The sequence below is a fragment of the Acidaminobacter hydrogenoformans DSM 2784 genome (assembly GCF_900103005.1).
Lineage (GTDB): Bacteria > Bacillota > Clostridia > Peptostreptococcales > Acidaminobacteraceae > Acidaminobacter > Acidaminobacter hydrogenoformans.
This window is the reverse complement of record NZ_FMWL01000001.1, coordinates 1-412,578: the sequence shown is the minus strand read 5'-3', so window position 1 is coordinate 412,578 and position 412,578 is coordinate 1. Positions and strand designations below refer to the sequence as shown.

At 48.8% G+C, this 412,578-nt stretch carries 370 protein-coding genes, 5 tRNA genes, 1 other RNA gene and 5 riboswitches; of the genes, 301 read left to right on the top strand and 75 right to left on the bottom strand.

Going from position 1 to position 412,578, the window contains the following annotated elements; all coding sequences use genetic code 11:
- Together BLP63_RS16955 and BLP63_RS01895 are read right to left on the bottom strand one after the other, a co-directional pair.
- Positions 1-218 (bottom strand): hypothetical protein (locus BLP63_RS16955; protein ID WP_330387053.1); only part of this gene is annotated, 218 nt, incomplete at its 3' end.
- A gap of 145 nt (positions 219-363) precedes the next feature.
- On the bottom strand, positions 364-1,548 hold the full coding sequence (locus BLP63_RS01895) for an ABC transporter substrate-binding protein (RefSeq protein ID WP_170829224.1): 1,185 nt from the start codon (positions 1,546-1,548) through the stop codon (positions 364-366).
- Positions 1,549-1,646: 98 nt separating this feature from the next.
- Here BLP63_RS01895 and trpS point away from each other — a divergent pair, with 98 nt between their 5' ends.
- Positions 1,647-2,627, top strand: a complete 981-nt coding sequence (gene trpS, locus BLP63_RS01890; RefSeq protein ID WP_092589181.1) for a tryptophan--tRNA ligase — start codon at positions 1,647-1,649, stop codon at positions 2,625-2,627.
- 58 nt (positions 2,628-2,685) lie between these two features.
- On the opposite strand, the gene BLP63_RS01885 is transcribed toward trpS, so the two are convergent.
- The 3 genes from BLP63_RS01885 to BLP63_RS01875 all read right to left on the bottom strand — a co-directional run bounded on the left by BLP63_RS01885 (position 2,686) and on the right by BLP63_RS01875 (position 4,465).
- The gene (locus BLP63_RS01885) at positions 2,686-3,489 is read right to left on the bottom strand and encodes a SigB/SigF/SigG family RNA polymerase sigma factor (RefSeq protein ID WP_092589180.1); all 804 of its coding nucleotides are present in this window, start codon (positions 3,487-3,489) and stop codon (positions 2,686-2,688) included.
- Between the two features lie 111 nt (positions 3,490-3,600).
- The gene (locus BLP63_RS01880; RefSeq protein WP_092589205.1) at positions 3,601-3,999 is read right to left on the bottom strand and encodes an ATP-binding protein; all 399 of its coding nucleotides are present in this window, start codon (positions 3,997-3,999) and stop codon (positions 3,601-3,603) included.
- 151 nt (positions 4,000-4,150) lie between these two features.
- Positions 4,151-4,465, bottom strand: a complete 315-nt coding sequence (locus BLP63_RS01875) for an STAS domain-containing protein (protein WP_092589179.1) — start codon at positions 4,463-4,465, stop codon at positions 4,151-4,153.
- A 281-nt stretch (positions 4,466-4,746) separates the two neighbouring features.
- Between BLP63_RS01875 and BLP63_RS01870 the strand changes: the two genes are divergently transcribed.
- A complete protein-coding gene (locus BLP63_RS01870) occupies positions 4,747-6,387 on the top strand; it encodes a hypothetical protein (RefSeq protein WP_092589178.1) in 1,641 nt (546 codons plus the stop codon).
- Positions 6,388-6,561: 174 nt separating this feature from the next.
- On the opposite strand, the gene gyrA is transcribed toward BLP63_RS01870, so the two are convergent.
- From gyrA to dnaA, 6 genes are all read right to left on the bottom strand, one after another.
- Entirely contained in the window at positions 6,562-9,000 is a 2,439-nt protein-coding gene (gene gyrA, locus BLP63_RS01865; protein WP_092589177.1) for a DNA gyrase subunit A, read from the bottom strand.
- A gap of 74 nt (positions 9,001-9,074) precedes the next feature.
- On the bottom strand, positions 9,075-10,985 hold the full coding sequence (gene gyrB, locus BLP63_RS01860) for a DNA topoisomerase (ATP-hydrolyzing) subunit B (protein ID WP_242870746.1): 1,911 nt from the start codon (positions 10,983-10,985) through the stop codon (positions 9,075-9,077).
- Position 10,986: 1 nt separating this feature from the next.
- Complete coding sequence (recF, locus tag BLP63_RS01855; RefSeq protein ID WP_092589176.1) at positions 10,987-12,108, bottom strand: DNA replication/repair protein RecF; 1,122 nt, start codon at positions 12,106-12,108, stop codon at positions 10,987-10,989.
- Positions 12,109-12,111: 3 nt separating this feature from the next.
- Positions 12,112-12,360: an RNA-binding S4 domain-containing protein gene (locus tag BLP63_RS01850; RefSeq protein ID WP_207646394.1), complete on the bottom strand. Its 249-nt coding sequence runs from the start codon at positions 12,358-12,360 to the stop codon at positions 12,112-12,114.
- Positions 12,361-12,371: 11 nt separating this feature from the next.
- The gene (gene dnaN / locus BLP63_RS01845; RefSeq protein WP_092589175.1) at positions 12,372-13,475 is read right to left on the bottom strand and encodes a DNA polymerase III subunit beta; all 1,104 of its coding nucleotides are present in this window, start codon (positions 13,473-13,475) and stop codon (positions 12,372-12,374) included.
- A gap of 265 nt (positions 13,476-13,740) precedes the next feature.
- Positions 13,741-15,081, bottom strand: coding sequence for a chromosomal replication initiator protein DnaA (gene dnaA, locus BLP63_RS01840; protein ID WP_408605853.1), 1,341 nt, complete (start codon positions 15,079-15,081; stop codon positions 13,741-13,743).
- Between the two features lie 529 nt (positions 15,082-15,610).
- Here dnaA and rpmH point away from each other — a divergent pair.
- The 50 genes from rpmH (at position 15,611) to BLP63_RS01590 (ending at position 57,422) form a co-directional block, all read left to right on the top strand.
- Positions 15,611-15,745 carry a 50S ribosomal protein L34 gene (gene rpmH / locus BLP63_RS01835; protein ID WP_092589173.1) on the top strand — a complete coding sequence of 45 codons (135 nt, stop codon included), beginning with the start codon at positions 15,611-15,613 and terminating at the stop codon, positions 15,743-15,745.
- A 50-nt stretch (positions 15,746-15,795) separates the two neighbouring features.
- On the top strand, positions 15,796-16,125 hold the full coding sequence (gene rnpA / locus BLP63_RS01830; protein ID WP_207646393.1) for a ribonuclease P protein component: 330 nt from the start codon (positions 15,796-15,798) through the stop codon (positions 16,123-16,125).
- Positions 16,122-16,331, top strand: coding sequence for a membrane protein insertion efficiency factor YidD (gene yidD / locus BLP63_RS01825; RefSeq protein WP_092589172.1), 210 nt, complete (start codon positions 16,122-16,124; stop codon positions 16,329-16,331). Before rnpA ends, yidD begins: the two co-directional genes overlap by 4 nt.
- Before the next feature lie 32 nt (positions 16,332-16,363).
- Positions 16,364-17,068 carry a YidC/Oxa1 family membrane protein insertase gene (locus BLP63_RS01820; protein WP_092589171.1) on the top strand — a complete coding sequence of 235 codons (705 nt, stop codon included), beginning with the start codon at positions 16,364-16,366 and terminating at the stop codon, positions 17,066-17,068.
- Between the two features lie 7 nt (positions 17,069-17,075).
- The gene (jag, locus tag BLP63_RS01815) at positions 17,076-17,696 is read left to right on the top strand and encodes an RNA-binding cell elongation regulator Jag/EloR (RefSeq protein ID WP_092589170.1); all 621 of its coding nucleotides are present in this window, start codon (positions 17,076-17,078) and stop codon (positions 17,694-17,696) included.
- A 56-nt stretch (positions 17,697-17,752) separates the two neighbouring features.
- Positions 17,753-19,135, top strand: a complete 1,383-nt coding sequence (mnmE, locus tag BLP63_RS01810; protein WP_092589169.1) for a tRNA uridine-5-carboxymethylaminomethyl(34) synthesis GTPase MnmE — start codon at positions 17,753-17,755, stop codon at positions 19,133-19,135.
- Positions 19,136-19,148: 13 nt separating this feature from the next.
- On the top strand, positions 19,149-21,035 hold the full coding sequence (gene mnmG / locus BLP63_RS01805; protein WP_092589168.1) for a tRNA uridine-5-carboxymethylaminomethyl(34) synthesis enzyme MnmG: 1,887 nt from the start codon (positions 19,149-19,151) through the stop codon (positions 21,033-21,035).
- 1 nt (position 21,036) lies between these two features.
- A complete protein-coding gene (rsmG, locus tag BLP63_RS01800; protein ID WP_092589167.1) occupies positions 21,037-21,756 on the top strand; it encodes a 16S rRNA (guanine(527)-N(7))-methyltransferase RsmG in 720 nt (239 codons plus the stop codon).
- A gap of 12 nt (positions 21,757-21,768) precedes the next feature.
- Complete coding sequence (locus BLP63_RS01795; RefSeq protein WP_092589166.1) at positions 21,769-22,557, top strand: ParB/RepB/Spo0J family partition protein; 789 nt, start codon at positions 21,769-21,771, stop codon at positions 22,555-22,557.
- 110 nt (positions 22,558-22,667) lie between these two features.
- Complete coding sequence (locus BLP63_RS01790) at positions 22,668-23,435, top strand: ParA family protein (protein WP_456297592.1); 768 nt, start codon at positions 22,668-22,670, stop codon at positions 23,433-23,435.
- An 11-nt stretch (positions 23,436-23,446) separates the two neighbouring features.
- Entirely contained in the window at positions 23,447-24,313 is an 867-nt protein-coding gene (locus BLP63_RS01785) for a ParB/RepB/Spo0J family partition protein (protein ID WP_092589164.1), read from the top strand.
- 30 nt (positions 24,314-24,343) lie between these two features.
- Positions 24,344-25,231, top strand: a complete 888-nt coding sequence (locus BLP63_RS01780) for a diacylglycerol/lipid kinase family protein (protein ID WP_092589163.1) — start codon at positions 24,344-24,346, stop codon at positions 25,229-25,231.
- 87 nt (positions 25,232-25,318) lie between these two features.
- Positions 25,319-25,395: transfer RNA gene (locus BLP63_RS01775), tRNA-Arg, on the top strand.
- 74 nt (positions 25,396-25,469) lie between these two features.
- Positions 25,470-25,925: a tRNA adenosine(34) deaminase TadA gene (gene tadA, locus BLP63_RS01770; RefSeq protein WP_092589162.1), complete on the top strand. Its 456-nt coding sequence runs from the start codon at positions 25,470-25,472 to the stop codon at positions 25,923-25,925.
- A gap of 10 nt (positions 25,926-25,935) precedes the next feature.
- Positions 25,936-26,024, top strand: a tRNA-Ser gene (locus BLP63_RS01765).
- A 19-nt stretch (positions 26,025-26,043) separates the two neighbouring features.
- An RNA gene (gene ffs / locus BLP63_RS01760) (signal recognition particle sRNA large type) lies at positions 26,044-26,303 on the top strand.
- 117 nt (positions 26,304-26,420) lie between these two features.
- Complete coding sequence (dnaX, locus tag BLP63_RS01755) at positions 26,421-28,145, top strand: DNA polymerase III subunit gamma/tau (protein ID WP_092589161.1); 1,725 nt, start codon at positions 26,421-26,423, stop codon at positions 28,143-28,145.
- A gap of 59 nt (positions 28,146-28,204) precedes the next feature.
- On the top strand, positions 28,205-28,528 hold the full coding sequence (locus BLP63_RS01750) for a YbaB/EbfC family nucleoid-associated protein (protein ID WP_330387054.1): 324 nt from the start codon (positions 28,205-28,207) through the stop codon (positions 28,526-28,528).
- A 9-nt stretch (positions 28,529-28,537) separates the two neighbouring features.
- Positions 28,538-29,140, top strand: a complete 603-nt coding sequence (recR, locus tag BLP63_RS01745) for a recombination mediator RecR (RefSeq protein WP_092589159.1) — start codon at positions 28,538-28,540, stop codon at positions 29,138-29,140.
- Positions 29,141-29,266: 126 nt separating this feature from the next.
- The gene (locus BLP63_RS01740) at positions 29,267-29,896 is read left to right on the top strand and encodes a 50S ribosomal protein L25 (protein ID WP_092589158.1); all 630 of its coding nucleotides are present in this window, start codon (positions 29,267-29,269) and stop codon (positions 29,894-29,896) included.
- A gap of 277 nt (positions 29,897-30,173) precedes the next feature.
- A complete protein-coding gene (locus BLP63_RS01735) occupies positions 30,174-31,469 on the top strand; it encodes a P-loop NTPase family protein (protein WP_092589157.1) in 1,296 nt (431 codons plus the stop codon).
- Between the two features lie 5 nt (positions 31,470-31,474).
- A complete protein-coding gene (locus BLP63_RS01730) occupies positions 31,475-32,653 on the top strand; it encodes an ATPase, T2SS/T4P/T4SS family (protein ID WP_092589156.1) in 1,179 nt (392 codons plus the stop codon).
- The gene (locus BLP63_RS01725) at positions 32,654-33,520 is read left to right on the top strand and encodes a hypothetical protein (protein WP_092589155.1); all 867 of its coding nucleotides are present in this window, start codon (positions 32,654-32,656) and stop codon (positions 33,518-33,520) included.
- Positions 33,517-34,350, top strand: coding sequence for a hypothetical protein (locus BLP63_RS01720; protein WP_092589154.1), 834 nt, complete (start codon positions 33,517-33,519; stop codon positions 34,348-34,350). Before BLP63_RS01725 ends, BLP63_RS01720 begins: the two co-directional genes overlap by 4 nt.
- A gap of 57 nt (positions 34,351-34,407) precedes the next feature.
- A complete protein-coding gene (locus tag BLP63_RS01715; RefSeq protein WP_092589153.1) occupies positions 34,408-34,638 on the top strand; it encodes a hypothetical protein in 231 nt (76 codons plus the stop codon).
- Positions 34,639-35,025: a hypothetical protein gene (locus BLP63_RS01710; RefSeq protein WP_092589152.1), complete on the top strand. Its 387-nt coding sequence runs from the start codon at positions 34,639-34,641 to the stop codon at positions 35,023-35,025. It abuts the gene before it with no gap.
- Complete coding sequence (locus tag BLP63_RS01705) at positions 35,004-35,483, top strand: hypothetical protein (protein ID WP_092589151.1); 480 nt, start codon at positions 35,004-35,006, stop codon at positions 35,481-35,483. Before BLP63_RS01710 ends, BLP63_RS01705 begins: the two co-directional genes overlap by 22 nt.
- A gap of 12 nt (positions 35,484-35,495) precedes the next feature.
- Positions 35,496-36,098, top strand: a complete 603-nt coding sequence (locus tag BLP63_RS01700; protein ID WP_092589150.1) for a CpaB family protein — start codon at positions 35,496-35,498, stop codon at positions 36,096-36,098.
- 6 nt (positions 36,099-36,104) lie between these two features.
- Positions 36,105-37,703 carry a response regulator gene (locus BLP63_RS01695; protein ID WP_092589149.1) on the top strand — a complete coding sequence of 533 codons (1,599 nt, stop codon included), beginning with the start codon at positions 36,105-36,107 and terminating at the stop codon, positions 37,701-37,703.
- A gap of 131 nt (positions 37,704-37,834) precedes the next feature.
- Positions 37,835-38,998, top strand: a complete 1,164-nt coding sequence (locus tag BLP63_RS01690; RefSeq protein ID WP_207646392.1) for a THUMP domain-containing class I SAM-dependent RNA methyltransferase — start codon at positions 37,835-37,837, stop codon at positions 38,996-38,998.
- A gap of 17 nt (positions 38,999-39,015) precedes the next feature.
- Positions 39,016-39,735, top strand: coding sequence for a selenium cofactor biosynthesis protein YqeC (gene yqeC / locus BLP63_RS01685; protein WP_170829223.1), 720 nt, complete (start codon positions 39,016-39,018; stop codon positions 39,733-39,735).
- The gene (locus BLP63_RS01680; RefSeq protein ID WP_170829222.1) at positions 39,732-40,370 is read left to right on the top strand and encodes a nucleotidyltransferase family protein; all 639 of its coding nucleotides are present in this window, start codon (positions 39,732-39,734) and stop codon (positions 40,368-40,370) included. The genes yqeC and BLP63_RS01680 overlap by 4 nt, the downstream gene beginning before the upstream one ends.
- A 15-nt stretch (positions 40,371-40,385) precedes the next feature.
- Complete coding sequence (locus BLP63_RS01675) at positions 40,386-41,549, top strand: DUF5711 family protein (RefSeq protein WP_092589146.1); 1,164 nt, start codon at positions 40,386-40,388, stop codon at positions 41,547-41,549.
- A gap of 66 nt (positions 41,550-41,615) precedes the next feature.
- Positions 41,616-42,299 carry a CvpA family protein gene (locus BLP63_RS01670; protein WP_092589145.1) on the top strand — a complete coding sequence of 228 codons (684 nt, stop codon included), beginning with the start codon at positions 41,616-41,618 and terminating at the stop codon, positions 42,297-42,299.
- A 71-nt stretch (positions 42,300-42,370) separates the two neighbouring features.
- On the top strand, positions 42,371-42,973 hold the full coding sequence (yedF, locus tag BLP63_RS01665; RefSeq protein WP_092589144.1) for a sulfurtransferase-like selenium metabolism protein YedF: 603 nt from the start codon (positions 42,371-42,373) through the stop codon (positions 42,971-42,973).
- An 8-nt stretch (positions 42,974-42,981) separates the two neighbouring features.
- A complete protein-coding gene (locus BLP63_RS01660; protein WP_092589143.1) occupies positions 42,982-43,257 on the top strand; it encodes a DUF3343 domain-containing protein in 276 nt (91 codons plus the stop codon).
- Between the two features lies 1 nt (position 43,258).
- Positions 43,259-43,477 carry a DUF951 domain-containing protein gene (locus BLP63_RS01655; RefSeq protein ID WP_092589142.1) on the top strand — a complete coding sequence of 73 codons (219 nt, stop codon included), beginning with the start codon at positions 43,259-43,261 and terminating at the stop codon, positions 43,475-43,477.
- Between the two features lie 117 nt (positions 43,478-43,594).
- Positions 43,595-44,791 carry an aminotransferase-like domain-containing protein gene (locus BLP63_RS01650; RefSeq protein ID WP_092589141.1) on the top strand — a complete coding sequence of 399 codons (1,197 nt, stop codon included), beginning with the start codon at positions 43,595-43,597 and terminating at the stop codon, positions 44,789-44,791.
- A gap of 159 nt (positions 44,792-44,950) precedes the next feature.
- Complete coding sequence (gene rpsF, locus BLP63_RS01645; protein WP_092589140.1) at positions 44,951-45,238, top strand: 30S ribosomal protein S6; 288 nt, start codon at positions 44,951-44,953, stop codon at positions 45,236-45,238.
- 24 nt (positions 45,239-45,262) lie between these two features.
- The gene (locus BLP63_RS01640) at positions 45,263-45,709 is read left to right on the top strand and encodes a single-stranded DNA-binding protein (RefSeq protein WP_092589139.1); all 447 of its coding nucleotides are present in this window, start codon (positions 45,263-45,265) and stop codon (positions 45,707-45,709) included.
- Between the two features lie 26 nt (positions 45,710-45,735).
- Positions 45,736-45,963 (top strand): 30S ribosomal protein S18, encoded by a 228-nt coding sequence (rpsR, locus tag BLP63_RS01635; protein ID WP_242870745.1) that lies wholly within the window; start codon positions 45,736-45,738, stop codon positions 45,961-45,963.
- A 214-nt stretch (positions 45,964-46,177) separates the two neighbouring features.
- Positions 46,178-47,140, top strand: a complete 963-nt coding sequence (locus BLP63_RS01630; RefSeq protein ID WP_092589138.1) for a YybS family protein — start codon at positions 46,178-46,180, stop codon at positions 47,138-47,140.
- A 4-nt stretch (positions 47,141-47,144) separates the two neighbouring features.
- On the top strand, positions 47,145-49,136 hold the full coding sequence (locus tag BLP63_RS01625; protein ID WP_092589137.1) for a DHH family phosphoesterase: 1,992 nt from the start codon (positions 47,145-47,147) through the stop codon (positions 49,134-49,136).
- Positions 49,133-49,576, top strand: coding sequence for a 50S ribosomal protein L9 (gene rplI / locus BLP63_RS01620; RefSeq protein WP_092589136.1), 444 nt, complete (start codon positions 49,133-49,135; stop codon positions 49,574-49,576). The genes BLP63_RS01625 and rplI overlap by 4 nt, the downstream gene beginning before the upstream one ends.
- Before the next feature lie 99 nt (positions 49,577-49,675).
- Positions 49,676-50,695 (top strand): AAA family ATPase, encoded by a 1,020-nt coding sequence (locus BLP63_RS01615; RefSeq protein WP_170829221.1) that lies wholly within the window; start codon positions 49,676-49,678, stop codon positions 50,693-50,695.
- Entirely contained in the window at positions 50,692-51,960 is a 1,269-nt protein-coding gene (locus tag BLP63_RS01610; protein WP_092589134.1) for a DUF58 domain-containing protein, read from the top strand. The genes BLP63_RS01615 and BLP63_RS01610 overlap by 4 nt, the downstream gene beginning before the upstream one ends.
- Positions 51,944-54,088: a transglutaminase-like domain-containing protein gene (locus BLP63_RS01605; protein ID WP_092589133.1), complete on the top strand. Its 2,145-nt coding sequence runs from the start codon at positions 51,944-51,946 to the stop codon at positions 54,086-54,088. The genes BLP63_RS01610 and BLP63_RS01605 overlap by 17 nt, the downstream gene beginning before the upstream one ends.
- Positions 54,079-55,419, top strand: a complete 1,341-nt coding sequence (gene dnaB, locus BLP63_RS01600; RefSeq protein ID WP_092589132.1) for a replicative DNA helicase — start codon at positions 54,079-54,081, stop codon at positions 55,417-55,419. The genes BLP63_RS01605 and dnaB overlap by 10 nt, the downstream gene beginning before the upstream one ends.
- Positions 55,420-55,431: 12 nt before the next feature.
- Positions 55,432-56,019: a GNAT family N-acetyltransferase gene (locus tag BLP63_RS01595; protein WP_092589131.1), complete on the top strand. Its 588-nt coding sequence runs from the start codon at positions 55,432-55,434 to the stop codon at positions 56,017-56,019.
- Positions 56,020-56,132: 113 nt separating this feature from the next.
- Entirely contained in the window at positions 56,133-57,422 is a 1,290-nt protein-coding gene (locus BLP63_RS01590; RefSeq protein ID WP_092589130.1) for an adenylosuccinate synthase, read from the top strand.
- Between the two features lie 121 nt (positions 57,423-57,543).
- Here the strand turns inward: BLP63_RS01590 and BLP63_RS01585 are convergent, their stop codons facing one another.
- Together BLP63_RS01585 and BLP63_RS01580 are read right to left on the bottom strand one after the other, a co-directional pair.
- Entirely contained in the window at positions 57,544-58,521 is a 978-nt protein-coding gene (locus BLP63_RS01585) for an ATP-binding protein (protein ID WP_092589199.1), read from the bottom strand.
- Between the two features lie 83 nt (positions 58,522-58,604).
- Positions 58,605-59,474, bottom strand: coding sequence for a DnaD domain-containing protein (locus BLP63_RS01580; protein ID WP_170829220.1), 870 nt, complete (start codon positions 59,472-59,474; stop codon positions 58,605-58,607).
- Between the two features lie 400 nt (positions 59,475-59,874).
- Here BLP63_RS01580 and BLP63_RS01575 point away from each other — a divergent pair, with 400 nt between their 5' ends.
- The 21 genes from BLP63_RS01575 (at position 59,875) to BLP63_RS01475 (ending at position 82,016) form a co-directional block, all read left to right on the top strand.
- Positions 59,875-61,314 carry a M23 family metallopeptidase gene (locus BLP63_RS01575; protein WP_092589128.1) on the top strand — a complete coding sequence of 480 codons (1,440 nt, stop codon included), beginning with the start codon at positions 59,875-59,877 and terminating at the stop codon, positions 61,312-61,314.
- Between the two features lie 151 nt (positions 61,315-61,465).
- Positions 61,466-62,176 (top strand): response regulator YycF, encoded by a 711-nt coding sequence (yycF, locus tag BLP63_RS01570; protein ID WP_092589127.1) that lies wholly within the window; start codon positions 61,466-61,468, stop codon positions 62,174-62,176.
- A gap of 5 nt (positions 62,177-62,181) precedes the next feature.
- Positions 62,182-63,969 carry a sensor histidine kinase gene (locus tag BLP63_RS01565; RefSeq protein WP_170829219.1) on the top strand — a complete coding sequence of 596 codons (1,788 nt, stop codon included), beginning with the start codon at positions 62,182-62,184 and terminating at the stop codon, positions 63,967-63,969.
- 172 nt (positions 63,970-64,141) lie between these two features.
- The gene (locus BLP63_RS01560) at positions 64,142-64,918 is read left to right on the top strand and encodes a hypothetical protein (protein WP_092589125.1); all 777 of its coding nucleotides are present in this window, start codon (positions 64,142-64,144) and stop codon (positions 64,916-64,918) included.
- 143 nt (positions 64,919-65,061) lie between these two features.
- On the top strand, positions 65,062-66,585 hold the full coding sequence (locus BLP63_RS01555) for a hypothetical protein (protein ID WP_092589124.1): 1,524 nt from the start codon (positions 65,062-65,064) through the stop codon (positions 66,583-66,585).
- Between the two features lie 2 nt (positions 66,586-66,587).
- Entirely contained in the window at positions 66,588-67,433 is an 846-nt protein-coding gene (locus BLP63_RS01550; protein ID WP_092589123.1) for a two-component system regulatory protein YycI, read from the top strand.
- 135 nt (positions 67,434-67,568) lie between these two features.
- Positions 67,569-68,372: an MBL fold metallo-hydrolase gene (locus BLP63_RS01545; protein WP_092589122.1), complete on the top strand. Its 804-nt coding sequence runs from the start codon at positions 67,569-67,571 to the stop codon at positions 68,370-68,372.
- A gap of 55 nt (positions 68,373-68,427) precedes the next feature.
- A complete protein-coding gene (gene rlmH, locus BLP63_RS01540) occupies positions 68,428-68,907 on the top strand; it encodes a 23S rRNA (pseudouridine(1915)-N(3))-methyltransferase RlmH (protein WP_092589121.1) in 480 nt (159 codons plus the stop codon).
- Positions 68,908-68,992: 85 nt separating this feature from the next.
- Positions 68,993-69,352 carry a DUF2200 domain-containing protein gene (locus BLP63_RS01535; protein WP_092589120.1) on the top strand — a complete coding sequence of 120 codons (360 nt, stop codon included), beginning with the start codon at positions 68,993-68,995 and terminating at the stop codon, positions 69,350-69,352.
- Between the two features lie 164 nt (positions 69,353-69,516).
- The gene (relB, locus tag BLP63_RS01530) at positions 69,517-69,735 is read left to right on the top strand and encodes a type II toxin-antitoxin system RelB family antitoxin (RefSeq protein WP_092589119.1); all 219 of its coding nucleotides are present in this window, start codon (positions 69,517-69,519) and stop codon (positions 69,733-69,735) included.
- Complete coding sequence (locus BLP63_RS01525) at positions 69,732-70,001, top strand: type II toxin-antitoxin system RelE family toxin (protein WP_092589118.1); 270 nt, start codon at positions 69,732-69,734, stop codon at positions 69,999-70,001. The genes relB and BLP63_RS01525 overlap by 4 nt, the downstream gene beginning before the upstream one ends.
- A gap of 281 nt (positions 70,002-70,282) precedes the next feature.
- Positions 70,283-71,866 (top strand): phosphoenolpyruvate carboxykinase (ATP), encoded by a 1,584-nt coding sequence (gene pckA / locus BLP63_RS01520; protein WP_092589117.1) that lies wholly within the window; start codon positions 70,283-70,285, stop codon positions 71,864-71,866.
- Positions 71,867-72,416: 550 nt separating this feature from the next.
- The gene (gene trpE, locus BLP63_RS01515; protein ID WP_092589116.1) at positions 72,417-73,913 is read left to right on the top strand and encodes an anthranilate synthase component I; all 1,497 of its coding nucleotides are present in this window, start codon (positions 72,417-72,419) and stop codon (positions 73,911-73,913) included.
- The gene (trpD, locus tag BLP63_RS01510) at positions 73,910-75,553 is read left to right on the top strand and encodes an anthranilate phosphoribosyltransferase (RefSeq protein WP_092589115.1); all 1,644 of its coding nucleotides are present in this window, start codon (positions 73,910-73,912) and stop codon (positions 75,551-75,553) included. Before trpE ends, trpD begins: the two co-directional genes overlap by 4 nt.
- 12 nt (positions 75,554-75,565) lie before the next feature.
- Positions 75,566-76,369 (top strand): indole-3-glycerol phosphate synthase TrpC, encoded by an 804-nt coding sequence (gene trpC, locus BLP63_RS01505; RefSeq protein WP_092589114.1) that lies wholly within the window; start codon positions 75,566-75,568, stop codon positions 76,367-76,369.
- A 2-nt stretch (positions 76,370-76,371) separates the two neighbouring features.
- On the top strand, positions 76,372-77,097 hold the full coding sequence (locus BLP63_RS01500) for a phosphoribosylanthranilate isomerase (protein WP_092589113.1): 726 nt from the start codon (positions 76,372-76,374) through the stop codon (positions 77,095-77,097).
- On the top strand, positions 77,094-78,281 hold the full coding sequence (trpB, locus tag BLP63_RS01495; protein WP_092589112.1) for a tryptophan synthase subunit beta: 1,188 nt from the start codon (positions 77,094-77,096) through the stop codon (positions 78,279-78,281). The genes BLP63_RS01500 and trpB overlap by 4 nt, the downstream gene beginning before the upstream one ends.
- Positions 78,274-79,068: a tryptophan synthase subunit alpha gene (trpA, locus tag BLP63_RS01490; RefSeq protein WP_092589111.1), complete on the top strand. Its 795-nt coding sequence runs from the start codon at positions 78,274-78,276 to the stop codon at positions 79,066-79,068. Before trpB ends, trpA begins: the two co-directional genes overlap by 8 nt.
- Positions 79,069-79,427: 359 nt before the next feature.
- Positions 79,428-79,697: an ACT domain-containing protein gene (locus BLP63_RS01485; RefSeq protein ID WP_092589110.1), complete on the top strand. Its 270-nt coding sequence runs from the start codon at positions 79,428-79,430 to the stop codon at positions 79,695-79,697.
- Between the two features lie 9 nt (positions 79,698-79,706).
- Positions 79,707-81,065: a PFL family protein gene (locus BLP63_RS01480; protein ID WP_092589109.1), complete on the top strand. Its 1,359-nt coding sequence runs from the start codon at positions 79,707-79,709 to the stop codon at positions 81,063-81,065.
- 312 nt (positions 81,066-81,377) lie between these two features.
- The gene (locus BLP63_RS01475; RefSeq protein ID WP_092589108.1) at positions 81,378-82,016 is read left to right on the top strand and encodes a TetR/AcrR family transcriptional regulator; all 639 of its coding nucleotides are present in this window, start codon (positions 81,378-81,380) and stop codon (positions 82,014-82,016) included.
- A gap of 79 nt (positions 82,017-82,095) precedes the next feature.
- On the opposite strand, the gene BLP63_RS01470 is transcribed toward BLP63_RS01475, so the two are convergent.
- Complete coding sequence (locus BLP63_RS01470; RefSeq protein WP_092589107.1) at positions 82,096-82,593, bottom strand: FUSC family protein; 498 nt, start codon at positions 82,591-82,593, stop codon at positions 82,096-82,098.
- Positions 82,594-82,772: 179 nt separating this feature from the next.
- Here BLP63_RS01470 and BLP63_RS01465 point away from each other — a divergent pair, with 179 nt between their 5' ends.
- Together BLP63_RS01465 and BLP63_RS01460 are read left to right on the top strand one after the other, a co-directional pair.
- Entirely contained in the window at positions 82,773-83,288 is a 516-nt protein-coding gene (locus tag BLP63_RS01465; RefSeq protein WP_207646390.1) for a type 1 glutamine amidotransferase domain-containing protein, read from the top strand.
- Between the two features lie 46 nt (positions 83,289-83,334).
- Positions 83,335-84,165 (top strand): carbon-nitrogen hydrolase family protein, encoded by an 831-nt coding sequence (locus tag BLP63_RS01460; protein ID WP_092589105.1) that lies wholly within the window; start codon positions 83,335-83,337, stop codon positions 84,163-84,165.
- Positions 84,166-84,339: 174 nt separating this feature from the next.
- On the opposite strand, the gene BLP63_RS01455 is transcribed toward BLP63_RS01460, so the two are convergent.
- Entirely contained in the window at positions 84,340-84,636 is a 297-nt protein-coding gene (locus tag BLP63_RS01455; RefSeq protein WP_092589104.1) for a YciI family protein, read from the bottom strand.
- A gap of 114 nt (positions 84,637-84,750) precedes the next feature.
- On the bottom strand, positions 84,751-85,305 hold the full coding sequence (locus BLP63_RS01450; RefSeq protein WP_092589103.1) for a nitroreductase family protein: 555 nt from the start codon (positions 85,303-85,305) through the stop codon (positions 84,751-84,753).
- A 238-nt stretch (positions 85,306-85,543) separates the two neighbouring features.
- On the opposite strand from BLP63_RS01450, the gene BLP63_RS01445 reads away from it, so the two are divergent.
- On the top strand, positions 85,544-86,440 hold the full coding sequence (locus BLP63_RS01445) for a fumarylacetoacetate hydrolase family protein (RefSeq protein ID WP_092589102.1): 897 nt from the start codon (positions 85,544-85,546) through the stop codon (positions 86,438-86,440).
- A 161-nt stretch (positions 86,441-86,601) separates the two neighbouring features.
- Here the strand turns inward: BLP63_RS01445 and BLP63_RS16950 are convergent, their stop codons facing one another.
- On the bottom strand, positions 86,602-87,675 hold the full coding sequence (locus tag BLP63_RS16950) for a hypothetical protein (protein WP_092589101.1): 1,074 nt from the start codon (positions 87,673-87,675) through the stop codon (positions 86,602-86,604).
- Positions 87,676-87,968: 293 nt separating this feature from the next.
- On the opposite strand from BLP63_RS16950, the gene BLP63_RS01435 reads away from it, so the two are divergent.
- From BLP63_RS01435 to BLP63_RS01300, 28 genes are all read left to right on the top strand, one after another.
- A complete protein-coding gene (locus BLP63_RS01435; RefSeq protein WP_092589100.1) occupies positions 87,969-88,868 on the top strand; it encodes a DUF4392 domain-containing protein in 900 nt (299 codons plus the stop codon).
- A 21-nt stretch (positions 88,869-88,889) separates the two neighbouring features.
- Positions 88,890-90,158, top strand: a complete 1,269-nt coding sequence (locus tag BLP63_RS01430; RefSeq protein WP_330387048.1) for a DUF438 domain-containing protein — start codon at positions 88,890-88,892, stop codon at positions 90,156-90,158.
- A 252-nt stretch (positions 90,159-90,410) separates the two neighbouring features.
- Positions 90,411-91,268, top strand: a complete 858-nt coding sequence (locus BLP63_RS01425; RefSeq protein WP_092589099.1) for a GNAT family N-acetyltransferase — start codon at positions 90,411-90,413, stop codon at positions 91,266-91,268.
- 1 nt (position 91,269) lies between these two features.
- Positions 91,270-91,773, top strand: a complete 504-nt coding sequence (locus tag BLP63_RS01420; protein WP_092589098.1) for a peptide deformylase — start codon at positions 91,270-91,272, stop codon at positions 91,771-91,773.
- A gap of 64 nt (positions 91,774-91,837) precedes the next feature.
- Complete coding sequence (yiaK, locus tag BLP63_RS01415; protein ID WP_092589097.1) at positions 91,838-92,842, top strand: 3-dehydro-L-gulonate 2-dehydrogenase; 1,005 nt, start codon at positions 91,838-91,840, stop codon at positions 92,840-92,842.
- A gap of 27 nt (positions 92,843-92,869) precedes the next feature.
- On the top strand, positions 92,870-93,340 hold the full coding sequence (locus tag BLP63_RS01410) for a YhcH/YjgK/YiaL family protein (RefSeq protein WP_092589096.1): 471 nt from the start codon (positions 92,870-92,872) through the stop codon (positions 93,338-93,340).
- 165 nt (positions 93,341-93,505) lie between these two features.
- On the top strand, positions 93,506-94,501 hold the full coding sequence (locus BLP63_RS01405) for a Gfo/Idh/MocA family protein (protein ID WP_242870744.1): 996 nt from the start codon (positions 93,506-93,508) through the stop codon (positions 94,499-94,501).
- Between the two features lie 37 nt (positions 94,502-94,538).
- Entirely contained in the window at positions 94,539-95,543 is a 1,005-nt protein-coding gene (gene yiaK, locus BLP63_RS01400; RefSeq protein ID WP_092589095.1) for a 3-dehydro-L-gulonate 2-dehydrogenase, read from the top strand.
- Between the two features lie 68 nt (positions 95,544-95,611).
- Positions 95,612-96,661 (top strand): TRAP transporter substrate-binding protein, encoded by a 1,050-nt coding sequence (locus BLP63_RS01395; protein WP_092589094.1) that lies wholly within the window; start codon positions 95,612-95,614, stop codon positions 96,659-96,661.
- Positions 96,662-96,753: 92 nt separating this feature from the next.
- Positions 96,754-97,239, top strand: a complete 486-nt coding sequence (locus tag BLP63_RS01390; RefSeq protein WP_092589093.1) for a TRAP transporter small permease — start codon at positions 96,754-96,756, stop codon at positions 97,237-97,239.
- Positions 97,236-98,525: a TRAP transporter large permease gene (locus BLP63_RS01385; RefSeq protein WP_242870743.1), complete on the top strand. Its 1,290-nt coding sequence runs from the start codon at positions 97,236-97,238 to the stop codon at positions 98,523-98,525. Before BLP63_RS01390 ends, BLP63_RS01385 begins: the two co-directional genes overlap by 4 nt.
- An 85-nt stretch (positions 98,526-98,610) precedes the next feature.
- Positions 98,611-99,465 (top strand): SDR family oxidoreductase, encoded by an 855-nt coding sequence (locus BLP63_RS01380; RefSeq protein WP_092589091.1) that lies wholly within the window; start codon positions 98,611-98,613, stop codon positions 99,463-99,465.
- A 134-nt stretch (positions 99,466-99,599) separates the two neighbouring features.
- Positions 99,600-100,292, top strand: a complete 693-nt coding sequence (locus BLP63_RS01375) for a GntR family transcriptional regulator (protein ID WP_092589090.1) — start codon at positions 99,600-99,602, stop codon at positions 100,290-100,292.
- Positions 100,293-100,477: 185 nt separating this feature from the next.
- A complete protein-coding gene (gene uxuA, locus BLP63_RS01370; RefSeq protein ID WP_092589089.1) occupies positions 100,478-101,530 on the top strand; it encodes a mannonate dehydratase in 1,053 nt (350 codons plus the stop codon).
- A gap of 86 nt (positions 101,531-101,616) precedes the next feature.
- Positions 101,617-102,645 carry a TRAP transporter substrate-binding protein gene (locus BLP63_RS01365; RefSeq protein ID WP_092589088.1) on the top strand — a complete coding sequence of 343 codons (1,029 nt, stop codon included), beginning with the start codon at positions 101,617-101,619 and terminating at the stop codon, positions 102,643-102,645.
- Positions 102,646-102,824: 179 nt separating this feature from the next.
- Positions 102,825-103,307 carry a TRAP transporter small permease gene (locus BLP63_RS01360; RefSeq protein WP_092589087.1) on the top strand — a complete coding sequence of 161 codons (483 nt, stop codon included), beginning with the start codon at positions 102,825-102,827 and terminating at the stop codon, positions 103,305-103,307.
- Between the two features lie 2 nt (positions 103,308-103,309).
- Positions 103,310-104,587 (top strand): TRAP transporter large permease, encoded by a 1,278-nt coding sequence (locus tag BLP63_RS01355; RefSeq protein WP_092589086.1) that lies wholly within the window; start codon positions 103,310-103,312, stop codon positions 104,585-104,587.
- Positions 104,588-104,641: 54 nt separating this feature from the next.
- Positions 104,642-105,664, top strand: coding sequence for a zinc-binding alcohol dehydrogenase family protein (locus BLP63_RS01350; protein WP_092589085.1), 1,023 nt, complete (start codon positions 104,642-104,644; stop codon positions 105,662-105,664).
- Positions 105,665-105,682: 18 nt separating this feature from the next.
- Complete coding sequence (locus BLP63_RS01345; RefSeq protein ID WP_092589084.1) at positions 105,683-106,915, top strand: enolase C-terminal domain-like protein; 1,233 nt, start codon at positions 105,683-105,685, stop codon at positions 106,913-106,915.
- Positions 106,916-106,950: 35 nt separating this feature from the next.
- The gene (locus BLP63_RS01340) at positions 106,951-107,805 is read left to right on the top strand and encodes an SDR family oxidoreductase (RefSeq protein ID WP_092589083.1); all 855 of its coding nucleotides are present in this window, start codon (positions 106,951-106,953) and stop codon (positions 107,803-107,805) included.
- Positions 107,806-107,825: 20 nt separating this feature from the next.
- Positions 107,826-108,839, top strand: coding sequence for a zinc-binding alcohol dehydrogenase family protein (locus BLP63_RS01335; protein ID WP_092589082.1), 1,014 nt, complete (start codon positions 107,826-107,828; stop codon positions 108,837-108,839).
- A 71-nt stretch (positions 108,840-108,910) separates the two neighbouring features.
- On the top strand, positions 108,911-109,549 hold the full coding sequence (locus tag BLP63_RS01330) for a bifunctional 4-hydroxy-2-oxoglutarate aldolase/2-dehydro-3-deoxy-phosphogluconate aldolase (RefSeq protein WP_092589081.1): 639 nt from the start codon (positions 108,911-108,913) through the stop codon (positions 109,547-109,549).
- Positions 109,550-109,645: 96 nt separating this feature from the next.
- Entirely contained in the window at positions 109,646-110,671 is a 1,026-nt protein-coding gene (locus BLP63_RS01325; RefSeq protein ID WP_092589080.1) for a sugar kinase, read from the top strand.
- A gap of 121 nt (positions 110,672-110,792) precedes the next feature.
- Positions 110,793-111,875, top strand: coding sequence for an Ldh family oxidoreductase (locus tag BLP63_RS01320; RefSeq protein ID WP_092589196.1), 1,083 nt, complete (start codon positions 110,793-110,795; stop codon positions 111,873-111,875).
- A 278-nt stretch (positions 111,876-112,153) separates the two neighbouring features.
- Positions 112,154-113,044, top strand: a complete 891-nt coding sequence (locus BLP63_RS01315; protein WP_092589079.1) for an ABC transporter ATP-binding protein — start codon at positions 112,154-112,156, stop codon at positions 113,042-113,044.
- Complete coding sequence (locus tag BLP63_RS01310; RefSeq protein ID WP_092589078.1) at positions 113,037-115,028, top strand: ABC-2 transporter permease; 1,992 nt, start codon at positions 113,037-113,039, stop codon at positions 115,026-115,028. Before BLP63_RS01315 ends, BLP63_RS01310 begins: the two co-directional genes overlap by 8 nt.
- A gap of 57 nt (positions 115,029-115,085) precedes the next feature.
- Positions 115,086-116,402, top strand: a complete 1,317-nt coding sequence (locus BLP63_RS01305) for a MerR family transcriptional regulator (RefSeq protein WP_092589077.1) — start codon at positions 115,086-115,088, stop codon at positions 116,400-116,402.
- Positions 116,403-116,623: 221 nt separating this feature from the next.
- Positions 116,624-117,940 carry an MFS transporter gene (locus BLP63_RS01300; protein ID WP_092589076.1) on the top strand — a complete coding sequence of 439 codons (1,317 nt, stop codon included), beginning with the start codon at positions 116,624-116,626 and terminating at the stop codon, positions 117,938-117,940.
- Between the two features lie 131 nt (positions 117,941-118,071).
- Here BLP63_RS01300 and BLP63_RS01295 read toward each other — a convergent pair whose 3' ends face one another.
- Positions 118,072-118,854: an SDR family oxidoreductase gene (locus BLP63_RS01295; RefSeq protein ID WP_092589075.1), complete on the bottom strand. Its 783-nt coding sequence runs from the start codon at positions 118,852-118,854 to the stop codon at positions 118,072-118,074.
- Between the two features lie 343 nt (positions 118,855-119,197).
- Here BLP63_RS01295 and BLP63_RS01285 point away from each other — a divergent pair, with 343 nt between their 5' ends.
- The 6 genes from BLP63_RS01285 (at position 119,198) to BLP63_RS01255 (ending at position 125,139) form a co-directional block, all read left to right on the top strand.
- Positions 119,198-119,728 (top strand): DNA-deoxyinosine glycosylase, encoded by a 531-nt coding sequence (locus tag BLP63_RS01285; RefSeq protein WP_170829218.1) that lies wholly within the window; start codon positions 119,198-119,200, stop codon positions 119,726-119,728.
- 187 nt (positions 119,729-119,915) lie between these two features.
- Positions 119,916-120,554, top strand: coding sequence for a GntR family transcriptional regulator (locus tag BLP63_RS01280; protein ID WP_092589073.1), 639 nt, complete (start codon positions 119,916-119,918; stop codon positions 120,552-120,554).
- Between the two features lie 343 nt (positions 120,555-120,897).
- Positions 120,898-121,317: a GrdX family protein gene (locus BLP63_RS01270; RefSeq protein ID WP_092589071.1), complete on the top strand. Its 420-nt coding sequence runs from the start codon at positions 120,898-120,900 to the stop codon at positions 121,315-121,317.
- On the top strand, positions 121,301-122,587 hold the full coding sequence (locus tag BLP63_RS01265; protein WP_092589070.1) for a glycine/sarcosine/betaine reductase component B subunit: 1,287 nt from the start codon (positions 121,301-121,303) through the stop codon (positions 122,585-122,587). The genes BLP63_RS01270 and BLP63_RS01265 overlap by 17 nt, the downstream gene beginning before the upstream one ends.
- A gap of 21 nt (positions 122,588-122,608) precedes the next feature.
- A complete protein-coding gene (locus BLP63_RS01260) occupies positions 122,609-123,916 on the top strand; it encodes a glycine/betaine/sarcosine/D-proline family reductase selenoprotein B (RefSeq protein WP_092589069.1) in 1,308 nt (435 codons plus the stop codon).
- 113 nt (positions 123,917-124,029) lie between these two features.
- Positions 124,030-125,139 (top strand): YkvI family membrane protein, encoded by a 1,110-nt coding sequence (locus tag BLP63_RS01255; RefSeq protein ID WP_092589068.1) that lies wholly within the window; start codon positions 124,030-124,032, stop codon positions 125,137-125,139.
- A 172-nt stretch (positions 125,140-125,311) separates the two neighbouring features.
- Here BLP63_RS01255 and BLP63_RS01250 read toward each other — a convergent pair whose 3' ends face one another.
- Entirely contained in the window at positions 125,312-126,451 is a 1,140-nt protein-coding gene (locus tag BLP63_RS01250; RefSeq protein ID WP_092589067.1) for an SLC13 family permease, read from the bottom strand.
- Positions 126,452-126,810: 359 nt separating this feature from the next.
- On the opposite strand from BLP63_RS01250, the gene BLP63_RS01245 reads away from it, so the two are divergent.
- The gene (locus BLP63_RS01245) at positions 126,811-127,275 is read left to right on the top strand and encodes a VOC family protein (protein ID WP_092589066.1); all 465 of its coding nucleotides are present in this window, start codon (positions 126,811-126,813) and stop codon (positions 127,273-127,275) included.
- Between the two features lie 47 nt (positions 127,276-127,322).
- Here BLP63_RS01245 and BLP63_RS01240 read toward each other — a convergent pair whose 3' ends face one another.
- Together BLP63_RS01240 and BLP63_RS01235 are read right to left on the bottom strand one after the other, a co-directional pair.
- Entirely contained in the window at positions 127,323-128,060 is a 738-nt protein-coding gene (locus tag BLP63_RS01240) for a TIGR03915 family putative DNA repair protein (RefSeq protein WP_092589065.1), read from the bottom strand.
- The gene (locus BLP63_RS01235; protein ID WP_092589064.1) at positions 128,057-129,355 is read right to left on the bottom strand and encodes a putative DNA modification/repair radical SAM protein; all 1,299 of its coding nucleotides are present in this window, start codon (positions 129,353-129,355) and stop codon (positions 128,057-128,059) included. Before BLP63_RS01235 ends, BLP63_RS01240 begins: the two co-directional genes overlap by 4 nt.
- A 232-nt stretch (positions 129,356-129,587) precedes the next feature.
- On the opposite strand from BLP63_RS01235, the gene speB (BLP63_RS01230) reads away from it, so the two are divergent.
- On the top strand, positions 129,588-130,514 hold the full coding sequence (gene speB, locus BLP63_RS01230) for an agmatinase (RefSeq protein WP_242870742.1): 927 nt from the start codon (positions 129,588-129,590) through the stop codon (positions 130,512-130,514).
- Between the two features lie 119 nt (positions 130,515-130,633).
- On the opposite strand, the gene BLP63_RS01225 is transcribed toward speB (BLP63_RS01230), so the two are convergent.
- From BLP63_RS01225 to BLP63_RS01210, 4 genes are read right to left on the bottom strand one after another with little or no spacing between them, the layout of a single operon-like run.
- On the bottom strand, positions 130,634-131,611 hold the full coding sequence (locus BLP63_RS01225; protein WP_207646389.1) for an ABC transporter ATP-binding protein: 978 nt from the start codon (positions 131,609-131,611) through the stop codon (positions 130,634-130,636).
- On the bottom strand, positions 131,586-132,449 hold the full coding sequence (locus BLP63_RS01220; RefSeq protein WP_092589063.1) for a PP2C family serine/threonine-protein phosphatase: 864 nt from the start codon (positions 132,447-132,449) through the stop codon (positions 131,586-131,588). Before BLP63_RS01220 ends, BLP63_RS01225 begins: the two co-directional genes overlap by 26 nt.
- A gap of 13 nt (positions 132,450-132,462) precedes the next feature.
- Complete coding sequence (locus tag BLP63_RS01215) at positions 132,463-134,085, bottom strand: ABC transporter permease (RefSeq protein ID WP_092589062.1); 1,623 nt, start codon at positions 134,083-134,085, stop codon at positions 132,463-132,465.
- 10 nt (positions 134,086-134,095) lie between these two features.
- Positions 134,096-135,184 carry an extracellular solute-binding protein gene (locus BLP63_RS01210; protein ID WP_092589061.1) on the bottom strand — a complete coding sequence of 363 codons (1,089 nt, stop codon included), beginning with the start codon at positions 135,182-135,184 and terminating at the stop codon, positions 134,096-134,098.
- 348 nt (positions 135,185-135,532) lie between these two features.
- Between BLP63_RS01210 and BLP63_RS01205 the strand changes: the two genes are divergently transcribed.
- The 5 genes from BLP63_RS01205 (at position 135,533) to BLP63_RS01185 (ending at position 140,795) form a co-directional block, all read left to right on the top strand.
- A complete protein-coding gene (locus BLP63_RS01205) occupies positions 135,533-136,096 on the top strand; it encodes a CD3073 family putative ECF transporter S component (protein WP_092589060.1) in 564 nt (187 codons plus the stop codon).
- Positions 136,089-136,595 carry a CD3072 family TudS-related putative desulfidase gene (locus tag BLP63_RS01200; protein WP_092589059.1) on the top strand — a complete coding sequence of 169 codons (507 nt, stop codon included), beginning with the start codon at positions 136,089-136,091 and terminating at the stop codon, positions 136,593-136,595. Before BLP63_RS01205 ends, BLP63_RS01200 begins: the two co-directional genes overlap by 8 nt.
- A 222-nt stretch (positions 136,596-136,817) precedes the next feature.
- Complete coding sequence (locus tag BLP63_RS01195; RefSeq protein ID WP_170829217.1) at positions 136,818-137,915, top strand: ABC transporter substrate-binding protein; 1,098 nt, start codon at positions 136,818-136,820, stop codon at positions 137,913-137,915.
- Positions 137,916-138,091: 176 nt separating this feature from the next.
- Entirely contained in the window at positions 138,092-139,771 is a 1,680-nt protein-coding gene (locus BLP63_RS01190; protein ID WP_092589057.1) for an ABC transporter permease, read from the top strand.
- Positions 139,752-140,795, top strand: a complete 1,044-nt coding sequence (locus BLP63_RS01185; RefSeq protein ID WP_170829216.1) for an ABC transporter ATP-binding protein — start codon at positions 139,752-139,754, stop codon at positions 140,793-140,795. Before BLP63_RS01190 ends, BLP63_RS01185 begins: the two co-directional genes overlap by 20 nt.
- Positions 140,796-140,869: 74 nt before the next feature.
- On the opposite strand, the gene BLP63_RS01180 is transcribed toward BLP63_RS01185, so the two are convergent.
- Positions 140,870-141,517, bottom strand: coding sequence for a class I SAM-dependent methyltransferase (locus tag BLP63_RS01180; protein WP_092589055.1), 648 nt, complete (start codon positions 141,515-141,517; stop codon positions 140,870-140,872).
- Positions 141,518-141,627: 110 nt separating this feature from the next.
- Between BLP63_RS01180 and BLP63_RS01175 the strand changes: the two genes are divergently transcribed.
- The 4 genes from BLP63_RS01175 (at position 141,628) to BLP63_RS01160 (ending at position 145,235) form a co-directional block, all read left to right on the top strand.
- Positions 141,628-141,933, top strand: coding sequence for an OsmC family protein (locus tag BLP63_RS01175; protein WP_092589054.1), 306 nt, complete (start codon positions 141,628-141,630; stop codon positions 141,931-141,933).
- A gap of 341 nt (positions 141,934-142,274) precedes the next feature.
- Positions 142,275-143,471, top strand: a complete 1,197-nt coding sequence (locus BLP63_RS01170; protein ID WP_092589053.1) for an ATP-binding protein — start codon at positions 142,275-142,277, stop codon at positions 143,469-143,471.
- 129 nt (positions 143,472-143,600) lie between these two features.
- Positions 143,601-144,002 carry an IS200/IS605 family transposase gene (gene tnpA / locus BLP63_RS01165; protein WP_092589052.1) on the top strand — a complete coding sequence of 134 codons (402 nt, stop codon included), beginning with the start codon at positions 143,601-143,603 and terminating at the stop codon, positions 144,000-144,002.
- Between the two features lie 15 nt (positions 144,003-144,017).
- Positions 144,018-145,235, top strand: coding sequence for an RNA-guided endonuclease TnpB family protein (locus BLP63_RS01160; protein ID WP_092589051.1), 1,218 nt, complete (start codon positions 144,018-144,020; stop codon positions 145,233-145,235).
- A 116-nt stretch (positions 145,236-145,351) separates the two neighbouring features.
- Here BLP63_RS01160 and BLP63_RS01155 read toward each other — a convergent pair whose 3' ends face one another.
- A complete protein-coding gene (locus BLP63_RS01155) occupies positions 145,352-146,710 on the bottom strand; it encodes an MATE family efflux transporter (protein WP_092589050.1) in 1,359 nt (452 codons plus the stop codon).
- 226 nt (positions 146,711-146,936) lie between these two features.
- On the opposite strand from BLP63_RS01155, the gene msrB reads away from it, so the two are divergent.
- The 3 genes from msrB (at position 146,937) to BLP63_RS01140 (ending at position 150,376) form a co-directional block, all read left to right on the top strand.
- Positions 146,937-148,133 (top strand): peptide-methionine (R)-S-oxide reductase MsrB, encoded by a 1,197-nt coding sequence (gene msrB / locus BLP63_RS01150; RefSeq protein WP_092589049.1) that lies wholly within the window; start codon positions 146,937-146,939, stop codon positions 148,131-148,133.
- A 232-nt stretch (positions 148,134-148,365) separates the two neighbouring features.
- Positions 148,366-149,547, top strand: a complete 1,182-nt coding sequence (gene mutY, locus BLP63_RS01145) for an A/G-specific adenine glycosylase (protein WP_207646388.1) — start codon at positions 148,366-148,368, stop codon at positions 149,545-149,547.
- Positions 149,548-149,641: 94 nt separating this feature from the next.
- Entirely contained in the window at positions 149,642-150,376 is a 735-nt protein-coding gene (locus BLP63_RS01140; protein WP_170829215.1) for an NUDIX domain-containing protein, read from the top strand.
- Positions 150,377-150,522: 146 nt separating this feature from the next.
- Here BLP63_RS01140 and BLP63_RS01135 read toward each other — a convergent pair whose 3' ends face one another.
- From BLP63_RS01135 to ric, 3 genes are all read right to left on the bottom strand, one after another.
- Positions 150,523-151,401, bottom strand: coding sequence for a DMT family transporter (locus BLP63_RS01135; protein ID WP_207646387.1), 879 nt, complete (start codon positions 151,399-151,401; stop codon positions 150,523-150,525).
- Between the two features lie 278 nt (positions 151,402-151,679).
- Positions 151,680-152,864 carry an anaerobic nitric oxide reductase flavorubredoxin gene (locus BLP63_RS01130; RefSeq protein WP_092589046.1) on the bottom strand — a complete coding sequence of 395 codons (1,185 nt, stop codon included), beginning with the start codon at positions 152,862-152,864 and terminating at the stop codon, positions 151,680-151,682.
- A gap of 132 nt (positions 152,865-152,996) precedes the next feature.
- Entirely contained in the window at positions 152,997-153,692 is a 696-nt protein-coding gene (ric, locus tag BLP63_RS01125; protein ID WP_092589045.1) for an iron-sulfur cluster repair di-iron protein, read from the bottom strand.
- Positions 153,693-153,982: 290 nt separating this feature from the next.
- Here ric and BLP63_RS01120 point away from each other — a divergent pair, with 290 nt between their 5' ends.
- The 8 genes from BLP63_RS01120 (at position 153,983) to BLP63_RS01085 (ending at position 161,257) form a co-directional block, all read left to right on the top strand.
- Positions 153,983-154,720: a Crp/Fnr family transcriptional regulator gene (locus tag BLP63_RS01120; protein WP_092589044.1), complete on the top strand. Its 738-nt coding sequence runs from the start codon at positions 153,983-153,985 to the stop codon at positions 154,718-154,720.
- 452 nt (positions 154,721-155,172) lie between these two features.
- Complete coding sequence (locus tag BLP63_RS01115; protein WP_092589043.1) at positions 155,173-156,753, top strand: AbgT family transporter; 1,581 nt, start codon at positions 155,173-155,175, stop codon at positions 156,751-156,753.
- 154 nt (positions 156,754-156,907) lie between these two features.
- The gene (locus BLP63_RS01110; RefSeq protein ID WP_278278105.1) at positions 156,908-158,023 is read left to right on the top strand and encodes a M20/M25/M40 family metallo-hydrolase; all 1,116 of its coding nucleotides are present in this window, start codon (positions 156,908-156,910) and stop codon (positions 158,021-158,023) included.
- A gap of 232 nt (positions 158,024-158,255) precedes the next feature.
- The gene (locus tag BLP63_RS01105) at positions 158,256-158,810 is read left to right on the top strand and encodes a hypothetical protein (RefSeq protein WP_092589041.1); all 555 of its coding nucleotides are present in this window, start codon (positions 158,256-158,258) and stop codon (positions 158,808-158,810) included.
- Complete coding sequence (locus tag BLP63_RS01100; RefSeq protein ID WP_092589040.1) at positions 158,807-159,853, top strand: D-cysteine desulfhydrase family protein; 1,047 nt, start codon at positions 158,807-158,809, stop codon at positions 159,851-159,853. The genes BLP63_RS01105 and BLP63_RS01100 overlap by 4 nt, the downstream gene beginning before the upstream one ends.
- Positions 159,850-160,263 (top strand): C-GCAxxG-C-C family (seleno)protein, encoded by a 414-nt coding sequence (locus BLP63_RS01095; protein ID WP_092589039.1) that lies wholly within the window; start codon positions 159,850-159,852, stop codon positions 160,261-160,263. The genes BLP63_RS01100 and BLP63_RS01095 overlap by 4 nt, the downstream gene beginning before the upstream one ends.
- A 214-nt stretch (positions 160,264-160,477) precedes the next feature.
- On the top strand, positions 160,478-160,939 hold the full coding sequence (locus tag BLP63_RS01090; protein ID WP_092589038.1) for a MarR family winged helix-turn-helix transcriptional regulator: 462 nt from the start codon (positions 160,478-160,480) through the stop codon (positions 160,937-160,939).
- Between the two features lie 75 nt (positions 160,940-161,014).
- Positions 161,015-161,257 carry a nitroreductase family protein gene (locus BLP63_RS01085; protein ID WP_278278108.1) on the top strand — a complete coding sequence of 81 codons (243 nt, stop codon included), beginning with the start codon at positions 161,015-161,017 and terminating at the stop codon, positions 161,255-161,257.
- A gap of 197 nt (positions 161,258-161,454) precedes the next feature.
- Here the strand turns inward: BLP63_RS01085 and BLP63_RS01080 are convergent, their stop codons facing one another.
- The 7 genes from BLP63_RS01080 to BLP63_RS01040 all read right to left on the bottom strand — a co-directional run bounded on the left by BLP63_RS01080 (position 161,455) and on the right by BLP63_RS01040 (position 173,488).
- The gene (locus BLP63_RS01080) at positions 161,455-162,003 is read right to left on the bottom strand and encodes a GrpB family protein (RefSeq protein ID WP_242870741.1); all 549 of its coding nucleotides are present in this window, start codon (positions 162,001-162,003) and stop codon (positions 161,455-161,457) included.
- On the bottom strand, positions 161,996-162,496 hold the full coding sequence (locus tag BLP63_RS01075) for a YaiI/YqxD family protein (RefSeq protein WP_092589036.1): 501 nt from the start codon (positions 162,494-162,496) through the stop codon (positions 161,996-161,998). The genes BLP63_RS01080 and BLP63_RS01075 overlap by 8 nt, the downstream gene beginning before the upstream one ends.
- 267 nt (positions 162,497-162,763) lie before the next feature.
- Complete coding sequence (locus tag BLP63_RS01070; protein WP_092589035.1) at positions 162,764-163,567, bottom strand: transglutaminase-like domain-containing protein; 804 nt, start codon at positions 163,565-163,567, stop codon at positions 162,764-162,766.
- A 13-nt stretch (positions 163,568-163,580) separates the two neighbouring features.
- A riboswitch (cyclic di-GMP riboswitch) is annotated at positions 163,581-163,656 on the bottom strand.
- A gap of 205 nt (positions 163,657-163,861) precedes the next feature.
- The gene (locus BLP63_RS01065; RefSeq protein ID WP_092589034.1) at positions 163,862-164,617 is read right to left on the bottom strand and encodes a class D sortase; all 756 of its coding nucleotides are present in this window, start codon (positions 164,615-164,617) and stop codon (positions 163,862-163,864) included.
- 207 nt (positions 164,618-164,824) lie between these two features.
- The gene (locus tag BLP63_RS01060) at positions 164,825-167,740 is read right to left on the bottom strand and encodes a prealbumin-like fold domain-containing protein (RefSeq protein WP_092589033.1); all 2,916 of its coding nucleotides are present in this window, start codon (positions 167,738-167,740) and stop codon (positions 164,825-164,827) included.
- 148 nt (positions 167,741-167,888) lie between these two features.
- Positions 167,889-167,971: riboswitch (cyclic di-GMP riboswitch) on the bottom strand.
- Between the two features lie 431 nt (positions 167,972-168,402).
- The gene (locus BLP63_RS16780; protein WP_170829214.1) at positions 168,403-170,232 is read right to left on the bottom strand and encodes an MSCRAMM family protein; all 1,830 of its coding nucleotides are present in this window, start codon (positions 170,230-170,232) and stop codon (positions 168,403-168,405) included.
- A 686-nt stretch (positions 170,233-170,918) separates the two neighbouring features.
- Positions 170,919-171,000: riboswitch (cyclic di-GMP riboswitch) on the bottom strand.
- Positions 171,001-171,394: 394 nt separating this feature from the next.
- Positions 171,395-173,488, bottom strand: coding sequence for a SpaA isopeptide-forming pilin-related protein (locus tag BLP63_RS01040; protein ID WP_092589030.1), 2,094 nt, complete (start codon positions 173,486-173,488; stop codon positions 171,395-171,397).
- Positions 173,489-173,609: 121 nt separating this feature from the next.
- Positions 173,610-173,690: riboswitch (cyclic di-GMP riboswitch) on the bottom strand.
- A 387-nt stretch (positions 173,691-174,077) separates the two neighbouring features.
- On the opposite strand from BLP63_RS01040, the gene BLP63_RS01035 reads away from it, so the two are divergent.
- Positions 174,078-174,467: an AbrB family transcriptional regulator gene (locus tag BLP63_RS01035; RefSeq protein WP_092589029.1), complete on the top strand. Its 390-nt coding sequence runs from the start codon at positions 174,078-174,080 to the stop codon at positions 174,465-174,467.
- Positions 174,468-175,101: 634 nt separating this feature from the next.
- Here BLP63_RS01035 and BLP63_RS01030 read toward each other — a convergent pair.
- Together BLP63_RS01030 and BLP63_RS01025 are read right to left on the bottom strand one after the other, a co-directional pair.
- Positions 175,102-178,392, bottom strand: a complete 3,291-nt coding sequence (locus tag BLP63_RS01030) for a hypothetical protein (protein WP_092589028.1) — start codon at positions 178,390-178,392, stop codon at positions 175,102-175,104.
- A gap of 407 nt (positions 178,393-178,799) precedes the next feature.
- The gene (locus BLP63_RS01025; protein WP_092589027.1) at positions 178,800-180,530 is read right to left on the bottom strand and encodes an S-layer homology domain-containing protein; all 1,731 of its coding nucleotides are present in this window, start codon (positions 180,528-180,530) and stop codon (positions 178,800-178,802) included.
- Between the two features lie 272 nt (positions 180,531-180,802).
- Between BLP63_RS01025 and BLP63_RS01020 the strand changes: the two genes are divergently transcribed.
- The gene (locus BLP63_RS01020) at positions 180,803-181,618 is read left to right on the top strand and encodes a nitrilase-related carbon-nitrogen hydrolase (RefSeq protein ID WP_092589026.1); all 816 of its coding nucleotides are present in this window, start codon (positions 180,803-180,805) and stop codon (positions 181,616-181,618) included.
- 378 nt (positions 181,619-181,996) lie between these two features.
- Here BLP63_RS01020 and BLP63_RS01015 read toward each other — a convergent pair whose 3' ends face one another.
- A complete protein-coding gene (locus BLP63_RS01015; RefSeq protein ID WP_092589025.1) occupies positions 181,997-182,461 on the bottom strand; it encodes a hypothetical protein in 465 nt (154 codons plus the stop codon).
- A 502-nt stretch (positions 182,462-182,963) separates the two neighbouring features.
- Between BLP63_RS01015 and BLP63_RS01010 the strand changes: the two genes are divergently transcribed.
- The 7 genes from BLP63_RS01010 (at position 182,964) to gdhA (ending at position 192,868) form a co-directional block, all read left to right on the top strand.
- Complete coding sequence (locus BLP63_RS01010; RefSeq protein WP_092589024.1) at positions 182,964-184,895, top strand: sigma 54-interacting transcriptional regulator; 1,932 nt, start codon at positions 182,964-182,966, stop codon at positions 184,893-184,895.
- 202 nt (positions 184,896-185,097) lie between these two features.
- Complete coding sequence (locus BLP63_RS01005; protein WP_092589023.1) at positions 185,098-186,144, top strand: GntG family PLP-dependent aldolase; 1,047 nt, start codon at positions 185,098-185,100, stop codon at positions 186,142-186,144.
- Positions 186,145-186,168: 24 nt separating this feature from the next.
- Positions 186,169-187,329, top strand: coding sequence for a pyridoxal-phosphate-dependent aminotransferase family protein (locus BLP63_RS01000; protein ID WP_092589022.1), 1,161 nt, complete (start codon positions 186,169-186,171; stop codon positions 187,327-187,329).
- A gap of 13 nt (positions 187,330-187,342) precedes the next feature.
- Positions 187,343-188,527, top strand: coding sequence for a dihydroorotase (locus tag BLP63_RS00995; RefSeq protein ID WP_092589021.1), 1,185 nt, complete (start codon positions 187,343-187,345; stop codon positions 188,525-188,527).
- Positions 188,528-188,584: 57 nt separating this feature from the next.
- The gene (locus BLP63_RS00990) at positions 188,585-190,051 is read left to right on the top strand and encodes an amidase (RefSeq protein ID WP_170829213.1); all 1,467 of its coding nucleotides are present in this window, start codon (positions 188,585-188,587) and stop codon (positions 190,049-190,051) included.
- A 16-nt stretch (positions 190,052-190,067) separates the two neighbouring features.
- On the top strand, positions 190,068-191,327 hold the full coding sequence (locus tag BLP63_RS00985; RefSeq protein ID WP_092589019.1) for a dicarboxylate/amino acid:cation symporter: 1,260 nt from the start codon (positions 190,068-190,070) through the stop codon (positions 191,325-191,327).
- 203 nt (positions 191,328-191,530) lie between these two features.
- Entirely contained in the window at positions 191,531-192,868 is a 1,338-nt protein-coding gene (gdhA, locus tag BLP63_RS00980; RefSeq protein ID WP_092589018.1) for an NADP-specific glutamate dehydrogenase, read from the top strand.
- Between the two features lie 269 nt (positions 192,869-193,137).
- Here gdhA and BLP63_RS00975 read toward each other — a convergent pair whose 3' ends face one another.
- From BLP63_RS00975 to BLP63_RS00940, 8 genes are all read right to left on the bottom strand, one after another.
- Positions 193,138-193,878, bottom strand: coding sequence for a hypothetical protein (locus BLP63_RS00975; RefSeq protein WP_139159752.1), 741 nt, complete (start codon positions 193,876-193,878; stop codon positions 193,138-193,140).
- A gap of 40 nt (positions 193,879-193,918) precedes the next feature.
- Positions 193,919-194,833 (bottom strand): DUF3298 and DUF4163 domain-containing protein, encoded by a 915-nt coding sequence (locus BLP63_RS00970; RefSeq protein WP_092589016.1) that lies wholly within the window; start codon positions 194,831-194,833, stop codon positions 193,919-193,921.
- A 1-nt stretch (position 194,834) separates the two neighbouring features.
- The gene (locus BLP63_RS00965) at positions 194,835-195,326 is read right to left on the bottom strand and encodes a sigma-70 family RNA polymerase sigma factor (protein ID WP_092589015.1); all 492 of its coding nucleotides are present in this window, start codon (positions 195,324-195,326) and stop codon (positions 194,835-194,837) included.
- A gap of 646 nt (positions 195,327-195,972) precedes the next feature.
- Complete coding sequence (locus BLP63_RS00960) at positions 195,973-197,280, bottom strand: RNA-binding domain-containing protein (RefSeq protein WP_242870740.1); 1,308 nt, start codon at positions 197,278-197,280, stop codon at positions 195,973-195,975.
- A 98-nt stretch (positions 197,281-197,378) separates the two neighbouring features.
- Positions 197,379-197,792, bottom strand: a complete 414-nt coding sequence (locus tag BLP63_RS00955; protein WP_242870739.1) for a DUF234 domain-containing protein — start codon at positions 197,790-197,792, stop codon at positions 197,379-197,381.
- Positions 197,765-198,439: an AAA family ATPase gene (locus BLP63_RS00950; RefSeq protein ID WP_092589013.1), complete on the bottom strand. Its 675-nt coding sequence runs from the start codon at positions 198,437-198,439 to the stop codon at positions 197,765-197,767. Before BLP63_RS00950 ends, BLP63_RS00955 begins: the two co-directional genes overlap by 28 nt.
- 842 nt (positions 198,440-199,281) lie before the next feature.
- Positions 199,282-203,127 (bottom strand): hypothetical protein, encoded by a 3,846-nt coding sequence (locus tag BLP63_RS00945; protein WP_092589012.1) that lies wholly within the window; start codon positions 203,125-203,127, stop codon positions 199,282-199,284.
- Between the two features lie 265 nt (positions 203,128-203,392).
- A complete protein-coding gene (locus BLP63_RS00940; protein WP_092589011.1) occupies positions 203,393-203,935 on the bottom strand; it encodes a PKD domain-containing protein in 543 nt (180 codons plus the stop codon).
- 417 nt (positions 203,936-204,352) lie between these two features.
- Between BLP63_RS00940 and BLP63_RS00935 the strand changes: the two genes are divergently transcribed.
- From BLP63_RS00935 to BLP63_RS00920, 4 genes are all read left to right on the top strand, one after another.
- Positions 204,353-205,534 (top strand): bactofilin family protein, encoded by a 1,182-nt coding sequence (locus tag BLP63_RS00935; RefSeq protein ID WP_092589010.1) that lies wholly within the window; start codon positions 204,353-204,355, stop codon positions 205,532-205,534.
- A 155-nt stretch (positions 205,535-205,689) separates the two neighbouring features.
- Positions 205,690-206,334 carry a transposase gene (locus tag BLP63_RS00930; protein WP_170829211.1) on the top strand — a complete coding sequence of 215 codons (645 nt, stop codon included), beginning with the start codon at positions 205,690-205,692 and terminating at the stop codon, positions 206,332-206,334.
- A 270-nt stretch (positions 206,335-206,604) separates the two neighbouring features.
- Positions 206,605-207,792 carry a GGDEF domain-containing protein gene (locus tag BLP63_RS00925; RefSeq protein ID WP_092589008.1) on the top strand — a complete coding sequence of 396 codons (1,188 nt, stop codon included), beginning with the start codon at positions 206,605-206,607 and terminating at the stop codon, positions 207,790-207,792.
- Positions 207,793-208,135: 343 nt separating this feature from the next.
- Positions 208,136-208,606, top strand: coding sequence for a YtxH domain-containing protein (locus tag BLP63_RS00920; protein WP_207646386.1), 471 nt, complete (start codon positions 208,136-208,138; stop codon positions 208,604-208,606).
- Positions 208,607-208,678: 72 nt separating this feature from the next.
- On the opposite strand, the gene BLP63_RS00915 is transcribed toward BLP63_RS00920, so the two are convergent.
- Entirely contained in the window at positions 208,679-210,532 is a 1,854-nt protein-coding gene (locus BLP63_RS00915) for a diguanylate cyclase (RefSeq protein WP_092589007.1), read from the bottom strand.
- 7 nt (positions 210,533-210,539) lie between these two features.
- On the bottom strand, positions 210,540-211,559 hold the full coding sequence (locus tag BLP63_RS00910) for a potassium channel family protein (protein ID WP_092589006.1): 1,020 nt from the start codon (positions 211,557-211,559) through the stop codon (positions 210,540-210,542).
- Positions 211,560-211,919: 360 nt separating this feature from the next.
- Here BLP63_RS00910 and BLP63_RS00905 point away from each other — a divergent pair, with 360 nt between their 5' ends.
- The 25 genes from BLP63_RS00905 (at position 211,920) to BLP63_RS00785 (ending at position 235,231) form a co-directional block, all read left to right on the top strand.
- Positions 211,920-213,029 (top strand): alanine racemase, encoded by a 1,110-nt coding sequence (locus BLP63_RS00905; protein ID WP_092589005.1) that lies wholly within the window; start codon positions 211,920-211,922, stop codon positions 213,027-213,029.
- Positions 213,030-213,162: 133 nt separating this feature from the next.
- Positions 213,163-213,831, top strand: a complete 669-nt coding sequence (locus tag BLP63_RS00900) for a YczE/YyaS/YitT family protein (protein ID WP_242870738.1) — start codon at positions 213,163-213,165, stop codon at positions 213,829-213,831.
- A gap of 149 nt (positions 213,832-213,980) precedes the next feature.
- Positions 213,981-215,144 carry an RNA-binding domain-containing protein gene (locus BLP63_RS00895; protein ID WP_092589004.1) on the top strand — a complete coding sequence of 388 codons (1,164 nt, stop codon included), beginning with the start codon at positions 213,981-213,983 and terminating at the stop codon, positions 215,142-215,144.
- 251 nt (positions 215,145-215,395) lie between these two features.
- Positions 215,396-216,277, top strand: coding sequence for an FMN-binding protein (locus BLP63_RS00890; protein ID WP_092589003.1), 882 nt, complete (start codon positions 215,396-215,398; stop codon positions 216,275-216,277).
- A gap of 98 nt (positions 216,278-216,375) precedes the next feature.
- On the top strand, positions 216,376-217,503 hold the full coding sequence (locus tag BLP63_RS00885) for an FAD:protein FMN transferase (RefSeq protein WP_092589002.1): 1,128 nt from the start codon (positions 216,376-216,378) through the stop codon (positions 217,501-217,503).
- 198 nt (positions 217,504-217,701) lie between these two features.
- Positions 217,702-219,561 (top strand): FAD-dependent oxidoreductase, encoded by a 1,860-nt coding sequence (locus tag BLP63_RS00880; protein WP_092589001.1) that lies wholly within the window; start codon positions 217,702-217,704, stop codon positions 219,559-219,561.
- A gap of 100 nt (positions 219,562-219,661) precedes the next feature.
- Complete coding sequence (locus BLP63_RS00875) at positions 219,662-220,042, top strand: NusG domain II-containing protein (RefSeq protein ID WP_092589000.1); 381 nt, start codon at positions 219,662-219,664, stop codon at positions 220,040-220,042.
- Positions 220,026-220,565, top strand: a complete 540-nt coding sequence (locus tag BLP63_RS00870) for a Gx transporter family protein (RefSeq protein ID WP_092588999.1) — start codon at positions 220,026-220,028, stop codon at positions 220,563-220,565. The genes BLP63_RS00875 and BLP63_RS00870 overlap by 17 nt, the downstream gene beginning before the upstream one ends.
- An 81-nt stretch (positions 220,566-220,646) precedes the next feature.
- Complete coding sequence (locus BLP63_RS00865; protein WP_092588998.1) at positions 220,647-221,615, top strand: polyprenyl synthetase family protein; 969 nt, start codon at positions 220,647-220,649, stop codon at positions 221,613-221,615.
- Positions 221,616-221,833: 218 nt separating this feature from the next.
- Positions 221,834-222,247, top strand: coding sequence for an FMN-binding protein (locus tag BLP63_RS00860; protein WP_092588997.1), 414 nt, complete (start codon positions 221,834-221,836; stop codon positions 222,245-222,247).
- A 22-nt stretch (positions 222,248-222,269) separates the two neighbouring features.
- Entirely contained in the window at positions 222,270-223,859 is a 1,590-nt protein-coding gene (locus BLP63_RS00855; RefSeq protein ID WP_092588996.1) for an ATP-binding protein, read from the top strand.
- Positions 223,852-224,583 (top strand): response regulator, encoded by a 732-nt coding sequence (locus BLP63_RS00850; RefSeq protein ID WP_092588995.1) that lies wholly within the window; start codon positions 223,852-223,854, stop codon positions 224,581-224,583. Before BLP63_RS00855 ends, BLP63_RS00850 begins: the two co-directional genes overlap by 8 nt.
- Before the next feature lie 65 nt (positions 224,584-224,648).
- On the top strand, positions 224,649-225,632 hold the full coding sequence (locus BLP63_RS00845) for an MBL fold metallo-hydrolase (protein WP_139159751.1): 984 nt from the start codon (positions 224,649-224,651) through the stop codon (positions 225,630-225,632).
- 29 nt (positions 225,633-225,661) lie between these two features.
- Positions 225,662-226,699 (top strand): low-specificity L-threonine aldolase, encoded by a 1,038-nt coding sequence (ltaE, locus tag BLP63_RS00840; protein WP_092588993.1) that lies wholly within the window; start codon positions 225,662-225,664, stop codon positions 226,697-226,699.
- 102 nt (positions 226,700-226,801) lie between these two features.
- The gene (locus BLP63_RS00835) at positions 226,802-227,368 is read left to right on the top strand and encodes a Na+/H+ antiporter subunit E (RefSeq protein ID WP_092588992.1); all 567 of its coding nucleotides are present in this window, start codon (positions 226,802-226,804) and stop codon (positions 227,366-227,368) included.
- Complete coding sequence (locus tag BLP63_RS00830) at positions 227,361-227,618, top strand: monovalent cation/H+ antiporter complex subunit F (RefSeq protein WP_092588991.1); 258 nt, start codon at positions 227,361-227,363, stop codon at positions 227,616-227,618. The genes BLP63_RS00835 and BLP63_RS00830 overlap by 8 nt, the downstream gene beginning before the upstream one ends.
- A complete protein-coding gene (locus BLP63_RS00825; protein ID WP_092588990.1) occupies positions 227,615-227,920 on the top strand; it encodes a cation:proton antiporter in 306 nt (101 codons plus the stop codon). The genes BLP63_RS00830 and BLP63_RS00825 overlap by 4 nt, the downstream gene beginning before the upstream one ends.
- Positions 227,908-228,477, top strand: coding sequence for a Na(+)/H(+) antiporter subunit B (locus BLP63_RS00820; protein ID WP_092588989.1), 570 nt, complete (start codon positions 227,908-227,910; stop codon positions 228,475-228,477). The genes BLP63_RS00825 and BLP63_RS00820 overlap by 13 nt, the downstream gene beginning before the upstream one ends.
- Positions 228,464-228,745, top strand: coding sequence for a hypothetical protein (locus tag BLP63_RS00815; protein WP_092588988.1), 282 nt, complete (start codon positions 228,464-228,466; stop codon positions 228,743-228,745). The genes BLP63_RS00820 and BLP63_RS00815 overlap by 14 nt, the downstream gene beginning before the upstream one ends.
- Positions 228,746-228,913: 168 nt before the next feature.
- On the top strand, positions 228,914-229,351 hold the full coding sequence (locus BLP63_RS00810) for an MnhB domain-containing protein (RefSeq protein ID WP_170829210.1): 438 nt from the start codon (positions 228,914-228,916) through the stop codon (positions 229,349-229,351).
- Complete coding sequence (locus BLP63_RS00805) at positions 229,348-229,698, top strand: sodium:proton antiporter (RefSeq protein ID WP_092588986.1); 351 nt, start codon at positions 229,348-229,350, stop codon at positions 229,696-229,698. Before BLP63_RS00810 ends, BLP63_RS00805 begins: the two co-directional genes overlap by 4 nt.
- Entirely contained in the window at positions 229,698-231,278 is a 1,581-nt protein-coding gene (locus tag BLP63_RS00800) for a complex I subunit 5 family protein (protein ID WP_092588985.1), read from the top strand. Before BLP63_RS00805 ends, BLP63_RS00800 begins: the two co-directional genes overlap by 1 nt.
- A gap of 193 nt (positions 231,279-231,471) precedes the next feature.
- A complete protein-coding gene (locus BLP63_RS00795) occupies positions 231,472-233,856 on the top strand; it encodes a xanthine dehydrogenase family protein molybdopterin-binding subunit (protein ID WP_092588984.1) in 2,385 nt (794 codons plus the stop codon).
- Positions 233,853-234,746, top strand: a complete 894-nt coding sequence (locus tag BLP63_RS00790; protein WP_092588983.1) for an FAD binding domain-containing protein — start codon at positions 233,853-233,855, stop codon at positions 234,744-234,746. Before BLP63_RS00795 ends, BLP63_RS00790 begins: the two co-directional genes overlap by 4 nt.
- On the top strand, positions 234,743-235,231 hold the full coding sequence (locus BLP63_RS00785; protein WP_092588982.1) for a (2Fe-2S)-binding protein: 489 nt from the start codon (positions 234,743-234,745) through the stop codon (positions 235,229-235,231). The genes BLP63_RS00790 and BLP63_RS00785 overlap by 4 nt, the downstream gene beginning before the upstream one ends.
- Before the next feature lie 243 nt (positions 235,232-235,474).
- On the opposite strand, the gene BLP63_RS00780 is transcribed toward BLP63_RS00785, so the two are convergent.
- Positions 235,475-236,617 (bottom strand): aminotransferase class V-fold PLP-dependent enzyme, encoded by a 1,143-nt coding sequence (locus BLP63_RS00780; protein WP_330387045.1) that lies wholly within the window; start codon positions 236,615-236,617, stop codon positions 235,475-235,477.
- A gap of 197 nt (positions 236,618-236,814) precedes the next feature.
- On the opposite strand from BLP63_RS00780, the gene yedE reads away from it, so the two are divergent.
- The 3 genes from yedE to BLP63_RS00765 are packed head-to-tail and all read left to right on the top strand — an operon-like array spanning position 236,815 to position 238,365.
- Positions 236,815-237,891, top strand: a complete 1,077-nt coding sequence (gene yedE, locus BLP63_RS00775) for a YedE family putative selenium transporter (protein ID WP_092588980.1) — start codon at positions 236,815-236,817, stop codon at positions 237,889-237,891.
- Positions 237,892-238,107, top strand: a complete 216-nt coding sequence (locus tag BLP63_RS00770; RefSeq protein WP_092588979.1) for a sulfurtransferase TusA family protein — start codon at positions 237,892-237,894, stop codon at positions 238,105-238,107. It abuts the gene before it with no gap.
- Between the two features lie 9 nt (positions 238,108-238,116).
- Entirely contained in the window at positions 238,117-238,365 is a 249-nt protein-coding gene (locus BLP63_RS00765; protein ID WP_092588978.1) for a DUF3343 domain-containing protein, read from the top strand.
- A 184-nt stretch (positions 238,366-238,549) separates the two neighbouring features.
- On the opposite strand, the gene BLP63_RS00760 is transcribed toward BLP63_RS00765, so the two are convergent.
- Positions 238,550-240,106 (bottom strand): ABC-F family ATP-binding cassette domain-containing protein, encoded by a 1,557-nt coding sequence (locus BLP63_RS00760; protein ID WP_092588977.1) that lies wholly within the window; start codon positions 240,104-240,106, stop codon positions 238,550-238,552.
- A gap of 220 nt (positions 240,107-240,326) precedes the next feature.
- Between BLP63_RS00760 and BLP63_RS00755 the strand changes: the two genes are divergently transcribed.
- The 8 genes from BLP63_RS00755 (at position 240,327) to BLP63_RS00720 (ending at position 247,817) form a co-directional block, all read left to right on the top strand.
- Complete coding sequence (locus tag BLP63_RS00755) at positions 240,327-240,608, top strand: LysO family transporter (RefSeq protein ID WP_092588976.1); 282 nt, start codon at positions 240,327-240,329, stop codon at positions 240,606-240,608.
- Positions 240,605-241,201, top strand: a complete 597-nt coding sequence (locus BLP63_RS00750) for a lysine exporter LysO family protein (RefSeq protein WP_092588975.1) — start codon at positions 240,605-240,607, stop codon at positions 241,199-241,201. The genes BLP63_RS00755 and BLP63_RS00750 overlap by 4 nt, the downstream gene beginning before the upstream one ends.
- Before the next feature lie 73 nt (positions 241,202-241,274).
- On the top strand, positions 241,275-241,799 hold the full coding sequence (locus BLP63_RS00745; RefSeq protein ID WP_242870737.1) for a ferredoxin domain-containing protein: 525 nt from the start codon (positions 241,275-241,277) through the stop codon (positions 241,797-241,799).
- A gap of 119 nt (positions 241,800-241,918) precedes the next feature.
- On the top strand, positions 241,919-243,766 hold the full coding sequence (locus BLP63_RS00740) for an indolepyruvate ferredoxin oxidoreductase subunit alpha (protein ID WP_330387042.1): 1,848 nt from the start codon (positions 241,919-241,921) through the stop codon (positions 243,764-243,766).
- Positions 243,759-244,343, top strand: a complete 585-nt coding sequence (locus tag BLP63_RS00735) for an indolepyruvate oxidoreductase subunit beta (RefSeq protein WP_170829209.1) — start codon at positions 243,759-243,761, stop codon at positions 244,341-244,343. Before BLP63_RS00740 ends, BLP63_RS00735 begins: the two co-directional genes overlap by 8 nt.
- 110 nt (positions 244,344-244,453) lie before the next feature.
- Entirely contained in the window at positions 244,454-245,437 is a 984-nt protein-coding gene (locus tag BLP63_RS00730) for a tRNA 2-thiocytidine biosynthesis TtcA family protein (protein WP_408605851.1), read from the top strand.
- Positions 245,434-246,063, top strand: a complete 630-nt coding sequence (locus tag BLP63_RS00725) for a LysE/ArgO family amino acid transporter (protein WP_092588972.1) — start codon at positions 245,434-245,436, stop codon at positions 246,061-246,063. Before BLP63_RS00730 ends, BLP63_RS00725 begins: the two co-directional genes overlap by 4 nt.
- Entirely contained in the window at positions 246,060-247,817 is a 1,758-nt protein-coding gene (locus BLP63_RS00720) for an ABC transporter ATP-binding protein (protein ID WP_092588971.1), read from the top strand. The genes BLP63_RS00725 and BLP63_RS00720 overlap by 4 nt, the downstream gene beginning before the upstream one ends.
- A gap of 287 nt (positions 247,818-248,104) precedes the next feature.
- Here BLP63_RS00720 and BLP63_RS00715 read toward each other — a convergent pair.
- Positions 248,105-248,191: transfer RNA gene (locus tag BLP63_RS00715), tRNA-Leu, on the bottom strand.
- A gap of 111 nt (positions 248,192-248,302) precedes the next feature.
- Complete coding sequence (locus BLP63_RS00710; RefSeq protein ID WP_092588970.1) at positions 248,303-248,698, bottom strand: DUF302 domain-containing protein; 396 nt, start codon at positions 248,696-248,698, stop codon at positions 248,303-248,305.
- Positions 248,699-248,858: 160 nt separating this feature from the next.
- Here BLP63_RS00710 and BLP63_RS00705 point away from each other — a divergent pair, with 160 nt between their 5' ends.
- The 18 genes from BLP63_RS00705 to BLP63_RS00620 all read left to right on the top strand — a co-directional run bounded on the left by BLP63_RS00705 (position 248,859) and on the right by BLP63_RS00620 (position 267,758).
- A complete protein-coding gene (locus tag BLP63_RS00705) occupies positions 248,859-249,719 on the top strand; it encodes a DegV family protein (protein ID WP_092588969.1) in 861 nt (286 codons plus the stop codon).
- A 111-nt stretch (positions 249,720-249,830) separates the two neighbouring features.
- On the top strand, positions 249,831-250,895 hold the full coding sequence (locus tag BLP63_RS00700; RefSeq protein ID WP_092588968.1) for an ABC transporter substrate-binding protein: 1,065 nt from the start codon (positions 249,831-249,833) through the stop codon (positions 250,893-250,895).
- Between the two features lie 37 nt (positions 250,896-250,932).
- Positions 250,933-251,679, top strand: a complete 747-nt coding sequence (locus tag BLP63_RS00695) for an ABC transporter permease (protein WP_170829208.1) — start codon at positions 250,933-250,935, stop codon at positions 251,677-251,679.
- Complete coding sequence (locus BLP63_RS00690) at positions 251,676-252,389, top strand: ABC transporter ATP-binding protein (protein WP_092588966.1); 714 nt, start codon at positions 251,676-251,678, stop codon at positions 252,387-252,389. The genes BLP63_RS00695 and BLP63_RS00690 overlap by 4 nt, the downstream gene beginning before the upstream one ends.
- A 151-nt stretch (positions 252,390-252,540) precedes the next feature.
- The gene (locus BLP63_RS00685; RefSeq protein ID WP_092588965.1) at positions 252,541-252,957 is read left to right on the top strand and encodes a SoxR reducing system RseC family protein; all 417 of its coding nucleotides are present in this window, start codon (positions 252,541-252,543) and stop codon (positions 252,955-252,957) included.
- Between the two features lie 13 nt (positions 252,958-252,970).
- Positions 252,971-253,474 carry a hypothetical protein gene (locus BLP63_RS00680; RefSeq protein WP_092588964.1) on the top strand — a complete coding sequence of 168 codons (504 nt, stop codon included), beginning with the start codon at positions 252,971-252,973 and terminating at the stop codon, positions 253,472-253,474.
- Positions 253,475-253,607: 133 nt separating this feature from the next.
- Positions 253,608-253,970 (top strand): hypothetical protein, encoded by a 363-nt coding sequence (locus BLP63_RS00675; protein ID WP_092588963.1) that lies wholly within the window; start codon positions 253,608-253,610, stop codon positions 253,968-253,970.
- Between the two features lie 468 nt (positions 253,971-254,438).
- On the top strand, positions 254,439-255,671 hold the full coding sequence (tyrS, locus tag BLP63_RS00670) for a tyrosine--tRNA ligase (protein ID WP_092588962.1): 1,233 nt from the start codon (positions 254,439-254,441) through the stop codon (positions 255,669-255,671).
- Between the two features lie 316 nt (positions 255,672-255,987).
- Positions 255,988-257,655 (top strand): ABC transporter ATP-binding protein, encoded by a 1,668-nt coding sequence (locus BLP63_RS00665; protein WP_092588961.1) that lies wholly within the window; start codon positions 255,988-255,990, stop codon positions 257,653-257,655.
- Entirely contained in the window at positions 257,652-258,848 is a 1,197-nt protein-coding gene (locus BLP63_RS00660) for an ABC transporter permease (protein WP_092588960.1), read from the top strand. Before BLP63_RS00665 ends, BLP63_RS00660 begins: the two co-directional genes overlap by 4 nt.
- On the top strand, positions 258,841-259,773 hold the full coding sequence (locus tag BLP63_RS00655; protein WP_092588959.1) for an ABC transporter permease: 933 nt from the start codon (positions 258,841-258,843) through the stop codon (positions 259,771-259,773). Before BLP63_RS00660 ends, BLP63_RS00655 begins: the two co-directional genes overlap by 8 nt.
- A 55-nt stretch (positions 259,774-259,828) precedes the next feature.
- Positions 259,829-260,854 carry a BMP family protein gene (locus BLP63_RS00650; RefSeq protein WP_170829207.1) on the top strand — a complete coding sequence of 342 codons (1,026 nt, stop codon included), beginning with the start codon at positions 259,829-259,831 and terminating at the stop codon, positions 260,852-260,854.
- A 281-nt stretch (positions 260,855-261,135) separates the two neighbouring features.
- Positions 261,136-261,927: an ABC transporter ATP-binding protein gene (locus BLP63_RS00645; protein WP_092588957.1), complete on the top strand. Its 792-nt coding sequence runs from the start codon at positions 261,136-261,138 to the stop codon at positions 261,925-261,927.
- Positions 261,924-263,147, top strand: a complete 1,224-nt coding sequence (locus BLP63_RS00640) for an ABC transporter permease (protein WP_092588956.1) — start codon at positions 261,924-261,926, stop codon at positions 263,145-263,147. Before BLP63_RS00645 ends, BLP63_RS00640 begins: the two co-directional genes overlap by 4 nt.
- 147 nt (positions 263,148-263,294) lie before the next feature.
- The gene (locus tag BLP63_RS00635; protein WP_092588955.1) at positions 263,295-264,095 is read left to right on the top strand and encodes a hypothetical protein; all 801 of its coding nucleotides are present in this window, start codon (positions 263,295-263,297) and stop codon (positions 264,093-264,095) included.
- Complete coding sequence (locus tag BLP63_RS00630) at positions 264,092-265,384, top strand: alkaline phosphatase family protein (RefSeq protein ID WP_092588954.1); 1,293 nt, start codon at positions 264,092-264,094, stop codon at positions 265,382-265,384. Before BLP63_RS00635 ends, BLP63_RS00630 begins: the two co-directional genes overlap by 4 nt.
- Before the next feature lie 79 nt (positions 265,385-265,463).
- The gene (gene proB / locus BLP63_RS00625) at positions 265,464-266,276 is read left to right on the top strand and encodes a glutamate 5-kinase (RefSeq protein WP_092588953.1); all 813 of its coding nucleotides are present in this window, start codon (positions 265,464-265,466) and stop codon (positions 266,274-266,276) included.
- A gap of 741 nt (positions 266,277-267,017) precedes the next feature.
- The gene (locus BLP63_RS00620) at positions 267,018-267,758 is read left to right on the top strand and encodes a lytic transglycosylase domain-containing protein (RefSeq protein WP_092588952.1); all 741 of its coding nucleotides are present in this window, start codon (positions 267,018-267,020) and stop codon (positions 267,756-267,758) included.
- 192 nt (positions 267,759-267,950) lie between these two features.
- Here BLP63_RS00620 and BLP63_RS00615 read toward each other — a convergent pair whose 3' ends face one another.
- Positions 267,951-270,464: a helicase C-terminal domain-containing protein gene (locus BLP63_RS00615; protein ID WP_092588951.1), complete on the bottom strand. Its 2,514-nt coding sequence runs from the start codon at positions 270,462-270,464 to the stop codon at positions 267,951-267,953.
- A 144-nt stretch (positions 270,465-270,608) separates the two neighbouring features.
- Between BLP63_RS00615 and BLP63_RS00610 the strand changes: the two genes are divergently transcribed.
- The 3 genes from BLP63_RS00610 to galU all read left to right on the top strand — a co-directional run bounded on the left by BLP63_RS00610 (position 270,609) and on the right by galU (position 274,323).
- Entirely contained in the window at positions 270,609-271,988 is a 1,380-nt protein-coding gene (locus BLP63_RS00610) for a hypothetical protein (RefSeq protein ID WP_092588950.1), read from the top strand.
- Positions 271,985-273,238 carry a glycosyltransferase family 4 protein gene (locus tag BLP63_RS00605; RefSeq protein ID WP_092588949.1) on the top strand — a complete coding sequence of 418 codons (1,254 nt, stop codon included), beginning with the start codon at positions 271,985-271,987 and terminating at the stop codon, positions 273,236-273,238. The genes BLP63_RS00610 and BLP63_RS00605 overlap by 4 nt, the downstream gene beginning before the upstream one ends.
- 215 nt (positions 273,239-273,453) lie before the next feature.
- Positions 273,454-274,323 carry a UTP--glucose-1-phosphate uridylyltransferase GalU gene (galU, locus tag BLP63_RS00600; RefSeq protein ID WP_092588948.1) on the top strand — a complete coding sequence of 290 codons (870 nt, stop codon included), beginning with the start codon at positions 273,454-273,456 and terminating at the stop codon, positions 274,321-274,323.
- 95 nt (positions 274,324-274,418) lie between these two features.
- Here the strand turns inward: galU and pepV are convergent, their stop codons facing one another.
- The 6 genes from pepV to BLP63_RS00570 all read right to left on the bottom strand — a co-directional run bounded on the left by pepV (position 274,419) and on the right by BLP63_RS00570 (position 279,877).
- The gene (pepV, locus tag BLP63_RS00595; protein ID WP_092588947.1) at positions 274,419-275,816 is read right to left on the bottom strand and encodes a dipeptidase PepV; all 1,398 of its coding nucleotides are present in this window, start codon (positions 275,814-275,816) and stop codon (positions 274,419-274,421) included.
- A 133-nt stretch (positions 275,817-275,949) separates the two neighbouring features.
- Positions 275,950-277,050, bottom strand: coding sequence for an NADH:ubiquinone reductase (Na(+)-transporting) subunit F (locus BLP63_RS00590; RefSeq protein WP_092588946.1), 1,101 nt, complete (start codon positions 277,048-277,050; stop codon positions 275,950-275,952).
- 18 nt (positions 277,051-277,068) lie between these two features.
- A complete protein-coding gene (locus tag BLP63_RS00585; protein ID WP_092588945.1) occupies positions 277,069-277,659 on the bottom strand; it encodes an NADH:ubiquinone reductase (Na(+)-transporting) subunit E in 591 nt (196 codons plus the stop codon).
- The gene (locus BLP63_RS00580; protein ID WP_092588944.1) at positions 277,656-278,282 is read right to left on the bottom strand and encodes an NADH:ubiquinone reductase (Na(+)-transporting) subunit D; all 627 of its coding nucleotides are present in this window, start codon (positions 278,280-278,282) and stop codon (positions 277,656-277,658) included. Before BLP63_RS00580 ends, BLP63_RS00585 begins: the two co-directional genes overlap by 4 nt.
- A gap of 1 nt (position 278,283) precedes the next feature.
- Positions 278,284-278,904, bottom strand: a complete 621-nt coding sequence (locus tag BLP63_RS00575) for an FMN-binding protein (protein WP_092588943.1) — start codon at positions 278,902-278,904, stop codon at positions 278,284-278,286.
- Complete coding sequence (locus BLP63_RS00570) at positions 278,897-279,877, bottom strand: RnfABCDGE type electron transport complex subunit D (RefSeq protein ID WP_207646385.1); 981 nt, start codon at positions 279,875-279,877, stop codon at positions 278,897-278,899. The genes BLP63_RS00575 and BLP63_RS00570 overlap by 8 nt, the downstream gene beginning before the upstream one ends.
- Positions 279,878-280,057: 180 nt before the next feature.
- Here BLP63_RS00570 and BLP63_RS00565 point away from each other — a divergent pair, with 180 nt between their 5' ends.
- Together BLP63_RS00565 and nifJ are read left to right on the top strand one after the other, a co-directional pair.
- Complete coding sequence (locus tag BLP63_RS00565) at positions 280,058-281,245, top strand: class I SAM-dependent methyltransferase (protein ID WP_092588942.1); 1,188 nt, start codon at positions 280,058-280,060, stop codon at positions 281,243-281,245.
- 224 nt (positions 281,246-281,469) lie between these two features.
- A complete protein-coding gene (gene nifJ, locus BLP63_RS00560; protein ID WP_092588941.1) occupies positions 281,470-285,009 on the top strand; it encodes a pyruvate:ferredoxin (flavodoxin) oxidoreductase in 3,540 nt (1,179 codons plus the stop codon).
- A gap of 93 nt (positions 285,010-285,102) precedes the next feature.
- Here nifJ and BLP63_RS00555 read toward each other — a convergent pair whose 3' ends face one another.
- Positions 285,103-285,765, bottom strand: coding sequence for an HAD hydrolase-like protein (locus tag BLP63_RS00555; RefSeq protein WP_092588940.1), 663 nt, complete (start codon positions 285,763-285,765; stop codon positions 285,103-285,105).
- Positions 285,766-285,876: 111 nt separating this feature from the next.
- On the opposite strand from BLP63_RS00555, the gene BLP63_RS00550 reads away from it, so the two are divergent.
- A complete protein-coding gene (locus tag BLP63_RS00550) occupies positions 285,877-286,335 on the top strand; it encodes a hypothetical protein (protein WP_092588939.1) in 459 nt (152 codons plus the stop codon).
- A gap of 156 nt (positions 286,336-286,491) precedes the next feature.
- Here BLP63_RS00550 and BLP63_RS00545 read toward each other — a convergent pair whose 3' ends face one another.
- Positions 286,492-287,313 (bottom strand): DJ-1/PfpI family protein, encoded by an 822-nt coding sequence (locus BLP63_RS00545; protein ID WP_092588938.1) that lies wholly within the window; start codon positions 287,311-287,313, stop codon positions 286,492-286,494.
- 73 nt (positions 287,314-287,386) lie between these two features.
- Between BLP63_RS00545 and BLP63_RS00540 the strand changes: the two genes are divergently transcribed.
- From BLP63_RS00540 to truA, 3 genes are read left to right on the top strand one after another with little or no spacing between them, the layout of a single operon-like run.
- The gene (locus BLP63_RS00540) at positions 287,387-287,857 is read left to right on the top strand and encodes an HAD family hydrolase (protein ID WP_092588937.1); all 471 of its coding nucleotides are present in this window, start codon (positions 287,387-287,389) and stop codon (positions 287,855-287,857) included.
- Positions 287,858-287,863: 6 nt separating this feature from the next.
- Entirely contained in the window at positions 287,864-289,246 is a 1,383-nt protein-coding gene (locus BLP63_RS00535) for a Na+/H+ antiporter NhaC family protein (RefSeq protein WP_092588936.1), read from the top strand.
- A 4-nt stretch (positions 289,247-289,250) separates the two neighbouring features.
- Complete coding sequence (gene truA, locus BLP63_RS00530; RefSeq protein WP_092588935.1) at positions 289,251-290,090, top strand: tRNA pseudouridine(38-40) synthase TruA; 840 nt, start codon at positions 289,251-289,253, stop codon at positions 290,088-290,090.
- 105 nt (positions 290,091-290,195) lie between these two features.
- On the opposite strand, the gene BLP63_RS00525 is transcribed toward truA, so the two are convergent.
- Entirely contained in the window at positions 290,196-291,563 is a 1,368-nt protein-coding gene (locus BLP63_RS00525) for an MATE family efflux transporter (protein ID WP_092588934.1), read from the bottom strand.
- A 256-nt stretch (positions 291,564-291,819) separates the two neighbouring features.
- Positions 291,820-293,229: an MBL fold metallo-hydrolase RNA specificity domain-containing protein gene (locus BLP63_RS00520; protein ID WP_092588933.1), complete on the bottom strand. Its 1,410-nt coding sequence runs from the start codon at positions 293,227-293,229 to the stop codon at positions 291,820-291,822.
- A 230-nt stretch (positions 293,230-293,459) separates the two neighbouring features.
- On the opposite strand from BLP63_RS00520, the gene BLP63_RS00515 reads away from it, so the two are divergent.
- From BLP63_RS00515 to lspA, 7 genes are all read left to right on the top strand, one after another.
- On the top strand, positions 293,460-294,359 hold the full coding sequence (locus BLP63_RS00515; RefSeq protein WP_242870749.1) for a nitroreductase family protein: 900 nt from the start codon (positions 293,460-293,462) through the stop codon (positions 294,357-294,359).
- 60 nt (positions 294,360-294,419) lie between these two features.
- On the top strand, positions 294,420-295,733 hold the full coding sequence (locus tag BLP63_RS00510) for a L,D-transpeptidase family protein (RefSeq protein WP_092588931.1): 1,314 nt from the start codon (positions 294,420-294,422) through the stop codon (positions 295,731-295,733).
- 192 nt (positions 295,734-295,925) lie between these two features.
- Positions 295,926-297,491 (top strand): putative glycoside hydrolase, encoded by a 1,566-nt coding sequence (locus tag BLP63_RS00505; RefSeq protein WP_170829206.1) that lies wholly within the window; start codon positions 295,926-295,928, stop codon positions 297,489-297,491.
- 81 nt (positions 297,492-297,572) lie between these two features.
- Complete coding sequence (gene pyrE / locus BLP63_RS00500; RefSeq protein WP_092588929.1) at positions 297,573-298,217, top strand: orotate phosphoribosyltransferase; 645 nt, start codon at positions 297,573-297,575, stop codon at positions 298,215-298,217.
- A 169-nt stretch (positions 298,218-298,386) separates the two neighbouring features.
- A complete protein-coding gene (trmB, locus tag BLP63_RS00495) occupies positions 298,387-299,070 on the top strand; it encodes a tRNA (guanosine(46)-N7)-methyltransferase TrmB (protein ID WP_092588928.1) in 684 nt (227 codons plus the stop codon).
- Positions 299,071-299,093: 23 nt separating this feature from the next.
- A complete protein-coding gene (gene cls, locus BLP63_RS00490; RefSeq protein WP_092588927.1) occupies positions 299,094-300,653 on the top strand; it encodes a cardiolipin synthase in 1,560 nt (519 codons plus the stop codon).
- A 105-nt stretch (positions 300,654-300,758) separates the two neighbouring features.
- Entirely contained in the window at positions 300,759-301,217 is a 459-nt protein-coding gene (gene lspA, locus BLP63_RS00485; RefSeq protein ID WP_092588926.1) for a signal peptidase II, read from the top strand.
- Positions 301,218-301,357: 140 nt separating this feature from the next.
- On the opposite strand, the gene BLP63_RS00480 is transcribed toward lspA, so the two are convergent.
- On the bottom strand, positions 301,358-302,593 hold the full coding sequence (locus BLP63_RS00480) for a pyridoxal phosphate-dependent aminotransferase (protein WP_170829205.1): 1,236 nt from the start codon (positions 302,591-302,593) through the stop codon (positions 301,358-301,360).
- A gap of 315 nt (positions 302,594-302,908) precedes the next feature.
- On the opposite strand from BLP63_RS00480, the gene BLP63_RS00475 reads away from it, so the two are divergent.
- The 4 genes from BLP63_RS00475 to BLP63_RS00460 all read left to right on the top strand — a co-directional run bounded on the left by BLP63_RS00475 (position 302,909) and on the right by BLP63_RS00460 (position 306,177).
- Complete coding sequence (locus BLP63_RS00475; protein ID WP_092588924.1) at positions 302,909-303,247, top strand: hypothetical protein; 339 nt, start codon at positions 302,909-302,911, stop codon at positions 303,245-303,247.
- An 18-nt stretch (positions 303,248-303,265) separates the two neighbouring features.
- Positions 303,266-304,045 carry an enoyl-CoA hydratase-related protein gene (locus BLP63_RS00470; RefSeq protein ID WP_092588923.1) on the top strand — a complete coding sequence of 260 codons (780 nt, stop codon included), beginning with the start codon at positions 303,266-303,268 and terminating at the stop codon, positions 304,043-304,045.
- A 16-nt stretch (positions 304,046-304,061) separates the two neighbouring features.
- On the top strand, positions 304,062-304,916 hold the full coding sequence (locus BLP63_RS00465) for a 3-hydroxybutyryl-CoA dehydrogenase (RefSeq protein WP_092588922.1): 855 nt from the start codon (positions 304,062-304,064) through the stop codon (positions 304,914-304,916).
- A 262-nt stretch (positions 304,917-305,178) separates the two neighbouring features.
- On the top strand, positions 305,179-306,177 hold the full coding sequence (locus BLP63_RS00460) for an LCP family protein (RefSeq protein WP_092588921.1): 999 nt from the start codon (positions 305,179-305,181) through the stop codon (positions 306,175-306,177).
- A 90-nt stretch (positions 306,178-306,267) separates the two neighbouring features.
- Here the strand turns inward: BLP63_RS00460 and murC are convergent, their stop codons facing one another.
- Positions 306,268-307,638 (bottom strand): UDP-N-acetylmuramate--L-alanine ligase, encoded by a 1,371-nt coding sequence (murC, locus tag BLP63_RS00455; protein WP_092588920.1) that lies wholly within the window; start codon positions 307,636-307,638, stop codon positions 306,268-306,270.
- 262 nt (positions 307,639-307,900) lie between these two features.
- On the opposite strand from murC, the gene purR reads away from it, so the two are divergent.
- From purR to BLP63_RS17010, 23 genes are all read left to right on the top strand, one after another.
- Positions 307,901-308,707, top strand: coding sequence for a pur operon repressor (gene purR / locus BLP63_RS00450; protein ID WP_092588919.1), 807 nt, complete (start codon positions 307,901-307,903; stop codon positions 308,705-308,707).
- A 156-nt stretch (positions 308,708-308,863) separates the two neighbouring features.
- Positions 308,864-309,160, top strand: coding sequence for a septation regulator SpoVG (gene spoVG / locus BLP63_RS00445; protein ID WP_092588918.1), 297 nt, complete (start codon positions 308,864-308,866; stop codon positions 309,158-309,160).
- 220 nt (positions 309,161-309,380) lie between these two features.
- On the top strand, positions 309,381-310,745 hold the full coding sequence (glmU, locus tag BLP63_RS00440) for a bifunctional UDP-N-acetylglucosamine diphosphorylase/glucosamine-1-phosphate N-acetyltransferase GlmU (RefSeq protein WP_092588917.1): 1,365 nt from the start codon (positions 309,381-309,383) through the stop codon (positions 310,743-310,745).
- A gap of 85 nt (positions 310,746-310,830) precedes the next feature.
- Complete coding sequence (locus tag BLP63_RS00435) at positions 310,831-311,781, top strand: ribose-phosphate diphosphokinase (RefSeq protein WP_092588916.1); 951 nt, start codon at positions 310,831-310,833, stop codon at positions 311,779-311,781.
- 109 nt (positions 311,782-311,890) lie between these two features.
- Positions 311,891-312,472, top strand: coding sequence for an aminoacyl-tRNA hydrolase (gene pth / locus BLP63_RS00430; protein ID WP_092588915.1), 582 nt, complete (start codon positions 311,891-311,893; stop codon positions 312,470-312,472).
- Positions 312,469-315,966 carry a transcription-repair coupling factor gene (mfd, locus tag BLP63_RS00425; protein WP_092588914.1) on the top strand — a complete coding sequence of 1,166 codons (3,498 nt, stop codon included), beginning with the start codon at positions 312,469-312,471 and terminating at the stop codon, positions 315,964-315,966. The genes pth and mfd overlap by 4 nt, the downstream gene beginning before the upstream one ends.
- A 50-nt stretch (positions 315,967-316,016) precedes the next feature.
- On the top strand, positions 316,017-317,006 hold the full coding sequence (locus BLP63_RS00420; RefSeq protein WP_092588913.1) for a peptidylprolyl isomerase: 990 nt from the start codon (positions 316,017-316,019) through the stop codon (positions 317,004-317,006).
- 181 nt (positions 317,007-317,187) lie between these two features.
- Positions 317,188-318,813: a putative polysaccharide biosynthesis protein gene (locus BLP63_RS00415; RefSeq protein WP_092588912.1), complete on the top strand. Its 1,626-nt coding sequence runs from the start codon at positions 317,188-317,190 to the stop codon at positions 318,811-318,813.
- A gap of 13 nt (positions 318,814-318,826) precedes the next feature.
- Entirely contained in the window at positions 318,827-320,305 is a 1,479-nt protein-coding gene (gene yabN / locus BLP63_RS00410; protein WP_092588911.1) for a bifunctional methyltransferase/pyrophosphohydrolase YabN, read from the top strand.
- A 98-nt stretch (positions 320,306-320,403) separates the two neighbouring features.
- A complete protein-coding gene (locus BLP63_RS00405; protein ID WP_092588910.1) occupies positions 320,404-320,682 on the top strand; it encodes an HU family DNA-binding protein in 279 nt (92 codons plus the stop codon).
- A gap of 74 nt (positions 320,683-320,756) precedes the next feature.
- A complete protein-coding gene (locus BLP63_RS00400; RefSeq protein ID WP_092588909.1) occupies positions 320,757-321,005 on the top strand; it encodes an RNA-binding S4 domain-containing protein in 249 nt (82 codons plus the stop codon).
- A gap of 112 nt (positions 321,006-321,117) precedes the next feature.
- Positions 321,118-321,411, top strand: coding sequence for an FtsB family cell division protein (locus BLP63_RS00395; RefSeq protein WP_092588908.1), 294 nt, complete (start codon positions 321,118-321,120; stop codon positions 321,409-321,411).
- A gap of 184 nt (positions 321,412-321,595) precedes the next feature.
- Complete coding sequence (locus tag BLP63_RS00390) at positions 321,596-322,198, top strand: S1 RNA-binding domain-containing protein (RefSeq protein WP_092588907.1); 603 nt, start codon at positions 321,596-321,598, stop codon at positions 322,196-322,198.
- A gap of 115 nt (positions 322,199-322,313) precedes the next feature.
- Positions 322,314-323,237, top strand: a complete 924-nt coding sequence (locus tag BLP63_RS00385) for a Ppx/GppA phosphatase family protein (RefSeq protein WP_092588906.1) — start codon at positions 322,314-322,316, stop codon at positions 323,235-323,237.
- A gap of 143 nt (positions 323,238-323,380) precedes the next feature.
- A tRNA-Met gene (locus BLP63_RS00380) sits at positions 323,381-323,457 on the top strand.
- A 28-nt stretch (positions 323,458-323,485) separates the two neighbouring features.
- Positions 323,486-323,561 (top strand) — tRNA-Thr (locus tag BLP63_RS00375).
- A 191-nt stretch (positions 323,562-323,752) separates the two neighbouring features.
- Positions 323,753-324,679 carry a LysR family transcriptional regulator gene (locus BLP63_RS00370; RefSeq protein ID WP_170829204.1) on the top strand — a complete coding sequence of 309 codons (927 nt, stop codon included), beginning with the start codon at positions 323,753-323,755 and terminating at the stop codon, positions 324,677-324,679.
- 376 nt (positions 324,680-325,055) lie between these two features.
- On the top strand, positions 325,056-326,012 hold the full coding sequence (speB, locus tag BLP63_RS00365; protein WP_092588904.1) for an agmatinase: 957 nt from the start codon (positions 325,056-325,058) through the stop codon (positions 326,010-326,012).
- 68 nt (positions 326,013-326,080) lie between these two features.
- A complete protein-coding gene (locus BLP63_RS00360; RefSeq protein ID WP_092588903.1) occupies positions 326,081-327,547 on the top strand; it encodes a YjiH family protein in 1,467 nt (488 codons plus the stop codon).
- 514 nt (positions 327,548-328,061) lie between these two features.
- On the top strand, positions 328,062-328,970 hold the full coding sequence (locus BLP63_RS00355) for a site-specific integrase (RefSeq protein ID WP_170829203.1): 909 nt from the start codon (positions 328,062-328,064) through the stop codon (positions 328,968-328,970).
- A 329-nt stretch (positions 328,971-329,299) separates the two neighbouring features.
- Positions 329,300-329,947: a tyrosine-type recombinase/integrase gene (locus BLP63_RS17320; RefSeq protein WP_408605850.1), complete on the top strand. Its 648-nt coding sequence runs from the start codon at positions 329,300-329,302 to the stop codon at positions 329,945-329,947.
- Positions 329,944-330,180 (top strand): site-specific integrase, encoded by a 237-nt coding sequence (locus BLP63_RS17315; protein ID WP_242870734.1) that lies wholly within the window; start codon positions 329,944-329,946, stop codon positions 330,178-330,180. The genes BLP63_RS17320 and BLP63_RS17315 overlap by 4 nt, the downstream gene beginning before the upstream one ends.
- A gap of 306 nt (positions 330,181-330,486) precedes the next feature.
- Positions 330,487-331,050, top strand: coding sequence for a tyrosine-type recombinase/integrase (locus BLP63_RS17010; protein ID WP_242870733.1), 564 nt, complete (start codon positions 330,487-330,489; stop codon positions 331,048-331,050).
- A 306-nt stretch (positions 331,051-331,356) separates the two neighbouring features.
- On the opposite strand, the gene BLP63_RS00340 is transcribed toward BLP63_RS17010, so the two are convergent.
- Positions 331,357-331,584 carry a hypothetical protein gene (locus tag BLP63_RS00340; RefSeq protein ID WP_092588901.1) on the bottom strand — a complete coding sequence of 76 codons (228 nt, stop codon included), beginning with the start codon at positions 331,582-331,584 and terminating at the stop codon, positions 331,357-331,359.
- A 664-nt stretch (positions 331,585-332,248) separates the two neighbouring features.
- On the opposite strand from BLP63_RS00340, the gene BLP63_RS00335 reads away from it, so the two are divergent.
- From BLP63_RS00335 to BLP63_RS00195, 28 genes are all read left to right on the top strand, one after another.
- The gene (locus BLP63_RS00335) at positions 332,249-332,818 is read left to right on the top strand and encodes a hypothetical protein (RefSeq protein ID WP_092588900.1); all 570 of its coding nucleotides are present in this window, start codon (positions 332,249-332,251) and stop codon (positions 332,816-332,818) included.
- A gap of 503 nt (positions 332,819-333,321) precedes the next feature.
- Positions 333,322-335,079 (top strand): sugar transferase, encoded by a 1,758-nt coding sequence (locus BLP63_RS00330; protein WP_170829202.1) that lies wholly within the window; start codon positions 333,322-333,324, stop codon positions 335,077-335,079.
- Positions 335,080-335,385: 306 nt separating this feature from the next.
- Positions 335,386-335,461, top strand: a riboswitch (cyclic di-GMP riboswitch).
- A 519-nt stretch (positions 335,462-335,980) separates the two neighbouring features.
- Complete coding sequence (locus BLP63_RS16650; protein WP_139159747.1) at positions 335,981-337,666, top strand: right-handed parallel beta-helix repeat-containing protein; 1,686 nt, start codon at positions 335,981-335,983, stop codon at positions 337,664-337,666.
- 175 nt (positions 337,667-337,841) lie between these two features.
- Complete coding sequence (locus tag BLP63_RS00315) at positions 337,842-339,083, top strand: glycosyltransferase family 4 protein (protein ID WP_092588896.1); 1,242 nt, start codon at positions 337,842-337,844, stop codon at positions 339,081-339,083.
- Between the two features lie 104 nt (positions 339,084-339,187).
- A complete protein-coding gene (locus BLP63_RS00310; protein ID WP_092588895.1) occupies positions 339,188-340,207 on the top strand; it encodes a polysaccharide biosynthesis protein in 1,020 nt (339 codons plus the stop codon).
- Complete coding sequence (locus BLP63_RS00305; protein WP_092588894.1) at positions 340,207-341,316, top strand: capsular polysaccharide biosynthesis protein CapF; 1,110 nt, start codon at positions 340,207-340,209, stop codon at positions 341,314-341,316. Before BLP63_RS00310 ends, BLP63_RS00305 begins: the two co-directional genes overlap by 1 nt.
- A 4-nt stretch (positions 341,317-341,320) precedes the next feature.
- Positions 341,321-342,463 carry a non-hydrolyzing UDP-N-acetylglucosamine 2-epimerase gene (gene wecB / locus BLP63_RS00300; protein ID WP_092588893.1) on the top strand — a complete coding sequence of 381 codons (1,143 nt, stop codon included), beginning with the start codon at positions 341,321-341,323 and terminating at the stop codon, positions 342,461-342,463.
- Between the two features lies 1 nt (position 342,464).
- Positions 342,465-343,574, top strand: a complete 1,110-nt coding sequence (locus BLP63_RS00295) for a glycosyltransferase family 4 protein (RefSeq protein WP_170829201.1) — start codon at positions 342,465-342,467, stop codon at positions 343,572-343,574.
- Positions 343,525-344,652: a glycosyltransferase family 4 protein gene (locus BLP63_RS00290; RefSeq protein ID WP_092588891.1), complete on the top strand. Its 1,128-nt coding sequence runs from the start codon at positions 343,525-343,527 to the stop codon at positions 344,650-344,652. Before BLP63_RS00295 ends, BLP63_RS00290 begins: the two co-directional genes overlap by 50 nt.
- Positions 344,618-345,814: an O-antigen ligase family protein gene (locus BLP63_RS00285; RefSeq protein WP_092588890.1), complete on the top strand. Its 1,197-nt coding sequence runs from the start codon at positions 344,618-344,620 to the stop codon at positions 345,812-345,814. The genes BLP63_RS00290 and BLP63_RS00285 overlap by 35 nt, the downstream gene beginning before the upstream one ends.
- A 29-nt stretch (positions 345,815-345,843) precedes the next feature.
- Positions 345,844-346,758: a glucosamine inositolphosphorylceramide transferase family protein gene (locus BLP63_RS00280; protein WP_092588889.1), complete on the top strand. Its 915-nt coding sequence runs from the start codon at positions 345,844-345,846 to the stop codon at positions 346,756-346,758.
- A 170-nt stretch (positions 346,759-346,928) separates the two neighbouring features.
- Positions 346,929-347,939, top strand: a complete 1,011-nt coding sequence (locus tag BLP63_RS00275) for a glycosyltransferase family 2 protein (protein WP_092588888.1) — start codon at positions 346,929-346,931, stop codon at positions 347,937-347,939.
- 17 nt (positions 347,940-347,956) lie between these two features.
- Positions 347,957-349,138: a polysaccharide pyruvyl transferase family protein gene (locus BLP63_RS00270; RefSeq protein ID WP_170829200.1), complete on the top strand. Its 1,182-nt coding sequence runs from the start codon at positions 347,957-347,959 to the stop codon at positions 349,136-349,138.
- A 37-nt stretch (positions 349,139-349,175) separates the two neighbouring features.
- Positions 349,176-350,687, top strand: a complete 1,512-nt coding sequence (locus BLP63_RS00265) for an oligosaccharide flippase family protein (RefSeq protein WP_207646384.1) — start codon at positions 349,176-349,178, stop codon at positions 350,685-350,687.
- A 41-nt stretch (positions 350,688-350,728) separates the two neighbouring features.
- Positions 350,729-351,904 (top strand): Coenzyme F420 hydrogenase/dehydrogenase, beta subunit C-terminal domain, encoded by a 1,176-nt coding sequence (locus BLP63_RS00260; RefSeq protein ID WP_092588886.1) that lies wholly within the window; start codon positions 350,729-350,731, stop codon positions 351,902-351,904.
- Positions 351,905-352,441: 537 nt separating this feature from the next.
- The gene (locus BLP63_RS16775) at positions 352,442-352,738 is read left to right on the top strand and encodes an LbetaH domain-containing protein (RefSeq protein WP_170829199.1); all 297 of its coding nucleotides are present in this window, start codon (positions 352,442-352,444) and stop codon (positions 352,736-352,738) included.
- Positions 352,739-352,815: 77 nt separating this feature from the next.
- Positions 352,816-353,112, top strand: coding sequence for a hypothetical protein (locus tag BLP63_RS00250; RefSeq protein ID WP_092588884.1), 297 nt, complete (start codon positions 352,816-352,818; stop codon positions 353,110-353,112).
- Position 353,113: 1 nt separating this feature from the next.
- On the top strand, positions 353,114-353,809 hold the full coding sequence (locus BLP63_RS00245; RefSeq protein WP_092588883.1) for an SDR family NAD(P)-dependent oxidoreductase: 696 nt from the start codon (positions 353,114-353,116) through the stop codon (positions 353,807-353,809).
- Positions 353,806-355,137: an ANL family adenylate-forming protein gene (locus BLP63_RS00240; protein ID WP_092588882.1), complete on the top strand. Its 1,332-nt coding sequence runs from the start codon at positions 353,806-353,808 to the stop codon at positions 355,135-355,137. The genes BLP63_RS00245 and BLP63_RS00240 overlap by 4 nt, the downstream gene beginning before the upstream one ends.
- A 33-nt stretch (positions 355,138-355,170) precedes the next feature.
- Positions 355,171-356,562 carry an S-layer homology domain-containing protein gene (locus tag BLP63_RS00235; RefSeq protein WP_092588881.1) on the top strand — a complete coding sequence of 464 codons (1,392 nt, stop codon included), beginning with the start codon at positions 355,171-355,173 and terminating at the stop codon, positions 356,560-356,562.
- 3 nt (positions 356,563-356,565) lie between these two features.
- Positions 356,566-357,192 carry an acyltransferase gene (locus tag BLP63_RS17155; protein ID WP_278278102.1) on the top strand — a complete coding sequence of 209 codons (627 nt, stop codon included), beginning with the start codon at positions 356,566-356,568 and terminating at the stop codon, positions 357,190-357,192.
- Between the two features lie 48 nt (positions 357,193-357,240).
- Positions 357,241-357,939, top strand: coding sequence for a YveK family protein (locus tag BLP63_RS00225; RefSeq protein ID WP_092588880.1), 699 nt, complete (start codon positions 357,241-357,243; stop codon positions 357,937-357,939).
- A 4-nt stretch (positions 357,940-357,943) separates the two neighbouring features.
- Positions 357,944-358,681, top strand: a complete 738-nt coding sequence (locus BLP63_RS00220; RefSeq protein WP_092588879.1) for a CpsD/CapB family tyrosine-protein kinase — start codon at positions 357,944-357,946, stop codon at positions 358,679-358,681.
- 42 nt (positions 358,682-358,723) lie between these two features.
- Positions 358,724-359,527 carry a tyrosine-protein phosphatase gene (locus BLP63_RS00215; RefSeq protein WP_092588878.1) on the top strand — a complete coding sequence of 268 codons (804 nt, stop codon included), beginning with the start codon at positions 358,724-358,726 and terminating at the stop codon, positions 359,525-359,527.
- 167 nt (positions 359,528-359,694) lie between these two features.
- On the top strand, positions 359,695-364,014 hold the full coding sequence (locus BLP63_RS00210) for an S-layer homology domain-containing protein (RefSeq protein ID WP_092588877.1): 4,320 nt from the start codon (positions 359,695-359,697) through the stop codon (positions 364,012-364,014).
- Positions 364,015-364,258: 244 nt separating this feature from the next.
- The gene (locus BLP63_RS00205; protein ID WP_092588876.1) at positions 364,259-364,621 is read left to right on the top strand and encodes a hypothetical protein; all 363 of its coding nucleotides are present in this window, start codon (positions 364,259-364,261) and stop codon (positions 364,619-364,621) included.
- 121 nt (positions 364,622-364,742) lie between these two features.
- The gene (locus tag BLP63_RS00200) at positions 364,743-365,012 is read left to right on the top strand and encodes an SEC-C metal-binding domain-containing protein (RefSeq protein WP_170829198.1); all 270 of its coding nucleotides are present in this window, start codon (positions 364,743-364,745) and stop codon (positions 365,010-365,012) included.
- A 42-nt stretch (positions 365,013-365,054) separates the two neighbouring features.
- Positions 365,055-367,151 (top strand): sigma-54 interaction domain-containing protein, encoded by a 2,097-nt coding sequence (locus BLP63_RS00195; RefSeq protein WP_092588874.1) that lies wholly within the window; start codon positions 365,055-365,057, stop codon positions 367,149-367,151.
- A 94-nt stretch (positions 367,152-367,245) separates the two neighbouring features.
- Here the strand turns inward: BLP63_RS00195 and BLP63_RS00190 are convergent, their stop codons facing one another.
- On the bottom strand, positions 367,246-368,373 hold the full coding sequence (locus BLP63_RS00190) for an aminotransferase (protein ID WP_092588873.1): 1,128 nt from the start codon (positions 368,371-368,373) through the stop codon (positions 367,246-367,248).
- Between the two features lie 608 nt (positions 368,374-368,981).
- Between BLP63_RS00190 and BLP63_RS00185 the strand changes: the two genes are divergently transcribed.
- The 11 genes from BLP63_RS00185 to BLP63_RS00135 all read left to right on the top strand — a co-directional run bounded on the left by BLP63_RS00185 (position 368,982) and on the right by BLP63_RS00135 (position 381,878).
- A complete protein-coding gene (locus tag BLP63_RS00185; RefSeq protein WP_092588872.1) occupies positions 368,982-370,148 on the top strand; it encodes an alanine dehydrogenase in 1,167 nt (388 codons plus the stop codon).
- Between the two features lie 45 nt (positions 370,149-370,193).
- Entirely contained in the window at positions 370,194-371,186 is a 993-nt protein-coding gene (locus BLP63_RS00180) for a dimethylarginine dimethylaminohydrolase family protein (RefSeq protein WP_092588871.1), read from the top strand.
- Positions 371,187-371,327: 141 nt separating this feature from the next.
- Positions 371,328-372,956 (top strand): ABC transporter substrate-binding protein, encoded by a 1,629-nt coding sequence (locus BLP63_RS00175; RefSeq protein ID WP_170829197.1) that lies wholly within the window; start codon positions 371,328-371,330, stop codon positions 372,954-372,956.
- Between the two features lie 100 nt (positions 372,957-373,056).
- Positions 373,057-373,998 carry an ABC transporter permease gene (locus tag BLP63_RS00170; RefSeq protein WP_092588869.1) on the top strand — a complete coding sequence of 314 codons (942 nt, stop codon included), beginning with the start codon at positions 373,057-373,059 and terminating at the stop codon, positions 373,996-373,998.
- 6 nt (positions 373,999-374,004) lie between these two features.
- Complete coding sequence (locus tag BLP63_RS00165) at positions 374,005-374,907, top strand: ABC transporter permease (RefSeq protein ID WP_092588868.1); 903 nt, start codon at positions 374,005-374,007, stop codon at positions 374,905-374,907.
- 15 nt (positions 374,908-374,922) lie between these two features.
- Entirely contained in the window at positions 374,923-375,945 is a 1,023-nt protein-coding gene (locus BLP63_RS00160) for an ABC transporter ATP-binding protein (protein ID WP_092588867.1), read from the top strand.
- Positions 375,935-376,912, top strand: a complete 978-nt coding sequence (locus tag BLP63_RS00155; RefSeq protein WP_092588866.1) for an ABC transporter ATP-binding protein — start codon at positions 375,935-375,937, stop codon at positions 376,910-376,912. The genes BLP63_RS00160 and BLP63_RS00155 overlap by 11 nt, the downstream gene beginning before the upstream one ends.
- Before the next feature lie 55 nt (positions 376,913-376,967).
- Entirely contained in the window at positions 376,968-378,086 is a 1,119-nt protein-coding gene (locus tag BLP63_RS00150) for an alanine dehydrogenase (RefSeq protein WP_092588865.1), read from the top strand.
- Between the two features lie 34 nt (positions 378,087-378,120).
- A complete protein-coding gene (argH, locus tag BLP63_RS00145; protein WP_092588864.1) occupies positions 378,121-379,500 on the top strand; it encodes an argininosuccinate lyase in 1,380 nt (459 codons plus the stop codon).
- Positions 379,501-379,827: 327 nt separating this feature from the next.
- Complete coding sequence (locus tag BLP63_RS00140) at positions 379,828-380,409, top strand: hypothetical protein (RefSeq protein ID WP_092588863.1); 582 nt, start codon at positions 379,828-379,830, stop codon at positions 380,407-380,409.
- 353 nt (positions 380,410-380,762) lie between these two features.
- Entirely contained in the window at positions 380,763-381,878 is a 1,116-nt protein-coding gene (locus tag BLP63_RS00135; RefSeq protein WP_092588862.1) for a M20 metallopeptidase family protein, read from the top strand.
- A gap of 135 nt (positions 381,879-382,013) precedes the next feature.
- Here BLP63_RS00135 and BLP63_RS00130 read toward each other — a convergent pair whose 3' ends face one another.
- From BLP63_RS00130 to BLP63_RS00115, 4 genes are all read right to left on the bottom strand, one after another.
- Positions 382,014-382,325 carry a YbjQ family protein gene (locus BLP63_RS00130; protein WP_092588861.1) on the bottom strand — a complete coding sequence of 104 codons (312 nt, stop codon included), beginning with the start codon at positions 382,323-382,325 and terminating at the stop codon, positions 382,014-382,016.
- Positions 382,306-382,542 carry a hypothetical protein gene (locus BLP63_RS00125; RefSeq protein ID WP_092588860.1) on the bottom strand — a complete coding sequence of 79 codons (237 nt, stop codon included), beginning with the start codon at positions 382,540-382,542 and terminating at the stop codon, positions 382,306-382,308. Before BLP63_RS00125 ends, BLP63_RS00130 begins: the two co-directional genes overlap by 20 nt.
- A gap of 101 nt (positions 382,543-382,643) precedes the next feature.
- Positions 382,644-384,269, bottom strand: coding sequence for a CTP synthase (locus BLP63_RS00120; protein WP_092588859.1), 1,626 nt, complete (start codon positions 384,267-384,269; stop codon positions 382,644-382,646).
- A gap of 276 nt (positions 384,270-384,545) precedes the next feature.
- Positions 384,546-386,813 (bottom strand): sensor domain-containing diguanylate cyclase, encoded by a 2,268-nt coding sequence (locus BLP63_RS00115; protein WP_092588858.1) that lies wholly within the window; start codon positions 386,811-386,813, stop codon positions 384,546-384,548.
- A gap of 139 nt (positions 386,814-386,952) precedes the next feature.
- Between BLP63_RS00115 and BLP63_RS00110 the strand changes: the two genes are divergently transcribed.
- The 20 genes from BLP63_RS00110 to lysS all read left to right on the top strand — a co-directional run bounded on the left by BLP63_RS00110 (position 386,953) and on the right by lysS (position 409,699).
- The gene (locus tag BLP63_RS00110) at positions 386,953-388,548 is read left to right on the top strand and encodes a ClC family H(+)/Cl(-) exchange transporter (protein ID WP_092588857.1); all 1,596 of its coding nucleotides are present in this window, start codon (positions 386,953-386,955) and stop codon (positions 388,546-388,548) included.
- A gap of 11 nt (positions 388,549-388,559) precedes the next feature.
- Positions 388,560-389,957 (top strand): TldD/PmbA family protein, encoded by a 1,398-nt coding sequence (locus BLP63_RS00105; RefSeq protein ID WP_092588856.1) that lies wholly within the window; start codon positions 388,560-388,562, stop codon positions 389,955-389,957.
- Positions 389,954-391,315, top strand: coding sequence for a TldD/PmbA family protein (locus tag BLP63_RS00100; protein ID WP_092588855.1), 1,362 nt, complete (start codon positions 389,954-389,956; stop codon positions 391,313-391,315). Before BLP63_RS00105 ends, BLP63_RS00100 begins: the two co-directional genes overlap by 4 nt.
- Positions 391,316-391,460: 145 nt before the next feature.
- Complete coding sequence (gene tilS, locus BLP63_RS00095) at positions 391,461-392,858, top strand: tRNA lysidine(34) synthetase TilS (RefSeq protein WP_242870747.1); 1,398 nt, start codon at positions 391,461-391,463, stop codon at positions 392,856-392,858.
- Positions 392,859-393,006: 148 nt separating this feature from the next.
- Complete coding sequence (gene ftsH / locus BLP63_RS00090; RefSeq protein ID WP_092588853.1) at positions 393,007-395,037, top strand: ATP-dependent zinc metalloprotease FtsH; 2,031 nt, start codon at positions 393,007-393,009, stop codon at positions 395,035-395,037.
- Between the two features lie 165 nt (positions 395,038-395,202).
- Positions 395,203-396,372, top strand: coding sequence for an NAD(P)-dependent malic enzyme (locus BLP63_RS00085; protein WP_092588852.1), 1,170 nt, complete (start codon positions 395,203-395,205; stop codon positions 396,370-396,372).
- Positions 396,373-396,675: 303 nt separating this feature from the next.
- Entirely contained in the window at positions 396,676-396,993 is a 318-nt protein-coding gene (locus BLP63_RS00080; RefSeq protein ID WP_092588851.1) for a DUF3870 domain-containing protein, read from the top strand.
- A gap of 364 nt (positions 396,994-397,357) precedes the next feature.
- Complete coding sequence (locus BLP63_RS00075; RefSeq protein ID WP_092588850.1) at positions 397,358-399,034, top strand: acyl-CoA mutase large subunit family protein; 1,677 nt, start codon at positions 397,358-397,360, stop codon at positions 399,032-399,034.
- 25 nt (positions 399,035-399,059) lie between these two features.
- On the top strand, positions 399,060-399,455 hold the full coding sequence (locus tag BLP63_RS00070) for a cobalamin B12-binding domain-containing protein (protein WP_092588849.1): 396 nt from the start codon (positions 399,060-399,062) through the stop codon (positions 399,453-399,455).
- A gap of 11 nt (positions 399,456-399,466) precedes the next feature.
- Positions 399,467-400,396, top strand: coding sequence for a methylmalonyl Co-A mutase-associated GTPase MeaB (gene meaB, locus BLP63_RS00065; protein WP_092588848.1), 930 nt, complete (start codon positions 399,467-399,469; stop codon positions 400,394-400,396).
- A gap of 65 nt (positions 400,397-400,461) precedes the next feature.
- On the top strand, positions 400,462-400,869 hold the full coding sequence (gene mce / locus BLP63_RS00060; RefSeq protein ID WP_092588847.1) for a methylmalonyl-CoA epimerase: 408 nt from the start codon (positions 400,462-400,464) through the stop codon (positions 400,867-400,869).
- Between the two features lie 23 nt (positions 400,870-400,892).
- Complete coding sequence (gene mmdA / locus BLP63_RS00055) at positions 400,893-402,440, top strand: methylmalonyl-CoA decarboxylase subunit alpha (RefSeq protein ID WP_092588846.1); 1,548 nt, start codon at positions 400,893-400,895, stop codon at positions 402,438-402,440.
- Positions 402,441-402,460: 20 nt separating this feature from the next.
- Entirely contained in the window at positions 402,461-402,892 is a 432-nt protein-coding gene (locus tag BLP63_RS00050; RefSeq protein ID WP_092588845.1) for an OadG family protein, read from the top strand.
- Between the two features lie 133 nt (positions 402,893-403,025).
- Entirely contained in the window at positions 403,026-403,439 is a 414-nt protein-coding gene (locus tag BLP63_RS00045; RefSeq protein ID WP_092588844.1) for a biotin/lipoyl-containing protein, read from the top strand.
- Positions 403,440-403,470: 31 nt separating this feature from the next.
- The gene (locus BLP63_RS00040) at positions 403,471-404,604 is read left to right on the top strand and encodes a sodium ion-translocating decarboxylase subunit beta (protein WP_092588843.1); all 1,134 of its coding nucleotides are present in this window, start codon (positions 403,471-403,473) and stop codon (positions 404,602-404,604) included.
- Positions 404,605-404,740: 136 nt separating this feature from the next.
- Complete coding sequence (locus BLP63_RS00035) at positions 404,741-405,721, top strand: biotin--[acetyl-CoA-carboxylase] ligase (RefSeq protein ID WP_170829196.1); 981 nt, start codon at positions 404,741-404,743, stop codon at positions 405,719-405,721.
- A 15-nt stretch (positions 405,722-405,736) separates the two neighbouring features.
- Entirely contained in the window at positions 405,737-406,513 is a 777-nt protein-coding gene (locus BLP63_RS00030) for a type III pantothenate kinase (RefSeq protein WP_092588841.1), read from the top strand.
- An 11-nt stretch (positions 406,514-406,524) separates the two neighbouring features.
- Entirely contained in the window at positions 406,525-407,517 is a 993-nt protein-coding gene (gene dusB / locus BLP63_RS00025) for a tRNA dihydrouridine synthase DusB (RefSeq protein ID WP_278278100.1), read from the top strand.
- Positions 407,518-407,689: 172 nt separating this feature from the next.
- Positions 407,690-408,166 (top strand): transcription elongation factor GreA, encoded by a 477-nt coding sequence (gene greA / locus BLP63_RS00020; protein WP_092588840.1) that lies wholly within the window; start codon positions 407,690-407,692, stop codon positions 408,164-408,166.
- Positions 408,167-408,181: 15 nt separating this feature from the next.
- Complete coding sequence (gene lysS / locus BLP63_RS00015) at positions 408,182-409,699, top strand: lysine--tRNA ligase (RefSeq protein WP_242870732.1); 1,518 nt, start codon at positions 408,182-408,184, stop codon at positions 409,697-409,699.
- Between the two features lie 138 nt (positions 409,700-409,837).
- Here the strand turns inward: lysS and BLP63_RS00010 are convergent, their stop codons facing one another.
- Positions 409,838-410,926, bottom strand: a complete 1,089-nt coding sequence (locus BLP63_RS00010) for an alpha/beta hydrolase (RefSeq protein WP_170829195.1) — start codon at positions 410,924-410,926, stop codon at positions 409,838-409,840.
- Positions 410,927-411,008: 82 nt separating this feature from the next.
- A complete protein-coding gene (locus BLP63_RS00005) occupies positions 411,009-412,184 on the bottom strand; it encodes an ATP-grasp domain-containing protein (RefSeq protein ID WP_092588838.1) in 1,176 nt (391 codons plus the stop codon).
- Positions 412,185-412,578: the final 394 nt, after the last annotated feature.

The following is a 412,578-nucleotide window of genomic DNA, read 5'->3' as shown; positions in this document are numbered from 1 at the left end:
ACTTCCGGGAAGAACTTCAGGTAGTTCTGGTTTGGCTGCATCATAAGATGATCAGCTTTGGATTGCTTACCAATCATCGCTCTCTTTACGTTCGTAAATTTTCGCGTAGGATCATAGATCCTATCGTACTCATAGTAAACATAACAGGAGTCGTCTCGTTTTCTGTAGGTAATTTTACCTGCTGCTTCTGGTATTTTGACTAGAAAATCGAGGTACATATTCGTCCTCCTTTTTAGTAACATATGTGACTAAATACAGTATAACATTAAGCCCGTATCTTTGCAAGCAAATCCTCAGAAATACGGGCTTTGACTGATTATTTTCGGGTTAGTCACATTTTTTTATGGAAGTTGACAATTTAACTTAGTTATCAATTGTTGTTATTGACCTAATAGCGCCATCTTTGACTGTTTTAATAATCAAAATACGTTCAGGTTCGCCAAGTTCATTCATAGTGATCAAACCCGCAGCCCCTGATAAATTAGAAATCTCTTTTAGCGCATTTTTTAGTTCTTCAGGATCAGAGGAGGCCGACCGTTGTATTGCATCTTTGATCATTAGATAGGCATCATAACCCAGTGCCGCTATAGCAGTGGGTTCTTTTCCATATTTATTTTTGTAGTTTTCAAGAAACACCGTGGATTCCTGAGTTAAAGCAATTTCACTTGTGTAGAAAGAAGAAAATATTGCGCCTTCAACTGATTTACCGCCATAAGTCACAAAAACGTCATTATCCCAAGTATCTCCGCCAATGAAAATTCCATCATAACCATATTCCCGCGCTTTTTTTATCCAATGCGCCGTTTCGCTATAACCACCAGGAATAAAAATGGCGTCTGGATTAGAAATAATGATCTTATCAAATTCTTCTTCATTTAAAATTTGATTCGGGTCGTATTCTATTCTGTAGATTATCACATTATGATCTGAATCATTTAATTCAACGAACCTGTCAGCGAAAAATCGCCCAAGTCCATTAGAATAATCATTTCCGCGTTCAGTCACCAATGCTATAGTCCGAATCCCTAAATCATAATAGGCATAGCCGGCAAGTGTACTGCCTTGATAGGCGTCAGAAAAACAAGCTCTAAAGTAATAATCATTACCAATTGTGAGGTCTTGATTCGTACTTGTCGGTGCTACTGCTGGCACTTTCAAATCATTTATAATTGGTCCAGCTGAGAGTGATAAGGTGGAGCTCCAGCTTCCAATCAGTGCACTGACACCCTCATTTTGGATCAAATCACTAACAACCCTTGCAGAAGCAAGTTTATCAGATTGATTATCCATAACTACCAATTCAATTTTTATATCATCAACAAAGGGATAAAGCTGATTGGCCAATTTAATACCTTCGAGTTCTAAATTACCTGCATAACTATATGCTCCAGTGACCGGTTCAAAAACACCAATCTTAACCACTTCCGGACGTGGTACTTTCAAATTGTCATTTTTGATAGTCTCAAAATTAGAATCTTTGCAGCCTGATACAGATACGCAAATCAAAAGTATACTTAAAATTATGTAAAGGTTTCTGACTCTCTTCAAATGAGACAACACCCTTTCAAGAACATTCGGGAAAAAATTGAAACAATGAATGAAGTATATTATAATGTGAATAATTCATTTACAGGGAGGTACCAACCATGAAGAGAATTTTTTCCGGAGTTCAGCCTACCGGTCAGATACATCTTGGAAATTATATCACCATGAAGAATTTTGTCAAACTCCAGGAAGACAATGATTGTTTTTACTGCGTTGTAGATATGCACTCCATAACAGTTCCCCAAGATCCAGAAACTTTAAGAAAAAATTCCGTTGATCTTGCTGCATTGTACATAGCAATAGGCCTTGATCCAAAGAAAGTCACTCTCTTTCTCCAATCCTCTGTGCCTGCACACGCAGAACTTGGATGGATTTTACAGTGTCACATCTATATGGGCGAGCTCAGTAGGATGACTCAATTTAAAGACAAAAGCAAGGGTAAAGAGGTCTTTTCAACTGGATTATTCACTTATCCTGCTTTAATGGCAGCAGATATTTTACTGTATGACACGCACTATGTCCCTGTTGGCGAAGACCAGAAGCAGCACATCGAATTGACTAGAGATGTTGCGAATAGATTCAACAATCGGTATGGAGATACCTTTGTTATTCCCGAGCCTATGATTCAGGAGATTGGTGCCAGGATCATGTCGTTGGATGATCCTTCATCCAAGATGAGTAAAAGTAATCCAAATGAATTTAGCAAAATTACAATTTTAGACACTCCTGATCGAATCAAAAAATCAATTATGAGAGCCACAACTGACAGTGAAAGCGAAGTCAGGTATGATGAGCTTAAAAAGCCTGGAATTAGTAATCTCATGTCAATTTATTCATTAATTGATGGGATTTCGCTTAAAGATATTGAAAATAGATATGATAGTCAAGGCTATGGTCAATTTAAGAAAGACCTTGTTGAGATTGTGAACAATCATTTTAAACCAATTCAGGATCGATATCACGAAGTTCTGTCCTCTGGTGAAATTATGGAGATTTTAAAGAAAGGTGCACAAGATGCTGATGTCGCTGCTAATCTCGTTTTGGATAGAGTAAAAGATAAAATTGGTTTCGTTAGATTTTAGAATGACAAAAGCCTGAGAACATTTGCATCTGTTCTCAGGCTTAATTTATTGGATAATATTATATTTCAGTCAATTTTTTATACTCTTTCTTGAACTTTCTAAGGATCTTTTTCTCCATACGTGAAACCGTCATCTGTGAAACACAAAGCTCGTTAGCAACCTGAATTTGAGTTTTGTTTTCAAAAAAGCGATCCTTAATAATCTTTATTTCAACATCATTTAATTTTTCCATGCATTTTTCTATGAAATCACGGTTTTCGACAAGATCAAAATATTTGTCGTCCTCACCAACAATATCAATCAATTGAATATCTTTGTCATCACCATTGGAATCAAAACTGATGTCCAAAGATTTAGGCGTATAAACTTGGGAGGCTTCCATAGCTTCTATAATCTGCTCTTCTGTACAGTTCAAATAAAGTGCTAAGTCTTCAATTTTGGGAACTCTTTGTAAATCTTGCTGAAGTTTTACTTTTGCTACGTTTATTTTCTTTGATAACTCTTGAATGCGACGCGGTACTCGAACAGACCAGCCTTTATCCCTAAAATATTTTTTAATCTCACCAATAATTGTGGGCGTAGCAAAGCTAGAGAACTCAAAGCCACGATCAATATCAAACCGCTCAATAGCATAAATTAAACCAAGCGCTGCAACCTGATAAATGTCTTCGTAGTCGATCCCTTTATTAATATACTTTTTCGACAGTATTTCAGTAATGTAAATATAACGTGTAATAAGTTCATTTCTAATTTCTAAATCCTTGGTTTCCTTGTAAAGCCTGAAGAGCACTTTGCTGTCAACTTGCGACAGGTCCTTGATTTTCTCAAAATCAAGTGCCTTCGAGTCCAACGTGTTGCCCATCTAATCAGCCCCTGTTTTCAATAGAATGCTGATGCAAGCGCCATGTTCGCATCTGGCTTCTATCTCTCTCTATATCTTTAGGAACAATACTTACTTTTTATTATCTAATCATTATTCGAGGTACTTTGTCAATACGATTCTGGTTCCGTTTCCAATTTCAGTGAAAACTTGTACGTCATCCATAAGGGATTTCATGATAAAAAGACCCAATCCATTTTCTTTATGATTATTCAAATCAGGTGATTCATAGTGATCAAGACTAAATCCATAGCCCTTGTCCTCAATTTCAGCGACAAAAGTTCCATTGCTCACTGTGAAATTAATACCAAAATATTCATCTGAACGACTGTGTATAACAGCATTATTGCAAGCTTCGCCCACGGCAACTTTGATATCTTCAACATCTTCGAAATCGAAACCCATAGTATTTGCAATTACGGATGCCGTTAGCCTTGCAACACTAACAAATTCAGCTTTGCTAGGCAATGTAATTGTTATATTATCTACCATTGATTCTCCACCTTTATAGATTTCGGCTGTCGCAACCCCAATGTATTTCACCTGAGGAACAGACAACCGCCCTCCTTTTTATCAATCGTGTTTTCTTATAAATATAAACTTTTCAAACTTAATCTATTGATGCAAATTTGATTTTTTGTCGTTATACAATAACGAATATTTTATCAAGGCCTGTTATACTTAGCAGTTTTTTCATATTTGCTTGAGCACTCATGATGTATATATTTTTTTCTTTAGTCTTTACTCTTTTTAATACACCAATCAATACACCTAAACCCGTGCTGTCTATATATGACAAACTTTCGCAGTTTAACTGCACATTGGACTCTGTTTCGTCCAGCATAGCATTGAGTTCGTCTTTCAGACGACTACTTGTTTGAATATCCGCATCACCAATTAACTCAACTTCCCATTGACTCTTACTTTCGTTATATTGCTTAATAATCTGAAGTGACACCGTACGCCCCCCTTAAAAGAATTAGCCAAATCTCTTGTACCCCCTAAAAAGGGGTATTAAACCTTGATATAGTACGATAATTATTTAACCATTCATTTTTTCAATATGTGTGTGCTCATTATATGATTAATTATGATTTACGTACATCCTTTTTTAAAAAATCAACAGTGTACGCGAGCCGTGGAATTTTTCATTGAACGGATTATCTCACTCTTTTGTGAAAAGTATTGAAGATCAACATAGCAAATAGTAAAATTTACTACTGACAGGAGGCGTTTGTATTGAAGTATATTCTGAGTTGGAAGGCAGTATTTGCAGTAACTGTCATTATTCTATTCTCACTTCTTTTTTTTGTTCTCTATATTGATCTGATGAAGCTCCCAGACAGTGGGTTCAGCAGAGGTATAGAAATTGAAAGTTATGAGATCACGGGTGAATATGAGGACTATTATTCAAAAAATGTTTTTGTTGATTTAAGACACGACAGTATTTTCCTCGCTTATGCAGATTCAAACTCTGTCAACGCTATGAATGTCAGTTCAACAGGTTTAATAAACGATAAAATAAAACTCGACACAACTGCTTCAATACTATCCATGAATGGACATATTCCAGAGAATAACAATTCACTAAAACTAATATATGAAGATCGAAATCAGAACTTTTATGAACAATCTTTTTCAGTTGAAAACGGACAGTCACTAAATGAACCAATGAAGATTACTTCCTCTCCACGGAAAGCTTTTATAGGTACAGATCACTTAATTTACGCTGACGAGGAAGCGGTTTTCATTTATCATATGGGTAAGCACACTAAAGTCACGACTGCAAGGTACATTGAAACTCTGACATCTTATCATGATGGTAACCAATGGTTCATCACTTTTACAAATTATGATCAGGCAGCCTATCGCCAAAAACTTTTAATTCTCAATGATAAAATGGAGCTATTGCAAGAATTTGACCTTCAAAAATATGCTGGCAGCAATTCAATGCGACCTTCAGAAATTGCTCTTTTTGTCCATCATGGACGTTACTATTCAACTACTGTTTTTAAAGATCAAAAAAGCGGAATTAATTATGTCTATATGTTTGATGGCTCAATTGATCATTCAGATCAATTGGAGACCACAAAGATTACTTCAAAAAACTTTTCTCTATTTCCCACTTATTATCTTCGCAACGGTAACGTTATGATTGCGTTTTCATTTGATACCTCAATTGGAAGAGTTGATATTCAAACCTCCGGAGGACAATTTACTAATCTCGTCACCAGTAATGTTGATGAAATGACATTTAAAACATTGACAAATACTATCCACCCTTCTGTCAAGCCAATATTTTTTGAGTTGAATGATGCTCCCTCGACTTCTCGCTATCAATATCTTCTTTTTTCAGAGATTTCAAAAGGACAGTCAACAATATACCTCAGCTCAAATAATCCTGAACTTATTGATAAAAGTTTGAAAATTAATAGTAAGGAAATAACAAATCTAATACTGACGACCTTAACAACTTTCTTGCCATTATCTTATATTGGACTGATTCTCGAAGTTTATATCCTGGTGCCAATCTTAATATTTGTCCTGATCGCTTCTATGTTTTACATCAATTGGGCCGAAAGGAATGGAAATAAATTACTTAAAATTTCAATTGTCCTTCACGTGATTGTTAAATTCATTTTTGTAAATTCTAAAATAATTGGCCAAACAGATAAATTTAAAAATTTTCCATTTTTCATTAATACAACCTTTGAAGTCTATGGATGGGGTTTGCTTTTAACTGCCGTCGCTTTGTATTGTTTCATCGACTACTCAAAAAGAAACCGTGGCACACATTACATGAAATCATATATCTTTTTCAATGTGATTGATCTTATCTTCTTTGTCATGTTGTATACCCCTTACCTATTTTTATCGTGACTGTATTTCTAAGAGTGAAGCATGTCGTTGTTAATTTCAGCGGCATGCTTTTATTTTTTTATAAAAAAAAAGGAGCCTTGTTGAGAGGCTCCATAAATTAATCAATATAAGGGGGCTGTTGATAAATTAATATCCCATTATTTTAAAACAAAACATTTTTTGGAACACAAGTCATTATTCATCTTCTTCTGACGGTTTATCCACGATTCTTGCAGTTGAAACGACACAACAAGTCTCATCTGTCTTCATCAATCTGACGCCACTCGTAGATCTGCCAAGAACAGAAATATCATCAACGTGCAGCCTGATCAATACACCTTGGCTATTGATCAGCATGATTTCTTCATCATCTTTAACCACGCGCGCACTGACCACTTTTCCAGTTTTAGAATTCATGTTATAAGTTTTTATACCTTTACCGCCCCTGGTCTGAATTCTATATTCATCTAGCTCTGTCCTTTTTCCATAGCCATTTTCGCTGACTATCAGAAGTTTTCCATCTGGTAGAATAATTTCCATGCATACAACTTCATCATCAGGACCAAGGCGTATACCCCTAACACCTGTGGCGACACGTCCCATTTCTCTAACATCGTTCTCATTGAAACGGACTGACATGCCATGGCTGGTAATAACAATAACTTCATCAGCGCCACTGGTTTCCCTAACACTGATCAATTCATCATCAGAATTCAAATGGATGGCAATTAATCCATTTTTTCTTGAAGTATCAAATTTATTCAATGCTGTTCTCTTGACAATCCCTTTCTTGGTCATAAGCATTAAATATCCTGACTCAAAGGATTTTATAGGTATTACAGCTGTTACAACTTCTTCCGGATCAAGCTGTATCAAATTAACAACAGCTGTTCCCCTTGCAACACGCCCACTTTCTGGTATTTGATAAGCTTTCAAACGATATACTTTTCCAAAATTTGTAAAGAACAACAAATAATCATGTGTTCTTGTTGTGTAAATATTCTCCACAAAATCTTCTTCTTTGGTAGTGACCCCTGTTTTTCCACGACCACCTCGTTTTTGTGCCGCGTAGGTATCTACTGGTGTCCTCTTGATGTAGTTGCTGTGAGTCAACGTGATCACGACATCTTCATCTTCAATCATGTCTTCTATGTCGATTTCATCATAGTTGATAGTAATTTCTGTCCTGCGCGGATCGCCGTATTTTTCCTTAATTCTTAATAAATCTTTTCTAATAATATCGAACAGCAGAACTTCATCAGCTAAAATCTCTTGAAGAGTCTTAATAAGCGCTATAATTTCCTTATACTCATTCTCAATTTTGTCACGCTCAAGACCGGTCAATCGTTGAAGACGCATATCCAAAATAGCTTGAGCTTGAATTTCACTTAATGCGTATTTTTCAATCAAGCTTACTTTAGCTTGTGGAGGGTTTGGTGCAGCTTTGATCAACTCAATCATATCGTCAATATTGTTCAGTGCTATCATTAAGCCTTCGAGAACATGAGCGCGTTCTTCTGCTTTTCTAAGATCGTATTGAACACGTCTCGTTTCAACGTCTTTTTGATGCAATACATAATAGTGCAACACTTGCTTTAAATTTAAGAGTTTAGGTTCACCCTCAACCAGCGCGATCATATTTACGCCAAACGTGGATTGTAATTGCGTGTGTTTATACAATTGATTCAAAACGACGTTGGCATTCGCATCACGACGTAGCTCAACAACAACCCGGATGCCTTCTCTATTACTCTCATCCCGTAAATCTGTGATACCGTCAATTTTTTTATCTCTTACAAGATTGGCAATATCTTCCAACATTTTAGATTTATTGACTTGATATGGAATTTCAGAGATTAATATAGCAGTTTTATCTTTCCTTATTTCTTCAATACTTGCTTTTGCTCTTACAATGACTTTTCCTCTGCCAGTTCTGTAGCCTCTTTTAATCCCTTCAGAACCCATAATTTGAGCGCCTGTTGGAAAATCCGGGCCACGAACTATATCAATCAAATCTTCAATATCAATGTCAGCATCATCAATTATGGCTAAGGTAGCATCAATAATTTCGGATAGGTTGTGAGGTGGAATGGCAGTTGCCATACCAACCGCTATGCCATTTGAACCATTCACTAACAAATTTGGAAATCTCGATGGCAGCACCACAGGTTCTTGCAACGTTTCATCAAAGTTAGGTCTATAATCGATTGTTTCTTTATCAATGTCCTTGAGAAGCTCTGTCGCTATTTTAGACATACGTGCTTCAGTATAACGCATTGCTGCGGCTGAATCACCATCAATAGAGCCAAAGTTGCCGTGGCCGTCTATTAGCTGGTAGCGGATCGCAAAATCCTGAGCCATACGCACCATGGCATTATATACAGATGAGTCACCATGCGGGTGAAATTTACCAAGTACATCACCCACAATTCTCGCTGATTTCCTATAAGGTTTATCCGGTCCAAAGCTTAACTCATGCATATCAAAAAGTATGCGTCTATGAACTGGTTTTAATCCATCTCTGACATCAGGAAGCGCACGACTGACAATAACACTCATGGCATAATCAATGTACGATTTTTTCATTTCCTTACTGATGTCCATATTCACTACTCTTTGTATCTCGTTATCCATTGAGCACACCTCTCTTCGGAGTTTCCCCCGAAATTACTTCTTCAAAAATTTATATATCAGAAAATTTTAGTTTTTTAGACATCTAAATTTGTTACATATCTTGCATTTTCTTCTATGAATTCTCTTCGTGGATCAACTTTTTCTCCCATTAACGTTGAAAAAATCATATCTGCTTCAACTGCGTCGTCTATGCCGACTCTAAGAATAATTCTGGCTTCAGGATCCATTGTTGTCTCCCAAAGCTGCTCTGGATTCATTTCACCCAAGCCCTTATATCTCTGAATATCAACATTTCTTCCACTTTCCTCGAGAATTTTTTGAAGCTCCTGATCTGAATAAGCATACTGTATGGACTTGCCTTTGCTAATTTTATAAAGCGGTGGTTGAGCAATATAGATATAACCTTCTTCTATCAAAGGACGCATATATCTGAAAAAGAAAGTCAATAATAAAGTCCTGATATGGGCACCGTCGACATCTGCGTCGGTCATGATCATTATTTTATGGTATCTTAGTTTTTCGACGTCAAATTCATCACCAATACCACATCCAAAAGCCGTGATCATTGCCCGTATTTCAGCTGAATTAAATATCCTTGAGAAATTTGCTTTTTCGACGTTTAATATTTTTCCTCTAAGAGGCAAAATAGCCTGCGTAGCACGGTCTCTTCCTTGTTTCGCACTGCCACCCGCGGAATCACCTTCGACAATATAGACTTCTGTTTTGGATGGATCCCGTTCCGAACAATCCGCTAATTTCCCGGGCAATGTCATACCATCCAGAAGACCTTTTCTTCTCGTCAATTCCCGAGCTTTTCGCGCCGCTTCCCTTGCTTTGGAAGCACGAATACACTTTTCACAGATCACTTTACCTTCGTTTGGATTCTCTTCTAAATATTCACTGAACATATCTGAAGCTATTGATTCTACGACACCGCGAATATCATTATTTCCAAGTTTTGTCTTTGTTTGGCCTTCGAACTGAGGCTCAGATAATTTTACAGAAATAATAGCAGTAATACCTTCCCTAATATCCTCACCAGTCAAATTTTCCTCTTTTTCTTTCAAAAAGCCTTTTTTCCTGGCATAGTCGTTTATCCCTTTTGTAAGCGCGCTTTTAAAGCCGCTTAAATGTGTGCCGCCCTCATGAGTATTGATATTATTTGCAAAAGTATAAATATTCTCAGTATAGCCATCCGTATATTGAACGGCAATTTCTGCAGTGTTTCCATCTATTTGCGCTTCTCTATATATGACATTGTCATGGATTGAAGTTCTATTTTTATTTAAATAAGCAACAAATTCTTTGATTCCACCTTCGTAATAAAATACGGATTTTTTTGCGGAATCAATGCGTTCATCTGTAAGGGTTATTTTGATCCCTTTGTTTAAAAATGCCATTTCCCTCAGTCTATACTCAAGAGTCTGGAAATCAAAAACTGTTTCATCAAAAATTATATCATCCGGTTTAAAAGTCGTCTTTGATCCGGTTTCGTCTGTTTCCCCTATTATGCTCAGTTCAGAAGTGGTCTTACCACGCGAAAATTCAATTTTGTAAATTTTTCCATTCCTTTTAACTTCTACAATCATCCATTCAGATAGCGCATTGACGACTGAAGCACCGACGCCATGGAGTCCACCGGATACTTTATAGCCGCCTCCACCAAACTTGCCGCCTGCATGCAATACAGTATGTATGACCTCTACGGCTGGCTTATTTGACTTCGTATGCATATCAACTGGCATACCTCGACCATTGTCAGATACCATAATTGTGTTATCTGCACCAATTACAACGTCAATATGGCTGCAATAGCCTGCCAAAGCTTCATCAATGCTGTTGTCTACAATTTCATAAACCAAATGGTGAAGTCCGCGCAGGCTGGTGGTCCCAATATACATACCAGGCCGTTTCCGAACCGGTTCCAAGCCCTCCAGGACTTGAATCTGTTCTGCATTGTAATCATTCTGGACTGGTGTTGTCACTTCAGTTACCTCCTGCTGTATCATATTCAATAACAGTACCATCAATAACTTTTAGAATCTTGCCTCTTGCAAGATGATCATTTTTGATAGTACTTAGCTCTGTTGTCGTTATAAAAGTCTGTACATTTTCAAAAGCTTTTATCAACAAATTTTGACGATGTTGGTCCAATTCTGACATAACATCATCCAATATCAAAATTGGATATTCTCCAGTTTCTTCATGTATTATTTCTATTTCTGACAATTTGAGAGAGAGGGCAGCAGTCCTCTGCTGACCTTGTGAGCCGTAAACCCTGGCATCATGTCCATCAATTGTGAGTTTTAAATCATCACGATGAGGTCCAAACCAAGTAAAACCCCTCTCAATATCTTTTTCTCTATAATTTTCCATTTTATTTATGATCGCTGTTACTATTGTATCATAATCCGGTTCATTTTCGTTTGATATAAAAGACAAATATTCTACACCAAATTTTTCTTTTCCGTTCGTCATTTGATAATGAATGCGTTGACTGATACTATTAAGTTTTTTTATAAATTCCAATCTTTTTAAAATGACTTGAGCGCCATATTGTGCCATTTTTTCTTCCCAAATTTCATAGAGTGCTGATTGGGTCGATTTCGATCGCAACAAAGCATTTCGCTGATCAAGTGCCCTATTATAGTGTACAAAAGACATAAGATACTTTGTGCTCATTTGAGATATTTCCCGATCTATAAAACGTCTTCTTTCTACAGGTGACTCCTTAACCAATTTGAGATCTTCAGGTGTAAAAGCTACAATGTTTAATCTTCCCACCCAGTCACTCAATCTATGAATGGGAGATCCGTTATATTTTAAGGATTTTTTTTTGTCTTCTAAAAAGCGCATCTCAAGTTGGCTTTCAATACCATGCTGATGGAATTGAATGCCGAGATACGCTGTATTGATATTGAATTGTACCATTTCCCTTTCTCTGGAAGTTCTGAAAGACCTCCCAAAACCGCCTACAAAGAGTGCTTCTATCAAATTGGTCTTCCCTTGGCCATTATCACCGATAATCAAGTTAAGATACCGGTCAAATTCTAGCTCAAGCCCATCATAATTTCTAAAATTTTCGAGCTTCAGCTTCCGAACAAACACTTTTTATTCCTCCTGGCCAAACCCGACTTCAATGGTATAAGTTTCTACAAGCGCATCAGATTCATCTCTGACCTCTATTTCAACTTTATCACCAGGTCGAATTTTTTTTCCCCTTTGTACTTCGTATTCACCGTTTAATTTAACCAAACCATCGGCAATCACTTGTTTAGCGTAACCGCCTGTTTGTACCAAGCCTGATAACTTAATTAGCTGATCAAGTTTTATAAAATCTGTATGAATCATTACGTACATAATTATCTCCTTTAGGCCATTCTTACTGGCAGGACAAGATAGGTATAAAATCCATGGTTTACTGGTTTCATTATGCATGGACTTACATTAGTTGAAAATTCGAGGGTTACCCATTCACTTTCCATAACTTTTAAAGCATCAATCAGATATTTGGGATTAAAGCCTATATCTAATTCCGGGCCACTCAAATCAATGGTGACTTCTTCATTGACGCTTCCAATTTCAACATTCGAAAGGATATTCATTCTTTGCGGTTTAATGGAAAGTTTTATTGAGCTATTTTTACTTTCTTTTGCCATCAAAGAAGCGCGTTCAAGACTGTTCAGCAATTCATCAGTTTTTGCTTTTGCCACAGTTTTGTTGTCTTTCGGCAATATCTGTGAATATTTAATAAACTCTCCTTCGAGCAGTCGGCTAACAATTCTGATTTGATTGAATTCGAAAAGGATATGGTGGTCTGTAAAAAGAACATAGACTATTTCTGCATCCGGAACTCCGGAAAGTATTTTAGCAACTTCGTTGAGTGTTTTAGCAGGTACTACGACTTTACCGCTAAGATCCGAGTGGAGCATAGCTTGCCTTAACGCAAGTCTATAGCCATCTATGGCAACGACAGAAAGTCTGTCTGGTTCAAACTCAAAAAGAGCACCAGTTAGGATTGGCCGCGATTCGTCAAGAGAGGTCGCAAACAAAGTTTGTCTGATCATGCCTTTTAAAAGACCGCATTCAATTTGAACGCCAGAATTTGAATCTACTTCCGGAATTTCTGAGAATTCAGCGTCTGACATCCCCATAATTTTGAATTCAGATCGATCACAGAGAATCTTTGTTTCGTAATTGTCATTAGATTCAATCAACACATTCAGTGGAACAAGTTTTCGTATAATCTCACCGAATAGTCTTGCAGGAAGGACGACACTCCCTTCTTGCTCCACTTCAGCTACAAATTTAGTTTCAATACCTAAGGTTAAATCATTTCCTGTTAACGTGACTTCACTTCCATTAGCTTCGATTAATATACCATTCAAAGCGGGATGCGTTGACTTTGATGAGACAGCTTTGGAGACTGTGAGGATTGCTTCAGAGAGTACGGATTGCGGGCAAGTGAATTTCAATGTGGAAAACCTCCTCGTCTGATGGTCAATTCGAGTCTTAAACTTAACTAAGTAATAATATTAGTCATAGTAGTAGGGGCTGTTGGTATGTTGAAAACTTATACAGCCGTTACCGTCAAGTCGTTAAAGAAATTTGTACACTGTGGACAAACGTATCAAAACTTGATGTGTTATCCACAGTTTGTGATAAAAACAGGCGCCCGTTTTTATCCACAGGCGCTCTTAAAGTTTTGCACAGGACTTTGTGAGTATAAATACTATAGGGTTACTCGCCTTGTATTTCCTTAGTAATTTTATCGAGTCTTGATTTAAATGAAGCGCTTTCCAAAATCTCTTTTGATATTTTATCATAGGCGTGAATGACAGTGGTATGATCTCTGCCCCCAAATTCTTCTCCAATTTTAGGTAATGACATATCAGTCAGCTCGCGGCAAAGGTACATAGCGATTTGGCGCGGGTATGAAATAGATCGCGTCCGTCTCTTGGTTATGAAATCTTCCACTTTGACATTGAAATTTTGGGCGACTATGGTTTTTATCAGTTCAACATTGATTTGCTTCGGTTTTGAGGAAGCAATAATATCCTTGAGAGCCTCCGCAGCTATTTCAACTGAAATTTCTACATTTGCGAGCGATGCATATGCAATGATCCTTGTCAGTGCGCCTTCCAACTCACGAATGTTCGATTTGATCTTTCGCGCAATAAATTCAAAGACCTCATTTGGAATGATAATACTGTCGATCTCAGCTTTTTTCCTTAAAATAGCGATGCGTGTCTCGAAGTCTGGTGCCTGAATGTCTGTAATCAAACCCCACTCAAATCTTGACCGAAGACGATCTTCAAGAGTTGGAATTTCTTTTGGTGGACGGTCGCTTGATACTATGATTTGTTTATTTGCTTCATACAGGGCATTAAAGGTATGGAAGAACTCTTCCTGTGTCCTTTCCTTTCCTGCGATAAACTGAATATCATCCACTAAAAGAACGTCGACGTTTCTATAACGATTTCTAAACTCGGCATTCTTATCATCTTTAATGGAATTAATCAATTCATTTGTAAATTTTTCAGAGGTTACATAAGCAACCTTGGCTTTCTTGTTCTGATCCAGGATATAGTGGCCGATGGCGTGCATCAAGTGTGTCTTGCCAAGTCCAACACCACCATAGATAAACAATGGATTGTATGCTTTTGCCGGAGACTCGGCAACAGCCAAGGACGCAGCATGAGCGAAACGGTTGCTGTTACCTATAACAAATTCATCAAAAACATATTTAGGATTCAGTCGAGGTTGGTTTATATCATCATCAAAAGCATCATATCTTTTCAATGATTCATGTGGATCAGATTCAAACTTTGAGGCTTCAGTAATCAAAACAAATTCAATTAAAAATTCCCTGTTGGCTGCTTCTTTAACGGCGTTGGTTATAAGTGACAGATAGCGATTTTCAAGAATTTCCTTGTTAAAATCATTTGGTACAGCCAAAATTAATCGATTGCCTCGGACCGCGATGGGAGAGATCGACTTTAACCATGTATTGTAACTTACTTCCGTCAATTCTTTTTTGATTAATGCCATAGTCGCTTCCCATAACTCCCGGACATTCAAACTCATTTTATTACCTCCAGAAACTTTATTCACAAATTATCAACAAGTCTAATGGAATAACTTATCACAGTAGCTTGATTGCAAGCTATCAACAGTTTTGTGTGCGTTATGTGGATAAAGGTGCATAAAAAATGCGCAAACACCATTTATCCACAAAATTAGTTATTGGCATTATCCACATATACATAAGGCCAATAATACATTTTAACGTGGTTTTGCGCAATTAAATGAAAAATATTCACAGGGTTATCCACATTTCGTGGATAATTGTGAATGTTTCGGATTAAAAGATTCACTTATCAACAGTGAAATTATGATATCAAATTATCGCAGGTTTTTCAATTGAATTCACAAAAATATCCACAGCCTGACCAATTTCATTTTTGTTAGTTAATCTGTGGATCACTTATGACGGCACTTCAATTCGGTATTGACAAGGGCTGTCTTAGAAATTATAATGACATAGCAGACTTTTTGTTTTGTGAACCCATTGGTTTAATAGATATCTAATTTCAAGGAGGTGTCCCTAGTGAAAAGAACTTATCAACCTAAAAAGAGACAAAGAAAAGTCGAACACGGCTTTAGAAAGAGAATGAAAACTAAATCCGGAAGAAACGTATTGAGAGCTCGTAGAAAAAAAGGAAGAAAGAGTTTGACTGCTTAAGACCGCGACTAGTGGTCTTTTTTTGCAATTATAGGCCTTGGAGGTTCATTGTGAAGATTGAAGGGCTTAAAAAAAGCGGTCAGTTTGCTCAGGTATACAAACATTCAAAGTCAACTGCAACACGATTTGTCGTGATGTATCATAAACCTAATGGACTCAAAGTAAATCGAGTCGGATTTTCGGTGAGTAAAAAAGTTGGAAAGAGTGTTGTGAGGAACCGAGCAAAACGCTTGATCAGAGAAGCATACAGATTAAATTCAGACCGCGTGCCAACTGGCTATGATCTTGTTTTTATTGCACGGGTCAGAATTGTCGAAGCAACGTATCAGGATATCGAAAAAAGTGTGCGCCGGTTATTGAAGGAGCTTCGTCAGAAATGAAAAAAATACTGCTCGCTTTGATTCGGTTTTATCAAGGATACATATCTCCGCTTCTCGGACCGAGATGCAGATTTCATCCTACTTGCAGCCATTATGCATTTGAAGCCGTATCTAAATATGGTGCTTTAAAAGGATCTTGGCTCAGCATCAAACGCATTATAAAATGTCATCCCTTTCATCCAGGGGGATATGATCCACTAAAATAAAATTGATTTAATGCTGGTCAGGAGGAAGAGGATTGAGTTTTTTATATGCAATTTTTGGAAAAACATTGGGTTTGATTTATAATCTTGTCAATGATTATGCATTATCAATCATAGTTTTTACAATTTTGGTCAAACTTTTGTTGTATCCGTTAAATTTGCAACAAATTCGTTCGTCTAAGGCGATTAATGAAATACAGCCAAAGCTTAAAGAGTTGCAAGAAAAGTATAAGAATGATAAAGAGACGCTTGCCGCAAAGCAAATGGATCTCTATAAACAGCATCATATTAATCCAATGGCAGGATGCTTGCCCCTGTTGATTCAACTGCCAATCATTTTCGCGTTGTTTGGTACACTGAGAGATCCTATTCAGTATGTCTTTAATAACAACGCTGCAATGGCGAATGAAGCACTCAGTAAAGGTTTTCTTTGGATAAAAGATCTTGCTGCCCCGGATACGCTGAATCTTTTGATTCCATCGGCAACAGGTTTTATTGGAGCATTGCCAGGATTAATGCCTATACTCGCGGCAGCGATTACTTATTGGCAGATGAACTCTATGTATTCCGGACAGCAAGTCAATGAGCAGATGAAAACCATGAACACCATACTGCCTTTTGTTATTCTATTTACTGGACGTACACTTTCTGCGGGTGTTCTGATTTACTGGATTATCAGCAGTTTGTTCCAACTCGTTCAGCAAAAGCTTACCGGTCACCTGAAAAAGAAGGAGGCTTAACAAGTTCATGTATGTTGTCGAAAAAACCGCTAAAACTGTTGATGAAGCGCTTAAGCTAGCGTTGATAGAACTGTCTGCAACCGAAGATCAGGTTAAAGTAGACGTCATAGAAGAATCTTCAAAGGGTCTTTTTGGTCTCTTTGGCGCGAAAGAAGCTAAAGTTCGCGTGGAACTCAAGGAAAAAAGCGATCGAATTGCAGTTGAATTTCTTGAAAAAATTCTCGAGAAAATGGGAATTGATGGTACAGTCGTAGCGAAGCTGGATGGCGACGCTTTGAATCTTGATATTTTAGGAAAAGACATGGCTATATTGATCGGACGGAGAGGCCAAACGCTTGACGCTCTGCAGTATCTGGTCAGTCTGGTGGTCAACAAAGAAAGAAATGATTATCTCAGAGTGACGCTGGATACTGAAAGCTATCGTGCCAAGCGGAAAGAAACTCTTGAAAAATTGGCGCACAGGCTTGCGGCAAAAGCAAAAAAAATGAGAAAAGATATTGTGCTTGAACCTATGAATCCGTATGAACGCAGGATCATCCACGCCTCATTGCAGGGACATCCATATGTCAGCACTAAAAGTGAAGGCGAGGAGCCTAATCGTAAAGTCGTTATATTCTTGAATAAGTAACTTTGAAAAACCCAGTCAAGCTACTGGGTTTTTTGTATCCGAGAGGAGGACAGACGTTGTTCAGAGAGGATACAATCGTTGCAATATCAACACCTCCAGGTGAGGGTGCCATAGGTATTGTGCGAATGAGCGGCGAATTGAGTGTGGAGATCGCCAACAAAATTTTCGTCCAGAAAAACAGGGCTTCAATCACAACGGAGGATCATCGAAGGATGCTCTATGGTCATGTTTACAGAGAGAGCTCTGTAGTGGATGAGGTATTGTTAGTGCCTATGTTTGCTCCGGGAACCTATACCCGTGAGGATATGGTCGAGGTTCATTGTCATGGCGGCATTGTTCCAATGACAGAAATTGTTAAGCTGATTCTGGAAAATGGCGCCAGTATGGCGGAGCCAGGTGAATTTACAAAGCGCGCTTTCTTGAATGGACGTCTGGATCTGGCTCAAGCAGAATCCATCATGGATTTGATTCAAGCAAAGACACCGCAAGGGTTTAACGTTGCCTACAATCAGTTGGAAGGACATCTTTCCAGAAAAGTGGATGCCGTTAGGGCAGCGCTTCTCGCTGCAATGGCACAGCTCGAAGTCTGCATTGATTATCCGGAAGAAGACATTGAGGAAATGACATATGCTGAAATGACTTCCCGATTTACGGCAGCAGAGAAATCTATCTCTGAGCTGCTTAAAAAAAGTGAAACTGGACGAATTTTGCGAGATGGTCTCAGCACAGTCATTGTTGGTAAGCCAAACGTTGGTAAATCCTCACTGTTAAATGCTTTACTGCGGGAATCGAGAGCTATTGTAACGGACATTCCCGGCACAACTCGTGATATTATTGAAGAAACGTTGAATATTCGGGGCGTACCGATCAAATTAGTGGATACCGCTGGAATACGTGAAACGGATGATTTAGTTGAAAAATTGGGTGTTGAGCGCAGCAAAGCGTTTTTTAACAGTGCGGATTTGGTGGTTTTTGTATTGAATGCAGCAGAAGCATTGTCTGAGGAAGATGAAAAAATCATGGGTTATCTGAGAGGACGCCGCGCAATCGTTTTACTCAACAAAAGCGATCTGGCGCCTGTAATTGATGAGGTTAACTTACGTGAAAGTCTGGGTGAGCATGTACCAATTGTTAAGACTTCTTTAATTCAGGAAGAAGGCATTCAAGAACTTGAAGATGAGATTGCCAAAATGGTCTACGGAGGGGAAGTTTCACTTTCAGAGCGGTCATTGGTAACAAATCTCAGACATCAGGACGCTTTGCGCAGGGCTGCTAAATCTCTCAGCGAAGCGGTTGAATCATGCCGTGTTAATATGCCATACGATTTTTTACAAGTAGATGTAAAGAATGCATATGAGGCTCTCGGCGAAATAACAGGGGAAACGGTCGAAAATGACCTGATAACGAAGATTTTCAGTCAATTCTGTCTGGGCAAATAGAGAGGTGTTGGATTTGCAAGAAGAATTTTATAGTGGAAGTTATGATGTTGCTGTCATTGGAGCAGGCCATGCAGGCTGCGAGGCCGCGCTGGCAAGCGCCAGAATGGGCATGAAAACAGTCATGTTTTCAATTAATTTGGATTCTTTAGCAATGTTGCCTTGTAATCCGTCTATTGGAGGTACAGGCAAAGGACATTTGGTTCGTGAAGTTGATGCTTTGGGAGGACAAATGGGATTGATCATAGATCAGGCTATGGTTCAGAGCAAAATGCTCAATACCAGAAAGGGTCCTGCTGTCCATTCCTTAAGAGCCCAAGCTGATAAGACAAAATACCATGTAGAAATGAAAAAAGTCATTGAGAATACAGATGGGTTAGACCTTAAACAAGGTGAAATCATTGAGATTGAGGTTGTTGATGGTCGTGTAAAAAGTCTTTTGACAAGTACGGGTGCGCGTTATGAGGCGAAAGCCATCATTTTGGCAACCGGTACTTATCTCGGTGGGAAGATATTTATTGGTAGTGCAGTGTTTCAAAGCGGTCCGAATGGCTTGGCACCATCATTGAAGCTAGCAGAGAACCTTAAGTCTCATGGAATTGGCATATGGAGATTTAAGACTGGAACACCAGCGCGTGTTAACAAACGTTCTTTGGATTACACGAAAATGGAGCCACAATATGGTGACGCAAGACCAGCCGCGTTTTCCTTTATGAATGACAGCGTTGAATTTGAAGAGCTTCCCTGCTGGTTGACTTATACCAATAAAGAGACACATGATGTCATTCAAAGGAATATTCTTCGTTCTGCCATGTTTGGCGGACAAATTGAAGGAACTGGTACGCGGTATTGCCCATCTATTGAAGATAAGATAACGCGATTTGCGGATAAAGAGAGACATCAGCTGTTTATAGAGCCTGAGGGCTATGAAACAAACGAGATGTATGTTCAAGGGATGTCGACAAGCCTTCCTGAAGATGTGCAGACAGCTTTCATGCGTACGATACCAGGTCTGGAGAGCGTTGAAGTTATGCGTCCAGCTTACGCAATTGAATATGATTGTTTGGATCCTTCACAACTAAAAAATACGCTTGAAGTAAAATCTATAGAAAATTTATTTTCCGCAGGGCAGTTTAATGGATCGTCAGGATATGAAGAAGCTGCGGCACAAGGCATTATAGCTGGGATCAACGCTGTTTTAAAGCTTAAAGGCGCACCTCCATTTACACTGGACCGTTCGGAGGCTTATATTGGTGTTTTAATTGATGATCTGGTGACAAAAGGCACCAATGAACCTTATCGTATGATGACCTCAAGAGCGGAATATAGGCTTCTTTTAAGACAGGACAATGCCGATATGAGGTTGACTGAAAAGAGTTACAGGTTTGGTCTGGCAACCCAAGAACGGTATGAGAGACTTGTTGAAAAAATGGAAAATATTGAAAAAGAAATGCGGCGGCTTGAGCAGGTCACTGTGCGCCCGGATGTGGTAAATGCCTTCTTAGAGAGAATTGGCAGTTCTTCTGTCAAGAAAGGCACCTCACTTCAAGAACTGTTGAAACGACCAGAAATTAATTATGATTTGCTTAGAGAAGTTGATTTGGAAAGGCCAGAGCTAAGAGAAGATGTTTTTGTGCAGTGCGAGATTCAATTAAAATATCAAGGCTATATACAAAAACAAATGCAACAGGTAGAACGTTTTAAACAATTGGAAAATAAGCGGCTGCCTCAAAATATTAATTATCACGAAATTGAGGGCCTTCGTTTAGAAGCGCGTCAGAAACTTACAAAAATCAATCCTGAATCTGTTGGACAGGCGTCCAGGATTTCCGGTGTGTCCCCTGCTGATGTTTCTGTCCTGATGATCTATTTGGAACAACGCAATAGAAAGCGGGGCAATTGAAATGGATGTCAGGAATGCGTTAAGTGAGGGCTTGTCAGTATTGGGGCATGATAATTCTGAAGTAGTACTGGATCATTTCATGATCTTTAAAACACTGCTTTTGGAATGGAACAGTAAGATTAATTTAACCACTATTACAGATGAGGAAGGAATTGTCTACAAACACTTTCTTGATTCATTGACATGCTTAAGTGGACCAGTTGATTTTAAAGGTAAAAAAGTGCTTGATCTTGGAACTGGTGCTGGTTTTCCCGGAGTCCCAATAAAAATTGTTATGCCTGAACTCAATATAACTCTAATGGATTCTTTAAATAAAAGAATTCAATATTTAAATGAAGTGTGTAGTGCACTTGATATGACAAATGTAACATGTGTTCACGCAAGGGCAGAAGAAGCTGCAAGAAAGTCGGAGTACAGAGAAGAATTTGATATTGTCGTTTCGCGAGCAGTTGCCAATATGAGCACTTTAGCTGAGTATTGCCTCCCTTTTGTAAAAGTTGGCGGATATTTTGTTGCTCAGAAGACAAACGAAGCTATAGATGAAATCAAAGCTGCTGAAAAAGCAATAAAAATACTTGGTGGAGACTCTCCTCAGATCATTCCGGTAACTGTTCCAGGAACTGAATTGGGTCACAATCTTGTAGTTATAAAAAAAATAAAAATGACACCATCTGTTTATCCAAGAAAAGCTGGTACTCCAGCTAAGAAGCCAATAGTATAGGGGGCTGAAAGCTTGAATCGAAGTGAGCATTTGATTCATCTTCCTATTGAACACATCCGACCCAATCCTCATCAACCAAGGCGCAATTTTTCTTATGAGGATTTAAATGAGTTGGCAGATTCGATTAAAAGTGTCGGTATTATTCAACCTATAACTGTCAGGGTTATTCAGGACGGTTATGAACTTGTTGTTGGAGAACGTCGACTCCGAGCTGCTGGTATAGCTGGACTGAAAGAAATTCCTGCAATGCTTGTTAATATGAGTGATCAAGAATCAGCTGCTGTGGCTTTAATTGAGAACATTCAAAGGAATGATTTGAATTTTTTTGAAGAAGCTTGTGCTTTAGAACGGCTGATGAAAGATCAGCAATGGACTCAAAAGGAACTTGCGGATTTGCTTGGTAAGAAACAATCTACGATTTCAAATAAGATCAGATTATTGGCTATTCCTGAGCCAATAAGGGATACGTTAATTGAAAATCAGCTGAGTGAACGGCATGCTCGAGCATTGCTAAAGCTTGATTCTACAGCTCAGTTGCGAAAAGCTGTAAGAAAAATCATTCAAGACAAGCTGACGGTAAAAGAGACAGAGAGTTATATTGCTGAATGGACTAATCAAACGGACGCTGAAATTAAAGAAGTTAAGAGTAAGAGGAATATTCGAGGGATCGCAGCTTTTAAAATATATTTGAATACATTGAAGCAAAGCGTAGAGACCATCAAAGCTGCTGGTGGAAAGCTAACTTACGAAGAGGTTGAATTCAAGGATGGGTTAGAAGTCAGAATTCGGTTCCAGAAGTAGATGTTTCACGTGAAACATAAGATTATTTCGTGAAAGAGTGCAATTAGTTTGTACTCTTTCATTTTTTTATGCGTATTTTTAGTATAATAGTAGTAATCTTCAAATAGGGAGTGGTTTTCTTGGGTAAAGCAATCGCTGTATTCAATCAAAAAGGTGGCGTCGGGAAAACGACTACCAATGTAAATTTAAGTGCAGCATTAGCTGGAATGAAAAAGAAAGTATTGGTAATTGATAACGACCCACAAGGAAATTTAACCAGTGGCTTAGGGGTTGAGAAAAACAAGCTGCAATACAATATATACAACGCTTTATTAGGTGAGGCTGAGCCTAAAGCCTGCATACATGATACAAAGTATCAAAATTTATATATTATGCCGTCAGACGTAGCGCTTGCGGGTGCAGAAATTGAAATGATTGATTTAACTGAACGTGAACACAGGTTAAGAAAAGTTATTCATGCTATCAAAGAGGACTATGATTACGTATTGATTGACTGTCCGCCCTCTCTGGGTCTGTTGACTATCAACGCATTAGTCGCTGCGGACAGTATTTTGATCCCAATTCAATGTGAATATTACGCTTTAGAAGGTGTCAGTCAGTTGGTCGACACTTATCACAGAATTAAAAAGAATTTGAATTCAAGTCTTGAAATAGAAGGGGTTTTACTTACTATGTATGACAGCCGAACTAACCTTTCTTCTCAAGTTGTAGATGAAGTTAATAAGTATTTTAAAGACAAAGTCTATAAGACCGTTATTCCTAAAAATGTTCGCGTTGCTGAAGCACCAAGCTATGGTATGCCAGTTGTTGCTTACGACAAACATTCGAAAGGTGCAAAAGCTTATATCAAATTGGCAAAAGAATTCGCAAAGAGATGAAGGAGGACCTTATGAGTGCAGGAAAGCTTAAAAGAGGATTAGGGAAAGGCTTAGGCGCGCTGATACCAGAGGCCGAAATTGCGTCAATAGGCGAATATAGATCCGCTGAAGTTATAGATGTTGAAATTGAGAGAGTTACACCAAATCCCGGTCAGCCTAGGAGGCATTTTGACGAGGATGCACTGCTCTCGTTGAAAGATTCAATAGAAGTACATGGTATCGTTCAGCCAATACTTGTGAGGCATAATGGTAATGGTTATATAATCATTGCTGGTGAACGTCGCTGGAGAGCAGCTCGCATGGCGGGTTTAAAGCGCGTACCTGTTATTATTCGGGAAGTTGATGATATAAACATTGCGCAGTTGTCATTAATTGAGAATATTCAAAGAGAAGATTTAAACGATATAGAAGAAGCTATGGCTTATGAGCATTTAATAGCACATTACGGATTGACTCAGGAAGATTTGTCGAAAGCTGTAGGTAAAAGCAGGTCACATATTGCTAATACCATGCGTTTGACTAAATTGGACGATCGTGTCAAAGATATGATTGCTGTTGGACAAATTAGTGGAGGCCACGGAAGAGCTTTACTTCGGATTGATGATTTAGAGCATCAGCATGCGTGGGCTTTGAAGATCATTGACGGTACGTTAAGTGTCCGTGAAATTGAAGATGCTTTATCAAGGCCAGAAAGGAAAACTAAGGTTAAGAAGAAATCCAAACCTGATTTAGAAGTTAAATATATGGAATCGCAATTAAGAGAGCATTTTGGGACAAAAGTAGAAATAAAGCGTGGAAGGCAAAAGGGAAAGATAGAAATAGAGTTTTATAATGATGAAGATTTGGATAGGCTTTATAATTTAATTCGAGGTGAGTAATGTTTCACGTGAAACATTATGAGGTGAAAAATGAGAAAACTTATGTTTATTGTCAATCCTGTTGCTGGCAAGGGAGCCGCAAAGGCGTTAATTGAACCCATTCATGATCGACTTAAAAAAACAGGTTTAGAATACGATTTCGCGATTTCAACATTTAAAGGGCAAATTGAAAGTATGGCATTTAATGCAATAAAGAATGGATATAAAGAATTGATCGCTGTTGGCGGAGACGGATCACTGACGGAAATGATTCAAGGTATTTCGAAGGCGGGATCTGCAAATATCATTGCAGGTATTCTGCCTTGTGGAACAGGCAATGATTTTTCAAAAGTTTTATATTCAAATCAAGATCCTTTATCAATATTGGAAGAAATTATTAAAGGTGAGTCAAAAAGAGTTGATTTGCTTAATTGTAATGGCATTAAATGCGTCAACGTTTGCGCAATGGGGATAGATGGCCCCATTGTGTTGGATACTGAAAAAATTAAACGAATTATTCCTGGACCTGCTGCCTATTTAATAAGCACAATAAAAGCGTTAATGACTTATAAGGCCAGAAGCGTTGAAATTACGATAGATCAACAAACTATTAAAAGAGAGACGCTTCTGATCACTGCGGCAAATGGCAGATATTTTGGTGGTGGCATGAAAATAACACCATTAGCTGAAATTGATGACGGCTTAATAGACGTCTGCATTGTCAATAAAGTAACAAAAATTAAATTATTGTCAGTATTTCCATCCATTTTTAAAGGGGAACATCTTAAAGTAAAAGAAGTAGAGTATTATAAATGCTCTGAAGTTATTGTAAAAAGCTTGGATCATAGCTTGCTACTCAATGTGGACGGTAATATAACCGGAACAACGCCTGTTCATGTTACTTTATCAGAAGATGAAATATACTTTTACTGCAATTGATGTATTCGGCGTTGACAAATCGCAGGGAATTCTTTAACATAGAAAAGTAGCTGTCAGCATAAAGTCTGCCTGAATAGCTTGAAATTTGCACTCGTAGCTCAGTAGGATAGAGCAACCGCCTCCTAAGCGGTAGGTCGAAGGTTCGACTCCTTTCGAGTGCGCCAAAGTTGAACCGTACCTTTTTTTGTCTGAAACAAAACAAAAAAGGTACGGTTCACACCTGATTTTGGAGGAAACCATGCTTCATGATGAAATGTACATGCGTGAAGCGCTTTATGAGGCGCGTCTGGCATCATCAAAAGGCGAAGTGCCTATAGGTGCTGTCATTGTCAGACGAGGCGTAATCATAGCGAGAGGACATAACCTAAAAGAGCAGGGAAGAAATGCGCAGCTCCATGCTGAAATGATAGCCCTGGAAAAAGCCTCAAAACATCTTAACTCTTGGCGGTTGACAGGTTGTACCTTGTATGTTACAATTGAACCCTGTCTGATGTGTGCTGGTGCAATTTATCAATCGAGAGTTTCAAGGGTAGTCTATGGGTCAAAAGACATAAAAGCAGGTGCGTTTGGATCCCTGTACGACTTGTCCCAAGACAAAAGAATTAACCATAGAGTACAACTTGAAAAAGGCATTCTCTCGGATGAGACAGCTCAGATAATGAGCAGTTTTTTTGAAAAGTTGCGCGTAAAGTAACAGACTATGTGGAGAGGTGTCCGAGTTGGCTAAGGGGCACGCCTGGAAAGCGTGTAAGGCTTAACCGCCCCGCGGGTTCGAGTCCCGCCCTCTCCGCCATTTTATTTTAACTGTTGACCGCGTATGGATGGGGAGTCTGGCGGACCCTTATGACCTGCAATCCGCTGCGAGCAGGATCCGAAACCGGGTGTAAAATTAAGAGTATGCTTTTCCCGCAGTCGCAAGTCAGTCGGGTCTTGCGCAATAGGACCCTGTGAACCCCGTCAGGTTCGGAAGAAAGCAGCGGTAAGCGGATCGTTCTATGTGCCGCAAGGGTGCCTGATTGTGCTTGTAGCTGCGGGAATTCATATATTTTTAATATGTACAACCGGGTATGCGATTAATAGCTAAAGTTAAAAGTGAGAGCGGAAGCTCTCTTTTTTTTTACAATGAGACGACATCTGATATAATAGATTAGGTAGTACTTTACTAAATGTTTAGAGAGGGCGAATTGCCATGAGCTATACTGCACTATACAGGAAATGGAGACCCAAGGTCTTTGAGGATCTGATTGGCCAAAAGGCTATAGTGGATACTCTGCGCAATCAAATTGAACACGGCAAATTCGGCCATGCTTATATTTTTTCAGGAACACGTGGTACAGGTAAGACTTCTACGGCTAAAATTCTGGCACGTGCCATTAATTGTCCTGAACGAACAGACCATAATCCTTGCAATAAATGTGAGATTTGTCAATCCATCCTGGATGAGACTTTGATGGATGTCATTGAAATGGACGCAGCCTCCAACAATGGCGTTGACGACATAAGAGAACTTCGCGAGAATGTAAAATACCCACCTTCAAGAAGTAAATTTAAAGTCTATATTATTGATGAAGTTCACATGCTGTCTACCAGTGCCTTCAACGCGCTGCTGAAAACGTTGGAGGAACCGCCAGATTACGCGGTGTTTATTTTGGCAACGACTGAACCGCATAAAATTCCAGCGACAATTCTCTCCAGATGCCAGCAATTCGAGTTCAAACGCGTTGGTAAAGATGATTTAATGGAACGGATGAATTTAATCTGTGAATCTCAGGGGATGTCATGTGAGCCCAAAGCACTTGACAAGCTGATCAACAGGGCTGACGGAGCTGTCAGGGATGCGCTCGGTCTCCTCGACCGCTGCCTTACATCGACTTCACAAATTTTGAAGGCAGAGGATGTCGACCAAATTTTAGGGCTCATTGGTGTAGATTTTTTGATGGATTTGATTGATCATATTGGCAGGCGTGACAGAAGATCTGTGCTGAATAGTCTCAATCAACTTTCAGAAAGTGGTGCTAACTTACAGGCATTTACCAGAGATTTGATCCTCGCTTTTCGGGATGTTATGGTAACCGCAGCCGCGCCAGATCACCCGGGAATGCTTAAATTTTCGGGTTTGCTTCCCGAACGTGTTATAGCCCAGGCAAAAATGTTTGGTATGAATGGCGCTGTAAAATTGCTTGAGGCCTTAACAGCCATTGAAACACAAATCAAATACGCTCAGAATCCATTAATTTTCTTGGAGACAGGTTTGTTGAAGGCTATGACACCAGGTTCTGTAGGTGCTGCAGAGGCCGTTGAGAGACTTGAAAAGTTGGAGAATGAACTTGCGCTTCTGAAACGGCTGATTAAAAATGGTGAAATGGTTTCAGTCAATCAGCCTCAGACACTTGCTGATGAGAGTCCTGATTATTTGGCCAATAAATCCATAGTCTCCGTGAGTGGTGTGCCTGACAATGAGATTGGATTCAAGTTTGGACTCAAGGAAGAAGCAGTGCAAGAATCCGAGAATGTTCAAAAAAGCTCCAATAGGGCGTCTGATTCTGGAACTCGCAACGCAATCAACGTAGACCCGGAAAAAGTTCTTCGTTTATGGCCTGAAATATTAACCTATCTTCAGAAAAACAACGGTCGTGTGTATGCTTTTCTGGTGGATGGCACACCCCTTAAGTTTGAAAAAGGACACTTGGTAGTGGGCTTTAAGGCTGACCAAGAGCTGCACATCAAGAAATTGAAAGAAGAAGCGAACCATAAGGTGGTGGAAGAGGCCTTTGAAAGTGTCCTTGGGGCAGCTGTGGGCTTTGTACTCGAAGTTATAAATGAAGCCAATCAGCAAAAGAAAGGACCAAGTACAGAAGACAGAATTAGGGAATTGCTTGGAGATATGGCGGATTTACTTGAGATTCAAGATTAATAAAGGTATTTTAACAATGTGAAAGAGGAGGAATTAATGTGGCTAAGGGTAGAGGTCCAATGATGCCGGGTGGCATGAATATGAATCAGATGATGAAACAAGTACAAAAAATGCAGGCAGATATGCAAAAACTTCAAGAGGAAGCCGAAAAAGCAACATATGAGGCAAGTGCAGGCGGTGGCGCAGTCATAGTGAAAGTATCTGGAAAAAAGGAGATTATTTCTATTAACCTCGATCCGTCAGTTGTTGATCCAGAAGACGTTGAAATGTTGCAGGATTTGATTTTGGTATGCGTCAATGAGGCAATGCGTACTGCTGAAGAAGCTGTTTCGAAAGAAATGGGCAAGGTTACGGGTGGCATGAATATCCCCGGCCTTTTTTAGGCAACCGACATGGTATATTTGCCACAGCCTCTTAACCTGTTGATTGACGAGCTGGCAAAGCTGCCAGGCGTCGGTAGAAAGACTGCCCAGCGCCTGGCTTTTTATTTGGTCAACGATAAAGAAAACAGAGCGGAAGCGCTGGCTAAATCAATTATTTACGCAAAGGAAAAAATTATTTTTTGCTCAGTTTGCTTTAATATGACGGATTCAGATCCATGTCCTATTTGTACATCAGCAAAACGAGACCAAAAGACGCTTTGTGTGGTTGAGTCGCCCAAGGACGTAATCGCAATTGAGAAGACGCGTGAATACCATGGCCTTTATCATGTTTTGCACGGTGCGATCTCACCTATGGACGGAGTTGGGCCTGAGGATATTAAGCTGAAGGAGTTAATTGTCCGGCTCCAACAACATGATGTCAATGAGATTATTCTGGCGACAAATCCCACGATTGAAGGTGAGGCAACCGCTATGTATATTTCCAAATTGTTGAAGGGAACCGGGATTATTATCACCAGACTGGCTCATGGCATACCTGTCGGCGGAGACCTCGAATTTGCTGATGAAGTGACGTTAATGAAGGCTATAGAGGGCAGACGAAGATTGGATTAAAATATTTCCCGGGAAATAGTCAGTCGTTAGCACAGGTGTAGAATTAATTTATGAGATAATGATGAGTTTAAAACATTTTTTTGGGGTATCTATCTATTTGAACATAATGAACAAGGAGGTAGCATAATGAGGGAACTGATACAAGCAAATCTTAGAACAGAGGTCGGGAAAAACAAGATCAAGTATATCCGTACCCAAGGCTATGTGCCAGGCGTCATTTATGGTCATAACAAAGAAACCAGATCCATTAAACTGGATCGTAAACAAATGGATCGCTTCCTGATGTACCATGCGAAGGGATCAACACTCGATCTCGAAATAAACGGGAAGACCGTTATGGCTGTCGTTAAGGATTTTCAAAGAAAAGGGCTTAAAGATCTATTGGTCCATATTGATTTTCAAGAGCTTTCAGCTAATGAAACAGTAAGAATACCTGTTCCAATTATCGTTAGAAATCGTGATTCGATTGAAAGAATTGGTGCAGTGCTCGAGGATCACCTTACAGAAATTGAGATTGAAGCTTTACCATCTGATTTGATTGAGCATGTTTATGTTGATGTGGACGGGATGGAATTCGGAGATATCATAAGAGTTTCTGACTTGGTTTTTGAGAACATGGAAAAAGTGGCTTTATTGACAGATCGAGATTTGACTGTCCTTGCTGTAAGCGCACCACAGAAAGAAGAGCCAGAGGCTTCTGAAGAAGAAGAAGTTAAAGAACCTGAATTGATTGGCAAAGAAAAAGACGAAGAATAGTTGAATAGAGTGTTCGTAAAGGAAGGATGGGGTTGTATAAGCCCTATCCTTTTTTTTTTGTACTATATCGCGGTGAGGCTAATCAAATGTCTTTAAAAGGCGTGAAATGTTGAGGTGAAAATTTTTTATTTAAAACGGGAACAAGATGGCAAAATATAACTATTGACAAAATATGGATATAAAGTTATAGTAATGTTAAAAATTGGAAAGCGGCGATTGAATGATAACTTTATTGTGGTATGAATCTCATTCCACTGTAGGAAGAATAAAATCGATCATGTCAGACTTACAGGACCAAATTGGCGGTGGGGTGGAAATGGCTATTCGCACCGAACTGGATTCGGTGACAACGCTTTTGGGATGCGCACCTGTAAAAACAGTTTTGTTTGAAGTTAACTCGGAGCACTTATTAGCGCGCTGGTCGTCTATCCAGACACTCAGGCTGAAATGGCCTGAAGTAAAATGGATCGCAATTCTAACACAGGGACATGGGGATGGGAATTTAATTCTAACAGGATTCGACGAGTTTATTGAGCGCGGAGAGCTCAACACGGGGACGTTAATTGACAGACTATACCGTCCAAGGACTGTCTATGAACGCACCGAGGCATTGGGTCTTGAAGGCATTGTTGATCAGGAACGCATTGAGGTCATTAGCAGGATCATTGCTGAGCAACCAGAAATCAGAGGTTATGAAGCGGAAGCTCTGATGTGTGGTATTCACACCTCTGAGAAAAAAAAACTAAGACAAAAATTTGAAGAGATTTTTAAAGTCACCGAAAAGCGTCCCGAATTCATAAATCAGCGGTTAAAACTTTGTGTCTTTGGAAATAGTGAGTACGGGTGTGAGCTCGGATGGGTGTTTTCAAAAAAATTCAAGAGGAAAACTTTAATAGTCGATGCAGACCGGTTGTTTCCTTCTTTGGACTTGCTTCTGGAAGCCAGAAAGACAGTGACGGATTCATTAGAGGGCTATGATTCTTATCAATCAACAGGTTTGAATATTCTGTTAGATGCCATTAGAAAGAATAGCCTAAACTCTGAAAAGATTATGAGTGCATGTTCGAGAATTAAGGGAAACAGTGATTTGTACGCATTGACTGGAAGCTATAACTTAAATGACTATGAATATTATGATAAAGATGACTTCATGCGACTTTTGGAGCGCATTGACACATGCTTTGAAGTCGTGATTATGCTTGTGAATGCCTTTATCTACGATGCGTTTACAGCAGTCAGTTTGCTTGTATCAGATAAAAATCTTATACCCGTGAGTGATGGTGTATTGGCATTAAGGTCTGCAGCATCTTCTGCGGCCTATGTGACTGAGCGGCAAAAAATTGATCGATTAAAGCATCAATTTATTGCTTATGACGCGGATGCGTTTTTTAGTCTTTCGACGAATGATTATGAGGCGCTGACGGGGTCGAGATATTTGGGTAGAATTCCGTCGAATACAAAGCGTGAGAAAGCACGCAAAGAAGGAAAGATGTATGGTCCTATGATGGATCGCATCACCCTTGAAGCTCATGAAAAAATAATTATCAAATTGATGCATGAAATGAGGGGATAGTTTATATGGGTGTCCTAAAAAGCTTTCACGAACCGCTCATAGAGCAGTCGGCTGGAGAACCCGGACGTAGGCTGGATCGTGAAATCGTGAGCGTCATAGAAGAGTTGGTTGAATATCACTCGGATTTGTTGGCAGATGTTGAAGGCAAACGGGTCGAGAGGCGTGTTCTGGAAACGGAAGTGATCAGAATTGTAGATAGACTGGGAAATTTGGCCAGAAGAGACAAGATGATCAAGCAGATCATGGACCATATGTTTGGTTACGGAATTTTACAAAGCGTTTTAGAAGATGAGTCGGTTTCAGATCTGATTGTCACACGTTATGATCATCTTTATGTCAAAAGATCCGGTGAGGTGTTCAGACTGCCGCTTAAGTTTGAATCCAATAGAGATTTTGAGAATTATTGCAAGCTGATCGTTATAAGAAATGGCGGCCTTTTGAATGAAACTGACAGTCACGCAAGAGTTTCAGATGATGCCTTGAGATTGAGGATCAACGCAACCATTGCGCCAAGGAGTCAGGGTGGCCCTTCTCTTAGCATCAGAAAGCACCGGTTTGTGAGTTATGATTTAGAGATTCTTAAAAGTATGGGAATGATGGATCCTGAAGCGCATGCTTTGATCGTTGATATGGCTTTGTCTGAGAAACGGTTTGTAATAGTCGGTAAAGGTGGGTCAGGTAAAACGACACTCTTGAGGGCAATTTTGAATATCATTGGCGAGTCTCAGAGGTTATTGATCTGCGAATCAGAGACAGAGCTTTTTCCGGACAGCCCTTCTTTTGTAGTACAAAGAATTGTCAGACACAGGCAGCCGGATTTTAGGGTGACGCTCGAGCACCTTGTCCGAGACGGTCTCACTATGAGCCTGGATGGTTATGTTGTTGGAGAGCTGACTGGACCCGAGGCATGGGAGTTCATCAAAGCAGGCTATACAGATCACAGGATCATGGGAACATTGCACAGTGGCGGCATTGAAGAAACGCCTATCAGAATCATGATGCTGTCTGATTTGTCACAAAAGGGGATCTCTGAAAAAACTGCCATGCAGATCATAACCTCCAGTCTTGACCGGGTCATTTACATGAAAAATTTTAAGGTTGAGCGAATCGCGGAAGTTGTGCGGCCTATGTCAGGCGCGACAGAGCATTCCAGCTTTAACATGTTGTATGAAAGAAGGTTTTAAATGTTCTCGGTCTATCACCTGCCAATCCTTTTGATCACGATTTGTTTGGGGTGTCTCATTCTTAGCCAGAACACCGTCGTGAATTTGGGGTGGATACTTAAAATAGAAAAACGTTATTGTGTGCCAATCAGGACGGTATACAATTTGTCTTGGATTCGAGTGTCTTATCTGATGATGGCCTCAATGACGGCTGGAGCTTTTGGATTTTTCGGTTTGTATTTTTTATCGAATAGCAGTTTGATTGGGGGCATTGGCTTTATTTGCGGTGTGTTATTGCCAGTTATGGCTTTTGAAATTGCGATTCAGAAAATAATAACGGATCAGGAGGCCTCTCTGTCCCTCATGTTTGGAATGTTAAAAAGATGGGCGTCCATACATCCGGATCTGATTCAATGTTTGTCGCGCGTGGCAGAGGAACCCTTGACGCCAGCACTTGGTATAGCTTTGAAGCGTTTACTTTTATCTGTGCAGCATGGTGTGGAAATCGAAAAAGCTTTCGACGATTTTTCGCTGGCACTGGATATGCCTCTCTTTAGGGATTTTATGATACATTTGAAATTTTCTGCAAGAAGCCGAGGGGACCTGGTCAAGCTATTTGACAGCTTTGAGCAGGAATCGTACAGATTGTATTTTGAGCGAAGCAAGAATCGTCTTGAAAACAAAAAGTTTAAATGGACGGTTTACATACTGAACAGCTCAGCTATTTCGTTGTTCTTAATGATGGTTTCAAGGCAGCCTCATGTCAGACAATTTTACCTGCAGAGTACAGCGGGCATTTATATCACAACGGGTTTGTCCGTCATGGTATTGCTGACCACCTGTCTTGCGATTTTTTCAGGCGCACCTGGAGGGATCAGAGGAAAATGAGTTCAAAGCTGATGGTAGTAACTGTGATCCTGGTATTACTGGACTTCGTATCTGCATGTGGTATAGCTGGGTGGATCACAAAACGCCAGTGGTATAAAAAAGTGTCCTTTAGACCCTCTGGTGAAAGAAGAGAACAGTCAGCGCTGGGGTCAAGAAATATCTTCAGGCGCTGGATCGCTCGGAACCTAAAACTTTACCAACAGGCCGGTTACAGTGAAAATGAAGCCAGAAAAATAGTTTATGCTTATGGATTAGTTACGGTTGTTCTTCCAATTTTAGCGGCATTCAGGAATCCGGCCAGAGCATTTCCCGTTTGGTTAATCGTAGAGCTTATTCGAAGAGGTCGGCTGAAGCAGTACAAAAGAGCTTTTGAGGCACAGTTCAATATGAATTTATATAAAGTGTATCGATTTCTATGCACTCAGCTTCTCGCGGGACATTCCGCTGTTGAAATACTGAGACATGTTCATTTGGCAGCGCCGGATAAAGATATGCGAAATGCCCTGAACGCATTTACAGGGGCTTATTTCAGAACATTGGATTTCGAACGTGCTTCTAATGAATTGACTCAGCGTTATCCGTCAAAAGCCTCAGAAACGCTGCTCACTATCCTCAGGCAGGGCATTGAGTCCGGTGAGGCAGTTGAGCTGATTCAAAGACAAGAGGAGGTGATGATTCAGAGATATTTAGAGTCCGTCGCTGTAGAGCAGGACAGGATTCAGTTCAACTTGATCCTGCTGATTGCTGCATCCGGCAGCATAACATTTGCGGTGATCGCAATTCCACTGGCGCTTCAGATGCTGCAAGCGCTGGAATCTTTATTTGTTTAACAGTTTTTATAACGAGGAAGTAAAACTGGCAGCAATTATTTGAGGGGAGGCCACAATATGAACGTGGTAATTATCAAGGGTATAAACCAATTAAAGAAGGCCGTAACAACACATCTCGCAGATGAAAGAGGGCAGTTCGCTGTAGACATGGTCATAGGAATAGTTGTATCAATTGTGCTGGCAGCTGTGATTGTAATGCCAAGCATGGAAACCTTGGTGGAGGATATGGTGACATCATTGACGACGTGGTGGGCTAATATTGAGTTGACCGTTTTCAAAACAAGCTGAATGCGTGAAGGTGGATTGCTCCTGGCTGGATTTTGTCTGGTATTTGTTCTCGGTGCTGGCGTAGCGCTGTTCGAACTGCTTACGCCCGTAGTTACGAAGGCCAGACTTGATACGATTTGTGCTTCCTTCAGTGAACAGATGGCGTTGAATCAGTCTTTTGCGGACGCAGATGAGGTGGAATTAGCCTCTTTACTGGTCGGCGCGGGGTTAGATGTCGTTGAGGTTTCTGTAGATTCAATCGAAAATTTGAAAAGAGGCGAAAAAGCGAAATTCTTAGTTGAAGGTGAGATCTCTGGCAGACTTATGACCAATTGGATAAGTTTTAACGATCACCGCTATATCTATCGCTTTGAGAGATTTGTTGTATGCAGAAAAATCCTAAATTAAACAACAGCGGAATAGCGGGGCTTGAGGTTTTGATTCTGTCATTGCTGATCGTAGTCATTCTTATAGCGCTCTCAGCTGCTGCTTTTGAATGGTATCTGTTTTACATTCGGTTGAATCAGGCGGGTAGCGCTTTAAAGTCAGCGTCAGAAAGGCTTCAGACAGAACTGGACAATACCTCTGCCTCAGGTGCTAAAGCAACCTTTAATGCAAATCTTGAAGCCACGCTGACGGAGGAAATTCAATCGCAATTCAAAGAAGAGGCTGAAATTAAAAATCTCTCATGGCATAGTACCGGAATCTGTCCAATGGGGACTGTACGGGATGATCCGCTGTTGCATCTGGTCGTTGCGTTTCCACATCAACCTTCTTTTTTAATGGAAAGGTTGACTGACAGCTTGGGTTACTCAGCAACTGCGATAAAAATCCATCTCGACCGTGAAATTGAAATAGATCAGTAAAGGAGATGGGAAATGAAGAAAAGAATGATGGTATGGATATTTGGGCTGATGCTTATAACCATGGCACTTCAAATCAGTCTGATGCGGATGGCGTCCAGTTCTGAAAAATTCCAGGAGGTTCTGATTTCAAATCAATTGTTGTATCCAGGTGATCCTCTTACGACGGAATCTTTTTCGACCGTCAGGATTGGGGAGTCCTCTTTGGAGCCATGGATGATCAAGGCGTCAGAGATGAAACTCCCTGCCTGGTCTTCTCGTACACTTCGGCAAGGGGAATTTCTCACACAGGATAGCCTCAGCCTCAAGCCTGATTATGACTACGCGGAAATTGCATTAAAACTGGAGCCCCAGGACGCTGCAGCTTATAAAATTGTCATTGGAGAAGAAATTGATTTGCTGGGGATCAAAGGAGACGACGCACTGATTCACTTCAAGACCATGAATGTCAGCGATATTCTGGATCAAAATTTGCAGCCCTGCGAAATCTCTATGCTGCAGCCAGTCTATTTGATTCTGACGGGTGAAAAGAAGGAGATCCTTGAATTGTGTCGAATTAAAGCTACACACACTTTTCAGGTCATCAGAAAAAAACCGCTGGGACAGAGAGAGGGTTGACGAAATTTGGAAGATATACATAGACACAGCGTTGATGCGGTTCTTGAGAAGACGCCTGCCTATTTGGCAGAAATACTCAACCTCATTCCAGAGTTGGTCGTTAGACTGGATCTGGATTACACCATAGAGTGGGCAAATAAAGCAATGCTTGATCTGGATTCGAAAGCCATCGGCAAAAAATGCTTTGAAGTGTTTCAGGCTTCTGAACTTGGATGCCTGCAGTGCCCATGTGTCCGCGCCATAAGAGAAGGGGCGGTCTCTGAAGGCATTGTCCCTAAGGAAGCTGAGGGCAGTGAGGGTGAATTTTGGATCAAGCGCGCTGAAGCTGTCAGGGATCAAGCTGGTGCGGTGACGGGTGCTGTCGTTATTGCCAAGACGTTGAAACAAAAGCAAAAGACGGGTTCAGAGGATCAACTGGAGAACTGGATTGCTGAGCTCGATCAGGACAAACAGAAAGCCGTACACAGGGAAAACAAAAATAGAACTTTGTTTTATGAAATGGTCGAGTCACTAAAAGACATTTTTGAGATCATCAATAATGATATTGACCGATTACGCGTGATTGAGCTTTACAGGGATGAACGGGATACTATTGAGCGTTTAATGAATCAATCTGATAAAGCGTATAGAAAAATCAGCAATCTTCATGAAATTTATGCTATTGAAGAAGGGCAGCTGGTGTTCAATATCGAACCCTTCTTGCTGACAGATTTTGTGGATGACCTTTATCACCGGTTCAGATTTTTATCAAAGAAGAGGAATCTGGATTTTTCGATTCAAGTGGATGACAATTTACCATCTGAATTGATAGGGGACCCTCTGCGATTGGGCAATATTGTACGGAATTTGCTGGAGAATGCTTTTGAACATACGGAGCATGGCGGGGTCCTCGTTCAAATCACAAAGATCAGCATTATTGAGGATAAGCTGAAACTTCGGATCAGCGTGAAAGATACAGGGATTGGATTTTCTGAAGAAAAACTCGAGTGGTTGAAGAGACTTTCAGATAATCCCCAACCGGAGGATATTCTTTCATCGCTGGGGGATTCGACGGGCTTAGGTTACGTTACTGCGTTGACTCTGCTTTCCAAAATGGGCGGCCGCTTGGAGATAGAAAGCGCTTATGGACGTGGCTCGGAGATTAATATCTATGTCTATGCCCAGTTTAACGGGAGCGGCATCAGCAATGAAAATTTGCAGTTCGACAATCAAAAACTTACAGAGCCATATATTACGGAGACCGCGAGAAGAAAACGCATCCTGATCGCAGAAGATGACGTCATGGGGCGTGTATCATTGAAACTTTTGCTCCAGGATGAGTTTGACCTCGATTTTGCCAGAACAGGAAGAGATGCGGTGGAGCGTTACTCTCGGCATAAACCTGATCTTGTTTTGATGGATATCATGATGCCGCACATGAATGGCTTCGAGGCTTATGATGAGATTGAGAAGCTGGATCGCTTCAGGTGTCCCATTATCGCTGTCTCCGCAAAAGTTATTGATTCCGAGCGCGATTATTTAACGAGCTATGGGTTTGACGAGCATTTGCCAAAACCCATTGAAGAGAGTTCCTTAAAGAAAGTCTTGGACAGATTTTTTAAATAAAAGTGAATCAGGGATGTTTTGTCAGAACGAACTCTCAAGGTTTGTGTTTTGTCTCGTAAAGATTCCAGGGTGCACCAGTGACTCCTGTGTTATAATGTTTGAAAAGACATGATAGCACAGGAGTTTTTATGATGATAAAGAAATTCAGATTACAGGCAACAGCGGCGTTTGGCATAGAGTCTGTCGTCGCGGACGAAATTAAGGCACTCGGTTTTGATCAAGTACTCGTAGAAAACGGAAGAGTGGAATATGATTCGGATTTGGCGGGGATCGTCAGGTCCAATTTGTGGTTGCGCAGCGCTGACCGTGTTTTTATTAAGCTCGCTGAATTTAAAGCAGACACTTTTGAGGCTCTTTTTCAAGGTGTCCGTCAGATTGATTGGGCAGCCTATATTCCTCAGGACGGCACATTTCCGGTCAATGCAAAATCAGTAAAGTCCACTTTATTCAGCTTGTCAGACATTCAGTCCATTTCAAAAAAAGCTGTTGTGGAAAAGCTTAAGGAGACATACAAAACAGAATGGTTTAATGAAACTGGCCCAAGATACAGCATTCTGGTTTCAATTTTAAAAGATAATGTGATCGTATTGCTGGATACGTCAGGCGAAGGGCTCCATAAACGAGGGTACCGCGAAAAAGGGAATGAAGCGCCATTGAAGGAAACTTTGGCGGCCGCTCTTGTTAGAATCAGCAGATGGCGGCCTTTCATCCCACTGATTGATCCATTGTGTGGGAGTGGTACGCTTCTGATAGAAGCCGCCCTGATTGGATTAAATCAGGCGCCTGGATTGAACCGTAAATTCGACTCTGAGCATTGGCACTGGATGCCTGCATCTGTTTGGGATTTTGAACGAAATACTGCCCGCAATATGATCAGAAAAGATACAAACTTTATGCTGGAAGGCTATGACATCGATCCGAGGAGTATTCGCATTGCTCGTGAAAACGCTGAAAAAGCAGGGGTTTCTCAATGCATCCATTTTCAAACGAGGGATGTTGCTGAACTGAGCTCTAAGGACAAATATGGCTATATTCTCACAAATCCGCCTTATGGCGAACGACTTTCTGACTTAAGGCAAGTTGAAAAGCTTTACAGTATCATGGGAGACCGGTTTGTAAAACTCGACACTTGGTCGTGGTATGTCATCACGGCGCATGAGGGATTTGAAGCTGCTTTTGGAAAGAAAGCCACCAAAAACAGGAAGCTTTACAATGGCAGGATCAAGTGTTATTTTTATCAGTATTTTGGTCCAAAGCCACCTAAACGAGTTGTGGAAGAATCGGAAAATATATAGGAATGGAGTGTTTGGGCATGCTTCTCGCTGAAATTGAGCGCTTGTTGAAGATTCGCAGGCCAACTGTGATTTCTTTGTGCGGGGCCGGAGGAAAAACCAGCGCATTATTTGATTTGGCAGCAGACTATAAAGTGCTGGATTCAAATCTGAAAATCGCTGTTTTGACGACGACCAGAATGATGCTTGAGAAGCCGCCCAGGATAGACCATTTTTTGTCAGTCGAGACCTTAGAAGAAGTGGGGACGCTGAAAGCTGGCATAACCATGGTGGCGCGCGGTATGGACGCGCAAGGAAAGATTTACGGTTTTGAGCCGGATGAAGTTGATCTTTGGATCTCTCGTTCAAGGAATATGGTTGCGTTGATAGAAGCAGACGGCGCCAATAAAAGGCCGCTTAAGGCACCCAGGGCGGGGGAACCGAGATTTCCCGGGAAAACTCAGGTCGCTATAGGTGTTCTTGGGGCAGATGCGTTTGATGTGCCTGCGTCTGGGGAGAATGTCCATCGGCTGCCCCTGTTTTTAGAGCTTACGGGTTTAAGCGAGGGAAGCGCAGTGACAGCAGAAGCCATTGTAAAGCTTATAAGCTCAAAAAATGGTCTTTTTAAGGATTGCCCTGAGACCGCTTTAGAGGTCGTGCTCATAAACAAAGCTGAGCGTCATCACGATTCATTTATTGAAGCTGTCAGATCTGATGTAAGAATGCCTGTGATCGTGACAGAGCGTGGCCTATGGAGATGAGGCATGCAAAGGGCGAGGGGCTTTGGAACGGCAAGGCGTTTAAGGTGATAATAATGGCAGCCGGCATGTCCAGACGCTTTGGGGGCAATAAGCTGCTGACTGGTTTTCATGGTCGGCCTCTGGCAGATTGGATTTTTAAAGCGGTTGAAGCGGCAGGCTGTGAGCCGGGAGATGTTACTGTGGTTTGGCATGATCCTTCTGTCGCGGTACTTTCTGAAGTCTATGGCTACAATACCTGTTACAATGCTGCGCCTGAGGAAGGGCAGTCTGTGTCAGTCCGACTCGGGATTGAGGCTGCAGGGGCAGCAAGGGCCTATCTGTTTTTAACGGCGGACCAACCCCTCTTGAGCGGGCAAACAATTGCGGGGATGCTGAGCGCGTTTCCACTGGGAAAAGGCAAAATTATGATGGCGTCCTGGCAGGGCAAAGTCGGGAATCCGGTTATTTTTGATGCCTGGTTTAAATCAGAGCTCTTGGAATTGACAGGAGATACTGGCGGACGGCGGATCATCAAGCTGCATCCAGAGGCAGCGGTACGGTATGAAGTTGAATTTGCAGAGGAACTGATGGATGTCGACCATGTCCAGGACTTGGAGCGTTTGTCTGAAATCCTGAGTTCCTATTCAGACTTATGATAAAGGGTGAGCATCATGACTGAAATTATCCAGGATAAGCTGGATCAGATAAAGAAAAGAAGACGACGACGAAGAAAACTATCCTTTGCGATGCTGCTCTTATCTTTTACATTTGTATTCGGTACCAGTCATGTGATCTCCATGATTCGCGAAGCCAGTGGGCTGGGACCTATTTCCATTGAAAAAATCAATACAGTCAGCACTTCAGCTGAACCAACCTACAAAAAGCAAAGTTTCTTTTATCCTGTGGTATCAGGCATAATCAAGACGGGGAACGAGAGGCTTACCTACATGACGGTCAGAGGTGAAGTCGTCTGGGAAAAAGAATTTTTTGGAAGCGACATTCTTGCTCATGAACGGAACGAAAGCTTCTATATCTGTGATAAAGCGACTGGTGATTTTTACGTTCTGGACAAAAAAGGTCAAATTCTATCAAAACTTGAGGGCTTGGGCAAAGTCGACAGATTTCTGGTTGGCTCGGACGGCTATACGGCTTTGTATTTGAAAAACGACAAAAAAATTGCGCTGATCAATCCGGAGGGGATTATGTCAGCGACGGTCCCCGTACCCTACGAGGATCTGCTGGACCTCAGCTATTCAGCATCCATGAAGCTCATTGCCCTGTCCGTTCTTGTCGTGGAAGAGGATTACTTTCATACAAATGTGCTGATGTTTGGTACTGATGGCAGAATGAGGGGGGCACGAAACTTCAACAACACCGTCCTTTTCAGGCTCAATGAAGCGGCTGGCGGATTTATTGGCTATTCAGACGACATGATCATTGCCTTTGATGACCAAAATGATGAACTCTGGAAGAAGATCATCGATCGCTCAGTGACGCGCCTTGAATTCGATTCCCTTGGGAATTCACTTCTGAATTTGACCATAAAAAATAAAGCCATAGATGATACCCGGGACGACAATGTCCTTTCCATGTATGATCCGGCTGGAGAGCGTTTCTTTGAACGTAAGCTGGAAACAGTCGTGGACCAGATGGCTATAGGGCCTGACCGTATTGCTTATATGGGAGATGGCAAGCTGCATATCCTCAACTTTTCCGGAAAGCTTCTTGGAGCCAAGACGTTGGATGACAGCTTGTTGGCTTTGGAGTGGTTGGATAAGTTCCATTTAGGGGTAGAGTATGAAAACCGCTATGAAATCTATACCTGCAGCTATTAAGTACAAGGACTGCAGCATCAGCCTTTCTGTTTGCATCTCGGAAAGGCGGGAAAGGGAGGGCTTTTAATGGGGTTTAATCTCATGGATTTGGTTGTGGCTGCTGTTATTATTGCTACAGCCATAAGTGGTTTAAGAAAAGGTTTTTTTAGAATGCTGATCAACCTGACAGGGGTTTTGGCAGCTTTTGTGGTGGCACTCCTTTTTCGGAGTGGTGTCGCGGAGTTTTTAAAAACACGGATGGAGTTTTTTGAGACTCTGGAAGTTCGGGTTTTTGAGAAGCTGACAGAACAGTTCGCGACACAGGGGTCAACCTCCTGGGTACCCTCAAATGCTGTCGCAAAGGCGCTTTCTGTGCCGGAGATGATGACTTCAGGTGACGCTGTCTCAGAAAACATCAACCAAGCGTTGTTTGGAGAGCTTTCGAAAAGTATAGCAAACGGCATTACTCAAGGCTTTGCCTTTATAGTGGTCTTTTTGGCAGTCATGCTGGCACTGGCTATACTGGGTGTCGTGACTTCAGCCCTTTCTGAGCTGCCGCTGCTGAAACAGGCCAATAAGCTTGCCGGGTTGTTGCTGGGTGCTCTGCTGGGTCTCATCAACGTGTGGATCCTGATGCTCGTCATCACCTTCCTGATTCCTCTGACGGGAAGTGAATGGCTGATAAATTCTTTGAATAACTCCACGCTGGCTATTAATTTTTACAATAACAATATGCTGCTGTATCTGTTATATTATTTTGTTAGCGGCTAAATAATGGTCGGACTTTCACAAAGCAAGGATCTGCGCTTTTGAGTGACTGCAGAAAGAAAGGGGTATTCGAATTGAACCAAAAAACAGAGGTAGACGCACGGGGGCTGACTTGCCCCAAACCCGTTATTCAGACTAAAAAAGCAATGGATCAGCTTACGAGCGGCATTGTGACCACTATTGTAGATAACGACACCGCGCGTGAAAATGTCATTAAATATGCGAAGAGTCAAAATTTCCGTTATGAAGTGAAGCAAGCCGATGGTTTTTATTACATCGACATCTATAAAACCGAAGTCATGTTTGATGCCGAAATCATGCCTCAGCCAAAACCAAAATTGTCTGAGATTGTAATATTGGTCGGTAAAAATACTTTTGGAGAAGGCGACGAGACTCTCGGAGAGGTACTGATCAAGGGTTATTTTTATACCCTCACTGAGTTGGAACCCTATCCAAAGTCAATTCTGTTTGTCAACAGCGGCGTTCAACTGACCGTTGAGGGTTCACCCGTCCTCGAACATTTAAGACTGCTCGAGTCGACCGGGGTCGAGATCTTATCCTGCGGCACTTGCCTCGACTATTACAAAATCAAAGAGAAACTGGCGGTTGGAGGCGTAGGCAACATGTACGCCATTGTGGAAACCATGCACAAAGCCAAAAATACAATTAGAATTTAGGAGCGCTCATGCTGGAAAAAAAGTTTTATGTCATTGCATTCGATTCTACGCATTATGCGATCAGTACGGAAAAAAAATTGGTGGCTTCAGGCGCACCTATCACAATGGTGCCGACGCCCCGGGAAATTTCCACAAGCTGTGGGCTATCAATCCGAATCAAGGATGAAAATCTGGAGACGGTCCTTGAAGCCTTGGAAGGCATATCCAAAGAGGGCATGAAGCTGTTCAGAATTGATCGAACTGACATCGCACAAAGATCTGTCGTCATTGAATGGAGGGACTGAGATGCCGCTTGAAATCCAGATAGGGGATATTATTGATACAAAAAAGCCGCATCCTTGCGGCAACAATCGCTTTGAGGTCCTGAGAATAGGGATGGACTTCAGAATCAAGTGTATAAAATGCGAAAAACAAATATGGATTTCCCGAGCCAATCTGGAAAAGAGAATAAGGAAAATCGAGAGACAGGGCACTCTGCTCAAACCAGAAGATATTAAAAAATAGATTGCCAAAATATTTGAATCGAACTTCAAAAATTGTAAATTCTTAATCCCAAACCTGAGAGAGATGATATAATGAGGTGAGGGATTTTACTTTTTGAACAAAATGGAGGTCGATTTTATGGCTATCAAGTTCGCGGACAGAATGGAAGGTATTAAAGCTTCTGAGATCAGAGAACTACTTAAGTTGACTGTCAGACCGGAAATCATTTCATTTGCGGGTGGGTTGCCCGCGCCTGAGCTTTTTCCCATTGAAGAGATGAAGGTCGTAGCCGTCAAAGTCCTGGAAGAAGCGGGCAGACAGGCGCTGCAGTATAGTCCCACCGAAGGCTTTGCGCCGCTCAGGGATAAAATTGCTGCGCGCATGGGCAAAGTGGGGGTTACCGCTAAGGGAAACGACATCCTGATTACAACGGGTTCTCAACAGGGACTTGATTTTGCAGGCAAAGTATTTTTGAATCCCGGGGATTACGTCGTTTGTGAAAGCCCGAGCTATCTCGGCGCAATCAACGCGTTCAAAGCCTATCAGTGCCAATTCATTGAGGTCGAAACGGACGAGGATGGCATGCTTATAGAAGATCTTGAGAACAAGCTCGCAAGTCATGACAACGTCAAAATGATTTATGTGATTCCAGACTTTCAAAATCCAACAGGTCGGACTTGGAGCCTGGAAAGGCGAAAGCGGCTTTTGGAAGCTGCCAGAAAGTATGATCTGCCTGTCGTCGAAGACAACCCGTATGGAGAACTAAGATTTGAGGGTGAAATGCTGCCTTCAATCAAATCCCTGGATACGGATGGAAGGGTCATTTTTCTCGGAACTTTTTCAAAGACCTTCTGTCCTGGACTGCGTGTAGGTTGGGTGTGCGCTGAAGAGGGCATCCTCAACAAATTCATAACGGTCAAACAGGGGGCTGATCTTCAGAGCAATTCCATGACTCAGCGTGAGCTCGATATGTTTATGGAGCTTTACGATTTGGATGCCCATGTTGAAAAAATCAAAGAGGTTTACAGGCAGCGCAGAACATTGATGTTGGATACAATGAAACAATATTTTCCTGAAGAGGTCACTTACACTTATCCAAACGGAGGCCTTTTTACCTGGGCTGTTTTGCCGCCAGAGCTTAATGCAAGGGACCTGATGCTTAAAGCGATCGAAAAGAATGTCGCATTTGTCCCAGGGGGATCCTTCTTCCCGAATGGCGGCCAGGAAAACACAATGCGCATCAATTATTCCAATATGCCGGAAGATCTTATTGTTGAAGGCATCAAGCGACTTGGCGAGGTCTTGCATGAAGCTGTGAATGCGCTTAAGAAATAGAGCGCTGTAAAGGTATTTGAAGCAGTAAAGATGTTTTCCTTGCATGGCAGTTTTTAACGTGATATAATACCCAGGTATGACGGGAGCCAAGTGGCTCCCTGTACTCTCTGTTCGGCCATAAAGGCCGGACCAAACAGACCATAGGGAGGTGCAAAATCAATGAGAAACTACGAAACTATCTTTATCCTTAAGCCGACTCTGGAAGAGGAAGTGAGAAAAGAACTGATCAATAAGTTCACTTCTATCATCTCCGCGGATGGCGAAGTCGAGAAAATCGAGGAGTGGGGCAATCGCAAGCTTGCTTACGAAATCGAAAAATTCCGCGACGGCTATTATGTTTTGGTCAACTTCAAAGCGGCTCCTACGCTGCCAATGGAGCTTGAGCGAAACTACCGTATCGCTGACGACGTTATCCGTTACATGATCGTCAACCTTGACGACAAGTAGTCACAAAGGCAGAGGAGTGAAATCATGAATCATGTCGTTTTGATCGGCCGCCTCGTCAGAGACCCTGAGCTGCGTCACATTGCCAGCACAGGAAGGGCGGTTGCCAACTTCACAATTGCAGTAGACCGAAATCTGAGCAGGGACAAGAAAGCGGAGTATCAGCAAAAAGGCATCCCAACCGCGGATTTTATTCGCGTCAATGTCTGGGGCCGCCAGGCTGAGACTTCTGCGCAATACTTGGCCAAAGGCAGAATGGTCGCGGTCGAAGGGGCCATTACTACGGGCTCATTCAAGACTAATACCGGAGAAACCCGTTATACAACGGAGGTCACGGCTAACCATGTGGAGTTCCTCGAAAGATCTGATTCACCCGGACGCAGTGGATCCTACAGTGATCCATCCATGGAATATGATCCGGGCGATTTCTCAAATGCTTCTGCAGATTTGGACGACGACGAGGTGCCATTCTAGAATTTGGTTAAAGGAGGGAAATAAAGATGGCTATTATGAAAAGAAGAAAGAAGCGCAAAGGCTGCAGCTTCTGCCAAGAAAAAGCTACGGGTATTGACTATAAAGATACCAGAAAACTTCAACGCTATCTGACGGACCGTGGAAAGATTCTTCCTAGACGTGTTACCGGTAACTGCGCAAAGCATCAGCGTGCGCTCACAGTTGCGGTTAAACGCTCAAGAATCGTTGCGCTGCTTCCGTTCGTCAACGAATAGAATCAGAATTGTAAGAAGTTGTTGCCGGACTGCCTGTGTGGACCGGTGCAGCTTCTTTTTTTTTTATTTCAATCCATTAAGAATGGTATACTTTAAAGAAGGATATACTTTCGCAGCACAGCGCTTTTGAACCTTTATGTGAGATTTGCAATCACTGCGGGATATTGTATAATATAAGATAGCATTTTAAGAAGCAACTTGAGGAGCTGAGCAGTTGATTCCAAGATCCAGAACCAGATCCATGACAGAAACGGCCATTGTCGCCGCAATTGGTGCCATTGCGACAATTATGGGATACTATGTCCCATTTCTTAATATATTTCTAATTTTTACAGCAATCCCATTCGCGATTATTACTCTGCGAAGCGGCATATCCTATGGTGTCGCGGGTGCCTTTATTGCCTCCATAATTGTGGCTATGGCCACAAATCCAATCTCGGCCTTGATTACACTCATATCAAGTGGTGTCAACGGCATTTTTCTGGGCGTCGTCGTCCAAAAGAAGCTGAAGGCTTGGCCGGCTATAGTCGTGACGACTCTGGCGACCCTGTTCTCCCTTTACTTATCTTATTATGTCGTTCTTCCAATTACAGGTGTTGACTTGAATTTGCAGATGGACATGATGATAGAAGAAATGAAAGTCACAATGGAAGCCATGCAGGACAGCATGAATGCGGATGCCCAAGCTACGGCTGAAAGTACGCAGATGCTTGAAAATTATACGAGAAACATGAAGCTGTTGATCCCGTCTGCAATTGTCATGAGTGCGTTGGCAAGCGCTGCGGCAAATTACATGCTGTTCAGAGTGATTCTGAAGCGTATGGGTGTCGCTTTGCCGGACATGAAGCCCTTTCGCGAGTTTCGACTGCCGGGCAGTGTGTTTTTCGGGATGCTGATCATGATTGTTTTGAGCTATTTGGCGGGTTATTTTGGACTGATACAGTCTGAAGCGTTGCTGGCTAATATCTATATGGTATTCTCCATGGCCTTTGTCCTTCAGGGCGTCGCCGTGATTGTTTATTTCTTCAAGCACATTCCTGGACAAAAACTTCTTAAGTGGCTTTTAGTGGTTATGTTGGCGTTTACTGGCGGGACAATCTATCTGGCGCTCCTCGGGATGTCGGATGTCATGTTGAATTTTCGAAAACGGTATGAAAGCCGTTCAATGATGAGGTGATGAAATGGGAAATTCAAAATTTCTCAAGCTCTTTAAACCAGATGCGAAAATCTATCTTGGCATTATAGGCGTACTAGTCCTGATCCTCATGTACTATAATTTTTATTTGGGTGCTATAGGTGTTCTGCTGCTCATCTATTTAAACGTCTACGCCTGGCGTGCAAGCCGTCAGAGAAACAAGCGCTGGCAAAAGTATATCGAGGAATTGTCCAGCGATATAGATTCGGCTGCGCGCTACGCCATCCTTAATCTTCCCATACCATTGACCCTGGTTGATTTTGACGGCAGGATTACCTGGTACAATTCCAAGTTCAGCGAAATAATCGAAGAACGCGAGCTTATTGGCACTGAGCTTGAGGGTGTTGTTCCAAGCCTGGACCTTGATGAAATCCTCAATAAAACTGAGACACCAGAGGTCAAAGTGGGGGAGCGTTATTACAGGGTGTATGCCAATGTCGTAAAGACAGATGAGAAGGACGCGTCAAGAGTGATCGTCATGCTCTACTGGATTGACGCGACGCCGTTCAGGGTGCTCAAGGACCAGTATGAAGATGAACGGCCTGTGGTTGCCTTGATTCAGGTGGATAATTATGATGACGTCATGAGTGAGACCAAGGAAGACAAACGTCCGTTCCTAACATCGGAAATAGATCAGAAAGTCAATTTGTGGGCTTCACGTATGAACGCATTGATCAAAAAATATCAGACAGATAAATATCTGGTGCTCTTTGAAGAACGATACTTGGAAAATCTGGAGGCCAAACGGTTTTCCATTTTGGATGATGTCCGCGAAGTTGAAGTGGGCAATAAGTTTCCTATGACCTTGAGTATTGGTGTAGGCGTGAACGGGCGAAACCTCAATCAGGCGGAAGAGTACGCTTTCAGCGCGCTTGAGCTGGCCTTGGGCAGAGGCGGCGATCAGGCAGTTGTGAGGAAAAAAGGTAATTTTGAGTTTTACGGCGGCAAGGCAAAAGCTGTTGAAAAAAGAAACAGAGTTAAGGCGCGTATTATTGCCCATGGCCTTAGGCCGCTGATTGATGAAGCTTCGAATGTCATCATCATGGGGCACAAGTATCCGGATATGGACTGCTATGGGTCGGCCATTGGAATTTACAGGGCGGTCATAAATCGCGGCAAGGATGCCCACATTGTTCTGACGGGTGTCAATGAAGCTATAAAAAATGTCCACCAAATGTTTTCGGCTAATCCTGTGTATCATTTTGTCACAGGAGAGCAAGCCTTGGGATTGGTTCAGAAGGACACCCTTCTGGTGATTGTGGATACGCACCGTCCTAATTATACGGAGTGTCCTGAGCTCCTTGAGAAAATTCCGCAGGTTGTCTTGATCGATCACCATCGGCGGGGCACTGAATTTGTTGAGAATACGGCATTAAAATACCACGAGCCGTATGCGTCCTCGACGAGTGAATTAGTCACAGAGATCCTTCAGTATATGGACAATAAAGTTACCGTAGAAAAAATTGAAGCAGAAGCCTTGATGGCAGGGATTGCTGTAGATACTAAGAACTTCACGTTTAAAACGGGCGTGAGGACCTTTGAAGCCGCTTCGCTGCTGAGACGGTTTGGCGCGGACACCACAGTGGTGCGTCAGCTTTTCCAGGACGACCTGGAGACGTTTATAGCGAAGTCGAGTATAGTCAGCAGCGCGAAAATCTACGACCACGGGATCGCGATTTCATTTTGCATGGAGGATATCCCCAACGCTCAGCTGATCGCCGCTCAGGCCGCGGATGAGCTCCTGGATATCCGCGGGATTTCCACCTCCTTTGTGATCTCCATTGACAAGGAAGGGTTGATATTTATCAGCGGCAGGTCGCTGGGTGACGTGAATGTGCAATTGATTCTGGAGAAAATTGGCGGTGGTGGACATATGACGGTTGCCGGCGCTCAGTTGTCGGGCAGTACACTTGATGAAGCAAGGGATCAACTGCTTAAAGCTATTAATGAATATTTTGAGGAAGGTGAAAAGTCTTGAAAGTTATATTGTTGAAAGATATTAAAGGCACTGGTAAAAAAGGGCAGGTCATTGAAGCCAGTGACGGTCACGCCCGAAACTACCTTTTTCCAAGAGGTCTTGCGAAGCCGGCAACGGACTCAAGTGTCCGCGAGCTTGAGCATCAAAAGGCGGCGGCTGACAAGCGAAAGGAAAAAGAGGTTGAAGAAGCAAAAGCCTTGGCCCAGCAGCTCGAAGCCATCAGCCTGAAGTTCGCCGTCAAGATTGGAGAGGGCGGGAAGCTCTTTGGCTCCATTACGACAAAAGATGTAGCGGAAGCAATCGAAAAGAACCATGGTATAAAGATAGACAAGAAAAAGATTGAGCTTGCGACAATCAAGTCAGCTGGAACGACACAGGCAGAGGTCAAACTCATGCAAGGCGTCCATGCCAAAGTCAAGATTGAAGTCATTGAAGACTGATTAAGACTGATTGAAGTCTAAGCTTCTGGATCTTATAGAACGTCCAACTGACCCTGCTGATGAACAAAATTCCTCATGCAGGGTTTTTTCAGAAGGAGAGTGATTTCAAACGTGGTCACAGTGCCGGATTCCGGGAATCTCAAAGCCTCTGATTCAGATGCGCCAAATAGTTCAGAAACGCGGGCCTATTGCAGAGACAGGCTTATAGAAATTAAAAAAGCCATGAGCGAGCTTTTCATGGGTCGTGAAGAGACTCTGAGGATGGTCTTGGGCGCTTTCTTCAGTGACGGGCATGTCCTCGTGGAAGACGTCCCAGGCGTTGGAAAAACAACACTCGCAAAAACCCTTGCCCAATGTATGGAGATTGAGTTCAGGAGAATTCAATTTACTCCGGACTTAATGCCTTCAGATGTCATGGGCATTAGTTTGTTTGACCTTAATTCCGGCGTTTTCAACTTTAAAAGGGGACCCGTCTTTACAAATATCCTTATGGCGGATGAAATCAATCGTTCCTCCCCCAAGACTCAGTCCAGTTTGCTTGAGGCCATGGAAGAGAGGCAAGTCACCATGGACGGACAAGCTTATCCTCTTGAAAAACCGTTTATGGTGATCGCAACCCAGAATCCTGTTGAGTTTGAAGGAACTTTTCCTCTGCCTGAAGCCCAACTGGATCGATTTATGGTCAGGATTGACATTGGGTATCCAGACGCAGAGACGGAGATTGATATCTTAAAAAAAGAAACACTGCGCCGGGAACGTTCTTCATTCCAACCCCTGTCGAAGAAGGATCTGCTTTTAATCAGGGAAACCGCTGCGGCTATAGAGGTCAATGATACTATTTACAGCTATGTACAAAGATTGCTTGACGCATCAAGGCATCATCATGACCTCCATTACGGGCTGAGCCCCAGGGCCGGCATAGCACTGATCAGAATGGCAAAATTTATGGCTTTGATCTCAGACAGAGCATTTGTGACACCGGATGATATACGCAGCGTGGTTTATCCGGTTGTGGCCCACCGTCTTGTAATCAAGTCAGATGCCATGTATAGGGGGATCACAGAAAAAGAAGTTGTAAGTCAGCTGATCGAAATGGTTCCGGTGGCGAAAAGGTCATGACACGAGTGGTAGAAGTGAATCCTGGTGCCATGGTGAAGGTTCTGGCAGTCGTTGCAGGCGCGTTGTTTTTAGTGCTGATCACGGGATCAAAGTTTTTCTATCTCGTTGCTGCCTTGGTGCTTGGCGTCCTCCTGATGGATGGGCTGGTGCTTTGGTTCAATATTGTGTTTCTCGTATCGACGTTTCACATCAGCACATCAGTGTTGACTGCAGGGGATACGTTGACAATCCAGTATAGAATTTTGAACAATTCAATTCTTCCTATCTTTCACTTGTCTGTTAAGCCGGTGATTTCAAAGGAACTGGGTGAAGTAGCATTTGATTTCCGGCATTATGCCTTTCGGCCCTATGAAATTCAGCAGATCGAACGCCAACTCAAATGCGATCGCAGAGGCTTTTATACCGCTGGTGAAATTGTCATGAAGCTCAGTGATCCCCTGAAAGTGTTCACATGGACTAAGACGCGTCTGAAGCCCATTGAAGTAGCAGTCTATCCAAGAGTCTACCCATATCAGAGGCAGAGGATTGAAGCGATTGAACTTTTTGGTGCCCGTCGGTCCAGAGACCAGCATAAGACAGACAAAACCTCTGTAAAATCTGTAAGGAAGTATTTAGAGGGTGACAGTGCGCGTATGATTCACTGGCCTTTGACTGCAAAAATGGGAGAAATTCAGGTCAAAGAATACGCCAGTTCAAGCAGCAACAAAACCTATGTTTTTGTTGACGGCTATCTGCAGACCGAAAAGGTCTATGAAAGTCAGATGCCCGCCGCCAATAAGGAGGCGGCACTTCTCGCGGACGGTATTGCTGAAATGGCGGCCTCAATTCTGACTGCTCTCTTAAAAGACGCTTGTGACACAGTAATGGTCATCAATGACAGGCGTCGAACTGAAGCGCATGGCAGGAACTATCGTCATCTCAGCAGCTTTATGGAAAAGCTGACGGCCTTCATTCCGGATGGGGCCTTGTCATTTTCGGAGTTTCTGAAACGAGAATCCAGTCGGTTTCAGGATGGCGCAGAGCTGATTTTGGTTTGCGGCCCCTTGAACTCCGAAATGCTTGAAACGCTGAGAGGCCTTGTGAAACGAAATTTTAGAGTGTTCTGCTACAGCCTTGACTTTAACTTAGTATTCGAGGCTGAGGCCGTGACGCATGCGTTGGAAGTCTCCAAGACCCTGGACTTCGGAATTTGGGCGCTCGCTGGTCTGAAGATTTTCAAGCTTTCTGAGGCGCGGGAGGTGAGCCGTGATGCCCCCAAAAGATAGATTGCCTTTGATTCTGGCCGCATTCATGCTTATGGGCGTCCTGGTCCATGTGCGTTCGGTGACAGGCATTCAAACGCCCACTCTATACCTGGCCGGGCTGATGTTCTGTGGGACGCTGTCGCTGTATATTTGCGAACGTTTTACAGCGCCCAGGCTGTTCGCCTTAATCAGCAGTTCGAGCTTGCTTTCCATGATGTTGATCAGCGCTTCAAGTCTTCACCCGCTTATGCCGGGCTACGTCTCCATGAACGCGGCGCAGTCCCTGGAACGGGTTTTGCTGGGGTATCGCGGGTTTTCAGAGCTTTTTAATGCCTTATATTATTACGCGCTGGATTACGAACGGTATCCTTTCCGGGAACCGGTGCTCTTTTATGCGGTGTTGGCTTGGTCCATAGCCTTGGGGGCCTGGTTTATATTCAGAAGCGCCAAAAACAAACGTCTCATTCTTTTTTTACCTATGGTCGCAGTCCTGGCCGCCTGGTTTCAAGGCTACAAGGTTGACACAGGCTTTCTCCTTTATTTTGCAGGCTATTCGGGATACTTATTCACCACTTCAGGTGAACGTGGTTATACCGGCCTCCTGATTGCCGGCGCATCCATTGCGATTGGCATTGGGATTTATACACTTTTTCCCGTAGAGCAGACTATTGAACGGTTGGATGAACGTTTTGGCCAAGTCACTTGGCTGAGGTCTGAATACTCCCCTTTTTCCGGAGGGAATTTCAGCTTTAAAGACACTATCTATGAGCCTCTCGACAACAGGCTGGGAGGCCCTGTTACCTTGCGCCGGGATCGTTTGTTTACAGTGAGGAGCGATCACGGCGGTCATCTTTATCTGCGCGGTCGTGTTTTAACCCTCTATGATGGAAAGTCCTGGAAGCGAGAAGCCGGAGATGCAGTAAATTTTTATCTGGATCAGGCAGCCCCGGTCCGTGGGACAGGAGAAATCCGCTATGATCTTGAAATATTTGGGGTTGAATTAGATACTAAAACTGTATTCGCGCCTTTGGGCGTAGGTGGGATTGACATTCCTCACGGCATTCTAAGACGGGACTATTACGGTGTTATTTATCTGGACCGGCCCATAGCCGACCTGGAGGATGGATACAAGCTCGCGACTTTAGAGCCGCTGCCAACCCGCCTTGAATCGGGAACGGAGTACTTTCAGCTTCCTGAGGATTATTCCGAAAAAGTCATTGCGCTGACGGACGCCATCACGGTCAGCAGTGATACCGTTGTTGAAAAAGCGGAAGCGATCCGGCAGCATTTATTGCAGCTGACCTATACCTTGAGCCCTTCGGTGCCGGACACTGAGACGGATTTTGTCGAGCATTTTTTGCTGGAGGAGCAGCAGGGGTACTGCACTTATTTTGCCAGTGCCATGGTGATTATGTCGAGAGCCGCAGGTATTCCTGCCCGCTATGTCGAGGGTTTCCTGACTCCCTACGAATCAAATGCGGATGGTGACTATGTTGTGACGGCAGACCGGGCGCATGCCTGGGCGGAACTTTATTTGGACGGCAAGTGGATTGTGGCTGAAGCGACGCCGGCCTATGTCGCTGAAACGGTGTCAAACCCTGTTAATTCACCATTGCCTCTCCCTAATGAAACCGAGCCCCTGCCTGAGGAACGCCCCCAGGGAGAGGATGTTCCGGATCCTTTTGAAGATAATACTCAATCCGCTCCGGGTGTTCCGGTATACTGGCGCTGGCTCTTCGGCGCAGCGTCAATTGTTATAATCACTGCGCTGGCAATACTTTTACGCCGATGGTGGCTGGTCTCCCAAAGTACAACCCATCTTAAAATTAGGTTAGCAGACGACGTTATGACGCTGCTGATCCTAAAATGCGGTCTTGATGCCTGGACTGGGATGACGCCAAAAGAAGTCATATTCCAGTGCGCGTCCCACGCCTCAAGTAACGGTTCGATCCCTTTTAACCTGGTTGATGCGGTTAAACTTACCAGTTGCATTGAAAGCGCCTATTACAGCGGGGCGAAAGAGGACTATACTGAGCAAACCTTAAGGGCTTTTAGGGATCAACTTGTCAAAAGTGAACGCAACTGGGTCAAAAAATGGCAGTATTTGTTCTGGATTTACCTGAAAGGAGAACGGTCAACATGGAGTTAAATCCAAAGATGCCGCCCCATAGTATTGAGGCGGAGCAATCGGCGCTGGGCGCCATGATTCTGGATAAAGCCGCCATAAGTGACGTCGTTGAGATCGTAGAGAGCGGCGATTTTTATAAAGAGGCCCACAGCGAAATTTTCAGCGCGATTCTCCGGCTTTACGGAAGAAATGAGCCGGTAGACATTGTAACGTTGTCTGATGAACTGACGAGGGCAGGCATGCTGGAAGCTGTAGGCGGCATAGAGTACCTGTCTGATTTGTCGAGCTTTGGCGTTCTTTCCACGAACGCGCGGCATTACGCGTCCATTATTGAAGAAAAGTCCATGCTCAGGACTTTAATCCGAACGTCCTCAGAAGTTTTAGAGCGCGGTTATGACAACGAGGGTGCGGATACGCTGCTGGAATTCGCAGAGCAGACCATTTTTGATATTTCCCAGAAAAAGAATAGAATGGGCCTTGAGCCCATTCGGGAAGTCCTCATTAAAGCCTATGAACGCATTGAGCAGCTCTTCGCGTCGAAAGCTTCGATCACGGGCCTCTCGACGGGCTTCAAAGATCTGGATCAAAAGTTGAGTGGTCTTCAAAAATCAGACCTTGTACTGGTTGCCGCGAGGCCTTCTATGGGCAAGACCGCATTTGCCCTGAACCTTTGCCAAAACGCTGCCCTTCGCAATGATGCTTCTGTGGCGGTTTTCAGCCTTGAGATGAGCAAAGAGCAGCTGGTTCAGCGGATGCTGAGCTCAGAAGCACAGATTCCCATGCAAAACATGCGAAACGGAAAGTTGGCAGAAGATGACTGGGTGGCGCTTACAAAGGCTATGTCGAAGCTTTCAGCGGCGAAAATTCATATTGACGATACGCCGGCAATCACGCCTCTTGAGCTTCGGGCCAAGTGCAGACGGCTTAAGATGGAAAAAGGGCTCGATATGATTATGATAGACTATCTCCAGCTCATGAACGTCTCCGGGCGCTCTGAGTCGAGACAGCAGGAAATCTCCACTATTTCGAGATCCTTGAAGGCTATTGCCAGGGAAATGGATTGCCCGGTGGTGGCTCTGAGTCAGCTTTCCCGTGCGCCGGAGCTGCGGGCCGACCACAGGCCTATGCTCTCTGACCTCAGGGAATCCGGAGCGATCGAGCAGGACGCGGACGTCGTCATGTTCCTTTATAGAGATGAATATTATGATAAGGAGTCAGAGCGTAAAAACATTGCCGACCTGATCATTGCCAAGCAACGTAACGGCGAGGTTGGGGACGTAGAGCTGGTTTGGCTCGGACAATACGCGAAATTTGCCGACAAAGCCCACTATGTGGACGAGCCGGTTTTTTAGGGGGGATGGAGTTTGCCTGATGTCGAAGTTCGCCCCCTGAGTCTTGCGGATGTATCACAGATGGCCCGCTGGGGCCGCCATGAGGACATCCGTTTTCAAGGCTATAACTTTTCTGGAAAAACCTACGGCGACTTCTTATCCTGGTATCTCATGAAGCGTCAGCCGTTTAGAAAATGGATTTATGGCGCTTTTGTAGGCCGTTTGTTGATTGGTTATATCACAGTCAAGAATTACCGAAGGGATTTGAAGTCCGCAGAAATGGGCATTAGCTTCAACCCGGAATGGACCTCCAAAGGCTATGGTACGGAAGCAATAAAGCAGTATTTGACTCATGTCTTCGAACGCTTCGAACTGGACCGCGTATGGTTGAAAACAGCCGCTTTTAACGCAAGGGCTATACGCTGCTATGAAAAAGCGGGTTTTGTGGCCTATGATCAACGCCATGAGCCATATGAGGACCAGTCGACACCTATCGCGTTTGTCAACCAATGGCCACAGTGGTTTGAGTATCAAGACGAATTAGCCTGGATAGATTATATCTACATGGAGATTGGAAGACGGGATATAGAAAATAATGTTCGTTATATCACGAATGTTTAACTCGTTTTTATGATCATTATACGAAAATAGTTTGACTTTACAGGATTTCTCTGTTACGATATTGCCTGTGATTAACTAAACCTGATAATATCCAATCAAATGAGGTGACCATAATGGCAACAGTCGTCATCGTAGGCGCTCAGTGGGGCGACGAGGGCAAAGGAAAAGTGATCGACTATCTTGCGCGTGAAGCAGATGTCGTCGTTCGCGCACAAGGCGGAAATAACGCCGGCCATACCGTAGTTGTCGGAGACAAAAAGTACGCACTCCACTTAATCCCGTCCGGAGTACTGAATCCAAACGCGCTCAACATCATTGGCAATGGCGTGGTATTTGATCCGGAGGGCTTTTTAAAGGAAATCGAGGGACTGAAGAAAGATGGGATCGCGACAGACAGGATCAAGGTCAGTGAGCGCGCTCATCTCATTTTCCCATACCATAAAGAGATCGACCGGCTCTCAGAAGAGGCGTTGGGCGACATGAAAATAGGAACGACAAAAAAGGGGATTGGCCCCTGCTATATGGACAAAGTTGAAAGAATAGGTCTCCGAGTCGGTGACATGGAGGATTGGGACCGGTTTGAGGCTCATCTGCGCAGCAACATCCAAAGGAAGAACGACATCATAGTCAAGCTCTACGGGGGGTCTCCCCTTGCTGTGGACGCTATTGTGGCGGACTACAAGGGCTATGCGGAGCAAGTGCTGCCATTTGTGGCGGACACGGGTATCCTGGTGCATGAAGCTGTAGTCGAAAGCAAAAAAGTTTTGCTTGAGGGCGCTCAGGGTACCATGCTGGACGTCGATTACGGCACGTATCCATACGTTACAAGCTCTCATCCTGTTTCCGGCGGCTTTTCTGTAGGCAGTGGCATAGGACCGAACCAGATCGAAGAAGTTCTCGGCATTGCCAAGGCCTATACAACCCGTGTCGGGATGGGTCCGTTTGTCACGGAGCTTAACGACGAAGTAGGCAATGCAATCCGGGTCAAAGGCAACGAATTTGGCACGACGACGGGCCGGGCCAGACGCTGCGGATGGCTGGACGCTGTTGTGCTGCGTTATTCAGCCCGGATCAATGGCATGACCTCAGTCGCTTTGATGTTGCTGGACGTTCTCGGCGGTTTCGAAGAGATCAAGATTTGCACCGGCTATCGCTACAAAGACGAGATTCTCGAAGAGTACCCAGCCAAACTTTCAGTTCTTGAAGCCTGCGAGCCTGTCTATGAAACCTTTGAAGGCTGGCAGGAGGATCTCAGTACTGTAACCTCCTATGACGCATTGCCTGAAAACGCCAAGCGCTACATTGAGCGCATTGAGGCACTCATGGGCATTCCGGTTAAGATCGTTTCAGTAGGTCCTAAGCGGGATCAGACTATTGTCCGAGATACAATTTTCAGGGCATAACAAAACAAGCAAAAGAAAAAGGGAAACGTGTTTCAGACAGTCTTATTTAGGATTGTCCCACACATTTCCCTTTTAACATTTTTGCCTAAATTTTTGCCGATGGTCTGGTCTCAACCAACCTTCACACTTCCCAGCGAAGATCCTTACCATAAAAGTAAAGAAATCTGAATTCACCAAAGAGCCTTGAAGCCACTCTCTCACTATAGGTCTCCCTGAGCTGAACCGGTGTCAGGTTTGTGGAAAGAATCATAGGCTTCTGCCTGAGCAGCCGCGTATTGATGAGGTTGAAAATTTCTGTGTTCGTGAAGGTGTTCACCATTTCAGTGCCAAGGTCGTCAATAATCAAAAGGTCAGATTCAAAGAGCATCTGGTAGGCTTCAGCGGCTTCTGAGCGTCCAGCTTCACCAAAGGTATACTTTTCCAATAGCTTGATTAAGCCAAAGGCCGTCTGATAAATTACCGTATGTCCCTTGTCGAGAAGCGCTTTGGCTATAGCATGGCACAAAAAAGTTTTTCCAAGTCCGGTTGCGCCGTAGAACAGGAGATTGTCATACTTCTTACCAAACTCATGAACAAAGCCTTCACTGATAGATAATATTTCTTTCATGTTATCCCTTGGTGTGAGTGTCTCATTTTTAAAAGGTTCATCACTGAAGAGTGAAAAATCGAAGGCAGAAAAATTCTCGCGACTCAGTACGCTTTTCAAATTGGACATGTCGTAAGCATGCTCAATCAGCTGTTGCCTGTAGCACTTACAGAGCTGACCGTTTGGAAGGTGACCTGTGTCAGAGCAAAGTGGGCAGGTATATTTCATTTCTGCGTAATCCAGCGGGAAATTGTGCTCAGTCATCAGGAACGCCCGCTCGTTTTTCAGTTTCTTCATAGCTTCCTCGAGGTCGCGAATGGCTTTTTCTGGATCAACATGTCCATACAGGACGAGCTTTGAAAGCTTCAGGCCAGTTCTTGCAATTTCCTCATCAATTGCGCGGATTTGCGGTACCTTATCATAAATTTCATTTTGACGCCGTTCCTGATCGTATCTGGCACGATCCCGTCGCAGCTGGTAAGCGGTTTGGATGTCGCGAATGCGGTTTTTCATGCTGTTTATCCGGCTGACAGGCAAAGAATAGCACTGTCCCAGACCCGATCCCCCTTAAAGTGTCAATGGCGTGGTGGCTTAAATTACTTCTTTGAGCGGAGAAGACGTTCGAGATCCTCTGGAGAATAGTCTTCTCCTTTGGGCTCAAATTCATGAAAGCGATTTTTCGACCCCGCTTTCCCCGGCGCTTTGCCTTTGGCAGTACTTTGCGCTTCGGGGACAGAGGCTTTCGCGGATGCGCGTTCAGCCATGTAGGTCTTGTATTTTTCAATGGTGTCTATCTTGTTCTCAATTAAATTTTTGACGACAGTATCCATGTAATTCATGTTCGCGTTGGCAGTCCTCTTGGTGGCTTCCTTGATGACCTCGCAAAGGAAATCAAGCTCCAGCTGATCTCTGTCAATCCAGCGGTCAATGATTTCCCTGTCGCCACTGGAAACCGTCCTGTTGCTGTAACCCAGGACTCTGTAAATCTTACGGTAAGCGGCATAGGCTTTTCCGCTTGACTTCATGTATTCCTCAGCTTCTTCCGGGCTTAGGATTCCCTGGTCGTACCAACCCCGCAGGACAGCGCCTACATAGTTGACGTTCTTAACGTTCTTTTGTTCGACAGAATAAAGAAATGCTTTAATAATGAGCTCAGGCGCAAGGTTGAACTCGAAGACCCAGCTCAATATCTCTGTGCGCTCATTTGGTGTAAGCTGTCTTCGCATAATCTGATCGATGTTGTAGAACATGTCTCTGATCTCGGCGTTTTTCATGGAATCGATCAAATCCCCGGTTGAGGGCTTTAAATGCTCAGGCTCCAAATTTTTTGGCGCGTAATTATTGTCGAGATAAAGCTGACGGAGAGACAAGAATTCAATATCATAATGATTTGGATTTGTCATGGTTTCCTTATTTGGATGTTTGACAACGATTTTCTTTTTCTCCCAAAAATCCCAAGCAGCCATAACATCTTCCAGAGGAAGGTTTAAATGTCTTGAAATGGTATTATTGTCAGCGGTAATACTGAAATTTGAATCTCGCGCCATTTTATATCCCAAAAGGTAAACTTTTACATATGTTCCATTAGCCATTGGCATAAAATCGTTAATAAATATATTTTCTATGGAAGTAGTCCCAAAATCAACCTTTTCTTCTTGTAGGTGGAATCCCATGGCGTTCCCTGCTTTCTATTGAAAATACAACATTCTTTTTTGAATTCGAGCATTTTTATTATAACACAAAAGAAATTTGATTTTGTAATTAGTTTGGAAATCAAATTTGTGGTATACTAAACGAGGATTTATTAAAAAAACATTAATTTTGAATGTTTTATGGAACAAAATTTTGAGAATACAGGAGAAAATTATGCAGCTGAAACAGATCCAGAAAAGGATTGTAAAGGGTTTCGAAAACAGCGGTGAAATGCTTCGCCGCGCATCGGGAAAAACCCCCAAGAAACTTGACAGCTCTGTTGGCAATACTGCAGATTTCGATCAGCATAGTCGTGTCAATTTCTTAAAGCGCAACCGTTATGCAACATCAGCGGTGGCGGCAATGCTTCTTGTCGCGGTTTCCAGTGTGTTTACCCTGGAGTCCGGCGCGTTTTCAACAGAGCAAACGGCGGAGGTTCAAGCGCCAAAGCAAGCTATATTGGCTATGAATTATGAAGAAGTGAGCGTTTCGGAAAAGATGCCTTTAATTCCAGGAGAAAAGACGGAAGGTGCCGCTGACCTCAATGAGATTGTTGAGTCATCTGCAAGCTTTGATGCACCTTTTTTAAAGGGTTATACGGTCAAAATTGACGGTGAAGAATATGGTTTCTTCAAGTCTGAACGTGAAGCTCAAAGTGTACTTGATACTTTGATGGCTGCCTACATAGCGGACAAAGACATAGTGGAGGCTTATTTCAAAGAGACGGTGGAAGTGGCCGCTGCCAGAAAAGAAGCGGGTGCGTTCAAGGCTTACAGTGTACCAGAAAACGCCGTTGAGTACATTAAAAGGGGCACAGACCAGGAAAAAGTCCATATTGTTGAAGCCGGGGAGAACTTTTGGACTATTTCAGAGAAATATCAGATTTCTGTAGGGGATCTTGAAAAAGCAAATCCAGAAATCACACCTGAGCGGCTTCAGATTGGCACAAAGGTCAGCTTGATGGTTCCAGTTCCGCTTGTTACAGTCTGTACAGTTGAGAAAGCCATTTATACAGAGCAAATCGCATTTGAGACTGTTTATGAGGAAGATTCTTCCGCTTATCAAGGCGTGAATAAAATTGCCAAGTCCGGGGAGCATGGCGAGCGGGAAGTCGTCGCCAATATCTATAGAATGAATGGGCTTGAAATGAACAGAGAAATATTGAATGAAAATATCTTAAAAGAACCAACGACAAAAGTTGTCGTCAAAGGTACCAAAGTGCGCCCACCAACGGTAGGTTCCGGCGTCTTGGCAAAACCAGTTTCCAGGGGGACAGTCACGTCGCCGTTTGGCACCCGCTGGGGCAGACGCCACAATGGTATTGATATAGGTCTTCCTACGGGAAGCTCAATAAAAGCAGCAGATGGCGGTACTGTTATATTTTCAGGTTATGATGGCGGCTATGGTTACACCGTACGCATCAGCCATGGTGATGGTATGGTGACGGTGTACGCCCACAATTCAAAGCTGCAGGTTAAAAAAGGCGACAAGGTGTATAAAGGACAGCAGATCGCGCTTAGCGGAAACTCGGGCAGCAGCACGGGGCCCCACCTTCACTTCGAAGTGCGGATAGATGGTGTTCCTAAGAATCCTTTGAATTTCTTTAAATTTTAAATAAGCAAAAAGCTTCCGGAGTGATGAATAATCTGACGGAAGCTTTTTATTTTCACTGTCAGCTGGCAGATAGGCATAAACCTCCCTTTGTGGACATTTGAAGTTTTGTGCGCTAAAATGAAAATAATCCTATAGAAACGGGGTGGCACCATTGAATTCACGCAAAGTGCTGGTAGTGGATGACGAAAAACCAATTTCAGATATTATTCAATTCAATCTTGGCAAGGAGGGCTATCACATCATTGCAGCTTATGATGGTGAAGAGGCACTTCAAATGGTAAAGACAGAACAACCGGATCTGGTGCTTTTGGATGTCATGCTGCCGCGGCTGGATGGCTTTCAGGTTTTGAGAAAAATCAGGGAAAGCAGCCAGGTGCCTGTTATCATGCTGACGGCTAAGGAAGAAGAAGTCGACAAGGTTCTTGGACTTGAACTTGGAGCAGATGACTATATAACCAAGCCCTTTGGCATGAGAGAGCTCATTGCGAGAGTCAAGGCAAATCTGCGAAGGATGGAGCCTGCTGCAGGTGAAGGTGGCCATGAGTCCGTCAGCGGAACTCAAAAGCTTGAAGCCGGTGAGCTGAAAATTGATTTTGAACGCTATGAGGTCAGCAAAAGGGCAAAAGTGATTGAGCTCACACTGCGTGAGTTTGAGCTTCTTAAGTTTCTTGCGACCCAGGACAATCAGATTTTCACACGCGAGCAGCTGTTAAAAGATGTTTGGGGCTACGAATATTTTGGGGATATCCGTACAGTGGATGTGACAGTCAGACGATTGAGGGAAAAGGTCGAGGATGATTCAAGCAATCCAAAATACATTTTGACAAAACGCGGTGTTGGTTATTATTTTAAAAGGTTTTAATGCTTATGTTTAAAAGCATACGTTGGAAATTTACAACCATTTATTTTATGTTGGTCTTTATTGGTATGATTATAGCTGGGGTTATAATTGTAGAATCCTTTCAGCGATATCACATGAATGATGTTTCAAGGCGGCTCATCAATCTGACGGAGCTGATCAAACCCCAGATAGAGCGGTATGTGGATTTCGGGTTTGACAGCCCGGAAATTCGGACGATCATTCAGAATCAAAGCGAGCTGGGCTTCAGAGAAGAGATTTTCATCATCAGCGGGACAGATTATAAAATCGCAGCGACCAGTACGCAGAATATTGGCCGAAGCGCTGAGGAATTTCTGGATTTTGAACTGCTGGTCGAAGGTCTGAATGGCAAGACCCGCGAAAAAAATATTATCATTCAAGACGCAGGCTATCAGATCAGAACAATGGACCGAGTCGAGCCTATTAGAGATGGGCGTCAGGCTGTAGTGGGCCTTTTGTATATCCGTTATGACCTGACAGATGTCTATAAAAGCCTTTCTGAATCTAAAGCGACTATAGTACGCGCTACTCTGGCTGCCCTCGGGATCACAATTCTCCTGGGCTTTATGATTGCGCGTACAATCACGGAGCCAATTAATGACGTCACAGAAAAGGCGGCAAAAATGGCCGCTGGTGATTTTGATCAGAAGGTCGACGTTAAATCCAATGACGAAATTGGAAAGCTTGCAGAGATGTTCAATGTTTTGACCAGTGAGTTGAAAACCAGCATGGATGAGATTTCCCGGGAAAAGAGCAAACTGGAAGCCATCCTCCACTATATGGATGATGGCTTGATTGCGGTGGACCGGGATGGCGTGATCATCCATTTGAATCCTAAAGCCCTCGAAATGCTGGAGCTGCCTTATCGCGCAGAACGAATCGATCAAATTTTGAAAGAGATCGATCCCGACCTGACAATGAATAAGATTGTCGAGGATGGTACCCGTTGGTCCGGAAGCAAAATAGTTGATTACAAGGGTTCTACCTTGCGCGTCAATTATGCGCCTTTTGAAAACGTAAGAGGCATAAAATCCGGTTTTGTCTTCGTACTTCAGGACGTGACAGAACAGGAAAAGTTGGACCGGATGCGCAGAGATTTTGTAGCAAATGTTTCCCATGAACTTAAGACGCCGCTCACCAGCATTAAGTCCTATACAGAAACCTTACTGGACGGTGGAATTGATGATCCGGATACAATCCAACAGTTTCTGGGCGTCATTGACGGTGAGGCAGACCGTATGGCACGGCTTGTCCGTGATTTGCTTCAACTGTCTAATTTCGACGCGAAAATGGCAAATCTGCACATGGAAGAGCACGATATGCTTCATTTGATCCGTCAGTGCATCATGAAGCTTGAGACATCCTACAAGCCCAAGAATCAGCGGATCAAAATCAATGCCCAGGAAACCACTTTGGTTTCAGTTTTCGATTATGACCGGATGGAGCAGGTACTGATCAATGTTATAGGAAATGCGGTCAAGTATACGCCAGAAGAAGGCAAAATTACAATTTTTGTGTCCAGAATGCCTAAGGAGCTTGTCTTGAGGATTTGCGACACTGGCATGGGTATTCCGGATAAGGATTTAGCGAGAATTTTTGAGCGGTTTTACCGCGTAGATAAAGCGAGGTCCAGAGCGCTGGGCGGCACAGGACTTGGACTGTCAATCGCGCAGCAGTTTGTCGAGGCCCATGGCGGAAACATTGCCATTGAATCCACTGTAGATATTGGGACAACGGTTACCATTCGGTTGCCTGCTGTAAGTGTATCCGCCTGAGAGTGTAAAGAGTTCTTAAAATCGATGTAATGGAACTGTAACATGCATCGGTTATAATGAATTTATCCTATTAAAAGTGCCAAAGTATGCCACTGACGGGCCGCCCTCTAGGGCACCCTATTTATAGGCAGACTTCCAACTGGGATAAATGCGCCACAATGAGGTGGAAATAATGGAAATGCGCGCTTACACGCTAAGTCGATTTTTAGTCAGGTCTGTGGCGGTACTGATGCTGCTGGTGGCTTTCGCTGGACTGCCCGGGTATGCCATGGCTGAGACGGATCGCGAGCTGGCAGGATCGATCGAGATTTTAGAGCCTAAATATGGAATCAGCAAAGAGGTCTTCATACGTGATAACCTTTTTATGTCTGTGAGACTGCTCAAAGACATGGACGTGTCTATGAGCATTGTTCGGTGGGACGGCTATGATATAGTCAACAACCTCGAGAGACTCAAACCAGTAAGATTGGCAGACAACTTCGCAAACGAATACAGAACGTCAGGCTATCGAAGTCAAATCATTGATGCGTATATAACCGCATATGAAAAACGCATTCGCCTGGAATTTGAGCTCACCAGAAGTCAGGAAGAGCTCAAAATGAAAACAGGGTTCGTAACCGCTGCGGAAATGGCGGCTCTGGAAGAGCGAAGAAATAAAGCTTCCAGAGAGTTAAGCGCGGCTATGATCGAATATGATGCAGCCGCATATCAATTCAGACGGATTGCACAAGTCTCTGTTTACAGCTGGCATGACGTCAAAGTAGGCGCGATCCCAACCTTCAGGGTGACTTTGGAGAAACCCGCTGTGGGAACTTATCTGATCTACTTTAGAAGAAATGATGTCAATAGAATCATCAAAGTCGAACGCATTCAGGTTCGCGCTATGGATTCGGCTCAAGATCTTCCGAACAATGCCTATAGTGTGATCAAGAGCAGTTTGTCGCAATGATGCAAATGACCATGTTAAAGTCCATGACCTTGACCTCATGACCCCACGCGCCCAAGCTGACGTGGGGTTGTCCATTTCCAATATTTTGCCAAAAAGGTTAAGAGTGCATACTGTTTTTTGTGCCAAAACACGGAGGGTGTCGGATGCTTCTCGAGAAAGCAAAATCCGCAGTATTGATGGCGCTGTTTGCCATCTGCGTCTATCTGGCGGGTCAGTTCCTGCTGGAGACCAGTTCCATAAGTGCCAGGGCCGGTTCTAATGCCGGAAACGTCCAGGCGAGTGTGAATATCGAAGACCTTTTAAACCCCCAAGGCATCCAGGTCAGCTTTGGGGGTGGCTTGTATTCAGGGCATTTCGACAGCGCTTTTAAAAACAGCCTTTGGGCCAGTGCCAAAGGTCAGCTTCGTGTTGCCCTTGAAACATCTGGGATCGCTGAGGTTGGACAAACGGATTGGGATGCAGTGGTGGTCCAGCGGGGCATCACCTTCAAAATGCCATTCAGCATGACAGTCAACCAAATCTTAATGGCGGTTGGTTCAGGTGTGTCCAGGGAGGCTCTTGGGACGACAGATTTTGATGTGGTGTTGATCACTGCCGGTGAAAGTGGCAGTATTTATCTGGGAAATAGGCAAGAAGACCGGTATATCAGATTTTCAACAGCGAAGCCTGAGGGGACGGTTGCAGCTGTGGCAGCCCCAGCTGCTGATCTGTCCGTAATATTGTCAGAAATTGAAAATGCAGAAGGCACGGTTGAATATAAGCGTATTGAAGACATCTTCTCTCTGAGAGAAATTTTGGAGAAGCCGGAAGAAGTCTATAGAGAAAATCACATTATTGAGCCAATCGTCACAATGCCTGCGCTGGACAGAGTCCGCGTCAGTAATGAATTTAGCCTTCAAACCCTCAGTGAGGAGCAGGAAAGGTACTACGCTTACATTGCCTTTGGGTCGCGTTTTGATTTTGTCAAACGGGTACGGGAAGTGGACGGCTCTGTAGTCTATCTTTACGGCTATGGAGACCGAGCCTTGAGATTTGGCAGTGAAGGTCGTCTGGAATACGTAGAGCGATTCGAGAGCTCTGGTGAGTCGGGGGAAGCTCTGGGCTTCAAAGCCAGCATGACCATGGCCGTTTCTGAGCTCAGAAAATATGGCGAATTTCCGGAAGGCCTCTACCTCAGGCATTACACCGAAGTTGAACAAGCGCCTGGAGTTTGGGTTAAGACGTTCCAGTTTGGCATCCGTTACAAAGGGTTGCCGGTAGATCTTTCCGGCCAGTCTATTCCTTGCGCTGCTACGGTTGAAATCACAAATGACCAGATCACTTATTTGACTAAAAACTATAAGCAGCTACAGAGGAGTATGCCAGAACCCAATCCATCCGGTGCCATTATCAGTATGGACAAGCTGATAGAGAATCATTATGAACTGATTCTGAACGATTATCTGATGATGAACCCCGAAGCAGAAGCCGTCAAAGAAGACTTTGGCTTTGTTTATCAAATTTTGCATGACATTACAGAATATGAGCTGGTCTATTTCCTGATTCAAGATAATGGCGTCGCAACCTATGTCCCAGCATGGCACCTTGGGATTGGCAGCAGCCACTATTATTTCGATGTCTACACAGGGCGTCTGCTTCAGCATCTTCCGGAACAGGCGGTGAATTGATTATGGATTGGAAAAAATCAAAGAATATATTAATTATTGCGCTGATTCTCACCAATATTGCCCTATTTGTCATGACGGGTGGCATGTCGAAACTGATTGACCGGGAATCAGCTCAGGATCCGCTGCTGCCTTCAGTCCTGTCGTTGCTGGACGGTCGGGGAATAGGGATTAGCGCGGCTATTCCCGCCATGCCTTTGACCATAAACGCCGTTGACCTTGAATACAATGAAATAGAGGCTCAGACTTTGGCGAACGCGCTGCTGCCGGGGGGCTATGAGGCAATTGACGGCCTCTATGTTGGTCATGACGGTGCGCTTTTGGTCGTCGCTATAGAACGGGAGATCAGATTTGAACTCCCTTTAGAGCAATGGCAGATTACCGCGCCTCTCGATGACGCACAGGCTTGGCAGACAGGCGAAGCGTTTCTCTCCGCCCTTGGTTTTGACCATGACGACCGCCAGCGCTGGGCGCTCAGCGTCGAACCGGATCATGTGATTCTTGAGTGGCGCCAGAGCTATGGCAGCTATTTTCTGGAGGAAGCCTTTATGCGCATTCGCCTGACCGGCGACAAAGTCGTTTCCTTTGAACGCCGATGGTTTAATCCACCGCAGCCCCAAGAAAACGTCCACAAGGTCATACAACCTTCTAAAGCCTTGTTTTTGGCCGCGGAGGAGATTGCTGCGTCTGAAGCCCTGGAGGATCAGGCTGTCAAAATTGACGCGATTGAGCTTGGTTACCAGTTGGAGACCGGGTCGCTGACCAGCGACATCACTTCCGGGGAGGCCTCGCCTTACTGGCGCATGAGATTATCCGACGGACGGGTCATATTTGTGGAAGCGGTGGAGTAGTACGCTAATAGATTTGATCCCAATGGCGTCCTTGAGGTTTGAGGTGAGGGAAGAGGGTAACATAACCCTATTTCCTTTCCCAAGTCTTCACTTTTAGGGTATAATGAATATCATGTTATTTAAGGGGTTGTCCCAATGAGTTTGAAATTTTGCTCCCTGGCCAGTGGCAGCAGCGGCAATTGCCAGTACATCGCGGCAAATTCAACCCGGGTGCTCTTGGACGCGGGCCTCAGCGGTAAATATATAAAAAATGCTATAGACAGCATCTCGGAAGACATTACGAAGCTAAGCGGTATTCTCGTGACCCATGAGCATACGGATCACATTCAAGGTGTCGGGGTGCTGATGCGTCGCTACAATCTTGATGTTTATGCCAATCAGAGCACCTGGGACGTAATGCTTCCCAAAATAGGCAAAGTGGATCCGGACCGGGTCAAGGTCATTCAAAATGGTGTGCCCTTTGCGATTGGAGATCTGGAGGTTAAATCGATTGGTGTTTCCCACGACGCGGCGGATCCTGTCGCGTACCGGTTTTCAGACGGTGTCTCGAGGCTTGCAGTGGCCACTGATCTGGGTACTATGACGGAAGAGATCCTGCAGGAGTTGCTTCAGGTTGATTTTCTGATGCTGGAGTCCAATCACGACATTGAAATGCTGAAGATGGGGGCCTATCCTTATTATCTGAAGCGCAGGATTTTGTCTGAAGTGGGGCATCTCTCCAATGATAACGCAGGCGAAATCGCAACCTTGGCGGTGCAGGGGGGCAGGGTACAAAATATCCTGCTGGGACATCTCAGCAAGGAGAACAACTTCCCGGAGCTCGCTTTTGAAACCGTCAGCGGCGTTCTGAGAGAGAACCACATTCACGTGGGTACAGATGTCTGCCTGGACCTGAGCTACAGAGACCGGGTGGGCCGGGTCTACAGCATAGGCCGGTAAGAGAAAAAAGGACACGGCTTTGAATGCCGGTCTGCGTGTGCTTTGGAGGTTTATTTTGAAAATCACAGTGATTGCCGTGGGCAAAATTAAAGAAAAGTTTTATACAGAGGCGCTTTCGGAGTATTCGAAGCGCCTTTCGAAATATATTAAGCTCGACGTCATTGAGGTGGCGGATGAAAAGACACCGGACCAGGCTTCTGAGCGCGAAGTGGCTCAGATTCTCGAAAAGGAAGCCCAGCGTATTCTGGCCAAACTGCCGTCAGGCGCCTATGTCATCCCGCTTGCCATTGAGGGCAAGATGCTCAGCAGCGAAGGTCTTTCTGAAAAGCTGGCAGAGCTTGGACTTCAGGGGGACAGCCATGTGGCGTTTATTATTGGGGGCTCTTTAGGCCTTGCGGACAGCGTCCTTGAGAAGGCAGATTTCAAGCTGTCGTTTTCAAAGATGACGTTTCCCCACCAGTTGATGCGGGTCATTTTACTGGAGCAGGTCTACAGGGCTATGAGGATTATGAGGAATGAGCCGTATCACAAATGAATCATTAGGGACGGTTCTTTTTGTGTCAAATCAAAAAGAACCGTCCCTAATGATTCCCCAAAAACCATAGAAAAGAGGATGCGTCATGACCAAGCACAAGATCTATACCATGCGCTTCGCAAGTGTCTATCCCCACTATGTCAATAAGGCGGAGAAAAAAGGGCGCACGAAAGCGGAGGTGGACGAAATAATCCGCTGGTTGACAGGCTACAGCCAGGAAGCTTTGGAGGCGATTCTGGAAGATCAGACAGACTTCGAAACTTTCTTTGACCAGGCGCCTGAGCTCAACCCTTCCCGGAATCTGATCAAAGGTGTAGTCTGCGGCATTCGGGTGGAGGAGATCGAAGAACCCCTGATGCAGGAAATCCGGTACCTGGATAAGCTGATCGATGAGTTGGCGAAGGGGAAAGTCATGGAGAAGATCTTGAGGGTGCCGTCGAATTAGTAATTGTCTGGTTTGAGGATGTGGGGGATTTGTGATGGATAACCATCGGCAAAGCTGTTTGAAGGCTCAGCCGATGGTTTTTCTTCTCACTACCTTGATGCGTCTGACATGCTGATGTATAATAGAGTTGTAATACGGTGTATTACAACTCTGGAGGTGAGCTTATGGGCACCGTGTCTTTAAGACTGAATGATCGCGACGACGCGTTGATTCGCAAATATGCTGAGATTCACAATCAAGACCTCTCTTCATTCATAAGGGAAACTGTCCTTGAAAGAATTGAGCAGGACTATGACCTGGCTTTGTTTGACAGGGTCTGGGAAGAGACTAAAGAAGATGAAAGAGTTAGCCATGAGCAAGTCAAGAAAGCGCTTGGCCTATGAAATCATTTAAAGTTGAATATACCACTTCCGCGCTGAAACAATTAAAGAAGCTGGATAAACAGACTGCGTTTTTTATCCTGTCCTACATTGAAAAAAATCTTGTGGATTCAGAGAATCCGAGGCTTCATGGCAAATCACTTCAGGGGCTCCTTAGCGACAAATGGCGTTATAGAGTGGGGGATTACAGGATTCTGGCGAAGATTGAAGAGGATAGAGTCGTGATCTTAATTGTTGAAGTGGGACACAGGAAAGACATTTATGGGTGAAGAGAACCATCGGCAAGGGTTTCGTCCGGTCAATACCGGAAGATTTCGATTCGTCCGGTCAACCCGGAAGTAAAATCATAAGTGGAATTATTAGGCCTGTCGTTGGTTTTCAAGCCCATCGGCAGGTTTTTCCTTTTTTGTTTTGAAGTTTTCTGTCAAATGCTTTGTTTCTTGCATTGTCGGAAAGGGAATAATCCTGATATAGTCAGTTTGAGAGAAATGGGCTCACTGCAAAGGGGCTTCGAAAGTTCAAAAGACAGTTTGACAGAAGGAAGGATCATATGGATTATACAGCTTATCTGAAGAAATTGGCCATTTACAACGTGGGGGATGTGTTTGACAACCTGCCGCCGGCGCGGCTGGTGGAGCAGGCGCTGATCAACCGGGAGGGCGTGCTCTCCAGCACCGGGGCGCTGGCCATCCGGACGGGGAAATATACGGGGCGCTCGCCGCTGGACCGGTTTATTGTGGACTCACCAAACGTGCACGACAAGATTTCGTGGGGGAAGATCAACCAGCCCATGACGGAGGACGTGTACTGGCGGATTTATTACCGGCTGACGGCTTATCTTGAGGACCGGGACCTTTACATATTTCAGGGGTATTCCGGAACGGATCCGAAGCATCGGATTCCTATTTCGGTGATCAACCAGTATGCCTGGCAGAATCTTTTTGCGCGCCAGCTGTTTGTGAGACCATCGGCAGAGGAGCTGGAAAATCATGTGCCGGAGTACACGCTGCTGTGCGTGCCGGGCTTCAACGCCTTTACGAATGTGGACAGGACCCGGTCCGAGGCTTTTGTCATCCTGAACCTGGAGGAGAAGACCGTGATCATAGGCGGGACGCGGTACGCGGGGGAAATGAAGAAAGCGATTTTCACCGTGATGAACTACCTGCTGCCTGAGGCAGGGGTTTTTCCAATGCACTGCTCCGCCAACATCAACGCCAGTGGGGACACGACGCTGTTCTTTGGTCTGTCCGGTACGGGCAAGACGACGCTGTCTGCGGATCCGAGCTGTCAGCTGATTGGAGATGACGAGCATGGCTGGAGTGACGAAGGGGTGTTCAACTTTGAGGGCGGCTGCTATGCGAAATGTATAGGGCTCACTCGGGACAAAGAACCGGAGATTTTCGACGCCGTACGTTTTGGCGCGGTGCTGGAAAACGTGGTCATGGACCCGCTGACGCGGATCAGCGACTTTACCACTGATCAGGTGACGGAGAATACCCGGGCGGCGTATCCGCTGGATTTCATACCAGGGGCCGTCCCAAGCGGCAGGGGCGGGCATCCCAAAACGATTCTTTTTTTAACGGCAGACGCCTTTGGGGTTATGCCGCCTATTTCCAGGCTGACGACCGAACAGGCCCTTTATCATTTTCTGTCTGGTTACACCAGTAAGCTTGCGGGCACGGAGCGCGGCGTCACTGAGCCGGAAGCGACGTTTTCAACGGGTTTCGGGGAACCTTTTCTCCCAAGGAACCCTATGGTTTACGCGGATCTGTTGAGAAACCGTATGGATACCTATGGTACAAAGGCTTATCTGGTCAATACCGGCTGGGTAGGTGGGCGTTATGGCACGGGAAGCCGCATCAAGCTGGCCTATACCAGGGCTATGGTAGGCGCCGCCATGAACGGCGACCTGGACGAGGTGGCTTTTGAAACAGAGCCATTTTTTGGGCTCAGCATCCCTAAGGCTTGTCCGGGGGTGCCATCAGAAATCTTGAACCCGCGAGCCACCTGGGAGGACCCAGCGGCGTATGACGCGGCGGCCCAAGCCCTTGCGGAGCGCTTCAGCAAAAATTACGAAAAATTTGAAAAGACTAAAAAAGATAACCTTGACAAAGCTGCGGCCACTAAAGTATAATTCAGAAAATTGAGTTATAGAGTTGATCCTGAAGCAAAAGTGAGTAGTAGGCATCAGCGAATGTCACAGAGAGCCGGCGGAGGTGGGATGCCGGCACAGTCGCCGCGTACGAATGGGTTTGTGAGGAGCATGGGGAACCGCCCTTGTCGACGGCTGGTCGAAAGACCGTCTAATGACCGTCAAGTGACGAGGCGCTGAAGTATCCATAGCCGCGTGTCTCGCGTTATAGGGACAGGATATCGCACAAGCTGAAAATGCGCGGAGCCCCGCGCGTTTCCAAAGGCTTAGCACGCCGGACGTCGCAGCAATAGACCCGGGAGCGCCATGTGCCGTATCTGAACGAAGGAGAGCACTATTTCTCAAAATTGGGTGGCACCACGAGTCTATCGTCCCAAACCGGGAGGGTAGGCTCTTTTTTTGTACAAAAAACTGGAGGCCTCCCGGCCAATGGTCACCATAAGCAGTATCAGCCTGGAAAAAGCCGCAGACACAAGTTGGTGCATCCGAAAAGCGGCACCACTAAAACGATTTCAATTGAGGAGTGAAGATTATGATTTTTCCTGAACTCGAGCAAGCTAAACGCATCTCAGAGGGCTATGACCTCGTTCCGGTGGCTGTCGAGCTGATGGCGGACATGATGACGCCCATCCAACTGTTTAACGCCCTGAAGGACGACGCGACCCACTGCTTTCTGTTAGAAAGTGTTGAAAATGGCGCCCAGTGGGGCCGCTACTCCTTTATAGGCCGCAGACCCGAGTCAGAGATCCTCCTGAGGGAAGGCATCATGACTATAGATGGGAAGAGTGTGGCCGATGGCCGCGTCACCGACCCCTTCTCCATCATCAGCAGCTTCCTTTCAACGAAACGGAGCCCCAAGCTCCTCCATCTCCCGCCTCTGACAGGAGGCCTGGTGGGCGTCTTTGGGTACGACGCGGCAAGGTACGTCGAGACGACCCTGGGACCTGGACCTGAAGATACCGTTGGACTCCCGGAGATCCACCTGATGTACTTTGAGGAAATCATAGCTTTTGACCACCTGAAGCACAAAGTCATTTTGATGACCCATGCCAAGACGAAGAGCGACGCCGGTTTTGAGGCAGAATACACGCTGGCGGTGGAGCGGCTGAGGAACTTGTCTGAGGATCTCTCAGCAGCCATTGGCAAAGCGGGCGGGCAGAGGTTCAGTAATGGCAAGAAGCCCCGCGAACGCGAAGCAGCAGCCACCAGCGACACGACCCGGGAGGCGTTTCTCGAGAAGGTCAGGAAGGCACAGCGTCACATCTACGACGGGGACGCGTTTCAGATCGTCCTGTCCCAGCGGTTCGAGGTGGACAACCCGCCGCCGGCCTTTGATGTTTACAGGGTGTTGAGAGTGCAGAACCCATCCCCTTACATGTACTATTTCAAGTTTCCTGAATACGAGATTGCGGGCGCGTCACCGGAGCGGCTGGCCAGCGTGACAGATGAGCGGATCATGACCAGGCCCATTGCCGGGACGATCAGGCGGGGACTGGACCCGGCCGAAGATCAGCAGCTGGAAGCGCAGCTCCTGAACGATCCTAAGGAACGGGCGGAGCACATGATGCTGGTGGATCTTGGCCGCAATGACGTGGGCCGGGTGGCCGCTTTTGGCTCCGTCGAGGTGACAACGCTGATGAAGGTGGAGCGCTATTCCAAGGTCATGCACCTGGTCAGCGACGTAGAGGGTAACCTGAGGCCTGGACTGAATGGTCTGGATGTCCTGAAGTCCGTGCTGCCTGCGGGAACGCTGTCCGGGGCGCCTAAGGTCAGAGCCATGGAAATCATTGATGACCTGGAAGAAAACCGAAGAGGTGTTTACGGCGGAACGGCAGGATATCTGGCGCTGAATGGCGACATGGATACGTGCATAGCCATCCGGACGGCGCTGTTCAAAGGCAATAAGGCCTATGTCCAGGCGGGCGCCGGGATTGTGGCAGATTCGGTACCGGAGAATGAATACGAAGAGACGGTGAACAAGGCAAGGGCCGTCATTCAAGCGATTGCGGAAGCGGGGGATCTCCAGTGATTTTGATCATAGACAATTACGATTCATTTACTTATAACCTCTACCAGGAGATTGGGTCTTTTTATCCGGACCTGCTGGTGGTCAGAAACGACCAGATTACGTTGGCGGAGATTGAGGCCCTTCAGCCAGAGGCGCTGGTTCTGTCGCCGGGTCCGGGTTTTCCGGCCAGCGCAGGGATTACTATCAAGGCAATCCAGCACTTTGCGGGCAAGATCCCTATGCTTGGGGTCTGCCTGGGACTGCAGGCTATTGGCGAAGCCTTTGGGGGCCGGGTCGTCCACGCATCTGAGCAGGTCCATGGCAAGTCCAGTATGATTGAGCTGGATACAACCTCAAAGCTCTTCGAGGGGCTTCCGGCAAAGGTCGAAGTGGCCCGTTACCATTCGTTGGTGCTTGAGACGTCGTCACTGCCTGAGACGCTGAAGGTGACGGCGAAGACTTCAAAGGGTGAAATCATGGCGGCAGAGAACGCAGCCCTTGGGGTATACGGTGTTCAGTTCCATCCGGAATCTGTGCTGACCCCTCAGGGGAAAGCCATGCTTTACAAGTTTGTCACAAAGGTGGCGGGGCTGAAGGCCATAAGTCCAGTAGCCCAGGCGCCCGTTTCCAACGAAGAGAAGTCCGCCCTGAAGCGTTATCTTTTTACTGTGGCGGAGGGTGGGTCCTTAACGGCGGACGAAGCGGAGAGCGCCATGGGCTGCATCATGGACGGCGGCGCCACAGATGCCCAGATCGCGGCGTTTATGACGGCGCTGCGCATGAAGGGCGAATCCGTGGATGAAATCACGGGCTTTGCCCGGGCTATGATCAGCAAGGCAGCCACGGTGAAAACCGAGTTGCCGGCGGTGGACATTGTGGGCACCGGCGGCGACCTGAGCAATACCTTTAATATTTCGACCACGACGGCCTTTGTGGTGGCAGGTGCCGGACAGCCGGTGGCCAAGCACGGCAACCGCAGCGTTTCCAGCCGCTCCGGCAGCGCGGATGTCCTGGAGCAGCTGGGGGTCAGGCTGAATCTGACGCCGGAGCAGGCCCTGGACTGCCTTGAGAAGACGGACGTGACCTTCATGTTCGCGCCGGCTTTTCACGGCTCCATGCGCCACGCGGCAACACCTCGACGGGAGCTGGGACTGCGCAGTGTCTTCAATATCCTGGGCCCGCTGTCCAATCCTGCGGGGGCGCCTTATATGGTCCTTGGGGTTTATGATGAAAAGCTCGTCGAGGTTCTGGCAAATGTTTTGGTTCAGCTGGGCGTCAAGGGTGCCTTGGTGGTTCACGGCTCAGATGGTCTTGATGAGGTGACCCTCACTGGCCCAACGACGGTGTGCGAAATCAAAGGGGGTCAGACCCGCATGTACACAGTCACCCCGGAAGAGATGGGGCTGACCTCCACCGAGCTCGTGAACCTGGTAGGGGGATCGCCTGAAGAAAATGCCAAGATTACCCTGGACATTCTGAACGGTATGCAGGGACCAAAGCGGGACGTGGTCCTCATGAATGCGGCGGCGGCATTGGTAGCCTCCGGCAAGGTGGACAGCTTTAAAGAAGGCATTGAGGCTGCAAAGGCATCTATTGACAGCGGCCGGGCCCTTGCAAAGCTGAAGGCGCTGGTGGACACGACCCAGCGGTATGGCGCGTAGAGGAGGACAACCATGATACTGGATGAAATAGTAAAGAAGCGAAGGGTCCAGCTGGCCAGGGAGATTTCTGAGGTCAGCCGGGCGGACATGAAGCGGTTGGCGCTTGAGGCGGTGGCGGCAGTGTCATCCGGAGCTGCTGTGCCTGGTCGCTTTGCCAAGGCGATCGCGGCGGATGGCCTGTCCATCATAGCCGAAGTCAAGAAGGCTTCCCCTTCCAAGGGCTTGATTCAGCCGGATTTTCGCCCGGCAGAGACCGCGGCGGCTTATGAGCGCAGCGGTGCCAGCGCCATTTCCGTGCTGACGGAGGAAGCCTACTTTCAGGGCGGCTCCGACTATTTGAAGCAGGTACGTCAAGCCGTCGCCTTGCCCATTTTAAGAAAGGACTTCATCTTTGACGACTACCAGATCTATGAGGCCAAGGTGATTGGGGCGGATGCGGTGCTGCTGATTGTGGCCATCCTGACGGATGCGGAAATCCGCGCCTTTATGGCCTTGGCGGCCTCTCTGGGCTTAGATGCCCTGGTGGAGGTCCACGACGAGGCGGAGATGGTCCGGGCCATAGCCTGCGGGGCGAAGCTCATAGGCATCAACAACCGTGACCTGAAAACCTTCAACGTTGAGCTCTCCACCACCCAAAGACTGCTGCCGATGGTCCCCGCCGGCACACTGTCCATCTCAGAAAGCGGCATCCGTGATGCACGTGACATGGAGACGGTCAGGACCTGGGGTGCGGACGCGGTTTTGATTGGGGAGACCTTGATGAGAAGCACGGACGTGGAATCGACTTTAAAGGCATTAAAGGGAGTTGAGCAATAATCATGAAAATCAAATTCTGCGGGCTCAGACGTCCAGAGGATATTGAATACGCCAATCAGACCCGGCCGGATTATGTTGGCTTTGTCTTCGCAAAGAGCAAGCGGCAGGTTAGTCCTGAGCTGGCGGGACAGCTGGCAGCGGGACTGGCGGCAGGGATTAAGAAGGTGGGCGTGTTTGTCAACGCGCCGCTGGAAGAAATTCTCGAGGCTGTGCGGCAGGCAGGGCTGGATGTGGTGCAGCTGCATGGGGACGAGGGACCGGAAGAGATTCGGGCGGTTCGGGAGGCTCTTGAGGCTGGGGGGCTGGAGGCTGGGACCATCGGCAAAAAACCTGAAGTCTGGAAAGCGGTAAGGACCACGGATCCATTGGTGCTGCTGGCGGCGGATGGCCTGGAGGTAGATCTTTTATTGCTGGACGCCTTCACGCCAGGGATGGCTGGCGGCACGGGTGTCGTGGCGGATTGGGACATGATCCGAAGCGTCAAGGCGCAGCTGACGAAGCCGTTTTTCCTGGCGGGGGGGCTGAATGCGGGAAATATTGAAGAGGCCGTGAGGGCTGTGGAGCCTTTTGGGATTGACCTGTCCAGTGGCATTGAGACCGAGGGGTTTAAGGATCTGGGGAAGATGGAGGACATTGTGGCGCTGATGGCGGACTTGGCGCGGGCAGCCCATCAGGCGGCGCTCGCTCGTGTGGACAATAGTGGAGAAGACAGGGGGAAACAGGCATGATTAAACCGGGAAGATATGGTGAGTACGGGGGACAGTATGTCCCTGAAACGCTGATGAACGCGCTGCTGGAGCTTGAGGCAGCTTATATGAAATTTTCACAGGAGCCAGAGTTCAGGGCGGAGCTGAAGGCGTTGCTTGAGGGCTACGCGGGGCGGCCGTCCATGCTGTATCCGGCGCGTAAAATGAGCGAGGACCTTGGCGGGCCGCAGATCTATTTGAAGCGGGAGGACCTGAACCACACGGGGTCTCATAAGATCAACAACGTTCTGGGACAGGCACTCCTTGCGAAGAAGATGGGCAAGAAGCGTCTGATTGCTGAGACGGGCGCGGGGCAGCACGGGGTCGCTGCGGCGACGGCGGCGGCGCTCCTGGGCATGGAGTGCGAGGTGTTCATGGGCGTGGAGGATATGGAGCGCCAGCAGCTCAACGTCTACCGCATGAAGCTTCTGGGGACCAAGGTCACGGGGGTTTCAAGCGGGACGGGGACGCTTAAGGACGCGGTCAATGAAGCCTTCCGCTGCTGGGCGGGTGAGGCAGATACCACGTTTTACATGATTGGGTCGGTCATGGGGCCGCATCCGTTTCCTATGATTGTCCGGGACTTCCAGAAGGTGATTGGCGAGGAGGTTCGGACGCAGCTGGAGAAAACTGCCGGAAGGCTGCCGGACTGTGTCATTGCCTGCGTGGGCGGTGGCTCGAATGCCATGGGCGCGTTTTATGATTTTATTGATTCACCGGGGGTCAGGCTGGTTGGCGCGGAGGCGGCTGGCCGGGGCGTCGACACCAGGATGCACGCGGCTACGGTGACCAAAGGTGAGGTTGGGGTCTTTCACGGGATGAAATCGCTGTTTTTGCAGGATGATGGCGGGCAGATCATGCCGGTGTACTCCATTTCTGCTGGCCTGGATTATCCGGGGATTGGACCGGAGCATGCGTATCTGGCGACCATCGGCAGAGCAGAGTACTTGCCGGTGACGGACGAAGAGGCGGTGGATTCCTTTGAGTATCTGGCTCGGGTTGAGGGCATCATTCCGGCGATCGAGTCGGCCCACGCGGTGGCGCTGGCGCGAAAGCTGGCGCCGGAGATGGGGCCGGAGGAGATCATGGTGATTTGCCTGTCCGGGCGCGGGGACAAGGACGTGCAGTCGGTGGCGAAGTATAGGGGGGAGACTATCCATGAATAGGATTGATGCGACGTTTGAGGCCCTCAGGGGGCGCGGCGAGAAGGCGCTGATCGCGTTTGTGACGGCGGGGGACCCGGATATGGGGACGACGGAGGCGCTGGTGAAGGAGATGGTGGCCCGGGGCGCGGATCTGGTGGAGCTGGGGGTGCCGTTTTCGGATCCCATGGCGGAGGGGCCTATTATACAGGCGGCCAGTGCCAGGGCGCTGGAGGCTGGGGCGACGCTGCCGGGGATTTTTGACCTGGTGGCGCGGCTGCGGGGCGGTACCGTGGCGAAGACGCCGCTGCTGCTGATGATGTATCTGAATTGTATTTTGCACTATGGCAAGGACCGGTTTTTTGAGGCCTGCGCACGGGTGGGGATTGATGGCGTTATTGTGCCGGACCTGCCTTATGGGGAACAGGTGGAGATTTCCGGGGAGGCCAGGGCGCACGGGGTCCACCTGATCAGCCTGGTGGCGCCGACGTCCCGGGACCGGATCGATGCCATTGCGGAGAACAGCGAGGGGTTCCTGTACTGCGTCTCTTCCCTGGGGGTTACGGGGACTCGGGCGGCATTCGCGACGGATTTTGACGCGTTCTTTGGGGAGATCAGGAAGCACGCGAAGATTCCAACGGCGGTGGGCTTTGGCATTTCGTCGCCGGCCCAGGCCAAGGCGCTGGCGGGGTACGCGGATGGCGTGATTGTGGGCAGCGCTGTGGTGGACATAGTGGCGCAGCATGGGACTGATGCCGTCGCGCCAGTGGGGACGTTTATTGAGGCGCTGAAGGACGCGATCAGGGGTTGATGGTGGGGGACAGGGACGCATGGTTGGGGACTGGGCCGCGTGGCGCGGCCCTGTCCCTCACCGCGCGTCCCTGTCCCCCATTGAAGATTGTAAATGTTTGTATTTTTAAGTTGTTCGAAGATAAAAACAATGTAAAAACGCATTATTGTATACAATTTAAAATAATTATACGAACTTTCGACAATAAATATTAACGAATGTTAATAAAAGTCTGTTCATTGCCTGAGGTTCTGTGCTATAATGTGAAAAATTCTGAAAACTCGAATGGGAAAAAGTGTGGGGTGGGTGACCATCGGCAGGGGCATTGTGCTTTTGCAGTCGAGCACTGGTACCGTCTGAGGGAAATGGAGGCGTGACAATTGAAAGCAGTCATCACAGTCTTAGGCAAGGACCGGCCGGGAATCATTGCGAAGATCGCAACGGCGCTGTACGAGCGGGAAGTCAACATTGACGACATCAGCCAGACCATCATGCAGGGGCTGTTTACCATGGTCATGATTGTGGACCTGGGCAAAATCAACACGAACATTGAGGAGCTCCAGGCAAAGATGCAAGAAGTTGAAAACGAGCTTGGCATGCAGATCAGAGTGAAGCGGGAAGAAGTTTTTACCGCTATGCACCAGATTTAGGAGGGCGTTATGTTAACTATGCGGCAAATCCTGGACACCCAGGAAATGTTCCACGAACAGAAGCTCGACATTCGGACCGTGACTATGGGCATATCCCTCCTGGATTGTGCCGATGGTGACGGCCACGTCATGGCCGAAAAAATCTACAACAAGATCACCAAGGTCGCCGCACGGCTGGTCCCGGTCGCGGCGGAAATCGAAAAGGAATTCGGGATTCCCATCATACATAAGCGCATCTCGGTGACGCCAATCGCCATGCTGGCGGGGGCTTCCGAAGAGGACGTGACCTTGGAGCTGGCCCACGCCCTGGACCGGGCGGGCAAGGCAGTCGGCGTCAACTTCATAGGCGGCTTCTCGGCGCTGGTCCACAAGGGCATGACAAAGGGCGACCTGCGCCTGATCCAGGCCCTTCCAAGGGCGCTGGCGGAGACGGAGATCGTCTGCGGCTCGGTGAACGTGGCGACGACCCGGGCAGGCATGAACATGGACGCCATCCGGGAAATGGGCCAGGTGGTGAAGGCCTGCGCGCGCTTGACCAAGGACCAAGACAGCATTGCCTGCGCGAAGCTGGTCATTTTCTCCAACGCGGTGGAGGACAACCCGTTTATGGCGGGGGCCTTCCACGGACCGGGCGAGGCGGACTGCACCATCAACGTGGGCGTCAGCGGACCGGGGGTCGTGAAGGTCGCGCTGGAAGAGGTGCGTGGCAAGAGCTTCGACGAGGTGGCGGAAACCATCAAGAAGGCGGCCTTCAAGGTCACGCGCATGGGCGAGCTGGTGGCCCGGGAGGCGTCCCGGCGGCTTGGAGTGTCCTATGGCATTGTGGATCTGTCTTTGGCGCCAACGCCGGAGGTTGGGGACAGTGTGGCCCGCATCCTGGAGGAAATGGGCCTTGAGACCTGCGGTACCCATGGCTCCACAGCGGCTCTGGCAATGCTCAACGACGCGGTCAAGAAGGGCGGCGCCATGGCGTCCTCTCACGTGGGCGGCCTCAGCGGCGCGTTCATCCCGGTCAGTGAGGACGAGGGCATGATTGAGGCGGTGGAGAAGGGCGTTTTGACGCTGGACAAGCTCGAGGCCATGACCTGCGTTTGCTCAGTGGGTCTCGACATGATCGCGATCCCGGGGGATACGACAGCGGAGACGATTTCGGCCATCATCGCGGACGAGGCGGCCATTGGCATGATCAACAACAAGACTACGGCTGTGCGGGTCATTCCGGTGCACGGCAAGGGCGTGGGCGACTACGTGGAGTTTGGCGGGCTGCTGGGCCGGGCACCAATCATGCCGGTGAACAAGGCCTCCTCCAAGCTGTTTGTGGAGCGTGGCGGCCGCATTCCAGCGCCAATTCACAGCCTCCGGAATTAGTGCGCAAGAAATCATGTGGAATTTAAAAGACCATCGGTAAAAGTCACTGTATTTTTGGAGGCCTGAAGCGGTTTGCGTGCTTCAGGAACCTTCAAGAAACAGACTTTTTGCCGATGGTCTTTTGTTTGGTCCGGCCCAGTCCCCAACCAACTGTCCCAGTCCCGCGTGGTCCGGCCCAGTCCCGCACCAACCACAACACTTATTTAATGTTTACGTGGGCCTTTTAGAGGTATAATTTGACCGAGAAGCCATGTGACTCATAGGTCATATTCACGTTCACATAACCATAACCGAAAGCAGGAGGTGTGGTGCATGCCCAAGGATACATTTTTCAATCTGCCGCTGGATAAACGCGAAAAGATCGAAGAAGCGGCCATCAGCGAATTCGTGGAATTCAGCTTCGACAATTCCAGCATAAACCGGATTGTCAAAGGGAGCGGCATTCCCAAAGGCAGCTTCTACCAATATTTCGAGGACAAAAAGGACCTCTACAAACACATTATGTCCTTGATCATAGCGAAAAAAATGGAATACTTGACACCGGTGCTGAAGAATCCCTTTGCCCACGACTTTTTCGTCATTGTAAAAGAGATGTATGAGTCGGGGCTGGGGTTTGCCAGGGAAAATCCGGATTTTGTAGTCATAGGGAACAGGCTGATGTCAGACCGGTCCCACGTGCTCTACAAAGAGATCATTCAGGACAATATGGCGACCTCCAACCAGGTATTTGAGCAGCTGCTGGTCATGGGCATTGAGCGGGGGGAGATCCGGGGGGACATTGACCTGAAGCTCACGGCGCACCTGATCAGCGCCCTCAACGTGGAAATCAGCGAGTATTATCAACGGGTTGTGGCGAAGCGGGAGGGGGATTTGCTGGATGGGGGGATTCTGGAGACTATAAGCAAATTTTTGGAGCTATTAAAGTACGGAATAGGGGCAGGTCCCAGATAGTTGGTTCGGCCCAGTCCCGCGTGGTGCGTCCCAGTCCCCAACCAACACTTCAAGCCGGCCCAGTCCCCCAATAAAATTCCTATATGCTTTCAGAAGGCTCGGGACTCACAACGCATCGGTTGATGATAAAGGCAATAATAATCCCTACAATGGTTTCAGCCGTCCGTATCAACGCATAAGCATAGGGATCCCCGGTATACTGCATCATGATGATGACAAAGACTACAGTCGCAAGGCCGGAAGCCTCTTTGAAATGGATGATGTTGCACAGCAAAATAGTCAGGATTATGCCAATGGGGATCAACAGCACGGCATTGCTCTCCACTGGAATGTGGCTGATCGCGTATAGGATGAGGATAGAGATGAGGCCGCCAATAACAGTGGCCATGATGCGCATCTTGCCATAGGAAATGGAATGGGCAATACTGTCCTGCATGGTAGTGACCGCGGCTATGCTGGCGTACATGGGCGCGGGATAATCCAGGAGCTTAGCCAATATGAGAATAATCAAAACGGCCAGGGCCGTCTTGAGATTTCGAAGGCCTGGGATGTAGACGGGATGCCTGGGATCGATCATAAGGCGGCCCTCCTTTTCATGATTATATAATGACAAAGTTACCCGTAAAGGAATTCCAGCAAACAGGATGTTTTTTAAAGGCAAGAACGGGTAATAAGAATGCGCAGGGAAATTTGAACAAGCAACAAATACTTTTGAAGATCATGTTGAATACATTAGAATACGAAAGGAGCTTGGAAATGGAAAAGGAAAAGATTTTGATCCTGACGGACGATTACGCGGAGGACCTTGAGCTATTGTATCCCTACTACCGCATGATTGAGGCAGGCTATGACGTCGTCATGGCCTCAGATGCCGGCGGACGGGGACTCAAAGGCAAGAACGGGGTGCCTTACAAAAGTGACGTTTCCTGGGAGGATATTGACGCAGCAGAATTTGTGGGCCTGCTTATACCTGGGGGTTGGGCGCCTGACAAGCTGAGGCGCTACGACAAGGTGAAGGCTATTGTTAAGGAGATCAATGATGCGGGTAAGCCTATTGGCATAATCTGTCACGCGGGGTGGGTCACCATTTCCGCCGGGATCATGAAGGGGCGGAAGGCAACGTCAACGCCTGCCATCAAGGATGACATGGAAAACGCGGGGTGCACGTGGGTCAATGAGGAGGTTGTCGTGGACGGGAACCTCGTTTCCAGCAGGGCGCCCATGGACCTTCCAGCGTACATGAAGGCGTTCATCAAGGCGCTGGAGGAATAGAACACCAGTACTTTCCAATCGCGATCAATGGATGGAGGACGCGAAGATGAAATTAAAAGCAGCACTGGTCCAAATGGCAGTAACTTCGGACAAACGGGCAAATCTCGAGACGGCAGCGACCTACGCGTCAGAAGCTGCAGAGGCGGGCGCAGACCTGGTGGTTCTGCCAGAAATGTTCAACTGTCCGTATTCCAACGACAGCTTCCCAATTTACGCGGAGCCTGAAGGCGGAGAGTCCCATCAGTTTCTGTCAAAGCTGGCGGCGCGGCTGGGGATCTGGCTGGTGGCAGGTTCCATTCCAGAGCGGACAAAGGATGGAAAGCTTTACAACACGTCCTTTGTCTTTGACCGCAGAGGACGCCAGGTGGCGAAGCACAGCAAAATGCACCTTTTTGACATCGATATAGAGGGCGGTCAGCGGTTCAAAGAGTCGGACACGCTGTCGCCGGGTTCGCAGATCACGGTGTTTGAGACGGAGTTTGGGCGCATAGGCCTTGCGATCTGCTATGACCTGCGTTTTCCGGAGCTGGCCAGAATGATGGTGGACCAGGGCGCGAAAATATTGGTGGTGCCGGCGGCGTTCAACATGACCACGGGGCCGGCGCACTGGGAAATCCTATTCAGGAACCGGGCGCTGGACAATCAGGCTTACGTACTGGGTGTGGCACCGGCCCGGGATGTGAATGGACCTTATGTCTCCTACGGACATTCCCTTGCGGTATCGCCCTGGGGAGACGTGGTGGAGATGCTGGAAGCCGCGCCAGGCATGATTTTGGCAGAGCTTGACCTGGATTATGTGGACAAGGTCAGGCGGGAGCTGCCGCTGCTGCAGCACCGCAGGCATGACATCTACACGCTCAAGCAGTGCGGGCTGTAGCGGGCTATTAATAGCCGCTGAAAGTGAAAGTGAAAATGAAAATGAAAAAAGTCCTCCGCCCTCCGTCAGTTGAAGTGGATCCATTTGACGGGAGGTGGAGGACTTTAACGTTTTGGCATTGTTTAGCGGCGGCGATTGGTGGATTACCCACCGGACTGAGGATCCCCTATAGCCCTAAGGCTTTATGAAAGACGGAATTTTACACTGCGTCACTTCAATGTCGCGCCATACATCCCCAATAATGTAAGGCTCCACGTCCAGCCAGGCATCCAGCGCTGCCCGGTCCTCAAACTCCATAAACATGGCAGAGCCCACCATGCGCTCCTCTTCGTCCAGAAGCGCCGCGGCGTAAAGCATTTTACCCTCAGCTTTCAGCTTTTGGGCAAGGGCCAGGTGATTATCCCGAACCGCCTGACGCCGTGCCATAGCGCCTTCATCAGTGCCGTCACGTCCAATGACGATAAATTGCATAAGGTTGCTCCTCTCAAGAATATTTTTGTATAGTCCAATTAGGTTACATTGAAGCATCTGCCCAATATTGGAGCGATCCAACAAGGCACCCTATCCATTTTTTCGCGCCAAATACTACCGGATCCAGTCAAACACGTCCGGCTGCCGGGAGGGCTTCGCCAGCACCTTTTTAGGGTCCTCATAGCCAAAGCACACCGCATACAGCGGCTTGTAGCCTTCACGGATCTGAAGCTTTTCATTAGCTTCCGGCAGCTGGAAGTAGGCGCTGATCAGTCCGACCCAGACAGAGCCAATTCCAAGACTGTGTGCGGCGACAAGCATGTTCTCCACCGCGGCGGCAGCGTCCGCCACTGGTGAGTAGACATCAGAACGGACCGACACAATCACAACGGTGGGCGCCTTATGCAGCAGATGATAGCGCTCGCTGCTGCCGAACTTGCGGATCCAGTCGACTTCAGAATCCTTCATGACCTCCTTGGCCGCGTCATTGATGTGGTCGATCAGCGCTGCGTCCTGAAGGATGGTGAATCGCACCGGCTGGGTATTGTGCCCGCTTGGCGCCTGGTTGCCTGCTTCAATAATGGCGAGGATATCCTCGTCCTTGAGCTGATCCGGCAGGAAACGCCGGACACTTTTGCGTTCGTAAATGGATTTTAAAACTTCATTCATGGGAACCTCCTGTAAAAACAGTGATTTTTTTAGCCGATGGTCATCAAGTGACACAGTCACCCCACCATCCACCCTATCACAGTAAAGTTTATGTCACTACCCCTAATTATAATGCAGAGTTTGGCAAAAAAAACAGCCTTTCTGCAATAAACGCGAAAAAAGATGAAAAACATGAGTATAATGAACCTATATAGCCAATTACATAAACCAATTTTTCACCTAAAGGAGGCCACACCCTGTGAAATTTGTCAGATTCAAAAACGAAGACCAGGTTTTGCTCGGACTCTATAACCAGGCCATGACCCATATTTATGACCTGAACCATTTGATCCCGGAAAAGCAGTTCGAAAACCTGAACACCTTCATAGAGGCCGTCAACGAGGACGAGCTTGCAGTGCTCAAAGAGATCAGCTGCTGTGCTGCCCTGCAGGAGTTTCCATCCTATTCAGCCAGTGACGTGACGCTGCTGGCGCCCATTCAGAAGACAAAGCACGACGTGCTCTGCCTTGGCCTCAACTACAAGGAGCACGTCAAGGAGACCGCCAAGAACTTGAACCACGCGCCAACCATGCCGGAGCACCCAGTGTACTTCTCAAAGCGCGTCCTTGAAATGATGGGCCCGGATGACACCATCGACTATACCCGCTCCGGATCAACCCAGCTGGACTATGAAGTTGAGCTGGCAGTCATCATTGGAAAGCGAGGCCGGGACATTCCGGCGGATGAGGCGGAGGACTACATCTTTGGCTACACCATCCTGAATGACCTTTCAGCCCGGGATATGCAGGCCCGCCATCTGCAGTGGTTTAAAGGCAAGAGCTTGGATGGGTTCACGCCTGTTGGCCCATGCGTTGTGCACAAATCTGAGCTGCCTCTCCCGCTCTCTCTGGACCTGAAGAGCTACGTCAACGGCGAGCTCCGCCAGGACGGCAACACCTCGGATTTCATTTTCGACATACCAAAGGTGATCGCGGACCTGTCTACGGGGATGACCCTGGAGCCGGGGGATATCATAGCCACCGGCACGCCAAAAGGCGTCGGCATGGGATTCAGCCCGCCAAAGTACCTGAAGGCCGGGGATGAGGTCATGTGCGAGGTTGAAGGCATTGGCAGCCTGCGGAATGTGATTAAATAACCGCTGAGCGCTAAAGCACGTGATTAACATGAGCCGCGCAAAATAGAACGGGGTCCCGGGCAAGCTTCTGGCTGTCCTGGGGCCCCGTTCTTCTCATATTTGACTTTCAAAAGCATTTTTTGCCGATGGTCTCAACCACCCACATTCACCTCGTCACCCCATCACATAGTCAAATTCACCTGAAGCCGCACTATGGTATCATCCTTAATCTCGGCATGGAACAGGTGATACTGGCCGGACAAGTCGAAGCTGTGAAGCACGTTTCCATTTTCGAGGGTTTCAAGCATGCTGGCCTCTCCATAAAGGGCGGTCAGCGTCTCCAGACTGTCGCCGACTTTGAGGCCCCGAGGCGTAGGATAGTCCGGGTTGTCCGTGGAGATCATGAAGACCTCGTTTTCGAGAATCAAAATTTCAATCCCATTCTCATAATAGCGCCATTCCTCATAGCCGTCGTGGGCCATCTCGACCCGCTCCGGCTTTTGGGCCATCCTGAAGTCGAGCTCCAGCGCTGCCAGTCTGACAGAGAGATTGCCTAACCTGAGATCCTCGACGGTCAGGTCGTCAACAGGCGTTTCTGTAGTTGGAGGGATGGTGCGTTGAGTGATGTTGAGAGGCTTCTGGCTGCCGTCCGGCAGGTAGAGCGCGTCTTTGTCCAGGCCGGCGACAAACCCCTTCATCACCATATCCGTAGTGCCTATTTCCGGCAAATACTGCTCTAAAGTCACGTCGATCAGGGACTCGGTAGCCTCGGCCTTGCCAAATTGATACATGACACTGCTGGAGCCCTGTTCCGCGAAGACGATCAGCAAGGCATAGCTTTCAAAATAGGCGTCGCCGTAGTTCAGGCTCTGCCCCTCCCGGTCACTCTCAAAGCCATAGGTTTCAATGGCCGCATTCCAGGCCTCCGTGCTGTCGATCAGAAGGCCAAAAAGCTGGCCTTTTTCCTTCAACGCTTCCTGTTCCTGGGCGAGGTCCTCATGATAAGCGCCTTTTATAGGGAAGGCGAAGGGCGGCGTCGTGTAAGAGCGGTCCTCACCAGGTGTTTCCTCACCGGGCGGTGTCGTTACAGGAGGCTGCTCTGGAGGTGTTGTTGGCGGTGGCGTTGGCGCCGGCCCGGCGCAGGCGGTGAGGGCCAGGACCAGAATTATAGCAAGGGAGAGGGCGAGGGCGAGGCGACTGCTCAAGCGCCGGGACGTATATGAAGTCTTTCGTTGCGTATTAATATTCTTATTCATAGTCTAAGTCTCCTTTAGCATTTTGGAAAACCGTTGACGGTTGTTTTCGGATATAGTCTTAGACGTCAGAAATTCAAAAAAGTTTCATGCTGTAGCGCGGCCCAGTCCCCAACCACATGTCCCTGTCCCCCAACAAACAAAAACGTGTAGGATTCAGTCGGATCAACGTTTGCAAGCCGATTGTCCTTGTTTTCACAAATTGGAAGAGGTAAAATATAGATAAAGAATCCGCGTAAGACATAACGCCCAAATAGATCAAAAACGTCAACGCCTATCGAAGGGGGCACGGATCCATGTCAACTGAAATATTTCATCTCACAACCGGGCAGACGCAAACCATTGCGGCGCTTGAAGCCCTGGCCTATGAACGCTTGGAAAGCCGCGGGCTGGGCGGCCTTGACATCCCCGGCGCTTACCTTGAAGCTGCGAAAAGTCTCATTTCCGCAAAGAAAACTTTGATCCTGACAGGCTTTCCAGTGCGCGGCGCAGAGCTTGGAGAGACAGACGGGCCGCCGGGGGCACTGGCGGTTGGCAAAGCCCTTGAACTCCTTGGCCAGCAGGTGGCTTATGCCACGGACACACATTCGTCCACACTCCTTGAAATGGGCCGGACGCACCTTGGCATGAGCGCTGAGGTCCACCCCTTCGTGCCGGACTCGAAGGCTGCGGAGCTGATACGCCTGTACACGGACTTTGAACCCGACCTGATCTTTGCCATTGAGCGCCCAGGAAAGGCTGCCGATGGTCACTGCCACTCCATGCGCGGCGAAATCCTATCCGACCTGACGCCCTCCCTTGACCTTTTCTTCGAACTCGCCGCTTGTGATCAAAAGCCAACCTTGGCCATTGGCGACGGCGGCAACGAAATTGGCATGGGGCGCCTTTACGAAAAGATCATCAAGCAGGTGCCCAAAGGCGACGTCATCGCTGCCGTCACAGCGGCGGACGTATTGATGCCCGCGTCGGTCTCAAATTGGGGGGCTTACGTCCTCATAGGGGCCCTGTCCCTGCTTAGCGGAAAAAACCTCTTGATTCCCCCTGAAACCGCCTCGGAGCTCCTCCATACCATGGTCGACATGGGGGCTGTAGACGGCGCCACCAAACTCAGACAGACCACTGTGGACGGTTACAGCTACGAAGAAAACCAAAGCGTCATCATGGCGGTGCATGGGATGATTGGCATTTATTTCTAATGTTGAAGGAGGAGATTGATTTTGAGCGAGTACATTGACAACCGCAGCAACATGAAGAGCAATAAGGAACAGCGGCAGAAGGTGCTGAAAGAGATTATCCTGCAGCTGCACGACGGCAAGGATCCTGCAGAAGTCAAGGAAGAATTTGCCAAGCTGATTGAAGGCGTGTCCGCCAGTGAGATCTCTGAAATGGAGTCTGGTCTCGTCGCTGAGGGCATGGCCGTTGAAGAGATTCAAAAACTTTGCGACGTTCATGCTGAGATTTTCAGAGGCGCTGTAACTCAGATTCACACCACCTCCAAGGAAGAGGAAAAGCCGGGGCATCCGGTCCGTGTGTTGAGGGAAGAAAACTTCGCCATTGAGAACCTGCTCAAGAATACGCTGATGCCAAAAGTCGCGGCCCTGACGGAGGAAACTCTGGCAGAACGCCGTTATGAATTGCTCGAGGACGTCAATCTGCTCTTGGATATTGATAAGCATTACAGCAGAAAAGAGAACATCTTATTCCCATATATGGAGAAGTACGGCATTACAGCACCGCCAAAAGTCATGTGGGGTGTGGATGATGAGATTCGGGTGATGATCAAGGGCTTTAAAGCACTACTGAACAGTCCGGATGGAACGGTGGAAGATCTCAAGGCAGCCGCTGAAGCCATGAACACCAAAATTCTCGACATGATTTTTAAAGAAGAATCCATCCTGATCCCAATGCTCCTCGAAACACTGACAGAGGATGAATGGGTAGAGATCGCCCTGGACAGTGATGAAATAGGTTATTGCATTGTGAGTCCGGAAGCCAAGTGGTCGCCTTCAAGAATGATTCCATTTGGCGCGCCGGGTGAAGGCAACGCGGCTGAGGCTGTTTCAAACGCGGCAGATGGGCTGATCCGCATGGAAACAGGTATTCTCAAGGTGGATGAGCTGACCCGGATTCTCAATACGCTCCCAATCGACATGACCTTCATTGACAAGGACGACAACGTCAAATACTTTTCCCAGTCCGCAGAGCGGATCTTCCCGCGCACCAAATCCGTTATAGGACGCTCCGTACAGAACTGTCATCCGCCGTCAAGCGTTCACGTGGTTGAAACCATCCTTGAAGCCTTTAAGGCTGGCCGCAAAGATCACGAGCATTTCTGGATCCAGATGGGGGACGCCATGATCTATATCCGCTATTTTGCCGTCCGCGGAGAACAGGGCGAATATCTTGGAACCCTTGAAGTCACACAAAATATTGCACCTCTAAAAGCGATCGAAGGCCAAAAACGTTTGCTTTCTGAAAATTTTTGAATGGAAAACTTTTAAGCATAACAAAAGAAAGCTTAATAAAAGCCGCACGGTTGATGCCGGAGCGGCTTTTTTTCGCCTAAGTAGAGCTGGGCGTTAATGGGAACTCGGTTGGGGACAGTCCCCAACCATTCGCGCAGCATGTCCCTGTCCCCAACCAACATGCCCAAAATGTTGTGTCCGTCTCCATCAAAAAGGGGTAACATATAATTGTGCAGCGCTTTAAACCTTCAAGTCATAACTTCGGGGTGAGACATGTCGCAATTGAAAGAATTAAGCATAGAAATCCTTGAAGCAAGTGAGGTCAGTCGCCGTGGCTTGTGGAGCGAGCTCCAGAGCTTCGCGCAGTGCGATCCGGCAAGGCATTACTTTATTTTGCTGGGCCTTCTGAATCCTGAGAAGACCTTTCGCAGTGTCATTACAGCAAGAGATGACCGTGGGAATTTGCTGGCAACGTTCTTACAGCGCAGCTCCGGCAATGCTCAGTTAATGATGTCACAAAAGCTCATGGACGGAAGTTCCCCACAAGAAAGCCTGCAGTCCTTTGCCGAAGCTGTCAGACGAATTGGCTTCAATCAGCTCATCGCAGCTATGTCTTATTGCGAGGCCATAGCGCCCTTTGATCTTTTTGTCAGTCATACGGTTGGTGCGGAAATCTCCGTAATGTCTGCCGAAACAGCTGCATCCAAGGAACTTCAGAAAGAAATTATCTGCGACCTTGAGCCACTCATGACGTCAGATCTTGATGAGATCATAGCGCTCTACCAACGCTGCTTCCATTCCTTCACGCCAAGGCCTGTCATGGAGGAAAAACTGCTCAGTGGCCGAGGCCATGGCGTTGTGGTTCGAAAGAACGGACAAATTGCAGCCTGCGCACAAAGTGAATTTGAAACATCCCAGCATGCCTTGATTGTAGGCGTCGCCACGACGCCTGAGCTCAGAGGACGGGGCATGGCCTCAGCCTGCGTCGCCGGACTTGTCAAGCAGCTCGCTGTACCCGGCAGGGATTTTGCCCTTCAATATGACAACCCTTGCGCCGGCAGAATCTATAAAAGACTGGGATTCATTCCAGTGGATCACGTGGGACACTACAACTTCAGAAAGGAGCAATAAAATGGCCATTCGAGAAATCCTGCTGTTGGGCCACGATCACTTGAGGATCAAGTGCGCCCCCATTGAAGAGGATGAAAAAGAACTTGCGGCAAGCGTCGCAGAGGATCTCAGGGATACACTCCTCAATTTCAGAAAGAACATTGGCTTTGGCCGGGCTATAGCCGCGCCGCAAATTGATGCCCTTGTCAGAATCCTTTACATGAATATTGAGGGTGAGGAGACGGTACTGGTCAACCCGGTTCTGGAACCCATGGACAAGGAGACCTTCTACGTTTGGGACGACTGCTTCAGCTTCCCTGGTCTTGAGGTGTGGGTGAGACGCTTTAAACGCGTCAGACTCCGGTATCTGGACCTCGACTGGAACGAACAGACCCTGGAAGTGGAGGGCGACCTCGCCGAGCTGCTTCAGCACGAATACGACCACCTGGACGGGATCCTTGCCGTCGACCACGCTCAGACCTCCAAGAGCCTCAGGTTCAATCGCGACAAGATGGGAAAAGCTTAAGGCAGCCCCCAGTAGAAAATAGAAAATAGAAAGCCGGAAAAAGGAAGAAGAAAGGAGTCAATCCATGCGCATTCCCTATAAAACCATGCTTGAAACCTTCACAAAAATCCTTGAAAACAGAAGCCTGGCCCCCCAAGACGCGGCCCTCACCGCCGAGATTATGGCCGGCAACAGCCTGGACGGCGTTTACACCCATGGCGTGAACCGCTTTCCCCGCCTGATCCAGTATATTGACAAGGGCTACATTGACATCCATGCCAAGGCCGAATGTATCCACAGCGCCGGCGCCTTTGAACGCTGGAACGGCAGACTTGGGATTGGTGTCTTAAACGCCAGGGCTGCCATGGGCCGCGCGGTCGAAATGGCAAAGACCCACGGCGTCGGTGTCGTGGCTATGGCCAACACCAACCACTGGATGCGCGGCGGCACCTACGGCTGGCAGGCCGCGGACGCCGGCTGCGTAGGGATCTGCTGGACCAACACCCAGCCCAACATGCCCGTTTGGGGCGGCATGGACAAAAAGATAGGCAACAACCCCTTTGTCCTGGCCATCCCCCGCAGCGACGGCCGCCACGTCGTCGTGGACTTTGCCATGTCCCAGTTCTCCTATGGCAAGATTGAGGAGGCCAGACTACATGGGAAGAAGCTCCCCGTCGCCGGCGGCTACGATTCAAGCGGAAATTTGACAGACGACCCGGTCGAAATCGAAAAAACCGCCCGCCTCCTGCCAACGGGCTACTGGAAAGGCTCCAGCATGTCCATAGCCCTGGACCTGATCGCCGCCCTCCTGTCCGCAGGCTTTACCACCGGCGAGATTGGCCGCAACTGTGAAGAAGAGTATGGCCTGTCCCAGGTCTTCATAGCCATTGATCAGGGACGCTTCAACACCCCTGAATATTCAGACGACGTCATAGAAGCCGTCATCCAGGACCTCAAAAGCTCTATGCCGATGGTCCCGGAAACCCACCCCCGCTACCCCGGCGAACGCGACTTCAAGGTACGCATGGAGCAGCTCGAAAACGGCATCGAGGTGGTGCCAGAGGTCTGGGAGAAAATCCTGAAATTATAAAAACAAAAATAGAATGGAGGCATTCACATGATTTTTGGAAATTTAAACAACACAGGCAGCGAATCAACCTATCCAGAACCGGTCAGAAAGGCACTCGCGTATTTAAAAGACAACGACATGTTGGCAATGCAGGCAGGGGTCTATGAAATTGACGGTAAAATGATGTACGTGCAGGTCATTGACACCAATACAAATCACAAGGAAAACAAGCGTCCGGAAGTCCACAAAAATTATGTGGATCTTCAATATTCACCTGCGGGGAACGAATTGATTGGCTTTGTGCCTGACCTTGGAAACTTCGGTTCACAGGAAGGTTATATTGAAGAACGGGATATCCTGTTTTACGACCATGTTGAAAATGAAGTGCTTTTGAATATGACACCAGGCTGCTTCGCCGTTTTTTTCCCGTGGGACGTTCATAGACCTGCTTGTGCAGTCAATGAACCAGCGCCTGTCCGCAAGATTGTCATGAAGCTCCATATGTCCTTGTTTAAATAGAAATGCAGTCAGAACGACACTTTAAATCGATAGTGTATTTAAGGTAGTCTGTCGTTTGACTCAGCCATTCTTGTATGGTAGTATGTAATTGAGTTTAACAATTCTGATAATGTGTTTTTAAGGATTAGAATAATCACGGATTTCTGAACCCTAAGGAGGTAGGCTTTGAAGAATATTTGTTGGGGTATGATTGGGCATGGTTCGGTCACAGAAGTTAAAAGTGGCCCGGGTCTGTATAAATCAGAGCACTCTGAACTGAAGGGTATTTATGGCCGCGATCCTGAAAAAGCAAAGGATTACGCAAAGCGTCATGATGTTAAGCATGTATATGCTTCCGTGGATGAAATGCTGAAGGATCCGGAAATTGACGCAGTTTATCTGCCAGTCCCACCTAAATTTCACAAAGATTACGCTTTGAGGTGCCTGGAGGCTGGGAAAATCCCTTATATTGAAAAGCCCATGGCTCAGACCTATGAGGACTGCCTTGAAATTATGGAAAAGGCAGATGAAAAAGGATTGCCGGTTTATGTGGCGTTTTATCGCAGGGGTATGGAAAAGTATATCAAGATAAAGGAACTGCTTGAGAACCAAACCATTGGGCAGGTTCGCTGTGTTGAAGTCAGGCAGCTGATGCCGCCTGAAAAGACGGACTTTGACAGAGAAAATTTACCATGGCGGTTGTTGCCGGACATTGCCGGCGGCGGCAAGTTTTTAGACATGGGCGTTCATGTTCTTGATATTCTTGATTTTTTCTTTGGCACCATTGTGGAAACGAATGGCATTGCGGAAAATTTAGGCGGTTTATACGACGTTGAAGATACAGTTTCCGCAAACTTTAAATTTGAAAGCGGCGTCATAGGCAACGGCTTATGGTGTTATGTTTCGGACATCAGTGAGGAATATGTTCGCATCATTGGTGATCAGGGGACAATGACCTTTGAAGGTTTAGGCTACGGACCGGTCACCATTGTAAATAAGGACGGCGAAAAACAAATTTCGTTTACACCACCGGAACACGTTGGAATGCCTTATATTCAGACTATAGTCAACGAAATGGCCGGGTATGAAAAAAGTCCAGCGAACCTTAAGAGCGCTGCGAACGTCATAAAAGTCACTGATCAGATCCTGAATGACTATCGCAAACGATACAAACAGAAGTAACAAGAGGCAGCAGCTTGTTATATAAGGAGAATAGCCCATGAGAATTCAATATGATGATATGATCCAGGAATTCAAGCGAATCCTCGTCAGCAAAGGCTTCAGCGAAGAGGATGCTTATGAGTCCGCAAAGCTTTTTACAGAAAACAGTCTGGATGGTGTGTATTCCCACGGCGTCAATCGATTTCCACGGGTTGTGAGTTACATTGACAAGGGTTACATTGACGTCAAGGCGAAGCCCGAGAAAGTAGCCTCCATGGGGGCGTTCGAGCGGTGGGACGGAAAGCTGGCAATGGGCAATCTCAACGCTAAGCGCGCCATGGAACGGGCTGTTGAGCTTTCAAAGGAATTTGGAATAGGCCTTGTTGCCATAGGCAACACGAACCACTGGATGCGAGGCGGCGCTTATGGCTGGCAGGCTGCAAATGCCGGTTGCGTAGGGATTTGCTGGACGAACACTATGCCAAATATGCCTGCATGGGGCGGCAAAGACCGCCGTATAGGCAATAACCCTTTTGTCATTGCGGTACCAAGATCCAGTGGCCAGCATTTAGTCGTCGACATGGCTATGGCCCAGTTCTCTTATGGAAAAATTGAAGAAACGAAATTCAAAGGGGGTCAGCTCCCGGTCGCTGGCGGTTATGACCGAAATGGAGAATTGACTACAGACCCTGAGGAAATTGAAGCAACATGGCGCGTACTTCCTGTTGGCTTTTGGAAGGGCTCAGGCATGTCCATTGCGCTCGATCTCGTTGCTGCGATTCTATCAGCAGGAATGAGCACAACGGATATTGGAAAGAAATGTGAAGATGAATATGGCTTGTCGCAAGTTTTGATTGCCATTGATCCAAGACATTTTAATACAGAGGAATTTACGGATGAGGTCATAAACCGGGTCATTGAAGATGTAAAAGGATCCATACCAGCAGCTGAAGGCTCAAGTATCCGTTATCCTGGCGAAAGGGACTACCAGACGAGACTTGAGAACATGAAAGAGGGTATTCCTGTGTTGCCGGAAATTTGGGAAACCATCAAGTCGCTGTAACCACCAAACACTTTGCAGCAACAACGGCGAAAGCCGGAAGATATAAAACAAACAAAGGGGAGAATCAGATGAAAAAGTATTTGTCATTGATGATGGTGTTACTTCTGGCAGTCGGTGTGTTTGCCGGTTGTGCGCCAAAGGCCGAGGCACCAGCTGAAACGCCTGCAGAAACGCCTGCAGAAGAAACGCTTGAACCGATCAACCTTGTTGTCGCACACAACCAGACTTCAACCGAAAACCCATATCAATATGGACTTGTTAAATTCAAAGAGGTTGTCGAAGAGCTTTCAGAAGGCAATATTACTGTAACGGTCCATAACGGCTCCATTGGCACGAACGAATCAGAACTGATCGAGAAGCTGTCCCTTGGCGCTGCAGATATGGTTGTCGCATCCCCGGGCTTCATGACAGCTATTGGCGTCAATGAAGTGGACATGCTGTCACTCCTTTATCTGTTCAACAGCTTTGATCACTGGGAAAAAGCGCTTGATGGCGAGTTTGGCATGAAGATGAAAGAAGTCATCACTGAAAAAACAAATAATGAATTCCTGATCATGGACTACTGGAGTTCAAGTGTTCGCAATTACTATGGCAAGCAGCCAATCAATGTGCCACAAGACGCTGCTGGTCTTAAAATCAGAACGCAGTCTTCTCCGGTACAACAGGAGTTCTGGGCAAACGCTGGCGCTATTCCGACCTCCGTTGCTTGGGGTGAGCTTTATCAGGCGCTTCAACAAGGCGTTGTAGACGCGGCAGAGAATGACTATACTAACTTTATGCTCCAGGATCACCACAAGACTAAGAATGGCATGTATGTTTCTGAAACTATGCATGACTATACAACTCGACTGCTTCTCATGAACGGGGATCGCTTTGATGCGCTTCCAGAGCAGCAGCAAGCATGGATTCTTGAAGCGATTGACGCGGCTACGGCTGAAGAAAGAGCAGTCACTTACCGTATGCTCGACGAGTCAAAAGTAAAAGTTATCGCTGATGGCGGCGTCGTCAATGAAGTTGACCTCGAGGCATTCCGCGAGTTGGCAATTCCAATTCAAGACAAATATGCCGAGGAAAACGGCATGGAAGCGTTCCTTGAGATGGTACGCGCAATTCAATAAAAGGTTTAAAGCGGTGCAATATGGACTAAAGCTCCATATTGCACCGCACTAATTATTCACAAAAACAATTTTCATTAAAGAGGAGGCTTAACATGAGAAGCCTTGCTAACGCGCTTGAAAAAATCCAAACTATAGCGGGTGCAATCGCAATTTCAATTTTTCTCATAACAGTTATTATTCAAATAGCGGCGAGGTTTTTAAAGGTGCCCGTAATGTGGGCTCAGGACGTCTCTGTCTATTCGTTTATTTGGGCTGTATTTTTGGGTGCGGCAATTGCTGTCAACGGCCATCAGCACTTTGCTTTTGACTCTTTGAGAGATCACTTGAAAGGTCGCTGGAAGACTGCACATGGCATTCTAATTGTAGTTTTAATGTTGATCTTTACAATTGCCATGTCAAAGTATGGCATTGATGTCACGAAAAGATTCTGGAATTATCAATGGGTAAATATACCAAGCTTTAAAATGGGTTATGTATGGATCGCGCTCCCAATAACAGGAATTACAATGACCTTCTATTTGATCACGCATTTATTCGAAAGTATCTATTCTCTTATCAAAGGGGGCGAAGTATCGTGACTGAGGTTCTTCTGATTTTAGCTTTTATAACCTTCATAGCGATAGGGGTTCCAATCTCGTTCTCCCTCGGCCTGGTTGCATTCTTTGGAATTGCTACAGTGCCTGGCATACCAAGCATTGTAATCTTCAACAAAATGTTTTATGGACTCAATTCGTTTATATTGCTTGCAGTTCCACTCTTTATCTTGGCTGCTAATCTTATGAATCACGGCAATATCTCAAAGATGCTGATAGATTTTTCAGTGGCCTTGGTAGGCCATATACGTGGTGGACTGGCGCATTCAAATATTTTGGTTTCAATGATTTTTGCTGGTGTTTCTGGGTCATCTCAAGCGGATACCGCGGGTGTTGGCAAGGTCTTGATTCCCAGCATGATTGAGCAGGGCTATGATGCTGAGACGGCCGTAGGTGTTACGGCGGCTTCGTCGACTATCGGCAGTATCATTCCTCCCAGCATAGTGATGGTCGTTTACGCAGGGATCACCAATGCCTCAGTAGCGGCGCTATTCCTGGCAGGCATGATTCCGGGCATTATGGTGGGACTGTCCATGATGGCCGTCGTCGCAGTTCGAGGAAGGAAATACAATTTTCCAAAGAACGAACGTATTAAATCCGCTGAAATTGGAAAACTGTTTTTGAGAAGTTTTCCAGCTTTGGTAACGCCTGTCATTATAATAGGCGGCATTGTCTCAGGCTTCTTTACGCCGACTGAAGCCGCAGGTGTATCTGCGGTCTACGCGCTGCTTGTGGGCATGTTTATTTATAAGACGATCAGCGTACAAAGCATTCCAAGTATTATTATTGAAACACTCAAGCTAAGCTCCCTGTCTCTGTTTGCGCTTGCTACCGCGAATGCGCTTGGGGAATTGATGGGCTATTATGGCGTCACAACGATTGTTTCAGAGTTCTTCTTAAACGCTCCAGGCGGGATGTACTTGTTCATCACAATTGTTATTGCGTTCTTCCTGTTTATTGGGACGTTCATGGATGGCGTTCCGGCAATGATTTTGTTCGTACCTGTCATTCTTCCGGCAGCAATCGCGCTTGGCATCCATCCTGTCCACCTTGGACTGATTGTCACCATTACACTGTCATTGGGTCTGGTAACGCCGCCTTACGGGCTGTGTCTGCTAATTGCGGGCTCAATTGGAAAGATTGGCATAGAAAGATCGTTTAGAGGCGTACGGCCATACTTTTTAGTCGCACTTTTAGTACTTTTATTTGTTGCGTTTGTGCCGCAAGTGGTTATTGGAATTCCAAAAATGATCAGTCCGAGGCTGTTTTAGGAAATCGATAATTTGAAGCAGTAGGTTTAGCTTTTTCAAATATCACACATTCAGACACTGAGAACATCACGAGGAGGTATTCACTGTGAAACTCCCACTTCAAGTAGATCTTAAAGGAAAAGTCGCTGTCGTCACCGGTGGCGGCGGGGTACTGGGCAGTTATTTTTGTGAAGCCCTGGCGCTCTCTGGCGCCAAAGTCGCCATTGTCAACAGAACGGCTGAAAAAGCACAGGCTGTGGCTGACAGAATCAAAGCTGCTGGCGGTGAGGCTATGGCTATTCCGGGGGATGTTCTTGACCCGGATAGCATGAAGCAGGTAAGAGATAAACTCCACGAGGCTTATGGCACTTGTGATATTCTGGTGAACGCAGCAGGCGGGAATCATCCAAAGGGGATTTCCAGCCAGGAATATTTCCAAATGGAGGATCTCGACAATGCGGAAGGGCGGACGACCTTCTTCGATCTTGATCCAAAGGGCATAGGCTATGTTTTTGACCTCAACTTTATGGGGTCGCTGATCCCATCTCAAATTTTTGGAAGAGACATGGCGGGTAAAAAAGACGCGACCATTATCAACATTTCTTCTATGGCCGCTTATTCGCCGCTGACAAAAGTACCTGCCTACAGCGCTGCCAAAGCAGCCATCAGCAATTTTACCGAGTGGCTTGCGGTACACTTTTCAAAGGTGGGTATTAGGGTTAACGCTATAGCGCCAGGCTGGTTTATCACGGAGCAGAATCGAAAGTTGATGCTCAATGAAGACGGCAGTTATACACCGAGAGCTCAGAAGGTGATCTATAAGTCGCCATGCGACAGATTTGGAGAGCCTGAAGAGCTGGTGGGTCCGCTTCTGTTTTTGGCGGATTCGAAGGCCTCCGGCTTTATCAATGGCATCGTGCTGGCGGTTGATGGCGGGTTCAACGCTTATTCCGGCGTGTAAATCAAAAGGACATAGTCGGACTTGGTGAGTGGTTTGCTCATCAAAAAGAGGCAAACACTTGTGAACCTTTGTATGGAGATAATTATTATAGGTTTGAATAACAAAGTTTGAATCGCGAGTTAGGTGGGGTGGTTATGGTGTTGACGGTAAAGAGAAAAAACATTTCATCTGAGGCGGCGAATGTCGGAGATTTCGTCTATGACCTGCTTAAAGAAAAAATCATTTCACTGGAGCTGCAGCCCGGGCAGAGGATCAGTGAAAAAGAAATCGCCGAAAGTCTTACCGTCAGCAGAACACCCGTGAGGGAAGCGTTCATCAAGCTCTCACGGGAAGGGCTCCTCTATGTGCTGCCTCAACGGGGGACTTACATTTCACAGATCGACTTGAAGCAAGTCGAGGAGGCAAGGTTTATCCGGGAAACTCTGGAAATCAAGGTGCTGGAAATGGCTGTCGATTCTTTTCCAAAGGCGCAGCTCGAGAAGCTGAAAAAGAATTTGGATCAGCAAAAAGCGTGCATGGACAACCGCCAATTTTCAAAATATCTTGAGCTCGACGAAAGCTTTCACAAAATTATCTTCGAAGGCTGTGACAAAGCACAGACATGGAGATTTATCGATATGGTCAACACCCAATACAAGCGGATCCGTCTCCTGAGCTTCACAGTAGAGGATGTGATCAAAAACCTGATTGAGCAGCACACCATGATTTATGAAGCGATTCGTGATCACGACCAGGAAAAGGCATACAAAATAATTACGAATCATATACGTAAGCTGATCTCAGAGCAACAAGCTTTGAAGAAGAAATACCCTGGATATTTTATGTAATCTCAATCTGCCCTAAATCTCCTATAGTGCGACGCTTCAAGTAATGTAAAATTTGGTTATCAGAGCATGAAAATTATGTAAATTTTTAGCGGGACTGATATTGACCAGGGACAACTTGTATGGTAGTATGTAACCACAAAGTCTTGATAGTCATTGAACTATTTGAGAGGAGCGTGAAGCCTCAAATGAAATTGTCATTCAGATGGTACGGCCCAGGTGATCCGGTATCACTGGAACACATTCGCCAGATCCCTGGTATGAAGGGCATTGTATCCGCTATTTACGACGTACCGGTGGGAGATGCCTGGCCACTTCAGAACATTCTGCGCATTAAAGAGATGATTGAAGCAAACGGCATGGATTTTGACGTGATCGAAAGCGTCCCAGTCCACGAGGATATCAAGTTGGGAAGACCAACCGCAAAGCAATATACTGAAAACTACAAACAGTCTCTGACTAATCTCTCCAAAGCAGGTATTAAGACCGTCTGCTACAATTTTATGCCCGTCTTTGACTGGACGCGTTCGACCCTTACAAAGAAACTGCCGGATGGCTCTTTGACACTGGCTTATGTGCATCAGGATGTCGAAAAGATGGATCCTGTAAAGGGTGAGCTCGACCTTCCAGGCTGGGCCACAGACTATACGCCAGAAGAGATGAAGTCGCTGATCGACGCATACGGCGCGCTGACGGAAGAAGATCTTTGGAATAACCTTGGCACTTTCCTCAAAGAGATCATCCCTGTTGCAGAAGCGGTTGGCATTCGAATGGCCATTCATCCGGATGATCCGCCTTGGTCCATTTTTGGTCTGCCGCGGATCATCCGAAACAAGGCAAGCCTGGAGCGCGTCATCTCGCTGATTGACAGCCCAAGCAATGGCCTTGCGATCTGTACTGGGTCTTTGGGTGTTTCTCCTGACAATGACATGGCTGAAATAGTAGGCCACTTCGCATCCCTGGATCGCCTTAACTTCCTGCATGCCAGAAACGTTAAATATGATGCTGACAAGAACTTTGATGAGGTTGCACATCCATCGGCCAACGGGTCACTGGATATGTACGCAGTCATCAAAGCGGCAGTAGCTGCGGGGTATAACGGCCCAATCCGGCCAGACCATGGCAGAATGATCTGGGGAGAAACCGGCAAGCCGGGCTATGGCCTTTACGACCGGGCACTGGGCGCCACCTATCTCGTGGGGCTCATTGAAGCCGCAGAGAAGGAACTTGGATCCAGGTAAGGTAATGTAGAACAATTGTTATTAGTGATTTTACGGCCCTGAGCCGTCTTAAAACAAAAACACCAAACCTAAGGAGGATATCAAGCATGAAAAAGTCTAAATTTTTAGCACTTATGTTAGTGGCAGTACTTATGGTCATGAGCCTTGCCGGCTGCAGCCAGCCTGCAGAAGAGCCAGCGGCAGGCGGAGAAACCCCTGCGGCACCTGCTGAGAAAATCACTTGGAAACTCGGCCACCTTGGCAATGATGAGCACATCTGGAACAAGACCGCTCTGAAATTTGCAGAGTTAGTCGCAGAAAAAACTGAAGGCCAAATCGAGATCAAAGTTTATCCAAACGAATCTCTTGGTAAAGAAGTAGAAAACATTGACATGATCAAGACTGGTGCTGCTGACATGGTCATCTCTGGTGAGTCCATGCAGACTTGGGCACCAAAAGCGGCTCTGATGGCGGTTCCATACGCATTCCGCGACACAGCGCACATGCAAGCGGTTATTGAAAGCGAACTCGGCGACGAAATCGCGGCTCAAATCGAAGAAAAAGTCGGTCTCATCCCGCTCTACTATCACCTCAGAGCGCCAAGAAACCTGACTTCCAACAGACCAATCAATACACCTGCTGACCTCAACGGCTTCAAAATGCGTGTGCCTAACGTGCCGCTCTTCGTTGACGCGTGGAAAGCAGCTGGCGCAGCACCTCAGGCAATGGCGTTCAACGAAGTGTTCACCGCGCTTCAGCAAGGCGTTATTGAAGGCCAGGAGAACCCTGTTGACTTGATCTACAGCGCAGGCTTCTACGAAGTTCAGGACTATGTCAACGTCACAGAGCACGTTAACGGCTGGATCTACGTTCTCGTTGGCGTCAACCAGTTCAACAGCCTCAGCGACGAGCTTAAAGCAGCAGTCCTCGAAGCAGCAGCTGAAGCACAAGTTTATGGCGACTCTCTCTTTGAGGAGCAAACTTCTGAATTCGTCAGCATGCTTGAAGAAAAAGGCATGACATTTAACACAAATGTTGACAAAGCAGCCTTCCAGGCCGCAATGGAGCCTGCAGTCCTCGAGAAGCTCACTGATGAGCAAAGAGATCTTTACCAGCGTATCGTTGAATTCCAATAGGATCACGAAGCACTGTCCAATTTCATAAGCTTTTGCGGCGATTATTAGCTATTGCAAAAGCAACCTTATAACGCATGTTGAATACAAACGCCATCAGATCCAGCATTTCTTCTTAAATTTGGAATGCGACATCGCGATGGCGTTTGTTTTTGCTAACACAAAATTTTAGGAGTGAAGCCATGAAACACATTGATCCACTTGAGAAGGTGCTTGAATTTGCTGCTTTTCTCACTTTTCTTGCATTAATTGCCACTGTTACTTATCAGGTCGTCACACGTTTTGCGTTCCCACAATATTCTGTGGTTTGGACTGAAGAGCTGACGAGATATCTCTTTGTCTACAGCATCGCCCTTGCGGCGCCGCTGGCCATGAAAAACAGAGAGTACGTCAACGTGGACATTGTACTCAACATCATGGGTCCAAAGCTGAGACCTATCATTCAGCTGATTCTGGATGCGTTTTCTGTAGGTCTGTTCATTTTAACGTTCCTTCAAGGCTTAAAGTTCATTGATTTAGGGGTTGGAAACGTCTCCGCGGCCATTGGCGTGCCTATGGTCTTCCCATACGCCTCCATTGCCTTCATGTCCTTTTTTATTGCCTTATATGGCTTATACAATCTGGTCAGGGATATTGCCCGGCTCGCTAAAGGAGGGGAGGTCTAAAAATGTTGACTTTACTACTGTTTATTTCGTTCGTCATCCTGATCTTCCTGGGCATACCTGTCGCGTTTTCACTGGGGATCTCCTCCTTCATCTATCTGATCGCTGCAGACATTCCGCTTGGGATCGCAGCACAGAAGATGTTCTCAGGGATTGACTCCTTTGTTTTAATTTGTATTCCGGGCTTTGTTCTCGCCGGTAATCTCATGAACACGGGCGGGATCACAAGAAAAATCATTGAATTTTCAAATGCCGTACTCGGTTTTATTCGCGGCGGGCTTGGCATGGCCAACGTCGCGGCGTCCATGCTCTTCGCTGGTATCTCAGGGACAGCCCTTGCGGATACGGCCAGCGTAGGCGGCATCTTGATTCCAGCTATGATCGAAGAGGGCTATGAGCCAGATTTCTCCGCGGCGGTCACGGCATCCTCTTCTACAGTTGGTCCCATCATTCCCCCAAGTCTTCCTATGATTATTGCAGGCACTTTGACAGGCCTTTCCGTTGGAAAGCTGTTTCTTGCCGGCGCTCTGCCTGGCATGCTTTTGGGCTTTTCTTTGATGGGGCTCTCCTACTTCATTTCCAGAAAGCGTAATCATCCAAAAGGTGAGAGACAAACGCTCGGATTTATCTGGAAGACCTTTAGAGGCGCATTCTGGGCCATCTTTATGACTTTCCTGATTCTCTTTGGGATCCTCGGTGGCGTCTTTACACCAACAGAAGCATCTATTATAGCGGTTCTTTATGCGATTTTCGTAGGAAAATATGTTTACAAAGAGCTTCAATTCAATCAGATTCCAAAGGTCATGATCGATTCACTGCGCATGACAGCGGCCATCATGGTCTTGGTTGGCTTCGCGAACCTCTTTGCCTGGATTATGGCCAGTGAGCAGATTCCTCAGATGATCGCAGAGACCATTCTCTCGATCTCCACGAATAAAATTATTGTCATCCTGATGATCAATATTCTGCTCTTGTTTGTAGGTATGTTCATGGAAACGATCGCGGCACTGGTCATCCTGTTCCCGGTTCTCCTTCCAGTGGCCACCGGCGTTGGTATGGACCCGCTTCAGTTTGGCGTCATGGCAGTCCTCAATCTGGTTATTGGTCTGACGACACCGCCAGTTGGCGTTTGTCTCTTCGTCGCTGCAGGCATCAGTAAAATTTCCCTGCTTCAAGCATCAAAAGCCATCCTGCCGTTCCTTGCTGTCAGCCTTGTAGTGTTGATGCTGGTCAGCTACATTCCGGCGATCAGCCTTTTCCTGCCTAGCCTGTTTGGGATCTAAGCCATCATTTTGATTCTCTTCAGCAATTAAATTTGAATTGAGGAAGTGAGCGCCATGAAAGCGTTACAAGTTGTCATACCGGGTGAGCTTCAGCTCGTGGAGCGGGAGATGCCGGTTATTGAGAATAGCAACGAAGTGTTGATTAAGGTCAAAGCCGCAGGCATCTGCGGCTCTGACATTCACATTTACCATGGAACGTCTCCTGTCGCCACGTATCCAAGGGTTATTGGACATGAGTTTGTGGGCGAAGTCGTTGAAGCTGGAACCGCTGTGGACCGCGTCAAGGTGGGGGATCATGTCGTCGTTGAGCCTATTGTCTACTGCGGACACTGCTATGCCTGCAGAAACGGGCGGCCCAATGTCTGCGAAAACCTGGAAGTCATAGGCGTCCACCGGGATGGCGGTTTTCAGGAATATTTTAAAATCACCCAGGACAGGGTTCATCTTTTAAGTCCATCTCTGGACTGGAAAGAAGCAGTTCTGATTGAACCGTTCACCATAGCCGCCCAGGTCACCTGGCGGGGAGATGTCAGGCCTGGGGATGTGGTCTGGATTATTGGCGCGGGACCGGCGGGACTCAGTATTCTACAGTACGCCAAGCTGAAAGGCGCAGTATGTATTGTGGCGGATGTGGAGCAGGACAAGCTTGATACGGCTAAGGGCCTTGGGGCGGATCATGTGATTCTGTCGTCAGAGGTGGATCCTGTCGAGAAGGTCTATGAGATCACAGAAGGCATGGGTGCCAATGTGGTCATAGATGCGGCCTGCCTTCCGAAGACCTTTGAACAAGCCATTCAGGCGGCTTCCGCTGCGGGGCGCGTGGTAGTGATGGGGTTTGACTCAAGACCATCGGCCATAGCACAGTTTTTGATAACACGCCGGGAGTTGACGGTAGTGGGTTCCAGGCTCCAGACCTATAAGTTTCCAGAAGTCATTGAGCATTTCCAGGAGGGTCGGCTGAAGCCAGTGGAAATGATTTCCCATACCTTCGCGTTTGATAAGTTCAAGGAAGCTTTTGATTTAATTGAAAGTAAGGCAGAAAAGACCTCGAAGGTTCTGCTGATTTTTGAAGACTGATCCAGGGGAGGACATGAAATGCGGATAACGGATATAAAAGCGACAACGGTCACCGTCCCACTTGAGGCGCCGCTCAGACACAGCAACGGGGTGCACTGGGGCAGATTTGTCAGGACTATTGTCGAGGTTGAGACGGATGAAGGCATCACAGGTCTTGGTGAAATGGGCGGCGGCGGCGAGAGCGCAAAGCTGGCGTTTGAAGGGCTGAAGCCTTACCTGGTGGGACACGACCCGTTCCAGCTGGAGGCGCTGCGCTGGAAAATCTCCAACCCAACGGCAAGCCTTTACAACAACCGGACGCAGCTGATGGCGGCCATTGAGTTTGCGTGTATCGATATAATTGGCAAGAAGCTTGGCGTGCCGGCGTACCAGATCCTCGGCGGAAAAATGCGGGATGAGGTCGAGTTCGCGAGCTACATTTTCTTCAGATATCCAAACGAGAAAACGGGCGCAGGCGAGGTCAGAACCATTGAGCAGGTCGTGGACCATGTGGCGGAGCTGAAGGCCAAGTATGGCTTTACGTCCCATAAGCTCAAGGGCGGGGTCTTCCATCCGGATTATGAGCTCGAGGTCTATAAGGCGATTGCAGCTGCGAATCCTAAAGACAGATACCGGTTTGATCCAAATGCTATTCTCAGCGTTGAGCAGAGTGTGCGCTTCGCCAAGGCCATTGAAGGCCTGAACAACGATTATCTCGAGGACCCAACCTGGGGGCTGAACGGCATGCGCAAAGTCAGGGAGAAGACGCATCTTTCGCTGGCGACGAATACCGTGGTGGTCAACTTCGAGCAGCTTTCCGCCAATATTCTCGATCCTGCAGTAGATGTCATCCTTCTGGATACAACCTTCTGGGGCGGCATCCGGCCTTGCATCAAAGCGGCGGCGGTCTGCGAGACTTTCCAGTATGGCGTGGCAGTGCACTCCTCTGGCGAACTGGGTATTCAACTCTCGACCATGCTGCATCTGGGCGCAGTGCTTCCGAGCATGCCGTTTGCCATTGATGCCCACTATCATCAGCTGACGGATGATATTATCAAGGGCGGTCTGATGACCTATGAAAACGGGAAGATCAAGATCCCTACAGCGCCTGGCCTTGGCGTTGAGCTGGACTATGACAAGCTGGGACAATATTCTGAGCTTTATCAGGAGCTGGGCGGCTATCCGTATGACCGGGATCCGTATCGCAAGGACTGGTACCCTCTGCTGCCTAATATGACGGAGCACTGGGCAGATCCTGCCATTGTGAAGTAGACTTTTTCGAAGTTCTATATGGGAGGCATTAGATTATGACAGTACCATTTAAAATAGATTTATCCGGCAAAGTCGCCGTTGTAACTGGCGGCGCGGGTGTCCTGGGCAGTTATTTCTGCCGGGCGCTGGCGGAATGCGGCGCCAAAGTCGCCATTGTCAACCGCTCTCTTGAAAAGGGTGAAAAGCTTTCTGCAGAGATCGCGGCAGCAGGCGGCACGGCTATGGCCTTTTCTGCGGATGTCCTGAAAGTGGACAGTGTGAAAGCGGCGAGAGACAAGATCCACGAAGCCTTTGGCACCGTGGATATCCTGATCAACGGCGCAGGCGGCAACCATCCGAAAGGCAGCACTTCTGAAGAGTATTTCAACAGAAGCCTCTTAGGGAATACAGAAGGAAAAACCACCTTTTTTGATATGGATCCTGAGGGCGTGGGCTATGTGTTTGACCTCAATTTCCTCGGGACCCTGATTCCATCCCAGATTTTTGCTCTGGATATGGTTGGAAAGACTGACGCGACCATTGTCAATATTTCCTCCATGGCCGCCTATAGTCCTATGACCAAGGTTCCGGCTTATGCTGGTGCTAAGGCGGCAATCAGCAACTTCACCTATTGGCTTGCCGTGCACCTCTCAAAAGAGGGGATCAGGGTTAATGCCCTGGCACCAGGCTTCTTCCTGACAGAGCAGAACAGAACCCTTCTGACGAATGAGGACGGGAGCTTGACCCCAAGATCAGAAAAGATCCTGAACCACACCCCTATGGAGCGCTTCGGTGAGCCACAGGAGCTGGTTGGCACGCTGCTTTGGCTGGTCAGCAAGGAAGCCTCCGGGTTTGTTACCGGCGTCGTTGTTCCGGTGGACGGCGGTTTCCAGGCTTATTCGGGCGTTTAGAGAGGATGTGACTTGAACAGATGAAAGCAGTTTATCTTGAAGCACCAGGTAAAATTTATATGAAAGACATTGAAATGCCGGCGTCAAAGCCAGGACATGCCATTGTCAAAGTAAAGTCCGCCAGCATTTGCGGCTCGGATGTAGGCGCTTACCGGGGACACAATGTCCTTGTCACCTATCCTCGAATTCTCGGGCACGAGGTTGCGGGGGAGATTTTTGAGATCGGTCCGAATGACAAGGGTCTTAAGAAGGGCGACAAAGTCATTCTCGATCCTTATATCTACTGCGGCAAATGTTATCCTTGCTCCATAGGCAGGACGAATTGCTGTGAAAACCTTCAGGTACTGGGGGTCCATGTGGATGGCGGCATGGCGGAGTATTTCTCCCATCCGGACCATTTGCTTCACAAAGTTCCCGAGGATATGTCCTGGGATCTGATTCCGCTTGCGGAGCCTTTGACCATTGCGCTGCATTCCATACACAGGGGCCAGGTCAAGGCCGGTGAGACAGTGGCAATTATAGGTGCGGGCCCCATTGGTCTGATGGCGGCACTCGTGGCGCTGGAATACGGCGCGACGCCAATCCTGATCGATATTCTGGAAGCCAGACTGGATTACGCAAAGTCCCTTGGGGTGACGCATACGGTCAATCCTTCTGAAACTAACGTGGTAGAGGCCATTAAAGATATCACTGGGGGCGTTATGGCCCAAGTGGTCATTGAAGCTTCCGGGGCCAACAGAGCGATCCGCGATACGCTGGACTATGCTTCCTTTGCAGGCAGAATTGTCTTTACGGGCTGGCCAAAGGCGGATACTGAGCTGCCTACGGCTATGATCACCAAGAAGGAGCTGGACCTGAGAGGGTCCCGTACCAGCGCGGGTGAGTTCCAGGAGGCCATTGAGCTGATCTATAGCGGCAAGATCAACGTTGAGGCGACGGTTTCCAAAAACGTGTCCTTTGACGAACTTGCGCAGTCGGTTGCGGATCAATCGGATACGCCGGAGAAGTTTTTGAAAATCATTTCTGTCTTTTAACTTCAACTGGCACAAACTAAAGCTGAGTTGTAGGCAGAAGCTGTCATTCAGATAAATGAGGAGGTTTTTCGTTGAAACGTCTTGAAACCATCAAAAAAATTGTCGATAGTGGCGTCGTTGCCGTCATTCGCGCGGAATCCAAAGAGCAGGGCCTTAAAATTACCGAAGCTGTAAAAAATGGCGGCATCAAAGCGCTGGAGGTAACCATGACGGTACCTGGCGCGATAGATATTATCAAAGAGCTTGCCGAGACTTATAAAGATGAGGATGTCATTATTGGCGCAGGCACTGTCCTGGATCCAGAAACGGCACGACTTTGCATTCTTGCTGGCGCAGAGTATATTGTCAGCCCAAGCCTGAACCCAGAGACGGTGAAGCTTTGCAACCGTTACAGAATCCCAGTGATGCCTGGCATCATGACGGTTAAGGAAGCGGTTGAAGCCCTCGAGCTGGGCGTTGAAGTCTGCAAGGTCTTCCCTGGTAACGCCTTTGGTCCATCCATTATTGGCGCGTTCAAGGGGCCTATCCCGCAGGGCAACTTTATGCCGACGGGCGGCGTCAACCTTGAAAACGTCAAGGACTGGATTAAGAGCGGTGCTGTAGCGGTAGGCACGGGCAGCGACCTGACGAAGGGCGCTAAGACCGGTGATTACGCGCTCGTCACTGAGACGGCGAAGAAATTCGTTGAAGCGGTCAAGGCTGCGAGGTAAAGCGCGAAATAGGGCGAAATTGAGCTCAACTGTATGAAATCGAACGAAATAACGTGAAATTAAGAAATCTAACATGATCACAGGAGGTTTCATTTAATGGCTAAAAAAGTTGTGACTATGGGCGAAATCATGCTCAGGCTTTCTTCCCCAGGATTTTTGAGATTCAACCAATCGAATAGTTTTGATGTTGTCTACGGCGGCGGCGAGGCAAACGTCGCGGTTTCCCTTGCAAACTATGGCCTGGATGCTTATTTTGTCAGCAAGCTGCCTAAGCATGAAATTGGCCAGTGTGCCGTCGAAGCGCTCAGAAAGCAGAACGTCAAAACGGATTTCGTTGCCCGCGGCGGCGACCGTGTGGGCATCTACTTCCTTGAAACAGGTGCTTCCATGCGACCTTCCAAAGTTGTTTATGACCGGGCAAATTCTGCAATTTCAGAAGCAGAGATCAGCGATTTTGACTTTGACGCAATTTTCAAAGATGCCGAGTGGTTCCATTTTACAGGCATAACGCCAGCGCTGGGACCTAAAGCGGCAGCCCTGACAGAAGCAGCGCTCATTGCGGCTAAGAAGCATGGTGTTACGGTCAGTGTGGATCTCAACTTCCGCAAAAAGCTCTGGACGCCGGAGCAAGCTCAAAAGGTCATGACGCCGCTGATGCAGTATGTCGATGTCTGCATTGGAAACGAAGAGGACGCTGAGAAGGTCCTTGGCTTCAAGCCTGGTGATACAAATGTTGAAAAAGGTGAGCTTGAGCTTGCAGGCTATATGGATATGTTCCGCAGAATGCAGGATAAGTTTAACTTTAAATATGTAGCGACTTCCCTCCGTGAGAGCTATTCTGCTTCTGACAACGGCTGGTCTGCATTGATTTACGACGGCAATGAGTTCTATCACTCAAAGAAATACGAAGTGCGCATTGTCGACCGTGTAGGGGGCGGGGATTCCTTTGCCTCAGGCTTGATTTACGGTTTGATCTCAGGTAAGGATTACAAAGCGGCGCTCGAGTTTGGCGTTGCGGCTTCCGCGCTCAAGCACACCATCTTTGGTGACTTCAACCTGGTGACGGTGGAAGAGGTCGAGGCCTTGGTTGGCGGGGATGCATCCGGCAGGGTTCAGCGCTAAGAAGCTTAAGAGTACCAGAATTAAAAAATGACGAGGCAGGGAAAAGGTGGAGAGAGGCGTCAGCCGCTGGCACCTTTTTCCTGCCTGGTCTTTTCTCGTTGATTTCAGAAAGGGTGCTGTTATGAGCTACAGTTATTTACCGGTTGAGAACACACGGCATTTTTGTCAGGATATTTTTATCAAGAGTGGTTTCAGCGAAAGCGAAAGCTGCGACATTGTGGACGTCCTTTTAAAAGCTGATCTCTATGGTATTGAGTCTCATGGGATTCAGCGCTTAATCCGTTATTTCCTGGCTATGCAGGAGGGTTCAATTCTGCCTCAGGCCGAGGTCTCTGTCGTCCATCAAACGCCAATCTCAGAGGTTTGGGACGCCCCTAAGACCATGGGACAGGTCGTGGCGAAAAAGGCCATGGAAACTGCGATTGAGAAAGCCAAAAAATTTGGTGTGGGCACCGTTTGCGTCAGAAATTCCAATCATTACGGAATAGCGGGGTATTACACCTCCATGGCCGCTGCGGAGGATCTCCTTGGCGTGTCCATGACCAATACGGAGGCGATCGCGATACCTACCAATGGGCGCAAGGCCATGCTGGGGACGAGCCCAATTGCGGTCTGCATGCCGGCGGATCCAGTTAACTTCTGGTATGATGCCTCCACCACTGTGGTGACACGAGGGAAGCTTGAGGTTTACAGAAAGCAGGAGAAACCCCTGGAAGCAGGCTGGGCAGCAGATGAGAATGGCCAAGGCTGCGCAGACGCGGACCATGTGCTGAACAACATTATTGGAAAGCTGGGCGGCGGGATTTTTCCTCTGGGTGGAGAGACGGAGCTGCTGGGATCCCACAAGGGTTACGGCTTTGGCATGATCGTGGAGATCTTTACGTCGATTTTTGCAGGGGGGACAACGTCACCTCATGTGGTCAACAGCGGCAACGGGGATACCTCATTTTCCTTCTGGGCCATTGACTACGGCATCTTTGGGAACAAGGCGGAGATCAAAGACCGCCTGACCACGCTTCTGCAGGAAATGAGGGAGAGCCCGAAAGCCCTCGGTAAAGACAGGATTTACACCCACGGAGAGAAGGAAGCTGAGATGGAAGCGAAGCTCCTGGAGAGCGGAATTCCTGTCAATGAGAAGACGCTTGAAGAGATAAAGCAGATAGGCGCCCATTACGGGCTGGCGTTTGACGCGTATTTTGAGTAATGCGCTGCGCATGACATGTCGTCAGCGATCCTCCGGTGAGAACCTAAAAACCTATGAGGATGACAGAAATAGAGACCTGTGAACTGGTGATGTGCTCACCACCTTCACAGGTCTTTTCTCTTAGGTTACATTTCAGACTTTCTTAACACTTTACGTACGCCATTATGATAGACTTTTATCAGAACTTCAGTTACGAGCCGCTTAAAAGGTTGAGCAGCCGTGATTGTTGTGATGAATTAGAAAAACAAACGGATTGACATAACAGGAGGAATGCGCAAATGAACCTTCAACCGGAGCTTCAGACAGCGCTTGATCAAGCGCAGCAACCATCGATTCAACCAGCCCCTCTTCATGTACCTCAGCCCACACCCAAACCCTCAGCCCAAACGGTGCTTGCCTTAAAAAACCTCAAAATGAGCTTTGGCGCCAAGGAAGTCCTCCGGGGCGTTGATCTTGAGGCCGGGCGCGGAGAAATCATAGGCTACATAGGGCCAAACGGCGCCGGAAAGAGTACAACGGTCAAGATCATGCTGGGCTTGATCGAGGGCTACAGCGGAACGGTAGAAATCTTGGGTGAGGACATCCGGACCTCGGGCGTAAGCTATAAGCGTCATATTGGCTATGTGCCTGAAACGGCGGATCTTTATGACAATCTGACGCCCAGGGAGTATCTGACTTTTGTAGGGGAGCTTTATGGCATGTCCTTTGAAGATGCGGACAGGAAGGCCGAGGCCCTGGTGACGCTGTTTGGCATAAAGGACGTGTATCATTCGAGGATGACCTCCTTCTCCAAAGGCATGCGGCAAAAGGTGCTTCTGATCGCCAGTATCCTGCACGATCCGGATATTCTATTTCTGGACGAACCCCTCAGCGGCCTGGACGCCAACAGTGTCATGGTCGTCAAGGAGCTGCTGGAGGCGCTTGCAAAAGCCGGGAAGACCATTTTTTATTCCTCGCACATTATGGATGTGGTTGAGAAGATCAGCCACCGGATTGTATTGCTGGACGGCGGACATATTGTCGCGAATGGCACCTTTGAAGATTTGAAAGACCTGAACCACGAGGGCTCACTGGAAGCCATATTCAACCAGCTGACGGGGTTCGATACCCAGAGTGAGACCGCGAGGCAGATCCTGCAGGTCATTCGAGGGGTGAACCGCGATGAGTGATGAGGCAAGAGAAGCGGCAAGAGAGGACGTAAGAGCGGACGCAGGAGAGGACGTTCAGAAGAGTGAAAGCTTGGAAGCGGGTGGGGAAATGGGACCATCGGCAGAAGTCCTCGAGAATAGTGCGGGGAGAGACGCAAATCCCGGCGAAAGCGAAGCTCCAAGGGCAAAGAAAAAAAGCTTCAGCCCGCTGATCCTGCTGGACCGGTTCGCGGGCTTGTTCACGAAGGCTGGCGTCGATTACCCGGTCATGCGGCGGATCCTCGAAATTAAATTTCTCATGGACGGGCGGCGGGCGCCCAGCGTGGCCGGTGGCCAGAACAGGTCGGCGGGGAAAAGCGGGAATCAGTTCCTGAAGTCCCTGTGGGTCTATGGCCTGATGGGGATCATTCTGATTCCCATGATTTTGATGGGGCGCAACTTTATGTTTCAGATCAGCGCAGCCATGGGGATTGTGCTGTTTATGGTCATGACGTCGCTGATTTCGGACTTTTCGTCGGTGCTGCTGGACCTGCGGGACCGGAGTATTGTTCTGACGCGGCCGGTGGAGGGGCGGACGCTGACGGCGGCGAAGTCCATCCACGTACTGGGGTATCTGCTCATGATCACGGGGGCGCTGACCGGACCCAGTGTGATCGCAGGGTTCATCCGTCACGGCGTAGGCTTTGGCTTTCTTTACATGTGGGTGATTTTATGGATGGATCTCCTGGTGATCGTCATGACCGCCATGCTGTATTTATTGGTGCTCAGGTTCTTTGACGGGGAGAAGCTCAGGGATGTCATCAACTATGTGCAGATTGCGCTCTCCATTGCCATGGCGGTGGGGTACCAGTTTGTGGGGAGGGCGTTTCAGTTTGTCAATATGGAGATTGCGTTTGAGGCGGCCTGGTGGCATTTTCTGCTGCCGCCGGTTTGGTTTGGGGCCCTGTTCGAGGTACTCATGAACGGCAGCCAGGAGCCGTTTTTTGTAGCTATGGCGGCCATGGCGGCTGGGGTGCCGGTACTGGCGGTGCTCTTTTACGCCCGGGGTATGCAGACTTTTGAGCGCAGCCTGGAAAAACTGGAGCGGCGCGGGTCCAAAGGCAGCGCGAGACTTGGCCTGGGACACAGGGTTTCCGGCTGGATGTGCCGGTCCCAGGAGGAGGCATTGTTTTTCCGCTTCGCCCTCAACATGGTCAAGACCGAACGGGATTTCAAGCTCAGGGTGTACCCATCCCTTGGGTTTTCGTTGATTTTCCCGTTTATCTTCATCTTCAACAGCATGCAGGGCAGCACCTGGACAGAGGTTACCGCTGGGAAATCTTATCTGTTCATCTATTTCTCGGCCATGATGATGCCCACAGTCCTTCTCATGATGAAGTATTCCGCCAGTCACCAGGGGGCCTGGATCTATGCGGCGACGCCGGTGCGGGACCTGGCAGCCCTTTATAGGGGCACGCTGAAAGCCATGGTGCTCCGGCTGCTGGTGCCGGTATTTTTGCTCCTTTCGGCGGTGTTTCTGATCATTTTTGGGAGCCGGATTGTCCTGGACCTGGTGGTGGCATTTTTCAATACGCTTTTGTTCTTGATACTCTGCTTCAGGGTGCTGGGCAAGCGGCTGCCGTTCTCTGAGCCCTTTGTGGCCGGACGCAATGCGGAGGCGGGGAAAATGTTCCCGCTGACCTTTGGCGTTGGGGCCCTCGGCGGGCTTCACTATGGCGCGACGCTGCTGCCCTACGGGACATTGGTGCTGCTGGCGGTTTCCCTGGGCCTCAATGCTTATCTGTGGGGGCCAGGCTTTCGGCGCCATGTGGCTTCGAAGACGGAGCGCGTGGACCTGACCCGGTATCTGGCGGAGGCACAGGCACGGGGTTCCCGGTCGGGGACAGGGACTTATAGAGAACAAGGACAGAACCAAAGCACCCAAAGCGTTCAAAGCACTGCCGATGGTCGCCGCAGCCCCCTCTCCCGCTTAGGTCGTTCTGACCGGCTGAAGTGGCGGGGTTAGCTGACTCGGGATCACGTTCATCACATTCTATTTGCACCACCATAGGGGGCGAGCAATTTGAGGATTGGCGAATTTTCAACCCGCACCGGTGTTACGGTGGATACCCTGCGCCACTATATGGAACTGGGCCTTCTCGTGGTTGAGAAGCGCGGCGGCCAGTATGATTTTGACGAGCACGTTCAAAAGGACCTGGAGCGAATTTTACAGCTCAAGGAGATGGGTTTTTCGCTGGCTGAAGTCAAAAGGCTCTTTCAATTTGAGCGTCTGGGGGCCATGACGGATTATCAGAAGGACGTCTATTACTGCAGCCTGTTTTCTGAGCGCATCCATGCCGTCCGCCTGGAGATTGAAGCGCGTCAGAAGGCGCTGGCTGCGCTGGAAGAGGCCACAGGGGCGCTGGTGGCGTCGTCAGAGGTTAAGGGCGACGTACCGCGACAGGCCGTAGGGCTGCCACTGGAAGCTTTGCCGCTGCTGGCATGCAGACGCTGCGGCGGCGACCTTTCGCTGCATGAAGGGGAGATCCTGGAGGGCAGGGTCCTTCAGGGCAAGCTGATCTGCAGCGGTGGCTGTGGGGAGGCGGGCGGTCTTGTAGTTGAGGCGGGCATAGTCTATGTGCCGGAGCTCTGGGAGGCACAGCGCTCTGAGTTTGAAGTCCGGCGTAAGGCCATTGAAGCCAGTGGAAATGCCTCAGAGGTGGGTGACGGCACAGCTGGCTTCCTGGAAGCTTATCTGATGTCTACGGATCCGGCCTATCTGGACAGAATTTACGAAGGCCTCAGCTGGGTGCGGAGCAGAGCGGACTTTACAGGCTGCCGTGCAGCCCTTGAGCTGGGCAGCGGCCATGGCTTTTACCTACGTACGGTTTATGATCAGCTGCCGGAGACTATGATTTATGTTGCGGTTGATCACGATCCGGAGCGCCACCGTTTTTTGAAAACGATCCTGGAAGGCGCGGCTCAGCCAAGGAAGCTCGTGCTGCTCTGCGCGGACTTTCAGTCCTTGCCGCTGAAGGCAGACAGCTTTGATGTGCTCATGGATTTTACCGGCACCAGCAACTACAGTTTTGACAATGACGGGTTTTTGCCTGACATTGTGAATCCACTGATGCGTGAGAAGGCCAGGCTCTTTGGTTCGTATATTGTCTTTGAAAGGTTTGGCATAAACACCCGGATTCCAGCGGACCGGCGGCTGTGGTTTACGGAGGCGGGTGTGCTTGAGGGTCTCGCGGGGCTGGGGTATAAGCTGAATGAGACTTACAGGACAGCGGTCGTCAGTCAAGGTGGGGTATTTGAGGACTATTTTGAGGCGGACGAGAGGGTCAGGACTGTTGTGGCGGTGGGCGCGAGAGGCTCAGATGAGGTAGGCTGTGTTTGAATTTGCTGTTTTGGTGATGGTGGGGGATGAGGTGACCATCGGCAAAAAAAACAGAGATGAAGTGATTTAGAGGAAATGAAGGAAGATGGCAAGCCCGGGAAGCATGGGGTTAAGGCCATCTTTTTTTGTTTTTGGCTTGAAATTTGCGTGGAAGTTGGCCCAAAGGCCCGTTGACGTGGGGTCAGGCCCGGGGTGTTTAATGAGGGTAAGGAGGGAGTAAAATGAACGCATGGGTGGAACGCAGGAATGTTGGGCTGTTTTTGGCGGGGAAGGCCGTGAGCCAGAGTGGGTCGGCGCTGTATACGTTTGCGGCCGGGTGGTATGTGCTGGCGCAGACGGGGAGCGCGGCGACTTTTGGGCTGACGCTGGCCCTTGGGATTTTGCCGATGGTCCTGGTCATGCCCCTCGCCGGTATCCTGGCAGACCGTCTCAACCGCAAACGGATGGTGGTGGGAATGGACGCGCTGAATGGTTTCTGGTTTTTGGGGATGGCGATTTATGCAGCGTTTTATGGATTGTCTCTTGGGGCGATTTACGTGACGGCGGTGGTGACCACGGTGCTGACGACGCTGTTTTCGGTGAGTCTCGAGGCGTCCAAGCTGGCGTTGGTGTCCGAGGGGCGGCTGATGTCGCTGAACGCGTCGAGTCGCGTGGTGGAGTCTATGGTGTCGGTAGCGGGGCCGGTGTTTGGCGGTTTGGTCTATGCCTGGATTGGGGTGGAGGCTTTTTTGTGGATCAACGGGATCTCTTTTTTGCTGTCCGCGGTGTCGGAAAGCTGGATGCGGTATGAGGGAGCGGGCGTGAAGGCGGATGAGGATGCGCAAGTGGCAGCGGGAGCTGAAGTGGCTGGCGATGCAGGTATTTGGTGCAGTTTGAGAGGTGAGTTTTCAGAGGGGCTTAGGTTGGTTTGGAGCGATTCCGGCATGCGGTCGCTGGCTTGGCGATTGATGGCGATCAACTTTTTCATAGGGTTTTGTGTCTCGGTACCGCTGCCTTATGTGCTGCACCGTTCCCTCGAAGGGGGCGAGAAAGTCCTGGGTCTGGTTCAGGGCGCGTCGCCGGTGGGCGTGATTCTTGGGGCGGTTTTGATTGGGCGGCTCAAATGGGGCGTTGATCGAGCTATGAAGGCGGCGGGGGTGGTTTTGGTGGTGAGCTTTATGATCCTTGGGGGGCTTATGGGCGTGATGGCGTGGCAGGGTGTGACTGCTGCGGGTGCTGTGGGCGCTTATGCCTGGATGGGACTAATCCCTGGCATGCTGCTGCTGGGCATTGGCATTGCCTGGATTGATTTGCCGCTGTTGTATTACTTCCAAGTGGCGGTACCGGAGCATATGAAGGGACGGGTTCTCAGTGTGATCATGAGTCTGGCGAAGCTGGTGCTGCCAGTGGCACTGCTCGGTGCCGGTGTTCTGGTGGGGCGTGTGCCTGCCGGGGTATTGACGCTGGCGGGCGGTGTGTTTTATCTTGTAACACTGCTGAAGGACTGGGGGAAGTTGGCGCGTGAGACGGGTGGCAGCAGGGAAGAGGTTGGGTTGTAGGGTTTGATGAAGGTTGTCGTGTGTGGAAGGTGAGTGGTTTTTGAGGTACTGCTCCCAAAAACCAGGAAAGCCCTTTCCGGCCGGTTGCCATGGGCAACCGACTGGAAAGGGCTTTTTCCTTGGACGCATTATCAGACGTAGATCATTTTTTTCGTCATACCCCCGTCCACAACTACATTCTGCCCGGTAATGAACCCGTTTTGCGGGTCCACCAGAAAGGCCGCTGTCCGGGCAATGTCGTCAGGGATGCCGACACGGCCGACAGGGTGCTGGGACTTGTCTTCGTCACTGTGAATGGGCGGGGTCGCTTTAGAGGACTTTTGCCAGTCCCGGGTCTCGATCCAGCCCGGGCTGATGCAGTTGACGCGGATCTCAGGCCCCAGGCTGACAGACAGGGCGTGGGTCAGGGCGACAATGCCGCCTTTGGTAGCGGAGTAAGCTTCGGTGCTGGCTTCTGACATTATGGCGCGTGTGGATGCGAGGAGGAGCAGCGCGCCACCGCCTTCTGAATTTTTGAGGTGGGGGGTCGCGTGTTTGGCTATGAGGAATCCGGCGGTCAGATTGACGGCAAGGACGTCGTTCCAGAGGTCAAGGGTTAGGCTTTCGACAGGTTGGTTCGCTGAAATGGCGGCGTTGTGGATGGCGGCGTTGAGCTTGCCGTATGCTTTTAGGGTTTGGGCAAGGGCGTTTTGAATGTCATTTTCGCTTCGGACGTCGCCTTCAAGGATGAGGCAAGGGCCCTTGTCTTTGGTGAGCAGCTTTAGCTCTTCCCGGGCTTCATTGTCAATTTCCATGGTGGCGACGGCGTAGCCGAGGTTCAGGAAGTGGAGCACGAGGCCCCTGCCAATGCCCTGGCCGCCTCCGGTGATGAAAATGACACGGTTGCTCCGGGGATTATTTTGAATTGGGTTCATGGTCATGACCTCGCTTTTTAAGGAGTGTTGGTGGGGGACAGGGACATGTGGTGGGGGACAGGGACATGTGGTGGGGGACAGGGACATGTGGTGCGGGACAGGGACATAATGAGAGTTTGGGGACTGGTCAGAGGTGTAGAGTTGGGGGGAGGGGTGGGGGAAAGGGACCATCGGCAGAGCCTGAGCCTATAGAGGTAGGTATAGATTCTCTGTTTATGGAACAAATTCCTTTTAAGGCAAACATATTTGGAAGTGGATGTCGCTATGGGGGTATCAAAGGCTTGAGGAAAAACAGGATATAGGCGCCAATATTTTTCGACCTTTGCGAAGGGGGTGACGGTAAATGGCATCAAACAATCAGCGTTTGACTGCGTTCGCGCCTATCGAAGCTGCTGACGCGCGGGTTCTCATTCTGGGGTCCATGCCGAGTCAGGAATCCTTGAAGCAGCAGGCGTATTATGCGCATCCCAGAAATCAGTTTTGGAAGATCGTCTGTCATCTTCTGCATGGGACTTGTCCTGTGGCATATTCTGAAAGGTGTGCTATTTTGGTGGAGAATGGCATTGCTTTATGGGATGTCCTCGAGTCCTGCAGGCGTGAGGGAAGCGCGGATACGGCCATTAGAGATGAGGTGCCAAATGATTTTCAAAGTTTTATTATGGGGCATCCCAGGCTGGAGACTGTTTTGTGCAATGGTTCGAAATCGTATCAGCTGTATAATAAGTATATTTTGGGATCAAGGGATGGGCAAGGGCTTCCTCGTCAGCTTCAGTTGATGCGTCTGCCGTCCACAAGTCCCGCTCATGCGGTTGCCTTTGAGGAAAAGCTTGAAGCCTGGCGGGCGGCGTTTGTCGTGGCTGGGTTGATCAAGTGAACACGCGGAAAAGGCTGTGTTTTTGGTTGGGCCCAGTCCCGCGCCACGTGTCCCTGTCCCGCACCAAATCATTGTTTATTCAAAAAAAATTGCACAGCCTTCCATAAACACGTATAATAAACTTGGGTGAAATACACATTGTTTTTTTACAGCAGCAACACTCAAATCTGTTTGAAAGGAAACGCTTATGGAGAAGTCCTACAAAGCCGAAGATATCTATGAAATCCTGAGGGACCGGGTCATTCATCTCGAATATGAACCTGGGTTAGTCCTGAACGAGGAAGAACTTGCTGAAGAATTTGGGGTTAGCCGTACACCCATTCGCAAGGTATTCCAGCAGCTGAACGCGGACAACCTTCTAAACATCATTCCACGTTACGGCGCACAAGTCACCGCTGTAGACTTCAGAAAAATGAAATCTATCTTTGAGGTGACACGTCAGCTGGATCCATTCGCTGCACGCCTCGCTGTGGAGCGTATTCAGCCGTATCAAATTGCGAAACTCGAAGAGATTATGGGGCGGCTCCAAACCTATAAGATTCCCGAGGACTATCAAAAGGCCATTGATGACGACGAGATTTTTCACAAAACCGTCCTCGAGAGCAGCGGGAACCCTGCCCTTGCGGAAATCCTCTCAAAGCTGCACATGCAGACTGAGAGAATGTGGCATTATTCCGAGCAATATATCGACAGCATCAACATTTTCACAGATACTCTTGGAGAAATGCTGGAAGCCTTGAAAGAGCGTGATTTTGAAAAAGCGGAGCGCAGTTCTCGACAACATATTGATGAATTTGTAGAAAAAATCAAAAAAGAGATGCTCTAAACGATAAAAATCTCACAAAGTGCTGTGGAGAGTCTACACCTGCTCACCTTCAAATAAAGAAGGTAAGCAGGTGTTTATTTTTGTTTTTGCAGGAAAAATCCATCTTGGAGAAGGCTGAAGACAAGTAAAATCAAGGGCTTAATTAATTTGTAAATCGGTTGGTCGCAATTTGGTCAATTGTTTCTGTATAAAAACAAAAAGATTGTCAATCATTTGACTATTCAGAACTTTTGTGGTACTTTGAGAATACATAAAGTATTTTAATAAAACAGATAAGAAATACACAAGAAAATCAAATAAAAAAACAGAAATCACCCCCTGATCAAAAGAGGAGGCAAGCAACATGTCCCACCGCATCGTTACGAACAATCCTTTGGTAAGAGACAGCTATGACAACGTTATATTTATCGAGGGAAGCTATGAGGATGTCCTTATTAAAGTAAGAGACCTGGTCCATGCCGGCATTGAACTGATTGACAGCCCACTTGGCGCCAGTATCAGAATGTTGCTTTCACCTTACAGATCCATCCTGGTCGGCACAGAGCCGGGCCATATGAATACAGACCAAATCCTGCTCATTGAGCAGAGCATCCTGAACTACAGAACCCTTACTGACCGGCGAAATGCCGAGCCACAGCACGAAAAGGATTACGCGGTGGTGGACAAAGAGCTTCTAAAAGCCTCTATCCAGGCTTATGAAGATATAAGGCTACAGAACTATTCACAATTTACCGGAGGTGAATTTCTTGAAACTCGAGCTTAGAAAAATCCAAATCAAAGATGTCGTATTCGGCGAAAAAATGGAAGTCAACGGTGGCGTTCTGACCATCAACAAGGATCAAGTTGTTGCAAAACTCATGGAAGACCACAGAGTCAAGGAAATCAAAATCGACCTTGCGAAGCCAGGCGAAAAGACCAGAATTATCCCGGTCAAGGACGTCATTGAGCCTCGCGTCAAGATCGAAGGGGAAGGCAAAGGCTTCCCGGGCGTCACTGGCAAAATGGTTCAGCTGGGCGACGGCAAAGTCAATGTTCTTGACGGCGCAGCTGTTGTAACAATTGGGGACATTGTCGGTTTCCAGGAAGGCGTTGTGGACATGTGGGGCGAAGGCGCCAAGTGGACACCGTTCTCCAAGACATTCAACATTGTTGTGGATATCATTCCTAATGAAGGCCTTGAGCCACACGTCCACGAAGAAACAGTCCGACTCGCTGGCCTTAAGGCTGCAGAAATTATTGGCGAGGCCGGACGCAATGCAGAGCCTGATAAAGTCGAAGTCTTCGAAATGGGCAACCACGCTGAAGAAAGCGCGAAGTACCCTAACCTCCCTAAAGTTCTCTACGTCGAGATGCTGATCTCCCAAGGCCTTCTCCACGACGGTTACATTTATGGCGTTAACAGCCAGAAGATCCTGCCTACGCTCATCCACGCAAACGAAGAGCTCGACGGCGCGGTCATCAGTGGCAACTGCGTTGCGGCTTGTGACAAAATCACTACATACCAGCACCAAAACAACTCCGCAATCCTCGACCTCTACGCAGAGCACGGCAAGACGATCAACTTCCTGGGCGTCATCCTCACACCAGAGCTGACGACACTCGAAGGCAAGTTCAGAACTTGCGACTATACTGCAAAGCTTTGTAAAATGATGGGTGCCAATGGTGTCATCGTCTCCGAGGAAGGCTACGGCAACCCGGACTCCGACCTCCTGATGATTTGTAAGCGTCTCGAAAAAGACGGCATCAAGACGGTCCTGATCACAGATGAATGCTCCGGTTGGGATGGCATGTCTCAGCCTCTTGCAGACACGACGAAGGAGGCAGTCGCCGTCGTATCCGCGGGCAACGTCAGCCACGTCGTCACGCTCGAGCCAGCTGACAAGGTCATTGGCAGCGCTAAAGCAATCTCAACGCTTGCTGGCGGCTGGGAAGGATCCCTCTCTGAGGACGGCGCCATCAAGTGTGAACTGAACGCTGTTATTGGCGCGACTTCTGAGATTGGCTACCACAACTGCACCGTTAAACTTTACTAAGACGCGAGAGGAGGATGTCACATGTCCAGTCCATTTAAAGTACTATACTATGTCAACCAATTCTTTGGACAAGTCGGCGGCGAAGAAAAAGCCGGCATTGAGCCATTCTATAAAGAAGAAAAAATTGGTCCTGCCGGCGGCTTCGAAGGCCTGCTGGAGGGCGAGGGCACTGTCGTAGGAACCCTGGTTTGCGGCGACAACTATTTCAACGAGCACAATGCGGAAGCATTTGCTTTCATCATGGATACCATCAAGAAAGTACAGCCTGACCTTGTTGTTACAGGCCCTGCGTTCAACGCTGGCCGTTACGGCATGGCTTGCGGCGAAATTGCTGCCAAAGTCACAGAGGAACTCGGAATTCCTACCCTTACTGGTATGTATATCGAGAACCCGGGTCTTGATACTTGCCTTAGCAAAGTCATCGTTGTCAGTACCCCTGACTCAGCAGCTGGTATGAGAACCGCGCTTCCAACTATGGCGAAAATCGCGCGCAAGCTCGTTAAAGGCGAAGAACTCGATGCCCCTGAAGTTGAAGGGTACATTCCTCAGGGACGCCGTCTTACGGTCTTTTCTGACAAGCGCGGCTCCAAGAGAGCAGTTGAAATGCTCCTCGCTCGCTTGAATGACCAGCCTTTCGAGACAGAGCTTCCTATGCCGCAATTTGACCGCGTCGATCCAGCTTTGGCTATCAAAGATCTTTCCAAGGCGACGATCGCGCTCGTTACCAGCGGCGGGATCGTGCCAAACGGCAATCCGGACAGAATTCAATCTGCAAGTGCTCAGAAGTGGGGCAAATATGACATTTCAACTGCTTCAGCCCTTGTAGGCGATTATTATACGATCCACGGCGGTTACGACCCTGTGTACGCGAATGAAATTCCTGACCGCGTCGCACCTCTGGACGTTCTCAAAACTCTTGAGAAGGAAGGCGCCATTGGCAAGGTTTATGACTACTTCTATACGACAACCGGAACGGGAACTTCCGTTGGCAACGCCTTGACTTTTGGTAAAGAGATTGGCGCGGAATTGAAAGCTGCCGGCGTGGATGGCGTTATCCTCACCTCGACGTGAGGCACCTGTACTCGTTGCGGTGCAACGATGGTTAAAGAAATTGAACGCTTTGGCATTCCAATAATCCATATGTCCACAATCACAACTATTTCTCAAGCGGTAGGCGCGAATCGTATCGTCCCTACAATTGCTATTCCTTACCCGGTTGGCAATCCTAGTATTGCAGGTCCTGGCGAAGAAGCGCTTAGAAGAGAACTCGTCGTACGTGCCGTCAAGGCACTTGGTACGTCTGTCGAAGATATCACTATATTCGAATAGTAAAGTGAACCCACCGCGCTTTGCGGCCGCTGCTGCCGGGGTGCTGCTGATGTGACCATCGGCAGTGCCGGCGGCAGCTGCTTATAAGAGATGGTGCATAGGAGGTGTAAGCTATGTCAGAGCAAAAGCTCAGCATTAAAACGATTACGATTTACGCCGGCGCGTTCATAGCGTTCCTGATTGGATCTGGCTTCGCTACCGGACAAGAAATCATGCAGTACTTTGTAGCCTATGGATTCAAAGGCATTTTGGGTGCAATTGTAGTCTTTCTTTTGTTCCTCTACGTTGGAATCAGCTTCATCACCACAGGGTTTGACCAAAAGTTCCATAAAGGCAGTGAGATATACGAGCATTACTGCGGAAAATACATAGGCAAGTTCTTCGATTACTTTTCTATTGCGTTCATTTATATGTCTTTTATAGTTATGGTAGGCGGTGCTGGTGCGACGCTCAACCAGCAGTATGGCCTTCCAATTGAAGTCGGCGGCATTGGCCTCGGCATTTTGGCGGCGACTACAGTGGTCTTTGGCCTTAAGGGCATTGTGGATGTCATTGGAAAGATTGGGCCGGTCATCACGGTCATGGCGATCTTCCTGGGTCTCGCAGCCATCATTCAGAATCCGGGCGGCCTTGCTAAAGCCTCTGCGGCGATCCCTTCCATGAATCTTCTGAAGGCGTCAAGCAACTGGGTTTACGCAGCAGGCTCCTATGTAGGCTTCTGTATGTTGTGGCTGGCAGCGTTTATGGCTTCTATGGGCGCTTCGGCTAAGAGCCGCAAGGAAGCCAGCATGGGCGCTATCTTTGGCGCAGTAGGCTTCTCACTTGCCGTCATCATCATGGCGCTGGGCCTCATGGCTAACGTCGATCAGGTTGCAGGCACTCAAGTACCTTCCTTGATCCTCGCGGGTAATATCCATCCGACACTTGCCATCATCTTCTCCCTGACGGTTATCGCGGGAATTTATACGACATCTGTCCCTCTTCTCTGGTCAGTTATTGCCAGATTCTCAGAGGAGAAGACCAAGCGCTTTACAATTATGACAGGCATTTTAGCAGCTGTTGGCGTTTTCGTAGGCCTGAGAGTACCGTTTGACAGACTCGTCAATATTATCTATGTCATCAATGGTTATGTCGGTATTTTCTTGCTCGCGATCATGCTCGTCAGATCTGCCCGCAGAATCATGGCCGGCAAAGCCAGTAAGAGTGCTGTGGAAACTGAATAAGTCACCAAGTTCTAAAAAAATAAATCACGCAAAAGGGAACATCCCATGCAAGCCAAGCAGATCGACCTGCTCGGAGGGCATGGGATGTTCCTTTTAGGGCGGGACTGGGCCCGACCAAAACTCAGTGCGGGACTGGGGCCAACCAAAATATAGTCAGACGAAAAACCAAAGCCTAAACAGGCGGCTGCAGCAAAACAAACACTGCGCCCAGGACCCCAAACAGCAGCAGTCCCGCGGCGTTGTACAAAATGAAAGACTTCAGGTAGGCCTTAGCCTCACCCGGATGGTCCTTGAGAAAGATTCGGTAGGAGATCACGCTGGCCAGGGAAGCGATCAGGGTGCCCATGCCGCCTACGTTGACACCCAGGAGCAGCGGTCGCCAGCTTTCAGTGAACTCCGAAAGCAAAATGGCACCAGGCACGTTGGAAATCACCTGGCTGAGCAGAAGACCGCTGACATAAACGGAGATGGGCGACGCCAGCAGGGCAGACATCAGACTGATCACAGCAGGGATTTCCGAGAGCCTCGCCACAATGATAAAGAAGCCCACAAAGGTAGCCAGCAGCCCATAGTCAATAGCCATAAACAGCTTTGGGCGGAGCAGCAAAGTGACGCCCAGGACGACGCCTAAGGTGAGGCGGTCGCTGATCAGGTTAAAGACGGAGAGGATAATGAGGGAGAATAGCGCGAGCCAAGGCAGGAGCTGGAGTGGATGTGGGTGGTTGGGGCTGGCGAGGTCCAGAGACAGCCGGCGGACCGGCAGTCTTGATGACAGCCAGATGAGCCAAGCACCGCCCAGAGCTGAAAATGGCGCAACGACCGAAAAGAAGCTGGCGGCGGAGAGGTCGTAACGCGTGAGGATGTAGAGGTTTTGCGGATTCCCCATAGGGGTCAGGCTGCTGCCTATATTTGCGGCCAGGGTGGCCAGCACTATGGTGCGTATGACGCAGTAGTGCCCCCGGTGGCCTATGATCAGGGAAAGTGGGATCAGCATCAGCAGCGCGACATCATTAGTGATGAGCATGGCGCTGAAGAAGCTGAGGGTCACAAGGCCAATGGCAACGCGGCGCTCAGAGCGCAGCCTTCTCAGTAGCCTGATAGCTACAGCATCCAGTAGGTTCAGGCGCTCGAAGGCTTTCAACACAATCATGAGGTTAAAGAGTGTGATCAGCACTTTAAAGTCGAGGTCGGCTGTGGAAGGCAGCTTGAATAAGCTGAGCAGTGCAGCAATAGAAGCGGTTATAGATAAAACCAGATCCCTGCGGACCCAGTTTGTAAACTTGTTCCAAAGAGGATTAGTGCGGGTTTCCATGTTGCAGCTCAGCTCCTTTTTGTTGTCGATGCGATTATAGCACGCCGGAGGGGTCACAACAAGGCGGAGCTGAGATTTTTAAAGGGCTTGAGCGTCGTTTGAATGTAAGGCTACAGCCGGGGAGGTGTAGAATGAAAGACCGATTTACAATGAAAAGTCCTCATGGGTGGAAGAATATTCAAACATCAGTGAATAGATAAGAAATTGACACAAATTTCAGTAATTTCAGCTATGTTTAATTGGAACGCGGTATAATATAATTGTAACAAAAGAATGACAATGGAAAACATCCATTCTTCCAAGGTGCAGGCGCCAATTTGCAGTGCTCTTGCCACCAATCCGGAGAGGAGCAAGTCCTAATGATGATAAGTAGCGAGAAGGCGACAACCCTACAGAGTCAGGAAGTCCCTATTGACCTTGCTTTTCAGTCTTCCTGCCTGGCTGAGCCTATTTCGATCAAAACGGTTTTTTATGTAGAGAATCTCGAAGCTTCGAAGCAGTTCTATTCTACCGTCCTGGATCAAAGTCCTGTGGTAGACACCCCAGGACAAATTGAATTTCAATTGATGCCCAGTGTCCGTCTGGGGCTGGTGCCGCTGAAGGGCATAGTACATACGCTGAATCTCGCCGTGCGTCACCGGCCGGAAGGCTGCATGCCGGCTTGTGAGATCAGCCTGAAGCACCAGGATCCGGAAGCCTGTCTCGTTTTGTTTGAGGCTGCAGGGGGCAAGTTGATTCAGCCACTGAAGCACATGGACTGGGGTGAAGAGGTCGCCTATGGCCTTGATCCAGATGGCCATATGATTGCCTTTTCGAGGGCGTGAGCCTGTTCAAGGGTTTGATTTTTGTTTTTGCCGATGGTCATTTCTACCTAAGCCTTTATCTCCACCAAATACTTCCAGTATTTCTTAGGCATGTGCTGCTGCTGACGCCGCGCGCTGATTCTGCTTTGAATGGCTATATGCGTGAAATAGGTCTGCCACAGGGATCGATAGAAATCCTCGGCATCAGAATAGGACTGCGCTGTGGGCTCGAGCTCTGCCAGCCACCAGGTTTTTTGGTCGTAAAAGGCAGCGAGGTGTCTCTTGACGTCATGCAGCACCCAGGTCTGATCTCCAAGCCGGCTTGCGAAGTGAGGCGCGAGGAGGGTCGTAATGTCATAGGTTGGCTCATAGGCGCCGTAGAAGATGCCTGAGCGCGTTTCAGAAAAGCGCAATAGCCCCGTCATCAGGTGGACTTCCCGGGTGACGCGTCTGGCAGCTTCAAAGACAGGTTTTACTATAGGATGGGCCAAATGATCTACAGCTGAAGGCCCGGTTTTGAATGCATATCTCAAGAAATGAAGCAGCCCGGTGCCAATCTCCGGAGCTTCGCTGAAATAGGCGTAGGAAACTCTCTTGAAGGTTTCCATGCCAAGTTTTTGAACTATGGCTTCTATGACTTTGCCTGCCTGAGTGCTGTCCGTTTGGACTTCCTGCACCTGGGCGAGGAGCAAAGGCACGGGGTCATCTTTTTTGTGTACAGCAACGTCGCCTTTGACCTTGTATGCGGCCGCAATGGCGCACATCAATCCCTCAAAGCTGCCGTCGTAAAGAAACAGCTGCATCATGTGACAATCACCTCTTTTGCAGGAGGAATCCAAAGACCTGGATTAATGTCGAAAAAAGAAATCTGGGAAGAGGGGACTTGGAGCTTCAGTGGCTCTTCCCGGACCAAAAGGGGCCGCAGGATCCGGGTTTCATAGTTTAAGGTTTCAACGCGTTTGCCGCTGCACTGAATAAAGTATTTGGCGCGCTTCATGACGACGCCAAGTCCTTTCAGATCCTCTGCCCTGAGCGCGCTGAAGCGCCTGGATTTGAGGATGCGTCTGGCAGAGACAGGGCCTATTCCGGGCACTCTCAACAGTGTCATGAGATCTGCTTTGTTGATTTCCACTGGAAACTGCTCAGGATGTCTCAGCGCCCACTGGCACTTGGGATCCAGCTCCAGGTCCAGCTGTGGGTTTAGGTCGTCCAGCAGCTCACCAGCGGTATAGCCGTAAAACCGCAGCAGCCAGTCTGCCTGGTAAAGTCTATGCTCTCTCAGCATGGGATGCGCTACCTGGCCGGGAAGCACTGGGTGATTCTGAACCACGGGGACGTAGGCAGAGAAGTAAACGCGTTTCAGCGCATAACGCTGGTAGAGCTTTTCGGTGAGATTCAACAAAAGGTGGTCTGTTTCCCCTGTAGCGCCAACAATCATCTGAGTAGTTTGACCGGCGGGTACGAAAGAGGGCGCGCTCTTGAATCTGTTTTGGTCTGAACGTGTTTCCAGGATAGTATTACGAATTTGAGCCATAGGTGCCGTGATGGTATCAGGATTTTTGTCCGGTGCCAGCAGATTCAGACTCCTTTTAGTGGGCAGCTCAATGTTGAGGCTCATCCGGTCCGCATAGCGGCCGGCTTCTGCGATCAAGCGGGGATCTGCCCCCGGGATTGCTTTCAGATGAACATAACCGTTGAAGCGCCCTTCGGTCCTGAGGCGCCTTACGACCTCAACCATCCGCTCCATGGTATAGTCGGGACTCACGAGGACCGCACTGCTGAGGAACAGGCCTTCTATATAATTTCGTCGGTAAAAATTGAGCGTCAGATCCACAATCTCAGAAGGCGTCAAGGTAGCCCGGGGTACATCGCTGGACACCCGGTTGACGCAGTAGGCGCAGTCGTAGATGCAGACGTTGGTCATCAATATTTTGAGCAGCGAAATGCAGCGGCCATCCTCTGACCAGCTGTGGCAGATCCCTGCGGCAGCAGCGGTCCCCAGGAGCCCCTGGCTCTTTCCCCTGGAGGCTCCGCTGGAGGAGCAAGAGACGTCATATTTCGCGCTGTCTGCGAGAATTTCAAGCTTTTTCTGCCATTCCATGAAGAAACCTCCTTGATAAAAAGGACTTTTTGCAGGGAGTGCCTGTCCCCGACCAGACACAAAAAGAAACATATGTTCTGTTTCGATTATACCGCAACTTCAATGTTATGGCAACCATCGGCAAACGTATTACAATTTTAGAAAATTCTTGATAGAATATATAAAGTAGGCTTTGACCGACAATCACCGCGTTGGCGATCATCCGCGGTGCGCTTATTTAGGAGGAAAACACATGGAACAACAGTCCACAGAAAACATGATCCAAAGCACAGAAATTTGGGGTGGCCTCAACCGCCCGGACCTTACAACTTCAGAAGCGGATATCGCAGTCTTCGGCATTCCCTGGGACGGCTCCGTCAGCTTCAGAGCCGGCGCTAAGGAAGCGCCGGGTGCCCTGAGGTCCATAACCTACACCGTGGCACCTACGACAGAAAGATTCGAATCCCTTGAGGCGCTCAAGGTCAAAGACCTTGGCGATTTCAGCGGCCCGGACCGGGACGAGGTCTTCAAGCAGGTAGAGGATACCGTAGCGAACCTCGTCAAGGAGAACAAGCTTTTTACCATGATTGGCGGCGACCATTCAGTGACTATTCCGGTGCTGAAGGGCATTGATAAAGCCATCGGCAAATCCTTTGGGATCATTCACATTGACGCTCACTTTGACCTCTGCGACGCGCTCAGCGGGGATACCCTGTCCCACGGCTGCACGGAGCGGCGGGCACTTGAGCTGAACAACATTGCAGGGCCGGAGAACCTCTTTTTCATAGGCATCCGTTCCATAGAGCCACAGGAGCTTGACTTCATCAATAATTCGCCAATCCCCGTGCCGGTGGTCAGCGCCCGGGACTATTCGAGAATGGGCACACAGGCGGTCATAGAAAAAGCCAAAGCCGCCCTGGCCCACCTGGACGCGGTCTATATCACCGTGGATATTGACGCACTGGATCCGGCTTACGCGCCGGGGACGGGTACGCCACAGCTCGGCGGACTGACGGCCAGAGAGCTGCTGGATCTCCTTGAAGGACTGTTTGATCTGCCGGTCATAGGCTTTGACGTGGTCGAGGTGGCGCCGGGGCTGGATCCAGCCTGGACGTCGGTCTTCGCCGCGAGAAAAATCATTACGGAGTGTTGGGGGCACGCGCTGAGGAAGTGGGATTAAGCAAAGAAAAATCAAAAGGGTGAAGCTGCCGCGTACAATCTGGCGCCAGCTTCACCCTTTTATTTTGTCTTTATAACGCATGCTCAGTATTTTCCGACCATATATCAAGCACGCTAATTTCACTGCTGCAGCCGAATATGCTCAGAGACATTAAAATCAAAACGAATCGAATCACCCACCGCAAACGGATAATCCTTAACTTGCTTGGTAAACGCCTCTGCAATGAGCTCCCGCCCGTGCCAAACCAGCTTCACCTTCTGAATGCTTCCAAGGTATTCAATCCATGTCACCGTACCTTCCTCCGTACCTTCAGCGGATAGCCGGATCGTATCTGGACGGCACATCGTTACGCTGTGCGCATCTTCAAAAAAATTGCACTCGCCCATAAAACTGGCCACGAAACGATTTACGGGTGCTTCATAGACTTCCCTGGGCGTGCCTGTCTGGAGGATTTGGCCATCCCTCATGATGACAATCCGGTCCGCAATGGCCATGGCTTCCTCCTGGTCATGGGTGACGTAGACACTCGTGATCCCGGATTCCTTCTGAATGCTTCTGATTTCCTGGCGCATGGCAACTCTGAGCTTTTCATCCAGGTTGCTGAGGGGCTCGTCAAACAGAAGCACATCCGGATTGACCACCAGGCTGCGTGCGAGGGCTACCCTCTGCTGCTGGCCGCCGCTGAGCTCTTGAATCTTTCGAGTGCCCAAGCTTGTCAGCTGAACTTTTTCCATGATCTGCGACACTTGCCGCTGCCTCGAAGCAGCGTCTTTTTTTCGCATAAGAAGACCGTATTCAATGTTCTCGGTGACCGTCATATGCGGGAAAAGCGCGTAGCTCTGAAAGACCATGGCGGCGTTTCTCTTCTGCGGCGCCCAGGTGCTGACCTCTTCGCTGCCAAAATAAATCTGCCCGTGACCAGGATCAAGGGGAATCAAACCCGCTATAATCCGCAGAAGCGTCGTTTTCCCGCATCCTGAGGGGCCAAGCAGCGCCACGAGTTCGCCTTGAGATACCTCGAGATGGATGCCGTCGAGGGCCTTGTGCGTGCCATAAGAATGGGAAATGCCTTTAAGCCGAATGTCGATCTGAATCACCCCGCTCTTCGAACTCAATCAGGACAACGGTCGCGTCATCGTGAGTCTTCAGCCGTTGGAGCTTGACCTTCGCTGCGTCTTCTTTCTCGTGACGGCGCAGCTCCTCGACCAATGGCTCAAGGCCCTTGGCGCGAAAGGCTTCAATGAGCGCGCCCCGCTGATAAAACTGATCGAGTGGACTGATGCCGTCAGTGGTGAGCAGGCAGGTGTCCAGGGTATCCAGCGGCTCGGAGTGATAAATCCCATTCTGAATCGCTACCGGATCATGGGCCAGGATATAGTAGCCGCCCTCGGTGTTCATCAGCATGCGGTGCTCACGCAGCAAAGCCAGCTCCTCGGCGGTAAAATCCTTAAAAACACAGAAGTTTTGCCGATGGTGATTGCCATTCATCATCGCAATCACTTTGGCATCCAGGTGTTTCAGACTGTCGTCGGTGATGATCCGCACCATGCCACTCTTATCTTTCAAGGATATCTCCGCGTCCCCCAGCACAAAGCATTCCAGCTGTGTACCGACTTTTCGGACTACCGCCAAGGCCGAGGAGACCTGCTCGAGGCTCGAGAGGCTTTCGACAGGCTTGAAGGTCGAAAAGGCGGCGTTGAAAGCGAGAACGCCTGCTTCCAGGATCTCGTGAAGGGTCTTGTCCAGCTGATCCAGATGGGTCATCAAATAATCATGCCACCAGTGGACCATCCAGACAACGTCGTTTTCAGCAGGGGTGTAGCAGGTGTCGACCAAAGCGGAGGCGCCATCCATGACAAAAGCGCCATGGCAGGTAACGCCGTAGATATCCTCATTTGAGGTTTTGACGCTATGGGTAAAAGCGGTGGTTTTCATACTGTCTACCTCACTATTCCGTTAAACTTTGTAATTTTCTGATCAGGGCCGCGCCTATGAACGTCATGGCGAGAACCAAGGCACCGTAGGCCATGGCCAGGCCAATGTCAAATTCGAAGATGCTGTTGACCATGGCAATTGAAATGGGCCGGTTGGAAGCCGTGTATAAGAACGCAGAAATGGTGTATTCCCCCAGGCTCCTGATGAAGACGAGGAGGAGGCCTGCCCAGATGCCTGGGGCGATTAGTGGAAGGGTAATTTTCAGGAAGGTTGTCGAAGTGCCGGCGCCTAAGGTCTTCGAGGCTTCTGCGTATTCGTTCTTGAGGCGCTGGTAGGAGAGGGAGATGGACCGGACAGCCATCGGCAAAAGGCTGACGAAATAAGCGAGCGGCAGCAGGACCCAGGTGCCAAGGAGGGTCTGGCTAAAGCCGTTGATCATGTTGATGGCAATGGCGCTCGCCGGCATGGCAAAGGGAAGCATAACCATGAACTCGATCAGGGGGCGGGTCCGGGAGGTCGTCTTCGTGAGGACATAGGCCGCAGGTACAGAGACCGCCGCTGCCGACAGGGACGCGACCAGCGCCATCTTGACACTGTTGGCAAAGGGCGCCAGGCTTCTCGGCTTAGTAAAAATATTGATATAATTATCCAAGCTGAATTCTTTCGGGTAAATCTCAATCATCCAGGTACCGGGCTTGACAAAGGACAGCACGACTATGGTCAAAATGGGAAGGAAAATCATGAAGACTAAGGTGGCTGCGATTCCAATCATAAGGGCCCTCAGCAGCTTATTTTCGACTTTAACGGGCTGAAGTACGGATTCACGGACTGAGGAGACGAAAGAGGCTTTTCTTTCATAGCGTCGCGCAAGTCCAAGGTAGCTCATGGCAAATACTGAGAGAATGACGACTTGAGCAGCGGCCAGATCGAGATACATATTGGCTTTTGACAGGAGGATCTGGGTGGTGAGAACCTTGAAGCCCCCGCCTATGATGTTTGGAGCAGAAAATGATCCAATGCCTGTCATAAAGGTCAATATACTCGAGCTGATCAGAGCCGGCTTAATGAAAGGATAAATAATGGTCCCAAAGACTTTCCAGGGAGATGCTCCCAGGTTCATGCTGGCTTCAATGACGGAGCGGTCCAGCTGCTTGATGGCGACGGTGACATTCATATAGAAGTAGATGTACTGTGTATAGGCGTGGACTAACAGGATCCCGCTGAGACCGCCAAAGCTATAGGGTGGCCCGTCGAGCCTGAAGAGGCTTTCCAGTGTTTTGGTGATCAGGCCGCTTTCGCCGTAGAGCTGCATGAAGGAAAACACAATAATAAGACCCGGCACTACGAGGGGCAGCATTAAGGCCTTGTCCAATAAGCGATTGAAAGGCACGTCAAAAAAATGGACAAAAAATGCTAAAAAAGTCCCAATCATGCCGCAGATCAAGACCGTGAGGATGCCCAGTATCAAGGTATTTTTTATGGCGGTAAGCGATCCCGGCGTTTCAAACAAATACGCATAGTTGGCAAAAGAGACGCCATGGTCAGTCTGAAAACTGACCATGAGCGTCCTGAGCGCGGGATATAGTATGAAAACGCCTAAAATCAGGATTAAGCTGATTTTAAGTCCATGCTTCATAAGGATCTCCTTATTTTTTTACGTCTTTGTCGGAGCTCTTAATTTCCGTGTCCCACTTTTGCATCCACTCGGATTGCTTCGCAGAAAGATCGACCCAATCTACATCCATAACCTTGAACGTAACTTCGCTCATCCAGGCAGGCGCGCCTTCAAGAGCTTCAGGCTGAGTAGGCATGCGGTTGAACGCATTCGCCAGGAGGCTTTGGACTTTTGCGCTGCCGGCAAACTCGACAAACGCTTTGGCCGCTTCAGGGTGTGGCGCGTTCTTTATGACCGCAATACCGTCTGTAATGACCGGGGAGCCGCTTTCCAGGTCCACGATTTCGATTGGAAGATTGTTGTTGATTTTGTTGTCCATGATGTCATTGAGGACAGAGAAGCTGATAGAAGCTTCTTTTCTGCCAATAGCCTGCATCATCAGGGAGCCGCTGTCAAAATACTGTTTTGTGTTTTGGTCCATGGCTGTCATGAATGCCCAGCCTTCGTCCAAAGTCGCGTTTTGCTCAAACTGCTGAAGCAGCGCTGAGTACATGACTCTGGCAGAAGAGGAGAGCGCGTTTCTGAATACCAGCTGTCCTGCGTATTTTGGATCCGCCAGGTCGGCCCAGTCCCCAGGCAGATCTTCTGGGTTTACGAGCTCCGTATTGTAGAAGAGGATGACGGGCGTTTGGATAGTGCCGTACCAATAGTGCTCTGCATCTTTAAAGAGTGGATCTATAGAAGCGTCCCAGGTTGCCTGATATGGCTCGAAGGCATCCTGTGCTTTCAGATCCATAAACAGGTTGGAGGCGCCGCCGAACATAACGTCCGCTTGGGGATTGCTTTTCTCAGCAGCGACGCGCTCTGCCAGTTCACCCTTAAGGTTTATGTAGTCGACGGCAACACCAGTTTCTTTCGTAAATTCAGTGGCGACAAGTTCCAAAAGGTCTTCGCTGTGGGTAGAGTAAATGACGACCTTATCCTCCAGCTGCGGCGCTTCAGGCTGCTCCGCTGGGGCTGGTGCGGGTGCTTCGGCTTGAGGCTCTTCTTTGGTGCAGGCGGCGAAGGAAAACATCAGCATTAAAATTAGCAGTAAACTTGTGTACTTCTTTAGTCTCATAACATGTCATCTCCTTGTATTAGCGGTGATTTAGGCTCAATAATGAATGGATACAATGATGATCGATGATCAAAATGAAAACAAATCGAGCTCATTGTAATAATAGCATCTAATCCGACATATGCCATATTTATTAATTAATATTATAGCCGGTGCGAAACGATAGAAAATATTGATAGGTTATCAATTTAGTCATAATGCTGTTGAATGTTTTTAAGTTAAATGTGATCAAATAAAATTTTATAATAGCGATTGTAATTCAATTCAATTTCTCGATTGGATTAGTTGAATAAAAACAATTATAGTGAGGCCATAAATCAAAATACTAAAGATCCTGGAGGTATCACTATGAAAATCACGTCGCGTATGATGCTGATCGGTGCTTTTGGCATCGCGCTCAACCTCGTCCTTGGCACTACGGTCTCAATGTTAAAAATCCCGCTTTTGTTTTTGGATACCATCGGCACCATCTTTGTGGCTGCTCTTTTTGGTCCACTCATGGGCGCCATTACCGGCGGGTTGACCAATGTCATTCAAGGCATAATTACGAATCCTGCTGACATCCCGTTTGCCCTTGTCAATATTGTCGTGGGGATCGTCACAGGTCTGATCGCAAAAAAGTTTGGTTTCAGTTATAAGACTGCGCTCATCACAGGATTGATCCTGTCTGTCGCAGCACCGCTTATTGGAACACCTATTGCCGTGTGGCTCTATGGTGGACTTACCGGAGGTGGAACGGACTTTCTGGTCGCCTGGATGCTGGCTGCTGGGCATAAGATTTTTACAGCGGCCTTTATTCCAAGAATCACAGGGAATTTTGTGGACAAAATTGCGAGCGCCCTGCTTGTGGCATTTTTGCTGACACGACTGCCAGCGTCCACATTAGGTGTTAAATCTAATCAAAATGCGTAACAAGAAGCTGATTATACTCGCGCATTGCCTGCTCAACCAAAACTCGACCTTATTGGGATGGGAGCGTGCGCCAGGTCCCTTCCCTGAGCTTCTGAGCCTCCTCTCAGAGCATCAGGTCTCAATTCTGCAGTTGCCCTGTCCTGAGCTGGCATATCTGGGACTTGAGCGGCCGCCAATGACTTTTGAGGAATACAATACCTTTGAGTACAAAGTGCATTGTATTCACATGCTGAAGCCTTTTTCGATGCAGCTGAGGCATTACCTGAACCATGACTATGAGATCCTGGGGATCCTCGGGATTGAGGAGAGCCCTTCCTGTGACATTAACAATAGTCGTGGTGTTTTTATGAAAGCACTGCGCGTTACCATGAACGCTTTAAAATCAGGGAGCTTCGAGGCCGCTGATAAGCTGGACTTGCCTGAGGTGCTGGATGGAGAGAATTATGAACGCTATCTCAGCAGCCTCAGAAATCTGATCGCCGAGTTCGAGGTAAAATAGCTGGGTAATTTCAATGAGCCATATTAAAAATATTGAATGATAATGATTATCCATCAGCATCCTGAATTTTACATAATCCAGAAGCTGAAGTATTATCTTTATGCAATGATTTTATAAAAATAAACCCTGACAATCGCTTTCATGGCTCAGAAAAATGAAGTCAAATGAAACCAGTGGGGAGAATCAAGATTGATCAGGAAAGAGAAAATGGGAGTGAAAACGATGAAAAAATTTCTATCTGTTTTGTTGATCATGATGATGATCATCTCGGCTGTTGGCTGTTCAACACCCGCAGAAACGCCAGCTGCAGAGCCGGCACCGGCGGAGACGCCAACTGAAGCGCCTGCGGAAGACCTTGGCTGGAGCTCGGAGTATTTTGATGCTGAGGCCATGAAAGGCGTCACTTTGAATATGTATGCTGTTACAGACAATGTCCGCGGCATCCTTGACGTCTTTTCGGAGGATACAGGCATTGTGGTTGAAAATCTCACACTTAAAAACGGTGAAATTCTCCAGCGGCTTGCCAGTGAAAAAGAAGCGGGCGTCGCAATTGCTGATCTCTGGTTTACCGGCGGCGCGGATACTTTCATAGATGGCGCGCAAAAAGGCCTTCTCACCGCCTATGTATCACCAGAAGCAGAAGTTTTGGATGCAAAGATGAAGGATGCCGATGGTTACTGGCACGGCACTTCTCTCACCCTTGTCAACTGGGTCGTCAACACCAAGCTCATTGAAGAAAAAGGCCTTAAAATGCCTGAAGTTTGGGATGACCTCCTCGATCCAGGCCTGACCGGCCAAGTGTCTATGCCCGATCCGGCATCTTCCGGTACCGCGTTCAATGTCGTCAGCTCAGTGTTGGAGATCAGAGGCGAGACGGAGGGCTGGGCATACCTCGATAAATTGATTCCTCAAGTACCGTTCTTTACACCGCGCGGCAGTGACCCAGCCAATATGGTTGTCAATGGCGAAGCCATTGTTGGAATCAACGCAAGCAACGGCGACAGGGACCTTGAAGTCAACAATCCGCATATCAAACTGGTCTATCCTTCTGACGGTACAGGTTGGTGGCCACAGCCAGTCGCGATTATCGAAGGCACCAAAAACCTTGACGCTTCAAAAGTCTTTATCGACTGGATTCTATCAAAACGCGGCATGGCAGTCATGGCAGAAGTTCGAAATGCCGCAGTGGCACGTCTTGACGTTGAGCGTCCGGAAGGCATTGTCGATATTAATACCATCAAGCTTTTTGATACAGATTTCCAAGCCAACGCAGAGAAACGTGATGCGATCCTGGAAGAATGGCAAAAGCGCGTGAAATAGAAACAAACGTGGTTATAGCAACTTAGTTTTTACAACCTGAATTAATTTGAAGCATGGTATTGGTGTGAGTAATCCCCCAACAAATCACTCATCTGTGCGCTAATTATTCGAAACGGGCAGGTCGGGCAATACTTCCGACCTGCTGTTTCGATATACAGAAAAAATGGAGGTGAAGCATGCGACAATCCTGGTTATCCAAGCTGTCACAGGGTTTCCTGATTCTTTGCCTGGTTTACTTTATTCTTCTGCCTATTGCGGGTGTCCTGATTTATGGCTTTTTTGATGATCAGAAGGCACTTACGCTTCAGGACCTCGCCAAGGTCATGGGGTTTCTGAAAAACAGCATGATAGTCTCTGTGCCGGCAACGGTACTTTCTGTCGTTTTTGGCATTGCTCTTTCATTGACAGCTTACAGACTACCTACCAGATCTGCCCGCTATTTCAGACTTATTGGATTGATTCCGCTGATTGATCCACCTTTTGTGGGCAGTATTGCTTTTATCATGTTGTTTGGCCGAAACGGCCTGATCACCAGATACTTGTTGGGGCTTGACTCCAGTCCCTATGGGTGGCATGGCATCGTGCTTTTGCAGGTGCTTAGTCTTTCTTCAATAGCGTATCTTTTGATTTCAAGCGCCATTAGAAAAATTGACCTGAGTCTTGAGGATGCCGCTCGAAACTTGGGCTTATCGGAACTCGGCATCTTTTTTAAGGTGACCCTGCCTATGATGATCCCTGAAATCGCCAACACAGCGCTTCTTATTTTCCTCATGTCCCTGGCGGATTTTACGACACCGTTAATTATTGGCGGGGCTTTTCAAACCCTCGCTTCCAGCATATATATACAGATTACAGGTGTTTACAACATGAAGATAGCTTCTTTGACAGGTGCCGCGCTTTTGTTGCCCTGTGTGGCAGCCTTTTTGGTTCACCGTTACAGACTGAGCCGTGCAGGCTATGCCAGCGATTACAATGATAGTGGACAAATCCACTTCCGGGTGGTACACCCTGCTGTTCGCGTGGGTCTGATCGCTTTATCAAGTGCGATTTCAGTGATGATTTTAACAAAAAATGTATTTATCCTGATAGGCGCATTCACCCGTCACTGGGGACATGATTACGCCTTTTCTCTTGATCATTTCAAAGTCGTTCTGGCCAAGGACTTTTCACCCTTTATCAATACGATTCGCCTGGCGGTCACGGTAGCTGTAATCGCATCGCTGCTTGGCATTCTCATTGCTTATTTGGTCAGGACACAAAAAACCGTTTTGCCAAAGGTCGTGGACTTTTTAGCGTTGTTTCCAGCGGCCATTCCGGGCATTTTGTTTGGCATTGGATATCTGGTGGTCTTCCGCTATCCACTGTTTGGTGTTGGACGGTTCATCTTTGAAGACGCCCCCAGGGTCATTCTCTTAGGGACAAAATTGATCATCTATATCATCTGTATTGCCCGTTTCATCAATGTGGGGACCAGAGCGGGTTACGCAACCCTGGAGCATCTGGATCCTGATCTTGAAAATGCGGCATTTACCTTGGGGGCTTCCTGGTATTTCACCTTTACTCTTGTGATGATGCCAGCACTCAAGGACGCGTTTTTTTCTGCTTTTTTCAAGAATTTATCTACGACAATGACAACGTTGGGTGCAATAATCTTACTGATCTTGCCTTCAAATAAAGTCGCCATCCAACTGCTGTTTCAAACTCTGGTGAGCAGCTCCATTGGAGGCGCTGCGGCCATGGCCTTGTTGATTTCGCTGACTAATGTTACTTTGTTGGTGCTGTTCCATGTGCTGTTTTACAGCAAGCAGTATTATGAGCATATTGAGGGGTGGTTCCATGAACGTCGTTCTGCATAATATGACGAAACGCTATGGTGAGCTTCCTGCTGTCAACGCATGCAGTTTGGAGATCAAGGATGGCGAACTGATCACGCTCCTCGGACCCAGTGGCTGTGGGAAAACCACCCTGCTGCGGATGGTAGCTGGTTTGTTGATGCCAGATGGCGGCCAATTATTTTTTGGAGATAAAGAAATGACTCGGGCTTCTGCTCAGGAACGAAAAGCTGCCATGGTCTTTCAGCACTATGCGCTTTTTCCCAATCTAAACGTAAGAGAAAATGTCGCCTTTGGCCTAAAAGCTGCAGGCAAATCAAAAGATGAAATTCACCATAAAGTGGATCGTGCCCTTGAACGCGTAGATTTGGCTGCGTTAGGCAATCGGCGCATGGATGAGCTCAGCGGTGGCCAAAAGCAGCGGGTGGCACTGGCCAGAGCCCTTGCGGTTGAACCAGACGTTCTGCTTCTGGATGAACCCCTCAGCAATTTGGATGAAAAGTTAAGACAAGGCATGCGCAGAAACATACGGGCCCTTCAGCAGGAGCTCGGCATAACAACCCTCTACGTCACTCATGATCAACAGGAAGCCATGGCCATTTCGGACAGGATCGCAGTCATGAATCATGGTGTGATCCAGCAAATTGGGCTGCCACATGAAATCTATAACACCCCGAGAAGCGCGTTTGTAGCTGACTTTGTTGGGCATGCCAATATCATTAAAGGCAAGGTGCTCAGCTGCGAATCCGGCAGCTGCAAGGTTCTGCTTCAAGGACGTGAACGTTTCCTTAAAAGTGAAAAACGTTTTTCCGATGGTGACATCATCGAACTGATGATCCGACCTGAAGCAATTCGTTTTTCTGAGAACGGAATTCCAGCGACGATCCAGTGGATGGAGCATTTAGGCTCCGTTATCAGATACACCATGGAATGTCAAGGCTCAGAGCTTCTTGTAGATCGTGTCAACACTTTGTCAACAAGGCATGACCGGATAGGCGACTCTGTCAAAGTAGATTTTGACAATGATGCGCTGGTAATTTTGGAATAAAACAATGAAGTCGGTGCCAACAGGCTAATTAGCCTTGGGCACCGACTTCTTTGCAGTGTTATAATGCTTTGTTTTTACCCCCGCCGCCTAAACGCCGTATACCGCTTGTGATCCGTATAAACCACCTCAAGTCCCGTCAGCGCCGCGACCGTTTCCATAGTCTTGAAAGAAAAAAACGAAATGTGCGTTTGATCTCTGAGATAATGGGCTTTCAGCGCCGCCTCGTCACCTTCCGGATGAAACTGTGTCATGACCGCCAGCAGCCCGTCTTCCTGCAACAGCTCCCGGGCGAGCCTGAAAAACGCCAGGGGATCCCTGAGATGCTCCGCCACCTCCGTGCAGGTGATCAGGTCGTAGCGCCGCCCCGCGAATACCTTCTCCGGCGCGTAAAACAGGTCGTAAATGTCCATGCGGTACCCGTAGTCCCGCTCAAGGATCTCTGCCAGCACCGGCTCCGGCCCGCTCCCAAAATCAAGCCCGTTTTTGCCGATGGTCACATGTCCCACCACCGCGGCCTCAACAAACCGCTTAAAATATGCCACATAGCGCGGATCATCAATGGAATTCACATGAAGGTCATACTCCCGGCGCTCTTCCTCCGCCGAAACGACATGTTCCTCGGCCTTAAAAATAAAATCACAATGGTCGCAGCGGTAATAACAATGTCCTGTCGCGGGTTGGATCAATGCTCGGGTCATAGCGCCACAGATGGTACAGTTCATGAAGGTCAGCCCCCTTTTCCTTTCCAAAAAAAATAAAAAAATCCTTTACCCCCTCCGGGTAGGGGTGTATAATAAGTCCAGCGAAAGATTAAACTAAATGGAGTGATCTAATGTCATTTTTAAATGTTGAATTCCCAGGCGGGCTCAGAGTAGATGCCCGACTTAAAAACCACGTCATTAAAACAGACCAGCCTGTCGGGGCAGGCGGAGAAGGCAGCGCGCCGTCGCCGTTTGAGCTGTTCCTGGGTTCCCTGGCAACCTGTGCCGGCATCTACGCCCTCAGCTTCTGCAAGAACAAAGGCCTTTCTACAGAGGGCATGGACCTGACCATGGACCTTGAGATGAACCGCACGACGGGCATGATTGGCAAGGTCAGCATGAACCTGGTGCTGCCGGAGGGCTTCCCGGAGAAATAACGCGAAGCAATCCTTCGCTCCATGGACCTGTGCGCCGTCAAGATGCACATGCACCAGCCGCCGCACTTTGACATCACGACGTCTTACAAGGACGAGGCGTAGACGAAACGACTGAAAAACTGTACAACTAAATTTGGGTGTCATAAGGGTGACCATCGGCAAATCTCTTTGAGCGTTTGAAAGGCTTAAAGGGCTTTGGCCGATGGTTATTTTTCTGGCATCATTTTCTATTACGCAATATTGAAATAAGTGCACAAAACAAACATATATTTCGTTTCAACAAAATAAATGCTTGTTTTGTGCAAATATTTTGTTAGAATAAGGTTACACGGAGGTGGGCCATGATTATCAGAGAGCATTATTTGAAAAAACTAAGACCTTTTTATGACTCTGACCTTATAAAAGTTCTGATTGGCATAAGACGTTCAGGAAAGTCAGTTTTGATGAATCAAATCATGGACGAACTAAAAAATAAAGGGGTAGATCTCAGCAAGATCATCTATATTAATTTTGAAGACCTTGAGTATTCATTTATCGAAAATGAGATGGATCTACATAATTTTGTCAAAGAAAAAATAAACAGTGATGAGAAATACTACTTGTTTTTTGATGAAATTCAAAATGTGGATAAATTTGAAAAAGCTATTAATTCATTTAGAGCTACATTGAACTGCAGCATCTTTATTACAGGCTCCAATGGAAAATTGTTATCCGGAGAATTGGCGACATACTTATCAGGTCGATATGTCAGCTTTAAAGTTTTACCATTTTCGTTCAGTGAAATGTGTGAAGTCCGAGGGATCACCAAAGATTCGGTACGTGAAACTGATTTTTTGGATTATTTGAATTATGGCGGGATGCCTCAGCGATTCTTAATGAAGTCTGAAGAAGAGACAAAGGTTTATTTGAGAGACCTTTACAATTCCATTGTTTTAAAGGATATCATGCAACGAGGTAATATCAAGGATGTTGATATTTTAAACAGAATCATTGAATACATGGTCTTGAATACATCCCAAACTTTTTCGGCGACATCCATATCCAACTATTTTAAAAGTGTAAACAGAAGTATTTCAACAGATACAATATACCAATATCTTGATCATATCACGTCATCACTCATTTTAAATAAAGCTGTGAGATATGATATTCGAGGTAAAAGAATATTGACCAGATCCGACAAGTATTATCTGACAGACTTAGGATTTGCGAAAATTAACAACACCGGATATAAAACTGAAATTGGTGCACTTATTGAGAATGTGATATTTAATGAGTTGATATTTAGAGGCTATGAGGTCTATGTTGGAAAAACTCGTACTGGTGAAGTTGACTTCATAGCGATGAATGGTGATGAAAGGCACTATTATCAAATCGCTTATCTGCTTTCTGATGAGGATGTTGTCAAAAGAGAGTTTGGTGCTTATGACGGCGTAAAGGACAATTTTCCAAAATATGTGCTTTCAATGGACAGATTTGATTTTTCCAGGGAGGGCATCAAGCATTTAAATATTATTGATTTTTTGTTGATTAAATAACCGCGCACACCCGTGACTTCAGTCGTGGGTTAGCGGCAACTTATGTATAGTTATGAATTGGGATGTAAGCCTTAAAAACACTTTGTTATAGAATTGCCATATGTTATAATAGTATTGAGGTGGTCCCAAGTGTCAACAGTAAAAAAAGGTCGAGGTTATGTCTACTCCATTCAGTATCATATTGTTTGGTGCGTCAAGTATCGACGCAAAGTTTTGACCAGTGTTGTTGAAGAAAAACTTAGAGAAATTCTTTTTAAAATAGCGGATGAAAATGGATTTACAATCGAAGAATTTAACTGTGATCAAGATCACGTTCATTTGCTGATCGATTGTAAACCTCAGCATTATATCCCCAACTTCATTAAAGCGCTCAAAGGTGTCAGCGGCAGATTTATATTTAAAGAATGTCCGTGGCTTAAAGACAGCCTCTGTGGCGGTCACTTATGGAACCCAAGTTACTTTGTTGCGACGGTGTCTGAGAACACAGAAGCTCAGGTAAGAGACTACATACAATCACAAAAAGAAAAATAGGGCGGTGCTGAGGGTATGCGGATTGAAAAGGGCTATAAGTACCGAATACAACCCAATAAAACTCAGCAGGAACAATTTGAGACTATGTTCTCAGCAAAGCGCTTTGTCTGGAATCATTTTCTGAAACTAAACATGGAGCGGTATGAAAAAAAGGAACACCTCTTGACCTACAACAAGATGTCGAAGCTGCTCACCGAGCTTAAAGCAAATCATCCATGGCTCTATCAGTGTGAAAAATCTATTTTACAGAACACACTTAAAGACTTAGCGGGTGCTTATTCACGCTTTAATAAAGGACCAAAGAAATACTCAAAGAAAACTCTGGAAAAAGCGGCGCGCACAGGCAAAGCGCTTACCTTTTACGATCAGGAAGGACATCCGAAATTCAAATCCTGCAGGGATTTAGTCCAGTCCTGCAAAATGAGCTGGACTGGGAACAATATTGAGGTTAAAGAGAAGGAAATTCAGTATACCTCCTCCGGCAAGTATAGAAAGCAAAACTGCAAAATCAAACTACCCAAAGTAAAAGATGTCAAAATTGCCTATTCGAGACCTTATCAGGGTAGAATGGTCTCTGCATTTGTCACCAAAGAATCAGATGGAAAGTATTACATCAGTCTGTGCTGTATTGAAATAGAGCATGAACCAACTGCTGCGACGGGTGCAAACGTTGGGATCGACATGGGCTTGAAAGCGTTCTATTACACCTCCGACAAGGAAGTCGCGGAAAATCCAAAATATTACCGAAAATACGAAAAACGCATGATCAAAGAGCAGAGAAAGCTGAGCCGTCGTCAAAAGGGCGGAAAGAATCGAAACCGACAGCGTGTCAAAGTGAGCCGTTGGCATAAGCGGGTTAGAAATTGTCGAAAGGATTTCATTCACAGGCTGAGCACTTCGCTGATCCATCGGTACGATCAGCTCTTCATTGAAGATCTAAATGTGAAAGGTATGATGAGAAGCAGAAGACTGGCAAAGAGCATTGCTGACGCGGGCTTTTCAGATTTCGTCAGGCAACTGGAGTACAAGGGTAAATGGAATTATAAGCTGGTTCGCAAAGTAGACAGGTTTTATGCGTCCAGTCAAATTTGCTCTGAATGTGGTCATCAAAGTGAACAGACAAAGGATCTAAGCGTAAGGCAGTATCAGTGCGAGGAATGTGGATTAGAGATCGACAGGGATTTCAACGCGGCCATCAACATTTTAAGAGAAGGATTAAGAATCGTAAGTTAACGTCACAAGAACCGCAGGAACTGTGGGGATAGCTTGGTATATTTCGCATCGCTGGATGCGAGGACCCAAGAATCCCGTGACTTCAGTCATGGGTAGTTCAAGGATTTTCAACAAACCTAACCGTGTCTTTTCTCCTCCTGCCGCCTTAGAGTCCTGCGGGCAACAAACAGCACCACCACCGCGGCGATCCAGTTGTCTATGACGACGCCCATCCAAATCCCCCTGACGCCAAGCTCCAGGGTTGTCCCCAGGAAGTAAAACATGAAGGATGGCAGCGCGATCTGTCTTAGAAAGCCTACGCCCATGGCTACATAAGGGTGCTTTAGGGCCTGCATAATGGCGACGGAGATATTGGTCAGCATGTAGGCGTTGAAGACCAGGACGACTATGCGGATGGCGGTGACGCCTGCGGCGACAACGGCAGGATCATCATTGAAGGCTGTGATCAGGATCCGCGCCAGAAGGAAGATGACCACCATGCCGGAGGTCATGAGGATAAAGCCGTAGCGAAGGCACTGCCGGTAAACCTCACGCACCCGCTCCAGATGGCCTGCGCCAAAGTTTTGGCCGCCTATGGTCAGGGCGGCCATGTTGAGGCCAAGGGCTGGCAGAGTGGTCAGCTGCTCAATCCGGAGGGTGGCACCGTAGGCGGCGACGACCACATCCCCGCCATAGCGCATGGCATAGGTGTTCAGGATGAAAAAGCCAATCGAGGTGGTCATCATATTGAGGCTGGCCGGGAGTCCCTGGTGGAGGATTTCCAGCATGGTTTTAAAGGAAAGCTGTGCGCTTTTCAGCATTTCCAGGTTGAACGCCGGGCTCTTGATAACTTTCCGCGCCAGATAGACATTGCCGTAGAGCTGTACCAGGATGGTTGCCAGGGCGACCCCCGCGGTGCCCATGGCAGGAAAGCCCAACCACCCAAACATGAAAATGGGATCCAGGATGATATTGAGCACAAAGGCCACAAACAGGAAATTCCGGTTGGACCGGGTATCCCCCTGGGATGCCAGCATTGCGTTCAAAATGTGGTTGGAAATGAAAAAGACCGCGCCAAAAAAGATGACGTCTATGTAGCGAACGCCGTGGCCCAGTGACTCACCCTTGGCCCCCATGAGCTGAAACAGCTGCCCGCCGACACCAAGCCCAACGGCCATCAGGGATAGTCCCAGGATCCAGGCCAGCACCAGGGCGTTCAGCCCCAAGCGGTGGTAATCCTCCCGGGATTTGCGACCGAGGGCGTTTGAGATCAGCGCGGTCGACCCGGTACCCAGGCCCGAGCTGAAGGCGATTACCATGAAAAAGATGGGAAACGACATGGAGAGTCCGGCCAGGGCAGTGGTGCTTATTTTGCCGGCGTAGAAGGTGTCCACCACGTTGAACATGGTGTTGAAGAACCATCCTATGCTGGCGGGTATGGTCAGGCGCTTGATATGGGCCTTGATGTCGCCGGTGGTGAGATCAGCGTGGGTCATGGCGGGAGCCTCCCTTCGTCCGGATGTCTTTCTTTCAGTATAGCACGAACTTATCAGGGGTGAAATTTGAAGGGTGAGTTATGCCCAAAAAAGGATTAAGTGCGAGTGCTTTGCCGATTGTAACAATCACAAAAAGGGTATAAAATTAAAGTGAAATTGAGTATCAATGTCACTTCGTGCTGTGTGATCGGTCTCGTTCTTGATGGAGATCAGGAGGTATAGGGCTATGAGAAACCTTTTAAGTGAAATTTTTGTGCTGCGTCAGTCTGGGAAGCATGGTAAGAAGGATGGGGGTGCTGGTGGCGGGGACCATCGGCAAAAAAGAGGCTTTGGGGCTTTGGCAGTGGTGGCCCTGGCGGCCGCGTTCGCTTTAGGAGGCTGCGAGGCAGGGGAGGTTAAGACTGCGGGTGCGGCTGAGCTGCCTACCGCGAAGCCTGCGCTGGACCTTGCGGCGCTGGAGGCGTACGATTCCGCGGTGTTCGCGGGGGGCTGCTTCTGGTGTACCGAGTCGGACTTCCAGAAGCTCCGGGGGGTCGTGGAGGTCGTGTCCGGGTATTCTGGCGGCGCCGAGGGGGATGCGACGTACGAGGCAGTGTCCAGCAAGGAGACGGCCCATTACGAGGCGGTCAAGGTGTTTTATGACGCGTCGCGGGTGGACTACGAGCAACTGGTGCGGTATTTTCTGACGCATATTGACCCAACGGATGACGGTGGGCAGTTTTACGACCGGGGGCCGCAGTACCGGACGGCGATTTTTGTCGCGAACGCTGAGGAGCGGGCGGTGGCGGAGGATCTGGTCGCGCGGCTGGACGCCACGGGGGTTTTCGATGAGCCTGTGGTGACCGAGGTTCGGGACTTGACAGGGTTTTACCTGGCTGAGGACTATCATCAGGACTTTTGTGATGTGAGCAAGGCGAATTATGAGGCTTACCGGACGGCGACGGGCCGGGACGAGTGGCTGGCGGAGGTCTGGGGGGACCGGGTTGTAGATGGGTTCTATCACTTTGAGAGCCGGGTGGCGGCGCTGGATCCGCTGGTTTGTGCGGTGACCCAGGAAGACAGCACGGAGCGGGCGTTTGACAATCCATATTATGATCTTAAGGATGACGGGATTTACGTGGACGCGGTGTCCGGAGAGCCGCTGTTCAGCTCGCTGGACAAGTTTGACTCCGGGACGGGCTGGCCGAGCTTTACAAGGCCTATTGAAACCGGAGCGGTCAGGGAGTTTGCGGATTTGACCCTGGGCATGGCCCGGGTTGAGGTTAGAAGCCGGCTGGGGGATTCGCATCTCGGCCACGTGTTTGAGGATGGGCCGGACCCGACGGGACTCCGGTACTGCATCAACTCCGCGTCACTGAGGTTTGTGCCTGTGGAAGAGATGGAAGCGGAGGGCTATGGCAATCTTCTGACGCTTTTCGAATAGCGCGGAACGTGCTACTATGAGGGTGAGGCGGTTTGCTGGAGGGTTTCGCGTTTTGTTGAATGGTAGGCAGCCTGTGGGCTGCCTTTTTTTGGTGTGGGACAGGGACTTCTGGTGTGGGACAGGGACTTCTGGTGCGGGACAGGGGCTTATGGTGCGGGACAGGGACTTATTATAAAGTGCCGGGGTTTGCCGCAATTTCGTGGCTTTGGCGCTTATAAATGAGGTGATGGTTTTGGAGAGGGATGACAAGTTGGCGGATGTTTCGGGGCTGGTTGCAGGGCCGGGGGCCGTGAGCCGTGCACAGCGATTGTTGAATTGGTATTTTGCGAATGCCCGGGACCTGCCATGGCGGGAAAGTCATGATCCCTATAGAATATGGTTGTCTGAGGTGATGCTGCAGCAGACTCAGGTGGTGACAGTGATTGCCTATTTCCTGCGCTTTGTGGCGCGGTTTCCTACGGTTCAGGCACTCGCGGCGGCGGATGAGGAAGAGGTTCTCAAGCTTTGGGAGGGTCTGGGCTATTATTCCCGGGCGCGCAGGCTGATTCCCTGTGCCCGTGCGGTGGTGGAGCGCCATGGCGGGATCTTTCCTGAGTCTCTTGATGCGCTGCTGAAGCTGCCGGGGGTAGGGCCCTACACGGCTGGGGCGGTGCTGAGCATTGCTTACAACCAGCGAGTGCCAGCCATTGATGGCAATGTTCTGAGGGTGGCTTCCCGGTGGTATGCCCTGGAAACGGACATACGGTTGCCGGCGGCACATAAGGCCATTGAGGAACGTTTGATGGCGGAGATGCCGGAGGACGCCCGGCACTTCAATCAGGCACTGATGGAGCTTGGGGCCTGCGTCTGCACGCCAAAGAACCCCGCCTGCGGGGTGTGTCCGGTGGCGGGGGACTGTGAGGCTTTAAGGCTGGGGCTGGTTGGCGTCTTGCCGTATAAGTCAAAGGCGAAGGCCAAGGTGGAATCGGAGCAGGCCGTGGCTTACATCACCTGCGGGGATTTAGTAATGATTGAGAAGCGGCCGCCGGAGGCACTGCTTGGGAGCCTTTGGGGGTTTCCGGTGGTGGAGGCTTCAGTGGGGGATTCGCATGCTGTGGGTGCTGCGGACGCGTCTGTGACTGCGGATGGCGCGGCTGCTGTGTCAGCCTTGACAGTGCTGCTGGAGTCGGACTATGGTCTGGCGCTTGTGCGGGGCACAGGAGCGGAGGCAGATGCAGATTATGCGATTTTGGGGACAGCAACCCACGTGTTTACCCACAAGGTATGGCGGATGAAGCTGGTGGCCCTTGAAGCGGAAAAGCCCGTGGCGACTGAGCTGCCGGAGACCCGGTGGGTGCGGCCGTCCGAGCTCAAGGATTATGCGCTGCCCACAGCTTTCAAGAAGCTGTTAAAGGCCGCGGGTTTGGGGGACTAAGTGCGTTTGGTTGGGGACAGGGACATACCACTTGAGTGGTATGTCCCTGTCCCCAACCAAACAACTTACAATTCACCAAGTGGAGGGGTGTCTAATGGAAAAACTGAACAGCCGGGGTCAGACCCTGAGGGAGTTTTTGCTGGAATATCACGCTAAGCCACACGCTTATCCAAAGCCCGCGCTGACGGCGGATCTGGCGGTTTTCAGACGCGTCAGCAACGATAGCGCGTCTGAGACGTCACCTCGCTGGCAAGTTCTGGCCGTGAAGCGGGGCAACCACCCCTGCATAGACCAGTGGGCCCTGCCCGGCGGCTTTTTCGATGTCAAAACCGACGAGACTCTGGAGGCCTGCGCAGTACGGGAGCTCTGGGAGGAGACGGGCCTCGCGGCCGGGACGGTGTTCCCTCTTGGCGTCTACAGCCGGATGGGCCGGGATCCCCGGGACCGGATTGTGTCGCAGCTTTTCGCGGCGGTGATGCCGGAGGACTTTGACGCAGTGCCGGTTGGCGGTGATGACGCCGCTGATGCCATTTGGATGGACCTGGAGGTGCTGTGGCTCGAGATGTCTGAAAAGGCGCTGGAGAAGGTGTCAGACACGAACACCACAGCGGGGGATAAAACGAAGTCGGTGACAAAGAGATATTGCAAGATCGTCCTGCGAAACGGGGATGACGTGGCTGAGCAGTCACTGGAGGTTACAGAGCGCTGGGTGGATCTCAGCGTCAGGAAGGGCAAAAAGGTCGAAGCTGTGCCTATAAGCAAAGGAAGCCTTGCCTTTGACCATGCTGAAATGCTCTTGGAGGCTTACAGGTGGCTGATGGGACAGTAGTGGCCGAATAGAAAACTGCAGCCATGGTGGTGCCAAAATGAAAACGCCGACTTTGGAGGTTATAAACTCTAAAGTCAGCGTTTCTTCGTTTTTGTTGTTTACAAGCAAGAGATTAACCCTGCGCTAAGCACTCAAACCACACAGAATCACTCATATTTTACGGAAAAGATCATATCTTTGTTGAACAGCGCCAGGCCAGAGATTATAATGACCCCGCCAAGGACAGTGGACCAGCCCGGGATTTCGCCTGAAATCATGAAGGCCAGCGCGGTTGTTGCCAGCGGCGTCGCGAACATGTAATTGCTGACCTGAGAAGTTTTCTCCGCCAGCGAAAAAGCTTTTGTCCATGAAACGTAGGCAATGGTGCTCGAAAAGACGCCCAGCATGAAAAGGTTAAACAGCTGAGACAATGGCGCGGTTTGAACTTCAACGAGGGCCTCCGGAGCGGACAGCGCCAGCATGGCAGTGCCTATGAAGATGCTGTAAGAGGAGACCTGAAGGGCGCTGTAGTGCTGGGTCAACTTGCGCTGAATCAAATTATACAGACTAACGACCAGCGCCGTAGCCAGGAGCCAAAGGACGCCTGTATTGGCGGACAGGCTGCCTTCCATCAGGGTGAGAAACAGAATGCCGGAGAATTCTATCGCAACCGCCGCCCACTGATAAGGGCGCAGCCATTCACGATAGATGACGACAGCCATCAGAGCAGTTATGATGGGGATGGTCGAGATGATCACGCTGCTGGTGGCAGACGTGACATACCCGGTTCCAATGTTGAAGAAGAGCATATGAAAATAAAAGCCTACCGCGCCAGACAGGGCAAACCATGGCAGATCTTTGAGCTTCGGTGGCTTGATCTTCAGAAAGAGGTTCACGAAAATTAAAAAGAAAGAAGCCACAAGAAATCGCAGGAAGCCCAGGGAAAGGGGGCTGAACCACGCAATGGCCAGCTTTGTATAGACGAACGCCATGGCCCAGCAAAGGATGGTGATCATGGCATAGAGGTGATAGCTGCGTCGGAACATGATAGGGTGGCCTCCTGTGAAATACTTCATAATTAGTAAGATTTCCAATCACCTCAGTCTACCACAAGAGAACACTTTTTGCAGGGTTGTATAATAATGCAGTCAAGTTTTTTAAAGATTTTTGCCGATGGTCGCTGGGAGACAACATTTTTCCACAAACGATACCTTCGATACCTTTATTCCTTTAGCAAAATATGAAAACGCCGACTTTGGAGGTTATAAGCTCTAAAGTCGGCGCTTTTTGATTTTTATTGTTTATAAACAATGAAAATTAGTTTCTACAGCGCACCCAGCTTCTGCCCCATCTCGAAGCAGGCCTTGATGGCATCTTCATCCGGGTTCCAGAGGGCCTTCATGCCGTCGTCCACCAGCTCAAAGCCGGCTTTCTTAAGCTCTTCGTTAAGAATGCCAACGGACTCCCCGCTCCAGCCGTAGCTGCCAAAGGCGGCCGCTTTCTTGTTCTTGAAGCCCAGGCCCTTAACTATGTCGAGGACGCCGGCCATGCCGGAGAGGATGCTCTTGTTGATGGTGGAGGAGCCGGCGAGGACCATGCGGGATTTGAAGACCTCCGCGACCACGTCGTTTTTGTCAGAACGTCCGACGTTGAAGAGTTTGATGGTGACGTCCGGGTTGACGGACTTGATACCATCGGCAATAGCCTCTGCCATGCGCTTGGTGGCATCCCACATGGTGTCGTACATGAGGGTGATCTGGTTCTCCTGGTAGTTGTCCGCCCACTTCATGTACTGCTCGACGATCTGGGTCGGGTTGTCCCGCCAGATGATGCCGTGGGAGGTACAGATCATATTGACCGGGAGATTGAAGCTGAGGACCTGCTCGATTTTCTTGGTGACGAGCGGGCTGAACGGGGTCAGGATGTTGGCGTAGTATTTGAGGGCTTCCTGATAGAGCTCAGCCTGGTCGACCTTGTCGTTGAACATGAGCTCTGAGGCGTAGTGCTGGCCAAAGGCGTCGTTGCTGAAGAGGATGCTGTCCGCGGTATAGTACGTGAACATGCTGTCCGGCCAGTGGAGCATAGGGGCCTCGACGAAGATGAGCTTGCCTTTTCCAATATCCAGGGTGTCGCCGGTCTTGACTTCGACGAAGTTCCAGTCCTGATGGTAGTGGCCCTTCAGGGACTTGACGCCGTTCTTCGTGCAGTAGATTGGCGTGTTCGGGATCTTCTTCATCAGCTCCGGCAGGGCGCCGCTGTGGTCGACTTCCGCGTGGTTGGCTATGATGTAGTCAATCGAGTTCAGGTCGATTTCGTTTTCGAGCTTGGCGACGAATTCCTTCGCGAATGGCATCCAGACGGTGTCAATCAGGACGGTTTTTTCGTCGCGGACCAGGTAGGAGTTGTAGGAGGAGCCGCGGTGGGTCGAGTATTCCTCGCCGTGGAATTTGCGTAGCTCCCAATCAATTTTGCCTACCCAGGTGACGAGATCTGTAACTTTGAATGACATAAAGACGCTCCTTTCGAAATGGTGGTTGGTTGGGGGAATTCTGGTTGGGGACAGTCCCCAACCAGCGCTTTGTTGGTCGGGGACTGTCCCCAACCAAAGGTGTCAGGTTTTGCAACGGTTCTGAATTAATTGCTATCGCGCATGCTTAAACAGAATATTATTCTCCAAATGCACGTGGTGGAAGGTATCCACCTCGAGCTCCGCGAGCTTCTTATAAGTGACGGCATACGTGCTGCAGCCGTCCGCAGGCACAGTATAGTGGTCGGTGATTTCCCGCAGGGCTTTTAAGAGGTCGCCGGCGCCGTCATGCTCTGCCTCGAGCTCCGTGATCAGCGCCTTATACTTCTCCTGGCCAAGGGCCTCAAAGCTCTCCGCGCTCTTGATGGCCGGGAAGAGGATCTCTTCTTCCTTGACCAGATGCCCTTCCAGCTCCATCCTCAGCAGGCTGAACTTTCTATGAACCTCAAACAGCTCCGGATGGTGAACGCCATGTACCCTGAGGATCTTGAACATCAGCTCGGAGATCATAGGAAGCGTCTCCTTGAGGAAGCGGTGGTGCGTCAGCACTATGTGGTTCACCAGCTTCACCGGGGATTCCTTGACCCAGTCCGTCCAAGCCGCATCCCTTTCCTGGCTCTCCTTGAACGATTTTTCCAGCGCCGCCAGAATCCCCTGGGGATCAGCCCCCGCCTCAAGGATGCCAGCCTCCAGAGTCCGGTCGCCGCCGCAGCAGAAATCAATCTGATTCGTGATGAAGGTATCCGCAGCAAGTGGGAAACGCGCGACAACGTCGCCAAGACTATCTGTCAGTTTAAATTGTGTATTCATGAGTATATCCTCCTGTCAAAATGTATGATGGTTTAATTTAAAAGCTTCAAAAGCTTCAAGAGCTTGCCGATGGTCACCAGGGCCTCTCCCCCAGCGCTCATCTGCGCTTGTCTTGTATCCATCATACGACAGGTCACAAAATAAGAATGTGATTTGAATCAAATTTTTAGTAAAATAACACTATACTCATAAAAAAGTTTGCAACTTCGAAATAAGCACATAAAGCAAATAAAGCACAAAAGCTCAAAGCTGCTGACACCCCTCCCCTCCATCACAACAGAGGTGACCCCATGGATCCCAAATTTATTATCAGCCAAAACCAATGTCTCACCTGCGGCCACAAGCACTGCGCCAAGAAGGTCTCGCTATTTTCAAACCTCAGCGAGGAAGACCTCGACCAGGTTATCAGCCTGGTCACAAGGCGCCGGGTGTTAAAAGGCGAAACCGTCTTCACCATAGGCGACCCCTCCGAGAGCCTCTACATTGTCAACCGGGGCAGCCTGAAGGTCTATGTCCTGAACCGGGAAGGCCGGGAACAAATCCTGTACTTCTTAAAAGAAGGCGAATTTCTGGGGGACGTCCACCTCCTGAAAAGTGGCACCTTCGACTATGAAGCCATGGCCCTGGAAGAAACCCACTTGTGCATCATCCACAAAAGGGACTTCGACCGCCTGATCCTGGAGCGGCCTGAAATTGCCATCAAGCTCCTGGCCTACGCCCACGACAGAATCCTTGACCTGGAGGAGCTGGTCCAGACCCTCACCACCAACGACGCGGACGCCCGGTTAGCCTCACTGCTGATCTCCCTGGCGGAGTCCTCCGGAAAAGAAACAGAAGAGGGCATTGAAGTGACCCTCACCATCAGCCGGGAAGATATGGGGCGCTACCTCGGCCTCACCCGCGAGACCGTCAGCCGAAAGCTCGGTCAGTTCGCCAGCGCTGGGATCCTCTACTTCAAGGACAACAAGCACCTGATCATCAAAGATTTAAGCCGGCTGTCGGACTACGATGCCATTGGGCGGAATTGAACCGCGGCAGCTGACGGACTTCAATAGTTAAAAACGCTACAAAATTCAGAAAATATAACCGTTTCAACCAAACTATTAAGAAAATATGACGCGAATGTGCACCTCTTAGCCGAACAAACAGGCAGACGGGGTGCTTTTTTTACGAAAATGTCATAGATGTTGACATAATATTCTGGCAACCATCGGCAAAAAAATTTTATAATAAATGCCTTAAAATCGCCAACAGCGCCCACATCCTATGTTATAACCAAATTTGAAAAACTCAAACAGGGCTTCAACGAAAATTGGAAAACCATAGGGATTATTAACGCAGCTTAACAACTCCAAACCCTTGCGATCACACAATTCTTAAGAATTCGACCAAATTCCTCTGCGCCGTTGACGGTCCTATAAGTGCTGGTTAAGATGAGAGTGTCTTTCATATCCCCCCATCATATTTATAGGAGGAAATCATGAGCGCAGAGTTGAGTATCAAACAGAAAGCAAAATCCAACGAGAACAAAAAGGGACTTTTCATGAAGTTTCTTGACGGCGTCGAAGTCGTCGGCAACAAGCTTCCGCACCCGGTCACTATTTTCCTTATTTTCAGTGCATTGGTCGTTGTTGCGTCCGCACTTGCAGCGAACGCCGGTCTGTCCGTCGAATTCACGAAGATCGACAACAAGACTTTTGAGACGGCTGTCACCAACGTCACCGCGGTCAGCCTGCTCAGCGCAGACGGCATTCGCTACATGTTCGAGAGCGCGGTCAGAAACTTCACGGGCTTCGCGCCATTGGGCACGGTGCTCGTGGCCATGCTGGGCGTTGGCGTCGCGGAAGGCACCGGCCTGATCCAGGCACTGCTCCGCAAGCTCGTCATCAGCACGCCAAAGCGCCTCATCACTTTAGTGGTCGTCTTCGCGGGCATCATGTCCAACGTCGCTTCTGACGCGGGCTACGTCGTCCTCGTGCCACTCGGCGCTATTGTGTTCCTGAGCTTTGGCCGTCACCCGCTGGCAGGCCTCGCGGCAGCCTTCGCGGGCGTATCCGGCGGCTTCAGCGCCAACCTGCTGATTGGCACCATTGATCCGCTCCTCGGCGGCATCAGCACCGAGGCGGCAAAACTCCTCGACCCAAGCTACGCGGTTTCCGCTACGGCGAACTGGTACTTTATGATTGTCTCTACGTTCATCATCATGATTGTAGGCTCCTGGGTCACCGAGCGCATTGTCGAGCCACGCCTGGGCGAGTACAAGGGCGGCGAAAAAGCACAGCTCCATGACATTGATGACGCTGAAAAGCGCGGCCTTCGTTTCGCTGGCATTGCCATGCTCCTGTTCATTGCCGGCATGGTGGCTCTCGTAGGACCGGCTTCCGGTATTCTCAGAGACCAGGCGACGGGCGAAATCCTTGGCCACTCTCCATTCATGAACAGCATTGTCCTCGTCATTGCACTCTTCTTCTTCATTCCGGGCCTCGCTTACGGCCTCGGCTCCAAGACCATCAAGAGCGATAAAGACGTCGCCCACGCCATGGGCAAAGCCATGAGCACCATGGGCGGCTACCTGGTGCTTGCCTTCGTCGCAGCGCAGTTCGTCGCTTACTTCAGCTACACCAACCTGGGCACCATCCTCGCCGTCAAAGGCGCAGCGTTCTTGGAGTCCACCGGCATGGTAGGCCTCCCGCTGATCCTTGGCTTCATTGTGGTCTCAGCGTTCATCAACCTGTTTATAGGCTCCGCCTCGGCGAAATGGGCCATCATGGCACCGGTCTTTGTCCCTATGTTCATGGCCCTGGGCTTTTCTCCGGAATTCACCCAGGTCGCTTACCGCATTGGCGACTCCACCACCAACATCATTTCCCCGCTCATGTCCTACTTCGCGGTCATTGTGGCCTTCGCGGAGAAGTATGACAAGAAAATGGGCATTGGCACCATCATCTCCACCATGCTGCCGTACTCCCTGGCGTTCCTGCTCTTCTGGACGATCCTCATGATCGTGTGGTACGCGGCGGGCTGGCCAATTGGACCGGACGCGTTCATCTTTATGAAATAGTTTGGGGGCGGGGGACCATCGGCAGAGCTCTTAAAAGCTAAGGCTTTTGCCGATGGTCACCCTCCCCACCACCTCGCCAAAAGATTCCGGATGGTTTCTCTTGGCGAGTTTTTGTATAATAAAGGAAGAGCTAAATGCAGAAGGAGGAAATTGCGTGGGGATCAATCAGGATCGAATCGTCAATGCTTTTATGGACTATGTCAGAATTGACAGCCCGACCAAGAGCGAGGGGCAGTTCGCGGCGTTTATCGCGGAGGAGCTGAGGTCGCTCGGCTTCGAGGTCTATGTGGACGACGCCGGGGAAAAGGCCGGGTCGGATACGGGCAATGTCATTGGTGTTTTAAAGGGCGCAAAGCCGGTGCAGCCGGTGCTGTTCAGCTGTCATATGGATACGGTGTCGCCGGGGGTGGGCATTAAGCCGGTGATTCGTGACGGCGTGATTTACAGTGATGGCACGACGGTGCTCGGCGGCGACAACAAGGCCGGGATCGCGGCAGTCGTGGAAGCGGTGCGGGTCCTGAAGGAAGAGGGCGTCGCCCACGGGGACATTGAGGTGTCTTTCAGCATTTACGAGGAAGGCGGTTTGTTTGGGGCGAAGTACCTGGATTATTCGAAGCTGCGCTCTAAAATTGGCTTTGTCCTCGACAGCGGTGGAGATCCGGGGCAGATCATCATTCAAGGGCCGGCTCAGGACAAAATCACGGCGAAGATCATAGGTAAGCCCGCTCATGCCGGGGTCAGCCCTGAGGAAGGCATCAGCGCCATTCAGGTGGCGGCGGCGGCCATCAACGAGATGAAGCTGCTTCGAATTGATGAGGAGACCACGGCCAACATTGGCAATATTGAGGGCGGCGTGGCCACAAATATTGTTTGCCCGGAGGTGCTGATCAAGGCGGAGGCGCGAAGCCTCAAGAAGGAGAAGCTGGAAGCGCAGTCCAGGCACATGGCAGACTGCTTTGAAAGGGCGGCGGCGCGCTTTGGGGCAAAGGCGGAGGTCGAGGTCGAGCGGATGTATGACCCGTTTGTGATCTCTGAGGACGATGAGGTCGTCCAGATTGTCAAAGAGGCCTGCGGCATGATTGGGCTGAAGGCCTTTACGGGGTCCACCGGCGGCGGCAGCGACACCAACGTGTTCAACGCGAACGGCATCAAGGCGGTAAACTTAGGGATTGGCGAGCGAAAGCCCCACACGCTGGAAGAACATCTGCGGATTGAAGACCTGGTGAATACAGCGAGGCTGGTATTGGGTGTTGTTCAGTCCGTGAAGTAAGGGTTTGATTGTGAAGTGAGATAGAGGGAAATAAAAAGAAAATAGATCTTTTGATGGAGAGACCGCAAACGCGGTCTCTTTTTTCTAATCCGGTGGGTGCCTGTCCCCAACCAAAACTTTTCCTTCATTTCGTCTCATTAATAACAATTCAGGGTGTAATTGGAAAGCTGGATGGGGTATATATGCATCACAAACATCATGCGTAAAATTGACGGATTTGGGTGGTGAGGGTATGCGTGGCATTATCAGTGGACTAAAATTATCGATCGCGGGCATTCTTTTGATCGCGGTTGTGTCCGCCTGCGGCGCGCAGCCTGTAAAACCTGGGGCGCCTGCGGAGACGCCGCCAGCGCCGGCTCCGCAAAAGAGTGAAGCTGCGTCTTTTTTCTCGTCCATGTCTGAAAATGTTGAAAAGTACAGCATATTGATTGGTCTCAAGCAGTCTGGGATCGAAGCCATGTTTGATGAGACTTCTTCTGAAATAAAAGAGGAAGGCATTGAGTTCAAAGAAGCTGGTGTGAAAGTCTGGTTTGACAAAGACCATGGCCGCGCGGTACACGTCATGATTGTTTCAAAAGAAGTGGACTTCCACGGTGCCAGAATTGGGGACAGCGAGCAGGTCTTTGATGAGATTTATGGAAAGTCTGTTGACAGTCATCCCGGATCAGGGTACAAGGATTATGATTATGAGAACCTCATTCTCAGGCTGTATTATGACGCCGCCGGCGGCAAGACTGAAGCGGTCAGCCTGATGCTTGAGCTGCCTGAAGGGGGCGAAGAACAATGACTTTTAAAAGACCTATTAAAAGAAAATATATGCTGGGCACGACGCCCATTGAGCCGCTGAAGCGTACGTCGGCACTTCTAAAAGGCCCAGAACTCTTCATTAAGCGAGATGACCTTTCCCTCCTCGCTGGCGGCGGCAACAAATCCCGCAAGCTGGAATACCTGGTGGCAGACGCCCTTAGAAAAGGCGCAGATACCCTCGTCACCTGTGGGGCCTATCAGTCCAATCACGCCAGACTGACGCTGGCAGCGGCGAAGAGAGAAGGCTTGAAATGTCATTTGGTGCTTTCTGATCCTACAGGCCATGGCCGTGGCGCGGCTGAGGCCAGCGGCAATCTCTTTCTCGACCGGTTGCTGGGTGCGGATAAAATCATTCTGAAGCCCAAAGATACCGACCTCTTTCAGGCTCTGGATGACGAAGTCGATGCCTGCACAGACGCCGGCCTCAAGCCTTACGCCATAACCCTTGGCGGCTCCAGCGTGCTGGGCTGTTTGGGTTACGTGGACTGTGCCCTTGAGATAGCGGCCCATGAAATTTCCATCAAAGAAGAATTTGACTACATTGTCGTCCCCGTAGGGAGCGGAGGTACCATGGCGGGCCTGATTGCCGGGCTCCGTGAAGCGGGCAGCAAGGCCAAAGTCCTGGGCATCAACGTCCTCATGAAAAAAGTGACCCAGGAGCCGCGGATCTGGCAGCTAGTTCAGCAAATTGCAGACCTTCACAAAATAGGCGCTTCTGCCGTGGAAGAAGACGTCCAGTGCTTTGATGAGGGTCTCGGCGAAGGTTACGCTCTCCCAACGGACGAAATGCGCGAAGCCGTCAAGCTTTTGGCGGAGAAAGAGGGCATTCTCCTGGATCCCACCTACACTGGCAAAGCCTTCGCTGGGTTGATCGCGCTGATCAGAAATGGCTTCTTTAAGCCCGAGGACAAGGTGCTGTTTATCCATACCGGCGGTTCACCAGCGCTGTTTGAGCACCAGGACTGGTTTGTGGAAAGCAATGAAATGACTAATCTTCCAGAAAGCGAGGACACTGTTGAATGACCTATATCGAAGCCGTCAGGCACTTCAGAGACAAAGAAAAATATGATTACAGCTGCTCGGAAACCATGGTGGCCGCGGCGGACAAAGCCTTTGAGCTCAATCTCCCCCCACAGGTGATCAGAGCCATGGCACCCTTCGGCGGTGGGCTCCAGACGGAAGACGTCTGCGGCATCCTGACCGGGGGCCTTGCGGTGATTGGAATGCTGTATACCAAAAGCGTCGCTCACGACAGCGCGCAGATGACGGAAGTCACGCGGGCTTTCATCAGCGCCTTCAAGGAGAAATTCGCGACCTCCCAGTGCGTCGATCTGAAAGCCGCTTACCGGAACGAAGAGACCGGCTGCACAGACTTTATCATCCGTGGTGCGGAGGTGCTCGCCGCTGTTATTGAGGCGAATCCGCGGGCTTAGCTTCAAAACGAAAAGGTTATAAAGCCGGAAGAGGGCAGTATGGCGCTTCCGGTTTTTTCATGGTTATTTTTTCATCCATGTTGCAAATAAAAGCTTTGCCAATGGTCACCTGTCCCCAACCACACAAAACCGTGCACACTTCGCAGCCTCAAACCTGAAGTATTACAGAGCGCAAATTCTTGACAATTGTACTAATTAGTATTAAAATGACATCATGGACGACAAAAATAGAAAAATTAAAACCTACAGCCCACAGGAGACCTTGAGTCTCAGGGCACTCGTGGCACTGACCAGGGGGGCGACCTCCATGCACCGGCGGGAATACCGGACCATCAAGGAGGGTGGGCTGACGGTATCACAATTCGCGGTACTGGAGATCCTCTATCACAAGGGTCCGCAGAACATTCGCGCGATCATTGAAAAGACCCTGTCCAGCGGCGGCAATATGACTGTGGTCATAGACAACCTCGTCAGGGAGGGACTGGTCCGGCGTGAACAGGATCCAGCGGATGCCCGTGCGTCCATCATTTCTTTGACGGAACAAGGCCAGGAGAAGATGGAAAGCATCTTTCCGGCGCATCTCGAGAACATAGTCGAGATCTTCAGTGCTCTGGAGGATGAAGAAAAGCAGTCGCTGATTGCGCTGATGAAAAAGCTGAGCAGAATTGATGCATAAGGTGCAACAGCATCTGATTTCAGGAAAATACATTATATAATTTACAGACAAAAGGAGCGCTAACCATGACTTTAGATCAAGTTCGCGGAGAGCAATGCGGGTCTGATCGCCATGTCCATCCTGTACGCCGCAAAATATTACGGCGTGGACTCCCATCCTATGAGCGGCATGGACTTCGCTGCGGTCAAGGAAGCCTTTGAGCTGCCGGAAGGTAAAGAGCCTGTGATCCTGATTGCCCTGGGCTACCGGGATGAGTCCAAAACCCTTTATGGCCGGGCCAAGCGCCGCGGGTATGATGAGGTAGTGATGGAGGTGTAAGCGTCCGTGATATAAAAGTGTTTCTGAAGAGGTCATGAGTGGCTAAAAGACGTCGTTACCTACTATGAAACACTTCGAAAGCTGTAAAACAGCAAAAGACACGTTCTTCACGCCTTGAATTTCAGGCATGATGACGTGTCTTTTTATTTGGCAGGGCGTGACGTACATTTCCTCTGGCGGGAGTTCTTTCGTGCTATTTACTTAGAAGTGTAATTTCCATGAGCAGCCCATTCCAAAGCCTGTCGCTCTACCCGCTTGATCCAGTCAGACTTACCTTCCTGATAACGCAGGGGATCCAGTTTGTAGAGCGCGGCGAGCTTCGTTTTCAGCGCTGCGTACTCCTGCGCAGCTTTAGAATGTGCGCGGAGATAATCCCTGAAAGCAAGGTGTCTCAGGATTTCTGCACTGCCTTCCTCGAACACATGTAAATGATGGGTCGGATTAGGCGAGCCTTTCACAAAAAATTCCCTGCCTTCAATGCCGAAGGCTCCCCGAGATTTGTATTCGAGTGCTTCAAAGTTTGAGCGTGTTTCAGTCACGAGGGCGAGAGATTTTACCACGCCCAGGAGATCCAGCGTAGGTTTTGCAGCAAGTCTTGGTACAGAAGTGCTGCCAATATGGTGCAGCGCAATGAGGTTGTCTCCAAAGAAAGGACGTAGCGCTGCTGCTTCTGCTTCAAACTGTGATGGCCATTCTGGATTATAAGGTATGACAACAATAGTTCTGTGCTTTTTCATTTCATTCATTGGAATTCTCCCCAAATGGTGGTGGTGGGTCACCTTCAGGTGCCTTTTCTGCACTGGCTAAAAGCCGGTCCAGCATCTCCTCAAATGCGGTTTCAAAGACGGTATCCGGGGCTTTCCTGGCCTTGTGGCCCTTGGGATAGATGCCGTGCTTGCGCCGCAGCAGCTGGCCGGTGAAGCGGCGGTCCATGAGGAGGTCAATGTTGTCCTCCGTAAACTCCCGGCCCATGGGGTGAATGGCGTAGGCTTTCCGGGCCATGACCAGCGCCGCAAGCCCTGTATCCTGAGTGATCACGACGTCCCCGGGCTGGAGCTGGTTGATAATATGGAAGTCCACACTGTCCGGCCCACCTGAAACCGTTTGGACTTCCAGGTCAGACCGGTCGTAATGGTGATGGATATTTTTGACGAGAATGATGGGCAGCTGCCTGGCCTTTCCTGCGCGCACAATGGCGTCTACCACGGGGCAGGCGTCGCCGTCAATCCAAAGCTTCATGGATGCACCTCATTTCACGGAGTCTATAGGGGCATAATACCCACAAAAGGGTAAAAAAATGCAGCGCTCTCAGGCGCTGCTAAAGATATAAAAAGGAAACATCCAGATTGCCGTAGTTTAGGGTGTTACATCCTGCGCGCTTTCTCTGTGAAGCGCTATTGCCGGGAGTGACACTGCATTTCAGCATAGGAGGCTGCGGGGATCGCATCATTTCTGCAGTGTCAGGCCCTTTCTATAAAACTCGCCTCTCTTTCAAGAGATAAAAAACTAATAGCTCTTGAGGACTGTGAAGTCAGCGCTGTTTTTGATCATGCTGACGACTCTGCCGGCTTTAAGGTAAGCACTGTCATATGTAGTGTCCAGCGTAATCCACTTGTCAGCGGATTTTAAGTAAACTTCATTCCAGGCGTGGTATTCTGCAATGTGCTTGCTGTAGCCCATATTGACTTTGGCTGGGACGCCAACGCTTCTCAGCATGGCGGCCATGACAGCGGAATAGTCATAGCAGATGCCAGCGTTAGCCGCGAGGACCGCGTCCACGTCAGGCACGTACCCGCTTTGAACGGTTTTCGCGCGGTTGTAGTCGTAGCTGAAGCTCTTGGAGACGTAGGTATAGATCGCTTTGATCTTCTCTTCGTCTGTTTTAGCGGTGAGGGTCAGTTTCTTTGCAAGGGCAACGACGTTATCCTCAGCAGCAAAGTCAACGATTGGGTTAGCGGTCATATAAGGCTCAAAGCTTTGGATGCCTGTGGCTTCAAAAGTTTTTGTGTCCAGGCGAGTGTAGCTGGTGCCTGAAACGTTCTTCAGCAGCGCGATGGTGTAAGTGCCGTCGCCCATTTGAAGCGGGATGGATTCATCTGCGAGGGACTGTACATCATAGTAGTATTTGGTGTCGCCCTTTTGAACGAGGACCTTCAGCTTTGAAGTGGTGCTGAGGTTGACCTTCATTTCGAGGACGCCGTCTGCGGTTTTAGCAGTATTTACAGTCCAGTCGGATGGTGCAGCGTAGGATGCTGCCGGTGCAGCCAGGACAGCCGCCACCACGAGTGTGGATAAAAGTTTTTTAAACACAAAAAACTCTCCTTTCGGTAGCTGGCTGCCATTTTACAGGCCCTTTAGCTTTGCGTCCCAGCCTTTCGACTGGTTTGCCTTTGTCGGTGGAAAGTATTCTAACCCACCATATTCATTTGTGAGCTCATGATAGCATAATTGTCAGATAATTTCAAGAGCATTTGTCTGAAAATGGCCATTTGTCATGGAGATGTAATATTGGTGGATCGGGGTGCCGCATTCAGGCGTGAAGGGGCACCCCTTTTTCACTTTTAAAAGCTTTTGGCCGATGGTCACCATTGGCCAAAGCTCTATTCACTGTACAAGCTCGCCCTTGATAATGAGTCGCTGGGTCGCCGTCCGCACCGGCGTACAGGTCACCAGGGTGATGGACTTCTTGCTGCTGTCGCTCTTCAGTACCCAGGTATCCTCCGGATTGACGACGAAGGACTCCGTCACCCGGTAGGTGAAGGTCTCCTGCTTCACCGTAATCTCAATCAGGTGGCCGGGGGCCAGCTCGTCCAGACGGTTGAACATGCGGCCGTAAGTGTAGCTGCGGTGACCGGCTAGGGAATAGTTGCCCGAACCGCCCGGAACCACGCCGTTGTCAAAGGTGGCTGCGGCGTAGCGTAGATTTTCATCCGTCATGCCCTGGAGCACCGGCATCAGGAGCTTGATGGCCGGGATCTTGATAAAGGTGTCGGTCTTTGGCTTTTTCACGACAGGCTTCGGTGCGGGTTGAGGGGCGGTCTGTGCTGGCGCTGGGGCTGGTTCAACAGTGGTTGGCGCTTCAGCCGGTGTTTCAGGTTCTGTGCCTTCACCCTCAGGCGTCGTCGTTTCAGTGTCGCCGTTTGAGGCGAGCTCACCACGCTCTTCAAGCAGGGCTTGATAGTCGTCCTCGTAGTCGAGCTCGATGACCTCTGTGTCATCAATTTCTTCAAGGGCCGCAATATCCGCCTCGAAGGATTCCAGCAGCTTATTCATTTGATAATCATCATAAGCCCGAACCGCAGATGGGTAGAGTATGATCAGGAGTCCGGCAATGATGAAGATAGTCGACAGTTTTTTCATGATGGGATCACCTCTTTTTTCACTATACAAGATTAGACGAAGGAATTATAGATTTTGATACCCATTTTCAAAGAAAAATATCCGGGTCACCACTTGGATGACCCGGACGGGAGGTAGAGAAGGGTTTCTCAATCTATGGTCTCAAGGGCTATAGCGTTTCGTCTCTCTGCCTTTAAGACGCTCTATTTTTATAAGTGGTCCGTCAATTTAGAATTTGCGTCTCATGAACGCACCTGCGAGTATCAGCAGTGATCCAATGCCATAAGCGAAGTATGGAGGGATTTCACCGGTTTGTGGGAGTGGAGGCCCTTGTGGGACTTTCTCCTCAAGGATTTCTTCTACTTCAGGTGGTGGTCCAAGAGGTGGTTCTTGTGGTGGGATGACTTCGCGGTAGTTGCCGACCTCGATTTCAACCGTTTCATCTTCATCCACGTCGACTTCGTAGAAACCGTTCTCATCAAAGCCGCCTGTGGTGATGCTGTAATCATTGCGGGCTTCTTTGATGTAGTAGGTACCGGCGTCGAGGTTTCTGAAGGTGAGCATGCCTTCGTCGTCTGTAGAGGCAGTTTCAATGAGGCCCTTATCCTCGTCGTAGAGCTGGAAGCGGATGTTTTCGAATGGGAATTCGTTTTCTTCATCGAAAGATCCATTACCATCTGAGTCGAGGAATTTGAAGATTTCAATGTTGCCCGGGTCTGGGTCTGGGGTGCGGCGTGTGGTGGTAGTGGTAGTAACCGTGTAGCCGGTGTAGCTGCTGGTATCTTCGTCACTGACAGGGACTTCTCTTTCAGCATAGCCTGTGACGTAGCCAATATTTTCGTAAAGGCCACTAACAGCTGTTCCGGTTGCTTGGTAGATCCAGGTTTCACCAGGTTCGAGAACACCGTCGCCATCATCACCGCTGACATATTGAGGGTCTAAATCCGTATCACTATCTGTGACATCAACGTCATAAATGTCGAAGCCATTGACCGTTTCTACTTTGTACTCCCATGTGATGGCTGTACCAACGCGAATGCGAGACCCGTCAGAGCCATTGGTGGTTTTGTTGATGGAGATTTCTGGGGTTTTAGGTTCTTGAGGGACATAACCTGTGTAGTAACTGTCATCATTATCATTTACAGTACCTTCTCCAAAAGAACCTGAAACGTAACCTATATTGGAGTAATTGCCTTCGATAGCGGTTCCAGTGGCTTCATAGATCCAAGTTTCTTTTAAATCCAGCTTACCATCTGTATTAGCATCGCCGCTGACATAAACAGGAGTGATGCTTTCATCACTGTCTGTTACTGTGATGTTTCCGAGTGCAACGTTACCTTTGTTTGTAATCTCATATCTCCAGGTAATTTCAGAACCAACTTCGATTTCAAGTCCATCATTGCCATTGGTGGTTTTGATGATTTGAATAGCAGGGTCATCCGGGATGTAACCGAAATAACTGCTATCGTCATCGTCCCTATAAGTGGCTTCTTCAAACGTACCTGAAACATAGCCGGTATTGGAGTAATTGCCTTCGATAGCGGTTCCAGTGGCTTCATAGATCCAAGTTTCCGTTAAATCCAGATTACCATCTGTATTAGCATCGCCGCTGACATAAACAGGTGTGATGCTTTCATCACTGTCTGTTACTGTGATATTTCCGAGTGCGACGTTGCCTTTGTTTGTAACCTCGTAGCTCCAGGTAATTTCAGAACCAACTTCGATTTCAAGTCCATCATCGCCATTAGTGGTTTTAGTGATTTGAATAGCAGGGGCATCCGGGATATAACCGAAATAGTTACTGTCGTCATCAGCCGTAGCGGTGCTTTCTTCAAACGTACCTGAAACGTAGCCAGTGTTGGAGTAGCTGCCTTGGATTGCAGTTCCAGAAGCTTTGAAGATCCAAGTCTCGGTTAAGTCGAGCATATCGTCTTCATTAGTGTCGCCACTGACATAGGCAGGGGTGACGTTTTCATCACTATCATTTACGGAGATACCGCTTAGAGGAACATTACCAATATTGGTAACTTCATATTCCCAGGTAACGTCTGAACCAACAATGATATCAAGGTCGTCATCACCGTTAGTAGTTTTATTAATAGCTATTTTAGGATCTGGCAAAGTGTAGTAATTTGCGGAATCAGAGTCAGTAACTTTTTCTTTACCATAATATGCGTTTATTGTCGCGGTATTAGCATGAGATCTAAGAATGGTGCTGACCTCAATTGGATCACTCTCTATTTTGTCACCTAAACCCAAATAATCATTCAGACCAGTAAAATCAATGGCTTCTGAGTCGTCGGAAAAATCTGTGACAGCAACATTTGTTAATGGGACGTTCCCAGTGTTCTCAATAATGACTTTGAAATGGACGGTGCCGGGATATACTGCAAGGACAGTGTCTTCAGAAGTATCAGCATCTAACCAGGTTTCCCCGTCGTCAATTGAGATCAGTTTTTCAATATCTACGGAAGGCGCAGCAGTAATGTCACTGCTTAAAACGCCCCACTCTTCGAAGCCCGAATCAGCTTGGGTCAATTTACTGAAAAGAACAAAATAGTAATCATTACCATAACCGGCAAACAGTTCATCAGGTATGAGTGCTTTATAATCGCCCCAACCGCTGCCGCTGTTTATTCTATAGTCGAGTAATATTGATTCGCCTTCTAAGCTAAAAACCATAATAGCTTGATCGGTAGTGAATGGATAACCACTTATATCTTTATCTTTAGTAAGCCATATTTCAAACTCATCAAGCTGAATATATGGATCGTTTTTCGTCTCGTTGAGATCTAATAAAAGCTCTCTGTAGAATTTACCTTGGACATCTACAGTTGGAATGTCGCTGAGCTTTATTGCGTGTGTCCATTTTCCTGTTTTTGTATCAAATTCAGTTGTACCATCAGTGTTATAACCGCTTTCAGTGCCATTACCTTGAACCCTTACGAATGGTGTGAAGATGCCGGTACCGGTTGAGCTATCAGATGGACTTTGTTTGAATATTGCATTGTTTACAGTGGCTGATTGGCTGCCATCAAGTGTTATGTCAAAATCAGCAGCCCAAGAAATTGGGGCTATAACGAAAGCTTGAAAAACCAACATCAATGATAATGATATAGCTAAAAATCTCGAACTTCTTTTCATCTTTCTCACCTCTCAAATAAAATTGAAATACATTTAATCTCTCTCTGGATGTTCCCCTTCTATATCTCTATGGGTCGTAGAGGAATGGTCAGCCTTTTTGAATTTCTGTAAACAAAAAGACTGCCATGACAACAACAGGTTCGTTGTGCATAGCAGCCGGACGGTCGTAGTCTAACCCTTAGACTCCTGGCTTTGCGTCCCCGTCTTTCGGCGGGTTTGCCTTTATTATGCGTAGGTGAGTTGAGCAGGATGGTCTTCTTTTGAAGCTGATTTTCTGATCCCCTCCTTAATTGAAAGCGAGCTATTGGATTATGTTAACCAGTATCAGTCATTCTAATAGTGTCATTCGGGATGATACCCTATTTTGTCACAGTTCATGCAAAATAATGAACAAAATAATTAGTTGATAATTGTAATGAGTATAGAAAAATTTAATGATGGAGAAAGCGAATACCGCTGTATTAGTTATTTTCGTCGAGGGTCGTCGACATTTTGGGGTGAAGAATAAATTAATGTAATTAATTTGTTAACAATTTTGAAAAAAATAACAGGAGCATGTATAATCAGGATCACAATGCATGAATTATTTCGACAATGCGGAATAAAAAGCAGCTGCCGCAAACTGAAAAATTCTGTTTGCGGCAGCTGCTTTGGGTTTCTCTTCAATACTGGTATTTCAGGAATGCTCCCACAAGGAGGAGCAGGGTGCCGAGGAGGTTAAGCATTGCCGCCGGGACCTCGCCTGTTGGAGGGAGGGTGTTTGGAGGCTCCCAGGGGGGAGCGCCAAGTGGTGGCGGATCTTCCTCGACGATTTCAATATCAGGTGGTTCGTCAGGCGGACCGAGTGGTGGGTTAGGATCTGGCGGAACGTCTTCCGTCGAGGTGTCCCTGAAGTTGCCCACGTTGAAGGTCAGCGCCTGAGTAGAGTTTATGGTGATTGGGGAGGTTGTGAAACCATCGGCAGAAAAGTCCGGGGAGGTGATGGTATAGTCGCTGACTTCCCGCAGATAGTAGGTGCCGTAGCGCAGATTGGTGAAGGTGAGGTCGCCGTCCGGGCCCGTTTTTTTGGTGCTCAGAAGGGTGGTCTTGTCTGCGGCGTAGAGCTCGAAGGTGATCTTTTGCATGTCGAACTCTGAGGGCTCCTGGTGGTTGTTCTGGTTGGTGTCCAGGAACTTGTGGACGTTAATTTCGCCGCGCTTTTCAGGTGGGTTTGATGGTGTGCCGGGCTCTGATGGCGGTGTGGTATCTTCTGGTGGATCGGGATCAGGTTCTGGCTCAGGCTCTGGGTCGGGTTTCGGATCTGGTTCAGGTTCTGGCCCAGGCCCAGGCGGTGTGTCGCCAGGAACCTGCTGGTTGGTGACGGTGACTTCGACAATTCGCGGCAGATCATTTTCGCTAAGGGTGATCTCGAGCGCGCTGTCGGTGGTCATGTCGCCGGACTGAAGGCTCTTGAGCAGGTAGCCGTCTGGGGGTACTTCTGTAATTGTATAGGTGCCCGGATCAAGGCTGCTCAGCGTGACGGGGATGCCGTCTCCCTTGAGGGTCTGGGTGTGTAGCGAGCCATCCGGGTACTTGATTTCAAGGTCAAAGTTTTTGGTGTCCGTGACCGGCTTGTCGTTGGCATCCACAACTTTCTTGATGAGGCTGAGGCTCCAGGTGTCTGGAGTGTCTGTGGCATCTTTCCGGTTGGTGACGGTCACGTGGTGATCGAGATCAGCTTCGCTAATAGTGATCTGCAGATCGTGAGTGACGGTCATATTTCCGGCTTGGATGCTCTGGAGGGTGTAGTGCTCTGGAACGGCCTCTGAAATGGTGTAGGTACCAAGGGGCAGGTCTGTGATTGGTGGCGCGGTGCCATTGCCGGTGATGGTGGTCGTGGTTGTGGTGCTATCTGGATGTGTGATCGTGAGCTCAAATGGGGTGAGATCTGTGGTGAGGCTCTGGCCCTCTGAGTCGACGACCACTTTTTCTAGTGTGATGGAACCGGTTGGGGTGGTCTTAGGCTTGCAAATTGTGACGGTGATATAGCCGTACCATGGGCCCTTGCATGGTTTAATGATGTCACCTGGGTAGGCGGTTTCCGTGCCGGAGACTATGTGGAGGACCAGGTACCTCGTCAGGCACTGGCCGGGGGCGAGCTCCGGAAGGGATAGGTCAATGGGACCTATAGTGAAGTCGGTGGCCCCATCCAGAGCTTCATTTTTCTCTGGCGCATGACCGGGGTTCAGACGGTCGGTGGGCTCGGCTTCGAGGATGTAGAGGCTGTAGGCGTCGGCCGGCCAGTCGGGCTCCATGGTGACATGGATCGTCAGCAGGCTGTCGTCAATTTCGACAGCAGCACTGCCAATTTCCTCATTCTGGCCGGCAAAGACCTGGAAGGTGCCTGTGAAATCGAGGACTTCATCTGCCATGGATGGTGCGCTCGTGAAGATCATGGCAAAGATCATCATGAGACTGACTAAGGATTTCAGTTTGTTTTTGATGCCTGACATTGTACTCACCTCTCTTGGATAGGCATCTTGGTAATAATGGATTGGGTGTTGCCGGATAAACTGAAAAAGAAAATGGCTGCCATGACAACGAAGCGTTGACCATAGCAGCCGGTCGACCATGGGTGGGATCCAAATATGGCTTATGTATTGCTGTTTTGATGGTATTATGTTACCCGAAAACGAGGGGTTTGAAACAGGGTGAGAGTGGGGAAGGAGGCGGGGGTAGAAGAATTTTTTGGTTGGGGACAGGGACTCATGGTTGGGGACAGGGACGGGTTGGAATCCCGAACGTCCGAGAGCAAGCGGACTATGGCTTGGCGTGTAATTTACACCTCACGCTACCAGACATGCAACCTCGCTTCGCTCGGTTATAGCTGCGCCCTATACAAATAAAAGTAGCCCCACACTTCCGAGAGCAAGCTCTCTTCAGTATGGGATCACTTTTATTTATGCACGTCTGTTAGCTTTCACAAAAAGACCGGGCCATTGGTGGATGACCCGGCTAAAGAGAGGCGAGTGTTTATTCGAAACGTTTAAGGCACATCCCGACAAGCTTAAAAACTCACCGGGAATATTGAATAAAGTTTGAGGCATTTCGCTTTGATCCATGTTGAAGCTCTTATTCTGTGTATTTGATTAGTGGAAGCATAGCAAACAAAAAGCTGCCACGACAACAACAAGTTGTACATAGCAGCCGGACGACCATGGTTTTGCTTTAGGCCCAGGGCTTTGCGCCCCTGACTTTCGACAGGTTTGCCTTTGTATGTGATTTGGTTCAGTATGTATTGATGATCTGTCAATATTATGTTACCCAAAAAGCTTGTCAAATAAACAACAGAATGGGCTTACACTCAATATTATCTCTTAAGCAAAGAGTGGTATAAAAGCGGGTTTTCCGGTATGGGACAATCCCCAAGCATCGTACCCAAACATCTGACCCGGCCCAGTCCCCCACCAAAACCAAAATCGATCTGGTAAGTCCCTGTCCCCAACCAGTAATCCCCGGTCACGCCACGTGAAAACAACACCAAAACAGGTGCGATGTGCCCCTTTTACAATAAAAGGCTCCTGGTGTCAGCGGACACCGGGGGCCTACCTTTACTACAAAAAGAGGCCGGGCCGCCACTGCGGGCAGCCCGGCTGCAAAGAGAAGTGGGAGGGTCTATCTCAGGCGTTTAAGGGACATCCCGGCCAGCATCATAAGCCCGCCGAGAATATAATAGGATTGAACGCCGGCTTCACCGGTTTGTGGAAGCTCTGCCGGGAGGGCCAGTGGAACGGGATCCTCTATGACTTCAACTTCTGCTGGAAGCTCCACGGTCACGACGGCCGATACAACGTTTCTGACATTGCCAACCGTGATGGTCAGTACGTCTTCGGAATCTATTTCGATAGGGCTGGATGAGAAACCATCGGCATTAAAGCCTTCGGTTGTGATTTTGTGGTCGCTGACTTCTCTCAAATAGTAGTCGCCAAATTCGAGGTTCGGGAAAGTGATGACGCCGTCTGAGTCCGTCACCTTGGTGCTGATCAGGGTTTCTTGATCCGCGTCGTAAAGCTCGAAAGTGATGCCCACCATTTCGAATTCGTCATCATCAAAGATGCCGTCTTCATCTGAATCCAGGAATTTCTGGATGCGGAGCATGCCGTACTCGACAGGGTCATCGTCGTCATCATTGCTGGTAACGCGAGGCCTTGGGCGCGGCGGCTCTGGTGGCTCTGGTGGAGGCGGAGGCGTTGTCTCTCTGAAGTTGCCCACCGCGATGTCGCGTTCTTCGTCAGCTTCAAGGTCGAGAATCACCGTGAAACCTTGGCTGTTGACCGGGGTCGTAATGGTTCTGTCGCCCAGCTCGTCGAGGAAATAATCCCCGGGCTCCAGGCCGCTGAAGATGATCATGCCGTTACTATCAGTAGTTCCAGTGGCGACGGGCTCATCATCATTCATGGATCCATACAGTTCGAAGCCTATGCCGGAAAGGGTGGTTTCATTTTCATCCCAGTTGCCGTCCTTATCAGTGTCTTCAAATTTGTAAAGGATGATGGTGGCTGGTTCTTCTGGCTCTTCCGGTTCATCCGGAATGAAGTTGCCCACGTAGATGACCTGCTCGCCGTCTTCCTCATGGACCTCAATCTCCAGGAGGCCATTTTTGAGGGCATTCGGCGTTGTGATTTCATAGCTGCTGTGTTCCTCGAGGGCGTAGTCGCCAAACATCAGGTTGTCAAAGACCAGCTTGCCATTTTCATCCGTAAAACCGCTGCCGATTGTCACCAGTTCCTCTTCCCCCTTCTCAACTTCAGATTCAGGGTAATGGACTTTAAAGAGTTTAAATTCAATGTCCTCAAGGGCCGGTTCATTTTCGTCCCATTCGCCGTCTCTATCCTCATCTTCGAATTTCCAGACGGTGACGGAGCCGGTTTCTTCTTCGTCTTCTTCAAAATAGTTGCCTATATACACATCCGTTATATCGTTGGAAGCGACGTAGGTGCTGATGAGACCATCGACAATCACCTGGCCTGTGATCTGGTAGTCGGAGAGTTCTTTGATGAAGTATTCACCAATTGGGAGGCCGGTGAGCTCAATCAGGCCGTCTTCGTCTGTGGTGAACGGGGAGCCTTCAATTTCCTCGTCGTCCTCATTATAGATTTCAAATTCAATGCCGGAGAGGGCAGTCTCGTCGTCTTCGTCAAATTCGCCGTTTTCGTTCATGTCATGGAATTTGAAGATCGTCAGGCTGCCAACCTCTGGATCCGGGTCCTCCGGTTCGCAGAGCTGGATGTGGATGTAGCCAAACCATGCGCTCTCGCTTTCAGAGGAATCTACAATTTTACCCCCATAAGCGGTCTCGCCGCCCACCGCCAAGTGGAGCATCAGGTAAAGATCCTGGCACTGGCCGGGTTCGAGGTCATCCAGGTCAATCTGAACAGGGCCAACTTGAAAATCTTCCTGTTCAGGGTTGAGGGTATCTTTAATTGGGGCTTGACCAGGGGTCAAGCGCTCTGTTGGAAGCTGGTCCAAAATATAGAGATGGTATTCCTTGGCTTCCTGCCCTTCGTCGAGATCGACATCAATGGTCAGCATATTGTCTTCAATGGTTACGGTGGCTTCACCAATTATTGTGTTCTGGCCTGCGGTGATATCGAAGGTTCCTTCGAATTCGCCGGAGGTCGCTGCCATTGACGGCACGCTCATCAATAGCATTGCCAAGATCATGCTTAAGCTTAGAAATCTTTTAACCTTGCCTTTCATACCTAACATGGTTCTCACCTCTCACTTCAAAATTATGGGTAATTGCCTCAACTGCTTCGAATAATTCATTCGCCTGAAATACTATCAAGGGCAAATTAAAAAGCTGCCATGACAACACAAAACGGTTGTACATAGCAGCCGGTCGGCCATAGCAGTGCTTTAGGCCCTGGCTTTGCGCCCCCGTCTTTCGGCGGGTTTGCCCTTGTATGTAATGCGGTTTTGTGGGTATGTCAGCTTGGGGGATCTGAAGTGAGGAGGAAAATAGAGGAATCACTATGTGCAGCAGATAAGGCTTTCAAGGCTCTGCTGTTTGATAGTGGATAATTACCCGTATAGAAAGGGTTTAAGCGCTAAACGACAATGATTTTCATTAACAATATGATCAAAAAAGAAAGAGGTCAGGCTGTGTTTATATTACGGGGAAAACGGGGTGACCGGGGTCAACTACAGATACCTTGTATTTTCTCCGGTACTGTTGTGATGTTAATTTGCTAAGAGGTTCCTCTCGTTTTTCCCTGATAAATTGACAAAACGAGAGCAGCGGAATATTATGAAGTAAGGAAACCAATTTTCCTTACAATTTGAGAGAAGGGTCAAAATGTCGGAAAAACAAAGTGAGTATGCTCCTTATAATTTTGAGAAACGCCGTATACATGTCTCATCCAAACGGCAGATTACAATTCCCGCGAAGTACTATCAAGCACTGGGAAGTGTTAATGAAATGGAATGCATTTACTCAAATGATATGCTTATACTGAAGCCGGTTCAGTACGACGATCCAGGATTGTCAGAGGAGATTTTGGCTGACTTAATTGCTCAAGGGTATTCAGGAGAAACGTTGCTGGCTGAGTTTAAGCGGATTAACAGACAAATTCGGCCGGCTATTGAAACGCTCATCAAAGAGGCGGATGAATTAGCGAAAAAAGTATCTGAGGATCATGTGGATCTTACGGATGAGCTGTTTGGAATAACTGAATCGGAGGAATAGGATGCTTCCGGTGCTATATTTACCATCAGCAGAGAAATTTTTTCGAAGGCTAAAGAAGAACGCTTTATAAAGAGGCGTTTCACAATGCTGTTCAGAAAATAAGAAATGACCCTTCTGTCGCTGATCAAAAGACAGGGGATCATAGTGGGAACAAGAGAGAATATCTACAAAGAGTTGAAGCGATACCTGAAACAGTGGATCGCTTTTTTTATTTATATTTTTGATATAAAACACAAATTGAAATCCCAACCATAAGTTAAGTTATTTTGCCGATGGTAGGTTCAAACATTAAAAAAGCAACGGGAAGCCTGAATAGGGTGTATTCGAGAAAACATGCCAAGCCAAAATGGATGTCTGGTTCGTCCCAGTCCCCAACCAAAATCCAAAAGGCATTTGGTCCGGCCCTGTCCCGCCCTGACAGACCCCGGTCATGCCGTTAGAACGCAACAAAAAACTGGTGCGTTGTGCCCCACTTTCAACAAAAGGCCCCCGGTGTCCGCGGACACCGGGGGCCTACCTTCAATACAGAAAGAGGCCGGGCCACCGCCACGGGCCGCCCGGCTTCCAGGGAAAAGGAGGCAATAACCGCCAGCACCTTTTCCTAAACGTTTCTCCAATACATTACTTCAATCTCTTAGTTCCCCGGCATTCTCACAACTGCGTGGGCTGCGACGTAGACTTCACCAGAGGCGGCGACACTTGCGCCATCCTCATATGGGAATTGACCAGGAGAATCTGTCATCTTGCCGTTCTTGAGTGTAGGAAGATTGGTCTCGCCAATCCAAACGTGAGTATCCATCAGCTCAAAGCCTTCGAGCATGTGATAAGTCACTGTGACGATGCCGCCAGTGTAATCAATGTCAACATGCCCAACCAGTGTGCCGTTTTCGACAATATTCCCACCGGCACCAGCAATGAGCTCGTGACGTTCGCTGTAGCCTTCTTCAATAGGACCAATATTCCAGCCCCAGTTACCTGATTTTGAGAAGTCCCTGTTCTCATTCTCGCCAAAGGCCCAAGCCGTTTCATCATGGTACTGCATAGTGTTGGTAATAGTGACTGTCACTGTGACATCTGCATTCGCAGCAACACTTGCAGGAGAGCCGCTGATGCTGGAAGACCAGACGCCTGAACCTTCAAAGGTCAGCTCGGAAACGGTATAAGCGCCTGGAATCAGTTTATCAAGGATGATCTCACCTGAACCGGTGATTGGATCGATGTCAATGTCGAAAACATCACCCTCTGGTGCAGGGAAGGATGGACCAGTGACTTTTACCTGAATAAACTCAGGATACATGCCGCTCATGCCATCAACAAAGTTTTTAATGATTTTCAGTTCGCCGGTCATAAAGGTGTTGGTAATGGAGACTTCAACAGCCTCAGCAGCACCAGCTTCAACGTCAACAGATGCTGGATCAATATCTGAATCCCACATGTCAGAGCCGGTGAACTCCAGCTCGTCTACGAAATATTCGCCAGGGATCAGATTTTCAAGGAGAAGCTCACCGAGGCCCTCTTCATCAATGTCAATGTCGAATTCCTTGCCATCAGGGGCAGGATAAGACGGACCAGTGACCAGGACGGTGATCTTCATAGGAAGCATAGTCGCTTTGTCAAAACCTTCAACGCCTTCAAAGTCAAAGGCTTTGGTGATCAACAGTTCGCCGGTCATAAAGGTGTTGGTAATGGAAACTTCAACAGCCTCAGCAGCACCAGCTTCTACGTCAACAGATGCTGGATCAATATCTGAATCCCACATGTCAGAGCCGGTGAACTCGAGCTCGTCTACGAAATATTCGCCAGGAATCAGATTTTCAAGGAGAAGATCGCCAAGGCCCTCTTCATCAATGTCAATGTCAAATTCCTTGCCATCAGGGGCAGGATAAGACGGACCAGTGACCAAGATGGTGATCTTCATAGGAAGCATAGTCGCTTTGTCAAAACCTTCAACGCCTTCAAAGTCAAAGGCTTTGGTGATCAACAGTTCGCCGGTCATAAAGGTGTTGGTGATGGAAACTTCAACGACTTCCAGAGCACCAGCTTCAACTTCAACAGATGCTGGATCAATATCTGAATCCCACATGTCAGAGCCGGTGAACTCCAGCTCGTCTACGAAATATTCGCCAGGGATCAGATTTTCGAGGAGAAGCTCACCAAGGCCCTCTTCATCAATGTCAATGTCGAATTCCTTGCCGTCTGGTCCAGGATAAGACGGACCAGTGACCAGGACGGTGATCTTCATAGGAAGCATAGTCGCTTTGTCAAAACCTTCAACGCCTTCAAAGTCAAAGGCTTTAGTGATCTTAAACTCGCCCGTCATAAAGACGTTCGTAAACTCAACGTCCACAACGTCGCCGACAATGACGGTAACATTGATTGGTACGTTAGGGTCGTCCCAACCATCGGGCACATTTATTTCTGTGATGCTGTAATCACCAGGGAGCAGGTTCTCGAGAAGGAGATAGTAGTCGTCCTCTTTCGGGAGACTGAAATCTTCCCCGTCTGGCAAGAAGGAAGGTCCAGTGATATGAATGTCGATAGAGTCAGGAAGCATTGAATCTTCAAATCCTTCAACATCTTCGTAATCGAAGAGCTTGGTGATCTCAAGATCGCCTGTCATCCTGTTGCCAAAGTTCATGCTGCTGAAAGCATAATTGTTTCTGTCTATGACGATCTCATAACCCTGATCCCCAAGCTCGACGCCTGAGCCTTCAGCAATGTCATTCAGATAGTCGTTGTAACTGTCAAAGCCGCCAAATGGCTGGGTCACATCAAACTCACCCACAGGGAAGGTCTGGGACCAGCCGGTCTCTGACCCGCGGGTTGCGCCTTCGGTGATGTACCTCGTCCCATAGGTCAAAGTAGGGAAGCTGTAGACGCCGTTTGCGTCTGTCATGGTGCTCAGCACGAAGGACATACCTTCAATGTCAGCGGTGATATAAATTGGCCAGTTGGCCAGGAAGGCTTCTTCAGCATCTTTAATGCCGTCGCCGTCCATGTCATGCCATTTAATGCCTGTGACGCTGCCCAGGTTTTGTGAAGGGACTGGGATTGGAACGGTTCTGGTCGCACCAATTAATTTAGCGTGGCCAGAGGCACCAGGATAGTAATAGGAGCCATAGTAGGTGACTCCATCAAAAACTGTTCCTTCTTTATAGATGTGGCCGCCCCACTCTTCAGCAGGCACGCCTTCGTTGCCATAGTTCTGGAAGAGGCCGCTGCTCCAAAGAGAAGTTCTGGCTAAGTGAAGCTGGAAGTAGAGGACAATGGATTTTACGTCTGCAGGGACACCCGCTTCAACCAATTGTTGCTTGGTTATATAGAAGTGAGCGACTGAATCTGTTGGTGTCAGAGGGACAAATGTGGTTCCGTCGAAACCGACATTTATCTGTTCTTTTGGCACATCAATAGAATCAAATCCTGTCCACAGACCTACATCATTGTTAGTCTGCGCAGCTTCCATTTCGTCAACTATATTGATTGGTGAAGTCTGTGAGGATGGATAACCCATTTGGCTGTCTGTCAGCATAATATTCTGGCCAGCATTGCTGGTTGAACGGATTTGGAAACCTCTGACCAAGTCGACTAGAACTGCGCCATCCTGTAATTCATCGTTTTTTATTTCCAGGAAAAAGTCATAAGCAACTGCAATTCTTGACAAATCATCAATGCCGTCCAGACCAGTGATGACAAGCTGATAAGGAACCCAGTCCCCCTCTGCCCAACCATTGCCAAGTTGAGCATTGTACCAGCCAATATTATTTGTGATTTGGGTCTGGGTATTGTTATAATTCACCCTGTAGCCATACAGCGTTTCATCCGCCGCGAAGCTGCCCATAGGCAGCATGGCCAAAATCATGACGAGTAACAGCAAAAGCGGCATCAGGCGCCGCCTGCTGGATTTAATAATGTGATAATCTGACATTAATCTCACTCCGTTTCAAATAGGATTTGAGTGAAGTTCACATGCGAAACCTCTACACTTTCCCATACACATTCCGCCTTTCAAAAAATGAAAAAGACCCCTTGTTGGGGTCGGTTACGCCACTGGCTCTTCCCGGATCACAGGCGTCCATAGTACAATCCAGGGATCATTGCCACCGCCAAAAAATAGCGCGCCGGGACACATACCGCGGTTAGGCGGATGCCACAGGGGGCTATGTAGGGCTTGGTGGTGAATTATGTCAACCTTATACCCGAGGTTACAAAAGGTTAACATAATGCTCATATTGTTCAGATTGTGGTCATATTGTTGTTGGGTGGAATGGGGAGAGAAAAAAAGAGAGGATGTGCCGATAGTCGACCATCGGCACACACTCCCCCAAAGAGGCACTATTTCAGCACCTGCATCACATCAAACTCAAGACCCGCGTCCCCATACGCCGGCACCTGGCCGAGCCGCCACAGGGACACGCCGCGGATACCAAACAGCTTTGCCAGGGCCAGCTTATCCGCTACGCTGCGGGCATCCTCATACCAGAGGAAAATCTCCTCGCCGGTCTCGGTGGTGTAGGTCAGGTAAGGGTTACGGTAGACCTCGGAGTAGCCCATGGCCGCGTCAGGCGAGGTCATCCGGGCATAGACCGTGGAGGTCTCAATTTTTCGTGGGATAGGGTTTGACAGCAGGCCTTCCGAGGTGGTCCAGGCCATGTTGGTAAAGCTGATGGCCAGGGCCAGCTTCCCCTGATCCTGGGTCGCGACGCCGTTGGTTGGATCTGTCACCATTTTCAGCGAATAATAGACCTGCTCCAGCGGTGTCAGGGCCGCGTTTTTATGGAAGGTCGTTTCCTCAAAGCCCTTCAGGTTCGTGGGCTGATAGTCGTGGGCCATCAGGATCACGCGATCCGCCAGCGACCCAATTGCACGGTAGTCATAGCCGTCAAAGTAGGCAGAGTTCCATACTGCGGGCTGTACCATGACGTAGAGGCTTTTGCCTGTGGCGTCGAGTCCTGCCTTCAGCTCTTCGAGGAAGGCAGTGAAGGCGGCCTTCATCTCAGGTCCCCGGAGGCCTTCGAAATCAATGGTCACGCCGCTGTAAGGATTTTTGCCTAAGACGTCGTAGGGTCGTGTCAGCTCGCTCAGAATGGCCTGGATGGCCTGAGCTCTTTGGGCGGGGTCCAGCAGGATGGCCCGGGCGGTGTTGGTGGATGTGCCATCGGCTTGAGTAAAGGTGACGGAGGTGTCGAGATACACGCTGAGGTTCAGCGGCTTTTGGTTGGTCTCCAGGAAGCCGGTGACCAGCTCGTAGCCATCCGGAACCTGCCATTCGTTGCTGTTTTGGTCGGTGGTGTTCAGGTAGGCGCCGGTGGTGGTGTTATAGCTCATACGGCTCCAGCCTGCAGTAACGGCGTTCATTTGGGTGGTAAGGTCGAGCTGATTGAAGGATTTCAAGGCATAAAAGCCATGGATCCAGTTGGTTTCGCTGATGTATTTCTCATAGACCTGCACCAGCATTGTGGCGGCTTCTTCTCTGGTCGCGGTGGCTTTTGGGGCAAAGGTTGCAGCGCTGGTGCCTTTGATCATGCCAATGTCGTAGGCAATGGTAATATAGCCGGCTTTGTCCGTCACGTCCACAAAGGGGTGGCCGTACTGGGCAGCTTTAGTCGCGAGGGTGTTGTAGCCCAGGGCTCTGACGAGCATGGCCGCCATGTCCTCTCTTAGGATGGGCTGGTCCGGGCTGAAGGTCTCGGTTTTGTCCATGACGTTGCTCGCCAGGGCGGTTTCCACGTAAGGGAAGTACCACTGGGTGGCTGGGACGTCGGTGAAGGATGGGGCTGCGGGGTTCAGAAGCTCCCAGTCGAACATCTGGTAGAGGATGGTGGCGAATTGGGCTCTGGTGATGCTGCGATTGAAGCCAAAGAGACCATCGGCAATACCTTTCATGAGACCGTGGTCGCGGGCTTTATTGACGAAGGGTTCAGACCAGTGGCCGCTGGGGACGTCGGTGAAGGGGGTGGCGGCAAAGGCCGGGGATTGAAGTGGGAGAGCGGTGAAGAGGAGGGCAAGGGTCAGGATGAGGCTCAGGATGCGGGGCGAAGTCGAAGACCAGGATGTTTTAATCATGCGTGTTTACCCCCAATTGAATAATGAGATGGTTCCGTTTGCGTTGAATTGGTAAAATTATACCATGCAGAAACTTTTGGGAAAAGCAAAAACGGCGCCTGCTTGGCCCGTGCAGTCTTTTGGAGCGCCATGCAGGCAATCCAATCTGGGGGTCGTTGGTTATTTGACGCACATATGTTATAATATGTATATTGTTTTGGGTATGTGACGCGCCTGCTTTTATAAAAACGAGACACAAACGGACCGTATTTTAAACGAGGAGTTGGGTAAGGATGGCTGTCAGAGAAAAACAATATAAGATCGCGCTGATCCAAATGAGATCCATTCAAGGCGACACCATAGCAAACCTTGATCATGCTGAGAAATTCATCCGCGAGGCTGCCGAAAAGGGCGCCAGAATAGCGTGCCTGCCCGAACTCTTTTATACCGGGTACCATCTTGACTCAGAGAACTTTCAAAGACTCGCGGAGCCTGCCGATGGTTTCCTGATCCAGCACCTTTCAAAGCTGGCAAGAGAGCTTCAAATCTACATTATTGGCGGCTACGCTGAAGCGACGGCGCTTCCCGGCAGAATCTACAATTCGGCCATTTTCATTGATGATCAAGGCCATGTGATTGGCAACATGCGAAAAGTCTACGCGTGGGGTCAGGAAAAACTGAAATTCAGGGAAGGAAATGCGTTTCCGGTTTATGATACGCCACTCGGAAAGATTGGACTCATGATCTGTTATGATGTTGAGTATCCGGAACCCGCCCGCATCATGGTGTTAAAAGGGGCGCAGCTCATCTTTGTCCCCGCTGTCTGGAGCATTCCCGCTGAACGAAGATGGCATGTCGACCTTGCGGGCAATGCGCTCTTTAATGTCCTCTATATGGCCGGATCGAATCCGGTGGGCGACGGCGCATGCGGCTGCTCCAAGGTGGTGTCACCAATGGGCGAAGTGATCGTTGAAGCATCCAGTGACGCTGAAGAAATTGTCTATGCCGAGATCAGCCTTGAGGAAGTGGTCAATGCAAGAGCGAAGCTGCCTTATTTTAATGATTTCAAGGAAGATACCTTCAGCATGAGCGCACTGGAAAAGTACTGATCGTTGCTGCAAAGGCCATCACAGCCATGTGGTGGCTTTTTTTCTGCCCTTTTTCAAGACATTAACCGTTGGTTCCCCATCCCCCACACCTCACAGGAAATCGGAGAGAGGTAGAAACCGGCGGAGAGCAGGGACCGGGAGGCTTATCTCACTTGATGTATTTCCAGACATTGGGGCATTTAGGAGGCACAAAAAGTGCGCTTTGGTGAAGCTTCACGTGAGAAAACTAAGGATATGGAAAAGCGCCCCCGAAGAGAGCTCCGGAGGCGCTTGGTGGTAGTGTAAGTTAAATTGTGAATCAATTTCACCAATTTCTTTTTCCTGTACCTGCGGCTGGTGCCTATCGCTCCCGAGCAACTCAGGGTCCACGGCAATCCTTTAATCGCCAACCCTTTCAAGTTCCAGCGTAACCTCCTGGGTGAAGCCCTCGCCGGTCTCTTCAGTGGTCATAGTCCCTTTCGCGGTAATCGTATCTTCTTCAGGCGCAAAGGTCAGATTCCAGAGAAAGCCATGCTCCATGCTGAAGCTTCCGGTTTTGGGATCATAAGTGCCTTCCACGGTGTTGTCATTAATGGTCATTGTCGCTGTTCCATTATCATTTTGTACAATTTTGAAGCTCATGTCCGTCACTTCACCCAGAGCATCGCTTTTTGCTTCCGTGATGGTCGCTGTGCCTTGATATTCACCGCTGATGTCCATTTTTTCCGGGGCTGCGGGGACCGCGGCATCACCTTTGCAGGCAGAAAGGCCCAAGACCATAATGCTGATCATTAAAAGTGCCGCAAGTCGTTTCAATACACTGCCACTCTTTGATCTCGACTTTTGATTAACTTTGATTTCCATGCCATCATCTCCTATCATTACAAAGATTATATAAGATTGAAGGAGGCGAAGCTATAATGTCAAGTCATTTGTCATTGCCAAATTTGGCATGGATTGTGACAGGAAATTTTAAATTATGCATGCTGTGGAAGACGCTTGGCGAAGGCATGCGGAAAATTTTAAATCAAATTCACTTATTTATTTTCCTGTACTTGGTACCTAAAAACTCGTTTTTCTAAATTCAGTCTCTGAAAGCTTTGCAATATTTATGTCCAGCGGTAAACAGCTTATCAACTTCGCTGGGTGTACGGGGGTAGGATTATACCATGGGGGAAAAGATTTCGACAGGGTAAGCCTCTACGGACTGAGATCAGAGGGTGATTTTTGCGGTTAGTCAGCATATAATAAGATCATGTACTCGTGAAATGGCATTAATTATTGCTGGATCAGAAATCAGTCTTTCAAATAAAGGCTTACTAATGAATTAATTAGTTCTACAATAGATCACAGAGGAGTGAAAGTATTGATACGATTGCTTATGATGGTTGCTGATGGGATTTATGATTTGGCATGCAAGGTTGCGTTAGAGTACAAAAAAACTGATTTGCATATCGAAGTAGTGAAAGTATCAATGGATACAAGGTATGATCTTGCTAAAGAATATGAGAACAAAAGATATAACGCAATTATCGCCAGGGGTGGGATTCAACTCTTATTGAACAAAAGTGATATTAATCTACCTATTATTCCAATCCCTATTAGCGTGATCGATGTATTTGACGCAGTACAAAAAGGGTTACTCATTGATAAAAATATTGCAATAATAGCATTTGATAATATGATTGTACCTTGTGAAAGTCTGATGAGAATTATGAATAAAGAATTTCGTTTCGTGGTTGTGAAGAGTGAAGATGAAATCGAGGATAAAATTAAGCAATTAGCTTCTGCAGGAATCAAGGTTGTTATTGGTGGCGGAACAATATCTAAACCATCTTATGAATATGGTTTAACCCCGATTGTTTTACAGAGTTCGAGAGAATCAATAATTTCTGCTGTTTCAGAAGGCGTGAGGGTCTCTATTGCTACTATAGAGGAAAAGAATAAATTGCAAAGATTGAGGGCGATAGTAGAAAATAGCAATGACGGAATTATATCAGTTAATAAGCATGGCATTATTAAAATATTTAATGCGATGGCAGAAAAGTTGTTAAAGAAGAATGCGGATGAAATTATTGGCAAAAGTGTTTTTTCTGAGTTTGATGAATTAAATATCAAGGATATTTTTATCAATGAAGCAAGCGAACTTGAAATTATCAAAGAAGTAAATCAAGTTAAATTATTAGTATCAAATATACCTGTGAAGGTAAATGATGAAATCATGGATGTCATTACTATCCTACAGGATGTTAATAAACTTAAAGAGACTGAGGAAAAAATAAGAAGAGAGATTATGTCGACGGGATTTTATGCAAAATATAAGTTTGATGACATAGTAGGTAATAGCAATATATCAAAAGAAATGATCAGAATTGCGAAGGATTACGCAGCGGTCAATTCCACAGTTTTGATTGAGGGTGAAACTGGTACTGGAAAAGAAGTCATTGCGCAAAGTATACATAACTATAGTGAGGTTTCAAATGGCCCGTTTGTTGCCGTTAACTGCGCAGCTTTCCCGGAAAATTTATTGGAATCAGAGTTGTTTGGATATGCGCCAGGTTCTTTTACAGGGGCAGACCGAAAAGGAAAACGAGGTTTATTTGAATTAGCTCACGGCGGGACAATATTTTTGGACGAAATCTGTGAAATGAATCCAATGCTTCAAGGCCGGCTATTAAGAGTTTTGCAAGAAAAAAATGTCATGAGGGTAGGGGATAATAAATTAATGCCAATTAATGTCAGGGTTATTGCCGCATCAAACAAGGATTTAAAGCAATTGACGTTGAAAAATAAATTCAGAGAAGATCTATATTATAGGCTAAACGTTTTAAAAATCGATATGCCGCCGTTAAGGCAAAAGGTAGAAGATATTCCAGAGTTAATCAATGAATTTATGCGTGAGTTTAGTCAAAGGCTTAATAAATCAATATTGACTATTGAGTCAGACGCAATGGTGCATATAATGTCATATGATTGGCCGGGTAATATTAGGGAATTAAAAAATTTTGTTGAAAGAATAATGGTAATTCATAAAAAGAAAGTGCTTGAACTAAGTGATATTAAAGACAAATATTTTTCAGTCGAACAACCTTTTATTGGTGTAGAACAAATTAACGTTTTACACAAATCTAATGAAATAGACTATTCAAAAATTAGTGGTGAAAAGGAAAAAATTGAAAGATGCTTAAGAGATAACAAAGGAATAATCCTATTAACGGCCAAAACTTTGGGCATATCCAGATCTACTTTGTGGAGAAAAATGAAGAAGTACAATATTGCCAATGTTGAGCTTTATTGAAAAATATAAACGTCCCATTGTTGAAACATAAACGTTTCATCAATGGGACTTTTTTGTTTCTTGTTGGTTTCATTCGTGACAAAACAGTTAATTTTGACCACAAAATACTCAATTTTAGACTGGCATAGTTTTTGCGTATTAAGTTAATGAGCGGTAGATCATACTAAAAATACTAAAACCATTGAAAAGTGAGGTGAAGATAATGAACAATTTTATCGATCTTAGGTCGGACACAGTAACTCAACCTACAAAAAGTATGAGAGAAGCTATGTATAATGCGGATGTCGGGGATGACATCCTTGGTGAAGACTCGACGGTCAAAAAATTGGAGTCTATGTCGGCCGAAATTTTAGGAAAAGAGTCAGCGTTATTTGTAACATCTGGTACAATGGGGAATCAATTGGCTGTTATGGCTATGGCCAATAGAGGTGAAGAAGTTCTTATAGGGGATTCTTCTCATATATTTAATCTTGAAGTGGGTGGACTGGCGGCATTGTCTCAAGTACAGACAAGATCATTTCCCATCCCTGAGGGTGTTTATGATCTTAATTATTTAGAAGAACATATTCAGCCTAAAGCCATACAAACACCCAAAACAGCTTTGATCTGTTTGGAGAACACAAATAATCTTAATGCCGGAATGGTTGTACCTCAAGCTAATTTGGACCATGTATATCAATTAGCAAAAGATAAAGGTATTTTTGTGCATATGGATGGTGCAAGAATATTTAATGCATCGGTAAAAACAGGGATTCCGGTAAGCAGAATAGTGAGCGGCGCTGATACGGTCATGTTTGCTCTGACGAAGGGGCTATCTGCCCCATTTGGTGCTATCCTTGCCGGGAATGAGGAAACCATCAATAAAGCCAGATGGTTAAAACAAAGAATAGGTGGGGGCTATAGGCAAGCGGGATTCCTGGCTGCTCCAGGAATAGTCGCTTTGGAGTCCATGATTTCAAGACTTGAGGAAGACCATGAAAATGCATTGTATTTAGGAAATGAGCTATCAAAAATTGAAGGATTGTATGTCGACACTGGCAGGATCCATACGAATATTGTCGTCGCAAGTCTCAAAGGTCTTTCTTTAGAAATTGATCAATTAATCCAGGACCTTTTGGATGTAAATATCAAGGTAAAAAAAATATCAAAAAGTTCATTTAGAATGGTCACACATTATGGCATAACAAGGAATGAAATCCAGATCGCGTCAAAATCGATTCGAGATATCATAAGCAATAAAATTATGTAATTAAAGTATTCGAGGAGGTAAGGTATGGAGCGCAGACAATACTTACAAATCCCAGGACCGACCAATATTCCAGATAGAATATTAAGAAGCTTGTCAAAACCAATTATCAATCATAGAGGATCTGAATTTGAAGACTTAGTGAGAGGTTGCATTGATGGTCTGAAAAGTGTTTTCAGGACAAAAAACGATATCTTGATATTTCCTAGCTCGGGAAGTGGGGCGCTTGAATCTGCTGTTGTCAATATGTTTTCTCACGGTGATACAATTTTGGCAGCTTCCCATGGATTATTCAGCGAGAGGGTAGCCATTATAGCAGAAAGCTATGGTGTTAGTGTAATTAGAATTAATAAAGAATGGGGAAAAGCCATAAAAGACGAAGATCTACGCGAAATTTTAAGGAATGATAAATACCATAAAATAAAAGGGGTCTGTCTTCCTCAGAATGAAACTACATCAGGGATCACGAATGATATTGAATCAATAAGCACCTTGTTAAAGGAATTAAACCATCCGGCACTACTGATCGTGGATGCTGTTAGCTCGTTAGCATGCCTACCTTTTGAAACAGACAAATGGGGTGTGGATCTGGTGATTTCAGCCTCTCAGAAAGGTTTCATGCTGCCACCGGGTTTAAGCTTTGTCTGCATTAGTGAAAAGGCTTGGGCTCGAAGAGAGGAAGCTTCATTGCCAAAATGGTATTGGGACTATAATGCAGCAAAAGAAAAAATGAAAAATTATCAGATGCCTTATACACCTCCAACCAGCTTGCTGTATGGACTAAAAGAAGCATTGGACATAATTGAGGAAGAGGGATTAACAAAGATCTGGGATAGGCACAATTTTATAGGAACGCTAACGCGTGAAGCCCTAAAAAGTCTTGGATTAGAGTTGTTCGCAGAAGAGGGTTATGAGTCAGATACCGTTACAGCAATCAAAATGCCGGAGAACATTAAGTACCAAGATTTCGCCAAGGTTTTAAAAGATAAGTTTAATGTAGTTATTGGAGGTGGCTTGGGCGACCTTCAAGGGAAAATCTTTAGAATTGGCCATTTGGGTTCTATCCACCTGATGGAAATATACTCAATTTTGGGCGCAGTTGAGTTGACGTTGTATCAACTAGGCTATGATTTGAAGTTGGGGACTTCATCGAGAAGAATTTCTGAATTAATCCTCAGAAAGGGCTAACAGGTAAAACACTATGAACATAATGGTTAAGAATATTAGACTTATTGATCCTTTTCTTGATCAAGTCGGGGATATCTTAATTGAAGATGGGAAAATTACACAAGTAGGGATAGATTTAGAATCTCGGTATGAGATGATAGATGGAACTAATTGTATATGTATGCCTTCGTTTGTTGACTTACATGCCCACTTCAGGGATCCTTTATCCACATGTAAAGAAGATATTTTATCCGGATCTTTAGGGGCGGTCAAAGGTGGATACACCTTCATAAATCTAATGTATGATTCAGATGATTCTTGGGACATAAATAAGACTTTGGATTATGTTTATTCGAAAAATAAGGAAATTGGATTGATTGATGTACACCAAAGCATCTTTATCGGTAGGCATTTAGATGAAAACACACTTGAAATAATTAATACAATCAGTGATAAAGTAAAGAATGTTGTCGTAGAAAGAAGCATGAATCTATCTAATACGAAATTGCTGGAAGTTATGAGAAAATGTAAAAATGACAATTTGCTCCTGATAGTGCAAGCAGAAGACCGAAATCTCCCGTCTGGTATGTCCAGTATGGGAGAAGTATTAGAAACGAGCAGGTGCGGGATTCTTGCTTTAGAAACGGGATGCCGGACACATTTTACTCATGTGAGCTCAAAGGATGCCTTAATTGTTATAAAAGGACTAAAAGAAAAGACGAATAAGATTACTTGCGACATAACACCCCACCACCTCATATCTACAGAAACTGAATATCCAGTTAATCCGCCACTAAAAGCTGAGGAAGATATCAAGATGTTCTTGAGAGGGATAATTGATGGCACTATTGATTCCATAGCAACTGACCATGCGCCTCAAAAGAAAAATGATATGCTGAATGGTTTAACGGGCGCAGTTGGGATAGAGCTGGCATTTAGGCTGTGTTTTACGTATTTATGCAGAGAACAGGGACTTTCTCTCAACGTTATTAGTAAGCTAATGTCATTTAATCCTTCAAATATAATTGGTATTAAACACGGATTATTAAGAACGGGTTACAACGGTAATTTGACGATTATTGATCCTTTAAACGAATCTGCCATACTTGAAAGTGAGTTTGCTTCAAAATGCTCAAATACGCCATTCATTGGCTATAAAACGATTGGGAAAGTTATTAAGACAATAAAAAACGGGCACGTAATATTTGATCTATGCTGAGACAAATGCTTTAGGTTGAGGAACTATGATTCCAGTACAGGGACAAGGAGGTTCAATGTGACTAATAACTTTTGCGTTGAAGAGATTACGATAAGTGACGTACATAATGCGATAGCAGAAGGTAGAATAACTTGCAGAGAATTAATCAAGGCCTACATTGATCGTATTGACAAACTTGATAGTAATTTTCCGAAATACAATTCCATAATAACAATTAATCCCAACGCCATGAAGCTTGCGGAGGACCTGGATGCGTATTATGCGGAAAGTGGTTTTAAAGGACCGCTGCATGGGATTCCGATACTTGTCAAAGACAATATTTATACAAAAGAAATGCCTACAACAGCAGGTTCGGTTTATTTAAAGGATTTCATTCCTGAAAAAAACGCTTTTCTAATTGAAAAATTAATGGATGCCGGTGCAATTATCTTGGCAAAAACAAATATGCATGAATTAGCAATAGGAGGCGAAACTAATAATTCCTTAAAAGGACAAACAATTAATCCTTATGATCATACAAGGACACCAGGTGGATCCAGTGGCGGCACTGCCGTTGCTATCGCAATGAACTTTGGGATTATTGGTTTGGGAACGGATACAGTGAACTCGGTAAGATCACCCGCTTCAGGATGTAATCTGGTGGGGCTCAGGCCTTCCTACGGATTGATCAGTAAAAATGGCGTCATACCATCATCATTCAATCAAGACAATGTGGGTGTCATTGCGAGAACGGTTGAAGATTTAAACATAGCCTTTCAGGTGATGACAGCCTATGATGAACACGATCCAAATACTGAGAAAGTTCATGACTATGTAAAAATAGATGAAGTAGACAACAGCGAGTTTACCCTACAAGGTCTGCGGATAGGTGTATTAAAAAGTTTCTTTGGTCAAAGTGATATTAATATGAGTGTCAATGAGGTCATGCATAATTGTTTGGAGATTATGAAGAATAGTGGCGTTGAAGTAATAGAGGTGCATGAGGACTACGATGCTGTAGAGCTGCAAAAGACCACAAGTGTAGACTTGTACGAGTTCAAGGACGCTCTAAACAAATTTCTAAATACTGATGGAAAAGATATGAAGATAAAAACATTGGCAGACATGATTGACTCAAATCTTCTATATGAGGGCATTATGCCGAGCTGTATTCAGGCAAATAGTCTGGACAGGAATAATGATGAGAACTATTTGTATAGAGTGAATAGGCGATTGGAGCTAAAAAAAGAAATCACAGATCTGATGAACAGGTATGAAATTGACGCTTTAGTCTATCCGCATCAAAAGAGACCAGTTGTGAAGGTTGGCGAATCTCAAGCTGAAAGAAATGGGATTTTGGGATCTTTACTCGGATTTCCTGCAATGGTCGTTCCGGGGGGCTTTACAAATCCTACCGCTGAGGCGCCATTAGGCGTACCTATCGGGATTGAATTTTTAGGGAGGGAATTAGATGACAAAAGTATTATAAGAATCGGAAAAGCATTTGAGCAATTAACGAGATTCAGAACAAAACCACAACAATAATAGAGGGGGAGAAAACATGAAAGAAAGCAATAAGAAAAAAATATCTTTAACTAATCAAATCCTAATAGCAACAGTGATTGGTATAGCTGCTGGTGTATTTTTAGGTCCTCAAATTGCCCCCATTAAATTTATTGGCGATATTTTCTTAAGATTAATTCTTATGGGCGTGCCATTAATTATCTTAAGCTCTGTTACGATTGCAGTTGGGCAAATTTCGCCAAGAGATCTGGGGAAACTTGGTTTCAAGATATTTGCATGGTTTTTGGGCGGAACAATAGTCTCTGCTATTATTGGTATTGCGACTGGATACATTGTCAAGCCTGGATTGGGATTGCCTTCCATGGATTTGGAGACGACTCTTCAGCCGACTTCACAGGGTATTCTTGAAACGTTCGTGAATTTCATACCTAACAACATCATTGATTCGCTTGCTAAGGCGAATATGATACATATCATTGTCTTTTCACTGTTTTTAGGTGTTGCAGTAAGCAGCTATACTGAAAAGACAGGTGATAGATCCATAATTAATGGATTAACAAAATTTAATGGCATTTTGCTGATTATCATAAAATCAGTGATGAAAATCGCCCCTCTTGGAGTTGGTGCGCTCATTGCTGTTGTGTCCGGTCAAATGGGGATACAAGTTTTGCAGTTGATGTTTAAGTACTTGGGTGGGTTGTTAATCGCATGTGCATTAATTATGATAGTGGCCATTTTTGTGACGGCAACCATCGTAAAGGTAAATCCTTTCAAGCTTGCCAGAAAACTTGGCAATATGACACTTGTGGCCGCGACTACCACTTCATCCGCAATCACACTGCCTACAAAAATGGATGATTCAGTTAATAAGCTCGGGGTGAGTAAAAGAATATCAGATTTGGTCAATCCATTGGGTATGGCAATGAATAGCTGCGGTCAGGCGATCTTTATGTCAATGGCTAGCTTGATGCTTTTACAGTTCTTTGGTATTGACGCATCTTTGGGTAATGTAATAAAAATTGTTGCTGTAGCAACGCTCGGATGCATGGGATCATTAGCAGTACCAGGCGGAGGTTTGGTCGTATTTGTAAGTATGATGCCTGTGCTGGGACTTCCTCCTGAAGGCATTGCTCTGATCGCTGGTGTGGACTGGTTCAGAGGCGCTATTACAACGATTCCGAATGTTGATGTTGACGCATTGGTTTCATTGATTATCGCAAACGGTGAAGGTGAATTTAACAGGGAGATTTTCGATGGCAAAGCAATGTCTGTAGAAGTCGCATCGGAAGCAGTGTGATGTTAACCTATAATAATCACCAATTGTTGAATTTTGTTTGGATAGATAAAAAGAAAAACACTTCAACCTATAATATAAACCGAAGTGTCAAACATGAATATCGTAAATCCTATTTTTTCGAAACCAAACAATACTGTTGATCCGTTTAGTCTGACTAAGACCTCATAATATTGAAATTACTTAGTGATGGAGGAGGAGAGAATATGACGTATATGGAAAAGGCAATAGAAAATATAAAAGAGAGAAATGCAAATGAGCCAGAATTTATTCAAGCAGTAGAAGAGGTATATTCCTCCATCGCGAAGGTCATAGCCCAACATCCAGAATTAGAGAGCTCGAATATTCTTGAAAGGATGGCCGAACCAGAGAGAGCAATTCTTTTTAGGGTACCTTGGGTCAATGATCAAGGTGAGCTTGTTGTAAACCGAGGATATAGAATTCAATTCAATGGCGCCAGAGGACCTTACAAAGGTGGGTTCAGATTTCACCCAACAGTCAATTTAAGTATTTTAAAGTTTCTTGGCTTTGAGCAGACATTCAAAAATGCGCTTACAGGTCGTCCGATCGGAGGTGCAAAGGGTGGCGCTGATTTTGATCCAAAAGGTAAGAGTGATTCTGAAATCATGCGCTTTTGTCAAAGTTTCATGACAGAAATGTTTCGACATTTGGGACCAGATGTTGATGTTCCTGCAGGGGATATAGGCGTCGGCTCAAGAGAGATTGGCTATTTGTTCGGACAATACCGCAGACTCAAAAATGCGCATGAGAGTGGGGTTATAACTGGTAAACATATCGTTTATGGTGGATCACATGGTCGTAAAGAAGCAACGGGATTTGGACTGTTGTATTTCACAAAAGCAATGTTCGATTATAATGAAATAGAGCTTTCAGGAAAACGTGCCGTCATTTCGGGGTCTGGAAATGTCGCGTTATACACTGCGGTCAAAGCCAGGGAATTTGGCATTAAGGTCATGGCTATGAGCGACTCTGGCGGTTATGTCTATGATCCGGATGGGATCGACATAGATGCAATGATTCTGCTAAAAGAGGTTCAAAAGGGCAGAATTAAAGATTATCTTTTAGATCACCCAGCGGCTGAGTATATTGAAGGCTTTCGCAATATTTGGAGTGTTAAGTGTGACATCGCATTTCCTTGCGCGACACAGAATGAAATTGACCTTGAGAGTGCAGAAAAATTGGTGGCGAATGGTGTCATAGCGGTTTGCGAAGGCGCCAACATGCCAACGACTTATGATGCAATTAAGTATCTAATGGATCATGGGGTTCTGCTTACGCCGGCGAAAGCGAGCAATGCTGGAGGCGTGTCAATTTCAGCAGTAGAGATGACTCAAAACTCAATGCGCCAGAGCATGACTTTTGAGGAAGTGGATCAAGTTTTGAATGATATTATGAATAATATTTACAAAGATTCGCTGGAAGCCGCGATGAAGTATGGTTATGGTCATGATCTCGTCGCAGGTGCGAATATTGTAAGCTTTTTGAGGGTGGCGGAGGCCATGCAACTTCAGGGGGATTATTAAATAATCGATTAATGCTGGGTTGCTGGGAGAATAATCATGCAGCCTCACTCTTATAGTAATGAGATTCAAAGCATTTGCCGATGGTTCCTGAACGCCCACCCGAAGTATCGCAATCAATTAATTGAAAAAGGAATCGTGAAGTGAGAACATAGAACATGCCAAGCGCCCCTGGATCTGAGATCTGGGGGCGCTTGGTGTAGATTTGCGGTTAATTGTAAATCAATTTCCCTTGGCGCAGCTGAAGGCTTCGTTTCTCCTGAAACCCAGCCTCAACTGGCCGGCCGCTCCCCAAACGTATCCTTCACAAGCCCTTCAAGCTCAACGTTCGGCACACTGATCTGAACGAACGCCTCCGCGCTGTCGTCAAGAGGCATGAAGAAGAACACGACTTCCTCCGGTCTGAAAAAGAGTCTCAGTCCTTCATACTCAGCGCCTTCCGAATAGCCTGATGCCTTGAGCTTTTGGTCCAGAAGCTTCGTAAAGGCTTCTCTGGAGACGGGATCTTCCTTGATGAAGGTCTCAAAGGTGATCTCATTGGAAGTCTTGAGATCCAAATTGACGCTGTTAAGATAATTAAACTCGCGCCCGCCCTCCAGCTGTCCGGTCCCAGTTAAAATAACGCTGAGCCTCTCCTGGGTTTTAAGGGTAACCTTGAAATCTACATCAAGATCGGTATAAGTAGTGCCATCCGTCAATACCTCGACAGGCTTTCTCAGACTCTGATTCATATAATCCTGTAGCAGCTCACCTTTAAAACCCGTAATTTGGGGATAGGCAATTTTAATGCGCCTGTCTGCCTCTTCGTAAACGTGCGTCACGAGCTCGTAGTCAGCTGCATTCAGTGGCGCATCAAGCGCTTGCTCAGGGGGTTGAACGGAAGTTGCTGACTCGCTTTCCGGCGCTGGCGCTGCCTCAGCAGACAACGGCGCACAGCCCGTCAGCATCAGACCCGCGGTAAGGAATAAGGTCAGTATCAAATAGGGTACAACGTAAGTTTTACAAAGCTTCATTGTGCTCGCCTCTTTCATAATAAATTTTCTCCAGGTTGGCTTATTTCAAATACGCACGGCTCACGAGGACCTCCTCCAGGAGCTCTGTTGGAATGGTAAACGTCACAACGCCCATATAGCCCGGCGCGACCTCGTATTTGTCAAAGGAGATGACCAGCTCGCCTTCAGCGCTGATGTAGAAGCTCTGTTCCGCGGCAATGCGGTCAAAAAGCGGCAGATTCGCAGACTGCTCAATGCCCTCTACCCAGAAGAACCGCTGTGGGTCAGCTTCATGCTGTGCTACCATCTGGCGTTTGATCTCCTCGCTGATGAGGTCAATATAACGCTCATCTGTAAACAGGCTTGGCAGCGTAATGAGGATCTCATTCACCTTATCAATGGTGTCATACTGGAAAACTGTAGAAGACGAGCCCACGGTGTTTACGACGTAGCGGCCAATAGACAGAATGTTCTCGGTGTCTGTCATAACCTGATACCCGCTGTCCACACCCAGATGGCCGCCGCCTGCCTCTTTCAGAGCGGCTATATCCTCCATGAACGCGTCATAAAGCGCTTTGTTTTCCGATAGGTATTTGGCGTTCAAGCGATCCTCGAGGTCTTGGTTGTCCAGGCCCTCAATGCCAGGCACCTGAATGTTGGCGTTGTAGGTGTCGTCTTGATGGGAGAATTCTCGCAGCAATAGGACTTTTACCAGACGACCGACCATCGGCAGAGTACTTGCTTTTTCTGCGAAGGCCGGGCTTAGATTGATGCCCGCCACAAAGATGACAAAGGCAGCTGCCAACGAGGCCGCGGCGACCAGGAAGCCCCGGTGCTTGCGCCTGCGTGCCTGTGACGCCTGGAGCCTGGAAACGCCCATGGCCTGGCTCAAGGTTTCGCTCACCAGGGACTCCAGCTCGTCCGGAATAGGAACGCTTTCATACGTACTGCGAAGTTTTTCGATGCTTGGGGTCATTCTAATTTCCGCCTTTCTCGTCCGTCTCCAGCTCGAGACGCAGCATTTTAAGGGATTTGTAGAGTCGGGTTTTGACCGTGCTGAGGGGGATGCCGGTGACCTCGGCAATGTCGTCGAGGGTCATGTCCTCAAAGTACCTGAGCACCACAATGGTCTTGTAGTGGCCGGGCAGCCGGTCCAGCGCCTGATGCAGGTCGTAATCCTGCAGGGTGTCGTTGACGCCGGGGTGGAGGGCTTCGAAGGCCTCGTCATCCGTCAGGACCAGCTTTTTCTGCTTCCGCAGGAGGTCCAGTGCCGTGTTGACCACGATCCGGCAGTACCACGTCTTGATGAATTCAGGCGATTTCAGCGTGTGGGCGCTGTGAATCGCCTTGCAGATGGACTCCTGGATCACATCCAGGGCGTCGTCCGGATTCTTGACATAGCTATAGGCAAGCCGGTAATGGCTTTCTCTGTTTTTAGTGACATAATCCGCGATCTGTCGATTGTTCAATGTCGAGTCCTCACTTTGCTTGTTATAGTAGCGCTACATGCCTTAGACGCCATAGATGACGGGAAAGTTTGCGCTTTTTGAAAAAAAGTTGGGTTTTAAGCTGCTGTCGTGTCGCAGTGCCTCATACGCGTCGTTACCGCGTGCTTCTCCAAGCATGGTTTTCACACCATGAGTATCTCATAATTTGGCAGGCGTGAGTAGAAGAGTGTGGTTTGAAGATTTTCGGGGACCTGAGGACACAAGCTTTGCCGATGGTCGCCTATCCTCCAGCCATCCCAGTGTCAACATCAGAGCAATGGGGATCGATGAACATCAAGGACCAGGAAGCTTTTCTCTTGACGTAAGTGACTATCAATCGTGTAGCGGAGTCGCGCAGATTGGTCGTCAGATTAATACTGACATAAGAAAAGCAAAGAACATGGAAAAGCGCCCCCGGAAAGAGCTCCGGAGGCGCTTGGTGATAGTGTAAGTTAAATTGTAAATCAATTTCACTATTTTCTTTATCTGTTCCTGCGGCTGGTGCCTATCGCTCCCGAGCGACTCGCATTTTGAAAATTAATCGCTGTAAGGATTGCAAAAACTATATCCAACAGCAAACAACTTCATCAGCTTCGCTGGGTGTACCAGGTACGGGGGTACGTGGAGTTCACTGACTGATCTTGTACTTCATATTCTTGCCTGATCCAACTTTTTCGATTAACCCTTTTTTCAGCATATTTCTCAATGTCACAACCGCTGTAGCTTGAGAAATGCCAACCTCAAGCTCTACCTCTTTGCGTCCGACCACTTTATTGCGTTTAAGCAATGTTAGGATCTGCAGCTCTCTTTGGCTTAGCCCGGAAGATAAACGTTCTTTCATAGCGCTGTGTTTATAATTTGTATTTGGCAGTGTAATTTTAAAGGCGTGATCAGACACTTCAATCATTGGTTTAACCTCATAATCATCATAGGCAGCCATCATTTTTGGTATGCCGGTGCCGTATGCCTCAATCAGCTTTAATCGATAGAAGATATTGGCCAAATGCTGATTACGCAGAACTGAGACACCAAGCATTATGTCATTGAGAGAAATGCCTTTGACCAGTCCGCCGATGGTCACAATTTCCAAACGGTTATCATATAGGCTGATCAGAATGCTGCCGCTGTAAGCATAATCTCTGTGAACAACTGCATTAAGCAAGGCTTCTCGAATGGCTTCAATAGGGTAGTCTCGCTGATCCATTCGCTCTAAGCCTTTGAACTCAGACCTTGTTTTGTTATAGCGCTCTATAAAGTCATAGGCTTCCTCAAGCTCAAGTAATATTGATCCAGTGAATTCCCTCCGTTCTTTAAATATGGTTTTTTTGTCACCTTCAAATACTGCCAGTTTAATCGTATGCGTTGCCTGATCTGAAAGAAGCAGCCCGAGATTGGTAAACATCCCATCTTGATCAATCAAGTGCAGTGTCTTTTTTTGAGTGTCAAAAAATTCGACACCCATTTTTTCGAAATAGGCCGCTGCGCCGTCAAAGGTCAATTGCTGATTTAATGACCGGGCCTTCTCGAAGCTGTCGCCGCTGGTTTCTTTGATCATATTTAATATGGCAGCCTCGGTTGCAGGAACAGAGGAAGCGCCCTGGCGGATGTAGACGCCTTCAGGCCGAATCCCCTTTCCATGTAGGTAATATGGGCGAGCGGTGCCCCGTTGGACGTGAATGACAAGGACGTCTTTACGATCAAACTGCTCAATAGAAATATCGGTAAACAATGTAACATCTGGGCGAATTGAATCGCGAATCATGTTTGACACACGCGTCATTAAATCATCTTTTTGGGAGATGCCAACAACACTGCCATTATCCTGGATGCCAATGTAGATTTTTCCGCCGTCTGTATTGGCAAAGGCTGTCACGCTTTTTCTAATATCTTCAGTGTATTCGCGTTTCAGTTCAATCGTTTTGCTTTCTGTGAACACAAGATCCCCTCGCATTCTAATTATGATTCTGATGATTCTAATCGTTCTAATCATCATTATATCATCAGAATAATTTGCGTCAATCCTTGGTGAAGTGCCTAAACCAACGCCTCAGCCCTCAACAGCAGCACGTGCTCCTTCTTTGCCAGCTTAATTAAAGCGTCGCTAAAACCATACTTTGAGAACAGAACATACTGAATCTCCCTGTCCTTTCGGATCAACTCATCCCGTGTTTTCAATACGTCCAAGGTCTCCGTGCCCATGGATTCGTTTCGCCACTTGCATTCTCCAACCAGGATGTGAGTGGAGGTTACCGCGACGACATCCACTTCTTCCTCCCGCTTTCGATCAGGGTTGTTCCCCCACCATCGGCCATAGGTCAGATAAGTTGGTGTGATGCGACCCTCCCTGACTTCCCGCTGGATGTATTGAAGACAGATGTTTTCGTAAGTACTCCCCATGTATCCATCCAGTCCAGGTTGAATCACATCCTTCCAGGCATTGTCGCCCATTCCCATGCTGATGAGGGACAGGCAGGATGGCATGAAGCGGGACCAGAAACGATAGAGCTGGTCTGCCAGCCTGTAAACCGTCTTTTTCTGATTGTTTCTTCGACAGGCTGCTGCTTCTCCAGAATGCCGAGATCGATCAAGGCCTTCAGATATGCGGTGATATCTCGCGCGTCTTTCTTAACCGCTGTGGCAATTTCATTTTGCCTGGAATCCCCGTTAGCAACGGCTTCGATGATGGAATTATAGAGCGCCGGCTCCCTCATCTCCTGCTTCATCAGATTCATGGGTTCTTCGAGCAGGTGACCGTTCAGCGATAAAAGCTCGCCCTTCACAGCGGATGTATTTTCATTTGAGCCATTTGCCTGCGCAGCGGTATAACGAAAAGCCTCCTCCCAGGAATTGAAATGGTCAATATACGCAGAGACCTCTGAAGGCAGTGCGGCTAAAACATCTCTGGAAAATGCCCGAAGTGCCCCATTTACCTCCTGCTGTATGCTGACGTGGAAAAGGGCAGCCTTATTCTTACAGAACTCCTGAATCAGCCGCGTTTTTCCCACTCGCCGCCCGTACAGGACAAACAGCTGAAATCCGCTGGCTTCATATCGCCGCTCAAGCTCTTGCAACTCAAGTTCTCTGCCAATAAACATGTCATGACCTTCGCGCAACACAATACGTCGTAGCCTGTTACGATAACTATAATTTAAATCAAACCATCGTTCAATTTTATCGAAACAAAATATGTCGAAGTGTATTTCGATAAAACGTTGGTGAGTTTCACATCCTTGCCCAGAGTATGCAGCGCTTATATTGAATCCTGTACGCCCCAAAGACTTCTGCCGATGGTCACCTTACCATCAGCCCCCACTAAGTAAACATCAGAGCAATAGGTGCAGATGATTATCAAAGGACCAAGTCCGAGACCAGGACCAGGAAGCTTTTCTCCTAACGCAAGTGACTATCAATCGTGAAGCGGAGTCGCGCAGATTGGTCGTCAGATTAATACTGACATGAGAAAAGCAAAGAGCATGGAAAAGCGCCCCCGGAAAGAACTCCGGAGGCGCTTGGTGATGGCTTGCGGTAAATTGTAAATCAATTTCACTATTTTCTTCATCTGTACCTGCGGCGGGTGCCTATCGCTCCCAAGCTACTCGTATTTTGAAAATTAATCGCTGTAAGGATTGCAAAAACTATATCCAACAGCAAACAACTTCATCAACTTCGCTGGGTGTACCAGGTACGGGGGGGCGACATTGGGGGTCGGTTACGCCTTCTGCTCAAGCCGGACTATAGGCGTCCATACTAATCCGGCATTCATCGCATCCACCAAGTTTAAAAGTTTTATAGCTCTGAGTTCAAGGATCATCAGACGCCACTTCACTTCGAAACATGTTTGTAACTATAGGATACCCAATTATTAAGAAAATATAGCGTTATGTTAATGAAAAAATAATAAAATATGGAAAATTTGTTTTATTTATTTTTGGAAAAATTACCTCCTGGACTTCAACTCATTATAACTGGCAATCCCAATCAGGGTCAGACCCGCCATCAGCAAATAGACCCACCAAGGCAGGCTCTGCCAAAAGCCGCGGGTTTGGAAGATGGCGTTGGCCAGCAGCGCCGCCGCACCGGTGAAGAAGTAATCTCGGCGATGGCCCTGCATGCCGTAGAACAGCGCGCCCAGAGACAGGACGCCAAGGATCAGGGCGTCGGACAGCAGATCATACGAGAGTATTTCCACGAACAAGGTCACGGCGATTAAAACTAAGACCGCCGCTTCGATCCAGCGCAGGATCCGCTCATAAGCTTTCCACTGCCATGGGGTGAGGACGGTGACCATCGGCAGAAGGGGGAGGAGTCTGAGCTCGGTGAGAAACTGCGTTGACGGCTGGAGCAGGTCGAGGGTGATCCAATACGGGAGCAGGAGGGAGATAAACCAGAGGGTGTTCGCGATTCGGCGGCCAAGGCCAGAGCCGGCGCGGCCGCGCTGCATAAATAGGAGAACTGTGAGTTCGAGGGGTGGCAGGAGCCTGATCCAGCCGGGGTTTGACATGTCCATCAGGACGGTCTGGGATAAGAGGATCATCAGCAGGGCATTCAGGGTGTAGCCGTCCAGGGTGCCGAAGCTTCGTAGCGAGCGGCGGCCCTTGGTTTCAGGGGCGGGCGCGATTGGAGCGACGACATACAATTGTTTCAGCAGACGGTTTCCTGCCAGGACCAGGAGCGCCGTCAGAACAGCCAGGAAGGCCAGCATAGTGGTGTGCTGACCGTAGAAAGCGCCCCGGTTGAGGCTCGCGGCGGAGAGAAACAGAGGTAGCAGCGCCACAAAGCTAAAGCCTTCCAGACCGCTGCGGCGCATCAGATAGAGTGCCATGACCAGGGATATGACAACGCCGCCGAAATGGGAAAGCTCAGAAGCTGGCCGCGCGGCGAGCATGACGGCGCCAAGCCAGGCTGAAGGAATCAGGAACCAGAGGGTCCAAACTTTTAGTAGTGTTTTCATGAAGCGCCAGACTACGAACAGGATCAGACTGAACACTGGCAGGATGAAGCCGTTCCAGTCGGAATCCAATTTTAAGGCGCTAAAAAGAGCCATGACCGTCAGCCCGCCGCTGGTATAGGCGCCGTAGAGAAAGGCGCAGCTCAGGAGGGTCTGGCTTTGAGGCTGGAGCGTGGACGGTTCCACTTGCTTTCTTTGAAACATGCGGAAGCTGTAAAGGTAAATCAGTACGGCGGCCGTGAATACTGGCGGAAAGTCGCCATAATCCTGTAAGAGCAGAAGGATCGCTGGAGGGAGCAGACCATGGGCAACCCAAAAGAAGGTCGTCGTCAGCTGCCGTTCGAAGCGCTTTAGCGATACGGCAACGAGGAATAACACCAAAGTCGACAGGCCGCTGTGGAGCTCAAGGCCGTAACTGCCCTTTGAGGCGGATAGGACCAGCTGCGGGTCGATCAGTCTGTAAACAGTGAGCAGCTCAATCATGGTCAGGACTGGCAGACTCCAAGACAGGTAGGTGGTAGCGCGCAGGGCAAGGCTGCCCGGTGTGCGTTGAGAGGCTTTAGAGGTTTGAGAGGCTTGAGGCGCTTGAGGACCTTGAGCGGTTTGAGGTGTTGACGCTGGCGTTGACGTAAGCAGGTGCTTCTGTCTGAAGTAAGTCAGCGTCAACAGGCCAATCAGCGCGCCCAGTACCAGAATGCCCGTGAGCCAGTGCCCTTCCCAGACCGCCATGAGATAAGACAACCCCATGACCATCACGGCCAGGGCCCCGCTGCTGCCGCGGACATTTTGGATGGCTTTCCAAGGGTTGAAGGCATATAGAAGTAGGAACATGGCCGCGCCAAAGCCGCCCATGTGGCCCGCATACAGATACGCCGCGTTGCTAAGGTGGATCAAGTCATAGCCCTGATGGGCCACGGAAGTCAGCAGGACAGGAAAAGCCCAGGCATAAGGCCGCTCGCCGGTTTTCACTGCAAGCACCAAGGCGTTCAGGGCAATCAGCACCAGGCCGGCCAGCGCTGTCCAGGAAGGCCGCGCTTCCAGTAGGGTCAGGCTGGTGAGCTGGATGTAGATAAAGGTAATGAGGGCCGCGGCGGCGCTGAGATAGCGATAAAGGCGCTGCAATGCGTCTCTTTGGCCGGATGCCAACGACAAGCCCAGGAAGGCAAAGCTGGTAACAGAAAACAGGATCAGATCCAGGGATCTCAGACTGGAATGCTCCACAAACTGATAGAGCCCAACCATCAGAAGAAGACCTGCCGGGATGCTGTATTCCTTTTCCCACCGTGAGAAGACCATGGCGGTATAAAGGACGGAGGCCAGCAGGAGATTGATCCCCTGAAACCTTGGGTCCTCAAACACGACCAGCATCAGCGCCGAGCTGATTGAGAGGTTCACCGGCACGAACCGGTGAACCTCCTTATGAAATGGCTTCAGCACGACCGGCACCTTTTTCCCTAATCCCGAAAGGACAAACAGTCCATTGACCAGCGCAATACCGAGATAGAAGCGGTCTACCCCGAGACGAAGCGCCGCAATGGCGAAGCCGGCACCCAGACTGACCGCTGTCAGTGTCATCCAGGCAAAAATGCTGTTGTTGAATTTCAGTGTGCTGTAGCCGTAAACCAATGCAGAAGCCGCCATGCTGATCAATCCCAGCACATACTTCCCATTGCCTTGAAGCGACAGCCATTTTCCGAAAAGCTCGAAATAGCCAATCGAAAGAAAAATCACCGGCACGAATAGCGCTCCCAGCACCCAGAAGGCGAAGGCGGTCTTTGCTATGCGCAGCTTTTTCTCCGCCAGCAGGCTGACGCCAAAGAACAGCACCGCCACCAGCAGGATCAGCGCCGTTTTGAGGGCGCTGCTGAACAGGCTCCAGTTGCTGGTGGCGAAGATGGTGCCCGCCAGCATGACGAACAGCACCCCAAGCACGAGGACCAGGGTGATGTTGCGGTCGCGGAGTTCCTGCTTTGAGAGAACCTTACGCGTCCGCGCTGCCTGTGCCGTGTGTTGTACTGCCGCCGCTTCCCGTGCGGCTCTTTCGTTCTTTGCCTGTTGTGTCAAGGTGTCATATAACTGTCGGTGGGCGCTCAGCACTTGGCTCAGGGTCTCGTCCGTGATGAGGCCGGCTCCGCGAAGCCGCCTGAGTTCCAGCTCGAAACCGCTGCGGCCCTCGTTGGGGAAGTTGTCATGGAGGGGTGGGTTGGGGGTTGAGTGACCATCGGCAATAACTAAGCTTTTAGGGCTCCCTGCCGATGGTTCCAGTACCGTATCCGCCACCACAGCCGCAGCCACAGCGCCACCCGGCAAAGCTTCGGGCTCTGGCATCCTCTGATTCTGGGTGTCAGACACTCCGGTGTTAATCTGCTCCGGCGCGGGCGGAACGCCAAAAATCCCTTTTCTCCGTTTGAAATAGTAGTGGTTGGGGAGGCACCATACAACACACAGAAAGGTGCCTATGGTAAGCCCAATGTAAAGGTCGTATGACCAGCCCCGCGTCAGCGTGATCAGTGCGCTGATCAGTATGTAGCCGAGCAGCGACCAGAAGGACACTTGAATCAGGAGATAGGCGCGTCGCGAAAGTCTCAGCGCTTCAGCAAAGGTCCAGGCGGAGACTATGAGGACGGCAGTGAAATATAGAAGCCAGATCAGGTCGCTCAGCCTGCTCCAGTTGCCAGGGGACATTTCCGTGAACGTCTGAATTTGATCGGTCATCAGAAGGGCATTGATCAAAAAATAGACGGGCAGAAAGATAAAGACATAGAACCACATCCACTTCGTCAGAAGGCCGGATTGCTTTCTTTGCCGGTTGAAGCTCAAACCTCTGGAACTCATACGCTCACCTCCAGTTTGGTTTGATTATACCCCGAAAAAGGGCAGGGCGGTGGCAGTAGGTTAAAATAAATGGAATAGCTTTACAAATATTTGGGTGTTAGGATGGGCGCGGTTGTAAGGGTTCAGGGGTGAGCACAGCTAAATTCCGAGAATCCCGCGCAGGGCTTCCTGATATTTTCCAACTGCAATCAGCTGATCTCCTGAAGCGAGTGCTTGATCCCCTGAGATTACGAGAAGTTTGGAGGCATCAATCTTCTTAAGCTGTTTAGTCTGTAAAGGATGAAAAGCTGGAATCAAAGGTCGAATCGCCCCACTCAAGCTTCGCGAAATGCGTATCGGCCGTTCCTGCGTCCGTGAAGCTGGCTGTCAGATTCACTTCCAGATTGACTAAAGCAACGGGGACATCTATGCCAATATCCATGTCCGTTTCGTCAAAGAGGCGGTCTATGCTGACCTCAGGAGCGACGTTTTCGGAAGTGATGACCACTTCATCTGAATCCCATGCGCCGTAGTTATCCGTTACGGTAAAGGTGAAGGTATAGGTGCCGTTGTCAACGGGTACAAAGTTTAAGGTCTCTGTTTCTGAGTCTGGAACGGCTTGTCCGTTGGATGCGGATTCCAGATGCCACAGGAAAGTGTGGGTATCTTCTGGGTTGGGATCTTCGAAGGTGCCGGATAAGGTGACCAGGTCGCCTTCGTCGACGGTCTGATCGTCGCCAGCGTGGGCGACGGGCGGCATGTTAGGAAGAAGTACCCGGAACCAGATGCGGGAATAGTTATTTTCATCTCCTGCACCTGCACTTGTCAATGTGGTGCCACAGGTGCCGGTGACATCTCCGGAAATATTGCCAGTTGCCAGGTCGACGACGATGTCAAGATCACGAGGGCCTTCTTTTGGATCTAAGTCTGTTTTTTCATCTTCAAATGGTTCGTCATCCTCATCAAAGCGTCAAAACGCTTTTCAAGGAGGCTTTAGCCGATGGTTTTTCATACCCACGAGGAAGCATGGAAAAGCGCCCCCAAAAAAGCTCCGGAGGCGCCTGGTGATGGATTGCGGTAAATAGTAGATCAAATCCCCTTTGACGTGCCAGACACCGTTTCCCTGAGAATCATAAGATTTAACGAAACTTTAAGCGTAAGCGTCGAAATATACGATATATATTCAATAGAGGAATAATGCCTCATTCCTTTTTGTCATATGGGATTCAAATAAGGAGGTCTTCCAATGCTTAAATTAAGACCAAAAGGCATTAACTTGTCAACTGCTCTGATATTGCTTGTGTGTGTACTTTTAATGACAAGCATATCCTTGGGTGGGTCCACCCTGAGCAATCAAACACCGTTATCCATGCTTGAGGCAGGCACTGCGGTAGACGGACCGGGTTTTTTTGCCGGCAGCACGGTTAGAGTAGACGGAAACGTTGACGGCACGACCTTCGCATTTGGCCAGAACATCACAGTCAATGGCGACATCAATGGTGATCTGATTGTCGCAGGCCAAACGCTCACTATCAACGGCAAGGTCACCGGCAACATTTACGGCGCGGGTCAGACAGTCACAATCCGGGGACAAGGTATGCGCGACGTCTTCCTGGGTGCTCAGGATATGAATCTTGCCAAGGAATCCACAATTGGACGCGACTTGTTCTTTGGCGGCCAAACCCTAATAATTGAGGGTGCTGTGGCTCGGGATATCAATGGTGGCGGCGCGGATATTTCCATTAATGGACAGGTCGGCCGAAACGCTCAAATTGAAGCTGAATACATCAGACTAATGGACAATGCTGCGATCAACGGCGATCTTTTGTACACAAGCACAAAAGAGGCCTTCATATCACCAGGGGCGCGAATCACTGGCCGCACAGACTGGGAATACAGGGAACCGGAGACACCAACTCAGATGAGGCCTCATAGACTGACCAGAGCCAGTACCTACCTGGGTATATTAATTAACATGGCCGGCACTTTTATTCTATGGCTAATTGTAAGACTTTGGCAACCGGAATATTGGTCGAAGACTGCAAGTCATATCTCAGAAACACCACTAAAAACACTGGGTGTGGGTGCACTTGCCCTCATTGTTGTGCCAATCCTCATCGTTCTCGTCATGCTGACGGTGATTGGGATTCCACTGGGCATCATAACTGGATTAATCTATGGTGTTTCGCTCTATCTGTCCAAGATCGTGGTAGCCGTCTTTATAGGCTCATGGCTATCGAAACATCTTGGCTGGCCGGAGATTCACAAAGGTATGTGGCTGTTCCTGTTGGGTCTTCTGATCCTCATGGCACTAATGCAAGTCCCATATCTTGGTCTGCTGATACGTCTGCTCGTTGTGTTTGCTGGGATTGGCGCACTGGTGCTCTCTTGGAGGCCAAAACCAGTTGAGAGACAACTGAGCTTCTGAAAAATTTCTTCCAGCCATTTCTGCGGCACGCTTTATTTTGAGGTGCCGCTTTTTTATGTTTTTTAGTGAACAATTTTCTTAACGAATATACTGCATATCAATAGCGTTGCATAAAAACATTGAATATTAAATTACAAATATGTTATAAAGAGGGCTTGCTGAAAGAAGTTAAAACCATTGAAAATACTGACTTCAAGGCGGCTTTCGATGGCATAATTTTGAAGAACCCATATCTTCAGTACTTCCTTGGTTTTGACAGCTTTGAAGATGATCGGCCACCATTTGATGCATCGCTGATCACGCATTTCAGAAAGCGTTTCACACCAGACATTCTCTTAGAGATCAACAACATCATTGCCATAAAAGAGCTTGAAGCAGCCGCTGCTTCTGAGAAACGCGATGACGATGATCATCACTACACTAATGGCTTTGGTCCATCCGAACCAACTACCAAGGACGTTCAAATCAGTTTTGATGATATTCCAAAGCAAGGAAAACTCATTCTTGATGCAACCTGCGCGCCAAGTGATATCCGCTTTCCAACGGATTTGCGTCTTCTGAAAGAAGCGCTTGAAAAACTCGAAGACATGATTGACGCACTACATGCGCCCGACATCTCAGTTGCTGCAAAGCATAGAACTTATCACAATCGTGCCCGCAAGGATTATCTTTCAAACGAAAAGCAGCGTAAGACATGTATGATTCGAAAACGCATTCTGTGTACAACCGGATCGGATGCTATCCTGAGGCTGTGCTGGCAGATTCCATTTATAAAAATCGCGAAAACCTGGCTGCTGTAAATGGGTTGTGATCCGTTCAGCAATCCCTGATTATGCCCATGTAATCAAAATGTAATTACATTATGTCAATAATTTTAATAATGTGATAGAATTCACAAATGCTCACTATTCGCTATCCTCAGGCATAATTATTGACCAAGGCGCAAAAGTTGCACATAACCGCGAAGAAATAAACCTGTTTATAACGCACACTAACTTGATTTGAGTCCAATTCACGGTATAATTAAAGAAACCATCGGCGGCTGTGGGAGCGCTGAGAGGAGGCCTTGGATGGAGCTGTTTATCCGACTGGACATTAATATATTTGCGACGCTGATTTTGCTGATTCTGTTGCTGAACAGCAGGGCATCCGCGGGGGCGGGCGTGAAGACGAACAAGATCTTTGGCCGGCTCACGGGGATGGTTCTGATCATCACGGTTTCGGAGATCATCAGCTTTGCGGTGGACCGGCAACCAGGGGCTATTATGCCTGCGCTGAATTATGTCAGCAACATGTTGCTGTTCCTGCTGGCGCCGTTTACCATGGGGCTTTGGGCGGAGTATGTGGAGCATTATCTGCTCAGGGAGGTGCCGGACCTCAGGCGCAGACGGCTGATCAGGGGTGTGCCTGTGGTTATTATTTTGGCGCTTGTCCTGATCAATCCTTTCACCGGCTTTCTTTTCAAAATTTTTCCTGGAAATGTTTATGAACGAGGGCCGCATTTCCTTCTGCAAATCCTCCTCAATGTTTTCATAGTGGGGCAGGCTTATCTGACGCTGCTGCAGAACCGGCAGAAGATGGACTCGACCAAGCTGTTGTCTTTAGCGGCGTTCCCGCTGCTGCCGCTGTTTGGGGTTATGATCCAGTACTATTTCTATGGCACTACCATGATCTGGAGCAGTATGGCTTTGGCGCTGCTGCTGATTTTCCTAAATGTTCAGAAGTCGCTGCTCCTTGTGGACAGTCTGACGGGGATTGACAACCGCCGCAGCGTGGATAACCTGATTGAGTCCATGAGTGAGCGGCGCGGTGATGTGCTTTACGGTGGGATGATGCTGGATATTGATAATTTGAAGGAAGTCAATGATGCTTATGGCCATGCCACCGGGGACCTTGCGATCAAGCGGGCGGCGGAGATCATCAAGGGTGCCCTGCGCAGTGGTGACTTCGTTGCCCGTTATGCGGGGGATGAGTTCTTTGTGGTGATTGAGGTTGGAGAGCCGCGGGCGCTAAACCGGGCGGTGGCGAGGATACATGAGGCGTTCACGGACTACAACCGGACCTCCGGAGAGCCTTGGGAGATCAATGTCAGCATAGGCTTTGACACCTTCCGTTACGAGTCCGCGGAGTCAGTAGACCAGGCCATGCGACGGATTGATGAGCTGATGTACCAGGAGAAGAAGCGGCGCAAGCTGGAGCGGAGGCTTGCGGCGGAGATGGGAACTGAGGCTGAGGCCTTGGCTGGGGCGGAGGCTTAAGTGCTTAAGATCAAGTTAATTTGGAAAAACAAAAGGGTAAAGCCAGCACCAACTGCCAAAGTATCTATGGCTACTGGTGCGTGCTTCACCCTTTTCTATTTACGTGGCAGCCTGCCACTATTTTGAGCCTCATGGCAAACATGCCGCATCCGTGGTGATGATGCCCTCCGCCGCGTCAAAGCATTCGGGAAAAAATGATCAGGTGGACACTCCAGAAGAAAATTTCATAAACAGATGGAAGTCGCACCTGAATTAAGGGTATACATTAAAAGAATCACCGAATGACAGCGATCAAGTCGGTAAAAAACATAATGCCAAAACACATTTAGCGAGGAGGATGGATATGGGATTTTTCGACAAGCTGCTCCACAAATCCAAAGAGACGGCTGAAAAGGTCAAGGACAAAGCTGAGGACGTCATGGAGGACGCCAAGGAGAAGGCGGATGAGCTCAAGGACAAGGCTGAGGACATGATGGAGGACGCAAAAGAAAAGGCGGAGGGCCTGAAGGACAAAGCTGAAGATGCCCTTGAGGACGCCAAAGAGAAAGCGGAATCCCTCAAGGACAAAGCTGAAGACAAAGTGGAAGAAGCCAAGGACAAATTTGAAGGCGCAAAGGACAAGGCCGAAGATCAGGCTGAAGAGGTCAAAGAAAAAGCGGAAGCTGCTGCAGACGAAGCCACGGAAAAGGCTGAGGCCGTGAAAGCGGATGCTGAAGCCGCTGTGGAAGACGCCAAGGAAACGGCTGAGGAAAAAGTTGAGGATGTCAAAGCCGCCGCTGAAGAGAAGCTAAATGAAGTTAAAGACAAGGTATAATCCTTCTCTCTTTTTACTTCATTCAATCAAAAAACCTGGAGAGCATCAGCCCTTCAGGTTTTTTCCTTGTCATTAACTCAGTTCTTCTGTCAAAAACTCATTGAGAAACAGCCGCGTCAGATGCGGGTCGAATTGGGTACCGGCACCATCGGCAAGCTCTTTTTGGATTTGGTCCCTTGAGAGGCGCGGGCGGTAGACCTGGTCGTGGGACATGGTGTCATAGGCCTCGATCAGGGAGACAATGCGGGCATGGATGGGGATTTCGCGGCGGGAGAGGCCGCGGGGGTAGCCTTCGCCGTCCCAGCGCTCGTGGTGGCTCAGGATGTCCTCCGCGACGCGGGCGAAGTCCGGGCTGGACACGGCAATGCGGTAGCCGCTTTCCGTATGCTTCCGGATCTGGACGCGCTCCAGGCTGTCCAGGGGGCCGCGCTTGTCGACAATTTCCATGGGAACGCTCATGATGCCTATGTCGTGCATCAGGGCCAGGAGGCTGAGGTCCTCAATGCGCTCCGGGGTGAGGCCAAGGCGTTTGCCAAAGGCTTCGGAGAGCTTCTGGACCCTGCGGCAGTGCTCCATGGTGCGGCTGGCCTGGCTCTCCATGACGGCGGCTATGGATTCGATCAGGGCGTTTTTCGCCCAGCGGCTTTCCAGGAGCTTGTTGTGGTACATGGCGGACTCGCTGTCCTTGAGAATGTGGGAGATGTGCTGGTGCTCGGCGGTTTTGGTGGCCTCGCCCAAGGAGAGGCTCAGCATGACGGTGCCGGTGTGGGCCGCGTGGGCCAGGGCCTGGATGCGCTGGATGATGTGGGCGGCGGTTTCTGCGTCAGTTCTTGGCAGGAGCAGGGAGAACTCGTCGCCGCCGACGCGGGCTATGATGTCATCTGCCCGGCAGGCTTTTTTCAGGACGTCCGCGGCCATTTTCAGGAGGGTATCACCTTCCTCGTGGCCAAAAGTGTCATTGACGAGCTTGAGGCCGTTCAGGTCCGCGGTTATGACGCTGATGGGCATATTCCGGGGGACGTCCATGCGGGTCAGGGCGTCCTCGAAGTAGGCGCGGTTGTAAAGGCCGGTGAGTGGGTCGTGGAAGTTGAGGTACATGAGCCGGTCCTCGTTGGCCTTGCGCTCGGTGATGTCCCGGGCGGCCGCGAAGATGTGGCTGCCGGAAGGCTCCGCGTTCCATTCGATGAAGCGGTATTCGCCGGCGTTGGTTCTCATTCTTATGACAAAGCCCATCAGGGATTCGCCGCGGTTCAGGGCGTTTAGGGCGTTGATGCTCGTTTCGACGTCCTCTGGGTGGACGAGTTCGAAGATGAGGGTGTCCTGAAGTGCCATGGGATCGTAGCCCATGAGGAGCTTCCAGGCTTTGTTGGCCTTGGTGATTCGCCCGTGGGTGTTCGCAATGCAGAGGAGGTCCGGGGAGAGGCTGAAGAAGCTTTCGAACTGTTCATGGGCTTCCTGGAAGGCAATTTCCACGGATTTTTGCCCAGAGATATCCATGCCGGAGCCCACGATATAGCGGACCTCGCCCGCCTCTAAGATGGGTGTCAGCGTGGTCTGCCAGGTCCGGCTGCCTTTAGGCAGGGACAATGTTTCCTCGTAGACTATGGTGCTCTTGAGGTTCCAGCACCGCCTGTAGTTTTTTTCAACGGTGATGGCCAGGTACGGCGGCAGGACCTCCTGAGGGGTGTTGCCTCTGAGGTCATCTCTGGCGAGGCCGGTCATCTGCTCGTGATAACGGTTGCTGTCTATGTAGCGGAAGGTTGGGCCGTCTTCGACCTTGATGATGAAGATGGCGTCTGAGATACTTTGATAGATTTTCTCGTATTCAAGGCCGTTGCCAGGGATGCTTGCGGCTGCTGCTTTTTCGACAGGCTGGTTGCCGGGTTGAGTGACGGATGGATCATGTGGATTCGCAGGGCTTGTCATAGACGCTCTACACTCCTTTGGTTTGGATGGCGATCATACGCTTGAGCCTGTCGATCTGGTCCAGCTGTCCCAGAACGAGGAGCTTGTCGTCAGATTCGACGACGAAGGAAGCATCCGGATTGGGTTTAAGGGTAGTTTCGCCGGCTTTTTTGACAGCCAGGACGTTGAGGCCGGTCTTGCTTCTGAAGCCGGAGTCCCGGAGGGATTTGCCGGCGAATTCACAGTTTTCGGTAATCAGGATTTCTTCAATGTCAAAGACAATGTCCCCCATGTGAGTCGTGATTTCCAGGAAGGACATGACGGTGGGGCGCAGCAGCATGACGGCCATGCGGTCGCCGCCGAGCTCGTTGGGGGACAGGGTGTTGTTGGCGCCAGCGCGCTTGAGCTTTTTGTGTGAGCTTGTGTCTATTGCTCTGGAGACAATGTGAAGGTCGGACTTCATCCCACGGGCGGTTAGGACGGTGAAGACGTTGTCCGCGTCGTTGGCCAGGCAGGTCACGAGGCCTCTGCAGCGGTGAATACCCGCCTTTTCCAGGACATCTTCCTGAGTGGCGTCTCCCAGAAGCGCCATGACGCCTTCTTCGAGGAGGGTGTTGACACGGTCCTCGTTTATTTCTATTGCTATATATTTGGCGTCGCTTTTCTGAAAGCGGTTGATGACGCTCATGCCGGTGCTGCCGGCGCCGCAAAGGATGTAATGGTCTTTTAGGTTGTCAATGTCATGCTCCATGGCGCGCCTCCTCATGATTTCGGTGAATTCGCCGCCAAATACGAAGGCGGCGACGTAGGTCAGGCTATAGGCGACGAAGCTGATGCCGCCAAAGATGAGGAATATGGTAAAGATTTTCCCCCCGTGGGACAGCTCAACGACTTCTTTGAAGCCCACGGTGGAAAGGGTGATGACGGTCATGTAAAGGGCGTCAATGGCTTCTACTTCCGCAAGGGTCATGTAGCCTATAGTGCCAACTACCAAGAGGAACAGAAGGGATGAGATCAAGATGAAGATCCGTTTGAACTGCCAGTGCATCACACCACCTCCTCGTTTGTCTCATGGCTTCGTTCGCCTCTATATAAAGGTCCGGTTAAATTCGTTGTTTTATGTATCCCCCAAATGGTGTGGGCTGTAACAGAAAATTGCGCTGATGGGGGATTGTGGTATAGCTTAGTGTTTGTCTTATGGAGGCTTTTTGTGTTTCAAGCAGCAGGTGAATAGCAAATATACCTCGATTATATAGGTATTAGACTTGTTTTTCACTCTATTTCACACTATTTCTCTGCTAATTGAGGAAAGATTGCGAATTTTTTGCTGTAGGTCGTCATAATGAGGTAAAATGGAAAAAATGAAGAAGCTGCTATAAGCAAAAGCCTATGAGTTGGAGGGAAACCTATGTCTGAGACTAACCATTATCCAGTACTGGAAATTGATCTTCAGAAGCTGGTGAACAATGCTGAAAAAGTGACGTCCTATGCTGGCGAAAGAGGCATTGAAATTACTGGCGTCATCAAGGGCTGCAATTCTATTGTGGAGGCTGGAAAGGCTATGCTGAAAGGCGGCTGTACTGGCCTTGCCACATCACGCATGGATCAGATGAAGCGCATCCGGGAAGCGGTGCCGGAGACAGAAACCTGGCTGCTGCGTATTCCCATGCTCTCGGAAATAGAGGATTTGATTCGCTTTTCCAATATCAGCCTGAATTCTGAGGAAGCGACAATTCGGGCTGTTGAAGCGGCATGTGCCGGCGTTGGGAGGCACCACGGCGTGATTCTGATGGCGGATCTTGGTGATCTCAGAGAAGGCTTCAGGGATTTTGAAGAAATGATCGCTTTGGCTGAGGAAATTGAGTTCAGGATGCCTCATGTGACCCTTGAAGGTATTGGCACCAATTTGGGCTGTTATGGGTCCATCAGTCCCACCACGGAGAATCTGACGGAGCTGGTTGAGCTGGCCCGGGCTATTGAGGCGCGGATTGGGCGTAAGCTCCGGTATATCTCCGGGGGCGCGACGACAACGCTGCCGCTGCTTTTAAAGGGTGGTGTTCCAGAGGGGATCAACCATTTGCGTGTGGGTGAGGGGATTTTGAATGGTCGGGACCTCATTGTCTTCTGGAATACGCCGTTTCCAGGGGTCGTGGCAGATGCGTTTACACTGAAGGCTCAGGTGGTGGAGGTCAAGGAAAAACCGAGCTATCCTATTGGTGAAATTTTTGTGGATGCCTTTGGCGAGGTGCCCGTTTATTATGATGAGGGGATTCGAATCCGGGCGATTGCGGCTGTGGGGAAGCAGGATGTGGGCTCCCATGAGAAGCTGCTTGTGCGGGATGAGGGACTTAAGGCCATCGGCAGCAGCAGTGATCATTTGATTTTGGACGTGACGGACATGCCGGTGCGGCCGCAGGTGGGGGACGTGCTGTCCTTTGACCTGTACTACCCGGCAATGCTTTATGCGACGGGATCAGCGTCTGTGGAAAAGGTGCTGCTGCACCCCGAGGCGCTTTAGGCTGGGACTGGGCCGCGCCAGACGTTTGGTTGGGGACAGGGACACACCAGATATTTGGTTGGGGACTGGGCCGCACCAAACATTCAGGCGGGGACTGGGGCGCACCAAACATACTTGAAAGGAAGTCATTGAAGTGGAGCAGACAACGAGTCCGATCATACATTATTTAAAGAACCTGCCGCGGCTGTTTTTTGGGTATTTTCTCTACGCGCTGGGCATTGCGCTGACCGTGGACGCAAACCTTGGGCTGGCGCCCTGGGACGTCTTGCATCAAGGCCTGTCCCAGACGCTGGGGATCACCTTTGGCATGGCCAGTATTGGCGTGGGCATTATTATTGTCATGCTGAACGTCAGGCTGGGGGAGCGGGTTGGCTGGGGCACCATAGGCAATATGATCTTTATTGGCGTTTTCCTGGACCTGCTGTTTGGGAGTGGATTGCTGCCGTCCCTGGAATCTGTGCCGCTGAGGGTGATTCAGCTCTTTGTGGGGATGTTTACAATTGGCCTTGCGTCTTTTGTCTACCTGGGCTGCGGCATGGGCTCCGGTCCCAGGGACGGGCTGATGGTGGCGCTGACGAAGAAGACGGGCAAGCCCGTGGGCATGATTCGCAGCGGCATTGAGCTCTGCGTGCTGGCCGTGGGTTATTTTCTGGGCGGGTCGATAGGCGTTGGGACGGTGCTGACCGCGCTGGGGATTGGCTTCGCGGTTCAGACGGTGTTCAGGCTGGTCCGGTTTGATGTCAAGGGCCAGCGGCACCGGTTCGTGGACGAGGATCTGGCCTGGGTTAGGGCGAAGGGGTAGGCAGCAGTAGCAAGCACAACAGGAAAGGCCTGCACTTGCAGAAAATGTGGAAAATAAGGTATTCTGAATATGTTCTTATGAAGAACAATTCAAGCAGGTCACAGGCACGTCATGTATTTCTATGTTTCAATGTGGGGGGATATCGCGTTATGGAGCTGAATCAGTTACTGGAGATAGTTTCACGCGGTGAAGATAGTTTGACTCAATTCAAGGAAAATATCACCAATCAGGACAGTTTAGCTGCAGAAATGGTGGCGTTCAGTAACTCTAAAGGCGGTAAAATATTGATAGGCATCAAAGATGACGGTGAAATTGGAGGTTTAAAAGCCGCTGACATACGCCGTATTAACCAGATGATCTCAAATGCCGCCTCTCAGTCTATCAGACCTGCGATAAATCCATTGACAGAGAATTTTGATCATGAAAATGGATTGATCGTGGTCTTATCGATTGCAGAAGGCGTTAGTAAACCCTATATGGATAAAAATGGCGTGATTTGGGTTAAAAGTGGCTCTGATAAGCGAAAAGCAACTTCAAGAGAAGAAATTCAGAGAATTTATCAGGTCTCAGGCCTCATACACGCTGATGAAACGCCTGTTAATACCCTGACCATTGATGATATTGATCAGATCTATTTTAAAGAGTTTTTTGAGAAAGTTTATGAGGAGTCCATTGAAATGGATCTATCCTCCCTTGAACGCCTGCTGAATAACATGAATTTAGCTAAAGGGAAGAACTTAAATATCGCTGGTGCACTTCTTTTTGCAAAGCGACCTCAATTTGCCATGCCTTTGTTTATTGTGAAAGCAATATGCTACCCCGGAGCTGACATTCACACTCATGAATATATTGACAGCAGGGATATTGCTGGAAAGCTGTCTGATGTATTCCAGACAGGGATGAGCTTCTTGCTTGCCAACATTAAACAGATCCAAATGAGCCAGTCTGTCAACAGTATTGGAGAGTTTGAAGTTCCTAAAATAGTTTTCGAAGAATTGTTGGCAAACGCGTTGATTCACAGGGACTATTTTGTACCGGCGCCTATTAGAATTTTTGTGTTTTCCGATCGCATTGAGATCATCAGTCCAGGTCATCTTCCCAATCACTTGACTATAGAAAATATAATCGCTGGAAATTCAAACATCAGAAATCCTGTTTTAGCATCCTTTGCAACGAAGCTCCTTCCATATCGAGGCCTTGGAAATGGGATCAGGAGAGCGGTGAAAGTCTATCCGAATATTGATTTTATTGATGACCGGGAGGGCAATCAGTTCACTGCAATTATTCGTAGAATAAATAACCCTTCCGTGTAAGTTATGTAGTGGTTTTCGCCTGATAAGACAATAGGGGTAGCTCAAACCCCCAATCAAAAAAATTACAATTTTCATTTTAGAAAATTCAAAAAACTCCCGAATCTATTGAAATACCTAACTTTAATTAAGATGCACTAAAAATAACTTTGTCACTTTTGTGACCTAAATGAACAAATCCCCCAGAATGATTGACATTATTTTGTCAGGAAATTATACTCAGGATGAAACTAAAATCAAGGGGGATTACCAAAATGAAGAAAAGACTTTTAGCACTCGGCCTCGTGTCCGTGCTCGCAATCAGCCTCTTCGCAGGTTGCTCCAAGCCAGCTGAGACTCCGGCAGAGACACCAGCAGAAACACCAGCAGAAACGCCAGCAGAAGGTGCTTACGAAGACGGCATCTACTTTGCTCAAGAAGACGGCTTCGCTGAAAACGGCTGGAAGTACATGGTGACGGTTGAAGTGAAAGACGGCAAAATTGCATCTGCAGTATGGAACGGCGCGAACAAAAACGCTGGCCCAGACAAGATCACACTTTCTACTGACGGTACTTACGGTATGGTAGCCAAGGGTGGCGCTCAAGCTGAATGGCATGAGCAGGCAGCTGCTACTGAAGCTTACCTCCTCGAAACTCAAGATCCTACAGTGATCGAGTACACAGACGCTGAAGGTCACACGGATGCTATCGCAGGCGTTTCCGTTCACGTTGTTGAGTACTTCGACCTCGTTGAGAAAGCCCTCGAAGCAGGTCCTGTTGGCGCTGGCCAGTACAAAGACGGCGCATACCACGCTGAAGCAGCTGACTTTGACGCTAACAGCGGCTGGAAATCAACGGTTGACCTTACGGTCATCAACGGCTACATTGTTGCAGCTAACTGGGACGGCGTTCATAAGGACGGCGGCGACACCAAGAAAGTTCAATCTGCTGACGGCCGTTACGACATGAGCGTAGCTGGTGCACAAGCGGCTTGGCATGAGCAGGCAGCTGCTGTTGAAGCTAATCTCCTTGAAACACAGGATCCGGCTGCTGTAACTGTTGATGCAGAAGGCAAAACGGATGCTATCGCAGGCGTCTCCATCTCTGTTGGCGACTTCTACACGCTCGCTGCAGAAGCCCTCGCATCTGCGAAGTAATTAAGGCAAGCACCAAGACACTTAAACCGATCCAAGGCTCAGGGGCACACCTTGAGCCTTGTTTCACGTTTAGCGGCAATTTACGGAGGCATCCAAATATGAAAAAAAGTTACAGGTTTATAACGCTACTGACGCTTATTATAATGCTGTCCCTGACTGCCCTGACGTTCACGGGTTGCCAGAGCACGGGCTCAGAACCAGGCCCCGCTTCAGAGACACCTGATGCACAAGAAGCCCCTGTCCCGAACCAGCCAACACCTCTTGCCGAACCTGTGGAGCAAAACGACTTCATCCTCGGCACCATTATTTCTCTCAAGCTTTTTGACTTCGCGCAGGACGCGTACTTCGCGGACAGCTTCGAAGCTTTGCGCGCCATTGAGCGCCGCATGACCATCAACGACGCGGACCCGGCTCAGAGCGAGGTCATGCAGATCAATGAAAATGCAGGCATCCAGCCCGTCAAGGTTTCTGAGGATACCTTTGAAGTCATCCGAAATGCCCTCCGCTACAGTGAATTGTCCGATGGTCGCTTCGACCCCAGCGTCGGCGTCCTCGTCAAGCTCTGGAATATAGGCACGGATTACGCTGCCATCCCGCCGCAGTCCGAAATCGACGCGCGGCTTCCCCTGGTGGACTACACCAAGATCGAGCTGAACGAGGCGGAAAAGACCGTGTTCCTGAAGGAAAAGGGCATGCTCATTGACCTGGGCGGCATTGCAAAAGGCTATGGCGCGGATGTGGTATCCGGGATTCTCTACGACTACGGCGTGCGTAGCGCCATTGTCAATCTGGGCGGCAACGTTCTGGTCATGGGCTCCAAGCCTGACGGCTCCGTCTGGCGCATAGGCGTCCAGAACCCATTCTCCGAGCGTGGGGAATATCTTGGTATTGCGGCCATCACGGACAAGACTATAGTCACCTCTGGTATTTACGAGCGCTATTTCGAGGCGGACGGCAAGCGCTACCACCACATCCTGGACACCGCTGGCGGCTATCCCGTGGACAATGGCCTTGTGGGTGTTTCCATCATTGCGGACATCTCCATGGACGCGGACGCCCTCTCCACTGCGGTGTTCTCCCTGGGCCCGGAGAAGGGCATGGCGCTGGTGGAATCCCTGGATGGCGTTGACGCGATCTTTGTCATGGAGGACAAGACCGTGACCATGACCGAGGGTGCGAAGGCGGTCTTTACCCTGACGGACAATACTTTTACTATTGTAGATTAAGAAAAGCTTTGCCGATGGTGACCATCGGCAAAAGTTTTTTATATAGAAACTTGGGAACAATATGGACAAAAACCATTTTAATGAACAAAAGCGCTAAAGCTATGGCTTTTTTTCTCAGGTATGATAATCTTTTATCAAATAGTTGTTTAGCAATTGTTTAACATATTATGAACCACACTATGATCTGGGAGGAATACCATGAGCGACAAGAAACGTATAATTGTCCTGGGCGGCGGCTATGGCGGTATACTTACAGCCAAAAAACTTGCCAGGAAGTTTAAGAAAAATGAAGAAGTCGAGATCACGTTGATCGACAAAAAGCCTTACCACGCTATGCTGACGGAGCTTCACGAAGTCGCGGCCGGACGTGTTCCGGAGGACGCGATCCGTATTGACCTGAAGAAAATTTTTGCAGGGCGCAACGTAAATGTCATCATGGATGAAATAATTGATATCGACTTCAACGGAAAAGTTTTGAAGTCTGATGATACGAGCTATGCTTACGATTATTTAGTCATGGCAGCGGGTTCAAAGCCAACCTTCTTTGGCGTCGCGGGCGCAAAGGAGAACGCGTTCCAGCTCTGGACTTATGATGACGCAGTTGAGATCCATGCCCATATCATGAAGACATTCCACGAGGCGGTTAAGGAAAAGAATATTGAAAAGCGAAAAAAAATGCTGACTTTCGTAGTTGTCGGCTGCGGCTTTACGGGCGTCGAGATGGTTGGCGAGCTTGCAGAGTGGAAGGATCGCCTCTGTAAGGATTTCTATGTCGACCCTGAAGAGGTCAAGATTTATGCGGTGGACTCCCTTCCAAAGGTATTGCCTATCTTCCCTGACAACCTCAGCAAGAAGGCGGAGAAAGTCCTCGTCAAGCTGGGCGTTGAGATTATCACGGGCTCTCCGATCACAGAAGTAGGCAAGGATTTTGTCCAGCTGGGCGACAAGGGCAGGCTCGAAGCGGGTACAGTCATTTGGGCTGCCGGTGTTGAAGGCGCTGACGTTATGGCGAACCTCGAAGTCAAGCGTGAAGGCAGAAACCGTATTGTCACCAACGACAAGCTTCAGTCCGTTGACCATGAAAACGTCTATGTCGTAGGCGACAACATCTTCTTTATTCCTGAAGGCGAGCAGAGACCGGTGCCGCAAATGGTTGAAAACGCGGAGCACTCCGCAGCCACAGTGGCGCACAACATTGTCTCTGAAATTAAAGGTGGCGAAATGGAAGTCTATAAGCCTGAGTTCCACGGGGCTATGGTCTGTATTGGCGGCCGAACGGGCGTCGCGCATTTGGGTATGCCTGGAAAGTTTTTCGGGCTCTCCGGATTCTTCGCCATGTTTGTGAAGCATTTCATCAACCTCGTCTATTTCATTCAAGTCGCAGGCTTCAACAAGTGCTGGACGTACCTGATGCATGAGATCTTCCACATTAAGGATAATCGCAGTCTCGTAGGCGGTCACTTCGCCAAGGCGTCTCCAAACTTCTGGCTCGTGCCGCTCCGCCTCTTCGTGGGCTGGAAATGGTTTGAGCAGGGCTGGCACAAGCTTCCTGGCGTCCTTGCGGATCCAAGCAACATTTTCTTGATTCCTGCGAAGGTTGTGGATGGCGCGACCTCTGCCTCAGCAGCAGAATGGGCTGCCAACAATGGCGGCGGCGAAGCTGTGGCTGAAGCAGTTGCTGCGCTTCCGGTTCCGGGCTTCATCGCTTCAATGGTCGAATGGTCCATGGATGCGTTCTTCTACACGGCAGAGGGTGGCTTCACGACTCTGGCAACGGTGTTCCAAACAGGTATGGTTCTCGGTGAAGTGCTCTTTGGCCTTGCCCTTATGGCTGGTCTCTTTACGGCGGTATCCGCGATCGCGACTATTGCTATGGGCGGCATGATCTGGGCTTCCGGCATGGCACCACTTGAGATGCTCTGGTATATGGCTGGCGGCGTAGCGCTGATTGGCGGTTCCGGAAGCACCTTTGGCATGGACTACTATGTCCTTCCGTTCCTAAAGAAATTCTGGAAGAAAATTGGTTTTGTTAAAAAATATTATTTGTACACCGAATAGCATAGCTTAACGGCGGCGCGAAATGTCCTTTTGAAGTTGGCCTTTGCTTTGAAGGGACATTTCGTTGTGTAAGCAAGGTTTTTAGACAGGGGTTTTAGACATGAAAAAGACGGACATCATCCTGATTGTGGTACTGGCTGTTGTGGCTCTTGGTGCCCTGGGTATCATGAAACTGGTTCAGGGTCGGGCGGCGCAAGTCTCGGACGCCATTCTGGCAGAGATTGTCGTGGAAGGCGAGCTTTATAAAACTGTAGATCTGTCCGTACCTCAGGTTATTGAAATCCGGACTGAGAAAGGGTACAATTTTCTCAAAATCGAAAACGGCCAAATCCTGATGTTTGAAGCGGATTGCAGGGATCAGATCTGTGTCAATACGGCGCCTGCGGATCAGCCTGGAGATACAATTGTCTGCCTGCCTCATGAGGTCGTTGTGCAGATTAAGGGGACGGCTGAAGGAGGTCTGGATGCCATTGCGCAGTAAGCATTCCAAAACGAGAACTATGGTCCTCATCGCGGTTTTGGTGGCTCAGGCTATTGTCCTGAGCCTTGTAGAACGGATGATTCCTTTCAATTTCAGCGTGCCTGGCGCAAAGCTTGGCCTGGCAAACATCGTGACGCTGACTGCGATTTATATGCTGCCCTTCCGTCAGTCTTTTCTGGTAGTGACCCTCAGGATCCTGATGACGGCCTTTATAGTGGGGTCATTCTCATCCTTCCTGTACAGTCTCGCGGGAGGATATCTGAGCTACTTTATCATGGCGCTGCTGGTTTATTTGGATTTTAGGAATCTCGGAACCATCGGCATAAGCGTTGTGGGTGCGGTGGCGCATAATCTGGGGCAGCTGCTGATGGCAGCGTTTATCATTCAAAACGCCTTTATCCTCGGGTATTTGCCTATGCTGATGCTGGCGGCCATTGCGACGGGTATTGCGGTTGGTCTGACGGTGCAGTACCTGATCAAGGCGCTGAAGGCGACGCGACTGTTTCAGGGGCAGAAAGGGTAAAAGCCTGGCGAGACGGTTAGGGTTGAAGGAAAATTTACGTCATGCGATTGATGTCAATAATTAAACGAGTAAGGAGAAGCTATGAGCGCTTTCTGGAAAGACTTCCCCGAATTGAATAACGAGCTCCAGTTGGTCAGGGATGAGATTCTGAAGCACAGCCAGTCTTCGGACGCCGGTTTTGAGCAGGCGCTGACGGAGATGGCAGGCAGCGGCGGGAAAATGCTGCGGCCTGCTTTTCTGATGCTCTCTGCCAGATTTGGCACGTACGAGCCTCAGAAAATCCGGACGCTGGCGGCAGTGATCGAGATGCTGCATATGGCGACCCTGGTCCATGATGATATTGTGGATGATTCCAGGCTCCGGCGCGGCATTGAAACGGTTCAGTCGAAATATGGCAAGGATTATGCCGTTTACCTCGGAGACTGGCTTTTCTGTCAGTGCTTCATGATGCTGTCTTCTCATGACTATACGAGAGAAAACCTGCAGGACATCTCAAAAGCGATCATGAAGATCTGCATGGGCGAGATCCGGCAGTTTAATTTCCGATACAATGCCCATATGTCCTTCAAGAATTATCTGAAGGTCATCTCTGGCAAGACGGCGGCGCTGTTCGCCATGAGCTTTTATGCCGGCGCTTTTGAGGCGGGCTGTGATGTGAAGCTCTGCAAGGCCCTGGGCAAGATTGGCCACGACATAGGGATGGCTTTCCAGGTAGTGGACGACCTGCTGGATTACAACGGCGATTCCGAGAAGCTGGGCAAGAGTGCTCAGCGGGACCTGCAGAGGGGCTTTTATACGCTGCCGCTGCTGTATGCTCTCGAGACACCGGGCGGTGAGGCCATTGAGGCTAAGCTGGCCAGTGATTTGTCAGAGGAGGACGTGCAGTCCCTGCTGACCATGGTCAGAGAAAGTGGAGGCGTCGCCCGTGCGAAAAAACTGGCGGACCGCTACACTACAAGAGCCATGGCCAGGATAAAAGCCCTGCCGGAGCATGAAGCCAAGGCGACGATCAGGCAGCTGGCAGAGCGTTTGATTGGAAGGGATCATTAGGGCTCGTGAAGGCTGAAAGACGTTAATAAATCGAAGTGCCCCACCGCAAATGAGAGCTCACTCTCAAAAGTGGAGGGGCACTTCGTTTTATATAGGGCCTGTAAGCCCCTCACACCCCTTCCCTCCCCGCCTCCCAGAATTTTCTGCTATTTTGTTCATAAGTTGTGGTAAAATATTCTTAAGGTTTACACTTATAACGCTGGGGGGTGGCGGATGGGATGATCAGCAGATTTGGCGGCATACGAACTATTACCCGCACCGTTTTGCTCATTGCAGTCAGCCTCACTTTAGTCATGGGTGTGGCCGGCTGCAAAATTCAGAAGGACATTTACGCCCCCGGCAGCTATGAGGGCGTCTCGGAGGGCTATCACGGCCCCATTCGGGTGATGGTGACGACGGATGCTCAGGAGATCGAGTCCATAGTCATAGTGGAGGAGCATGAGAAGCAGGTGCTCGGGGACGTGGTGGACATAGTCTATGAGACTATACCAGAGCGCGTGCGGCGCAACAACTCCACGGAGGTCGACGTGGTATCCGGCGCGACCTTGACCAGCACGGCGCTGATCAAGGCGATTCAGGACGGGCTGGACAAAGCGCTGCTGGAGTCGGCAGAAGCATCAGAGGCGGAATAACAGGCGGACTGGGGGACGTGCCTTGAAACTTCAATTTAAAATCGCGCTCTTCCTGTCGGTCATGCTGGTTCTGGTGGTTGGCGGGATTGGCTTTATGACTTTTGGTTACCTGGAGCGGACCCTTGAGACCCAGATGGGCAACAATGCCATGGACCTGGCGGTGACGGTGGCGGCTATGCCGGAGATCCGGGAGGCACTGGCGGCCCAGAACGGTGACGGGACGATCCAGGCCCGCGTTGAGGACTTCAGGAAGCAGACACGCTTTCAGTATATAATTGTGATGGATATGTCGGGGATTCAGTACTCGTATCCATCGGAGAATTTATTGGGGGAGAGGTATCGCAACGGGGGCGAAGAGCAGGTGCTTAGCACCGGCGAGGCCTACGTCTCAGCGGACCGCAACGAGCTGATTTCAGCGATCCGGGCCTTCGCCCCGGTGTATGCCAATGGTCACCAGGTCGGCGCCGTCCTCGTAGGCCTGCTGACGGACACGGTCTACAAAGAGGTGGGCACCCAAATCCGCAACCTGGAGACAACGCTGGTCGTCTGGCTCCTGGTGGGCATCCTGGGCGCCGCCATCCTCAGCCTCAACATCAAACGGACCATCTTTGGCCTGGAGCCCAAAGAAATCGCGCTGCTCTTAGGTCAGCGGGACATCATCCTTCAGAGTCTCAACAATGGGGTCCTCACTATAGACAACAGCGGGAAAATACTCCTGTTCAACAAACTGGCCAAAGACATCCTGGGGCTGTCCCCGGAGGACGTGGGCAAGCCGCTGTCAGATTACAGCGACGTCTACGCCCAGCAGATGCTGCGGACCTTGGACAGCAAGGAAACCATTTTAAATCAGGAAATCCGCCTCAGCCCAGGCAAAACGATCCTCTGCAGCCACACACCCCTCAGGGATCACCGGGGTGAATTTATTGGTGTCGTGTCCAACATCCAGGACCTGACCCAGGTGAAGCTCATGGCGGAGGAGCTCACCGGCTACCAGAAGATGACCAACGCCCTTAGAGCCCAAAACCACGAGTTCATGAACAAGCTCCACACGATCTCGGGTCTGATTCAACTCGAGGCCTATGAAGAGGCGGAGGAATATATTTCCGAAGTCTCGGATCAGCGTGAACGCATGTCCGGGGTCATCAACGACAGAATCGAAAATACCCATGTTTCAGCGATTTTGCTCGCGAAATACAACAGGGCCACAGAGGCTAAAATAGATATGGAAATCGATCCAGCCTCCTATTTGAACCGGCTTCCGGACCAAATCACGGAGGATGAGCTTTGTTCCGTTCTGGGTAATCTGATCGAAAACGCCATAGATGAGCTCGTCAAAATGGAGGGCGGCGAAATCTACGTCAGCATCACGTCAGACGAAGAGGCTCTGGAGGTTATAGTTTCAGATAACGGACCGGGTATCCGGGAGGACCTTGCGAACAAAATATTTGAGCGAGGCGTCACGACCAAGGACGGAAGCCGCGGCTACGGCCTGAGTATTGTCAAGGAAATCATTGATGAGGCGGGCGGTATCATAGAATTAGACAATGAATCAGGCGCCGAATGGCGCATCACAATTCCCTATGAAGGGGGGCGGGCACTGGATTATGATTAAAGTGCTTATCGTCGAGGACGATCCCATGGTCAGAGAAATCAATGAACGGTTTTTGGCAAAAATTGAAGGCTACACGCTCATAGACAGCGTATCGACCCTGGACAGGGCAAAAATGGTGATGAAGCTTACCGAGCCGGACCTGGTCCTGCTTGACGTTTTTTTCCCGCAGGGGAAAGGCGTGGAGCTGCTGCACTGGATCCGCCGGGAGGGCATGCGCTCGGACGTCATCATGATCACGGCGGACCGTTCGGTTGAAACCGTGGAGGAAGCCCTGCGGTACGGCGCGGTGGATTATCTGATCAAGCCTTTCAAATTTAAGCGCTTTGAGGAAACGCTCACTCAGTACCGCCTGCGCAAGAAAAATCTCAAGCAGTCGGAAAACGTTGAGCAGGACATGATAGACCAGCTGATGATGAGGGAGAGCGGTGGTGCCCGGGACGAGGACGAGGACCACGAGCTGATCGACACCAAGGGCTTTAGTCAGCTGACTTATGACAAAGTCTGCGAATGCATTCGGGAATTTGGGGAACAGACCTTTACGGCGCAGCTGGTAGCCAAAAAGATTGGCGTGTCCAGGATTACAGCCCGCCGGTACCTCGACTATATGGAAAAAGAAGATAAGCTCGAAATTGAGCTGGAATATGGCAAGGTTGGACGGCCAAAAAACAGGTATAAAGTGAAGGAAGGCTGCTGGAACGAAAATCCTGAAGAGGAGACCCAGTAAGCTGCTCAGCTGGAAGCTTGAAAAAATGCCTTTCTGTTTCTGAAAGAAATTTGGAGGAAGAGGCCTTGGACAACAACATGATACGACAACTGGAAGAGGGGCTGTACACGTTCCCTATCCCACTGCCAAACAACCCCTTAAGAGAACTGAACGGCTACTTGATTGTCGGTGAAAACGAAGCCGTCATGATTGATACGGGCTTTGCCATGGACCCTTGCCGGGAGGCGGTCTATGGGGCTCTTGAGTCCCTGGGGATTTCTCCGGAAAAACTGACGGTGGTTCTGACGCATCTGCATTCAGACCATACGGGCCTGGCGGGGGAGCTGCATGAAAAAGGGGCGCGGATTATCGCAGGAAAGACGGAGAGCTGGTGGATCCACAATATTCGTTCGGATGAGGTAACTGCCGGTTTTCAAGAGTCGATCACGCGGTTTGGGCTTGAGCAGGACGGCATCCATTATTATGACAATCCGGGCTATAAATACGCGTCCCAGGAGATTTTGGAGCTTGAAACCGTAGAGGAAGGCGACCGGATTGAGATAGGCAGCTTCTCTCTTGAGGTGGTGGATCTGCCGGGGCATACGCCGGGACTGATTGGACTGTACTGCCGTGAACGAGGTTGTCTGTTTGGGTCGGATCATATTCTCGATAAGATCACGCCTAATATTGGCTATTGGACCGAGGGCTTTGACAGCCTGGGGGTCTACCTCCAGATGCTGGAGAAGGCCAGAAGCATGAAATTGAAGCGTGTTTATTCTGCCCACCGCAATGTGGTGGAGGATCCGGAGCGGCGTATTGGTGAGCTGGTGGGGCACCATGACCATCGGCTAAAAGAAGTTCTTGAAATTGTTGGGCAGGGGCATAAGACGGTCCGTGAAATCGCGGCCAGGATGCACTGGGACCTGAGGGCCAAGGACTGGGAGGCATTCCCCAAGGCTCAGAAGTGGTTCGCGTGCTCGGAGGCCATGGCGCACCTGGAATACCTGCACCTGCGGGGGCGGCTGAAGCGGACGCTTGTGGAGGGCGTTTACCATTACGCCTCAGCATAAATAAAAAATGACCTGGGGGGATTTGACGCATGACAAAGCGATGGATTGACTTGAGAAGTGATACGGTGACGCTGCAGCCGGAGGAGATGAAGCGCGCCATGATTGAGGCTGAGATTGGGGATGACGTCTATGAGGACGATCCGGCGACGAAGGCTCTGGAGGCCTACGCGGCGGAGCTCCTGGGGAAGGACGCGGCGCTGTTCGTGCCAAGCGGGACCTTTGCCAATCAGCTGGCCATCATGACCCATACCCGCCGGGGGGATGAGATTATTATTGGGCAGGACGCGCACATCCAGGCCCATGAAGTTGGGGCGGCTGCGGCGCTGGCGGGGGTTCAGCTGAAGACGGTGCCGGTGCACCTGAACCAGATCGAGGTGCTGGACGTGCGTCATGCCATCCGGGACCTGAGCGACGTCCACTATCCGGAGACGTCACTGATCTGCGTGGAAAATGCGCTGGGCAACGGCTGCGTGCTGACGCTGGACAATATGAAGGAAATCTACAGGCTGGCCTATCTTCACAGCATTCCGGTGCATCTGGACGGGGCGCGGCTGTTCAACGCGGCGCTGGCTCTCGGGGTGCCGGCGAAGACCATTGCGGCCCAGGCGGATACGGTGAACATTTGTCTGTCCAAAGGCCTCGCGGCGCCAATTGGCTCACTGCTCGTGGGTGAGAAGGACTTTATCAGACGGGCGCGAAAGAACCGCAAGCGCATGGGTGGCGGCATGAGACAGACGGGCTACCTTGCTGCAGCTGGGCTTTACGCGCTGACGCATATGGTGGACCGGCTGAGGGAAGATCATGAAAACGCGACCTACTTGGCTTCTCGTTTGACGGAAATTCCAGGCATTGAACTGATGAAGCACAGGCGCGATATCAATATGGTCTTTTTCAAAATTGAAGAAGGCCTGATCAAGGAAGCGACGTTCCTGCAGAAGCTGCTCAGCGCGGGGATCAAGTCCAATGGCATGGAGGATGGGGAGTACAGGTTTGTGACCCATTATGGCATTGTGAGAGAAGACATCGATACGGTCGTGGAGGTCATGAAGGCATGTTTGGTGCAGTAGAAATTTAGAGCGGATCACGCCACGGATCAGTAACGGAAAGGTTGGAACAACTTTGCTGCGACTGTTTCTTGGCGTGATTTTTTATAAGGAGGTGATGGCGGCATGGCGGAGAAGACGAATAAGGTGAATAAAGAGATCAAAGCAAACAAAGGCTCTGCCGATGGTGACCAGCGCCACCAATGGGTCAGAATCCTTCAGCTTGGCGCGGTTCTGTTTTTCTTTTGGCTGCTGTTGACCGGGCGTTTTGGCCTGCGCATGACCATCACCGGCCTGTTGTCCGTGGTCGCCACACTGCTTTTTTATAAGCGTTTCCTCTCCTATTTCAATCTGGAGCCTGTGGCGGCACAGGGATTTTTCAGGATCCTGAGATTTTCCTTTCGCGTGATTTTGGATATTTTCGCCTCAGCCCTGGCCCATATGAAGCGAGTCGTTTATGGTTCGCCCTCGCCGGAAATGTTTACTGTGACGCTGACGGTGAAGGAGCCCATGCTGGTCGCGCTGATTGCCAATGCCATCACTTTGACACCGGGAAGTATGACCGTGGAGGTCCATGGCTCCGAGCTGACGGTACTGGCCTTTGTGGATGGCGAAGAAGAGGTTCAGGCCTTTCGCCGGCAGATCCACACCCGCTACGAGCAGCTGCTGACTGGGGGTGGGTCAGATGCTTGAGATTACTATGGTGCTCATAGCGGTCGCCATTTTATTCCTGCTTTATCAATTGACCCTCGCTAAAACTATTTGGGAGCGCCTGGTCGCACTGAATCTGATCGCGGTAAAAATAGCCCTGATCATGACGGTTTACGCCGTCTATTCCGGTCAGAGCGGGCTCCTCGATATCATACTGACTTATAGCATTATTGGTTTCATGACGGTCATAGTGCTGACGCGTTTTGTGTTGAAAGGGGGAAGGCTCAAATGATCGCAGATTTGCTCCTCGTTTTGGCCTGGATTTTCCTCGCTTTCGGCGTTGCCGGCATCTTCCGGCTGGAGGGCGTCTATGAGACCCTGCTCAGCAGCAGTAAAATTGATTCCGTGGTCGTTCTGACGGTGGTCATTTCCCTGATGCTGCGGCTGGGGTTCAGCCCTATGACCCTGCGGCTCCTGATTCTGCTGGTGTTCTATCTGGCGACCAATCCGGTTTCCAATCAGATGATTGCGGCGTCAGCGTACCGTGGCGGGCTGCTGCCTGAAAAAGGAGGGATTCACCCATGGATCCGATGATGATCCTCATGGCCGTCCTCAGCACCGCCCTCTTGATCGCAGCCCTCATGACGCTGATCACGGAGAACAACTTCCGGCTGATCCTCTATTTCGCGGCCTTTTCCCTGACCGCCGCCGGCCTCTATATGCTCCTGCATGCGCCGGACATTGCCCTCGCGGAGATCGCGGTGGGCTGTGCCTTTGTGCCGCTTATCTATACCATCTCCGTCATGAAGCAGACGACGCTGAACGTAGTTGTGAAGCCCGTCGCGAGCGCTCCGGGCAGCTGTCTTATGGCGCCGGAGCGGCTGGATGAATTTATGAGCGAGCTTGGCCGGTTTTGCGATTTGTATGGCCTTGAAGCCAAGCTGCTGGGCGGCCTGGAAGGTAAGGATACCACTGTGGCCGGCATCTTTCGGCCCAGCAGCCCGGATCTTCTGATCGCCTATGATGCGCAGAGTGACATCATCCGCGTGGAGGGCAACGAAAACAACTGTCTGATCGACTCACTGGAGCGCTGGCTGAATCAGACGCCTGGCGTGGAATTCGTGGGGGTGACAGAAGATGAGAACGCGTGACACCATAAAAGGCTTGATGATTTTAGCGGCAATTGGCTTTGTGGGAAATGGCCTTTTCGAGGCCTTTGTCCTGGATGTGCCGGAATATGGCCGCTTCAGCATGGACTATTATGTACAGAACACCTTGCCGGAGACCGGTTCGCAGAACCTTGTCACGGGCATCTACCTCAGTTACAGGCTGTTTGACTCCCTTTTTGAGGCTGCGACGTTGTTTGTGGTCACGGCTGGAATTCTGTTTATGGGGAGAAAGGACGAGGAAATCCGCTGAGATTTTGGTTGGGGATTTTTGGTTGGGGACTGGGCCGGGCCGAAGGTTCAAGGCGGCCCAGTCCCCCACTGAAATGCTGGCCCGGCCCAGTCCCCTGCCGGATGTTCAGGCGGGCCCAGTCCCCAACCAAATTTTATGAAGATTTTCTATGAAGGGAGGAAGTGCACCATGAGCCCTGACAACTTGTCGAAAGCCTCGAATGTCCAAAAACACGAGCTCCTGAGGGTCATCAGCCTCCTGCTGCTGCCGTTTATGCTCATGTTTGGCCTGTACGTCGTTTTCAACGGCGACCTCTCTCCGGGCGGCGGCTTCCAGGGTGGCGTCATCCTTGCGACGGCCTACATCCTGGTCTATTTTATCTCAGAGCAAAAGACCATAGAGCTTAGCCGATTGATCCGGATCGAAAAATATCTCTTCCTCGCATTGATCACCGCCGGCATCCTCCAGATTCTTTTCTTTTCCGCCAACTTCGCCCCACTCGTCACACCGGAGGCTATGCGGCTCAAACGGATCATCCTGATTTTCTTAAACACCCTGATTGGCGCAAAAGTTGCCTTGGGCATGAGCGGCATCATTACCATGTTTTTTGAGGAGGGGAGCCTATGATGTTCGTTACGGTAACGGCGTGTCTGGTTGTCATGATTGGCCTCTACGGCATTGTCACCTCCCGTCAGGTCGTCAAAACCATATTGTGCATGAACCTGGTCCAGACGGCGGTGATCCTGCTGCTTCTGAGCCTTGCCAGCCAGACGGGAACCGCGGTTCCAATCATTGGCATGGGCACCGGGGAAATGGTCGATCCGCTGCCTCAGGCCATGATGATCACGGCCATTGTCATAGGGGCCTCCGTAACGGCCCTGGGTCTCTTCATGTCAGGCAAGCTTTTCCACTATTATGGCAGCCTCGACTGGCGCGCGATCTTTCATCATGAGACCTTTGAGAGGACAGACTGATGGAAGCGCTCATGCTGGCACTCATATTTCTGCCCTTCTTCTGGGGGCTCCTGATTTTTCTCATTGACCGGGTCAATTTCACGAGGACGGTGTTCCTCGAGCAGGTTATCCTAAGCGCCATGGTCCTCTGGCTCCTGAGCAGGGGCGAGGTCAGCGTTATTCTTGGTGGCTGGCCGGAAGGCATTGGGATTGAGCTCGCCTCCAATGGCTTTGGCCGATTGTTCCTGATCATGACCACCGTAGCCTTCGCCTACATCTACAGTTACTTATGGCATCAGCACTGCAATGACCACAAGCTCTTCTTATTCCTTGGCATGTTGCAGGGCTCCCTCTACGCCCTTTACATGACCCGAGACCTGTTTACGCTTTATCTCATGATTGAGGTCGTCACTATCCTGAGCAGCATCCTGATCCTTTACGAGCGGGATGCCGTCTCCGTCCGGGCGGGCCTCTATTACCTGATTTTCAACAGCGTTGGGATGCTGATCTTCCTGGTGGGCATCATTGCCCTCTATACGGAGCTCGGAACCCTCAACCTGACCCAGATTCACGGACTGCTGGGCGGTGCGGCGCCACTGGGCGCGACGGGTGTGGCGTTGTCTGTCCGGGGACGCTTCGCGCTGGCATGCTTTATGACGACCTTCGCGGTGAAGACCGCCTCCTTCCCCGTTGGCGGCTGGCTCCCTGTGGCCCATGGCTACGCGCCAACCTTCATTTCCGCGATCCTTTCCGGCCTGGTGGTCAAGTCAGGCCTATTCCTATACCTCAATGTCATTGCGCCGTTTAACTCGACGACAGCCTATACGATCACCCTGGCCCTTGGTGTTGCTGCGGCCCTCTATGGCGTAGTCCGGGCCATTTTCCAGACTGATATCAAGCGGATGCTGGCTTTTCATACCGTTTCCCAGGTGGGCCTGATGGTCATAGGGATCTCCATGTATCAGCTGGACGGTGGCCTTGGCGGTATGGTGCATGCGTTCAACCACTTTATGTTCAAGAGCCTGCTCTTTCTCACCGCCGGTGCCTTGGCCCGCATGTACCACACCCGGGAGCTTACCAAGATCCATGGCGTCATGCGCACGAATCCATTCTTGGGCTTCGCGGTGCTCATAGGCGTCCTGGCCATCAGCGGCGCGCCGCTGATGATAGGCAGCATAGGCAAGAGCCTCATCAAAGGAAATTTTGATGAGGGCTATCTGATCCACATTTTGACCCTCATCAACCTTGGCACGGCCATGTCCTTTTCAAAATGGATCTCCATGCTCTTCGGTCCTAAGGAAGAGGGGATGAAGCTCTTTGGCGGAAAGGCCTTCGCCATAGGCATGCTTTCCCTTTACGTCGTCCTTCTGTATCCACTGGAAGTTTGGATGCTGGGGGTAGACCCTTTCTACAAGCTGGCTTCGGAGACCGTGACTTACCTTGGCTATGTTGCTGCGGCAGCGGCAATGTATCTCCTTGTCCTAAGAAATAAACCTGCCTGGGCGATTCGCATGGGACAGTTTGCCCCAGACGTGGAAATGGCCTTCTTTGGCATGATGCTCCTGATAGGCGGACTCCACTGGCTGCTGGTTCTGGGGTAGGTGTTTCGGTTATTTTGTAAAATTCAGTTGGTTGACATTCACAAGGGACGGCGTCAGAATTTGTGTTCTGACGCCATTTTACTAACAGGCACTTTGGGGCATAGGTTGGTTGGGGACAGGGACATACCGAGATTTTGGTTGGGGACTGGGCCGCACCAAACGTCGAAGGGCTGAGAAAGTGAGGGAGAAACGAATGGACGAAAAAAGACGAGAAAATGAAGGCAATCAAAGCTGTGCAAGTGCTTCCGGCCATGCAGTAGGCAGGTCGATTCCCCGCAAGGAAAGCTGGGAGAAGGTGACCGGCAGGCAAAAATATCTCGGAGATCACATTGAGTCAGACATGCTCCACGCTGCCGTCAAGCTGAGTCCTCATGCCCACGCGAAAATACTTTCTATACAAACAGAAAAAGCTCTGGCAATGCCGGGGGTACATGCGGTCTTGACCGGAGAAAACCATACTCGAAACATTGGGCTCTATCTTGGGGATAAGCCGCCCCTTGCACGAGGTGTCGTCCGTCATCACGGAGAGCCAGTCGCAGCGGTGGTGGCAGACTCTCTCCGGGAGGCGCAGGCGGCAGTAAGCCTCATTGAAGTCGTCTATGAAGTGCTGCCCGCCATTCAAAAGCCTTCGGAAGCCCTGAGGTCCGACGCGCCTTTGCTCCACCCAGATATGGCAGCCTACGTCCACATCCCGGCGATTCTGCCAGAACCCGGCACTAACGTAGCCAACCGAACGAAAATCAGAAAAGGCAGCCCAATTGAAGGCTTTAATGAGGCAGACAAAATTGTTGAGGTCTCCACCTCATTTCCGCCAGGCGACCACGTGGCCATGGAGCCGCGGGCAGCAACGGTCAGAATCCACGGCAGCGGCGAGGTGGAAATTCACTCCACCACACAAGCGCCCTATGTGGTCAAGGGACTCATGAGCATCTTCTTTGGCATTGAGGAAGGACTGATCAATGTAATTGCGCCACCCATAGGCGGCGGGTTTGGCGGCAAAGCCGGTATTCAGCTGGAAGGCCTTGCCTATCTGATGTCCCAGGCAGTAGGCGGCAGACCGGTCCGGCTTGTGAATACCCGTGAACAGGATCTGATCAGCTCGCCAGGCAACATGGGACTGGAAGCCAAAGTGAAATTGGGCGCAAAAAAAGACGGTACTCTGATCGCCGCGGACATAGAGTTTTTATTCGACAGTGGCGCCTATGCGGACTATGCGGTCAATATCAGCCGAGCGGCGGCGATTTCCTGCACGGGCCCCTATAGAATCCCCAATGTGCGCTGCGATTCCCTTTGTGTTTACACCAATCATCCCTTTGCCACCGCCTACAGAGGGTTTGGCCATGTGGAGGCTTCCTTTGCTGTTGAAAGGGCTATGGAGGTCCTGGCGGAAGCCTTAGACATGGATCCCGTCCAGCTGAGACTGCAAAACGCTGTGATAGCTGGCGACACCACACCGGTTCAGAGCATTCTGGACGAATGCACTGGCGACCTGAAAGGCTGCATACAAAAAGTGGCACAAAATCTGCGCTGGGAAGAGGGCAGCAGACACATTCTTGAGGATGGCCGCATCAAAGCCAAAGCGGTAACATGCCTGTGGAAGGCCCCAGCCATGCCTACCAACACAGATGCAGGCGCGGTGCTGACCTTTAACGGTGACGGCTCCGTCAACCTTCAAACGGGGATTGTGGAAATTGGACAGGGCACGAAAACGGGTCTTGCGCAAATTGTCGCGGAGCGGCTAAAAATCGATCCATCCCAGGTTCACGTCCAAATGACCGTAGACGCCAGAGTGGCACCCCACGACTGGGCGACAGCTGCCAGCCGGGGCCTCTTTATGGCAGGCCGCGCCGCGCTGGAGGCCTGTGACGACGCGCTGAGGCAGCTGCGCAGAACCGCTTCCATAGTGCTGCGGGTGCCTCCTGAGGACTTATCGGTTGAAGGCGGGAAAATCTACCTCAAAGAAGAGCCCCATGTAGGTCTTAATCTTAAAGACGTCGCCCTGGGCTATACCTACCCCAATGGCAATGCCGTTGAGGGCCAGGTGATTGGCAGGGGGCGCTACATTTCAAGACTGCTGACGGGCATTGATCCCGAAACCGGCGCCGGCCACCCTGACCTGGAGTGGACCCTTGCGGCTCAAGGGGTTGAGGTAGTTCTGGACCCAGACGACGGCACCTACAAAGTATTAAACGCAGCCTGCTGCCTGGATGCGGGCAGGGTGATCAATCCAGCTCTGGCCCGGGGGCAGATTGCCGGGGCCATGGCCATGGGCCTGGGCTTCGCGGCTTGTGAAGGCTTCCAGTTTAACGGTCGGGGACAGGTGCTGAATGATGATTTAAGAGACTTCAAAATCATGCGGTACAGTGATGCGCCAAACTATCTGATCGATTTTCTGGAAACCCCTCAGAAGGACGGTCCATACGGTGCCAGAGGTTTGGGGGAACAAGCGGTGATAGGCATGCCGGGGGCATTGGCCAACGCCTTGGCCCGTGCGGCAGACGTACCGCTGAATCAGCTGCCACTTACGCCGGAGTCTATCTGGCGAGCTATGAATAAGAAAGAAGGTGAGGCAGAATGATTCCGTTTGAGTTTGTGTTTGAACGACCATCGGCACCCAAAGAGGCTTTTGAGCTCTGGAACAAAGTCGCTGAAGCCGGGCAGACGCCCCTTTACTTCAGCGGGGGCACGGAAATTGTAACCGCCATGCGAAAGGGCTCTGTCAAAGCGGACGTCGTCATTGACCTAAAAGGGATTGAAGCCTACACGGCCCATGGCGTTGGCCTGAGCCCTCTAAATAAAGATACCCTCTGGCTCGGCGGGGGACTGTCCCTCAATGCGCTCAGTGACAAGTTGCCGGGCTCGCTTCTGCAGGCAGTTGCAAGTGGCATTGCGGACCACACGGTCAGAAACACCCTGACCCTTGGTGGGAACCTCTGCGGCCGGCTGCCCTACAGGGAAATGGCCCTGGCGCTGCTGACGCTGAGTGCGGACGCGGTTCTATACACATCTGAGGGACTGGTGAGACAGCCTCTGCATGAAGCATTCCACAAGCGGCTTCAGCTGAGGGCCGGGGAGCTGCTGCTGGGCTTTGAACTCGCGCCGTCAGCAGTGTCTTCTGTGGACGATGTGGACGGCCAGGCCACCCGCTTTTTCAGGCGACGGCGCCAGAAGCATACTGAAATTGACTACCCCATCTGTCACGTGGTGGTGACCCGCCGGGGGGATGCCTACAAAGCGGCGGTGGGCGGTGTGTCCGCCTATGTCTGGTACGGGGAGAAGACCGCCGCTGCCATTCAGGCAGACGCAACCCCTGAGGAACAGGCCATGGTGGTGTGGCAGCGCCTTGAGGAACTGGCAGTGGACGACCTACGGGCATCAAAGGCGTACAAACTGGGACTGCTGAAACGGGACCTGGTTGAGGCGTTTACCGTGCTTGGGAAAACAGAAGAGGCAGGTGAGGCCAGATGAGGGAGCACTATGCAGGACTGTGTGAAATTGTAGTAATGCTGAACGGAAAAGCCAGAAAGCTGGTGGTGCGCCCCATGGATACGCTGCTGCAGGTCCTGAGAGAGGCGGCGGGTCATACCGGCGCCAAGCCCGGCTGTGAGAACGGCGACTGTGGGGCCTGCACGGTCCTCCTGGACGATAAGCCTGTGAAGGCCTGCCTGATGCTGGCGGTGGAAGCGGATGGCCGCAGCATCACCACCGTGGAAGGCCTCCAAAACACGGCGATCCAGCAAGCTTTTGTCGAGCGCGGCGGGTTCCAGTGCGGCTACTGCACCTCTGGCTTCCTGGTCAACGCCTGGGCCATGCTGGAAGCCCACCCGGAGGCGGATGAGGCGATCCAGCGGGCGTGGCTTTCCGCCAACCTCTGCAGGTGCACCGGCTACGAAGGCATCCGGGACGCGGTGGAACGGGCGAAGGAGATCAGGCGGTCTGAGGGGGAATGGTGAAAGAAAATCCATAAACCTATTGCGCCGTTATTACCGCTTGCGTCAACCTGTTTGGTTGGTGCCTGTCCCCCACCAAACTTCCAAGTAAAAAACCCCTTTTGCCGATGGTCTGGGTCACACCACCATCGGCAAAAGGGGTTTCATTTTTGATCTTTATCTTTGATCTTTATCCTTGATCTTTATCCTTGATCTTTATCCTTAATCTTCATCAACATAGTGCTTCAACTTCTGCCTTTATCACCCCTAAGCCAAAATCTTCCTCAGCGACTCCAGCAGATAATCAATCTCTTCCTCCGTATTAAAATACGAAAAGCTGAACCGCACCGTCCCCTGCGGGAAAGTCCCCAGGGCTTTGTGGGCAGAAGGCGCACAGTGCATCCCCACCCGGGTCTTGATGTCGTACTCGCTGTCCAGCAAATAAGCAATGTCTGCATTGTCGTGCAGCTCAAAATCAATGGATACCACGGCAGTCCGGTTCTCAGTCCCATGTCTGCCTACAAGACGGACGCCCTCCATATCACGGACCCCATTCATGAACTGTTCCGTCAGCTGCAGCTCCTTGGCGTGGATAGCCTCTATCCCTACGTCATTCACATAATCAAGCGCCGTGTTCAAGCCGTAAATCCCAGGCAGGTTCTGCGTTCCGGATTCAAATTTGTCCGGCAGCATGGCGGGCTGCGCCTCGGAATCCGAGCGGCTCCCGGTCCCGCCTTCGATCAAGGGCTCGACCATGGCGGCGAAAGCCTTGTCAATGACAAAGCCGCCAATCCCCTGAGGCCCCAGAAGGCTCTTGTGCCCGGTGAAGCAGATAGCCTTTGCTTTATTTTTCTGAAGATCAATGGGCATAACCCCTGCGGTCTGAGCCGCGTCCACCACCAGCGGAATACCGTGGGCCTCCGCGAGTTCACCTATGCGATTCAGGTCATTCAATGTGCCGCAGACGTTGGAAGCATGGGTGACCATGATTAACTTAGTGTTGGGTTGAATCAGCCCTGACAGGGCTTCAACCTCCAGCGCCCCTTCCGCGTCAAAAGGCGCCCGCGTGAAGGTGACCCCCCTGCGCTCCAGGGAAACCAATGGCCGCATGACGGCATTGTGCTCAAGTGAGGAGACAATCACATGGTCCCCCGCCTTGAGATACCCTTTTAGAATCACGTTGATGCTTTCGGTGATGTTCATGGTGAAAATGGTTTCGAAGCCCTCTGGCGCGTTGAACAGCCTCTGGAGCTTTTCCCTGCAGTCCAGCATGACGCCGGCCGCCCCCAGTGCCTCTGAATAAAACCCGCGGCCCACGTTGACGCCTACGTGCTCGATATAATCCGCGACCGCTGCCGCAACGCCTGGTGCCTTTGGAAAAGATGTCGCGCCGTTGTCGAAATAATACATAGTCAAGTCCCCCTCTGAGTCTACTTATAGAATACAGAATTTTGCCGATGGTTGCCATAGAACTATTTTATCGAGAATCACTCTCAATTTATATTTACAATTGGATGGATTCTGGAAATTGCGTTATTCTGGGTTCGGTGAACAAAATGAACTAAACGAAATGGAAAAACCATGTAGAAAGAGAGGCGTTTCAAGACATGAAAAAAAGCAGTATCATTATGGCGGGCGCGATCATTGGATTATTATCCGTAGCGCTTGTCAAGTTCGGTAACCCTGCCAATATGGGCGTATGTATTGCCTGTTTCCTCAGGGATATTGCCGGCGCAATTGGATTACATAGGGCTGGTGTAGTTCAGTACATCCGTCCGGAAGTCATAGGCATTGTTCTGGGTGCTACGGGTTCCGCCATGTTCTTCAAAGAATTTTCAGCACGTGGAGGATCTTCGCCATTCACGCGATTTATTTTGGCCATTGCGGTTATGATTGGCGCGCTTGTCTTCCTGGGCTGCCCGCTGCGAATGATCTTAAGAATGGGTTCCGGGGATCTGAATGCTCTGGTAGGACTCGCGGGCTTTGCTGCAGGCATAGGCATGGGCATTGTCTTTCTGAACAAGGGCTTTTCACTTAAGCGAAATTACAAGCAAAATGCTTTGGAGGGTGTTCTTCTCCCAGCGGTCATGGTGGGTCTCCTGGTGCTCCTCGTAGCGGCTCCGGCGTTTCTTTTCTTCAGCGCTGAAGGGCCAGGGGCTCTGCACGCGCCACTTCTGATCTCTCTGGGTGCGGGCGTCATCACAGGCGTCGCGGCTCAAAGGACGCGACTCTGTACCATGGGTGGTATCAGAGACGCTATCCTCTTCAAGGATTATTACCTGCTGATGGGCATTGGGGCCATTCTGGTGACCGCTTTTGCCGGGAACTTGGCAATGGGGACTTTCAACCTTGGCTTTGCTGATCAACCGATTGCCCACACGGATGGCCTCTGGAACTTCCTCGGGCTCTTCCTGACGGGCTGGGGCAGTGTGCTCCTCGGCGGTTGCCCGCTTCGCCAGCTGATTCTCTCCGGCGAAGGGAACTCAGATTCGGCAGTGACCGTGTTCGGCCTTATGGTGGGCGCGGCTATTTCCCATAATTTTGGCTTGGCCTCCAGCGGCAAAGGCGTGACGGCAGGCGGTCAGATTGCGGTCATTTTGTTGATTGTCGTGGTTGCGGTAATTTCCGTGATGAATTTGCCCAAAGTCACTGAACCAGCAAAAGAACTGAAGGAGGCGCTCTAAATGGCTATGATAGATACCCGGGGCATGTCCTGCCCTCAACCTGTGCTCATGACGAAGAAAGCGCTGGCGGCTTCGACTGCCGCTTCTTCAGTCGATGTCCTCGTGGACAATGCGGCGGCCCTCAATAACGTCACGCGTTTTCTCAAAAGCGCAGGCTTCAAGCAGATCGATGCCAGCCCAAACGGCGAGGATACATTGATTCGCGCGAGCAAATAGGCGGCTTTTATGGCAGACACCTATTTGATTGCGACGTTTCACACCCATGCAGGTGCGCTAAAATTTGAACGGAAGCTAAAAGCCGTGGACGAAAGCTGCAAGCTGATGCCCGTTCCCAGAAAAATCAGCTCCAGCTGTGGGGTCTGTGCCAGGTTTAGCTTTGAAGACTATCAAGACCTGGTCTTCGAGGATCTGGATGCGGTCTACAGAGTAAATGGACAAGAATTTCTGAGGCTTTGGACCAATGAGGTCGATTGACGGGAACACCCATACAAAAGATTAAAGGAAAGCGACGCCCCGTGGCGCCGCTTTTTATTTGTGTAAAGGAAAACCCCCGGTTTAGTGACCGGGGGTTCGAGTGCTGGTTGGGGACTGGGCCGCCCTGAAAGTGTTGGTTGGGGACTGGGCCCGCCTGAAGATGTCGGTTGGGGACTGGGCCGCCCTAAAAAATCTTCGTCGTCCAGTCCTCGCAGTTCCAGACCTCTGTCGCGACATCCCGGTAAAATTCCGGTTCGTGGCTGATGAGCAGGACGCTGCCCTTATACGCCTTCAGTGCCCGCTTCAGCTCTTCTTTAGCGTCCACATCCAGGTGGTTGGTCGGCTCGTCCAGGACGAGAAGGTTAGATTCGCGGTTGATCAGCTTGCACAGGCGCACCTTGGCCTGCTCGCCGCCGCTGAGAACCAGCACCTTGCTCTCAATATGCTTCGTGGTCAGACCGCACTTGGCCAGCGCCGAACGCACCTCAAACTGGTTATAGGCCGGGAAGGTCTGCCAGATTTCTTCAATACACGTGTTGTAGTTCGCCTCTTTGATCTCCTGCTCGAAGTAGCCAATAGAGAGGTAATCCCCAAGCTCCACCGTACCGCTGATCGACGGAATCAGTCCCAAAATACTTCTCAGCAGTGTCGTCTTACCGAGGCCATTGGCGCCGGTCAAAGCCACCTTCTGGCCCCGCTCCAGCTGCAGGTTCAGAGGCTTTGAAAGTGGGGTGTCATAGCCAATGACCAGATCCGTCGTCTTAAAGACGACCTTTGCGGAAGCTCTGGCTTCCTTAAAATTAAATTCCGGCTTGGGCTTGTCCTTGGCCAGCTCGATCCGGTCGATCTTGTCCAGCTTCTTCTGGCGGGACATAGCCATGTTGCGCGTCGCCACACGGGCTTTGTTCCTCTGGACGAAGTCCTCGAGCTCTGAGATCTCTTGCTGCTGTCGTTTGTAGGCAGACTCCAGCTGACTTTTCTTCATTTCGTAAACCGCCATGAAGTCTTCATACTGGCCCACATAGCGGTCCAGCTTCTGATTTTCCATATGATAAATCAGGTTGACCACGGAATTCAGGAAAGGAATGTCGTGGGTGATCAGGATAAACGCGTTCTCATAATTGTTCAGATACCGCTTCAGCCACTCAATGTGGGGCTCATCCAGATAGTTCGTTGGCTCGTCCAGGAGCAGGATGTCCGGCTTTTCAAGCAGAAGCTTCGCAAGTAAAACCTTGGTTCTCTGTCCGCCGCTCAGGTCCGCGACGCTCTTTTCAAGGCCAATCTCAGAGAGCCCCAGCGCCCGGGCGACCTCCTCCACCTTGGAGTCAATGTTGTAAAAGTCGTTGTGGTCAAGAAGATCCTGAATGGTACCCGTATCCTCCAGGATGTCCTCGAGCTCGTCCGGCTCAACGTCCGCCATGGCCTCGAACAGGCTGTGCATCTCCGTCTCCAGATCAAACAGATACTGGAACGCCTTATTCAGGACGTCCCGGATCGTCAGGTCCGGACTCAATGACGTATGCTGGTCCAGATAACCGACACGGACACGCTTTGACCACTCGATCACGCCCTCGTCCGGCATCAGCTTGTTGGTGATGATGTTCATAAAAGATGATTTGCCCTCACCGTTTGCCCCAATGAGCCCAATGTGGTCACCCTTGAGCAGGCGGAACGAGACGTCGTGGAAAATGGCGCGGTCGCCAAATCCGTGGCTTAAGTTCTTGACGTTCAAAATACTCATGATCAAACTCCTTCGTTCTATATAAAGAGGCTTTTACGCCGATGGTTCCAGTTTCCCACCTGTTAGATTATATACGACCTGCGCCGGCTGTCAACCGGTGTGTGGAGGGGTGACCGTCAATTTTGCCATTCTTTTCTCAGATGCTTTTCTGAGACTTTGCCGCTGTCCCAAATTTCGTGTAGAATAGAGGTAACATTTATTGCATAAGGAGAAATTTGACATGTGGGGTATATTGATGTTTTTGGTGGTTGGTGTGACCATCGGCGCAGTTATTAGGTTTGGGGAAAAGCAGAAAAAGTGGATTGGAAAGCTGCAGCAGGTGGGGGTTGTGCTCCTGCTGTTTTCTATGGGGCTTTCCATTGGCCTGAACGAGGAAATCCTGGGGAACATGAGGTCGCTGGGACTGCAGGCCTTCGCCTACGCGGGGCTGACCAGCGTGTTCAGCATCCTGGTGGTCTACGGGCTCAGCAGAATCCTCGTCCGGGAGGTGAAGTCGAAATGATCTGGGTATTGATTGGCGCCATTGGGTGCGGGGTCGGGCTGGGCTATTTCGTTTTGCCGCCTGAGTCCGGGGAACAGATTGGCAGCCTCACCATGTGGGCGCTGAACTTCCTCATTTTAATGATTGGCATTGAGGTGGGGCTCAACCTTTCCGTGTTCAAGGAGATCCGAAAGCACGGGGCCATGCTGGTGGCCATACCGCTGGGGATCGTGGCGGGAAGCGCCATTGGGGGCTTCGCGGCGAGCGTGATCTTCAACCAGCCGGCAACCACGGGGCTGGCCATTGCGGCGGGCTATGGCTGGTACAGCCTGTCCGGGATCCTGCTGACAACCCTGGACGGGGCCCAGACAGGGGCAGTGGCTTTTATTTCTAACATTTTCAGGGAGCTGCTGACCATTGCCAGCGTGCCGTTTATAGCAAAATACTTCAACCGCTACACGGTGATCGCGCCGGCGGGGGCGACGTCCATGGACTCCACGCTGCCGGTGATTTCAAGGTATACGGATCCGGAGGTGGCCATCATGGCGTTCTTCAACGGGGTGGTGCTTTCCGCCCTGGTGCCGGTTTTAGTGCCATTTTTCTATGGGCTTTAGAGCTTGTTGAAGAGCTTATTGTTGAATTTTTGCAGAACTCATAGTGTGCAGAGCTTAAGAGGGAGGGTTTACATTGAAAAATAATAACGTTTATCATGAAGCGGTGCTGAGAACGGCTCAGGATATGTGCGTGGCGGCGAAGACGGCGCCTAAGGGCCGTGGGGTTGACCACGTTGAAGCTATGGTATTGACGGGTGAGGACCTTGGGCCTTTGGCGGAGCGCATGAAAGCTATAGGGGAGGCGTCCGGCGCGGCGTTTTTCGGTCGTGACGCAGGCAATATCCTGGGTTCAGAAGTGGTGGTGCTCATAGGCACGACGCTGTCTCAGAGGGGTGTGCCAGCTTGTGGCATGTGCGGTTATGAGGACTGCGCGAAGAGCAAGGCGGCTGGGGGGATCTGTACCTTTGACGTGACGGACCTGGGGATCGCGGTGGGTTCTGCGGTCTCCCTGGCGGCGAACAGGCGGGTGGACAACCGGGTGATGTTTTCCATTGGAAAAGCTGCGGTAGAGCTGGGACTGTTTGAGAGCGACGTCAAAATTGCCTATGGTATGCCGCTGTCTGTGAAGGGCAAGAGTCCGTTTTTTGACAGAGGGTAAGGCGGCTTAAGCTCGCCGCGGGCGGCAGAAGCAGCGGCGACGGCAGCCTGGGCTGCGCGTCAGTCTTTGAATATGGACATGCGACACTGACCTGTTGGTTCTTCGAAGGAGGGCTCATCTTGGAAGTCAAGCTGATGACAGGCAATGAGGCGGCGGCCCGGGGCTTTTATGAAGCGGGCGGTCTGGTGGCGTCAAGCTATCCAGGTTCACCTACGGTGGAGCTGCTGGAAGCGATCCGTAAGTATACACCAGAAGTTTACGCGGAGTTTTCGGTCAATGAGAAGGTAGCGCTGGAGGTTGGGATAGGCGCGTCATTTACCGGGGCGAGAACCCTGGTCTCCATGAAGCACGTGGGTGTCAACATAGCCATGGACCCCCTCATGACGTTTACCCAGACACCTGTTCAGGGCGGGTTTCTCCTGGTTTCCGGGGAGGATCCCGGCATGGCGTCCTCCCAGAATGAGCAGGACAACCGGGTTTTAGGCAAGTTTGCCAATATGGCCATTCTGGATGCGGGCTCCGCACAGGAAGCCAAGGATTTCGCCATGCTGGGACTGTCCCTCAGCGAGGATTATGGCATGCCGGTGATGCTGCGCATGACGAGCCGGGTGTGCCACAGCCGCAGCCCGGTTGAGCTGGGCGAACGGGAAGCCCATGAAATCACAGGCTTTTCCAAGATTCCTGAGGATTTTGGCATGGTGCCGCCAAACACTTTTCCTAAGCAATACGAGATGAAGCAGCGGATTATACGCCTCGCGGAGGACGCTTCAGGTCATGACATCAACTTTCTTGAGGCTTGGGAAGGGGATTCAGAAAGCCCTTCCGGCGCCGCTGAGACGGTCAAAACCTTAGTGATCACCTCCGGCCTCATGTACTACAACCTGAAAGAGCTGAAAGCACCGGTCGACATTTATAAGCTCGGCATGGTGTACCCACTGCCTGTCGAGGCGCTCCGGTCCCTGGTACAGGACTACGAGCAGGTGCTGGTCCTTGAGGAATTGACGCCGTTCATAGAAAATGAACTGAAGCTGAGTGGCATTGCCTGTGAAGGCAAAAAGTACTTCAGCTTCACCGGAGAGCTGCATACGGAAATGATAGAAGCAGGGCTGGTTGAGGCCGGCGTCCTTAAGACGGCGAAGGTTGAGGTCGCAAGGGAAGTGGACACGGTAGCGCGGATTTCCATGTTCTGCGCGGGGTGCCCGCACCGTCCGGTGTTCGACATTCTGAAAAAAAACAAGATCAGTGTCCTTGGGGACATAGGCTGCTACTCCCTCGCGGTGCTGGAGCCCCTGCACATGCTCAGTACCATCATCAGTATGGGGTCGACTATAGGCATTTTAAAAGGGATGAGCAAGGCGCTGGCTTTAGCCGGCAAGTCTGAGCCCCTGGTCAGTGTCATAGGAGATGGCACATTCTTCCACTCGGGGATGACGGGGGCACTGAACCTGCTGCACCAGCTGGACCCAGCGGCGAACCTGACACTGATCATTCTGAACAACGGCACCACGGCCATGACAGGCGGCCAGATGACCGCTACTTCCGGCAGCTATACCGAGGACTGGGACATGAACACGTCCATTCCTGAGTTGCTGAAGGCCATGGGCTTCCCACGGGTGGTGGCGGTGGACCAGTTTGACTACAAGGCCGCCAAAGCGGCTATTGAAGCAGAGCTGAAGTTCGAAGGGCTTTCCATTGTGATGACCACCCGGCCGTGCGCCCTCAATTTCAAGATCCGCGAGCCGTATTTTGTCGTAGACCCGCAGGTCTGTATTGGCTGCCGCAGCTGCGTCAAGACCAATTGCCCGCCCATCGTCATGAAAGCCTACGAAGGCATAGACAAACTGAAGTCTTCCATTGATCCCGACCTTTGCGTGGGCTGCTCGGTGTGTGCCCAGGTGTGCCCGGTGAACGCGATTTCCCGGGTAGGTGACAAAACCAAGGGAAAAGGGGGCGGCAGTGATGACTAAAAACATCATGTTAGGCGGCGTTGGTGGACAGGGACTGGTAATGACCACGGCCATCATCAGCGAGGCGGCCTTCCGGGCGGGCTTCGACGTCAAGACAAACGACGTAATAGGACTGTCTCAACGGGGTGGCAAGGTCTGGGGCAGTGTGCGCTACGGGGAAGAGGTCTTTTCGCCAAATATCATGCCGGGACAGGCAGACGTGCTGCTGGCGCTGGAGCCCCTGGAGGGCCTGCGCTGGAGCGGGATGGTCAAGGCGGGGGGCGTGGTGCTGCTGAATACGTCGAGGATCCCGCCGGTACCGGTGATTGCGGAAAAGGCGGCCTATCCGGAGGATATCGAGGCGAGGATTGCCGGGGAAGGCGAACAAGCGGTGGAGGTCAGGGCGGTCAACGCGCTGGAGGAAGCCAGGGGGCTGGGGAATGTGCGGGTGGTGAATACTGTGACCATCGGCATGCTTTCCGTGGTGCTGGAGGACATTCCGGTGGACTGCTGGCATCAAGCCATTGAGGCGATTGTGCCGGAAAAGACGCTGGCGCTGAACCTGAAAGCATTTGAACTTGGGCGCGAGATCAGGTAACATTAGAAGGATGAGATTTTACTGCCGCGCGGTGCCGGGCTGCTCCACAGGAGTCTGGCGCCGCGTCTTGGCGCCTGAGATAATTTGATGGGGTGAATTTTGTGAAAGACGTGGAGCAAGAAGGGCTGCGGGACTCGGGGATCGCCGGGCCGGGGCTGAGTGGGCCGGGCTGTGAGATCATAGAGCCTGAGGGGCCGCTGAAGTCGCTGAGGGAGATCGAGCGCAGCCTGACAAAGACCTACAAGAAGGACCTGTGGTCCAAGTTCGTGCAGGCAATCAATGATTACGAGATGCTAAAGCCCGGGGATAAGGTGGCGGTGGCGATTTCCGGCGGTAAGGACAGCATGCTGATGGCGAAGCTGTTCCAGGAGCTGAAGCGCCATAAAAAGTACCCCTTTGAGGTGGTGTTCATTTCCATGGATCCGGGGTATCATCCGGAGATCCGCAGGCTGATGGAGGAGAACTGCCGGCACCTCGGGATTCCCCTGGACATTTTCGAAAAGAATGTGTTTGAGTCCATTGAGAAGATTGCGGCGGACTATCCCTGCTACCTGTGCGCGAAGATGCGCCGGGGGATCCTGTATAAAAAGGCTCAGGAACTGGGCTGCAACAAGGTGGCCCTGGGGCATCACCATGATGACGTCATAGAGACAACGCTGCTGAATTTGTTCTTCCAGGGGACCTTTGGAACCATGATGCCAAAGCTGAAATCCACCAATTTTCCGGGGATGGAGCTGATCCGGCCCATGTATTACATCCGGGAGAAGGATATCCTGCGGTTTACGCAGTTTTCAGGGATCTGGCCGCTGAACTGCGCCTGCATGGTGGCGGCCAAGCGGACGTCCAACCGGCGCTATGAGCTGAAGGCGCTGCTGGAGTCGCTCAAGACCATGAATCCGGACGTGGAGAAATGCCTGTTCCACGCGGCGGAGAATGTGGATATGGGGACGGTGCTGGGGTGGCGACGGGATGGCGTCAAGCATACCTTCCTGGATACCTATGAAGAGAGACTGCCTAAGAGCTGGCGGGAGGCGGGTGTCGGTGCTGAGACTCAGGAAATGGACGACAAAAATATGGGAGGGGATCAGGAATGAGCAGCGCGGTTCAAGGCTTCCTGCTGGGGCTGGCCTACGTGGCCCCCATTGGGATGCAAAATCTTAACGTGATCAATTCCGCCCTGACCATGGACCGCTGGCGGGCCCTTCTGGTGGCGTGGATCACGGTCCTCTTTGACATTTCCCTGGCAGTGTTTTGCTTTTTAGGGATTGGGACCCTGGTGGGTGCCAATGACCTGATCAGAGCGGCGTTCCTGCTGGTGGGGGGTGTCATGGTCGTCAGCATAGGCCTGAGCATCATGCGCTCTACGCCAAAGCTGGAGACGGACCAGACGCCCAAGACTCTGCAGGCTATTGTTTTGACCTGTTTTGTGGTCACCTGGATGAATCCCCAGGCATTAATAGACGGCTCGCTGCTCCTGGGCGGCATGAAGGCGACGCTGACCACAGCCCAGGGGAACTTGTTTCTGCTTGGGGTCTGCGCGGCCTCTTTTATGTGGTTTACCGGGCTGTCGCTGCTCACAAACCACTTCCACAAGCACATTGACCATAAGGCCCTGAAGATCGTGAATGTGGTCTGCGGCGCTGTGGTCGTCTACTTTGGCATTAAGTTGTTGGTGGGCTTTTATGGGCTGATTCCAACTATAAAGGAGATCCTTCTATGATCAAACGGTTCGCCGGTTATTACAAGCCGCACCTGCATTTATTCGCCCTTGACATGTTCTTCGCGTTTCTGATCGCCGGCATTGACCTGGTCTTCCCGGTTTTGTCCCGCCAGATCATCAACGACTTCATCCCCGACCAGAACCTGGCCATGCTGGTCCGCTATTCCCTGATCGCTTTAGGGCTCTTCGTGATCCGCATGTTCAGTTCCTATGTCGTGGGCTACTGGGGCCATATCATGGGCGCCCGGATTGAAGTCGACATGAAGCGCGACCTCTTTACGCACATGCAAAAGCTCCACCACAAGTTCTTCGACAAGAACCGCACCGGTCAGATCATGAACCGTTTCACAGGTGACCTGTTCGAAGTCGCGGAGCTGGCCCACCATGGCCCAGAGGATCTCTTCATCTCCGTGGTCATGCTGCTGGGGAGCTTTCTCATCCTGCTGACCGTCAACGTGCCCCTGACCCTGATTGTCTTTTCCTTTATTGCCATCCTCATCATCTTCACCCTGTGGCGCAGGGTCGCCATGCTGAAGGCGTTCCGGGCCCAAAAGGCCAGACACGCGGACCTCAATTCAAAGCTCGAGAACAGCGTCACGGGCATTCGCCTGGCCAAGGCCTTCTCTAACGAAGCCTACGAGCAGGACCGTTTTGAATACTACAACCGCCAGTACTACGAGTCCAAGGGCCAGTCCTTTTTCCAGATGAGCATCTTCATGATGGTCAATGGCTTCCTCACAGACCTGCTCAATCTCTCGGTCATTGCCGTAGGCGGCTACTTTGTCTTCAGAGGCTGGATCAACCTTGGCGACCTGCTGGCCTACATCCTTTACGTCAGCTTCATGCTCAAGCCCGTCCGCCGGCTCATGGAGTTTACCCAGCAGCTGCAGCTTGGCCTTTCCGGCCTTGAGCGCTTTGGGGAAATCATGGACACGGATCCGGAAATTATTGATGCCCCAGACGCAGTCGACCTTGACGAGATCCGCGGCGAAATTGAATTCGACCAGGTCGCTTTCCGCTATAACCCTGAGGACAGCGATGTCCTGAAGGACTTCACCCTGAAGATCAAGCCCGGCGAAAAGGTGGCTCTGGTAGGCGCCTCCGGCGTTGGAAAGACGACCATTGCCCAGCTTATTCCGAGGTTTTATGAGATCCAGGAAGGTGAAATCCGCCTGGACGGCCGCGACATCCGCGGCATCAAGCTCAGCGCCCTCCGGGAAAAGATTGGCATAGTCAGCCAGGACGTTCTGATCTTTTATGGCACCATCAAGGAGAATATCCTCTATGGGCGCCCGGACGCCACGGACGACGAGGTCTTCGAGGCAGCGAAGCGCGCCAACATCCACAACTTTATCCTCTCCCTGGACAAGGGCTACGAGACCATTGTGGGCGAGCGCGGCATCATGCTGTCCGGCGGCCAGAAGCAGCGCCTCTCCATTGCCCGCCTCTTCCTCAAGAACCCGGAGATCCTGATCCTCGACGAAGCCACCAGCGCCCTGGACAATGAGAATGAAGCTATAGTCCAGCGCTCCTTAGAGGCATTAGCCGATGGTCGAACCGCCATCATCATAGCCCACCGGCTCTCCACCCTGCGCAGCTCCGACAGGATCATTGTCCTCGATCAGGGCAGAATCGCGGAAGAGGGCACCGAGGACGCGCTCCTCGAGAAAAAGGGCATCTACTGGCAGCTCCGAAGGCTTGGCCTCGGCGAAAGCGAAAACGTAGTGTTCGCGGCGGAGAGTGCGGCACTGTAGGTGAAAATAAAAACGTCTCGATAAAGTCGGATGACTTCGTCGGGACGTTTTTTAATGGAGCCATCTGGTTGGGGACTGTCCCCGACCAGATGGCTTAAGTTGTTGTTATGACTGTCTTACCACGTTTTTTGACAAAAAAATGATCAAAAAACACACTTTTCAGAAAAAAATTGCGAAGATATGCCACATTTTCTGCTCTGAGCCACCGCGACGTCCGGTGACGCCCCATTTTTTTCGTATTCAAAGCAAAAGAGCGATCCCGCAGGATCGCTCTTTCATTTTCAGTTTGGTGCGAGAGGCGGGATTTGAACCCGCACGAGCATTAGCCCGCTACCCCCTCAAGATAGTGCGTCTGCCAGTTTCGCCACTCTCGCCCGCAAATCAGAACAAAACTAATGTTAAAGCAAAATGGGCGAAGTGTCAACGGGTTATTATAAAATATTTTAATTTATTTTTTAATGACTTTGCCGATGGTTCCCCCAATCCTACCTCGCCTTTACAATGGCATCCTCCAGCACGGCTTCAACCTCGTGAGCCACGGCCATCAACGCAGGCGTGGCGGCCTCGGCAAGGAGAACGGTTGGCTTCATCATTCCGATCCAGGTCTTCCCTTCCTTCACATAAACCACGGCACGGCACGGCAGGAAATAACCTGTTTCAATATCCTCCTCCAGCGCAATTTTTGCCTTCTTTGGATTGCATACTTCCAGAAGATGAAACTCAATGTCCGTTTCTACACCTTTTTCATGCAGTTTTTCCTTGAAGTCGAGCTCCCAGAGAACACCAAAGCTTTGCTTGGCAAGCTCCAACTTCAAAGCGTCTATGGCGTCAGCGGGCGTTTTATTCGTTTGTACTTTGTATTTGACTGAATTTAGTTGCATGATCAGACCTCCTTAGTTCTTTTGTTAATTCTTACCCAAAGAAGTCAAGTCAAAAACTAATTCGTTAAACCTGGCTTACAGATATTGAAAAAAACCTGACAAATGGTTAACATATAAAGGAACAGCGACATTTGTACTAAACTGAGAGGGGAAGATTCGAATGGTTCGACTCGTAACAGACAGTGCCGCGGACCTGTCTCAAGACATGATCGCGAGATATAGCCTTAAAGTCGCGCCTTTGCTGGTCCATGATGGCGAGCGGCAATACCGCGACGCTGTAGAGATCCGGCCTAAAACCGTCTATGATGACATGCGGGGCGGAAAGAGCTTTAAGACCTCCCAAGCTACACCGGAGTCCTTCCTGGAGATTTTCAGGTCCTGTTCTGACGCGGACGAAGTCTTGTATTTAGCTTTTTCTTCAGGTTTGTCCGGCACGTATAACTCTGGCTTGATTGCCCGTGACCTCTACAAAGAAGAGGGCGGCAAGGCGAGGATTGAGATTGTGGACACCAGGGCGGCCTCGGGCGCGTTTGGACTAATTGTCTACGAAGTCGCAAGGCGGGCTGAGGCGGGCGCCAGTTTTGACGAACTCATAGCCTATTCGGAGTCCTTGATAGAGCGGATAGATCACCTGTTTACGGTAGACGACCTGGAATATTTGTTCAGGGGCGGACGGCTGTCGCGGTCTTCTGCGCTGATAGGCGGTTTGCTGAACATTAAGCCTATTCTGTCAGTAGCTGAAGGCAAACTGACGCCAATCGAAAAATCCCGTGGACGTCTGAAGTCCATCAAGCGGATTTGCGAGCTGATGGGTGAGCGCACTGCCGGGAAAAGCCTGAAGGACCAAACGGTCTTCGTATACCATGGCGACGACCTGGAAGCGGCACATAAGCTGCAAGAGCTGATTCAAGAAGCCCACGGTGTAGAGACCTTTGTGATTGGCGAGGTTGGGGCGGTTATAGGCGCCCATACCGGGCCGGGTGTCCTTGCGGCATTTTATTTAAAGCCAGAATCAAAGTGATAAATTTATCAGGAAAGCGGTAACTACCAGACAAACGCCTTGCACGTTTCCTGCTCGGCGTTTTTTCTGTAGTAAAGCCTGTAATGGGCAAATATTAAAAGGCGGTGCTTTATGACATTCAAATCCATTCGAAATTTATCAAAGGCAACACGAGCCGTTCTAACTACGGTGTTGATTCTCCTCCTCAGCCTCGGGCTATTGGCGGGCTGCTCGCCTGCGACGGAGCCCCCTGCAGTGGAACCTCCTGCGCCGGAAGCACCGGTTGCTGAAGAGCCTGCGGCTATTGAAACGCCCATCAAAATTGCGGCGCTCAGAGGCCCTACAGGCATGGGTCTCGTTTACCTTATGGGTGGACCGGATGAGTCAAAGCCTTATGAATTCTCAATATTTGGCGCGCCGGACGAGCTGACAGGCAAGCTGGTCAGCGGTGAAGTGGATATGGCGGCGGTACCGACCAACCTCGCGGTAGCGCTTTACAACAAGACGGAGGGCGGCGTGCGCTATATTGCCACAAATACGCTTGGCGTCAACTATGTGCTGACGACCGATCCGGCTATTGACGGGTTTGAGGCGCTGAGGGGCAAGACCATCGGCATAAGCGGTCTTGGAACGACGGCGGAATTCATTTTCAGACACTTGCTTATAGAAAACGGCATTGACCCAGAGAAAGATGTCACGCTGGACTTTTCGCTGCAGCACGCGGACCTGGCTGCTATGGTGACGGCAGGCAAGGTGGACGTCGCGGTGCTGCCGCAGCCGTTTGTGACGACGGTAATGATGGCGAACGAGAACGTGAAGATTGCCATTGACCTGACAGAGACTTGGATGGAGATTGAAGGCAAGGACGCGGTGCTGCCTACGGGGGGCATGCTCGTCAGGACGGAATATCTGGAGGCACATCCGGAGGCCGTAGCGCGGTTCTTGAATGACTACGCGGCGTCAGTGGGTCAGGTGGTTGCAGATCCAAAGGCGGCGTCGCTGCTGGTGGAGCAGTTTGGTATTTTGCCAAAAGCGGCCATCGCGGAGAAGGCGATTCCGCTTTCCAACATTGTGTTTATTGACGCGGAGAATTCAAAAGAATTCTTGATGTCCTTCTTCGAGATTATGATGGCGTATGATCCTAAGACGATTGGCGGGAAGCTGCCTGATGATGCGTTTTTCGCACCGGTGAAGTAAAATGGAAGCCGGCGGGGGAGTGAAGCATCTGAGGAGGTTGAAGCGGATCGCGGGTAGTCTCGGGGTGGCGGCGTTCTGGCTTGGCCTCTGGCAGCTCGCCGCTTGGCTGGTTGGATCGCCTTTCGTGCTGCCTTCGCCGCTGGCCGTGTTTTCGAGGCTGTCGACGCTTATTTTTGAGCGGGATTTCGCAATTTCGACAGCCTGGTCGGTCTATAGGGTGCTGCTGAGTCTGCTGATCGCCGTCAGCTCAGGCGTGGTACTGGGGGGGCTTTCCTTTGTCTCCCCGCTGGCACGCAGGCTGATTGCGCCGGCCATGCTGGCGATCCGCAGTGCCCCAGTGGTGTCGTTCATTATACTGGCCATCATGTGGATGGATTCCAACTATCTGCCGGTGTTCATCTCGCTTCTCATGTGTCTGCCGGTGATCTGGGGCAATGTGCTTCAGGGCCTGGGCGCGGTGGACGGGCGGCTGGTGGAGATGTCCGAGCTTTACGGCGTCAGCCGGACCAAGGTATGGAAGCAGCTGTATCTCAGGGCCGTGTGGCCTTACTTGAACGCAGCGCTGTTTACATGTCTGGGCTTGGGCTTTAAAGTCACCGTGGCGGCAGAAGTGCTGAGCAGTCCTAAATATGCCATAGGCTACCAAATGTATGTCAGCAAGCTGACGCTGGAGACGGAGGCGGCCTATGCCTGGACCGTGGTGATTCTGCTGCTCAGCCTGCTTTTTGAGGTTTGGCTCAAGCATCTCCTCAAGCGGGATAGCGAAAGGCGGGAAGCGGCATGATCCAAATTGAGCAAATGTCCAAGAAAAAGGGCAGCACGGTGATATTGGACGACTTTTCACTGGAGATTGAACCGGGAAGGGTCACGGCACTCCTGGGGCCTTCCGGCAGTGGAAAGACGACGCTCCTCAGGCTCCTGGCAGGTCTTGACGTGCCGGATCAGGGTGGGGTGGAGGGCCTTCCGGAAAACGGGCCGGCCTTTGTTTTTCAGGATCACAGGGTTATCCCCTGGCTAAATGTGGAGGAAAATGTGGCCTTCGCTTTGCCGGAAGACTGGACGGAGGCGCGGCGGCGAATGGCGATCGAGGAAAGCTTGTCCTTAACCCGCCTGTCAGCCCTCAGACTGCGCCGCCCTGGAGCCCTCAGCGGCGGGCAGGCCGGAAGGATTGACCTTGCTCGGGCGCTGGCCACGGGACGGCGGCTGATGCTGCTGGATGAGCCTTTTAAAGGCCTGGATCTTGAGCTGAAGCTGGATCTGATCGCGGATTTTGGCAACATCATGTCCCATTCTGAAATGACGGCGGTGCTGGTGACCCACGATCTCGATGAGGCGCTCCTGACGGCGGATACAATTGTTGTCGTCAGCGGACCGCCCCTCAGGATTGTGGAGCGCCTGGAGGTGTCCCTTGAACGAAAGGGACGGGCTATCTTTGATCCGGCACTGTACGCACTGCGCCAAAGGCTTTATAACTTGCTGGTGAGCAGTCGGTGAGAGGTAAGTGCTTTTACATTATACTGTAGAGTCTTGAAGATGGTGTTTTCAACGCTTTGGATAGTGACTTGAGAACGAATCTCAAAAAAGTCGCACTTTTTTTCTGAAAAAGGGTATAATAATTAATAACCCTGAATCAGGAGGTTTTATTATGGAAAAAAATGGACTCGTCGTTGGACTTCGAGGACAAAAAGCGGTTATAGAAATTGCGCGGATGTCGAGCTGTGGTGACAAATGCGCGACTTGCTCGGGCGGCTGCAGCAAACCGCCGCTCATTGTAGAGGTGGACAACGCCCTGCAGGCCAAACAGGGGGATTTCGTAGTCCTGGAAGCGCCTGAGCACGCCATTATTCAGTCCACTCTGATACTCTACACACTGCCGCTGGTGGTGTTTATTCTGGGTGTGGTCTTAGGTCTGCAGGTGTTCTCGGAACTGGTTCCAATCAATCCTGAGCTTGTAGGCATCTTGACCGGCTTCGTTTTCCTGGCTTTATCTTATGTGGGGATCGCTGTTCTGAGGCGGGACAGGGACGTCCTGAAAATGCGCAGCATCCTGAAAAAACTGTGAGGTGCTTGTAGTTATGAAAGGAAAATGGATGGGCGCAGCGCTCATTGTCATTGGACTTCTTCTGCTCCTTAAAAATATCTTCCGTTTTGATTTTGATGTGACGCTGTTTGTTCTGGGCGGACTCTTCCTGGCGGCCTACTTTGGGATACAAAAGAATGGCAGCCGCAACATTGGTTACTTGATCCCCGGCTCCATTCTCCTTTTTCTGGGGTTCAATGATCTGGTGATGTCCATGAGGCTGCTTCCAAGGTCACTGGAAAACATGGCGCCGCTGGTCTTCATAGGGCTGGCGTTTCTGGTCATCTATCTCGTCAGTGCGGCGCTCGGACCAAAAACAGCGCACTGGGCGCTGCTGGTAGGGGCGGTACTGCTGGTTATGGCAGCGCTGACGTTTATAGCCGAGAACCACTGGATCTCCAGGGAAGCGCTGGCGCTCTACGGCCTTCCTGCAGCGCTCATTCTCATAGGGCTGGTCATTTTGGTCAAGGCTGTGAGCGGCGTAGGCAGAAAATCATGAATGCGGGTTGACCGACAGTGGAATTTAGTTAAACTATCATAGCGTTTGTTAACCTCTTTGAGCCAAATTCCTTGCGTGAGTTGTCCTACACTGGGTAAATAAATATCAGAATCGACAGAAAGGTGGGATGGTTATGACATTGCAAGGAAAAAAGTCCCAGGTTCCTGACATTTATGGTGACGGTGCGCGCAAAATTTTCTATAACGGCCAGATGGCAGATGTGGAACGCCCCGTTTATATTGATATGACCTCGTTGTTTGATAACTTTGTGACTGTGGTGCTCTCCAGGCGTTTGGCGCCAAGATCAGTTATTGGCTTTGAAATGGTATTGGAAGAGGACGTGCACAGCGTCGTCGCGAAGGTCGTCAGTGTACGCCAGACGGCTATGGGTTACGCGACCCGGGTACTGATCGAGTTCATACCTGAGGAGCTTATCCGGGAAATTGAGGAGCACCTCTCCCGGCAGGCGCTGATTCTCGAGGATGACTATGAGTAAGTTAATGAAGGAACGGCAGGTTGCTTCTTGACAGCCTGCGCTAAAACCGTTAGGATAGGTGCATAGTCATTTCAGAGAGTACAGGGCTGTGACGGAACAAAGTAGTCTGATATTGGGGCATTCAGAGAGCGGGCCGGGGGTGCGAGGCCTGACGAAGATATGGGATGAATTACGGTTTTCTGAGCTTCAGAACGGATAGCGGAACCACCGCGTAAGACGGGTGGGGTCGAACCGGGCTGCGCGGGCGCGCGTTAAGACGCTTTTGAGATACCATCGGCAGAAGCCTTTTAGGAGGCCTGCAGCTGAAAGATGGTATGAATTAAGGTGGTACCACGAGCCCTCTCGTCCTTAACCGGGACGCGAGGGTTTTTTGTTGTTTTTGGGCGCGGCGCTGGAAATTTTGCGATAGGCACTCAGACAATTCAAGTGAGAAAATCAGTCAATCTTGTGAGGGAGGTTCACATTAACATGGAAAACGTATTTGATGTATTAAAGGCGCGGGGCTTCATTGAGCAGGCCACCCACGAGGAAGAGCTCCGGGAGTTGCTGGGCAAGGAGTCGGTCACGTTCTACATTGGGTTTGACCCAACGGCGGACAGTCTGCACATAGGCCACTTCATCCAGATCATGGTTATGATGCACATGCAGCGCCACGGCCACAAGCCCATTGCGCTGGTGGGCGACGGCACGGTCAAGGTCGGGGATCCGTCCGGCAAGACGGAGATGCGGCAAATGCTGGTCTACGATACAATCAACGCGAACGCGGCCAAGATCAAGCGTCAGCTGCAAAATCACCTGACCATTGACGGCGTTTCCGGGTTCATGGACAACAATGCCAAGTGGCTGGACCACTTGAACTATATTGAATTCCTGCGGGAGATTGGATCCAAATTCTCGGTCAACCGCATGCTGTCGGCGGAGTGCTTCAAGTCCCGCCTGGAGCGCGGCCTGTCGTTCCTGGAGTTCAACTACATGATCATGCAGGCTTATGACTTCCTGGAGCTCTACAGACGTTACAACTGCAAGATGCAGCTGGGGGGCAACGATCAGTGGTCCAATATCCTGGCGGGCGTCGAGCTCGTGCGCAAGGCGGATCAGGGCGAGGTGTTCGGCCTGACGTTCAAACTGCTGACGACTTCCGATGGTCGCAAGATGGGCAAAACCGAAGCGGGCGCCATCTGGATCGATCCCGAAAAAACGTCGCCGTACGAGCTGTTCCAGTACTTCCGAAATGTCGAGGACGCAGACGTCGAGAACTGCCTCAGACTCCTGACCTTCCTGCCGCTGGAGGAGATCGAAAGCCTGGTTCAGGTTGAGGGCTCGGAGATCAACAAGGCGAAAGAAATTTTGGCCTACGAGATCACCAACACCATCCATGGTAAGGACGAGGCGGACAAGGCGCTGGCGGCGGCGCGGGCGCTCTTTGGCAATTCCGGGGATCTGGCGGAGATGCCGACTACGGAAATGGCTGCCGCTGATTTCGCAGGTGGTGACGGCATGAACATTGTGGACCTTTTGATGGCCGCTGGCTTGATCTCGTCCAAGGGCGAGGGCAGAAGGCTGATCGCCCAGAAGGGGATTACCCTGGGCGGTGAGGTCGTGGAAAGCCACGAGACATCCGTTGGCGCGGACCGCTTTGAAGATGGCGCGCTGATGATCCGAAAGGGCAAGAAGATTTATCACAGGATTGTGCTGAAGTAAAGTTATGTGATGCAAGGGGATGAAGCCCTGCCGGGAGGCGGGGCTTCCTTTTTTTATTGGTAGTGAGTTTGGTGGGGGACAGGGACGGACCGCGCGCGCGGTCCGTCCCTGTCCCCCACCAAACTGCCAGCTTTTGTCTATCCTTTGGAATAAATACATAAAAATTAACGTTGTAAATCATTTGTTTTGTGTGTCTTTTAATCTAAATTCAACAAAGGCGAACGTTCGTGTTTTGCAGAATCTTAATCCTACGAATATTCCGTATATTTAGACGATTCGTCCAGCGGTGGTACCTAATCGTGTCAGGAGGACTTTAATGAATCCTATACTTAAGATGACAAACATCAGCAAGTACTTTGGCACTTTTGCGGCAAATGAGGGCGTCGACTTTGACGTCATGCCCGGCGAAATCCACGCGCTCCTGGGTGAGAATGGTGCGGGCAAGTCAACGCTTATGAATGTGCTCTACGGCCTTTACAGGCCGGACGGGGGCGAGATCTGGTTTGACGGGCAGACGAGGCACTTCACGTCTTCCCGGGACGCGATCCTGTCTGGAATAGGCATGATCCATCAGCATTTCATGTTGGTCCCGGTACATAATGTCCTTGAGAACATCATTATGGGCATGGGCAAGGAGAAGGGCTTCCTGATCAAGGAGGACCAGCTTGAAAAAGAAGTCCTCGAGATCGCGGCCCGCTACGGCATGGAGATCAATCCCCGGGCTATGGTCGCCGAGCTTTCAGTGGGCGAGCAGCAGCGGGTTGAAATTGTCAAAGCCCTTTTCAGGGGCACCAAGCTCCTGATTATGGACGAGCCTACGGCGGTACTGACGCCCCAGGAAACAGAGGAGCTGTTTAAAACCCTGCGGCGCATGTCAGATGAGGGCATGTCCATCATCTTGATCACTCACAAGCTTGGGGAGGTTATGGCGGTCTCCAACCGGGTGACGGTGCTGAGGGACGGCAAGGTTACCAATACGGTCATGACGAAGGATTCCAGCGAATACGAGCTGACCCGCTTCATGATTGGGCGTGAGTTGTCGCCGGCGTGCCGGGACGGCCGCTGCTGTGCGGACAAGCTGGTGCTGGAGCTTGAGCGCGTGACCTGCGAGGGGGAGTTGGGTAACCACACCCTGGAAGACGTCTCTTTAAGCGTATGCTCGGGAGAAATCCTTGGCATTGCGGGGGTGGACGGCAATGGTCAGAAGGAGCTGGCGGAGATTATTGTGGGGCTGAGGGGTGTCAAGAGCGGGCGTATTTTCCTGAGCGGTGAGGAAATTGCGGGGAAGTCTATTCTTGAGATCATTGGAAAAGGCGTGGGGTACATACCGGAGGATCGCCATAAGCGCGGGTTGGTGCTTGACTTTACCATCGGCGAAAACCTGATCCTTAAGGACTACAGCAAGAAGCCGTTCACGAAGGGCGGGCTGTTCGACTTTGGGCAGATCTACAGCCACGCGGACGAGATGATAAAGAAGTATTCCATCAAGACCTCGGCGGCGGGGCGGGATTCGGAGGCGCGCAAGCTGTCCGGCGGGAACCAGCAGAAGATCGTGGTGGCCCGGGAAGTGGACAAGGGGCCAAAGCTGCTGATTGCGGTGCAGCCGACCCGGGGCGTGGACATAGGCGCCACGGAGTTTATCCATAAGCAGATCCTGAAGGCTAAGGAAAACGGCACGGCGGTGCTGCTGATCTCGACGGAGCTGTCGGAGATCAATCAGCTGTCAGACCGGATCGCAGTGATTTACAAGGGGCAGATCATGGGGGAGCTTGCCCACGAGGCCTTTGACGAGAGCCTGATTGGCCTGATGATGGCGGGGCTGACCTACGAACAGGCAGTGAAGGCGCCGCGGGGGGCTGGTGAGGCACCGGTTGAGGGCAATCGTTTTGCCGATGGTCACCGGACCAACCAAAGCAACACTCTGACACCGGACCAAGTGTCAGGGGATCTCCCAGAAAATCCGAAAGAGCAGGTGAGCCCATGAGCGCGCTGGACAAACGCATTAAAGACGTCTTTCTGAAGCCGGGCGCCCGGCGCTTCAATGCCTTTTCCTTGCTGGTCCCTATAGCTTCAGTGATCCTGGCGCTGGCGCTTGGCAGCGTCCTGCTTCTGTTCATTGGGATCAACCCGCTGGAGGCTTACTGGTATCTGATTTTCTCCAACTTCAGCAGCACCTATAACACTGCGGAGGTGCTGGTCAAAGCGACGCCCATCGCGCTCACGGGTCTGGCGTTTACCTTCGCGTTCCGGACGGGGCTTTTCAACATTGGTGGCGAGGGCCAGATGTTCGCGGGGGCCATGGCGGCGGTCTTCGTGGGGCTTAAGACAGGACATTTGCCGCCTGCGGTGACTATTGGCCTATGTCTTTTGGCAGCGGTTGCGGCGGGGGGCATTTGGGGCCTGATCCCGGGCGTCCTCAAGGGTGTGTTTGGCTCCAGTGAAATCATTGTCACCATCATGTTCAACTATGTAGCGGTTTATCTGCTGAGCTTTTTGGTGGATAAGCCTCTGCGCGAAGCGGCAGGCTTTTATCCGCAGACGGATATGATTGGCGAAAATGCGTTTCTGCCGTTTCTGATTCAAAACACGCGGCTGCATATAGGGCTGATTGTGGCCATTGTCCTCAGCGTCCTGGTCTACGTCATCCTGTGGAAGACGCCGCTGGGCTACAGGCTGCGTGCGGTGGGCTACAATCCGGACGGCGCTGAGTACGCGGGCATCAACATCCGGCGGAACATGATCCTGGCTATGGTTATTTCAGGGGCACTGGCCGGGGTCGCGGGCTTCACGGAGATCAACGGCATCCATCACAGGCTGATGGACAACTTTTCGAGAAATGTGGGTTTTGATGGCATAGCGGCGGCGCTCCTCGGGGGCGCGACGCCGGCGGGTGTGTTCCTGTCCTCGATCCTTCTGGGAATGCTGCAGACCGGCGCCAGCGCCATGCAGCGGGGTGTGGGCGTACCGGCAAACATTGTCAGCATCATCCAGGCATTAATTATCATTCTGGTGCTCGCGGGGAATATGCTGCGGCCAAAGCTTGAAATGAGGCTTAAGCGCAACGAACGCAACGAACGCAACGAACGCGACGGGCGCAAAGAGACAACAAGCGCAACCAGCGCAACCAGCGCAACGAGCGCAACGAGCGCATTGAGGGAGGGGTCGACGCATGAATGACATCATGAATGCAGCTTTTTTCGTGGCTTTGCTGTCTGCGGCGCTCCGGCTGTCCGTCCCCATTTTGTTTGCCGCACTGGGCGGCATGTTTTCTGAGCGTTCCGGAGTCGTCAACATAGGCCTTGAAGGGATCATGCTCACGGGTGCCTTTGCTGGCGTGGTGGGCTCCTATTTTACCGGCAGCCAGTGGCTGGGTGCTTTGGTGGCCATGCTGAGCGGGGTCGCTTTGGCGGCGCTGTTTGCGCTGATTACGGTAAAGATTCAGATCAACCAGATTGTCAGCGGCATTGCCATCAATTTGTTGGCGGTGGGTCTCACAAGCTTCTTTTTCCGGGCGCTGTTTGGCATCACGACCACGCCTATAACGGTCAACGCTTTTGCGCCGGTGTCTCTTCCGGGACTGTCGACGCTTCCTTTTGTGGGGGAGATCCTGTTCTCGCAAACAGCCCTGGTCTACATAGCCTTCCTGCTGGTGCCGGTGTCCTGGTTCATTCTGTATAAGACCTCCTGGGGCCTCAATATCCGTACAGTGGGAGAGCACCCAACGGCAGCGGACACAGTGGGCATACCGGTCAACCGGGTGCGCACCCTTTGTGTGCTGGCCAGCGGGGCTCTCGCTGGTCTTGGCGGCGCGTTCCTGTCCCTGGGGCAGTTCAATATGTTCGTGGATAATATGATTTCCGGCCGGGGCTTCATAGCTGTCGCAGCGGTTATTTTTGGAAGGTGGAATCCAAAAGGCATCCTGATCGCGTCTTTGATTTTTGGTGTGGCAGATGCACTTCAGATTCGCCTTCAGACTGCCGGTGTCGAAATTCCATACCAGTTTCTCTTGATGTTCCCTTATCTCCTGACGGTAGTGGCATTGACGGGGATTGTGGGCAAAACAGTGGCACCAAAGGCTTTGGGAAAAGCCTATGCAAAATAGCGCGGACGCAGGTGCAAAGGGCGCCGTGCAAACAAAATTAAGGGGGAAAAGAGCAATGGTGAACAAGAAGTGGTTAGTCTGGCTCATGGTAGTGGTACTCGTTGTGGCCAGCCTTGCGGGCTGCGCGCCGAAGGCTGAACCGGCTGCGCCTGCAGATCCGGCACCAGGCGGGGAAGCACCAGCGGAGGAGGCTCCAAAGATCGTCCTGATTCTTCCGGGACCAATCAACGACCAGGGCTGGAACGCGACAGCTTACGAAGGCCTGAAACTGGTTGAGAGCGACCTTGGCGTGACAATGGAATACGTCGAGAGCGTCCAGCAAGCTGACTTTGAGTCGACGTTCAGGGATTATGGCGAAAAAGGTTATGACCTTGTCTTCGCTCATGGCACTCAGTTCTTTGATGCGGCAAAAGCCGTAGGTCCCCAGTATCCGGAAACCTTCTACATGGTCATCAACTCTGAAGAGGGCGTTGAACCAAACGTAGGCGGCATAGGCATCCGTGAGTGGGAAGGCGGCTACGTCGCAGGAACCCTCGCAGCCATGAACACCACCAGCAAGCAAATGGGCGCTATTGGCTCATTCCCTTTCCCTGTTATTGAGGGAACCCTTGATGCCTTCGAAGCTGCGGCTATTGCGGTGGATCCGGCGATTAAGGTCACTAAAACGTATGTCAACTCCTGGGATGATATCCAGAAGGGTAAAGAAACAGCTCTGGCAATGATTGAAGCGGGATCAGACCTGGTGTTCTGCTCTGCAAACCAGGTTGGCCTGGGCTCCATTGACGCGGCAAAGACGAAAGGCGTTAAGGCTGTAGGCTACATTTCGCCTCAAAATGAGGTCGCACCAGGCACGGTGATTTCAAGTGTGACTTACAACACGCCTGGTCTCTTTAAGTTCGCGGTTCAGGATTTCCTGGACGGCAAGCTGACGGCGACTGGAAAATCCCTTGGCTGGGCGGATGACGTCCTCGACGTCCAGTGGACGGATGAGATCACGGATGAGATGAAAGCGGTTGTGGAGCAGACCATTCAAGATCTTAAGGACGGCAAGGTCGAAAACCCTTACGTACCGGGGGATTAGGCGTTCGCGTTAAATTAGAGATGAAGCGCATAGCAAAGAGGAGGCCCTGCCGGGAGGCAGGGCTTTTGCTTGTTTGTTTTAGGGAACGGACAGGAGGGGACAGGGCCGGACCGGCGATTTGGTTGGGGACAGGGACTGGCCAGCGGCCCGTCCCTGTCTTCCGCTGACGATTTTTCGGTCCGGCCCTGTCCCCAACCAACAACATCCCGGTCCCCTTGAAATTCAGCGCTAAGGGGTCTATTATGGATTTAGGGAATTCATATTTGGAAGGGGGCCGCAGGATGATTAAAGTCAGCGGACTCATTAAAATTTATAAGCTGACGAAACGTCAAATGCGTCAGCGCAAGGAAAAAGAAAATGTCAAAACAGCGGTGGGCGGCATAGACTTCGAGGTGAAGCCTGGAGAAATCTTTGGGCTGCTGGGTCCAAATGGGGCCGGCAAGACCACGACGCTGCGCTGCGTCTCGACGTTGCTGTCGCCAACGGAAGGAACAATCCAGGTCTGTGGCTTTGATACAGTCGAGCAGGGGGTCGAGGTCAGGCGGCGCATTGCTTTTCTCACCAACGAGCTGAAACTGGACGGACACTTTACACCGCGCTATACCATACGTTACTTTGGAAGCCTGTATGGTATGTCGACAAGCGAAATTGAAATTAGAGCGGAGGCGCTTTTCAAGACCTTTGGCATAGAGGGCTTTCAGGATACGAAAATTGATGATCTGTCCACGGGCATGAAACAGAAGCTGTCCATTGCCGTGAGCCTGATCCACGACCCTGAGGTTGTCATCTTTGACGAGCCTACCAACGGCCTTGATATTGTCACGGCGAGGACGGTGACGGATTATCTGCTTAGTTTGAAGGCCCAGGGCAAGACCATCATCATATCCACCCACATCATGTCTGTGGCGGAAAAGCTTTGCGACCGTTTCGCAGTCATACTGAACGGTGAGATCGCAGCTCAGGGCACGCTTGAAGAGGTGCTGGAAGAAGTGGGGGAAAGTGATCTTGAGGACGCCTTTTTCAGATTGTATCAGCGGCAAAATCCTGAGGCGAAGGAGGTTGTACGCGCATGAGCCACGAAATCCTTACAGTGCTTAAAAAGGAGCTGGCCAGGGTTTTTACGGACCGCAGGCTCGTGATCTCAGCGTTTGTGATGCCGGCGCTGACCATAGCGCTTCTCTATGGTGTCATGGGCGTTATGATCACGCGGATGGTCGAGGACCGTCAGGCCCACCAGACAGAAATTGCGGTGATTGATGCGCCAGCGTCTTTCGTTACTTTTGTTGAAAACACCCCTCAGGAAGACATGACCCTCCAAAACTTCGAAGCCTCCAAGCTGCCGGAGTTAAAGGGTCTGCTTTTCACGGGCGCTCTGGACGCGATCCTTGCCTTTGACGCCGGCTTTGATACCCAGCTCTTGAGCTATGAGAAGGAAGCCCTGCCTGGTGTGAAAATCTATTTCAATTCCGCGGAAGACTACTCGGTGGATGCGAGGAGCAGGCTGAGGACAGGCCTTCTGGAGGATTATGAAGCAAGGGTTTTAACAGCCCGTTTTGGAGACGCCCAATACCTGAGCGCTTTTGAACTGGCAGATGAAGTCGTAGCAGATCCTAAAAAAGTGGCTGGGAAGGGTGTTGGAAGCTTCCTGCCGCTGCTGCTTTCGATCTTTCTTTTCGCGGGCGGAATGGGAGTCGGCCTTGACGCTATAGCTGGAGAGAAGGAACGGGGCACCATGGCCACTATGCTGGTGACGCCGGTGAGCCGGGAGGCTATTGCCTTTGGAAAGCTGCTCAGCCTTGGTGTCGTAGCATTTCTCAGCAGCATATCCACTATGATTGGGATGGTCGCCTCCGCGCCTTTCGCAAAGTTCCTCTTTGGAAATGTCGAGGCGCAGTCAGCGGGAGCCGCGGCTGCCGGCTTCATCATTACGCCGGGTTATATCGCGTCGCTGTTGCTCATTGCCATAGTGTTGACCATGATTTATGTAGCGCTGATCAGTCTCGTGAGTGTTTACGCCCGCAATGTCAAGGAAGCGGGGACCTACATCATGCCGGTCTATATGCTGGTCATGCTGATGGGGGTTCTGACGACCTTTGGCACTGGTCAGCCGGATTTGTGGGTATTTGGCATTCCCATCTACGGCAACATCATGCTGATGAAAATGTCGCTGTCTTACGAGATGACCTGGCAGATGCTGGTCCTGAACCTGGGGGTTTCCTTTGTGTTTCTTGCCATCTTAGTGGCGGTCATCCGAAAAATGTTCAGCTCAGAGCGAATCATGTTCAACGCCTAAGGACGTTTGCTTCTTGAAATCCCCACCCCAGCCCAAGTCCACAGGGTTGACAGGTTAATACAAAAATTTGACTTTTCAGACATTTGAGTATTTTCCTGTTGCCTTAGATGCTGTATGATAGGACTAATCGTGAAAGAGGTGGTATGAGTGATCTATTTCAATACCAAACCTGAGGTCATTGAATCTGTGATCCAGTCAGCACCTGCAAATGCCTGGGTCGGCGAATTCTCGGGCCGTGACAGTGTCGCGGCCATCATGGCGGCTTTCGAGGACGAGGCCTGTGACTTTGTACTGCCCGTGGCCAGCTTCGCGGGCACGGAATTTGGCGACACCCGGGACCTGCTCGAAAATCACAGCCGCCTGAAAGCCGCAGTGGAAGCCCGTTATGGCGAAATGAAAACCTTAGGCGACCTGGTCTTTTACAGCGACCCGTACCTATGGGGCATCATCAATGGCCGCCACGTGGCGCAGCTCAACCGCCAGTTTGGCTTTTACAGCCCCTGCATTGGCTGCCATGCCTACTTCCACCTGATCCGACTGCCCTTCGCGAGGCGCCTCGGGCACGTCATCATTTCCGGCGAGCGGGAGAGCCACGACGGCCGGGTCAAGCTCAACCAGCTGCCTCTGGTCCTTGATTTTTTAGCCAGTGTGATTGAAGCTGAAGGCGTACGCCTGCTCCAGCCCATTCGGACACTTAAAGATGGCGCCGTCGTCGAAAACCTGATTGGATGGGACTGGAAGGAAGGCGTCAACCACCCGGCATGTACCTTCAGTGGAAATTACATGCTCGCGGACGGGAGCGTCCAGTATGATCCGGTTCAGCTCAAAGCCTATCTCCAGGATTATCTCGCCCCAATCCACAAAGTGGTCGCTGAGGCGTTGGGCCTCGGGTTTGAATATGACCGCCAGAAGCTGGAGGCTGCAGTTAAGGCGCTGCTTAAGCCATGATTAAAACCATGCTTTTTTTGCTGGACGGCGTTGGTGACCGCGGTCAGCCAAGTTTGGGCGGGCTGACGCCCCTGCAGGCGGCCCATTGCCCCAACCTGGACCGAATTGCCAAAGCGGGCGAAACGGGCCTGATGGTGCCTTTCAAACCGGGGATCCCTCTGGGGACGGATCAGGCCCACTACCTGCTGTTTGGCTATGAGCCGGAGGAATATCCGGGTAGGGCGGTCATAGATGCTATTGGAGAAAATCTGAGTCTCGCTGCAGAGGACATCATCCTGAGAACTTCCTGGGCCACGGTGGCGCACGAGAGCGGGAGATTGGAAGAAAAGACCATCGGCAGCTTTGTCATCAGGGAAAGGTTTACCCCGGGGATTGGCATTAAAGAAGCACAGACCTTAGCCCGGGCGCTGCCCAAAGAGTTTGGAGGCGTTCGCGCGGAGTGGTATTTTTCCCATGACAGCCATGGATTTTTAATACTCAGGAACTGTATCCAACGCTTTGATCCCCAAGTCTCGGATACGGATCCCTTCTATGAGGGCCAGCGCGTTATGGCTTGCACCCCCTTTGAGACGACCGGTGAAAAAGCCCAGGCATTGGCGAAGTGGATTAATCAGTATTTGCTGGAAACGTACAGGCGCCTGAGCGAACATCCGCTGAATAAAGAGCGGCAAGCCGCAGGGGCGCTGCCTGGGAACTTTCTGCTGACTAAATGGGCCGGGCGACTGGGGCTGCCTGAAGCGTTTCATCTCAGAAACGGCATGCGCGGCGCGGTTGTGGGATCGAGCAAGCTGCTGAAAGGCGTCGCGGCCTCCCTTCAAATGGACTATTATGAGTGCGGGGATTATGAAGAAGCCATAAAGCTGGGGCACCAGCTGGATTATGACTATATTCACATCCACACGAAGGCGCCGGATACGGCAGCGCATACCAAAAGGCCACAGGAAAAAGTCCGGGTCCTTGAAGCGCTGGATCGTGCCTTCGCGAGCCTAAAAGTCAACGAAGGTTACCTCTACATCATCACAGGCGACCATAGCACCGCCAGCAGCGGAACCTTGATCCATTCCGGTGAATCCGTACCGGTGGTATTCCTGGGGGACATGACTCGACGCGATTTGGGCGACGCCTTTGACGAGGCAGCCTGCGGGCAGGGCACCCACCGAATCACCGCTGGTGATTTGATGCCCATAGTTTTAAATCTCACCGACCGCGCCAAGCTCTATCATCTGAGGGCGGGAGGGAAGCGGCGCCTCTACAGGGCCATGCACGTGGCGCCCCTGACAGACGAATAGAGTTCAATGTAATCGCCAAGCGGTGACAAATCACAGACAGCTTAGCGAAAAAAGACGGAAGAGACAGAGGTGGAGCAGTATGGAAAGAAAAGATATGCTGAAAAAAGTAAAACGCGTGGTCGTCAAGGTGGGCACTTCGACACTGACTCATCCAACAGGTCACATGAACTTCAATCAAATAGACCTGCTGACGCGCCAGCTGGCGGACATGCAGAACCAGGGCTATGAAGTGATCCTCGTGACCTCGGGCGCTATTGGGGCAGGTGTCGGCAAGCTGAACCTCAAGGTCAAGCCAAAGACGATTCCCGAAAAGCAGGCGGCTGCGGCGGTGGGCCAAGGCGTGCTGATGCACCTTTACGAGAAATTCTTCAGTGAGTATGGCAAGATTATAGGTCAGATTCTGGTGACCAATGTCGACTTTCAGAATGAGAAACACCGTCATCACGCTCGCAATTCCTTTGAGACACTGCTCAAAATGAATGTCATCCCAATCGTCAACGAAAATGATGCTGTCGTCGTCGACGAAATCAAGGTGGGGGACAACGATACGTTATCCGCTTTCGTTTGCCGCAACATTGACGCGGATCTGTTGATCCTGCTCTCGGACATTGACGGTCTCTATAGCGATGACCCGCATAAGAATGAATCTGCCGAGCTCATTCAAACGGTCGAGCGCATTGATGATGATTTGAGAGCCCTCGCCAAGGGTGCTGGATCCGAACTGGCAACCGGGGGAATGGCCACGAAGCTGCGTGCGGCAGAAATCGCTCTCAGCGGCGGTGCTTACATGATTATTGCAAACGGCTCTACGGACAAAGTGCTGAACCGGATCATGGCAGGAGAGCGCCTGGGAACACTGTTTTTACCTGAAAGCCACAGGTCGCAAGGATAATTGAATACGAGAAAAAGAGGTCTTGGAACGTGGGAATAAACCTACGTTCCAAGACTTCTTTTTTTACGGTCCGTGTTCCTCTATAGAACCTCTTTAGCACCTCTGCGGCACCACTATGGCATCTTGCAGCACGTCGAGTCTTCAAAAACCAATTTAAAGCATGCAAGGTGCCGCTTGCCTTTGGGTGGCTTTACGGGTGGGCCCAGTCCCGCCCTGAGATTATTTTGTCGAAATCGCTATGAGATTCAAATCAGTTGTATAAAAACCACAAATAGACATACATATAATGTAAAATATGATTCGGGATATCAGTTTTGACCTTTTATAAATGTTAAATATTGGATGAAAAGGGCAACAGGTTCATCAATAACACGCTATTTAGCGAAGTGGGTGCCTGAAACGAGAAAATTCGAGTATTATGCAGGTTAAGTGTCAAAAGCAGCCATATAAACCGCTAAAAATGGGGAACGAGCCTCAAAAATAGGCGCTGGTTTCATTCAAATTTTAATAAAAAAATATATTAAAATATACTATAAATAGAATATTATGGATATCCTTTGATGTACTTCCCACAAAAAAACTATTATTTCCCAGTTTTTGATCAGCGGCGTGCGGTTGATAAAAAGTAACAGTGTGATATAATCGGTTCACTGCTGAAAATGCCGGTCGTCATCGGGACACCTGCAGGATAGGCGTTGATCATAGATATTCTTTTATTTTTGAAAGGTGTTGAACCAATACATGTCTGGTTATAGAGAGGCGTTCGCGTCTGCACTTGGTCTCCTGATCACGTGGTCCGCGGCGCTGACAGGTGGGACTGCCCACCTTAATAACGAGGGACGTATTCTGGGATCATTATTGACAACTTCAGTTCAGGAGATCCACGTTGAGGCCCCATCCGCAGAGGAGAATGTCGATTTTGAGGCAGCCAACCGCTTATACGCGGCAATGTCCAATCATGTCGACGAGGCCATTCAAATTGAGGAGCCTGAGACGCTTACCTTAAAAAAACTGCAGCAAAAGGCTGCGGTGATCGCAGAACAGACCCCGCTCGACCTGGAAACCTCGGAAATTCTTTTGGACTACGCAGGACAATTTGGGTTGAAGCCGTCGCTGATCCTGGCGATCATTGAATTAGAGAGCAACTTTAATCCCACAGAGGTAGGTACACATCAAGACCGAGGGCTGATGCAAATCATCCCATCCACTGAACGGTGGCTGGCCAGGGATATGGGCCAGGAGATCGGACTTGAGTACAATCCCAAGAGAATTTTTGACCCGGAATACAACATTGGACTGGCGGCAACTTATTTAGCGTTTCTGAAGGACGCTTATGGTGAGAATTACCACCGCATCCTCTCGGAATACAACCGCGGCCCATACAACCTTGCGCGTTACTATCAGCGCAACGGTACCTACGCGACGAGCTACTCGAAAAAGATCCTGAAGCTCGAAGCAAAATACGTCGCCTTCAACGATTAGCGCTTAGCGGCGCGGCACTGGCGGCAGCCACATATCAAAAAAATCCCCTGTCAGGGCGACCATCTGAGTCGGCGTGGACAGGGGATTTTTGTGTTTGCGGCGGTGTGGGCTGCCGTTCTAATATAGAAGATAAAAAGTGCGTTTGCCGATGGTCATCAAAGCCAGCACCCTCAACCATCGTCATAAAGCTCTTCAGCCATTGTTCCAGAACGCGTCCAGCGCCCCTGCCAAAGCTTCGGTGGACCGCAGGGTGACCGCATGGGACCATTCCGGCGGGAACAGCTTGCGGTACCTGGTGTGGGTGAAGCGGTCGTCAACGAGGAGGACAATGCCCCGGTCTGTCTCGGTGCGAATGACTCTGCCGGCGGCCTGGAGGACTTTATTCATGCCCGGGAACTGGTAAGCAAAGCCAAAGCCATCCCCTGCGGCATGGTCGTAAAAGTCCTTCAGCAGGTCGTTTTCGTAGTGAAGCAGGGGCAGGCCCACGCCCACGACGACCACACCGCTGAGCCGGTCGCCAGTGAGATCTATGCCCTCGGAGAAGAGGCCTCCAAGGACCGCGAAGACAACGCGGCTGCGGCTTGGGCGCGCATCAAAGCTTTTGATGAACACCTCCCGCTGGGTGTCGTCCATGGCCTGCTGCTGAACTTCCACCTCAAAACCGGTTTCCAGGGCTTCGAAGTCGGCCAGAACCATGCGGAGGTACTCGTAGGAGGGAAAGAAGACCAGATAGTGGCCCGGCCTGCCTGCGGCGGCCACGGTTTGAACCAGGGACGCCAATTCCCGGGTGGTTTGGTGTCTATCTTTGTACCGGGTCGACAGGGCGCTGTAGACATAGAGGCCCAGGTTGGAAGGCTCAAAGGGGGACGGCAGGCGGATGCAAGCATCCTCCGTCCGGCCGCCGGAAACGTCCCGGAAGTAGCCAAGGGGGTGGAGGGTCGCTGAAAAAAGGATGGCGGCCTTGCCCTTTGACATGGCGTCGTTCAGGAGGCGTTTTGGATGAAGGCAGAAGAGCTTGACGGTAAGGTCATTTTTAAAGGATTCCGTGTAGGTGATGAAGTCCGGGCCGTAAAGCTCGGAGATCCGCAGGAAACCCAGGACGTCGAAATAGAAATCCAGGAGCTCGTCTTTGAGGGCGGGATCAATGCCGCTTTTTTCGGAGGCGGCGAGAAATTTCTGGGTAGTCTCGTCAAACCGCCGAAGGGTCGCCAGGAGAGGCTCTGGGAGGTCCTCATAGGCGGTGAAGCGACTATGAGCCGCCTCTTTTTTTAGCGCGATCAGCTGGGTGTTGATTTTATCCATTGCCCTGCTGACCTTGGGGGCAGGTTTCTTGAGACGCTTCTTCAGATCCATGACTGCGGACTTCTGAAGGCTCGCAGAGAACATGTCCCGGGCTCTGTCCACCAGGTGGTGGGCTTCATCTACCAGGAAAACGTAATTGGCGCCAAGGTCCACGTCGAAAAAGCGCTTGAGGCTGACCCGGGGGTCGAAGACATAATTGTAGTCGCAGAGGACAAGGTCTGCCCAGAGGGTCAGGTCCAGGGCCATTTCAAAGGGACAGACCCGGTGTGCTTTTGCTATGTCACTGATGGTTTCCCGGGTAAGTAGGTCAAAACGTTCAAGCGCCTGCATTAGGGCGTCGTTGATTCGGTCGTAATGTCCTTTGGCATAGGGGCAGTCCTCGGGTGTGCAGGCGGGCTTGTCCAGGAAACAGATTTTTTCCTTGGCGGTCAGGATGACAGACTTGAGTCTGAGTCCGCTGCTGCTAAGGAGGGACAGGGCCGCACCGGCAACCGCCTGGGTGGTGGTGCGGGCGGTGAGGTAGAAGAGTTTGTCCGCATGGCCCAGGCCTAAGGCTTTGATGGCGGGGAACAGGGTGGACATGGTTTTTCCGGTGCCGGTGGGGGCTTGGACAAACATACGCCCGCCTGTTAGAATAATCTTGTAGATGCGCACCGCGAGGGCCCTCTGGCCGGTGCGGTAAGCGGGATAAGGGAAATTTACAGCTTCTATGGCAGCGTCTCTGGTGATGCGCCAGTGGCGCTGCCACGTGACCCACTTCAGGTAGCGCTGGAGAAGGTCTTCCATAAAGTCAGAGAGCTCCTGGAAGGTCAACCGTTTGTCAAACTGAAGGAGCGCTTCTGTTTCAGCGTGGATATAGGTCAGGCGGAGGCCAATTTGGAAATGGCGGCTGAAGTCGGGGTCGGGGTTGGAGTCCGCGTTAGTGGTGTCATCCATGGCGGTTTCGTGACCGGCAGTAATATCAGTAGCTATGCCGGTATCAGTGTCAGCATCCGTACCGCTTGTGCTGACGCTGCTGCTGACGTTCCCCGCGAGGGCTTCTTTGGCCAGGATGTAGGCATAGCACTGAGCCTGGGCCCAGTGCAGGGGTTTGTCGTTTTCTTTCAGGCGATCCAGAGGTGTCAGAGTGCTCTTGATCTCCTCGACAAAAGTGAGTCCGGCCTCCTCAAAGACCCCGTCTGCTCTGCCTTCCAGCCGCAGCTGTACGCCGTCCCGTGTCAGGTCAAGGCTGAGGGGTACCTCAGCATGATAATTACCGTCCCGGCTCCTTTGAACCTTCTGGTGAAGCCGAGTGCCCTCCAGGGCGCGGATACTGGATTTAAAAGAGGCATCCAGATCGCCGCTGCGCAGGGTGAACTCTACCAGCTCCCGAACGGAAACACGCAGCAGTGCAGTCTTTGACATTTGGACACCTCCTCTTCAAGTATAGAAAACCTTAGGGAAGCCTAAGGGAAACCCCAGGGCATATCGTCTTAATAAAATATTGCTCGCATCCTTATTATAGCAGAAGTAGAAGCCGCGAAAAGGCGAAGAAGGGAGAAGTTTGGAGTGGGAAATGATGAAAAAGGTATGACGCCATCCGGTCAGCAAGAAGCTGAGAGGCAAGGCTTCGCTAAACAAGAAGCTGAGCGTGCCCCAGCGGATGCGCCCATGCAAATGAAGATTGTTCTTGGCATGATCACCCGCCAGCTGACAGACCCCGGGACTATTGTCGCCTTTCTCGATAACGCCGCCCGTTTTAACAGAAAAATTGACAGAGTGATCATTTCAGTTTCCGGGGAAGTGAATCCAGCTGCAGTCCGCGCTATTGAAGCGCGTGTGCCCCTCGAGGTGATTGACCTTAACCAACCGGAAGAAAGAATTCAGGCCTATGCAGCCGGGGAGCTCACCGAGGCGGAAGCGAACGCGCTGTTTCGCCGCCCTGTTTATGAAAGCGGCGGACAGATGCCTTACGGCCCAAACCGCAATGGTGTCATCCTCGAAGGGATTCGAGGGGGTGGAGACGTTTTGGTCTTCGTGGATTCGGATGTGTCCCCGCTGCTATTGAGTGGATGCCCGGGTCAGTATCATTTTGAGGATGCAGATTTCTTTGGAAGTCATCTCGAAGCCCTTGATTTACCTGGGGTGGGCGTCTCTACCAGCGATTATTCAGGCTATTACATCATTCCCCCCATGGCCTTTGACGGGCTGGATACCTTTCTTGAAGGGCTCCAAAAAGGAGCCGCTTATGCATTTGTTCAGGGTTCGGGCCAACATCATGGGTTGACTTTTGACTGCGGGGACAGCCGTCAGCCGTTTTGGACGGACAAAATCCTTGGGGGCAATGTGGCTATACGACTTGAACTTTTTCAGTCACATCTTCCGTTTTTCTCAACGGCGTACCACTTTGAAGGGGACTGGGTCCTTACCAGGGGGGAGGATACACTTCTGGGCAAGACCCTGGCGGCCAGTGAGCGCTGGAAAGTGCTGGACATAGACCTGAGAATTTTTCATGATACCTTTGGAACCTTCCCTCAGATCCCTGACATTCAGAAGGAAGCGTTTATACGAAATCGCTTTTATAACACTTGCCTGGGGTGGATTGGACGCAATCCCATCCTCAATGCTCTGAGTGGCGAGGACGCGGGGGCCATTTCCAGAAGACAGATCGCTTTCCTTGAGAAAAGTGTTGCAGCAGCGGCGGAATACTTTGGCGATGCCAGGTTTTTAAAGCTTCCTGACGCTGCCCGTGCTGCTTTTGAGCAGCTGCCGGATGCCCTGGAAGCCTACGCCGAACTGAGGCGGCTTTGGCCCAAAGCTGTCCGCACCGCATGGAAACTTCGAGATGAAGCCCGGGGTGTCGAGGATGGGGGCGTAAACAGCATAAGAAGCGCAAATAGCATAAGCGGGGTAAGTATTCAAAGTCGTAAAGGTGGTGAGACGCCATGAAGCTTCTCTTAATGAATCACTTTCCTCTCGAGGGTTCCGGCAGCGGGGTTTATACGTTAAATTTAGCGAGGGCTATGGTCGGTCTTGGACATGAAGTTCAGATTCTGGTTCCTGAAACTTCCCCGGTGGACACCACATCAGAGGGGTTTATAACCCATACGGTATTATTCAGGGAAGACGAAGGTGCGGTGTTGAGCTGTGATGAAAGGATCAAGCGGGGGGCTGCTGACGGTGTCCTCGGTTTCCCCTTCCCCTGCTTCACGGCGCACCCGAGAAGTCACTTTACCTTCTATGACATGGATGAGGCGGCAATCGATCTATACCGGGAAGCCTTTAAAACTAAACTCGCTGAGCTATTGAAGGACTTTGATCCGGACCTCATTCACGTGGGGCACCTCTGGATCCTGGCGGACCTGGCAAGGGAAAGCGGCAGGCCCTATGTGGTGACTTCCCATGGCACGGACCTCATGGGTTACAAACGAGATGAAAGATTTAGGGAGATGGCCCTCAGGACAGCAAACAGCGCTTGCCGCGTCATCACTATTTCCAGACAAATGGACGAAGACGTGGAACGCCTCTTGAGTGTGCCGCCGCGGCGGCGGTCGCTGATCTACAGCGGCTGTGATACCACTCTGTTTCACCGGATGAGCCTGTCGAGGACCAAGGTGCTGAAAGGCTTAGGTATTGACGAAGCCTGCAGGTACGTGATCTGCTTCGCCGGAAAGCTGGTTGGATTCAAAGGCGTGGACGTGCTTCTGGAGGCTGCGGCGGGTTATGAGGGACACCTTGGGAGCGCTGGCGGAGTGCTTACAGTCATTGCCGGTGACGGCGTGCTCAGGGAAGAACTGATGTCAAAAGCGAAGTGTCTGGGACTCAGAGGGGTCAGGTTTGTGGGGCACCAGTCCCAATCTGCCCTGGCCGCGCTCTATAGTGTCAGCGACGTATTTGCCATGCCTTCGAGGTCCGAACCTTTTGGCCTGGCGGCTCTGGAAGCTATGGCCTGTGGCCTCCCGGTGGTGGGGACCTCGTCTGGGGGTCTGGTGGATATGATCACGCCTGATGTGGGCAGCCTTGTACCGGCGGATGACCCGGAGGCGCTGGCCTCGGCCCTTGAGGCCATTCTCTCTTTGGACGCTGACCAAAAGGAAGCGCTGCGAAGGCGCTGTACCGGGCACGTCGAGACACATTTCAGCTGGACAGTCACGGCGAAGGATACAGAAAAGGTCTATGAGGCCTGCTTGTTGAGGTGAGCTTGATAGCCAGGTGCTGCGCTGCTTGGCTGGCTGACTCTGTGAGGCTGGCATCACCCACCGAAAATCGCTCACCAGAAGGAAGAATTAACCAGCGTGGACTTGTAAAGCGCTTTGAAAGCGCTATACTTAAGAGGCGGGAAACACCGGGCGCTCAGCTTCAATCATGAGGCCGGCCTGCGTCACAAACATACTACCTATTGGAGGTTTGACCATTGAAAGTTAAAAAGGCAATCATTCCGGCAGCGGGATATGGCACGCGGTTTCTGCCTGCGACCAAATCCATGCCAAAAGAAATGCTGACTATTGTGGATAAGCCGGCGATCCAGATTATCGTGGAAGAGGCCGTCGCCTCAGGCATTGAAGAAATCCTCATCATCACGGGTCGCGGCAAAGATATGATCCAGGACCATTTTGACAAGACCCCTGAACTTGAGGCCGTCCTCGAAAAGCAAGGAAAGGCGGCGCTTTTAAAAATAGTTCAGGATGTCTCAAACCTTGCGGATGTCCATTATGTCCGACAAAAAGAAGCTCTTGGCCTTGGCCATGCCGTACTCTGCGCGAAGACCTTTGTAGGCAATGAACCCTTTGTCGTTATGCTTGGAGACGACATTGTCGACAGCGACGTGCCTTGCACACGGCAGCTGATTGACGCTTATGAGCGCCACCATTGCTCTGTGGTTGGCGTGCAGCCCGTTGACTGGTCTCAGGTTGACAAGTACGGCATAGTGGAAGTGCAGACCCTCGAAAATCGCGATTTCCAGGTGAAAAGCCTCGTAGAAAAGCCGCCCCTGGATGAGGCGCCTTCCAATTACGCCATTTTGGGGCGTTATGTACTGACGCCTGAAGTCTTTGATAAGCTACTGAAGACTGAACCGGGCAAGAACGGCGAAATTCAGCTGACGGACGCGCTTAGGGCACTGCAGGCTGAGCAGGGCATAATCGCCCACAACTTCGAGGGCACCCGCTACGACACCGGAGACAAGCTGGGTTATCTGAAGGCCACCGTCGAAATGGGCCTGCGCCACAGCGAAGTCAAGGAACGGTTCCGCGAGTATTTGAAAGTGCTCGGAGAAACGCTTTAGAGGCAATCGAATCAATGAACGAAATAAAAAGAGGGAAGCCGTGGACAACCGCCATTCACAATGGTGGGTTGACGCTGGCTTCCCTTTTTCAATTTTCACCGTGCCAGTTCATAAATAGCCGCCGCGTAAATTTTCGCGATCAGCACCAGGTCCTCGACCCCGTAGAACTCGTCCTTCTGATGGGCCGTCTCCTCCATTCCCGGGAACATAGGTCCAAATGCCACCGCGTTTTCAAAAGCCCGGGCATAAGTACCTCCGCCGATGGTCACCGCTTCCCCAGAATCACCCGTATAGGCCTGATAGACTTTCATAAGTGTCGTCACCAGCGGATGATCCTTTGGCACAAAAAGGGGCTTCTGATGTTCGAGGTTCACGAGCTCAAGGCCCCAACGACCAGCATTTTCACGGACACCTTGGAGAACGCTGTCGCCGTTGACGGTAATAGGGTAGCGGATATTGACAGTCAAGCGGCCGGCACTGGGATCCAGGTCGACCACACCCACATTGAAAACGAGCTTCCCTGAATCTTCATCCTCAAAGGCGCAGCCCATGCGCTCTCCATGTAGATCTCTGCCAATTTGAGCGGCGTAGAATCTCACAAAGTTTGTCAAGTCCCCAATTTCCAGGTCCAGGCAGTCCAGGAAGCCAATCAAATCCGAAATGGCATTTTGGCCTTTCCAGGGCGTGCTGCCATGGGCAGAGAGCCCGTAAGCCCTGACGGTGGCCCTGCTGCCATCCGGGCTGATTTCCAGCGTCACGTTGGCGCTCTTATCCTGATTCCAGGCCTTCAAAATGTCTTCAGAAGCTTTATAGTTTTCGAGGACGGCCTCCGCATAGTCCGGTACCATGTTGGGGCGGTTGCCGCCCTTTAGGCTGACGAGGCGCATGCCGCCGTCATTTAAGTAGTCGCTGAAATCCTTGACAAGATCAAAGACAAGAATCCCCATTTCGCCATGGATCGCCGGAAAGTCAGCATCCGGAGAAAAGGCAACGGCAGGTATTTCTTCATGCTGTTTGTAATAATCCATGCAAGCCCAGCCGCTTTCCTCATCTGTCCCAAAGATCAGACGGACACGTTTGGAAAGGGTTACACCGGAATCCTGAATAGCCTTCATGGCAATGAGTGCCGCTGCGGCAGGCCCCTTATTGTCATTGACGCCTCGCCCGTAGAGCCTTCCGTCCGCAAGTTCACCGCCATACGGGTCGTGAGTCCAGCCGTCGCCTTCCGGGACGACGTCCAGGTGGACGAGGACGCCAACCATTTCATTGCCCTCGCCCATTTCAGCGTAGCCTGCGTAATGGTCGACGTTTCGTGTTGCAAAGCCAAAGTCCCCTGCCGTTTTCAGCGCAAAGGTGAGGCAGTCGTCGATGCCCGCCCCAAAGGGTTTGCCAGGTTCAGCGGGCGTTTTAACGCTCTTGAAGCGGATCAAGTCCTGGGTGGTTTTGATCAAATCAGCCTTCATGGCGTCTATGAGATGGTCAAATTGCTGCATAAAGTTACCTCCCAATTATAGTCGGTGAAGTTGTCGTTCAAGCAGAGAAAACGGCAGCTGGTCTGGCCGCTGCCGCTTTCATTATATCACTTTTTTGAGATTTTTCAGGCCGCGGATGGACTGTGATGCGTCTCTATTCGAATTTGTCGTAATAGATGTGTTCCTCCGGCATTTTCTTTTCTTTGAGGAGATCCACCACGCTGTCGATCATGACAGGACTGCCGCATAGATAAGCTTCCATGCCGCTGGCATCCTCAATGTACTTTTCAATGAGGTCTGTGACGCGGCCTTTTTCACCTTCCCAGTTGTCTTCAGGACGCGGCCTCGATAAGCACGGCATGAAGGTGAAGTTTGGCAGCTGGGCCTCAATTTCTCTCAGTGCCTCCATCATAAAGAGGTCCTCGCCGGTTCGGGCGCCAAAGTAGAAAGTTGCCTTCCGCTCGCTCTTAATTTCGACCATGTGCTTTAAGATGGACATAATAGGCGCCATTCCAGTGCCAATTGCCGCCATGACAATTTCGCGGTCGCTTTCGTGATAGTGGAAGTCCCCGAAAGGTCCGACAACGGTGAGCTTATCACCCTCTTTAAGGTGCTTGTGGATATAAGTACTGCATTTGCCGTCCTGGATATAGCCCAGGAACAGCTCGACCTTGTGCTTGTCCTTAGGGTCTGAAGCAATGGAGTAGGCTCTGTAGACCTCCTCGTCGCTCTCTTTGTAAATTGGCGTCAGAATCTGGATATACTGTCCCGGTTTAAAATTGATTTCATTTTCAGCGGGAAGTGTAAGCCCAACGTGCATGATCGTAGGTGTCAGGAGTTTAAGCATATCCACGTTGTAATCATACTGCCGGACGTTGAAGAGCTCTTCCGGGATCTTGATTTTGATAGGTTCCTTAACTTTGCACTGGCAAGCCAGCCGGATACCTTTCTTCTGCTCCTCTGGCGTCACATAGCCCGCTTCGGTAGGCAGAAACTGCCCGCCGCCCTCCAGAACTTCCACCTTGCAATAACCGCAGCTGCCCTTGCCGCCGCAGGCGGACGGGATGAAAATCTCCTCATCCACCAGCGTTGACAGCAGAGAACTGCCGCCCTCCACCTTGTATTCCTTTTCGTCGTTGATGATCAAAGTCATTTCTCCGTAGTTGCCAATAGTCTTATTCGCAATCGACAAAAGAAGTGCGAGCGCCCCAGAGATGCCGGAGACCGAGAGGACGCTGATCAGAATTTCATTCATAGTCGAAGCGCCTCCCTTCTATTGAATTTGGACAATGCCGGAAAATCCTATAAAGGCCAAAGCCATGATTCCGGTAATGATCAGTGTGATCCCGGCACCTTCAAGCCCTTTAGGCAACGGATTGTTTTTGATTTTCTGCTTGATGCCCGCCAGTGTGACAATGGCCAGCGTCCAGCCGAGACCTGAGCCTACGCCAAAGGCCATGGACTGCAGCAGCGTATAGTCCCGGATCACCATGAAGAGGGAGACGCCGAGGATTGCGCAGTTGACGGTAATTAGCGGCAGAAAGATTCCGAGGGCGTAGTACAGGGACTGAAAATAGCGGTCAATGATCATTTCGACCAATTGAACAAAAGCCGCAATGACTATAATGAAGATGATAAACCTCAGGTACTCAAGGCCAAGCGGCACGAGGAGCCAGTGATAAACCATCCAGTTCAGCAATGTGGTGAAAGTCAGTACAAAAGTAACGGCCTGACCGAGGCTGAGGGAGGTTTTGATTTCGCTTGAAACCGCTATGAAGGAGCACATGCCGAGGAAGTTCGACAGGATCATATTGTTCGTAAAGATGGCGGCAAAAAAGATGACAACAGGATTGATTTCACTCATGCCTTAGCGCCTCCCTTCGCATCTTTATTCGTATCCGGGAACATATTCTTGGTGACCCAGATCAGAATGCCGAGCATGAAGAACGCCCCTGGCGGCATGATCATGAGGGTCCAGTCCACCCACCAGCTGCCTAAAACTTCAATGCCGAACAGTGAACCGAAGCCCAGGAGCTCCCGGAAAAATGCGATCACAAGGAGGACAATAGCGTAGCCGGCGCCCATAAACAGGCCATCCAGGAAGGAAAGGTGCGGAGGGTTGTTCTGGGCATAGGCTTCACAGCGGCCCATGATGATGCAGTTCGTGATGATCAGGCCGACATATGGTCCCAGGGCTGTGCTGATTTCAGGCTGGTAAGCCTTCAGGAAGATGTCGACTATGATCACGTAGACCGCAATGATAAAGGTCTGAACCATCATGCGGATATGCTTCGGTGTAAACTGGCGAATCAATGAGACCGTCAGGGAGGAGAAGGCTGTGACGAACATAAGGCCAAGTCCCATGATCAGACTGTTCATCATAAGGTTGGTGACTGCCAGGGCGGAGCAGATGCCCAGGATTTGTCTAAAGACAGGGTTGTCCTTCCACATTCCAACAAACGCGAGTTTTTTAACTTTGGAAGCCATGTTATGCACCGCTCCTTTCTGCCTGGAGAATGCGTTCAATGCTGCTGTCTATAAGCTTGCGTATGGCGTCGGAAGTCAAGGTTGCCCCGGAGATGGCGTCTGCATTGCCGCCGTCCGCAGGCTTGTAGATGACGACCGGGCCGCTTTCCTCTGGAATAGGCATATCTCTGAACTGTTCTTTGTACCAGTTCTCGTCAATGCGGCCGCCAAGCCCCGGCGTTTCAGAGTGGGAGACAAAGTCCACGCCTAAAATTCTGTCAAACTCCGGCGAAACGGCAATATAGCCCCTGACGCTGCCCCATAGGGCCGCGCCGTTCATTGGAAACGCATAGCCAATTAAATTGCCGCCCTCACGGGCTTCGAAATACTGCAGCTCTCCGAGTGTTCCGGGCGAGATCATGCTTTCATAGGTGCTGACGACAGCGTCATCATCATTCTGATCCACGTCAATATTCAGGACATAGAGGATGGTCCGCTGAACCTTCAGATCCTCAAGGTCTGCAATGCGCTCCTTGGTGGCGCTGTTCATCAGGGCCAGGGCCAGTGTCAGGACAGCGGTCAGCGCGATCATGGCCAGGGTTGGGTAGAGAATCTGTTTTGTGTTCTTCTTCTTTTTAGCCAATTTTCTCGCCCCCGTTCTGAGCTTTGGCGGTTTTTTGGCTTTTGAAGTATTTTACGAGCTCGTCCAGAATTGGGGCGAAAGTGTTGCCTATGAGGATGGCAAACATAATGCCGCCGGCAAAGAGTGCAAAGCCTCGAATGACGACTGTCACCACGCCAATCAGAATGCCGTAGATCCATTTTGCCTCGTTGGACTTTGGACTGGAGATAGGGTCCGTTGCCATAAACACGGTTCCGAACAGCAAGCCGCCTGAGAATAATCCAAAGAGCGGATTTGGCACTTGAGAGACGCCGGTGGCGAAGAAGATCGTGCTCATGGCCAAATAACCCAAAAGTACGCCGCCCATGGTTTCTTTGGACGCCGTTTTGGTATAAATGAGATAAATGCCTGCCAAAATGATGAGGATGGCGCTGGTTTCACCCAAAGAACCGCTGACACGGCCAAAGGCAATGTCCAAGTACTCGGCCATCAGGCCTGAAGATCTGTAGGTGATCAGCGGCGTCGCCGTGCTCAGAGCGTCTACCTGAGGTGTCAGATAGGTACCAAAGCCACCCGGAAAACCGGAAGCGGGCACATTCCACTCGGTGGTCAGAAACTTAGGGAACGAGACATAGACGAAGGCTCTGCCGACAAGCGCAGGGTTGAATACGTTCCGGCCGAAGCCGCCAAAGGCCTCTTTTCCAAAGACAACGCCAAAGATAATGCCTACCGCGGCGACCCAGAACGGCGTCGCAGGCGGCAATGTGAGCGAATAGAGAACGGCGGTGACAAAGACCGCCTCCGTGACAGGTTTTTTGGACCTTCGCTTAAAAGCCCACTCCGCCAGGACACCAAAGAGGACGCTGACGGCAATCAGGAGAATTGAGCGCCATCCAAAAAAATAAACCGATGCCAAAATGATCGGTGCCAATGCGTATAAGACTTTACGCATCAGTGCCTGTTTCATAAATTTCATTCCAAGAATCTCAGACAAAGACGAACCCCCCTCATGATGCTGTATAGCCTATTTATATCCCTGGTCAAAACGATTAAAACATTCTGATGTTGGGATTGTGATATAATTGTGGTGAGTTTTTTCTTTTGAATAAATCGCGCTTCCGCTATTTCTGAGGAAGCGGCTGTTTGGGGATAGAATGAAGTGGGGTGGCACACATTGGGCAAATTGTATACGGCTCTTGAAGAATGGATTCGTGAGGAGGTGCTGGTAAAAGGTACGCTGAGTGGGAAAAAAACCAGTTCAGAGCTTGTCAAAGTCGTGGTCAAGCCGGTCAAGATCAAGGCCGGAATACGCTTCCAACTTGAATATCATGAAAAGGACAAGGTGCGGCACAAAAATCTGGACCAGGCAGAGGCGCTGGAAGAGATCGCCGGGCTGATGGCGGAAAAGTTCAAGCAGCTCGACCTTAAGACGACAAAGGCAGATGTCAAGATCTTTGCCAATTCAAGCGAGGATTGCCGCGTTGTGGTGAAGTCTCTGAAAGCGCAGGTTGAGGAGAGGGTGGTGGATTTAAGTCACAATCGGCAAAAGCATTATATCCTTGAGGACGGGGTTCCTGTGGACTATCTCGTGCAGCTTGGCGTTCAGACCGAGGCGGGCAAGGTCGTCAAAAGCAGGTATGACAAGTTCCGGCAAATCAACCGGTTCCTCGAGTATGTGGAGGATGTTGTGAAGGTGCTGCCAAAGAAGGACAGACCTCTTCGGATTGTGGATTTTGGATGCGGCAAGGCTTATCTGACCTTTGCCATGTATGACTTCTTTACCAGAAAGCTTGGCATGGAGGTCTCCATAATTGGGCTGGATCTTAAGGCGGACGTGGTTAAATTCTGCAACGAGACAGCGGTGGCTCTGGGGTATGAGGGGCTGCGGTTTGAGGTCGGTGATATCCGCAACCATGAAGAGGGCGGCGAGGTCGATCTGGTGGTGACGCTTCACGCTTGTGACACGGCCACGGATGAAGCTATTGTGAAAAGCATTGGCTGGAAGGTGGCGGCGCTCCTCAGTGTCCCGTGCTGTCAGCATGAGCTTCACGACCGGCTTGAGAACGACACGCTTGAGCCTGTATTAAAGTATGGAATCCTTCGGGAACGCATGACGGGGATCGTGACAGATGCTTACCGGGCGCTGGTGATGGAAGCTTTTGGGTATGAGGTGCAGGTCCTCGAATTTATCGATATGACACATACGCCTAAAAATCTGTTGCTCAGGGCGACCAGGCGACGTGCGGAGGTGCCTGGTGAGGCGCCTCAAGTTGAAATGTCGAAGTGGCAAGCCGTGGATGCCTTTGAGAAAACTTTTGGGCTTGGGGAAACTTATTTGAGGCGTCGCTGCGAAAGTGTTTAAGAAATAACGGTCACATTAAACAGGTGTATACTGTATACAAAAATCTATAAAAATATTTACGATTATAGGCTTGAAATTTTGTAAGTGTTGAAATTACAGGGCTGAGCGAGCTTGAATAATTGTATACAATTTAACAATGGGCGTTGACATAGTGTATATTGTATACTATACTGGGTTTATGAAAACCAATTCAATTCAAATATTAGTTAGGAGGCAAGTTGTCGATGAGTAAGAAAGTCATGAAAACCATGGACGGCAACACCGCGGCTTCATATGTCGCATACGCTTTTACCGAAGTGGCGGCTATTTATCCAATCACGCCATCTTCTACAATGGCAGAGCTCGTAGATGAGTGGGCTGCAGGTGACAAGAGAAACATCTTCGGTCAGCGTGTTCAAGTTACTGAAATGCAATCTGAGGCAGGTGCCGCTGGTGCTGTGCACGGTTCACTTCAAGCTGGTGCTTTGACGACGACCTTTACCGCATCACAAGGTTTGCTCCTGATGATCCCGAATATGTACAAAATTGCCGGCGAACTTCTCCCTTGCGTTTTCCACGTCAGCGCACGGGCGCTCGCAGGTCACGCGCTCTCCATTTTCGGAGACCATTCAGACGTTATGGCGGCTCGTCAGACGGGCTTCGCGCTCCTCGCGTCAGGCTCCGTTCAAGAAGTAGTCGACCTCGGCGGCATAGCGCATCTTAGTGCCATCAAGTCCAGAATTCCTTTCCTCCACTTTTTTGACGGTTTCAGAACCTCCCACGAAGTTCAAAAAGTTGAAGTGATCGATTACGCGGATTTCGACAGATTGGTCGACAAGGAAGCTATAGCGGAGTTCAGAAAGAACGCCCTTAACCCTGAGAATCCTGTAACCCGCGGTACGGCTCAAAACCCGGACATCTTCTTCCAGGCGAAAGAAGCTTCCAACAAGTTCTACACAGCAATTCCTGGCATTGTTGAAGACTATATGAAAGAAATCAGCAAAGTTACAGGAAGAACATACAATCTCTTCGATTACTATGGCGCGCCAGATGCGGACCGCGTGATCGTCGCCATGGGTTCTGTGACACAGACGATCGAAGAAACTATTGATTACTTAAATGCTCGCGGCGAAAAAGTCGGTCTGATCAAAGTCAGACTTTACAGACCGTTCGCGCCTGAATACATGATGAAAGTTCTGCCTGAGACCGTCAAGAAAATTGCGGTTCTCGACAGAACGAAGGAGCCAGGTTCCCTTGGCGAGCCTCTTTATCTGGATATCAGAAACGCGTTCTACAATGCGGAAAATGCGCCTGAGATCGTCGGTGGCCGTTATGGTTTGGGCTCCAAGGACACGACGCCTTCCCAGATTAAATCAGTCTACGAAAACCTCAAGAGCGACGCGCCTAAGAACAACTTCACTATTGGCATCAACGACGACGTGACTTTCTTGTCGCTCGAGTGCAAGGAAAGCATCGTTACAGAGTCTCCAAGCACAGTGCGCTGCAAGTTCTGGGGCCTTGGCTCTGACGGTACGGTTGGCGCGAACAAGAACGCGATCAAGATCATAGGCGACAAGACAGACCTTTACGCGCAAGGCTACTTCTCTTATGACTCCAAGAAGTCCGGCGGCGTTACAATTTCCCACCTTCGTTTCGGCAAGGAGCCAATCCGCTCCACTTACCTGATTGACGAGGCGGACTATATCGCTTGCCACAACCAGGCTTATGTCTATCAGTATGATCTTCTCAAGGGCCTCAAAGAGGGCGGAAACTTCGTTCTCAACTGCATGTGGAAGGGCGAAGAAGTCGAAGCGAACCTCCCTGCTGCAATGAAGCGTTATCTCTATGAGAAGAAGATCAACTTCTATACAATCGACGCAACGACAATCGCGGAAGATATTGGCCTTGGCAACCGAATCAACATGGTCATGCAGGCAGCGTTCTTCAAACTTGCGAATGTCATCCCTGTCGAGGATGCTGTAAAGTACCTCAAAGAAGCCAATGAAAAGAGCTATGGCAGCAAAGGCGAGAAAATTGTCGCCATGAACGACCAGGCTGTTGACGCAGGCATTGAGAAGCTCGTCAAAGTTGAGATTCCTGAGTCCTTCAAAGATGCTGTTGACGCAGACGAAAAAGGCAAAGAAGAGCTTCCGGGCTTCATCAAGGACATTTTGGTCCCAATGAACCGCCAGGAAGGCGACAGTCTCCCGGTCAGCACCTTCGTCGGCGCTGAGGATGGAACTTTTGAAGCGGGCAGCGCTGCTTACGAGAAGCGCGGTATAGCGGTAACGGTGCCTGAGTGGCAGCCAGAAAACTGCATTCAGTGTAACCAGTGTTCCTTCGTTTGTCCGCATGCGGTCATCCGTCCATTCCTTCTGACAGCAGAAGAAAAGGCAAACGCACCTGAGGGCTTTGAGACACTCAAGGCTATGGGCAAAGGCTTTGAAGAGCTTCAGTACAAGATTCAGGTCTCCACTATGGACTGTACGGGCTGCGGAAACTGTGCCGACATCTGTCCTGCAAAGAACAAGGCTCTGGTTATGAAACCACTGGACACGCAAGTCAATAAAGAAATTCCTAACTGGAACTATGCAGTCAAGCTTCCAGTCAAAGATAACCTCATGGCGACCAATACGGTTAAAGGCAGCCAGTTCGCACAGCCGCTCTTTGAATTCTCTGGCGCTTGCGCAGGCTGCGGTGAGACACCATACATCAAGGTTGTCACTCAGCTTTACGGCGACAGAATGTCCATTGCCAACGCAACAGGCTGTTCCTCCATCTGGGGCGGTTCCGCACCTTCTACGCCGTACTGCAAGAATCAGGAAGGCAAAGGTCCTTCTTGGGCAAACTCCCTCTTTGAAGATAATGCGGAATATGGCATGGGTATGGTCCTCGGCAACACGGCTGTCCGCACGCTGATGAAAGACAAAGCGCTTGAGCTTGCTGCACTGGAGCTTGACGACGCTGTCAAAGCGCCATTTGCAGCTTGGGCAGAGGACTTGGAAGACGCCAAAGCTTCAAAAGAAGCAGCGGTGGGCATCCTCCAGATCCTCAATGACAACAAAGTCACAGACGCAAAAGCTAAAGAGATCCTCGAGTTCTTCGAGACGCACAAAGACTTCCTGATCAAGCGCAGCCAGTGGATTCTTGGCGGCGACGGCTGGGCATATGACATTGGCTTCGGTGGCCTCGACCACGTTCTGGCTTCCGGTGAAAACGTCAACGTCCTCGTCTTTGATACAGAGGTTTACTCAAATACAGGCGGTCAGTCCTCCAAGGCATCCCCAACAGCTTCTATCGCTAAGTTTGCCGCAGCCGGCAAGCGCGTGAAGAAAAAGGATCTTGGTATGATCGCAGCGACTTATGGCTATGTCTATGTCGCTCAAGTTGCAATGGGCGCTGACAAGAACCAGTTTATGAAAGCCCTCATTGAAGCTGAAAGCTATGACGGACCATCCCTCATCATCGCTTACGCGCCATGTATCAACCATGGCATCAAGGCGGGTATGGGCAAGTCCCAAAACCGCATGAAAGAAGCAGTTGACGCTGGCTACTGGCACCTTTGGAGATTCGATCCACGTCTTAAAGAAGCAGGGAAGAATCCTTTCATCCTTGATTCCAAGGCGCCAACCACTGAATTCAAAGATTTCCTCATGGGTGAAGTGCGTTACTCTTCTCTGAAGAGTCTGTTCCCTGAAGTTGCTGACAAGCTCTTCGAGACTTCTGAAAAAGAAGCTAAAGATCGTTATGACGGCTATGTCCGTATGGCGAAAATGGAATATTAATCTCTGATTCCATTGAAAATGCAATGATAAAACCCCATCTCCGAGTTTTCTCGGGGATGGGGTTTTTAGATGGCGTGGAAGGGATGTTCTTATTTAGCCGACCAACTGGCGGAGCAGTTCTGCCAGCGCTTCGACGGTCTTGGCCCGGTAGGCCGGCGTACATTGGTCAAATTCCTCTTCAGAGCCGTAGCCATAGCCTACGGCAATGGTTTCAATGCCGCAAACCCTTGCGCCTTCAACGTCGTAGTGCCGGTCGCCAATCATAAGGCACGACGCTGGCGTCAGTTGCTCCTGGCTCAGCAGCCAGTGGATGACCTGAGACTTCTGATCCCGGGTGTGGTCGAAGGTGCTGCCGGCTATAAGCTTAAAGAAACGCGCCAGCCCAAGGTGCTTCAGAATTGTCTCTGCAAAGGTCTGGGGCTTTGAAGTCGCAAGGTAAATGTGTGCTCCGGAAGCGCTCAGCTCTGCAAGGAGCTCTGTGATGCCGGGGTATAAGTTGCACTCAAAAAGGCCGGTGACCGAGTAATACTCGCGGTATTTTTCGACGGCTTCCCGAGCCTTGGCGTCATCAAAGCCATAGTACCGGGAAAAGGATTCTGTGAGCGGTGGTCCAATAAATGGCGTCAAAGTGTCGTACTCTGACTCTGGGATTTCAATATCATAGTATTTAAGCGCGTAAGCAATCGCGCGGGTGATGCCGGTTTTTGGCTCGATCAGTGTACCGTCCAGATCAAAGATCAGATTGCAGTAGGACATGGCGGGTGCTCCCTTCATTTGTTCAGCATTCTTCACAGATTTTGATGAACGTTCTCGTGCTTCTATGTTACACTAAAGAAAGGGAAAATGGAACTGGAGGGATAATGAGCCATGTTCATACACACTCGTACGCGTTTGTTTTGCGAGCTTCACAGAGCTGAGCGCTGGCTGACCCATGAGGATTTCTTGGTCAAGTGGCTGAAAGGGGAAAAAACAAAGCTTGAGATTATTGATGTTGAGACTCGAGAAAAGGTAGAGGCTGTTTGGAAGACGCTTGATGACGAAGGCAATGAAATCAAAGACCGCGTCGTCTTCCATCTGATGCCATGTGCCTCCAGGACGCAATATTGCACGGAAGTACATGTTGTGGTCCACCCGGATCCCGGCCGCTTTGGCGTCGTGGCAGAGGAATTAGGCAGCCTCGAGTTTGAGGTTTTCTCGAGTTGGAAAGACTTGGCTATGAAGGCCTGGAAGCAGCGACTCGAAGCCTTGAGGGAATGTGTCAATGGCGATTGGGTGATCGAAGACAGGGACTTGACGCATCCTGCGCTCTTGAGAAGCAGGTTGTAGGGGAATCATCATCAGAGAAGAAATGGTTCGGCCCGTCAGACCTTGAGCCCAAATTTGAAAATTCGTGAAAAAGAAAAAACCGCCAGGCTGTTGCACCTGACGGTGATGCTTGTGAGTAAATCAATGAATGAATAAGGTTAAAAAGCATTCGCATAATTAAAGGTTCATCTCTTTGCGCGTCTTGAGGTTTCTGTTCAGGTGGCAGATGACCAGTTTGGCCAAGCTCGCCACTGAGGCGCTGTTTTGTCCAGTGAGAAGCTCTTTGAACTCCACTATGAATTCGCGGCTGTAATGCCTGTGAAAGCGCAGCTCCGCGCCCAAATCATCCAGAACCCCCTCGAGGTCAAAAGCCGGTGCCGCCGTGGCCTGGCGTTTGGCAAGACGTTCTTCGAGGGCTTTAGGGAAACAGGTCATTTCATAATCATAAAACAGCCAAGCCTCATCTGGCTCCGGTTCCTGAATCAATCCGGCGGTGCCGTGACCTATGGCGACAATGGGCTTCATATGCGCTTTCATATGCTTAAGGATGCGCTTCATATCCTTATGATTTGGAAGGTCGGACAAGGCGCCTTTTCCGCCCGGTATAAGCAGACCGTGAAGGTGTAACAGCATTTCCTCGGTGATGTCAGAGAGCTTCAGTGGGATCAGCAGCTCCGTCAGACTATCTATATAAAGCTCATAAGCTCTGCGCTGTTCGGGTTCCAGGGCTGAAGCGCCGTCTTCGTCTGCCAGAGGCGTATCGCCGTCCGGCGTTGCGAACACAACCTGATAGCCGGCTTCAGTCAAGGCTCTATGCAGATCCGCAAGCTCACACAGATGATAGCCACAGGAGACGGAGGTGCCGTCTGACATTGTCAGACTTCTGGCGGAACTGACGACAGCAAGGACTTTACCTTTTGTGGTGCTTTGGGATTTTTTTGCGCTCGCGTCTTCAGTTCTGCTTTCAGAAAATTTTGTGTCGGGGGACAGGTCTGACATTTGGATCACCTCCTCACTTATATATACCTTTTTTTTGGCGTTTTACGCAAATCATACAAACAGGAGGCAAGCTATGCTGGAAGTTGATATTCCTTCTTATGGGAAATTAGTCATCAAAAATGTGGTATTTGATTATAACGGTACGGTGGCCAAAGATGGCGAATTGATTGAGGGTGTCCTTGAACGATTGAAAAAGCTCTCTCATACAGTAAAAATCTATATTTTGACTGCGGATACCTATGGCACGGTGAAAAAAGCCTTTGAGGGTATGCGCATTGACGTTCATATTCTGGAAAGTGAACATGGTACAGAGGAAAAGCTTGAGTTTCTTCAAAAACTTGGAACGGATCGTACCATTGCGGTAGGCAATGGCAATAATGACAGTTTGATGTTGAAGCGCGCCATTTTGGGGATCGCGGTCATTGGCGCGGAAGGCCTCGCGCGGAGAGCGCTGATGGACGCGGATCTCTTGTTTATAGATATTCTGGATGTGCTGGATACTTTGGAAAATCCAAAGCGCCTTGTCGCAACCCTGAGAGAGTAGGTTCCCATGCTGACATTTCGCGACAGCCTGATCACCTTGCTGATGGTGGTGCTTTGCATTGTAAGCGCAATCTTGCTCCAGATTTCACTTTTTTGGGGCTTTGCGACTGCCATCTTACTGCTTTTATTCTTCTTCGGTCGAAAAGGCTTTGATCCAAGGGTGATGATAGATTCGGCACTTATTGCGGTGCGTGGCTGCACGGTAGTTTATGTCGTCATCCTTTTAATGGGGGCCTCCATTGCCATCTGGATCGCTTCAGGGGTCATTCCGGCTATTATTTATTATGGTCTCGAGTGGTTTGCCAAGGAGACCTTTTTGATGGCGGCTTTTTTGATTACCGCGGTCGTCGCCATGATCATGGGAACGGGCCTGGGGACGCTGAGTACCATAGGTATAGCCCTTATGGGAATTGGGAGCGGCTTTGGCTTCGCGCCACCGCTGATCCTGGGCGCGATCCTGTCCGGATCCTACATTGCGGACAAGCTTTCGCCGGTCAATGGGCTGGTCAATCTGCAGCTTGGGGTGGCAAAGCTCCCGTACAAGACGTATGCCAGGGCTGCGCTTAAAACCACAATACCAGTGATGCTGGTATGTGCCGGGCTTTACGCGTGGCTCGGAAGCACGACCCAGACTGTATCGGCTGCGGTGGACACTGAGGTGCTCCGGGGGGCCCTCTCTGAGCAATATGTCATGAGTCCGCTGCTGTTTGCGATTCCGGCACTCCTGCTTGCCATGACCTTCAAGGGATTTAAAATTCATGTCGGCATGCTGGTCTGCATTTTGATTGGCAGCCTGACGGCCATCCTGATACAAGGTGCGGGGATCCTGCAGCTGGCAGGGTGGTTGCTGGGGGGCTACAGCCTGTCTTCGGACACTGCGCCGCTTCTCGCGGGCATCCTTAAAGGCGGGGGCGTTCTCCCCATGCTGGAGGTGCTGATGATTGTGCTCTGCGCGGTCGCTTTCAGCGGGATTCTCGAACGGACGGACGCGCTGGCGCCATTGATGGGCAAGCTGATCTCGGAGCGGGACGGTCCAGGGAGGCTTACGGTAAAAACCGGTCTTCTCAGCATTCTGTTCCTAAGCGTCTCCTGTGATCAGACGCTGCCCATTCTACTGCCAGTTAAATCTTTGCGGAGTGCCTTTGAAGCCAGGGGGTTGACCATAGCGGACTTGGTTAGGACGGTATCTGACACGGGCGTGATTATGGCGCCGCTGCAGTTTTGGAATGTCAACACCATCATTATTGTAGGTCTGACAGGGATTACGCCGGCCATGTATGGTAAGTACAGTGTTCTATTATATTTGTTCCCGCTGACTACGGTACTTTATGCGATTATACTTGGCCGGCGGGGGATTTCGCGACCACGAGCCTCACAAAAAGGAGCGTAAAATTATGACTTACAGATACAAAATGGACCTGGCCTATGACGGACACCGCTACCGGGGCTGGCAGCGGCTTGGGGATGACCTGAAGGCGGAGACGATCCAAGGGAAGCTCGAAGCGGCGCTGTCGCGGCTTCTCGACGAAAGCGTTGAAATCGAAGGGGCGGGACGGACGGACGCGGGGGTTCATGCCCTTGGCCAAGTCGCGACGTTTTCCACAGGGAAGGTCATAGATGCGGCACAGCTCCAAAAGGACATGAATTTTTATTTGCCAGAGGATCTGTCCGTTCTGAGCCTCGAGCAGGTGCACCCGAGTTTTCACGCCCGCTACGCCGCGGTTTCAAAGACCTATCTTTACAAAATTCTGAACGCGGATATTCCGGATCCCTTCAGCCGCAGGTACAGCCTGTATCTGGCCGAGCCCCTTGACCTGGCGGCCATGAAAAGGGCTGCGGAGGACTTTGTAGGCGAGTACGATTTTACGGCTTTTACCACAGCGAAGTCTAAAAAGAAGTCTATGGTGCGCAGGATCACGGGTCTTGAAATTGTGGAAATTCCGCCGGTTCCGGCTTGGGCCCCTGGCGGTCAGCACGGGCAGGTGAACGGCAACCGCATAGAAATTCGAATTACGGCAAACGGCTTCCTTCACAACATGGCTCGCAAGATTACCGGGACTTTGATCGAAACAGGCCTTGGCCGGGTGCCCACGGATAGGGTCAGGCAGATGCTTGAATCAGGAGACCGGCGGCTGTCAAGTGAGCTGGCGCCGGCCCATGGCTTATATTTGGAAGCCGTCCGCTATGAAGCCTCAGGTAAAAAAACGCGGCCTCTAACCTCTGAGCCACAATAATATTAAGCAAAAAACTACCCAGGAATCCATCCTGGGTAGTTTTCGATTTTTGCACTTATTTTTATGCTTTTTGCCGATGGTCGCAGTTTCAATACCCCATCTCCATCACAGCTGAGGCTGGGACGGCAAGGCGTCCTGATTTTCCTGAGCGATCTTCATTTGCTGATTGAGCTTTGCCAGCATATAGATACTCACAATTGTAGAGACGACATCCGCAGCCGGGAAGGTCAGCCACAGACCTGTCAGACCAAGCCCCGTCACCGCCGGAATGATAAACATCAGAGGTATGAAGAGAATAAACTGCCTGAGCAGTGACAAGAACAGCGCCGGTTTTGGCTTTCCGAGGGCCTGATAGACCGAGGCGCTCATGATCTGAATTGAGACGAATGGAATCGCTGAAATGATGATTCTAAGCGCATGCGCCCCAATTTCTATGACCTCGGCTTCCGGTGTGAACAGGCGCATGATCAGTGCCGGGAAGAGTTGGGCAATCGCCCAGCCAAAGCTGGACATAGCGATCAGCGTGATCTGGGCGATCTTAATGGATTCACGAACCCGATCGAAGCGCTTCGCGCCGTAATTGAAACCCGCAATAGGCTGGAAGCCCTGCAGGACACCGAACATAGGCATGAACAGGAATGAGATGATCCGGTTGATGGCGCCATAGGCGGACAACGCAATGTCGCCGCCGTAATGCACAATGCTGTTGTTCAGAAAGATTGCCAGGATGCTGCCGCCGACTTGTCTGGAAAAAGCAGGGAAGCCCAGGCTGAGAATTTCTTTCATATACTTAATGTGCGGTCGCAGATGATGGGGTTTTATGGCGAAAATACTCTTACCGCTGTACATATAGACAAGCAGATAAATGAATGAAACGAATTGTGAAAGGATGGTCGCCAGCGCGGCCCCGCGAATCCCCATGTCGAGAGCGAAGATAAACACAGGATCCAGCACAATGTTGAGTCCGGCGCCAATCATCATGGAGATCATGGCGACCATGGCATTGCCTTCAGAGCGGACAATATTGTTGCCTACAACTGAGAAACTGAAAAAGACAGCGCCCATGAAGATGACGGACATATAATCCCTGGCGTAAGGCAGGACGTCCGAAGAAGCGCCAAAGGTCTTCAGGATTGGATCCAGGAAGAGGGAGCCCAGGATCATGATAGCGATGCCAAGGATGACGATGAGTACATAGGCGTTTCCGGCAACGTTGTCCGCCTTTTCGCTGTCGCCTTCCCCGAGGCTGATGGACGCCAGCGCGCCGCCGCCTATGCCCACCATTTGACCCACGGCCAGAATAAACATCTGTATTGGAAAGGAGACCGTCAAACCGGCCATCCCCAAAAATCCCACGCCCTGACCAATGTAAATGGCGTCTACAATATTATATAATGCATTGACAATCATGGCTAACGTGGCCGGGACGGAAAGCTTTATCAGCAGTTTTCCGATGGGCGCCTCAGCCAGCATTTTTTGCCGTTCCTTCTGGTTGATGGTAACGCACCTCCTATATTGAAATTAATATTGGAATTATGTCATTTTCTTTCTTAACAAAGAAGTAGTATACCATAAAATGAATACTTGTTCAATTTTCGCCTATCCTTTCAAAAAAATGAAGAAGGTGCGTTCGAACAGCTGAAAATTGCTGTTCTGACACCTTCTTCGCGGATTTCCCGTAACTTTTGTTTTTAAATAAAAATTTGGTGTTTTCGTGACGAACCCTGAATTACAGCTGATAGACTTCCGAAGGGTCCGCGACAACGACCCGGACGTTTGGCAGCCTGTTTTCCATTTCCTCGGCGAAGGCACTACTCCTTGGCGCCTCGCCATGGTTGATGAAGAGATGGCTCAGGTGTGGCTCGAGAGGTTCCAGCCATTTATCCAGAGCGGCTTGATCCGCGTGGCCGGAATAACCTTCCACGGTTTCAATCCGGGCGTTGACTTTGATTGGATCGTTAAAGAGATGAATGTCCTTGACGCCTTCCTTCAGCGCGCGGCCCAAGGTACCCTCTGCTTGAAAACCAATAAAGACCAGTGTGGTTTCCCTTTTCCACAAATAGTGCTTTAAGTGGTGACGAATCCTGCCAGCTTCGCACATGCCGCTGGCTGAGATAATGACTTTTGGCTTTGGCGAGCGGTCCAGGGCGATCGATTTCTCATGCTCTGAGACATAGGTGACATTTGGGGCGTCGAAAGGATTTTCCGGACTTTTAACTTTGGCGGCGACTTCTGGCCTGTAATAGTCTGCGAACTTTTCATAGATATTTGTGGCGTTTATAGCCAGCGGGCTGTCGACAAAGATTGGGATCTCATAAAAGTCATCCAGTCGATCCAGACCGGCGTAGTGGGCTTTAAGCTCAAAAATGATTTCCTGGGTACGGCCTACGGCGAAGGATGGGATTAAGACCGTGCCGCCCTTTTGCAGCGTTTCTTCAATAATTTCCGCGAGCTGCGCAGATCTTCGTTTAATATTGTGATGGTATTCAAGACCATAGGTGGATTCTATCACGACCGCTTGGGCCGGCTCTGGGTGATCTGCTCCAGGGAGCATAGGATTGCTGCCGGAACCCAGATCTCCGGAAAAGAGCATAGATTTCTGAACGCCGTCCTCAAGCCATTCGACCCTGACGGATGAGGAGCCAAGGAGATGACCGGCGTCAAAGTACTCAAAGGAGAGGGTTTCTGAGACCTGATGCTTTTTTCTGTAAGGCAACGGGTATAAATAAGGAATAGTTTCCTCAGCGTCTTCAAGGCCGTATAGCGGCTCGACCGCGTCAAGACCGGCGCGCATGCGCTTGCGGTTCTCCCACTCATTCTCCTCCTCGTGGATTTTTCCGCTGTCCTTCATGAGGATCTCAGCCAAGGCGGCGGTAGGATACGTGCAGAAGATCTTTCCTCTGAAACCCTGCTTATAAAGGACGGGCAGCCGGCCGGAGTGGTCTATATGGGCATGGGTCAGCAGGACAAAGTCAATATCAGAAGCTTTAAAATCCAGCGGCTGGTAGTTTTGCCGGACAATCTCATCATCACCCTGAAACTGGCCAAAATCCACGAGAAACTTGTGGCCACCACCCTCCATAAGGCATCCTGAACCAGTAACCTGACCTGCAGCGCCCAGAAAACGAATAATCAACATAAACGCCCCTTTCAAATTTTGTCAATATTTTTGTTCCATATGGGTAGAATATAAAGTAAACTTTCTATTTTTCACAGTATACCTTTATGCTATCTGTTATACCCAGCAAAACCTAAATTCCCCGTTTTATGTGCCTTCTGATGAACATTTTCACACCTGGCATGGGGACTATGGTATAATTTTATACAGTGTCGTAATATGAAAAATCTGATGAGGTGATCCAGTTGAAAATGATCAAAGTCATGGAAAAACGCAAGACCATTCGCGAGTTCAAAGACGCGGCGCTTTCTGCCAACATCATGAATCATGTCCGGGAAACGATCGCGGGCATACCACAGCTGATAGAGACAGCCAGTGTAGAAATTGGGATTCTCCAGGACGGAAGCAGTGTTTACAAAGCCTTGGACGGACTTGTCGGATATCACGGCATAATGATTAAAGCGCCTCATTACCTTGTTATGCTTTGTGAGGATAAGGATGAGAATTTTATAGCCACCGGCCACGCAGGTGAGTGGCTCAGCCTTGAGCTGACGAAAATAGATTTGGGCAGCTGCTGGCTTCAGACTGCCTCAAAAAGCGATCTTGTCAAAGAAAAGTTAGGGATTCAAAGCGAACTGGTCGTCGCGTCCATTCTGGCTTTTGGTGAACCTAAAGGTGGCGCGAGACTTTCAAGAATATATGACGCTTCAGGGGACCATTCAGCCTCCCCGCTGACAAAGTTTGGTTACCCTTATATTGATGCGTCTTACAAAGACGAGTCCAAAAGCGACAGGCTTTCCATCAGTGAAATCGTTTACAACAAAACCTTTGGAAATACTATGTCCCTTGACGAAATTGAGCAGCTGGGCTTTGAAGAAGTGTTTTTTTATATGCGGTTTGCGCCATCCTGGGGGAACCTTCAGCCTTGGAGATTCGTCTTACAACCAGACAGACTGATTTTGGCCATGAAGCGCAACGAGGTTCTTGAGGCGCATACGGGCCTGATCGACGCCGGGATTGCCATGCTCTATCTTGACAGCGCTATGAAGAGCAAAGGCTTCTCGGGTGAGTGGACTGTCGGAAAAATAGAGTGCGCAGAGAATGCCGGGATTCCTGAGGACCACTGGATCGCAGGCTGCTATAGATTTTAGTTTGTGAGCTCAGGATGTCGTTGAGGTCCCTGGAAGATGGGCAAAAGGAGGATTGCTGCCATGATGAATTGGGCTATAAGAAAGACCAACGCATCAGAACGGCAAATGCATAAACTGCCGAGAATTCTGATCTTAGCCATGTTGCTACTGCCTATGGTAATCAGCAGCGCCTTTGCATATGGTGTTGACATTGATGCAGAAAAACCGTACACCGTCCTTGAAACCTACTATACCCAAATGCCTGAAGACCTGTCCGTGACGCTCAAATACGACAGATATCCGGCGCCGGAGCATTATGTCGTCCTTTTGAACGGAACGACTAATATCCGAAGCAAGCCTGGCCTGGATGGCAAAATCATCAAAAAAGGTCAGTGGAATGAGAAAATCGCGGTCATCGAAAAAGTGGAAGGCCGCAAGTGGAGCAGTACCAGCAGTTCTTATTGGTACCGGGTCTACTGGAAGGATATCAACGGTATGACACGGTTTGGCTTTATCACCGCGGACTTGGCGGTTAAGAGAGAGTTCCAGTTTGATAAAATGTACACTGAGCTGCTGCATCTGGAACAGAATGTCAATGGAAAACGAACCGGCTATATTGACAACTTCAGGAATGTCAACGGCGCGCCGCCGCTGTTTGAAGGCCAGTATTCCCAGGATAACTATGGCATTGAGCGCTACCAGGGTGCCCCGGGTTACAGGGAGCCAAGCACAGCATCCGCCTTCAGGTATATTCAGGACGGACGCTTGGTGGACATCCTGGGCGAAACGGGAAATTTTTATAAGGTCAATGTCATTGACCTGAGAGAGATTTTCTATATCCCCAAAAAATATATTACTGAGAGAAATTCCATCAAAGAGCTGAAGCAGACCATTGTCATAGACCGCAGAAATCAGAATGAAGCAGTCTTTGAAAAGATTGACGGCAAATGGCATATGATTTCCTTTGTCTATGCGACCACAGGCGCACAGGATCAGTACCGCTATCCAACAGATCTTGGTGACTTCATGGCCATCTATACCCGGGACCAATTCCTGTATTTGGATGATGAAACCAAGGAGCTGGCTGGCTACGCGCCTTACGCGATCCGCTTCAACGGGGGCGCGTTCATTCACGGTATACCGGTCAACTACACGCTGGTGAAACGCAGGATCGTCCTGCAGCCTGAAGTCAGGGATGCGGAGGGCAATATCATCACGCCGGCAGTGACAGCGGTCAGGATCGTCGACTATAAGGATCCGGGCATGATTGAGTTTTCCTCAAACTTGGGTACAGTTCCAAGGTCCCACAAGTGTGTCAGGAATTACACCAGCCACGCGAAGTTCCTTTATGACTGGATCAATATTGGGGAAGCGTCGGTCATTGTCATTGAATAAGCAGGATGTGAACCTCTGTCGACTGAAAAAGATTATGTAAAATAATCTCTGGAATGACGTCGACAGAAGCAGGATGAGTATGATAATATTTAGACAAATTATATTGCAACGACACTATATGCAAACAGAAGGCAGGAGGGCACAGCCCGCTGAATCCTGTCTTCTGTTTTGTGGAAATGGATGAGGTGGCCTGTGTTTAAGTCAAGTAGTGAAAAAAGTCGTTCAAAATTCTCGAAAGGCTATGGACGTCGCGTGCTGAGCATTCTGGCTGGGGCGGCTGTGATGGTTTCTATGGCGGCCTGCAGTGTCAGCCCGGCTCAAGAAGCTGTCAATGGCTTTGGGGATGCCTTTAAATCCGGACAGGTCCTGCTAAGTGCGGATCATGCGTTGATCGCAAGTCGGCTGGATATCCGGGACGCCATACATAAAGGCCGGGCCGCAATTGAAGCGAGACTCAGGGAAGAAATACTCAAGAATACAGTTTATGTAAAGGCGGCGAACAAGCCGGTCTACGCTTCCGAAGCTCTTGCGGAGCCTGCGGTTGACAGTCTTAAAAGGGGTACCTCCCTTTACGTCTTGAACAGAGTGCCTGGGGCTGAGGGCGCTGGGGAGCTGCTGCAGGTCAAGCGGTCCTATGAGGATTCGGAGTCAATGGGTTGGATCAATTCTGACGGCCTTGCGGTTTCCAGGTCAGAGCTCATTCAATCGCCATACGAAGGCGCTAGTTATGAAGCTTTTGAGCGCCCTTATGAATATCCTGAGAATCCAAGGGTGAAGGTCAAAGGGGTCTACGTCACTGGCCATTCGGCGGCAGGGGCTAAATTGGAGCAGCTGATCCAGCTGGCGGAGACGACAGACATCAACGCATTTGTCATTGACGTGCTGGATGATAATGGCCACCTTCTTTTCAAGAGCGAAAAGGCAGAGACCTTTGTGCCTGGCATCAATGACAAGGTTTACATTAAAGATATTGAAGGCTTTGTACAGAGACTAAAGGAAAAGGACATCTATCTGATCGCGAGGATTGTCACCTTTAAATCGCCAAAATTTGCGAAGGCCCATCCGGAGCGTGCGATCACGGTGCGAGCAACTGGTGCGCCCTATGTTGGCAACGACAAAATCCTATGGGTGTCGCCTCACGACCGGATGCTTTGGGATTATAATTTATCCGTGGCTGAAGAAGCAGCCCGGCTGGGTTTTAATGAGATCCAGTTCGACTATGTGCGCTTCCCGGCTTCGAACGGCGGCAAGCTGGACGCTTCCCTGGATTACAGAAATCCGGACGGCGAGACAAAGACCGCGGCCATCCAAAAATTTCTTGTCCATGCCCATGAAAGGCTGAGTCCGCTGGGGGTCTATACCGCTGCGGATGTCTTTGGCTGGGCGGCGTCGTCTCAGAATGATGTCGGAATTGGCCAACACTGGGAGGCGATTTCGAACGTCGTTGACTTTTACTGCCCAATGATGTATCCAAGTCATTATGGACCTGGGAATTACGGGTATGCTGTCCCTGACGCTCATCCCTATGGTGTCATTGACAGAGGGATCAAGGACGCCATAGAACGGAACCTCAACATTGAAACGCCAGGGACGCTGCGTCCGTGGATCCAGGATTTCACAGCGCCCTGGGTCAGAGGCTATATCCGCTATGGTGAAGCTGAAGTGAGGGCTCAAATTGAGGCGCTGAAAGCAAATGGCGTGGATGAATATCTGCTCTGGAATGCGGGCAACAATTATACGTCAAGCGCGTTGAAATGATGGTATGAATGGTGGGTAAAATGACCATCGGAAAAAACTCATAATATTTGCTTTCGAATAGTTCGCAGGGAGGGCTGCAAAATGGACATCAAAACGGGAAAAGATTACGCGCAGATGCTGCTTTCAATTGGCGCGGTCAGCATTCGGGGAGAGGACGCTCTGTTTACCTGGGCTTCCGGGATCAAATCCCCCATTTATTGTGATAACAGGCTTGTCATTGGCTACCCGGACATCAGAAAGAGCATTGCCAAGGGCATTGCGCAAAAGATGACGGCAGATTTTGGGACGGCATTCGACCTGGTGGCTGCCACGGCTACGGCGGGGATTCCCCATGGCGCATGGGTCAGTGATATCCTGGAGAAACCTATGGTTTACGTTCGGTCCAGCCAGAAGGAACACGGCAAAGGCAATCAGATTGAGGGGCCTTATAAGGCTGGACAGCGTGTTCTTCTTGTCGAAGATCTCCTGTCCACCGGCGGCAGCTCGCTGAAATGCGTGGAGGCTCTGGAGGCGGAAGGCCTTGAGGTACTCAAAATCTACGGGATATTCAACTATGGTTTCGAGTCCATGAAGGCTCGGCTTGCGGAGCGTGGTATGCCTTATGAGACGCTGACGGACTATCCTACGCTGCTTGAGCTGCTCCGGGACCAGGGAAAGCTGACCCGGGAAGAGGCGGAGCGACTTGCGCTTTTCAGCGAGAATCCGCGGATTTTTACCGAAGATTAGTTAAAGGCTGAATAGACAGTTGGAAATGTAACGCTAAATTGCAGGTTCCTGCAGGTGTATTCTCACGGTTCTGCATCTACAACCAATCAAAATCAAAGGGAGCGCCTGCGCGCTCTTTTTGCGTCTGAGAATCAAGGTTGTGGTATAATCACTCTGGAGGGATTCAACTATGCGCATGAGAAAAAAGCCTGGGACAGAAGATAAGCTGGCTGTCATAGGTGACTTGTTAGTCAGAAAACCGGAAGAACTTAAGGGGCACTGGCGGCGGGCCTTTTCAGCGGAGCAGCCTGTTCATCTGGAGCTGGGTTGTGGCAAGGGGCAGTTTATAACCGGACTTGCCGCCCGTCACCCGGGAATCAGCTTCGTAGCCGTGGAAATCAAGGGTGAGGTCATTTTGCAGGCTATAGAGCGGGCTGAGGCTATGGGTCTCACCAATGTCAGGTTTATTCACGGCAATGTTCGGCATCTGCACGAATGGTTCGCAGAGGATGAGGTCTCCCATCTCTACCTCAACTTCAGCGATCCATGGCCTAAGGGTCGACACGACAAGCGCCGTCTGACCCATCACAGGTTCCTCAAGAGCTATTCAAGGATTTTGACTGCGAGTGGTTGGGTGCACGTCAAAACAGACAACAGGGACCTCTTCGAATTTACCCTCAACCAGTGCCTGGATCTCGACCTGAAGCTCAAAAATATTTCGCTGGATCTCCACGGAATTTTGCCTCGTGGTAAGTATGAGCGCAGCGTTCAGGAGGATATTGTCACAACAGAATATGAGGATCGTTTTACCAGAATGGGCCTGCCCATTTACTACGCGGAGATCAGCTTAAGGCCTATCAAGGCTAAGCCGTAAGGGGAAATTGAAGGAGGGGCACCATGGACAAGCTGATCAGAAGAAGCGTTGTCGCACTCGTATTAGCTGCTGTTGGCTTTCTGATCTACGAAGCCTATATCCTGCTGATACAGAGCACCTTTTTCGAACAGGCTTTCTTGGCAGGGCTAAGAACCTTCATCAACTGGGGTTTTGCCATTTATATTTTTTTGATTGGTATTGTCATCCTGGTAGAGAACAAGAATCCTTCGAAGACGATCTCGTGGCTCCTCGTACTTTATCTGCTTCCCTTCGTGGGTTTTGTCTTCTATATTCTCTTTGGGGGGCACTACCGGGAGCGCTATCGAACTAAGCAGAAGAGAAGCGGGGACTATCCGCGTTCCAACATGGAAAATGCCGCTGAGATTCAGAAGGAAATCATGGATTATATTGAGCTGTTTCGAGGTGAGGAGGACGCGGTCAATAACCGGATGGTCAACTTGCTTCTTAAAAATTCGAATGCCCCTTTCACCATCAACAATAAGATTGAGGTTCTGACCAATGGGGAAGCGACCTTTGACCGGATTTTCGAGAGAATTCGCGCAGCAAAGGCGCATGTCCATGTCGAATTTTTTATCATCAGAAATGATGAACTGGGGAATGATTTCAAGGATTTATTGATTCAAAAAGCCCGGGAGGGCGTGGCTGTACGACTTATTTATGACAGTGTCGGGTGCTGGAAACTCGGTAAGGCTTACATTGAAGCCTTGAAGAACGGTGGCGTTGAAGTCTATCCGTTTTTTCCGGTAACGTTTCCGGTGCTGTCGAGAGAGCTCAATTACAGAAACCACAGAAAAATTGTGATTGTTGACGGACATACGGGATTTCTCGGAGGCCACAACGTGGGTGACGAATATCTGGGAAAAATGCAGCTTGGCTTTTGGCGCGACACGCATATCATGATGGAGGGCGAGGCTGTCTATTCTCTGCAGGACGTGTTTCTCAATGACTGGGCTTTCGTCTCGGGGAAGGATGTCAAACCCCACAGCATGTTTCCAAAGCTTGCGAATTACGGCGAAACCATGACTCAGGTGATCTCCAGCGGTCCTGATTCTGACTGGAAGACAATCCTGCAGGCATACTTTGTCATGATTTCCTCCGCAGAGGACAGGATCTGGATCGCATCACCGTATCTGGTGCCGGAAGAGAGCATAAGAATGGGGCTGATCACAGCAGCGCTCAGCGGTGTGGATGTCAGGATCATTATCCCTTCGAAGCCGGATCATTTCTTTGTCTTCTGGTCCACGCAGGATAATCTGGAGGAGCTGCTGGAAGCCGGCGTCAAGGTCTACGAGTATCAGAAAGGCTTCATTCACAGCAAGATTCTTCTAATGGACGGTGTGGCGGCTTCTGTGGGGACCGCAAACCTGGACATACGCAGCCTGGAGATGAACTTTGAAGTCAATGCTTTTATCTACGATCCGCAGGTCGTGCGGAGGCTGGAAGAAGATTTTTACAAGGACATGGAAAACAGCACCTTGCTGTGTTATGAGGCATTTAAAAAAAGACCATTCCGGAGAAAGCTGCTCGAAGCGGTGGGTAGGTTAGTGTCCCCGCTGCAATAGTGAAAAACGCAGCTTAAGGACTGCGGTGTGCGGAGGGACAGCATCTGCTGGAGCCTCTGTCTCTGCCTTCTGATTCTGAGGAATGGGTCTACCAGGGAGGAAAGTATGATATATTGGGGTTTGATCGTCGCCATAATTGCCATGGATCAGTGGTCAAAGCAGCTGGCGGTCAGCAAGCTTTTGCCGGTTCGCTCCATTGAGCTGATACCGGAGGTGTTCCATTTGACTTTTGTTCGAAATACGGGCGCGGCCTTCAGTATACTGAGGGATAAACAGCTCATTTTGATTGTGTTTACATCACTGGTGATCTTGTTTATGCTCGGTCTCTTATACCGTCAGATCAGAACCGGCAGCTCTGCGCTTCTGCTGCTTTCGCTGGCTATGATCATAGGTGGCGCCGTGGGTAACCTGATCGACAGAATGCGCTATAATTACGTCATAGACTTCTTCGATTTCACTCTGATCAATTTCGCAGTCTTCAATGTGGCGGATATTTTTATAACTTTGGGGACGATTTCTATGATGATTTATGTCATCTTGGACGGGAAGGCACTTGATTTTTGAAAAGGTCTTTTACAGATGACTTTTCCAGCTATAGACTTTTTCCCAATAAAAAAGGCAAAGGGCACTTCAAACTTGATTTCAGTTTGGAGTGCCCTTTATCTTGTGGGGTGTGAAGCTGCAGCGTTTATCCGCTGAAATGTTTAAACGTACTTTTTGATCATGGCCGGCGCGATACGGCACTTTTCTTCTGACACCGCACAGGGGGCGAAGCGCAGGCCACCCTGAAGTGGGACAGCGAAGAGATTTTCCTTTTTCAGAGCGTTTGAAACCGCTGCGGGATCCTTGCATGGGATGGTGATGAAAAATCCATCCCTGAACGGACAGACTTGGAGGCCCACTTTCTCTGCTTCTTCCATAAAGGCCTTGTTTCTCGCGTTAAGGAGGTCTTTGAAGACTTCGCGTTCTGCTTCGACTTTTTGAAACAACACGGGGTCCTTGTAGACGTCCGCCAGAATCCGCATGGCAGCGCGAGTGCCATTAGACCATGCCGCGCGGTTGGAATAAGAACAGACATCCTTGAATTCGAGCGCAAGCGCTTGTGTCGCTGCGAGGCAAATAATGGCGCCGCCACGCATACCATACATGGTATAGCCTTTTGAAAGGCTGAACGCTGTCAATACGAGAAGATTCTGGGGCAAGTCTCCGAAGTGCTTGAAAAAGTCGCGGGAAGCTTCAATGCTGCCGGCAAAATCAATATAGGCGACATCAACCATCAGGATGATTTTCTTGGCAGCGTCCTTAGCTTGTTCTCTGAGGAAGCCCATGATTTCCTCCCATTCCCCTTCGGAGATGGAATACCCAGTTGGGTTATGGGCTGGCGTGTTGAGGATGATCAAGACGCGTTCCTGCGCGGCGATCAGCTCTGATGCCGCGCCCTTGAACGCTTCGACGTTCATGCCGTCCCCTTTGAAGTAGTTAAAGGTTCTGATCCGGCGCCCGTGTTCTTCTGCAATGGTCTTGTAGGGTGCCCAGTACCAGTCGGCAATCAGGACCTCGTCGCCCATTTCCGTGTAGTTCCAGACGGCATGCTTGATGGCGCCCGTGCCGCCCGGCGTCGCGACCGCTTCAGTAAAGGCGTTTGGTTTGTGTCCTCTGAAGCAGGCTTCCTGAACTGCGCTCAGATAATCCGGCAAACCGGCGATGGGTGCGTAGGCCCCAAGCTCAGAGTCTGGCAGATCCCTCAGGCGTTCCATAACAGTGGGAAGGAAGACTAACTGCCCAGTGTCATCCATCAGGACGCCCAGTGTAGAATTGATGACTTTTTCAAAACCATATTTTGCTTCAGCGTCCTGTGCTTCACGGCCGGTACCGAAAATGACATCAGGAACGACGGGCCGCTTGGAATGTGGCGCGACCATGCTGAAATGACTGTTCATATATTTGACCTCCCAATACTTGGTTCTATCCGACGCCGCGGGTGCAAATTGTGACGTTTTGGACACATTTTCAACTATCATACAAAAACGGTTCAAAAAATGCAATGATAGATTCGTAAAGTGCATGGAAATGGATCAGCGGAGGTGCGTTTTATGAGCGCCTAATGACTGTATAGGGGCCTTGTGGGTTTCTTGGCCAAGTTCTTGACGGCACGTAAGATTCACTCGCGGTCATCCCTCAAGTGGTGTATAATGTGGTAGGAAGCATGTGGTTAAAAGAATGTCAAAGGTCATTGAAAGGGGGGTACGCGGATTATGCTCGTCAGAGCTTATCTGAAATTCGCAGGGATCATGCTGGGCGCTGCGACAGTCCTTGGTGTCGTGGTGTCATTTCTGACGTCGCTTAAGGCGATTCAGGGCATTTACGTTGTCCTCTTCATAGTTGGCGTCGCCTGTCTGATGTATGCTTCTGCCATGTTGGTGGGAACGCCAAAAAGGCGGTTCGAGTATTACATGAAAATGGATTTTAACTCGGACAACGCAAAACCAAAGAACGCGAAGACCTATGAGTCCTTTGGCATCATGCCGGGACTGCTTGGAATCACGGCCATTGTGCTCGGGTTTTTACTCGAGGCATATTATAGGGCACTATAATTAAGGAGGCTTGCAACTATGTCGTTTGAGTTTTTAAAAGTCGAACAAAGAAATGCCGTCGCAATTGTATCGCTGAATCGGCCTGAGGTGCTGAACGCACTGAATGAAGCTGTACTCGGGGAACTGCTCGAGTGTTTGGAGCAGCTGAACTCGGCACTTGAGACCAGAGCAGTGATCCTGACGGGCGTGGGCAGGGCTTTTGTCGCCGGGGCAGACATTGAGGCCATGTCGGTCATGTCGCCTGAGGAGGGTCAGCGGTTTTCAGAACTGGGCATGAAGGTTATGTCGCGGATTGAAACTCTCGAAATGCCAGTGATTGCGGCTGTCAACGGGTTTGCGATTGGCGGGGGATGTGAGCTGGCGCTGGCTTGTGACATCCGTCTGGCTGGAAAGTCTGCAAAGCTTGGTCAGCCAGAGGTTACTTTAGGGATCTCTCCGGGGTTTGGCGCGTCCCAGCGGCTGCCGCGTCTGGTAGGAATGGCTTCGGCTATGGAGCTCATCCTGACAGGGGCGCTCATCAAGGCGGAGGAGGCTCTTAGAATAGGCCTGGTCAGTCACGTCTATGAGGACGGGTCCTTAATGGATGAGGCGGTTGCAATGGCTGAAAAGATTGCCGCTAACCCTTGGGTGGCAGTGAAATATTCGAAAAAGGCTATGCGTCAGAGCTTAGACCTCGAAATTGGTCAGGGCTGCGCCTACGAGAGCGCTGTCTTTGGCCTGACTTTTGCTACGGAGGATCAAAAAGGCGCTATGAAGGCATTTGTCGACAAAACAGAATATACAGTGAAGCATAAATAAAGGAGGGTCGCAAAGCATGAAGACCATTGGTATAATTGGAACTGGAACTATGGGTCTTGGCATTGTTCAAGCCGCGGCTATGAGTGACGTTGAGCGTGTCATCATGAAGGGCCTTGACGATCAGCTGCTGGATCAGGCTTTTGGGACGCTGAGCAAGACCTTTGGGAAGCTGGTTGAAAAGGGCAAAATGGATGAAGCGCAGATGGAGCAGCTTCTTCACAAGATTTTTGGCACGACGGAGGACGAGGATCTCGCGGATTGCGATTTGATCATTGAAGCTGCCGTAGAGAATATGAAAATAAAGAAAGAAATATTTGCGGCTTTAGACCGCGTCGTCAAGCCGGAGGCTATTTTAGCGACGAATACTTCCTCATTGAGCATCACCGAAATCGCGTCTGCGACAAGTCGGCCTGACAGGGTTATAGGCCTCCACTTTTTCAATCCAGTACCACTGATGAAGCTGGTGGAGATTATATGCGGCATAGCGACGTCGCCGGAAACCTACGAGGCCATTCGCGAATTGTCCGTTCGCATGGGCAAGGAGCCTGTCAGGGTTGAAGAGGCGCCAGGTTTTGTCGTCAACCGCATTCTGATTCCTATGATCAACGAAGCCATAGGCGTCCTGGCTGACGGAGTAGCTGAGCCGCAGGACATAGATAAGGCCATGATGCTTGGCGCGAACCATCCTATTGGCCCGCTTGCTCTTGCGGATCTGATTGGAAACGACGTCAACCTGGCTATCATGGAGGTGCTCTATAACGAGTTTGGAGACTCGAAATACCGCCCTCATCCGCTGCTTAAGAAAATGGTTCGCGGCGGACTCCTTGGCAGAAAGAGCGGCAAAGGATTTTACGATTACAGCGCCAAATAAGGACACGAACATGCTAAACAACATAGAATAATGAAAAACGAGGAAATGGGAACCCGCGGCGGATTGTCTGTGGTCCCATTTTCCTTTTGTGATTCACGGCCGCGGACTAAAATGATTGAAAGTGGCTCTCTGTATCAGGTTTACATTAAAAAAGAATTAATTTTCAGCCAGCCACTGTCCTGAAAAAAATTCTGTGGTATGATATGAATAGTGATTTTTTGGGGGTTTGCAGTTGGTCCGCAGGCCGTGGAAGGAGAGTTCAATGAAGTACTATGTTAAGGTGTTTTTTATCGCGTTTATCGCGTTTTCAATAATATTTGCGGGGGGCATTTACGCTTATCAGAAGTTCTATGAAAACCAGGACGGCCAGGTTAAGGATCCGGCGAATCCTGAAGATCCCGTTCAGGAAGAGCCTTCCAACGAGCTGGAAAAGATGGTTAAAGAAGGCAAGCGGATCAATGTGCTCTTGATTGGCGTAGATGGCGGACGCAGCGACACGCTGATGATGCTCTCCTATGATCCCAAGCATAAGCTCGGCAATATAGTCTCAGTTCCGCGGGACACTTATTTCCATGTTGAAGGCAAGGACGCGGCGGACCTAAGGAAGATCAACGCCATCTACGGCTTCAAAGGGGATGACGGCGGTGCTGAAGGCGTCGCGAAAGCGGTCAGCGCTATTCTGGGCGTTCCGGTCCATCATTATGTGAAGCTGGATTACAAAGCGGTTGAAGCGGTGGTGGATGTCGTAGGCGGGCTTGAGCTTGATGTGCCGTTTGACATGAATTATGATGACCCATACGCGGACCCACCGCTGCATATTCATTTTGAAGCAGGGGTGCAGACCCTTGATGGTGAGGAAGCGGTCGAATATCTCAGATGGCGTAAGAACAACGGCTCAGAGGGACAGGGCGACTTACCGAGGATTGAACGGCAGCAGGAATTCGTCGTGACGCTGGCCAAGAAAGCCATGGGACTTAAGCTGCCCATGGTCATCAAAACAGTGTTTGACTATCTCGAAACGGATATGAACCTCGGAGATATGATCTACCTGACCTCTGTCGGGATTGGCGTCGATTTTTCAAAACTTGAGTCTGTTACTATTCCGGGAGATGTTGGCATGAAGAACGGCGGTTCTTATCTGTTTCACGACCCAGAAGAGACCTATGAGTTGATGAAGGGCATCTACGAGCGCACACCGGAAAGTGACGCAAAGGCTGCGGCTGAAGCTGCGGCTGAAGCGGAAGCAGATGGAAACGATTAGAAAGCATACAGGGTATTTCAAGCACAAATAAAAGGGAAGTGGGCCATCATAGGCGCCACTTCCCTTTTTGTATCTTTGTGTCCAATAACTCTATTCGACCAGTAATTGACCGAGTTCATTGATATTGCCGGCGCCCATTGTGAAAATCAGGTCTCCGGACGCAGCATGAAGCTTAAGGTAGGCTGCGATTTCATCAAAAGAAGCAATGTAATAAGCCTCTTTTCCTGAGTGTTTTATTTTCTCAGCAAGATCTCTTGAGTGGATAAGGCCCATGTCCTTCTCTCTCGCGGCGTAGATATCCGTGATGATCACGACGTCCGCCTGGTCAAAAGCTGTTGAGAAGTCGTTCAGAAGCTCCAGTGTACGGGTATAAGTATGAGGCTGAAACACGCAGAATATTTTATTGTGCGGAACATTCATAGCCGCGCTTAGCGTGGCTTTAACTTCAGAAGGGTGATGGGCGTAGTCGTCAATAATTTTGATGCCATTGACTTCGCCAAGGTGGTCAAAGCGACGAACAGCGCCTTTGAAAGCAGAAAGCGACTCTGCGGCATCAGCATCCGGAATGCCTACATAAGTCGTCGCCACGAAAGCGGCAAGGGCATTGTAGATATTATGTCTGCCCGGAACGTTCAAGTGAAGCGAGACCAGGTTTTTGCCTTTGTGCAGGATTGTAAAGCGGGGATAGCCTGAGGAGGTGAACTCGATTTCTGCTGCCTGATAATCGCATTTTTCGGAGAGACCAAATTTGATGACTTTGCAGAGCGCAGCGTCTGCAACTTCCATGCAATTTGGATCGTCGCCGTTGAGGATAAGGACGCCGTTCTCTGGTGTGTCTGCGATATAGCGTCTGAAAGAGTCCTTAATATGGTCAAGGTCCCTAAAATAATCCAGATGATCTGCTTCTATGTTCAGGACAACAGAGATCTTTGGCTTGAAGCTCAAAAAGCTCTCCTTATATTCGCAAGCTTCTGTCACAATAATGTCGCCGTGACCAACCCGGGCATTACTACCAATTTCTTTAACCTCTCCGCCAATAAGCAGGGTAGGATCAAGATCGCTTTGACTCAGGACGACCGAGACCATGGATGTCGTAGTGGTTTTGCCGTGGGAGCCGGATATGGCAAGGCTCTGCTTGAATTCCCGCATAATGATGCCGAGCATGTCTGCCCGGGTGATGCATGGAATTCCGCGCTCAATGGCACGGGCGAGTTCCGGATTGTCAACACCTACCGCTGTCGTGTAGACGACGACATCAACGTCTTCAACGTGGGAGGCTTCATGGGTGTAGAAAATTTTTATACCCTTCAGCTCCAGGTTTTTTGTTAAAGTGCTGTGTTTAAGGTCTGAGCCTGAAACCTGATATCCGCGGTTTTGGAGGATTTCTGCTATAGCGCTGACACCAACGCCGCCAATGCCAATCAAGTGGTATTTCTTATTAAAAGGGTTCAATTCCAACATATCGATTCTCCTCGATTCTCGCTTGTCCAATAAAAAAATAGTCAGAGAACATTATAACATAAATAATCCTAAAAAAAACATAACAATGGGATTCTGGTCAACATAATTCTTGCCTGAATGTGTTCTTGACGTCAAGGGGGATGCAGATCATGGTCTGAGATCTTCAAAAATCCGAAGATTGATGGAAACTATCTCTTGATATCTTAGGAAAAAGCGAATAAAATAAAAATAAATCTAAATAACATTCGGTTGGAGGGCGTTCATGGACAACAAGCTGAAACGCAATGAACGAATTGGCGCTATTGTGAAAGTGTTGTGCGACAGGCCAAACAGAATATTTACCTTGGGACACTTTACTGAAATGTTCAACGCTGCTAAATCGACTATAAGTGAGGATCTCGTTATTGTCAAAAAGATCATGGAGACCATGTCCTTTGGACGGGTGGAGACCATTGCCGGTGCTGCTGGCGGTGTCAAGTACATCCCGGTCGTCGTCCCCGAGCGCAGGGCAAAGGTGCTGAACCAGATCGCGGACCGTATGCGGGATCCAAAGCGCATCATTCCGGGCGGATTCCTTTATATTGGTGATCTGCTGTACGATCCGTACTTCATGAAGGATATTGGTGAGATTTTCGCGGAAATGTTTTCTTACAGGGGCATAGATTACGTTTTGACGGTAGAGACCAAAGGCATTCCGCTGGCTATGATGACGGCAAATGGGCTGAACTGTCCTCTGGTTGTGGCCCGCAATGAGAACCGGGTGACAGAGGGTGCCACGATCAGCATTAATTATGTGTCTGGTTCGACTGGCCAGATCCAGACTATGTATGTTTCAAAAAATGCCATTAAGCCGGGTTCCAAAGTCCTGATCATTGACGACTTTATGCGGGCTGGCGGTACAGTGCTTGGCCTTATTGACCTTGTCCATGAGCTCGGGAGTACGGTGGAAGGTGTGGGCGTTCTGCTTGAGACTTCGGAGCCGGCGGTCAAAATGGTGAGTGACTACACGGCGCTGATGACCCTCGAACGGGTTTCGAGGGAAGAAATTGTTGTCAGCATAAAGGAATAATGTTTGGTTAAGGGACAATCGGCAAAAAATGTAATGTAAAATTTAAAATTTTTCGAAAATTTTTTCATTATTGAAGGATTTTGCGTGTCGGTGTTGAAATAGTATCGGACGTGTACTCGCGTTAACTCAGACAGAGCGAAAGGCAGGTTCGAGAGGATGAAAATTACTGACGTCAGGATTCGCAAGCTGCGGGATGAAGGCAAGATGAAGGCCGTTGTGTCTGTGACACTGGATGATGTCTTTGTCGTTCACGACATTAAGATCATTGAGGGTCTCAGCGGACTGTTCGTCGCTATGCCGAGCAGAAAAGTCGGTGAAGGCGACTACCGCGACATTGCGCATCCTATCAACCAGGAGACGCGCAGAATGCTTCAGGATGTGATTTTTGCAGAGTACGACAGGGCGAAGTCCGCTGAAGAATTCGAAGAAGCAGAAGAACTTACCGACCATTAAAGAGTTCCTTGGTTATGAGTTGACGCGTAAAGCGGCTCACAGTGGAACGGACTGTACTGAAGCTCGGGCGAGTCTAAGCCCGGCTTCAGTATTTTTTTATGTTGCGCCCAGATTTATTGTTTCTGTTGCTACGGGCTTGTTAAAAATATGGTATAATCCCATTGGAAAAGTATTGAAAGCGGTCATAATTAATAAATACAGATATAAGGAGTCGAAAGGCATGAGTTTAGCATCAATAATTCTCGCCGCGGGCGAAGGGACACGGATGAAATCGAAGCTTCCTAAAGTGCTTCACCGAGTCGCAGGCAAGACCATGGTGGAGCATGTCATGAATGCCGCGGCAAAGGTGGGGTCGGACCGGACAATACTGGTTGTGGGCAACGGAAAGTCCGCGGTTGAGGCTGCACTGGAAGGCTACGGGGTCCACTACGCGCATCAAACTGAGCGGCTTGGGACTGGTCATGCGGTTTCGATTGCGCTTGAAGCGCTCGGTGATGAGACGGATGTCCTCATTCTTTGTGGCGACACGCCGCTATTGTCAGCTCAGACGCTGGAAGCGCTGGTTCAGCACCATAAGCAGACTGAGGCAGGATGCACAGTCCTCACTGCAGAGCTCGAGGTGCCCTATGGCTATGGCAGGATTATCAGGGACGCTGAGGGGAATGTACTGGGTATAGTGGAGGAAAAGGACGCTACTGCTGAGGAACAATTGATCCGGGAAATCAACTCAGGGGTCTATGTCGTAAAACGTGAAACGCTCTTGGCGGAGATTCCGAGAATTTCAAATGACAATGCTCAAGGCGAGTATTATCTGACGGATTTGATCAAGCTGGCCCGTGCCTCCGGTGTGAAAGTCGGCGCGTATATGACCAGGGACGCGGCTGAAATCAGTGGCGTCAACTCAAGAATCCAGCTCAGTGAATGCGAGGCGCTGCTTCGTGACAGAATCAACAAGGCGTTGATGACCGGTGGCGTCACCATGATCGATCCAGGTTCTACTTATGTGGACGCGGACGTCGCTGTTGGGCGGGACACAATTCTATATCCCGGCTGTATCCTGGAACAGGGCACAGTCATTGGGGAGGACTGTGAAATTGGTCCAAATGTCAGGCTGAAGCGCTGCAGCATTGGAAATGGTGTCACAATAAAAGACTCAACAGCCATGGACAGCACCGTAGGAAATGATTCCAAGATTGGACCATATGCCTATGTGAGACCGGGCTCGGTCATTGGTCAGCGCGTCAAGGTCGGTGATTTTGTCGAGATCAAAAACTCAAACATTGGAGATGACGCAAAAATTTCGCATCTTACTTATGTTGGGGATGGGGATGTCGGAGAAAATGTCAACCTGGGCTGCGGCGTCGTGTTTGTCAATTATGACGGCAAGAAGAAGCACAGAACCGTGGTTGAAGATGACGCTTTTATTGGCTGCAATGTCAATCTGGTGTCTCCGGTAACCGTTGGAGAAGGCGCCTATGTCGCTGCGGGCAGCACCATTACCAAGGATGTGCCAAGCGGTTCGCTCGCTATTGCCAGGGAGAAGCAGAAAAATATTGAAGGCTGGGTCAAGCGGAAAAACAGGTAATTCATTGTGACGAGGTTCACTCATCATAAGCCATTTTCGGGGACAGAGAGCTTCGAAGGGCAAATAGTCTGACTGGAGGGTCAACATGCATACAAAAGGCAAGAAAATCAAGATTTTTTCAGGCAACTCCAACCCTGAGCTCGCGAGGAACATTTGCGCAGAGATAGGTCTTCCGCTGGGAGACGCTGAAGTGACCAGCTTCAGTGATGGGGAAATTGCGGTCAATATCAACGAAACCGTTCGCGGTGTAGATGTCTTTGTTATTCAATCCACCAGCATACCAAATGTCAACAATTACCTGATGGAGCTGCTGATAATGATTGACGCCTGCAAGCGCGCTTCAGCGGGTCGAATCACGGCTGTGATCCCTTATTACGGCTATGCGCGTCAGGACCGTAAGGCAAAGGCAAGGGATCCAATCAGCGCGAAGCTTGTTGCCAATCTCTTGACCGCTGCCGGCGCAGACCGGGTCTTGACCATGGATCTCCATGCGGCACAGATTCAGGGCTATTTTGACATTCCAGTGGACCACCTCGTGGGCGGTCCAATATTGGCGGATTATTTCGCGAAAAAGCAAATTGAGGACCTCGTCATAGTGTCACCGGATCTTGGCAGCGTCGCCCGCTCCAGAAGGTTCGCGGAGATGCTGGACGCGCCAATTGCTATCATAGACAAACGCCGTCCAAAAGCCAACATGAGTGAGATTATGAATGTTATAGGAGATGTCGCTGGCAAGAATGTCATTTTGATCGACGACATGATTGACACGGCGGGTACTATTGTCAACGCGGCGAAAGCGCTTAAAGGCCTGGGGGCGAAAGACGTCTATGCCTGCTGTACCCACGCTGTGCTTTCGGGCCCGGCCATTGAGCGGATCAAGGATTCCGGGATTGACGAGCTGGTCGTTCTTGATACCATTTACCAAAAGGACCGCGACAAGCTCGACAATCTCGTCCAGCTCTCCGTCGCCGGACTTTTCGCGGAGTCCATCCGCAGGATCTTTAACAACGACTCAGTTTCAAAGCTGTTTGATTAACACAAGCAGCGTTCTGATGAGACACAGTGACACCTTGCGGGCCGGACCTCCTTTCCGGCCGCTTTTTTTGCTGTGATGAATCTGTCTTAACTTTTAAGGAGGAAAAAGCGTGTATCTGATTGTAGGTCTTGGCAACCCGGGGAAAAAATATGACGCGACGCGGCACAATGTGGGCTTCGAAGCCATTGATGTCTTAGCGGACCGGCTATCCGTCAAGGTATCCAAGATCAAATTCAAAGCCTTGACAGGCGAAGCAGTGTACAAGGGTGAGAAGGTCATTCTGGCCAAGCCCCAAACTTTTATGAATCTCAGCGGTGAAGCCGTCCATGACATGATGCGCTATTACGATATCCCCATTTCCAACCTCATTGTCATCTATGATGACTTCGATACGGAGATTGGCAGGATTCGCATCAGGAAGAGCGGCAGCGCCGGCTCCCACAATGGTATGAAGCACATCATCTACAGGCTTCTGGATGAGCAGTTTCCGCGCATCAGGATTGGCATTGGACGCCCCGGCCCCGGCTGGATTATGGCGGATTTTGTGCTGTCCAGATTTGAAAAAGATCAGGTGCCGATGGTTATTGAAGCCGTCAAAAGCGCCGCAGATGCAGCACTTTGCATAGTTGACAGCGGCGTGGACCTCGCCATGAACCGATTTAACACCAAAGGACAAGAGGGATCAAAGTGAAGGCGTTAATACAAGCTTTAGCCAATACAACTGAATATAAGACGCTGATGGATGCGTATGACAGAGACGTCCGCGTCATATCTGTAGATGGCCTGAACAGCAGGGCTGCAGGTGCGCTTGTGGCCGCGCTCCGGCAGTCCCTGAGCGGCAGGCTGCTCGTCGTCGCTCCAAACGACAGTGAAGCGCGGGAGCTCCTGGATCAGTACAGTGGGTTTTCCGAGGATGCTGTTTACATTCCTGCGAGGGAACTTGCTTTGTTTGATTCTTTCGCCCACTCCAGGAGTGTCATTGACCAGCGTGTGGCGGCACTGTGCAGCCTTCTTGATCATCAGGACGGCAACGTTTATATTGCGCCGGTTGAAGCGCTGTCGACAAAGATCGCGCCGCCAGCAGTGTTCTCGAGGGGTTTAATTCCCCTTGAGGTCGGTCAGACCATGGAAATTTCCCGTCTCATTCAGGAGCTCGGTCGCCTGGGTTATATGAGGGAGGAAGTCGTCGAGAGCCCGGCAGCATTTTCAGTGCGTGGCGGGATTCTTGATGTGTATCCGGTGGACCGGTCAGAGCCAGTGCGGATTGAATTTTTTGACGACGAGATTGACTCCATTCGCTCCTTTGATCCTCAGACCCAGCGTTCCATTGAAAAGCTGAACGCTGTCAGGCTCAGGCCTGCGACGGAATTTGTCCTGAACGCGGAAATAGCGGAGGCTATTCTTAAAAAGCTGGACAAGCGCCTAAAGAAAAAGAACCTGGATGAAAAATACGCAGCGCATCTTGAAGAGGTGCGGGAGGCTATTTCTCAAGGCTATGCCTCGGACGACCACGACAAGTACTATCCTTTGGCCTTTGAGTCGGATTATGCCACTATCATGGATTATTTTGGCCGGGAGGACATGATCCTCCTGCTGGATGACGCAAGGGTACATGAGCGCTACAAGATGACTGTGGATGGCTATTTGGAAAATTATAAGAACTATCTCGAATCAGGCAGAACGCTTCCTGAGCTTTCGGATCGAATCCCTGGTCTTGCCCAGTTTTTTGATCACATGCGCCATGCCCGCATTGTGACAGTGGACGCTTTAATCAAGCGAACCCCGGATTTTGTCGCAGGGGAGCGGGTGAAATTTGAAACCATGGAGAGCGCCCCCTACTATGGGAAAATGGAGCTTCTGATTGCGGACCTGGAGCGCTGGCTCGGGCATGGACAGAGTGTCATGCTCGCGCTTTCCAGTGAATCCAGGCGCGACAACGTCGCCAAAGAACTTCAGAATGCGGGACTGGCAGTTGGGGTTTACCGGACAGGGGCTGTGGAGCTTCATCCGGGGCATGCGTCCGTGACCATCGGCAACGTTTCTGCGGGTTTTCAGCTGATGAGTGCCAGAGTGACCTTGCTGACGGACAGGGAGATTTTTGGGGCGCCTCAGAAACGCCGCGCGACAAAATCCAGGTCAAAGGGGCAAATGATCAAGAGCTTCAACGAGCTCACGGTAGGCAGCCTGGTCGTCCATGAATCCCACGGTATAGGCCGTTATATTGGCGTGGACCAGCTCACGGTGGATGGGCTCAAGCGGGATTATATCAAGATTGGCTATTCCGGGGAGGATTATCTCTACGTCCCCGTGGAAAATATGGATACCCTTCAGAATTACGTGGGTGCTGAGGCGGAAAATGTCAAGCTGTCGAGGCTTGGAACCGCGGAGTGGTCAAGGGCTAAGGCCAAGGTCAGAAAAGCCATTGAAGACATGACTGAAGAGCTCGTCGCGCTTTATGCCGCCAGAAAAAAGGCGGTGGGCCATGCTTTTTCTGAGGACAACGACTGGCAAAAGAATTTTGAGGATATGTTTCCTTACGAAGAGACACCGGACCAGCTGCGCTGCATTCAGGAGATCAAGCGCGACATGGAGTCGGCGCGTCCTATGGAGCGGCTGCTCTGTGGGGATGTAGGCTATGGCAAGACCGAGGTCGCCATCAGGGCGGTCTTCAAGGCGGTCATGGATGGCAAACAGGTAGCTTTTCTGGTCCCAACGACCATCCTTGCCCAGCAGCACTTCAACACCATGCAGAGCCGTTTTTCCAAGTATCCTGTTAAAGTGGAGATGCTGAGCCGGTTCCGGTCGAAGAAGCAGCAGGATAAAATCATAGAGGATTTGAGGGTTGGGCTGCTGGATGTCGTGGTAGGCACCCACCGAATCCTCTCAAAAGATGTGGTCTATAAAGATCTGGGCCTCTTGATTATTGACGAAGAGCAGCGCTTTGGTGTGCGCCACAAGGAATCCATCAAGAAACTGAAGTCCCAGATTGACGTTTTGACCTTGACGGCGACGCCTATTCCGAGGACGCTTCATATGTCCCTCTCTGGCATTCGGGATATGAGCCTTATTGAGGATCCGCCAGAGGACCGTTATCCTATCCAGACCTATGTGGTCGAATACGACGCGGCGCTGATCCGGGAATGGATCCTGCGCGAAATTGACAGGGGCGGGCAGGTGTTTTTCGTGCACAACCGCGTCCAGGATATTGAACGGGTCACGGCCAAATTAGCTGAAATGATGCCGGAGGTTCGGTTTAATTACGCCCATGGTCAGATGCCGGAGCATAAGCTCGAGAATTTGATGACGGCTTTCATGAGCCATGACTTTGACGTTTTGGTGAGCACCACGATCATTGAAACGGGCCTGGATATGTCCAATGTCAATACCATCCTCATCAACGACGCTGACAAAATGGGCCTGTCCCAGCTCTATCAGCTCAGGGGGAGGGTGGGAAGAAGCAACAGGATTGCCTACGCCTATCTGATGTACCAAAAAGATAAGGTGCTGACGGAGGTAGCTGAGAAGCGGCTGAAAGCGATCAAGGAATTCACGGAGCTGGGCGCGGGATTCAAGATTGCCATGAAGGACCTGGAAATCAGGGGTGCCGGAAACTTGCTGGGATCAGATCAGCATGGCCACATGTCGCAGGTGGGTTACGAAATGTACAGTAAGCTCCTGGAGGAGCACGTGCGCAAGATTAAGGGAGAAGCGGTAGAGGAGCAGTTTGAGACTACGATTGAATTCTCCATCAACGCGTTCATACCTGAGGATTTCGTCCCCAACAGCGACCACAAGCTCGAACTGTATAAGAAGATCGCGGGGATCCGGGATCAGAAAGACCGCTATAATATTGAAGAGGAAATTGAAGACCGCTTTGGCACGCTGCCAAAGCCAGTGTATAATCTCCTGACAATCGCCCACATCAAAGCAATGGCTCAGCGGCTTGGCATCCGGCTGATACGTGAAGGTGAGGACCATGTTATTGTGAGCTTCCAGCACAATGAGAGAATGGGGATTCAGGTGGTCGCGGAAGCGACGGCGGCCTATGGCCGGAGAATTGCCTTCAACATGAGCGCGAAGCCGTATTTCAAGTATAAATTCAGCCAGCCAAAGCTGGTGAAGGAAGAAAAAGCTAAAGAGCTTGAAACCTTATTGTTAAAAATAATCGCTATGAACACTTTGTGATTTGTTGTATAATCGGGTTTGAGTCAACATAATGAGGGAGCGTGTAAATTTTGAAAACTAAGAAGCGATCATTGAGCCTGATCCTGGCTCTGATATTAGTATTGGCGTTTTCGCTGAGCGGATGCCAGAAGAAGGACAGCACAGGGGCGGTTGTCCCGGAAAACGCGGTTGCCATGGTCAATGGCGAGGTCCTCGACATAGAAACTTTCAATAAGGCTTTTGCCATGGTGGAGCGCAGCTACAACGAGCTTTATGGTGAAGACATCTGGACTCAGGAAATTCAGGGGCAGACCGTCAAGGAGATGATCCGGGAGCGGATCCTCGAGGCTATGGTCATTGAGAAGCTGATTACGGACCATGTGGCGAAGACGGAATTCGAGCTCAGCGACGAAGAGGTGGAAGAGGCCTATGCGGCTTTCGTTGAAACGGCTGCGGAGGACGCGGACTTGACAGCGTTCTATGAGGCGAATGGCATTGATGAAGCCTATATCAAAGATCAGATAATCTCAAAGCTCTATTCTGAGGAATTTGAAAGAATAGTTTATTCCGAGGTCGAAAGTGATACCACCAATCTTGAAAGCCTTTATGCCACGTTCCCAATACAGGTAGACGCAAGTCACATCCTGGTTGCAGAAGCTGAGCTCGCTGAAGAGCTCAAAGGGAAAATTGCAGCAGGTGAAGACTTCGCGGAGCTGGCTAAGCAGTATTCCATCGATACAGGTTCGGCCGGGGCCGGCGGCGCCCTTGGTCTTTTTGGAAGGGGCACTATGGTAGAGGAATTTGAAACAGCGGCATTTGCCCTCAAAGCCGGAGAGGTCAGCGAAGTCATTCAGTCTCAGTTTGGCTATCACATCATCAAAATCCACGACGTTCAGACCCTGGATACTATGGCGGCGAACGGCGCTTCTGAGCAGGAAATTGAGATTCAGAAGTCCGCGCTCATGAGCAACGTCGCGCAGGAAGCTTACACGGCAAAGGTCGAGGCGCTCAGAGCGGAAGCCACAGTAGATACTTATCCTGAGCGTGTTAAGCAAGATTAGGATTTGACGAGTTTGTAAGTATAGGCTGTTTAGTGCAGTCTCAGATGTATAATCTTAGAAATTGGGTCTCAGAAGTACAGCACAAACGCCTGCAGACTTGAAGTGACAAACCCGGGGGATTGATTATTTCAATCCCTTTTTCGTGATATTATTGACACTAAAGACCCACGGAGGGATCAGAATGGCTACGCCCGACAAAAATAAAAACAGTTCGTCTACTTTTATACGCGGCGCCGCAATCCTTGGCGCAGCGGCGATTCTGGTGAAAGTGCTGGGCGCCTTTTTCAGGATTCCGCTCGGCAATATCATTGGCGACAAAGGCATGAGCTACTATCAGGGGGCCTATGCCTATTATATTATGCTGCTGACGGCTTCGACCGCCGGCATCCCCACAGCTATAGCCAAAATTGTCTCGGAGCGCCTTGCGAAAGGCAACGAGCGAGGCGCCATGAGAATTGTGAAAGTTTCAAATGTATTGATGCTCGTCATTGGCGCGGGCACTGCCTTGCTGCTGTTCGTCTTTGCGCCGTGGATCACGGAGGCCAACGAAAACTATGGCTCGCTGATGTCTATGAAAGCCCTGGCGCCCGCGCTGTTCTTTGTTTCAGTGATGGCTGTGTACAGGGGCTATTTCCAGGGTCGCCAGATGATGGAGCCTTTCGCGATATCACAGGTCGTTGAGCAGCTCTTCCGGGTAGTAGGCGGCCTTGGCCTGGCTATTGTCTTTCTCCAGTCCGGCTTTGAATATGCCGCGGCGGGCGCGACCTTTGGAGCGACAACAGGTGCTGTCATTGGTTTTATAACCGTATATTACATGTACAGGAAGTTTGTCAAAACCAGCGGCATTGACTTCCAGCAGGGGGATGATGTCCACGAGCCTTTCTGGAAAGTCCTTGGTGAGATCCTTATGATCGCGATCCCAATCACCATAGGCGCGTCTGTCATGCCCATAATGAGTTTGTTCGACGCCTCCATTGTCATTGTAAGACTCAAGGAAATAGGCTTCAGCGGTGCGGAGGCGGAGTCGCTGTACGGCCAGCTGTCCGGCTTTGCCCAGTCTATTGTCAATTTGCCACAGGTCATCACGGCTGCGGTGCAGATCAGCATTGTGCCGGCCATAGCGAATCTCAGAACCCGCATGGACTTCAAGGGCCTGACTCACAACGTGGAGACCGGGATGCGCCTGGCCATGATTATTGGTCTGCCGGCTGCGGCGGGCATTTCCCTTCTCGCTGAACCCATAATAAGACTCCTCTATTTCAATCAGCCGGACGTCTGGGTGACGACGGGCAAAATACTGGCTGTTTACGGCTGGGGCATCATATTTTTGTCGCTTTATCAGATTACGACTGGCATCATTCAAGGCTTTGGGAAGCCCATTTTACCGGCGATCTTCCTCATGGCCGGTGCCGTCTTCAAGCTGGTCCTGAACTATTACCTCGTCAGCATTCCGTCTCTCAATGTACTGGGTGCTGCCATTGCCACCGTAACGGCCTTTGGTGTTGCAGCGGTACTCAACGTCGTCTATATCATGACCCGTGAAGAGATCAATCTCAACATTTCAAAGGTCTTCACCCGGCCGGTCATCGATACTGTGGTCATGGGCCTTGTGGTCGTGGCCTCCCATGCGCTGTTGTCTGCATTGATCCCGGGACGTCTCGCCACTGTCTCCGCTATCATGCTGGGCGGCTTTGTCTACCTGATTATGCTCTTTGTGACGGAGACAATCACGGATGAAGACATGGATATGATGCCTGGTGGGGCAAAGCTCAAAAAGCTGGGCGCAAAGCTGCGCCTCCGAAAATAAGGAGGTCCTGAACATGGGCAAAATTACTGTGGTGGGGATGGGCCCCGGCACGCTTGACTTTATGACGATCAAAAGCCTTGAGACCCTGAAGGCGTCGCCAGTGGTTTTACTCAGAACCGCCCGCCATCCTGTGGTTAAGCCGCTGGAAGACTTGGGCTGCCGGTTTGAGTCCTATGACGGTTTCTACGAACAGCACGAAACCTTCGACGAGGTCTACGAAGCGATTGCGGAAGATCTACTGAAGCGCGCCCAAAAAGAGGATGTTGTTTACGCGGTGCCAGGGAGCCCCTTTGTGGCGGAGAATACCGTGGAGCGGCTGATCGAGCTGGCGCCGTCCCGGGGTATAGATTTGGATTTCGTTCATGGGACGAGCTTTCTTGACGCCATGATTCACACCTTAAAGATCGATCCGGTTGCGGGCCTTTCGATTCTGGATGCCTTTAAGATTGAAAGCACTGAAATTGTGCAGACTATGGACCAGCTGATCCTGCAGGTTTACGACCAGGCAATCGCCTCCATGGTCAAGCTGCGGCTCATGTCTTTTTATCCGGATGACCATGAAATTCTCATTGTCCGGGCTGCTGGAATTCCAGGAGAGGAGCGCGTCAAGCGGATTCCACTGTACCAGCTGGACTGGCCGGCGCACCTTGGGGATCTTGACCACCTGACATCGCTGTGGATTCCGAGAATCGACGTGAGGCACGACCACCGCTACAGGTTCAGCGAACTGGTGGAGATCATGAAAAAGCTGAGAGACGTGAATGGGTGTCCCTGGGACCGCAAGCAGACCCACCAGTCCCTGCGTCAGTACCTGATTGAAGAAGCCTACGAGGTAGTGGACACCATAGACAATGACGATCTGCCGGCGCTGGAAGAGGAGCTTGGGGACGTCTTGCTGCAGGTGGTCTTCCATAGTGAGATTGCGGCTGAGAATGGGTATTTTGACGTCACAGATGTCATATCGGGTATTTGCAGGAAGCTCATCCATCGGCACCCACATGTTTTTGGGGCGCTTTCTGTCGAGGACGCTGACGAAGTCGTCGCGAACTGGGAGCAGATCAAGCGCGAGGAGAAGGCCATTGAGTCCGTGACAGAAGCCATGAAACAGCTGCCGATGGCTCTGCCATCCACATTAAGGGCTTACAAGGCACAGAAAAAGGCGGCGGGCGTTGGCTTCGACTGGCCAGACGTCGAGGGTGCTTTCGAAAAGATTCACGAGGAAATCGACGAGCTGCTGGAAGAAATGCGGGCCGAAGTACGTAACGAGGAAAAAATTTCCGGTGAGCTGGGGGATTTGTTATTCGCGGTGATCAATGTCAGCCGTTTTTTGAAGGTCAATCCGGAAATGGCACTTAATAAGACCACGGAGAAATTTATCCGGCGTTTCCAAGCGATTGAGGAAAGTGAGCCCGCAAAAGACCGCGGATTGGAAAATTTATCCTTAGAAGAGATGGATAACCTCTGGAATCGTGCAAAAATCAACGATTTGTAGGCAAAATCCTAAAAAATGTCTTGAAATGACAGGTACTTACAGGATAAGATAGAGATAGCTTATAACGAGCCGAAATACTTAGATGAGGAGGGTTTTTAGTGAACAAGGCTGAATTGGTAACAAGCATTGCAGAAAAGTCCGGTTTGACTAAAAAAGACGCTGAGGCTGCTTTAAACGCATTCATGAAGAGCGTCGAGGAAGCGCTTGCAAAAGACGACAAGGTACAGCTCGTCGGTTTTGGCACGTTTGACGTTAGGGAGCGTAAAGAGAGAAAAGGCAGAAACCCAAGAAATCCAGAGGAAGTCATCGCGATTCCTGCATCGAAAGCACCTGTATTTAAAGCTGGTAAGGCGCTTAAAGAATTAGTCAATCTGTAGTCACCGTAAAAAGAAGCAGCTGACCAGCTGCTTTTTTTTTAACTATGAGCCTGAGTGGAGGCGCGAAAAAGAAGATGAGAATAGATAAGTTTTTAAAAAACAGCCGCCTGATCAAGCGGCGGACTGTGGCAAAGGATGCGTGCGAACAGAGCCGCATTGAAATAAATGGGAAGCAGGTTAAGCCCAGCGCCAGTGTCGCTGTGGGTGACACGGTGACTTTGAGGATTGGTGAGAATTACATCACTGTAGAAGTTCTGGCGTTGACGGAGCATGTGACCAAAGAGAGTGCCAGGGAGATGTACCGCGTTCTTGAGGAACAATAAGCGGAGAGGATTTGTCTGAACCGTATGCTGTGGGCCTGCAGATGGTTAAAGGTTCTTCCGCGGATAAGAATATTTGATCACTTAAGTTGGAAAGTACCAGGGAGGGTGCCCTATGAAGCCGGTCAAAAAAAAGAATCCGCTGCTGAGGCATAAATTCCTCATCCTGTTCATCATTGCATTTTCGACCTACTTTGTCGTCACCGTCATCAACCAGGAGATTAAGCTTAGAGAGCTCAGGGTTGAAGAGGTTCGACTGAACCAGGAAATTGAGCGGTTGAATGAAGAAAAGGAAAGGCTGGAGCAAGACCTCAAAGCGTCACAAAGCCTCGACAACATTGAAAAGATCGCGAGGTCCAAGCTTAAAATGGTCATGCCAAACGAAATTATCTATGTTATTCAAGAATAAGTTACATAATGCGTTGTATAAGTTTAGTTAGATAGTAGAGACAGCAATACCAATGAGATTGACATAAAATCAGACTGGCCGTGAACAAAATTTACAAAAATACACGGTTGCTGAGGTTGACAGTCTGACAACCTTTCTCTATAATTGGAATGAACAAAACGTTTGGGAGGAATGATTAATTACTATGTCCGCTGTTGAAATCGGAAATATCGTTGATGGGGTAGTCACCGGAATTACCAGCTTTGGAGCTTTTATCCAGCTTCCGGATGGAAAAACAGGATTGTGTCACATCTCAGAAATCGCTGACAGTTATGTAAAGAATGTTTCTGATTTCCTGAAGGAATCGCAACCGGTCAAGGTTAAGATCATCAATATTGATGATAAAGGCAAGGTTAGCCTGTCCATTCGCCAGGCTATGCCTAAATCGGAAAACGCTCCGGCAGCCGCTCAAGGCCAAGGCTATCAGGGAAGACCGCAAGGTGGCTCGCCACGACCGCAAGGCAGTGGGCCAAGACCACAAGGCAACGCGCCGAGATCACAGGGCTATGGTAATAGATCCTCTGACTCAGGCAGAGATCAGCGCCCGGGCAATCGTCCTTCGAGTCCGGCACCTTACCACGCGTCAAAGCCTCAGGGCTTCAGGTCTGACCGGAACAGCTCCGGCGGCGGAGGCTTTGAAGATATGCTCTCGAGCTTCATTAAAGATTCGGATGACAAGCTCAAAGGCATTAAAAAGAACGCAAAGTCAAGCCGCAGAGGCAATGGCTTCAGCACGAAAACAAAATAGGACTTTTCGCCGGCTTGCGCCGGCGATTTTTTTTATGAGCGGTTGTAACCGCTTGGAATAGTTTGTTACAGTAATGGTGAAATGAAATGAGGTGAGGTGAGCTGAGGTGAAGGGTATGGACAAAGTTTCAATAATCGATATGGGCAGCAACTCCATCCGCCTGCTGCTGGCGGAGTTGAATGACGGCAAGTTGGTCGGGGCGGAAAAGCTGCTGCGCATGACCCGGCTTGGCGCGGGTGTGGATCAGGACGGCGTCCTCCGTCAGGATACAATGGACGCGACAATTGAAGCCATTTTAGAATTTAAGAACCTGGCCGCTGACGGCGGGTATGTGCTGCTGGGGGCTTTTGCGACGAGCGCGGTTCGTGAAGCTGGCAACGGTGAAGCGTTTGCGAAGCGCGTCGAACGTGAGACGGGCGTGACAGTGGAAGTGGTCAGTGGTGACGAGGAAGCGGCTCTGGGCTTCCAGGGGGTGCTGGCGGGCCTCGCGCGTCCCGGGCGGGTGTTGGTCATAGATATTGGCGGCGGCAGCGCAGAGCTCATTCTGGGGGATCCTGGAGGCATCTTCAAGAAAGTCTCTTTGCCGATGGGCGCAGTCCGCATGACCGAGCGGTGGCTGAAAAGTGACCCGCCTGCGGCTCAGGAGATGGAGTCGCTTCGTGCAGACGTGCTGGCACAGCTTGAGCCTTGGCGATATTTCGCAGCAGATTTTCAGCCTGCAGCAGCGGTTGGGATAGGCGGCACTGCGACGACGCTGGGGGCGATTGAACTCGAAATGGAAGCTTACGACCGCGAGCGGATTCAGGGTTTTGAGCTGAGCGCCCAGGCGCTGGATCGCATGATTCTCAGATTGGCGGGAATGACGCTTGATTACCGCCGTCAAGTGCCGGGACTCCAGCCCAAGCGGGCGGACATCATAGTGGCAGGGGCGCTGGTGCTGGAGACAATACTCAAGTTCTTTGACATGAACGGCTACAGTGTCAGCGACTATGATAATCTCGAGGGTCTTCTGGTATCGAAGGGCTATTTGAAGCTGTGATTTTGGCAGATAATGTTTGGGATTTGGTACATGTTTTGAGCGAAATTTGAGCGCTTTTCGGGCAAATTTCGGCTTGACGGGATCCGGGGGATCGTGTAATATAATGTATGTGTCTGAGGGAGATGACTTCTTATCCTGACCTTGGCGGTGTAGCTTAGCTGGCTAGAGCGTCCGGTTCATACCCGGAAGGTCGGTGGTTCGAGTCCGCCCACCGCTACCATTATTATTGCAAGGTTACCCTTGATCATGCCGGCATAGCTCAATTGGTAGAGCAGCTGAATCGTAATCAGCAGGTCGCGGGTTCGAGTCCCATTGCCGGCTCCATTTAAACTATTGAAGCACCAGGTTCTTCCCGTGGGGGAGGGTCTGGTGTTTTTTTCTTAAATGAAACATTTGAGATTTCGCGAAACCATCTCGCTGTAACTTGACAACGCTGATTAACATTCTGTAAAATAAGTCAATTGCTTCTGAGAAGGATATATGGTTGAACGTTGTAATCATGGGTGGTGACAATATTGAAGAATTTAAGCATTGCCAATTTCATCAATGTCGTGGAAGTCGCCAAATGCGGCTCCATAAGCAGGGCTGCCCAAAATCTTTACATTTCTCAATCGAATCTTAGTACCAGTATTAAAACGTTGGAAACGGAACTGGGCTATGCCATATTTACCAGATCCAATCAAGGGGTTAGTGTTACGCCGGAAGGCAACTTATTCATTAAGTCGGCTAAAATTATCATTTCTGAAATGGAGAATATCGAAAAGCTTTCTATGATTGGCAAATCTCCCAAGAATAATCTTTCTGTGGTTTGTGTTTATTCTTTCTTCATCTTTCAAAAGTATATTGAGTTTAGAAAGAAGTTTTTACTCGGTGATTCAAAGGATAGTTTTAAAGAAACTGGGCTCAATCAGGCCATGCAAGATATTATATCAAAAGCCTACAGGATTGGCTTTTTTTATGATTTCGACAGCAATATTCATAAGCGTTGGACGTTGGCGGAAAAATATTTCTTGGATATTAATTTATTGGCGACGAATATTCCTGTTAATGCGTTGCTTACCAAAAATCATCCATTAGCTAATGCTGAAGTTTTAACGCCAGGTTCGCTTCAAGGGTATCCTCTGGTCACGTTTGAAGACTTTGAGAATGAAGATTGGCTGGGGGCTATGGGCATTAATGCTGACAGAGAAGTCCTGTATATTTTTGACCGTGGTGGAATGATTGACACTGTCAGAGGCGGCGATTATATTGGGATCAGTGTTGGAAAGTCTTTCGGTTATGATGAGAAAAGCTCGCCTTTTGCCACTATTCCAATAGAAGGGATCCAGCATCAGCTTAACCAGTACTGGGTGAAAGCCAGTTCCTATGAACTTAGTGAAGTTGAGCATGATTTTTTGCGATTCGTCAATAGAACTTTGAATCTCGATCAAGCCAAAAAATAATCCAGTAGCCAACAAAAGATGTAAAAGTCTATTGACTCTCATATGGTATGAGAGTTTTTTTTATTTTTGTAAATGAACGGGTGGGATGGTGTGCTACTGTAAATCATGCTATTTATTATAGTGAATTCACATATTAAAGATCATATATCATCTAATGTGGTCGCGCTTATCAAGGCATGAATCTCAATTGAATAGTGCGTGAAAACTATTGTGTTCACGAAATTAACTGAATAATCAGATTTTGATATATGATTTGCTATATGACGCTTCGAATAATGGAATATTACAAGGTCGAATTTTCGTGTTAATATTTGATAAACAAAACGGTGTAGTCAGTTGATCTGAAGTTACAAACAAAAAGAGCTGGAGGGATAATATGAGCAACAGTATGGGTTCAAGTGCGTTATCGACACCAAGATTTTGCAATACAGGCACTTTTATGAGGATGCCAAGGATCAATGAAGTTGAAGATCCAGATTTTGTGATTTTCGGTGTTCCGTTTGATACAGCTTCCTCCTACCGCAGTGGAGCGAGATTTGGTCCTTCAGCTATAAGGAACATTTCAGCTATGATGAAACCCAATAATGTCATAATGGGTGTTAATATTCTTGAAGAGTTGAAAGGGGCAGATTATGGTGATGTTAATGTAACACCAGGGTATATCCTGCCGACGTATGAAGCTATTGAGAATGAGCTCCAACCCATTGTGGATGCCGGAATCATACCAATCGGCTTAGGGGGGGATCACAGCATAACGCTCGCATTGATGCGAGCTGTAGCAAAAAAGCATGGTCCACTGGCTATGGTTCACTTTGATTCTCATGCGGACATCAATGACGAAGTTTTCGGTCAAAAATATAATCATGGGACGCCATTCAGAAGATCGTTGGAAGAAGGGATTGTTGATGCTTCCAAATCCATTCAAGTCGGAATGAGAGGATCTCTTTATGACCCGAATGAACATAGGATCGCTGAAGAAGAATTGGGCTACAAATTGATTCCGGCGCACAAAATGGTGGACATGGGTTTTGATGCAGTCATCGAAGAAATAAAAGCGCGCGTTGGCAACCACCCTGTATTTTTAACTTTTGATATTGATTTTGTTGATCCGGCCTATGCGCCTGGGACGGGGACTCCGGAAGTGGGTGGATTTACTTCAAGAGAGACGCTCTATATGCTAAGAAAACTCAAAGATCTCAATTTTGTAGCTTTTGATGTGGTTGAAGTAGCACCTGCTTATGATCACGGTGAAATTACATCTTATATGGCGGCAAATATATGTTTTGAGTACATATCAATGTTGGCCTTAAAAAAGAAGGAAGCAAGACTATAATTTTTTATTCTCCAATGAACATCTAACCTCTGAACTTTGTCCCATATGACATGTAAAGGAGCGTTGTTATGGAAAATAATAATGTCAATTCTATTGAAGTTGGTAAAGTTACATACGACAGTGACATGCAGTCCACGGATCTGGATTCAATTCAATTGAGTTCCAATGAATATTTAACCGGACTCTTAAAAATGGTTATCCTAAGTGCCATTGGAATTTTTGTCTTCTTCTTTTCGGTGCCTGTAAACGGTGAGAGCAAAATTGTCTTTGCAGTTATATACAATGCTTTTATCAATATGTTTGGTAATTTTGCGTATTGGATCCTCCTGACTTTGATTGGCGGCAATTTGATTGTCCACCTGAAGTATAAATATTTTGATAAGTCGCCTAAGGTATCGTTGCTGGCAAAGATATATGAAAATGATACGGTGGTTCATTCAGTATTGTACGCGATAGGTACTTTGTATGCGTTGCTTTACGCAATGAAGGTCAATGTTCCGGGGTTCGAAGGTGTCGAAATCATAACTGGCGCAGCTACGGGCGGCAGTGTGTTCCCGCCAATTGTTCTTGGGGTATTGGGGATCATCACAGTCGGTGCAGTCTTTATGCCTTTGCTTTTAAACTATGGTGTGTTGGAGATTATAGGTGTGTTATTGGAGCCGCTGATGAGACCTTTGTTTAAGGTGCCGGGGAAAGCAGCTTTGGATGCTACAGCTTCCTTTGTCAGCTCATCGTCGTTAGGTGTTTTAATTACCAACAGGCTTTGGAAGATGAATGTCTACACCGAAAAAGAAATGGTAACCATTATGACAGGGTTTAGTGCGGTCAGTATAGGCTTTGCCTATCTGGTTATAGAAACCGCAGGCCTTGCAGATCAATTCATAAAAGTTTATGGAATAAGTTTTATACTTGTATTTCTCATAGCGCCAATAATGGTTCGTATACCACCTGTTTCAAGAAAGAAAGACATCTTTTTCAATGGACATGAACAAACGGTTGAAGAGCGTATGGAAGAAACTTCATATAATTCCAAGACGTTATCAAGAGGCTTCAATAGAGCGGTAAAACGCGCCTATATCGCGAAAAGCCTGGGATACAATCTTAAAGAAAGTCTTAAAGACAGCATTCTGATCATTCCACAAGTTTTGACCATGCTTTCAGCAGTAGGTGTCTCTGCATTGATTTTGGCGGAATATACACCGGTATTCAATTGGGTGGGTTATGTGTTTGAGCCAATTGTAAGAGTGCTTCAAATACCTGACGCTGCCATCATAGCTGCTTCTATCCCGATAGGCATAGCGGAAATGTTCTTGCCGGTGTTGCTGATTCAAAATCATATAGAAGTCCTATCCATTGAAGCAAGAGCTTTTGTCACAATTGTTTCCATGGTTCAAATCATCTTTTTCTCTGAAACGGCCACGGTTATGCTGGCGACCAAATCTCCAATTAAAGTCAGGGAAATCGTAATCTGCTTTATTGAACGCACTTTGATCGCAATGCCATTGGCAGCAATTGCTATACATATCTTCTTCTGATTTGGCATGCACTAACAAAAAATGATTGAGATTTAATCAAGCAAACCCCATGATTGTATGCGATCATGGGGTTTGCTTTGGGCTTTGAGGAAGATAAACAGAGGCTGTGTTAAGACTTCCTTTATCTAAAGAATCGCTCATTGATAACCATAAAATCAGCGATATCCGTGCATATAATTTTACATAACATTTGATATGTTGTATGCATTAGTCATCACTATGATCCTATATTTTATAGAGGTGGCGATTAATGTAGAACGAAACTAATGTTAGGCGGCTGATTTTATCTTGCCGCGAAGAAATGGAAATGTGTGATTATAGTGAGGACTACAAATGCCGCGTTTCCGGGGTTTGGAATGCAATAATTGAGTAGATGGATAATCATCGTTTCAGTGAGTTCACGCCTGAAATAGGCAATACGTTTCTCGAAGAAATGGTTGGGACTCATCTGCATAGCAAAGCCCTGGTCAAATCTCATAGGGTCACCGTTAGAGGTGTGAGGATGCTTATATCCTTGAATACGAAAGGATACATAGAGGAACACTCTCCCTCAACTGATCACATTTTCACTGGTGAATTTGGCAAACTCATACTACTTTATCTTGATCACATGGCAAATGTGCTCAAAAGAAAAACCTCAACCGTGAGAAATGCTGAACTCTACTTGTTCCGGTTTTATTGTTTTCTATCAGCACATAGATATGACATCAGTAATCTCAGTTTTGATGTTATTGAAAATTTTCATCGTGAGCAGGATTATACGATGTATATTGTCTCGGATAACTATCATTTCCGTGAAGGTAAGCTGCCATCAACCTATTCAGAAGAAGAGATACGAACAGTTTTGTATTGCGTCGATCGCTCTTCTGCTATCGGGAAACGTGATTATCTTTTCCTTATTCTCACGGCAGAGTATGGTTTGAGGAATGGTGATATCCGCCAATTCCGACTTGACCATATAGACTGGGACAGGAATGAAATCCGATTTTACCAAGATAAAACCAGTAATTCGGTAACTTTTCCACTTCTTTCATCTGTGGGTAATGCTATTATTGACTATCTTAAAAACGGGCGACCGATAACTGATACTATAGAAATCATCCTATCGGTCAAACCATCAAGGAAGTCCAAAACACTATCTGCATCGGCGGTCAGTAGTATTGCGGCAAAATATTTCGGCAAATCAGGACTTTCAGCTTTGAATGCCCGTCACAAAGGAACGCATGTATTTAGGCATAGCTTGGCATCAAACATGCTTGCCAAGGAAGTTCCACTCCTGGTAATAAGTGATGTGCTTGGACATAGTTCTACTGAAAGCACCAAAACCTATCTTAAAGTTGATTTTAAACAGCTGAAAAGATGTGCATTACCTATGCCTGCAAATCACTCCCCCTTCTATCAGAGAGGAGGGATCTGGTTATGAGAGAGATAAATCTCTCTGCTCTCACGTCTGTTTTTAGTGATGAGATGCGCGCATATATGTTAATGAAAGCCACCCACGGTTTTCAAATGAAAAGTTATTATTATCAACTTAAGATATTTGACGAGTTCTTGAAACAAAGTGGGATCACAGTCCTGTATTCACCATGAAAGACGCTCATGCATGGTCTATAGCAACCGATGGTGAAGAAATCGGAGATTCTACAACCCGCTTAGCGTGGCAAAGAACTTCCTGGTATATTTAAATGCCAAGGGATATGATGTCTCGATCCCTGAATCCATCCCGTATAAAAATCAGATTTTAAGCCTCATATCTATACAGATGATGAAATCGCTCGATATTTCAACGCGATTGACCGGCATTTCACGGAAAGATCAAAGTTTAATTCGATACAATTTCCTGTAATGTTCAGGTTGTTCTGTTGTTGCGGCACAAGGCTGAACGAAACGCTCTGTATCTGGGTGAGAGACATAAATCTACGCGAGGGTACTATTCGATTGACGGAAACTAAAAATCATAGAGAACGCTTCATTGTAATGGGTGATGATCTTTTGGACTTGATGGTATATTATGCGGATAAATGTTTTTATCTGCTTTCAGAAAACGATTATATCTTCAACTCCGGCAGAGGCACCCGCTACAGTAAAGACAGGATCTATTCCGTTCATAGAGAAACCTTACAGTATGCAGGGATTCCTTTTTATGGCGATAAAGAGGGCCTGAGGATTCACGACTGGCGTCACACGTTCGCAGTCCGATCTTTCAAGCAGTTGATCGACTCTGGAATGGATATGTATACCTCACTTCCTATTCTGAGTACATATCTCGGGCATAAAAATATATATGCTACAGAGAAATATCTTAGACTTACGATGTCAATCTATCCTTACATCGAAGAAAAGTGCCGGGATCAGATAGAATCAGTCTTCGGATCGGGGGAAGAAGGTGACGTCCGATGAAGCACACAGATTTTGCCTTTTTCCTCAATAAATATTTCGTCAGATACCTTTCAGATGTAAGAAATGTAAGCTCAGCTACTATTGATTCATATAGGTATTCGTTTATAAATTTTCTTGTGTACATGTTGGAGTCACAACATAAAATCACAGATAAGATCGCTGTAAAAGATATGACTTATGAGAATGTCAGCGGTTATCTTAGATGGCTCGAAGCGTCTAAACTCAACGGATAGAGAACTAGAAATCAAAGGCAAGCTGCAATTAATTCATTTGTTAAGTTCCTGATGCTTGAACTTCCAGAATATATGAACGAATATCAAATAATTTTAGCGATTCCTGTTAAAGAAGACAATGCAGCCTGAAATTTCCTATTCAAAGACTGAAGGCATGAAACTTATGATGAGCCTGCCAGATATTACAACGCCTGCAGGACTAAGGGACTATGTCATTCTTGCATTGCTTTATACTACTGGTATACGAGTCAGTGAATTGATACATATAAAGGAAAACATATTTTCCTACATGAGCCAGAAACCCTGTTGGTTCATGGGAAAGGAAATAAGTATCGTTACCTTCCACTCATGAAAAACGTAATTCCTCCAATTAACAGATATCTTGATTTACAGGGTTATAGCCATCCAGGAAGAGAAAACGAATGGTTGTTCAAAAATCACATGAAGAAACAGTTCACTCGTCAAGGAATCAACTATATAGTCTCCAAGTACACTTCCCTGGCAAGGGATAGAGATCCCAACCTGATTCCAGAAGATTTCAGTCCGCATAAAATCAGACATACAACTGCAATGAGTCTTTTGGATTCAGGTGTTGATTTAATTTACATCAGAGATCTGCTCGGTCATACAAGCGTTAAAACAACAGAAGTATATGCTAAAACAAATGTCCAGCTTAAACGTAAAGCAATCGAAGCATCTGCAAACGAAATAGTCCCTGTAGAATCCCCCGAATGGGAGTCTGATTCCGACTTGAAATCATGGCTGAAAGGCCATCAATCTGTTTTCTCATGTCCGTATATCCGCAGGCCACATAGATACGAATGTCTTCAGGAAAGCGGATTAACATTTGCTGTCTACCAGCGGAATTAAAGACTTCAGCGTCAGCTCGTTTGATACTACCACGAAGATACACTCTTTCGTAATAGTATTTTCAACGCTTTCCATATCCTTATGAATCTTGATATTAAATCGTATGAGGATTTAACCGCGTCATTTTGAGGTGTCTTGATTGGCCTCCCGCGTCGTTTAACTTGGACTTCATCGACACCAATCTCAACATTGTGATATTTAACCTTGGATAGTTCTTATTTTTTAGTTTTTCTATTTCGAGTTGTGCATCTTCTTGGCAAGCAAATGAACGCTTATCCATTTACTTGATAAGCTTCTCCATCCCGATCAGTTCCTTATCGACTCTTTTTTCAATCGTTTTACGTTTGGTACTTTCAAGATTTTTGAGTAGCAAATCGCCATTTTGAGATCGGTGTCATAATAGGAGCAGGTATCTTCACTGATGTAGTAAACGGCGGGTTCAGTTGATGTTGGTATTTCAATCTTGCGCATATGCCCAAGGTTGCGGGCCGCATACTCAATAGCAGCTTTAGTTTCATTCACTTGATCCGGCATGCGCGTGATGATCTTAATCTTGAGCAGATTGGCCTTTTCTAAAAACTTTTAAGTAAAAGCCGCACAGTCTGAAATGTAGAAAAATTCTGCTGCAGCCGTTTTAAAGCGCTTTCTGATTTCAGCGGCTCGATCTCGTATCTTCCCCACATTATTTTCGACGTTGTATCAAAGTTGATGTTCCCCAACTTAATACCATAACGTTCAAATGCCTTTACTACAATCTCTGAGAGTATTTCACTACGAATAACTGATCTTTATTCTCTTATTCGAGGAGAATTTTCAAAATCCTTTTTGTAATATTTGGTAATTCTAAAATATTTTTTTGCTGAAATTTTAGTTAGGCGGAATATGAGTTGGAACGCGGATCTGCAGAAATTGGAATGTTTAGTTTTTAATACAAAATCTCAAGCTGCAAAGTTTGAAAAATAATCGTCTTGGGTATAATTATACTGACTTCTTAGATTCTAATCAAATCTAACCATTTAACAATATTATCAGGTTTAATAGGACAACTCATATAAAGGGGAGGTTTTATGAATTCATAATTCTGCTTTTGGTTAACCTCGTTGAATTAAACGCTTTAAAAGTGTGAACCTACTCTCAAGAACAGCATGGCGACGTTAAGACATAGACCATATTTTATTGAAGAATGGAGAGAGGAAAGATGAACAGAACTTTATTCAAATCACTTGCTCTGGTCATGATTCTGCTTCTGTTTTCAACATCAGTTTTCGCAGCTAAACCAGAAAGGCTGGGTCTCGACTCATTTGGTGAAATTACATTTGGTGACGTTAATGATGCATGGCCGGAACTAGTTGCTAATCTTTACGCAGGACAGCATATTTATGTAGGTGAAGTCAGAATTGAGCCAATTGAAGAAGATGTATTCCGAGTCACCTACTTTATTCCAGCTTATTTGGATTGGTATTTCTCTGAGATTCATTTTGAAGGCATTGGCGATGACGAAATTGCATTAATCAGTAACTCAGGTGGGCTCATTCCAGGTAAATTCTCAGCCAAAATGAGTTTCGATCCTGAAGATCATGTGAAGGTAGTTAGCTTCACTTATACCGGCAGCCAGGAAATTGAATTCTTTGCGGCTCATGCAGTTATGTTCAGAGTTGGCGGTTGCGGATGTATCGTTCAAGAAGAGACCGCTTGGTCTGGATGTGGTGATAGCGAGGCACAATTTGTTGGCGCCAACTGGTCAAAAATTTTTCCGGCTGAATTTTAGAATTGAAACGAAAGTAGATTTAATAGTATGGGAGTTAGGATAATAAAGACACTTTCATTGAGTGTAGAAGTTGATGAAAAGTTGATTCCATTTATCAAATTACTGATGAAAATCAGATTGACGACGACCTGTCAGTATTGTTCTTGAGTGTAGTGTTATTAAACAAAATATCGCTGAAATGTCTAGTAATTAGCCATTTCAGCGATTTAGTTTTATTTTGGTATTACAAAACTCGAACAGATTCTTGTTCCGGTGAAATTTATATGTAGCTATCAAAACAAGGAAATTTCATAAATAAAATGGGTATTAATAGACAAATCATTGAAATGTTAACCAGAGCTCTCACATTGTTGCAGAAGGCTTAGCGCAAAAGTATTGTGCATCTGGCAGGGAATTGCCATTACTGGATGTTGGGTAGTCTTAACATTATGAAAATGCTGCTTATCATCCGGCACTATCTGCGAAGACCCAATTGGATCATTATTTCAAAGTGGGGGACTTGTATGCGAAAAGATCACTTGAAAAAAAAATCTCATAGTCGGCTCTTTAAAATACAGTTGATGGAATGCACACTGGTGTACATTTTGCTGATATTGTCATATGGGCTTTCCGGCGTGCTGATCTACCGGTCTTTCTTTCCTTTTGGGTTGTTTACATCACATGTAAATTATTTTGTTATGTCTGGTCTTATAATTGCTTTGTTAAGTTATTATAAATTTTTTCGGGTTATTGAGATGTCATATGCGGTAGCAGTTAGAAAAATTCTCTATTCAAGTCTTTTGGTCAATACTATTTTGCTTCTGCTGCTATATTTTTTAAAAGGAAAAATCGTGACAATTTACTATTTTATTGTAGCGTATGTACTCCAGTTCATGGTGTTAGTAATGATCAAATTTTTTGTAAGTCTGCTTATGAAAAAGAGTTTATATGATTGCACAAATCTCGTGATAGTTCAAGATATTAACTCAAATGTTATAATAAAAGACATGAAAAGACAGTGCAAGGGAAGACTTATGATTGCTTTGTCAGAGGATCCGAAGCTCAAAGAATATGTGGATCAAAGCCATAATATTTATTTGACCGGTTGCGTGACGCCTGATATTAAAAAGAAGGTTATTGCATACTGTGATATGGAAAACAAAAGGGTATTTCTGGTGCCTGAGATTTTCGAAATCATTGTCAGAAATTCCAGTATGACTCAAATTGGGGATACACCTGTTTTTGAAATAGGAAGTTTTCAATTTAGTGAAGCTCAAAGCCTGATTAAGAGAGTAGCGGACATAATCATTTCAGTTTTGGCTCTGATTGTCACATCGCCAATTATGTTGCTGGTCATTATCGGCATTAAAATGGATGATGGCGGACCGGTTTTTTATAAACAGGAAAGATGTGGGTTACAAGGGCGGACTTTCAATGTGATTAAATTCCGCAGCATGGTGGTGGACGCAGAAAAGTACTGTGGTGCCGTCTTCGCGGAGGAAAATGACCCTCGGATCACAAAAGTGGGCCGCATCATACGTTTGACCCGCATTGACGAAATCCCCCAGTTTTTTAACGTCTTGGAGGGAAGCATGTCAGTTGTAGGACCAAGACCGGAAAGACCTGTTTTTGTAAAAGTGTTCAGTGAAAAATATCCGGAATATTCTCACCGTCTATCTGTGAAACCTGGCATTACTGGACTTGCGCAAGTCACGGGGAACTATACGACCTCTGCAGAAAATAAGATTAAATTTGACCTGATGTACATTATAAACTATTCCGTATTATTGGATCTCAAAATACTTTTACTTACATTCAAAGTTGTTTTTAAGAGAGAGAGAGCTGAAGGATTCATAAATAATAGTTCACAAGATGATTTAAATATTGAGCAACTCGCTGTGGGAAAATTGTATGAAGCAAAAAAAGTGATGGGATCTTATATCACCATCAGAGAGGTATTATTTGTTTGCCTGTGCATTCTTGTTGTATTGGGTGCAACCTTTTGCAGATATGATCACATTGTCAGGAATGATCATATCGTCACAACGGTTATTAAAAATCAATCTCAAATACCAATTGAAAACCTGTTCACTGTTGAGGAGGAACCGGTCCCTAAAGGATCAGTCATTGAGATTCAGGGTATGGTGGATAATCAGAGATTTCAAACAGCAACAGGAAAGATTGTGTTCACGTATAAAAGAGTAAAAGTGGCTTACTTGCTCTATAAAGAATTGGAATGTGAAGAATTGATAGAAATTGATGATTTTGATCGGATTGAATGAGGAAGCTTACTGCATTTTATCATCTTTCGTTATCTTTATTTTGGTGTTGTTGTGTGATATAGACAATCATGTCCTTTGGAATCATGATTGTCTATATCATAGTTGCTGGGGTCAAGTTAGAGTTATCACAAAACCCCAAAATGGATGAAAAGCAAACTATCCAGTTTGGCTATTATTGAATTGTTTCAGCAATTATTACTGTATAAGCACTAGAATCAGAAATCATCTTGGCAAAAAAATATTGTGCTTTTTATGGTTTTATGTTAACATGCAGGTAAATTAATATAGGTGGTTTCAACGACTTTCCACCGACAAAGGCAAACCAGTCGAAAGGCTGGGACGCAAAGCTAAAGGGCCTGTTATATGGCAGCCAGCTACCGAAAGGGGAGTTTTTTTGTGTTTTTTTATCCTGAGCCTAAGTTTGATGACATGAGTTAATACTGCGCTTGAGAGATATTCGTTATGATCTACAGACGCATGACTGTCATACCCGGCTGTTAAATGATTGTGGAAAGTTGTTTGGAAGGATATGATCAATTTTAAAAAAATTCATAGGGTTGTTATTAATCCATGATTATCCAATAGGGTTACAAAGCTGACACAAAGGTTGACATAATGAATGCCAAAAAATTATAATGGTCAAAATGCTTTCAGTTTATGATAGTCAAGTAAGAATGCACAGCACTAAATGAAAACGCAGTTTGACACTTAAGATCATTCCCCGCTGTATAGGTTTGAAAGCGCGAGCGTTAAAACCAGATATAAAACTATATGGTTATCCTTATTTGACATTAGCACCATGGGATAATTGTATTGATATAGATTCAAGATTTTGAACTCTAATTTAGCATCACGAAAAGATCAGGAAGTATATAAAATTTATGTTTAGGAGAAAAATAGTATGAATGATAAGAGAGAATTTAAGCCAACGACATTTAGGAGAAAGCATCATAAGTGGGTACTTTTTCTCGTAGCGGTTTTGCTGATCGTTACTTTTTTGCCGGCGTATGCAGCTGATACCAGAACATCAAGCCGATTAGACCGGATTGATCAATTTATGGTCTCAAAGGCGGCAAAAGCTCTAAATAATGTGGGAGCTTTATCGCCTGTAGAGAAGATCGATACGAACATTCAAATTATGGCTCAAAACATTGTCGATCGAGTTACTAAGAACGTCACTGTAAAAGTGATCTCTTCAACCAATCCTAATGTACAGGGTACCACAATTGTTTACGGAAGCACTTCAAAATCAGGAACAGTCACATTTTCTTTAACGAGAAATACTGCTTATGCGACTCAAAGCAACACGGTAAACGTACCGGCGACAACAATGACTTTAACGACACCACCAACCACAACCACGACGACATCTCCAACAACATCAACGACATCACCAACGACTACGACGACGTCACCAACAACAACTACGACATCACCAACGACCACAACGACGTCACCATCTACTACGACGACCACGTCACCAACGACGACCACAACGACATCTTCTGTTTCAACACCTATTGTCGCAAATGCCTACTACGTTTCAACAAGCGGCAATGATTCCAACGCAGGCACTGCATCGGCACCTTGGAGAACAATCCAAAAGGCAGCCAATACGGTTGCAGCTGGGGCTACAGTTTATATCAAGGGCGGGACTTATTTCGAGGCCGTCAATGTAAATGTATCTGGAGCAAGCGGAAAAACGATCACATTCGCAGCCTTCAATGGAGAAAAAGTAACAATTGATGCTCAAAGCAAAGGAATACCTTTCAACTTAAACCGTCAAGGATACATAACCATTATTGGCCTGAGTGTTAAGAACTCAACATATCAGGGCATTGGGGATATGTCCGCTGCTTCACCTGGCAATTATAGTCTGGGCGCACATGATATCACTATTTTGAACTGTGATACCGACACGACGTTTGCGAGTGGGATAGGGTTTAATAGCGGCAAAAATATTGTAATTGATGGATGCACTATTACGAATGCAAATACAGGTATGGATCAGGAAGCGTTGACTTTATCTTCGGTGGATGGCTTTGAAATTAAGAACAATGAATTGTTTAAAAATAGAAAAGAAGTTATTGACTTGAAGGACGGCAGTAAAAACGGAAAAATCTATTCAAACTACATTCATAGTTTTGATGACAAATATCAATGGGGTTGCCCGGCGATCTACCTGGACTGTTTTGGAACAGCACAATCTAATATTGAAATCTATAACAATACCATTAAAGACATCGCTGGTGGATCACCAACTACAGGTATTATGATCAGCAATGAAGTAGCAAGTGGCGGTCAAGGGATGACAAACATCAACGTTTATGGAAACTCAATTGAAGGAACGGATTATGGGTTGTTGATTGAATGGGCCAATATTCCTGAGGGATCTCAATGGCCACTATCCAATATGACCTACCGTGACAATACGCATATTGGAGTAAGATACTGGGATGCCAGAGTAAGAGTTGGTACCGGATATGCAACAAACTGTTATTTGCAGAATAATACTTTTGCTAACGGACTCAACAACGTAGCTTTCGAAAAGGGCACAGGTGGTTGGACAGTAAGCGGCAATAAGTAAACAGTATACTTATACAAACATACACAGCGAGGTGAAAATATTCATCTCGCTGTTTTGTTTTAATAATAAGGGGAACATAATGAAATAACAGATTCTCAAGATTTGACCATGATACGTGAATTCGAGAGCCATCGAATAGCCGGATAAATTATCAGCGAAGGATGATGGATGAAGCATGAATATTTTAATGGTCATACCTTATTTTAAACCAGAGATAACCGCGATTATTCATTTAATGGAAGATTTGGCCTTTGACTTTGAGAAGTATGGCGCTCAAGTGACCATTGTCACAGGATTTCCCATTCGAGGGTTGGATCCAATTGAAAGAAAGAAATACTATCATAAAGAAGTGGAACAGCTTTCAAAGAATATCAAGATTATGCGCGTTGGAAGCAAAAGCGGGGAAGGCAATAGTTTGGCTAGTAGAGGTTTCAAGTATCTTGCTAAAACATTTGTCTTTTACAGTACATCAAAGAAAGTTTCTGCCGATGTGATCTATCTCTACAGCACGCCGCCTTCGATGGGCATGATTGGCGCATGGCTGTCAAAAAAGGTGCCTACAGTCTATTGTCTCCAGGATATTTTTCCAGACAACTTATCGGCTCAGGGAATGATTAAGAAAAACAGTCTTATTTTCAAATTGTTTTCAATTATGGAAGCATATATATATAAAAACAATACTCATATCGTGACAATTTCAAAAGATATGAAAAGAAATCTGATGGTGAAGAAAATAGACAGTAACAAGATTACTGTTATTGGAAATTGGATTGATACAGAAGAGTTGAAATATATCCCAAGAGAAGAAAATCCTCTATTTGATGAATATAAGCTTGAGAAAAAAGGGTTCTATGTTTCATATTGCGGAAATCTTGGGTATGCTCAAGACATTGATATCATACTGGCTTGTGCGAAAGTCACGTTAACATCACAGTTTGAAATAAAATATATTATTATCGGAAGTGGCGTTTATAAGGAACATATCATGAAGCGCATTAAAGAGGAGAACATAAATAATATCTATGTATTCCCGTTGAGGCCTGAAAAAGATTCTGCTTATGTTTACAGCCTAGGTGATATAGGTCTGATAACCCTTAAAAAGGAAATGAGTGGATATGCTATGCCTTCAAAGACCTGGGCTATGATGTCTGCCTCCCAGCCACTGATCTGCACAGCGGAGGAAAACACGGAAATTTGCAATACTATTCGTGAAACCCATTCAGGGATTGTAATAAAGCCAGGAGACTATTATGAACTCGCTCGTCAGATCATTAGACTGTATAGAGAACAGGCTGAATTGGGAGAATTCGGGAGGAACGGCAGGCTATACGCAGAAAAAAAACTGTCGCGCGAAAGTGCGACTATGAATTATTTTAATTTATTGTCAGAGGTGGCTGGGAAAGCAAGAAAAAAATAAATTGGTACGGCGATCTTATTCGATAATTATCAGATTATAACGTTTGTTTATTATTGTCGTCATTTAAATTAATGGGTTTTCGTGTTTTGAGGGGTGAAGTTGTGATGTTCAGAGACAAAGTACTAATGATCACAGGCGGAACAGGTTCCTTTGGAAATGCAGTATTGAAGCGATTTCTGAATACCGACATTAGGGAAATACGTATTTTTTCACGTGACGAAAAAAAACAGGACGACATGAGGAAGCACTATAAAAATGACAAAATTAAATTTTATATCGGGGACATCCGCGATTTGCAATCGATAAAGTCTGCCATATCTGGGGTGGATTTCATCTTTCAGGCGGCAGCGCTCAAGCAAGTTCCTTCCTGCGAATTTTTCCCCATGGAGGCGGTTAAGACCAATGTGATCGGTACGGATAATGTTCTCACTGCAGCCATAGAATCTGGTGTTAAAAAAGTCATCTGCTTATCGACGGATAAAGCAGCCTATCCAATCAATGCAATGGGAATTTCGAAAGCCATGATGGAGAGGGTCTTTGTGGCGAAGTCAAAAACAGTTGATCCGGAAAGGACATTAATCTGCGGCACTCGCTATGGAAATGTGATGGCATCCCGGGGATCAGTCATTCCACTGTTCATCGACCAGATAAAAAGTGGACAAAGTTTAACCGTGACGGATCCGAACATGACGAGATTCCTGATGAGCCTTGAAGAAGCTGTTGAGTTGGTTATTTTTGCTTTTGAAAATTCAAAAGCGGGGGACATCATGGTGCAGAAGTCTCCTGCATCAACAATTGGCGATCTGGCTCAAGCACTGAAAGAACTCTTTAAGGCCGATAATGACATTCAGGTGATCGGAACGCGACACGGTGAAAAAACTTCTGAAACTCTGCTGACCAGAGAAGAGCACTTGGTTGCCGAAGATCTCGGGAACTACTTCAGAGTGCCTGCCGACACCCGGGATTTAAATTATGACAAGTATTTTATTAAAGGAAGCCAGAAACTTACAAATGCCCAGGAATATACTTCTGACAATACTGAAAGACTGAATATGGAAAAGGTCAAAGAAAAGCTCCTAACACTGGAGTATGTGCGGAATGAGTTAAAAGGTTGGGATCTGTGATGATGATACTGATAACAGGATCCAAAGGGTTTATTGGGAAAAATCTTATTGCTGAATTAAGAAATTTCACTGAATTTCACATTCTTGAGTATAATTTAGAAACGGAGCCTGATCTGCTGGGGAAGTATTGCCAAGAAGCGGAATTTGTTTTCCACCTGGCAGGTATTAATCGTCCGCAGGATCCGAAGGAATATATGAAAGGCAATTTTGGGTTTACATCTCTCTTATTGGAGACATTAAAAAAACAGCGTAATCTTTGTCCTGTCATGCTGGCGTCATCTATTCAAGCCAAATTGGACAACCCTTATGGACGGAGTAAAAGAGCAGGGGAGAATTTGCTGTTTGAATACGGCGCTGAAACAGGCGCAAATGTTCTGGTCTACCGCTTCCCGAATGTTTTTGGGAAGTGGTGCAGGCCAAACTATAACAGCGCTGTTGCAACCTTTTGTCATAATATAGCGAGTGATCTCCCTGTGCAGGTGAATGATCCCGAAGTTATCATGAACCTTGTTTACATAGATGATGTGATCCAGGAATTGATTCTTGCTTTAAACGGCAAATGCAATAGGAATGGCAGGTTCTGTGAGGTGCCTGTATCATACTCGATAAAACTCGGAGATATCGTCAAGCAGTTATACGCTTTCAAGGAGGGCAGGAAAAATCTTTGTGTTCCAGATATGTCTGAAAAATTTACTAAAAAACTCTATAGTACCTATTTGAGTTATCTTCCTCAGGATCAGTTCAGTTATCCGCTGAAAATGAACGAAGATCATAGAGGATCATTTACTGAATTCATTCGGAGCTTGGAATGCGGGCAGGTTTCAGTAAACATTTCCAAGCCTGGAATAGTAAAAGGAAATCATTGGCATAACACCAAAACAGAGAAATTTCTCGTAGTAAGTGGCAAAGGTGTGATTCGATTTCGTCGAATCGATTCTGAAGAGATCCTCGAATATCCGGTAAGTGGAGATATTCTTGAGGTTTTTGACATACCGCCCGGCTATACGCATCACATTGAAAATCTTGGCGGCATTGACATGGTCACCATCATGTGGGCCAATGAACCCTATAATCCGGATAAACCGGATACCTTTTTCATGGAGGTCTAGCGATATGAAAAAACTGAAGGTCATGACGGTCGTAGGAACCAGGCCTGAAATTATCAGGCTGTCTGCGGTGATCAACAAGATGGATGCCTCGGAGGTAATTGATCATACCTTGGTTCATACCGGACAAAATTTTGACTTTGAGTTGAACGATATTTTCTTCAAAGATCTGACAATAAAAAAACCGGATTATTTCCTGGACGCAGCTTCCGGTACGGCTGTGGAAACTATTGGGAAAATTTTGATTCGAATAGACCAAGTCCTTGAAGAAGTTAAGCCAGAGGCCTTTCTCGTATTAGGAGATACCAACAGCTGCTTGTGCGCGATTGCGGCCAAACGCAGGCATATCCCAATTTTTCATATGGAAGCGGGAAACAGGTGCTTTGACCAGAGAGTCCCGGAAGAGACAAATCGCAGGATTGTGGATCATATCGCCGACATCAATCTGACATATAGTGACATAGCCCGAGAATATCTGCTGAAAGAAGGGATTCCTGCGGATCGGATAATCAAGACAGGTAGTCCCATGTTCGAGGTCATCCAATCGAACTTGGAGTCAATAGGGAAATCCAATATTCTAAATAAACTGAATCTCGTGGAAGATCAATACTTTGTGGTATCGGCACATAGGGAGGAAAACGTCAATTCAGACGAAAACTTTTCTGATCTTGTGGAAAGCTTGAACGCGATCGCAGATAGGTTTAGAATACCTGTCATTGTCAGCACACATCCCAGAACACGAAGGTTGATCGAAGACCGGCACACCTCATTTGATTCGCATATTGTCCTCTTAAAGCCACTGGGTTTTATCGATTATATAAGGCTTCAATTGGGAGCTAAAGCGGTACTCAGTGACAGCGGTACCATCAGTGAAGAATCCAGCATTTTAAAATTTCCGGCATTGAATATTCGACAGGCTCATGAGCGGCCGGAAGCAATGGAGGAAGCGTCGGTGATGATGGTTGGTCTTCGAAAGGAAAGAATCCTTCAAGGTTTAATGGTGCTTGAACAGCAAGGAAAAGAGACGCTGAGGCCTGTTGAAGATTACTGCATGCCAAATGTTTCGGAGAAAGTCCTTAGGATCATCCTATCCTATACTGATTATGTGAACCGTGTTGTTTGGCAATCGAAGAAGAATGGGGGAGGGTGAAGTGAATATACTTCTGATCTCTCCGTTGCCGCCTCCACCTGGAGGAATTGCCAGCTGGACTGAAGGTTACCTCAATAGTCATAGAGCTTCAGAGCATCAAATTCATGTCGTTAATGAAGCTGTGATTGGGGCGCGGATTAAAAATTTTAATCAACTTCATTATTTTGAAGAGTTGAAGCGAACGCGCCATATTTTATTGGATCTAAAAAAGGCATTAAAAGCAAATAGGATTGAGCTTGTTCATTTGAACAGCGCATGCGGGAGACTTGGCTTGATAAGGGACTACTTCTGCGCAAAAGCGATCAGGCATGAAAGGATTAGGCTGGTTACTCATTTTCATTGCAATATCCCCCATTGGATAAAAGGGGGGTGGCGGCTGTTCTTATTCAGGCGGCTTGTAAGCTTCTCTGACGTTGTACTGACTTTGAATACAGAGTCGAAGCAATTTGTTTTGGAGCATTGTGGCAAGACAAGTATCAATCTGCCGAATTTTGTTTCTGAAGAGGTTTTTAATCGAACGACGAACGTTAAAGAGATTCCGGATTCTATCAATAAAATTTTGTATGTGGGGCACGTTGAAGAGGCAAAGGGCAGCGATGTGATCTACCAGGTCGCAAAACTATTTCCGGGAATACAGTTTTCTTTACTGGGGTTTGTCGATGAAGCATTTAAAAAAATGGACAGGCCGGACAATCTGTATTTGATTGGAGAGGTTTCGAAAGAACAAGTTATCAGTGAAATGTTAGCAGCGGATTTGTTTATCTTTCCCTCACACACAGAAGGATTCCCAATCGTTGTGCTTGAGGCGATGGCATGTGGACTTCCGATAGTGTCAACTCCAGTGGGAGCCGTTCCTGATATGATCGAAAAAAGCGGTGGCGTACTCATTCCGGTAAATGATGCAGCTGCCGCGGCAGAGGCCATTAGGTTCTTGCAGAATAAATCAACAAGGATAGAAATGTCCCTCTGGAACAAGCAGAAAGTCCAACAAACTTATGGGATCGATTTGATAATGGACCGTTTGTTTGAACTGTACGGAAAAGGTTCGAGAGGTGCTTCTGATGAAAAGAGTGATCTTGTTTATTCCGACACTGACAACAGGCGGCGCTGAGAAATTTGTTGTAGACCTTGCAGTATATCTGGATCCAGAGAAGTACCAGGTATATGTGGGCGCTGTTTCAGGAATTTTCCCTGAAGGGGTCACACCCAATCGGTTTCTGTCTGTTCTGAATGAGCATCAAATTGAAATTGTTGATTTGAAGGGAGACAACAAACTTCACACCGCTGGAAACATTTACAGATTATTTCGCGCTAAAAGACCGGATATCGTTCATGCCAATCTTAATTCCTTACTTTATATCATGTTTTTCGCAGCGGCTTTCGCGACGGAGACAAGAATATTTACCTTTCATAATGTAGCGAGTTTAAGTGGACAAGGGTTTAAAAAATTATTGCACAGTGTTGCCTTTAAAATATTGAAATTCAAGCCTGTAGCAATTTGCGAATTCGTCAGAAGTACCATCTCAACTGACTACAAAATCCCATTTGATAAAATAACTTGCATATATAATGGTGTGGACACTCAACTATTTCAGGCAAAATTCAGATCAAATCCGAAAGCTGAGGTTGAATTTGTAACGACCGGAATCTTATATCAAATCAAAAATCACAAGTTAATGATTGAAGCCTTTGCCAAAGCGGAAGTCCACCATCCAAACATACATCTGACAATTATTGGGGATGGAGAACTGAGACGCGAGCTTGAACTGCAAATTTCCGGGTATGGTTTGCAGAACAAAATCCATATTTTGGGCATTTCTGATAGTGTCGCTAATTATTTGAATAAAGCCGATATTTATGTTATGTCATCTGATACGGAAGGACTGCCTTTATCCGTACTTGAGGCTATGGCGTGCGAACTTCCTATTATCACTACGAAGGCCGGGGGGGTCGTGGACATTGTCAAGGATGGGATCAATGGATTGCTGTCGCCGGTTGGTGATGTGGAAGCGTTATCACAATCCATGATAAAACTGATCGAAAATGTGGAGCTAAGGCAAGAAATGGGTAAAGCCTCAAGAAAACGGGCGCTGGAACTGGACATTATGAAATGCGTTAAACAGTATGAAAAGCTATATGATGGGGATGATGCTCATGTCAATATTGAACAGAGCGGTCCAATCGGATGAAATCAGCACAATGAAGCATAAGCTTCATGTTTATCTTATTTTTATTTATATTCTGATCGTACCGTTGAACATGGTCGAAATTCCTTTAATCGGATCTGCTATGAAAATGAGCAGTATCGCCATATTGACGACAAGTTTAGCTCTTCTTTACAGCGATAATATAGCCATTAAATACAACAATCGGTTGTTTGTCGCATGGGCGGCTTACGTGGCATATACATTCATCAGTATCTTTTGGTCAAGCAATTTTGAATCAAGCCTTTCAACAGCTATCGGTCTGTTACAGGTCTTAATAATATCCTTTGTTTTAACTCAGATTGAGTTGCATGATGACGACATTCGGACTATTGAATTTGCCTGGATCCTGGTTTCCCTCATTTGCTTGCTGCTTTTTTTTGGCGGTGCCGGGCAACAATATGATTATGGGGGAAGAACCACAATTTTGTTGAGATCTGGAACCGCAGATCCAAATGAGTTTTGTGCTTACTTTTTCATGACATTGGCGATTCTCATGGTTCGTTTGTTCAATCGCCCATCTAAGATTAAGATGATTTGCTACATCACTATTATTCTGGCGATATTTTATTGCATTCTTATGACGGGATCACGAGGTGGGTTATTATCTGGAGTTGCAGTCGTGGCAACTTCCTGGATCGTTTCCACATCAATTTCATTGAAGAAAGTCATACTTCTCGTACTCCTCACGGCAGTTTTAATTTTGGCTTTTCAATATCTGTTTTTACCGAATTTACCTCAGCCGGTTCTGGAACGGTTTCAGTTAAAATCGATGTTGGAGGACAGAGGCAGCGGGCGGACAGATATTTGGATGATGGCATTGAACGATATTTTTTCCGGAACAATGAGAGTTTTTTTGGGATATGGTCCATTCGGCATTACCTTCATGAGAGATACCATGCACAATCACTTCCTGCAAGCCTTAATGGATGGTGGGATTTTGGGATTAATTCTATTTGTCAATTTCCTTATTGAGTTGGTACGAAAAGCTTTTCAAAACGGACCGATCTTTATTGGAGGGATGGCAGGGGCTTTTACGGCTATGCTAACCTTGACAGCATATTCATATTTTAAACTGATTTGGCTCATTTTCATGATGTGTTTATTGACTATTTCCACAAAAAAGAACGTGGTGGAAAAAAGTTAACGTATTTCCTATGAAAGCAGAGGGTCGCTATGAATCTTAGGAATATGGCATTAAAAGTCAAGGTATCTGAATGGGCTATTGCCTACCGAAGAAAAACTGAGGGAGCCCCATGGGATTTCAATACGCCTCCTTATACAGTTCTCGGCAATGCGTTCCGATACTGGTGTGCTGATCCTTTTGTAGTCGAAGAGGGTGGGAGAACCTTTGTTTTCTTTGAAGCATTTGATCGTTATAAGAGGAAAGGTCTGTTAGGCTGCAGGGAAATTTTCGGCGATGGGATTGGGGAAATTCGTATTGTCATTGAGGAGTCACATCACTTGTCATACCCATGCGTTTTTAAAGAGAATGAAAACTGGTACCTTATACCGGAAACAAAGGATGCGAATGAAATTGCAAGATATCGTGCTGTCGATTTCCCATATCAATGGGAAAAGGAAAAAGTGATCTTGAATCAAATTGCGGTGGTGGACAATACGGTTTACAGTATTACAGCCGGTAATTTGACACTCTTGACTTACATTTGGCAGATCTTCAACAGGGGAGAATTGATGATTCTCAATTTAACAGAAGCGTCAAATAAGATCATAGCAAGAATTGATGATCCGAATGGCCGGAAGAGACCGGCGGGGAATCTGTTTAAACTCAATGGCGTCTGGTTTCGGCCGTCTCAATTGAACACAAGAGTTTATGGTGAGGCTATAATTTTCAATGAAATTTTGAAGTTCACTGAGGATGCCTACGAAGAAAAGGAATATAAAGTGATCGGCGTAAAAGATCTGAAGCTCGATAAAAATGTAAGAGTAACCGGAGTGCACACATACAACCGTTCTGAAAATTGGGAAGTGATTGATGTTGAAATAAACGGATTCAGTATCAATCGAACATTGGAGATGCTGCCAAGGTTGTATTCTGTGATTAAGAAAACATTAAGGTCTCGACATTAATATCACGGACTCGATATTAGATTGGGGCAAAGATATCTTTACAGGAGGCTTTTCAATTAAAGTTTTCTGTCATAATATCCGTGAGCATACGGTAAGTCTCAATATGCTGAAAAAGGCAAAAACCACATATACCATTACAGAGCGGAAGATTTTCGGAAAGAAGGATCAAAATGAAGCTCAGTATCGTGATCAGTGCATACAATGTCGAGGCATATATTGCAAAAACCTTAAGGTCTGTGCTCGATCAAACGGAGCAGCGGTTTGAATTGATTGTCGTCAATGATGGTTCGAATGATGGAACGCTTGAAGTCATTCAAGAAACACTGCGGGGTAATTTTCAAGGTGAATTCAAGATCATTTCAAAGAAAAACGGCGGAGTCAGCGATGCGAGAAACACTGGACTGTTGGAGTCGTCGGGAGATTATATCCTTTTTTTGGATGGGGATGATTACATTGCAGACTATTTGGTTAAGAGTATCTATTCAGTATTGAAAAATCAGAAGCCTGATGTATTATGCTGGGGATATGATTTGGTTGATGAGCGTGGCTTGTCATTAGAGAAGTATTTTAATAAATTTGAACATATTTTAGAAAAAATGGATGGAATTAAGACTTTGGAAAAGATTTTTTTGTCCAGAACCCTATGGATCTGTACTGGCAGTGCGGCATTTCGAAAGCAGCTCCTTGAGAGCTGTCCACTTTTCTATACGGTCGGCTGCACAAACGGAGAGGATCAAGAATTCACAATCAAGGCGCTTTCGAAAGCAAGCAGTGTCATATTTTTGAATGAGGTCTTGGCTTTTTACGTTCAACGTAAGGGCTCAATAAGCACCAGCGGTCATCTCAATAAGTTCGATGCTTTAGATGCGCTAAAACGGGCATGCTATTATCTCGAGGAGAGTCATAACGCGGAGTTGATCAGAATAGCAGCTCTTATCAAGAATCAGGAGTTGACGGAAAACTTTTTCAACATCTTGGATTCGTGTATGGTGGATACAGAGATTGGGTCCCTTTTGGACGAAATAGACAAAAGATATCCAGAGTTAATACCTGGTATCACCAAGTCGCTCCGATCCTACAGCAGAGAAAAGAAAAAGATCTGGATCAAATGTGTTCTTTATCTGATTTCGCCGAATCTTTACGCAAATACAGTCATTCTAAAGCGAAGAATCTCGGGATAAGGAAGAAGGTGCGGGATGTGAATATTTATGTTTGCCACTGTTCAAATACCTTCAACTATGGCTCTATGATGATGGGCGAAAACTTTATCAGATATTTCAATGAGGTGACTAATGCATCTCACCATTACTATGTTGAAACAGAAGATGACATAAATATCCAAAGGCTAAGAACTGCCACCGGAATAGAGGAAATATACCCTACTGCTGTTAACTCACTATTCATAAGACCGCTTAATAAATACGATTATTTGCTTTCTGAGATGAGATTTATAAATTTGGTTTCTGATTTTGCCAGGAAAATTGACCTGGTGGTTGTTCTTGGTGGTGATGATTTTACTGAGGACTATGGTTGGAAAGATCCTGTGATCAACGCTTTGAGGTTCAGTTTTTTAAAGCGGCAAGGCATCAGGGTGGTTTTACTAGGACAGACCATGGGCCCTTATCATTCTTTCAGAGTATCTCTTATGAAGCACATTTTGGGTAGGTTGGACCAGATTTATCCCAGGGACGAAATCACATTTAGTTATTTAAAGGATATGGGCTTAAAGAACATCAGCATGACAGATGATCTCGCTCTTCTGCCACTATCAAAACAGAAAGCGAGGGAAAAGCTGAAGCAATACATAACTTATTGTCCAAGTGAATTGATTTATCGGTATGCAAAGGAGGGTGACCGGGACAGTTGGATAGATTTCAACTGTTTCATGGCTGATATTATCTTGAACAGATATCCTGATAAAAAACTAATTTTGCTTGCTCATGTGTTGAAGCCGCCACACGTGGATGATCGTGTTATTGTCAAAGAGCTTTTTAATCTTTTAAATGAGAAGTATCCGGAACGCATTTTGGCTAAAACAGATGAATTATACCCATATGAAGTTCGGGATTTAATTCAGGAGTCCTTATTTGTGGTTTCCAGCAGGATGCATCCTGTGATTTCCTCCATACAATGTGTCATTCCTGCCATAGCCCTTTCATACAGTTCCAAATATTGGGGCATCATTGATGGGCGTTATGGGTTGGGCGATTATATTATTGATGTCAGGTATTTGAATTACAATGAAATGAAAGAAAAATTCGTTGAATTGATCCATAAGATAGAAGCTGAATACGAACAAATAGAAGAAAAAATGAGTATCAATAACGCGGTGGCCATAAGAAGCATATTCAATGCGCTCGAAAGCATCCGCGATCTATAGGCTTCGATGAGGTGGTTTTCAAGGAGGTGAGGTTATCTTGAAGAAGGATCAGATCAAAGCAGGGGTAACCTTATCCTTACTGTCTCTCTTACTCAATACCTTAGTCAGTTTGCTCTATACGCCATTCCTTCTATATAAAATGGGTCAGTCGGAGTTTGGCCTCTATTCACTTGCTGCATCTGTTGTGGGATATTTAACAATTCTTGATTTTGGATTAGGCCATGCAGTCGTCCGATTTACTGCAATATATCGGACACTTGACGATAAAGAGAATGAATACAACCTCAATGGCATATTTTTTATAGTTTACACATGCATTGGGATTATCGCAGCTGTTGCAGGAATCATCTTATATTTGAACGCAGAGTACATGTTTTCTGAAAAAATGACAGCTATTGAAGTTGAAAGAATAAAAATCTTGTTCTTGTTGATGACATTTAATCTGGCAGTTTCATTTCCTCTGGGTATTTTCAATTCAATTGTCGTTGCCTATGAGGAATTTGTGTTTTCTAAAGTTGTCAGCATTATCAAAGTTATCATCAGTCCGTGCATTATGATTCCGCTGCTCATTTTTGGCTACCGGGCTATAGGCATGGTTGTTGTGGCGACCGTTCTAAATATATGGTTGCTCACGATTAATATGTGGTATTGTCTCACAAAACTTAAGGTGAAGGTTCATTTTGGTAAGTTCGATCTGGGACTCCTTAGCGAAATCTCAGTATTTTCATTTTATGGATTTCTCAATCTAATAGTTGATAGGATGACCTGGCATGCAGGTCAACTCATTTTGGGTGTGGTATCGGGAACTGTTGCGGTGGCGGTCTATTCCGTGGCGATCCAGCTCAACAATTATTATTTGGAGTTCTCAACAGCGATTTCCTGGGTACTGCTGCCGAGATTGACAGCTATGTTTGCCAAGGGGGCAACGGATCAAGATTTTTCGGAGATGTTCATAAAGGTAGGGAGAATCCAATACATACTGATTGGCTATATCTTGGGCGGGTTTCTGCTGGTTGGACAGTCCTTCATTAATCTATGGGCCGGTCCGGGGTATGAACGTGCGTTTCTTATCGCATGCTTCATCATGATTCCAGTCACCTTTCCTCTGATCCAGAATACAGGTATTGGCATTTTGCAGGCGCAAAACAAACAGAGATTCCGCTCGGTTTTGTTTGTTTTCATTGCATTGATGAATATTTTAGTGAGCATTCCCCTTGGTAAAAGATTCGGCGGCCTGGGGTGTGCCTCAGGCATCGCCCTGGCCCTTATTCTCAGTACTGTGATCATGAATGTCTATTATTATAAAAAAATTAATTTGAACATCCCTCGTTTCTGGAAAGAAATAACAATCATGACGATCCCAATCACAATCGCATTTTGCAGTTCTTTTATTCTTGGCAAATTCATCGGAAACGTCGGAATTTTTGCGATCCTGGCGAAAGCCATAACATACACAGTCGTTTATCTGCCCTCGATGTGGATTTTGGGTATGAATCACTATGAGAAAAATTTGTTTTACCATCCTTTAAAAAAAATGATTAAAAAATGATTTCAATACCGGTTTGAAAATACTGCTTGGAGGATACAGCTTTGATTGACAAAATTGAGAAAATACATTGTAGCGGTTGCATGATGTGCGCGGATCTTTGTCCCGAAAATGCGATATCCTATGAAGCTGATACTAAGGGATTCTGGTATCCGATAGTGGATCAGAACGAATGCACTCAATGTGGCCTGTGCGTCCGGACCTGTCCGGGCATGTCACATTTTATAAGTGATAAACAAGATCCTGAGGTTTATTCAGCATGGCTGAAAAACGATTCTGTGAGGCTGAAGAGCACTTCCGGCGGAATTTTTTATGGTTTAGCGCAGCGAATCCTAAGCAGAGGTGGATATATTGCTGGGTGTAGGTACACGGAAGACTACAAAGGCGCCTATCACATGATCACTAATTCATGCGAAAATCTGGAGAAAATAATTGGATCCAAGTATTTGCAGAGCAATACAAAGGGTATGTATAAAGAAATTAAGAGTCTGTTGAATGCGGGTTATGAAGTTCTTTTTTGCGGAACGCCGTGTCATAGCGCTGGATTACAGAGATTTTTAATGAAATCGTATCCTGGTCTCATAACCGTTGATTTTATTTGTCGAGGGATCAACTCACCTAAAATATACCGCGACTATTTAGCGGAGCTTGAAGAAGCGTACGAATCAAAAGTCGAAAGTGTCCATATGAAGAACAAAAAGGCGGGCTGGGAGAGTTTGGGACTCTTAATCAAGTTTCAAAACGGCAAAGAATATTTTCGTACTGGAGAGCATGACTGGTGGGTTCAAGGCTATTTGCGAGATCAATTGTTTACCCGTCCTTCATGTCATTATTGCCAGTTCAAGACTCTGCCAAGGGTTTCGGATATTACACTGGGTGATTTCTGGGGGATTACCGGCGTTAAAAAAGCAGATATTTTTAAGGGCGTTTCCTTGGTCATGATCAACTCTGAAAAGGGGAAGGACTTATTTGACCAAATACAAGGTGAGATCTACATGGAACGGCGTACAATTGATGAGGCGGTAAGTGGGAATTCAAGCATTCTATATAATGAGAGTTCCGGTTGTAATAGTGAATTATTTTTTGATCAGTTGAGCGAAATGAGCGTCACTGAGTCCATTCAGCGTTGTTTGAACCGCTGCGATGAGATCGCAGAGGATAAAAAATCAATATCGTTAACAAAAGGTATTTCTAATTTTTTTAAAAAAAGACGGTTATAAAGGGTGGAATATCCCCTGGAGGTGTTATTGGGTGATCATTCATAAAACGGATGAAGTAAAGACACATGACGAAAGGAGGAAAGGCAAGTCTTTCACCTCTCTTCCCTGGGTTAAAAGCAGAGGGATGCTTGCCCTAATATCATGATCCATTTGTTGACCAAGATGAAAAATATTTTTTCGTCAGTTGATATGATAAAATATATCTATTATAACTATTTTTGTAAAAGTGTCATCCGTCAGAAAAAATGCTATTTAATGACTTATAAAAACTGCGTGATCAATTTGGATAAGAGTTCAAAAATATATCTTAACAAAGGAACAATTCATCTGGGAACTTCAAAATTTCGTGGATCCAAAGCTGAAACCTATTTGAGGATGTCAGAAAACGCACAATGGATCGTCAATGGGGAAGCTTCGTTGCTATTTCATACTCAGATAGATATCCAAAAAAACGCAGTGTTGGAAACGGGATTTTTTAGTGCCAACTGTGGAACCGTGATCATATGTTCTAAAAAAATCGTGTTGGGCGAGAACATCATGTTAGGAAGAAACATCATCATCTATGACAGCGACCACCATCAGATTAAAGATCGGCATGGGCAGATGATCAACTATGACGCAGAGGTCAGGATTGAGAATGACGTCTGGCTGACTTCAAATGTGACGGTATTGCGAGGTGTCACGATAGGAGAAGGCAGTATCGTGAACGCACAGACGGTCATCAAAGAAGATGTGTCGCCATTCTCAGTTGTTAGCGGAAGCGCGACTGTCAAAGTCGCTCCAACACATAAACTTACAAGCTGGAGCCGAGAACTTACACATAAGTGGAATTAACTGAGAATTCTGAAAAAACAAAGCTTTTCAAGTTATGCCATAACTCAGGTGACAGCAATATTAAGGAGGCGCAGAATATGGAAGAGAGAGTCAAAGAAATCATAGCCGAGGCATTCGAGGAACTGAACGCTCAAATGGATGCCGATGATCAAATTTTATTTGATGAGGATTTGAATTTGATCGGTTCAAAAGGTATACTGGACTCCCTTTCGTTCGTCACGCTGATTGCAATTATTGAGGATCTAATTAGTGAACATCTGGACAAAAGTATCATTATAGTCAACGACAAAGCTTTTTCCCAAGATAGAAGTCCTTTTCATTCTGTTAGTTCATTAACCCATTACATCACAGATCTCTTGATGGAGGAGGGTTAAAATGGTCATAGTTATTACAGGAACCAGCAAAGGGATCGGGCTTCAACTGGCAAAGTATTATCTGGAGTCTGGATATGAGGTCGTGGGATGCAGCCGCACGGAGTCAGACTTAATGCACGATCGGTATATGCATTACAAGATTGACGTCACAGACACTGAAGATGTTCAGAATTTCGCGTTTGAAGTTGGAAAAAAATACAAAGTGATTGATGTGCTGATTAACAACGCTGGCGCGGCTTCGATGAACCATTTTATGCTGACGGATCCAAAGACGGCGGAGCGCCTGATGAAGATCAATTATCTCAGCGGCTTCGCGTGCAGTCGAGCTTTCATTAAGATGCTCAGGAAAGCGGATCACCCTCGTATAATTAATTTCTCAACCGTAGCGGTGCCGCTCAATCTGGAAGGCGAATTGGCATACTGCGCGTCAAAAGCCGCTGTTGAGAGCATGACGAAGGTCATGGCTAAAGAACTGGGTCCATTTAAGATTACAGTCAATGCGGTTGGGCCTGCCCCGACAATGACAAATCTCATTGCCAACGTGCCAAAAGAAAAAATTGATAAGTTATTGGATCAGCAAGCCATTAAAAGATTTTCAGAAATTGAGGACATTATTCAGGTGATTAATTTTTATATAGACAGAAACAGCGACTTTATTACCGGGCAGATCATTTATCTGGGGGGGATCTGCAAATGAACATCGATTTTATTAAAAACAGTCTAAAGGCCAACGAGGCCTCGATTGCAATTGTGACGCCTGCTAAAGCATATACCTACATGGAAATAATGGAGCGGTATGAAGATAATTTGAGCTTTTTCCGGGAAAATAACATTGCGCCGGGCAGTGTCGTGGCGCTGCACGCCGATTATTCCGCAGATGCTATTGCGGCTATGCTGGCCTTAATTGAAAACGACTGTATCCTTGTTCCGATTTCCAAAACAATTCTCAATATTGAAAAGTTCATGCAGGTGTCCCAAAGCGAATTTATCATTGAATACTCTGACGAACTTAAGGTATTTAAAGCTACGGGTATTCATCCGACACATCCCATGATTCAAGAAATTCAAAAAAGACAAGCGCCGGGTCTCGTTCTCTTTTCTTCAGGCACAACCGGGGATCCTAAAGCGGCGCTTCACGACTTAACGAAGCTGTTGGAAAAATTTAAAAAAACAGGCAAAACGTTCAAGACAATTACTTTTTTGCTTTTTGATCATATTGGAGGCTTCAATACGCTTCTTCATACCTTAAGTCATGGCGGTACCATTGTGACTATCCCAAACCGTGTTCCCGCCCAGGTCTGCGAGATTATTGAAAAGGAAAAAATCGAATTGCTTCCAACAACACCGACATTCCTGAACATGATTTTACTTAATAAATTGTATGAGCAGTATGATCTGACCTGCCTAAAAATGATCACCTACGGTACAGAGTCCATGCCGGAATATACGCTTAAGCTATTTTCGAAAATACTCCCCAATACGACATTTAAGCAGACCTATGGATTGTCTGAATTAGGGATTATGGCAACAAAATCAGAGCGTTCGGATTCTCTGTGGATGAAACTGGGAGGTGACGGGTTTGAAACCAAAATCGTGGAGGAGGTCCTTTATATTCGCGCTGAGTCCGCTATGCTGGGTTACCTTAATGCCCCGTCTCCATTTGATGAAGAGGGATGGTTTAACACCAAAGACCGTGTCGAAGAAAAGGATGGGTTTCTGAGGATCTTAGGGAGAACCTCAGATCTGATAAATGTAGGCGGCGAAAAGGTCTACCCAATCGAAATAGAAAACGTGCTTTTGCAGATCAGTGGTGTGTTGGATGCCAGGGTGTTTGCAGAAAAAAATTCTATTATGGGCAATACGGTTGCTGCTGAAATCCTGGTCGCCCCTGAGAATAATAATAATGAGTTCAAAAAAATCTTAAGGCATTTCTGCAGCGAGAATCTCGAAAGATTTAAAAGGCCGACGAGATTTATTTTAAACGAAAAGGAACTGTATACGGATAGGCTTAAGAAAAAACACTGACCCATGCAAATCTGATATTGGAGGCGTGTTGGTATGCAACAGATCAGAATCTTTCTTATTCAAAAAATATCTTTGGTTTATTTTGTTTTGGCATTTATATTCATTTATTTAATTTTTAGCCAACTGCTTACTTGGACGAAGCAGGGATACGACAGTCAGATGTTGCTTGGAAGTTCAACTTCAAGCAATCAGAGTACAGTGAACTACACTGGATTGGATTATGTCGCTTTGGGAGATTCTTATTCAGCGGGACAGACGCCATACGGCGTTGCAGTGGGCTACAGTTATACGGACATGATCAACGAGAAAATCAGGGAACGGGGCTATGCTGGTAATTACGACAAAATGGGCGTCTCTGGATATACGACCATTAATGTCTTCAACCAATTATACGGAATAGAACAAATGATTGCTGAAGCTGAAATCGTTACAATTGATATTGGGATCAACGATCTTTTGCTTCTTCCTGAGGTTTATGCATATCTGTTTGAGAACCACACAAAATCATTTGATGTCGCTGAGGCTGCGGCAATTCAACAAATTCCGGAAGCTGCTGCTAATTTAAAAAAAATTATCGTCAGATTGAAAGACATTAGTTCTTACGCAGATCCTCAAATCTATGTGATGGGATATTTCAATGCTTTCCCTGAATTTCCAGAGTTTCTTCCCGTCATACAACAGCTTAATGAAGCCATCCGACTCGTGACGGAGGACACTGGCGTCAGGTATATAGAAACGATGCCAGCCATGGACGCTCATCTATGGGAGTACCTCCCCGGTGATCTTCACCCTACGGTTGAAGGATATCGGGCTATAGCAGAAGCGTTTTGGAGGGAGATTGAAAAAAGCCTGTTCAATAGCCTGACATCGCCCCATTTGATCAAACCTTCTGATATTAGTGAGCATTGGGCTGAAGAGAAGATTCTAAGGTTATATAGTCAAGGAATTATTGCAGGTTATGAAGATGGTACGTTTAAACCCAATCACCCAATGACGAGGGCAGAATTCGTCACGCTTATGAATAAATTTTTCAAATATACAGAACTCGGGGAGATAGGTTTTTCAGATGTTCCGGAAAGTGCCTGGTATATAACTGAGGTTCAAAAAGCTGTCAAAGCCGGTTACATTTCGGGGTACATTGACAACACTTTTCAGGCTAAGAACCCTGTAACGCGGCAGGAGGCTGCAGTTATCATTGCCAAAATAATGGGCTATGATTTGTCAGATGGGTTGGATGTGACTTCCCGATTTGTTGACGGAGCAGAAATTCCAAATTGGAGTCGAAAGTCCCTTAATGCTTTGATCAAAAGGGGGATTATAGGGGGGTATCCTGATCGTACTTTAAAGTTCCAAGGTACAGTTACAAGAGCTGAAGTGGTTTCAATATTAAGTTTATTAACGACTGAGCAGCGAGCGGGGGAATAGAAGATGAAACTATCAAAAGCGCTAAGGCTATCAGTTGCCAAGACCATGTATTTTAATCATAAGCTAGGTTTGCAAGGGATGCATTTGCTGATTGCAAGGGACAGCTTGGTGAAAATCAAAAAGACCAGCAGAGTATATATTGAAAATGGCAGAGTCGAATTAGGATTTGACTTCTTGAATCGAGGCAGAACCTCAATAAAAATGGGCAATGACGCTCAACTTGTAGTTCGTGGATGCGCGAGTATCTGCAATGGGTGTAGAATAACCATCGAAAACGGTGGCAAATTGGTTATAGGTGCTGAGGTTTTTATCAACGAAAACACGAGAATCACGGTATATCGTGAGGTTCGTATTGGTCAGGGCTGCTGGATCTCTTGGGATGTTAATATCATTGACACGGATTTTCACAGCATATTTGAGAACGGTAAAGAGAAACTCAAGGAAGATCGGATTGTCATAGGGAACCATGTTTGGATTGGTGCCAAGGCTATGATTCTTAAAGGGGTCACGATTGGAGATGGTGCTATCGTTGGCGCAGGCGCAGTTGTGACAAAGGATGTGCCGTCAAAATGTATCGTAGCAGGGAATCCTGCTAGAATCATTAAAGAAAATGCCGAATGGAGAATCTGAGGTACAAGCTCGCGTGTTCATGGAAATAAAGGAGGTGTTATTGAGATTATGAGACAGTATGATGAAATGAATGTACTGGGTTTCCGAGATGTTTTCTATGTCTTTTTGAAGCGAATTAAGATCATTGCGGGATTAACCCTTCTTTCTCTAACGGTTTCAATTATAGTAACTTTTTTCTTGATGACGCCCAAGTATGAAACCTTCACAATTTTAATGCTGGGCCGCCCTGCCGATTATGGAATTGAAGTCGGTATCACGGCCCAGGATGTACAACTCAACCGGCAGCTCGTAAGCACCTATGCGGAAATTGCTAAATCAAACAGTGTTATCAATCAAGTCTCATCCAACTGGGGTGACGGTATGACCCCGCTCTATATTCGAGAGCGAGTCAAAGTCACACTACTCAATAATACGGAACTGATCAAGGTGACGGCAAGAGATGCTGATCCAATCATAGCTGCGAAGCTAGCAAACCAAATGGCAGAGACTTTTATGAAAGAAGTCGCGAAAATCATGAAAATTGAAAATGTCCAGATCATTGACAAAGCTGAGATTCCTAGAAAGCCAGTTTCACCACGACCGGAACTTAATCTCACTGCGGGCACACTCTTTGGCATGTTGTCTGGAGCTTTTTTGGCCTTCTTTCTTGAAATCACGGATCAATCTATCAAGACATCAGATGATGTGGTTAAGCTTCTGAATCTGCCTGTGTTAGGTATGATTCCGGAAATGACGGAGGAGCGGTGATTCAATGGACAAGCTTATAGTTCGAGCAAGCCCTAAATCGCCGGTTTCGGAAGCCTATAGAACTTTGCGGACCAATATCCAGTTTTCAAATTTGGATCATGAATTGAAGTCCATCTTGTTCACTAGCGCTATGGCGGGAGAGGGTAAGACGACTACTATTATAAACCTCGGAATTGTGGTGGCGAAATCAGGTAAGAGGGTACTGATCGTTGATTCGGACTTGAGAAAACCGACTATACACAAGCACTTCGAAATGGTAAACATCCGAGGCCTTTCAGAGTTACTGCTTGAGGATGGTGAGCCAACGGACTACATAGTCAAAAGTTCCGTTGAAGGGCTCGACCTGCTGCTGTCTGGGACTATCCCCCCGAATCCATCCGAAATGCTGGGATCAAGACGTATGATGATCCTTACTGAAAAGTTAAGACGCGAGTATGACTTGATATTCTTCGATGCGCCTCCAGTTGGCATTGTGACTGATGCGCAAATTCTATCTACAATCGTGGATGGCACAATTCTGGTTTTAGCTGCTGAGAAAACAGATAAACGAGAGGCTCTTTACGCGGTTTCTCTTCTGGAGAATGTCAATTGCAAATTGATTGGAACGGTTCTCAATAGAATTCCAATGAAAGAGAGCGGCTACTATCAGTATAGACATCGTGCTTATTACGATCAAAATGATGATGAAACAAAAGGAATACGAGGATTGCTTCTTAGAATGAGACGCTTCTACCAAAAATAACCTATACAACCCAAAAATTTGAGAAAGGTCAGGGTCGAGACCATGTATGACTTCCATGCTCATATGCTTCCCAATTTGCTGGGTGACGACGGCCCGAAATCCAAAGAGATTTCACAACGCATGATCTCTCAAGCTTCAGAGACTGGCTTTTCGGATGTGATCGCAGTGTCCCATTTGATTCCAGGCGAGGCTTATGAACCGTGTGCAAGTCTGGTCGAAAAAGCAGCAGCGCAAAGTACTCTCGAGCTAAGACTACATGGTGCCCATGAGTGTTATCTTATGCCGGAACTCATTAAAATCATCAAAAATCGTGAAGCAGCAGTGATTGGAGGGCGATACATTCTCGTTGAACTCCCTATGACCAACTGGATGCCCAATACCTTAACCATATTGATGGACATTCTCAGTCTCGGAATGACCCCCGTCATTTCGCACCCCGAACGTTGTGAAGGCATTGAGCGTGAACCTGACCGAGCTTTGGAACTTCTTCATATTGGAGCCAAGCTTCAACTTAATTTAGATAGTCTTAAGGATAAAAAATCGTATAAAGGCAGAGTTGCTTTGTGGCTTCTGAAACACAGAGCCTATCATGTTGTGGGTACTGATGCCCATTCTGACAGGCGCCGCTCTCCACTGATGTCTGATGAGTTGGTAACTTTGAAAACTCTGGTCGGTGCAGTTTATTTTAATTTCTTGTTGAGGGGCAATCCTGAGAGGATGCTCAGGGGTGCAGATGCGGTGGACGGATTTGACGGAATTTGGGAAGCGGATGATATTGAAACAAATCAGGGCACTTGGGACCTTCACGCAAAGAGAAAACAGTCCTCATGGATACGGAAATTATGAATGTGTTGAAACCATTATTCCGGAATTATGCGAAATGATGTAAGTTGAATCGCTTGGACTTTTTTAAGGCATTGATAATGATAAGCAATCCGGTAAATAGTACTTTAGAGAGAGATAAAATTGACATCGAGTAAAGGTTTGACGTTTTATTTGGGAGGCGAAGAAATATGATGCGGAAAATTACAATCATGAGTATTTTATGCATGCTATTGTCACTGTCCGTGCCGATTGTCGCAAATGCGCAGACCCCATCAGATATCGCGGATCATTGGGCAAAAGCGGAAATCGAAGACTGGATAGCAAAAGGGTATATTTCAGGTTACTTGGACGGAAGTTTTAAGCCGAATAGTGACATTTCAAGAGCGGAATTTATCTCAATGATCAATAAATCGTATGGATATACAGCATTGGCGCCCATCTCTTTTTCAGATGTGAAGCCAAGCAGTTGGTATTATGAGGCTGTGGCAATTGCTGCTTCCGCTGGATATATATCAGGCTATACCGATGGAACAATGAGACCGGAAATTCCGATCAGCCGCGAAGAAGCTGCGGCAATTATCGTGAAGCTCTTAAAACTTCAACCTGATATGGAAGCGGCGACTAAATTCAAAGACCATTTGCAATTGACTTGGAGCAGGGGCGCTGTGGGAGCGGTCGCCAAAGCCGGGATAATGAATGGCTACCTTGACGGAAGCTTCCAGCCAAGAAAAGAGATAGAGAGAGGCGAAGCAGTTGTTTCTCTTACCCGTGCGATTGGTGCAGGGATAAACATGAATGCGCCTTTGGCGCCTGCTCTGACCATGGATGATGATACCAATCTGGTAACGGGCATGACCACTGCCATGGAATACAAATTGGATTCAGCAGATTGGGTGATGTACAACCTGGATATTTTCAAATCACTTGATTTGAGTGGAAACCACACGCTGCTGGTGCGCTATGCAGCGCAGGGCGCTCAACCCGCTGGGCCTTCGACGACTTTGGAGTTTACTGAGGAAGCAGCTGTTGTTGCAGTTCGATCTGGGGGCGGTGGAACTTCTTCCAATGTCAATATTACCGGGATCACGATTTCTGGAACCGCAGAGTTCAACTCTACACTGAACGCGGATCTTCAGCCTTCAAGCGCGTCTGCGACCTATCAATGGGAGCGATCAGATCGTGTTGACGGAATCTTTACTGCTATTACTGGGGCGACATCAAGCACTTACGTTGTCGTGGAAGAGGACGTAGGAATGTTTCTACGAGTCATGGCTTCAGGAACCGGGAACTATAAGGGGTCTGTCACAAGTTCTCCGACTACGGTTGTGAAGGTGGTCAATCTGACTGACGTTAAGATTTCAGGAACAGCACAATTCGGCTCAACACTGAGTGCGGTCATAGAACCGGCAGGCGCGACAGCAAGCTATCAGTGGCAGCGTGCTGCAGCGGAAGGTGGTCCATACACCAATATTTCAGGGGCCGCAGGAAGTTCATATGTCATTGGCGCAGCGGATGTTGACCAATACCTTCGAGTGATGGCCAACGGCAGAGACGGCTATGCAGAAAGCGTCACGAGTTCTCCGACATTGAAGGTAACAGCGATTAGCCTTACTAAGGTTACAATTTCAGGAACCGCGCAATTCGGCTCAACACTGAGTGCGGTCATAGAACCGGCAGGCGCGACAGCAAGCTATCAGTGGCAGCGTGCTGCAGCGGAAGGTGGTCCATACATCGATATTTCAGGGGCCGCAGGAAGTTCATATGTCATTGGCGCAGCGGATGTTGACCAATACCTTCGAGTGATGGCCAACGGCAGAGACGGCTATGCAGAAAGCGTCACGAGTTCTCCGACCTTGAAGGTAACAGCGATTAGCCTTACTAAGGTTACAATTTCAGGAACCGCGCAATTTGGCTCAACACTGAGTGCGGTTATAGAACCGGCGGGCGCGACGGTAACGTATCAATGGGAACGCTTAAATGAAACTGAGGACAAGTATGAGCCTATTAGCGGTGCAACGGCGAGCGGCTATACAGTGAGCGCGGAGGATCTCGGAAGAACCCTTCGAGTGACAGCCACCGGCACAGGCGGTTATGCACACGAAGTACCGAGTTCTCCAATCTTGGTTCAGGCGCCGGTCAATCTGACTGACGTTAAGATTACTGGAACCGCGCAATTCGGCTCGACACTGAACGCGGTCATAGAACCGGCAGGCGCGACAGCAAGCTATCAGTGGCAGAGTGCTGCAGCGGAAGGTGGTCCATACATCGATATTTCAGGGGCCACAGGAAGTTCATATGTCATTGGCGCAGCGGATGTTGACCAATACCTTCGAGTGATGGCCAACGGCACAGGTGGCTATGCGGGCGAAGTAACGAGTTCTCCGCCCTTAGAGGTGACAGCGATTAGCCTTACTGAGGTTACAATTTCAGGAACAGCACAATTCGGCTCAACACTGAGTGTAGTCATAGAACCGGCAGGCGCGACAGCAAGCTATCAGTGGCAGCGTGCTGCAGAAGCAGATGGTCTATACACCGATATTTCAGGGGCCACAGGAAACTCATATGTCATTGACGCAGCGGATGTTGACCAATTCCTTCGAGTGACAGCCAACGGCACAGGTGGCTATGCGGGCAAATTAACGAGCTCTCCGACTTTAGAGGTGACAGCGATTAGCCTTACTGGGGTTACAATTTCTGGAACCGCACAATTCGGCTCAACACTGAACGCGGCCATAGAACCGGCAGGCGCGACAGCAAGCTATCAGTGGCAGCGTGCTGCAGCGGCAGATGGTCTATACACCAATATTTCAGGGGCCACAGGAAACTCGTATGTCATTGTGGCAGCGGATGTTGACCAATACCTTCGAGTGACAGCCACTGGCAGAGACGGCTATGCAGAAAGCGTCACGAGTTCTCCAACCTCAGAGGTGACAGCGATTAGCCTTACTGAGGTTACGATTTCAGGACCAGAGGAAATGGGCGCTACGCTAGAGGCAGACGTCTTGCCAGAAGGCGCAACGGTAAATTACCAATGGCAGTGGTTAGATCCGGAGGTACAGGATGGCGTGTATTCTCCTATTCCAGGCGCCACAGCGCGGACCTACAGGGTTACCTCTGATTACTTGGGGGATTATATCCGAGTGAGCGCCACTGGCACCAGCGGTTATGAGGGCACTGTCACGAGTCTGCCGACAGAGGCCATTGCTAACCCGACCATAATCTTTTCTCGAGCAATAGTAAGAGAAGGATCAGGATACTTTGACAAGGACGAAGTCGATGCGGTTATGGAGGCTTTGTGGGGTGAAGTTAATACACCGGTTAATATCAACACGGATATCGGTCAGATCGAAATCAAGCAGGTATTCAGCACGACTGGCAATGGTAATTTGACCATTGATGCGGACAACATCACAGCGGATTTTTTGAATTGGCTTGAATACGGGGCCGTCTCCGGTGGAAGAATTGCTGTCGAAATCAAAGCAAGCAACGGCGTTGAACTTTACGAAGCAGCGAATGCCAATGATAATATTATCAACGGAAGCGAAGGAACCGATTTGATTAATCTGTACGTGAATTACCCTGACTGGGAGGACGTTACCGTACGGGTTGACCTTCATGACCTGGTTGCCGGAACCAATACCGGAAGGATCGAGTTATCTGACAACAGTCTGGCCGATTTTCAAGTGGTGACCGAAGGCGCGCTCATACATGTGAATTCCATTGAGGTCACGAGCACTTCCTCCTCAATTTCCACAGACGGGGGCGAATTGCAATTAGTTGCTGAAGTGGGACCTGACGATGCTTACGACAAAATCGTCAGGTGGTCTGTAGAACCGGGCGAGGAATTTGGCTTGATCAGCAATACAGGCGTCCTTTATGCCGGTAGAAATGGAACCGTAGAGGTCTTTGCGACCTCAGCGGATACTGGTCTCAGAAGTGAACCTTATACTGTCACCATCACAGGTCAGGTGGGACCGGCTGCGCCAACTGGAGTCGGAAAAACTGACGAAACGGTGGCTGGAGCCAATGACGGCACACTGACGGGTGTCGCGCCAGGGCAAGAATATCAGGTCAACGGGACTGGTGGATGGATTAAGATCACCGGAAACACGGTAACGGGGCTGGCGCCTGGCAGTTATACCGTACGGGTGGCTAAAGTTACGAGCAAGACCTATATTGAAGAGGCTGGAACACCGACAGAACCTATCATCATTGCAGCAGGCAAAACGGCAATCACGGGGTTTGAAGCACTGGATGATATTCCAGCAGGTACAGCCGGATCTGCGCTCTATGCAGATGTGGCTGAGGTACTGGCTATTTTACCGGAAAGCGTCACGGCAAATCCAGGGGCAGTGACTGTTAAGGTAGCTTCATGGACAGATACAGACACTTATGTTTCAAACACGGCTGGGAGCTATACCTTTACTGCGAACCTGGGAGTTATTCCTGAGGGCTACGTCAATGCGGAAGGCTATACCGCAACAGTTGAGGTCGTTGTTGAGCCGTAACCCCATAGGTAGACCTCGCATAACAACTGTCAATTGCCCTGAAATCGCTATAATTAGTGAATTTCAGGGCTTTTCTTGTATAAGGAAAGGGAATGTCCATGCTCCTTATCCATTCACCTCCCGTTTGCCCTTCATTTTGTAAGAATAAAAAGGTAAAATGATTCTACGGTATAGCGAGTATTATAAACGTATATGCTCTACAAATAACCAATTGGCAAACAAGCTCTGAAGTGAGGTGTGGGAGTTGAGCGGGAAGAAAGCGAACAAGAAACACGAGCCAGACGCGGAAACTATGATGCAGCAAATGCTGGACGGGATGAGAGAGCATGCCAGAAGAGCAGAAATCCAATTGGAGAAACGGCTCTGGCGATCCGTTCAGCTGCCTTGCAGTCTGGCAGATGCCCTGAACAGCCTGACAAAATATGAGCTGGACAAGATCCGGCAGCATATGGGGCTTGCCCATGTCAGCGCGCTTAAAAAAGCGGCGCTGGTGGAGGCTTTGGCTAAAGGCATTGAAATTTTCTTTGAAACGCTGCTTATGGAGCTGGATCAAAAGCGCCTTAAGATGATTGAGGACGTTGTGACCCATTCTAATGCGGGTCATTGATTCTGACATTTCTTTTTACGATGTGTTGCGTGAAAGTGATTATGGGTATGTCTTATGTGATGCGGTGAATGCAGAAAAAATTGTTATAGCCCAAAGAGAGCATTTTGAGAGTTTTTCGGAGATGCCTGCACCTGAGGTCCTGGAGGAGCTGATGGCGGCGGTTGTAGCGCTTCAGATGGGGACGCGGTCGTGGGTGCTGAAGGGGCACAGACCAAAGGATGTCATTAAAGAAGAGGTGCCGATGGTGACGGCGCGTGCGGTAAAGCGACCATCGGCAGAAGTTTTTAAGAAACATATACGGGAGGCACGTGTCGAAAAAGTTAAAATTGGGCGAAACGATCCTTGTTCTTGCGGAAGTGGGAAAAAACCCAAGAAATGCTGCGGGAAGTGAAAGAGACATGCGGAGACTGCATAAGAAAGGAATCTGCCGGTGATGAAAGAGATTGCAGTAATTGCTTATGGAAAGAACTATGCTGAATTCATCAAGGGGTGCCTGGAGGTTTACCTTGGGCATCAGGCGGAGCTTCATGCCTATTCGGCAGATGATGTTGACCAGATGGCGTTCATCCAGGAGAAGTTTATTGCCATCTCGGGATTTACGGTGTTTAAAAGGGTTTATGAAAAAATCAGGGAGACTTCCACCCTTCAGGTCATGCGCTTCACACTGAGCAGAGAACAGACGGACATGCTGAAGGCGCTCCCGGAAGGCGAGAAGATCCTGCTGGTCAACATTGATTACAGAAAATGTATGGAGGTCATAACGCAGATTTATGAGGCGGGGTACAGGAACCTCGATCTAATTCCTTATTTTGGGGATGAGGACACCAGAGACAAGCGCATCAAAACGGCCATTACCCCTAATGAAATGCAGTTGATGCCGCCGGGCATGGAGACCATCATCAATTTTGGAGAACGGGTTCTGGACGTGGAAAGCGTGGTTGAACTGGCTGAAAAGATGGGGATCGAGGGCGTCTTTAACTCAGATGATGCGCGAAGAGCGCGCAATAATGTGATGGTCACTTCTGGAGGCATTGCCAAGCTTCTGGGGGAGAATGAGAAGCTGCTCGATCAGATCAAAGCGCTTGTGGAGATGATGGAGGACGGCATCATACTGACCGATTTGACGAGTCAGGTTTATCTAGCCAATGAGAAGGCGAAAGCCATGCTCAGAAACCGGTCTCAGGTCATTGAAGGCTTTGGGATCCCTGACATTCTTCCGGAGCTAAAGCTTGGCAGTGATGCAATGTCAAAGAATCAGAAGGAAACAGAAAAAATTGTGGCTATTGAGGGTGTCAATCTGGTAATCAAAGTATCGCCGTTATATTCTGACCAGGTCAAGCGCGGCAACATCATAACGCTCCGCAGCTTTGACGAGCTGGAGGAGCGTCAGCATTCCATCAGATCTAAGCTCTCTGGGGGCCGTCATGAGGCAAAATATGTTTTTAAGGATATAAAAGGAGAGAGCGCGATCATCAAAGAGGCGGTTTCAAGTGCTGTGAGAATTGCAAAGACGGATGCGTCAGTTCTTATTACCGGAGAAAGCGGTACTGGAAAAGAAGTCTTCGCCCAGAGCATACACAATGACTCGAGGAGAAATAAATACAGCTTTGTGGCACTGAACTGCTCGGCAATCCCTGAAAATTTACTTGAAAGTGAAATGTTCGGGTATGAGGAGGGCGCTTTCACCGGAGCGAAAAAAGGCGGCAAAGCCGGTTTATTTGAGATCGCGCACAAGGGAACGATCTTTCTGGACGAGATTGGCGAGATGCCTATTGCCCTCCAAAGCAAGCTGCTGAGGGTTCTTGAAGAAAAGAAGGTCTCGAGGATAGGGTCCCTTAAGCTCATTGATGTAGACACCCGGGTTATAGCGGCAACAAACAGAGATTTAAAAGAGATGATCCAGGAAAAGAAAATGCGGGAGGATCTCTTTTACCGGCTGAATGTTTTGCCGCTGGAAATTCCGAGCCTTAAGAAACGCAAAGAAGACATCCCATTGCTGCTCAGGCATTTCATGGGAATCATGTCAAGCGAGTGGCAGTACTCTCCCAAAGCCCTCGAAAAGCTTTGTGGCTACAGCTGGCCGGGCAATGTCAGAGAGCTTCGCAACACCGCCGAATTTTTATCCAGTCTGGGGAAGGCATTTATTGAGGAAAAGGACCTCCCAAGCTATATTGTTTATAACAAAGAAACCTCAGAAATTCAGGATTTGATCCAGCTGCCAAACCGAGAGCGCGGCAGTAATCTTGCATTTCTCATGAGAGAGGGCAGGCGGTTTGAAATGCTTGAAGCCATCCTGGTCGTTTTGAGCTCGGAGAAAGGTTCGGGTCAGCGCTGGGGCAGGAATAAGCTTGAAGACGCGCTGAACCAACACAGCTTTGATTTTACTGAGACGGAAATTAGAAACGGGTTGAGGTTGTTGAGCGAAATGGGTTATATTAAGTCTGCCAAGGGCAGGGGGGGGAGCCGAATCACAGCGGCGGGCCAAGGTCTTTTAACGGATATAGCAATTTTAAAAAGCATGATGGGTTGAAAAAGAGAAACGACAGCGCCAATTCAGTGGGCGCTGTCGTCAGTTTTTGCGAAATTTTGTTGGAGCAAGATATTTTTTTAAGGTTTTAGAAGACTTATGCTGGCGTATCGTAGCTTCTCAAGTAGCGGCTGAGGGCTTCAAGGCCTGACTTGAGTTCCTCCGTGCCATAGGCATAGCCAATCCTGACGCATCTGCCCATATCAAAGCAGTCTCCAGGGGTCAACATGACGCCTTCCTTTTCCATGAGGTCGTGGCAGAAGTCCGTAGAGGAAAGCATCATATCAAAATAGAGCAGCGCGGTGGTTCCGGCGGCTGGCCTGACATAATGGAAGTGTGGCTCGTTTTGGACCCAGGCATCCAGAATGGATAAATTTTCAGCGAGGATTGCTTTGCTCCTGGCCAGGATTTCAGATTTGTGCTCAAGGGCAAAGGCGCCTATGATCTCGTCGATTTTGCCGCAGCTGATCATATTGTAGTGGCGTATGTCATAAGCCGCTTCAATGATTTCCTTTGGCGCTGCAAGCCAGCCCAGCCTTAATCCAGCCAAAGAAAATACCTTTGACATACTTCCGGTGCTGATGCCTTTTTCGTATAATTCCACGACAGATGGCGGATAAGTGTTGTCGTGACTTAAGTGTCGGTAAACTTCGTCACAAAGGAGCCAAGCATCCTGATTTTTCGCTATATCGACGATCCCTTGGAGTGTCTGCGGATCAATCAAGGCGCCGGTAGGGTTATTTGGGTTGTTGAAGCAAATCAGCTTTGTGGAGGCGGTGACGGCCCTGCGCAGCTCAGAAAGATCAGGGATAAAGTTGCTTTCTTCCTTGAGTGCAACGGTTTTAACTTTGGCGCCGAGGCTTTCGGGGATGCTGGTGTGCTGCTGGTAGGTAGGCACGATCACGACGACCTCGTCTCCAGGGTTCACCAACGTGTATAAAGCAAGGAAATTAGCACCGATAGCACCATTCGTACTTAAAACGTTATCCGGATCGACATTTTTGTACAGGCTTGCCACGCCTTCTCTAAAGTGCTTGTTTCCAGGGATTTCGCCATAAGTCATACGTGTTGTCTTGATGAGGTGATCCAGTGCGCCGGGTTTGCCCACGAGCGCTTCCAAATCGCTGAGCGACATGGAATCTACACAGGTTTCCGCCAGATTGTACTTGCATTTGGTTTCGTAAAGATCCATCCATCTTTCAACGCCAAAAGGTTGAATCTGCATTGATAATTTCCCCCTCTTCAGAAGTGTTTCTGGTTTTTGCGCAGAGCTGAACTGGTGGTTCAAAGTCGTTTGAAAAAAGAATCATTCATTATTATAAAAACATACTTCAAAGCGGTTGTCTACGTGTATAATATTGCATGGAAACTCTATCTGGAATTGGGGTTATCTATACACAATTTTGTGTGGTAAATGCTTATTTATCCAAGTTCAGGAGAATACCTCGATTTGATTTTTAGGTTTATTTGGTTTTTCAAAAGCCTAAAAAGCCTAAAAAATATTAAAATTCTGTTAATAAACTGCGAAATTGATGGCATGATATTTGCTTTATAATATAATGAAAATCCTTCGCTGTAATCACATTCTGAATACTTATGCCTGTATAAGCTTTATGAGTTGAAATTCAAAGTGCGGGTACAATTCAGCGGCTGCTCTCTTAAAAGTTTCAGAATATCTCGAAATCTCAGACAATACATAAGTGTGAATATGAGACTTTTCAGGCTGTGTAATAATTATTAGCGGCGTGTTTTAAGAGAGACAATTGGATTGCTGTGGATCAGAAGGATTTGGAATGGTGATTTCTCACAAATCATGAAATCAGGAGGGTTCTTATGGTATTTGGAATACTCAAAGACATAAAGGAAGGTGAAAACAGGGTTGTCTGCACTCCTATGGAGGTCCGCAGCATTATCAGGGCCGGCCATGAAGTGCTGGCTCAGAAGAATTGTGGCGCAGGTGCAAATTTCACTGACGACCAATACAGGGAAGCTGGCGCAGTTATTGTCGAGACTATGGAAGAAATGTACAGTCGCTGTGACATGGTGGCGAAGGTGAAAGAATTTGAGCCTGTCGAGTTCGACTTGATTCGAAAAGATCAGATTTTACTTGGCTGCATTCATCCCGCCGGCCATCCTGAAGAAGTGGACGCCTTGATTAAAAGCGGTTGTATTTCATTTACCGCAGAGGATTCTCACCGCTATGGCTCTCCAAACTGTGAGGCAGCAGGCAAGCAAGGCGCTCTGTTTGGCCTTGAATCCATGCTCACTACAAATGGCGGCAAAGGCAAATATGTGGGAGGCTTCGCTGGCGCTCCAGGAATGAATGTCCTGATCATGGGCGCGGGAACTGTAGGCCAGGGGGCTCTGGAGGTTCTGTATGCATTAGGCGCTAATTGTACCGTCATGGATATAAACCTCGGTGTTCTCAGAACGACCGCATCCCAATACAAAGGTAAAATTAACACCATGTTCTGCAATCAGGAGACTATAGCTTCGGTACTTCCTCAAACGGATATGGTGCTTAACTGCATTAAATGGCCTAAAGAACGGAAAGATTTTCTGATCACAAGAGAAATGCTGAAACTGATGGAGCCGGGATCCGTTCTTGTGGATATCAGCAATGATGATCCAGGTGCCATTGAGAGCAGCCACGAGACGCATCATGATAACCCGCGCTACGTTGATAACGGTATTGTTCACTATTGTGTTTCGAATATACCAGGCGCGGTAGCCTATAGTACCTCCGTTTCTTACGCGGCGATTATGCTGCCGCTCATCCTCAGTATACTGAACAAGGGTGTTGAAGAGACTTGTGTGGCGGATGGCTATTACAGGCGGAGTCTCACAACTTACAAGGGGTATCTGACTCATGAGGAGACCTCGGCCATCCAAGGCAAACCTTGGATCCAGCCTGAGAAAATTCTCGGGATAGAAAACCGCAAGCTGGACTTCGCGCCGCCTGCGACGAGCTCAAGGTCAAAAAATTATATTGAATTGTAAAGTTTCTGAGTATTAGAAGCTCCAAAAACGAATAGGGAGGCTATCATGAGCGACGCCATCATCGATCTGGACCAACTTATCAAAGATGGAAAAGCACTGCCGGACATTCAGGCGATCCGGGGAGAACGCTGGTTTGCTCTGGATACCAGCATTGAGGAGGACATGGTGCCGTATTGGGGCGGAGACTTTGGCTGTTCCTCGGAGTACAACAGGCTGCGGGCGGTCCTGCTGCACAGGCCAGGCAATGAGCTGAACAGCTTCGACTTCGACAAGGTGCGGTTTAGAGAGCCGGTGGATCCCAAGAAATTTCAAGAGCAGCATGACCTGTTGGCAGAATATTACCGCGCTCAAGGTGTGGCAGTCCATTACACGGAAAAAGTCAGAGAAGACAGACCCAATGCTGTATTTTGCCGGGATAAGCTTTTCATGACGCCGGAAGGCGCTGTTGTCTGCCGGCTGGCCATGGCGGAGCGCCGGGGTGAGGAACGTTACATATCTGAAGCCCTTGGGCGTATTGGTGTCCCAATTGTAAAAACGATTTCCGGCAGGGGTATTTTCGAAGGGGCTAACGCCATGTGGGTCGACCGCGAAACTTGTATTTTGTCGCTCAGCGTTCGGGCCAACCGCGAAGGCTATGACCAGATGGAGCACGAACTGAGGAGACAAGGGGTCAAGGAGATTATCCCCATGCAGATTCCTTACGGGCATGCCCATATAGATGGCCTTTTGAATCTCGCGTCGCCTGAAGTCGCTGTGCTCCATGCAAGCCAAGTGCCCTATGTGGTTGTAGATGCTTTAAAGAAGAAGGGCTACAAAATCATTGAGACACCATCCCAAACCGAAGCTAAATATGGCTATTCCGTCAACTTTGTGGCCATTGAGCCAGGGCATGTTGTGACAAGCGTGGGCTCACCCAGAACTGTGGAGCTTATGGAAAAGGCAGGGGTTAAGGTTGACGTCCTCGACCTTTCTGAGCTCAACAAAGGGAAAGGGTCCTGTCATTGCATGACAGCCTTCCTGAAGCGGGATGCGCAGTAAGTCAAAATAACGGCTAATCAGGGCTTCCTGACCACTCTACCATGTGCGGACGTGCCGTTATGCAATTTCAAAATTAACATCAGACTGTGTCGGTGAGTCGACGCGTTCGAGATGTTAATCATAATTAAAGGGGGAAAACAAATGAACAAGAAGCGTTATTTATCCATCTTGCTTATGTTTCTGCTGCTGATGTCTGTTTTAACAGGCTGCGGCGGACAGACGGCACCTGAGGCAGGCGGGGAAACCGGTGGTGAGACACCGGCTGTAAATCCTGAAGAGGAAGTCCTCACGATCAGAAAGACGGCTTCCCTGCAGTCTACAGACTGGGAAGCGACCACAAACACCTTTGATATGCAGATTATGTGGGTACAGGTTTTTGAAAGTCTCTATACCATTGATGAAGCGGCTGGCGGTTATCAAAATCAGCTTGCAAAAGAAGTCGCAATCAGTGAGGATGGCCTCACTTACACTGTAACCTTGGTTGATGCGTCTTTCCAAAACGGAGATCCGCTGAAAGCCTCTGACGTTGTCTTCAGCTACAAACGCGCTATGGAAAACTCGCGTTTCAACTATGTAACGTCTATGATCAAGAGTGTTGAAGCTCAGGATGACAAAACTGTTGTCTTCACCCTGGAGTATCCTTACTCAGCTATTTCGCACACGTTCTGGTCTATCAAGATTTCAAGTGAGCGTGAAGTGACGGAACTGGGCGACGCGTTTGGCACAAAGCCACATACCGCAGCCACAGGCCCTTACATTATCACTGAGTACGACGTTGCTTCAGGCGTCAAATTAACAGCAAACGAAAATTATTGGAAAGGCGCTCCAAACATCAAGAATGTCGAATACATTGTTGTCTCTGATGATTCAGCAGCGGTCATCGCTTTTGAGAACAACGAAATTGAGTATCTTGCTGACGCGCCACTTTCTGAATGGGAATCCTTGAAGGCGGCAGCTGGAGAGAATCATTCCCTGACAAAAGGCAATAACATTCGTTTTATGGCCATCAATTACATGTCACCAACAAACAATAATATTCTTGGCAACTTAAAAGTTCGCGAAGCGATCTTCTACGCGATCAACAAAGATAACATCAACGCTGCAGCTTCCAGCGGTTATGGAGCGCCAGCCTATGAATACATGCCTCACGAGTATGTGGCAACGTCTCCTTCTGTAGAAGACGGTGGCTTCAAAGTGTTTGATTACGATCCTGCGAAAGCGAAAGAGATGTTGAAAGAAGGCGGCTTCACGGATGCTCAGATTGCTGAAGGCATTGATGTTGGTACATTGATGACTTACGGCGCAGCGACAGCTGAAAAAGCGAAGGCGGCTCAAGTTATCCAGGCTAACCTTGCTGAGGTTGGTTTGAAAGCTGAGATCTATGTGGCTGAAGCAGCACAGGTAACGCCAAAACTCTACGCCCAAGATTATGATATGTGTATTTTTGGGGACAGCGGCAACTACGACTTTAACAACATTCGTCAGCAAGTCCATTCTGAGTCTACTGGCATGTACGTTGTCAAATACGCGGATGACAATAGCCCGCTTGACTGGAAGCGCTTGGAAGAACTCGTTCAAATGGGTGTTTCCACGGCGGATACGCAAGAGCGCCTTGGTTATTACACTGAGCTTTGGTCCATGGTTATGGATTCAGCGACAATTCTCCCTCTCTATCATAACCCGGTTGGGATCGTATGGTCCTCTAAGCTCGATCCAGGCGGTCTCTCCCCTACGTACTATCACATTTATAATTTCAAGTGGGTTGAATAAGAGAACCTAGTCAAAAAAGAGCCAAGGTTATTATGAACAGGTATGGCATTCCCGTGGTTGATGCTGTGGGAATGCCATGCTTTATAAAGGGGGTTCGGTTGTGTACAGATATGTCATTAAGAGGCTCCTGTTTCTGATTCCCACAATTTTAGGAGTAACACTGATCATTTATGCAGTCATGAGCATTACACCTGGGGATCCCGGACGGGCAATGCTGGGCACCAGCGCGCTGCAGGCGGATGTGGATGCTTACAACGAAATGCTGGGATACAATCTTCCATTCCCAATCAAGTATTTTAATTATGTCAAAGCCATGGTTATTGATCAGGACTTTGGCTTTTCTTACCTGACGAAGCAACCGGTCTTTGATGAAATTTGGCCGCGATTCTTAGAAACGCTCAAGTTGGCCTTTTTAGGCGTCTTTATTGCCGCCGCGCTGGGGATTCCCTTTGGAATTTACGCGGCAGTAAAACAGTATTCCCTTTGGGATACCATTCCTTCTTTAGTGGCGTTTTTCATGGCGGCATTCCCGGCATTTGTTCTGGGTCTGTTATTCCTGTATTATTTTTCTCTAAAGCTGAATTTGCTGCCATCTTATGGCATTGGTTCCTTTGAACATTACATAATGCCAGCATTAGCGATTTCAATTCCGCCTGCGGCGCAGAATATGCGATTTATGAAATCGTCAATGCTTGAGGCCATTCGGCAGGATTACGTTCGAACTGCCCGGGCCAAAGGCGCTGCAGAACGGACAGTGGTTTGGAAGCATGCCCTTAGAAACGCCTTACTTCCCGTTGTCACTCAGATTGGACTCAGCTTGGGCATCCTGATTGCAGGTGCCGTTGTCGCAGAAAAAATCTTTTCGATTCCCGGCATTGGAAGCTTAATTGTGGATAGGATTGCCTACAAGGATGAGCCTGTTATAATTGCCGGAACCATTTTGATTTCAATCTGCTTTACGCTGGTCATGCTGCTGGTCGACATTATTTATGCTTTTATTGACCCTCGTATACGGGCAAAATATTCCAACACAAAGGGGTAGACTATCGTGGAAACTAAAATGAACCCTCAGACGGTTAAGTCCACGACAGTGGATAGCTACAAGCGTCCCAGTCAAATCAAAGAAATTTGGCGAAGGTTCAGCAAAAGTAAGGGTGCCGTTATAGGCTTTGTTCTCTTTACAATTATTGCTGTGTCTTTGTTGGCAGCGGATGTTATAGTGCCTTATGAAATGGCAACCAAACAGGATTTTTCTCAGCAGCTGGCAGCGCCTTCCGGTGAGCATTGGTTCGGGACGGATGGCTATGGCCGGGATGCTTTCGCGCGCCTGCTTCATGGCGGACGTACGTCGTTAAGTATTGCACTGCTGGCAACACTCAGCTCAGCGGTATTGGGCAGCGCTCTCGGCGCAATCTCCGGATATTTTGGCGGTAAAGTGGATAACTTCATAATGCGCAGCCTCGACATTTTTATGTCCGTACCGGACATCCTTTTTACCATGGCAGTGGTTTACGCTTTAGGTGCTAACTTTATCAATTTGTTATTTGCGTTGACCCTTGCCTACTTTACCAATTATGTGCGTTTGGTCCGGTCTCAAGTCCTCAATCTCTCAGAACAGGATTATGTTGAGGCCGCCCGCGCGGGTGGCTCCGGAAGCGCGAGAATTATTCTGTCGCATATTCTTCCGAACGCGGTGGGTGTCATCATTGTCAATACAACGCTTAACGTTGCTAAAATCATCCTGTATGAGTCAACACTCAGTTTTCTTGGTCTCGGGATGCCGCCTCCGCAGCCGGAATGGGGCTTGATGCTTTCTGAAGCCCGCGAATTTATGCGCACGGCGCCTTGGCTCATGCTGTTCCCAGCAGGTGCTATCGTTATCACCGCGGCTTCTATCAACCTCATGGGTGACGGACTTCGGGACGCGCTGGATCCACACTTGAAATCATAGCCGGGAGGTTTTTTCATGGCTCACAAGGATACAGAAAAAATACTGGAAATAAAAAACCTCAAGGTTATTTACAAGACGGACCTTGAGACTGTTGAGGCTGTGAATGGCCTGGAACTTTCCATAGGCAAGGGGAAGACACTGGGGCTTGTCGGAGAGACGGGGGCGGGTAAGACAACGACCGCACTGTCCATTCTCAGGCTGTTGCCGGCTATAACAGGACGTATTCTCGAAGGTGAAATTTACTTTGACGGAGAGAATCTCCTTGAAAAAAATGAGCGTTATATGCAAACCGTAAGGGGCAACAGAATCTCCATGGTGTTCCAAGACCCTATGACGAGCCTGAATCCGGTTTTGACGGTTGGGGAGCAAATTGCTGAAGCGGTTCAGCTTCATAATCCCGACATGTCAAAGGAACAGGTCAACGAGAGAGTGGCCTTTACACTGAATATGGTAGGCATCATGCCTTCGAGAAGCGGCGAGTATCCGCATCAATTTTCAGGGGGCATGAAGCAAAGAGTGGTCATAGCCATGGCGCTTTCCTGCGAGCCGGAGCTTTTGATTGCTGATGAACCGACAACGGCTCTGGATGTTACGATCCAGGCGCAGGTACTGACCATGATACGCGAGCTCAGGGACAGACTGGGAACCTCCATGCTCATGATTACCCACGATTTAGGGATTGTAGCCCAGACTTGTGATGATGTCGCAGTCATGTACTCAGGCATCATTATTGAGGCGGGAACCGCAGAGGATATATTTTTGGGCGACAAACATCACCCATATACTGTAGGGCTGTTTAATTCAATCCCGAATCTGGACGTCAAGTCTGAGCGCTTAAGTCCTATTGCGGGGCTTATGCCGGATCCGACAAACCTTCCCAAAGGCTGCGTCTTCGCGCCGCGGTGTGAACACCGCATGGATATATGCTTGACGGCGCGTCCGGAAGCTTACGTCAATGGGACACATAAGATTGCTTGTTACTTGTTCACCGAACAGGCAGGGAAACAAAAGGCGGGTGTAGATCAGCATGCAGAATGACAATCAAGTAAAACCTCTTCTTGAGACCATTGAGCTTCGAAAATGGTTTAAGCTTAGGGGCGGCTCTCATCTCCATGCGGTAGATGGCATCAATATGAAAATTTTTTCGGGAAAAACTATGGGCGTCGTTGGGGAATCCGGCTGCGGAAAATCTACGCTTGGACGAACGATTATCAAGCTGCTTGAACCAACGTCCGGTCAGATCTTGTTTGAAGGAAAAGATATTACGGATTATTCCGTCAAAAAAATGCGGCCAGTCCGCAAGGATATGCAAATCATTTTTCAGGATCCGTATTCAAGTATTGATCCCAGGAAGTCTGTTATAGAGATTATCTCTGAGTACATGTATATACACAAACTGTATAAGTCAAATAAGGAAACCTTCAATAAAGCGGCGAGCCTGATGGATCTCGTTGGACTGGCCAGACGCTATGCGAACTCCTATCCCCATGAACTGGACGGCGGGCGCCGCCAGCGCATAGGGATTGCGAGAGCCCTTTCACTGAATCCAAAGTTTATTGTCTGTGACGAGCCGGTGTCTGCACTGGACGTTTCAGTACAAGCACAGAACTTGAACCTTCTCATGGACATCCAGGATGAGCTTGGACTTGCCTATATGTTTGTCACCCATGATTTGTCTGTCGTCAAACATATTTCGGATGATATCATGGTCATGTATCTTGGCGTGTGTGTGGAGCAGGCACCTTCAGAAGAACTGTTTTCAAATCCGCAGCATCCTTACACAAAGGCTTTGCTGGCGGCTATTCCGAAACCGGATATCAGAATGCGGAACAAAGAATTTGAGCTGATCAAAGGTGAAGTCACAAGCCCGGTTGACGTAAAACCTGGCTGCCGCTTTGCATCAAGGTGTGATTACGCAGTTCCGGAATGTGTCAGCCGAGATCCGGATTTTGTGGAGACGTCGCCGGGACATTTTGTGGCGTGCTATGTTGTCAATGGCAGATAGGCTATAGGATGCCGGATGAGATCCGGAATTGAAACTTGAGATGGGAGACGATTAAATGATCATCGGCATTCCAAAAGAGATCAAGAAGAATGAATGTCGTGTTGCCGCGACACCTTCCGCGGCAGCTGCATTGATAAAGCGCGGCCACACGGTCCTCGTGGAGCCGCAGGCGGGTCTGGGCAGCGGATATCCGGACGAGGCTTATGTCAGGGCCGGCGCGCAGATCACACCGCGGGAAGCGCTATACAAGCGCTGCGATATGCTGTACAAGGTCAAGGAAATCGAAGCCTCAGAATACGAACTGCTTCATGAAGACCAGATCGTGTTTACATATCTGCACTCAAACGCCCACAGTGAGATGACGGAGGTGCTTCTTGACCGCGGCATCACCGGGATTTGCTATGAGGATGTGGATGATGAGAACGGCGACTATCCTATGCTGGCGCCTATGAGCATTCTCGCTGGAAAAGGCGGTTTTTTGGCGGCCCTTCACTTTTCTCAGAGCGTCCATGGTGGAAGGGGCCTGCTTCTTAACAGAATAGTGGGTGTGGCGACGCCGGATGTGACCATTATTGGATGCGGCTGGTCCGGGGTAGGTGCAGCTGAGCTCGCAGCTGCCTTTGGCAACAGAGTCACTATGCTGGACATCAACAAAAAAGCTATGGATAAGGCCAGAGAAAAGCTGCCTGTCAATGTTGAGTTTTTATTCTCAAACAGAGAAAATCTTGAGACTTGCCTCAAACGAACGGATGTGCTCATCAACTGTATCCTCTGGCCAAAGACCAGGCAGGACCATCTGGTCAACCGCGAAGAGCTGAAGCTCATGAAGCGGGGCGCGTTAATTGTGGACGTGGCCTGTGACGAGGCGGGCGCCATTGAAACTTGCAGGAGTACTTCCCACGACGACCCTGTATATGTCGAGGAAGGTGTCTTGCATTACGCGGTGGATAATATCCCTTCCGGTTTTGCTGAAACGGCGTCGCAGATGCTCTCTGAATGTACGCTGCCTTATGCCCTGGAGATCGCGAACCGTGGCGTGGTGGAAGCCCTTCGCCGTGACCCGCATTTGAGGCGGGGACTTACGACCTACAAAGGTCAGCTGACGCTCGTGGAAACTGCGGACAAGCATGGCATTCCTTATGTGGATCCCCTTGAGGCCATAGAGAGAAGCTGATAGCTTTGCCGTGCTTGAACAGGGAGGTTTTTTCGTGTCAAACTTATGGGGTGGGCGGTTTTCTAAACAGATGACGCACTATACCGCGGATTATAATGAATCCATCAGCTTTGACCATAAGCTGTACAAATACAGTATTATGGGGAGTGCCGCGCATGTGAAAATGCTGGCCAGGCAGGGCATTGTCAGCGATGAGGTCTGTGCGCAGATCCAAAGCGGCCTCAAGGCCGTTGAAAAGAAGCTTGATCAAAATGAGGTTGAATTCAGCATTCTGGATGAGGATATCATGATGATCATTGAAAAAGCCCTCATTGAAGAGATTGGCGACGCGGGCAAGTATCTGCACACGGCGAGGAGCCGCAATGACCAGAATGCTCTGGACGAAGCACTCTTTTTGAGAGAGGCTGTGAAGAAAACTATTGGTCACCTGAAAGACTTGCTTGAAGTTATTGTGAATAAGGCGGAGGAAGAGGCCCATAAAATCATGCCGGGCTTTACGCACTTGCAGCATGCGCAGCCCATTACCGTGGGATTTTATTACATGGCCCATTTTCAGGGGCTCAGACGGGATTTGGAGCGCCTGCAGGAATCGCTGAAGCGACTCAATGTCAACCCACTTGGCGCATGTGCGCTGGCGGGGACAACCCTGCCTACAGACCGGCACTATACAACGGCGCTGCTCGGATTTGCGGCGCCGTCTGAAAACGCCATGGATACGGTCGCGAACCGGGACGGCATTGCAGAATACTTGTTCAACGCGGCGCTGTGTATGACGCATCTGAGTGGCTTTGCTGAGGAGATCATTGTCTTCAACTCTCAGGAGTTCAATTTCATTACGCTGGAGGACAGCTTCTGCACGGGCAGCAGCATCATGCCCCAGAAAAAGAACCCTGATATTGCTGAGCTGGTCAGAGGCAAGGCGGGAAGGGCTATTGGAAACCTGGTCACATTGCTGACCGTGCTGAAGGGCACATTCCTGACGCTGAACAAGGATTATCAGGAGGACAAAGAGGCGCTCTTCGACAGCATACATACCCTGGACAGAACGCTGTTCATTTTTGCCAGAATGCTGGAGCAGATGACCTTTAACGAGGCAGTGTTGAAAGCGCAGCTAAAAAAAGGGTTCATAGAGGCGACGGATATTGCAGAATTCCTGGTCGTTAATGGCATTCCATTCAGGGAGGCTCATGAGATCGTTGGGGAATTGGTCAAGCATTGTGAACAGCAAGGCAAAGCTTTTGCGGAAGTCGTAAAAGAGGATTTGATACACGTGGGATTCCCGGTCGAACTGAATGACCTGTCTCAATTTACAGTGGAAAGCTGCATTGAGAAGCGAAACAGTTTTGGCGGGACCTCCTATGATGAGGTTGAGAGGCAGATCCGGAACGCGAAAGCGTTTTTATCAAGGATTTAGAATGAATACCGCAATGAGCAATTTTGTGCGGACGAAGGTGTTCCCCCAACGACCATTTCCAGTTCGTATCACGCCCGGATGGGGCAGTGTGCTGGTTATGGTCGTTTTGTTTTTTGCCGATGGTCTTGGGCAGTGCCACTTACACAAATATACTTGCGGTGAAGGTCCAGCTGCGATTGGCCTTGGGCAATTGTCAAAGGGAAGTCCTTGTTTAGGAAATTCATGAACATTTTTGAACGATAGACGTGCCCTTTTGGGTATAATTGACTTTAGACAACAAATAGAAGCAGCTTTAATGGCTGAACTGCGCCAGTTGGGGAGATTCAAATGAAGATAAAGAAAAAAAAGCTATTTGAAAACTACAACAGAGATCCTGATACAAACGCTTATATTATACCAATCTGGTTGGACAGCTATGATGACGTCTTCGACGACTGGGACCCTTCTCCATTTAAAATGAGGGACATTGAAGACGAATTCCTCGATTTTTTGTGGGATTCCGTCGAAGATATTCCAAAGCGGGATGAGATCATTTTCGAGTTTTTTATTCCTGCGACGCTGAAAAATTCACAAAAGGAGCAAATTTTGGTCAGCGCCCTCAAGCATCACTTTGACTACATGGCAATCAGGAATGAAAAGAAGCGTCGGAAAGAGCAGCTGGAAGCCATGAAGTATTTTATCCTCGGAATAATATTCTTCATCATTGCATACATGGGGCCTTTCAAATCTGATGCCCTGATGATTCGGATCCTGGAGGACGGATTGTTTGTGGGCGGCTGGGTATTCATGTGGGAAACTATTTCGAATCTTTTTATAGAGTCGAGGGAGCTCAATGAAGAGCGGTCAATAATAAAACGCTTCATGAAGGCGAAAGTCAGGTTCGTTGAAAAGAAGGATCCGTTTTCTTAACCGCAGGGAATAAAATTTTGTAAAAAAATGTTTACAAGCCGCGGCTTGTTTTTTACCGGTCGCGCTATAATGGGATTTAGAAATGATCAAAGCTGCAGCGCGGGATAAACAAAAATGATGCGCTGTGAAAAAAATTCTTTCATTTTAAAGTTGAATCAAAGCTTCAAGTGGCCGCATTAGAAGGCTGAAACGGTTTTTGAATGCTCATAAAGCCTTCGGGGATCAGAAAATTCTGAAGCTTTGACGATTATTTGCGAATTGGCATCAATTTTGCTTTTAAATACAATAAGAGCAGCTTGAAGCTAAAGCTTTTAGTCGGCCCACGATTTTCAAAAATGAAGGAGTTGGATGAATTGGATCATAAGAACCTGGAGCTCGCGATTCAGCTGCGCCGCGAGCTGCATCAACACCCTGAGCTCTCCAATCAAGAAGTCTGGACCAAGCAACACCTGATAGATTTTCTCAAAGCGACTACCAAGCTTGAGATCGTAGATCGAGGTCGCTGGTTTTATGCCATTTACCGTGCGGGGGAGGATCGAGAGAATATTGCCTTCCGGGCAGATTTTGATGCAATCAAAATGAAAGAAGGTATAGAGCTTCCCTATGGGTCTCTATTTCCTGGAATTTCCCACAAATGTGGCCATGATGGACACGCGGCTTCACTCGCGGCATTCGCTCTGGAAGTGGCTCAAAATGGCTCAGACAAGAACATTTTTTTTCTCTTTCAGCACGCGGAGGAAACTGGAGACGGCGCTGCGGAGTGCAAAGTCTTCATCAGGGAGAATGGTATTAAGGAAATCTTCGCTTATCACAATATGAGCGGTATGCCACTTAAGTCAGTCAATATCATTGACGGGACAACCAACTGCGCTTCAAAAGGGATGGTTATTCACATGGAGGGCAAGCCTTCCCATGCCAGTGAGCCTGAAAAGGGCGTCAACCCTGCGTTCGCCATTGCGAGGATCATTGATGCCATTCCGGGATTTATTGCGCCGGAGAAAAATAAAGGCATGGTACTTTGTACGGTCATCCAGGTAGATGTGGGTGAAAAAGCCTTTGGTGTCAACGCCAGTAAAGGCGAGCTGCTCTTGACCATTCGGGCGCTTTACGAAGCTGAAATGGATCAGCTTCAAAAAAATCTCGAGAACTTGGCGACTTCTCTGGCAGAGGCACAGGACTTGACGGTCAGCTTCTCTTATCAGGATTATTTTCCGGAAACGTTCAACCATAAAGTGAGCGCGGATAAAATTCGGGAAGCAGCTCAGAACAAGGGCTTTGAAGTCGTAGAAATGAAAGAAGCCTTCCGGGGTTCTGAGGACTTTGGCCATTATCTGAAAGAGACGAAAGGCGCCATTTGCTACATTGGAAACGGCGTGGATTATCCAAATGTTCATTCCCATAAGTATGATTTCAATGATGAGATTATCGAGACTGCGGTGGAACTATTTAAAGAGCTCGCTGCTATGTAATCCGGGCATACAAAAAGGAAGCAGGCGTAATAAAAACGCTTGCTTCCTTTTATCATAGTCATTTTGTCATTTTAGAGGATTCTTCGCAGTGCGCATTTCAAATTTTAAGCTGCTTCTTCGTTTCTTCTGCGCAAACTATTTGAATTTAACCGCTGTCCCGTACACAATAACTTCCGCTGCGCCCTGCATGATGGCACTTGAAGCATAGCGGACATTGATGATCGCGTCTGCGCCCATTGATACGGCTTCTTCCACCATACGCTTAGTTGCGAGCGCCCGGGCGTCGTTCATCATAGCGTTGTATTCAGTCAGCTCACCGCCGACCAGGGTCTTTAAACCGCTCATAATGTCTTTTCCAAGATGCTTTGACATGATTGTGGAGCCTTTGACAATGGAGAGTGTTTCGAGTTCTTTGCCCGTAATGAAATCAGTATTTACTAAGATCATCTTTATCCTTCTCCTCTTTGTCAATTTCTTTGAGCCTTATGACCAGGGTGTAAACAGCTGCGGTAATCATCCCAACGGCACCAGCGCCAATTGCCGCCCACAAAACTTTTCCAAACCACGGCCCGGGATTTTGATCCAGGTTGAAGGGAATCCAAAGGTAGATGGCAAGGTAGGCGATCAGGATAGCGGTGATGACTATAGGGGCCAGTTTTTTCACTGTGGATCCCTCCCTCTTTATGAGCGTGGCGCTTTTTCTAATTACAGTATCTAATGAAAATATGCTTTCTGCAATAATAGGGTGGAAAACTTAATCCTTTTTTAATCGGTATGAGCGAAGTTGTTACTGGAAAAAGTACTGGCCGCCGCTATAAATTCCCGGAATAGGGGCTGCGGTCGTGTTGGTCTGGATAGAAATTCCGGATGGAACTGTCCGGCGACAAACCATGGATGGCCAGGAAGCTCAATAATTTCCACGAGACGTCCATCCGGGGATACCCCACTGAAGACCATACCCGCTGCTTCTAACTGAGGCCTGTAGTCGTTGTTGACCTCGTAGCGGTGGCGGTGACGCTCGTGGATCAGCGGAGCGTTATAGGCGGCGAATGCTTTGGTGCCCTCTTTGACGACGCAGGGATACCGACCCAGTCGCATGGTGCCGCCTTTGTCAATGACGCCATGCTGATCCGGCATCAGGTCAATGACAGGATTTTTTGTAAAAGGGTTCAGCTCGGAGGAATTTGCGTCTGATAAGCCCAGAATGCTGCGGCTGAACTCAATGACGGCGAGCTGCATCCCAAGGCAAATACCAAAGAAAGGAATGCCGTTTTCACGGGCGTACCGTATAGCAGATATCTTACCTTCAATGCCGCGGTCGCCAAAGCCCCCAGGGACGAGGATGCCACAGGCGGAAGCCAGCAGCGCCGCTGCATTGTCATCATTGATCTGCTCGGAGTGGATCCAGTCGATCTCGACACTGGTATGATTGGCGATCCCTGCATGTTTCAGCGCTTCCGCGACGGAGAGATAGGCGTCGTGGAGCTCGACATATTTGCCTACGAGAGCAATTCGCAGACGCTGTGTACAGGCCTTTTCAGCTTCAACAACAGCCCGCCACGCCGTCAGGTCAGGCGCACTGCAGGAAAGGCCCAGACGGCGGCATACCTTATCCGCAAGACCCTCCTCCTCGAGCTTCAGCGGCACCTCATAAAGGGTCTGCGCATCGAGATTCTGGATGACATCCGCTGCTTCCACATTACAGAACAGTGCGATCTTGCTTTTGACCTCCTCTGGAAGCGGTACGCTTGTCCTGCACACGATCATGTCAGGCTGTATACCAATCTCACGAAGCTCCTTGACGCTGTGCTGCGTCGGTTTTGTCTTCAGCTCTCCTGATTTTTCAAGATAGGGCACAAGGGTGACGTGCAGGTACATGACATTGTCACGTCCAAGGTCATACCGGATCTGGCGGATGGCCTCGAGAAAAGGGAGGCTCTCAATGTCGCCAACGGTACCTCCAATTTCCGTGATGACGACATCCGGCGCCTGGTCTTTTGCGGCTTGGTAAGCTCTGGCCTTGATCTCGTTGGTAATGTGAGGGATGACTTGAACTGTCGCGCCCAAATATTCGCCGCGTCGTTCCTTCGAAATGACTGACCAATAAATTTTCCCCGTTGTCACGTTGGAGCTGCTGCCCAGGTTAATGTCAATGAAACGTTCGTAGTGGCCGAGATCCAGATCCGTTTCTGCGCCGTCCTCTGTGACAAAGACCTCGCCGTGCTGATAAGGGCTCATTGTTCCGGGGTCCATGTTGAGGTAGGGGTCGAATTTCTGGATGGTCACGCGAAGCCCCCTGGATTTCAGAAGCCGTCCCAATGATGCTGCGGTGATCCCTTTGCCGATGGATGAGACCACCCCACCGGTGACAAAAATGTACTTGGTAGTCATTTGCTCATACCTCCCTTTGCACAAAATAATGAGTCGCGGCAATTGACTGAAGTGATCAAGGCAATAAAAAAAGAGTGAGAGGTCCCCCAATTTCGGATGACCCACCACTCTCAGGCTGTCTTGATCACTATGGCACTCACCCTTTAGGGTGTGTCATTGCTCGAACTAATATTGAATAAGTATAAATGAAAGCCCGGCAGGCGTCAACCGCGTACCGGGCTTCTATTGAAATAATTTTGCGTAAATCATTGAGGGCGTGTTTTGTGACGGCCCCTTCTATGACGCGTACTCCGTAAACCGCTTTTCCCTCATATCACAGGCGACAATCCGGTTCCTTCCGGCCAGCTTCGCTTCATAGAGCGCAGCATCAACGGACTGGATATGCTCAGACATAATCATGGTTCGGTCTGGAATGCAGGTAGACATACCTATGCTAAGTGTGGTGACACCGAGGGGCGAACGCGAATGAATGACTGCTTCTTCTGCCAGGGCGTGTCGAATCCGGTTGGCGACCATAAGCGCGCCGTGCTCATCCGTGTTGCTCAGCAGGATGATAAATTCATCACCACCATAGCGGGCAACCAGGTCGCTGGTGCGTTTCACATTATCGCTGATCAGCGCGGCGGTGCGTTTGATCATTTCATCTCCAGTGATGTGGCCGTAAGTGTCGTTATATTGTTTGAAATAATCAATGTCAATCATAAGCAGGGTCAGCGGTTCTTTTTCTCTTTTCGCCCGGCTCCATGCCTGGAAATAAAACTCGTCAAAGCGTCTGCGGTTGGCAATCCCGGTCAGTCCATCCATTTCAGAGAGTGCTGCCAATTCTTCATTAAGCAGCCGAAGCTTCTGCTGTGCGGCTTCGCGCTCCTGGATTTCAAGGTGCAGCCGTTCGGAGTTTTGGGCGTTCTGAATGGCAATGGAGAGATAAGCAGACAGCGTGCCAAGGGTATCCAGAGTCTGCTTGGTGTAAACGTTGCTGGTGAGACTTTGGACTGTAATGATGCCAATAATTTGATCTTCGACCGTCAGGGGATAGAACATAATGGCTGGCATAAGGGCGCCAAAGCTGGAGGAAAACATTCTGACAGGTTCTGGCAACACACTTTGATCCGAGTTGATCATGATTTCCTTGCGGTTCCGGTAACACCAGACGGCGAAGCTGTTGTCCTTTGCCATAGGAATTCTTACGTCATATACCCGCAGGCCATCCTCCACGAGGTACTCATAGTGTATGGCGTCAGTTTCGGAATTGTAGAGAGCAATGCCAAACAAGTCGGCGTTCATCAGATCCGTGATGTGTTTATGCACTAAGGTGAAAATGTTTTCGAGACTTAAAACCGCGGTGATCTGTTTACCTATGTCGCTGATGACCTTGAGGGTATGATAGGCATCCTGCAGCTCGTTGGACCGGTCCTCGAGCTCTTTGGCCTTATGCTCGAGGGCCTGGCTGAGCGCTCTGTAAGCTTCTTTTTCCTGATAGGAAGTGTCAGCTTCCAACTGGATCTCAAGGCCTCTCAGGCGCTGAGCGCGTTCAATTTTCTCAATAGCCTGAACAGCGTTGTGGCGTTTCTTGGCGTAAGCAAGGGCGTCCTCTGTTTTGCCGAGGGCTTCGCAGGCAGGGATCATTTCGTCATAAACCTGGAGGAGCAAGGTTTCCGAATTAAGGCGTTGAGCAATCTTTAAAGCATCAAACAAAATTTTTAAAGACCGGCTGTGCTCGCCCTTTTCAAAAAGAGTCCTGTGAATATCGATCAGAACCTCGGCTTCATGGATCATTTCCTTGGTGATTTTGTTGAGTTCGAGGCTCTTTTTCAACTTCTCATGCGAAGCATCGAAATGCCCTTTTTTTCTTTCGATAATGCCTGCGTAATGGAAACAGGCAGATTCGATCATGACATTTTCTTCAGCCTTTGCAATTTCTATGGCCTTGTCGACATAAAGCGTCGCGTTGTCGTAATCGTTCATTTCGAGGTAAAGTCCTGCTATATTTGAGACCGCTACAGATTTATTGATGGGGCTGCTGACCGCCTGGTGTGTCTCCTGACTCTGCTGGTAGAAGTCGAGGGCTTTTGTGTAGTCTTTGAGTTCTCGGTAAACTTCACCTATGTTGTTAAGTATTCGCGCTTCCAATGCGCGCGTGCCAATTTTTTTTGAAAGCGTCAAGGCGCGCTGGAAATATTTGAAGCTGAGGTCGTAAATTTTGAGATAGAGATTGACGATTCCAAGCGCGTTCAAGATCTCGGCCTCCAGCTCAGGATCCTTCAAGGACAGCACCTGGTCGTAAGCTTTCTTGAGGTGGGCTTCGGATTCAAAGAGACTGCCCAGGCGCAGATGGCCTCTTCCAATGAGATACAGGCTTTTGGCTACTCCGGAGGGATAATGGATGGAGGCGGCCATTTGCAAGGCGTTCTGGGATATTCTCAACGTTTCGGCTGGGGTGGTGCGTTCTATGTATTCGGCCTGGTCGTTGAGCCAATCGACCCGTTCCCGCATGGGAAGCGCCTCGGGGACGAGACTGCTTCTGTTATTTACTTCTGTATGCAAGAGATTCACTCTCCTCGAAGCTTGGTTTTTTGTGTTACAATTATACCATAGATGCTGTTGGAAATGAATTCCGGCAGCATGGACTTGTAAAAATTTGATAAAACCGTAATTCGGCGGTTATAAAAAGGTTGGTGAAAGTATGAGCAAAGCAATGTTCAGCCAGTACTTCCACAAGCCCAGGGCATTCAGGTTGAAAGTGTTCCTTGAAGGGCTTCTGGTGGGTGTGCTGGCGGGAATGGCGGTAATCGCTTACAGAATCATTATTAACGGATCGACGCCCCTCAGGGCTGACATTTACGACCGGATAAGCGCTGGTGATTGGAAAACGGGGCTTTATTATTTTGTGGCACTTTTGGCAGCGGGCTATGCCACCGGGCTTCTGGTCGAGAAGGTTCCCATGATCAAGGGCTCTGGTATTCCACAGGTCAAAGGCGCGCTGGTACGACAGTTTGAGATGAAATGGTATCAGGAGCTGCCGGCAAAGTTTATTGGCGGGGTGCTTGCTCTGGGCTTTGGCCTCTCCCTTGGCAGGGAGGGCCCCTCCATTCAGATTGGCGCGGAGGTAGGCTCCGGTCTTGGGAAGTCCCTCAAGCTTCATCATACCGAAGAGAAGTACATGATTACCAGCGGCGCAAGTGCGGGTTTGGCAGCGGCTTTCAATGCACCTTTCGCCGGGGTGATTTTCGCGCTGGAAGAACTTCACCGGAATTTTTCGCCTTTCGTTCTCGCCTGTGTTATGAGTGCCAGTCTGGCGGCGGATTTTGTTTCAAAACAAGTTTTTGGCCTTGGACCGGCGTTTGTCTTTCAAGAGGTCACGCCGCTCCCCCTGGCCTATTACCCCTATTTGATCGGTCTTGGCATAGTGGCGGGGCTTCTGGGCATGCTGTTCAATAAAGCGCTGTATACCAGTCAGGATCTCTATGGTAAACTCAAGCCTTTGCCAACGCGCTATACTATGCTGATCCCTTTTTTAGGCGCGGGACTTATGGGGCTGGTGCTGCCGGAAATGCTTGGCGGTGGCCATGAGCTCATAGAAATGCTGAGCCACAATTATTTTCCGCTGTATGTGCTCATCCTTTACATAGCAGTAAAAATCGCGTTTACTGCTTTCTGCTATGGACCTGGGACTCCCGGCGGCATCTTTTTGCCGCTCCTCGTTGTAGGTGCCCTGGTGGGGAAGCTTTATGGGGAGCTGCTGACCCAATATCTCAATGTGGAGTCTGTCTATGTCATCAACTTTCTGATCCTGGGGATGGCAGCCTATTTCACGGCGATCGTAAGGGCGCCAATTACCGGTGCTATCCTGATCCTTGAAATGACCAATTCATTTCAGCACCTTCTGGCCCTTATGACCGTATCCCTGATCGCCTTCGTCCTGACGGACATCATGGCCTCGAAGCCAATTTATGAAGCCCTTTTGGAGCGTATGCTCAGCAATCATCAGCGCAGAGACCTATATGGCGAGAGTCATAAAAAGGTGATCATGGAAATCCCGGTGTCAATGAACGCACCGCTGGAGTACAAGCAAGTACGCGACATTAAATGGCCTAAGGATTCCCTGCTCGTCTCCATCAGGCGAGGTGAAGCGGAGGTTATCCCACGGGGTGACACAAAAATTTATCCCGGAGATATGCTCCTGGTTCTATGTGACGCAGAGCAGGAAGCTGAGATCAAGCCTGTTTTGTTAGAGCTCGGTGAAGAAGTCGAGGACGGTTTTATAGGCAACCCATCATAAGGAGGAATTTCATGCTGCAGCCATTACTGCTTGAGCGTGTACTGGAAGCTGCTCTTTCAAGAGGCGGAGAGTTCGCGGAGATCTTTGTGGAAGATAAAAACAGAGCCCATTTCGAAATGATTGGGGGGCGTCTTGAAAATGCCCTTGGCGGACGGGAGTATGGTCTTGGACTTAGAATTGTAAAAGGTGTCAACAGCTTCTATGCCTATACGAATGAGACGGAGGAATCCGCGCTGATTCAGTTTGCGAAGCAGCTCTCTGCCATGGCGGGCAGTAACGATCACCAGGCGGCGGTCAAGCTGAGCCAAAGGTCTTATCAGCCGAGGCATCATTTCAAGATCCTCCCGGAGACGGTTTCGGCAAACGAAAAAACACAGTGGATCAGAGGCTTATCAGCCCGCGCGGCGGCGTATGATCCTATGATCCGCCAAACGGTGGTCACTTATATGGATGAGGATCAGAGTGTTCAGATTGCCAATTCCGAAGGCCTTCTCACCCAGGACAGGCGGGTGCGTACCCGTACCTCGGTGAATTGTGTCGCGGAACATAACGGTGAGATGCAGTCCGGCGGTCACAATCTTGGCGGACTTGCGGGCTTTGAACTGTATGAGAAGGTCGATCCGGACGCACTGGCCCTGAAGGCGGCGAAAATTGCTGTAACAATGGCAAAGGCTGACCATGCACCAAGCGGCAGACTCCCTGTCATTATAGACAATGGCTTTGGCGGCGTCATATTCCACGAGGCTTGCGGCCACGGATTGGAAGCGGCCTTTATAGCAAAAGGCACTTCCGTCTACACGGGACTTCTGGGGGAGAAAATTGCTTCAGACCTCGTGACGGCCATTGATGACGGAACAATAGAAAACGGCTGGGGCAGCGGCCATGTGGACGACGAGGGGACGCCGACGCAGCGAAACGTCCTGATTGAAAACGGGATGCTCAAGGCCTATCTTGTGGATCGCTTAAGTGGAAAAAAGCTGGGAATGCCCTCCTCTGGATCCGGGCGGAGGCAGTCCTACAAATTCGCGGCGACAAGCCGTATGAGCAATACCTTTATAGCGCCAGGAAAATCAAAGCTCGAGGACATGATCTCCGAGACGGACTATGGTCTCTATGCCAGCAGCATGGGCGGCGGTTCCGTCAATCCGGCGACGGGGGAATTCAACTTTTCCGTGAATGAAGCCTACATGATCCGTGGTGGCAAGCTCGCGGAGCCGGTAAAGGGCGCCACGCTGATTGGCGCGGGCAGCGAAATCCTGAAAAAAATTGACCGCGTGGGAGACAACCTCGCTTACGGCTATGGCATGTGCGGCGCCGCCAGCGGGTCTATCCCGGCGATTGTAGGTCAGCCCGCCATCCGGGTCAGTGAAATTACCGTGGGCGGCAGAAACGGAGGCGATGCAAAGTGAAAAAACAATGGATGGAAGAAGCGCTTCGCAGAGCTTCGGATTATGGCTTTGAAGCCCTGGAGGTCTACGCGGAAAGCGGCAGTCACTTCAGCGTCAAGGTCTTTGAGGGTGATATTGACACATTTAATCTGGCGACCTCGGCCGGTGTCTCGGTGCGGGGCATTGCAGACGGGAAGATGGGCTATGCCTTCACGGAAATCCTCGAGACGGAAGCGGACCTGGAAACGCTTTTAAAGAGCTGCAGAGACAATGCGGCGATCAATGAGAGTGAACTTGAACCGGTGTTATACCGACCATCGGCAGAAACGTCTTATAAAGAGGTGGAGAGGACGCCTTCGACTTTTTTTGAGACTTCGCCGGCGGAGAAGACCAAGGCGCTGATCGACCTTGAAAGCGAAATGCTGGCGCAGTTCCCGCTGATCAGCAAGATTAATTACAACTTATACAGCGAAGGTCGCGGGCGGGTCGAGATCCGCAATACTTTGGGCCTTGACCTGGCTTATGAGAGCGATCTGGCTTATATGGTGTTCGCGCCCATCGTCAGGCAGGGGGAGGAGACGCGCAACGAGCACAAATTTGGGCTGATGCGACGCTTCGACCCTGAGCTGCTGCGGTCTGTGGCGGCGGAAGCTGCACAGGCCTCTGTGGCTATGCTGGGTGCCTCACCTGTCCCAAGTGGTACGTACCGGGTGGCGCTGCGCTATGATGCGGCAGTGAGTCTGTTTGAAGCCATGGTGTCAATTTTTTCCGCAGAGGCGGTCGAAAAGGGCCTGTCTGCGCTGAAGGGCAAGCTGGGGGAGCGGATTGCGTCCGAGTATCTTTCTATTGTCGAAAATCCTCATTTGAAAGATGGTCCTGCCAGCGCACCCTTTGACAGCGAAGGCGTTCCGACGCAGCTCAAGCGCGTGGTCGACCAGGGTGTTCTCACGACTTTTTTCCACAATCTGCGCACGGCGGCAAAGTCTGGCGTTGCCGCGACGGGGAACGGCTTCAGGGGCTCCTATAAGTCGAGTGTGGGGATTTCGCCCACCAATTTTTATATCGAACCAGGGCAGAGTTCTGCCGATGGTCTCCTTCAAGGCATAGGCGCCGGACTGCTCATAACGGCATTTGACGGGCTTCATGCGGGACTCAACGCCATCTCCGGAGATTTTTCACTTTCGGCAAGGGGCTTCCAGATCGAAGACGGCAAGGTGGGTCGACCTGTGACCCAGATTACGGCGGCCGGAAATTTCTTTGAGCTGCTGAAGGGCATCCGGGTTGTGGCGAACGACTTGAAATTTGAGTCCGTAGGTGGGAACAGTGCCTTTGGAGCGCCTTCGCTGGATGTTGGCGTACTTTCAATTTCAGGAAGCTGATGCGAGTTGTATTTCTGCGAAGTTAGCGCTGTTTCTTAAGAATTGGTGAAAACTTGAGGGAAGGTCTTTCAAAAGCTGCAGAGCGTGGTATTATGAAATGTGATCAAAGTAAGACAGGCATGAAGAGGTGAAGGCAGCTGTGGAAATGGAACTGGATTTAAGTGACGTGATGTTGGCGCAGTTGCTGAAGACAAATCAGCGGTATCAAATGTTTCAGGAAGGTGAGGGCATTGTCGTCGGGGTTTCCGGAGGGCCGGATTCGCTGGCGCTTCTTCATGCGCTGATTTCTCTCAGGCCCTGCTTGCAGCTGCGGCTTGTTGCTGTTCATGTGCACCATGGCCTGCGGGGTGAGGCGGCTGACGCAGATGCTGCTTTTGTTCAGCAGTTTTGTCTCAACCATGAGGTGCCGTTTTATCTGTTCGAAGCGGATATTGGCGCTATGGCAATTTCCGAAGGGACGTCCTTTGAAATGGAGGGGCGGCGCTTCAGGTACGAGTCTTTTGAACAGGTGGCCCAGGAGGAAGGCTGTTCGAAGATTGCAGTAGCGCAGAATTTGAATGATCAATGTGAAACGGTACTGATGCGGCTCTTCAGGGGCGCGGGACTCAAGGGGCTTGGCGGGATCCTGCCGGTTAGAGACGGACGGATCATACGGCCGCTGATTGAGGTGTCAAGAGTGGTCATTGAGGCCTATTGCGATCGCTGGGGCCTTGAGCCAAGGCAGGACCACACCAACGCTGAGACGGATTATGAGCGCAACAGGATCCGGCTTGAGGTCATCCCATACCTGGAGGCGAATTTTAATCCAGGGCTGGCAGAAACACTGGTGCGGACAGCGTCACTGCTTAGAGATGAAGAGGCGTGCCTTGAACGGGTTGCTCAGGAAGCTTATGAGGCTGTGAGAGTGCCCGAGGTCAGGGTATTTGACGGGGCTCACGGCATTTCGCTGACGGGATTTTCAAAATTTGAGCCGGCACTCAAGAGAAGACTGATCCGTTGTCTGGCGAGAGAAGTGAGTGGCGGAGTGCTGACGGATTTTAATTACAGCCACACCGAAGCGGTCCTTGAACTGGCTTCTGACCTGGAGGGGAGCAAAGCTTTGTCTCTTGGAAGCCTGGAGGCTCAGCGCGTCTACAATACGCTCTGGATGGTTGAGGCTGGGCACATGGCTGACGTGAATGTCAGCGCTGACTGGGAGATCCAGGTTGAGGAAATTTCGAGAGCGCAGTGGGATGCGAGACGTGGGGACTCTGATGGGATCGCGGTAGACCTTGACAGAGTTGAGGGACAGTTGTTTATCCGACACAGGGCACCAGGTGACCGCTTCAAGCCATTTGGAATGCAGGAAAGCAAAAAGCTGAAGCGCTTCATGATCGACGAAAAGATTCCTGAAGCCCAGAGGCATAAAATTCCTTTAATATGTGATGAGAACCGGATCATTTGGGTATACGGGTATCGTATGTCTGAAGAGGTCCGAGTTGGACCGGCGACAGAGAGAATTGGCTGGCTGACGCTCAGGCGCCAGGAACAGACAGTGTTTTGACGCCTTGATGAAGCGGTTTTCCCCGGGATTTAAACCGGGGGATATTAAGGAATAAGAACACCATTTAATTGGGGCGCAGTCTGAGTTGTTCCCATGTTGAAAATATGTTAAAATGACGAGTATGCACTAAAGCACTAGGAGGAATTTTATGCGAAAGATGTTTAAAAACGCAGCGTTTTATATATTTGTCTTTTTGCTGATCCTAATGATCGCGAGACAGGTGATTCCAACCACCGAACCGGAGATTGTGAATCTGACGCTGACGGAGTTGGTTAGCAGCATTGAAGAAGGAAAAGTCAAGACCATCAATCTGGTTGAGAACAACAGCGTCCAGGGAACCCTTCAGGACGACGCGGTGTTTTACTCGTACATCCCATCTGTCATGTCGGAGGATGTGGGTCAGTACCTGTTTGACGCCATGACGAAAGCGGGGCTTGAGGTTGCCGGCACGGCGCCGGCTCAAGAGCCGTGGATCCTGTCCCTGCTGCCTATGTTCTTTGGCGTCATGATTCTGGTGGTGCTCTGGTTTGTGTTCATGCAGAACTCCCAGGGCGGCGGCAACAAGGTCATGTCATTTGGAAAGAGCCGCGCTAAAATGATCAAGGAAGACAACTCCAAGCGCATCACCTTTTCAGATGTGGCAGGGTTGAAAGAAGAAAAGGAAGAGCTCCTCGAGGTGGTGGACTTCCTGAAGACCCCCAAGAAGTATATTGAGCTCGGCGCAAGGATCCCAAAAGGTATTTTGCTGATTGGACCTCCGGGAACCGGTAAAACGTATTTGTCCAGGGCCATTGCCGGAGAAGCGGGCGTGCCGTTTTTCAGCATCAGCGGCTCGGATTTCGTCGAGATGTTCGTAGGCGTAGGCGCGAGCCGTGTCCGGGACCTCTTTGAAAACGCGAAAAAGAATTCGCCGTGTATCATTTTCATTGACGAAATTGACGCTGTGGGCAGAAAACGCGGCGCCGGTCTCGGCGGCGGCCATGATGAGCGTGAGCAGACGCTCAACCAGCTCCTCGTCGAAATGGATGGCTTCAGCGAAAATGAAGGCATTATTCTGATGGCGGCGACGAACCGCCCGGACATTTTGGACCCGGCACTTTTGAGGCCGGGGCGCTTTGACCGGGAGATCACCGTCGGCAGACCTGACGTGAAAGAGCGGGAGGAGATCATTCGTGTTCACGCGAAGAACAAGCCGGTTTCGGAGGACGTAGACTTCAAAACGCTGGCAAAGGCGACGCCTGGCTTTACGCCGGCGGACATTGAGAACCTGCTGAATGAAGCGGCTATTCTCACAGCCAGAAAGAACGAACGAAAAATTCGTATGAGGACCATAGAGGAAGCGACGACCAAGGTCATTGCCGGCGTTGAGAAGAAATCCCGGGTCATCAGTGAGAAAGAGCGCCGTCTTACGGCTTACCATGAGGCTGGGCATGCCGTACTCGCGGCCATTATACCGGAGATGGATCCGGTGCAGCAGATCACAATTATTCCTCACGGAAGAGCCGGCGGCTTTACCATGCAGCTGCCGCTGGAAGATCGCAATTACATGACCAAGCGTCACATGGAAAATGAGCTGATTGTCCTGCTCGGCGGCAGGGTTGCAGAAAAGCTGATTCTCCATGATATCAGCACCGGTGCCCAGAACGACCTCTCCAGGGTCAGCGACATTGCGCGGGCTATGGTAACGAAGTACGCCATGAGTGAGAACCTCAGCTCCATGTCCTATGGCAGCGACGAAGAGGTCTTCCTGGGCCGCGACATGACAACGCGGCGGAATTTCTCAGAGCAAGTGGCGGCGGATATTGACCGCGAAGTCAGACGCCTGGTGGATGACGCTTATGATGAAGCAATGCGTATTATGAGTGAGAATATTGACAAGCTCCATGAAGTGGCGAATGCGCTCCTCGAATACGAAACAATCAATGGCGGTGAATTCGCGACGGTCCTCGAGTCTGGCTTTGAAGCGCTCAAAGAGAAAAAAGAGCACGAGGAGCAGCAGATTGAAGCGGACAGACTGAAGGACATTGCTATGTACGAGGCGGAGCAGGCCCGGCTGAAAGAAGCCCGGGAAGAAGCGCGCAGAGTCGAGCAGGGAGAAAAAGCGCCTGAAGCCACTGGGCCTTCTGGAACGTCTGAGTCACCTGAGTCATCTAAGACTGCATCGGAGACGAAGGAATAAGCTTTGAGGTGTTGATAATAAAGTTACAACGGGAAGCTGATGCCAGTGCATCATCTTCCCGTTTTTTCTTGTCGCCCCGAAAAAGCAGCTTGCGCTTGACGGGCTGGGCAATCAATCATAATATGAATGAGACGATGAATAGCAGAACAGAAAGGTGGCTGAATTATGGATTACAATCAAATGGCTCTGGACTTGCATGAAAAGCATAAAGGAAAAATCTCTGTGGTGTCCAAGGTGGAGGTCGCGGACAGCGTAGATTTGTCTGTGGCGTATACGCCTGGGGTCGCTGAACCCTGCAGAAAAATTGCTGAAAATAAAGATGAGGTATACCGCTATACCAGCAAAGGCAACTTGGTGGCGGTCGTAACGGATGGTACCGCTGTCCTGGGCCTCGGTGATATTGGTCCAGAAGCCGCGCTTCCGGTCATGGAAGGCAAGGCGATCCTGTTCAAGACTTTTGGTGACGTGGACGCGTTCCCTATTTGTCTGGCAACGAAGGATGTGGACGAGATCGTACATGCGGTCAAACTGCTCGAGCCTGTCTTTGGGGGGATCAATCTCGAGGATATTTCCGCGCCGCGCTGCTTTGAAATTGAACGCAGACTCAAAGAAGAGCTTGACATTCCGGTATTTCATGACGATCAGCACGGAACAGCCATTGTTGTTTTGGCAGCTCTGATCAATGCCAGCAAGCTGACCGGCAAACCGTTCTCGGAGCTTGAAGTGGTGATCAGTGGTGCCGGCTCTGCGGGCCTGGCAATTGCGGAGCTTCTCCTTGAGCGAGGCGTGGGCAACATCATTGTCTGTGACCGAAAAGGCGCGCTGTGCAGCCTCAGCGACCATGCGAATGGGGCTCAGCGGATTTTAATGCCAAAATTAAACAAGCGGGATGAGCAGGGGTTACTGGTGGACATCCTGAAAGGAAAAGATGTCTTCATAGGCGTTTCAGGTCCAAAGATCCTCACGGGAGAAGCCATCTCGGCTATGGCGGATAAGGCGGTTGTTCTTGCGATGGCAAATCCTACGCCGGAAATCATGCCGGATGAAGCGCTTAAGGCAGGAGCCTTTATTGTTGGGACTGGGCGGTCTGACTTTGCCAACCAGGTGAACAACGTACTGGCTTTTCCGGGAATTTTCAGAGGTGCTCTGGACGTGCGGGCGAGGGATATCAATATGGCTATGAAGATTGCCGCGGCGGAGGCGATCGCAGCGACGGTGGAAGAGGACGAGCTGACGCCGGAATATGTCCTCCCTAAGGCGTTTGATCCCCAAGTGGCGAAAAATGTCGCTGAAGCGGTGCGGAAAGCCGCAGTGGAAAGCGGCGTCGCGAGATAAGCGGCGGCGTATGCTGAGGCGATGGGCTGGCAGAAGTGACCATCGGCTAATAATAGTCTGTTCAACCAATGTTTAATTTGAATTACAAGGCACATTTGGAGAAATTTTGAAGAGGCCAACTTAACCTCTGCAAAATTTGCTGCAAATGTGCCTTTTTTCAAAATATACGGGTATAATTGTATACAAGCCTTGGAATCTCCGGATTTTTTTTGGAAATTCAGCCTGAAATCCTTGTTATTAAATTTACAAATTGGAAACCTCATGTTAATATGAAAGTAAGATTTCATTTTGGTGGGTGCGTGCATGAAAACATCCGAAATATTTATCTCGGGATATGCCAGATTGCCACAGGGTATTACAGCTGAAGAAATGTATACAGTCATGGTCGTCGGCATGGTGGTCGACAAGGATACAGGGCTGATTTTGGACGTGGAATGCTCATTGGTCACTGATCTCGCCAAAAAATTCATCAAGGATTTGCTGGTTGGAAAATCGCTGGAGCACATTTCAGAAATAGAAGAAGCCTTAACGCTGAGATACTTTGGTTCAGCCAGGAAAGCGTTAATTTCTGCAATTAAAATTGCATACGAGAAGTACAGGCAGATCCTCAGCGAATCCTAATTCAGAGACGCCTGGAAATTTAACTCGATTTTCAACTGGGCAGGACGCTCTCCTGTCTATCCTTGGGAGTCAACAGTTAGATGACCGATTGGCTATGTGTTTAATAGCTTTTTTTGGAGTCTAACTTTTTTTGTTGCCACCAAGTCACTTCAAGTACATATTCAAGGGAGGAATGCTCTGAGGATCATTCTGAAAGGGTTGTTTGTTTCAGGTCATGGACTTTGGTTTAAAAAAATAAGCCAAGTGGCGCAAGTGGCGTCGTTATTTAACCCACACTCGGCGAATTCCATGCTTCATGACTTTGATGAAACTGTAAGATCTGATATTCTAAAAACCAAGCGCAATCAAGAGGAGGAAATTTTGCATGTACGAAAAGGAAAAGATCGACGCATTACAAGCGAAAGTCACCGCTTATGAAGAGAAAACGGAAGCTTCCCTCGCAAAGCGCCCTGAACGTTACAAGGTCTTCGAAACGGGATCAGGCGAACCTGTCAACAGACTTTACACACCAGTTGATGTTGCAGGACTTGACTACGAGACGGATTTGGGCCTTCCGGGACAATTCCCGTACACGAGAGGCGTCCAGCCTACCATGTACCGCGGCCAGCTTTGGACCATGCGTATGTACGCGGGCTTCGCGACTGCAGAAGAGTCCAACAAGCGTTACAAGTTCCTTGTAGAGCAGGGTTCAAGCGGTCTCTCAGTTGCGTTTGACCTCCCAACTCAGATTGGTTATGACTCTGATCACGCACTTTCAGAGGGTGAAGTCGGTAAAGTTGGCGTCGCAATTGACTCCCTGGCTGACATGGAAATCCTCTTTGATGGCATTCCGCTTGATAAAGTATCCACTTCCATGACCATCAATGCGCCTGCCGCCGTTCTCCTTGCAATGTATATTGCAGTTGGTGAAAAACAGGGCGTTTCAGCAGACAAGCTCCGCGGCACGATCCAGAATGACATCCTTAAGGAGTACATTGCCCGCGGTACATACATTTTCCCAACGGATCCTTCCATGAGATTGATCACGGACATCTTCGCTTACTGCTCCAAAGAGGTTCCACAGTGGAATACAATTTCCATTTCCGGTTACCACATCCGCGAAGCCGGTTCAACGGCGGCTCAAGAAGTAGGCTTCACGCTTGCTGACGGCATCGCCTATGTCGAAGCAGCCATTAAAGCTGGCCTTGACGTCGACAGCTTCGCGCCAAGACTTTCCTTCTTCTTCAACGCGCATAATGACCTGCTTGAAGAGGTCGCGAAATTTAGAGCAGCGAGAAGACTTTGGGCAAGGATCATGAAAGAGCGCTTTGGCGCGAAGGATCCTAAATCCATGTCCCTCAAATTCCATACTCAAACTGGTGGTTCTACACTGACAGCTCAGCAGCCGGACAACAATATTGTCCGCGTCGCGATCCAGACATTGGCCGCAGTTCTTGGCGGTACGCAGTCTCTCCACACGAACTCAAGAGACGAGGCCCTCGCGCTTCCAACTGAAGCGTCCGTTCAAATCGCGCTCAGAACTCAGCAAATCGTAGGCTATGAGAGCGGCGTTACCAATACAGTAGATCCGCTTGCTGGCTCCTATTACATTGAAGCTCAAACTACAGCGATTGAAGAGCAGGCAATGGCTTACATCCGCAAAATTGACGAGCTTGGCGGCGCGCCTCGCGCAATCGACCTCGGGTACATCCAGCAGGAAATCATGGATGCGTCTTACAAATATCAAAAAGAAATTGAATCCAGCCAGCGCATTGTTGTTGGCCTGAATAAATATCAAGTGGAAGAAGCTGCGCCTCAAGGGCTGCTCCGCGTCGACCTTTCTGTTGGCGAAAATCAGAAGGCAAGGCTTGCTGAGCTTCGCTCGAAACGCGACAACGCAGTTGTCGAAGCAACATTAGCTGCCCTCAAGAACGCTTGTGAAGGCACTGAAAATGTCATGTCATTTGTTTTGGAAGCGGTTCGTGCGTACGCGACCCTCGGTGAAATTTGTGGCGTTATGCGTGAAGTCTTCGGCGAATATCAGCAAAGCGTAAAACTCTAATTTGATTTAAATGGGAGGATCAATCATGGATAGACCTATCAGAGTATTGGTTTCAAAGCCTGGCCTGGACGGACATGACCGCGGCGCCAAGGTTATAGCGAGAGCACTTAGAGACGCAGGCATGGAAGTCATTTACACCGGCCTCAGACAAACGCCAGAGCAAATTACAAACGCTGCCATCCAGGAAGACGTCGACTGTGTCGCAGTCAGCATTCTTTCCGGCGCTCATGGCACATTGATACCAAAAATCGCAGAACTTCTGAAGAAGGAAGGCGCTACAGATGTCCTTCTCGTCGCTGGCGGCGTCATTCCGGCTGATGACATTCCTTTTCTTAAGGAGCATGGCGTTGCGGAAGTATTTACCCCAGGCACACCAACGGATGTGACCATTGAGTTCATTCGAAACAACATCAAGCGATAAGCGGTGATGACATGGAACTTGCTGAAAAGCTGCTAATGGGAGATCGGCGCGCTGCGGCGCGCCTGATCACCTTGGTGGAAAACAAGGCGCCTGAAGCAGACGAAATTATGCGCCGGTTATACAGCGAGAGCGGAAAGGCCTATATTATTGGGATTACAGGGCCCCCGGGCGCAGGCAAAAGCACTTTGACGGACAAGCTGGTCAAGCATGTTCGTAAGACGGGTGCCAAAGTCGGTGTTATAGCAATAGATCCAACGAGTCCTTTCACTGGCGGTGCCATCTTGGGCGACCGCGTCCGCATGTCGGATCTGGCGACCGATCCAGGTGTCTTTGTGAGAAGTATGGGCGCCAGAGGTCACCTTGGAGGTATTTCAGAGGCGACCAGTGCGGCGGTAAAGATTTTGGACATCTACGGCGCAGAGTATATTTTTGTCGAAACCGTGGGCGTTGGACAATCTGAAGTCGACATTGTCAAGAATTCTGACACGACCGTCATGGTCAGTGTACCAGGGCTTGGGGATGACATTCAGGCGATCAAAGCCGGGATTATGGAGATTGGTGACGTATTCGCCGTCAATAAGGCGGATCGTGACGGCGCGAAAAGAACTGCGCGCGAGATCGAAATGATGCTCGACTTTTCTCATGCGGATTGGAGACCGCCGGTCAAAATGGTCATTGCGGTGGATAATAAAGGCATAGAAGAGTTGTTTGAGGCCATTGAAGACCACAGGCATTACATGATGCGCAGTGGCGAATTTATGAAGCGCAGAGCTGAAAATGCCAAGAACGAATTGATTGAAATGGTAAAATCCCGCATCATTGAGCAGCTGCTGAACCACGATGTCAAGGCGGAACGTGTCGAAAAGCTGGCTATGGAAGTCGCTCAGCGCGTCACGGATCCTTTGACAGCGACAGAAGAATTGATTCAGAGTGTGCTTTAATTCCTTGCGGGCAACATATAAATTCCAGTGGGATAGGAACCCACTGACAAAAGGAGGTATTTTGCATGAAAGCTTTAAAAGTTGACCATATTGGCATAGCTGTCAGCAACCTTGATGAAGCTGTTAAGGTTTACACAGAAGTACTTGGCCTCGAGCTCGCTGGCACGGAGGTTGTCGAGGAGCAAAAGGTCAGGGTCGCATTTCTTCCGGTAGGCGATACAGAGGTGGAGCTTCTGGAGTCGACATCTCCAGATGGTCCTATAGCGAAGTTTATCGAAAAGAATGGCGAAGGGATCCAGCATATCGCCTTCAGAGTCGATAACATTGAAGAAGCGATCGAGGCTATGAAAGAGAAAGGTCTCAGAATGATCGACGAATCGCCTCGTTATGGTGCTGGCGGCGCGAAAATCGCGTTTATGCACCCTAAGAGCACAGGCCGTGTCCTGATCGAACTCAGCGAACGCAACGAGTAAAAACCGACTGGAGGTTATACGTTATGTCCATCAACAAAATTGAGGATCTGCGGAAAAGAAAAGCAAAGATCATCGAAGCCGGCGGGAAGAAGCGCATAGAGAAGCAGCACGAAAGCGGCAAGCTGACAGCGCGTGAGCGCATGCTCCTGCTGTTTGACGAAAACACTTTTGTCGAGCTCGACGCGTTTATGAAACACCGCTGCACCAACTTTGGCATGGAAAAGGTCGACGCGCCTGCAGAGGGCGTTGTCACAGGCTATGGCTATGTTGACGGCAGACTGGTGTATGCTTATGCCCAGGACTTTACGGTCGTTGGCGGCTCCCTTGGGGAAATGCACGCGGCGAAGATTTGCAAGGTCATGGACAATGCGCTCAAGGTTGGCGCACCAGTCGTCGGACTCAATGATTCCGGCGGTGCCCGCATCCAGGAAGCGGTAGATGCCCTTTCCGGCTACGGCAAAATCTTCTTCAAGAACACGCTGGCATCCGGGGTTATTCCTCAGATCACAGCCATCATGGGGCCATGCGCAGGCGGCGCGGTGTACTCACCGGCGCTGACAGACTTCACGTTTATGGTGGATCAGACTTCCCAGATGTTTATCACAGGTCCTCAGGTCATCAAGACCGTGACAGGGGAAGAGGTCAGCGCGGAAGCCCTCGGCGGCGCCATGACCCACAACAGCGTCTCAGGGGTCGCGCACTTCATGTCGGCGAATGATGAGGTTTGTATCGCGGAAATCCGCAGACTCCTCGACTTCCTGCCATCCAACAACATGGAGAATCCTCCGGTGTTTGAGACGGGCGACGACGTCAATACAATCGTTGAGGCGCTTGATACTCTGATGCCGGACAATCCCAACAAAGCATACGACATGCACGACATCATCCGTCAGATCGTTGACAACGGCGATTTTATGGAGTACATGCCACACTATGCGAAGAACATCCTCACCGGCTTTGCCAGAGTGGGCGGCCAATCCATTGGCATCATTGCCAACCAGCCAAAATTCCTGGCGGGCTGCCTGGATATCAACGCATCGGACAAGTCCGGGCGCTTTATTCGCACCTGCGACGCGTTCAACATACCGCTTCTGAACATTGTCGACGTTCCAGGGTTCCTGCCGGGCACGACTCAGGAGTACGGCGGCATCATCCGCCACGGGGCAAAAATGCTCTATGCTTACAGTGAGGCAACGGTACCTAAGATTACATTGATCGTGAGAAAAGCTTACGGCGGCGCTTACCTGGCAATGTGTTCCAAAGACCTTGGCGCGGATTTAGTCTTGGCGTGGCCAACGGCAGAGATCGCGGTCATGGGTCCTCAGGGCGCGGCCAATATCATCTTCCGCAAGGAGATCTCTGAAGCGACAGATGCGGCAGCAGAGCGCGCGAAAAAGGTACAGGAGTACACGGATGAATTCGCGACGCCATACAAGGCAGCGGAGCGCGGTTTTGTTGACGATGTCATTGAACCATCCGCGACGCGGCCTCGCATTGCGGATGCGCTGAATATGCTGTCTTCAAAGCGTGAGACACGTCCGGCGAAGAAGCATGGGAACGTTCCGCTTTAAACCAGCGAGGAGTGATATGAATGGGTAATTTTGCAAACTTTGTCAATCCAGAAACCATCCACACGCTTGGACTGGGCGAACGGATCGTCACCTCCCTTTTTGTTACGGTGCTGGGCATGGGGATTACCTTTGCGGCATTGGTCGCGATTTGGGGCATGACGGTTCTGATGTCGAAGATTATCACAGGCTTTGAGACCAAGAATTCGATTGCGCAAGCGGCGACAGTTGAAAAAGCGAAGGCAGCACCGGCGCCAGCGGCACCAGCGCCGGCGGCAGCCACTGGGGAGCCACAGGAGGATGAAAATCTGATTGCGGTCCTGACGGCAGCCATTGCGGCATCTCTGAACACGTCCATGCATAATATTGTGGTGAGGAACGTGAGACCGCTGCCAGATCAGACGCCGTCTTGGTCCAGAGCCGGCCGCAGCGAGCAGATGAACACCCGCTTTTAGAGGCGGTGCTTGAAAAGGCCTGGAGCATGCCCCATAAAGTGGGCGGTGAAGGTCCAGAGAAACAGGAAAAACAGTCATAGGTGTAAATTAAAAGAACAAAAAAGAATGAAACAATAGCCGAGGAGGATCTTTCATGAGAAAGTTTAATATCACGGTCAATGGCAAGGCTTATGAAGTTGAAGTAGAAGAAATTGGCGGCGCGATGCCTGCAATGCCGGCACGTCCGGCAGCAGCACCTAAAGCAGCGCCAGCCCCTGCGCCAACGCCAGCACCAGCAGCAGCTGCAGCAGCACCAGCCCCTGCGGCAGCGCCAGCAGCAGCCCCGGTAGCAGGCGGTTCCACTGTCAGCGCACCAATGCCAGGTACGGTACTGGACATCAAGGTGGCTGTAGGTGACACGGTTCAGACAAATGATGTCCTGATGATCCTCGAAGCCATGAAAATGGAAAATGAGATCATGGCTCCAGTAGCAGGTAAAGTGGCTCAAATCAGCGTTTCAAAGGGAGCTTCCGTGAATTCCGGAGACGTTATGATCGTCATCGCGTAACGAGAAAATCCCTTTGGAAGGAGATGACTAAATGGTTAATGCAATATTAGAATTTCTGCAGAGTACCGGTTTTGTCGCCATCACCTGGCAGCAGATCGTTATGATGCTGATCGCCTTTATATTCTTATACCTGGCGATTAAAAAAGGCTATGAGCCTCTGCTTCTGGTGCCCATTGCCTTTGGTATGCTTCTGACCAACCTGCCAATAGCAGGCATGATGGAGCCAGGCCATGACGGACAGAGCGCAGGGCTGCTGTATTACTTTTATCAAGGTGTCAAATTAGGCGTGTTTCCGCCTCTGATTTTCCTTGGCGTTGGTGCTATGACGGACTTTGGCCCGTTGATCGCGAATCCTAAGTCACTGTTGCTTGGCGCAGCAGCGCAGTTTGGCATATTCATCACTTTTATTGGGGCGATTGCTTCAGGGATGTTCAATGCCCAGGAAGCGGCGTCCATAGCCATCATAGGCGGCGCGGACGGCCCTACGGCAATCTTCCTGACGAGTCAGCTGGCACCGCACCTTTTGGGACCAATCGCTGTGGCAGCCTACTCTTACATGGCGCTGGTACCCATTATCCAGCCGCCAATCATGAAGGCCCTGACGACTAAGGAAGAGCGCATGATCAAAATGGAGCAGCTTCGACCAGTATCGAAGGTGGAGAAGATTGTATTCCCAGTCGTGGTCGCGATCTTTGTCTCCCTGATCGTACCACCGGCGGCACCGCTGGTAGGCATGCTGATGCTGGGCAACCTGTTCAGGGAATCCGGTGTTGTCGCGCGGCTTGAGGACACCTCAAAGAACGCGCTGATGAACATAGTTGTCATCTTCCTCGGGGTATCCGTAGGCGCAACGACAACAGCGGAGAAATTCATCAACCTGCAGACGATTGCCATCGTTGTCCTGGGTATTGTGGCCTTTGGCTTCGGTACCGCGGCAGGGGTTCTCCTTGGCAGACTCATGAACAAGATTTCAGGGGGCAAGATCAATCCTCTGATTGGGTCCGCGGGGGTATCCGCAGTGCCAATGGCAGCGCGGGTTTCCCAGGTGGTAGGTCAGAAAGAGAATCCAAGCAACTTCCTTCTGATGCACGCCATGGGTCCAAACGTGGCAGGGGTTATAGGCTCAGCGGTATCCGCGGGCATCCTTCTGACGCTGTTCCAGTAAAATGAGATTATAATGATGCTTTGGGACTGCTGCTGAATGATTTTGATTATTCTGCAGCAGTCCCTTTGACGTCTGTTGAACTTTTGGCCTAAAAGGTGTACTATTGTTAGAAGTATGGACAAAAGCGGGTGATCGATTGAAAAGCAAAGTGCTGGAGCTGCTCAGGGCACATAAAGGAAAACCGGTGTCCGGACAGGAAATCTCAGGAAAGTTCGGTGTGTCAAGGACCGCAGTATGGAAAGCCATTGAGGCGCTCAGGACGGAAGGTTATATCATCAAATCGAGTCCGCGCCTCGGCTATGAGCTTGCGGAGGAACCGGATATCCTGGGGCCAACGGGGATCATGGCGATCGCGGCAGCTTCCGGTTATCTGGATGATGGACGGTTTTACCCTCAGATAGATTCGACCAATTCTGAAGCTAAACGATTCGCGGAAGATCACCCGGGACAATCGGCACTCTTTGTGGCGGAGGAACAGACAGCAGGGCGGGGACGCCTTGGAAGACAATGGATGTCAGAGCAAGGGACAGGTCTCTATCTGTCGCTTTTAATCCGGCCTGAAATTGAGCCGTCCAGAGCCTCGCTGGTGACACAGGTCGCGGCGGTTGCCACGGCTGAAGCTGTTGAGGCGGTGACCGGTCTGGAGGCACAAATCAAATGGCCTAATGATTTGATTGTAGATGGGAAGAAGGTCTGCGGGATTTTGGCTGAGCTCAGCGCGGAGATGACAGCGGTCAATTATCTGGTTGTGGGTATTGGCATCAATGTGAATCAGTCGGATTTGCCGGGAGAGATTCAGGATAAGGCGTCTTCGCTGAGACGGCTTACCGGCAGGAAAATTGATCGTCAAACGCTGCTCAGGGCCGTCGTTGAACGCTTTGGACACTATCTGGGCGCGCTGCAGGACGACGCACTTCTTGAGCGTATGCATCAGGTTTATAGACTGAAATCCGCTACGCTGGGCAAAGAAGTAAGGCTGTTGGGAAAAGCGGATAGAACAGCGCGGGTGCTTGACATAACAAAAGAGGGCGAGCTGCTCGTCATCTATCCGAATGGTGAACGTGAGCGCATTCACTTTGGCGAGGTCTCCGTGAGAGGTCTTGACTTTTATGCATAAAGGTGGTTTTTAGCCATGTTACTGGCATTTGACGTAGGTAATACCAATATTGTATTAGGTGTTTTTAAAGACCATAAATTGGTCACTCACTGGCGTATGTCCACGGAAAAGGGAAGATCAGCGGACGAGATTGGTATTTTTGTGGATCAGCTGTTTCGATACGAAAACCTTTCGCTGTCAGAAGTTAAAGCTGTCATAATCTCCTCAGTTGTTCCAACCATCATGTACTCGCTTCAGCACATGGCGATTAAATATTGCAACACGGAAGCTATGGTTATTGGCCCCGGCGTCAAGACCAGCCTCAATATCAAGTACGACAACCCCAAGCAGGTTGGCGCGGACAGAATTGTCAACGCTGTGGCCGGTGTCGAAAAATATGGCGGGCCGTTGATTGTAGTGGACTTTGGCACAGCGACGACCTTTTGTGCGATCACTGAGAACCGAGAGTATCTCGGTGGGACTATTATGCCGGGGATCAAAATCTCAAGTGACGCGTTGTTTGAAAAGACGGCAAAGCTTATGAGGGTTGAATTGATCAAGCCAGATACGGTCGTCTGCAAAAACACGGCGGAAAGCATACAATCCGGGATTATTTACGGTTATGTAGGCTCTGTGGATTACATTGTAGAGCGCATCAAGAAGGAAATGAAGTGGAAGAATCCGCGGGTCATTGCAACAGGCGGATTGGCTTCCCTGATTGCCTCGGAGTCGAAATGGATCGACACCGTTGACAAATTCCTGACCCTTGAAGGGCTCAACATGATTTATCATTTAAATAAGGATAAATCATAGCGGAGGTCAATGTGTTAAGAATTGGAGATTTGGAACTTGAAAGTCCTGTGGTTTTAGGACCAATGGCGGGGATCACGGATCTGGCATTTAGAAAAATATGCAGAGAACAATTTACAGGTCTGATGGTTTCTGAGATGATCAGCGCAAAGGCCATGAGTTTTAATGATAAGAAGACGCTTCAAATGCTTCAGACTGCACCGGAGGATCCCCCCCTCTCAATACAGCTCTTTGGCTCAGAGCCGGAAGTGCTGGGTGAAGCTGTCGCGGCACTCGCAGAGCATCCATGCTCGGCTATTGACTTCAATATGGGATGCCCTGCGCCCAAAATTGTTGGGAATGGTGAAGGATCAGCGCTGATGAGAAACCCTGGTTTGGCAGAGGCTATTGTGAAAGCCATGGTCAAGCATGCGACGAAGCCCGTGACCGTAAAATTCAGAAAAGGCTGGGATCCCTCTGAAGTCAATGCGGTTGAATTTGCGAAGCGCATGGAAGCGGCTGGCGCTGCGGCTATTACAGTCCACGGGCGCACGAGGGACCAGTTCTACACCGGCAGGGCTGACTGGGAGATCCTGCGGGCGGTCAAAGAGGCTGTGAGTGTTCCGGTCATTGGAAACGGAGATATATTTGTTTATGAAGACGCCCTGCGCATGGTGGAAGAGACGGGCGTAGATGGTGTCATGGCCGCTCGGGGGGTTCAAGGCAATCCGTGGCTGCTGGGACAAATTGAGGCGGCCCTTCTCGGAAGGCCGGTGCCTGAAACGCCTAAGGCAGAAGAGCGTGTTGAAACGGCGATTCGCCACTTTCTGGGGCTGATTGAGGAAAAAGGTGAACACGTGGGTGTGCTTGAAATGAGAAAGCATGCGGCGTGGTATCTGAAAGGCATTCATGGCGCTGCAAAGCTGAGGACCATGATCAATGTTGAGAAGGATCCGGAGCGTGTTGTTCAGCTGCTGAGAAACGCACCAAAGCATGCGCTGGAGGTCCTTGAAATAACCAATCCTTGACATAAAATCTCATCTTCAATATAATAGTGAAATAAGTTATAGCGAACATTCGTTTAATTTAGCTTGAATGCTTGAAATAACAAAGGTTCAAGTATCTTTTACTGCAGCTGCACTGAGCTTTCGGTGCATTTTTCTCTGTAGAGAATTTATTCATGGAGAGGTGTGACTTGCTATGATGTCTAAAGAAGTGCTCATGACACCAGACGGGCTCAAAAAGATAGAAGAGGAACTCGATCACTTGAAATCTGTACGCCGCAGGGAAATCGCGGAGAAGATCAAGGCTGCCCTGGCATTTGGTGATATTAGTGAAAACGCTGAATATGACGAGGCAAAAAATGAGCAGGCGGAGCTTGAAAAGCGCATCATGAAGCTTGAAGGGATCGTTGGCAACGCAGTGCTGATAGATGAGTCTGAAATTAAGAAGGACGAGGTCAGTGTGGGTTCAACCGTGACCGTAAAGGATATTGAATTTGACGAAGTCATGGAGTATGCCATTGTGGGGCCTACGGAAGCAGACCCCTATGAAAATAAGATTTCCAATGAATCCCCAGTCGGCAAAGCCCTGATTGGCAAGCGCGTAGGTGAAACCATTGAGGTTCAGGTGCCGGATGGGTTTGCAAAGTTCCAGATCGTAAAGATCGGAAGATAGTTGGAGGTGTCAATTGTGAGTGAGGAACAGAGTTTAAGCGAGGTACTGCAGGTAAGGCGGGATAAGCTCGCGAAGCTCCGCGAAATGGGCAGAGACCCATTTATCCATGAAAAATTTGAAAGAACTGCCATGAGTGCGGAGATTCATGACAATTTCGAAGCGTTTGATGGCAAGGAAGTACGCATAGCTGGACGCATTATGGCGAAGAGAACAATGGGCCGGGCTGCGTTTTTTGACATTCAGGACATGGATGGCAGAATCCAGACCTATATCCGTGAAGACGCGATTGGCGAAAGCGAATACGAGATTGTCTCCACCTATGACATTGGCGACATTGTCGGTATTGTGGGTACAGTGTTTAAGACTAAGAAAAATGAAGACTCAGTAAGGGTTTCTGAGATCCTGCTGCTTTCAAAATCCCTTCAGATTCTGCCTGAAAAATTCCATGGACTGAAGGATACGGATACCCGCTACAGGCAGCGTTATGTGGATCTGATCGTTAATCCGGAAGTCAAGAAGACCTTCCTGCAAAGGAATAAAATCCTGCGCGCGGTCCGCGAATATCTGGATAATGAAGGCTTCCTGGAAGTGGACACCCCAATTCTCAGTACTATTGCCGGCGGCGCGGTGGCACGTCCGTTCATCACGCACCACAACACGCTGGACATAGACATGTACATGAGGATTGCGAACGAGCTTTACCTGAAGCGTTTAATTGTAGGCGGATTTGACAGAGTTTACGAAATGGGCAGGATGTTCAGGAATGAAGGCATGTCCATTAAGCATAATCCGGAGTACACTGCAATTGAGGTTTACGCGGCTTATGAGGACTTCAATTACATCATGGCGCTGACGGAGAACCTCGTTGCCCATTGCTGCATCCAGGCAAATGGCACGACAAAGGTCAATTATCAGGGCACAGAGATTGATTTTGCGCCGCCTTGGAAGAGACTGCCTATGGCAGAAGCTGTCAAGCTTTACGCCGGTGTGGATTTCAGCACGGTTCAGTCGGACGAAGAAGCCAGAGAAATTGGCAAAAAGCTTGGTCTGGATGTGGACAGCAGCATGAAAAAAGGCCATATCATCAACGAAGCCTTCGAGACCTTCTGTGAAGAACATCTGATTCAACCTACCTTTATTACCCACCATCCGGTTGAAGTGTCGCCTCTGGCAAAGCGAAACGGTGTGGATCCTACTATCACGAACCGCTTTGAGGCCTTTGTAAATACGTGGGAAATCGCGAACGCGTTCTCTGAGCTCAATGACCCTATCGATCAGCGCGAGCGCTTTGAAGAGCAGGTCACGGCCCGTGAAGGCGGGGATGATGAAGCGCACATGATGGATGAAGACTTCCTTAACGCCCTTGAAGTGGGCCTTCCGCCAACGGGTGGCCTTGGGATAGGTATTGACCGCATGGTCATGCTTCTGACGAACGCGGCCTCTATCCGCGACGTTATTCTCTTCCCAACAATGAAACCAATTGGCAGACCGGATTCCGGGAGCAAGAAGCAGGAAGACGAAGCGTCGGAATAGGCATTCCAGGCAGCCAGAGTGCACTGCCACATTCCTAAGCTGCAAAGCCCTAAACAAAAACAAAAAAAGTCGTTCATCCCCTGGAGCTTATCCGGTGGGAATGAGCGACTTTTTCACTGTTCAGAATGTCGTTGTCGTTTACGCTTTGTGGCGACGCCTTTTGGCGGATGGCTTTGCAGGCTCGATTACGGTGCATGACCAGGCGGCGGTCAGCTGCTGACAAGCCCCATGAAGGATTGCCTTGCCGATGGTATTTGGGAACAGCTGCAAATTCCATCCCAAACTCAGCACCTCCGGCGCAGAAGACCAGCAAGCAGCCTCAAACGGCGTTACGCAGAAGCCGCTGTCAAACGTGAGGACAGGCCTTAAGAACCGCGACTGGTCACCCAGTGCGATTGTTTCCGGCGCGTGCAGTTCAAGCGCCACAGGGCTTCCTATGTCCCCAAAGAGATACAGCAGCGGACAATGGGCACGCATCTGCCAATCATATTCGCTGTGCTTGCCCCCTGGGACGACCCAGGCCTCCATGTCGAAGCTTGCCTTATGATCGCTGCGAAGCTCCAGCAAACGGTCCAGGACGGCGTCAAAGCCTTCCTTGAGGCCGCCCTCTGTGTCCCCCATGTCAATCCAGATTCTTTCAGGCATCTCTGCCGGCTTGAGGCTGTCCACATAGGGAAGGAGATCTTTAGGGCTCCACCAAAATGAAGGTGACACAATGCCAAGCCGCCCAAAGACGTCAGGGTGTCTTGTCCCCATCATGAAGGTCACGAGGCCCCCCATGGAAGACCCCATCAGCCCAGTGTTTTCTGGGCCTGTAAGCACCCTGAAGTTGGCTTCTACAAACGGCATGACATCCTCCAGGACAAACTGCTCATAGAGCTCGCCACGTCCCTGAACGGATTTTCCCATGGAGAAGAAGTCATAATGGGCATATTCGCTGAGGCGCTCCGCGCCTATATTCGCGATCCCTACAATAACAATTTCTTCCATGGCACCACCGCGGATCAAATCATCAGCTGTCTGGTGAATTTCCCAGCCCATCCCCGAATACGATTCTTCTCCGCCAAAGATATTCTGACCGTCATGCATATACAATACGGGGTAGAGCCGCTCAGAATCAGTCTTGTAAGACGGCGGCAGGTAAATATAAAGCGATCTGAAATTATCAAGAGCCCTGGAGTAAAAGCGGTGCAGAAAATTGCAATCTGGCTGTGAATAGTCCTTCATTGAGGTCCCTCTCATTTCAAAATAGTTCTGCCGATGGTCTCAGCAACAGCACACAGATCCAATCAAGGTTTAAGATGCCGTTTTACGCCTGTTTCGCGAGCATCTCTTTGCGGATCTCGAGGCCTTTTTTGTGATCTGCAGTCCTGAAAATTATACCATAATCCCCAATTGCGGTTGAAAAAATCTTTTCTACCTTATAGTGGTGTACAATCTCATCCTTATAAGCTTCAAGAATGTCCTCAAGCGTGCGCTTGTAATTCAAGCTGTCCTTCCTGCCAACATAGAAGCAGCTGTATGGGCGAGTGATCTCTGCATCAAAGACGTTTTTGGTTACAACATTCGCATATTGCTCAAATATATTGATATCATTCGCATAATTGAACATGTCCACAATCTTTCCGCCAGGGAGCCGTGCGTTCATCTCAAGGGCAATAATCTCGTGCTTGGGCGTGACAAAGAGCTCCAAATGGAAGAAACGCTCTTTCATTTTGAAGGCGTTGACGGCTTTAATTCCTGCCTCTATGACCTTTTTGTCAATATCTTTAGATATGTAAAAATCCGTATCGTTGCCATCATTAACGGATTCCATAACACCTGCGCCGTAGGTCAAGGAAGAAAAAAAGACAATTTCTCCATCTTGATCAAGGAGACCGTCAAAGCTATGTATATTGGCGTTCACAAATGCTTCCATAATATAAAGGTTGTCGCTCTCATTGTTTTCGAGATTTTCCAGGAAGGTTTCAAGTTTTTCAGGTGAGTCAATTTTGAAAGTGCCCATAGCTCCTACGCCCTGATCCGGCTTGACTATGACAGGATAACCATGCTTTTTAATGAAGGTTTCCGCATTCTTTCTGTTTTTGATGAGGGTGCCAGGCGCTACTTCGAGGCCGGCTCTTTTGAAGACCTTTTTCATGCCGGACTTGAATTTGACGCGGGCCATGTCCTCTGTCTTCAATCCAGGAATATTGAAGTCTGTTCTGAGTCGGGCGTCTGACTCGAGCCAGTGTTCAATGTGGGACTCTATACGATCGATCTTGCCATACTTGTGAGAGAAAAATGCCACAGCTTTAAACATTTGATTGTAGTCTTCCATAGAATCCACGCGGTAGTATTCAGTGAGCGCAGCCTTTATTTCAGGTGTCAGAGTGTCATAAGCATCTTCGCCAATACCGAGGACGGTAACCCCTTTATTTTTGAGCGCGACAGAAAACGGGATAAAATTAGCTGGGAAGTTAGGAGATACAACTATATAGTTCACAATAAATCATCACCTTTCAATTTCAAATTTTTTCTATCTTACCATATAGTCATAAAAATTCCCAGATGAAAATTGTAATGCTTGCAAAAGTTATGTAAATCATCAGTTAAATTTCTGATTGGCCAGAAACCGCTCCGCAGAACGTGTCCGTTGGTTGAAGACAAAAGTCAGAAACAAAGTTCAAAAATCATGAAAAAAAGTGTTGACTCGAGTAGGCAACATGGTTATACTTAAAAAGTCGCCGATTCAAAGCCGGCACAAAATGAAAACCATAAAGCAACACTCGATCCTTGAAAACTAAACAGTGTACAACCCAAAATTCTGAAATAAATGTCGGTTCTGCTTGGAACCGGCGAAGTGATTTCTGATTATGGAAATAATGCAGAGGTCAGTG

Excerpts from the sequence above, each read along its gene's own strand:
- BLP63_RS01090 (WP_092589038.1), top strand. The coding sequence starts at position 160,478 with ATGGACGACAAAAATAGAAAAATTAAAACCTACAGCCCACAGGAGACC.
- BLP63_RS00310 (WP_092588895.1), top strand. The coding sequence starts at position 339,188 with ATGTTCAGAGACAAAGTACTAATGATCACAGGCGGAACAGGTTCCTTT.
- tyrS (WP_092588962.1), top strand. The coding sequence starts at position 254,439 with ATGGAAAACGTATTTGATGTATTAAAGGCGCGGGGCTTCATTGAGCAG.
- BLP63_RS01350 (WP_092589085.1), top strand. The coding sequence starts at position 104,642 with ATGAAAGCGTTACAAGTTGTCATACCGGGTGAGCTTCAGCTCGTGGAG.
- BLP63_RS00470 (WP_092588923.1), top strand. The coding sequence starts at position 303,266 with ATGTCGTTTGAGTTTTTAAAAGTCGAACAAAGAAATGCCGTCGCAATT.
- BLP63_RS00385 (WP_092588906.1), top strand. The coding sequence starts at position 322,314 with ATGGACAAAGTTTCAATAATCGATATGGGCAGCAACTCCATCCGCCTG.
- BLP63_RS00785 (WP_092588982.1), top strand. The coding sequence starts at position 234,743 with ATGAGGGAGCACTATGCAGGACTGTGTGAAATTGTAGTAATGCTGAAC.
- BLP63_RS00970 (WP_092589016.1), bottom strand. The coding sequence starts at position 194,833 with ATGACCCCAAGCATCGAAAAACTTCGCAGTACGTATGAAAGCGTTCCT.
- trpB (WP_092589112.1), top strand. The coding sequence starts at position 77,094 with ATGATTAAACCGGGAAGATATGGTGAGTACGGGGGACAGTATGTCCCT.
- BLP63_RS00630 (WP_092588954.1), top strand. The coding sequence starts at position 264,092 with ATGATTAAAACCATGCTTTTTTTGCTGGACGGCGTTGGTGACCGCGGT.
- BLP63_RS00895 (WP_092589004.1), top strand. The coding sequence starts at position 213,981 with ATGGAGCTGAATCAGTTACTGGAGATAGTTTCACGCGGTGAAGATAGT.
- meaB (WP_092588848.1), top strand. The coding sequence starts at position 399,467 with ATGGAACTTGCTGAAAAGCTGCTAATGGGAGATCGGCGCGCTGCGGCG.
- BLP63_RS00685 (WP_092588965.1), top strand. The coding sequence starts at position 252,541 with ATGGAAAAAAATGGACTCGTCGTTGGACTTCGAGGACAAAAAGCGGTT.
- BLP63_RS01670 (WP_092589145.1), top strand. The coding sequence starts at position 41,616 with ATGGGGTTTAATCTCATGGATTTGGTTGTGGCTGCTGTTATTATTGCT.
- BLP63_RS00105 (WP_092588856.1), top strand. The coding sequence starts at position 388,560 with ATGCTGCAGCCATTACTGCTTGAGCGTGTACTGGAAGCTGCTCTTTCA.
- BLP63_RS01130 (WP_092589046.1), bottom strand. The coding sequence starts at position 152,864 with ATGTCATTCAAAGTTACAGATCTCGTCACCTGGGTAGGCAAAATTGAT.
- BLP63_RS01220 (WP_092589063.1), bottom strand. The coding sequence starts at position 132,449 with ATGAAAACCACCGCTTTTACCCATAGCGTCAAAACCTCAAATGAGGAT.
- BLP63_RS01435 (WP_092589100.1), top strand. The coding sequence starts at position 87,969 with ATGTCAACTGAAATATTTCATCTCACAACCGGGCAGACGCAAACCATT.
- BLP63_RS00010 (WP_170829195.1), bottom strand. The coding sequence starts at position 410,926 with ATGAAGGACTATTCACAGCCAGATTGCAATTTTCTGCACCGCTTTTAC.
- BLP63_RS01785 (WP_092589164.1), top strand. The coding sequence starts at position 23,447 with ATGAGTGCAGGAAAGCTTAAAAGAGGATTAGGGAAAGGCTTAGGCGCG.
- BLP63_RS01280 (WP_092589073.1), top strand. The coding sequence starts at position 119,916 with ATGGAGAAGTCCTACAAAGCCGAAGATATCTATGAAATCCTGAGGGAC.
- BLP63_RS00770 (WP_092588979.1), top strand. The coding sequence starts at position 237,892 with ATGGCTATGATAGATACCCGGGGCATGTCCTGCCCTCAACCTGTGCTC.
- glmU (WP_092588917.1), top strand. The coding sequence starts at position 309,381 with ATGAGTTTAGCATCAATAATTCTCGCCGCGGGCGAAGGGACACGGATG.
- BLP63_RS00155 (WP_092588866.1), top strand. The coding sequence starts at position 375,935 with ATGCAGAATGACAATCAAGTAAAACCTCTTCTTGAGACCATTGAGCTT.
- BLP63_RS01610 (WP_092589134.1), top strand. The coding sequence starts at position 50,692 with ATGACACGAGTGGTAGAAGTGAATCCTGGTGCCATGGTGAAGGTTCTG.
- BLP63_RS00075 (WP_092588850.1), top strand. The coding sequence starts at position 397,358 with ATGTACGAAAAGGAAAAGATCGACGCATTACAAGCGAAAGTCACCGCT.
- yidD (WP_092589172.1), top strand. The coding sequence starts at position 16,122 with ATGAAAAAAATACTGCTCGCTTTGATTCGGTTTTATCAAGGATACATA.
- BLP63_RS00465 (WP_092588922.1), top strand. The coding sequence starts at position 304,062 with ATGAAGACCATTGGTATAATTGGAACTGGAACTATGGGTCTTGGCATT.
- tilS (WP_242870747.1), top strand. The coding sequence starts at position 391,461 with ATGGAACTGGATTTAAGTGACGTGATGTTGGCGCAGTTGCTGAAGACA.
- BLP63_RS00275 (WP_092588888.1), top strand. The coding sequence starts at position 346,929 with ATGAAGCTCAGTATCGTGATCAGTGCATACAATGTCGAGGCATATATT.
- ltaE (WP_092588993.1), top strand. The coding sequence starts at position 225,662 with ATGACAAAGCGATGGATTGACTTGAGAAGTGATACGGTGACGCTGCAG.
- BLP63_RS00580 (WP_092588944.1), bottom strand. The coding sequence starts at position 278,282 with ATGGCTTCCAAAGTTAAAAAACTCGCGTTTGTTGGAATGTGGAAGGAC.
- BLP63_RS01255 (WP_092589068.1), top strand. The coding sequence starts at position 124,030 with ATGTCAGAGCAAAAGCTCAGCATTAAAACGATTACGATTTACGCCGGC.
- BLP63_RS00880 (WP_092589001.1), top strand. The coding sequence starts at position 217,702 with ATGAGCGACAAGAAACGTATAATTGTCCTGGGCGGCGGCTATGGCGGT.
- BLP63_RS17155 (WP_278278102.1), top strand. The coding sequence starts at position 356,566 with ATGAAACTATCAAAAGCGCTAAGGCTATCAGTTGCCAAGACCATGTAT.
- BLP63_RS01320 (WP_092589196.1), top strand. The coding sequence starts at position 110,793 with ATGAGCTACAGTTATTTACCGGTTGAGAACACACGGCATTTTTGTCAG.
- rpsR (WP_242870745.1), top strand. The coding sequence starts at position 45,736 with ATGGCTATTATGAAAAGAAGAAAGAAGCGCAAAGGCTGCAGCTTCTGC.
- BLP63_RS00315 (WP_092588896.1), top strand. The coding sequence starts at position 337,842 with ATGAATATTTTAATGGTCATACCTTATTTTAAACCAGAGATAACCGCG.
- BLP63_RS01020 (WP_092589026.1), top strand. The coding sequence starts at position 180,803 with ATGGCTGTCAGAGAAAAACAATATAAGATCGCGCTGATCCAAATGAGA.
- BLP63_RS01035 (WP_092589029.1), top strand. The coding sequence starts at position 174,078 with ATGTCGGAAAAACAAAGTGAGTATGCTCCTTATAATTTTGAGAAACGC.
- BLP63_RS01525 (WP_092589118.1), top strand. The coding sequence starts at position 69,732 with ATGAAATCATTTAAAGTTGAATATACCACTTCCGCGCTGAAACAATTA.
- BLP63_RS00200 (WP_170829198.1), top strand. The coding sequence starts at position 364,743 with ATGCCTGCACCTGAGGTCCTGGAGGAGCTGATGGCGGCGGTTGTAGCG.
- BLP63_RS00535 (WP_092588936.1), top strand. The coding sequence starts at position 287,864 with ATGCTGACATTTCGCGACAGCCTGATCACCTTGCTGATGGTGGTGCTT.
- BLP63_RS00190 (WP_092588873.1), bottom strand. The coding sequence starts at position 368,373 with ATGCAGATTCAACCTTTTGGCGTTGAAAGATGGATGGATCTTTACGAA.
- proB (WP_092588953.1), top strand. The coding sequence starts at position 265,464 with ATGGAAAGAAAAGATATGCTGAAAAAAGTAAAACGCGTGGTCGTCAAG.
- BLP63_RS00870 (WP_092588999.1), top strand. The coding sequence starts at position 220,026 with ATGCCATTGCGCAGTAAGCATTCCAAAACGAGAACTATGGTCCTCATC.
- BLP63_RS01185 (WP_170829216.1), top strand. The coding sequence starts at position 139,752 with ATGAACGTCGTTCTGCATAATATGACGAAACGCTATGGTGAGCTTCCT.
- BLP63_RS00665 (WP_092588961.1), top strand. The coding sequence starts at position 255,988 with ATGAATCCTATACTTAAGATGACAAACATCAGCAAGTACTTTGGCACT.
- BLP63_RS00820 (WP_092588989.1), top strand. The coding sequence starts at position 227,908 with ATGGATCCGATGATGATCCTCATGGCCGTCCTCAGCACCGCCCTCTTG.
- BLP63_RS00615 (WP_092588951.1), bottom strand. The coding sequence starts at position 270,464 with ATGTCAAAGACTGCACTGCTGCGTGTTTCCGTTCGGGAGCTGGTAGAG.
- recR (WP_092589159.1), top strand. The coding sequence starts at position 28,538 with ATGGTATATTTGCCACAGCCTCTTAACCTGTTGATTGACGAGCTGGCA.
- BLP63_RS01545 (WP_092589122.1), top strand. The coding sequence starts at position 67,569 with ATGAGTTTGAAATTTTGCTCCCTGGCCAGTGGCAGCAGCGGCAATTGC.
- BLP63_RS01780 (WP_092589163.1), top strand. The coding sequence starts at position 24,344 with ATGAGAAAACTTATGTTTATTGTCAATCCTGTTGCTGGCAAGGGAGCC.
- BLP63_RS01140 (WP_170829215.1), top strand. The coding sequence starts at position 149,642 with ATGGAAAAACTGAACAGCCGGGGTCAGACCCTGAGGGAGTTTTTGCTG.
- BLP63_RS01240 (WP_092589065.1), bottom strand. The coding sequence starts at position 128,060 with ATGATGCAGCTGTTTCTTTACGACGGCAGCTTTGAGGGATTGATGTGC.
- BLP63_RS00360 (WP_092588903.1), top strand. The coding sequence starts at position 326,081 with ATGGAAAATAATAATGTCAATTCTATTGAAGTTGGTAAAGTTACATAC.
- BLP63_RS16950 (WP_092589101.1), bottom strand. The coding sequence starts at position 87,675 with ATGAATAAGAATATTAATACGCAACGAAAGACTTCATATACGTCCCGG.
- trpC (WP_092589114.1), top strand. The coding sequence starts at position 75,566 with ATGATACTGGATGAAATAGTAAAGAAGCGAAGGGTCCAGCTGGCCAGG.
- pyrE (WP_092588929.1), top strand. The coding sequence starts at position 297,573 with ATGGACATCAAAACGGGAAAAGATTACGCGCAGATGCTGCTTTCAATT.
- BLP63_RS01465 (WP_207646390.1), top strand. The coding sequence starts at position 82,773 with ATGGAAAAGGAAAAGATTTTGATCCTGACGGACGATTACGCGGAGGAC.
- BLP63_RS01710 (WP_092589152.1), top strand. The coding sequence starts at position 34,639 with ATGCGTGAAGGTGGATTGCTCCTGGCTGGATTTTGTCTGGTATTTGTT.
- BLP63_RS01480 (WP_092589109.1), top strand. The coding sequence starts at position 79,707 with ATGTTAACTATGCGGCAAATCCTGGACACCCAGGAAATGTTCCACGAA.
- BLP63_RS00710 (WP_092588970.1), bottom strand. The coding sequence starts at position 248,698 with ATGCAACTAAATTCAGTCAAATACAAAGTACAAACGAATAAAACGCCC.
- BLP63_RS00660 (WP_092588960.1), top strand. The coding sequence starts at position 257,652 with ATGAGCGCGCTGGACAAACGCATTAAAGACGTCTTTCTGAAGCCGGGC.
- gdhA (WP_092589018.1), top strand. The coding sequence starts at position 191,531 with ATGACGTATATGGAAAAGGCAATAGAAAATATAAAAGAGAGAAATGCA.
- BLP63_RS00080 (WP_092588851.1), top strand. The coding sequence starts at position 396,676 with ATGAAAACATCCGAAATATTTATCTCGGGATATGCCAGATTGCCACAG.
- BLP63_RS01425 (WP_092589099.1), top strand. The coding sequence starts at position 90,411 with ATGTCGCAATTGAAAGAATTAAGCATAGAAATCCTTGAAGCAAGTGAG.
- BLP63_RS00860 (WP_092588997.1), top strand. The coding sequence starts at position 221,834 with ATGATCAGCAGATTTGGCGGCATACGAACTATTACCCGCACCGTTTTG.
- BLP63_RS00705 (WP_092588969.1), top strand. The coding sequence starts at position 248,859 with ATGGTTCGACTCGTAACAGACAGTGCCGCGGACCTGTCTCAAGACATG.
- BLP63_RS01590 (WP_092589130.1), top strand. The coding sequence starts at position 56,133 with ATGGCAACAGTCGTCATCGTAGGCGCTCAGTGGGGCGACGAGGGCAAA.
- BLP63_RS00975 (WP_139159752.1), bottom strand. The coding sequence starts at position 193,878 with ATGAAGCTTTGTAAAACTTACGTTGTACCCTATTTGATACTGACCTTA.
- BLP63_RS00290 (WP_092588891.1), top strand. The coding sequence starts at position 343,525 with ATGAAAAGAGTGATCTTGTTTATTCCGACACTGACAACAGGCGGCGCT.
- pepV (WP_092588947.1), bottom strand. The coding sequence starts at position 275,816 with ATGCAGCAATTTGACCATCTCATAGACGCCATGAAGGCTGATTTGATC.
- BLP63_RS01730 (WP_092589156.1), top strand. The coding sequence starts at position 31,475 with ATGGGTGTCCTAAAAAGCTTTCACGAACCGCTCATAGAGCAGTCGGCT.
- BLP63_RS00225 (WP_092588880.1), top strand. The coding sequence starts at position 357,241 with ATGAGACAGTATGATGAAATGAATGTACTGGGTTTCCGAGATGTTTTC.
- BLP63_RS01000 (WP_092589022.1), top strand. The coding sequence starts at position 186,169 with ATGGAGCGCAGACAATACTTACAAATCCCAGGACCGACCAATATTCCA.
- BLP63_RS00030 (WP_092588841.1), top strand. The coding sequence starts at position 405,737 with ATGTTACTGGCATTTGACGTAGGTAATACCAATATTGTATTAGGTGTT.
- BLP63_RS00390 (WP_092588907.1), top strand. The coding sequence starts at position 321,596 with ATGTCCGCTGTTGAAATCGGAAATATCGTTGATGGGGTAGTCACCGGA.
- BLP63_RS01270 (WP_092589071.1), top strand. The coding sequence starts at position 120,898 with ATGTCCCACCGCATCGTTACGAACAATCCTTTGGTAAGAGACAGCTAT.
- BLP63_RS00865 (WP_092588998.1), top strand. The coding sequence starts at position 220,647 with ATGAGCGCTTTCTGGAAAGACTTCCCCGAATTGAATAACGAGCTCCAG.
- yiaK (WP_092589095.1), top strand. The coding sequence starts at position 94,539 with ATGAGAATTCAATATGATGATATGATCCAGGAATTCAAGCGAATCCTC.
- BLP63_RS00645 (WP_092588957.1), top strand. The coding sequence starts at position 261,136 with ATGATTAAAGTCAGCGGACTCATTAAAATTTATAAGCTGACGAAACGT.
- BLP63_RS00340 (WP_092588901.1), bottom strand. The coding sequence starts at position 331,584 with ATGCCGGATCAAGTGAATGAAACTAAAGCTGCTATTGAGTATGCGGCC.
- BLP63_RS00945 (WP_092589012.1), bottom strand. The coding sequence starts at position 203,127 with ATGAGTTCCAGAGGTTTGAGCTTCAACCGGCAAAGAAAGCAATCCGGC.
- ftsH (WP_092588853.1), top strand. The coding sequence starts at position 393,007 with ATGCGAAAGATGTTTAAAAACGCAGCGTTTTATATATTTGTCTTTTTG.
- BLP63_RS01535 (WP_092589120.1), top strand. The coding sequence starts at position 68,993 with ATGACCAAGCACAAGATCTATACCATGCGCTTCGCAAGTGTCTATCCC.
- jag (WP_092589170.1), top strand. The coding sequence starts at position 17,076 with ATGTATGTTGTCGAAAAAACCGCTAAAACTGTTGATGAAGCGCTTAAG.
- BLP63_RS01680 (WP_170829222.1), top strand. The coding sequence starts at position 39,732 with ATGAGGCATGCAAAGGGCGAGGGGCTTTGGAACGGCAAGGCGTTTAAG.
- BLP63_RS00650 (WP_170829207.1), top strand. The coding sequence starts at position 259,829 with ATGGTGAACAAGAAGTGGTTAGTCTGGCTCATGGTAGTGGTACTCGTT.
- relB (WP_092589119.1), top strand. The coding sequence starts at position 69,517 with ATGGGCACCGTGTCTTTAAGACTGAATGATCGCGACGACGCGTTGATT.
- BLP63_RS00590 (WP_092588946.1), bottom strand. The coding sequence starts at position 277,050 with ATGAATGAAATTCTGATCAGCGTCCTCTCGGTCTCCGGCATCTCTGGG.
- truA (WP_092588935.1), top strand. The coding sequence starts at position 289,251 with ATGACTTACAGATACAAAATGGACCTGGCCTATGACGGACACCGCTAC.
- BLP63_RS01315 (WP_092589079.1), top strand. The coding sequence starts at position 112,154 with ATGAACCTTCAACCGGAGCTTCAGACAGCGCTTGATCAAGCGCAGCAA.
- BLP63_RS01735 (WP_092589157.1), top strand. The coding sequence starts at position 30,174 with ATGTCAGACTTACAGGACCAAATTGGCGGTGGGGTGGAAATGGCTATT.
- BLP63_RS00240 (WP_092588882.1), top strand. The coding sequence starts at position 353,806 with ATGAACATCGATTTTATTAAAAACAGTCTAAAGGCCAACGAGGCCTCG.
- BLP63_RS00195 (WP_092588874.1), top strand. The coding sequence starts at position 365,055 with ATGAAAGAGATTGCAGTAATTGCTTATGGAAAGAACTATGCTGAATTC.
- BLP63_RS01455 (WP_092589104.1), bottom strand. The coding sequence starts at position 84,636 with ATGCAATTTATCGTCATTGGACGTGACGGCACTGATGAAGGCGCTATG.
- BLP63_RS01460 (WP_092589105.1), top strand. The coding sequence starts at position 83,335 with ATGAAATTAAAAGCAGCACTGGTCCAAATGGCAGTAACTTCGGACAAA.
- BLP63_RS00330 (WP_170829202.1), top strand. The coding sequence starts at position 333,322 with ATGCGAAAAGATCACTTGAAAAAAAAATCTCATAGTCGGCTCTTTAAA.
- BLP63_RS01025 (WP_092589027.1), bottom strand. The coding sequence starts at position 180,530 with ATGATTAAAACATCCTGGTCTTCGACTTCGCCCCGCATCCTGAGCCTC.
- pckA (WP_092589117.1), top strand. The coding sequence starts at position 70,283 with ATGGATTATACAGCTTATCTGAAGAAATTGGCCATTTACAACGTGGGG.
- cls (WP_092588927.1), top strand. The coding sequence starts at position 299,094 with ATGGACAAGCTGATCAGAAGAAGCGTTGTCGCACTCGTATTAGCTGCT.
- BLP63_RS01060 (WP_092589033.1), bottom strand. The coding sequence starts at position 167,740 with ATGAAAAGAAGTTCGAGATTTTTAGCTATATCATTATCATTGATGTTG.
- BLP63_RS00985 (WP_092589019.1), top strand. The coding sequence starts at position 190,068 with ATGAAAGAAAGCAATAAGAAAAAAATATCTTTAACTAATCAAATCCTA.
- BLP63_RS01705 (WP_092589151.1), top strand. The coding sequence starts at position 35,004 with ATGCAGAAAAATCCTAAATTAAACAACAGCGGAATAGCGGGGCTTGAG.
- BLP63_RS01075 (WP_092589036.1), bottom strand. The coding sequence starts at position 162,496 with ATGAAGCTTTGGATTGACGGCGACGCCTGCCCCGTGGTAGACGCCATT.
- greA (WP_092588840.1), top strand. The coding sequence starts at position 407,690 with ATGATGTCTAAAGAAGTGCTCATGACACCAGACGGGCTCAAAAAGATA.
- BLP63_RS01655 (WP_092589142.1), top strand. The coding sequence starts at position 43,259 with ATGCCGCTTGAAATCCAGATAGGGGATATTATTGATACAAAAAAGCCG.
- BLP63_RS01295 (WP_092589075.1), bottom strand. The coding sequence starts at position 118,854 with ATGAACCCAATTCAAAATAATCCCCGGAGCAACCGTGTCATTTTCATC.
- BLP63_RS00905 (WP_092589005.1), top strand. The coding sequence starts at position 211,920 with ATGTCTGAGACTAACCATTATCCAGTACTGGAAATTGATCTTCAGAAG.
- BLP63_RS00765 (WP_092588978.1), top strand. The coding sequence starts at position 238,117 with ATGGCAGACACCTATTTGATTGCGACGTTTCACACCCATGCAGGTGCG.
- speB (WP_242870742.1), top strand. The coding sequence starts at position 129,588 with ATGGAACAACAGTCCACAGAAAACATGATCCAAAGCACAGAAATTTGG.
- BLP63_RS00435 (WP_092588916.1), top strand. The coding sequence starts at position 310,831 with ATGCATACAAAAGGCAAGAAAATCAAGATTTTTTCAGGCAACTCCAAC.
- BLP63_RS00750 (WP_092588975.1), top strand. The coding sequence starts at position 240,605 with ATGATCTGGGTATTGATTGGCGCCATTGGGTGCGGGGTCGGGCTGGGC.
- BLP63_RS01390 (WP_092589093.1), top strand. The coding sequence starts at position 96,754 with ATGAGAAGCCTTGCTAACGCGCTTGAAAAAATCCAAACTATAGCGGGT.
- BLP63_RS00545 (WP_092588938.1), bottom strand. The coding sequence starts at position 287,313 with ATGTCAGACCTGTCCCCCGACACAAAATTTTCTGAAAGCAGAACTGAA.
- BLP63_RS00510 (WP_092588931.1), top strand. The coding sequence starts at position 294,420 with ATGATGAATTGGGCTATAAGAAAGACCAACGCATCAGAACGGCAAATG.
- BLP63_RS00525 (WP_092588934.1), bottom strand. The coding sequence starts at position 291,563 with ATGCTGGCTGAGGCGCCCATCGGAAAACTGCTGATAAAGCTTTCCGTC.
- uxuA (WP_092589089.1), top strand. The coding sequence starts at position 100,478 with ATGAAATTGTCATTCAGATGGTACGGCCCAGGTGATCCGGTATCACTG.
- BLP63_RS01585 (WP_092589199.1), bottom strand. The coding sequence starts at position 58,521 with ATGAAAAACCGCATTCGCGACATCCAAACCGCTTACCAGCTGCGACGG.
- BLP63_RS00805 (WP_092588986.1), top strand. The coding sequence starts at position 229,348 with ATGATGTTCGTTACGGTAACGGCGTGTCTGGTTGTCATGATTGGCCTC.
- BLP63_RS00925 (WP_092589008.1), top strand. The coding sequence starts at position 206,605 with ATGGAGCTGTTTATCCGACTGGACATTAATATATTTGCGACGCTGATT.
- trmB (WP_092588928.1), top strand. The coding sequence starts at position 298,387 with ATGCGCATGAGAAAAAAGCCTGGGACAGAAGATAAGCTGGCTGTCATA.
- BLP63_RS00160 (WP_092588867.1), top strand. The coding sequence starts at position 374,923 with ATGGCTCACAAGGATACAGAAAAAATACTGGAAATAAAAAACCTCAAG.
- msrB (WP_092589049.1), top strand. The coding sequence starts at position 146,937 with ATGAGAAACCTTTTAAGTGAAATTTTTGTGCTGCGTCAGTCTGGGAAG.
- BLP63_RS01355 (WP_092589086.1), top strand. The coding sequence starts at position 103,310 with ATGTTGACTTTACTACTGTTTATTTCGTTCGTCATCCTGATCTTCCTG.
- BLP63_RS01160 (WP_092589051.1), top strand. The coding sequence starts at position 144,018 with ATGCGGATTGAAAAGGGCTATAAGTACCGAATACAACCCAATAAAACT.
- mmdA (WP_092588846.1), top strand. The coding sequence starts at position 400,893 with ATGTCCATCAACAAAATTGAGGATCTGCGGAAAAGAAAAGCAAAGATC.
- BLP63_RS01700 (WP_092589150.1), top strand. The coding sequence starts at position 35,496 with ATGAAGAAAAGAATGATGGTATGGATATTTGGGCTGATGCTTATAACC.
- BLP63_RS00700 (WP_092588968.1), top strand. The coding sequence starts at position 249,831 with ATGACATTCAAATCCATTCGAAATTTATCAAAGGCAACACGAGCCGTT.
- purR (WP_092588919.1), top strand. The coding sequence starts at position 307,901 with ATGGACAACAAGCTGAAACGCAATGAACGAATTGGCGCTATTGTGAAA.
- BLP63_RS01625 (WP_092589137.1), top strand. The coding sequence starts at position 47,145 with ATGGGAAATTCAAAATTTCTCAAGCTCTTTAAACCAGATGCGAAAATC.
- BLP63_RS01565 (WP_170829219.1), top strand. The coding sequence starts at position 62,182 with ATGTTTAAAAGCATACGTTGGAAATTTACAACCATTTATTTTATGTTG.
- BLP63_RS00175 (WP_170829197.1), top strand. The coding sequence starts at position 371,328 with ATGAACAAGAAGCGTTATTTATCCATCTTGCTTATGTTTCTGCTGCTG.
- BLP63_RS00475 (WP_092588924.1), top strand. The coding sequence starts at position 302,909 with ATGCTCGTCAGAGCTTATCTGAAATTCGCAGGGATCATGCTGGGCGCT.
- BLP63_RS00955 (WP_242870739.1), bottom strand. The coding sequence starts at position 197,792 with ATGGGCGACAATGCCTGGAAGGATGTGATTCAACCTGGACTGGATGGA.
- BLP63_RS00050 (WP_092588845.1), top strand. The coding sequence starts at position 402,461 with ATGGGTAATTTTGCAAACTTTGTCAATCCAGAAACCATCCACACGCTT.
- BLP63_RS00935 (WP_092589010.1), top strand. The coding sequence starts at position 204,353 with ATGCTTAAATTAAGACCAAAAGGCATTAACTTGTCAACTGCTCTGATA.
- BLP63_RS01105 (WP_092589041.1), top strand. The coding sequence starts at position 158,256 with ATGCGTGGCATTATCAGTGGACTAAAATTATCGATCGCGGGCATTCTT.
- BLP63_RS00810 (WP_170829210.1), top strand. The coding sequence starts at position 228,914 with ATGAGCCCTGACAACTTGTCGAAAGCCTCGAATGTCCAAAAACACGAG.
- BLP63_RS00790 (WP_092588983.1), top strand. The coding sequence starts at position 233,853 with ATGATTCCGTTTGAGTTTGTGTTTGAACGACCATCGGCACCCAAAGAG.
- BLP63_RS01395 (WP_092589094.1), top strand. The coding sequence starts at position 95,612 with ATGAAAAAGTATTTGTCATTGATGATGGTGTTACTTCTGGCAGTCGGT.
- BLP63_RS00620 (WP_092588952.1), top strand. The coding sequence starts at position 267,018 with ATGTCTGGTTATAGAGAGGCGTTCGCGTCTGCACTTGGTCTCCTGATC.
- BLP63_RS00605 (WP_092588949.1), top strand. The coding sequence starts at position 271,985 with ATGAAGCTTCTCTTAATGAATCACTTTCCTCTCGAGGGTTCCGGCAGC.
- BLP63_RS01475 (WP_092589108.1), top strand. The coding sequence starts at position 81,378 with ATGCCCAAGGATACATTTTTCAATCTGCCGCTGGATAAACGCGAAAAG.
- dnaB (WP_092589132.1), top strand. The coding sequence starts at position 54,079 with ATGGAGTTAAATCCAAAGATGCCGCCCCATAGTATTGAGGCGGAGCAA.
- BLP63_RS00215 (WP_092588878.1), top strand. The coding sequence starts at position 358,724 with ATGTATGACTTCCATGCTCATATGCTTCCCAATTTGCTGGGTGACGAC.
- BLP63_RS01550 (WP_092589123.1), top strand. The coding sequence starts at position 66,588 with ATGGATTGGAAAAAATCAAAGAATATATTAATTATTGCGCTGATTCTC.
- BLP63_RS01575 (WP_092589128.1), top strand. The coding sequence starts at position 59,875 with ATGCAGCTGAAACAGATCCAGAAAAGGATTGTAAAGGGTTTCGAAAAC.
- BLP63_RS00110 (WP_092588857.1), top strand. The coding sequence starts at position 386,953 with ATGAGCAAAGCAATGTTCAGCCAGTACTTCCACAAGCCCAGGGCATTC.
- BLP63_RS01885 (WP_092589180.1), bottom strand. The coding sequence starts at position 3,489 with ATGGGCAACACGTTGGACTCGAAGGCACTTGATTTTGAGAAAATCAAG.
- BLP63_RS01175 (WP_092589054.1), top strand. The coding sequence starts at position 141,628 with ATGTCATTTTTAAATGTTGAATTCCCAGGCGGGCTCAGAGTAGATGCC.
- BLP63_RS00950 (WP_092589013.1), bottom strand. The coding sequence starts at position 198,439 with ATGTTTATTGGCAGAGAACTTGAGTTGCAAGAGCTTGAGCGGCGATAT.
- BLP63_RS01660 (WP_092589143.1), top strand. The coding sequence starts at position 42,982 with ATGCTGGAAAAAAAGTTTTATGTCATTGCATTCGATTCTACGCATTAT.
- BLP63_RS00210 (WP_092588877.1), top strand. The coding sequence starts at position 359,695 with ATGATGCGGAAAATTACAATCATGAGTATTTTATGCATGCTATTGTCA.
- BLP63_RS00280 (WP_092588889.1), top strand. The coding sequence starts at position 345,844 with ATGAATCTTAGGAATATGGCATTAAAAGTCAAGGTATCTGAATGGGCT.
- BLP63_RS01420 (WP_092589098.1), top strand. The coding sequence starts at position 91,270 with ATGGCCATTCGAGAAATCCTGCTGTTGGGCCACGATCACTTGAGGATC.
- BLP63_RS01690 (WP_207646392.1), top strand. The coding sequence starts at position 37,835 with ATGATAAAGAAATTCAGATTACAGGCAACAGCGGCGTTTGGCATAGAG.
- BLP63_RS01555 (WP_092589124.1), top strand. The coding sequence starts at position 65,062 with ATGCTTCTCGAGAAAGCAAAATCCGCAGTATTGATGGCGCTGTTTGCC.
- BLP63_RS01725 (WP_092589155.1), top strand. The coding sequence starts at position 32,654 with ATGTTCTCGGTCTATCACCTGCCAATCCTTTTGATCACGATTTGTTTG.
- BLP63_RS01605 (WP_092589133.1), top strand. The coding sequence starts at position 51,944 with ATGCCCCCAAAAGATAGATTGCCTTTGATTCTGGCCGCATTCATGCTT.
- BLP63_RS01470 (WP_092589107.1), bottom strand. The coding sequence starts at position 82,593 with ATGATCGATCCCAGGCATCCCGTCTACATCCCAGGCCTTCGAAATCTC.
- BLP63_RS00395 (WP_092588908.1), top strand. The coding sequence starts at position 321,118 with ATGAAGCCGGTCAAAAAAAAGAATCCGCTGCTGAGGCATAAATTCCTC.
- BLP63_RS00515 (WP_242870749.1), top strand. The coding sequence starts at position 293,460 with ATGATCAAAGTCATGGAAAAACGCAAGACCATTCGCGAGTTCAAAGAC.
- BLP63_RS16780 (WP_170829214.1), bottom strand. The coding sequence starts at position 170,232 with ATGTCAGGCATCAAAAACAAACTGAAATCCTTAGTCAGTCTCATGATG.
- BLP63_RS00085 (WP_092588852.1), top strand. The coding sequence starts at position 395,203 with ATGGATTACAATCAAATGGCTCTGGACTTGCATGAAAAGCATAAAGGA.
- BLP63_RS00795 (WP_092588984.1), top strand. The coding sequence starts at position 231,472 with ATGGACGAAAAAAGACGAGAAAATGAAGGCAATCAAAGCTGTGCAAGT.
- BLP63_RS01715 (WP_092589153.1), top strand. The coding sequence starts at position 34,408 with ATGAACGTGGTAATTATCAAGGGTATAAACCAATTAAAGAAGGCCGTA.
- BLP63_RS00585 (WP_092588945.1), bottom strand. The coding sequence starts at position 277,659 with ATGAGTGAAATCAATCCTGTTGTCATCTTTTTTGCCGCCATCTTTACG.
- BLP63_RS01560 (WP_092589125.1), top strand. The coding sequence starts at position 64,142 with ATGGAAATGCGCGCTTACACGCTAAGTCGATTTTTAGTCAGGTCTGTG.
- BLP63_RS00130 (WP_092588861.1), bottom strand. The coding sequence starts at position 382,325 with ATGATCTTAGTAAATACTGATTTCATTACGGGCAAAGAACTCGAAACA.
- trpE (WP_092589116.1), top strand. The coding sequence starts at position 72,417 with ATGATTTTTCCTGAACTCGAGCAAGCTAAACGCATCTCAGAGGGCTAT.
- BLP63_RS01155 (WP_092589050.1), bottom strand. The coding sequence starts at position 146,710 with ATGACCCACGCTGATCTCACCACCGGCGACATCAAGGCCCATATCAAG.
- BLP63_RS00885 (WP_092589002.1), top strand. The coding sequence starts at position 216,376 with ATGAAAAAAAGTTACAGGTTTATAACGCTACTGACGCTTATTATAATG.
- BLP63_RS00285 (WP_092588890.1), top strand. The coding sequence starts at position 344,618 with ATGTCAATATTGAACAGAGCGGTCCAATCGGATGAAATCAGCACAATG.
- BLP63_RS00415 (WP_092588912.1), top strand. The coding sequence starts at position 317,188 with ATGGCTACGCCCGACAAAAATAAAAACAGTTCGTCTACTTTTATACGC.
- BLP63_RS00120 (WP_092588859.1), bottom strand. The coding sequence starts at position 384,269 with ATGACTACCAAGTACATTTTTGTCACCGGTGGGGTGGTCTCATCCATC.
- BLP63_RS01120 (WP_092589044.1), top strand. The coding sequence starts at position 153,983 with ATGGATCCCAAATTTATTATCAGCCAAAACCAATGTCTCACCTGCGGC.
- BLP63_RS01410 (WP_092589096.1), top strand. The coding sequence starts at position 92,870 with ATGATTTTTGGAAATTTAAACAACACAGGCAGCGAATCAACCTATCCA.
- BLP63_RS00680 (WP_092588964.1), top strand. The coding sequence starts at position 252,971 with ATGAAAGGAAAATGGATGGGCGCAGCGCTCATTGTCATTGGACTTCTT.
- BLP63_RS01065 (WP_092589034.1), bottom strand. The coding sequence starts at position 164,617 with ATGAAAAAACTGTCGACTATCTTCATCATTGCCGGACTCCTGATCATA.
- BLP63_RS00655 (WP_092588959.1), top strand. The coding sequence starts at position 258,841 with ATGAATGACATCATGAATGCAGCTTTTTTCGTGGCTTTGCTGTCTGCG.
- BLP63_RS00520 (WP_092588933.1), bottom strand. The coding sequence starts at position 293,229 with ATGTTGATTATTCGTTTTCTGGGCGCTGCAGGTCAGGTTACTGGTTCA.
- BLP63_RS01360 (WP_092589087.1), top strand. The coding sequence starts at position 102,825 with ATGAAACACATTGATCCACTTGAGAAGGTGCTTGAATTTGCTGCTTTT.
- BLP63_RS01325 (WP_092589080.1), top strand. The coding sequence starts at position 109,646 with ATGGCTAAAAAAGTTGTGACTATGGGCGAAATCATGCTCAGGCTTTCT.
- BLP63_RS01030 (WP_092589028.1), bottom strand. The coding sequence starts at position 178,392 with ATGTCAGATTATCACATTATTAAATCCAGCAGGCGGCGCCTGATGCCG.
- rpsF (WP_092589140.1), top strand. The coding sequence starts at position 44,951 with ATGAGAAACTACGAAACTATCTTTATCCTTAAGCCGACTCTGGAAGAG.
- BLP63_RS01740 (WP_092589158.1), top strand. The coding sequence starts at position 29,267 with ATGAGGGAACTGATACAAGCAAATCTTAGAACAGAGGTCGGGAAAAAC.
- yabN (WP_092588911.1), top strand. The coding sequence starts at position 318,827 with ATGGGCAAAATTACTGTGGTGGGGATGGGCCCCGGCACGCTTGACTTT.
- BLP63_RS00070 (WP_092588849.1), top strand. The coding sequence starts at position 399,060 with ATGGATAGACCTATCAGAGTATTGGTTTCAAAGCCTGGCCTGGACGGA.
- lspA (WP_092588926.1), top strand. The coding sequence starts at position 300,759 with ATGATATATTGGGGTTTGATCGTCGCCATAATTGCCATGGATCAGTGG.
- BLP63_RS00140 (WP_092588863.1), top strand. The coding sequence starts at position 379,828 with ATGAAGATAAAGAAAAAAAAGCTATTTGAAAACTACAACAGAGATCCT.
- BLP63_RS00675 (WP_092588963.1), top strand. The coding sequence starts at position 253,608 with ATGACATTGCAAGGAAAAAAGTCCCAGGTTCCTGACATTTATGGTGAC.
- BLP63_RS01300 (WP_092589076.1), top strand. The coding sequence starts at position 116,624 with ATGAACGCATGGGTGGAACGCAGGAATGTTGGGCTGTTTTTGGCGGGG.
- BLP63_RS00875 (WP_092589000.1), top strand. The coding sequence starts at position 219,662 with ATGAAAAAGACGGACATCATCCTGATTGTGGTACTGGCTGTTGTGGCT.
- yiaK (WP_092589097.1), top strand. The coding sequence starts at position 91,838 with ATGCGCATTCCCTATAAAACCATGCTTGAAACCTTCACAAAAATCCTT.
- BLP63_RS01245 (WP_092589066.1), top strand. The coding sequence starts at position 126,811 with ATGATGATAAGTAGCGAGAAGGCGACAACCCTACAGAGTCAGGAAGTC.
- BLP63_RS01340 (WP_092589083.1), top strand. The coding sequence starts at position 106,951 with ATGACAGTACCATTTAAAATAGATTTATCCGGCAAAGTCGCCGTTGTA.
- trpS (WP_092589181.1), top strand. The coding sequence starts at position 1,647 with ATGAAGAGAATTTTTTCCGGAGTTCAGCCTACCGGTCAGATACATCTT.
- BLP63_RS01135 (WP_207646387.1), bottom strand. The coding sequence starts at position 151,401 with ATGTTCCGACGCAGCTATCACCTCTATGCCATGATCACCATCCTTTGC.
- BLP63_RS01650 (WP_092589141.1), top strand. The coding sequence starts at position 43,595 with ATGGCTATCAAGTTCGCGGACAGAATGGAAGGTATTAAAGCTTCTGAG.
- BLP63_RS00830 (WP_092588991.1), top strand. The coding sequence starts at position 227,361 with ATGCTTGAGATTACTATGGTGCTCATAGCGGTCGCCATTTTATTCCTG.
- BLP63_RS00555 (WP_092588940.1), bottom strand. The coding sequence starts at position 285,765 with ATGTCCTACTGCAATCTGATCTTTGATCTGGACGGTACACTGATCGAG.
- BLP63_RS00335 (WP_092588900.1), top strand. The coding sequence starts at position 332,249 with ATGAACAGAACTTTATTCAAATCACTTGCTCTGGTCATGATTCTGCTT.
- BLP63_RS00725 (WP_092588972.1), top strand. The coding sequence starts at position 245,434 with ATGAGCAGCGCGGTTCAAGGCTTCCTGCTGGGGCTGGCCTACGTGGCC.
- BLP63_RS00400 (WP_092588909.1), top strand. The coding sequence starts at position 320,757 with ATGAGAATAGATAAGTTTTTAAAAAACAGCCGCCTGATCAAGCGGCGG.
- wecB (WP_092588893.1), top strand. The coding sequence starts at position 341,321 with ATGAAAAAACTGAAGGTCATGACGGTCGTAGGAACCAGGCCTGAAATT.
- BLP63_RS01335 (WP_092589082.1), top strand. The coding sequence starts at position 107,826 with ATGAAAGCAGTTTATCTTGAAGCACCAGGTAAAATTTATATGAAAGAC.
- BLP63_RS00690 (WP_092588966.1), top strand. The coding sequence starts at position 251,676 with ATGATCCAAATTGAGCAAATGTCCAAGAAAAAGGGCAGCACGGTGATA.
- BLP63_RS01100 (WP_092589040.1), top strand. The coding sequence starts at position 158,807 with ATGACTTTTAAAAGACCTATTAAAAGAAAATATATGCTGGGCACGACG.
- BLP63_RS01205 (WP_092589060.1), top strand. The coding sequence starts at position 135,533 with ATGAAAATCACGTCGCGTATGATGCTGATCGGTGCTTTTGGCATCGCG.
- BLP63_RS01250 (WP_092589067.1), bottom strand. The coding sequence starts at position 126,451 with ATGGAAACCCGCACTAATCCTCTTTGGAACAAGTTTACAAACTGGGTC.
- ric (WP_092589045.1), bottom strand. The coding sequence starts at position 153,692 with ATGAATACACAATTTAAACTGACAGATAGTCTTGGCGACGTTGTCGCG.
- BLP63_RS00910 (WP_092589006.1), bottom strand. The coding sequence starts at position 211,559 with ATGCACTGGCAGTTCAAACGGATCTTCATCTTGATCTCATCCCTTCTG.
- BLP63_RS00480 (WP_170829205.1), bottom strand. The coding sequence starts at position 302,593 with ATGAACAGTCATTTCAGCATGGTCGCGCCACATTCCAAGCGGCCCGTC.
- BLP63_RS01500 (WP_092589113.1), top strand. The coding sequence starts at position 76,372 with ATGAAAATCAAATTCTGCGGGCTCAGACGTCCAGAGGATATTGAATAC.
- BLP63_RS16775 (WP_170829199.1), top strand. The coding sequence starts at position 352,442 with ATGTTAGGAAGAAACATCATCATCTATGACAGCGACCACCATCAGATT.
- BLP63_RS17315 (WP_242870734.1), top strand. The coding sequence starts at position 329,944 with ATGAAGCACACAGATTTTGCCTTTTTCCTCAATAAATATTTCGTCAGA.
- yqeC (WP_170829223.1), top strand. The coding sequence starts at position 39,016 with ATGCTTCTCGCTGAAATTGAGCGCTTGTTGAAGATTCGCAGGCCAACT.
- BLP63_RS01880 (WP_092589205.1), bottom strand. The coding sequence starts at position 3,999 with ATGGTAGATAATATAACAATTACATTGCCTAGCAAAGCTGAATTTGTT.
- BLP63_RS00640 (WP_092588956.1), top strand. The coding sequence starts at position 261,924 with ATGAGCCACGAAATCCTTACAGTGCTTAAAAAGGAGCTGGCCAGGGTT.
- BLP63_RS00825 (WP_092588990.1), top strand. The coding sequence starts at position 227,615 with ATGATCGCAGATTTGCTCCTCGTTTTGGCCTGGATTTTCCTCGCTTTC.
- BLP63_RS01375 (WP_092589090.1), top strand. The coding sequence starts at position 99,600 with ATGGTGTTGACGGTAAAGAGAAAAAACATTTCATCTGAGGCGGCGAAT.
- BLP63_RS01345 (WP_092589084.1), top strand. The coding sequence starts at position 105,683 with ATGCGGATAACGGATATAAAAGCGACAACGGTCACCGTCCCACTTGAG.
- mce (WP_092588847.1), top strand. The coding sequence starts at position 400,462 with ATGAAAGCTTTAAAAGTTGACCATATTGGCATAGCTGTCAGCAACCTT.
- BLP63_RS01180 (WP_092589055.1), bottom strand. The coding sequence starts at position 141,517 with ATGAACTGTACCATCTGTGGCGCTATGACCCGAGCATTGATCCAACCC.
- BLP63_RS16650 (WP_139159747.1), top strand. The coding sequence starts at position 335,981 with ATGAATGATAAGAGAGAATTTAAGCCAACGACATTTAGGAGAAAGCAT.
- BLP63_RS00220 (WP_092588879.1), top strand. The coding sequence starts at position 357,944 with ATGGACAAGCTTATAGTTCGAGCAAGCCCTAAATCGCCGGTTTCGGAA.
- tadA (WP_092589162.1), top strand. The coding sequence starts at position 25,470 with ATGCTTCATGATGAAATGTACATGCGTGAAGCGCTTTATGAGGCGCGT.
- BLP63_RS01015 (WP_092589025.1), bottom strand. The coding sequence starts at position 182,461 with ATGGAAATCAAAGTTAATCAAAAGTCGAGATCAAAGAGTGGCAGTGTA.
- BLP63_RS01195 (WP_170829217.1), top strand. The coding sequence starts at position 136,818 with ATGAAAAAATTTCTATCTGTTTTGTTGATCATGATGATGATCATCTCG.
- BLP63_RS01095 (WP_092589039.1), top strand. The coding sequence starts at position 159,850 with ATGACCTATATCGAAGCCGTCAGGCACTTCAGAGACAAAGAAAAATAT.
- BLP63_RS01750 (WP_330387054.1), top strand. The coding sequence starts at position 28,205 with ATGATGCCGGGTGGCATGAATATGAATCAGATGATGAAACAAGTACAA.
- BLP63_RS00800 (WP_092588985.1), top strand. The coding sequence starts at position 229,698 with ATGGAAGCGCTCATGCTGGCACTCATATTTCTGCCCTTCTTCTGGGGG.
- BLP63_RS01675 (WP_092589146.1), top strand. The coding sequence starts at position 40,386 with ATGACTGAAATTATCCAGGATAAGCTGGATCAGATAAAGAAAAGAAGA.
- BLP63_RS01005 (WP_092589023.1), top strand. The coding sequence starts at position 185,098 with ATGAACAATTTTATCGATCTTAGGTCGGACACAGTAACTCAACCTACA.
- BLP63_RS01365 (WP_092589088.1), top strand. The coding sequence starts at position 101,617 with ATGAAAAAGTCTAAATTTTTAGCACTTATGTTAGTGGCAGTACTTATG.
- BLP63_RS00995 (WP_092589021.1), top strand. The coding sequence starts at position 187,343 with ATGAACATAATGGTTAAGAATATTAGACTTATTGATCCTTTTCTTGAT.
- spoVG (WP_092588918.1), top strand. The coding sequence starts at position 308,864 with ATGAAAATTACTGACGTCAGGATTCGCAAGCTGCGGGATGAAGGCAAG.
- rsmG (WP_092589167.1), top strand. The coding sequence starts at position 21,037 with ATGGATGTCAGGAATGCGTTAAGTGAGGGCTTGTCAGTATTGGGGCAT.
- BLP63_RS01080 (WP_242870741.1), bottom strand. The coding sequence starts at position 162,003 with ATGAATGAAATGAAAAAGCACAGAACTATTGTTGTCATACCTTATAAT.
- yedE (WP_092588980.1), top strand. The coding sequence starts at position 236,815 with ATGAAAAAAAGCAGTATCATTATGGCGGGCGCGATCATTGGATTATTA.
- BLP63_RS00780 (WP_330387045.1), bottom strand. The coding sequence starts at position 236,617 with ATGTATTATTTCGACAACGGCGCGACATCTTTTCCAAAGGCACCAGGC.
- BLP63_RS00755 (WP_092588976.1), top strand. The coding sequence starts at position 240,327 with ATGTGGGGTATATTGATGTTTTTGGTGGTTGGTGTGACCATCGGCGCA.
- nifJ (WP_092588941.1), top strand. The coding sequence starts at position 281,470 with ATGAGTAAGAAAGTCATGAAAACCATGGACGGCAACACCGCGGCTTCA.
- BLP63_RS01115 (WP_092589043.1), top strand. The coding sequence starts at position 155,173 with ATGAGCGCAGAGTTGAGTATCAAACAGAAAGCAAAATCCAACGAGAAC.
- BLP63_RS01580 (WP_170829220.1), bottom strand. The coding sequence starts at position 59,474 with ATGGCTGCTTGGGATTTTTGGGAGAAAAAGAAAATCGTTGTCAAACAT.
- BLP63_RS00185 (WP_092588872.1), top strand. The coding sequence starts at position 368,982 with ATGGTATTTGGAATACTCAAAGACATAAAGGAAGGTGAAAACAGGGTT.
- BLP63_RS00250 (WP_092588884.1), top strand. The coding sequence starts at position 352,816 with ATGGAAGAGAGAGTCAAAGAAATCATAGCCGAGGCATTCGAGGAACTG.
- dnaX (WP_092589161.1), top strand. The coding sequence starts at position 26,421 with ATGAGCTATACTGCACTATACAGGAAATGGAGACCCAAGGTCTTTGAG.
- BLP63_RS01310 (WP_092589078.1), top strand. The coding sequence starts at position 113,037 with ATGAGTGATGAGGCAAGAGAAGCGGCAAGAGAGGACGTAAGAGCGGAC.
- BLP63_RS01215 (WP_092589062.1), bottom strand. The coding sequence starts at position 134,085 with ATGAAGCATGGACTTAAAATCAGCTTAATCCTGATTTTAGGCGTTTTC.
- BLP63_RS00150 (WP_092588865.1), top strand. The coding sequence starts at position 376,968 with ATGATCATCGGCATTCCAAAAGAGATCAAGAAGAATGAATGTCGTGTT.
- BLP63_RS00915 (WP_092589007.1), bottom strand. The coding sequence starts at position 210,532 with ATGACAAGCCCTGCGAATCCACATGATCCATCCGTCACTCAACCCGGC.
- BLP63_RS01170 (WP_092589053.1), top strand. The coding sequence starts at position 142,275 with ATGATTATCAGAGAGCATTATTTGAAAAAACTAAGACCTTTTTATGAC.
- BLP63_RS00235 (WP_092588881.1), top strand. The coding sequence starts at position 355,171 with ATGCAACAGATCAGAATCTTTCTTATTCAAAAAATATCTTTGGTTTAT.
- BLP63_RS00890 (WP_092589003.1), top strand. The coding sequence starts at position 215,396 with ATGAAGAAAAGACTTTTAGCACTCGGCCTCGTGTCCGTGCTCGCAATC.
- BLP63_RS00760 (WP_092588977.1), bottom strand. The coding sequence starts at position 240,106 with ATGAGTATTTTGAACGTCAAGAACTTAAGCCACGGATTTGGCGACCGC.
- BLP63_RS01190 (WP_092589057.1), top strand. The coding sequence starts at position 138,092 with ATGCGACAATCCTGGTTATCCAAGCTGTCACAGGGTTTCCTGATTCTT.
- BLP63_RS01210 (WP_092589061.1), bottom strand. The coding sequence starts at position 135,184 with ATGAGACTAAAGAAGTACACAAGTTTACTGCTAATTTTAATGCTGATG.
- BLP63_RS00040 (WP_092588843.1), top strand. The coding sequence starts at position 403,471 with ATGGTTAATGCAATATTAGAATTTCTGCAGAGTACCGGTTTTGTCGCC.
- BLP63_RS00550 (WP_092588939.1), top strand. The coding sequence starts at position 285,877 with ATGTTCATACACACTCGTACGCGTTTGTTTTGCGAGCTTCACAGAGCT.
- BLP63_RS01450 (WP_092589103.1), bottom strand. The coding sequence starts at position 85,305 with ATGAATGAAGTTTTAAAATCCATTTACGAACGCAAAAGTGTCCGGCGT.
- BLP63_RS00180 (WP_092588871.1), top strand. The coding sequence starts at position 370,194 with ATGAGCGACGCCATCATCGATCTGGACCAACTTATCAAAGATGGAAAA.
- BLP63_RS00850 (WP_092588995.1), top strand. The coding sequence starts at position 223,852 with ATGATTAAAGTGCTTATCGTCGAGGACGATCCCATGGTCAGAGAAATC.
- BLP63_RS00045 (WP_092588844.1), top strand. The coding sequence starts at position 403,026 with ATGAGAAAGTTTAATATCACGGTCAATGGCAAGGCTTATGAAGTTGAA.
- BLP63_RS01200 (WP_092589059.1), top strand. The coding sequence starts at position 136,089 with ATGCGTAACAAGAAGCTGATTATACTCGCGCATTGCCTGCTCAACCAA.
- trpA (WP_092589111.1), top strand. The coding sequence starts at position 78,274 with ATGAATAGGATTGATGCGACGTTTGAGGCCCTCAGGGGGCGCGGCGAG.
- murC (WP_092588920.1), bottom strand. The coding sequence starts at position 307,638 with ATGTTGGAATTGAACCCTTTTAATAAGAAATACCACTTGATTGGCATT.
- BLP63_RS01040 (WP_092589030.1), bottom strand. The coding sequence starts at position 173,488 with ATGTTAGGTATGAAAGGCAAGGTTAAAAGATTTCTAAGCTTAAGCATG.
- BLP63_RS00835 (WP_092588992.1), top strand. The coding sequence starts at position 226,802 with ATGGCGGAGAAGACGAATAAGGTGAATAAAGAGATCAAAGCAAACAAA.
- BLP63_RS01235 (WP_092589064.1), bottom strand. The coding sequence starts at position 129,355 with ATGGAATGGCAGAAAAAGCTTGAAATTCTCGCAGACAGCGCGAAATAT.
- gyrA (WP_092589177.1), bottom strand. The coding sequence starts at position 9,000 with ATGGATAACGAGATACAAAGAGTAGTGAATATGGACATCAGTAAGGAA.
- BLP63_RS00735 (WP_170829209.1), top strand. The coding sequence starts at position 243,759 with ATGACTAAAAACATCATGTTAGGCGGCGTTGGTGGACAGGGACTGGTA.
- BLP63_RS00540 (WP_092588937.1), top strand. The coding sequence starts at position 287,387 with ATGCTGGAAGTTGATATTCCTTCTTATGGGAAATTAGTCATCAAAAAT.
- BLP63_RS00245 (WP_092588883.1), top strand. The coding sequence starts at position 353,114 with ATGGTCATAGTTATTACAGGAACCAGCAAAGGGATCGGGCTTCAACTG.
- BLP63_RS00305 (WP_092588894.1), top strand. The coding sequence starts at position 340,207 with ATGATGATACTGATAACAGGATCCAAAGGGTTTATTGGGAAAAATCTT.
- BLP63_RS01640 (WP_092589139.1), top strand. The coding sequence starts at position 45,263 with ATGAATCATGTCGTTTTGATCGGCCGCCTCGTCAGAGACCCTGAGCTG.
- BLP63_RS00720 (WP_092588971.1), top strand. The coding sequence starts at position 246,060 with ATGATCAAACGGTTCGCCGGTTATTACAAGCCGCACCTGCATTTATTC.
- BLP63_RS00815 (WP_092588988.1), top strand. The coding sequence starts at position 228,464 with ATGAGAACGCGTGACACCATAAAAGGCTTGATGATTTTAGCGGCAATT.
- BLP63_RS01850 (WP_207646394.1), bottom strand. The coding sequence starts at position 12,360 with ATGTACGTAATGATTCATACAGATTTTATAAAACTTGATCAGCTAATT.
- BLP63_RS01285 (WP_170829218.1), top strand. The coding sequence starts at position 119,198 with ATGGCATCAAACAATCAGCGTTTGACTGCGTTCGCGCCTATCGAAGCT.
- BLP63_RS00460 (WP_092588921.1), top strand. The coding sequence starts at position 305,179 with ATGAAGTACTATGTTAAGGTGTTTTTTATCGCGTTTATCGCGTTTTCA.
- BLP63_RS00920 (WP_207646386.1), top strand. The coding sequence starts at position 208,136 with ATGGGATTTTTCGACAAGCTGCTCCACAAATCCAAAGAGACGGCTGAA.
- BLP63_RS01720 (WP_092589154.1), top strand. The coding sequence starts at position 33,517 with ATGAGTTCAAAGCTGATGGTAGTAACTGTGATCCTGGTATTACTGGAC.
- speB (WP_092588904.1), top strand. The coding sequence starts at position 325,056 with ATGAGCAACAGTATGGGTTCAAGTGCGTTATCGACACCAAGATTTTGC.